This is a genomic window from Flagellimonas sp. (genome assembly GCF_965233845.1).
GTDB lineage: Bacteria > Bacteroidota > Bacteroidia > Flavobacteriales > Flavobacteriaceae > Flagellimonas.
On sequence record NZ_OZ247584.1, the window covers coordinates 869,144 to 1,330,516 of the forward strand.

The window sequence follows — 461,373 nt, forward strand, 5'->3', positions numbered from 1 at the left end:
GGTGTGGACGGGGGCTATGCCGTAGGAGTCAATGAAGGTAATGACGGGGGGCTGTTTTATAGGCCTGTTGTAGGTTATAATATAACGGGCAATACCGAATTGAACGTCTCATATACTGCAGTGGAAAACGACGGAACTTTTGCCATCGCAACCGTTGGAATTTTGTTCCTTTTTTAAAAAGGAATCTTCAACCTAGGGTGAAAACGGTTTATGGTACGGGGATATGAAACCCCAAATCTGGCTTTTGGAAGGTTCAAAAGCCATAAAACCATAATTAATAACCGTAAATACACTTAAAATGAAAAAAGCATGTATTGTTTTCACCTTGACTATTTTATTCACTTCCATCGGCATCGCGCAGACCAACTATAGGGCTGCCTTGGGTCTAGGGGTAGATGCTTATGATGAAGCAACTTTCTTTGGAGCAACCGGAAAATATTTCTTTTCGGACCATCATGTGGGACAGGCCGACCTGGGTTTTGAGGATGGTGGAACCATAATTACAGTTTTGTATTCCTACCACAAAGCGATTGTAGGATCCAGAAATCAACTCCGTTGGTATGCTGGGGTTGGCCCCAGTATTATTTTGATTGAGGATTTTGACAATGTGTTCGCCCTAAGACCGCATTTGGGTTTGGATTTTAAACCTAAAGGAGTACCGTTTGTGGTGAATTTTGATTGGAGACCAGCCTTGGTATTGAGTGAGACAGGGGATAGCGCAGAGCGTCCTTTGGTTTTGGGCTTCAGTTTGCCATCAAATAACAGATATAATCAATTGACATAAAAGCAGGCTATTGCCTGCTTTTTCTTTTTAACAGATATTGTACTTTTACCAGCATGAAACTAATGATCATCAACGGCCCCAATCTGAACCTCCTGGGCAAAAGAGAGCCGGAAGTCTATGGGAGCACAACTTTTGAAGCCTATTTTAGCCAATTGCAGGATAAATTTCCCGATGCGAAATTGGACTATTATCAGTCCAATATTGAAGGGGAGCTAATTGACAAAATACAGGAAGTTGGCTTTACCTACGACGGAATCGTGCTAAATGCAGCTTCATACACGCATACCTCTGTTGGTATCGGAGATGCCGTTAAGGCGGTTTCCACCCCTGTGGTTGAAGTTCATATTTCCAACACCCACAAACGGGAGGATTTTAGACATGTCTCCTATATATCCTCAGGTGCCAAAGGTGTGATTTTGGGATTCGGGCTGCAAAGCTACGATCTTGCGATTCAAAGCTTCCTATAAGCAGGAACATCCCTGTTTACAAGGATCTAACAAACTAGATGATATCCAGAGATGGATTAATCCGTTACTTTCAGGTATTTTTTATCCACATAAAACGTCCCAAAGGGCAGTAGGGAGGCTATAAACAAAATCACAAACCGTTTAAAGCCCCATTTGCGTTCCCAACTGAGAACCACCGCCAACACTACGTACAGGATAAACAATCCACCATGGGCATAACCCACAACCAAGTTGGGTTCCAATATTTGGGCCCAGTGCTTCAATGGCATGGTAATGCCAAACAAGAGAAGATAAGATATACCTTCTAGAATTGCGGTAAGCCGAAAAGCCTTGAGCATCCTTATAAATGAATTACTTCATCATAGGCATCCGCAACAGCTTCCATAACAGCTTCGCTCATGGTTGGGTGCGGGTGTACGGCTTTTAGTACCTCATGGCCCGTGGTTTCCAATTTACGGGCCACAACAGCCTCGGCAATCATGTCGGTCACTCCAACCCCAATCATATGGCAGCCCAGCCACTCGCCGTACTTTGCATCAAAAATCACCTTTACAAAACCATCCGGGGTTCCAGATGCTTTGGCCTTTCCACTGGCAGAGAAAGGAAATTTTCCAATCTTTAGGTCGTATCCTTGTTCTTTGGCTTGTTGCTCCGTCAAACCAACAGATGCAACTTCTGGTATACAATAGGTGCATCCTGGAATATTACCGTAATCCAAGGCTTCCACGTGCATTCCTGCAATTTTTTCCACACAAAGGATACCTTCCGCAGAGGCCACGTGGGCCAATGCTTGCCCTGGGGTTACATCCCCAATGGCATAGTATCCTGGAATGTTGGTCTGGTAGTAATCGTTGACCAAAATTTTATCTCGATCCACGGCAATTCCCACATCTTCCAAGCCAATGTTTTCAATGTTGGTTTTAATTCCAACTGCTGAAAGCACCACATCCGCTTCCAAAACTTCTTCTCCTTTGGCTGTCTTTACGGTAGCTTTAACACCATCACCAGAGGTGTCCACTTGCGTTACTTCTGCAGAGGTCTTTATTTTGATTCCATTTTTCTTGAACGTACGCTCCAATTGCTTGGACACATCCTGATCTTCAACCGGCACAATATTGGGAAGATATTCCACAATGGTTACCTCGGTTCCCATGGAGTTATAGAAATAGGCGAATTCCACTCCAATGGCACCGCTTCCCACCACGATCATCTTTTTGGGTTGGGTTTCCAAGGACATAGCTTCACGGTAGCCGATTACTTTTTTGCCATCTTGGGGTAAACTTGGCAATTCCCTACTTCGGGCTCCGGTGGCTATAATGATATGATCCGCAGTGTACTCAGCGGTATCTCCATGCTCTCCTTTTACCAAGACCTTTTTTCCAGGCTGAACCTTTCCAAAACCATTGAGTACCTCAATTTTATTTTTTTTCATCAAAAACTGAACCCCTTTGCTCATGCTCTCGGCAACACCTCTACTTCTTCCTACCACGGCCCCAAAGTCATGCTCCACCTTTTTGGCATTCAATCCGTAGTCTTCTGCATGTTTTAGGTACTCAAAAACCTGAGCGGACTTCAATAAGGCTTTGGTTGGGATACAGCCCCAATTAAGACATACACCGCCCAAACTTTCCTTTTCCACAATGGCTGTTTTGAATCCTAGTTGCGACGCTCGTATCGCCGTTACATATCCGCCAGGACCACTACCCAAAACAATTACATCGAAGTTGCTCATCAGATTTTGATTTTAGTTGAATAAAAATTAGAAACCCGCCTTTTGAAAGGCAGGTGCAAAAATACGCAATTCGGGTGCCAAATACCAAGCTTTGGTTTTGCAGAATTGTTATAAATATGAAACGGTAATGGGCCGTCTACCCAAACATTTTTTTATTGAATGCTGCAGACTGCCCTTTAGGAATAGACAACGATACCCAATTCTGTTGCTTTATCATTTTTCCCAGGAACAAAATCTGACCAATATGACTGGGATAGTGGGCCAATTGACGGTTTATGGCCTCGATTATGGAGTGATCCTCATTCCGGATTTTGACTTTGGAATCAAAATTGGTGCTGTCAATACTGTCCAACGCCGCAAAAAGACAGTTCCATCCTTTTTCCCAAGCCTCCAGCATTTCGGATTTGGAGGCGTACGGACTTTCAAATTCGGTATCGCGGTTTCGCCATGCTTTCTCTCCATCTTCGGTAAGGAAGTTGGTCCAACGACTCAGCATATTTCCCACAATATGCTTTACAATAATAGCGACGGAATTGTCAGAATCTGCATATTTCCAATGGATGTCCTCCTCCGATAATTGGTCAAAAGTTTTTTCCCCAAGGGATTTGTAGCGAAGAAATTCTGAGCGGACACTTTTTAAATAATTTTCTTGGAAATTCATTTTTCTTCTTCTGGATTAAAACCAATACTTACTGAGTTGATGCAATACCGTTGTCCTGTGGTTTCCTGGGGTCCGTCGTTAAAGACATGCCCTAAATGGCTCCCGCAGTTGGCACAGACCGTTTCCGTTCTGATCATTCCATGTGAAGTATCCCGAATGTATTCTATGGCACCTTCCACGGCTTGGTCAAAGGAGGGCCAACCACAGCCGCTTTCAAACTTGTTCTCACTCTTGAACAATGTGGCATTGCACGCTTTGCAGTGATAATCCCCATTTTCAAAATGCAAATTGTACTTCCCGGTAAATGGTCTTTCGGTGCCTTTTTGGCGAAGTACATAATACTCTTCAGGGGTGAGTTCTTTTTTCCACTCTTCCTCTGACTTGTTTGAAGTGAATTTGTTTTCCATACGACAATTTACAATTATCAATTAATAATGTACAAAGAGGGTGTTTGTCCCAGAGGACATAAATAAGAAACCACTTTATCTTTAAGCAAATTCCTTAGGACAATAACATAAACATGGAATTATTTGGAATCCGGGATGAAATCCAGTGCTACACCGTTGATACAATGTCTCTTGCCCGTGGTTCTTCTTGGGCCATCATTGAATACATGGCCTAAATGTCCACCGCAAGTGGCACAATGTTCCTCGGTGCGTTTATATCCTATTTTGTAATCAACGTCATAGGCCACATTGCCCTCGATTTCCCTATCAAAGCTTGGCCATCCGGTTCCAGATCGGTATTTATGTTCACTTCGGAACAAGGGAGTGGCACAACCTGCACAAACATAGGTGCCTTTTTCCTTATTTTCCAATAACTCGCTGGTAAATGGACTTTCAGTAGCAGCTTTACGGAGCACGTAATATTCCATTTCTGTAAGCTCCGCACGCCATTCTTCATCGGTTTTGGTAACCTTATATACTTTTTCTTTTTCCTTGCTTTTTGGCTCTTCCTGGGATACGCCCTTGCATCCTACAAGAACCAAAAACATCGCTAAAAACAACTTTTTTCCCATTTCTTTTTATAGGTAGACGTGCATTTGTTAAAATCCTTTCAATCCTAAAATAAAAAAGTCCCGCTAGTTAAAACGGGACCTTAAGTTAGCATTTTTGAAGGACTATTGTAGTTCTATTTTCTTTACACCATCTTCCTGTATTCCCAAGGCGGACATCACATTGGAAAGTTTGGATGTGTCCATTTTGGAGGAATTGGCAAATACGCTGGGCACAAAAACAATCCTAAAGGATTGATTATCTGTAAAACTGGTATCCAAGGCGGAAAGGTCAAAATTTCCGTCAATAAAAAGTTCTACATCCACAAAAGTGTGGGCCGCAACATATTGAATGGTTCCTTCTGGAAGGAAAAAGCTTTGGGGAATCTGGCTCCATGCATCTGCAGTACTATCATCGTCCAGGTCAATGGTGCCATCAAACCTGTATATTAAGACAGCATCCGATTCAAAGACCTCAAAATCGGTAACATCACTAAAAGTGATGATGGTGTTATAGATGTTTCCAGCTACGTCATAGTTAAAGTTAACTCCATCAACTTCAACGACTTGTCCTTGGATTCCATCTTGACCGTCAAGCCCGTCAAGACCATCTCTTCCATCAAGTCCGTCAAATCCAGGAGGGCCTGCTGGGCCTTCACAAGCAGATATTAGTAGGATAAGAAATACTCCAAGTATTGTATTGAATTTTGTCATGATTTTTGATTTTAGATTTGTGTTCATTTATCTTCTTGGGGGATGAAAATCAAAAAGCATTCCATTTTTTAAAATCTAGGCTATTTTGTGATGTGAAGGTCTTAAAATCGGATACTTTACTAAAGATGTGTAATATTGTAATTACTAAACCACCACCTATGTCCAAAGTAGTTGCCCATAGTTTTTTTACTGAGTTTGACATCAATCTTTTTAAATCGGGAAAGCATTTTAGGCTCTACGATAAATTGGGTTCCCATCTTACGGAGGTTGATGGGGTAAAAGGCACCTATTTTGCGGTTTGGGCTCCCTCAGCACAGTCGGTTTCCGTAATTGGGGATTTTAATTTTTGGGATGGAAAGGAGCACCAACTTAATGTTCGGTGGGATGCAAGTGGTATCTGGGAAGGATTCATCCCTGGCGTGGAGAAGGGTGTCAAGTATAAGTACAAGATTCATTCCCACAACAACGATATTTGGACTGAAAAGGCCGATCCTTTTGCCCGCTATTGCGAACAACCTCCAAAAACTGCCTCTGTGGTATGGGATGCTCCCTATGCTTGGAAGGACAAGAAATGGATGGAAACCCGGGAACAACACAATGCTTTGGACAAACCATACTCGGTTTACGAGGTGCATTTGGGCTCTTGGAAGAAAAAAAACGGCTGGGAGTTTTTGTCCTATTCGGAAATGGCCGATGAATTGGTCAACTATGTCAGCGAAATGGGCTTTACCCATGTGGAGTTTATGCCGGTGATGGAATATCCCTTTGATCCCAGCTGGGGCTATCAACTTACGGGATATTTTGCACCTACTTCCAGATTTGGAACTCCAGAAGAATTCAAAATACTGGTGGACAAATTCCATGAGAAAGGCATTGGGGTAATCTTGGACTGGGTGCCTTCCCATTTTCCCGAAGATGCACATGGACTTGGATTTTTTGATGGATCGCACCTCTACGAACATCCAGACAGAAGAAGAGGATACCACCCAGATTGGAAAAGTTTGATTTTTAATTACGGGAGAAACGAAGTTCGGGCATTTTTGATCAGCAATGCCGTTTTTTGGTTGGATCAATTTCATGTGGATGGGCTTCGGGTAGATGCTGTCGCCTCCATGTTATATTTGGATTATTCGCGGGAAGATGGGGAATGGGAACCCAATATGTATGGGAATAACGAAAATCTGGAAGCCATGTCCTTTCTTCGGGAAATGAACACTGAAATCTATGCCAGTTTTAAGGGGGTACAGACCATAGCCGAGGAATCCACAGCCTTCAATGGGGTCTCCAAACCGGTAGATTTAGGCGGTTTGGGCTTTGGTATGAAATGGATGATGGGCTGGATGCACGACACTTTGGAATTTTTCAAAAAGGAGCCCATACATCGATCCTATGATCTAAATAAGATCACGTTTAGCATGACCTATGCCTTCACGGAGAATTTTATGCTGCCTTTTTCCCATGATGAGGTAGTATATGGGAAAAACTCCCTGCTCTACCGTATGCCTGGTGACGAATGGCAACGATTTGCCAATTTGAGACTATTGTATGGCTATATGTTTACGCACCCAGGAGGTAATTTACTGTTTATGGGAGGAGAATTTGGACAATCTTCGGAATGGAACTTTCAGGAAAGCCTGGATTGGCATCTGACCCAATATGATTACCACTCAGGAATCCAAGAGGTTATCAAGGATTTGAACAAACTCTACAAAAACAATCCAGCGCTGTACGAAAAACAATTCAGCCCGGAAGGTTTTGAATGGATAGAGCACAATGATCAGGAAAACACGGTTTTGACCTATATTAGAAAAGGGAAGGAACCCAAAGATGATTTGATCATAGCATGCAATTTCACACCTGTTCCAAGGGAAAATTACCGTGTCGGAGTTCCGAAAACCAGCCAGTTGAAGCTCCTTTTTAACAGCGATGACAAAAAATACTCGGGTAGTGGAGTGGCCAAGAAAACGCTAAAACCCGCTGCAAAGGAATGGAATGGGCGTAAACATTCGGTAACCATGACCTTACCGCCCCTTGGAGTGCTTGTTTACAAATAGATACAGGACGCAAACGTTGTAGTTCACTGGTGTTCACAACATCTTTTTAATTTCTCGCCCTAAAGTCTTTCTTTTGTGGGTTACATAACCCATCATCGATGATTACCAACACCGAAATAGAAAAAAGGGGAAATCAATTTCCCAACCATATAGTTGATTTTAAGCAGGAGAACGATAAGCTTTATTTTACCACCCACAATGGAGTTATCCTAGAGTTGACCATTTTACGGGATAGCGCTATCCGATTCAGATTTGCCACAGAACATGTTTTTGAGCCCGACTTTTCATACGCTCTTAGCGATGATGTGAGTTTGGGATACAATGAATTGGAGGTAAAAGAAGAAGTTCCAGAGTATGTGATTACCACTTCCAAAGTGAAGGTTTATGTACGCAAGGCGGATTTAAAGGTCCAAATTGAGGATTTGGAAGGAACTGTGATTTTGGAGGATGAGCTCGGATTCCACTGGGAAGAAAACTACGATTACGGCGGAAACATTGTTAAAATGGGCAAGGTGAGCCATTCCGGAGAAAGTTATTACGGAATGGGAGACAAGGCTTCCCATACCAATTTAAAGGGAAAACGGGTAAACAATTGGGTCACGGATTCCTATGCCTATGGCAAGGATCAGGAACCCTTGTATAAGTCCATTCCTTTTTACGTAGGGTTAAAAGAGAGCATTGCTTACGGAATTTTCTTTGACAATTCGTTCAGCACTTATTTTGATTTTGCCCATGAGAAGCGAAATGTGACCAGTTTTTGGGCCGATGGGGGAGAGATGAACTACTATTTCTTCTACGGACCCAAAATGAGCCAGGTGGTAGAGGCCTATACCGATTTAACAGGTGTGCCAGAGCTTCCACCGCTTTGGGCCCTGGGTTTTCACCAGTCCAAATGGAGTTATTTCCCTGAGAAAAAGGTGAAAAACATAGCATCTACCTTCCGAAAAATGAAGATTCCTTGTGATGCCATTTATTTGGACATCGATTATATGGAGGGGTTCCGTTGCTTTACCTGGAACAACAAGCGTTTTCCCAACCCCAAAAAGATGATTGAGGAGTTGGAAGAGGATGGTTTTAAGACCATTACCATGATTGACCCTGGAATCAAGATCGATCGTGACTATTGGGTATACCAGCAGGCCATGGACAATGGTTTTTTCTGCAGAAGGGCCGATGGACCCCACTTTAAGGGCAAAGTATGGCCTGGGGAGTGCAAATTCCCAGATTTTACACACCCCGAAGTGCGGGAATGGTGGGCAGGACTCTATAAAGAAATGATTGCCGATTTGGGCGTCCATGGGGTTTGGAATGATATGAACGAACCAGCTGTTATGGAAGTTCCTACAAAAACGGCCAATTTAGATGTTCGACATGATTATGACGGCCATCCTTGCAGTCACCGAAAGGCACATAATGTGTACGGGATGCAAATGGTGCGTGCCACCTATAATGGGGTCAAAAAATTTATGTTCCCAAAAAGGCCTTTTGTGTTGACAAGGGCCGCATATGCGGGAACCCAGAGATATTGTGCCACTTGGACAGGGGATAACGTAGCTACTTGGGAGCATTTGTGGATTGCCAATGTTCAGATGCAACGCATGTGCATGAGTGGATATTCCTTTGTTGGCTCGGACATTGGGGGCTTTGCAGAGCAACCCAACGGGGAACTTTTTGCCCGATGGATACAGTTGGCCGTGTTCCATCCGTTCTGTCGTGTACACTCCAGTGGAGATCATGGAGATCAGGAACCTTGGTCGTTTGGTGATGAGATAACGGATATTACAAGGAATTACATCGAGTTGCGCTATCAACTTTTACCTTACCTGTATACGATGTTCTATAAATACATCAAAAGTGGTATGCCTATGCTGCAATCATTGGTATTTTATGATCAAGAGGATACCCAGACGCATTTTAGGACCGATGAGTTTCTTTTTGGGGAACAGATTTTGGTTTGTCCAGTTCAAGAACCCAATGCACAAGGTAGACGGATGTATGTTCCGCGAGGGAAATGGTATAATTATTGGACCGAGGAAGTTGTAGAAGGTGGAGTTGAGAAATGGGTTGCTGCAGATATTCAGAAAATCCCCATGTTTATAAAGGAAGGTGCCATGATTCCAAAATATCCGGTTCAGCAGTATGTTGGGGAAAAGGAAATTACGGAGTTGGCTATTGAAGTGTATTTCAAGGAAGGAATAGAAATTTCCGAGGTATATGAGGATCAACAAGACGGTTACGACTACAAAAAAGGAAGATACAGCTTAAGACGGTTTAGGTTACGGGGCAAGGAAAACGAACTGATCATTCAACAGTTTAAGGACGGAAATTTCATTACCCCTTATGAGAAAATAAAACTCACTTTTCATGGGCTTCCCTTCCAAATTGGAGTGGTGGAATTGGATAATGAACAAGTGGATCCCAAAGACATTAAATTGAACGGAAACAATAGTATTGAGGTCAGTAAGGATTTTACGGAACTGCATCTGGTTGGAAAATAATTTTTTGTAATTTTCCTATACTAAACACTATTAACACATATGAAAAAGTTTATTCTAACCGTAGCGGTTTTTTTGGCAATTACGGCCTGTAAAGTGAATCCGTTCACAGGGAAAAGTACGCTTAATTTTTACCCCAATAGCCAGATTTTCCCCATGGCTTTTGCCCAGTATGATCAATTTTTGAACGAAAACAAGGTAATAACAGGTACATCCGATGCCCAAATGATTACCAAGGTAGGGCAACGGATAGCAACCGCTGCAGAACGATGGTTGGATGCCAATGGATATCCTGGATATTTAAAAGATTATAAATGGGAATATAACTTGGTCAACGATGAAACGGTAAATGCTTGGTGCATGCCCGGAGGTAAAATCGTTTTCTATACAGGTATATTGCCCATAACACAGACCGAAACTGGAGTTGCTGTAGTTATGGGGCATGAGGTGGCCCACGCACTAGCGGATCATGGGGCACAACGTATGAGTGCCGGTATGTTGCAACAAATTGGAGCTGTGGCTGGTAATGTGGCCATTAAGGATCCTCAGAAACGTAATACGTTCAACCAAGCGTATGGATTGGGCTCCACTGTTGGGGTTATGTTGCCTTTTAGCAGAGGTCATGAAACTGAAGCAGATAGAATCGGTCTTCAGATTATGGCCATTGCAGGTTACAACCCTGATGAGGCGGCTGAATTATGGAAGCGAATGAAAGCCAAGGCTGGTGGTCAGGCTCCGCCAGAGTTTTTGAGTACACATCCATCCAACGATACAAGAATCAATAATCTTACGGCTTGGGCACCCATTGCAAAACAAGAAGCGACCAAGTTTGGGGTAACAACATTTAAATAACCAATTGATAAACCAGTATTTAATGTCATTTATAGTGCAAAGAAGATGTAAAAGTCTTTATCTGCTGCTATAAATGGCATTTTTATTTTAAAAGTTATGGCACGAGCATTCGCACTTAAAGGAAGCAAGAAATTGTTGAACGCTTGGGCCTTCTATGACTGGGCAAATTCGGTGTATAGCCTGGTCATTTCCTCCGCCATATTTCCCATTTTTTACGGGGCCTTGTTTAGAGTGGCGGAGATTGAAAAAGTGACCATTTTTGGTGGCGAAATAGCCAGGGCTCCCTTGATCAGCTACGTAACATCCTTGGCCTTTGTTTTTATCGCCATTGTGACTCCCCTGGTTTCGGGAATTGCAGATTATCTGGGCAACAAACGCATATTCCTAAAGTTTTTCTGTTATTTGGGAGCCGCTTCTTGCATAGGATTGTACTGGTTTTCCCTTGAAAACATCTACTTTGGTTTGGTCTGCTATTTCTTTGGATTGGTAGGTTTTTGGGTGAGTTTCGCCATCAACAATTCCTATTTGCCCGATATCGCATTTCCAGAGCAACAAGACGGCGTAAGCGCCAAAGGTTTTTCCCTTGGATATGTGGGAAGTGTGATCCTGCTCGTTTTTAATTTGGCCATGGTAATGCAGCCTGCTGTATTTGGGATTACCGATGGTGGAGGTGAAGTGGCCGAAATCAAGGCCATGAAGTACTCCTTTATTTCAGTGGGTGTTTGGTGGATTTTATTTAGTCAGTATACTTTTTATCACTTGCCCAAAGGGTACAAAAGGGAAGGGGAAAGAACCAATATTGTCCTTAATGGTTTTAGGGAATTGAAGAGCGTTTGGAAACAATTGGGTGGTGAAACCCGATTGAAACGCTATTTGGGCGCTTTCTTCGTCTACAGTATGGCCGTTCAGACGATTATGCTGATTGCCACCTATTTTGGGGAGGAAGAAATTGCCTGGGGAACGGATTCCGAACGAACCACCGGATTGATCATAAGTATTTTGGTGATCCAAATTGTGGCTATTGCAGGTGCTACGCTTACGGCCTATGCGTCCAAGCTGTATGGGAATGTGAGAACCTTGATTGTAATCAATGTTATTTGGATCCTTCTTTGTGTGTACGCCTATTTTCTGCAAACACCCATGGATTTTTACATAGCGGCTGGCCTGGTCGGGGTTGTAATGGGTGGAATTCAAGCATTGTCCAGGTCTACCTATTCCAAATTTCTGCCAGAGACCACAGACACCACTTCCTTCTTTAGTTTTTACGATGTAGCGGAGAAAATAGGAATCGTTATTGGTACTTTTTTGTACGGTGCAGTAGCCCAACTTACAGGAAGCATGCGGAACAGCACCATCTTTTTGGGGCTTTTCTTTTTGATAGGTGTTTTCCTTTTGTTACGGGTGAACAAGGAAAAGGAAAGACAATAAAAAAACCGGACATCTGTCCGGTTTTAAGTTTTTTGATTGGCAATAAACTCCTAGTGTCGGTTCGAGTGCCGTGTCTGCCGACAGGCAGGCAGTCGAGAATTTAAGTCACATCTCGATTTGGCTCGATGTGATACCCATTTATCCTTTGGAAATATCTCCTGAGCCTGATGATTTGCTGTTGATTTTCTTGGGATTCCCTCGGTAGCTGATATCACCAGAACCAGATACCCTTGCGTCTATAGACTGATTGGCAGTTACCTTGATATCCGCTGAACCAGAAACTTGCGCTGTTACAAATTCGGCCTCAAGGCCATAAGCTTTGACATCTCCAGAACCGGAAACCTGAACGCTTAGGTCAGTAGTTTTACCTTCTAAATTAATATCTCCTGAACCTGACAGTGACGCATTCACACTTTGGGCCTCAATGGTCAGGGAAACATCCCCGGAACCTGACATGCCTGCATGAAAGTCATCAGCCTTGATAGTGGTTCGGCTTACCACATCTCCGGAACCGGATAAAGAGACCGAGTTTATATCTTCAATGGGAACCGTTACGGTAATGCCCGAATTCCAGTTGGATGGTCTAAGATTGACCCCACGCTCTTGTTTAACGACCAATTTGCCATTTTTGACCTCGGTCTTAATGTGTTCCAAAAGGTTGGATTCCCCTTTTAAAGTAATTTCTCCTTCTTGGCCAGAAACCAATTCCAAATCGAACCAGCCTGCCAAAGCAACGGCATCATATTCGCCTACAGAACGCTCTATGGTAACTACATTGCCGTTCCCTTTTACTCTTTTACCCCATTGGGCATTGGTCACTGCCACCATGGACAGTGCAAGTGTTAATGTGATTAGTTTTTTCATGATTGTGTTTTAATTTTTGTTTTTTGATTTTCAGTTTTGATAAAAAGTGATACCCCCGTAATCGGTTGTGATCAGTACGGTGTTTCCAGAGTTTTCGGAACCATAATATCCCTTATAGTATTTTTCGCTGGATTTCTCCTTGCTAATGTTGATTTCGAAAGGCTCCTTACCACTAACCCCAGCGTACTCCGCTGAAATTTCAAATTCAAAATGATAATCGGGGTGGTAGCCAATCTTCATTCCCGTGTAATCCGTTTTAATGTTGATATCTCCCGCATCAGGCGCCATTTGGTCAATTTTTAGGGAACCATAGTCCGAAGTAATGCTCACATCGCCATGAACAGTACCCAATTTTACCCCGACATAATCTCCATTTCCTGACACATTGTTCACTTCGTTCACCTCCAAGGAGCCATAATCACTGGCATATTCAAGGTTTTCCATCTTTCGTACCACACTATTGGTATAGTCGGCCTTGATAATCAAGTTGCCTGCTTTTTCCACGGTAAATCCAGAGTAATCCGCGATAATCTCTGCGCTATTGATGTATTCAAAGTTGGATCGTGAAGTATAATCAAATCTAAGTTCGTTGTTTCTTCCGCGTAATTCCCCAATGTCTATTTTGCCATAATCACAGCTGATTTTTGCATGGCCATCCACACGGTCCAAATAAATGTTTCCGTAATCATTGCTCAGGCTTACACTGTTTTTTACCGGGATTTTTACCGTATAGTTTACCTGGACACTCACATTGTTTCGTTTACCCCATTTCCAGCCCCAGCTATTACCGCGGTCGCCGAACATGGTTCTAGCGGAGACCAGGCTGTTGCTATTTTCAAAATCCACATCAATTTCATCCAATCTGTCCTGGACCTTTTCCTCGTTGTTGCCGTTGGTCTTGATATGGACTTCCACTACAACCCTGTTTTCGTTCCAGGAGGTAATGTTAAGATTTCCATAGCTGTTGCGCACTTTGAAAAGGGCATCGGAATTGACATTAAACTCCTTTTTAATGGTCTTTTCCTTAGTGTATCTACCCTTTAGTTTGCCATTATTGGCAACCAGCATTAGCGGAAGTAGTGCCAATGTCAAAAAGACATATTTATATCGTAATGTTTTCATCATAATGGGATTTTATATTCTTAATGTTTTCAATATTGGACAGCACTTCTTTCAAAAGATCTATCCGTGTTTGGAAGTTGGTTATCATGGCATTCAGGATAATTTTACTGTTGCCTCCGTTTACCAGTTCTTGTTCAAGGGCTTCGTAATCTTTTTCCAGTTTTTCCAATTGTATTAGGGTATCGTCTACGAGTTTGGCAGTCTCTGGAGATTTTTCATTCTTCAACTGCTGTATTTGTTCTTCTATAACATTTACAAAGTAAAACTCAGTCTGGGATACCTCCGGGGCAATTTCCACCACTTGTTCCTTAATACTGGGCTTGGTATTGATTACTTGAATGCCCAATAAGCAGAGAAATGCTACGGATGCCGCAATGGAAAGCGGTTTCCACCAATTGAACTTTTTGGAATTCAGGTGGGTCACGCCTTTGGATTGATTTAATTTCTCCAAAAACCGATCTTGGTGGCCCAACTGGGGCTCCTCAAGGTCCAATTTCCCTTGAAGTCTTCCGAACAACTCTTCTAGATTATCCTTTTTCATAATCAAACGTTTATTGTCAATTTTTTTCTCAGGCTTTCTTTTGCCCTAGAAATTGTGGTTCTGCAATTAGCATAGCTAATGTTCATGATGTCACTTATTTCTTCATAATCGTACCCTTCAACTAAATGTAAGGTCAAAGAAACTCTGTAATTGTCTTTCAAACTTTTCATGGTCTCCATCACTTTTTGAGCCTTCAGTTCTGTATAACCATTGTGATCAAGATCAACTCCGTCATTATCTTCGACCTTGTACATTACATCATCCAAATCAACAGCTCTTGTTTTTTGCTGTTTTTTGTAATGATAGATGCTATTGTTTATCACAATACGTTTCAACCAAGCTCCAAAAGTGACGTCTCCTTTAAAAGTGTTCAGTTTCGTAAACGCATTCAAAAACGATTCCTGCATCACATCTTCGGCTTCGGCGGAGTCCTTTACAATCCTAAAGGCTGTGTTGTACATGGCCTTGTAATAGCGGTTGTAAACCTCCATCTGTGCACTTGATTTGCCTTTTAAGCACGATTGAAGCAGTGCATCTATATGTTCATTTTGGTGGCTCAAAAAATGAATGGTTTGTCTTATAGAGGTATGAATTTATTGATTGTTACAGTTTTGGACGAAATTGTTTGTAATAAATATGGAATCGATGGAAAATGAGGAGTTTAGGGAAATGGGTTATGAGTGATGAGTGATGAGTGATGAGTAATCAGTAATCAGTTATCAATAATCAATAATCAGTACCACTCAATTAGGAGTTAGTAATAATCTTTGCGGATAATCACGTTTTGCCAAAAACCATGGACGATAAATCCATAACCACCTTGGCACAGGAATTGCCTTTATAGCATTGAATATGGGTTCAAATGCCTTGATATCACTTAGTTTTAAGGTGATTTACCAGTTGAGCGGCCCAAGATGAACAGAAGATTTATGTCATTGGTGACAAAATGACCGAAAATTAGATATGGGAGAGATAAAAATTTCAAGTTTTAATAATATATCCATGCAGGGAATAGACGAAGATGCCGAATTGATACCCTTGCTAACTCCGGAAGATGAGGAGGAGATGAATAGGGAGATGCTGCCTGAAACCCTTCCGGTGCTTCCTTTGCGCAATACCGTACTTTTTCCTGGAGTCGTTATACCCATTACGGCGGGTAGGGACAAGTCCATTAATTTGATCAAGGATGCCAACAATGGTTCCAAGACCATTGGAGTGGTATCCCAAAAGGATGAGGAAACCGAAAATCCAGGAGTTAAGGACATAAATACTTTGGGTACGGTGGCCCGAATTTTAAGGGTACTACAAATGCCCGATGGCAATACCACGGTAATTATCCAAGGTAAGAAGCGGTTTGAAATTGCCGAGGTAATCACGGAGAAACCTTATTTTACGGCTACGGTGAAGGAAGCTTTGGAGGAACGTCCGGATGAATCCAGTGAGGAATTTGCCGCCATCATTGATTCCATAAAAGAACTGGCCTTTAAAATCATAAAGGATAACCCCAACATACCTAGCGAAGCCACCTTTGCTATCAAGAACATTCAGAGCAATTCCTTTTTGATCAATTTTGTCTCTTCCAACCTTAATTTGACTGTTGCAGAGAAACAAAACTTGTTGGAAATTCCCAATCTGCAAGATCGCGCCTTGACCACATTGAAGTACATGAACATGGAACTTCAAAAACTGGAGTTAAAGAATGATATCCAGTCCAAAGTGCGCAACGATATGGATCAGCAACAACGTGAGTATTTCCTTCACCAGCAAATGAAAACCATTCAGGAGGAATTGGGCGGTATTTCTTATGAAGAGGAAGTGGATGAGATGCGCGCCAAGGCCAAAAAGAAAAAATGGGACAAGAAGGTAAAAGAGCATTTTGAGAAGGAATTGGCCAAAATGCAACGCATGAATCCCCAGGTTGCGGAATACTCCATTCAAAGGAACTACTTGGACCTGTTTTTAGATCTTCCTTGGAACGAATTTTCCAAAGACAAATTCGACCTGAAAAGGGCCCAGCAGATTTTGGACAGGGACCACTACGGCCTGGAGGATGTAAAGCGAAGAATTATAGAATATTTGGCAGTGTTAAAGCTGCGAAACGATATGAAATCGCCCATTTTGTGCCTATATGGCCCTCCCGGTGTGGGTAAAACATCCCTTGGGAAATCGGTAGCCGAGGCCTTGGGTAGGGAATATGTGCGCATGTCTTTGGGCGGACTTAGGGATGAGGCCGAAATCCGGGGACATAGAAAGACCTACATAGGTGCCATGCCCGGACGAATTGTACAAAGCTTGAAGAAAGCAGGTACGTCCAACCCAGTGTTCATTTTGGATGAAATAGACAAGCTATCCAACAGTCACCAGGGAGATCCTTCCTCTGCCATGTTGGAGGTTTTGGATCCCGAACAGAACAGTGAATTCTACGATAATTTCCTGGAGATGGGCTATGATCTATCCAAAGTAATGTTCATTGCAACAGCCAACAATCTGGGAACCATTCAGCCCGCACTTCGCGATAGAATGGAAATTATCAACGTAACGGGATACACCATTGAGGAAAAAGTGGAAATTGCCAAAAAACATTTGCTTCCCAAGCAATTAAAGGAACATGGACTTTCTACCAAGGATTTAAAAATTGGGAAACCCCAATTGGAAAAAATTGTGGAAGGTTACACACGGGAATCAGGGGTTAGGAACCTGGAAAAACAATTGGCTAAAATGGTGCGCTATGCAGCCAAATCCATAGCCATTGAAGAGGAATATAATATCAAGGTTACCCATGAGGATGTAGAAAAAGTATTGGGTCCTGCACGTTTGGAACGGGATAAATATGAGAATAACGATGTTGCCGGAGTGGTAACCGGACTGGCGTGGACCAGTGTTGGTGGCGATATTCTGTTTATCGAGTCCATTCTATCCAAAGGAAAGGGAACGCTGAACATTACTGGAAACCTGGGCAAAGTGATGAAGGAATCCGCAACGATTGCCATGGAGTACATAAAGTCCAATTCTGATTTGTTCGGGATCAACCCTGATGTATTTGACAAGTACAACGTGCACATTCACGTGCCTGAAGGCGCTACGCCAAAAGATGGGCCCAGTGCGGGAATTACCATGTTGACTTCCTTGGTTTCCTTATTTACACAACGAAAGGTGAAGAAAAGTTTGGCCATGACTGGGGAGATAACACTTCGCGGCAAGGTACTCCCTGTAGGTGGAATCAAAGAAAAAATCCTGGCTGCAAAAAGAGCCAGAATCAAGGAAATTATTCTTTGCGAGGACAACCGGAAGGACATCGAGGAAATAAAACAAGATTACCTTAAAGGTCTTACGTTCCACTATGTTTCGGATATGAGCGAAGTAATTGAGATTGCCGTCACCAACCGAAGAGTAAAAAACGCAAAAACACTTTAATTCAGTTTAACAACGGGAACTTCCTCCAATTCTATCTATTTTTGGGATATGGGAAAAATAACCATAGCCATAGATGGCTATTCTTCCACCGGAAAGAGTACCATCGCAAAAAAATTGGCCAATGCCCTCAACTATATTTACGTGGATACCGGTGCCATGTATAGGGCAGTTACGCTACATGCATTGAACAATGGCTGCGTGGGCGAGGAAGAAGACCTTCCGTCCTTGATTGCCGATTTACCCAACATTGATTTAAAATTTGTGCCGAACCCAGAATTGGGGATGTCTGAAATGTTCCTTAATGGAAACAACGTGGAAAGAGAGATTAGGGCAATGGAGGTTTCGCGACATGTGAGTAGGGTAGCTACCATTCCCGAAGTACGGCATAAGCTAGTGGAGATGCAACAGCAAATGGGCAAGGAAAAAGGTTTGGTGATGGATGGTAGGGACATTGGAACGGTTGTCTTTCCAGATGCGGAACTAAAGATCTACATGACGGCATCCCCAAAAGCCAGGGCCACACGTCGTTATAAAGAACTTTTAGATCGAGGGGAATTGGTCTCTTATGAAGAAGTGCTGGAAAATGTTCAGAAAAGGGATTTTATTGATTCTACCCGAGAGGTTTCACCCTTGCGAAAAGCTGATGATGCCATTGAATTTGACAATAGCGATATGGGCTTAGAGGAGCAGTTTGAGCGGGTTTACGATTTGGCCCAAAGAGTAATTGCCTAACAAGGGCAGAAAGTCTGGGTTGAAAGCGTTTTCTTGAAACCCACTTAGGGCAACATATCCGGTCTGTAACGGTTTACGCCCTAACTATTTTGTACCACACCTCGATGAATGGAAAAATGGTTCAAGCGGGTACTTAAACCGCTGAGACTTGTACATTTTGTTCGCAGCCGTTTTTCAAATCTGTTCAATCTTTTGGTAGATTTCCTTTTTGGAGTTTTCAAATATTTCTCCACCAAACTCTTCGTTGTCCAATGAAATTATTGAAATGTCCTTTATTCCCATTATCCCGAAAACGAACTTTAAGTAGGTTGTTTGGAAATTCATATGCTCGTTTTTTTCGTTTTCTCCATAACCTGTGTCTCCACGACTTGACAGAATGAACATTTTTTTGTTTTCAAGAAGTCCAACATAATCACCGTCTGGTTTACCTGATCGGAATTTCCAAGTTTCGTTGATCCTCATAAGTTGGTCGATGTAAGATTTTAACCCGCTCGGAATTGACCAGTTGTACATTGGCGTACCCAAAACATAAATGTTATGTTCCTTAAACTCTTCAACCAGTTCATTGCTAAACCTAACACCCAACTGGTTTTCGCTTGTTCTTTCGCTTGGTTTGACAAATGCACTTGCAATCCATTTTTCGTTTATTGGTGGTATTTCTTCCAATCCAACCTCTCGGTAGGTAAATTGGTCCTTCGGATTTTTCTTTTTCCAATTGCCCTCAAAAAGTCGTGTTAGTTTTCTACTGTGCGATTTTTCCCTTCTAACACTTGCGTTGATGATCAATACTTTGTTCATGTTCTTAAATTTTAGTTATGAAACAAAGTTCCGAATGGGGCAATTGCAAAAAATTGATGTAGGTTAAGATGCTTGGATTTTTTTTCGCATTCTACTCAAAAATTCAGGAGTAACTCCCAAATAGGAAGCAATTAGATAGTTGGGTACCCTTTCGGCGATCTTGGGGTAATTTTTCAAGAAGTCCAAATATCGGTGTTCGGCGTCAAGAATGTTATTTAAGATTATTCTGCGCTGTAAACTCCCAAGGTAATTTTCAAGGATGATTCTAAAAAAACGCTCAAGTTTTGGAATTTGCTTTAGCATTTCCTGAAAGGCGTAGTGGTGGATCTGTAGAAGTGTGGTTTTTTCGATGGTTTGAATGTTGTAAATCGAAGGTTTTTGTTTTTGAAAACTTTCAATATCCGTTGCCCACCAATTTTCCACCGCAAAATAGAGGATTTCCTCCTTTCCTGTTTCGGGGTTGATATAAAAAGCCTTTAGTGTTCCATCAACCACAAAATTATCAGTGCGGCAAGTTTCCCCGTTTCTCAACAGATAATCTCCTTTTTCAAGCATTTTCTCTTGCCAAAACGTTTCAATCAAATTTTCTTCTTCAGAATTTAATTTAACGTGTTTTGTAATGGACTTGATTAGTTGCTCTTTCATTCGAATGGTTGCCAACAGCAAGCTAAAAAATGCTCTAATGATTCATTTTTTGCATGCTATAAGTGAAGTTCGGGAATTTCAGTGAAAAAATGAAAATAGAACTTAACCAAAGCCCCTTTTGAATTGACGGATGTAGTATATGAGTTTATGGGCTTCTTGGATGGAGCCCCATGGAATAGCAGTTTGTTATTAGCCAACATTCGTGACACCTGCCTGCCGGCAGGCAGGTTCGTGTCACACCATTTAGAAAAGAAAAAACGGCCAAGTATAACTACCTGGCCGCCTTATATTGTTGTAAAACTATGTATTACAAATTCGGAATTACCAATTCTTGATCAGGATGAATCAAATCAGGATTCTTTAAGATATTGGTATTGGCCTCAAAAATTTGTTTGTACTTCATGGCATCTCCGTAGTAATGCTTGGCAATCTTGCTTAACGATTCTCCACTTTTTACCGTATGTCTGTGATATACAGAATCATCGCCCACAGTAATGTTGGCTTTAATATCTGAAGGACTTTGACCTCCTATTTCCTTGATTTTATCCCAAAGAATGTTCTTTTCATAAGGGGTTGCGGCCTCACCTTTGATTTTCAAAATGCCTCCTTCCTCAGATACGTCACCACCTTTTATTGCCAATTCCTGGCCCAAATCCAAAACTGCTTGATATTTTGCTTTTACACTCATAATGTTCCTTAATGTTTAAATGGTTAATACTAAGAAACAAGATATCAATAAAAGTCACATTTTGGCTTAATTTATCATTAATAATCCATGGATTTGAAATAGTGTCAATAAGGGTTTGTAAAACAAGGAATTAATTGTATTTTTGCACTCCTTTTTTGGCGATTGGCAAGAGAAAAAAGGGAACAGTAAAAAAGTTAATAATATTAATCGCTTCCGCAGCATCGCCAAGCTCTTGAAAACTGTGGAATACAAATTTAAATCAGCACATGGCTGAAGAAAAAGCAAAAGTTGAGGTGGAAGAAACCACCACTGCTGTAGAAGTTAAAGAAGAAGTTCAAACCCAACAAGATCCCCAGGAATTTTTGGAAAACTTCGACTGGGACAAGTACGAAGAAGGTATTGAAAAGGTCGAAGACAGTAAATTGAGCGAGTTTGAAAAGCTCGTAGAGGAGAATTTTGTGGATACCGCCGATGAGGAGGTAGTTGAAGGAAAAGTGGTGCACATGACCGATCGTGAGGCCATTATCGACATCAACGCAAAATCCGAAGGAGTTATCTCCCTCAATGAATTTCGTTACAACCCAGATCTTAAGGTAGGGGACAAAGTTGAGGTTCTTATTGATATACGTGAAGACAAAACCGGTCAATTGGTATTGTCGCACAGAAAAGCAAGAACCATCATGGCATGGGATCGAGTTAATGCTGCCCATGACAAGGAGGAGATCGTTACCGGTTTTGTAAAATGCAGAACCAAAGGTGGTATGATCGTGGACGTATTTGGAATTGAGGCGTTCTTGCCTGGATCTCAAATTGATGTGAAGCCAATCCGCGATTATGATCAGTATGTAGGAAAGACCATGGAGTTCAAGGTGGTGAAGATCAACCACGAGTTCAAGAACGTTGTGGTTTCCCATAAAGCACTTATCGAGGCCGATATTGAAGAGCAGAAGAAGGAGATCATCGGTCAGCTTGAAAAAGGTCAAGTATTGGAAGGTGTGGTCAAAAACGTTACATCTTACGGGGTATTCATCGACCTTGGTGGTGTAGACGGATTGATCCACATTACCGATCTTTCCTGGAGCCGTATCAACCACCCGAACGAGGTTGTTGAGTTGGATCAGAAGTTGAACGTTGTAATCCTTGATTTTGATGACAACAAATCCAGAATCCAGCTAGGTCTTAAGCAATTGGAGAAACACCCATGGGATGCCTTGGGCGATGAGATCAAAATTGGAGACAAAGTAAAAGGTAAGGTAGTTGTTATTGCAGATTACGGTGCCTTTATCGAGGTTGCTGAAGGTGTTGAAGGATTGATCCACGTTTCTGAAATGTCTTGGTCAACACACTTAAGATCTGCACAGGATTTTGTGAAAGTTGGAGACGAAGTTGAAGCGGTTGTATTGACCTTGGATCGTGAAGATCGCAAAATGTCCTTGGGTATCAAGCAATTGACGCCAGACCCATGGACCGATATCACTTCCAAGTATCCTGTTGGATCCAGACACAAAGGAATTGTTAGAAACTTTACCAACTTTGGTGTCTTTGTAGAAATGGAAGAAGGTATTGACGGATTGATCTATATCTCCGACCTATCTTGGACCAAGAAAATCAAGCACCCATCTGAGTTTGTTACCGTTGGTGACACTTTGGAAGTGGAAGTATTGGAATTGGACGTGGAAGGACGTAAGTTGAGCTTGGGTCATAAGCAGACTACCGAAAACCCATGGGACAAATATGCTGATGAGTTTGCTGAAGGAACTATTCACAAGGCAGCTATCGCAGAGGTTGTTGATAAAGGTGCAACCATCAATTTCAATGAGGATATTGTAGGATTCGTTCCTTCAAGACACATGGAAAAAGAAGATGGTAAAAAACTTGGCAAAGGAGAAGAGGTCGATTTCAAGATCATTGAATTCAACAAGGACTTCAAGAGAGTTGTGGCAAGTCACACAGCAATCTTTAGAGAGCAAGAAGAACGCAATATCAGTGCTGCTAGAAGAAAAGCTGCAGCATCTGCAGAGGAGACCAAGACTACTTTTGGTGATGCCAATGCACAGTTACAGGCGTTGAAGGATAAAATGGAAGCGGATTCCAAGAAAAAGTAATCCGATATCCTATCAAAACAAAAGCCTTGCTGGAAACAGCAGGGCTTTTTTGTGCAGCAAACTTTTGTAGAAATGTTTACTTTTGCATGCAACCCAGTTGGTAGCCTAGCAAATGAGTCAAAAAGTACTTCTTACCTCCAAAGAGATAAACATCATACTGCACCGTCTGGCCTGTCAACTTTTAGAAAACCATCTCGATTTTTCAAACACGGCCTTGATTGGAATACAGCCAAGGGGCGTTTTTTTAGCGGAGCGATTGACCAAGATCTTAAGGGAAGAGTACAAGGTAAAAGACATTGAACTGGGGTTTTTGGACATCACTTTTTATAGGGATGATTTTGGACGTGGCGATAAGACGTTGAAAGCCAACACTACCAAGATTGACTTTTTGGTGGAGGACAAAAACGTTGTTTTTATTGATGATGTGCTCTATACGGGAAGAAGTATCAGAGCAGCCCTGACTGCAATCCAATCCTTTGGTAGACCTTCAGATATTGAGCTTTTGACCCTGATAGACAGAAGGTTTAGTAGGCACTTGCCCATCCAACCCAATTATAGAGGTCGACAGGTAGATGCCATCAATGAGGAAAAGGTCAAGGTAATGTGGGAGGAGAACGACGGGAAGGATGTTGTGTATTTAGTAAATAAATAATTGGAAATGAGCGAACTAAGTGTAGATCACTTATTAGGAATTAAGTATCTGAACAAGAAGGATATAGAGCTCATTTTTGAAACCGCCGACCATTTTAAGGAAGTCATAAACCGTTCCATTAGAAAGGTGCCCACGCTTAGGGATACTACCATAGCCAACATTTTCTTTGAAAACAGCACGCGCACCAAGCTTTCTTTTGAATTGGCGGAAAAACGGCTGTCCGCAGATGTAATCAATTTCTCCGCCTCCCAGTCTTCGGTAAAAAAAGGTGAGACCTTAATTGATACTGTAAATAATATTCTCTCCATGAAAGTGGATATGGTGGTCATGCGCCATCCAAATCCGGGAGCGGGAATCTTTTTATCAAAGCATGTGGATGCATCCATCATTAACGCGGGGGATGGTGCCCATGAACATCCAACCCAAGCTTTACTGGATTCCTATTCTATTCGAGAGAAATTGGGAGATGTGGGCGGAAAAAATGTAGTGATTGTTGGCGATATCTTGCACTCCCGAGTAGCACTTTCCAACATTTTTGCCCTAAAGCTACAAGGTGCCAACGTAAAGGTATGTGGCCCAAAGACGCTGATTCCAAAGCATATTGAATCTTTGGGGGTACAAGTTGAGACCAACCTCAGGAAAGCACTGGAATGGTGCGATGTGGCCAATATGCTTCGCGTTCAAAATGAACGGATGGACATTAGTTATTTCCCATCCACCAGGGAATATACCCAACAATTTGGGGTGAACAAGGCATTGCTCAATAGTCTGGACAAACAGATTGTGATCATGCACCCTGGACCCATCAATCGCGGGGTTGAAATCACAAGTGATGTGGCAGATTCAAATCAATCCATTATCTTAGAGCAAGTTGAAAATGGAGTAGCCATCCGCATGGCGGTAATTTACCTGCTGGCGGCTAAAAAATAAAACCATGATTTTTGATAAGGAAGGAACAACGACCATTGTTTTCCAGGAAAAAACCTCCCTTAAAACCTTCCTGGATAACTTGAGAAAAGGGTATCCCAAAATCAAGCACGATAACATTATTGTGAACTTGTTCTCGTTTAGTAAATTATCCGCTGGAGATGTATTGGAATTTTTGGATATCTCAACAACACATAGAAGCACCAACAAATCATTCATTCTAGTGACCAGTAAGGTTTCCTACGATGAGATTCCGGATGAAATCAATGTGGTGCCAACCATTCAAGAGGCTAAGGATCTTATAGAAATGGAAGAAATTGAGCGCGATTTGGGTATATGAAGTTGACGATTTTAGGCTGCTATTCAGCCACCCCGCGAACGTTTACCAACCCTACCTCCCAAGTCCTGGAGGTAAGAAACCATATTTTTTTAATTGACTGTGGAGAAGGTACCCAAGTACAGTTAAGAAAATACAAGATTAAGTTTTCCCGGATTAAACATGTTTTTATTTCCCATTTGCACGGGGATCACTTTTTTGGACTTCCAGGCCTCATTTCCACCTTTAGATTACTGGGTCGGGAATCTGAATTGCATATTTACGGCCCAAAGGGAATCAAAGAAGCGGTGACCCTTTTTTTAAAACTGGGGGATTCTTGGACCAATTACCCATTGATTTTTCACGAACTTGAATCCAAGGAAACAGAATTGGTGTTTGAAGATGATGCTGTAAGTGTACAGACCATCCCCCTTGACCATAGAGTGTATACCAATGGCTTTTTATTTAAAGAAAAGCCAGCACCAAGAAAGCTGGATGTAAATGCGGTCGCTGAACATGAAATTGACCGTAGCCAATTCAACAACATAAAAAATGGGGCCAATGGGAAAACGGCCAACGGAGTTGAAGTTGCCAATCAAAAACTTACTTTGGACCCACCGAATCCCAGAAGTTATGCCTTTTGTAGTGACACGGCATATAATGAAACCATCTTACCCCTAATTGAAAATGTGGATGTACTGTACCATGAGTCCACTTTTTTGGAGGCTGAGTCCCGATTGTGTCAAAAAACAAAACATGCAACGGCCAAACAAGCGGCCCAGATTGCGCAAAAGGCAAATGTGGGGAGTCTTATTTTGGGACATTATTCCACTAGGTACAAGACCATTGACCTATTCAAAGAAGAAGCCTTGGAGGTATTTCCCAGGGTGGCCTTGGCCGATGACGGAAAATCTTTTGATATCTAGCCCTTTCTGCCTTTCTATTCTGCCTTCTTTTGTTGAAATTTGTGTAGAACCTATTTGGGAATATGCAAGAAGACTTAAGCAGTTATCGAAAATCATACAAAAAAAGTAGTTTGGTGGAAGGTTCCATCAAGGAAAATCCGTTGGAGCAGTTTCAAAAGTGGTTTTATGAGGTTGAGGCTGCTGGTGGACCTGATGAACCCAACGCCATGACCATTTCCACCATAGGTTTGGATGGTTATCCGAAAAACCGTGTGGTACTCATGAAAAAGTACACGCACGAAGGGTTTATTTTTTATACCAACTACAATAGCGAAAAAGGCCGGGCTATTTTGGCAAATCCCGCAGTGTGCCTTTCCTTTTTTTGGCCCAATTTGGAGCGTCAGGTAATCATAAAGGGAAAGGCTGAAAAAATTGCTGAGAACCTGTCTGATGGCTATTTCGAATCAAGACCTGTGGGCAGTCAGCTGGGTGCTGTGGTGTCGGATCAGAGTGAAGTCATTGGTTCAAGGGAAGTATTGGAAAAGAAGCTTGCCGAACTAGAGAAAGAACTGGAGGGAAAAGAAATTGAAAGACCCAAGCATTGGGGCGGTTATCTGGTACGGCCGGTATCCATTGAATTTTGGCAGGGAAGACCGAATAGGCTTCATGACAGAATTAGATATGAACTTCAGGAAGATTTGAACTGGAAGATAGAACGATTGGCACCATAAAGCGATTATAATGAAACAAATAATTCTGGTCAGACATGGAAAATCGTCTTGGGCATATGATGTTTCGGACAAAGACAGACCGCTAAAAGAACGAGGGATAAGGGATGCTGGCTTGGTGTCCAAAAAGTTTGCTGAAAATAAGCTTCCCATTGATTTTGCTTTTTCAAGTCCGGCCAACAGGGCACTCCACACCAGTATGATCGTTCTACGGAATATCGGTTTTGATCTGGACAATTTTCAGGTCAACGAAGCACTTTATGACTTTTCTGGTAATAGCGTTGCAAACTTTGTTCACGGCCTGGATAACAGTCACCAAACCGTTATGATATTTGGACATAATTATGCCTTCACAACGCTTGCAAATACATGGGGAGATCAGTATATTGATAACGTTCCCACATCGGGACTGGTTCACATCAAATTCAACGTGGATAGTTGGAACAAAGTGGCAAAAGGAACTTCAGAAACGGTAATTTTTCCAAAACACCTTAAATAATTCATGATCAAAGTAAAGAACGAATACGTAAACAGGGAAATCAGTTGGTTGCATTTTAATGCAAGGGTACTTCAGGAAAGTGTGGATAAAAAAGTTCCACTGATAGACCGGTTAAGGTTCTTGGGAATATTCAGCAATAATCTGGATGAGTTTTTCAAAGTGCGGTATGCAACCGTCAAACGCATTGTGGATGCTGGAAAAAAAGGAAAGAGTGTTTTGGGTGGCGAAAAGGCCAAGGATTTGTTGGAGGAAATCACGAAGATTGTTATTGAACAACAAGCGCGTAGCCAAGAAATTCTGGAAAGTATAGAGGAAGAGCTTAAAGACAAGAACATTTTTATCATCAACGAGGATGAGATCAATGAAAACCAGGCTGAGTTCATTCGGGAATACTTTTTCAAGAAGGTGAACCAGGAGTTGATGACCATTATCCTAAATGATCTGACTGAATTCCCATTGTTAAAGGATACGGCTGCTTATTTGGCGGTGAAAATGGTCATGAAAAATGAAAATGGCACCCCCAATAACAATAGATATGCACTTATTGAGATACCGAAAGGGATAGACCGCTTTGTTGTGCTGCCCAAAGAAGGGGATAAAAATTATATCATAGTTCTTGATGATCTCATTCGTTTTTGTTTGGACAGTGTGTTCACCATGTTTGAATTTGAGTCGATTTCCGCCCATATGATCAAGATTACCCGAGATGCGGAGTTGGATATTGACAATGATTTGACCAAGAGTTTTATCCAAAAGATCTCTTCCAGTGTAGAGCATAGAAAGATCAGTGATCCCGTACGCTTTGTTTATGATAAAAGTATAGACAAGGACACGCTTCAGTTCCTAAAAGAGAAGATGAACATAGTGGATACCGATAGTGTTATTCCTGGAGGTCGTTATCACAACCGTCGCGATTATATGGGGTTTCCTAGTTTGGGACGCCATGATCTCATGTACGAAAAAATAGAGCCACTTCCTGTAAAAGGGTTTAGCATGAATGGGAGTCTACTGGAGCTGATAGCCCAAAAGGACTACATGATCTATACCCCTTATCACACCTTTTCCTATGTGACCAAGTTTTTAAGGGAGGCAGCACTGGATCCAAAGGTTAGGGCCATTAAAATCACTATTTACAGACTTGCCAATGATAGCCAAATAGCCGCTGCATTGGTCAATGCAGTTAAAAACGGCAAACAAGTTACCGTGCAGATTGAATTGCAGGCCAGATTTGACGAACAAGCCAATATCCAATATGCCAATCAGCTCCAGGCGGAAGGAATCCGATTGATATTCGGTGTTCCCGGCCTTAAAGTACACAGTAAGATTTGTTTGGTAGAGCGGGAAGAATCCGAAGGCATTAAAAGATATGGATTCATTAGTACTGGGAATTTCAACGAATCCACCGCCAAAATCTATACAGACTATACCTTGTTCACCTCCCATGAGGGAATCCTTAAGGAAATGGCCAGGGTATTTGATTTTTTTGAAACCAACTACAAGATCCATAAATACAAGCATCTGGTAGTATCTCCGCACTATACCAAGTCTACCTTTATGAAACTTATAGACAATGAGATTGCCAATGCATTGGTGGGCAAGGAAGCCTTTATCAAAATTAAAATGAACAGTCTTACCTCCTACAAAATGGTGGACAAGCTTTACGAGGCAAGTAGAGCAGGGGTAAAGGTGCAGCTTATTATTAGGGGCGTTTGTTGTTTGATTCCAGGTGTTTCCGGTATGAGCGAAAATATTGAGGCCATCAGTGTGGTGGACAAGTTTTTGGAACATCCAAGACTCTTCATTTTTGGGAATGAGGGGAATCCAAAAATCTATATTTCCTCTGCCGATTGGATGACACGTAATCTTGACTTTAGGGTGGAGGTAGGCTGCCCTATTTACGATTCGGATATTAAACAGGAACTATTGGATACTTTTGATATTTCATGGAAGGACAACCAAAAAGCCCGGGTTTTTTCTGCGAATCAGGACAATGCCTACCGCGAAAAAACAGCCGAGGATACAGAAACGAGATCCCAGTTTGCCCTGTATGATTATTACAAACTGAAATTAGAATCCTAACTCTTTCAAATTGATCATTCGAAAGTTGGCCGCAATTGATATTGGCTCCAATGCCGTTAGGTTGTTGGTGCACAATGTTATTGAGCATGAAGATAAACCTCCTTCCTTTAAAAAAAGCGCCCTTATTCGGGTACCCGTCAGGTTGGGTGAGGATTCCTTTTCCAAAAAGGAGATTTCGGAACACAGCCTACAACGTCTGATCAAAACCATGAAATCCTTTGATTTGCTGATGCAAATTTATGGGGTGGAAAAATATATGGCCACTGCAACTTCTGCACTACGCGAAGCTAAAAACGGGTATGAAGTTACGGAAAAGGTATTTAGGGAATCAGGCATACGCATAGAAATTATTGATGGAAAGAAGGAAGCAGCGATTATTGCCTCAACGGACTTAAAGGAGCTTATCAAGGATGATAGGACCTACCTATATGTTGATGTGGGAGGTGGAAGTACAGAGTTTACCATATTTAACAGGGGAAGTTTAAAAGCGTCAAGATCTTTTAAAATAGGCACACTTAGGATTTTGAACCAACAGGTCAAGGAACAGGCTTGGAATATGGTTCGGGAATGGATTACCTCCAATTTGAAGGGTGAGGGCAAAGTTGAGATTATCGGTTCTGGTGGAAACATCAACAAATTACACAAGATGTCCGGAAGGAAAATAGGTCAGCCCTTGTCCTATATTTGGCTCAACGCCCAATACCATTTCTTGAACAGCATGGATTATGAAGACCGGATTTCTGAGCTGGGCCTAAATCAGGATAGGGCGGATGTAATCATTCCCGCAGCCAAAATTTTTCTCTCGGCAGCCAAATGGAGCGGGGCCAAAAAAATTCATGTGCCCAAAATTGGTTTGGCAGATGGGGTAATCAAGACGCTGTATTACCAGGAGGATTAGCCGTGCATGGTTTCCTTTTTGCCTAGATTTTTCATGAGTTCAGCCTCATATTCCAACAATTGCTGCCATTTTTCATCCACTTCCTCACGATTTCCATATTTACGTGCGAATTTTAAGAACATGGTATAGTGATTGGCTTCACTGGCCATAAGACTTCTATAGAACTCAGATAGTTCCGCATCATTGATTTCTTCGGAAAGCAGTCTAAACCGCTCACAACTTCTTGCTTCGATCATGGCAGCGTAGAGTAACTTGTGTATAAGATGGATTTCCCTGCTGCCTCCTTTTGGGAAAAACTTCATAAGTTCAATCACATACTCATCCTTGCGTTCCCTACCAAGTACCCAGCCTCTTTTTAGTATTTTGTCATGAACCATATTAAAATGGCCCATTTCCTCCCGGGCCAAAGCGGTCATTTCCTTGACCAATTCAGATTTTTCGGGAAACCCTATAATCAGGGAGATCGCCATACTGGCAGCTTTTTGCTCGCAATACGCATGATCGGTAAGAATTTCTTCAATGTTCTTCTCCACAATATTCACCCATCTTGGGTCCGTTGGCAGTTTTAATCCCAGCATTGTTCTTGAATTTGTTTTAAGGCGTAAAGATAAGCGTATTCCAACAATGGGGCGGGCTTAAAAGTCGAGGTCAAACTCTTGGCGCAGCATGTCAATGGCCGGATTCTTTTCCCGGAGCTTTTCATATTTCTCCTCTGGGGTAAACGCAAATTTCTTGGCTACCTCCTCATTGACTGTGATATACAAACTAATGGAATGGTTGTTCAGTTTTTGTTTTAGGTAATCCATCATAAGGCTCTGTTCCCGTTCCACCTCCTTTTTCATGGTGCCGTTGGGAAGTTCAATCCAAATGGTTTGTTGGTCCTTTAGCTTGGGAACATCGGTTTGAAGATTACTTGCCAAGATTTTACGGCCTTTATCCTCCAAATGTTGTACAAAATCGTTCCAATGGGCCTGCATATCCGCTTCACTGAACTTTTCTTTGGGTAAATCTTTCTGATTTATGGCGGGTGCCTTCACATTTTCATGCGCTTTTTTGGTTTTAATACTGCGCAGCGATAAGCCCGATACTCTTCTTTCAGGAGACTTTATATGGATTTTTGGAGTAGGGGTTGGTGGAGCTATCCCAACCTTGGCTTCAACCTCTGGTGCCTCCGTTGGAACGGCCACAGGTTCAGATACATCTACTTCCTTTGCTTCGGATTCTTGTTTTGGAGCTGGGGCATCGATTCTTTCTTGTGTGGTCTTAAAGAAAGAGGCGGGAACTATGAAATTAAGGTTTTTTTTTTCTCCATTAAACGTAATGGAGGCCAATTTCATCAAAGTAAGTTCAACTAAAAGACGTTGGTTTTTGCTGGTCTTATACTTGAGGTCGCAATCGTTGGCAATTTCCAAAGCTTTCAACAAAAACTGCTGATCTACCTTTTTCGCTTGATCTTTATACTGTTGCTTTACATCCTCACCAACTTCCAATAGGGCATGGGTATCTTGATGTTGGCAAACCATCAAATCCCTAAAATGGGAGGCCAGCCCTGTGATGAAATGATGCCCATCAAATCCCAGGGATAAGGTTTTATTGAACAAAATCAACAAATCGGGGATGTTGTTGTCCAAAATTAAATCGGTGGTGGAGAAGTAGGTATCGTAATCCAGCACATTCAAATTTTCAGTGACCGCCTTTCGCGTCAACTCTTTCCCCGAGAAACTTACTACCCTATCAAAAATAGACAAGGCATCCCTCATGGCACCATCTGCTTTCTGGGCAATGATATGCAGTGCACTTTCTTCAGCTTTAATCCCTTGTTCTTCTGCTATATATTTTAGGTAATCCGCAGCATCCTTGACCGTAATTCGCTTGAAATCAAAAATTTGACAGCGGGATAGAATGGTTGGGATAATCTTGTGCTTTTCGGTGGTGGCGAGGATAAAAATGGCATGCTTGGGTGGCTCTTCCAAGGTCTTTAAAAACGCATTGAAAGCAGATTGGGAGAGCATATGAACCTCGTCTATGATATAGACTTTGTACTTACCTACCTGTGGAGGTATGCGAACTTGGTCTATAAGACTTCGAATGTCATCCACAGAGTTGTTGGAGGCCGCATCAAGCTCAAAAATATTGAAGGCAAAATCCTCATCTTCCCGTTCTGTACCATCTTGGTTTATTTTTTTGGCTAAGATTCGCGCGCAGGTGGTTTTACCTACCCCACGAGGGCCGCAGAAAAGTAAGGCTTGGGCCAAATGATTGTTTTCAATGGCGTTGTCCAAAGTATTGGTAATAGCACCTTGCCCCACAACATCTTTAAAGGTCTGGGGTCTGTATTTCCGTGCCGATACAATAAACGGTTCCAAAAGGGGTAAGGTTTTGCTTTACTACAAATATAAAAATAGGAAGCGGCAAAGAAATAGAGGGAGGAACTTCATCGCTTTTTTTTATTAACAATTGGTTTACCTTTGCCGCCAGCAGGCCACCTTATCGCCGCAGTCCCTTTGGGATTGGGGAGGAAAGTCCGGACACCATAGTGCGGCATAGCGGGTAACGCCCGTCCGTTGAAAAACGAGGACCAGTGCAACAGAAAGCAAGTACAGTTAGGCTGTAGTGAAATCAGGTAAACTCTATGCGGTGAAACGCCACGTATACCAGTGTTTGAGGGCTGCACGCCCAAATTGGAGGGTAGGCGGTTAGAGCTTTTGGGCAACCAAATGCCTAGATAAATGATAGGGACATACAGAATCCGGCTTATGGCCTGCTTTTCTAAATAGCTGTTTATACATTTAGACTCCGTTATTCGGATACTCCCACTTCAAAAAAACTAAAAACGCTTCCCCCGTATTTTCTTTGTTCAGAAAAATGATCATGTTGGGAGAGATCGGTCTGGGCAGCGTGTTCAACAATCAGGAGTCCCTCATCCAATAATAGGTTATTTTCAAAAACCTGATCTACAATTTTCAGAAATTGGTTGGTATCAAAATTATAAGGGGGGTCGGCAAAAATGATGTTGGCTTGTTCCTTGGTACGCTCCAAAAAGCGAAACACATCCGACTTAACGGCGACAATGGGAAAATCCAGTTCCTTTGCGGTTTTGGAAATAAACTGGGCACAGCCGGAAAAACTGTCAACAGCAATAATTTCCTTGCTTCCCCTGGAACCAAATTCAAAGCTGATGTTACCTGTACCTGCAAACAAATCCACGACCTTTACATCATCCAGGTAATACCGATTGTTCAAAATGTTGAAAAGTCCTTCTTTGGCCATATCCGTTGTAGGTCTGACGGGAAGTTTTTTTGGCGCGGTAAGTCTTTTGCCCTTGTACTTGCCAGAAATAATACGCATTACAACTTGCTTAAGGAAGTAAAATCAATGGCCTGACTTTCCAATTGATCCAAAGGATAGTTGGAATCCACAGGAACGAAAACGGAAACAGATTGGATATACGAATAGCAAAGTTCAAAAATGGCATCCCCTTCCTCCACAAGTCCAAACAACTTGAGTTGCACCTGTTCCAAATCAATCTGAAGTTGTTCCAAACTAAAGAGCAAGAAATACAGGAAATCCTCCTTGGTCTTGTATTCAAAATGATTGTAAAAGAGCAGCTTTTTATCCGATATGACCACAATTTCCATTTCCTTTTCCGCCACATGAACGTAACACACGGGTTGGGATGTTGCGCGGGTTTGGTTCAATAAAGTGGAAATTAAGACGGTACCGGTATGTTTAAACTCGAAGGCTCCGAAAAGATCAAAAATATGATTGTTCACATTGGTAAAGGGAACATAAACATTGACAAGGTCGTGGTTGGCAATTTCATCATGGGCAATATGATCATTGGCCATTATTTTGGCATTGAACTTTAAATAGTTGGCAAGCTCCTCTTTTTTGAACAAAGCTTTGGGCACAAGACTAAACAGGCGATTTTTATGAATAACCACCACTTCTGAAAAGTTGGTGCCCACCGTGCTATTCTTGTTGAGCACGGCCTTAAGCTCCTTAAGGAGCAAATAGGGGGTAGAAGCCGTTTTGAAGCTTACCTTTTCAAATGCCAGGATCTCATTGGAAATGGTATCCAGCACACAAAAAGAAAGTCCATTCAAACCAACTTGAATGGACAATTTCTTAAAAGTGTTTTCGGATTTTTGCTCCGAGATATTATTGGTCTTTTCTGTCATAGATTGGAGGCCAGTTTCCATTGGTGCTCACATCGGTAAGCGAACCAACCTTAATTTCTGTTCCATTCACCTCTTCCACACTTTGATGGGCATTTTCTCTAGCCAACAAATCGGCAGGCTGATCGTATAGTATCAAATCCTTTTTTGCTTTGGCTTCAAAAACTGGAGCTTTATATCCTTGCTTGTCGATGATATCAGCTTTCATTTCAAATTTTTCTCCACCCTGGGCATAAGGAATGTCCATCATGGTCTTGTAGCGATCATCATTTTTGAAAAGGGAATCCTTCACCTTGATAAACCCTAAAGTATCTATGATCACAGTATCTACTTGCAAGTCAATTTGGTAAACCTTGTCATAACGCATAAAGGAAGAATCCTTCTGGCTGGTAATGGTATAACTTCCCGTATCTACAAACTGAACCAAACTATTGAAATTGCTGGCAAATCGTCCGTTTACTGTTTTATAGGCTTCTTGGGAATCCCTGATATCCTTTAGCTTGGCGATAACACGGGAAAACCTTTCTTTTCTTACCTTTTTGAACTCAATGGGGGCGTTGATGGATTGATAGATTTTGTAGCCAAGAAAAATGCTCAAAAGGCCAAAGGCAATTACCAAAACAGGCTTGATTTTTTGAGGCAAAAATCTGTCAATTAGGAATACAAGGCCTATGGTCACAAGGCAAATAACAACAACAATAAGAATTAAGTTTAACATGCGAATATTGTCTTTCTTAGTTAATTTAGCGGTTACTGACAAATCTACAATTTTTTTTTAATCACGAAACTTTTTGCTTTAAAAATCCATACCATCCAAACCAGCCTATGACAGACCCTACACCTTCAGGATTTTTAGAGATTCTATACCAAAAATTTCCTCACGAGCCCACCCTTAAACAGAACATTGCATTAGAGAAGCTTTCCAACTTTGTTTTTGTCAAGAAGGAGGAGCGGGTTTTCCTATTAAAAGGGTTTGCGGGAACTGGTAAAACAACTTTGGTGGGAACGGTGGTCAATAGCCTGTGGAAAATAAGAATGGGCTCCGTTTTATTGGCTCCAACTGGAAGGGCTGCCAAAGTCATGTCTGTCTATTCCGGAACAAAAGCGTTCACCATTCATAAAAAGATATACTTTCCCAAAAAACAATCTGGAGGAGGCATTCAGTTTGTATTGGCTCCCAACAAGCACCGCAATACCCTATTCATAGTGGATGAGGCCTCCATGATTCCAGATACTCCTGCAGATTCCAAGTTGTTTGAAAATGGATCGCTCCTGGATGACCTGATGTATTATGTGTATTCCGGACATAACTGTAAATTATTGTTGATAGGGGATACTGCGCAGTTGCCCCCGGTTAAACTGGATTTAAGTCCCGCTTTGGAAGAGGACAGGATTGCACTGAATTACAATAAGGAGGTGGAGAGCCTGGAATTGGATGAAGTAATGAGGCAAACCCATGATTCGGGTATCCTTTATAATGCAACGCATTTAAGGGAACAGTTACAGACCCAATTCTATGATAGCTTTCAATTTGAATTGGGATCTTTTAAGGATGTGGTCCGATTGGTGGATGGAACCGAAATCCAAGAGGCCATTGATTCTTCTTATACAAATGATGGCAAGGAGGAAACGGCAATCGTCGTGCGATCCAATAAAAGGGCAAACCTGTACAATCAAAACATTAGGGAACGCATTCTTTTTCTGGACAACGAAATTGCCGTGGGGGATTATATGATGGTGGTGAAGAACAATTACTTCTGGCTTCGGCCCAATTCCGAAGCTGGTTTTATTGCCAACGGAGATATTTTGGAAATCCTGGAACTCTTTGCTATCAAGGAATTGTACGGGTTTTCATTTGCTGAGGTCAAGGTTAAAATGGTGGATTACCCTAACCAAAGACCCTTTGAAACGGTCCTGTTACTAGATACGATCAAGGCCGAGACCCCTTCACTTTCCTATGAAGATGGCAACAGGCTGTATCAAGAGGTGATGAAGGATTACGACCATGAAAAATCCAAGTACAAAAAGTTTTTGGGAGTGAAGAACAACAAGTTCTTTAACGCGCTGCAGGTGAAGTTTTCCTATGCCATAACCTGCCATAAGTCGCAAGGTGGGCAATGGAACAATGTTTTTGTGGAACAACCCTATTTGCCCAATGGGGTGGACAAAGATTATCTGAGATGGTTGTACACTGCGGTTACCCGAGCCAAGGAAAAACTATTTTTGATTGGATTCAAGGATGATTTTTTTCTTGACTAGGAATATTCTATTTTAGACAAAGCCATGGGCATGACACCAGATACTATAATAAGCATTTTTTTGGGCATTGGCCTGGCCGCCTCCGTTGGATTTAGGGTTTTTCTGCCCCTATTCGCACTGAGTTTGGCCGCATATCTTGGAGTTTGGGATCTCAATGAAAATTGGGAATGGATTGGGAGTTTGGCGGCCTTGATTACCTTAGGTGTGGCCACCTTGGTTGAAATATTCGCTTATTTCATCCCATGGGTGGACAATGCCTTGGACAGTTTGGCCGTTCCCTTGGCAGCCATTGCCGGAACTGCAGTGGTAGTATCCACTGTGGCCAACCTTGATCCCGTGGTAACCTGGTCTCTTGCCATAATAGCAGGAGGGGGTACGGCAACCGCCATAAAAGGGGCCAACGCAGCAGGAAGACTAACCTCAACAGCAACTACCGGCGGTGTGGCGAACCCCGTGGTATCCACCGTAGAGACAGGTACGGCCGTGGTCGTATCCACAGCCTCTATTTTGGTGCCACCCATTGCCGCTATTCTAGTAATCATTATTTTGGTCGTCATTTTTAGAATTTATCGCAAATTGCGGCCAAAAAGGAGTTAGATAAAATTTTAATCAATTTAGGTGAAGATTATTTCCATGATACCGGCCCGGTACCAGGCCTCTAGATTTCCCGCTAAACTAATGCAGGATTTAAAGGGCAAACCGGTTATTGTTCGTACCTATGAGGCAGCAGTCCAAACAGGTTTATTTGATGAAGTGTTTGTGGTCACGGATAATGATGTTATTTATGAGGTAATCACTTCTATTGGAGGAAAGGCACTTCGCAGTAAACACCATCATGAAAGCGGAAGTGATAGAATTGCAGAGGCCGTGGAAAGCATGGATGTGGACATCGTGATCAATGTGCAGGGCGATGAACCCTTTATAGACAAGGAAAGTCTAACCAAGGTAATTGAGGTGTTCAAAAGCGATGATAAGAAAGAAATTGACTTGGCTTCTTTGATGACCCCGATTTCGGATTGGGACGAAATTGCAAATCCCAACACGGTAAAAGTCATTGTGGACAAGGAGGATTTTGCCTTGTATTTTTCAAGGTCGCCGATTCCTTATCCAAGAGATGAAGAGGTAGAAGCCACCTATTACAAACACAAGGGCATATATGCCTTTAGAAAAAGGGCCTTAATGGATTTTCAAAGACTGCCCATGCGCTCTTTGGAGGCCAAGGAAAAAATTGAGGCCATCCGATTTTTGGAATATGGAAAAAAAATAAAAATGGTGGAAACTCACGTGACCGGCATAGAAATTGATACCCCCGAAGACCTAGAACGAGCCAAAAAAGCATGGATATAAATTTTAAAGACATAAAGGTCATTGGTTTTGATGCCGACGACACACTCTGGGTAAACGAAACCTATTTTAGGGAGACCGAGGAACGCTTTGCAGAGTTGTTGGAGGGATATGAAACCAAAAACAAGATTGACCAGGAACTTTTCAAGGTTGAAATGCAAAACCTGGAACTCTATGGATATGGAGTAAAGGGATTTGTACTATCCATGATTGAAACCGCATTGGATTTATCCAACAACAGGATTTCCCAACAAACCTTAACCGAGATTTTGGAATTGGGCAAAAAAATGATATCCCACCCTGTGGAACTATTGGATGGGGTAGAGGAAGTACTGTCCAAATTGGAGCATAAGTACAGGCTCATTGTGCTTACCAAAGGCGATTTGTTGGATCAGGAGCGAAAGCTGGAGAAGTCGGGAATTTCTAAATATTTTCATCACGTAGAAGTATTAAGTGATAAAAAAGAGAACAATTACCGCAATCTATTGGAGCATTTGGAGATAGATGTTGCGGAGTTCCTGATGATCGGCAACTCCCTTAAATCGGATGTCCTACCCATTTTGAATATCGGGGCCAAAGCCATTCATGTACCCTTTCATACGACTTGGGCACATGAAATGGTTACTGAAGATGAACAGATAAACAATCATCTGAAATTGAACAATCTCAAGGATGTTCTAAAGTACTTGGAAAATTAATGAAGATGAACTATAACTTGGAAAGCAAGGAGACCATATCAAAAAATACCTCGTACAGGAACTTCCCCATGGTTCCTAGGGTAATTTTCGGAAAAGGAAGTTTTTCCCAGTTGGGTGAAATACTTTTACCCCAAAGACGAAATTCTGACGCTCCCTTTATCTTTTTATTGGATGACTTTTTTGAAAACAGGAGTTTGGCCAATGAAATCCCTTTGATGTTCAACGATGAGCTCATCTTTATTTCGGCAGATGAGGAGCCAAAAACTGCGCAGGTGGATGCCTTGGTTGCAAGGATTCGCGAGAACTTTGATGAACTTCCTTCAGGAATTGTAGGTATAGGAGGGGGAACCCTACTGGATTTGGCCAAAGCGGTATCCATACTTTTGAACAATGATGGCTTGGCGCAGGATTACCAAGGGTGGGATCTGGTACAGCGTCCCGCCATATATCATGTTGGGGTTCCGACCATAAGCGGAACAGGAGCAGAAGTCTCACGTACCACTGTACTGTTGGGGCCGGAGAAAAAACTGGGTATCAACTCTGACCATACCACCTTTGACCAGGTAATCCTAGACCCGGATTTGACACAAACCGTACCCAAGGAACAATGGTTCTATACGGGAATGGACTGTTTTATCCATTGTATAGAATCTTTGGAAGGGACCTATTTGAACGCTTTTAGTCAAAGCTATGGCGAAAAGGCATTGGATTTATGCAAGGAAGTTTTCTTGGAGGATCATCCAGAAGAGGCTGCAAGGGATATGCTTATGATGGCCTCTTGGCATGGAGGGATGAGCATTGCGTATTCCCAGGTGGGGATAGCACACGCCATGAGTTATGGTCTGTCCTATCTTTTGGGAATCAAACATGGAATTGGAAACTGTTTGGTATTTCAACATTTGGAGGAGTTCTATCCAGAGGGAGTGAAACTCTTTAACCAGATGCTTTCAAAACATAATATTCAAATGCCCAAAGGTATATGTTCAAACCTTTCACAAAGTGATTTTGATACTATGGTGGAAGTGTCTCTGGGAATGTGTGCATTATGGGAAAATGCACTGGGGAAGGATTGGAAAAGCATTATGACCCCTGAGCGACTCCAAGAGCTCTACTCCCGAATCTAGGAAGCCTTTCCTTTTGCTTAAAATAGTATTGATATGATGCACCGCTTAGCCAAATTTTTATACTTCAAGGTTTTGCGTTGGAAGCTGGTAGGTGCCTTTCCCGATTTGGAGAAATGTGTGATCATCGTAGTTCCCCATACCCATTGGTTGGATTTCTTTTTAGGACTTTTAGTGCGAAAGGTGATCAACAAGGAGATGAACTATATTGGAAAAAAGAGCCTTTTCAAACCTCCCTTTGGCTGGTTTTTTAGATGGACGGGCGGCGCTCCCATTGATCGGAGCAAAAGCTCCAACACGGTGGACAGTATAGCAGAAATCTTTAAGGAAAGGAAAACATTCCGTTTTGCGTTGGCACCTGAAGGAACCCGAAAAAAAGTAACCGCACTGAAAACAGGGTTCTATCACATTGCCAAAAAAGCCCAAGTCCCCATTGTTATGGTCGCGTTTGACTTTGGAAAAAAACATGTAAAGGTAGCGGAGCCATTTCTACCAACAGAGGACATTCAACAGGATTTCAAAAAAATCCGTGCCTTTTTCAAGGGAGTCCAGGGGCGTATTCCTGAATATAGCTACTAGGTTTTTTTAAGCGGTTTGGCCTTGGGTTTCTCCACTTTTTTCTTGTTGCCCGGAAATACCAGGTTGGTGCTTGAATAGCTGCTGCCAAAGGTTAAAGCCGCGGCATATACTTGCTGGATGGCATCAACCACTTGATGTTCTGAAAGTTCCTTCAATGGGTGGGTATACACGGACCAAATAATCTCATCACTCAGGGCGTATTTTACATCCAAAGCGGAATGAAAGTTGGCGACTAGGGCGTTCAATAATTCTTCTTCACCAAGCTTTTCCCGTTCCACAATAGGTGAAATGATCCGCATGCGATTCGCATTTTCATCAAAAACACAGATCAACATGGCCTCATTAAACAAAAACTGGTATTGGTTCCCATTTACTTTGACAGTATCGGCCTCTTTTTCAATAATTTCATAGAGTTTGGTAGGGGTCATTTCTTGGGCAGACAGTATTCCAAGTCCAACAAACATGAAAAGTGCTAGGATAGAATTACGCATAAGATGAACTTTGATTATTGGTCGGTAAATTCCAGACCTCTTTACAATTAGCAGCTTTTAAACAGCGAAACTATTCCTTCATGGTGTGGTAAACGTTCTGTATATCTACATTATCCGTTTAAATTAATGAAAATCAGATGATTAAAGTATTCTAAATAAAATTTGTTCGAAATTAGTTCGGAATTTTTGAAAAAGCACGTCTTGAAAAATGGTCTGGACCTAGGACCAAAACGGCGTGCCTCATCTAGGGTGAAACGGACAGCGCCTTCCGATTTTTAGGGGACTGAAACCTAACTTGGGCGTTTGGTAACAAAACCGAACCCATGACAGGAAGTGCTATGGGTCCCGTATGCCCTTGGATTCCGAACAGCGGACGGTCTTGGGAATTAAATTAGTAAATCGTTGGGCTCTAGAGCTATTTTTTATTAATTTATGCATAATAATATTACATTTAAAGTAGCTTATACCTACATTTCCGTAATTTCGGATTCCCCCATTTCAGTTCGCCCCCAGCACTATTTTTTTTAAAGATCTTCAAAAAAATATTATGAAGAAAATCCTCGTATTACTCCTGGGGCTTGGCCCCGTCCTGTCCATTGCCCAATTCCAAAATAGCCAGCAGCAATCCGTATTGAGTCTGCAAAACGGTGAAATCAAACTGTTGAAGATCAACGGGGGTGAGACCTCCTTGGAATGGACATTTCCGGTCGATAACAGATTGTGGGCCGTTGTTGACCGTGATTCCATCGGCTCTGCCACCTATAAACCCAGATTGACGGCCAACAAGGTCGAGGCACTGTCCGTAAAATTCGGTATCCTGAACATCGAAAAGTTTGTCGATCTTGACAAACTTGATTTTGAGGATAAAGGGGTACTATTGGGGCTGTTCTATATAAACTCCTTTAACCAAGCGATTATGCCCAATGGTTTTCCGGGCAATATCAAGCCCCAAAGACTTAGCTCGGTCAGGACCGGGGTCCAGGTCTCCATGGACAATTTCGATAGGTTTGACCCCGTCGATATGGAAATAAGGGACAGCAAGCCGATAACGGCTTCCCTGTTCTTTAATGGGACGGCGTTCTGTTTTGATAAAAAGGATTACTCGGTGGATGCCTTCTCACTCAATGCCCAAATCGATCCGATCACCTATGACAGAACAGAATTTGGCACGAACTTCAAAAGGTTTGAAGGGGTTGTAAATACCAACGACCAGGTAATCTCCTTTGATGATTTCGATGGGAAATTTGGCCGACTGGAGAACAATGTCAGCAGGGCGTTCCTATCGTTGAGTTACTCACGGTTAAGTAAGAACAAGCTCCGAAGGGACAAGGATTCCCTGGTGGTAAAAAAACTGAAAAAGGACATCAGGCCTTATGTCGTACCTGTTTATTACTTGAGTGCGGAAATCCTTTCCGGAGGAGATACATTTGTCTCCACCATCAATGGTAGGCCAAAGGCAACCGCCGGTGTCGCGATTGGATTTACCGATAAGGCACTTTTTGGGAAACCGGAAGATTACGGCGATGAGAAAAGCGAGGTCGAGGAGAAGGCCATTTTTGGGCGTGGGGAGCAGGCAAGGAAGTACCGGTACGATAAATGGAAGTACAGGTCTTTTCAGCCCTCCTCCTTTCTTTCGATAGGGGTGGATTGGAGCGTGCAAAGCGGTGTTGGCCCAGAACTGAACCTCTTCCTATCGGGCACCGTATCCTTTTAGGCGAAAATCACCAAGGAACTGCCAGGGTACCCTTTGGATGTATGGTCGATAACGGCACTCCCGATTCGTGCTGCTCTAGCAAAAACAATTTCGGACAAGGACAACTGCCATGGCTTATAGGCTGGTTGACCTATTAACGGCAACGTCGGCCCGGACCTTGCCAAAACTTTCGAGTTCCATAAATTTTGACTTGAACAGCTTCGAGGGCATTTTCCTTTTCAAGAGATTATGGAAATTATGGTCGTGTGTCGAAAGGATAATCTGCTTGTCATGCTTCACCACTATGCTCCGCAGTAGGTCGATGGTGGAGAGGATGTTTATACTGTCCATGGATTGGATGGGATCATCGATGAAAATACAATCATATTCCTTCGAGTTTAGTGCCGATGCCAAAAAAATACTCAAGCTTAGTATATTAATCTGGGCGGTGCTGAAATAAAGATTAGGAATCAAGATGCTTTCATCATCGCTGTTTCTGACAAAAACATCTAGGCTAGGGTTCTCCAGATCAAAGTCAGCTTTGAACTCAACTGATTTGAAATCGGGATGCGGGTCAATTTTTCGGTATATCTCATTTATCAACTCCACGTAAAAGAATTCCTTTATCTCTCTTTCAAGGAATTCCTTGGTCCTTTTCACCTCACTTTTCAACAGCGGGGTAACGGTCTTTTTTAGAAAAGTTAGTTCCTTTTCATATTCCTCCTTTGTCATTCGTGCGTTCTCGGATTGCAAAAAGGGTATCAGGTTGGTGGCAAGTTTTTCAAGTCGCTTGAGGTCTTCCAATAATTTTTCGGTCTGTTCCTGTTTTTTCTTGGTCTCTCGCCTTTTTGCCTTCAGTTCATTTAATAATTTGGACTGGTCGGCTTTCTTGATATCTAATGAAAGGCGATTCTCAACATGATGTTCGAACCCGCCTATCTGTTTTTCCAAGTCTTCACTTTGTTGCAGGAGCTTTTTGAGTCTTTCTTCCAGTTGTGACCTGTCGAGTGACTTTAGGGTTTCCTCCAGGGTCTTGATTCTCTCCTGCAAAGCCCTATGGGATTCCATTACCTTCTTAAGGGAGTCTTGGTTTTCTTTGGCCTTCTGTTCCATAGTAGCCTTGGTCAGGGATCTATCTGGGACCTCTTGAATGAACCATTGTCCGACTTTTGTGTAGTCTTCATTAGTGGAAAGTACTTCCAATTCCTCCTCCAATAATTTTACCCTTCCTTTTGCTTCGTTAAGACTTTTCTCCTTACCGGTTAAGTCGTTCTCCTTGATTGTGAGTGCCTCCCGTGCTTTGGTGAGCTCTTTTGAATTTTTGTCTATTCTGTTGGTCAAGTCCTTCCGATAGTCCGATGGTGATTTCCCGTTTGTCCTTTCCAATAAACTGGAACGGGTCTGCTGTACATCGGTCATTTCACGCTGGGTTTTTGCCAGGTCTTTGTCGTACTCCTTGAGTTGGTCGGTAATCTCTGATCTTTGTTCTTTCAGTTTTTCTAGCTGTGCGTCATAATGGGCAATAAGTTTTTCCAAAAGTATTTCCGAGGCACTGTCCAGCTCTTTGATTTCATTGTTCAGTTCGGAGCGTTGCTCCAAAATAATCTTAATGGAAGCGGAAAGTGCTGTATTGTTCGATACCTTGTCCAATAGGGCCTCATAGGACCCGTAACCTTGTTCGCACAAAGGACAGGTATCCATTTGGCTTTTGTTGATGATCTCAAGGCCAGAGGCAATAAAGGCCTCAAGAGTAACATTGAGTTCTTCCTGTTCTTGTATGGCCTTTTGGATGCCTTCAAGCCGTTTTTTAAGTTTGAACCTATTGTCGGCGTTATCCATCAATTCCTTGATGACCTTGGACAATTCTTTGTCTTCAGCGACCGTGGTCAACGCGAATTGACCGTCAAGAGCTTCTTGTCTGATCTGTTCAAGTTCCTTAATTTCCTCAGCAATACCATCCCTTTTGGTTTCGTTTTTTGAAATGGAATCTTCAAGTTTCTTTTTTGCCTTCTCCTTTTGGGTTATATCCAAATTGACTTGTTTAAAGTCCTTCTCCAATTTGGGCAGGGATTCCATATCCTTTTGAAGTTCAGCTTCCCTTTTGACCAGGCTATCCAAGGCCGTTTTTGCGCTCAGCTGTTCCCTTTTTGTCCGCTCAATGTCTTTTTCAAGATTCTCGACCTGTTTTTCCAGTTCACCCTTTATATTTTTCTTTTCCGATAGTCCGGAGCGTACCTTATCGAATTTATTGAAGAGCAACATCAACTTTTTCAGGGCTTCATTGGAAGAACGTAGGTTATCCCTTTCCTTCTCACTATTTTTCAGTTCGTTGTTGGCGGATTGTATCTTTTCAAAGTTCTCGATGTTCCCCTTGACTAAAGAGTTTTCCTGTTGTGTTTTTTGTAAGTCCTTAAGGCTCTGGAAATACTGTTTGATGGACGGAACTCCATTGCCCCCAACTATTGCTTGATCCAAGTATCCCAAAAGGACTTTGAGCTCACTGCGGTCATCGACTTCAATAAGTTCATTGGCCACAAGGTCTTGTAAATCTTTGACCTCTTTCTGAGTGGCAGTCAATGCAATCTTCCTAAGCTTTGGTCCCTGATGGTCCGTGTCTATTTTTTTGACCAATTCATTGACCCCATCCAGAATGTTCCCTTCGTCCAAGCTCTGAATTTTGGATTTGAGCTTATCAATCTCTTCTTTGAGATCTTCCATTTTTTTACGATTGGTCTCCTCTAGGGCCTTGACATTTTGGTAGTACTTGTCCGTGTCTTGGAGATCTGGGTTCTCCATAAATTTTTTGTACCTCAGCTCGCCATCGTCTTCCTTTAAAAAGGCGGATATCCATTCTTGGGAGAGTATTACGCGTCTAAAACTGAGCCTGACCCCATGGCTTCTTGTGGTGTCTGCCTTACTACTGCCATGAACCTTCAATTTCCGTTCAGTAGGGTTTTCCATGCTGGTGGTCAAGTACCGTACATAGGTAGGGCCTGACGCATTGGTATTGCGCAACAAATCGATTTTTTTCTTGCTTTCCCGTACACTCCGCAAACGGTTCAGGGCTTTTTCAGAAGAATTTTTGCGCTGCCATAAGCGGCTAACATTATTCGTAACACCCCATTCTACGGCATCATAGAAGGAGGTCTTTCCGAAGCCGTTCGGAGCATATATGGAAATAAAGTTCAATGGCTCCCCTTCAGAATCCATAAATTGAAATGTGGCGTTCTCCGGTCTATCATAGGCCCTAAATCCCGATATTTCAATGGATTTAAACTTCATTCCCTTTTTTTAAATTTTCCAATAGTTTGTCATAGGCCTTTTGCGCTTCCGGGGTGATTTTACTCTTTTTTAGGGTCTTTCCCTTTAGTACTTCCCGAATCATTGGGTTATGTTCCAATTGGGTCTTTGTCCTTAAATTTTCGGCTCCTATCTGTGTAAGTTCGTTCACGATATGAACCTTAATCGCAGAATGAGAGTCCATAGAACTCTCTATAATGACCTTTCTGCTGGAGAACGTATCGTTTTCGATTTTGTATTTCAGTTCTTTTCCCACGGGGCCGACAACCCTAAAAAATAGATAGATGTTCCATCGTTGGAACTCGTCATCCAATTTGTTCTGGAAATGCAGTGCTATAAAATTAGCGATTTGCTGCCAGTTTTCCGATAGGGCTTCTGCATTTCCAAAGTCTATAAAAAAGCTGTGGGCCAGACTCTTGTCCATTTCAACCGTTTCATGGGTTAGATGCATATCACGGAACTGAGATCTGAAGGCATCTACGGTTTTACCAATCAGGGATGAGTTGTTCATAAAGTTCTTTTAAAACGGTTAGACAATTAGCAAGGGAATCCTGAGTGAAGTCATTCTCAAGCTCTTTAACTGTACTTTCTTTAAAGTAAGATATATTGACATAAGTGTACTTGTCAAATGGAAAATCTGTCGCGGCATCTATTTCCTGCCCAATCTGGCCCTCTTCAAATTCCATTCTGGCTTTGGCGATGTTCCCCGGTATGCGGGCTGGGTCAAGTACTACCATTTCGGAATCTGCTGATTTTACATTGGAACCTACCACCACAATACCATCCCGTAACAACCCAGAATAATCCAGTTTGTGGAGTTCATGCAAGTGATTGGTCCAAAAATCCCCGTTTACATCCGAAAAAAACATTCGAACTCTTTGGAAAATTTCCGGTATGTCCGCAAGGTTATGGACATTGTCCTTGGCAATGTTCAAGATTGTCAAAAGTTCCAGCCACATTTTCCAGACTCCCTGCTTTTGCAATTGGACATCCTGCTGCTCCAACATCAAAAGTTTGTCCCCCAAGTGGTCTTGGATAGACCTCGGAGTGATATTTCCATCGCGGATTTCCCGGGCCTTGGCCTTTAAGATCCTGCAAAGCCTTGTTTTTCTTGCAACCACGTCTTCATCTACCCCGACCTCCATTTTGAATATATCATCACTCAAAAAGGAAAACGAGGCTAGGTAAGCAGGTAGCAATGGTTCTAGCTGGTCTTGAAATGCGTCGTATGCGATTATTTCATCAAAAAACATCATTGGGGAAAAAACCGTCCTTCCCAAAGCGTGTTCTGCAGCGCTCGCCATACCATTTTGAATCCCCAAAACCCGTAAATGGTCTCCCTCAATTTTGAGATAGCCCCCGCCGGACATCATTGCGATGTTTTCCTGTGCGAGTAATTCGGGCAACTGGGCCACTCGACCGTGGTTAGTGGAATTTAGAACCGTAGCGCCATAAATAGAGAAATTCTCTCCTACAGGACGACCTCTTTGATCTCTAGGAAACCCACACAGCCTATAGCCATCTTTGGCATCGATGTTTTTTTCAACATGTAGATCTCCGTACCCTTCGTAATAGGGAATTTTTAAAATAGCGCAGTCGTTTTCTTCATGTGGAAAATAACTCACCCCAAGTTCAGGGACAAAAGGGATTGGCAATTCACTCCATTGCCCCTGGTCAAATACATGCCTGATGATCTGGACCTCGTTGTTCTCAGCACCTGGTTCAACAGCGATCTCATCAAAAAGGTGTTTTGCAGTAAGTATATAGGTATATTCCGTGGTCATAGGCTGGAACAAGCACCCACTGCCATTGGGCAATTTGACCGAATATCTGAGTAGGTCGTCATCGTTCATAGATTCACCACGTATTCTGTGATTAGTTTAGGTTCGACATTGGGAAAATCCTTTCTGTCTTGAGGTGTGAGGATACCACTTTTTACTTTGTCGTAATTAAAGAACAGGTTGGCCTTAGGATTCTCGCTCACTACACGTGCAATGGTTGCTTTATGGGGATGACCATGTCTCACACTATTGGTGCTGAATACATAGTTGTCCGTTTTGATAATTTCCAATAGGTGCTTGTGCATATTCGCCTTGCTGCCATGATGGGATACTTGGAAGAGTTCGACCACCAGTGGATTGTTTTTTCCAAATCCCAATGCGTGCAACTGCTTTTTTACTGCTATGGGATGTGAATCGGCTAAAAAAAGGAACCTCTTTCCGCCGTAGGTCATTAAAATGGTAATCGAACTGCCGTTTTTTACACTTCGATCTTGTCTGAAACGAAAACCTTTCTTTTGTTCCAGTGCAATGATATCCTTGATGTCTTGTTTCCAGTCATCAACGTCCGCTGCAGTGTAAATGTCCTCCCCCGTGTTTTTGTAGTACTCCCTCACGAGCTTTCTCAGCTGTTGCAGGGTTGGGGTTAGAACCTCAAGGTCTATGCCGTGGAGTGAAAGTTTCGACCCTGCTCCGATTAGTTTACCGTCCCAGATGCTCCCCTTTGTCAGATACTCCTCGAATTCAAGGGCCTCAGGGACTCCAGTATTTGTATTGCCAGGGAGGTCGACATTAAACGCTAGGTCCTTGTTCTCCTTTTCCTTCAGTTCTTTTGCAATGGATTTGCCCGAATTGAACCAAACCCTTTCTACTAATGCACTGGCCTTTTTGTCCTTGGAAAACCAACTCAAAAATCCTTCAATATGATCATTGTCGATATGGGAAAGCACCAGAAGATCTATTTTTTCCCCGTTGGACCGTATGCGGTCGATCTCTTTCCGTAATGGGCCCTTTCGATTGAATCTGGTGTCGAAATAAGTGGCCGAACGTCCTCCATCAATCACAATATTTCTGTTCTTTGCCTTGCCGTCCCTGTATGTAATGGATATACAGTCACCATTGCCGGCCTTTAAAAATCGTATAGTCATATTAAAATTGGTTAGCTATAATCATCCACAGAAATCAAGCTGAAATAAGGTTGAATGTACATTGCACACCGTTAAATGGATAATGACAAGGGGTGTAAGTTAAAACTTACCATAAAACTATCAATTTTTTGTCAGAATCAAAGTATCCGCTGTCAGATGCCCAAATCGTTCCAATCATCCATTCCCTCGTGAAAATACTTGTGACCAAAACCGTGGACCACGTTGCCGTCACCGTCGACAGTAGTCCTTATGGGTTGGTTGTAAAGTTCCCCGGCGGACCATTTCTCAAAACATTTCTTCAATAGTTCAATATCCTTGTTTTTGGTCAGGTCCATATCAAGGTCATAAAGGGTGTCGATCAACCGATCCAGTTCCTCTGGGTTGTCGTCCCCAGGGTTGCGATGGATCAAAGGAGACAGCCGTATGAATCTTTTTTTGTTGTCCTGTGTGCGTGCCAGTGAATTTTCAAACCTCCAGATATAGGTGATGTAGTTGGCCCAGTCCGGTGGTTCGTAAAGAATTGTCTTGGCTTGGTTCACCACCGTTTTACCAAAGAACCTCAGTCCGAGTCGAGGTTTGGTCTTACGGTGTTTTGTAACATTGATGTATAGAAGGTAAAAATACTTCCGTTCCCGTTTTGAGATAATTTTGTTGGAAGTGCCCAGAGAAACGATGTTGATATCGTCTTTGTTGACACCCAGTGTTATGGCCTCGGTAAAAGCGGCGGCAACGGGGTTATTGAAACCGCCCAGTGCTCCGTCCCAGAGGTAATAAAATCGCTCGGTTCCCCTGGCCTTTATCTTGGCCGGAAAGTCAAAATAGCTTATCGGGGCGTTGGTGGAGCCACTTATCGCTTGTACAAGACTGACCGAATCAAATGACTGGTCTGAAGCACTATAGGATTTGAAGAGCTTGGCCTTGTTATGGAGTGCATCGAAGGTGGTCACTACAAACCGTATGGTGGGTTTGCCCACATATTCCGGAAGGTTTTCCATAGGAATTTTTTCGATATCCTTGAATAATTCCTTGAATCCTGCATATTTTTTCTTGACCGAATATTTTGGCCCAGCACCGAACAGTCCCGTAATATCAGCTGGGAAGTACTTTTCCCAAAAGGTGTTCTTACAGAAAATAAGGTCCCGGTTCTCTTTTTGGTAGAAAAGTTTCAAACATGTCTCCATGTCCCAATTGCAGCATAGTGCCGCAAGAACAATGCTGCCGCCGGAATTGGCCGCTACCAGATCATAATTGCGAAGCAGCTCATGGCCCTTGATATTACCATACCGGTGTTTTAGGGTCAGGAACTGGAGCAGGGACCAGCTGCCCCCACCATCCAACGATAGTATATTGTACATAACAGAATAGGATTGATATTAAAATTAGGGTATTTCATAAATTGGTCACAGTGAATGCTCGGACAAAAAATACGAAACATAATTAGGTAGTTGGGTCCCTAAGCAATAGGGAAGGTTCATCAATAGAAATGATGTCCCGGCGTTTGTCTTGGCCTTTTCGATACGAAACTCACCGGAATACATTCGTATGGCATAGGGATGGCCAGCTCGGTCCATGAACTGGTGAAGCGATTTTAGGGAACCGGTAGCCCCTGATTTGATCTCTATGGGAATTATTCTGTCTCCATAAGAGTACACCAGGTCTACTTCTGATGAGGCCTGTGCCTTTTCACGTACCCAAAAATTAGGTTTTATGTTGCTAAGGGAATTTAAGGAAATGAGCTCTTGGGTCACCAGGTGGGGTATGAGTGCTCCCTTGAAGGCATTTCCCATATCTTCCATGGCCAACAACCTACCTTGGATGTTCAGTGTGTGGTTCACCAGCCCGGTATCCAAAAACTGCATTCGTGGGGATTTTCGAAGGTCCGGTTTAATAGGGGGTTCCAAATCTGTGGTGGGGTAGATCAGTTGAATGATCTTCGCCGCATCCAAATTGCGCATGGCCTCGCCCACTTCCCGGGATCGATAGTTGGAGTTTCCAAAATTATGAAACTTGATCCTTTGGTCTAGATATAAAGGTGCTGTATCCATGATATGCCGAATCACCCGTTGTTCAGTTGTATTAGAGGCATACTTTTCCACATCGTCCTTATAAGTGGCCCAAATGCTTTCGTAAACTTTGGGCAGGTTGGCCAGATTACCATCCCCTATGTCTTTTTTGATTACCTCGGGCATCCCTCCTATGATGGCATAACGGTGAAAGAGTCCCATTAGGATTTTATGGCCCAAGGGGCTTATAGGTGTCTGTAACAGTAGTTTTTGGGCGGCATTGTGGTTGATCGCTGCGAGGTATTCGCTGAAATTAAGGGGATATAGATAGAGGTATTCTACACGGCCCACCGGAAAACTCTCCACATGTCCCATGGCAAATTCCAGTAAAGATCCCGCAGCAATTACATGTAAATCTGGTAATTGCTCATAAAAATAACGCAACTGTTGGATGGCTCTTGGAAATTCTTGGATCTCATCAATAAAGAGTAGGGTCTGTGATAGTTGATCGGCCGAAATGTCCCGGGAAAGCAAAAGGGCCTCTACTAAGGTCGGTACCTCCTCATAATCTTCGAAGAATTCCCGATCTGAGGATTTTTCAAGGTTCAATGGGATAAAATGATCATAGTTCTTGGCGAATTCTTCGACAAGGGTAGTCTTCCCTACCTGTCGGGCTCCCCTGAGGATAAGGGGTTTTCGATCTTCAGCCCCCTTCCATTGTCCTAGCTGCTCAGTAACTGTTCTTTTAAAGGTCATGTTTGAGATAAATGTAACAAAATAAAGGTAAAAATAAATATATTATGTAATATAATAAGGGTAAAATATTTAAAATATTGTAACAAAGTAAAGGTAAAATGCACTGTAAGGAAATATTCCAGTACAAAATCAATGTCGCTTTTGGACCAATATGTTGAGAGGATTTCGCATTCAAAGACCTAGATACCACTGTGACCCCTAATTCTTTTTATATGTATCTTGTATTGGAGCATTATGCCCATAGTATCCAGCAAAATGAGATTTGCGGAAGTGGACAATAATATTGGAATACCTACAGAGATGACTTTTGAAGAAAAGCAACAGATAGCCATTGACTTTGACCATCATTACCATGAATGGCCCTCTCAGGATGATTTTCCCGTGAATGAGGATGGGAGAAGGATTAAGGATGTCATTTTGAACGATCTAGGGAATTCCAAGGAGTACCTTATCATTACTGGCTTCACCTCATTGGCCAATATTGTTGAGATCTTTGGCAATGAGCCTCTGAATATCAAAAGGAAGACCAAGATCTTGTTGGGTTTTGAACCCCAGGTACAGAAGAGAAAATCCTATGCCAGAACGCCCTTGTCGGAGACGATCAAGGAATTTTGGATCGATAAGGGCATAGACGTCCTCAAGGGCGGCATGGTAATCCATACGATTGAGCACATCAAAAAAGGCAATGTCGAGTTCCGCATCAAGGAGCGGCAACATTCCAAAATATATGTAGGTGACCACCATGCCATTCTGGGATCTGCCAATTTTTCCATACAGGGTACAACGACCCAAAAAGAGGCTACCATCCGAGTTGGGTCCCAGCCCGCCTCAGACTCAGAACCGTCCGCAGGCCAAGAGGAGCTGAACTGGTACCAGTACCATAGCATAAAACAAAAGGCACAGAACTTTTGGGCTGAGGGGGAGGCTTATGACATGCAGTCCCTCTTGCGCCAATTGCTTCAAAAGGTACCTTGGGAGCATGCCCTGGCACGAGGGTTGGCAGAAATCCTGGAGGGCAATTGGATCTCAAACTATCCAGAATTTAAGCGTAAAATCGACGATGCTGGCCTTTGGCCCTTTCAAATAAGCGGCCTGGCCAAATCAATGATACTCTTGGACCAACAGGGTAGCGTTCTAGTGGCCGACCCGACGGGTTCCGGTAAAACAAGGATGGTGACAATGTGCATGCTCACCTTGATACACAAGTTATGGGAAAGCGGAAAGAGGGACCAGTGCAACAGTCTGGTACTCTGTCCAAAAAGTGTTGTGGAGAACTGGGAAAAGGAAAGTATGAGTCTCAGCTTTCTCAATACATCCCCAACTTCTATGGGTATTCTGCAAAGAGAGGGCCGAAACAGGAACAAGGCCATAAAGGCACTACGACTGACCAACATATTGGTTTTGGACGAGGCCCATAATTTTCTCTCTAGGAAGACAAACCGCAGCAATGCCTTCAAGGAACACAATGCAAACTATGTCATTCTATCAACGGCGACACCAATTAACAAAAAGGCCGATGATTTACTTCGTATAATTGAATTACTTGGACCTGACAATCTTGGAGACGCTGAGCTTGAAAAGTTGAAGGAACTCTACGGATCCCCAATCCGTGAGACCAAAACGGAGGACCTTAAAAAATTGAACCGGTTTATACAAAAATTCATCTTAAGAAGGACTAAGAAAAGACTAAACCAACTCATAGAAAAGGAACAGGATTCCTACCTGAACAAGTTCGGGAACCCCGCCAAATTTCCGCAGGTACGGAACAGGACCTATAAAACGGCGGAGAGCCAAAAGGACATCAGCATTGCTCGAAGTATCATGGCCGAGACAGAAAAATTAAAGGGCCTTGTCTATTTACGGAAATTCAAGATACCCTCATATATTGACCAAGAAGATATGGATAGGGTCTCTGGTTATTATAAAAAAAGAATACTGTCCGCTACAGCCTTTACCAGTTACCATATACGCAATGCCCTCCGCTCTTCGAGGCCTGCCTTGATGGAACATATTGTTGGGACCAAAAGTGCCAAAGAACTCTTTGACATCAGGGGTGTAAAGCCGGATACAGGGGACATTATCACAAAACTGGAGTCATTTTTTGAGCTCCCCTTGCCCAAATGCGATTATCCAAATATTATGCCCGTTTTGTTGACGGAAAAGAAGTTGTATCACCAGGCCTTAGTTGAAGAGATATCGATTTATCGCAAAATTCTGGAACTGGTCAAATCGATGTCTGACAAAAGGGAAAGAGGTAAGGCAAGACAATTGATCAAATTGATCGATAAACACGGTCTGGTTCTGGGTTTTGACAGTACGGTACTTACCTTGCTCTACCTACGTCAGCTGATAAAAGAGGAGGGGTATTCCGAAAAAGTCCATTTAGTCAGTGGTTCTAGCCTTAAGGCCCGACTTGATGTGCAAGAGATATTTGGGATTGACTCGACCGTGGAACGTGGGCTGGCCCTGTGCTCGGATGTCATGGCCGAAGGCGTCAACCTACAACGTGCCAAGGCCTTGATTCAACTGGACTTTCCCAGCGTTATGCGACTTGCTGAGCAGCGTGTGGGAAGGCTCCACCGTATGGACAGTCCCTATATTTCCATTGAGGTCTATTGGTCCAAGGACACTGAGGCCTTTGCCCTTAAGGCGGATCGCCGCCTGGTTAAGACTACTATTTTGACCAAATGGCTGATTGGGGGCAACCTAGATCTGCCCGATGAACTATTGGAGGGTGAACAAGAACTGATGTCTGCAACCGAGTTCATAAAGGAGTTCAAGCCTTTTGAAAAGGACGATGCGCAATGGCACGGACTCGACGACGCGTTTGACCCATTGTACAGATTGAAAGAGGGCAGTGGTGCCCTTATCAATGAGGAAATATACGAAGAACTAAAACGGACTAAGGCAGCAATACAATGTAGAGTGAGCTTTGTAAACTCAAAGGAGGATTGGGCCTTTATCTGTACCAAGGGTACGGATAAGAGGGCACCATCCTGGCTGTTCGTGAAATCTTCGGGGGAAGTATACCATGAGTTTCCGGCCATTGCACAACTGCTCCGTGAAAACCTACTACAGGTCCAAAATATTGAATGGAAAAAAAATACACTTGACGGGTTCCTGAATATCATTCGTAAGAATGAACGCAATGCAATTCCACACAAGAAAAGAAGAGCCTTGGAGGTGGCCGACTATTTATTGGCAAAACAGGTCCGGGCCGAGGAGGATGAGCATGTGGTCCGACTGATAGAAAGGTTACAAAAGGCCTTTCGTATGGGGTTCCATTTTGATGAAATGGCCATTGATTATTCAAAATTTGCTGAGTTATGGCTGGAAGAACTCAAGCCAATGCTCAAGGAACGTCGTTCGAAGGCGAGTCGGCGCGAACTGGTCACTTTGGAAAATTTGAAGACCCGTTGGGTCAAAAGGTATTTCGAGCCTGAACGCTTGAAGTACATATACGGACATATTCCTTTAATTGACCAATTGGAAAGGCGTATTGCTGCTTGTATTGTTGGCGTAAAGACTTAAACTGCCGAATCACTTCCATTTAAAAGAATTTAGTTTAAGCTCTTATGTTCAATCTTTTAAAAGAGCAGGGTGGTAGGTGAATTTAATATCATACAAATGTTAATTCAATCTATTGAATAGCAATTGTTTAATAATCATAGTACCAAAGAAAAATATACACTTTCATTTGTTCGTTATTAGTTCGATTTTTACTTCAATTTATGTTAAAAAGATACATTTTCAGGAAAACCTTAATTCAACAATGAATTTTCTATCTACAATATTTTAAAATTGTTAATTTCTGATTAATAGTTAATTATGTTTTCTTATCAAGAATTAGGGAAGTTCAAAAAGCATTGAATGTATGATGTACAAATCAGATTATTAAACCTTTACATAAATAACTGATAATCAGTTTATTATGTCATCATTCATATTATGAAAGACGTTCTGCACGTCATCGTCCTCCTCAATCTTTTCCAAGAGTTTTTCTACGTCCGCTACCTGCTCTTCAGAAAGTTCCTTGGTCACTTGGGGAATGCGCTCAAAACCAGAGGAGATGATTTCTATTTCGCGGGATTCCAATTCCTTTTGGATAGCGCCAAAACTTTCAAAAGATGCATAGATATGAATACCATCTTCATCCACGAATACCTCTTCGGCTCCAAAATCAATGAATTCCAATTCCAACTCTTCCGGGTCTAATCCTTCCCCATTTATGGCAAAGTTACATGTATGGTCAAACATAAACTCTACGGAGCCAGAGGTGCCCAGGCTACCATTACATTTGTTGAAGTAACTACGAATGTTTGCCACAGTTCGGGTATTGTTGTCCGTAGCGGTCTCAATTAAAATGGCAATGCCATGGGGTGCGTAACCTTCAAAAAGAACTTCCTTGAAATCACCTTGACTTTTGTCCGACGCCCTTTTAATGGCCCTTTCAATATTGTCCTTGGGCATATTGACCGCCTTGGCATTTTGAATCACGGCACGCAATCTGGCATTGGAGTCCGGGTCAGGACCACCTTCCTTTACCGCTATAACGATATCCTTCCCAATACGGGTGAAAGCTTTGGACATAGCCGCCCAACGCTTCATCTTCCGTGCCTTCCTAAATTCAAATGCTCTTCCCATAAATCTTGATTTTGGACAGCGACAAATTTAGCAAAAAATGCCTCCTTGTCAAGTTGAAGTTCTACCCTTTGGTCACGATCTGTTCAATAGCGCTGGCCAGGTCAAAATCATTTTGGGTGATGCCACCCACATCATGGGTATTCAGCTTTATGGCAAGTTGATTGTAAACGTTTTCCCAATTGGGGTGATGGTTCTGCTGTTCGGCTACAAAAGCAATATGGGTCATCATCGAAAAGGCCTCCTTAAAGTCCTTAAAAATAAAAGACTTGCAAATGCTTTCGCCATCATAGGTCCATCCATCCAGATTTTTTAACTGGGTTTCTATCTGGGTCATCGTTAGTTTGTCCATTTTTTTGATTTAATATAGTGAATAAATACAATCCCAGCCCGCTTTCCCATTCACTTTTCGGCTCCCTTGTTACATTTCCAAAAGCATTTGTTACATATGGAGAAAGACCCAAAAGAAGTCGCTTCTAATTTTGGAACAACGTTGATTTCCATTCCGTAACGGATGGAAATACCTAAGAAAACTTCCCCCTAAAAACAAGGTTAACATTAAATCTAAAATCATGAAAAAAGTTCACTTCATTTTTTTGGCCGTTGTTGCAATGGCATGCACGGTTTTGATTGCTTGTTCTGCAGAGGATGGTGAGACAGGACCTCAGGGGCCACAAGGAATTCCCGGAATTGATGGACAGGATGGGTTAGATGGAACAGATGGCCAGGACGGAACTGACGGGCAAGATGGCAACGCTAACGTAATTTTTTCCAATTGGATGGACGCGGATTGGAATGTTCAAGATGACCCCAGGGCAAAGTCAATGAACATATTGATTACGGAGATAGACAATATTGAGCTTAGGAATAAAACCTTGGTGTTTGTATATCTACAGCAATGGGGAACGTCAAGTATTTATCCCATGCCCAACGCTGGTCGTTGGTCAAACACCTTGTACTCCTATACGTTTGGAAATAATGGGATAACCTTAAACGGTATAACCGTAACACTTATAAGTACCAACGGGGTTGATTTAACTGAATTTCAATACTCAGGCTCCAGAGGAAACAGGTTTCGGTATGTGTTGATTCCTGAAAGTGCCCAATCGGGCAAATTGGACTATTCCAACTATGAGGCGGTAAAATCTTTTTACAACCTTCCAGATTAAACCTTTTAAATCAGTAACAATGAAAAAAATAATAGGATTCATTCTTTTTTGCACTTTGGTAAGCCCTATTTGGGGCCAGACCAAAAAAATGACACGCTTTAATCCCGTTCAGCATGGGTTTAAATTCAACAATAGTTTTAAGAACATCTTTATTGATGCGATAGATTGGAGAACGGGAGGGCTTTGTGGAGGTATGTCCTACGCCTCTCTGGATTATTATCACGCTAGAAACATTTCCACGCCTAAAACTGCGCTTCGCCCCACGGAAGGGAGTCCGTTGCAGAAGTACCTTTATGACCGTCAGGTAACTTCCATAACCTCCAACGTGGATAAATGGGCCGAAATTGGACTTAACCCACTGGGGGCTCGTAATGGAGAATTTTTTAATTGGGGGGTGGAAAACAAACCGGGAAGCCGAATCAACGAGCTACGTCCTTTTATTAACAGGGGACAACCCGTGCCTCTGGGCCTCCAAAGTGTTGGGGAGAAAGATTCCGATCCAGGGAACCATCAAGTGGTGGCTATTGGCTATGATTTTGGAACTGCCCAAGATCTGGCAAATGGAACATACAAACACAAAATGAAAATCTACACCTATGATCCCAACTACCCGAATAGGATTATGACCCTCCGACCCAATTTCAAGGATGAGGTTTTCTACTACGAGGAAGAACCACATATGCGATGGAGAACCTATTTTGTGGATAAGAATTATCGAAAAAAAACACCTTTGAAAACTTCGTTAAGAGATTATCCAAACGATGGAAAAATACACGAACTGGTTTTCGAATTTGGAGTGGGTAAAGATGACCTCAGAGGAGGAAACGACAATTTAAACTTGACGATTTTATATCATAACGCCGCACCGCAAAGGGTGTACAATGTAAACAAAGGGAACAAATGGATAGATGACTATTCGCAATATATAACGGTTCCATTGCGTACTCCTGTTCCTGTTAATATGATTAAATCTGTCCAGCTGAACACCATTTCAGGGAATGACAATTTCAATCTGGATTTGTTGCGGATACATGTCCAAGGTTTCAATAGAAATAGGAAAGTCTACGAAAAGCGCGGGGCCCCATTGAAACGCTTTACAGGTAGGGACAAGACTTTTTTAGCTGTGATCAATAGCAAATCGCCCCAAACAAGAACTGCTACCAGAACATCCACCTCAGGCCCTAACAAGGCTAAGGTTATACCATCAAGAAAACCCATTGATAGATTACGATTCTGGATTAGAACCGGGGATGATGATCTCAGGGGAGGAAACGACAATCTCAATATCGTGGTTTATTATAGAAATGGAGGAACACAGACGATACGGAATGTGAACAAAGGCACCCGATGGAAAGACCATGCTACAACTTCTGTTGATGTAACCCTGAACAAAAAGATTTACGCCACTTCAGACATTTCCAAAGTGGTTTTGCAGACTACTTTTAGCGGAGGTGTAGGTGGTGATAACTGGAACATGAATTACCTGCATATTGAAGCTTTTAAGGGAACTAGCAGAGACAGGGATTATTACAAACGTGGTTCCAACGATACCCGTTTGCATCGCTTTACGGATAAAAACAACTCTTTTGTTGCCAGGTGATGCGATTTATTGTTAAAGGCATTGGTGTTGGAATTTGGGTTAAGTCTGTTTTAAAAACCTCCATGGTCTTTTTGATCATTTCTTGCGGAAGTGATGATGGCGGTGAACCGCCTCTGTCTTCGGTCTGTGAAACAGGTTCCAATCCCAATGTAACCTTTACGAATTCATTTACTGATCTCGATGATATAGCACATATAGAGCCTCTGGGAGAATTGCAGCCGTTCCATAACTTTTCGGCGCATACCTATGTTTTTATTAAACCTGAAGTGACGGAAGTACCCATTTATGCTCCAGTTGACATGGATTTGGTGCATGTCACTTTTAATGGCACGGACTATCAACCCATGTTTCGGGCTAGTTGTGAGGTGGTGTTACGGTTTGGGCATATTACCAATCCAGTTTCTACAATTCGGGATGCAGTGGTGAGCCAAGGTATACCTTTGTTTGATGCCCAGGCTCCAACCTTGGCTAGTTTTTCGGCGGGAGAATTAATAGGAAAGACATCTGGCACAGTTCAGGCAAAGAGCTTTGATTTTGGCGTATATCACTCGGAGCGCTCCCTAACGTTTCTCAACAATGCCCGTTTCCATCCTGTTGAGACTTTTAGGCATGCCACTTGTCCCTATGATTATTTCACGACCGACTTGCGAAATCAGATGTACGACCTTTTTGGACCCAAACCCCTTGCACAGCCCTTAAGTTGTAGAGGCCCACGTGGGAGGGCGGGCACCATTGCCGGGCCATGGTTTGACACGGAAGAAGTTTTTTCAACACCTTATCATGGGCAAACCGAGTTTTCACCATTGCTGGTAGCTACAACGTTACATGGAACGGTCAAGATTGTGCGGGGTACGGAGTCCCATGTTTACAGAACCCTTATGGGAGCTGCTACCCATGCCGATCCTGAGGCGGTTACCACCGAACACTGCTATGAAGTGGAGTCAGGCGGATATTTCTACTTTCAGTTACAGACGGATGGTACTTTGCGGGTTGTCAGGGAAACTTCAGGTAGTTGTCCGTCTGAATTTCCCTCTTCTGGATACATGACCTATTATCGATAAGCCTGAAATACAACAAACCCCATTCATATGCTTTTTGTACCTTTTTATGATTCAACCTTAAAATGAAGTCTTTAATTTCCATATTGTTCCTGCTCCTGGGTGTTTCCGTATCCTGGGGTCAAACCGAAAAGGAAATTGATTCCTTGAAACAATTGCTCAAGGGAAATACCAATGTTGAGGAATCGGTGGAAATAAATGAGCAACTTTTTGTGGCCTACCTCTATACTTCTCCTGATTCCGCGGACCGCTATCGAAAAAATATTCGAGAGATTTCCGTGAAAAACAACTATGTGAATGGCGAGTATCTCTATCAATCGCTTAGTGGGCGTTATCAATTTGCCAAATCCGACATTGATAGTGCCTTTTACCATATCGAAAAAGCCTCGAAAATCGCTGAAAAGCTTCAAAACAAATCCTATTTGGCGGACTGTTATAAGAAGATAGGTGTGATTTATAACATCCGAAGAAACGTCTCCTTATCCAAAAAGTATGCGCAGTTGGCCTTGTTCAATGCGAAACAAACCGACGATTGGAGAACCCTGTCTTCCATATACATCTTGTTGGGAAACCGGCATTTTGAGCTTACGGAATACCCAGAAGCCCTTACGTTTTATTTAAAGCTGGATTCTATTTATACCTCTCAAAATGAGTTGGACAAATCCTTAGCGGCAGCCTATACCAATATTGGGATGATATATTCCGAACTAAGAAATCCAGAAGCGGTACCGTACATTGAAAAAAGTATGGATATCTACCGGACTTTGGGATTGGAAGAGGGAGTGCATTACGGGGAGTTTGCCCTGGGGACACATTACGATCTGGTACAAGAGAATGAAAAGGCCATTCAACACTTGCTTAAGGCTGAGGAGTATTATGAATCTTATGGAGATTTGCTAATCCTTGGAAGCATTTATGGAAGATTGGGTGAAACCTACTTGGAAATTGACAACTTCGCAGATGCGGAGAAGTATCTTTTAAAAGCTTCTGCGATTCCAAAAAGTTCTGGACAAGAAGTGCGTAAGGTTACTAACCGGATCAACCTGGGAGATTTATATGGGCATAAAAAGCAGTACCAAAAAGCCATAGTTCATTTCAAAGAAGCTTTGGCACTTATTGAAGAGGATGGAAATGAGGAGTCTATGCGTATGCAACTTCTCAACGTTTATCGGGGACTGTATAGTGCTTACAAAGACAGCAATGATTTTAAGAGTGCCTTGGCGGCCCTTGAAAACCAAATGGAATTGGAAGCGATCGTCCAAAAATCCCAAAACGAGCTGGAAGTTGAGGAACTCAACAAAAAATATCAGACTGATAAACAACAGCAAGAAATAGAACTGTTGACTTCCCAATCGGAATTGGCCGAGCAAAAATCCAAAAATCAACGGAATTTGTTCGTTGGCAGTATTTCAGTTTTGGGATTGGCATTTATTACCTTGTTTTTTCTTTTTCGGAACAAACAAAAAACCAATCAACGATTAAAGGAACTGGAGGCGGCCAAATCCAAGTTCTTTGCCAATATTTCCCATGAATTCCGAACGCCCTTGACCTTGATTTCTGGCCCCGTTGCGCATCAGTTGTCCAAAAAAGAACTTTCTATGGATGATAAAACAGATTTAGGATTGATCCAACGAAATGCCAACCGTTTGCTGAAACTTGTAAATCAGATATTGGATTTATCCAAAATTGAATCGGGTAGTAGAAAACTTCGGGTTTCCAAGGGGAACATGGAACTTTTTATGACACATTTGATAGAACCTTTTCAGTATCGGGCCCAACAAACCGATGTGGTTTTCATTAGTCAGATTGATATCCCCAACAAGGCATGGTTTGATAGGGAAGTTGTGGAAAAAATTGTTACGAATCTTCTGTCCAATGCCATTAAGTACAATCAACGGCAAGGTCAAATCGAATTTATGGCTGTTCAGCTTGGGCAACAATTGAGTATCACTACGATCAACCAAAACAGTGACCTATCAGAAAAAGAACTACCGCTTTTGTTTGACCGTTTTTACCAAACCAATACGATGAACCAAGGTTTTGGTATTGGCCTTTCCCTGGTTCAGGAATTGGCAAATCTTGCCAAGGGAACGGTGCGCGCTTACAAACCCAATGAAGCAACCGTAGCATTTGAAGTAACTCTGCCGGTTTCAAAAAATGCCTTTTCCAAGACAGAAATCGTGACCGATGAGGATGTGCTGTCCAGCATAAAAGGGGATAGTGCCGATATGGGCCTGGAGCCAGATATGGCGGACAAATACGTTGAAGAAAGCTCCCTACCCGTACTGCTGGTAGTGGATGACAATTCAGAAATCAGGCTTTTTATCAAAACTCTTTTCAAAAAGGAATATAACATACTGGAGGCGGAAAATGGAGAAGTAGGGGAGAACATTGCATTGGAAACGATTCCTGACTTGATTATTTCCGACGTGATGATGCCGATAAAGAATGGAATCGAATTAAGCAATACGCTTAAAACCGATGAAAGGACCTCACATATCCCAATCATATTGTTGACCGCAAAATCTGGAGAGGAAAATGAGCTGGAAGGACTTAAAACAGGGGCAGATGCCTATATGATAAAGCCGTTTAAAGAAGAGAAATTAAGAGTGGTTATTGACAGGTTGATTGCCACTAGAACGGCCATTCAGGAAAAGTTTGGCAACCAACCGTTTTTTAAAGCCAAGAATGTTGAGCTCACCAGTGTGGACACGGAGCTTTTGAAACGAATCCAACACATACTGGATACGGAGTTGACCAATCCGGAGTTTAATGCCCAAACTTTTGCGGAACAGGTTGGCCTGAGTCGCATGCATTTACATCGCAAGTTAAAGGCACTAACCGGGCTTTCCACAACGGAATTTATTAGAAGCCAACGTTTAAAGCTTGCGGCCCACCTATTGGAAGAAGGACATAGCAGCATTGCCGAGGTAGCCTACGCCACAGGATTTAACCAACCCGCCTATTTTTCCACAGTCTTCAAGCAGGAGTTCGGACATTCGCCTTCGGACTTCATTGCCAATTAAGATACTTTGGCCCTCTGGTTTTTGTTGATATGCAAACCAATGTACTTTTCCAAATCTTGGTAATTGGTCTGGATTAGCCAATGCCCTCCATCCAATTCCAGATAATCATAGTCATTTTTCATGTATTGATGACTCTCATCTACGGAATAGAATCCAATGGCAAGGTCCTTTTTTCCCCAAATAAACAAGGTGGGAACATGGATATCCCCAAGTATCTTTCTGTTTGCAGCCATTTTCAGTAGTTTGTAGTTACTTCGGTAGTAATTTAGGGTGGCGGTCAATTGTTTAGGACTGCTAAAAATCTTTAGATATGCCTCTACTTCATCTGGTTCACTGTATTTCCACAGTCTTCGGAATGTCTTAAAATTGTTTTTTCGGATTCCCCGTTCCGGAAGATAGGGCCATTGAAAATTTTTGATGTACTGACTCATTTTACGCTGTTCCTTATTAACCACAATGGCTTTGCCAAAAGCTTGAGGATGGGGAACAGAAATCCCAGTCCAACTTAAAATGGCATCCTTATGATCATGGACCACTTTCCAACCCACAGCAGCTCCCCAATCATGCCCAACTAGGTGAAATTTTGACTTGCCCAGGACCTTGGAAATGTCCAAAACGTCTTGGGCCAGTTTATCTAGCCTGTAATTCTTTTTGCCACGAGGGCAGGCACCTTTGCTAAATCCCCTTTGGTCAGGTGCAACGCAATAGAATCCATTTTGTGAAAGGTGCGACATGAGTCTTCTCCACATATAGGAAGACTCTGGGAAACCATGTAAAAACAATATCAATTCACCTTCTTTATTGCCATCAACAAGGCAATCGAAGATTAGTTGGCCGGTTTTTATTTTAACGTTTTCAAACATGGTCTCGCAATGGACTTTTGTACAACAATTAACGGATTTGTTGTTTATTTCATTTGGTAAGGTAACTTTTTAAGTTCAAATGAAATCCAAACCGTAAAAGTATTACGACACAGGATTTAACCAATCGGCCTATTTTTTCACGGTCTTCAAGCAGGAGCTTGGACATTCGCCTTCGGACTATGCGGAAAGCAACTGAAAAGGTTATATAAAACCGCCTAGAGGGCTCTCAAAATCTTCTCCATCTTGCGCCCTTTGGCAAGTTCATCCACCAACTTGTCCAAATAGCGAACTTGTCGGGTAAGTGGCGTGGTGATGTCTTCAATACGGTACCCACAAATGACCCCTTTGATCAAATGGGCGTTGGGGTTCAAGCTAGCCTGAGCAAAGAACTCTTTAAAAGTGATTTTTTCGGATATGTGTTTCTGTAGGGTAATTTCATCGTAACCCGTTAACCAGGTAATCACCTGATGCAATTCTTCCTTGGAACGGCCTTTCTTTTCCACTTTGGATAAATAATGAGGGTAAACAGAGGTGAAGGTCATGCTGGCCATTCGCTGATCATGTTCGGGTGTTGTCGCCATTTTAATTGTTTATATTTTCATGTTGACTATTAGAGGCTTGGAAATCTATTCGTTCCCTGAAAGATAGCCCTTAAGAATCAATTGCATCCCCCATTTCAGCATTCTTTGGGATTCATTGTTGCTCAATCCGGCCACGTCCTTGGTCACAATCAAGGGTTCTATGCCCATAAAAAGGGTAAGTAGTTTGGCCAAATCCTTTTTTTCTTGGGACGGAAGGTTTTCTTTTTCCAAAGCCAAATTCAAGGCCTTGATCCTTCGGGCACCTCGTACGGATTTTGGAGTGGCAGGTATCACCACGGCACTTAAATATCGTCGGAAAAGGGGTTCATTGTCCAGGGAAAGTCTATTGAAATAATCTTGGATGCCCAAGACCTTTTCTTCCAGACTTTTATCCTGATAGTTCTCCAAAATAGCTTCAGAATTGAGGGTATTGATATCCAAACTGGCCTCTGTGGTCAAGATTTCCACGTTGGAATAATACCTATAAATGGTTGCCCGGGATACTCCAGACTTTTGAGCTACATTCTCTAGATTAAAGCCCTTTCCCTTTTTTAAGAAGTACTGGGCACTTTTCAAAATTTTGTCTCGGGTTTCCAGTTTTTGATTGGTACGCCCTGTTTGGATGTAATCCTCATTCATGAGACAAATATCTTATAAGTTTTTGAAAAACCAAAAAGATCCTCTATGTTTGTGAGACAAACGTCTTATAAAATGGAAAATTCGAACACTAGATGGGTGTTGGGGCATAAGGTAACCGTTCATGATACCACTGGGGACTATGATCTAATGTATGCTGAAACACCACCTCATGTACCTGGGCCACCACCGCATTTGCACAATTCGTACAAAGAGTCCTTTTTGATTTTGGAAGGGGAAATGGAGTTTATGGTCAATGGGGAAATAAGGAATGTAAGGGCAGGGGAATCAGTGGACATTCCTCCCAAAACCTTGCACACCTTTGGAAACAAAAGTAATGCGCCCTGCAAATGGATCAACATTCACAGTCCAAAGGGATTTAGGGAGTTTTTTGAGCAAATGGGCTTACCTGCCCAACATGAAAAGTCCCAAGAAAATTCCGTTGCTCCAGAAATCATTGGGAAAGTCATTGCTACTGCCGCGGATTTTGATATGGTGATCAAGGCTTAACGCCTTCTACCTTAGCGCAAAGTCCAAAAGTGGTTTTATGTCTCCTTGATCCGCTTTTTTCAAGGCCCTGATATAAGACTTTCTTACTGCATCTGGCTTGGTCATATTTCCTTGATGCCATGAAAATACTTCCTTGCCAAAAACAGATTCCATGATCACATCGGCCATTAATCGTGAATGTCTCCCATTGCCGTTGGGGAAGCAATGAATGCTCACAATCCGATGTTTGAATCGTATGGCAATCTCTTCTGGGACATAGGTATCGTTTACTATCCAGTATAGGGTGTCATCGAGCAAGGTTTTTAGCTCAATGTTGATTTGATGCCAAGAAACGCCTAAATTCTTTTCCGATTTTCGGAATTCGCCTGCCCATTTCCAAACATCCCCGTACATTCTTTTGTGAAGGTTTTTGATGAACTTTTCGGTCAGCACCTTCTCTGGCGTGAGCTTGTTACGGATGGTCCACTCCACTGCCCTTTCAATGTTCAATTGCTCAAGTTCGTCCAACTCGCCCTGTGTGGTGATGGACTTAATTTTTAAACCTTCTTTTTCCTCTTCGTTTATAGGGGTCTGTCCAGGTGCATAGTGCAAATTTAATCCCATAGCGACCTTCTGACCTCCCTGCTAAGCTCCTCGGTAAGATCCTTTATGGCCTTATCAACTTTGCCACCTTCTATGCCTTGATCTTCCAACCGCATGTTTTGATGGGTTCGTAGCACTATTTTTTGGGCGAGTTCTTCAGCCTTGCGTTTGATAAGCTGATCCAAGGAACCATCTTTAGGAACAAAACCATATACCAATTGCAGGTCTAGGGCCTCAGCTACAGCTCTTAATTTGTTAACACTGATTTGACCGGTGGCTTCACGCTCCTCAATTTTTTGCACAGCACCTTTGGTTGAGCCAAGTTTGAGGCCCAACTGAAGCCGGGTCATGTTAATAGTGGTTCGGATAGTATATATCCAACCTTTTTCTGGAAGTTGAACCGATTTGGCATCAGTAAACTTCCCCAGTTTTTGATTCAGTTGTTCTAAAAGAAGTTGTTTTTTGTTTCTCATGACTCCAAATAGTATACATATATATATGTAAATTACTTCAAAAGTATACAAATAAATATAATAATTAAAATAAAAGTATACATATATGTAAAATTTAATATAATTTAGCCTTTGAATTTAGCAGATATCTCTCCCGTCAAATGCTTAATTGCGTTGTTATTGGCAATACCTCAAATTTTAATCCCAGCATTTATATGGACTGGCAGATTGTTCTCTTTGGGTGGAATGGGGCAGGAGTATTTTTTGTTGTAGGCACAGTACGGATTATAGGCCTTGTTGAAATCAATGACTATGGTGTCTCCTTCCGGTATTTCCATATCAATAAACCTTCCACCTCCATAGGTTTCGTTGCCATTAGTGAGGTCTGTAAAAGGCAAGAACAGGTGATTTTTATATTTCTCGGTCTCACGAAGTCGGTGGTTTTGGTAAATGTTCAATTTTAGTGTTTGCCCATTTAATTGAAAAGTAGCCACCCCGTAAACTTTGTAGGTGGGCAACCTATCTGTGGTGGTTTTCATTAAAAAAGGAACAGCATTGACTGCCCTTTCAAATGTTGCCACGACTTTAAAGTTCTCATCTATGGGAAAGAAGTCGTGCCCCTTAAATTTTTTAAGGTCTTTTTGGGTCAGGGGTGATTTTTCTTCGTCGCTATAAAAATCATTTAGCTCGTTTTGATATTCAACAATGGAGTCCTGGTAGGTTTGACCAATACCAAAATTTATGGCGAGTAACAGACTAAAAAGGAGTAGTGATTTCTTCATTTTGTGGATTATTTGATTTTTGGAATTTGGGTTTTGTGTAAAAGGCGAAGGGTGAAAGCAACGGGTTAATTGATAATTGTTCATTGCCCATTGTAAATTGTCAAACCGGAATATGATGATCAATAATCTCCTGATACTTTACCCGTAGATTCTTCGGTAATTTGTTGTGTTTGGGCAATGCGGCCAGATAACGGTCTTCGTTGGTGGTGAACACCCGCTTTAAAATAGGGTGGAAGTTCCCCATTTTTTTAATGATTTCTTTGATAAACTCCTCATGCTGGATGAGATCCTTGCTTCCCAAATGGAAAATGCCCGTTTTGTCCCTGTTGATGAGGTAGTGGATTTGTTGAGTTAGCCGGTCGTCGTTGGTGACGTTGACAATGAGGTTGGGAAATACTTCGATGGGTTCATGGGCCTCCAAATGCACTTTGATTTCCTTTACTCGGGGGGAGGTATTTCCAAAGACCATGGGCACCCTGAGGATGGCCGCCTTTTCCTTGGGTAACCGCATCATCATGTTCTCAATCTTGATTTTGAGCCTACCGTACACACTTTCAGACAAGGTTTTGTCATACTCGTAAGAAGGAAATTTACTATAAGCATCAAAAACATTGGCGGAAGAAATAAAGTACAGCCTCGCCTCATTTTTGATGAGGTATTCCATCATATGCTCATGCGCCTGTATTTGGGCAGCAAACTCGCCTCGAAGGGCTGAGATGATAAAATCCGGGCGAACATCATCCAGTAACCTTACAATATCATCCTCACGCATGTCATAACGGAGAAATTGCCCATTATCACTATAGATGGTGGTGCGGCAATAGGTGCCAAAAGTGTTGAAATAGTTGCAGAGCTCTTTATAAATGGCATTGCCAATAAAGCCACTGGCTCCCAATATGAGTATCTTCTTTTTATCCAAAAACTAAAAAATTGACAAACCGGTTTCGGTTGTTAACTGCTCCAACGCCAGCATCCCCAGCTTGGAATTTCCTTTTTCATTGAGTCCCGGCGACCAGGTGGCCACACAAAAATGGTTGGGCAATAGGGCCACGATACCACCTCCTACACCACTCTTTCCGGGTAAGCCCACTTCGAAGGCAAATTCCCCGGCCTCATCATAAAACCCGCAGGTGAGCATGATGGCATTGATACGCTTTACTTGCGATAGATTGATATAGTTGTTGTTTTGCAAACAATTGCCCCGATTCATAAAAATATAGAACACCTTGACCAGCTGCTCACAGCTCATGGCAATGGCGCAGGAATGGAAATAGAAATCGAGGACATCCTCCACATCATGCTCCAAATTCCCAAAGGACTTAATCAGGTTGGCCGCAGCATAATTTCTAAACCCCGTTCTTTTTTCGGACTCGGCCACTTCCAAATCGTAATCAATGGAAGCATCACCAGCAATATTACGGATGTATTGTATAAATTCTTGCTTCGGATTTTTGAGTTGGGACAACAATACATCACAGACCACAATAGCTCCGGCATTGATCAAGGGATTTCTGGGAATCCCATTTTCCATTTCCAAAAGGGACAGATGGTTGAAGGGATCTCCCGAAGGTTCCACATCCACCCTTTCCCAAAGCGCATCGCCTACCTTGGCAAAGGCCATGGAGAGTAGAAGTACCTTGGATACACTCTGGATGGAAAACCGTTCCTGCGCATCACCCACGGAAAATTGTTGGGCATTGCTATCCAAAATGGAAATGCCAAATTTGTTGGCATCCACTTTGGAAAGTTCCGGGATATAGTCAGCCACCCGACCCTTATCAAAACATTGTTGAATGTTCGTTTGTATTTGGTCTAAAATGGGCTGAAAATCTATCATTATCCCTTATAAAATGGAAGTTTTACGATGGTTGCCTTTACTTGTGCCTTTCGGATTTGGATAAAGATTTCGGTATCCACTTGGGAAAGCTCTTTTGGCACATATCCCAATCCAATCCCTTTGGAAAGGGAAGGAGACATGGTTCCAGAGGTCACTTTTCCAATCTCGTTGCCATCTGCATCCACAATGGAATAACCCTGTCTAGGAATACCTCGTTCCTGAAGTTCGAAAGCAATAAGTTTGCGAGTGACCCCAGCTTCTTTTTGGGCAGCCAAAGCCTCGCTGTTCACAAAATCCTTTGTGAATTTGGTGATCCAACCCAAACCAGCCTCTAGGGGAGAAGTGGTGTCATCAATATCATTTCCGTACAGGCAATATCCCATTTCCAATCGGAGCGTGTCCCTAGCGGCCAGGCCAATAGGTTTGATGCCAAAATCGGCTCCCGCCTCCAGGACTTTGTCCCAGACCTGTTGTACTTCAGTGTTTTTACAATAGATTTCAAACCCACCTGAACCTGTATACCCCGTAGCGGAAATAATTACATGGTCAATCCCTGCAAAATCCCCTACCACAAAGTTGTAAAATTTGATTTCCGATAGGTCAATGGAAGACAGCGATTGCATAGCCTCCACCGCCTTTGGTCCTTGAATGGCCAATAGGGAATAGTCATCAGAGATATTTTTCATCGCTGCCCCAATGGACTCATTATATTTTGAAATGTGGTTCCAATCTTTTTCAATATTGGAAGCGTTGACCACCAATAAATAGGTTTCCTCCTTAACCTGATAGATGATAAGATCATCCACAACCCCACCAGTCTCGTTGGGCATGCAGCTATATTGAGCCTTGCCCACCGTAAGCTTGGTAGCGTCATTGGAACTTACTTTTTGGATAAGCTCTAATGCCTTCGGCCCTTCTATCAAAAATTCACCCATGTGCGAAACATCGAAGACCCCAACGGCCTGGCGTACGGTTTCGTGTTCCACGTTTACCCCTTCGTAGGAAACGGGCATATTATACCCTGCAAAAGGAACCATCTTGGCACCAAGAGCAATATGGGTTTGAGTTAATGCAGTTGATTTCATTATGTCCAGTTTACGGGGTAAATTTATTCGAATTCGGGAAAGAAACACCTAAAAATTCCGAATCTTTTAAACAATATGGTGTTAACTGGAAGATGGGGCGGTTAGCTGCCCAATAAATAAGATTTTAGGCCTTCGTAATTATCTATTTTGATGGATTTTTTCTCCTTGTCCATCACCTTTTGAATTTGGGTCGGAATATCAGGACTTATACCCAAGGTTTCTTCTACTACATCCAAAAATTTTACGGGATGCGCGGTTTCCAAGAAGATACCGTAGGTGTCCGGATTGACTTTTTGATATTCTTTTAGTCCCAAGTATCCTACTGCTCCATGCGGGTCTGCCACATACCCTGAATTTTGGTGGATGGTTTTCATGGTCTCCCTAGTAGTAGCATCCGAAAAGGAAAAGGAGGAGAGGTTATCCCGCAAATTGTCCAATTTATCTTGATATAAATGTCGTATCCGAACAAAATTGCTGGGGTCGCCCACATCCATGGCATTGGAGATGGTGGCAATAGAAGGTAGCGGTTCGTATACGCCATTTTTCAAGAAATTAGGAACCACTTTATTGACATTGGTAGCTGCTACAAAATGCTTTACAGGCATACCTAGTTTTTGGGCCACCATTCCGGCACAAATGTTCCCAAAATTTCCGGATGGTACGGAAAACACAATTTCCTTTCCTTGGGATTTGGCCTGTTTATAGGCAAACAAAAAGTAGAACAACTGGGGTAACCAGCGAGCAACATTGATGCTATTGGCCGAGGTCAATTTTTTGTGGTCAGTGATTTCGGTATCCAAAAAGGCGGTTTTAACCATGCGTTGACAATCGTCAAAAACCCCGCTCACTTCCATGGCCACAATGTTCTGGCCCAAGGAGGTCAGTTGCCGTTCTTGGATGTCCGATACCTTTCCGCTAGGGTACAGGATGACCACATTCACGCCAGCCACTCCCAAGAATCCATTGGCCACTGCACCTCCTGTATCCCCAGAAGTGGCCACCAAAACCGTTACCTCCGTTTTTTCTCCTTTGGAGAAATGGCCCAAGCAGTTGGCCATAAATCGCGCTCCCACATCCTTAAAGGCCATGGTGGGACCGTGAAAAAGTTCCAAGGTGGCCACCTTTTCCTCGATTTCCACCACTGGAAAATCAAAGTCAAGCACGTTGGCAATGATTTCCCGTAAGGCTTCATCTTCAATGTCATCCTTTACAAATTGATGAATGGCCTGGAAAGCAATTTCATGGTTGGATAAGGTCTCTATTTGGTCAAAAAAATCAGTAGGTAAAGCTTCTATCTTCTCGGGAAAATAAAGGCCTTTGTCTGGCGCAATTCCAGCTATAACGGCTTCTTTGAAACTTGCTTGATTTTCTGGATTGTTTAAACTGTAAAACTTCATGGAAAATTAGAGTGGTTTCACCCCTTGGGTATTTACTTTGGAAACATGAATGTCAAAATCGATACCAATGGAACTATAGGTTTTGTGCATGGCTTCGGCTACTTTTTGAGCGATGGATTCCCCTTTGCTCAAAGCAAAAATGGACGGACCAGAACCGGAAATCCCACATCCCAGGGCACCAGCCTGTAGTGCATTTTGTTTGATGGTATCAAATCCAGGAATCAAAATGGAACGAATAGGCTCTACCACATGATCTTCCAAGGAACGACCAATGAGGTCGTAATCGTTCTGGAACAGTCCGGCAACCAATCCCCCGAGATTCCCCCACTGCCGAATCCCCGTTTCAAGGGTGAGTTTGGTCTTTAGGATTTTGCGGGAATCCGATGTCTTTATTTCTATCTGCGGATGAATGACGGTAGCAAACAACTCATTTGGAGTGGGAATGGAAACGACATCCAAGGGTTCATAACTACGAACCAAAGTGAAGCCACCATAAATGGCTGGAGCCACATTATCCGCATGGGCCACACTACTTGCCAATTTTTCTCCCTGCATGGCAAATTGGGTCAACTCCAAATTGGAAAAAGGCCTTTCCAACAACTCGTTCATGGCCCAAACCGCTCCTGCTGAGCTTGCAGCGCTACTGCCAATACCACTTCCGGGCTTGATTCGTTTGTCAATTTCTATCTCGAATCCACCCTCATAGTTGCTTTGTTCCAATAAAGCCAATCCAGCAACTCCAGAAACATTCTTTTCCGTTTCCAAGGGCAAATCCTGACCCTCTATCTTGGTGATTTTGATACCTTTTTCAAGAGTCTTACGGACAACCATCTTGTCCCCAACGGAATCCAAGGCCAGTCCCAAAACATCAAATCCGCAGGAAACATTGGCAATAGTGGCCGGGCAAAAAACTTTGATCTCTTCCATCCTAAAAGTTTCCGATTCTGATAATATCCGCAAAGATACCGGAAGCTGTGACATCTGCTCCCGCACCCGCTCCTTTTATGATCATAGGTTGGTTGGGATAGCGTTCCGTAAAGAACAGCACAATATTGTCGCTTCCCTCTAGATTATAGAAATCGTGTCCTTTTGGAATCTTTTGCAATCCTACTTTGGCTTTCCCATTTTCAAACTGGGCTACGTATTTAAGCTTACTGTCAACATCTTTGGCTTCCTTGAAAAGCTGTTGAAACCCATCTTCATGCTTCTTCAATGACTCAAAAAAGGCTTCGTTGGATTCCGTGTCCAAGCTCTCTTGGGGCAGAAAAGCTTCGTTTTCAATTTGTTCAATATCCAATTGATTGCCACTTTCACGGGCCAAAATCAATATTTTCCGCATTACATCAATTCCGCTAAGGTCTATGGTGGGGTCGGGTTCGGTGTAGCCTTCTTCTTGGGCCTGCTTTACGATATCGTGGAAGGTGACTTCGTCATTAAAATTGTTGAAGACAAAATTCAAACTCCCAGAAAGCACGGCTTGTATCTTGTTTACTTTATCTCCAGAGGCAATCAGGTTTTTTAGGGTATCGATAATTGGTAATCCCGCACCTACATTGGTCTCAAACAAAAATGGCGCATTGTATTTTTTTGCCAGTTGCTTCAATTCCTTGTATAAAGTATAATCCGAAGAACAGGCAATCTTGTTGCAGGTTACCACGGAGATGCTATTTTTTAGATAGTTGGGATAGCTGTTGGCCACTTGATCGCTCGCTGTGTTATCCACGAATACACTATTTCGGAAGTTGAGCTCGGTAACCCTGTCAAAGAATTTTTCCTTGTCCGCCTTTTGGCCATTGGCCAGTACGGATTCCCATTCTTGTAGATTAATCCCATTTTCGTCAAAGGCCATGGTCCTGGAATTACTGATTCCGATAACCCGGACGTTCAATCTCAGTTCATCCTTCAGGTATTGATGTTGCTGCTGAATCTGTTTCAAGAATTTGGAACCAACATTTCCTACCCCCATTACAAAGAGGTTCAGCTGTTTGATGTTCTCTTCAAAGAATTCTTCATGCAGGGAGTTCAAGGCTTTTTTTACGTCGGTTTTCTTGATAACCGCAGAAATGTTTCGCTCCGAAGCCCCTTGAGCAATGGCTCGGATGTTCACATTGTTTTTTCCCAAGGTACTGAACATCTTCCCGCTTAATCCTTGATGACTCTTCATATTGTCGCCTACCAAGGCAACAATAGTCAGGTCCTTTTCAACAATGACGGGTTTGATTTTTTTTCGGGCCATTTCATATTCGAAGGCCTCACTGACTGCTTCCACCGCACGGTCTACATCCTCATCAGCAATTCCAACACAGATACTATGTTCCGAAGAAGCTTGGGTAATCAAAACCACACTGATATTCTCCAAGGAAAGCGTCTCAAAAAAACGTTTGGAAATTCCAGGAATTCCTATCATACCAGGCCCTTCCAAAGACAACAAACTAATGTTGTCCACATGGCTAATGCCCCTAACGGTTTTTCCGCCTCCATTGGTGTTTTTGGTGATCATGGTACCCTTATCATTAGGGCTAAATGTGTTTTTGATGACAATAGGAATTTCCTTGCCCAACACAGGTTGTATGGTGGGAGGGTACAGCACTTTGGCTCCAAAATGGGAGAGCTCCATGGCCTCTTCATAGCTAATATGGGCCACACATTTAGCTTGTTTTACCAATCTGGGGTTGGCGGTGTACATTCCACTAACATCTGTCCAAATCTCCAAAAAGGAAGCATCTACGGCCGCTGCCACAATCGCAGCCGTGTAGTCGGAACCCCCACGACCCAAGGTTGTGGAATTTCCATCAGTGCTTGAGGCTACAAAGCCGGGCAGTATATGGATTTGATGTTTGTCATTTTTGAAGTATTCCTGGCAGTTGGCATTGGTTTTTTCAAAATTGACCACGGCTTTTCCGTAGGAGTTATCTGTTACGATCAGCTCTCTGCTATCTTTAAAAATCGCATCTAGGCCTTCCGCCATAAAAAATTCACTAATGATGTAGGAGGAGAGTAATTCCCCGTAGCTCACAATCTTATCGGATAGTTTGGGTGTTATCTCGCCAATAAGAAAGGAGCCTTCCAACAGCGTTTCCAAAATGTTCAGGTCGCTTTTAACCTTACTGAGGATAGAACTTTGATTTTGCACGGGAATCAACGCCTTGATGACTTCAATGTGGCGTTGTTCAATTTGTTCCAAACCTGATTTGTATGCATCGTTCTGTTCGGATGCCTGTTGTAGTGTGTTCAGTAACACATCGGTAATACCTCCCAGTGCCGAGACTACTACCGCCAGTTTTTCGTTGGAACTGTTTTGGACAATGGATTTTACCTTCTTTATATTTTCTGGATTGGCGACTGAAGTACCACCAAATTTTAGGACTTTCATGATTAATGTGGTTGTAAAATGTTGAAATTAATTTAAGGACGGACGGAAATAATATACAGACTACCCCAAAGGGGTGATGGTAGTCAAAGCGAAGATGGATGAAGAAGTGTTCATCTTGAAGGGTTCAATATCCGTTTGTTTAAATTGCATTGTACAGTAATCAGGTTCAAAAGTAGTACTTTTGGTAGCTTCCTCAAATGATTCTAAAATTTTTACGAAATCCATAGCAATTGTTAATTTTTCTTGTTGAATGAAAATTTTTACCGCGAACCAAATCTATAAGGCTGACAAATTCACAATTGAAAAACAGCAAATTCCCAGTGATTCCTTAATGGAAAGGGCTGCAACCCAACTTTTTGAGTGGATTCATTCCCGATTGCAGGGCGCTGAAGTCACTATTCAATTGTTTTGCGGTATTGGCAACAACGGAGGCGATGGAATAGCCTTGGCGAGACTACTCAAGGAGGCAGACTATAATATACAAGTGCATGTGGTCAACTATAGTGAAAAGCGCTCCAAGGATTTCCTGTTGAATTTGGAGCGATTAAAAGACCGTAAAATTTGGCCTGAATTTCTTAATGACGATTGCGTGATGCCGGAAATATCACCCAATGATATCATTGTTGATGCCATTTTTGGGATTGGTTTGAACAGGGCACCTAGTGAGTGGGTAGGTAAACTCATTGAGCATATCAATGCTTCCCAGGCTTTTGTACTTTCTGTGGATATTCCTTCGGGCTTGCCCAGTGATAGGATGCCTTGGAACGCAAATCATGTGGTAAGAGCCAGTTACGTGCTTAGTTTTCAAGTACCCAAACTCGTTTTCTTTTTACCGGAAACCGGTGTCTATCAGAATCAATGGGAGCTATTGGATATAGGTCTTGATGCTGAATTTCTGATCCAGGAAGAGGTGGACTATGAGTTCATGACCCAGTTTGATGTACAACCCATTTATCGACCTCGACTTAAATTTTCCCATAAGGGAACCTATGGTCATGCGGTGATCGTGGGAGGGGGTTATGGTAAAATTGGAGCGGTGCAGATGGCAGCTAATGCTTGTCTGAGCGTTGGAGCTGGTCTGGCAACTGCTTTTGTACCTGAATGTGGGTATCATTCTTTACAAACGGCCCTACCAGAGGCCATGGTGCTTACAGATACCGAGGATGATTACATTTCTGAAATCAAAATCCCATTCACGCCAAATGTTATAGGCATTGGAATGGGGATGGGAACCAAGGAAGAAACGGTACAAGCTTTTGGGAAATTCTTGAAAGAAGTTGATTTTCCATTGGTAATAGACGCTGACGGGTTGAACATCTTGTCGCAAAACCCCAAATTGTTGAAAGACGTTCCCAAGCAGTCCATTTTAACCCCTCACCCCAAAGAATTGGAGCGTTTGATAGGGGAGTGGGAGGATGATTTTGATAAATTGGATAAGGCTAAAACTTTTGCCTCCAAGCATGACATTGTATTGGTAATCAAAGGGGCGCATACCATTACACTTTATGGTGGAAAAGGGTATGTGAACAGTACTGGAAATCCTGGAATGGCCACTGCTGGTAGTGGAGATGTGCTAACAGGAATGATAACCGGTTTGGTGGCCATGGGGTATAAACCGCTTCCAGCAACAGTGCTAGGGGTTTACCTGCATGGGTTGGCAGGTGATATAGGGGCTTCCTTGGTAAGTTACGATGCCCTTAAGGCGGCCGGAATCATTGAAAGTATTGGAAAAGCGTATTTGGAACTTTTTAAAAGACCAGAACCTCAAGAAGAAAAAGGAACTTAGGCAGTGTCCCTTTTCTTATTTTTTTTTGAGTCTTTTCTTTACCCATGCCAAGGCATTGTCATACTCAATAAAGAACTCCATGTTCTTTTTGTAGAAAAGCTTCTCTATCTTAAAATTGTGCATGTCAATTTCCTTTTTGGAAACAATGGCAAAAGCCTTAAGGTTTTGCATGCCTCTTAAATAATTATAGATGGTAGGGTCTACGGCATACGAATTTTTGCGTAGGCTGATATAGCCAAAATCCTTATCCCTAAAGTGTATTTCCGAAATTCCGATGATTTGATAGGCTCGTTCCAGTGTCATTGTGGCCCCTTCTTCAAACGTGGCGACCATGTAGTTGTCAAAAACTTGTACGGTTCCAATATCCAACTGGTATTCCCGCACAATTATAGCCTTCTTATTAGAAGCAATTCTCATTCCCCAAAATTATAGTGTCTCTCATTACGAAGGTATGGGGAACACCCAATGGCTAGAAAAAATTTAGATTAAAAGCGTAAATATCGTTTGTACGGTACATTTGAAATAAAAAGAGCCCCGTACAACGGAGCTCCTTCACTAAGTTTGTATTAATTTATTGTTCCGCTTCAGGAGACTTTTCCTGCTTTTTGATTTTGATGGTGAGTTCTTCTTTTTTCTCATCCAAATCCATGAAAATGCTGTCCCCTTCCTCTAGTTTGGAGTTCACAATTTCCTCTGCCAAGGCATCTTCAATATACTTTTGGATGGCCCGCTTCAACGGACGTGCTCCGTACTGCTTATCAAAACCTTTTTCAGCAATATAATCCTTGGCTTTCTTGGAAAGCTTCAAATCATACCCTATGTCCTTGATTCGGCTGAAAAGCTTATCCAATTCAATATCAATAATCTTGTGGATATCCTCTCTTTCCAGCGGATTAAACACAATCACGTCGTCAATCCTGTTTAAAAATTCAGGAGCAAAAGCCTTTTTGAGCGCATTTTCGATAACACTTTTTTGATGACTATCCGCCTGCGCCTTTTTGGCAGCAGTTCCGAATCCAACGCCTTGACCAAAATCCTTCAACTGGCGTGCGCCAATATTGGAAGTCATGATTATGATGGTATTCCTGAAATCAATTTTTCGCCCAAGGCTATCCGTCAAGTAGCCATCATCAAGTACCTGAAGTAACATGTTGAAGACATCTGGGTGTGCTTTTTCCACCTCGTCCAACAAGATAACGGAATAGGGCTTTCTTCTAACCTTTTCGGTCAACTGACCACCTTCTTCATAACCCACATATCCGGGAGGTGCTCCCACCAACCTTGAAATGGCGAATTTTTCCATGTATTCGCTCATATCGATTCGAATCAAAGCATCTTCGGAATCAAAAAGCTCCTTGGCCAAAATTTTGGCCAACTGTGTTTTACCAACCCCGGTTTGACCCAAAAAGATAAACGAACCAATAGGTTTGTTGGGATCCTTAAGACCAGCTCGATTACGTTGAATGGCCTTGGCCACTTTGGCAACTGCTTCATCCTGACCAATAACAAAACCTTTGATCAAGTCTGGTAGCTCTGCCAATTTATTGCTTTCAGTTTGTGCAATTCTGTTGACGGGGATACCGCTCATCATCGAAACAACATCAGCTACGTTGTCCTCAGAAACCGTCTCTCTGTGCAATTTGCTTTCTTCTTCCCAGCGTTCTTGGGCTGAAGCCAGTTCTTTTTCCAAGCGCTTTTCATCATCACGAAGCTTGGCGGCTTCCTCGTACTTCTGTTTTTTGACCACGCTATTCTTCAATTCCCTGACATCTTCCAGCTGGTTTTCCAGCTCCAAAATTTGTTTGGGAACATCCATATTCACAATATGGACACGCGAACCTGCTTCATCCAGGGCGTCAATAGCCTTGTCCGGTAAAAAGCGGTCTGTCATATATCTATTGGTCAATTTTACACAGGCCACTATGGCATCATCGGTATAATTGACGTTGTGATGATCCTCGTACTTGCTCTTGATATTCATCAGGATTTCTATGGTTTCCTCTACTGAGGTAGGTTCTACCATTACCTTTTGAAAACGTCTTTCCAAGGCTCCATCCTTTTCTATATACTGTCGGTATTCGTCCAAAGTGGTCGCTCCAATACATTGAATTTCGCCCCGGGCCAATGCCGGTTTAAACATATTGGAAGCATCCAAGCTTCCCGTGGCCCCACCAGCACCCACTATGGTATGAATCTCATCAATAAAGAGAATAATGTTGTCGTTCTTCTCCAGCTCGTTCATAACCGCCTTCATTCGCTCCTCGAACTGTCCACGGTATTTTGTGCCGGCCACCAAGGATGCCAAATCTAGGGTAACCACCCTTTTGTTATAAAGTATCCTGGAAACTTTTTTATTGATAATGCGTAAGGCCAAACCTTCGGCAATGGCACTTTTACCTACACCGGGCTCACCGATCAACAGCGGATTGTTTTTCTTTCTACGACTTAATATTTGGGATACCCGTTCAATTTCCTTTTCCCTACCTACCACTGGATCCAGTTTGTTCTCTTCGGCAAGTCGGGTAAGGTCACGTCCAAAATTATCCAACACTGGTGTTTTGGATTTCTTGCTACCCTTTTGGGAAGAACTGGAACCAAAGCTACTTTCCTTGGAATCCCCAGTTTCTTCAGGATCGTTTGGAAAGGATTCGGCCTGTGGAGTGTCCATGTAGTCATCATCACTGGTGATCATGGACTTGAACTGCTCCTTTACGTTATCGTAATCCACTTTAAGCTTGTGAAGCAATTTGGTGGTTGGGTCATTTTCGTTGCGAAGGATACACAGCAACAGGTGGGCTGTGTTGATGGAAGAACTCTGGAAGAGCTTGGCTTCCAAAAAAGTCGTCTTAAGTGCTCTTTCTGCCTGTCTTGTCAAATGTAGGTTCTTCTTGTCCTTTTGGGTTGTTCCGGTATTGGGATTCGCCGGACTTAGAATCTCCACTTTTCTTCTCAAGTGATCCAAGTCTACATCCAAGGCGTCCAAAATGTTAATGGCTTTGCCATTTCCATCACGCAAAAGACCTAGCATCAAATGTTCTGTACCTATAAAATCATGCCCCAATCTAAGGGCTTCCTCTTTGCTATATGCTATAACGTCTTTTACTCTTGGGGAAAAATTATCATCCATACACTTCCTTTTCAGCAATTAAAATTAATAAAAGTATCATTACAGTAGTCAAATACCGTACCCATATTCGATAAACTAGTAGTAAAAGTCGAAATAAAGTGCATTTTTTTAACGCTTTAACATAGGTTTATCATCTTGTCGGGGCCTATACATATGCTGTTGATAATTTTTTTAATAAAGTAAGCCGCAAGTGTTTTGAAAGGTGCGATTTTGCGTATATTGGCATGATATTTTAACCACAAAAAACAACAAGATTTTAGCATGGCGGAAGGAGAAAAGTTAATTCCTATCAACATTGAGGATGAGATGAAATCTGCCTACATTGATTACTCAATGTCGGTCATTGTGTCACGTGCCCTGCCAGATGTCAGGGACGGACTTAAGCCTGTTCATAGAAGAGTACTTTTTGGAATGCACGAGCTAGGGGTTAGATCTACAAGTGCGCATAAGAAATCGGCCCGTATTGTGGGTGAGGTTCTGGGTAAATACCATCCACATGGTGATACATCGGTTTACGATACCATGGTGCGGATGGCCCAGGAATGGAGTTTGAGATATATGTTGATTGATGGGCAGGGTAACTTTGGTTCCGTAGATGGGGATAGCCCAGCGGCCATGCGTTATACCGAGGCCCGAATGCGAAAGATTGCCGACGATATGTTGGCAGATATTGACAAAGACACCGTTGACCACCAACTAAATTTTGACGATTCCTTAAAGGAGCCTACCGTATTGCCGGCCCGAATCCCAAACCTATTGGTCAATGGAGCTTCCGGTATTGCCGTGGGTATGGCTACCAATATGCCACCCCATAACCTATCTGAAGTGGTGGATGGTACAGTTGCCTATATAGACAACAAGGATATTGAGATTGATGAGTTGATTACCCACATCAAAGCCCCTGATTTTCCAACTGGGGGAATCATATATGGTTATGATGGGGTAAAAGAAGCCTTCCATACGGGACGTGGACGTGTGGTAATGCGGGCCAAGGCCAGTTTTGAAGAAGTTCAAGGTCGGGAATGCATTATTGTAACCGAAATTCCATATCAGGTCAATAAGGCCGATATGATCAAGAAGACCGCGGATCTGATCAACGATAAGAAAATTGAGGGGATTTCTGCCATCAGGGATGAGTCCGATAGAAAAGGAATGCGTATTGTGTACATTCTAAAACGCGACGCCATTCCCAATATCGTGCTTAACATGCTATATAAGTATACGGCACTTCAATCGTCCTTTAGTGTGAACAACATTGCCTTGGTCAAGGGACGTCCAAAATTGTTGAACTTAAAGGAAATCATTGGTCATTTTGTGGACCATAGGCATGAGGTGGTTGTCCGTAGGACCAAGTTTGAGCTGAAGAAAGCCGAGGATAGAGCCCATATTTTGGAAGGATTGATCATTGCATCGGACAATATCGATGAGGTGATTGCCATTATTAGGGGGTCTTCCAATGTGGATGAAGCTCGTAGCAGTTTGATGGAACGATTCAAGCTTACCGAGGTACAGGCGAAGGCCATTGTTGAGATGCGCTTGCGCCAACTTACAGGACTGGAACAGGATAAACTTCGAGAAGAATACGACGAATTGTTGAAGACCATTGAGGATTTGAAGGACATTCTGGACAAGAAAGAGCGAAGAATGCAGATCATCAAAGATGAACTTCTGGAAGTGAAGGAGAAGTATGGTGATGAGAGAAGGTCCGAAATTAATTTTGCAGGTGGTGATTTGAGCATTGAGGATATGATTCCAGATGAGCAAGTGGTCATTACCATTTCCCATGCCGGATATATCAAAAGGACTCCGCTAACGGAGTACAAGACCCAAAATAGGGGTGGTGTGGGACAAAAAGCATCCTCTACCCGAAATGAAGACTTTTTGGAGCACCTTTTTGTGGGTACCAACCACCAATATATGTTGTTCTTTACCCAAAAAGGAAAATGCTTCTGGATGCGGGTCTACGAAATTCCAGAAGGAAGTAGGACTTCCAAGGGTAGAGCTATTCAGAATTTGATCAATATCGAATCCGAAGACAAGGTAAAGGCCTTTATATGCACCCAAGACCTAAAGGATGAAGATTATGTAAATTCGCATTATGTGATCATGGCTACCAAGAAGGGTACAGTTAAAAAGACTTCCCTGGAGCAGTATTCAAGGCCGCGTCAAAATGGAATCAATGCTATTACCATTAGAGATGAGGATGAATTGCTGGAAGCAAAACTGACCACAGGAACAAGTCAGATATTCCTTGGATTGAAATCTGGTAAAGCCATCCGTTTTGAAGAAAGCAAGACCAGACCTATGGGGCGTAATGCTTCAGGAGTGAGAGGTATTACCCTTGCTAGTGAAGATGATGAGGTTATCGGAATGGTGTCCGTGCACAATTTTGAGGATGACATTCTGGTGGTTTCTGAAAATGGATACGGAAAACGTTCAACCATTGATGACTATAGAACCACCAATAGAGGAGGTAAGGGGGTCAAAACGATTTCCATTACCGACAAAACCGGAGGTTTGGTTGCCATAAAAAATGTGTCGGATACCGATGATTTGATGATCATCAACAAATCAGGTATTGCCATCCGAATGAGTGTAGAGGACTTAAGGGTCATGGGAAGAGCCACACAAGGAGTTCGACTCATTAACCTCAAAGGAAACGATTCCATCGCTGCAGTGGCCAAAGTTATGAAGGATGAAGATGCCATGGATGAAACGGATATCCTTGATATTGAGGTAAATGGAGAAGATGGCACAGCAATTGATAATAATACGGAAGATTAAAAAGAATAATCAGTAAACACTAATAATTAAATTAAAATGAAGACTAAAATTTTAATAGTAATGGCCCTTGCGGTTTCAGCGATAGGTTTTTCCCAGAAAAACGAAATCAAGGCAGCTGAAAAAGCACTAAAAGGTGGAGATACACCAGCTGCTAAAGCCGCTTTGGAAAGTGCTTCATCTTCTATTGATGGAGCTGATGCTAGATTACAGGCGCAATATTATGCAGTTAAGGGTAACGTATATTTGGATTTGGCCAACAAAGGAGATGCCGACGCGTTCCAAACTGCAATTGATGCGTTCAACAAAGTAATTTCTGTTGAAGAAGCCAGTGGGAAGGAAAAATATACAACGGTTGCTACACAAAGCTTGGCTCAAATCACAGCTGACTTGGTAAATGCTGCTGTGGAGGATAACGGAAATAAAAATTTCGAAGCCGCTGCCGAGAAATTGTACATGAGCTACAAGTTGAGCCCAACCGATACACTTTACCTGTACTATGCGGCCAGTAGCGCTGTAAACGGGCAGCATTATGAAAAAGCACTTAGCTACTATAATGAACTTAAGGAAATTGGGTATGATGGAAGTGGAGTAAACTACACTGCTGTCAATGTACAGACAGGTGAGGTGGAAACTATGGATGAAACCACCCGTAACTTATACGTTAAAGCGGGCACCCACAAAGACCCAAAAGATGAAAGAACTGAATCCAAAAAAGCGGAAATTGTAAAGAACGTTGCACTTATCTATCAGCAGTTGGGTGATAATGACAAAGCTTTGGCCGCTTATTCAGATGCAAGGGCGGTTGATGCCAATGACGTGAACCTTGTGCTCGGTGAAGCCAATCTTTACTACGCTATGGGTAACAAGGACAAGTTTAAGGAGTTGATGGCTGAAGCTTCGGCAATGGCCCCTGACAATGCCGATTTGCTTTATAATATTGGAGTTATCAATATGGAGCAAGGAAATCTGGAAGACGCGAGAGCTGCATATAAAAAGGCTTTGGCCGTAGATCCAGGATATATCAATGCCCTTTTGAATCTTTCCACCACTTATGTTAACGAAGGTAATGGTCTTATTGACGAAATGAACGCTTTAGGAAACTCAAGAGCGGATATCGCCAGATACGATGAGCTTAAGAAGCAAAAAGATGATTTGTTCTTGGAAGGCGCCCAAATTTTGGAAGATGCCCTAAAGACCAATCCAGATAACCAAAGTGTATTGACACAGTTGAAAAACATCTACGGAGCATTGGGTGATACCGAAAACTTTATGCGCGTTAAAAAGCTATTGGGAGAGTAGTTTTATTTAGTTCTTCCATTAAAAAAGCCCCGACATTGTCAGGGCTTTTTTTATATAATCTTCTTTATGACCCTGAGTTTATGGGTATAGATTTTTTCATCAGTATTAAAAATACCTGTATGATCCAAACGATCTATCCGCACATGTCCATGGGTGTGAATGATGTAGTTGTCCTTGAGTATGATTCCCACATGATCTATAAGACCTTCATTGTTGTCAAAAAAGGCCAAATCCCCTGGCTCACTTTCTTCAATAAAGCTGAGCGCCTCTCCTTGCTGGGATTGCTGTTCAGCATTTCGTTTTAGACTATATCCGTTGATTTTATAGACCATTTGCGTAAAACCGGAACAGTCAATTCCAAAGGGTGTTTTGCCTCCCCATAAATAAGGGGTGTTCAAATAAAGCAGCGCAGTGTCCACCAAATTAGACTTTGGGTGCTGACTTTCGATGGCATGGCCCTCAAACGTATGCCGTAATAAATTTGCAACAGAAGTTACCGAGCCCATTACAATGGGAAGTAGCATTCCCTCCGAGGTACAGATATGGGAGACAATATCGGCAGCTAGATTTGGGGTGATGTTATCCAAACCCTTATAATCCTCTTCAGAAATTAACGTGAATTGGTTGTTGGGAATCCAACCTTCGCATTTATCGTAAGCAACACGGATTTTACTCCACCTTTTCCTGTTTTCCACAACTTTGAAATGCTCCCCATAAAGTAATTGGGACACCATTTCGGTGCAATCTTCAGGGTTCACCCTAATGGGAACAATACTGAGGTGGCAGATTCCATATTGCATGTGCAGGCCTTCTTGAGGATGTTATGCTCTTTCCAATATAATGGCAGAGGCGCCACCACCACCATTGCAAATACCTGCTGCTCCAAGCTTGGCATTGTTTTGTTTCAGGACGTTTAATAAGGTAATGGTGATTCTTGCCCCGGAACAGCCCAAGGGATGACCTAGTGAAACCGCACCACCATTTACATTTACTTTGGAATCGTCAAGGCCCAAGAGTTTCATATTGGCCAAGCCTACCACAGAGAAGGCCTCGTTTACCTCAAAGAAGTCAATATCCTCGATACCTACTCCAGCACGGGCAAGGGCTTTTGGCAATGCCTTTGCAGGAGCAGTTGTGAACCATTTGGGTTCCTGGGCCGCATCAGCATAGGCCTTGATTGTTGCGAGAGGTGTCAAATTTAATTCTGCAGCCTTCTCAGCACTCATAAGAACCACAGCGGCTGCCCCATCATTTATGGTGGATGCATTGGCTGCTGTTACCGTACCTTCCTTGGTAAATGCAGCTCTCAAGGCAGGAATCTTTTCCATTTTTACGTTCTTGTATTCCTCATCCTCTTGCACCACAATAGGTTCACCCCTTCGTTGTGGTACTTCAACAGGAACTACTTCATCAGCAAATTTACCAGCCTTCCAGGCGGCAGCGGAGCGTTCATAAGATTGAATCGCGAAGGCATCCTGGTCTTCACGACTAAAATCATGTTCCACTGCGCAGGCGTCAGCACAGACTCCCATGGCATTCTGGTCATACGCATCAACCAATCCATCCTTTTGCATTCCATCAACAAAACTCGCCGGCCCAAATTTTTGGCCTGTCCGCATATATGCGTAGTGCGGAATTAAACTCATATTTTCCATGCCACCTGCCACTACAATGGAGTTTTCTCCCAATGCAATGGACTGGGCGCCCTGCATAATGGCCTTCATACCGGAAGCACATACCTTATTTACGGTGGTACAGGGTACGGAATCCGGGATGCCCGCATATATAGCGGCTTGTCTGGCAGGTGCTTGTCCCGTTCCCGCCTGTACCACATTTCCCATCAAAACTTCCTCGACCATTTCGGGTTTCAGACCTATTTTATCCAGAGCTCCTTTAATAGCAACTGCACCTAATTTAGGGGCAGGAATACTGGAAAGTGCTCCCATAAAACTTCCAATGGGTGTTCGGGCAGCGGCAACAATGACAACTTTATTCATAAACGTATTTTTCTAGATGCGAAAATACTAAAATTAAATGCAAAGGTCTATGGGTAGAGCTTGATCCAACTTCTTATTATTATTTTCTATTTTTGAGGCAAGAGCAAGGAGAATGGGAAAAACTTTGGACAACGTTTACAAGCATCAATCACTTGCTTACAAGTATTTTCTTTATCTGGTCTCGGTGGCCCTGATCGTGTTTTTCTTTCCGAAGGGAGGTAAGTTCAAGTATGAATTTCAAAAGGGAAAACCTTGGCAGTACGAAAACCTCTATGCTCCCATTGATTTTTCAATAAAAAAAACAACTGAAGAAATTGCCCAAGAGCAGCAATCCCTTCGAGACCATAAAACAGATTATTATACCTATGAAGCTACTATTCCAGATGGAATCAAGGAAAAAGTAGCGCAGCAACTACAAGAATCCTTTAATGGAAGTACCTTGTCCGTCCGACAACAAAATGCGCTCCAGAATTGGGCTTCCCAAGTTATTGACAGCGTTTATGACCTAGGCATTTTCCAAGAATTACCACTGTCCAGTACTGTTCGAGTGGTTAAGAACAATGAGGCTCGTACAGTAATGAGTAACCATTACCTGAATAATGCAAAGGCTAGGATTTTAACATCGAGGTTACTTTCCCAATTACAATTGCCAGGAGATGATAATCTATTGGAAGTCATAAACAATGCATTGGAAGCCAACGTTGTATATGACGAAGCTCTTACAGATAGGGCATTGGAGGATGAACTTTCCAAAATTTCGTTTACAAGAGGAGAGGTTTCTGAAGGAAGGTTGATCATTGCCAAAGGAGAGGTGGTTGAAGCTGAAAACTTCAAAATTCTGGATTCTTTGAAAGCGGAATATGAGTCGGAACTTTGGAGGGGCACCAATTTTTATTTCATTCTCTTGGGGTATACCATTTTGGTGGCCTTGGTACTCATAATGCTTTTCCTGTTCCTGAAAAGGTATCGAGTTGAGATTTTTAAAAATAACAACAAGGTTACCTTCATTTTCGTGAACATCTTATTGATGGTGTTGGCTACAACCTTGATGGTCAAAAACAATGAAAGCTATGTGTTCGTGGTGCCGCTTTGTATCCTTCCCTTGGTGCTCAAGAACTTTTTTGATGCGCGATTGGGGTTGTTTGTCCATGTACTTACCGTTCTAATTTTAGGTTTTGTGGTGCCCAACAGCTTTGAATACATCTTTTTACAAACCATTGCTGGTATTGTCACCATTCTTACCGCATCAGAGCTTTATAAGAGGGCCAATCTTTTTATTTCGGTAGGACAGATAACCCTAATCTATATCATTGGGTATTTTGCATTCCACACCATTCACGAGGGTAATTTGGAGAATATCGAATGGACATTGTTTGGGATATTTATCTTGAACGGATTGCTGACACTTTTTGCCCAACCGTTGATTTATATCTACGAGAAGATATTTGGATTGATCTCGGATGTTTCACTGTTGGAACTTTCCGATACCAACTCCAAATTACTAAAGGAACTTTCGAATAAAGCGCCGGGAACTTTCCATCATTCCTTGCAGGTAGCGAATTTGGCCGAAGCAGCTGCAAACGAGATTGGTGCCAATGCCATGTTGGTTAGGGTAGGAGCCTTGTACCATGATATTGGCAAAATGGAAAACCCCACCTATTTTACTGAAAATCAGATTACCAATGTTAACCCACATGACGATCTACCACCAAAGGAGAGCGCAAAAATTATCATTGACCATGTAATCAAAGGCATTGAGATAGCTAGAAAAAATAAGTTGCCGGATAGGGTAATAGACTTTCTAAGGACCCATCATGGAACCACCTTGGTGTTCTATTTCTTCAAAAAACAGCAAGAATTGGAGGAAGATGTGGATGAAGCCAATTTTAGGTACCCGGGACCTATTCCCTTCTCTAAGGAAACTGCTATTTTGATGATGTCGGATGCGGTGGAAGCTGCTTCCAAGAGTCTAAAGAACCCCACTTTTATGATGATTGATGATTTTGTGGAGAAAATAGTGCGGGGACAGATGCAAGCCAACCAGTTTTTAAATGCAAACATAACATTGAAGGAGATTGAGACGGTGAAGAAAGTGCTGAAGCAAAAATTGACCAATATTTATCATCTGCGGGTGGAGTATCCCGAGTAAAATAGTAATCTTTTAAGTTGGCTTTAAAAAAGTAAAAAAATAGTTGCGATCTTACGGATGAAAGGGTACATTTGCACCCGCTTGAATGACATGGTGCGCTATGTCGGACAGGTTCGCATTTTCAGAGTGCATGTTCATAATAAAATGTTAGGAGAGGTGCCGGAGTGGTAACGGAGCAGATTGCTAATCTGTCGGCGGGTAACTGTCGCCTGGGTTCGAGTCCCAGTCTCTCCGCTTTTTCTTTATACATATATTTGGGGTGCAGTACCGTGTCAAGCACGGCATAAACTCCGCCGGGTTCCCGGTCTATTTTTAAAGGCTGTTTGGATTCTGGAAATTGAAATTTAGGACTTTGACATTTATGTCATTTTTTCGGGGTGTAGTACCTCGACTTAGCTCGGTATAAACTCCGCCCGAGCAGACTGCTCAAAAGTAGTTACCTTTGGAGTTTGCAATTTATTGAATTGAGATTTTCAGTCTTTCGACTGTTTTTCGGGGTGTAGCGTAGCCCGGTTATCGCGCCTGCTTTGGGAGCAGGAGGTCGCAGGTTCGAATCCTGCCACCCCGACAGAAATGGTTTTTTTAACAACAAATTAAACCATAAATTATTGAAAACCAGAAAATTAATTTTTTCTGGTTTTTTTTGTGCCCATCTGAAACCAGGGAGAAAGATGTCCTATAGGGTGTCCTATTTTAATCGGGATGGATTTCGTATCTTGACGTTCATGATTCGATATTTCGTGTGATTTGACTTTCGCTTAACGGATTGTTCCACTAAAAGCGAAACACATGGAAACCTCTAAAACATTCAGTATCAGCTTTTGGCTCAAGAAAACGGCCAAAAGGAAAAACGGGCTGGTTCCCATCTATGCCCGGATCAAGGTCGATGGGATTCCCTCGGACCTCAGTATCAAGCGCACCACTTTGGAAGATCATTGGTGTCCTAAATCAAATAGATTGAACCCAAGGGTAAAGGGGGCAAATGGTATCAACAAGTACCTTGATGATGTCTATGCCAAACTATTGGACTGCCATAGGCAACTGTATTCCGAAGGTATGGTAATCACCTCCAATGCCATTAAACTGCGTTATCTCGGTGAGGATAGGACATTAAGGACTCTTGAAGATATTATCAAGTACCACCGTGAGAAGGAAATGCCAAAACTTGAACCCGGCACTTCTAAGAACTATGGGGCAACGGAAACCTACCTAAAACGGTTCGTAAAGAAAAAGTTCAACTCACAGGACATAAGGCTGTCCTTTATCGATTACACCTTCGTGGTTGAATTTGAGAGCTTTCTTAGAAATTGCCCTCCGATCAATAAAGCCCAGCCACTGACCAACAATGGCATCATGAAGCACATGGAGCGGTTCAAGAAATTGGTGGGCATTGCCTTCAAGTTCAGGTGCATCCCCCAAAACCCCTTCAACCAGTACAACATGAAGTTTGTGGATTACGACAGTGATTTTTTGGAAGAGGCCGAAATTCAACGCTTGGCTTCTGTTGAAATCAAGGATAGCGGCAAGGGCATTGTAAAGGATATTTTTCTTTTTGCATGTTATACGGGCCTCAGCTATATTGAGGTCAAACTCCTCAAACGGGGCGATATTGTAACGGGTATCGATGGTGAAGAGTGGATCAATGTCAAACGCAAAAAGACCAAGACCCCAGTGAGGGTTCCACTGCTATCCCAGGCTAAGGGGATATTGGATAAGTATTCGGATTTTCCCGATGTTAAAAATGGGCATACCCTTTTACCGGTCTATTCCAATCAAAAAGTAAACAAATATCTAAAAATTATTGCAAGCAATGCCGGAATCAAAAAGCACCTGACCTTTCATGTGGCCAGGCACACTTTTGCGACCACTATTACCCTGATGAACAATGTGCCCTTGGAAACGGTATCCAAGCTATTGGGGCACACCAAACTTTCTACGACCCAAAAGTATGCTAGGGTTGTGGAGAAGAAGATAAGCAAGGATATGGCACAGTTAAAATCTGTTCTGGAAACAAACGAAAAGAAAGAAGTAGTAAATGGCGAGCGAACTGTGGCCAACCTACGGATCGTCAGATAACATTTAATAGCTTAACCAATATCATCGAAAGCTAAGCCCGCAAAAGTTTGTCGGACAAGGGACGGCATAAAGCCGCTCCTTTGTCCCTTTTTATTCCGTTTCCTTGCCGCTCCAAAATTTTGTCTACCACTTGTTCCATGCTCAAATATTGTTTAATTAAAAATTCATTTAACATGGAAACAAAAACAAAAGAGACCGGAACCAAGAAAACGGCAACAAGACAAAAAGCATCCAACAAGGATGTCAAGGACCAACTGACCAAGGAAGCCACTGGTAACGCCAATGGTACTGAAAAGTCCTAAGAAGGCAAGGCGCCAGTAGTGGTTCCCGAGGTCAGCATCGACAACCGGATCCAGAAGTTTGAGAAGTTGAAGGGGCTTGCCACGAACAGGGAACGCTTGAACCAGACCCTTGGAGAACTCACCAAGTTCAACTACAACCAGGACGGTTCCAGTTCGTTCTACATCAGGGATTCCCATGGTCTGGAGTTCAAGACCACCAACAGCAATCTCATCAATTTGGTGACCACCCAATTGCAGAAGACCTTGGAGCAACGAAAGTCGGAGTTTGAGCAGGAGATCCTAGCATTTGAACTGTAATAGGTCCAAAAACCTTAAAGCCCATCCGAATTATCGGATGGGCTATTTTTTTGTCAGACCCAACGATCAGTTTATAATTGGATCAGGGTTTGGTACTGGACTTTGTATCATTTAGACCAGCTTATTTTAAAAGGCACAATGCACACAGAGCACGCTTTCCGGCATGACCATGAGCTTCCCTTCCTGGATGGGCTGCTTACAGTTTCGGCAAATCCAAAAATCGGGGTCATCGATCTTATCTAAGACCGACAACAATTTTTTATAACGGAATTCCGCTTCCCTTAAGGCTGCATCGCTCACGTTCTCTAAAAACTTGACCTTGTCCTTCATTGCCCAAAAGTATTGTTCTAATCTATCAAGTTCAGGTTAATCATTTTGTCTGCCTTGATCAACAGCTTGTGGCTAGCGCTCGATAGGTTGGTGATATAGACCTTTTTGTCCACTTTGTGGTACCGTTCGGTCAGTTTGTTCACCGCTTCGATGGCGGACATGTCCACGATACGGCTTTCCCTGAAGTCGATGATGATCTCTTCGGGGTCATTGAGCACATCGAACTTTTCATTGAACATCTTAATGGAACCAAAGAAGAGGGGACCGTAAATTTCGTAATGCTTGATGCCTTTTTCGTCGATTCGCTTTCTGGCACGGATACGCTTGGCATTCCCCCATGCATAGACCAGCGCCGATATCACGACCCCTATCAAAACGGCAAGAGCCAAGTTGTGCAGGAATACCGTGACGAGTATTACGATGACCATGACGATGATATCCGAAATAGGGTATTTGTCCAGTACTTTAAAACTTACCCATTCGAAAGTTCCGATGGCCACCATGATCATCAGCCCGGTCAAGGCCGCCATGGGCACTTTCTCTATGACGCCAGCCCCGAACATGATAAAGAGGAGCAGGGCCACGGCGGCAATAATCCCTGATAGACGTGCACGCGCCCCGTTGGATATATTGATCAAACTTTGTCCCAACATGGCACATCCGCCCATTCCAGAGAACAGTCCAGAGGCGATATTCGCCACCCCTTGTGCAGCGGCCTCCTTGTTGGTACGCCCCCTGGTCTCGGTGATCTCATCGATGAGCTCCAAGGTCAATAGGCTCTCGATCAACCCGACCCAGGCCACTATGGCTGCATAGGGAAATATCAGTTTCAGGGTCTCCCAGGTAAAGGGAATGTCTGGGATATGGAACGGGGGAAACCCTCCTTTTATGGAGGCGATGTCCCCAACGGTCTTGGTATCTATACCAAAAACCACCACAGCCCCAAAGACCACCAATATGGCGGCCAGGGAGGCCGGAAAGGCCTTCGTAATTTTCGGTAGTCCCCAAATAATGAGCATGGTCAAAAGGACAAGGCCTAGGATGATATAGAGTGCACTGCCCGTTAGCCAATCCCCAGAAGGGTCCTTGAACTGATCCAACTGGGACATGAAGATAATGATGGCCAGCCCGTTCACAAACCCATATACCACGGGCAAGGGCACCAAGCGCATCAGCGTACCCAGTCTCAATGTTCCGGCAAGCACCTGAAGGATACCGGCCAGTACCACGGTGGCGAACACATACTCTACACCATGACTGTTCGCCAAAGCAACGATGACCACAGCGACGGCACCGGTAGCACCCGAGATCATTCCGGGCCTACCTCCCAAGATGGAGGTCACCAGGCCCATGACAAAGGCGGCGTACAGCCCGACCAAAGGAGAAAGACCTGCGATCATAGCGAAGGCAACAGCTTCAGGTACCAACGCAAAGGCCACGGTAAGGCCTGAAAGAACCTCTGTTCTATAATTGACTTTCTGTTTAAAATCAAACAGTTTTAGATATTGTTTCATGATAAGGTTTAGGATATTAGCCCAAAAGGGGTGTTATGGTTAATGGTGAAAAGATTGAATAAAAAAAGGATAGGCTTAAATGGTTCCATCGGAACCTGGGACAAAAAATCAGGGCGGGGTCGCCACTGGCAATACAAATTGATATGTTGATTTAGTTTTGTCCAACTTTTAAAGAAATCGCGAAATTAAGAAAATTTAAGGGTTCCTACAAGCCTGAACAAGCATTTTAAACCGTTTTATGTTCAAGGAAAGAAAGTAAAATGCAAATGGAGCTGAGAAAGTGAAAGTAACTAAGGCAAGGGTAGAGGTCACAGAGGTCAGTATATTAATACACGTATCCAGAAGTTTCCAAAGTTGTTTGCCCTGACCACCAACGGCAATCTCATTAATTTGGTGACCAATCAATTGCAGAAGACCCTGGAGGAACGAAAGTCTGAGTTTGAGCAGGAGATTCTATCATTCGAACTGTAATAGGTTTAATTATCTAAAAGCCCATCCGATTAATCGGATGGGTTATTTTTTTGGTTAATGGGTTATTTTTGTTAAAAAACATCTTAACAACTTCGTTAAAATAACATGCAATTAATTATACCAAGCAGAATAAAATTTATATTTTGTTCAAAATTTGTCAAGCCATCTTTTGAACATATATTGATGATGATTGGGAAGCATATCAGGGAATTACGTGAAGACAAGGGCATGCTACTAAGAGAACTAGCAGCAATACTTAAGATTGATGCAGCTATGTTGAGCAAAATGGAGAGAGGAAAGCGACCTTTTAGAGAAGAAGACCTTGAAATACTTTCAAATGCATTAAACGAAAGTAAAGAGGAATTATACACAAAGTGGCTTGCAGATAAGGCATTAAGAGCAACAAACTATGAGCATTTTCAATCTAAAGCACTCGAATTGGCCTTATCGATTTGTATTAATGATAAACTAAACTACCCAGATTAAGGGCGATATATGTCTAAAAAAATTGAAAGAATAATTGACGAAATCGTTGATGAATACGCATACTCGAAAAATTTAAAAAGACCTTGGATTATTGGATTTAGTGGAGGGAAGGATTCAACTGTATTGTTGACGTTAGTATGGAAAGCTCTTGAAAAAGTAAGAAAACTACCAACCCCATTTCAATTAAAACGACCAGTTTATGTAGTATGCAATGATACGCTTGTGGAAAATCCAGTAATATCATCTTATGTAGATAATGTATTGGAAAAAATAGAAGTTGCTGCCAGGGAACAAAATCTACCTATCATTGTAAAAAAGACAGCACCCCTCCTTGAAGAAACCTTTTGGGTAAATGTACTGGGCAAAGGTTATCCTGTGCCTAACAATTCATTTAGATGGTGCACAGATAAATTAAAAATTCGCCCAACTTCAAATTTCTTGACAGAACAAGTAGATAAAGTTGGAGAGGCCATTGTATTATTAGGCACAAGATATGAAGAAAGTGCTTCCCGAGAACGTTCAATGAAAAAACATGAAATTGAAGGTCAAAGACTTTCAAAGCATCAGACAGGCGTTAACACCTATGTTTATGCTCCTATAAAGGAGTTGATGTTGGAAGAAGTCTGGTACATCATCAATAAATTCGATTCGCCGTGGGGATTTGACAATTCGATATTGTTTCAAATATATGCTGATGCTAGTGCTGATGATTACGAATGTCCGACCGTTGTAGTTAACAAAGAACATTCTTCTTGTGGTCAATCCCGTTTTGGTTGCTGGACTTGTACCGTTGTAAAAAAGGACAAGTCAATGTCCGCTTTGATTGAAAATGGCAAGCATTGGATGAAGCCTTTGCTGGACTATAGAAATAGCCTAGTTGAAGAAAGAAACATACACGAAAACAGAATGCCCGAGCGCAGGGATGGTAGGCCCGCAATTCGTGAAGATGAGACAAATTGGGGGCCATATTGGCCAGAATATAGATATCGTAAATTGAAGGAACTCTTGCTTATTCAAAAAGAAATTCAAAAAGAGCGCCCTCACATTTATCTCATAACAAACCAGGAACTTATTGCAATTCAGGTAAACTGGAATAGAGATCTCTATTTTGAAAATAATGTCGGTGATCTATATCGAGAAATTTTTGATAAAGATATCAGTACAAAAAGCAGTAAGGCTCTAAACAATACTGAAAAGCGTATTTTAAAAGAGGTCTGTGAAGATGACCTTTCATATTTTCATCTTATTGACAATCTAATTGCCCTACAAGAAACAAAAACATTATTGGTGACCAAATATGGTCTACATAATGATATTGAACGTAGAATTGAACGTTTCGTAAATCCCAAGGAATATGAAAATAAGTAGGATAGTTTTACATAATTTTAGAATTTACAAAGGTGAAAATATAATTTCCTTTGGCCCTTTTTCCAACAAGAATATCAATATAATCTCAGGAAAGAATGGATATGGAAAAACGACTCTTTTAACTTCACTGCTTTGGGCTTTTTATGGTAAATTAATTGCCCAAGTTGAAGATAAATACCGTGTTGATATCAGAAATGTTGGTGGATATGAAGCCTATTTGCAAACCTTTTTGAACCGAGACCTTAATGCACTGCCAATAGAAGATTCTGACAAATCATTTTCGGTAACAATTGAGTTACGGGATATAGCAATTCCAGCATTGACTTGTGAAACTATAACCGTTATAAGGAGTTATAATTTAGATTCGAAAGAAGAAAAATTAAATATCCTTATCGATGGAATTGAGAACGAGCTGACCAAAGAAGTGGGGTATGATTTATTTATAAACGATTTTATATTGCCTCGGGAAATTGCAAAGTTTTTCTTTTTTGATGCCGAAAAAATAGTCTCGTTAGCCGAAGCACAAACAAAAGACGAATTACGAAGCTTAAACCGTGCCTATTCAGAGGTTTTAGGAATTAAAAAGTATGAAGAGCTCAAGAAAAATCTGGAATCACTTTTAACAAAATTAAGGCGTCAAGGAATATCAGAAAAAGAAAAAATCAAATTAGATGAGCTTATTAAAAAAGAACAAAGTTCTTCTGAACTTCTCGCCTACAATTTGGAACAACAGCAACAAAACAGGGAAGAACTAACCAATTTACGAAGTAAAGTCAATGTACTCCAGGAAAAACTTATACGAGAAGGAAATGCAATTACATTAGAAGAGTTGGCAGCTCTCAAAAAAGAACGAACTCAACTTCAGAAAGAGTCTGTTAGTATTAAATCAGAACTTAATCAGATTTTAGAATTGGCACCATTGGTTATTGCTGGAAATCAACTTAAAAAACTTAATGAGCAGATTGAAAAGGAACATACTGAGGAGTACGTATCAACTGATTTGTTAAAACGAGAATTGAGCGAATTTTCAAATTCTGTATTGGCTAAAATTAATGAAGCAGAGATAAACGATAAAACTTTAATTTCTAAGATACTTGAAAATTCTATTTCGGAGCGCTTTAAGTCAAATACCATAAATACCGAAATACTTGTATCATTTTCCGAAGAACAGTACAGAGATTTTAAATCACTCTATAAAAATTTGTCTACAACATATTCAGAACAGTTACAGTCCATTGTTCAAAGAGAGAAGAACAATAGAGTCTTGTTGACAAGAATCCAAAATGAGATTAGACAAGCAGAGGCTAGAAAGGATAATCACTTGGCAAAAAAACTTAGAGAGGAAAGAGATTTAAATACTAGATTAATCAACGATTTGATCGAAAAGGAAAATGCTCTACTAATAGAACAGGGAAAGCTTACTGCCCAAAATAACTCTGATAAAAAGCAAATTTCTGAATTGGATAAAAAATTCAAGTTAGTGGATGTGGATAATAGGAAAGCAGCAACTACTAATAAATTGTTAGTAAAAATTAATGAGCTTATACTTAAGATAAAGGAAGAAAAAAAATATACGCTTCAAAAGGCCTTAAAGCTCAGTCTTAATAAGTTAATGCACAAAGATAACTTCATAGATGATGTTAAAGTCAATATTGATAAAGATATTATGGATATAGTGCTGTTTGATGAAAATGAGCAATTGATTAAAAAAGACTCACTTTCTAAAGGAGAACAGCAACTCTATGCTACTGCTTTGTTGAAAGCGTTGGTTGATGAATCGGGAATTTCGTTTCCGGTTTTTATTGACAGTCCACTTCAAAAGTTTGACAAACAACACTCAAAGCGTGTGATTCAAGAGTTTTACCCATTTATTTCTGAACAAGTTGTACTGTTGCCTTTACTTCAGAAAGAGTTGAACGAAGAAGAATTCAACCTTTTGAAACCCAACTTGCACAAAACCTTTGAAATCATTAATGTAGACAGAAATAGTTCTACAATTGAAGAAATTGAATATATGCCAGACTTTAAGTCTCTTAAATCTGAATCTTATGTTTAAGCAGATTAAAACAAGTAAAGCAAATAAGGAAGTTGTATCACAACTTTCTAGAAAACTTAATCTAGGGAAAGAAAATGTTATTGCCCGAATAGCACTAACCTATTCCTTGAGCAAGGGTAGAAAAATGAACTTAGATAGTGCAAAGGACGCAGGCGGCAAAGAATATTCCAAGTCTGTATTATTTGGTAATTATGAACATATTTATGTAGGGCTCATTTGTACAAATTACAATTTATATAGAACCGATAAAAGCTTGCCGAAATATATTAAAATGCATATTGATGATGGCTTGGAACTTCTCGATAATGAAATAAAAAAGAATCCAAATTTTGATGGATTTGACTTTTTGATTGATAAGATAGGTAGTGGTCTAAAGTCAATTAGCTAACACTCTAGGAAAAATGGCACAAGAATTTAAAAAAATCAATATTTCCGACTTAAAGCTGGATGCCGATAATCCGAGACTTCCTAGGTCAACTCAGCAAAGAACTAAAAAAGAAAAAGATAAAGCCGAAGAAATTATAATAGAGTTTATGCTTCTTGAAGCGGCAACCCTAGAATTAATGATGGCAATAGGTGAGAATGATTACTTTGCTGGAGAGCAATTACTTGTTGTTGAAGATAAAGAGGAAAAAGGAAAGTACATTGTAATTGAAGGAAATCGCCGACTAACAGCAGTCAAATTATTGTCCAATCCTGAACTAGCCAAGGTAAAAAAAGAAAGTTTGAAAAAAATCTGTGCTGAAGCAGATTACAAACCAACTGAAATACCTTGTTTAATTTTTGAGAAAAAAGAAAATATCCTTAAATATCTTGGCTTCCGACATATTACCGGCATAAAGTCTTGGCGCCTATTGGAAAAAGCTAGGTATTTAAATGATTTAAAAGCACAGGAGTTTAAAGGTGTTGGCTTTGGACAAGCCTGTAGAGATATTGCTAAAATGATTGGTAGTTCATCAAGTTACATTAGAAGACTTCTCACTGGTTTAAGACTTTATAAAAAAGTTGAAGATGAAGGATTTTACAAGATTGATGGATTGAATGACACAAAGTTCCATCTTAATTATTTTGTAGATGCCCTAAATAAAGAGCATTTAAGAAAATTTATTGGTGTTGATTTTAATTCTGACAAGCCCGTTGAAAAGCTTAAGCCTGATAACCTTAAAACAATAACACATTGGTGGTTTGAAAAAACAGAAGGACAACCACGTGTATTGGGTGATAGCAAAGGTTTAAAAAAATTAGATGCTGTGGTTAGTAACGATGTTGCACTAAAAGCTTTTAAGGACCAAGGTGCAACTATTGATGAAGCCTATGATTTAACTGGTGAAATTGACATACGATTTAGAAAGGAAATCGAAAAATCTCTGGCATCCTTAACTAGGGCCGATATTTATTCAACTAAAGTAAAGGACTTTTACAGTGAGATGTACGAAGATTTAAGAACTATTAGAGAAATTACGTCAAAGATTAGAGATTATCAACGGCAAAGAGAAAATAGAGATGATGACTTTTGAAGAAAAACTTTCTGAAAGTATAGAAAGTTTCTTCAATTTGGATAAACCAGACTATACTGAAAATAAAAAAAATCTATACGCAGATTTTATCGAACTTATTTCGCTCTTCTCGAATACCGATGGAACGAGTTTTGGTGATGTTTTGGATAGATTTTTCGGCACAAAAGATTATAATAGTGCAAAGCAAAGGGATACGGACGAAGCTTGGCTTATTGAAATATTCACCATTTTAGAACAACGTACAAGATTATATTCTGATGACTATCCTTTCACTTTAGATGAAAATGAAGTCTTAATGATTAGGCCTAATTTGAATTGGAAGAATAAACTATACTTGGGTATGCTTATATCTTCCAAGCTCAATATTTTTAAAGGTTTCAGACCAGACCTTACAAGCGAATTCGAGACTATTTCCTACTATGTTTTAAAAAACTTTTTATCCGCAAAATCAATTGTAAAAGAGTTTGGAAAAAACACCTCATATAATGGCAATGCAAAAGAGAAAATTAGGAAGCTTGCTTCAGACCTTGGACTTAAAATTGACGAAGATGAATTAGAGGGTATATCGGAAAGAAACAATCAAGAAAGAGGTTTAGATATTATAGGGTGGTTTCCATTTGATGACCGTTGTATGAATCAGCTAGTTTATTTGGCGCAATGCGCTTGTGGTAAGGATACCGAGTCAAAATATCACGATACCCGTAGATTTGAGAACTATCTAAAATTTTATAAGACCAAACCTCAACATATAATGTTCGTTCCCTATTCCCTAATAGACACTTTTAAGAATAAGTTTTACCACTCTGATTTGATTGAAAATGATTTTCTGATTTTTGAAAGGAAGCGAATTCTTAGTCTTTTTGAAGAACAAGATACTTTTCTAGCTCTAGAAATGGCCAAGGTTGTAAATGGTTGTGTTGAACATCAAGCCGATATTGTCTAACCTAAAATTATACTTTGAAGTCAAAATTACCAGATGAAATATCAGCTATACCATCCAAGAGAATCTATCTCTCGATAATTGCTGATTATCATCTTGATTTAGCACTTTGCGAGCTTATTGACAATGCTATTGACAACTGGATTTTTAATGGTAGAATTCAAGAGTTATGTATAGAGATTGACCTGGACTATGAACAACAATCCATAACCGTAAAGGACAACAGTGGAGGCATTAAAGAAGAGGATTTGCCCTTAATTGTCGGACCAGGGCAATCAAGAGAAAATGAAAGTAAAGAAATAATTGGTGTTTTTGGAGTTGGCTCTAAACGTGCTGTGGTCGCTTTATCCAAAGAAATCAAAATATATTCTAGGTTTAAAGATTCCAAAACACTTTTAGTGGAGATTGATGATGATTGGGTTCAAGATGAAGATAATTGGGATTTGTCTGTATTTGTGGTTGATGATTGGATAAGCCGGGTAAACTGACCCACCTTCGCCGGATAAAACTGACCATAGCAAACGAACTGCCCAGATTTGATCTATCCTTGGGTTAAACTTAGTTTTTATTTTTTAATTTTCTTCTCATCGATTCTCCTTTTATATCTATTCTGTGAGCTGTATGCACCAAACGGTCGAGGATGGCATCGGCCAGTGTTCTCTCCCCGATAATGTCGTGCCACTTTGATACGGGCAATTGTGATGCTATTATAGTGGATTTTTTGCCGTGCCTGTCCTCGATGATCTCCATAAGTGCATGCCTATTGATGTTGTCCAATGGCTTAAGGCCGAAGTCATCCAAGATGAGCAGGTCCTGTTTTTCAAGTTTGCTTATCTGCTTTGGATAGGAACCGTCGGCCTTTGATGTCTTGAGCAGGGTAAAGAGCTTTGCGGTATTGAAGTACATTGTTTTTGATCCCATGGAACAGGCCTGGTGGCCGATGGCCGATGCCAGGTAACTTTTGCCCACGCCGGTACTACCGGTAATAAGTATGTTCTCCCTTTTTTGGATGAACCCGCAGGAACCGAGCCGCCGGACCAGGTTCTTGTCCAGTTGGCGCGACGGTCGGTAGTCGATGGCCTCCATGACGGCCGTATACCTGAACCTTGCGGACTTGGTCAATCGCTCTATCCTACGGTTATGGCGGTCGTCCCATTCGTTCTGGACGAGATAGGCAATGAGTTCGTCATTGGTATAGTCGGTATCGGCACCTCCGGTTTCCATTGTTGTTGCAAAGGCCCTGTGCATTCCATAGAGCCTCATTTCTTTCATCAATTGCATTGTTTTTTCGTTCATATGTCCTGTTTTTAAGTATTGTTCCTATTCGTAGTATTTCCCCCCTCTTATGTTGTTGTGCTCGGGCATTTCCATATCCCCGTCGATACCTTCATCGATCTGGTCCCATCCCTTTTTCAGGATGCGCTCGACCATATTGTAGTTGTACGCACCATATTCCGAGGCACGTTTGCACGCATTCTCAAGACGTTCCCTTCCGTACTTTTTGGCAAGGTGGAGTACCCCCAGACAGGATTTGTAGGATTGTTCCGGGTGTTGCTTCTTCTCCAGGATGGCAATGATGTACCCTTTACAGTGTCCGCCGATATTGCCCGCCCAATCGATGAACCTTTCGCTGCTCCACTCGCTTACGAAACGATGGTGCGATGGCATATGGTCGGCCAAGGTGGTATAGCCGTATTTTTTCCTGCTCCTTGTATGTACGGCGAACCTTTCGTGCTTATGGTAGATCTCGACGATGTTGTCGGTATAGACCAGCTTGACCTGTTTGCCTATATGTCTGTAGGGTACGCTGTAATAATGCTTGTCCTTCCCAAAATAGATATGGCTGTTCTTGTGCACGGTGGCCTGGGCATATCGTTTTACCTCATAGCGTTTCTCGGGCAGGGGCATCAGTTCTCCCTTCTCGATTTCCATAAAAAGCGAACGCCTGGAATATTCCCTTCCCCTGAACGACATTGCGTTGTGTTTTTCCAACAGTTCCCTTATCGCGATGTTGATATCGGTTATGCCATGGAAGACCTGGTTCCGTAAAGGGGCGAACACCCTGGTGTAGATTATCTTCACGGCGTTCTCCACTATGGCCTTGTCCCTTGGCCTATAGGTACGTGTGGGCAGTACTGCCGTTTCGTAGTGTTCGGCAAAGTCGGCGAAGACCTCGTTGACCTTGGGCTCGTAACGGCTGCTCTTGGTGACCGCCGACTTAAGGTTGTCGGGCACCAGGGCCTTTGGTACGCCGCCGTAGAACCACAGTGCGTTCTCGGTGCAGCGGATGAAGTCCTCCAGTTTTTGGCTTGCACAGGCCTCTACATAAGTGTATTGGCTGCTGCCGAGTATACACACGAACACCTCCAGTTCCTTCAGTTCACCGGTCTCCCTGTCAACGATATGGAGTTTCTTTCCCGTGAAGTCTATAAAGAGCTTGTCGCCGGCCTTGTGCTCCATGTGCATTACCGGAGAGGTTTCCTTGCGCCATTCGGCGTACCAATACTTGAACTGTGAGAGCTTGAAGCCATCGGGGTGCTTGGCATAATATTCCTCCCACAACAATTGCCTGGTCACCCCGGTCTTGCGGAGCTCTTTGTCAAAATAGGGAAAGTACTGCCTTAAGGTCAGCAACCGTTGGCTCTTGCGCTTTTGCCCGTCCTTAAAAGGTTGTGGAGTTCCTCCAAGGTCATCTTCTCCACCTCGTAGGCCGTAAAACGGTAGCGCTTGAAGAATTCGATGTACTTCCTGATTGTGACACGGGATATGCCCAATTGCTGGCTTATCCTCCGTTTGCTAGTGCCGGAGGTGTACAGTTTGTAAATCAGTTTTATTTTCCGCATGTCTATCTGCTTGTTCGCCATGGTGCTTTTTAACAAAAAAAGCACTTAGACTTTTTACAGATAGATCTAATCTAAAGGTGGTCCACTTTGGCCCGGCGCGGGTGGGTCACTTTCGTCCGGCCAGCTATGGTCACTTTAACCCGGCGAGGGTGGTACACTATGTCCGGCGTTTCCATGATGATATTGATAACAATTCCACAGAAATAAAACTCAACGTGCTAAGGGAGCAAATAAAAGAGGATAATCATCAAGACTTAATAGAACATTTATCGACTACTTACGCTCAATTTTTAATTGAGGATGGAGTCACTATAAAATTGAATGAGAAGAATGTTAATCCCAAGACATTTGATAATTGGTCTTATCCGCCTGGATATGAACCTGTAAAATCTAATGGTCCTATTAAATTCAAAGATCGAGAAGAAATTCAACTGACTATTACAGGTGGATTAACAAAATCCCATAAAGAAGGGGACTCAAGTATTGATGAGTATGGGGTATATTTTTATTGTAATAACCGATTAATTTCAAGAGCATATAAAGGCAACCAAATAGGTTTCAATACCCCATTCAAAATCGGAAAGCCTCACGTCAGTTACTCTTTGGTCAGAGTAATAGTCGAGCTAACAGGTCCTGTTGATCTAATGCCTTGGAACAGTAGTAAATCGAACATTGACTTTAAGCATAAAACTTTTATAGAAATATCCGAACATATTAGACGAATATTTACAACTTATGCCGCAATGTCTAAAAATTGGTCTGGAGATTGGCCAAATCAAGTGTTCAAGTATTCACGCGGGAACATTAAAAGAGAAGTGCTATCTGATTTTTCTCGTGTAGCTAGAATTCACGTTCCTATAATCAAACGTGGCCCGAAGAAATTAAAGTATATAGACTTAATAAAAAAGCAAAACAAAGAGGTCGCTACGACTAAACCTTGGACTAAAGGTTACTACGAGTCCATAATTGCAGTAGAGGAAATTTCTAAATTAAAGATTGAACAGAGAAACCGTATAGTTATGCTGCTGTTAGATAGCACTTTGGAAATAGCTTTTAAGGATTACTTGATAAATGAATCTGGAAATAGGTATAATGCCAATAAGTTAGCTACATTAATGAGTAATAGAGTTGATGTGCATACCGAAGTAGCTAAAAATATTAGAGTTAAAAATGGTACTTGGCAAAAAGTTAATTATTATTACAATTTACGCTGTGAACTAGTGCATAAAAGAATTGCCGTTACAATTTCTGATAATGATGCGAGAAGTTTTAGAGAACTGGTTGAATATTTATTGAAAAAAATGTTCAACCTCAATTTTAAAAGAGTTTAGTTATCCATATACAAGTAAGCATTCCCTTTCTTAACATATTCCAACTTTCCAGCTTCACGCATATGCATAAGGTCACAACTTGATATTTTAAGTTTTTTTCTCACTTCTCTACTTGATAAGTATTTTATTCCTTTTTTCATTACTAATTAGACGAAACAAGAATCATCTATTTACTAATATACTATGACAAAAAAATTATATCCACTCTTTAGGAGGAGAGTTTTTTGACTATTTGAATCCATCAATCTTTCTCGAAAGTTAAGCCCGCAAACTGTTTGCCGGACAAGGGACGGCATAAAGCCGTTCCCCAGGGTCACTTTTTATATACTCTGTTAAAAAACAAATATTTATTAGAGAGATTTCGAATGTAGAAATTTGGAAACGCTTTTTATTGGTTCCCAAAAAGGTTCGTTTTGCGAAACACTCGAAAAATGAAGTTGTTAATATATAGCATCGCAAAAATTTTTAAAGAGAATTACTCAATGCACCTGTCAGCACGTTCCTTGAATTCGGCCTGAAAGTCGTTTTTCCATTTTGAGATAGTCGATTCTCCAGGGCCGTCGACCCAATGGTTTGTTCTTTCTATACGTTTATATTGTCCGCCCCAACTGGGTTGGGTTGGGTCCTCTGGATTGTTGATTCCCCGATTGGCACTTATCAAATGCATAAAAGCGGGCGAGTCTCCCTCGATGACTCCGGGGCCTGCCATGGCTTTTGGAGGGTAAATGGCACAAAGCGGCCCGTGGTTATTAATAATGTTCTTTTCAGCCCATTCTTGACTGTCGCTTCGAAACATACCATGGTATGTTTTTCTGGATTCGATAATGAACAGGTCCGGGAATTCGTTCATAAGCCATTCATGCGATGCATCCTGACATGCTATCAAGTAGATTCTTAGCTTGCCAATAAACGCTTCCATTTCTTCTTCACTTCGTGTATTCCTAACGTCCCAAATGGCCTGGGCAATTTCTCTGGGGCCTCCCCAGACACTGACCCATAAAGGTCGAGGGTCGGGTTTGTCCACGGCAGCGATAATGGCATCCGAAGCCTCACTGCTTTTACCCTCTCCGATGATATCTTCAACGGGTTGTTTGCCACAGCCCCATTTTATTTTAATACCATTGTTATTGCCTTTGCCCTCATAGGTAACGGCACGCAATGCATCGGCCGTTGGGTATTTGGCATCGTACTTTCTTAAATTTTCATCTACTTTATCATATTCATCAAGTACGGCCAACATATTTTTCTTTTCCGCTACCATATCGAATGTGCCCGCGGAGACAATCAATCCCTCAACATCGAGTTCATTGGAATAAAGCAAGAAACGAACAATCGACTGTACGTCATCGGGGTCACTATTGGTTACCGGAAACATCGGAAAGTCCGATGTAACGATAATGCGGTAGCGCTCATCCGGAGTATTTACATTGGAGGCCGTTTCTTGGGCCGCCAACGGTTTGCATACCAAAAAAATAAAGAGTGCTAAAACCGTAAATTTTAAATACATTTTCATTTCAACAGTATTATGGATTGACATTTATGATCATTCGGCGATAGGCATACAAATTAGGAGAACCATTATCATATATTTCGAGGATTATATGGATATTCTTGCCCTTGGAATTTTCAGGAATCTCAATTGAAGCTTTGATAGATGTGTCGTTCAAAATGGAAACCGAACCATCATAAGAACTGGGTTCATCATAAAAAGACCATTTATAGGAAATCGTATTGCCATCGGGGTCCGTAGAGCCCTCGGCATTTAATTCAACTTTGTCGCCAGCGGATGCGTTCATTTGCAAAACACTTCTGGTTTTATTCCCGCTCAGCACAGCAACCGGGTGGTGGTTGGCATCCTTATAATTACTGATGATACTCCAATCCATACGTGCGGCAAAGTCGTTATCGTAGCCTTTGTTCCAACGTTTTATGGCTTCTGCGCCTTCTTCCGTATTGCCATACATATAATAGGGGTCATATTTTGTTTCTCCATCCTTCTCGATTTTTGCCACCTCGGACATGCTTCTGATACCGGCTTTTTTTATAAGGTCAAATCGACCGCCCCAACCGCCCTGCTCAATTTGTTCGGGATTATTAAGTCCGTTTGGATATATGTGCATAAAAGCGGGACTATCTCCCTCTGTGGCCCATTGGGTATCTGGATAAGCAGCGCCGAGCGGACCATGGCTTTGAATGTCATTATGTTGATAATCACCGTTTTTTGGTGGTTGCCAACCGTATACTCCAGTAGCACGGATATAGAAAACATCAGGAAAGTTCTTAGCTATCCAAGCCCCGGCATCGTCTTGCCCAAGAATATCAAAGAGACGAAGCTTGCTCAAGAATTTTTTTAATCCTTCTTCAGATCGGGTTTCACGCACTTTCCAAATCGCTTGTGCTATGGTGTTCATACCTCCCCATCCCATGACCCAAAGAGGTCTTGGGTCGTCCCTGTCTGCAGAGGCAATAATTAATTCCGAACCTGAACTGTCCTTTCCCGTTCCCACGTCATCCATACCATAACCTGTTTGCCCCACAACGGAAATTGATTTTAGGTATTCCGGAGTGGGGTACCCATCTGCATGGACATTTAGATTGGGATATGCCGCTGCGTAGGCCTCCACCAACGTATCCAACATTTTGGTATTGCTTTGCGTTTTTCTCCAGCAACCTGTGGCAACGATCAATCCTTCGATATCAAACTCGTTGGAACTTACCAATTGACGCACCATAGATTGTTTATCATCTGGATCGGCACCTAAATCGGTAGTGTTAATGACCCTTGGTTTGTAGGATATGTTTTTAAGCCCCTGTTTTTTTGTGGCCTGTTTAGAATTGCAAGAGGCCAATAGGAATAGAAGGATTAAAAGAACCCATATGTTTTTCATTGTTGCGTTGTATTTGAGCTTTCGCGGACAATCAATTTCTTCCGACAGCATTAATTGTTCTATTGGAGTTGAATTATTGTGTAAATTTATTCTCGTATTTCTACATAAAATAATACAATTTGGAAAATAACATACTGTATTCCGAGAAATTAAAAAAGTTTGATAAACAGCGTGGTGCATTTAGGCCTTACGGATTGACTTGTGAACTTTGGAAGCCAAGTTTGATGCAAAAACCCGATCGACACAATGAAATCGAGATCAACTATTTTACTGAAGGTAGTTTGACCTACTTATTTCGAGGCTCCAAAACAACCATTCCAAAGCATAGTTTGGCATTGTTCTGGGGGCTTGTTCCCCATCAAATTGTAAGTTATGACGAATCTGCTCCCTATTATGTCTGTACGATTCCTTTGACCCAGTTTTTGGAATGGAAACTTCCTGGATTTTACGTTGACCGAGTGTTAAAGGGAGAAGTGCTCATCGAAAATTCAGGAGCACAATCCATTTATGATGAATTTCTTTTAAAAAACTGGACCAAGGACCTGTCTTCAAAAAATGGAAGAGAAACAGTATTGCTCGAAATGCATGCACGATTGATACGAATGGCAGATAAAGTTCTGCCAAAAAAGGGAAATGAAGGTTCACAGATCCATTCAAGCGAAATAAGTTATGTAGAACGAATCGCCATGTACATAGCCCAAAATTATTCCCGACCGATCAAGGCCGCAGATATTGGGGAAGAGGTAGGACTGCATCCGGACTATGCCAATGTGGTTTTCAAAAAGGCTTTTGGGATGACACTCAATGAATATATCGTTCAGGAAAGAATTACCCAGGCCCAGCGGAAATTGGTTTCGACCGACAAAAGCATTACCGATATTTCCTATGAATGCGGATTCAACTCCATGAGTCGTTTCAATTTAGCGTTTAAACGAATCAACAATTGCACTCCACGTGAATTTAGAAAAACGTTCGTTTAGTCTTATTCAATCAATAATTGCCTACTACCCTTTTGCGGAACGACCAGAATCCTGATTTATAGCGGTTCAACACATAGATCTATTGCTGCTCAGATATTAATTGGGAGTATTTAGAAAAACACTTTTTTCTGGGGTCACTACAAATGTGGTTTAGGTCATAAGGTCTTCTACTCTGGATAACACCATATACCGTTCTTAGCATTTTGTTGGATACGTTATTCATTATCAAGAAATAAGGCTTCCCTTCAAGTTTTTTTCGTTCGGCATATAAACTGTATTCCTTGTTATGCGCCACAGCAGTTTTTGCAGCAAGGAACAACAAGGATTTTAGTTTTTTATCGGCCATATGGCTTGTTTTTGCCTTCAATGACATTTTTCCCGATGAATTGGGATACGGACATACGCCTGCAAATGCAGCAGCTTTCTTTGCAGTCGAAATACGTTTGAAATTTTCTGTTTTGATAATCAGGTTATTCGCAATTACCGGACCAATACCTTTTATACTCGTAATAAGTTGATAGTTGTCTTCCAGTTCACAATCGGATTGAACAACTTTCTCGATTTCCTCTTCGATGGAACTAATCTCATTTTCTAAATTCATGATCGCCCTTTTGCCAGTTCTATAGGCTACTATACTCTGGGAAGGCCCAAGCTTTCTTGCTTTTTGACCCAGTAGAAGAGATGTCCTGTTTTTCGACAATTGCTCCCTTAACGTATAAAGTTCCTTGAGCTCTTTGATTGACTCGGACCTAGGTTCGGCAAAGCGCAACTCTTCTGCAAACCTTTCCCCGTACTTCCTAATACGGTAAGCGTCCTTTGAATCACTTTTACCTCTTTGCAATCCTAGACTGTGCTTGATGCTGTAGCCAGAAACCAGCGCAATTTTAATCCCGTGCTGATAACAGAGATGAACCAATAGGTCACCGTAACTTCCGGTATGTTCAGCTACCAAAATGCAGTTATCTCCTACTTGTTTTAAAAAATTGCAAATGCCTTTAAAATTATTGCATACAACCTTTTTTCTCTCCTTACCTGTATCAAGAAAGCTTACATCAAACTTTTCCTTGGACAGGTCAATTCCATATACTCCCATAACAAATCGTTTTGATGTTCCTATTGAGCGGCTTAAATCGTTAGTGGGTTATGCCCTTAATACTCTCTGGCTTTGACTCAATTAACTTACTGTACTTAATATAAATAGTAGATTTCCTCTATTCCGTTTCTAAAGCTAATGCAGTAAGTGGAACTGTTTATCTAATGGTAAAATTAAGTTTGTTTTTACCTATAATTTTTTCTGGTGATAAAGTAACGATTCCGTTTCCTTGCCGCTCCAAAATTTACACTTCCGTTTGACAGGTTCCGAAAATATTGTTGAACCATAAAAACAAATATCATGGAACATCCAAACATGCACCAACTTGATTTCGGCTTCGAGCTGGAACCGGAAACTACCCAAAAACAGACACCAAAACACTTTAAAAAGGCACAGTCCGATTTTGTCTTTGAATTTATGGACTGCCTCAGCAGCCCCATCATTGTCTATCCATCCGCTTGGCAGGATGCGGTGCCCAAGCAGGTCTTGGACAACATTACCTTGGCGAGGTTATTGACCCAGATGCAAGGTGAGAAAATGGCCTCCCTTACCGAGGTGGTCGCCTATATGATGCCCCGGACCTTTGAATCGCCCATGCCCAGTGAGTGGGCAAACATCTATACTTGGTGTGGCCTCCAATTTGCCAAGACCTTCAAAAATGGAGGTCAAATAGGGGCCATGCTGGAGATTGCACCCGAAACCCTGTCCGATTACGAGCAGGCCCTGTTGAAACGGCTAAGGGTGTGGATATACGACAAACGCCGGGAAGCCCTAAAGCAAAAAATGAAGGCCGATACGTCCATTTCCAAACCATCTTCGACCGAAAGCCCTCGACAGGAAGGCCTCTTTGGGAACTCCAAAACAACCTAGTATCCCAACCAATCCTTTGCACCAAGGAAAACGTCGCAGCCTGTCATTGGACAAGGGACGGCATAAGGTTTATTCCGTTTCCTTGCCGCTCGACAGCCTGCCTTCCGTTTGGGTTTCCCTGCAAATATTGTTTAACCAAAATCCAATAATTATGTATTTAGACAGATTGCAACAGGACGAGGTCTTCGTACCTACCGAGGTAAGACCGCTAAACGAACTGACCCAGATGCCCTCCAGAAAGGGGCTGGAACGCGCCATTGTCAGCAATGGCAAGATCGTGAACATCGTATCGAAGAGCTACGGGCACATTCCCAACGAGCTCTTTTTTAAAAAAGCCGAGCAGATGCTCATCGATGCCGGGTTGGACTACAATCGCCAGACCATCAACCGTAACGACAGGACCTTCAGTATGGACTTTATCCTCTCCGACAGTTCCCAGTTCTCCGTAGGAGACGGAGAGGATACCATCCTGCCCATGTTGCGGTTTACCAATTCCTACGATGGGAGCGAACGCACCTCGGGACATTTCGGGTTCTACCGCCTGGTATGCTCCAACGGCCTGCATGTGGCCCAGGCGGAGATAGCCTTTTCCATCAAGCACAGCACCAACGGTGCCCAGCTTATCATGCCCGAACTGGAGGGGCTGTTCCAAAAGTTCATGGATAACGAGTTCTACACCATTTCCGATAGGTTCAGCCAGATGATGGCCGTCGAACTGCTGGACACCAAGGCTTTCGTAAGGGAGGCGCTGGAACGTACCAAACTGTTCCGTTATGAGTGCAGCGACAGGAACGCCGACCCGTCCAAGAAGGCCCGTGAGGTCATCGACATCCTGGACAACGAGGCCCTACTGCTCGGCACCAGACCGAACCTCTGGCTGGGCTATAATGCCTTCAACGCCGTCCTGCACGGTACCCTGAAACGGAGCTTTTCACGTCAGGAGCGTCTGGACAAACAGCTCTTCCAGACCGTCCTTGAGATGGCCTGACCCTAACGGGCCGCTCCGGTGCCCGCACCAAACCGGAGTTTCCACAGTACCGTTTCCCATACATTCCAAGTAGCACAAACAAACCATAAACAATTGCCAAATAGTGCCTTGGAGGGTTTCCCGGCAAACCTACGGCCCGCACCGATATACCATTTCGGCGGGCTCATGGCTTTATCGGCCTTGGCGGCCCGTGCCAGGGTTGCATGAAACTTCCAGGCATGTAACCATTTAAACACTGTATATTATGGCAAACCATTGTTACAACACCATTACCATTACCGGAAACGAAGCGGAACTGGAAACCCTCCACAAACTGCTTACCAAGGAGGACGGCTACATTGATTTCGAGCACGTCCTAAAACGGGAGATTCCCTTTGGGGAGATTTACGACATCGTAGGGACCAAGTGGTTCGCCCCGGACATTGAACTAGGGGACGGAGAACTGAAACTCTACGGCGACAGTGCGTGGTCACCGCCCGTACCCCTGTTCGAGGCCCTGGCCAGGACCTACACCTCCCTGAAGATTACCATGAACTTTGAGGAGCCGGGCATGGGCTTCGGTGGCGAACTGGACATCGACAGTAGCGGCACCGAGGTTTTATTCGAAGGCAGCTACTGGCAGTACATGGCCTATCTGGATTATGAAAGCTTTTTTCAGGATGCCCTGTCGGAACTGCAATACTATATCGAGGATGGCCATATCTCCACGGAAACAGGGCTGAAGGGGCACCACATTTACAAATGCGTGTCCAAGACAGACCGTCCGAATCTCCTCAAGAAGCTGTTGGAACTTACGGGCATGGAACGCTTTACCGTGACCTTTGAAGGTAATCCGCACATTCAGAAACAGGTCTTTGCAACCTCAATGGACGACCTAAAGCAGAAAAACCCCAAGGCAACCATCAAAAGGGACAACGCCTGATGGAAAAACCATCACCAAAGATAGACTCCCGGTACTTAAGTATCGGGAGTTTTTTGCTTTCTTGATTTTTTTTTTGGAATACCGCTACTTGGATGGGGCTGTCTGTAGGACGTTCAGTTTACCGGAAATCGTATTGCCCGTCATCTGGACCAGCACGTTCGCACCATTGGCACGGTGGATGGCATAGACCAGAATGCGTTCCCCGACATACCCAATGGAGCCGGCTTCTCCCATGTAGGTCGCCTTATCATGGTATCGCTCATATTCCTCATAATCGATTTCACCATCGAATACCAAGGTGCCCCCCAGGCCATTTATCCTCTCCCCATAGCTTTTGAAAAATTGGGGGAGTGACCAATCATCGCCATTACCGTCAAGGGACGTAATATCAGCCTTCCAAATCCTGCCTTCAAACGGGGTCATAGTTCCCTTAATGGGGATGTAGAGCGTACCATCGGTTTCCTCGATAGGGTCGCCATATGCCATTAACCCATCGGGAAATCCCAAGAAGGGAAAGTCCCCGAGTTCCGCCATGGATATCGGCAGGGTCTCCATATTGAACGGGACGTTGGTTTCTACGGTTTGTGAAGGTGCCTTTTCGGGCTCTTCAATGGTTTGGTTCTTGGTAGTGTCCACTGCTTTTTCCTTCTTCCCGTTGCCACAGGAACACAGTAGGGACAGGGCCATTAGTGCAATAGTCAGTTGTTTCATGTTTGGTCAAGGTTTTGGGATAAAACAAGGGTACAAAATATTAAATTTTTTTGGTTGTGGGAATAGGGCATCCCGTTTTTTTGGCCCAAAGGCAGCCCTCCGCCCGCCAATCCCGGCGTTTCCCATTGGGCAAGCTCCCGCAAATCCTTCTTGGGAATTTGCAGGTCCCATGCCCGAAACCCCAGGATCGTCCCCCACGATTTTAAGGGGTTCATAATAAAAGAAGCCTCTGGTTGTTTTTCGGGACATCGAAAAACAGGGCAGTGCCCAAGGACTTCCAATCAGGACACCATTTGCTTTCCTCGTTTAACTTCCCGTACACTCGGACACAAATGGGTCTGAAGGAATTCCTAGGGCCCTTATGGAACCCGTCAAGGCCATACGGTGTTTTGCTCACAAATAGGGTTTCCACGTCCTCGTTTTTAGCCCTTCGGTAAAAACCATGTCGCGGAGCCTCCCGATTTGTTCCCAAAAGCCTTGACCGAACCCACTTCGTTTATTGTGCTGCGCACGTAAGAAGCAAACAAACACCCCTTAAAATCCAAGCGCAATTGCACGGAGATATGGGGCATTATTAATCTTTTAAATCTTTTTATTATGAGTTTGAGAAACAAAGTACAGTTGATTGGGAATGTGGGGCAAGACCCCGTAATCACCGAATTGGAGAACAACAAGAAAGTAGCCCGTCTGTCCTTGGCGACCAATGAGACCTACAGGAACAAAGAGGGCGACAAGGTGACCAACACCGAATGGCACAACGTGACCGCTTGGGGCAAGACCGCCGACATCATCGAAAAGTACGTGGGCAAGGGCAAGGAACTTGCCATTGAGGGAAAACTGACCTCCCGTTCCTATGACGACAAGGAGGGCAACAAACGCTATGTGACCGAAGTGGTAGCCAACGAAATCCTATTGTTGGGCGGTAACGATTAGAGACCAAAAGAGGGTGCAATTCTCTCCACAAGATGCACCCTCTTTTTAATTCACATTCACATTCTAAATTATGAATTATGAAATCGAAGATTCACGAATTCCAAAATAAATAGTAAACTATGAGTACATACAAAGTTAACGAAATACAGGTAAGTTACCGAGAAAAATTGAGCACTATAAAGTCCGATTCGATTACCAACTCGCAAGCGGTGGCGCAGTTGCTCTACAAAAACTGGGACAAAAAGACCATTGGGATGCACGAGACCTTTAAGGTACTGCTCTTGAACAATGCCAACAAGGTCAAGGGCATCTATCCCCTGTCGCAAGGGGGCATCACGGGTACGTTGGTGGACTTGCGGATATTGTTCGCCATTGTACTGAAAACCCTAAGTGTGGGGATGATCCTTGTCCATTGCCACCCTTCTGGGCAATTGAAACCCAGTGAAGCGGACAGGAAGCTGACCCAAAAAATCCAACGGGCAGGGGAACTCTTCGACGTGCGGGTACTCGACCATATCATATTGGCACCCGATGGCGGTTACTACAGCTTTTCCGACAATGGAGACCTTTAAACCATGAGCCATGAAAGACACCGATACCGAAATGACGGCATTTGAAAAGTGGTTGGAAGAGACCCAAGACCCAAGGGACTATCCCGATGGTTTCAATCCCGACCTATACGATTTATAATGATAACAGTCCAATCCCATGGAAATGATACATATAAATTTCAACGACCTTGACGACAGCGCACAGCAACGGTTGATAGCCCTATCGAAAAAGGATGTAGAGGCAAAATTCGGGAAACAGTTGCGCAGCTATGCCAAGACCCAATTCAGCAACTACGACGAGCTATTGGAACAGGAAGCCATCCGCAACCTGTACAATTATAGGTACAGTTTCAAGATTTGAAGTGTACCGATTGACCAAGACCCCAAGCCCATGGGGTCTTTTTTTTCACAGTTTGGTTTTCGTGCGTATCGAACCCACAAAAACCAATATGGGATGTGCCGCTTTACAAAGGACAGTCCAGCCCCGAACAACACCTATCCCTTATTTGACCGCAAGTTGGCCCTTCAAAAATATTCCCATCAAAAGACTTCGGCATAAAGCCGTTCGTGCCTCACTATTTATTCCGCTTCCTTTTGAGCTGAAATTTTTGGGAAGGGCGGGGATGCCATCAAATAATCGATAATCTAAAATCAATTCTTATGAAAACAACAGTAAAAAAGTCGTTGGAAATCCCGGCACGGAAACACCAAAAGGAAACCATTGAGAAAAAAACGCCCGCTGAAAAATCCTTCTTTCTGGTAATCAATCTTTGGATTTTCAGGTTTGAGTACCGCAGGGAGCAATTGCCCACCGATGTATAGACCACCAATTGACACCAAAGGCTCTTGAAAAAGAGCCTTGTTTTTTTGTCGTGCCGTCCCCAATCCGACGCCCAAATTTTCCCAAAACGCCCGTTCCATACAATTTGGTGCAAAACCGAACCAATTGGAATCAAACGGCGTTTTTTGTTTCGCTCAAAACCCGATATATTTATAGTGTACGGCATTCGATTTAGGTTTGACTTCCCAAAGTCCGTACAATCAATTGCACAGAGAACATGCAACCAGCTTTTTAAGGACGGTTGTGCGATACGATTTTGTCCCTGCGGGACAAATCGGAGAAGCAAGAGGGTAGCGTGCTGGCGCAGCGCTACGTCATCGGTTTGCTCCGCAAAGCCCCTGTTTATGGGGTATTCGGGAGATTGGTGAAAAAAGACAACATTCGGTTTTTAATGGAAAAATGCCGCCGGCCCAGTAAAACCAAGGAATTTTTAATGGAAAAATGGACAAAGGATACGAAAAAGAGCAGTTTACCTGTCTGAGCATCAAGGTCTCGATCGCAAAGAAGTACCGGAGGTTTTGCAGGACACAGGGACGGTCACAATCGATGGCCCTGCTGGCCATGGTAAACTTCTTCGAGGCCAATGGGGTCTCCCCGGAGGATCGGTTGGACGAGACCATTGCCAGTCTGAAATACCAGATGAAACGGCGGTTCAATGCCCTGGTCGCCATCGTGCGGAGCATCGAAAAGGAGCAGACCAAACCGACGATGGCCATGTTGCAGTCCCTCTTTGAGCAGCATTTGCAGGGAGAAGCCGATGGATTTGGGGAAGAAGTCATGGAATTCATCGAGCGCAAGTTCGAGGACGGTCCGCCCGATGAGACCTGGGACGAGGAAACCACTGTGCCCAGGGTGCGGTACGAACGTCTGGAGGAGCGGATGGCCGCCCTCAAGGCGGACTTTTCCCATGTCCTGGACCGGGTCAAAGTGGTCAAACCCTCTTTTGGAAAGGAATACCTCAAATTGGAACTGACCCGGCAGGAAATCGAAAAATACAGACGCAACATACAAAATTCATAGAAGCATGTACATCGCCATCAGTAAACAACATATGGGAGGGAACTTCAGCGGCAGTGTCCGCGATTTTGTCAATTACCTGGAGAAGGAGAACGAGGACCGTGCCCAGGAACAGCAGGAAAAATACTTTGACCAGTACGAAAGTAATATCGATCCCGAAACGGTCATTGCCGAGATCGATGGCAATACTGCCAAACTGGGCAAAAAGGATCCCAAATTCTATTCGCTGGTGGTCAGCCCCTCCCAAGGGGAACTGAAGCACATCGGCAATGACCCCGAAAAACTACGGCAGTATACCCGTGAGGTGATGAAGGCCTATGCCGATGCCTTCCATCGGGACTGGAAGGTGACCGTGGACGACCTCAAGTATTATGCCAAGCTGGAGCGGGAGCGCACCTATTCGGAGACCGACCGAAAGGTCAAGGAGAACCAGCCCTTTGCCTCCAAGATACTGGAACACAAGAACGAGATACGGCGTATCGAGCAAGACGAAGCCACGGGCAACATCCAACGCTTGCAACAACGCATTAGGGATCTGGAACGGGAAGCCCCGCACCAACAGAACGGCAGGCGCATCGTACCGGGCATGGCCAAGGAAGGCCACCAGAGCCATATCCATATCATCGTGAGCCGGAAGGACAGATCCAATAGCCATAGCCTGTCCCCTCTCACCCCGTTCCGGGCCAATGAGACCATCCTGAACGGAAAGGCACAGAAACAGGGCTTCCACCGAGAGAAATTCTATAAGGCTGCGGAGGCTACTTTTGATAAACAATTCTCATATAAGCGCAATTTTGTGGAGCGCTATACCTCCCGCAACCTTTTGGACAAGGACCCCAAAAAGTTCTTTGGGATGTTGGCGGGACTGCCGGCCAACGAGCGGCAAGCGGCCTTCCAATTGCTCAACAAGGCAGGGATAAACCTGCCCACGATACCCGTGAACCAGGCACAGGTGGCGTACAAGGCCCTGATGAAACTCAAACGGGGCATCGGCAAGGCGATGGACTCCGGTTCCATTGGCATATAATCCAAAAATACTATGATGTTGAATTTTGAAATACATACCATTTTGATCACCCTTCTAATCGGGGGGCTGGTGTCCTTTGCTGCCAACCGCTTCCTGAAATTTGGGTTTTACATCCTATTGGCGGTGATACTGGGGGCGGCCATGGCCCTTTGGATGGGCTGGGGACAAGAACTCTTCCTGCGGATATCCCTCGGGTATCTGTTGCCATTATCGTTCCTCCATGTGGTCCTCTTTGCCCTTATGCCCGATGAAACGGATACCAAGAACTTGAAAATATACCGTGTGCGGATGAACGTCAGGGGACGGCGGTTTGTGCTGGAGAACATCCGTAGGGGCGTATCGGTCATCGCCTCGGCGGGTAGCGGGAAGACCGAGAGTGTCATCCATAATTTTTTGGGGCACTTCAAGGCCCAACAGTTCTGTGGGGTCATCCATGACTACAAGGATTTTGAGATCACCGAAATGGCCTATCCCATGTTCCGGAACAATGGGGTGCCGTTCCATATCGTGTCCTTTGATCCCATCCACGAACGGGTCAATCCCATAGCCCCACGATATTTGCCCGATGAGGAAAGCGTGTACGAGATCTCACGGGTGCTCTTAGAAAACCTTTTGGAGCTGAAGGCCGAGGACGAGAACAGTACCTCACGGTTTTTCAAGGATGCCGTGGAGGGGCTGGTCAGTGGGATGATCTGGCGGTTGAAGGCCGACTATCCCGATTATTGTACCATTCCCCATCTCATTGCCCTCTACCAGCAATTGGACACCAAGGGGCTCATCAAGTTCCTAAAACTGAACCTGACCGCCCGGGCGATGGCGGACGCCTTTATCAGTGGGGTGGGGTCGGAGCGACAAACAGCAGGGGTCAAGAGCACCCTGGCCAATGCCTTCAAGAAGATCAGCACCAAAAAACTGTTCATGGCCCTGTCCTCTGATGATATCCGTTTGGACATCAACAATCCGCAGAACCCTTCGGTGATCTGTGTGGTCAACAACCCCAAAAAGGATGCCTCCCTGTCCCCGGTCATCGCCACGACCATCCATACCATCTCCAAGCAGATGAGCGAACGGGGCCGTAACCCTTCCTTCATGCTATTGGAAGAAGCCTCGACCCTTAGATTGCTCAACATGCATCGGATTCCGGCCACCCTGCGGAGCTATGACATCGTGACCCTATATGTGCTCCAGGACAAGATCCAGAACGATATGATGTACGGGGACCGGGCGAGCAAGGCCATTCTGAGCAACCTGTCCTACCAGTTTTTTGGCAAAGCGAACGACCCCGATACCGCCAAATACTATGAGCGCTTTTTTGAGATCGTCAAGATTCCCACGCGGAGCGTGAGCAAGAGCAGTGGGCTGACCTTGGAGACCCGGATTACCAAAGGGGAGAAGGAAGTGGCCAAACGGCGGGCCTCGACCTTCTATGGACTGAAACAGGGGGAGTTCGTGGTCTTTGCCGATGGCAAGGACCGAAAGGTACGGTTCAGACGGCCCAATATCCAACGGGAACTGCCGGGTCCCATGCCCTTGTCACCGTCCGACCTGGAGGCCAACTATCGGAAAATCCACTCCGAGGTCAAATCCATGTTCCGATAGCAATTATGGTTCCAGTCCAAACGGAAAACTTACCCCAGAGGGATTAAAACATATCCGAGAGGGATTAATTGGAAGGGTCGGATTTGAAAACAGGCATGGATTTTATTTATTGTGGGTTTAACCATGGTGTTTGTACCCTCCCCAGCAAACACCATTGAATGCAATCCAACTATGTACTATAACAATGTGAACTGCGACCTGTACATCGGTACGGGCGCCGGAAAGAAACTGTTGCACGACATCGACCAGGCGCAACTTTCGGTGAAGATTATATCCCCCTTTGTGAACCCCGATTTGACGCGGGATCTGATAGCCCTGCAGGAACAGGGCGTAGCGATACGGCTGATCACCTCGGACGACCTGGAGACCCATGGGGAACGGAGCCGTGACCATATCCGACAGCTCCTACGGCAACAGGTTCATGTTGACGGGACGGCTCGGGCCAAACGGAGGAACCTAAAGATAGTCCGTATCCTGTGCTGGTCGGTCCTATTGTGTGCCGGGGCACTGGCTGTATTTGCCAAGTATTCCATGGGCATGGATCGAGAAGCCCTGTATCTCGCAGATATTGCCCTTGGGCTATTGTTGGTGGCAGGATGGTTGAAGGGGAGCATCAAGAGGACCAGGGTTTACCACTATACCTACGAGAAGGTATTTCCCTTTAGGGTGCAGCTGTCCCGAAGCAACGGATCGACGACGACCCTCCATAGCAAGGTCTATATCATCGATGATAGGATTGCCTATTTGGGCTCATTGAATTTTACAAAGAGCGGTACCCAGTCCAACTATGAGACCCGCATCCGAACCACGGAACAAGCTGCCGTGAAGGAAATCGTAGAGGAGTTCGAGCTACTGTTCCACAATGACCATATACCCGAACGGGACATGGCCATCTGGGGACGGTGGGCCTATGTGGAACCATTGTACTGATATTGGTAAACAATAGGTTACTATGTTGAATATCATTTTGATGTAAATAAAAAATAATGTTACATTCGCAGCCTCCCCCTACCATCGACATGGAAAATTCCGGGTATATCCACATATTATTGGCTTCTGCAGAGGCCATGGCCCTATATAGGGACTCCATCAATGCCCTGATGGCATCGGAGTCCTGTGAATTCATGGTACACCGTTTCAAAAAGGGGACTCCCCAAGATACCATTGACAAGGCGATGGAGGGATGGCAGGTGTCCATGTCCATCGATAGGGAACAGTACCGACTGTTGCACCATAACCTTTGTTCCAAAATAAGGGAACGGTATTCCAGGGTTTAATAATATTGTGGATGCCTTATCTTTAGGACAGGCATTCTACAAAATTTAATTTTCAAGTTGCCAAAGAACCAAGAAATAATTAATATTTTTCTGGTTGGAAAATTCCAGTTTTATAAAATGTGATAAATATTGAAGATACAATCAATTTGTGTCGGTGAAAGTCTATGTCAAGAAAAATCGAAATAATGCCATCTACGCCAATCGAAAACAAAATCTATGTTTTCAGGGGGCAAAAGGTCATGATTGATAGCGACCTCTCCGAATTATATGGTGTAGAGACCAAGCGTTTAAATGAACAGGTAAAACGTAATATTGAGCGTTTTCCAGAGGATTTTATGTTTCAACTTTCCCGAAAGGAGTTTGAAATCTTGAAGTCGCAAAATGCGACCTCAAGTTGGGGAGGACGGAGAACCCTTCCCTATGCTTTTACCGAGCACGGTACCGTAATGCTCGCAAGTGTACTCAAAAGCAAGATAGCAATAGAGGCAAGCATACAAATTGTCAAGGCTTTTGTCAAGTTTAGGGAAATACTTGCCTCTCAAGCAGAACTTGCCAAAAAGATAGACGAGTTGGAAAATAAATATGATGACCAATTTAAACAAGTGTTCGAGGCTATTAGGCAGTTGATGACCAACCAAATCCAGATTACAACCATTAAAAAAGGAAGAAAAGACTAGCATGGAAGCATGGACATTGGAAAAAATAGTACAATATATAGATAACCAAATAGAGGAAAGCAATTCACTCGATTACAAAGCGGCCGGGGCATTGGCCAATAATGATAAAAAGAAGAATGAAATATCAAAGGACGTGTCTGCCTTCGCCAATTCCAATGGTGGGGTGATCATCTACGGGGTAAAAGAATTCGATGATTCGGACAAAAACCACCTTCCTGAAAGAATTGACCCTGTTGAAAGGAGCAGAATTTCAAAAGAATGGTTGGAACAGGTGATTGCCACAAGGATACAGCCAAAGATTGAAGGAACTGAAATTTGTCCAGTAACAGTATCCGAAACGGAAAATACAGTAATTTATGTAGTGAACATCCCAAAAAGTTCGACTGCCCATCAAGCTTCCGACAACAAGTACTATAAGCGTTACAATTTTCAGTCCGAGCCTATGCAAGACTATGAAATCCGCGATGTGATGAACAGGGCATCATATCCTAAAATTGAATTGGAATTTGAAATAGAGACCAGACATCTGGAATCTAATCCGGCACCGGATTGGTTCGGTACTACAGTGATTCCACAATCCAATACGACAAGCGTTTTAAAGATCTATGCCAAAAACAACGGTAATATCTATGCCAACTATGTAAACTACTATGTCTTTATTAACAGGCACTTTTTAAAGAGTGAAGGAACCGAACATTTAAAAACCTTTAAGCAGGGCGGTTATGATATGGTTGAATATTATGGGGAAAATACCGTGAGGGATGTTATAGGTATGCGGACGTCAGGAATAGGGTACACAGCTGAATATGGGCCTTCCCGTTTCGACCCCATTTTACCAGGAATGCATTCCAGGCCTGAGGAGTTAAAATTAATTGCAGATATAAGCGGTTTTAAGGACAGTTATATTACTTGGAAGGTCTTTGCCGATAATGCAATGCCCAGTAAAGGAAAGGTGCAAGTAAAAAACATTCCCATAACCTATATTGAGGAGAAAACAACTGAATCTTAAATTCTTATAGGTAATTTTTAATTCAACGGGCAAGGGAAACTCAGATGAAAAGAGTATCATCTTCAGTGACGGAGGCACATATAACCCCATGTGAAGGCACACATCTCTTATGAATCAGGAAAAGAGGCCATGGCACCTTCACTTAAATAGGTTCATATTGCCATTGCAAATGCCAAGAGGAGATTTGCCCGAAATCCATCATAAGTTAAAGGAAATATCTTCGAAACTATTTGAACGAGTTCTAATATAAGTTCAATTGAAGATGCTTTGGAAAAAAGCTTTTCGCTAGATTGGCCATTGCAATAGTAACACCGTAATGGTGTAAAAACGGATAATCAATAATTTGTATTATAAGCACCAATTATTTTAATTTTTCTTCAAGTAATTGAATAACCTTATCTTTCTCTTTCAACAAAGCTTCATATTTCTCTATGAGCTTCTCAGATAAAGCTTGATGTATATAATAGGCCGAATTACCGCCTTGTTGGTTATTGTTGATGATAACAGCTTCACTTTTCAACAAATCCTCGGGCGATATTTCAAAAACTTGGCATATACTTTCTATGTGGGCTGACCAAGAATTGCTTTCACCGTTTTCCATACGGGCATATGCGGATTGAGAAATATGTAAATAATCTGCAACTTGCTCTTGTGTAAAACCTTTATTCTTTCGGAGAGATCTAAGTTTATTTCCAACAATATTATTCATGTGTAAAAGATTTATTACAAAATAAGCAAAGATTGGGTTATAAAGCTAGGATAGGGTAAAATTAATCTTAATCAGGTTAAGGCATTTGCTATTGTATTTGTACATTGCTTTTTGAAAATTATAATTGCGATTCGTCGTATAGAACATATTCGAAGCTATTGCTTTGAGTCTCTCGCTAGAAAACTGGTAATTTTTGCAGAAGGGATGATAAGTAGATTGGCTCACGACCCGGGCGTGGCCTCTCTTGTCTCTGCAAGGTATACCAGTACCGCTAGCGGGTAAGTTGAGTTCCACGCTCTTTTTTTGGTGCTGACTCAACAATTCATGGCACTGCTTTCTAATGGCTTTCCGAACATCGCAATAACCTTGAGCTTATATACAAAACCAAGCGTTCAGAACCATTGGGATTTAAAAAACCATACCAAAAGACTAACAAACCAAACTTTCCCAACCATTGGATTGGGATGGTCTATCGGTCCGGTAAGACCAATTATGAACTGCTTTTTATAAAGAAGCCCAAATGCCCAATATAGGCTAATGGTTATGGGATCCACGGCACACCGATTCCGGATTACGACACTTTTTTTATCCCATAGCGAACAACCCCTGTACCTTTAATTGCCTCCGGACATACTTTTTCATTTATAGCCTAATGTTCATGACCTAGGGCTTTTGACCATGCTTTGGCCAAAATGCTCCCAGGCTGTCCATGTCCAAATTTCAACCCATAAAACCTTTCATGGCCTATGGATAGACATTAAAAAAAACGCCTCCAGACCAACTAACGATGGTTACATCTGGAGGCATTGATCAAACAATTTGTTCAACCTAACTCAAAAGATATGAAAAAAATACCAAAACCTACGGGTAGGGCACTCCTATTCGTTGCGATATACTTTATAGTATCCCCATTCCTTACCAGCAAAATGAATGCAGGCAGTACCATGGCAACCCGCCCCATGGATGCCTTTCAAGACCAACAGACCAATGTAACGGGCACCATAACCGATATGAACGGTGAGCCCATGGCCGGTGTGCACGTCCTGGTGCAACGTACCACCATTGGGAACATTTCCGAAGTGGACGGGAGCTTTTCCATCCAGGCAAGCCAAAATGATACCTTAGTGTTCTCGGCATTGGGCTTTACCACCCAGACCATAGCCGTTAACGGCAGAATGGCCATCAATGTCCAGATGGAGGAGGACGTGACCCAATTGGGAGAGGTCGTCCTGAATGCCGGTTACTATTCCGTGAGGGAGAAGGAGCGGACGGGCAACATAGCCAAGGTCTCCCGGGCGGATATTGAGCAGCAGCCCCTTCCCAATCCACTGGCCGCCCTACAGGGAAGGGTAGCGGGAGTGGAGATCATCCAGACCTCGGGCGTGCCCGGGGCAGGCTTCGATATCAGGATCAGGGGACGTGGCAGCATCCGTACAGACGACAACGACCCACTCTATATCGTGGACGGCGTTCCCTATGCTTCCGAGCCCTTGGGCGATGTACAGACCTCTGGTTCCATCCTGCCCGGTGGCAAAGGATTTTCACCCTTGAACCATATCAATCCCGCTGACATTGAGAGCATCGAAATCCTAAAGGATGCCGATGCCACGGCCATTTATGGCTCCAGGGGCGCCAATGGTGTGGTACTGATCACCACAAGGTCGGGCAGGGAAGGGGCCACACAGTTTGACCTGGATATATCCACCGGCTTTGGGGCCGTTGCCAAGACTATGGACCTGCTCGGCACGGAGGACTATCTGATGATGCGGCGGGAGGCCTTTGCCAATGACGGAATCGACCCGCTGCCTTTCAACGCCTATGACCTCAATGGGACTTGGGACCAAAACAGGGAGACCGATTGGCAAAAGGTGCTGTTCGGCAAAACGGCCCAACTGACAGACATAAAGGGCACCCTTTCTGGGGGCAACGAGCGGACCAGGTTCCTGGTCAGCGGAAGCTTCAACAGGCAGACGACTGTATTTCCCGGTGATTTCGGCAATAGGAACATTTCAGTCTTGGCCAATCTACACCACAGGACCAAGGACGATAGGCTCAATTTTAGATTTTCGGCCAACTATTCGTCCAGTGACAATGACCTTATCGCCACCGACCTTATCCGGGAGGTGCTGTCCCTGGCACCCAATGCCCCGGCACTGTACCAAGATGATGGAACGCTCAATTGGGAAAACTCCACATGGAGCAATCCCCTGAGGAACCTGGAGGGAAAGTATTTGGCCAAAGGCAACAACCTTATCGGCAATGCCACGGTGGACCTTAAACTCTTGGAGGGGCTACACCTGACCACAAATTTGGGCTTTACCCAGAGCCATTTGAAGGAACTCCGGACCATTCCCTCCACGACCTTCGACCCCGCCTTTGGGCTGGGCAGCGACCTGTCCTCGGCCATCCACAACAATGCCAATAGGACCTCCTGGATCGCGGAGCCACAACTTAATTGGAACCATGCCCTGGGTCACACCAAACTGGACGTTCTTGTTGGAGCCACGCTACAGGAACGGAACAACGACCGCCTGTCCCAATTTGCCATGGGCTTTACCAACAACGCCCTGATAGAGAACATCGGGGCGGCCTCGAACCTGCTGGTCATCGGGAACAGTGAGGTACGGTACCGTTATGCAGCGGTGTTCACCAGGGTGAACCTGAACCACAGGGGCAGGTATATCCTGAACCTTACGGGACGTCGGGACGGCTCCAGCCGCTTTGGGCCGGACAACAGGTTTTCCAATTTCGGGGCCGTAGGGGCCGCCTGGATATTTTCACGCGAACCCTTCATAAAGGAACATCTGCCCATTTTGAGCTTCGGAAAGCTGCGGGGCAGCTATGGAACATCAGGCAATGACCGGATAGGGGACTACCAGTACCTGGATACCTATTCCTTTGGCAGTGCCCAGTACCAGAACATCTTCGGACTGTACCCGACCCGTCTGTTCAATCCTGGGTTCAGTTGGGAGGAGAACCGAAAGCTGGAGTTTGCCCTGGATCTCGGGTTTTCGCGGGACAGGATTGTCATCAACGGCAGCTATTACCGGAACCGTTCGGGAAACCAATTGGTGGGCATCCCCCTGCCGGCCACCACAGGCTTCGGTTCCCTGACCGCCAATCTAAACGCTACGGTGGAGAACACGGGCTGGGAGCTTGGAATCCATACGGTCAACCTGAGATCGGAACACCTCACGTGGACCACGGACATCAATCTGACCCTGCCCAAGAACAGGCTTATGGAGTTCCCCGGCTTGGAAGGTTCTACCTATGCCGACCAACTGGTGATAGGGGAACCGCTCAATATCCTTAAGGTCCATAAATCCACGGGCGTGGATTCCCAGACGGGCCTCTATGGTTTTGTGGATTTCAATGGTGATGGTATAATCTCCGCACCGGAGGATCGACAGGTGATCAAGGATTTGAACCCTGAATATTTCGGGGGCGTGTCCAATGGTCTGCGGTACAAAAACTTCCATCTGGATATCCTGTTCCAGTTCACCAAGCAGTTGGGCAGGAGCTATCTGTATAGCAGTGGCATTGTCGGGGGGATGTCCAACCAGCCCCAAAGCGTACTGGACCGATGGCAGGCAGCGGGTGACCGGACCGACATCCAACGGTTTACGAGCGGACAGGATCCCAATGGCCTCTTGGCCCACAACCATTACATCGAGAGCGATGCCACCATTGAGGACGCCTCCTATCTGAGGCTGAAGACCCTGTCACTGTCCTATACCGTTCCTGTATCTGGAGAGACAGGCTTTGGATGTGAACTGTTTCTACGGGGGCAAAACCTTTGGACCCTCACGGCCTATTCCGGACTGGATCCCGAAACACGTTCCAGCAGTACCATTCCACCGCTCCGCTACATCACTTTGGGAACCCACTTAACATTTTAATAACAGATATTATGAAACACACGACCAATATATACAACATTTTGTCCAGTAAGGGACTGGCCACATGGCTTTGCCCAATTTTGGGACTGATACTGATATTGACGACCTCCTGTGAGGACTTTGTGGAAATCGACCCGCCGAACAATCAATTGACGGGATCGGTGGTATTCGAGGAAGCCACAACGGTCAATGCCGCCCTGGTGCATGTTTATACGGGACTTCGAGACCACACACTTACCAATGGCGGGCTTTCGGGGCTGTCCTTTCTCTTGGGGCACTATACCGATGAATTGGAACTGTACAGTACGTCCCTTCCCGATGCCCAAGCCTTTTATGACAATACCCTATTGCCCACCAACAGTTATGTGGAGGGGCTTTGGAGCTCGGCCTATAACCTTGTCCATGCCACCAATGCCATTATTGAGGGGCTGGAGGGGAACACCATGCTCCCGGAAAGTGACCGTGACCGTTTTTTGGGCGAGGCCTATTTTTTGAGGGGATTCATCCATTTCCAATTGGCGAACCTGTTCGGGGAGGTACCCTATGTGGAGACCACGGACTATGTGGCCAACAGTGAAGCGGAAAAACTGGACGTGTCCCAGGTCCATGAAAGGGTGATTGCCGATCTACTGCTTGCCAAAAGCCTCTTGCCCATGGATTCGGGCCTGGAAAAGGTGCGCCCCGATCGATGGACGGCCAGTGCGATACTGGCACGGGTATACCTGTACAATGGCCAATGGGAGCTTGCCCATACAGAGGCTTCGGATGTCATTGCCAATGGGAACCATGCTCTCAATACGGATGTGGGATTGGTCTTTCTGGGAGACAGTCCCGAGACCCTATGGCAGTTTTCCGAAGGGGGTGCCGGAGCCAATACCCTGGAGGCGCAGACCTTTATCTTTTCCAGTGGGCCACCGCCCACCACGGCACTGTCGGATGTTTTGATGGACACCTTTGAGGCCGGGGATACCAGAAGGGAACAATGGGCCGCTGCCGTCACGGACGGCACGGGCACCTGGTACCATCCCAATAAGTACAAATTGAACACCAATTCCGGGACTACCCAGGAACGCTCTATTGTGGTCCGTTTGGCAGAACTTTACCTTATTGCTGCTGAGGCCAGTGCACAATTGGGCGATGTGGACACTGCGCTGGACTATCTCAATCCCATCCGTGAGCGGGCGGGACTGTCCCCTCTGGATGGCTTGGGACAAGGTGCCGTATTGGAAGCCATCCAAAGGGAGCGTCGGGTGGAACTGTTCACCGAACATGGCCACCGATTCTTCGACCTAAAACGGACAGGGAGGGCCCATGGTGAACTGTCCCCCATAAAACCCAATTGGGAGGCCACCGATGTACTGTTGCCCCTGCCGGCATCCGAGCTGCTGCTCAACCCCAACCTCTTGCCCCAGAACGAAGGATATCAATAATATGGATCATGTTACATTGCAAGAACATATCCGAAAAGACTCTACGGCGGTTTCGTAGATTTTTGTTTTCATTGATTTTTTTGTTAGTCACCTGCCCCTTAAGGGGGCAGGGCAACAAAATCACCGCAACAATACAGAATGGGTTCCAAGGTACCCTGGATATCCATCTGAACAACAACCGACTGATCATCGGAATGGATCCCACAATCTTCGGAAAGGATATGCTACTGGCGGTCCATGATAAGGGCTACAGGCACGTGGTTTGGAAACCCTATGGGAACGGGATCGTATTGGAAGCCCCAAGGGTACGCTCCCTATCGGGCATCCTGATACCCCAGACCCCAGACCCCGATCTCCCGCACGACATACTCGGGATATTCCCCACCCTGGACAGAACAGGGCCAAGGGCCCACTACATCGATGTCAGCCAACTGTTCCTGAACAATCCAGTGGTTGCCCAAACCGGTACCGATGGCACGATGGCCGCTGCCGAATCCCAGCTGGAGGGTGCCAGGATCTTGGAACACGAACTGTTGGTGAAGGTCAGGGGGCTGTTTTCCAAGGACGGTGCCAGATATTTCAGGACCGTGCACTTCAGCCTGATGCTGTTGCCGGACCCCATGGAACCAAGACCGTTCGATTATCGCATGGGCTTCTTTGCCGAGGACGAGAACAGCTTTATCAACCATTTCCCAAATCATGCCAGGGCCAATATTGCAAGATGGCGGTTGGAAAAACGCCGTAAGGACAGCACGGTCAGCAGTGCCAAATTCCCCATTACCTTTTATTTCGGCCCAGAGGTCCCCGAGAGATGGAAGCCCTATATAAAAGCCGGTATCATGGCATGGGCGCCCACCTTTACGGCGGCAGGCTATAGGGATGCCATACGGGTCAGGGAACTGCCCCCTGACATGGAGGACTGGCAGAGCCTCCAATATTCCATGGTCCGTTGGCCCCACAAGGAGCCCGTCCGGCGCTTTTCCTCCGACCATGGTTCCACGGTAAAAAAAGTGACCGACCTGCGTTCCGGGGAAATCCTCAAGGCGGACCTTGTAATAGGTTCGTCCCTGGAGGACCTAATGGACCGTTACTTTGTACGCTGTGCACCCATGGATCCACGGGCATGGGAGTACCCGTTTCCGGAAGATTTGACAGGGGAACTCATCCAGTCCCTGGTGTCCCATGAGATGGGTCACGCCCTAGGGATCAAGGATGCCCATTTCGGGGAATACGCCTATCCCTTTGAGCGGATGCGTGACAGTACATGGTTGCAGACCATGGGACACACCCCCAGCATCATGGGCTATGCCCGGCACAACCATATTGTACAGCCCGGGGACAGTATCCCACCAAGGCTGCTCATCCAAAAGGTGGGACCCATGGATGCCTACCAGATTCAATGGGGCTATGGAACCCTTAATGAGGATGGCCTTGAGGATTTGGTGCGTTTACAAGATTCCGTACCATGGTATCGGTACAATCTGAACCTGTTCGAGATTTTGGGGCCTGGTTCCGGCAATGAAGTGATGGACAATGATGACCCCGTGGCCAGTGCGGTACTGGGACTGAAGAACCTTAAAAGGGTACTGGAGCTGTTGCCAGAGGTCGATCGGACCCAACAGGACAATGCGCTCTTGGAACGGCTTTACCGAAAGACCTTAGCCCTATGGCACCAGGAGATGTCACAGGTATTGACCATGGTGGGCGGTTATACCGTCCAATATAAATCCGGGATCCAATCGGGAGCCGTCTATACCCCCATACCCAAGACGCGGCAAATGGAAGCCCTTGACTTTTTGGTGCAAAATGTCCTTACGGACCCAAAATGGCTGTCCTGTCCAAAGTTTCTGTCGAGGATCCGTTATACCAACAAGGACGATGTGCTAATGGGCTACCGACTGGAGCTTTTGGAATCGCTTATGGGTCCGCAAAGGTTGGGCAGGATCGAACAAATGGAACACATTGGGGATTCCCATGACCAATTGTTGGAAACCCTTCTGGAAATGTTGCGGCATGGGCTGTTCTGGGATTTGGGGGCCAGATATGGTCGGGATTTTGGACGATGGGAGCTTCAAAGGAAGTACCTGGCCCTGTTAATGGAAGCGTGCCGCGCTAATTCCGGGTACAGTGCGCATGCCCAAAGCGTGTTCCGGTATGAACGTGCCATAGTACGATCGCTTTTGGAAAAAAGATCGGAACGGATCGGGGACGGCATTGAAAAGGGGCATCTCATGCTATGCCTGGAATCCCTGGGGAGCAAAGGAAGGAGGGACTGAAAACGGTTTTTTGGCATTGATGGCCACAAAAAAGGAAAGGGCCGTAAAAGCCCTTTCCCGAAAAGTAAATTTACAAAACCGTTCTTACGGTTTGTACATCACCCTTGGACAGGTGGTCTGCGTAAGCACGTACTTTCCAAAGGCCTGTTGCTGGCCTTGCTTACAAAGTTCATTGCCCGAAGGGGCACACTGTATCGGTTCCGAACAGGGGGCTGTGCTGTTCAGGTAACCGTCGTTGATATCGGCAACCTCCGTAGCGGAAGTGGCCGTAAAGGCGCTGGCGGTAATGGCAATAACAACTGCCGCTACCGGTAACAATAATCTGTTCTTTAAAGTTTTCATATCGAAAAATTTAAGTTAATACTGTGACCTACTCTTTTTTACAGGTTTTCGGTCTTCGTCCTGTTATCGGCCGATAAATCATTATGTTTTTCACTGTCCGTCCTCGGTTTCCCCAGGATTTTAAATTGCCCCTTGTCCAGTCCATAGACCGAGAGCATGTCCCCCACGACGGCGATCAGTTGTCCGTCGCGTACCCGAAATTCCTTCAGTTTCTTCCGGCCGATATGGTATAGGTAAAAACTGAAGGCATAGGTGCTTTCCCTCCAATTGTACACATCGATGATGGACGCTTGGTCCAACATCCGGGGCTCTTCATATTTTCCCAATCTTGGGGAATTGACCATCATCAGGTCCTTATAAAGGGCCGCGGTATGGTTGATCTTTAGGGGCGGGGCCTTCATCTGCACCAGTCCCTTTTTGTTGGCCGACGCCAGTTCTATTTGGGCGGTGGAGACCGTATCCACGGTCTCCTGTCGGGCCAATAGGCCCAGTTGGGAATCCATGACCATGAACTGGTTGCGGTAATAATAAACGAAGCCCACGGCACTGCCATCGGGGGAGGCCACCATGGTGCCGTCCACGTCGAACATCCCATCGATCTGTTTTTCGAGGATCCGGGGGTTCAGGGAGACCTTGAAGCCATTTTGCTTTGTAAGCAGTCCCAAGGAGGACAGTTGTGTATCACTGTTTATGGTATTGATCAGGAACGAATCCGGGCCGAGGGGCAGGGCCTTGGTGAAATAGGCCTTGTCCTTCATCCACACCCCGGCATTCCAGTTGCCAAGGATGCCCCTAAAAATGCAGGGCACTGTACCGTCCATGACATAGTAATACGGTGACCGTACCCGAACGGAGACCGCTTGGAACGGCAGGTCCCTGTCGGACAGCCCAAGGGTAATATGGACCGTATCCCTCGTCTTTAGGTTGACCTCCAGCATATGCAGCGGAGCGGTGGTATTGCCGAGGTACAGCATATCATTGTCAATGCCGGCAATATAATAGGAATCGAACCCCAAGGGCAGGTCGTACCGTTTATTGATGGGATGGTGGGGATAGCGTCTGGTAAAGGCGTTGTTGCGGTGTACCCGATGTTCCGAAAGTTGGAACAGCAGCACGACAAAGCCGACGGAGATCCCTCCGATACCGAACAATCTCGTATAGGTATTGAGCCATTTCATGGTAAACGGGTTTTTAAGGGTCGGCCCTTTTCGATGATAAGGATGGCCACGAGTGCCAGGGCAACGAACCCTAGGTTAAAGACAATATGCTCGGTCCACCCCAATTCCTCCAGCACGCCGCCGCAGGAGCATGGGATAAAGTCACTGAAGTTCAGGACCAGGACAATATAGGAGGTGAACATGGCCATCAGGGCGAAACTGGCGTAAAATGCCAATAGGGTCCATTTTCTGGAGAAGAACAGGGTCGCGATCAGGATTTCCAACAGTGGGATGCCCCATGCGACTGCATCGGCATAGGCCGTTACGATGGGGGACTGCCCCAATTGTGTTCTAAACCCATGGAAATCCATGAGCTTACTGGAAGCCGCATATACAAAGAGCAGTACGAACCCTGTTGATGCCAGTTTGATAAATAAACGCCCATAGTTCCTTGTGAAATCCATACCGATTATATTGATATGACAAAGATCGGGAGTTAAGTTTGCTTCTAAGGGATTATTCCTTATCCGAGAGGGATTAATTTGGTTATAACTGCCCCTTTTGGGCCCGTTCCCGGAATATTTTGGGGGCATACTCATAGCGTTCCTTAAAGGCCTTGGAGAAATGCGGCACACTTTTGAAGCCCACCATTTCGGCAATGGTCTTGAAGTTCAATTTGGTGTACTGGACCAGGGTGGCCGCCTTGCGCAGGCGCTCCCGTACCAGGTACTTGAAGACGGTGGTACCGTAGAGTTCCCTAAAGCCGTACTTGAGCTTGAACTCATTGGTGCCCAGCTGGTGGGCGAGGTCCGTGAGGTTGGGCAGGTCCATCTGGAGGTTGTTCATTATCATGTCGCGCCCCTTACGGATCTTTCGGATGTCGTCATAACTCAGTTTGACCTTTGGTCGTTCGGGTCTTTGTTTTTTGGTGTCCTTGCCCTTGGTGCTTTCCTGAATGGCACTTCTGTCCCTTTCCTTGCCGAAGGTCTTTTCCAGGGTGGTATGGAACACGGTGACCAGGATGCTCCGGCAACCGTCGTCCTTGCTCTTGACCACGGTGATATGGCAGCGGTTGGGGATGACCAGGTGTTCATTGGTCCTGAACTCCAGGGGCAGGGTCATGTCATAAAAGTTCTTTTTCTGGAGCATTTTCCATTTCCTTTGCCATACGGCCCTTGAGGATTCGGTCAACAGGTCCCCAAAGGGGCTCTGGAGGATGTTGCCGTGGAGTTTGGACAGGATGGTACAGGTCTTTTGGTTGACCAGTTGCACCTTACCGCTGTCATCCAACAGAAAGCACATCTGTACCAGATGCTCGGTGGTGGTCTTGGTGCTGACAAAGCCCTGGTGGTAAAAGGACTCCTGGATCTCCTCGGCCAGCATGTTGAGCACGATGGCCAGGGCCTCGACGTTATCGTTCCTATCGGTGGTATCCAGGCGGTAGAAGAAATTACCGCTGGCCATCTCCAGCAGCATGTGCTGGATCTGTTGCATTCTCTTGTCGGTTCTTAGGGGGGACATTGTTGTTGGTTTTAGGGATTATTCGGCATTTACGTTGGTTCACAGGTTCAGTTTAAAAAGTGCCAGCCATAGGACCACGCCCAGAAACTTTTCCAGATAGCCAATGGCCTTGGCGGTTTCGCTGAAGGAGTCGGTGGGGATGTCCGGGTTGTTCGTCCTGAGATAGAACTGTGTCATGGCATCGGTCACGGGCGGCTCGATGATAATGGCCAGGGCCGTGACCAATAGGGAGCCCTGTACGGCCAGAAAGTCCCTTGCGGGCTTGTCCACACGTCTCAGGTGGCGGATGTCACAAAGAACGGGGTAGGGCCGTTCCTCCTGGAACTCCAACCGGTCCCTGACGATCTGTTTGGAGGCCTTGAGGTCGATCTCAACGCCCTTTTTATAGGTTATATGTACAATCTGGTCCTTGAGCATGTATAGGGCGTACTCGTTTTCAAAGTATTTCTGCATCATAGCTAGCAAACTGGTATACAGGGTACAATTTACAAAAATATTACAGTTGTGAATTACGGAAAACCCGTAAAGTCCCCTTTGAATGTGGCAAATTCTTATCTGAGAGGGATTAAAACATATCTGAGAGGGATTAATTTAAATTCGGGTACTACAAAATACTACAAATCCCACTAAATTTTATGACACTAAACAAAACAACCGACCATGGCAAAGATCAAGCACAACAATTTTCTGGATACCGTGAACCATGTCATCACCGATGCCGCCCAGGAGGGCATCTTACATCTGTACGCCGAAGGTGAGACGTTCTCTGGACGAACCATTGGGGTCAAGGGCCGCTCGCTGTTCCATTTCGGGACCACCGGGTATCTTGGGCTGGAGCAGGATGCCAGGCTCAAGACGGCGGCCATTGATGCCATCAAAAAATACGGGACCCAGTTCCCCCTGTCCAAGTCCTATATTTCACATCCGCTGTACAGGGGACTGGAGGAAAAGGTGGCCCGGATGTACGGGCAGCCCATTATCATTACCAAGAACAGCACCCTTGGCCACTTGGGGGCCATTCCCGGTGCGGTGGACGATCGGGATGCCGTCATCCTGGACCACCAGGTGCACTGGAGCGTACAGAATGCCTGCAAGCTGTTGAAGAACCGGAGCATTCCCGTGGATATGGTACGCCACAACCAACTGGATATGTTGGAGGACAAGATCATGTACCATTCCCGCACCCGAAGGCGCATCTGGTACATGGCCGATGGCATCTATTCCATGTTCGGGGACAGTGCCCCGTTACATGGCCTGATGGAACTGTCGGAAAAATACCCCCAACTGTACTTGTACATCGATGACGTGCACGGCATGAGCTGGACGGGCAGGCACGGTACCGGGTTTGTGATCGACCAGTTGGGGGAACTCCCCGACAATATATTGCTCTTCGGGACCCTGAGCAAGACCTTTGGGGCGAGCGGGGCGGTATTGGTATGCCCGGACAGGACCATGCACCACCGGATCAGGACCTTTGGCGGGCCGTTGACCTTTTCCGCCCAACTGGAGCCTGCGTCGGTGGCGGCTGCCTCGGCCTCTGCGGAGATCCATCTATCCCCCGAAATCCATGACCTGCAAAGCGAACTGGGGGAGCGTATACAGTATTTCAATGCACTGCTCCAACGGACCGACCTGCCCTTGGTGGACCGTAACAATTCCCCGGTCTTCTATATCGGTACGGGCATGCCCAAGACCGGCTATAATTTCGTCAACCGCTTGATGGCCGAAGGGTTCTATGTCAACCTGGGACTCTTCCCCGCGGTGCCCGTCAAGAACACGGGGGTACGGTTGACCATCTCACGCCATAACCAAAGGGAGGAGATCGCTGCGTTGGTGGAGGCCATGGCATACCATTACCCCAAGGCATTGGAGGAAACGGGTACCGATCCGGATAGGGTGCTGCATGCCTTTAAGCTCGAATCCAAGGCCCCAGAACAAATATTGGCCGATCCCGACCTTGACATCCAGTCGGCAGACACAATAGAATCCATTGACCCGAATGAATGGAACCAATGGTTTTCGTGTCAGGGAACCTATGACTGGTTGGGACTTAAGTTTCTGGAGCGCAGTTTTCAGGGCCACGACAGGACGGAGCACAATTGGGAGTTCCGATATGTGGTCATTAGGGACCGGGAGGGACATCCCATACTGGCCACCTTTATGACCATAGGGCTTTGGAAGGATGACATGCTGGCCAAGGAAACCGTTTCAAGGTCATTGGAAGCTGCCAGAAGGAAGGATCCCTACCATATGACCTCCAAGGTGCTGTCGATGGGCTCCCTGTTCACCGAGGGCAACCATCTCTATATCGACCATGAACACCCGTTAAGGGATAGGGCATTGGGCGTATTCATCCAGACCCTGGAATCCTTCGAGCGCCGGTTCGGCACCAAGATGACCGTCCTACGGGATTTTGACGGTGATGGCCCCCTGCACCGGTTTTTGACAGGGGAGGGATTCGTGAGGATCCAGATGCCCGACAGCTGTACCGTGATATTACCTGAAGGGGAGGATATGGAAACCTATATTTCCAAGCTGTCCTCAAGAAACCGCCGCCATTACCGACAGGAAATCCAGGGCTTGGAGCATAGTTTTAAGGTGGGCATCCTTCAACGGGCAGATGCAGGGCAACTGGACAGGTTCAATGAACTGTACAACAATGTGCACCGGCACAATCTTGGGCTGAACACCTTTCCCTTTCCAAAAAAGGTCTTTGAATCCATGTCCGATGATCCCCAGTGGGAGTTCATCGTACTGTCCCTGGACGAAAGGCCCGACACGCCCATCGGCGTGATGTTCTGTTATAACAACCAGGGCACCACCTATGTGCCCGCCTTTGTGGGGCTGGACTATGGGTATGTACGGAGCCACCACAGTTACCGCCAACTGCTGTACCGGACCATTGAGCGTGCCATTGGGCTCGGGATGCACAAAATCGATTTTGGGATGACCGCCGCCTTTGAAAAGCGGAAGCTGGGGGCAACGGTCAGGGAGGGCTTTGCCTATGTGCAGGCTTCCGATAATTTTTCGTTGGAGCTCTTGGGGATCATGGAACGAGACGCCTAAAACCCGACCGATATGAAGCATCAGAAATTGGTATCGGAATTCAAGACACAATTGGACAAACTGGAGAACGGGAACGGGGACATCCTCTTTCGGGCCGAATCGGGGATCACCATGGTAGAGCGGTACATCAAACGCCTCCAGGCGCAGATCGGCAAAAAGCCGTTTTCGACCCAGGAGGAGGAGATCAACTTCTTCAAGCACGTCAAGCCCCAGTTCTTCAGCAAACTGATCTACTATGGACGGCTCTTCAATATCGAGAGCAAGCGGCCAAGGGGCAGTGGTGCCGCCCAGGTCAAGTACCTACAGCACCAAATAGAAAAGCTCCAGATATTTTTCAATGACAATCTGGAATTCTACAATTATTACCGCCGTGGGGCCATCTCCCTGGACGAACAGTATTTTGTCCGGGGCAACAAGGACCTACGGCTCCCCCTCGAATCCTTTCACTTTCTGATCGACGACCAGTTCTCCACCTGTCAGGACGGTACGGTGGCCACCATCATGGCATACGATATGCTCATCGTGTACCTACAGCGGGAGATCGATACGTTGACCAACAACATGGACGACTTAAAAGACAAACCTATGGAACGACCTTCAAAACTATTTTGGACGGGCAGCAAGACGGATCTCATTGAGCTCCTCTATGCCCTGCACTCCAGCAAGTGCATCAACAGTGGCACCTCGGACATCAAGGACCTGGCGGCCCACTTCGAACATTTCTACAACGTGGACCTTGGCAACTACTACCACACCTTTATCGAGATCAGGTCACGGAAGACGGGCAGGACCAAGTTTTTGGACCGGCTTATCGATATGCTCAAACAGCGGATGGAAGGCCTGGACGACTGACCGGAAAAATCCCCCACCTCTATCCCAAGGTGGGGAATTTGGTTTTTAGGGCCCTGGACATAAAATTTGGGCGGTTTTGGGACTCCAACGGGGCGTTCCATGTACCAGAACACACCAAAAACCATCAAAAAAAATGTCAAAAAAAAATCCCCCACCTCTATCATAGCTATGGAAAAATATCGAAAATGCCTTTGCAATTTTGTGCCATCGAAAGTCAAATCAGGGCAAAGTCGTCCTTAAAAAATGGAAACATAGGGGGCGGCTTTGTTTTTTAAACAAACAAATGCAAATGGGCGCAACGATCATTACCACCGAAGACCTGTTCGAGTTCAAACTGGAACTCCTGCAGGATATCAAACAACTGCTTGAAGAACATTCCGGGACCCCTGCGAAGAAATGGCTGAAGTCCCCAGAGGTTAGGGAACTGTTGGGAATTTCACCGGGAACGTTACAGAATCTCCGTATCAACGGCACCTTGCCCTTTACCAAGGTGGGAGGGGTGCTGTACTACGATCAGCAGGACATTATGGAGGTGCTGGAGCGGAACAAGGTCAACAAAAACTTTTAGGGGTTTGGAGGACATCAACTACATCAAACACCTGAGTGGGGTCTTTGACCAATTTACCAAGGATTCCCGTTTGAACCCGACCCATATCAGTCTGTACATTGCCCTTTTTCAGCTTTGGAACAATAGTTTTTTTAGGGAGGAATTCCATATCAACAGGGAAGAGGTCATGGACTTTTCAAAAATAGGTTCCAAATCCACTTACCATAAATGTATCAGGGAATTGAGCCATTGGAACTATTTGCTATATATCCCATCCCATAACCCTTTTAAGGGCAGCCGTATCAAGATGTTCGATTTTGGGACAAGTGATGGACAAGCTGTGTACCGAAGCCGTACCAAAATCGGGACAAGCAGTGGACAAGCACTGGTACCTATAATAAAACATATACAAACTATAACAAACAATAAAAACAATATAAAACCGGAAAATTTTAAAAATTTAATTCCGTTAGATTTTGAAAACGACAACAAACCCAATGGGGTTGGCCAACATCGGGACAACCTAAAAACGGGTTCGGACAAGGATTACGGGGAACCGCTATGAAGCTGGACTATCCACATATCATCACCGAGGGCACTCGGACCTATCGTTTGGGAGAGCTCCAGGGCAACAACATCCTGTACGATTTTGACAAGATGCTCATCTATCTGGAGGCCAAGGGCAAGCTGATGTTCGGGGAGCGTTTCAGGATCTACAAGGAAGACCGCGGAATATTGCTGAAACTCTGCAACTACATCATCAAGGACTATGACAGCTGCAAAAAGGACGGTATCGACCCCAACAAGGGGCTATTGCTATCGGGACCCGTGGGCTGTGGCAAGACCAGTCTGATGCGGCTCTTGAAATTTCTGGTGCCCTACCAAAAACCGTATTCCGTCATTCCCAGCCGCAATATCGTGTTCGGGTTCAACCACATCGGTTTTAAGACCATCGAGGACTATGGCAACGGGCAGTACTTCTGTTTTGACGACTTGGGAGTGGAGCCGACAGGTAGGCATTATGGCAAGGATTGCAATGTGATGGGGGAGGTACTCCTGTCCCGTTACGAGCTTTTTGTCAACCGCCAGATCAAGACCCATTGCACCACCAACCTCAATGCACAGGAGCTGGAGGAGCGTTATGGCAAGCGGGTAAGGAGCCGCATGCGCCAGATGTTCAACCTGGTGGCCTTTGAAAAGGACAGTTCGGATAAACGAAAGTAAAGGGCCATTTATTCGAAAATCCAATGCATCGGAATTGCCACTGCTTTCATTTTCAAGGTTTATTTGTTAGCTGTTCAACATCCTGGGAAAATATTGATAGAAAAAGTTTCGAAAAGGATAAAGGCAACCATTTTTGGAATTAAGTATCATAACCAATAGATACCGTTAATCGAAAACATAAGAAAAAACTTACTTTTAAAATAAATATTCAATAACTTAAAATCCTAAAAATGAAAGCTTTGCAAATTTCGAGTTACATCCTTGTTCTAGTATTTAGTTTGGGCAGTATTTCCGGTTGTTCCAATGATGACAACGGCCCTGAACCTGGTTGCTACCAAGATGATAATCGCAGCATAGTAAATACGGTCAAAAATATATCAGGAACCATTATGGAGGAAGAATCCTGTGGATTTGTTATCAAACCGGATGAGGCATTAGATAAGAATCCCCTTGGTACGCTCAGACCATGTAATCTGGATGGAACATTCCAGGTCGATGGTACAAAGGTAATTTTCAGTGGTTATATTTATGAGTCCTTTGAAACAGAGGATATTTGTGCGGATTTTTTTGAACTGATCGATATTGAGATAAGTAATCCTTAAATCTTAATATATTATGAAAAAAACCTACTTATTGTTAATGGCCATGGTACTGTTCCTTGGCCCAATGGCCAACGCCCAACAAAGGGTATTGACCAAAGAATTCTCCGCCAACCAGATTCAGGAACAAAAACTTAGGGAATCCATCAAAGATTTTACTCTGGTTGAAATTGACTTGGACCAACTCAACAGGGATGTTGCCACACCCCAAGGAGCCAGATTGCTTTGGAACGTCAACGAATCCATGGTCCTGGATATGCATGTGTTTCCAGAAGAGATCCGTTCACCTTCCTTCACCGCTACATTGGTAACGGACAAAGGTATGGAGGTCTTCCCAATGGAAAAGACCATTACCTACAAAGGATATCTATCGGACGGGGATGCAGGACACGGTGTCAGGTTGACCATCGACCGTGGTTTTATCCACGGTAGCATCCAGACAGATGATGGCGAAATAATAGTGGACCAATTAAAATACATGGTCGGGGACCATTCTCTGAAATCGAACCAGATAGTACTATATAGGTCGAGGGATATTATAGGAACCGGTGGGATTTGCGGTACCCAAGAGGAATTGGAAGGTAACAAACAGTCCCAACCAAGCATTACTACCTTTAGCAATACTACGGGCTGTAAGGTAATTGAAGTCGCATTGGACTGTGATGGGGACTATTGGGATGCCTATAATGATGGTTCGTTCAATCGAATGTTGAGCGAGATCAATATGATCCAAGATGTTTATGACAGCGATCTTGATGCGGTCATGAGTGTTACCAGTGTTCAGGCATTTACCGGGAGCGGTATCTACGCATCGAGTAACCCGAGCACCATCATGGGTGAGATTAACACATTATGGACATCTTCCCCTTGGAGTGGCATCTCAAGGGATTTGGTCCACCATTTTACAGCTAAAACTACGGGTATTTACGGACAGGCATCGAGAATTGGTGCTGCCTGTGATGATGCAAACCCAAGATGTTTTTCGGAAGATCGTACTAGGGTGCATCAAACGGTGGCCCATGAAATTGGGCATCTTCTAAACGGTAGGCATTCGGAGGGGACAGATTGTGGAACCCCTTTTGTTAGAAGCATAATGTGCCAAGGTGACAATAAGGCCTTGGAGTTTTCAGCCGCCTCAATTACAAGGATTACCAATCATATGAATAACTGGAGTTGTCTGAACAACGAAACGATTCATATAGTTGGTACCAGCCCGATATGCGTGAACGATACCGAAACCTTTAGCCTGAACAATTTCAGCCCAACGGCATCCACAACCATTACATGGAGCTTGAGCAATTCCCGTGCAAGTATCCAGTCGGGACAGGGAACGTCCTCCGTGGTCATAAAAGGAAACTCTTCGGGCTCGGTATCCTTAACGGCCACCATTAACTATCCTGGAAGTTCCTGTGGCAATTTGGTCGAAACGCGGTCATTAAAGATTGGTCCAACCATTTCATACACATGGACCGGTCCAGGTCCTTATGGACAGGTAGACGTTAATGTTACTGGTGGTACGGCCCCTTGGAAGTTCTATAAGAATGGGTCCACCCTTATACATACATCCTATTCATCCAGTACCACGGTACCGTTTGGTTGTACGGGAGGCTCCTTGGAGGTACGTTCAACGACTTCCTGTGGAGAGGGCTCCTATACGGATATCATTTACGGCAGTTGTCCAAGTAGTTTCTCATTTACGGTATACCCCAATCCAACGGCCTCGGAACTGAAGGTCTCCAATGTTAATCCAGTTGGAGATGGTTCCATTGCCAAGAACAATGGAAGTAGAACTGTTGATCCAGTTCAGTTGGAGTTATACGATTTTAGTGGAAATCTGGTCAAAACAATGAAATATGACCAAACAGGTACAAGGACGACAATGGATATATCCACCTTTAAGAAAGGCACCTATATCCTAAAAATTGTGTGCAGGGGCGTTGATGAATCCCATTTGGTCGTCTTTGAATAAAAAAAGCATTCCCTGAGCCTACATCAAAAAACAAATCAAAGTCGGTTTCTATTTGGCATTGGCTATCCCTCTTGGGATAGCCAATGTTATTTTAATATTATACCAAGAAGTTCTTTCAATGTTTTATATAGGGCATATAAAAACTGTTTCATGTTTTTTCAAATTTAAGATTGTCAATTCCCAGTAGTATTGCCAAGGCCAGGGCCCTGATGCTCTTTATCCTTAGAATGTAATCCGCTTCATCTCTATGGGATAGGAACGCCATCTCGACCAAGACCGAAGGACAAAAGGTATTTTCCCTGAGTACATGAAAGTTGTCTGATTTAACGTTACGATTCCTGATTCCGAGGTTTTGTACCACTTCATTCAGGATCGATACCCCAAGGGCCAAGGACTCTTTGGAATAGCTATTGTGGGAATTATGGACAAAAACCTCCATTCCTTTTGCTTCCGGATTTTCTGCATGGTTACAATGCAACGAAACAAATACATCGGCTTGCAAGGCTTTTGCCAATTTGGAGCGATCTCCAAGGGATATCAAGGTATCAGTGTACCGTGTGAGATAGATATCGTATTTGCCATCCAAAAGGCTATGGTTCCATCGAACGATTTCCCTGGCCACGCTTAAGGCCACATCCTTTTCCTTGACCCCATTTATTCCTATAGCACCCGAATCCATACCGCCGTGTCCTGGATCGATGACCAGGATTTCTTTATGGACCATTTCCTGACCAAAAAATGGTTGGAAATTGCACATCAAAAGGACAAAAACTTGAACTGAGCGAAGTCGAAGTTTGACGTTTTTGAGGGTTTTGTAGATCAAAGGTTTTAAGGTTATCAACATAGCATTCCGTTTTTTACATAGATTTTGGTACCAATTCGCATCAATAAAAACCAAATCATATCAATTAATATGTTATTCACAAATAACTGATTAACAGGTATTTGTATATCAATATATGGTAATTTTCGATTATCAGAACCAAACGAATTTTTAAACACTTTTTGATATGAAAAAAGCACTGTACTTCACCCTGTCAACATTTTTTATCCCCTATGGGCTTTTCGCCCAGATCGGGGGCATCGAGGATTCGGTCAACGATATTTCCGATACCATACGGGCCATTTTCCCGATCATACTCGGGGTCATTTTCCTCGTGGGCTTCCTGTTCAATGCCGGACACTTTTTCGGGGAGAACGCCGACCTGAAAAAGGGGATCACCAGGGTACTGGTCTTTGTCCTGATAGCGGGGGCCGTTGTGGGCATCTTTACTTACCTCATTGGCATTGTTGTCTAAGCCGTTAAACGGCATTTGGCATTAAATCAGGTAAACTTATGAAGACTTACGATGTATATCGGAATATCAGAAAGCGGGCGGTGATCATGGGGCTTCCCATATCACTTTTTGCCCTATTGATGGTCTCGGTGATCGGCTCCTTGCTCATCATCATCTTTTCCTTTAGTGTGGTGGTGATCATTTCGGTACTGATGTTTAACATCGTCCTGTACCTGATCTTGGGGCAGATTACCAAAAACCCTTCACTATTGGACTTCAAGAAGGCCTTTCCAAGAACCATAGACCATAAAAAACCGGGCCTGGCAAAATGGGCCGATAACCATTGACACCATGAACAAGATCAATTTTTCAGCATACCATCCCATTTTGGACATCCAGGGGCATACCGTATTTGCCTCCAATGGCAATGTGGTACTGTGTTACAGAGTGGACCTGCCCGAAGTGTACTCCCTTTCGGAGACCGATTTCGAAGAGCTCCACGGGACCTGGTTCCAGAGCTTCAAATCGCTGCCCACGGGCACGGTCATCCATAAACAGGACATTTACAAAAAGCGGGGGTATTCCGCAGAGGAACTGCCCAATGACACCTTCCTGCAAAAAGCCACCCATGGCCATTTCAAGGGACGGGAACATATGAAGCACAATAGCTATCTGTTTTTCATCCATCCCTTGGACAGGACATTGAATGCCCCTAAATATGTCAATCCCTTTAGGAAAGTGGAAAAGGGCATCCATAAAAAACTCGACCACAGTGTCCTTGAGTTCATCGGTGCCGTGAACGATGCGGTGTCCTTTGTCAACAACAGTCGAAAGGTGTCCATGACACCTATGGCACCGCAGCAAATTGTCAGTGTCACCGACACCTATTTCAATGGATTCAACGAGGGCTTTGATACCGATATCCAGTTGGGAAAAAAGGGTATTTCGATAGGGGACCACCATTTTGATGTACTGGCCGTGAACAGTGAGCTCTGCTTTGGGGAATCCGTTCAGAGCAGCCGGACCAACGACAGGTTCACCTCGGACGATTTTACGTTCCACCAGGGCTTTGTGGACGGGCTGGGCCTGGACCTGAACGAGGACCATATCGTCAACCATATCCTGTATATGGACGACAAGCATAAATGGCGGAAATTGCTGGACAAAAAGGTCGGGGAACTGGGCAAGAGTTCCAATTTTGGCACCCAGAACAAGGTCATTCTTAAAAAGATCGAGGATATCCTTGACAGGATCAACAGCGATGACAGCTCCAGGATCATCCGTGGGCATTTCAATGTTATATTCTGGAGTCCGGAAGCCGGACATCTGGATAGAACCGCTTCCATTATAAAGACGGAGTTCAAGGAACTGGACATTGTGCCCTATTGTCCCAAGGGAGAGGAACGCAAGCACTATTTTCTCAACAGCTATCCCTGCCATGCCTCCAATTTTTCCAATGCCGATCTATACGTTACCGACCTGAAACATGCCCTGTGCCTGTACATCAACAACACGAATTACAAATCGGACCATACTGGCATCATATTCAACGACCGTCAGCACAACATCCCCGTGCTGAAGGATGTCTGGGACGAACGGAAAAAACGCATCAAGGCACGGAACTTTGCCATTTTTGCCCCAACGGGCGAGGGCAAGTCCTTTCTTGCCAACAACATACTCCGCCAATATTTCGAGGCGGGTGTTCGGCTGGTGATTATCGATCTGGGGGGCTCCTACGCCAAATTTGCCAAGCTGTACCCTGATGACCATATCATCCTACGGTACGAACAGGGCAAGAACCTGGGCATCAACCCCTTTTATATTTCGGGGGAGGCCGACCTGACCCCTGAAAGGTTGGAGGACCTGACCGTATTCCTGTTGGAACTGTTGGCAGAGGGCAATACCGTATCCAAGGGCAGGGAAGTGGCCATGAAAAAGGTGCTGCTCCATTACTACAACACCGTGCGGGAACAACATTCCCTGGCATCATTGTACCAGTTTGTGGACGGCCATAAGGATGACCTGATCCAAACCCTCAACATTAGGGAGGAGGATTTCAGTGTCTATGGGTTTCTGCACATCCTATCGGAGTATGTGGAAAACGGCCTATACAGCTTTCTGTTCAATGTCGGGGAGGACCAGACCTATAAGATCGAGGACAAAAGGATGATCGTCTTTGAACTGGACGAGGTGCGCGACAACAAGGAAATCCTTTCGGTAATGCTGAAGCTTATCAAGTCGGCCATACAGCGCACCATCTGGCGGAACCGCTCGGAGCGGGGGATCATCCTGTTCGATGAGTTTGCCAAGCAGTTGAAGTTCGGCAACGTCCTGGAAAGTGTGGAGTTCTACTACCAGGCCATCCGGAAGCAGAACGGGGCCATTGGCATCATCCTACAGTCCATCAACCAATTGCCCGATAATTCCACGTCTGCCAGCATTTTGGAGAACACACAGGTGATTTACAGTCTCCGTAACGAAAAGGGCTATGACGAGCTGAAAAATAGGCTCAATCTGTCATCCCATGACCTGAACCAACTACGTTCCATCCGCAACAACCTGACCGGGGATCGGAAGTACACCGAAATGTTCATCAAGATCGGCAAGGAAAGCAACATCTTCCGGTTGGAAGTACCACCTGAGGTCTTTGCTGCCTACCTGACCGATGGCACCGAGAATACCAAAATCATGGAGCTTTTTGAAAAAACAAACGACATGGAACAAGCCATAAAAACATTCATTAACCATAAAAACAGAACATCATGAAATCGAAGATTATTCCATCCGTTCGGCTTTCAGGCTCGGGTAACGAACACAAAAAAGCAAAAGGACATTTTGTGGGTAAAAACAAAATCAAAATTCTAGTATTGACACTGACACTTTTCCATTTTTCATCAGGCTACATTGTGGCCCAGGGGATGCCGGTGTATGACAATACCAACTTTATCAGCCTGGCCAAACAGCTTATCGAATCCGCCAAGCAGACCTCCCAACTGTTAAAGACCGTGGAGTTTCTGCAGCAGCAAAAGGAGCGTATCGAACAGGTGAGCAATGTCCTCCAACAACTCAGTGCAGTTCAGGAACTCATCCAGAACAACCAGCAGCTCTTCAATATGGTCCAGAACGACCTACAGGAGATATTGAACTCCCCCTATATCAAACCGGGGGAAATAGACCGTATTACGGATTCCTTCAATGACATCATAGAGAGTTCCATGGAAAGTGTGGATTATGTCAATACCATCCTATCGAGCGGGCTCCTTAAGATGGAGGATGCCGAGCGGGCCAAGGTGCTGAAGGAGCATGAACTCAAATCCAAGGAAATGGTCGCCGAGATACGTGCCAAGACCCGTCGCTATCGGGAGATTATTTCCTTCAGGAAGATGCAGGACAGGATCAATAACCGTGAAACGAATTATTAAGCAGCTATGTTCTTGGGAATAGGATTGGAATATGTGGATGCGGTCTACCAGACCATCATGGACAGTGATTTTGCCCAGTATACCATTACGGGCATGAAGGCATTGGCCGTCCTGTTCTTTTTGGTGAACATCCTAAAGAAATACAATGAGGGCATTGCTTCTACGGATGGCCATACCTGGGGGCTGACCCCCACGGAACTGGCCAAGAACTTTGCCATCGTGATCTTGGTGATCTTCTCCACACAGGTATTGGATGTCTTTGATACCATTTTGGTGTCCATAGAATCCCAGTACCGGGACACGGCCCCGGCGCTCCTCCCGTTACAGATGCAGGATGTGGACCTGGAACAGGATGTGGGCGCCCTGGAGGCCGCCAAAAAAGCACTGGCACTTTTGTATGAGGCCTTGGTGACACCCTTGTACGGTATGAAGGTGCTGGCCTTTATCATCGGGATTTTCCTATGGATGATGGACCTGTTCATCTATCCGCTGTTCTTGGCGGAACGGTTCTTTCTATTGGGCATTATGCGGGCCTTCTTTCCACTGGTGATCAGCTTGGCCGTGTTCGAGAAGTTCAGGGGACTGGCCTATAACTTCTTCAAGCTCTATGCAGGGGTGTATATGCTGGTACCGGCCTTCTTTTTGGTCAATGTCTTCGTCAATGCCCTGTACATGGAGATCAACGCAAACTTTTGGAACAACCTGTTCGGGACGGACTGGGGCAGTGAATTCTTTGCACCATTGATAGAACTGGCATCCATCGGGTTTATCGTGCTGTTGAAGTTCAAACTGTACCGCAAGGCCACCTCCTTTACCTTCAAACTCTTCGGTGCTTAAAGCACATTAATGAATACATGATAGCTGCGCTAAAAACTACTAATGAAATGAAAACACCCTATAAAAACATATACGATGTTCTAAAGCTCAACCGCTTTATCGTGCTGGTCATGGTCATCGGGACCGTACTGACCTGTATGGTGTCGGTGCTGATGGTCATCAAGCTCCACAGGGAAAGTGTGGACAATGCCTTTGTGGTCAACGGGGATGGAAGCGTGATCCCGTTAAAAATGGTCACCCAATTGGAAAACCTCGAAGTGGAGGCCAAGGCCCATCTGGAACTGTTCCACAGCTATTTCTATGGCATTGATGCGAGTAACAATGAAAACAACCTTGAAAGGGCGTTATGGCTGGGCAACAGCTCTGTGGATGCACTTTATCGGCAGAAAAAAGCGGAAGGGGTATATAACCGTTTGCTACAATATTCCCTGGTACAGAAAGTACTGAGCATAGAATCCAAGGTGGACCTGCAATCAGAACCCTATAGGTTTGAGACCGTTACCGTATTTGAGATCAACCGGGGGTCGGTCACCGATACCTATGAGCTGACCACTACGGGCAACCTGATTCATGTGAATCGGAACTTTCCGAACAATACCCATGGCCTGTTGATCACCAACTTTTTTGAAAACACTTTAAAAAAAGTCCATAATCCCGATATAAGATCGGGACAGGTTGGACATTAAACAAACTGATATGAAACTAGAGAAGAACAAAATTGTATTTGGCCTGGTCATTCTCTGCGTGGTCCTGTTCATTGTGGGCTATGCGATGATGGCATTGGGCGGGGACGAAGAGCCAAGTATTGATAACAACCAAATTCCCGTACCGGAACTGGGGGAGGAACAGGAGCAGTACAAAACCAAATTGGAGGCCCTGGATGCCATCAAGGAAGAGCGGCAGACCAACGCCCCTAGCATCTATGACGAGAGCCTGTTGGATTCCACGGGAGTCTATGACCCAGACCTGATGGAAAAGAAAAAGATGCGGATCATTGACAGTATCTACAATGAAGGGCGCATTGATTACTCGGAAGGGACATTCCGGAAGCCGAAGACCGAGAAAGTGGCATTGGATCATACCAAACCGGATACCATACCAACTCCCAAGAAAAATGATGACAAAGACCCATCCATTGAAATGAAGGAATTGGGATTGGAGCACCAGTTGTTCTTTGCCTCAGATCCCATGGAACAGCTCTTGGAGGTAAATGGGACTACGGATGCCCAGATCTTGGTCAGGGTGGATGGTACCCAAACGGTACGCCAGCATTACAGGTTACGGATGCGGCTCTTGGAAGAGGCCATGATCAATGGAACTGTGATTCCAAGAAACACGGCCATTTACGGATTCGTGAGTTTTAAGCCCAACAGGACCATGATCGAGATTGAACATATTGAACACATTCCCATTAACCTAAGGGCACATGACCTTCAGGATGGCAGTGAGGGCATCTACATCGAGAACAGTTTCCGGGCGGAGGCCACAAAGGAAGTGGTAGGGGATGCCATTGATGATATCAATATCGGTGGCGTGCCACAGGTCAAGGGCATCAAGGCACTCTTCCAAAGGGACAACCGTTTGGTCAAGGTGACCATAATGGATAATTATCAACTCATTTTAAAGCTAAAACAATGAAACATATTTTAATAATCTCCATACTTATAATAAGCAGTCAAATGTCGGCACAAAAATATTTGGACACCATCTACGCCAACGAGCATAAAAATGTGGCCCTGTTCTTTCCAGAGCCCATTCGCCAGGGTATTGTAGGGGCTTCAAATTTTGTGTTTACCTATAACCGCGAAAAAGAGCAGCACTTTGGGTTGGTACAGGCTAAGCCGGGGGAAGATAGCAATTTATTGGTGTTGACCAAGGGTGGGCAGGTATATTCCTATATCCTGAAATACCGAAAACAGCTCAACAAGTTGAACCATTTTGTTGCCGGTTCTGAAAGTATCGGGACCGAAAAGCCGATTCAAAAACAAAAACTGCCCGATAGCCGAGAGCTTGACAGTATCACCGAGCGTAGAAAGTCTTATGAGCGCTTCTGTAGCTACCTTTTAAAGACCAAGAACGAGCGATTGGCCACCAAGCGAAAAAGGGGTGTCAAACTTCAGTTACAAAAAATGGCCTACAACGGGGATGAGACCTATCTGGTTATTGAGGTCACTAACAATTCGGAAATCGATTTTGAGTTGGACTATTTGAAAATATATAGGGCGAATGGCAACAAAAAAAGAAAGGCATCATATCAAAAATTGGAAATAGTGCCGGTATTTAAACATATGGAACTACAAATCATTAAAAGAGGTGCTGCCCAACGGTTTGTATATGTCCTGCCGAAGTTCGTTCTCGGTGATGGAGAAAAACTGGAAATTGAATTGCATGAATCGAAGGAGAGTAGAAAGGTTGTCCTAAAAAAACGTTAACAAACGTTACATCAGGAAGACACAGTCACGACAACGTCTGTTACAAGGATTTGAACAATGAGCTAATACTATCTTAGAGTAACTTAACGGTATTCACTTTTAAACCCGTTTACAAAACAGTCATTAGAATAAATTCCAATGTTAATTAAAAACTGCTCGGTTTTAGAGGAAGATATAAAAGTCAGTAATTTGATTATCGATGTTTTTTCCTTTTGCCTTCATTTTGGACAATAAAAGGGGGAGGTAATTATACGAGAAGTTAAGTACTTCTTTGTTGGAAATTTGTGGGTGTTCTAAATCGATACAATTCACTTTAAAGTTTCTGGATGCCTTACTTTTATAATCCACAATAAGAATGTCCACTTCTTTGAATTCCCTTTTTTTCCTCAGATATTGCAAGGTACAATACTCGGTAATGCCTTCATTTATAAAAGTATTTTCAAAAACCAAAGATTCCCCTAACCAAAAATGCAAAGTCTCATGAACAATCGTTTTTTTATTGAAACTTGTATCGGTTAAAAACCTTTGGTTCAAGATTAAAAGGTTCCCTGTCTTCTTCCCTGCTTGATTACCTTGGAAAGGAAGAAAAACTATTTCAGGTTTCATTTTTATCTTTCCATACTGTTTTTCAAAATCAGAATAAGCCTTTTCAAATACTGTGATAATACTATTAAACCCATCCATAAATCTGTTGGGCTCCAAGAGCGAGAATACACTTGTATCTTTCAATTCATTTTCAAGTATTTGCCTTTCTTTTTGGAGAAGTAGTAGGTCATAATAATATTCTATTGCCAGAGCTTTTATTGCAATCCATTTCTTTTTATGTTCTATTGTCAGTCTTTTTTGCTTTGCATCTTCAATCTTTTTATCCCATTTTAATCTATTAAAAAAATTCAATGGCTGGGGTATATTAATGTTTGATCATGAAGCAGAGTATGAGATTGACCTATCGTTATCTCCAAAAACATCTAATCTTCTAAGGGAATTCGAGACACTAATTTTACCTCCCGTAAAAGGGATTTTTTGGGAGACACCCAAACTGACCCTTGAATTGGCAGAGTTAGATTCTCTGAATGCAAATGAACCGTCAGGTTGTACTACATCTGTAATTGATTTACTATATGGGGGTGGACCCTCGAAGAGGACTTGAAAATGTCATCATCTCCAAGGGAAAGATTGTGAGCGTGGTCTCGAACAGCTATGTCCACATTCCAAATGAACTGTTTTTCAAAAAAGCTGAGCAGCTATTGATGGATGTCAATCTGAAATACCGGAAACGCACCATTAACAAAAAAGACAGGTCTTTACATTACCAATTTTATAATCGAGGATGACAACCAATTCTCGGTAAGGAAGGCAGAAAGCCAGATATTACCAATGCTGCGTTTCAAGAATTCCTATGATGGGAGCGAACAAGCTTCCAGGCATTTTGGGTTTTATAGGGAGGTATGCACCAATGGGCTGCACGTTGCCCAAGCAGAAATAGCGTTTTCGATAAAGTCATTGCTTCGGACACACCTATTTACATATTTTATGGCTACCTGCCATTCAATAGTTTGCTTTACAAAAATCAAGTAAGTTCCCTGAAACTGATAATTTATTCCACCAACAAAAATGTTAGGCACACCTAAAACTTTTGTTGTCGGCCTATATTGGTACAGCTGCAATTGTTATATTTGCCTTATGGACTCCTTAGTAAAAGAAAACTATCTGAAAGCACTGTTCTCCCTGTCCAATGATAAAGGAGAGGTCAATGTTAATGAACTTTCCAAACGGTTGGGCATAAAAATGCCCTCAGCGACCAATATGATCAAGAAGCTTGCGGAAAAAAAATTGGTTCATTATGCAAAATATAAACCCGTTAGATTAACCGAAAGGGGAAAAAATGAAGCCATACACATTATCCGTAAACATCGCCTTACGGAAATGTTTTTAGTGGAAATCATGGGATTTGGCTGGGAGGAAGTCCATGACATTGCAGAACAAATAGAGCATGTAAAATCGCCAAAATTCTTCAAAAAGATGGACGAAATTCTCAGGTATCCTTCCTTTGATCCCCATGGATCTCCAATTCCGGACATAAATGGGAATATGGAAGGAAAGCAATATCGTAAGCTTAGTGAATGTGTAAAGGGAAAGAAGGTGATATTTAAAGCTGTTGAGAATTCTTCAGAGGAATTTTTAAAATTCCTAAACAATAAGGATTTGTTCTTGGATACTGAAATAGAAATTCTTTCCGTGGAACCTTTCGATGGAAGCTTATCCGTTTCCTATGGGCAAGGGCAAAAACAAACACTAAGTAAAATAGTTGGTGACAAGATACTGGTCACGGATAAGATCCTTTAGAGTATGTGAAACCATTCTTTATAAACTTTTTTGATAGGTTCTAATTACGCAATCTCAATCCACTATTACTCCTCACAATCATTTACAATTATTGAGTTCTTTCCAATAAATCAATAATTAGTCTAAACTATATTTATATTTTATATATAGTAAAAATATTTGTTAGGCATAACTAACTTTAATATATTTGCTTTTCTAAATTTTTAATCGGACAAGAAATGTCACTTGAAAATAAACTATTTCACAAAATCTTGGTCCTTGGATTGTTATTTGGATCCTGTGATAAATATGAACCCATTGCCCCTCTTGAAGAAGAACTTTTGGATGGCCCATTGGAGGGGTTGACCTCTGCACAAAATGCACAATTTTTAGCGGGGGACATTGCGTTCAATGACGATGTATTCACTTCCCGATCGGGATTGGGGCCTATTTTTGTGGCCACAAGCTGTGCCAGTTGCCATGCAGGGGACGGAAAGGGCACCCCTTTTACAACCCTTACACGTTTTGGGCAGACGGATGCCACCGGAAACCAGTTTTTGCATTTGGGAGGCCCGCAGATACAGAACAGGGCACTGCCCGGTTATGAGCCTGAGACGATTCCCAATGGGGCCACTTTTTCAAAATTCACACCTCCTGCCGTTACCGGTCTCGGTTTTTTGCAGTACGTGACCGATGCCGACATCATGGCCATGTCGGATCCCAATGACGATGACGGCGATGGGATATCCGGCGTTCCCAATTGGGGGACATTGAAAGAATATCTGGATCCTTTGGACAATGCGATAGCCCAGGACGGAAAGTACATCCACCGCTTCGGAAAAAAAGCGGCGGCATATGACCTGCTGCAACAGACCGTGGATGCCTACAACCAGGATATCGGTATTGCCTCTTCCTTCGACCCAAAGGATGTGTATTCCGGTCTGACCATTGACCCTGAGGTGTCGGATAAGACCATCCGGGACGTGGTCGCGTACTTGAACACCCTAAAGGCTCCCATTCCCAGAAATCAGGAAGCATCGAAGGTTCAGAACGGAAAGTCTCTTTTCTCCCAGATAAACTGTGCCTCATGCCATAGACCGGAACTGGTAACCGGGTATTCCCCCATCGAAGCGCTCTCCCATAAGACATTCCAACCCTACTCGGATCTTTTGTTGCACGATATGGGGCCCGGTCTGGATGATGGTTATACCGAGGGCAGTGCCCTGACCTCTGAATGGCGGACACCACCGTTATGGGGACTCGGGCTATCCCCCACTACCCAGGGCGGGCAATATTTCCTGTTACATGATGGCAGGGCCCATAGCATTGAAGAGGCCATCCTAATGCATGGTGGGGAGGCTGAAAATAGCAAAAACCAATACCAAAACCTGACCCAATCCGAGAAAAACGACCTTATCAAATTTTTGGAATCCCTATAGAATGGATAGAAAAGAATTCATAAAGACCTGCGGATATGCCTGTCTTGGGGCCTCTTCCATAGCGATACTGCTACAGGGATGTGTTGCTACAAAAAGCATTACGGTCCCTATTATTGGGGACCATCTTGTCGTTCAAAGGACGGATTTCATGAAAGGCGAAAAAGCCGTTGAATACCTGATCGTGGACAACGGGCAATTACAGTTTCCCATTTATATATTCCGGTTTTCGGAAACGGAGTATACGGCACTCTATCTGCGGTGCACCCATCAGGGGAACGAACTGAGCGCCTATGGCGATAAACTGGTCTGCTCCGCACACGGCAGTGAATTTGACAACAAAGGGAATGTGGCCCAAGGACCCGCCAAGGAAACCTTGAGGTCCTTTCCGGTGCAGATAACCGACCAAAATATCCTTATCTCATTAAAAAAAGCATGAAACACCTCATTACTACATTACTATTGTTATTTGCAACAGCATTACAGGCCCAGATAGACTCCACCCTTATCAAGAGAGCCCAGTTAGATACAACAAAACAAGGCCTCAATATGGATGCAGTCTACGACCGTCCTTTTTTGAGCTTTGGAAAGGTCCCTGTTTCCGTGGGCGGTTATGTGGAAGCAAACTGGCAGCACCTGGGAACGGACGGGGTTTCCGAGGGGCATCAGTTCCAAATGCGCAGGATGACCCTGTTCGTATCCTCTTCCATTGGCAAAAAACTCAAGTTCATGAGTGAGGTGGAGTTTGAGGAAGGCGGTAAGGAAATAGCCATAGAGTTTGCCTCCTTGGATGTGGAGTTCCTCCCTTTGCTGAACCTTCGGGGCGGGATCATCATGAATCCCATAGGGGCCTTTAACCAAAACCACGATGGCCCCAAATGGGAGTTTACCGACAGGCCCATCTCTGCCACACAGATGCTTCCCGCTACCTGGAGCAATGCCGGGTTCGGCCTATTTGGGAAGACCTATCGCAAGGACTGGATGTTCGGTTATGAACTGTATCTGTCAGGAGGGTTCGATAACTCGATCATAGACAATTCGGAAAACAAGACCTTTCTGCCTGCCAGCAAGGAAAACGGGGAACGGTTTGAGGAATCGGCAAGTGGCACACCGTTGGCCACGGCCAAAATAGCGGTAAGACATAATACCTTCGGTGAGATCGGACTATCCTATATGGGGGGCATCTACAACACCTTTGAAGATGATGGCATTGCACTGGACAAAAAAAGAAGGGCCAATGTATATGCCATTGATTATAACCATACACTGCCAAAGCTCAACACCTATATAACAGGTGAATGGGCCTGGGTACAGGTGGATATCCCCAACACTTATACACAACAATATGGGAATAAACAGCACGGTGGTTTTTTGGACATTGTTCAACCTGTCCTGAAGCGAAAAATGTTGGGCTGGGACAGTGCCACCCTGAACTTGGCATGCCGGTTTGAATACGTCGATTGGAACGTGGGAGCCTTTAACGAGACAGGGGACGAAATCGGCGATGAGATATGGAGCATCATGCCGGCCATCAGTTTCAGGCCATCCCCACAGACGGTATTCCGCCTCAACTATCGCATCCAAAGACAAAAGGATATTTTGAACAACGATCCCGCAAGAACAGGAGGTTTTATTTTTGGAATCTCATCGTATTTTTAAAAATCTCCAATGGACCATATGGTTGACCGGCTTAGAGATTGGCCCTCTTTTTAAAACTTGCACAATCTGTGCATCCATTAATTTGTATCTTTGTCAAACTTTATGAAAATAATTTTTTCCATATCAATGTCTATTTTATTCTTTTTTCAGGGAATCAGCATAGATATGGACTTTTGTGGGCCAATTAAAGAAATTTCAAGTATTATTACCCATTACCAGGACCATAAAGTTTATGGCGACTCTTTCCTTGAATATGTAGTTGAGGATTACATCGATAACGATGCAAAAAATGAAGGGCATCATAATAACCCAGATAAGGAGAATACACCAGTCCATTCCCATCATCAATGTTGTCATCCTTTAGTATTAATTATTGAGAACAACAATTCGGCTTTAACCAATCAATTAAAGTTTGAAGATAAAGAGCAGTTTAATTTATATACAATCAACTTCAATTCCAGATATCTGGAATCCCTTTTCCAACCCCCTCAAGTATAATTCAGTTTTTTTTAAGGATAGCTAAATCCTAACGTAATGCTTCTCAAGATAAGCATTGCTTTATAAATGCGTTGCATCTATTCGCATCGTAAGTTTTAAACTGAATTAACACATTTTCTATGATTAACAAAATCATTTCATTTTCCATCAATAATAAATTTATTATTGGCTTATTTATAGTGGCATTGGTTGGCACGGGCATTTGGTCTATGGCCACTATAAACTTGGGTTCTGTACCCGACATAACAAACAACCAAGTACAGGTAATAACCGTGGCCCCAAACTTGGGGACAGAAGATATAGAGCAATTTGTTACCTATCCCGTAGAATTGGCAATGGCAAATCTTCCTGACGTTATCGAACTGCGTTCGGTGTCCCGTTTTGGCCTTTCTGTGGTTACCATTGTCTTTAAGGATGAGGCAGGAACCTATCTGCCAAGGCAATTGGTACAAGAAAAATTAACCGAAGTTGCCGGAGAAATCCCCGAAGGTTTTGGCACACCTTTTATGGCTCCCATAACAACAGGTCTGGGCGAAATTTTTCAATATACCTTAAAAGTAAAAGAAGGCTATGAAGACAAATATGACGCAATGGAGCTTCGTACCATCCAAGATTGGATTGTAAAACGCCAAATGGCTTTAGTGCCAGGCGTAGTCGAGGTCAATGCCTTTGGAGGTTATGTAAAACAATACGAAGTTGCCATAAACCCTGATAAACTAAAAAGTTTTGGCATTACAATGAATCAGGTATTTGAAGCTCTTAAAGTGAACAATGCTAATACCGGTGGTGCTTACATTGAAAAAAATCACCAAGCCAATTTTATCCGTGGCGAAGGGCTGGCTCGAAGTATCGCCGATTTGGAAAACACGGTTGTGACCACTCAAAATGGAAGCCCTGTCTTGGTAAGGGACGTTGCCGAAAAAGTGGGTTACGGAAACCAAGTGCGTTATGGTGCATTTACCCAAGATGGGCACGAATCTGTAGGCGGACAGATTTTGATGCTTAAAGGCGAAAGCCCTGGTACTGTGATAGAAAATGTACAAAACCGTATTGATGAAATACAAAAATCCTTGCCGGAAGGTGTATATATAGCACCGTTTTTAAGCCGAAGTGAATTGATTGGAAGAACCACAAGTACCGTAGAAAAAAACTTGATTGAAGGTTCGCTGATTGTGATTTTTGTTTTGGTGTTATTGTTGGGAAGCTTCCGTGGTGGTTTGATTACAGCTTCGGTAATCCCATTATCATTACTCTTCGCATTTATTTTGATGAAACAATTTGGTGTATGGGCAAACCTAATGTCATTGGGTGCAATCGACTTTGGAATCATCGTGGATGGTGCGGTAATCATTGTTGAAGGAATGGTATTCCATATCCATCAACGGATGAAAAAAACCACTACTGCCATAGGTCAGCCCGAAATGGATGAAATAGCCTACGAATCGGCAAGTACGATGATGAATTCGGCATTTTTCGGACAGCTTATTATTCTTATCGTCTTTACACCGATTCTCTTTTTAACTGGTGTGGAAGGAAAAATGTTCCGTCCAATGGCTTTTACCTTTGGATTTGCTGTTTTGGGAGCGATTATCCTTTGTCTTACTTACGTCCCAATGATTTCGTCGATGTTCCTAAAACCAGCAAAGAACCAAAATGGTTGGTTTGCTAAGTTTGAAAATAAAATTGATAGGTTCAGTGATAAAATAATGTCTGGACTTAATAGAGGGTATGTGCCATTGCTCAATTTTGCTCTTCGCTTTCGGGCTGGTGTCGTTATAGGCGCAGTTACCCTACTATTAATCGCAGGATTTATCTTCAGCAATATGGGTGGCGAATTTATCCCAAAATTCGATGAGGGCGATATTGCATTCCAAGCGTTGATAAAACCGGGAAGCAGCCTTACCGAATCCATCGAGGCTTCAAAAAAACTTCAAAATTTAATCAATGAATTTCCAGAGGTAAAAACCGTAATTTCAAGGATTGGGGTTGCCGAAATACCAACCGACCCAATGCCTATGGACATTGCGGATAGCTATATTATTCTTGAAAAAGATAAGAGCAAATGGACTTCAGCAGATAGTAAAGAAGAACTCATAGAAAAAATTCAGGAAAAAATTTCAGTTGTTCCAGGCGTAAATTTCGTGTTTACCCAACCTGTAGAACTTCGTTTTAATGAATTGCTTACAGGTGTTCGTGAGGACGTGGCCATTAAATTGTACGGAGAAGATTTGGGCGTTTTGGCCGATAAGGTACAGGAAATCGCTGCGGTCATCAGAACCGTTCCCGGAGCTGCGGACCTTAATGTGGAGGCAACAAGCGGCTTACCTCAAATGACGGTGGAATACAACCGCGCAAAAATGGCACAATACGGTGTAACCGTGGATAAATTGAATGATTATGTAAGTGCCGCCTTTGCAGGAGAAGAGGCAGGTGTAATTTTTGAGGGCGAAAAACGGTTCGATGTGGTTATCCGATTGGCAAAGGAATTTAGACAAGACATCAACAACCTTAAAAATCTTTATATCGATTTGCCAAATGGAGCGCAGGTACCATTAAAAGAAGTGGCGGAAATCAGTTATAAACCCGGACCGATGCAAATTTCAAGGGACAACACCTCCCGTCGTATTTCGGTGGGCGTAAATGTACGTGGTCGCGACGTAAAATCGATGGTCGAGGAAATACAGCAAAAATTGGAAGCACAGGTAAAATTGCCACCTGGTTATTTTGTAACCTACGGAGGTTCGTTCGAAAACCTACAACGTGCATCAGACCGATTGATGATTGTAGTGCCTATTGCACTTTTCTTAATATTCATATTGCTTTATTTTGCCTTGAGTTCGTTCTCACAGTCGGTAATGATTTATATGGCAGTGCCTTTGGCGGCCATTGGTGGCGTATTTGCTCTTTGGATAAGGGGAATGCCATTTAGTATTTCGGCAGGCGTTGGTTTTATCGTGCTCTTTGGAGTTGCGGTTTTAAACGGATTGGTACTGATAAACAAATTCAATGAATTAAAAGAAAGTGGAATGACAAATTTAAAAGATAGAATATACGAAGCCACCCACGAGCGTTTACGCCCAATTTTATTGACGGCAACCGCAGCCATTATGGGCTTTATCCCAATGGCGGTTTCTACCTCTGGTGGCGCGGAAGTGCAACGACCTTTGGCAACAGTAGTAATTGGTGGACTCATAACAGCTACCTTCTTGACATTGGTTGTTATTCCAGTCCTTTATTATTGGCTGGAATCACGAAAAGAAAAGAAAAACAATGGTGGAGATGTAAGCTATATTAAAACATCAACCAATATTGTAACCGTTTTATTGATGATGGGAGGTTTGATGGCTTCTGGCACTTCATTTGCCCAAGACATCAATCAAGATGGTACAATTCCAAAGACCTTGACCATTGATGAGGCTATTGCTATGGCTAAACAGAATTATCCATCACTTAAAGAGAGCCAAGCATTTATTGAACGGGAAAAGGCACTAAAGGGAACGAGTTTTGACTTTGGTAGCACTCAAGTTTTTACGGGCAAAGAAGAATATGGAAATAATCTTCCTGGAGTGCAGACAACCGTTGGTGTGCAACAGGGCAACATTGATTTGCTTTCCGGTTTTTCAAAATCGAAGTTTTACAAAGAGCGTATTGCCTTGGGAGAAAAGTTTTATGTGGCCAGTGAACAACAGTTGGTTCGTAATGTGATGCAGGCCTATGACCAAATTAATTATTATAAGGCACAGTTGCGTTTTGCAGACCAATTGGACAGTATTTATGCCAATTTTAAGACCGCTGCCCAACTTCGGTATGATACCGGAGAAACAGGCAAATTGGAATTTATTTCGGCATCTTCCGAATTTCAACAGATTCAAGTGTTAAGGCAACAAGCCTATGACGATATTGAAATTGCCAAACGTGCCTTAAAACAATATTTGGGAACGGATGAATCCATTGAGACCATTAATGAACCATACAAAACATTGGATTTTATGGTGACATTGGATTCCACTTCGGTGGCCAATAACCCAATGTTGCAATATGCGTTGCAAAATGCCGAAGTAAGCAAGGCAAATGTGGGTGTTGAGAAATCACAATTCCTGCCAAAATTCAATCTATCATATGGCAGGCAGGTTGTGGATGACGTTTCAGGCTTCAACACCTATCAGGCGGGTATTAGCATTCCGCTATGGTTTTTTCCGCAGAAGTCAAGGGTAAAAGCAGCAAAGGCAGACGCAATGGTAGCAGAGAATCAATATTTGGAGCAAAAGGCGGTTACAGAAAGTCGCGTGTCGCAATTGACCAAATCCCTTGAAAAAACAAAGAAGATTTTGCAATATTACGAAGAAGGCGCACTATTGTTGGCAGAACAGCAAATTACCACAGCGCAATTGGCATCCAAGGAAGGCGAAATAGATTATGTCAATTATATCACAATTCTCAACAGTGCCATCAGAATCAAACAAAACCATTTGCAATACATAAACCAGTTTAACCAACAATCCATTGAGATACAATATCAATTGGGAAATCTATAATCTTAAAAAAAGAAAAATGAAGAATATATTATTAGTAAGCACCGTACTATTTACACTTATGTTTATGAGTTGTAATGATGCCCCAAAATCTGAACTTGGGCATAACGAAGCCGAAGGCGTATCAAAAACCAATGAAGCTGGGGAAGATGCACACGGCGAGGAAGTCCACAATGAAGGAGAAGAAGATGCACACGGCGAAGAAGGTCACAGCGAGGAAGAAGGCGTTGTGGAACTTACAAAGCAACAGGCCGAAACCATAGGTTTGGAAGTGAAACCTTTGGAGGAACGCAATTTAGGAAACAACATTAAGGTAACGGGAACGCTGGAGCTTTTCCCACAGGACAAGGCGAACATAAGCCCTTTTGTTGGTGGAAATGTGAGTTCCATAAAAGTAATCCCTGGAGATAACGTAAAGAAAGGTCAGGTGCTGGCCTATATAGAACACCCGGATATCATTGCAATGCAACAGGACTATCAGGAAAAAAATGACGAACTGGTCTTTTTGAAACAGGATTTTGAACGTAAGCAGACGCTATATGACAAAGGCGTTTCTTCGGGTAAGGAATTTCAAATGGCTCAATCAAAATTTCGTTCCACCACATCCAGCGTCAATGGTTTGCGGTCCCAATTGAGACTGCTGGGAATTAACCCGGACAAAGTGGCGGAAGGACAGATATATTCCGCTGTTCCCATTACCACACCCATAAGTGGTTATGTGGATGAAGTAATGATTAGCCTTGGCGATTACGTGGCACAACAATCCAAAATGTTCTCGATAAGCGATAATTCAAAAATTTATGTCAACTTCAAAGTCTATGAAAAGGACATAAAGCAAATCAAGAAAGGGCAACAGATATATTTTTCAACGGCCTCTCGCCCAGATGAACTGCTTAAAGCAACCGTTCGGTCTATAGGTAAAACTTTTGAGACAGACCCAAAAGCCATAGAAGTTCTTGCTGATATAGAAAATAAGGATAAAAACCTATTGCCGGGTATGTACGTGGAAGGGCGCATAGTGCAGGGCGAGAAAAAGGGTTTTGCCGTTCCGGAAGCCGCCATTATAAAGGAAGGCGAGCAATCCTTTATTTTTATCTTGGATGAAGATGAGGAAATGGAAGTAGGCAAAATGAAATTCAAAATGATACCCGTAACGGTTGGTATTACTGATTTAGGCTTTGTTGAAGTCAATCTTCCTGCCGAAGTTTCAAAGGATGCCAAAGTGGTCATAAACGGAGCTTATAACCTGTCTTCGGAAATGGTAAAAGGCGAACTGGAACACGGACATTAATTCAATAATAATCAAAGGTTTTGATTCCGAGCTTGTTATCGTCTTAATTAGTTAGTTAAAAATTAAAAAACAGGCTCGGTTCAAAATCGATAAAACATAAAAATATTTTCTGATTCTCCGCAAACACACCTAATATTTTTAGTATATTAGCGCTCAAAAAGCAGGGATTATGAACATATTCAGTTTTACGGCTCATTTCGGTTCGGAGGAAGATTGTCGTTTGCATTTCAAGGAGCAGCGTGATAAGGAAGGGGTTGTCTGCAAGCGATGCGGGGGCACTTCCCATTATTGGTTACAGGGTAAATGGAGTTATGAATGCAAAGGTTGCCGTTTCCGCACCTCGTTGCGCAGCGGTACGATCATGGAGAGCTCCAAGCTGCCGTTTCTGGTGTGGTACAAAACGATGTTCCTGATGAGTTGCACAAAAAAGGGATTCTCCACCAACGAACTCCAGAAGCAATTAGGATTGAAGCGTTACGAACCGGTATGGGCGATGGTACACAAACTCCGCAGGGCGATGGGCAACCGGGATGCAAGGTATACACTGGAAGGGATGATAGAACTGGATGAGGGTTACTTTTCGGTGGCCAGTAAGGAAATCGAGCGAGGCAAGGGTACACGTGGCCGGGGAGCCGAGGGAAAGCAGAACGTTGCGGTGATGGCCGAAAGCACCCCGTTGGAAGATATCGAAACGGGCAAAAAGGAGAAGCATGTGCGTTATTTCAAGGCCAGGGTACTGGATAGCCATCAAAGTGAAGGAATCAACGGCGTGGTCAGGGACTGCATGGAGGATGATGCCATCGTATTTTCGGACAAAAGCACTTCTTACGTTGACATCTCCGATCTGGTGGAATTGCACGTCACCGAGAAATCAGACGCCAAAACCACCAAGGAAACACTCAAATGGGTGCATATCGCAATCAGTAATGCAAAACGGACATTGCTGGGCAACTACCATAAAATCAAAAGGAAATACTTACAGTTGTATCTCAACGAGTTTATTTACAAATTAAACAGACGGTATTTTGGAGACAAACTCTTTGACAGACTAGTAATTGCGAATATAACAGGTGCATAAACGGATAATCAGAATCTTTAAACATCCTAATTAACTACCTGCGGATTTTAGGTATTATTATAGAAGCCCCCATGAATAAATCGCTCATCATTTTCGGCATCGTCAACATAACCTCGGACAGTTTCTCCGATGGAGGCCGGTATCTGGCGCCAGACGCAGCCATTGCGCAGGCGCGTAAGCTGATGGCCGAGGGGGCAGATGTGATCGACCTCGGTCCGGCATCCAGCAATCCCGACGCCGCGCCTGTTTCGTCCGACACAGAAATCGCGCGTATCGCGCCGGTGCTGGACGCGCTCAAGGCAGATGGCATTCCCGTCTCGCTCGACAGTTATCAACCCGCGACGCAAGCCTATGCCTTGTCGCGTGGTGTGGCCTATCTCAATGATATTCGCGGTTTTCCAGACGCTGCGTTCTATCCGCAATTGGCGAAATCATCTGCCAAACTCGTCGTTATGCATTCGGTGCAAGACGGGCAGGCAGATCGGCGCGAGGCACCCGCTGGCGACATCATGGATCACATTGCGGCGTTCTTTGACGCGCGCATCGCGGCGCTGACGGGTGCCGGTATCAAACGCAACCGCCTTGTCCTTGATCCCGGCATGGGGTTTTTTCTGGGGGCTGCTCCCGAAACCTCGCTCTCGGTGCTGGCGCGGTTCGATGAATTGCGGCTGCGCTTCGATTTGCCGGTGCTTCTGTCTGTTTCGCGCAAATCCTTTCTGCGCGCGCTCACAGGCCGTGGTCCGGGGGATGTCGGGGCCGCGACACTCGCTGCAGAGCTTGCCGCCGCCGCAGGTGGAGCTGACTTCATCCGCACACACGAGCCGCGCCCCTTGCGCGACGGGCTGGCGGTATTGGCGGCGCTGAAAGAAACCGCAAGAATTCGTTAACTGCACATTCGGGATATTTCTCTATATTCGCGGTTCAGCAGGCATGTCCCCTTTGAGGGCGACCCGACGACAGGATAATCGACCTTATGGTGCGCAAATATTTCGGCACAGACGGTATTCGTGGCAAAGCCAACGAAGGCGCGATGACGGCGGAAACCGCCTTGCGCGTCGGCATGGCGGCTGGCCGTGTCTTTCGTCGCGGTGACCACCGCCATCGTGTCGTGATCGGCAAGGATACGCGCCTGTCGGGCTATATGCTTGAACCCGCGCTCACAGCCGGTTTCACCTCGATGGGCATGGACGTATTCCTTTTTGGCCCGCTGCCGACAACGTATAGGAAGAATAAACGCCCTTTTCACCCAAGTCCAACAGCTTTGGACCGCAGTTGACTCTTTCGACACCCCTGCGATGCAACCCAATCCGGCTGACGGGGAGCCAGCAACGCTGAAAATTTACCCTCCTCTTTCCCACTAGCGGCTCCTTTTCCGACAACCAGCACGGCGGATCCCTGCCGCGGCGCTGTGAACGCAGCATTTTGATTGGTATCGTTGGCCTTCAGGCTCGTCAGTCAAACAGACCCAGGAGCAGCTCAGCCGGTGGCGCCCGGCTTTCGGGTAACGCCCTGGTCCCGCTGGTTTCGGCTTTGTGCTTCAGGTGATCAAGGATCTGCTTGATCACTATAGGGTCTTCAATGCAGGCGATGACTTTCATGGCGCCGCCGCAGCCGCTGCAGGTCTCGATGTCGATATTGAAAACACGCTTGAGCCGTTGCGCCCATGTCATCGACGCTCGCCGTTGTGCTGGTGTTGCCGGTTCATCAGCCACCCTGACCTTGTTGCCCCTGCCCCGTTTTGCCGGCGTGACCAACGCCCGGTGCCGACTGTTGGGTGCGAACACCCCGTGGAAGCGGGTTAGGTTGACTCTGGGCTTCGGTACCAGGGCGGCCAGCCTTGCAATGAAATCCAATGGTTCGAAAATGACGTGCGTGGTGCCGTCCCGGTACGGCGTCTTGAGCTGGTAGCGCACGTTGCCGCCTCGTGTTAACGACAGCCGCTTCTCGGATACCGCCGGGCGGCTGATGTACCGGCACAGCCGTTCGAGCTTCTTGCGTTCATCGGCCCTGGCCGCCACGCCGGCGTGCAGGCTGGACCCGGCTACCTTGCCAATCCCGTCACCGAACGGATCACCACTGGTCGGCAGAGTTTGCAAAGTGAACACCTTTCGCCCCGCCTGTGAACCGACAGCGATACGGTAAGTGATCGAGTGCCCCAGCAGGGGTGTCATCGGGTCGTCATCCACCGCATCCGAGGCCAGATAGCTGTTTTCGACATCCCGTTCCAGCAGGCCTTGCCGTTCCAGATAGCGACCCACCCGGTGGGCGATGGTGTGCGTCAGCTGGGTGAGCTCTGGGCTGGTCGGCGCCTTGACCCAGCGGAAACGCGCTGAGCCGTGGGATTGCTCGACATACACACCGTCGAGAAACAGCATGTGGAAGTGAACATTCAGATTGAGCGCCGATCCAAAACGCTGGATCAGGGTGACCGCGCCCGTCTTGGCCACTTGGTGGGTATGGCCCGCTTTCTTGACCAGGTGCGTGGCAATGACGCGGTAAACGATGCCCAGCACCCACCCCATGATCTCGGGCCGGCTGGCAAACAGGAAACGCAGCTGAAACGGGAAGCTCAACACCCACTGACGCATGGGTTGTTCAGGCAGTACTTCATCAACCAGCAAGGCGGCACTTTCGGCCATCCGCCGCGCCCCACAGCTCGGGCAGAAACCGCGACGCTTACAGCTGAAAGCGACCAGGTGCTCGGCGTGGCAAGACTCGCAGCGAACCCGTAGAAAGCCATGCTCCAGCCGCCCGCATTGGAGAAATTCTTCAAATTCCCGTTGCACATAGCCCGGCAATTCCTTTCCCTGCTCTGCCATAAGCGCAGCGAATGCCGGGTAATACTCGTCAACGATCTGATAGAGAAGGGTTTGCTCGGGTCGGTGGCTCTGGTAACGACCAGTATCCCGATCCCGGCTGGCCGTCCTGGCCGCCACATGAGGCATGTTCCGCGTCCTTGCAATACTGTGTTTACATACAGTCTATCGCTTAGCGGAAAGTTCTTTTACCCTCAGCCGAAATGAGCCGTAAAACTGAATATGTTCATAATCCCTGCTTTTTGAGCGCTAATATACTAAAAATATTAGGTGTGTTTGCGGAGAATCAGAAAATATTTTAAGATGAAAGAAATAAAAGCATTTATAAAACCGAACCGAATCCAAAGAGTCATTGAAGCATTGTCAGATAATGGGTTTGAAAGTATGACCCTTTCACAAGCAGAAGGCACGGGCGCATTCAAGGCAAAAGGTGCAAGACCGTCGCTGGATTTTCACGTGACAGATAGTCCAGTGGTTAAGCTGGAACTGGTCTGTCAAAATGAGGAAGCCCAAGCGGCCATTGAAACAATTATAGCCAACGCCAAGACCGACGGGCCTGGAGATGGCATAATTTATATAGCTAATATAGAAGATGCCTTCCACATTAAAACAGGAGATTCCTTAAAACGTTACGACCTGTAAATCTTTTTCGCAACAAATGGAAAAAATAGTTCAATTTCTAGAAAGCAAGGGAATACGGCCTACTGCAATGCGACTTATGACCTATAAGCGGTTGGCAGAGTTGAATGTGGCCATCAGCCTTGGCGATTTGGAAAAAGATTTTAAGGTCAGTGAAAGAAGTACCCTATTTAGGACTATAAAAGCGTTTGAAGAAAAAGGTATTGTGCATCAAATCGAGGATGGTACGGGAATTATAAAATACGCCCTTTGCGAAGAAAATTGTGAATGCGAGGTCGGCAACGACCTTCATTTGCACTTTCATTGCAACAATTGTAATGAAACGGTCTGTTTAACAGAACATAAAATCCCTCATATCAACTTGCCTGATGGCTATATCACAGAGGACATTAACTTGGTGGTAAAGGGTATCTGCGAAAAATGCAGTGGCAATTTGGATTAAACCTTTGGTTTTTAACTTCAATTATCATTTATAAATAATGAGCAATGATAACAATCTATAAAAAAAAGGCTACTGTATATATGGTAGCAGAGAATAAGCTGGATGCCAAGGATTATGAAAACTTGATACCGGTCTTAACAGAACACATAAATGCATATCAGGAAGTGTTCTGGTACATTGAAATGCAAAATTTTGAAGGTGGGACAGCAGAGGCATATTGGAAGGAAATTGAATTAAACTTTCCAAATGAAAAGCATTTAAAGCGTGTTGCTTTGGTGGGTAGCGTTAAATGGCAAGAGCAATTTACCGAGGTATTGCTTCCTTTTTCAGAAGCCCATATAAAATTTTATAAGACCGAAGAAAAAGACGATGCCAAAGAGTGGATAAAATAAAAATAAAAAATGGAAAAACTACAACTAAAAATACCGGTCATCCTTCCGCAAGTTCCTAACGAAAAAGATTCTTGTGTTGAAAGGCTTATTCAAAAACTACAAGCTAAAGAGGGCATCGAAAAAGTGCACATTGCCGATGCAAACGGAGATGATGTGCCACAGCTCTGTTTTCATTATGACCCAGATATCATTTCCATTGACCGCATTCAATCCCTCGCCGAAAGTACTGGTGCCGAGATTACCGAAAAATACGGGCATTTGCTCATTGAAGTTAAAGGAATCAGACACACAAGACAGGCTCGTTCCATAGAGAAAAGCCTTTTGGCAATCAATGGAGTTTTGGAAGCTTCCGTTTCAGGCTCTGGAATGGTACGACTTGAATTTGATAAAAAGCAAACAAATTTTGATGAAATAAATAAACAAATTGAAAAAGAAGACCTTCAGATTCAACGCAGTGCTTCAAACGAAAATGATTACACCGAAGCATCCAAAAAACAAGAGCGTTCAAAGAAGGAAGAGACTAAAGAGCAAACTTCCACAGAGGGACACGAGCACAAAGAAGGCGAGACCCACGAGGAAGGAGAAGAGCACGCCCACGGTGGTATTTTCGGTAAAAATACGGAGCTTATTTTTTCCATTATCTGTGGGGCACTTCTCGGAATAGGTTTCGGCCTTTCCTATGTGGAATCCATCCCAGATTGGGTCAGTCTTACTTTATACATTGGTGCTTACTTTTTCGGTGGTTTCTTTACGGCCAAGGAAGCAGTACAGACCGTTGCCAAAGGCGGTTTTGAAATTGACTTCTTAATGCTTGTCGCAGCCATTGGTGCAGCCATTCTGGGAGAATGGGCAGAAGGTGCATTGTTATTGTTCCTGTTTAGTTTGGGGCACGCCCTTGAACATTATGCTATGGAGAAAGCCCGAAAGTCCATTGCGGCACTGGCAGATTTAGCACCAAAAACAGCATTGCTCAAAAAAGATGGCAAGACAGAAGAAGTCGAGATTGAAGAATTAAATATAGGCGATATCATTGTAGTTAAGCCCAACAGTAAAATATCCGCAGATGGCGTCGTGGTCAACGGAAAAAGTAGTGTCAACCAGGCACCTATCACAGGGGAAAGTGTACCTGTGGACAAAATTCCTGTGGAAGATACAGGCAAGGACTATTCAGCAGACGATGATATCAAAGATGAAAACCGAGTTTTTGCAGGAACCATCAACGGTAATAATACTCTGGAAATAAAGGTAATCAAAGAGGCCAAAGACTCTACGCTGTCCAGACTGGTCAAACTGGTCAACGAGGCGCAGACCCAAAAATCCCCTACCCAACTGTTGACCGACAAGTTTGAAAAATACTTTGTACCATCCGTATTGATACTGGTTGGTATCCTACTCTTTGCCTTTCTGGTCATTGATGAACCGTTTAGTGCCAGCTTTTACCGTGCAATGGCGGTATTGGTAGCCGCCAGCCCCTGTGCACTGGCTATTTCAACACCAAGTGCTGTATTAAGCGGGGTTGCAAGAGCGGCTCGTGGCGGGGTACTTATCAAAGGTGGGCGACCGCTTGAGGATTTAGGGGTCATTACCGCTTTGGCTTTTGATAAAACGGGCACACTTACCGAAGGCAAGCCCAAACTTACCGAAGTAGTACCACTGGGGAATATTGAAGAAAATGAACTGTTAAAGATAGCCGTTGCCGTTGAAAACTTGAGCGACCACCCTTTGGCCAAAGCCGTCGTAAGGGATGGGAAAGAGCGTCTGAAAGGTAATGATATTACCGATGCGTCAGATTTGGAAGCGGTTCTCGGAAAAGGTATCAAAGCTTCTTTGGGCAAGGATAAAATCTATATTGGAAACCTTGACTTGTACGAAGACCTCGATGAAGCAAAACCATCCGAAGATATATCGAATAAAGTAAAAGAACTTGAAGGTGGTGGAAATACCACAATGCTCATAAGAAGGAACAAAGAATATATAGGTATCATCGCCCTGATGGATACCCCACGGGAAGCGGCCAAGGAAACCCTTAAAAAATTAAAGGAAATCGGTATTAAGCGGATGATAATGCTAACCGGAGATAATCAAAAGGTTGCCGATGCCGTCGCTAAAGAAATTGGCTTGACCGATGCTTGGGGTAGCTTGTTGCCTGAAGAAAAAGTGGATGCCATCAAAAAATTAAAAGAACAGGAATCCAAAGTCGCAATGGTAGGCGACGGTGTGAACGATGCCCCTGCAATGGCAAACAGCACCGTAGGTATCGCAATGGGTGCAGCGGGCAGTGATGTGGCATTGGAAACAGCTGACATTGCCCTAATGGCCGATAAACTGGAAACCCTGCCCTTTGCCATAGGTTTGAGCAGGAAGGCAAAGACCATTATCAAGCAAAACCTTTGGGTCAGCCTCGGTATTGTGGCATTACTTATCCCATCGACCATTATGGGTTGGGCCAATATCGGTATTGCAGTGGTCATCCACGAAGGCTCAACGTTACTGGTGGTTTTTAATGCCTTAAGACTTTTGGCTTATAAAAAATAAATTTAATAAAAAGGGTTGCTTTTGAATCAAGGTTAAAATGACCAAAACGGAAAAAATATTATCATATCACGGTATTCGCCCTACTCAAATGAGGTCGAAGATATACAAATTCCTGAAAAGGAAACAAAGTGCCGTGTCCTTTTCCGATTTTAAAAAAGCCTTTGTTCAAAAGAGCGAAACCAATAAAACAGCCAACAGAACGACCTTTTATCGCAATCTAAAGATTTTTGAGGATAAAGGATTGATTCATCAGATTAATGATGGTGTAGGGGTGTCAAAATATGCGATTTCTGATGAAAATGCCAAAGGTAAATATGGTACAGATTTACATATGCACTTTCATTGTACCGTTTGTAGGAAAACCATCTGTTTACCAAATAAAATATCGGAAGAGAGCTTGCCAGATGATTATGAAGTGAGCGATGTGAACTTGGTATTGAAAGGAATATGTGAAAAATGCCTGAAATAAAAACCCAAAGCGAAGGATGTCGCATCTTTTTGGTTGAATTGCGTTTATGTTGTTTATAGTATGTATAATCTTTTAGAAATAGGAAAAGATTGTTTTAAGGATAGCCAAAAGAGGAATGTTGAAATGGATTAGGACATTAAGATGGCAGCTTTGAAATATGCAAAGGAGTTCTTTCTGAACAAAAAAAACGGATAAAAATCGAAGAATGCTTCTGCGATTTAGCAGGATAACAATGAAAAATAGGATTATGTTACAGATAATAGAATTGACTAATGACAATGTAATTGCATCCAAAGCCTATGGTAAGCTACGTAAAGAAGATATAGAAAAAATCCATCCACTTATCCACTCCATACTGGACAAGGGAATGAAAGTCCGTTGGTATTTTGAGATGGAAAACTTTACCGGTTGGGATTTACCTGGTTTATGGGAAGACCTGAAAATGGACACAGCCCACGCCACGGACTATGAAAAGATTGCTATGGTTGGAGATAAAAAATGGCAGAATTGGATAACCCTATTTATGAAGCCTTTTACCAACGCAGAAATTAAGTATTTCAATTTAGACCAAAAGGAAGACGCCAAAAATTGGATTGGAAGCCAGTAAAGTTTATAACCGTAAAAGACAGACGATGAATAAAAAAAACATTCTTATTACCATTTTAATTGGGTTTGCCGTAGGTATTTTTATCCTTCAACCTTTTGGAATAACAATTTTCACGTTTAGCAGACAGAATTATGAAATTAATTGGTGGCAATATTTAATAAATAATTTCATTGAAATTTTGAATATCAATAGGAATCAATTTTTTAAGAACACTCTGTTTGGTTTATTGGGTGCAAGTGTTGCACTGATTTATTATTTCGGTAAAATAGAAAAGGATATAGATAACAAGAAGCGGTAAATAGTTATGGGAAAGAGCGAAATTTTTTATTTAAAATAAGTTAAGTGAAAACTTAATTAATAGCAGGCGGCTTTTATGATGTTTTTTTTAAGCAAAATGATTAATAGCATTAAAAGCAAAAGTAGAAGCTGCTTTTTTAATTATACAAGTAAAAGGATATTATGAATGTTAAACTTTGTATTTTAATAATCTTGTTGGTTACTTATTATAAGGTAAACGCCCAAAAAGTTTATACAACTGAAGAAGGTCATATTATGATGATGACTCTGGTTGACGATAAACCCGTCAAGGCTGAAAGCCATAAATTGGCACTATATCTTGATTATGATTCCAAAGTGGTCAATGGTGTACTCGATCTTAAGACTTTATCAACAGATAGTCCTGCAATCAATGCCATTTTACAACACGGGGAAGACCCTTTAACACTTCGATTTACTGGCACAATTCCATCACAGGATTTTTTATCAAAACGGCACGACCCTATCAAATTTAATTGGCTGATAGATGTTACTTATCAAGGGAAATCCTTTAAATCACAATTTAAAGCAACCATTACCCATATAGAACAAGGAGTAAGTATGTCCTGCCTGATAAGTGCATCTGGACAATTATTGGTTTCAAATACGGGGTTGAATTCCTTAATAGAGGGTATCGATGATACCATAGAGGTGCAGTTTGCACAATTGGTGTTGAGATTGGAATAACGGTGAATTTAAAAAAAAATTATAAATGAAAAAAAAGAAACTGAATTTAAGAGATTTAAATAAAACTTCATCCAATAATCACAAGCGCAATGATGGCCACAACCAAAGCAGTCCTGAAAGCGTATTAAAATTTAAAACTTATTTACCTGCAATTTTCAGTTTTGTAATGCTGATTGCAGGGATTGCTTTTGATTATTTTGAAAGCTTCCCACATTTTTCGGGCTGGATTCGCATTGTATGGTATGTCGTGGCTTATCTTCCTGTTGGTTTTTCTGTAATAAAAGAAGGATGGAACAGCATCATAAAAGGCGATTTCTTTACGGAATTTCTTTTGATGTCCATTGCCACTATTGGAGCCTTCGCCATTGGCGAATATCCCGAAGGTGTTGCCGTAATGTTGTTTTATGCGGTAGGCGAATTGTTCCAAAGTGCTGCGGTTAAAAGAGCCAAGGGAAGCATCAAGGCACTACTGGATGTACGACCTAATGAAGCCTTGGTATATAGGAACAACAATTATGTTTCTGTAAACCCAGAAACGGTTAACATTGGCGAGAAAGTGCAAGTTCGTGTGGGCGAAAAAATTCCCCTCGATGGCGTATTGCTATCTAAAAAAGGGTCATTCAATACGGCGGCTTTAACGGGCGAGAGCAAACCCGATACCATTGTAAAAGGAGAAAAAGTATTTGCTGGAAGCATAAATTTGGACGGTGTAATTGAAATAGAAACCACCAAGGAATTTAAGGATAGTTCTATTGCACGAATCCTCGAAATGGTTCAGAATGCCACCGCACGAAAGTCAAAAACCGAATTGTTCATTAGAAAATTTGCAAGAATCTACACGCCTATTGTGGTATTCTTGGCGATTGGATTAACATTTTTGCCCTACTTTTTTGTGGATGATTATGTCTTTAGCGATTGGCTATACAGGGCATTGATATTCTTGGTTATTTCCTGTCCGTGTGCCTTGGTTATCTCTATTCCCTTGGGATATTTCGGTGGATTGGGAGCAGCTTCCAAAAATGGAATTCTCTTTAAGGGAGCATCCTTTTTGGACGAAATGACAAAAGTGACCACAGTGGTAATGGATAAAACAGGAACCGTGACCAAAGGTGTTTTCAAAATTAAAAATGTCGTGGTAAATAATGGGTCATTGAGCGAAGCCGAAATGATGAAATACCTGATGGCGATGGAAGAACAGTCCACCCACCCAATTGCCAAAGCCATTATGGAATATAAAGCTGTTGGCGAAGATTTTCAGGCAACCGAAGTAACCGAAGTCGCAGGAAAAGGATTAAAAGGAACAGTAAATGGCAAAACGGTCTTGGTAGGCAACAAAGTATTGATGACTTCAAATAATATTGAAGTCCCTACCGAAACCGATACTATTGTTGAATCCATTGTGATGGTTTCAATTGAAAGCAAATTCGCTGGTTATGTAATCATTGCTGATGAGTTGAAAAAAGATGCCCACGAAGCCATCAAACAAATTCGAGAATCTGGAATTTCCAAAATCATAATGCTTTCAGGCGATAAGGATTCCATAACCCAACAAGTGGCAAAAGAAATGGGTGTGAACTGGGCAAAAGGTGGCTTGTTGCCAGAAGATAAACTGAACGAAGTTGAGCATTTGAAAAAACAATTTAATACTAAAGTAGCCTTTATAGGCGATGGCATCAACGATGCACCAGTATTGGCAGCGAGCGATGTTGGCATTGCAATGGGCGGTTTGGGCAGCGATGTGGCTATAGAGACCGCAGATGTAATCATCCAAACAGACCAACCAAGTAAAATAGCTAGAGCCATAAAAATAGGACGTTCTACAAGACGCATCGTTTGGCAGAATATTGGGTTGGCCTTTGGTGTAAAAGCTGTGGTTTTGGTATTGGGAGCAGGTGGATTGGCGACGATGTGGGAAGCTGTTTTTGCAGATGTAGGAGTAGCATTATTGGCAATTTTAAATGCGGTGCGATTACAGAAAATGAATTGGAAATAGTATAAAAGAATGTCTCAAAATAGAAGAAATAGAAGAAAGAAAAAAAAACAGAAATCATCGAATACCGACATCACAAAAAGAGATAAGGTAAAAGGTATTCTTATGATAATCCTTATGGTAATAGCCGCATTTCTGCTTTACTTTTTTGTGTTCAAAGGAAATATTCATAGGCATTAATGAATTAAGGGAATATAATATTCCAAGTGGTTTGTGTGGTTACAAAAATTGAAGTGGAAATGATTGATATGCAGTAAAAACGATATTCTATGTCAGAAAATAGACGAAATAGGCGAAATAAAAAAAAGAATAAAGTACCCTCTGTAAAAAGCAACATTACCAAAAAAGATAAAATATGGTGGGTAATAGTTATAATAATTCTAGTTATAGTCTTATGTTTTATTTTATTATTAAAACTTTTAGAAATTTTTATACCTATTGAATCATTGAACACATAGTTTTAAAATAATTATGTCTATAATCGCAGAAAAACTGAAGGAATATGGATGCACTAATCAGGCTGAATTCTTTGCCGTTGCTTCAGAGTATTTTTTTGAGCGCTCGTATTTGCTTAAAAAGAAACACCTGGAACTATATAAAATGTTGGTTGAATGTTTTTAATCAAAAGTCAATCAGTTGAAACATATAGGTCTTTCAACGAAAGTTATATGTCGTGATAAAAAACATAGTTACAAGTTTTAAAATTTTATATATTTGCATTCGATGCAAAAACCAAATAAAATAGGGGCATTTTTCTTTTTAGGCCTATTTGGCCTAATGATGTTGCATCAAGCTTTTCCACATCTCCATCATCAGCACGAGGACGCTCATTCCCGTTCAGACATTGCCCATTTGGAAGGACATCATAAACATGATGATAGTCACCTAGACAATGAAGAATCCCCATATGGTTTCTTTGGTTTCTTTATGGATATGCACGTCCACTCAACGGTGTCCAACGATATTATTGTACTTAAAAGAAATACCTTTGAGCAGCAGACTATCGTAGATAACAAGATTGTAAAATCTACTTCTGATTTTCAAGAATTTTGTTTAATTGATGATAGGCAAAACAGTAAACCGCCAATTTATCATCCACCCAATAACTATTTTAATCCTTACCTTGCATCCCTCGATTTACGGGCTCCGCCATCTTTAGGTTAATCGTTTAGGGACACCTACCGCTTACGGTAGGAATCCTCTTGTACATTAAGATTAAACCTAAAATTTCAAGCAATGAACAAATATATCGTATCCGCAATTTGCGGATGCCTGTTCTTTGTTAATGGTTTCTCACAAGATAAAAACATTGGGGAACTGCTTAACGAAATAGAACAGAACAACACAGAGTTAAAAGGCTATCAATCTTTCATTGAAAGCCAACAACTCGAAAACAAGAGCACTAATAATTTACCCGACCCGCAGCTTTTAGGGTATTATTTGCCCTTTGGCGATAATGTGACAGGAAATTATACCGAATATGAATTGTCGCAATCCTTCGAATTTCCGACGGTATATGGTTCACGCAGCAAATGGAACGACTTAAAGTCGATACAACTGCAAATGTCCTATGCTAAAAAGAGACAGGAAGTTTTGTTGGAAGCAAAAACGGTATTGATTGAACTCGCTTTCCTTCAAAAGCAGAAAGCCATTGAAACCGAAAGACGAACCCAGAGCAAACAGGTTTTCGACCAGATTCAAGAGCTTTATAATAAAGAGCAAGTCGGTATTTTGGATTTGAACAAGGCGAAAATCGCTTGGATTCAAGAGCAATTTGTTGTTCAACAGATTGAAAGCGAAATCCAAATCGTACTGTCCAAACTCAAAACCTTGAATGGCGGGAATGCCATTGATGGTTTTACAGCAGGTATTGATTTGCCTATCGAGGTTGCTGCGGTAGAAACGCTTTGGCAAGAAAGATTAGCCAGCGACCCTTCTTTACAAGAATTAAAGGCTGCTGAAATGGCCTCATTTCAAAAAGTAAAATTGGAAAAAAACAAGGTGTTGCCCAATATGGCACTTGGTTATAATTATCAGGGCGTTAGTAGTGGTCATTATTCAGGTTTTTACGGTGGTCTTTCCATTCCGTTGTGGAACAGCAAGAACAAGGTAAAAGCGGCCAAAGCCGATTATGAATATCAGCAATCGAACACTCAAGTAATTACTGCTTCGCTTTACGCACGATTTCAGGAAACATACAATCGATACGAATTGATTTTCGAAAAATACAATGAATATCAAACCACAATGGCCAACTTAAATAGTGAAGAACTGCTCTTTAAGGCCTATATATTGGGTGAGTATTCATTTATGGATTACTATGTAGAGCTTCAGTTTTACCGCAATGCATCAGATAAACTGTTGCAGATGGAAGAAGAAATCCAAATGCTACAAGCGCAACTCTTAAAACATCAGTTATAAAATTTTAAAATAATAATTATGAAATCGAAGATTCACGAATACCAAAACAAATATTTGGCAATGAGTAAAATTTCAAAAATAATATACGTAATAGCCATAGGTTCAATGATTACCATAACCTCTTGCAGAGATACAAAAACCCAAGGTGCCGACGACCACGGCCACGAACACAATCCTGATGGTAGTCATATGGAAGAAGAAACCATAGAGCAAGAGGAATTTCAAGTAGGAAAAGATTCTATGGAAAAAAAGACCGAAACCCACAAACACGATGATGGTGCTGAACACCACGACCATTAAAAATCAAATAAATACGAAAGATGAAATATATAATAATAGTGCTCGCCTTTTTGGCAATGTCCTGTAACAACAAGGCAGAAGACGCACACGCACATAATGCGGATGGCAGTCACATGGGAGAAGAAATCCCACAATTGAGCCACACCATCTGGACGCATAAAACAGAGCTCTTTGTAGAATTTCCTGCTTTGATAGTAGGCAACCCAAGCAAGTTTGTAGCCCACTTTACTGTTTTGGATAAACACCAGCCCGTTCGGGAAGGTTCTGTAACGGTTAGTTTGATAAAAGATAGTCAAGGCATCAGAAATACGGTAGATGAACCTTCATCACCAGGTATTTTTTCACCTGCTATCCAACCGAAAGAAACTGGAAACTATCAATTGGTTTTTGAATTGAAAACATCCGATTATTTTGATAAAATCACGATTGATGATGTTACGGTTTATGCTAATGCAGACGACGCCATAAAAGCTTTGGGTACTGCCGAAGATGATGGAAGTATCTCGTTCTTAAAAGAGCAGGCTTGGAAAATCGATTTTCAGACCGCACCTGTCATTTCAGGTAAAATTTACGATGTCATCAATACGTCAGGTGTTTGGATGCCATCGCCGGGTTCAACAAAGTCCTTGGCAGCAAAATCCAATGGTGTGGTAGATTTTAAAGTAAATAACCTAACCGAAGGAACAGAAGTAAAACAAGGTCAGTTGTTGATGAGTTTGAACAGTCAAGGCTTGACCTCAAACAATTTAAGTACGGATATCGCTTCCGCGAAAGCGACCTTCCAACAGGCTAAATCCGAATATGAAAGAAAGAAAGAGCTATACGAATCCAAAATAGTCCCAAAATCTGAATTTGAAAAAGTGGAGAGCAATTTCGAAATAGCCAAAGCCAACTATCAATCATTGGTATCTGGTGTTTCGGGCGGAAGCAAACAAATACGTGCACCTTTTGATGGTTTTATCAAATCCATAACCGTTTCAAATGGCGATTATGTTGACCAAGGTGTTGCTCTTGTAACTGTTGGAACGCAACAATCCAGAGTGTTAAAAACACAGATAGCACCTTCTTATGGGATAACTATGGGAAATGCACAAGGCATATGGTATCAAACCAAGAATGGTCAATGGCGGAATGTTGCAACTTCTGGAGGTTCAATTCTTTCTATTGCTAAAGATGTAGATAATAACAGACCACTTATTTCAGTATTTGCAAAGGTTAATGAGGATGTCGATATGCCAGAAGGTAGCTTAACACAGGTCCAAATTGCAATGGGAAATGCGACACAAAACAGAATGATTCCTGTAAATGCTTTGTTGGAGGATTATGGAAGTTATTCAGTAATGGTGCAACTTTCAGGAGAAAGTTTTGAAAGGCGACCTGTAAAGATTGGAAAGCGCAATGGCGAAAATGTAGAGATACTGGAAGGTCTGCAAATTGGCGAAGTGGTGGTAACAACCGGAGCGTATCAAGTTAAAATGGCTTCAATGTCCGGTTCTACACCGTCGCACGGCCACGAACATTAAAAGCGAAGAGAAATGTTAAACAAAATATTATCAATTTCACTTCAAAACAGGTTGCTCATTCTATTGGGAGCGGTTGCATTGAGCGTGTTGGGCGTGTATTATGCCCGCACAATGAACGTCGATGTATTCCCAGACCTTACGGCACCTACGGTAACCATTCTTACCGAAGCCCACGGAATGGAATCTGAAGAAGTAGAAAAATTAGTGACCTATCAACTGGAAACGGCCTTAAACGGTTCGCCCAATGTGAGACGAATCCGTTCGTCATCGGCAGCAGGTGTTTCCATTGTTTGGGTAGAATTTGAATGGGGAACCGATATTTATCGTGCACGTCAAATTGTAAGCGAACGCATACCGATGGTACGTGAGAACCTACCCGAAGGTATAGGAGCACCAACAATGGCACCTATTTCATCCATTATGGGAGAAATTATGCTGTTGGGCGTAACGTCCGATAGTTTATCGCCTATGGAATTAAGAACCTTATCAGATTGGACAATCAGACCACGCATAAAAGCGATAGGCGGTATTGCCAATGTAGTGGTTATCGGTGGCGATTATAAACAATACCAAGTATTTGCCAATCCTGAAAAGATGAAGTATTATAGTGTAAGCCTCTCTGAATTGGTGGAACACGTGAAGGAAGCAAATCAAAATGCGCCTGGTGGTGTAATAAACCAATATGGCAATCAGTACATCATAAAGGGAAGCGGTAGAGCTTATGCGTTGGAAGATTTGCAGGAAGCCGTCTTAAAAGAAGTGAATGGTCAAACCATCAAAATAAAGGATGTAGCCACGGTACAAATTGGAGCAGCCGATAAAATTGGCGATGGTTCATTAAATGCAAAACCCGCAGTTATTTTGACCATTTCAAAACAACCTGATGTAAATACACTGGATTTGACAGACCGATTGGATAAGGCCATTGCCGATTTGGAAACCACCTTGCCGAAAGGTGTCAACATCAAAAGCCAAATCTTTAGACAATCCGATTTTATTGACGCTTCCATCAGCAATTTGAATCAAACTTTGTTGGAAGGTGCATTCTTTGTAATGATTATTCTGTTTATCTTTTTAATGAACTGGAGAACGACGCTCATTTCCTTGTTGGCAATCCCTATTTCATTATTGGTGTCTATCATCATTTTAAAATGGCTGGGATATACCATAAACACAATGAGTTTAGGAGGTATGGCCATCGCTATCGGTGCACTGGTAGATGATGCTATCATCGATGTGGAAAACGTGTATAAACGCTTGCGAGAAAATATTAGAAAACCAAAGGCAGAACGTCAATCAACAATTACGGTTGTGCGAGACGCTTCCGTAGAGATACGAAGCTCAATTATTATCGCTACGCTTATCATTATCGTTTCATTTGTACCCTTATTCTTTTTAAGCGGAATGGAAGGACGTTTGTTGCAACCGCTGGGAATAGCCTTTGTGACTTCGGTTTTAACATCCTTGATTGTTGCTGTGACGGTAACCCCAATTTTGTGTTCTTATTTATTGAACAATGAAAAATTGTTAAAGAAACAATCCGAAGGAACCCGTGTAGAGAGATGGTTACTGAAATATTATGGCGACCTTTTGGAACGTGCGACTAAAATTCCTAAAACAATTATAGGCGTAACGGTCATTGCCTTTCTGTTAAGTCTTTTGGTTGTAACGCAATTGGGAAGAAGTTTCCTTCCGGAATTTAATGAAGGTTCATTGGTAATTAGTGTGGTTGGTCCACCCGGAATGTCCTTGGAAGAAAGCAACAAAACAGGAAAATTAATTGAATCGATATTATTAGATTTACCAGAAGTAGAAGTCGTTACACGCAGACAAGGACGTGCCGAACTGGACGAACACGCACAAGGCGTAAATGCTTCGGAAATTGATGTGCCTTTTGTACTCGAAGACAAAACCAAAGAAGAATTCTTTGAAGAAGTCCGCAATAAATTAAGCATTGCACCTGGCGTAAATATTACTTTGGGACAACCTATTGCTCATCGTATTGACCATATGCTTTCTGGAACACGTGCGAACATTGCAATTAAGATTTTTGGTTCCGATTTACAACGTTTGTTCGAAGTTGGTAAAAGCGTAGAGCAGAACATCAAGGATATTGATGGACTGGCAGATGTTGCGGTTGACCAGCAGATTGAAGTACCACAAATACGTATCAAACCCAAACGCCAGATTCTCTCGGCTTATGGAATGACGGTGGGAAATCTTATGGAACAGGTGGATATTGCTTTTGCAGGGGAAGAAGCCGGCGAGATTTATGAAGGACAACAGTATTTTGATTTGGTAGTGCGCTATGAAAAAACGTTTAGGGATAATATTGAGAACATCAATAAAACCTTAATTAGTTTGCCGAAAGGCGGACAAACTACGCTGGGTGAATTGGCAACGGTACAATCGGTAAGCAGTCCAAACACCATCAACCGTGAAGATGTACAACGAAAAATTGTGGTCGCTGCCAATGTTCAAGGTAGGGATTTACGTGGTGCTGTAAACGAAATAAAGGAAGTCGTCGCCAATAACGTGAATATGCCAGAAGGTTATCGTGTACAATATGGTGGACAGTTTGAAAGTGAATCCAAAGCATCGCAATTACTTATGTTTACGGCAATTATCGCCATAGCAATAATTTTTCTTTTGCTGTATTATGAATTTAAGGATGTGAAATTGGCGTTTGTTGTGTTGATAAACCTGCCTTTGGCATTAATTGGTGGAATCTTGATAGTATATTTCACGTCAGGAATCATCAGTATTGCAGCAACTATTGGCTTTATAAGTCTTTTCGGAATCGCTACTCGTAATGGTATTTTATTGGTATCACGATATGAAGATTTACGAAAGGAAGGAATACAAGGATTTCAGTTGATTAAGACTGGAGCTTTGGACCGATTAAATCCAATTCTAATGACTGCCTTTACAACAGGATTAGCATTAATCCCATTAGCCTTAAAAGGGGGCGAACCCGGAAGTGAGATACAAAACCCAATGGCAGTTGTCATTTTAGGTGGTTTGTTGTCAGCTACGATATTGAATTTGGTGGTAATTCCTTGTGTGTATCAATTAGTTCTGAAAAAAGAAAAATAGTAAATTTATGTTCGTTTAAAAAGCCTTCTTACATTGGTATGAAGGTTTTTTATGCTGAAGTGATTTAGACTTTTTTTGGATCGAAAGATAGGGCTACGGATATTTGTGTTGCGACACCCAAATTCCATAGCCCATGTACAAAGTACTTGACAAAGATATCATAGAAATGGAAATAGTGCCCAACATTCCGATGCCCAGGCGCGGTTTTCCCCCGAGGGTGGAACTCTCCGAGATCGTCAATGCCGTTCTTTACAAGATGAAGACAGGTGTGCAGTGGGAATACTTGCCCGTAACTTCCCTTTTTGCCGAAAGGGCATTGACCTGGCAGGGCGTTTACTACCATTTCAGGAAATGGTGCCTGTCGGGCACCTTTTACCGATGTTGGACGGGCATACTTGAAAAGTACCGGGAGAGGCTCGACCTCTCCAGCGTGGACCTTGACGGTAGCCACACCCCCGCCCTAAGGGGCGGACAGGGCGTGGAGTACCAAGGCCGCAAGCGCAGGAAGACCACCAATGCGCTGTACCTGGCCGACAGGCAGGGATTGCCCCTTGCCATGTCCGAGCCCGTGGCGGGCAACCATAACGACCTGTACGACATAGAGGTACAGTTCGAGGTGGTCACGGCAACACTTGAGAATGCCAAGATAGATGTCAACGGTCTGTTCCTCAATGCGGATGCAGGTTTTGATTCCAAGGATTTCAGGTCGGCCTGTGCAGCCAAGGAAATCAACGCCAACGTCTGTTTCAACAAAAGGAACGGGAGCGTGGAGAGGGACGAATATTTTGACCAGGAACTATATGATGAAAGATATGCGATAGAGCGCACCAATGCATGGATGGACAGCTTCCGCTCACTGCTCAACAGGTTCGATACCACCACGGAAAGCTGGAAAGGGTTCAACTACCTCTCCTTCATCGTGCTGGCCCTGAAAAAGTTCAAAATCAAAAAGTTTAAATATACTCTAATAAATTGCAAGTTATTAAGCCACTATTTTAGTGGAGCTGGTTATATTTTTCTTTCTTGGGTCCAGGCATATATACTCCTGGCAGTATGGTGTTTTGTTTTTTACCACACTGTAAATGGTCCTGAGCATTTTATTGGATACATTGTTCATTATTAAGTAATGAGGTTTGCCCTCCATTTGTTTCTTTTGATAATACAATCTGTACTCTTTATTATGTTTGACCGCCGATTTGGCACCCATGTACAATAGCGCTTTGAGTTTTCGGTCGGCAAAAGGGCTCGTTTTCCGTTTTCCCACCATTTTACCCGATTCATTGGGGAACGGGCAAACCCCGGCATAGGAAGCTGCCTTTCGGGCCGTATCAATGTTTTTAAAGTTACCGGTTTTTATAATCAAATCCGTTGTGATTACAGGGCCTATCCCTTTTACGCTTGTCGCCAGTTCATAATTCTCATTGAGTTCCGCGTCAGCCTTTATGATCGCTCCCATTTCTGCTTCTACGGCATTGATCTCTGTATCGAGTTTTGATAAGGCCCGGTCGGTATGCCGTTGTACACTGATGCTTTGCATGGGCATATGGGAACGGCTATGCTCTCCGGTACGCAACAGCTTCCTTGCCTTGACCAATTGGGAACGTAGGGCATATAAGGATTTTAATTCAACGATAGTTTCGGGATCATAGGTTTTAAAGGTAAGTCTATCATAGAAACGCTCGCCGTACTCTCTGATCCTTCCCGCATCGATAGCATCGGTCTTGCCCTTAATGAGCCCTAGGCTATGTTTGATCGTATACCCGGGGACCAACGCTATTTTTATGTCTCTTTGATTGCTCAGAAAAACCAATAAATCCCCATAAGGCCCCGTATTTTCCGTACATAAAACAGCTTCATCAGGTACTTTGTCCAGAAACTTCGATATGCCGTTTAATCGATTTTTCACTTGTTGGTTCTTTTGTTTTCCGTTTTCATCGATGTAATTGACATCGAATTTTTCCATTGACAGATCAATTCCATATACTTGCATAAATAGTTTTTATTTATGTTCCGCATTGAGTGGCTGACATCGTGATAATGGGTTTTACCCTAAATACTCTCTGGCTTTAACTCAATATAATCTGCTGTTCTTGATATTTAGCTTAGATTTTATCTGATGAGTTCATAAAGTTAGGGCAGCAGATGGAGCTTTTTTGCCAAAGTAATACTTCACGATTTATTATCTATTCTTAAATTTAGAGGTCAGTAGTTAGTTACTTATTAATTGTGGTTGATATATTTTGTTCCTATGGACCATCTTGGTGATAAGGTTGTTGAATATCGTATCCTTGCTTTGGGAACGGTTGATGCGGAAGCAGAATTCATTGAAGTACCTGTTCAGGTTACCATCGCTGACCCAGGAATATGTCGTTCTTATCCAAGATTTCACTTGGTGGATCATTGTGTGGAGCGCTTTGAAGTTCAACCCTTTATTGCTTTCTATCTGGGTGATATCATAAGCTTTCGCTATGGGCCTGTAGCCCCTCCACTTATCGGTCGTTACCTGCGCTTGTCGACTGATGTGGTTTACGAAGATGTATTGTAGGGATCGTGCGGAAAAATCATCGATCTTCATCGCGTACATTCTCTTTACCTTACCGTCCCGGGTAAGTTGGACGGCCGTTACCGCCTTCTTTTTCTTGCCATCATAGCTCCTTCCCGTTTTTCCCTCGTCCTTTCCGCCAAGGACAAATTCGTCAACGTGCACTTCTCCGTCCATGGGGTCGTTGCCGCTTGATGCCATTGCTTCCCTGACCTTGTGCATAAAGAGTCTGGCGGTCTTTTCCGTAACACCATAGCGGACCGCCATATAGCTTGCCGATAGGCTCTTGGTCGTTGTTGCCATCTCGAAACAGATGAAAAACGCCTTTCTGACCCCGAACTTCACTTTATGGAAAAGTGTATCGGCAGTGGCCGATTCAATATGCCCACAGATATTGCACTGTCTGGCGAAGTCCTTGCGGATTTGACAGGCCGTATGGTTGCAACGGGTACATTTGTATTCACTTTTGGCCTTTATCGATGCCAAATATTCCTTGCAATCTTCATCGGTCTTGAACCGATCGGAGAACTCTAGAAGATTTTGGCCCTTGAAAACATCCATAATATCATATATTTACAAGTAATAAAAATACGTATTTAAATACCGACCTCTACTTAAATTTATTTTTCAGAGTACAAACTAACGATGAGTTCGCTATTAAATTTTCCAGTCCCACTCGGTCCATTCCCCTATATTCCGCAGAAAATGCTTCATTCCGGGAAAAGAGCTGCACTCAAAAAAGGTCTTGGACACAATCCCCAATTTTAGCTTTCCATTCCGCTAACCCTTCCCGCTACGCTAAGACGTGCACAGACCATTTTTTATTCCCTTGCGGGGAATATGAGCAACTGTTCATGCCCTTTTTTGAAATATTGGACGAAAGGAAAACAACAAAAACGTTATGATCTCTTCAGATTTGACCAGGGACATCAAAGTATCCATCAAAACGGCAATGGGCCAGTTAAACTACGTGTTGGAACAGGTGGATGACGAACAGCAGGCAGAGAATATCCTGCTCCAGTTCAAGGCCGTCCGGGCCATTTTGGACAAAGCTACTTTTGAACTTTTGGACGATGTGTACCGAAAGGCCATGGCGGAAAAGATATCTGCCGCGCACCAAAACTGCCATGGAAACTGTGGGGATGAGGACAACATAGAACGGTTGCGCAGGCTGTTCCCGGAATTTTCCCTCGAAGATGTTCCACAAAAACTCAAAGAAGCGGAAGAGGTCGAGATTCGCCTGAAAAAATATTTATCGGAAAAAAACTTGGACACCCCCCATTCCTGAGTCCTAACTTGGAGGCATTGTTCAATTTAAAAAACAAAGACCATGAAAAACAAAATGATAGTGCTTGCAGCAGCAGGAATGTTGACCTTGACCGGACTCGCCTATGGACTTACCGCATCCAGCAATAACAGTTGCCCGCTCGAAGGAACCCCGGACTGTCCAAAAATTGATTGCCCATTGGTAGGGACACCGGAATGCCCCTATGAAAATGCAACAACAGTGGAACTCCCGACTTGCTGTAAGAAAAAGTAAAGGAATAGGGGAGTGGAAGTTTTACTCCCTTTTCAACCTCTTGACCTTAAAGAGTTAGAGGATGAAAACACATTGACCGTATACCAAAAACAGAGAACAAATGAAGCATGTTTTATGGCCATGGGAACGGCCCTGTTAAGCTCATTGTGCTGTGTCACCCCCGTATTGGCACTTGTTGCAGGTACGAGCGGGCTGGCCTCGACCTTTTCTTGGCTCGACCCGATGAGGCCCTATTTTGTTGGACTGACCGTTTTGGTCCTTGGGTTTGCTTGGTACCGGAAGCTAAGGCCCAAAAAAGTAATTGACTGCAATTGCGAAGCGGATGACCTGTCCTCTGGAAAGGCGCGGAATCCAAGATTCCTCCAGAGTAGGAAGTTCTTGGGGCTCGTTACCATTTTCGCAGCATTGATGCTTTCCTTTCCCTGTTACGCGCATGTTTTCTATCCAAGAGTTGGAAAACAAATAATCGTGGTGGATAGATCGAACATCCAAACCGTTGAGTTTTCCATAAGTGGCATGACCTGTTCGGGCTGTGAGGCACATGTGTACCATGAGGTGAACAAACTCCCTGGAATCATCAGATCGACCGCTTCTTATGAGAAGGGGAATGCGATTATAGCGTTTGACAGTTCCAAGATCAATATTGCCGAAATCGAAAAGGCCATCAATGCGACCGGATATACCGTGACCGATAAAAAAGGACAGTAAAATGGATGTTATATTGGAATCGACCATCACCTGTCCCGAATGTGGCCATCAAAAGGAAGTGGAAATGCCGATCGGTGCTTGTCAGTTCTTTTATAGCTGCGCAAACTGCGGCACGCTCCTGAGGCCCAAGGCCGGAGACTGCTGTGTTTATTGTAGTTACGGTTCGGTCCCATGTCCCTCGGTCCAGCAGGGCAACTGCGCTTGTTGATGTTTCATCCGTTTGACACATATGGGCAACATGGCCCCCCTGTCCTTCTTCACACGGCCATGGTATACCGGAGGAAATTGGGTCATGATAGACTACTGGCCCGTTATTTCCCTTTTTTGGTCTTCCTTCTTTTTTTGTTCCGATATATGTTGAGTCCCGTCAAGAACATCAGTAATGGGACCAGGCCGGAGACAAAGACCAAGATCCTGCCGATCGTACCGGCCATTTCCCCGATATGGATGGGGTAGAACTGAGTTGCCATTCGGTTGCTGTTGGGATCTGTCCTATAATCACTCACCACCGTAACGTGGCCCTTGGCATCGAGTTCCACTTCCTTGGTCCTTCGAAGCCCTGATGTTATGAACCGTTCCTTGATATACCGAAACCTATATGGGGCCACTGTGTTTTTGGGAAAGTGGATGGCCCGAAGGGCGTAGGCCTCATTTCCGCTTAACAGATGGTCTTCCAACCGCAAAGAATTTCCGGGCATAAATGGGCGTTGGATGTCCATCCCCGTGCTGTCACGTTTGCTATCAAATAGGCTAAGTCCCGATTTGTAGTAGGAGTTATAGGTAAAGTAAGATCCACTGAAAGCCATGATGAGCAAGGGTACCATAAAATAGGCCCCAAAGGCCTTGTGCAGGTCGAAATTGATTTTCTTTTTTTTTCCATTCAATTTAATGGTAAAACCCTCCTTCAAGTTGTTTCGATAGGATGTTGTCCAAATATAGATGCCCGAGGTCAACAGGAACAGGAAGAACAGGATGGCACTGGTCCCCACGATGTATTTACCATACGTTGGAATGCCCAAGGTCCTGTGAAGGACCAACAGATTTTCAAAAAAGAGGATGGAAGCTGATTTCCCGCCCAGAAAGGCACGGGTCACCGGGTGGTGGTAGCTGGTTTCGCCATTATCGAATTTAATGGAGATCGTCTGCTGCTCACGATAGGGGAGGAAGATACTGTTGATACTGTCACCATGGATGGCCAACAAACTTGCTGTGGTTTCCATGATAGTCCCTTCGTCCAGGTCCCCAAAGTCCTCCACTTGGAGCAGGTCGGGATTGAGAAATGACGATATTTCGGGTTGCCAGACATAGAGGGAGCCCGTGAGACCGGAAAATGAGGCGATAAGCCCACAGGTAAGACCCAACCAAAGGTGTATTTTCCGTATCGTTTTGTTCATAGTGGTCAAAAGGATGCCTGGGAGTATTTAAAAAACGGTGCCCATGAAATCATCGGCACCGTTCACTATATTTTAGAAACTGTATAATAGGCTCAATTTCGTATTGATGCCTTCCCCGGCTCCCGTAAAGGTCCGCAAGGGAGCGGCCCATTGCGATCTTGCTGGCAGGTAATATTCGTTCAGCAGGTTGTTGATGGCCAACGATATGGATATATTGGACTGTAATCGATAGGTCGCCGACCAATTGAGCAGCGTATAGCCTTCCACGGGAAACTGTGTATGCCTATAGGTATAGTTGTCATTGGCATCCAGATAGGGGTCAAATCTGTCCCTATCCCCCAAGTGGGTCATCCGAAGCGATGTGCTTACTTTGTCCAAAGGCGCCCAGTTTACATAGGCCGTCCATTTCGGGGCTGCAATGACATCACCTCCCAAATAGACCAAATTGTTCTCATTGCCCGCATTATTGGTCACCCCTTCCACATACGAATAGGAGGTACCCAGTTGCCATCTGCTGTTAGGGGAGAAATAATCTACGGCAACTTCCCCGCCATAGATGTCCTGGGGCTGTTTTGAAGGGACAAAGGAATTGATGTTCTCATCGAATACAACGCCCGTGCCCAAATTGGAGGTGCTGTAATACCCAACGGCTTCAAATTTGATGTTCTGAAATTTGGACAGGAACCCGAACTCATAATTTTTGGTCACTGCTGGTTCCAATTGGATTTCGTTGATGTTGTCAGCAGTTGCGGACCGTAACACCGAACCAAGATCGGCAATGGAGAATCCTTGTGAATAGCTTACAAAAGGAATGAACTCTTGATGTTTGATATAACGGAGACCGACGTTGAAGGCCAAGTTGTCAAAACCTATCTTACCACCTTCCACGGCCACTGATGGATTGAAGTTGCCATCCCCCAAGGGAGAATAGGGGAGCGTATTATAGTCCTCGATGTCCAAGTTCATGTCATCGAAGCGAAGACCGGCCTTCACCACCCATATCCCATTGAACTTTGCAGTGGACTGAAGGTATGGTGCCCAACTGAACATTTTAATGTTCGGCACCCATAACCTGCCGTCCAAAAGGCCTTGATTGGTCTTGTCACGGAGCAGGTCCAAACCATAGGTCAAGGTTATTTCCGTTGTAGGGTTGATCGGGAGGCTTGTATTGAAATTGGGTCTCAGCCCATATTTCTCGGCATTGATGACCGATTGGCCACCGTTTTCAAATTTGTCGGAGTAAAAGAAGATGTTTTCCGTGTTCTGGTAATACAGATCCGTCGTAAAATCAGTGGTTCCAGAAAAAATGTTGGTCAAGTTATATTTCAGCTGCCCGTTCACCAAGGTGGATCCCGTGGCTTCCTGGCCCTCTACAGAACCCTCGATCCCATATCCAGCTGTAAGGGAATAATCCCCTTCTTCATTAAAGACCTCAAACTCGGCCGGAACCGGAATGAAAGGGGTATCCTGGACACTTTTGTAGAGGTTACCGCCCAAAGTGATGTTTTGGTTATCGGAAATCCGGTATTCCAACTTGGCCAGGGCACTGTAGATCTTTGTATTGTCCAGACCATAGGTGGGCAAGATCGCCGTCCCGTCCGCATCATATTTAGTGCCGGTCTTTTCATAGCTACCGTTGATATAGTAATTGAACCTGTCCAGATTGCCTTTAAGGGATTGGTACACCCCAAAACCAAGGGCGTCATCGGTGGCCGCCAAGTTGGAGGTGCCCCAAACATTCGTGGTACCCTCGATTTTTTCGGCAGCGTTCGGCTTTTTGGTGATATAGTTGATGAATCCCCCATTGCCCCCATTGCCAAATATGGATGTGGCCCCTTTGATGACCTCTACCCGGCTGATATCATTGGGGCTTATTGATTTTATGCCCAACTGCCCATTTCGTAGTGGAGTGGATTGTGGGATTCCATCGACCATTACCAAGAGCGAACGTCCCCGCAAGGTCTGCCCCCAATTGGAAAAGGTTCCGGTGGACACCGCCAGGCCGGGTACCGTAAACTCCAATATTTCACTGATGTTCGAGGTGGCGTTGGAGAATTCCTGTAGTTTGACCTCTCCCACCACGGTCACGGAAGCCGGTATCTCGGAAAGGTATTCCGAGTTCCTGCTGGCCGATATCACGACCTCGTCCAGACTGTTCAGGTCTTCTGTCATTACTGCCGTGAACGGGACGGTCCCATTTTGTGAAAATGTTATTTTCTCCACATGGGTCCGGTAGCCCAACATCCTAAAGGTGACCTCCCAGGTGCCTTCCTTGATGGAAGTGAGTTCAAAGTTGCCATTGTAGTCTGTCGTGGTCCCCAATTGCAATGCCGGAATATAAACTGTGGCACCCGATAGGGGCTGATTTTGTTCATCGGTTACCTTTCCTTTCAGATTGGATTGGGAAAATGCACAGAACGATAGTAGTAAGGCGGTGGCCAGTGATAATAGTTTCATTAATTTGGATTTATTTAAAATAAGGCGCAAAAATATATCATAATATTGTGACCGCAAACCTTATTTAGATTTAATACAAATAAATGTTTTTTAACTAGAGTTCGTAAATAGGGATATAGGAACGACCTTATTTTATGCTTATACAATTGGTTACAAAAAACGGCAAAACGCTACCATCTGAGGCGGGAAAAAGTGAGCATGGTCAAATTATTGGTGATTCATTGGGACAAAGTATTTTAATGTCATATTTAAAATGGTTCTGGCACCTCATTTTTAGTGGTTCTCATAATCCGTCCTTTCCAGTACAGACAAAACCTTCAGGGTTTTAGTATTCTATCCAAAGTTTTATTTATACATGACCATTATAGTTACCTTTCTTGAACATTCCGGTTAATATCATACTTAAAATTTGACCTGTTGGGACTAGAAAGTAAGTTTTGATTTTATTTATACGAACTTGGTTTAGTTTAAATTGAATCTATTAAATTTGATGCTAGAAAGTATCAAGTTCCACACGAAGATGTCCTATAGGATGTCCTATTTTGGAAAACAAGACATAAACATCTGGTTTATATGGGGTTAAGGTCATGGGTTCAGGCTCTGCCACCCCGACAGAAGGGTCATCAAAAGGCCCTAAAAAACAGTAAGTTAAATGGAATCAAGGACTTACATTTTCCTTGATTTCATTTAAAACTGTTAAAATCGAAAAAAAAGGAGACCTATAAGGCGACCAATAATTGAGTAAAATCAAGGTCTGTCAGAGGTCAAACCCAAAAAAAAGGGACCTTTTTAGCAGAAAACGCCGATTTCTTCACTTTTTTCAGCATTTGGCTTTCGTTTTAACTGATTTGTTAACCTTAAACGAAAGACATGAAAAACAAAAAATCCTTCGGAATCCATTTCATGATCAAGCCCTCCAAAAGGAGGAGTGACGGAAAAGTTCCCATCTATGGCCGTATCTCCGTCGACGGCCGTCGCAGCGAATTCAGTCTCAACCAGTTCATTTCAGAGGAAGAATGGTGCAGCCGATCAAGGCGCATCATCCGACAGTATCCTGTTGCAAAAACATTGAACCCCTTATTGGACAAAGTGGCCACAGAGGTAAGGGAGACCTTTGATGGCTTTGAGCGCAAAAAGGAGTATGTCAGTCCCCAATTGGTCAAGAAACGGTATCTGGGCCTTGAAGAAGATGTCAGTACCTTAAAGGGGGTCATCAAGTACCATAGGGAGGAGGAACTCTCCAAACTTTCTTCAGGGACCGCAAAGAACTATAACGCGACAGAAGTTTATTTGGACAATTTTCTCCGGGAAAAGCTCAAGACGGATGATATTCACCTTGCTCAGATCAATTATGCCCTTATAGTGCAATTTGAGAATTACCTAAGAACCTGTAAACCTCTCCGCTCTTGGCAGCCCTTGAGCAATAACGGGATCATGAAACATATGGAGCGGTTCCAAAAAATCTATGGATTGGCCGTTAAGTTCGATTGGGTGGAAAAGAACCCCTTCAAACGGTACCAGTTGAAATTTGAGGAATATGATTCCGATTTTTTGGACCTTGATGAATTGAAGGTCTTTGAGAACCTTATGCCCAGTGACCCAAGATTGAAGGTCAGTAAAGATCTTTTTATATTCTCCTGTTATACTGGCCTGAGTTATGTAGAAGTTAAGCAGTTACTGCCAAAGAACATTGTCATTGGCATCGATGGTGATGAGTGGATCGATGTGATCCGGCAAAAGACCAAGACTTCGGTCAAGGTCCCATTGCTTAAAAAGGCCAAGGAGATCTATTCAAAGTATGTCGAGCACCCTGTTACAGAGAGTACTGGATTGTTGTTCCCGACCCCGGCCAATGTGACCCTTAACAAGGACGTCAAGGATTTAGCCGCCATGGCAGGTATCAAAAAGCACTTGACCTTTCATGTGGCCCGACATACGTTCGCGACCACCGTAACACTTTTGAACGGAGTCCCTATGGAAACGGTCTCAAAACTTTTGGGCCATACCAAATTGTCCACCACCAAGAGATATTCCAGGGTAATCGAACAGAAAATAAGCCGTGATATGGATGCGCTTAAAATGGTGTTGGGTGAGGGAACCGGGAAACATCAAAAGGATGAACTGTTATCCGGTTCCAATACCGTCGAAAACGAACCGGAAAAAGTGAAAAGAGTGTCACATTTACGAATAGTCAAATAGACTTGTTTGGGATTTAATTTCATCATGGCGCTCTGATAGGAACTGTAATAAGAATTGTCGGTTCAAAGGGATGACAATTATTTCGGAAAACAATTCATTCAATTTTGTAAATTAATGTATTTACAAAAACATCTATAAAGTAAATAAATATATTTACAAATTACCATATTTGTAAATGAACAGGTTTACATTATTATTATTGTGTAAACTGGAACAGTTACATAAATGAGAAATAAAAGAGGATTATTGATACAACAGTTGGACCGTAAATTGAAACTTTTTCAGGAAGCGGCAACCGTTCGGGTTCCGAGCACAGGTTGGATCAATTCAATCCGAACAGCCCTGAACATGACCATGGCCCAACTTGGAAGTAGACTTGATATAACAAGGCAAGGAGTCAGACAGCTAGAGATCAATGAGGCAGGTGGACAGATAACGATAAATAGGTTACGAGAGGTTGGTCTGGCATTGGATATGCAATTCGTTTATGGCTTTGTGCCCATTGATGGCAGTATTGAAAAAATGATCGATAGGAAGGCGGAAGAATTGGCCAAGAGCATCGTTTTGAGGACAAATCAAAGCATGCGGTTGGAAGACCAAGGGATTTCAGATGATAAAATAAAGGAATCCATAAAGGACTTGGCCTTTGAGATCAAAAGGGAAATGAGAAAATCACTATGGGATTAGACTTTGAGTATGTACATGGGCAAACCCCATTGGATGAAGAAGAAAAAGAAGGTCTAAGGATAAAGTCAATAACGACACAGTGGGAATTGGATGAGTTCGAACAACGGAAATATCGATCCCTTGGTAAGTTTTGCCAAGGGTTAGTCTTCAACTATAGATGTTGATTCCCATGGAACGATATATTTATAATTCGAAATTGGTCGAATTTGAAGTGTGAGTTTGTGAAATCACCACTCTCTTTCAATCAAAACCGGAATGCATTGGATTTCAATTCCTGTTCCGTTCTTGAAATGCCGTATTTTGTTGCAATGCTCGGCCATTTCGCCACGGCATTCTTCACTTCGTCAATAATCTCCTTGGCCCTAGACAGATTTAAACGGAAGAATTCGGACACCTCAAGGGCCAAGTCCAAGTCCAATGCATTATCGGTATCGGAAATGTTCAGTTTAAGGCCCGTGCCCGTTTCCACTGGGTTGATATCATAAGCAGGAGATAACAACCATCCTTGGTCGGTCAATAAAAAACCATGGTTTCTTAGATGGTCATCGGTGTTGGATACACAGATGCTGAAAACAATTCTCCTCCAGAGCTCTTCGAGGTCACCGCTGACATTGGCCCCATGATTTTGGATGAATTCGGCAATTTCCAGATAGCTGATGCCGTCTTTGTGATCCTGTCCATCACTGTAGCCGAGCATGGTCATGGCAGAGGCAAAATGAATCCGTTCCCCATTTGCTGTGCGATCAAACCGTTTTGTCAGGAAAGTATGGTGATGGGATGAAAATTTTTGAGCCATGGATTCAGCCATTTGTACCCTTGCTTCAAGGGCCAACTCATAGGTTACCATCTCCCAGGCCCCAACATCCCCCGAATCGTTTTGACTCGGAAATTTCGCAATCCACAAATCTCCTTTGGCATCGGTGATGCTTGCTTTGGGCCTGGCACCTCCCAATGATGATCCCGGTGCCACGAGCATGGCCAGCCATTTCAGGTATTTGGGGTCATCCATGATATCCCCCTCTTCCAGTTTTAAACTGATTTGCTCAAGTTCCCTGATGGAGGTCCAGGGTGGGGTGGCCATTTGTTTGTTATCGTTGAGAAAAGGACCATCTTCCTCAAGTTTGAACTGAAGTGCCCCCATTCGATGACCGTCAAAGACGCCGAGCAGATAATCTGTCTCGAAGAGTTTTGTCTCTTCCCTTTTTTCGACACGTGCCAGTGCTGCTTCCCTACGGCGCATCAAAATCCGTCCCCAACGATCTGGTGACGAATCCAGGAATATTCCGAAATTTTCTTGTTCTTGGGAAACATAATGCGGACCGGAAAACAACTGAAGCCCGGGATCCAATAAATGGGATGGTCCTTTTTTCAACCAATCCTCATTATATTCGAAGGAGAAAATCTCCTTTCCCTTGAGCCTATCGGAGATAAGTGTCCCCATTAAAAGGGGTTCCGCTATTCCTCTCCAGTGGGCATATACAAGTATGGATCTCTTTGTTTTTGACTCTGCCATTATTTTCTATTTCGTTTAGGAGCCCTTTCTGAGGTGCTAATTCGGGCATCCTGCAGTTTCCTTCCCAATTCATCATCTTTTGCAAGGAGCAGAAAATCCTTTTCAAGGCCAAGAACTTGGAGAACCAATAAATAGGAGCCCATGTTCACAGTGGGGGCACCTTTTTCAATCTTTGTCAAGGTGGGCCTACTGATATTCGCCCTTTCCGCAACTTGTTCCAAACTTAGCTTTCGCCTAAGTCTGGCCAACCGAAAATTCTCCCCCATTTCCTCAAGGATCTTTCTTGTCTTAGGCAATATTATTATTTTCTTTTTTGGCATAACGTAAATTATAGTTTACAAATATAGTATTTTTTGTAAATTATATTTAACATTATAAAGATTTTATGATTTGTTGTAACCTTGTTCCAAGGATTTGATTGTGCTTGGGATACCGTCTCCCACGTATCATTTAAAGCGTCATCGAGATTATTCCAAGGTTGGGATTACAGATAAGGAAGTCGGTCAAACGTATTTTTTATACATCCACCCTTTGCAAATCCTTCTTGGAGCTTTGCTGTGGCAGGATGTAAATCCGTTCGTCCGCCAAACAAATTTAAAGGGGACCTAAATATAAGAAGTCCTTTTTTTTATTGTGTTGCGTACGTAAGGAGCATATAAATGCCCCTTTTTTTAAGTCATCCATAGGAAATGGACACCTCTTCGTAGTCCACTTTATCAATGATGCCCGAATAATTGGAATCCACACTTCTACTATATAAATCCTTGGTGATGGGATAGGCTTCCAAATCCCCTTCCCAAAGATCATCATCGATCAGGTCCTGTACATCGGAGGCGGTATTCCCATGGTGCAACCAAGATTCCAGGTTCTCATCATCCATGATCACCGGACGCCTTTTCTTTTCATTGTGGATCTCGGCAAACATGGGGGTGGCGTCCTTGGTCAACACGGCAAAGGTCCTGCGACCGTCGGCAGTATTGGTATAGATGCCGGCTAAATATATGGGGTCCCCATTCTTTCTTCTGAAATAGAAAGGCACCTTAAAGTCCTTGCCCTTGACCTTCACTTTGGTGTTATGGGGTTCAAAGAAACCGTCCACAGGAATGATGCACCGCTGGTTTTCCCAACAGTACCGGTATACAAAATGGTCAAAGAGCTTTTCGGATTTAGCATTGAGTCCCCCAAAGGTCTTGGGGTTTTTGAAATACTCCTTATAATCCTCCTGTTTTTCCTTTGGGGGCATGATGCCCCACATCGCCGGGAGGAGGTTATTGGGCTCTTCCTGGCCCAAGGACCACATCACGGGATGGCTCCAGCCGTTGGCATGGAAATAAATGAGTTCCAGGTCGGTGTCGATATCACCGTACATGGCCTTGACGGAGAGCAATTTCTCCAGTTCCTTCCGTTCCCGGGTCTGTCTGGTCGAGTAGCACATCTTGAGGTTGATATTTGCAGCAATAAGTTAAGCAAAATTGTTAAAGTTTTGAAATGGCTCGTCCCTTTCCGTACATTTGGATATTTTCCAATTTATAGGAATAATTCCAATAACTTTATGAAACCCACCATTCTCCATCTTGATCTGGATACCTTCTTCGTCTCCTGTGAGCGGCTGCTAGACAGTCGTCTGATGAAGCGGCCCCTCTTGGTCGGTGGGTTGGGGGACAGAGGGGTGGTCGCGGCCTGTAGCTATGAGACCCGACGCTTTGGGGTACACTCCGGGATGTCAATGAAAATGGCGCGTAGATTGTGTCCGGAGGCCACGGTCATCAAGGGCAATGCAGGGACCTATATGAAGTTCTCGGACAATGTGACCGAAATAATCAGGGAGAGTGTCCCGGTCTTTGAAAAGGCCAGTGTGGATGAGTTCTATGCGGACCTCTCAGGAATGGACCGCTTCTTTGGTTGCTACAAATACGCCTCGGAAATTCGGCAAAGGATCCTAAAAGAAACAGGATTGCCGATTTCCTTCGGGCTTTCCCAGAACAAGGTGGTCTCCAAAGTCGCCACTGGGGAGGCCAAGCCCAACAACCAGATGAAGATTGACCTTGGACTGGAGAAAGAGTTTTTGGCCCCTTTGCACATCCGTAAACTGCCCTCGGTGGGGGAGAAGACCTATGGACTTCTCTCCAATATGGGGGTGACCACCATACAGACCGTACAGGAGCTGCCATTGGAAATGCTGGAAAGTGCCTTTGGCCTACATGGACGGACCATCTGGATGCGGGCCCAGGGGCTGGACAATTCGCCATTGGTCCCTTTTCATGAACGGAAGTCCATTTCCACGGAACGCACCTATGGAAAGGATACCACCGATATGGTCAAACTGGAGACCACTTTGTTCGCCATGGCGGAGAACCTGGCCTACCAACTCCGAAGGGCCAACAAGATGACAGGCTGTGTGAGTGTGAAGATCCGGTACAGTGATTTTAAGACCTATACGAAGCAGAAACGGATTCCTTATACCTCTGCGGACCATGTATTGGTGCCTTTGGTGAAGGAACTGTTTACCACTCTCTATGACCGAAGAATGCTCATCCGACTCGTTGGGGTCAACTACAGCCATATCGTCGGCGGACACTATCAAATCGACCTCTTCGCCGATGATGAAAAACTGCTCAACCTCTATCAGGCCATGGACCGGGTGCGGAACCGTTTTGGGGAGTCCAGTCTGATGCGGGCCTCTGCCATGGGTGCCCATAGCATAGGAAGGGGCGGGAACCCCTTTGACGGACAACCCCCCATCTTATTGGCCCATAGACAGCACTGATGTACCTGAACTGCCATACATATTACTCATTGAACTACGGGGTGCTTTCCGAAACGGAGCTCTTGGACCTGGCCCGTTCCCATGGGGTATCCGTACTTGCCCTGACGGACATCAACAACAGTTCGGCGGGGATGAACTTTGTACGTCTGGCCAACGAACAGGGGATACGTCCCATTCTGGGGATTGATTTTCGGAACGGGAACGTACAGGAGTTTGTGGGATTGGCCCAAAATAATGAAGGGTTTCGGGAAATCAATGCCTTTCTATCCGAACACCTGCACAAAGGAACACCCATTCCCTCCGCGGCCCCTGCCTTTGAACATGTCCATGTCATCTATCCTTTCGAGAAAATCCAGGAAGAGGAACGGACGGACTTCCAGGCCTATGAATACATAGGGGTATCCATGGAAGAGCTTCGGAAATTACGGTTCTCCCGGTACCGGGAATACAAGGGTAGATTGGTATTGCTACAGCCTGTGAGCTTTCGCAACAAAAAGGATTTCAATACGCATCGGTTGCTTCGGGCCATAGGCTTGAACACACTGTTGAGCAAACTCCCCCAGTCCGAGGAGGCCAAACCCACCGATACCCTTCGGCCAATGGCGGAACTGAAAAAAGCCTTGGCCGATGTTCCCCATATCTGGGATAACACGAATCGGTTGATGGACTCCTGTTCCATTGCCTTTGGGTTTGGAGGTGAGCGGGCTTCCCAGAACCAATCCTGTTTTTTGGAGTCCAAAGCATTGGATGTGGAGCGGTTACGGGAACTGGCTCTGGACGGACTGCCCCGACGTTATGCCCATCCTACCGAAAAGGTCAAGGAACGGATGTTCCGGGAACTACGGACCATCCAAGAACTGGATTTTGTGTCCTACTTTTTGATCAACCATGATATTGTTTCCTATGCAAAATCCCAAGGCTACCCCTATGTGGGTAGGGGGAGCGGGGCGAACAGTCTGGTGGCCTATTTAATCGGAATTACCGATGTGGATCCCATTGAACTGGACTTATACTTTGAACGGTTCATCAATCCCTTTCGGGCTTCTCCTCCCGATTTTGATATTGACTTCTCCACTTGGGACCGGGATGATGTGACCGAATATATTTTTAAGCGATTTAAACATGTGGCCCTGTTGGGTACCTATAACACCTTTAAGTATCGGGCAGCTGTAAGGGAGTTGGGAAAGGTATTCGGACTACCCACGGAGGAAATCGATAAGCTCAGTGCAGGACGGTATGAGCAAGGGGCCTTGGATGAGTTGGCCCGATTGGTATTGAAATATGCCACTTATATCCATGGGATGCCCAATTACATCAGTGTGCATTCCTCAGGGATACTGATCATGGACCGTTCTGAACACTATTATTCGGCTACGACCCTGCCGCCAAAAGGGTTTCCCACGGTACAGTTCGACATGATCATTGCCGAGGATGTGGGCCTGTTCAAGTTCGATATCCTTGGACAACGGGGATTGGCGAAAATCAAGGAAGCGGTGGAAGTCATCAAGGGTAACCAACCGGATGCCGTCCTATGGAACATCAAGAGCGTGGAGGCGATGAAGAAGGATTCCAATATCAACCGTCTGTTGAGCCAAGGGAGGGCAATAGGGGCTTATTATGTGGAATCACCGGCCATGCGGGGCTTGATGAAAAAACTGCGGACCCATGATTATCTGGGGCTGGTGGCTGCGAGTTCCGTAATCCGACCAGGGGTTTCCTCCTCAGGGATGAAGGATGAATATATCCGAAGGGAACGGGAGCCGGAACGAAGAAAAGAGGCCAATCCCATTCTGTTGGAAATCATGCCGGATACCCATGGGATCATGGTCTACCAAGAGGATGTGCTCAAGGTGGCCCACCTGTTCGCAGGATTGGATCTTGGGGAGGCCGATGTCCTGAGAAGGGGGATGAGCGGAAAGTTCCGTTCCCGGGAGGAATTCCAGGCGGTCAAATTGAAGTTTTTTGGCAATTGCAAGCAAAGGGGGCATGATGCCGCCCTGACCCAAATGGTCTGGGAACAGATCGAGAGCTTTGCAGGCTATGCCTTTGCCAAGGGGCATTCCGCTTCCTATGCGGTGGAAAGTTACCAAAGTCTTTATCTAAAATGCTACTTCCCCTTGGAATTCATGGTAGCCGTGCTCAACAATGGGGGAGGGTTTTACGATACGGAACTCTATGTGCACGAGACCAAGATGTGGGGTGGGGTCATCCATCCGCCCTGTATCAACCGCAGTGACCATGTCAATGTTATTTATGGGAAGCACATCTATTTGGGACTGGGTCAGCTTCGGAGTCTAGAACGCTTGGTCATCCAACGCATTCTCAATGAGAGGCAACTCCATGGCAAATTCAGGGATTTTGATGATTTTATTGATCGTGTCCCCATTGCCATTGAACAGTTGACCATCTTGGTGCGTATCGATGCCTTTCGTGTCTTTGGGGTGCCCAAGAAGCAAGTGCTTTGGCAGGCCGTATTCAAGACCAAGGCCCATCGAAAAGAAACTACCCAGAAACTGCTGTTTAAACCCAACCACAGGCATTTTACATTGCCGCAATTGCCTTCCCATCCCATTGAGGATGCCTACGACCAAATGGAACTTCTGGGTTTTCCACTATGCGGGTATTATGAACTCATGGACAGCAAGGTGAAGAGTAGGTTGACTGCCAGTGATTTTGAGGCCTATGTCAACCAGAAGATATGGATCTATGGTTCCCTGGTGCATACCCGTTTGAATACCACATCCAAAGGGGATACCATGCGCTTTACCACCATGCTCGATCTGGAAGGTCACTTTTTTGACTGTGTCCACTTTCCCCAAACAATGGCATCCGCGCCCATTCATGGAAAGGGTATCTATCTATGCCATGGAACTGTGACCGAAGAGTTCGGGCACTACAGTCTGGAGGTGATCTCGACCCTCAAACAGCCCTTGAAATCCGACCCCAGACAAGTGGGAACGGGGGCACTGATGGCCAAATAATAGGGTGTAGAACCTATTCCGATCAATACTGCCCAAAGATAAACCCGGAAAATATTTTTCGGACAAGGGACGGCATAAAGCCGCTCGTCCACTCCCTTTTTATTCCGTTTCCTTCCCACTCCAAAATTTTCCCTTGCGTTTGCTGGCCTGCCACTATTGTTCAATTTAAAACGCAGATCATGGAAAAACAAAACGTAGTGCAACTAGATTTTGGCTTTGAAATGGAGCCAACGAAAACACCGAATCCAAACCTAAGTCCCAAGTCCCTCAAAAAGGCCAAATCCGATTTTGTCCTTGACTTTATGGACCTATTGCAAAGTCCCATCATTGTCTACCCATCACAATGGCAGGATGCCGTTCCCAAAGACCTTTTAAACAATATTACCATGGCCCGGATGTTGACCCAGATGCGTGGGGAACACATGGCCTCCTTGACCGAGGTTGTGGCCTATATGATGCCCAGGACTTTCGAATCTCCCATGCCCAGTGAATGGGTGAACATCTACACATGGTGCGGGCTACAGTATGCCAAGACCTTCAAAAAAACAGGGCAGACGGAGGCCATGGAGGAAGTGGCTCCCAAACAACTGTCCGAATATGAGATGGGTCTTTTGAAAAGGTTAAGGGTCTGGATCTATGAGAAACGAAGACAAGCCTTAAAGGATAGCATGAAAACTTCAATGCCCAAGTTGAGCGAACCGTCCCCTAACGATCAGCGAGAGCTGTTCCAGAAATACTAAAAAGAAACCGAGTTCTAGGATTACTGACCCATTACTATCGCAATAGTTGATGTATTGTCATTTGGCAAATATGGAAGTCGTCCAAACGGATTTTTGGTGCGTCCTTCCTTTGCAAACCCTTCTTGGGGCTTTGCCGGGAAAGGCCGCAAATCCGTCCGCCCGCCCATCAAATTTTAAGGGGTCCATAATAAAAGAAGCCCTTGTTGTTTTTCGGGACATCGAAAAACAGGGCAGGGCCCAAGGATTTCCTATCAGGACACCATCGCCTGCAGTTGCTTAACTTCCCGTACGCTCCCTTGCCAATGGGTCGGATGGAATACCTAAGGCCCCCATTGAACCTGTCAAGGCCAAGACAGGTTTTGTCCATAAATAGGGTTTCCACTTCCTTGAAAACCTAAAGGTTTTACTACGTCGCGGAGCCTCCCGATTTCCGCCCAAAAGCCTTGACAGAACCCCCTTCTTTTATTGTGCTACGCACGTAAGAAGCAAACAAACGCCCCTTAAAATTTGGTAAACAATGACCAAAAAAAAGAGGGGAAATTTTTAACCCTGTTTGCTGATTTATCCATACTGGAAGACGGCAGGCCTTTAAAACTTTTTATCATGAGTACATTGAGAAACAAAGTGCAGTTGATTGGAAACGTGGGGCAAGACCCCACCATCACAGACCTTGACAAAGGGAAACGAGTGGCACGGTTCACCATGGCCACCAATGAACACTACAAGAATTCCGAAGGGGAACGGGTGACCAATACCGAATGGCACACCGTGATCGGTTGGGGGAAACTGGCCGACATCATCGAGGGATTTGTGACCAAGGGTAAAGAAGTTGCCATTGAAGGGAAATTGACCTCCCGCTCCTATGAGGACAAAGAGGGCAATAAAAAGTATGTGACCGAAGTAGTGGCCAGTGAAATTCTGTTGTTGGGAGGTAACAACGATTGATGGGATAGGGGTGTCCAACATTTGGGCATCCCTTTCTTTTTTCATCCTTTAAACATATGAAATGGAACACCGTGTCAATGAAATACAGATCAGTTATAGGGAAAAACTAAGTACCCTGAAATCCCTTTCCGTGACCAATTCCAACGAGGTGGCGGATCTATTGTTCCAAAATTGGGACAACAAGACCATTGGACTACATGAAACCTTCAAAATCTTGTTGCTGAACCAGTCCAACAAAGTAAAGGGCATCTATCCTTTATCCCATGGGGGAATCACGGGAACCTTGGTGGATATGCGCATTCTTTTTGCCATTACCCTAAAGACCCTTTCCGTGGGAATTATCCTCGCCCATAACCATCCCTCTGGACAGTTGAAGGCCAGTCAGCAGGATAAACAATTGACCCAAAAGATCAAACAGGCTGCGCAGCTTTTTGATGTCAAGGTATTGGACCATATTATTCTTGCACCCGATGGCCGTTATTACAGCTTTGCCGATAACGGGATTTTATGAGCCTATCCGATGTGGAATGACTTAAGCAAATTGAAATCTTGAAAATCAAAATCTATGGAAACACGTATAAGAAAATCACTGGAGATTCCGGCCAGAAAACACCAAAGGCACCAAATTGAAAAGGAAACCAATGCAGAGAAAACTTTTCTGTTGATCATCAACCTATGGATTTTTCGGTTTGAATACTCCAAGGAACAAAGCAAATCCTGAATCGTTTTCAGGGAAAATTTAGATCTGGAAGGCCCTTGTACTAGGGTCTTTTTTATGCTCAATAACCCCAAGGTTGACGTTTTGTATTTCCCAAAACGGGACTTCTCTTTTTTTTGATACAAAACCCTTCCAATTGTGGGCAATGTGTGTTTTTATGTTCGCATGATAGTCGCTACATTAATGTAGTGCATCATGATACGCACCGTACGGCAACCCTTTTTAATTTGACTTTCCATAAGCCCGTACCATTTGATTTGACTTTTGAAAAAATGCAACTGGTCCCGATAATTATCGGGATTAAACCATGTTGTGCGATGCTTTTTGGGCCCTCGGCGCAAAAAGGAGAAGCAAGAGGGTAGCGTGCTGGCGCAGCGCTACCGATCATCAGTGCTCCGCAAAGCCCCTGTTTAAGGGGGTTCACGGATTTAATGGGCTTTGGTCCATGTCAGTTTTTGATGGAAAAATGGGCTGGGCCCAGTAAAACCAAGGAATTTTTAATGGAAAAATGGATAAAGGATACGAAAAGGAACAGTTTACCTGTCTGAGCATCAAGATCTCGATAGCCAAAAAATATCGGAAATTTTGCAAGGTCCAAGGACAATCCCAATCCTTGACCCTTTTGGCCATGGTCGAGTTTTTTGAGCATAACGGTATCTCACCCGATGAGCGGATGTACGAGACCATCGCCAGCCTCAAATATTTGATCAAACGCCGCTTCAATGCCATGGTCGCCATCATGCGCAGTATTGAGAAGGAGCAAACCCTGCCCACCGTCAGTATGATCCAGGCCCTTTTTGAACAGGAGTTGGAAACCCATGGGGAAGAATGGGAAGGAGATTTCGATTTCATCGAACAGCAGTTGATTGAAAGCAAACAACCAAAAGAGGAAGATACTTTCGAAACAGAAATAACGGTTCCCAAGATTCGGTATGATCGGTTGGAAGAACAGATGGAGGCCTTGAAGCAGGATTTTGGGCATGTACTGGATCATGTGGTCCCGGTCAAGAACCGGATTGGAAAGGATCACCTTCGATTGGACCTGAATCCAGAAGAGATTGAAAAGTATAGAAGAAAACTCAAAAATTTATAAGCCATGTACATCGCCATAACCCGTCAACAACTTGGGGACAATTTTAGGGGCAGTGTCCGGGATTTTGTAAAGTATCTGGAAAAGGAAAACGAGGGAAAATCACCGGAACGGCAAGAGCTGTATTTCAACCAAGAGGAGAATGACATCGATGCGGAAAGGGTTATTGCCGAAATCGATGCCAATACCTCCAAGTTGTCAAAACGGGATCCCAAGTTCTATTCCATTGTGGTCAGTCCCTCACAACGGGAACTGAAACACATCGGTGATGATCCCGAGAAATTGAAACAATATACCCGGGAACTGATGAAGGTCTATGCAGCCTCCTTTTATCGGGATAGGGAAATTACCGTAAAGGATGTGTTGTATTTCGCAAAGCTGGAAAGGGAGCGGACTTTTTCAGAAAAGGATAAGGCCGTAAAAGAAAACCAACCTTATGCCAGCAAGATTCTCGAGTTGCAACACCAGATCAGGGCCATCAAGGAAGGAAGGGTCCAAGGGGATATTGCCAAATTGCAAGAAACAATAAATGCTCTGGAAAAAGAGGCCCCACACAAACAGAACGGTAAGCGAATCGTTCCAGGCATGGCCAAGGAAGGCCACCAGAGCCATATCCATATCATCGTCAGCCGAAAGGATGTGACCAACTCCCATAGCCTCTCCCCTGGGTCCAAGTTCCGGACTTCGGAAACCACACTCAATGGAGAAAAGGTAAAACAAGGCTTTGATCGGGATCAATTCTATCGGGCGGCGGAGAAGACCTTTGACAAGCAATTTGGGTACCCAAGGAATTTTGTGGAGACCTACCATGCCCGAAACCTTCTCGACAAGGACCCGAAACGTTTCTTTACGTTGTTGTTGGGACTTCCAAACCACGAACGGCAGGCGGCCCGGCAATTGTTGTTCAAGGCTGGGGTAAACGTGCCGACCATTCCTGTCAACAAGGCGCAGTTGGCCTATAAGGCCATGATGAAACTGAAAAAAGGTATCAACAAGGTGATGGAATCAGGATCCATCGGAATTTAGAAGTGGACTATGGAAGAATATGGATTGATAATGGTTGTAATGGTAGTATTGCTTGGGGCAGGGGTTTCCTTTGTGGCCATTCGATATGTTAAGCATGGGTTTGTGATAACGCTTTTGGTGATTGTGCTACTGGCCATGGCCCAAGGGATGATATGGGGATGGGAAGAATTACTGAAAGGGTTGATGGCCTTATGGATCCCCCTTGTATTCATACATACTGTCATTTTTGGTTGGGTTGGTAGTGGTGATAAGTCCCAAAAACAGCCCAAGGTCTTTGAGGTAAAACTGAAAGTTAGAGGTAAGCCTTTGGTGCTTGGGAACATCCGAAGGGGCGTTTCGGTCATGGCCTCCGCGGGGAGCGGGAAGACCGAGAGTGTCATCAACGGATTCCTAGAGCATTTTAAGAAACAGGGCTTTGCAGGAATTATTCATGACTATAAAGATTTTGAGATTACGGAAATGGCCTGGCCCTTATGGAGGCATGCTGGAGTGCACTTTCATATCGTGTCCTTTGGTCCCATCCATAATAGGGTCAATCCCATTGCACCGCGATACCTGCCCGATGAGGAAAGTGTGCATGAAGTATCCAGGGTGCTTTTGGAAAACCTGATGGAGCATCGGGACTCCGATGAGAACAGCACCTCCCGTTTCTTCAAGGATGCCGCGGAAGGGTTGATTAGTGGATTGATCTGGCGGCTGAAGTCGGATTACCCCGATTATTGCACCTTGCCCCATCTCATGGCCCTGTACCAACAATTGGGAACCAAGAGCTTGGTCAAGTTTCTACGGGCCAATATCACTTCTCGGGCCATGGCCGATGCCTTTATCAGTGGCGTTGGGTCGGAGCGGCAGACGGCAGGGGTATTGAGTACCTTGGCCAATGCTATCAAAAAGATCAGTACCCGTAAAATATTCATGGTCCTTTCGGCGGATGAGATACCCTTGGATATCAATAATACTGAAAACCCATCTGTAATTGCCTTGGTGAACAATCCCCAAAAAGATGCTTCGCTATCCCCGGTTATCGCCACCATCATCCATACCATTTCAAAGCAGATGTCCCAACGGAACCGAAAGCACTCCTTTATGCTTTTGGAGGAGGCCTCTACTTTACGGCTTTTGAACATGCATCGGATACCGGCCACACTGCGCAGTTATGACATTGTAAGTGTCTATGTACTCCAGGACAAGATCCAAAACGATATGATGTATGGGGAGAAGGCGAGCAAGGCGATTCTCTCGAATCTGTCCTATCAGTTCTTTGGCAAGGTGAATGATCCGGATACTGCCAAATACTATGAACGGTTCTTTGAACTGGTAAAAATGCCCACAAGGAGTGTGAGCAAGAGTTCGGGGCTGAACTTGGAACGACGGATCACGGAAGGGGAGAAAGAGGTGTCCAAACGTAGGGCAGAGGTGTTCTTTCGGTTGCGACAAGGGGAGTTTGTAGTCTTTGCGGATGGGAAGGACAGAAAAGTGCAGTTCTTACGGCCTGAGATTCAGAGAGCGTTACCAAAACCGATGGATTTTTCGGAAAGGGATTTGGAGCAGCATTATCTGAAGGTGCATCGAGAGATCCAATCGATTTTTAAATAATCCAGGGGAGATAAGATTTTTGAAATTAAAACAGTACTTCGTTAATCTTTTATTTTCATCAAATAATCTGCAATTTGATGGACTTCTGACTCATTGAATAAGGGCTCAAAGTGATTGATATAGCTATTGAGTTCCCTTAGTTTTTTGATGGCGACATATTGAAATTTTTCCTTGGGTTTGTGGTTGATCATGGCCACGATATTTCGCAAGGGTATTTTTTTATGGCCCCAAGGATGTCGTTTGAGCAAACTATTTACTTGTTGATTGTCACGATGAAGAAGGATATACAATGCATAATTGGCCCGCTCAATTTGTTTTACTGGTGATCTTAAATCATAATTTGCAATGGATGCCTTGCTCCAGTTCTTGGTCTCAATGATAAAGATACCCGCATGGGTCACCAAAAGATGGTCAATCTGTATACTGTGTATTCGGTCGTTCTCCTTTTTGTTATAAATGGGTCTCTCGAATCTCAGGAAAAAGTCATTAATCAGGACAAAATCATCCGAAAGCCTTTCGAGTTCTTTGGCCACTAAATTTTCACCAATGGCTCCTGCTATTACTGGCATGAGTTCGGTGCACACGGATTTCATGTATTCGAGTTCATTGAACTTTGGTGCACAACGTTCGGAAATCATCCTTTGCCGGTTGGTAGTGTACCCATTGATAATTTCAATTGTGGAATCCAGACGCTTTTTAGAGGGATTGGTCTGAAGCCCAATGATGGTCTTCTGATTTTTTTCGAGGATGAATTTATATGCTAAAAGGATTTGCAGCCGGTACCAATTCAGCAGTTCCAAAACTGCATTTTTTGCGGGACCCGATAGGGACGTACATTTGGATTTTAGTTTTACTATTTTATCAGCTAGCTTTTTTTCTGCATTTATTTTTAAGGCATCATAGTTTTTTTGGAGTTGGAATCCTTCTTCTTGAAGAGCGTCCAATTCAATATCAAACTCCCGCTCAACCTTGAAGAACAGCTCCTCTTTTTCATTGTCATAGTTTTTAAGGAACCTTTGTATATCTCCCGTGGAATTGAACCGTGTGAATTCTTTTTGATCCAGGGTCTCCCGGATTCGTTTTAAGGATTCTATTTGACCGTGGATTTGGGTCATGGCTTGTGCCGTTTCTAATGGTCTGGTATATTAGTAGTTGAGTAGTTTGGTAATTATCTTTAGTAATTGATGTGCGAAGTTATTCTATCGATTTCTTTTTAAATAATTCCAAAAGGTTCTCAATTTTCTCTAGTAACTCATTAAAAGGGATAATAATTACATCTTTATTACTCCATCTAAATAATTCAAAAGATACATCTTGTCCTTTTTTTGAAAAACTTTCAGTATTTCCAGCAATTACTACGCAAACAGAATTTAATGATTCAGCTGAGTTCCCAACGATTGAGTGATAATTTTTGAGAAGAGTGTTCTTTTGGTCTAAAACCTGTACAATTGCACCCGTCAACTGATTGCTTATTGGATAAAGGTCATTACGATATTCCGAATTGAGCACTAGTTGTGTCAAATGTGTTTTAATCTCAATAAATGCAATATTGCTGTTTATTTTGTTTCTATATAAAAAATCGACAATTTTATCTTTGCTGCCACCTATGTTATGTCCTCCTACACTTACTTTATCATCAAGGAATATGGCAGGAAAGGAGAATATTTGAGAAAAAATCCATGCGTGTTTCTTAAAAAACTGATGCCATTTTTCTTCCAATGTGGTTGTGTCAGTAACTTGTTCAAGGATTTTTTTGAATTCGGTCAAAATATCTTCTATGTAGACTATGTCAACATTAGATTTCGTGGAAATTAAAGTTTCTTGAGGGAGTCCTGAATTGATTAGAATTTCCATTAGTCTTTCAGTTTCGTCAGCGGAAAAACTAATTTTGGAATGCTTATCTAAATATAGGCCTAAAGAGCCTTCAACGTACTCTGGTTTTTCGGGTTCGTCAATTTGTGCTGGTAAAAGCTTGTTTAAAATTAACTGATATAAAGTATTTCCTTCATTCTTCTTGTTCTCTACAAAAGTTCCTGTAGATTCCTCTAATTTCTCAAAATCACTAATGTTCAAAGTCAATTTTGTTCGGTTTAGTGTTGTTTCTTTCTCTGATGAGATAATGACTTCTTTAACTTTAGGGAATTTATTCTGAAAAAAATAGAATAGGTTTTGGACTCCTTTGGGACTTGTAAACCCAAATCCTCTGCTTTCAGTGAAAGAAATGCCGGAACTGACTTCTACTTCTGGCTCAATCGTAATTCTTACGATTCCATTATATTTTTGTTCAATTAAACCATCTTTTTCTTTAAAGGGATAATATTTTTTAGTTCCATTATTAAAGACTTCTTTAGCCAAAAAGCCAGTCCTCTTTTCCTCAAATTCTACAAAGTACTTTTTCTTTGTAGTTAACTTTTCTTCAATTAATTTGATTCCTTTCATTCGGTATGGCTTATATATATTGTTGGCTGTTCACGTTTAATTTTCAAGTTCTTCATTAGTTATAATTTGTACGCTTTCTCCAAGCTTGGCTTTAAGTTCATTCTCGGAAATGCTATCGGGGAAAGCCATAGCGAGCAGGTGTTTAGGGCGAGATAGAGCCACGTAGATAATTCGTTGTTTTTCACTGGGAAAGTCCAGTCCACTTGATTCAATGTCTGAAAAGGTGATGTTGTCTTTATGCTTTTTTTCATTGAAAAAGACTAAAATGGAATCTAATGATTTTCCCTTTACTTGGTGAACCGTAGTAATGGGAATTCTGTTTTCGGAGTATGACCTCTTAAAATGTTCTTTAAGGGGTTCATTTAATATTGCTTTATCAAATATTCCTCTGTAGCTTCTTTTTTTTTGCTCGAAACTAACATGCTCTGTTAATTCAAGCCTTTCATTCAAGAAAGTTTGGGTTGAAGTAGTCCAATCTGAAATAGCCTGGTCAAAACTCGGAAGGTCATGCAGCAGATTCAACAATAGTGCATTGAATTGATTATCCGTTTTGAGTTCTTGTTCCAACTCTTTAATGTCTACCATTTCTTTCTTTTGGGCAATTAGCGATACCGCAATGGAACGGATAGCCTTAATAGCTGCCTTTATTTCATTGCCCTCATACTTATGCTTTGCATCGATAATTCGATATGGAAGGTCACTTTTCCATGGTACTTGATCTGCTGATTTGCCTAGCATCTGATTTTTTAATGCATTTCCACGGACTACGATTTGGTTATCTTCTAATCCGTTTTCTACACACTGTTGGTCAAAATGCTGTACGATGAGAGGGGAATTAGTTTCATTATATCGATAAACCATAACGGGTAACTCCAAGTCGGTTGAGCAGGCGGTATTTATAGCGGGGTCACCTTGCTTGCGAAGAATTGAAAAACAATCTATGATGCGTTGCGGGGATCTTCGATTATCGGTTAAGTCCAGTCCTTGCCAGTTTTGAGTATCGGCATATTTAGTATTGAAAAGATCGGGGTCTGCATCGCGCCATTCATAGAGACTTTGGTAGGGGTCTCCAATGAATTCTAGATTAGCAAGACCGAGTTCTGTGAGTTTGTCGAAAAGGGCGTGCTGAACGGCTGAATTGTCTTGTGCTTCATCTACGATTATGTATGGAAAGCGGAGTGCTAGCCAATGACCGATTTTAGGTTGATTGCACAGAAGACTATATGCAATGTATGCTGAATCGCTAGTAGTAATTAGACCGGTTTGAATTTGCCATTGCTTCAGTTCTGCGCAATAGTTGTCAAAAACATTTGATGAGACTTTGTCCTCTGAGGGTCTGTAACCATTGGATGAGAAATTGCCATCACTTTCAAACCTAATGGAGGCGGGGGGGTAAGCAAAGCAAATTGGCTTTTTGTTCTTACCTCTATATCTCCATTTTGCCAACCAAGCTTCATTCAAGAAGTTAGGATCATCTAGTATTTTAGGACGCTTGGCATTTTTTACATAGAGATAATAGAATGGCAGAGTTATGTATTGATTGATGAAGCTATCTATGGTGGAAACCTTGTGTGGAAAGTTTAGATAATCACCACTCAATTCGGTGTATTTTTCGCTTATCTCATTCTTCGCAGTGTTAGTAAACGACAAACAGGCAATGCCGCTGAATCGGCTAAGAGTTGTTTTGTATTCGTCCTGTAGCAGCATAAGTTTTCTTGCTACAGCAGTGGTTTTTCCGCTTCCAGGGCAAGCATTCAGAACAATTTTGCCTCGTGCATTCAGATATGCTAGTCGTTGTGGATTAATCTCAAATTCCATGACCTTACTTTAACAGTGATAATGCTGTTTTTATATACTTCGGAATTGCAAAGTTCAGTCGCGCATTGTCGATATTTTCGAGAATATGAAGGGCAAAATCCTGAGCGAAAACGGCCTTTCCGGGCATGGCTTTCCAAAGCAGAATGGCTGTTCTTCGGTGTTCTTCGTCACTTATATGGTCATTCGCGAACGTGCCTGTGTAGGTTTTAATCGAATCAGTTTTGCTTGAATCCAAGTCTGCGAGGTATGAGAACAGAAAATTATCTGTTAACTTGGTTCTGTCTTTTGGAACATTAGCGAGGGCCAATTCATATTCCAATGTTTTGAAAGCAGTGTTTACGTTTATTGATGCATTTCCATTTGCAGCCGAAGTTAGGTTAGCAATTCTTGTAATCGGGGTGCCAGCTTGAATATTAGTGTCTAGCTCAATGAGTTTTGCATAGTTGTTTTCCAGTAATTTGTTGAAGCCATATTCGGTCTTTTTTGAGGATGTGAATTGATCTTGATCTGTTAAAACAGCAATGGATTTATTAATTCGCTTCTTTGCCTCCATGGAATTGAAAAGATACAGGAAGGGATAAAAAGAGGTGCCGCGGACATTAACCAGTTCTATCCTATAATCTTCTAGCCTATAGCCATCGACTTGTGCGAATGCAGATATAAGTAGTTCTTCGGATATTCCTTCTACAAAAAGCCCTGACTTAGCAAACAGTAGCTGAGACTTGGTTACATCGATGTATCGCTCTAGTTTTTTTCTTCTTATCTCAAAATCGAAGCTTGTTAGTGGGGTGTTCTTTGAGGTGTCTTCAATAATGCTCTCGGCTTCCCGGTCATTAAATAGATTTCCGAGTCTGTGAGCTATGGTTTTCTCCAGTAGGATGAGGTTTTTAAGAGGCACTTTGGACGTAAGAGTTGGTGAATGGGAGGTAATGAACAGTTGACTATTATCTGATTCATTTGCTCGCTCTAAAAAGTTGTAAAGGCTAAGTTGAAGTTGTGGATGCAGGTGTGCTTCTGGTTCTTCAATTAGCAACGCAAAATGGGGCGTGTCATCGTCTGCAATTTGTTCTTTTATGTCGCCAAGCACGGTGGCGATATAGATTAGATTGTTATAGCCAAGACTGTTTTGCCACAGATAGAAACCTTCATCTCTCAGTGTCTCCCTGTTATGTGGCAAGAAGGGCTTAATGGCATTCACAATGTATTCAGTTTTAGATTGCTCAATCTGCAGTCCTATTTTGTTGTCGTCAAATGCCTTGAAAATTCCTTTCAGGTTGCTGTTAACCCCTTTGCGGGTGTTCCTCACTTCGTCTCGCTCCAACAGTTCATCGTTGGCCCTTTTCATTATTTGCTCGATATCAGCTCCGCTGTCCTTACGGTCTACAAAACGCTTTATCACTCTCCCAAGAATATTACCTCTTGAGTTGAGCAAATCTTTTGTACTGTCCCGTAGTGCTCCTAGATAGTAGTGTTGGAATAGTTCAAAGGTTTTGTAATCTGCTCTCTGCCCTTCAATATCACCTGTGCTATATGTGAAATGCGGGTATTTCCCATTCCTGTTTTCATATTGAAGCGTAATCTTGGCATAGTCATTTTCATTGTTATTTGGATCAATGACCATGTATTCATAAAAGGCGCCTTTTTGAGAATTGGTCAACCCTTTAAATTGGTAGGTGATTGTTACCAACGTTGCAGCCTCGATTTTAATTTGGCCTTTTTCTTTTTTGACTTTTTCGTGAAAGTCACTCAGAGAAACGGAAATATCGCGAATCGGCTCGCCTAAGTTGTAAAGCAGTCGAATAGCATCAATTACGGCTGATTTATTACATCCATTCTCACCGATTATGATATTGATATTAGGGTCGAAATCGACTTCGAGATTTTCAATACCGCGATAATTCTTAATGCTTAAGTAGGATAAATACATTTATCAAAGTTTTTTTCGTATGCAGCCAACTTCTTTATAGTCCTAACGTTCCTCTGAATAAACAACTAATTTGGATAGCCATATCCAAGAACGTTTTTTCAAAGAATAAAAATTAAGTAAGCTTAAATCTGGGGGAGAGTAATAAAACTAAATGTAAGAAATTTCTAGAAAAGGAGAATGCGAAAACCTGTAAGGAAGTGAGAAGTATTGATTACCCTCTTTGTTTTATAACTTCAAAGTCCAACCAATTTAAAAAATTCACTCAACTTCAAACCCTTTGCTTCACAGATTCTATTTAAAGTTTCCACAGGTATTCTATATTCTTTTGTACCTTTTATTTTCCTGACAGTGCTTTCATCAATATTATATCTATTAGCAAAGGCACTCTGGGATTTGCCTTCCTTTAGCCAAGGAAACAACCATTCCTTGGTTATATAGCTACATATTTTTGAATTAATATTTGGCATTTAAACAAAGGAATAGGATGAAAAACTAAATATCTCGGTCGTTCGACCGTAATTTGAGATATTTTATTATATTGCGTTCTATTACATAGATTTGCGATTCTTCGTTTAAAAACATTTGAAGCTTTCGCTTGGAGTCTCGACTAGAAAACTGGTAATTTTTAAGTGTACGGGACAATAAGCTGATGGCTCACGACCCGGGCGTGGGCTGGCTTATCGTACACAGGTATACCAGTACCTCTAGTCGTTAAGTTGGGTCCCACGCCTTTTTTCGGCATTTGGTTCATCTAAACTTTCTTCATCGCGTTTGGTTTCTTTTGTCTTCCGCAGGGTCGCCTAACCTTTAAGGTTATGGGAAACAAAGGGTTTATTTTTCTATTGAAGGCTTCATCACCGCCCGTTCCAAATTATGGGACTGGGCTTTCGGTATTCGATATCCTCTTTAAGAAAAAGCCCAAGAATCCCATTTAATCCTTGACCATAGTTATGGGATACACGCTACACTTTTTCCGGTTATCGATATCCTTTTGTCCCATAACTGACACATACACTTTTGGGGTATCCGGCCCAATCACAAATACTTAGTCCAATTCTATTGGGAATCCAATTTCCGAGGCAGAAAAACCTTGGACAGGATGGCCTTTGCCCGAACCTTAATGCCCTTAAGTAAGTTACGACTTTGCTGTGATTTCTAGGGAAGTACAAACAAAAAACCTCCAGACAGGGTAGTAGGTGTCCAGTGGGGTGATTCAATTAAAAACTAACTGTTTAATCAAACAACTCAAAATTATGAAGAAATTATCAATTTATATGAGCAGGAAGTTCCTGTTTCTATTATCTTATTTACTGTTGGCGCCCTTGCTGACTGAGACAATTGTTGCTGGCACATATACAGTGGTACAACAATCCATGGTTGCAGGAATGGTTACCGATACCGATGGGATGCCCCTGGTCGGGGTGAGTATCCAAGTGGAGTCCACAAGTCGGGGTACCATTACCGACTTGGATGGTTCCTTTAGTATTCAGGCTGGTTCCAATGATGTCTTGTTTTTTTCCATGGTGGGCTTTAGATCCCTCAGTATTTCAATAGCTGGAAGGACTTCGTTGAACGTACAACTGGAAGAGGATGTTACAGCCCTAGGGGAAGTGGTGCTCAATGCGGGGTACTATACAGTTTCCGAAAAGGAACGAACAGGAAATATTGCCACAATCAAAGCAGGGATTATGGAAAAACAGCCTGTCGGCAATCCCTTGGCGGCCATGCAAGGTCATTTGTCCGGGGTGAACATTGTCCAGACCACTAGTGTTCCCGGAGGTGGTTTTGATATAGAGGTCCGTGGCCGGAATTTTATCAATGGGATTTCCAATCCCTTGTTCATTATTGATGGGGTTCCTTTTGGCTCCCAATCCTTGGGATCCAATGACGTGTCCGGGGGGATCCTGGCCGGGAATGTCAGTCCGCTCAATGCCATCGACCCCAATACCATAGAGAGCATCGAGGTGCTGAAGGATGCCGATGCCACAGCCATTTATGGGTCCCGAGGGGCCAATGGGGTGGTGCTGATCACCACAAAGCGGGGGAAAGCCGGCAAGACCAGGTTCAGTGCCGATGTAAGCAGTACCATGGGCCATGTTTCCCATTTCTTGGACCTTATGGATACCCAACAGTATTTGGAAATCCGAAGGGAGGGTATTGTCAATGATGGGTACGGCGACTTCTTGGAGGATTCGTCCTTTGACCTCTTTTGGCCCGATATCAAGGTTTGGGACAATGATCGCTATACCGATTGGCAAAAGAAACTCATAGGAGGTACGGCTTATCGGAACAAGACCCAACTATCGGCCACTGGGGGAAGCGAACACACACAATTTTTGGTCAGTGTAGGCCATCAAAAGGAAACTACGGTATTTCCAGGGGATGCCAATTATAAGAAGACCTCTGTAAATAGCAATATAAGCCACCGTTCCGATAATGATCGATTTAGCATCAACCTTTCTACGATCTACGCCCAAGAGAACAATCAATTGCCCCGTACAGATTTTACGGGACAAGCTTATACCTTGGAACCCAATGCCCCTGAAATCTATGATGAAGAAGGTCGCCTGAACTGGGAAAACAATACTTGGAACAACCCGTATGCATCCCTGGAAGAGGATTATGTTTCCAAGGCACAAACGCTCATTGCCAATGCCATTGTTTCCTATAGGGTGTTGCCGAATTTGGAACTGCGGTCCAACTTGGGTTTCAACCGATATCAGTTGGATTCCTACAAGACCCTGCCCAGTACCTCAAGGAATCCATCTTTGGGTTTGACCCCCGAAAACTATTCCTCCTTGACCACGAATAGATCCGATAGACAGTCCTGGATCGTGGAACCCCAATTACAATGGAAAAAAAGATGGGACAAGACCAAACTTGACATTTTGGTCGGCACTACCTTTCAGCAGGAGACCACCCAGCAGTTTGTGCAAAAGGGCACGGGTTTTCCCAATGACAATCTCCTGTTGAACCTTTCGGCTGCGGAAAGCTTGGAAGTGCTCCAGGATGCGGACAGTGAATACAATTACAATGCAGTATTTGGACGGTTGAACCTTAATTTCAACAACAAATATATCCTAAACCTTACGGGTCGAAGAGATGGTTCTTCACGGTTTGGTCCTGGAAAACAGTTCGGGAATTTCGGTGCCGTCGGGCTGGCCTGGATTTTTTCCGAAGAACCCATTTTTGGGGAGAATCCACTTTTGAGTTTTGGAAAGTTGCGTGCCAGTTATGGTACCACGGGAAGCGATAATGTAGGGGATTACCGTTTTTTGGACACCTATAATGTTACAGGAAACGACTATGATGGGACCACAATCCTGGAACCTACCGGTATTTTCAATCCACTGTTCGGTTGGGAGGCTAACAAGAAACTGGAAGCGGCACTGGAACTTGGTTTTTTCAATGACCGTTTGTTGGTGAATACCTCGTGGTACCAGAACCGATCCTCCAATCAGCTGATAGGGATTCCCTTGGCGGCCACTACCGGTTTTTCGGAATTGACAGGAAACTTTGATGCCACGGTGGAGAATTCAGGTGTTGAGGTAGATCTGCGTACCGTGAATGTTAACAATAAGAAGCTGAGGTGGTCCACTACCTTTACGCTCACGGTCCCAAGGAACAAGCTGGTAAAGTTCAATGGTCTGGAATCTTCCACCTTTTCCAATCGATATGTTATTGGCAAGCCACTCACCATAGTTAAACTCTACAATGCCTTGGGCGTAGATTCCGAAACCGGGGTCTACACCTTTGAGGACTATAACGATGATGGGAATATCAGCAGTTTGGATGACCGTCAGTATCTTGAGGATCTGGCCCCCAAATTCTATGGAGGTTTAGGCAATACTCTTGGTTTTGGGAACCTAACCCTGGACTTTTTCTTTCAGTTCAAAAAGCAAAAAGCATTCGACCAATTGGCTTTCGGGGCAACCCCGGGATATCGGGGCAACGCCCCTGTGGCCCTTTTGGACCGATGGCAAGAGGTCGGGGACATGGCACCCATACAACGGGCATCCGGGGGACTTTCCTTTGGAGAGGATACGGGTGCGCTCCAACAATTCAGCAATGCCGCCTTTTCAGATGCGTCCTTTATCCGGTTACGGAATATTTCACTCAACTATAAAGTCGGCACTTTGGACAATGGTCTGGAGGTCAATGTGTACCTACAAGGGCAGAACCTATGGACCTTGACCAATTATAAGGGACCGGACCCAGAGCAGCCTTCCAATTCAAGGTTGCCACAATTGCGGCAGATCACCCTTGGACTTCAGTTGGATTTTTAACCTTAAACAGAACAATATGATACGTATAAAGAATAATGCAATACTGAAAACATTGCCTTGGGGCGTTTTAACGAAACGTAGCGGAATCTTTAAATGTTGGGTCCTTATCCCAATTTTGACCGTTTTTTTGGGCTGCTCGGAATTTGTCGAAGTGGACCCTCCCAAAAACATTTTGATTGCTGAAACGGTATTCAATGATGAGGCCACAGTGAAATCCGCGATTGCCAGTATCCTTTATGGGATGCGGGAAGAGGGCATGGTTTCCGGTACTTTTGGATTGACAACCGCTATGGGCATTTACAGTGATGAATTGGACTATTACGGATTTGATGCCCCATATTCCCAATTGTACCAGCATACCGTATTGGCCAGCAACAATGCTGTCCTGGGATGGTGGTCCAATGCCTACGACTTGATCTATGGGGCCAATGATATTATCAAAGGAGTGGGAAACTCAACCACCTTGACTGAGGAGGAAAAGGACAGGTTCATCGGACAGGCTCTGTTTGTCCGGGCCTATATGCACAGCCTGTTAACATTCCTCTTTGGGGACGTCCCATATATCAGCACTACCGATTATTTGGAGAACAATAAGGTTACCCGACTACCTGAAGCCACAGTGCAAGCACACATCATAGAAGACCTTTCACGCTCGGTCGCTCTCTTGGAGGGCTTGGATAATCTATCAAATGAGCGGGTACTTCCTGACCAATATGCGGCAAAGGCCCTTTTGTCCCGAATGTACCTGCGTGATGGGAACTGGGAACTGGCAGAGGCCATGGCTTCCGAGCTCATAGGTTCCTTTCCTTTGGAAATGGATTTGGGCAGGGTGTTTCTTAAGGAATCTACGGAAACCATCTGGCAGCTGAAACCCGGAGAAACCCCAAGGAATACCCAGTTGGCCAATGAGCTGGTCATCCAAACCATACCCGGCCAGACCTATGCGTTGACCAATTCGCTATTGGAAGCTTTTGAGGAGGGTGACCTACGGAAAGTCCATTGGGTAGGCAGCCATTCGAATTCGGACAACACCCTCACTTTATATTTTGCAAACAAATACAAGGCCACTTTTGCTGAGACCGAGTCTTTGGAATACCCGATTGTCTTTCGTTCTACGGAACAGTATCTGATCCGTTCCGAGGCAAGGGCACGTTTGGGCAATATTTCCGGTGCACAGCAGGATCTCAACAGCATACGGAACAGGGCGGGATTGGCTGATATCGATGCCAGTACGGAAAGTGATTTGATGGCAGCTATCCTAAAAGAACGACGAACCGAACTGTTTGCGGAGTCAGGCCATCGTTGGTTCGATTTGAAGCGGACGGGAAATCCAGATGCTGTGTTGGGAGCAATTAAACCGGGCTGGCAATCCACAGATTTATTACTCCCCATTCCAGAGTCGGAACTGGAAATCAATCCCAATTTATTACCGCAAAATGCGGGTTATTGACCAAGAACAGAGACCGTACTGGTTCCTTTGGTTTTCTAGGGAGCTGTTACGGGACCTTAAAAATAAGTATACCATGAAACACATCGTATGGATATGCCTTATGGCCCTGCCCATTTTAGTTTTTCCCTGTAACAAAGAATTGGGAAGGAATGACTGTGACAAAGCGCATACACTCCCACAGCGTGAAACTTTTTTGACTTCTTTTGTCAAAGAAGGTGAACTGTACTTGAACATTCCCCAGAACCTTTTGGACAAACCCATGTTGTTCGTTCGATATGATAGCTCCTATTTGCGAAAATACATGCAAGTAGTGTGGTCCCTAGAGGGGGACAGGATTTTGTTGAAAGTACCGAGGGTGAGGTCTTCGGCAGGGATCATCCTGCCCATTAAACAAAAACGCTCCCTTAAAGAAAATATACTTGCTGTATTTCCTGTGGAGAGGGATTATGATCAATCCAAAAGCCTTTGTATCAGGATAACCGACCTGGTACTCCATCAGGTGATTGAATGGACACCCGGATATTCGGAAAACCTTGTTCCCCAGATTACCTTGCTTTTGGGTGCCAAGGATTGGGATAACGAGGTCATCATAAAAACAAGAAGGGGAGTGGTCAACGATGGTTCCAAGGTATCGGTTCCAGTCCATTATGGTTTTTATTCCTTACCTGAGCCCATGAAGGGTAGGGCCTATGATTATCGTATGGGGTTTAGTAATGAGGAGTTCGGCGGTATCGATTATGATAATGCCAAGAATAGCGTAGCGAACATCAGTAGATGGCGCCTGGAAAAAAGGCATAAAGATTTGGACATCAGTGTTCCTGTTAAGCCCATCACCTTTGTATTGTCCCCTGAGATTCCCAAAAAATGGCGGCCCTATGTAAAGGCTGGCATCGAAGAATGGTTGCCAGCCTTTGAGTCAGCAGGGTTCAAGAATGCTATTGTGGTCAGGGATGTCGATAGTTTGACGGATTGGCAGATCTATAGCCTCAATACCTCGGTGGTCCATTGGGGAGATGCAAAATATTTGAGGGGATTTGATGATGCCGGAGGGACCATTTCCCATATTGTTGATTTTAGGTCTGGGGAAATCCTGAAATGCGACATCCATTTAGGGGCTTCCCGTGACAATCTGGCCGAACGCTATTTTATCCGTTGCGCTCCCTTGGATAAGCGGGCCCAAAAGTTTCCATTTCCAGATGATTTGATTGGGAAATTGGTCCAAGCCTTAGCTGCCCACGAGACAGGGCATGCGTTTGGAATTGTGGACAGCAACTTTGGGGAATATGCTTACCCCTTTGATAAAATGAACGATCGCACTTGGCTAAAGACCATGGGACATTCCCCGAGCATTATGAACTATGCAAGGGAAAACAATATTGCCCAACCCGAGGACAGTATCCCTCCTCATCTGCTCATTCCAAAGGTAGGCCCCATGGATCGATATCATATCAATTGGGCTTATAGGGAGTTTCCGTTGGATATGTCCAAGCAAAGACAAGATGCCGAGTTGGAGACCCTCATTCGTATGCAGGATTCCATTCCGTGGCTCAGGTACAACAACAGTAAATTTGAGGTTATCGGGCCAGCGGCAACTGGTGAAGTTGTGGAGACCAGAAACCCTATCGAAAGCACCAAGTTGGCCTTAAAGAACTTGGAACGGGTCGTTGGATTGTTGCCCAGTGCCGTTCAGGAGCAAAAGGACAATGCAAGGTTGGAACGCCTATATGGTAAAACCTTGGAACTATGGTACCGACACATGCGGCATGTCCTTTCCTTGATAGGGGGATATGACATTCAGTATAAATCCATAAACCAACCTGGAAAGATGTATACGCCCATCGCCCTTGGGGATCAAGAGGAGGCTTTGGAATTTTTGATGACCAATGCCTTTGATCCGCCCGATTGGCTGGTCCAACCAGCTTTCGGCCCCAAGTTGAATTATTCCACTTATCCCGATCAGGTACTGGAATACCAACAACGGTTGGTTTTGGAACTTTTACGGACCCAAAGGTTCAAGCGATTTGAGTACATGGAAACCCTAGAGGGATACGGGACGGTATATCAAAGATTCTTGGAAAGATTGCAGCGGGGACTGTTCAAGGAAATCTACAATGGTTCAAATAAGGTAGGGCGAAGAAGGCAGGAATTGCAGTCCTTCTATATCGATATGTTGTTATTGGCATTAAATCAGGCTGAAACCAATATGGCAGCCAAGGAAAAAGCCTTTGCCTATACAGCGTATTCCAAAGGGTTGTTGATGGGGCAATTGAAGGTCTTACAAGAAGATATTGGAAGAAAGATAAAAGACAATCAAGGAACTGATTTGGGGCATTGGAAGCTGTGTCTGTCCAAATTGGATTCGCTCTAGCTTCGAGATTGGAATCAAGTGGGTGTTTTCTCAAGTTCATCTGACCAACCCAAAAGGACAAGAATTCTGATTAAAAAAATGATTTTTTTGTTTTTATGTATTTTTTGAATTAGCCAAAAAAAGGTGACCTGTTAGGGTCACCTTTTTCTGCTAATGTCCAAGTAGGACTAAGGATTTCTCCGTAGGGGAGTGGACAAGGATGATTCAGCGTACAACTGATAACCAAAATAGGTACAGTTGATCTGACCGCCCGGGTTACAGTCATCCCCAATGGTAACCGACTTCACCCCATCCGGATGCTGGTAATAAGCCGTTTGACTGACCGTACCGGTCTCAGTTGCAAATGCAAGGCCAACCGCCAACAAGATGGCAAAGGCCGGTAAAACGATTTTAAAAAAACTTGTTTTCATGGTATTAAATTTTAACTATTGAATGCCTACTCTTTTTTAGGTTTTCGGCTTCCCCTGGCACTACGTAGTATTTTGATTTATAGGTCTCATTTTGAGTTTTTTGGTCAAGCTGATCCCCAGTAAGGCGAGTAGCATAAAAGAGGTATTGAAGAGGATATGGCCCTTCCATCCCAAGGCCGATACTACCCCGCCACAAGAGCAGGGGATGGCATTGCTGAAATTCAGTACGGTGACGATGTAAACCGTGAAAATGGCCAACAGGAAAAAGCTTGCATAAAGAGCACCCAACATGTATTTGGGGAAAAGTAGCGTCCCAGCAATGACCAATTCGACAAAGGGTACCCCGAGGGATATCCAAACGCTGTATGATGAAATGAATGGAAAGCGATCCAATTGATCCTGAAACTGACCCAAATATATCAATTTGCTGGTGGCTGTATATACAAAAAGCATGATGAACAACGCCTTGATACATTGTAAGATGAAGTGATGATGTCTCTTTGTCCCCATAACTTTTGGATTGATATGGTAAAGTTCGGGGGTCGAATTTATTCCTTAAGGATAATTGCTTATCTGACAGGGATTTAATTTGAGGGATTATGGTTCTACTCCCTAAGATTACTGGGAGACTTTCCGTATTTTTCCTTAAAGGCCCTTGAAAAATGGGGGATGCTCTTGAATCCGGTCATATGGGCGATGGTCTTTATGGAGAGACTGGTATATTGAATCAGTGTCTTTGCTTTCCGCAGACGTTCCTGGATCAAAAATTTAAAAATGGTTGTGCCGTATAGTTGTTTGAAGCCATACTTCAGTTTAAACTCATTCGTCCCCATTTGAAGGGCAAGGTCCTTTAGTTTGGGGAGATCCTTTTTTACATCGTTGATAATCATGTCATGAACCTCCCTGATCATTTGGATATCCTCTTGGCTCAATCGGACTTTGGGATTGCCCGTTCCCTTACTGACCTTGAGCGCATTTTTCCAAAGCCCTTTACCAAAAGGTTCGCCCTTTGAAAAAAACACGGTATCCAAGATGATTTTCTGACCTGTCCCATCAAGGGCCTGAAAAATCGAAATGTTGCAATCTTTGTTTAGTAAGAGTCCATTAGGGGTTTTGAATTCCAAGGTCAAGACCATTTCGGTATATTCCTTTTTTAAAAGGCTGGGTAGTTTCTTGACCCATTTTTTCTGGGAGCTTTCGGTCAAAAGATTTGTAAGGGGATGTCCAATGATGTCCCTTGGCAGACGTGCTAAAAGGGAACAGGCCTTATTGTTGACCATTTCAATAGTGCCCTGTGCATCCATAAGAAGGGACATCTGTATGGTATATTGTGGCGTATTGTGGGCGTTTGCAAATCCTTGGTGGATAAAGGAGGCCCTGATTTCCTCGTTGACCATATTAAGCATGACGACCAGAGAAGCGACATTGTCGTTCTTATCGGAAGGTTCCAGACTAAAGAAGAAATTGCCCCGTGCCATTTCCAATAGCATCCGTTGTATACGTTTAACCCGGAAGTCATCACTGTTTGGCATATCAATTCGAATAATTCAATTTTAGGGGCCAAATGGAATACTGCTTAAAATGGCCACCAAGACAATGGCGGCTTTTAAGAAAGCCAAAGCCTCAGATTTTTTGGAAAAGGATTTGGTCAAGACTGCGTGGGGATGGGTACCCAGATATAAAGCACTGATGACATCAGTGACGGGAGGATCGATCAAAAAGGCCAAGGCCTTGATCAACAATGATCCCTCCAAGGCAAAGTAATCCCTTGCGGATTTGTTGACCATCCGTACTTCTCGAATATCACAGAGTACGGGCATTTCCCTGCCTTCCTGTACCATCATTCGGTCCCTGACAATGACCTGTGCCGCATCAAGGTCGATAAGATGGCCTTTCTTATAAATGATATGTAAAAGATCATCGGTCAACAGATAAATCGCATACTTGTTCTCATGTGATTTTTTCATGTTGTGAAAACTGGTAACAGCTATGAATTTACAAAAATATTATATCTGAATTTATTGAAAGATGCTTTAAATCCCTGTTCAAAAGAGCTTTTGTTATCTGAAAGGGAATTTTACTTATCTGAAACGGAGTGATATAAGAATCTATTATAGTTAATCTGACAAATGCCATTACTTTTTATGACAATTAAAATCAAAGAAAATGGCAAAGATCAAACACCACAATTTTTTGAACACCGTACATGAGGTTTTTACCGATGCAAAAGAAGCAGGGGTATTGCACCTTTATGCAGGTGGGACATCTTTTTCAGGCAAGACCATTAAAGTTAAAGGAAAAGATCTTTTCCATTTTGGGACCACGGGGTACTTGGGATTGGAACAGGATAAAAGGTTAAAAAGAGCTGCCATCCAGGCTATTGAGGACTACGGCACACAATTTCCTTTGTCCAAATCGTATATTTCAAATCCCCTGTATGAAAAATTGGAACAGTCGGTCACCCAAATGTACGGTACTCCCATCGTCATTACCAAGAACAGTACACTGGGCCATCTTGGGGTAATTCCCAGTGCCGTGGACGATCAAGATATAATCGTGCTGGACCATCAAGTCCATTGGAGTGTCCAGAACGCGGCCAAGATGCTAAAGACACGGAGTGTTCCCATTGAAATGATCCGCCATAATAGTTTGGAGATGTTGGAGGACAAAATCAAGAAGTATAGGCATTCAAAAAGGCATATTTGGTATATGGCCGATGGTATCTATTCCATGTATGGGGATTATGCCCCGGTCAATGAGTTGATGGCACTCGCTGGGAAATATCCACAGTTGCGATTGTATTTTGATGATGTGCACGGAATGAGTTGGGTAGGAAAGAATGGTACAGGATATGTATTGAGCCAATTGTGTGAATTGCCCGAAAACGTCTTATTGTTCGGAACTCTGAGCAAGACCTTTGGGGCCAGCGGTGCCGTGTTGACCTGTTCCAATACGGAGATGTATGACAAAATCAAGACTTTTGGTGGGCCACTGACCTTTTCGGCCCAATTGGAGCCGGCTTCTGTGGCCGCTGCCATAGCTTCGGCACAAATACATCTTTCGTCTGAGATTTATGAGCTTCAGGAAGATTTACGGCAACGGATTGCGTATTTCAATGATTGCCTAATGGACACAGAGCTTCCCTTGATAGATTACAATGCTTCCCCGGTGTTCTACATAGGAACCGGAATGCCCAAGACCGGGTACAACTTTGTCAACCGTTTGATGCAGGAAGGCTATTATGTCAACCTGGGTATCTTTCCCGCGGTGCCCGTCAAGAATACAGGGGTCAGGATTACCATTTCAAGGCACAACGAACGGGAGGAAATCAAAGGCTTGGTGGAGGCCATGGCCCATCATTTCCCTAAGGCCCTTGAGGAGACCCAGACCAACGCCGAACGGGTCTTCCATGCCTTCAAATTAAACCCAAAGGTCAAGAGCGAACCAAAAAAGGCGAAAGGTCTAATAGTGGAAGTCAAGGAATCCATTGATCAGTTGGACAAGGTGTTCTGGAACCACTATTCGGGTGGACAAGGTTGTTATGATTGGGAGGGGCTGAAATTCCTGGAAACGGTATTTCAGGGCAATGAAAAAAAAGAACATAATTGGCTATTTCGTTATGTCATCATCAAGGATGGTTCTGGTACTCCCGTTTTGGTAACATTCCTGACCCTCTCCCTTTGGAAGGACGATATGTTGGCCAATGCACAAGTTTCTGAGGCCATAGAAGAAGAACGAAAAGACAACCCCTATCACTTATCTTCCAAGGTACTTTCCATGGGTTCCTTGTTCACGGAAGGCAGTCATTTATATTGGGATGATTCCCATGATAGGGGAGACCATGCTTTAAATACCTTTTTGGAACTTGTGGAAAAGAAAGAGTTAAAGTTTGGTGCCAAGATGACCGTGCTCAGGGATTTTCCTGAAAATACTGCATGGAATGGTCCTTTATATGGTCATGGTTTCTTAAGGGTCCAGTTGCCCAATTCCTGTACGGTCAACCTAAGTGGATTCCGTTCCATTGATACATATATAGCTCAACTTTCCTCAAGGAACCGAAGACACTTTCGAAAAGATATTCAACCTTTTTTTGAAATATCCGATTCCTCTGTAATTGACAAGGCTTCACCTTCACAATTGTCTCAATTCAAGAGCCTGTTCACAGAAGTACAGTCCAGGAATCTGGGACTCAATACCTTTTCGTTCCCAGATTCCCTGTTTGAGCAAATGAACGAGAATCCACTTTGGGAGTTCATTGTCCTGACTCCAATTAGGGAACCAGAACGGGTTTTAGGCGTTATGTTCTGTTACAAAAACAGTGGACAAGTCTATGTACCTGCCTTTGTGGGGATGGATTATGCCTTTTTGGAGGAATATGCCATTTACAGACAATTGTTGTACCGAATCATTGAACGGGCCATCGAATTACGTACTCCAAAGATTGATTTTGGTATGACAGCGGCTTTTGAGAAAAGAAAATTGGGTGCCACGGTCCATGAAAAATATGCGTACCTCCAGACCAGGGATAATTTCATATTGGAACTCCTGGGAGTCATGGAAGGCCAGCATTAATGGAGAGCTGCCATGAAATACCAAAAGCTGCTATCGGAATTTGAAGGCCAATTGGATGCGTTGGAGAGTGGGAGCGGGGATGTCCTTTTTAAAGCAGAAAAGGGAATTGCACTGGTGGAAAAAAGTATTCGAAAACTGCAAAAGGAAATTACAGGTAAAACCTTTGCAACGCAAGCCGATGAGATCTACTTCTTCAAACATGTCAAGCCCCAGATCTTTAGCAAGCTAATCTATTACGTCAAACTTTTTAATATTGAGAGTAAACGCCCCAGAGGGAATAATGCCGCCCAAATCAAATATCTCCAGCACCAAATCGATAAGTTCCAAACCTTCTTTAACGACAACCTGGAATTCTATAATTATTACCGGCGTGGTGCCATGTCCCTGGATGAACAGTATTTTGTTCGGGGGAACCGTGATTTGAGACTGCCCTTGGAATCATTCCATTTTCTGATCGATGATCAGTTTTCCACCTGTCAGGATGGGACAGTGGCCACCATCATGGCCTACGATATGTTGATCGTATACCTTAGAAAAGAAGTGGATGACCTACAAAATACCTTGGAACCCCAAAAAAACATAGCTATGGAAAAACCTTCAAAATTATTTTGGACCGGAAGCAAGACCGATTTAATCGAACTTTTGTATGCGCTCCATGCCAGTAGTTCCATCAACAGTGGAACCGTCGATATCAAGGAACTCGCTTCCCATTTTGAACATTTTTACAACATTGACCTTGGCAATTACTACCATACCTTTATCGATATCAGGTCAAGGAAGACTAGTAAGACCCGGTTTTTGGATAAACTCATAGAGATGCTCAACCAGCGTATGGAAGTCTTGGATGAATAAACCTTTAATTTTCCCTAGTTGGTAACAACTTGGGAATTTTGTCCATATGCACACTGAAACTTCATTTCGACCTTTACTTAGGGATTTCAGCCAGTTACTTTAAGCGAAAAGGAGTCATAAGAAGTCAAAATATATTCCAAAAAAATATTACCCACCTAGGTACCAACTGTGGAATTTATTCAAGTTTCCTTTTTCAGTTTTGCAATACGAAAGTCAAATCAGGAAAGGGCCATCAAGTTAGGTTAATGTAATGCGGTGGTCCTTTTCATTTAAATCAAAACGTATGGGAGCAACCATCATTACCACCGAAGATCTTAGGGAGTTCAAAATGGAACTACTGGAGGACATCAAAGATCTATTGCAAAACCAAAACGGACAAGCGAATAAAAAATGGCTAAAATCCAATGAAGTAAGGGAACTATTGGGCATTTCCCCAGGTACGTTACAGAACCTTCGTATCAATGGTACACTGCCTTATACCAAAATCGGGGGGGTGCTCTATTATGAGTACCATGAGATTATGCAAGTTTTGGAAAAGAACAAGATTCATAACCGAATCTAAGGTTTGGAGGACATCAATTATATCAAGCATTTGAATGGTGTATTTGCCCAATTCTCCAAGGATAACCGATTGAACCCAACGCATATCAGTCTTTATATCGGGCTTTTCCAACTTTGGAACTTCAATTATTTTATGGAAGAGTTCTATATAAATCGGGAGGAGGCCATGGCCTTTTCAAAGATTGGATCTAAATCGACTTATCATCGATGTATCAGGGAACTTAGTCATTGGAATTATATCCGATATATCCCTTCCCATAATCCCTTTAAAGGAAGTCGAATCAAGATGTTCAATTTTGGGACAACTAATGGACAAGCAATGGACTGGAACAGTCCCAAATTAGGGACAAGTATTGGACAAGCATTGGTATCTATAAACAAACCTTTACAAAAGAAGAAAAACCAAATAAACATAGACAAACAGAAGAATCATAAAAATTCAAGTTTTCAAGATGAGGAAAACGGAACCAAACAGAAAACCACTGTCCCATATGGGGACAACTTAAAGACCAGAAGGGAGAAGGATTACAATGAGCCACTTTGAGTTACAAAGCACCACATATCATCACAGAAGGCAGTGTCCAGTATGAATTGGGCTCTTTGAAGGGGCGCGAAATCCAATATGATTTTGAAAAGATTTTGGTCTATCTCGAAGCCAAAGGGAAATTTATGTTCGGCAAAAATTTCAAGATTTATCGAGAAGATCGTGAGATCCTTTATAAGCTCTGCTTATACTTTATTCGAGACAAGGCGCGGTGCAAACAAATGGGAATTGATGTGGACAAGGGGCTGTTACTTTCTGGCCCGGTGGGATGTGGCAAGACTAGCCTTATGAAGCTATTGAAACACATCGTTCCCCACCAGCGTCCTTATGAGGTTATCCCTTGCCGAAACATAGTATTTGGGTTTAACCACTTAGGCTTTAAAATTATCGAGGACTACGGCAATTCCCAGTTCTTTTGCTTTGATGATCTGGGAGTGGAACCCACAGGGCGACATTTTGGACAAGACTGTAACGTAATGGGTGAAATATTGCTATCACGCCACGACCTCTTTATCAATGGCAAACGTAAGACCCATGCTACTACAAACCTCAATGCCCAGGAACTTGAGGAACGTTACGGCACTCGAGTGAGGTCTAGGATGCGGGAGTTGTTTAATTTGGTAGGGTTTGATGTTAAGACGAAGGATAAAAGGAAATAACTCATTTTTAGTATTTTGCAAAACAAATTTGATTGTATTGAAGAGAAAAACTACAATACCGCAGAAAAATAAAGTTAGGTCACAACTGCAAAAAGAGATTGCATCGGTTTGTCCTTTTTGCGATAGTGGAGATGTAGGACATTTTGAAATACACCATATTGATGAAAACCCATCGAATCACGTTTGCGAAAATTTACTTCTCCTTTGTCCTACATGCCATTCAAAAATTACCAAGGGGGATATTCCGCAACAACAGGTCATTGACAAGAAAATCAATTTGAAGAATCGAGGATCTAAAATTCAATTTATCTCTATATCTATTGATAAGGATAAATGTGGATGGGTCCCCATTGAGGATTCAAAAAATTCATTTAAAATCAATGCTTATAAGTCCTTTTTTCCAGTGTTTAATTTCAGTTTTATCAATCAATGGGAAAGGACCGTATTGCTCACAAATGTCAAAGTTAAAGCCAAAAGACTTCCAATAGGTTTGGCAGGGGCTGCTCGATATGATATGCCACGATTAAATATCCTTCGTCCATCTATAACCTACAAGATAAAAATGCCATTAGATGGCGAGACGACCATTGAAAACTTAAATGAGGAACTTGAAGTGCCAGCGGGTAGGGCGTTTAAATTCCAAATAGAGTTGTTTGATAAATTCATGGAAAGATTTAGTCCACCACACAATAAGTATGCGCTCTTTTTCGAATTTGGATTCAATAACGATTTTTTCCTTAAAGCTCCAGTGATTTTGCTAAATTCAAGTGAATACTATGAAAAGTTAAAATTATATGGACTTTCTTAAAAACCCCCTAGGCTGTCAACCGAATTGCTTGATTAACAGAAATCCGTAAATGATTATGCCTTAACATAGAGTCGAAAATATCCAGGGTTCGATTGACCAATTTTCTGTTTTCTTTCAAATTCATATTAAGCTTGGAATAAATGGATAAAATCAATTGGACCGGCTCATCCCTATAATATCCTCTACGTTGCATATCCGGTATTCTATCAAATTTCATGTTACCAACCAAATGGAGACATTCTACAGGATATTCTTTAGTACAGCCCATGAGCAACTGTAAGAAATAGCTAGGTTGGGAAAGGCATAACCTACTCTTTGAGTATGCAATAAGAAAAGAATAGGTTTCCTTGAAATTGTGATTTTTAAATTTCCGTAAAACCAATCCTGAATATGCGGAAGCTAGTTCATCACTATCCTGATTTAGAAATTGATACAAGATCTTAAATGACTTTTCATTAGGTATTCCGTTGTTGTCGAAAAGGTTGGCCTCTGCAATTTTAAGGGCACAGAGTTTGGCTTTGTCACTTGACCTTACAAATCTTCTGTAAAGCTTCTCATCATTAATTTTATCATCGAGCCAGCTAAGTACGATTACATTGCCTTCACCATGCAACTCCTCGTTTTTGATGATTTTCATGAAGTACGGATACATTTCCTTATGGAACTTAACGTTAAAGTACTGGGAGGTCCTAAAGGAGTTCTTAAGGATGTCGATATCACCGGACAGGATAAGACTCATGAAGATTGTAAAACTCCTTTGCAAGTCCAGATAATTCAAATATGCCAATTCTTGCATTACGGCAACCTTGACAGAAATCTGGGGGTCGTGAACAGCTTTTTCCACCGTATCAAAAATAATTTCTTCAAATTCACTATGTTCATAGCACCACATCAGTTTGTGGATGGCTGCTCCTCTAACTGTATTTAAACTGTCAAATGAAGGATCATTTTCATTCATCGGCTTTTGGGGATTAGGATGGTTTTTGGCCTTATCGCTCAAAAAGTTGACTAAAATTTCATCCACCTGATTATTTTGGATGAGGTAACCGGATTGCCAAATGGCATGTAAGGTATTGCTCATGTCCAAATGGAGCTGAACAAACATATCATAAAGACATTTTATTTGTTTAGGGCAATATTTGGCCTCAATTAGACCATCTATCCCCTTAGAGATATAATCTACGGAGATATCCTTCTCCTCAAACAGTCCTTTGATAAAGTCATAGTATTTATCAGGATCGTTTTTGACATTTTCGCCAAATGCCCTTGAATGTTCATGCTTTCCTCCCTTAGGGCCATGGCCTTCACGATAGGAATCATTGTATTTGGACATACTTTTCTTCCAATTTACCATGTCCATGTGTTCATATGCTTTGGAAGATAAAGGGGGACCAACGACATATGCCCCGGAAGAGGAGGAAATATCATGGGCCTTATCACTGTTGACAGACCCAAATCTCCTATAAAATTCCTGATAGGCCTTTTTCAGTTCAGGTATCCGGTCAAGCTCATTTTTCGGGAGTTGTTTTAAAAAAAAGTAACACTTTTTGCCAAAACCACGGAAATGTACTTTCTGATTTCCATCCTCATCTTCATATTTGTGGTAACCTAAATCATAGGGGCTTTTAATGGTCAATAAAATTTGGGCGATTCTTTTTTTGTTATCATATGAAAAATGGGAGAAGTAAGTTCCTATTAGCTGTCTGATGTACAATTGGAATTTATCGTCATAACCATTTAATCCATTTTTATGGTGGATGATATTGATTAATTCAAAAACCGGTTTGGGATATATAATGCTATCATCTTTGAGGGCCAAAACCAAAATTCTATGAATAAACACGGAATCAGAATTCTTGTGCTTTTCAAAGAAGTCGATGAAATACTTTTTGTCAGAAAGCTTTGATTTGAGATGTTTGACCAAAAAGTCTTCCAGGAAAATATGTGCATCCTTTTGGGTGCTCAATCCATCAATGAATTTTGTACAATTGTAGAACGGACAATCTATTCCTTCATAATTGGAAGGGTCTTTATTGTCAGCGAGCACCTTTTCATATAACTGGAAAATAAATTTGAATGTCTCCTCAGGGCTGTGTCCATAGAGCTTTTTGATCATTTCTTCCTGGTCATGGGAAAATTCATTATGATGCCACGAATCATCAGAGTAAAAGACACTATTGAAAATTGGTAAGAGTAAATTGAATACGTACACTTCATGGTGTTCAAATATCTTTTCAAGTTTTTGATAAAACCAAAAATTGTCCATCCCTTTGGATTCTTCATGAAAGGGCAAATATTTTTCAAAATAGGGAAGTAATTCCTTTTCCTCCCAGTCATCAAGGTTCATCAGGATTCTTTCAATAAAATAATCCTTGTCCTTAAAATCAGGTAACCCATCCAAATACTGCAGTACTTGTAACGGGGCATGGTTTACGTTGTTCCTTAAAAAGACCCAGACAACATTTCTCTTGTATTCAAATATTTTGTCAGGATTTTTTTGCTCCAAAAAGCTCCAGTGGATTAAGGATTGCTTTTTATACAACGTATAAACCTTCATCAATGCCTTATTGTTCCATAACAGGAACTTACTCGGTATTCCGAATTCAATCAGATAGTTTGTCCAATCTTTGGAAAGCACGGAATGAAGAAATATGTCTTCATATACTTTGTTTTTCAAAACAATCAAATTGACAACCTTTTTTTCTTGGTATGAAGGGTTTTCTAGGATACCTAAATTGTTAATAATAAGGGATTTTATATGAAAACGATATTTGGATGATTTAAGGATGGATTGAATCTGAGCGATATATTTTCTATGGTCATATTCACGTATATATTCAAAGACCATTTTTAGTATGGACCTTACCTCTAGATTTTGTTCGTTTTCATTAAGGTATGTATAGATGCTGTTCCCCTTTTCAACGAATTGCCTTGAGAAACAATAGTCATAAAATGTTTGATGGAAAAACTGAATATTCTTGTTTTCGGATACTATTAACTGGTTGCTCAACAGGTAGTTTAGCTCATTTCCATACTCAGCGGAGAATTGATTTTTAACAATTATCTGCTGTTTATCATACATCCTGATCGCAATTTCATAGAGCAGTTTGGATAGGTTCGGATTTTGCTCCTTAGTTATCAATTCTTCCCAAAGCGCATCATATAAGTCTTTTAGGGAGGAAAGTGCATTCAGATTAATTTTATCCTTTTGGGGCAGTTTGCAGAAAATTTCCAAATGGTTTGGTGTCCTTAACAGTTCAATGACCTTTTTTTGGGAACAATTGATTTTGAATTTTTGAAGGGTTTCGGAAACCTCATTTTCACTTAAAATGGACGCTTTGATGTTATGGAATTGGTTTGATTTGTAGATACTTAATTCAGCATCATATTTTAGGTCGTAGGTTCTGGAAGATATTATGATTTTAATATTTTTTTCATCCAACAGCTCATTTATGATCCTATTATGGGTTTGGATGTACTGCCTGTTGGAAGAGAGCGTTTGGGACAGGGCATCCAATTGATCAATAATAATGGTAAGTTTCTTTTTATGGATATTTAATGCTCGTATGATACTTGAAAATCTTATCCGGTCATCCAAAAAGATTTTATTCTCCAATTTTTTAGGAGATAGGGCATAGTATTTGTCAGCTTTAATGCCTAAGACCAAATCGCCGTCCTTGACCAATTGATCATAAACATCCTTAAGAATTACGGATTTTCCCATCCCTTTTTCTCCCTCAAGGACAAGGAGATTTCTTCTGGGAGATTTTAAATCTGATTTTATCCAATCAATAATCCCCCTTGATTCTTTTCTGTGTATATGGGTATTGGGATTTATTGCAAAGTAGTTTTTCAGATTTGATAGGAAAGAGGATGCTTTCTTGAACGATTTTTCAAAAACTTCGAAATCGATTTTTGATACTATCTGATTATAGGCCTCTTCCCCACAAAAAGCCTTGCACCACTCATCACCAAAAAAATCACACACAATTTGCGGATGGGTCTTGAGGGCTCTATTCAGGAAGGAGCTGTCCCATTTTACAACCTGTTTATTATACTTTTTTTCAAATTCATCTTTTATTTCTTCAAACCTCGTCTGAAGCTTCACATCCATGAAATCGGCTGTGGTACAGATATAGAATTTTATGGATTTATCAAACCATTCCCCTTTCTTAAAAGCGGATATAACTTTGTTTAGGTCCGTGACGGTAATTGAGCTATATCTTTTACATTGAAATGTATAATATTTTTCCGGCTCTTTCTTGGCATAGATATCGATACCATCTTGTTTTTGACCTTTCCTTCCCAGGATTTCACAATCAGATCTTTGAAAGCCCTCAACGAATTCAACCATTCTCAAACAGAGTTTTTCAAAATCTTCCCAATCCATATCCAATACGGGAAGTTCCATTTGATTCTTGCGAATCGGTAGGGTGTAATCTCTATTCGGTGGTTTGTCTAAATAATCCGGTTCCATTACGCTTTAGGGATGGTTATATTTTTACTGATTCTCCGCAAACACACCTAATATTTTTAGTATATTAGCGCTCAAAAAGCAGGGATTATGAACATATTCAGTTTTACGGCTCATTTCGGTTCGGAGGAAGATTGTCGTTTGCATTTCAAGGAGCAGCGTGATAAGGAAGGGGTTGTCTGCAAGCGATGCGGGGGCACTTCCCATTATTGGTTACAGGGTAAATGGAGTTATGAATGCAAAGGTTGCCGTTTCCGCACCTCGTTGCGCAGCGGTACGATCATGGAGAGCTCCAAGCTGCCGTTTCTGGTGTGGTACAAAACGATGTTCCTGATGAGTTGCACAAAAAAGGGATTCTCCACCAACGAACTCCAGAAGCAATTAGGATTGAAGCGTTACGAACCGGTATGGGCGATGGTACACAAACTCCGCAGGGCGATGGGCAACCGGGATGCAAGGTATACACTGGAAGGGATGATAGAACTGGATGAGGGTTACTTTTCGGTGGCCAGTAAGGAAATCGAGCGAGGCAAGGGTACACGTGGCCGGGGAGCCGAGGGAAAGCAGAACGTTGCGGTGATGGCCGAAAGCACCCCGTTGGAAGATATCGAAACGGGCAAAAAGGAGAAGCATGTGCGTTATTTCAAGGCCAGGGTACTGGATAGCCATCAAAGTGAAGGAATCAACGGCGTGGTCAGGGACTGCATGGAGGATGATGCCATCGTATTTTCGGACAAAAGCACTTCTTACGTTGACATCTCCGATCTGGTGGAATTGCACGTCACCGAGAAATCAGACGCCAAAACCACCAAGGAAACACTCAAATGGGTGCATATCGCAATCAGTAATGCAAAACGGACATTGCTGGGCAACTACCATAAAATCAAAAGGAAATACTTACAGTTGTATCTCAACGAGTTTATTTACAAATTAAACAGACGGTATTTTGGAGACAAACTCTTTGACAGACTAGTAATTGCGAATATAACAGGTGCATAAACGGATAATCAGTATTTTTATTATCTACATATTACTTGTTTTGACTTTTTTTGACAGCGTTTTTATGATAGCAAAGGCATTAGGCTCATTTTTTAAATCCTCATAAAATTTCTCAGCATACCATAAGGTTAAAAGTTTATTGAAGTCCAACTCCAAAACTTTGGATAGTTTTTGAAGTTGTTTCTTTGTGGGTCTCCTATCATTATTTTCGATTTTACTTATCAGAGCCGTATCAACATCAATTTTGGAAGCCACTTGCCTAAGCAGAAGTCCTTTTTTCTCTCTGTTGGTTTTCAATAAATCGCACAGGTTGTCCATTTGTCAAATATTAGCTTGTCAAAACATGTCTAAATTAGGAATATGGAACTGGATATTTGTCAAATTGTTGGCCAATCTCAGTTATAAGTTGACGTTTTTGAACCCATTTCTATTTCAAGGCTACATTTTATAAACATTACTTCGTGTATCTGCCATTTGATTTGATGCTAAATCAAACCAATAAGCTACAATACAAATCAACTTCTATTTTATTTACAAATAGCTGATTATTAATTATTTAAATGAGTATATGCCGTACTTTTCACATATCAAAAAATCGTCTAATCCCTAAACGTTTACGATATGCGAAAATCTTTCTTTATAACCTTATTGTTTCTATTTTCCACAAGTGCCATCATGGCCCAGATTGGAGGCATCGAAGATTCGGTCAATGATATTTCCGATACCATCCGGGCCATCTTTCCCATTATCCTTGGGGTCATTTTTTTGGTAGGCTTTCTTTTTAATGCCGGTCATTTCTTCGGTGAGAACGCCGACCTGAAAAAAGGGATTACCCGTGTTTTGGTCTTTGTCCTGATTGCCGGGGCCGTTGTAGGGATCTTTACATACCTCATTGGAATCGTGGTGTGATGAAGAAGTACGAAGTCTATCGAAATATCCGGAAGCGGGCCATGATTTTCGGGTTGCCCATTTCATTGTTTGCCCTGATGATGGTATCGGTCATCTGTTCGTTGCTCATCATAATCTTTTCATTTAATCTTAGTGTCATCGTAGGCTTGCTGTTGTTCAATGCCCTATTGTTCGGGGCATTGAGCCAGTGGGTCAATAGGCCTGGCACGTTCCATATCCAAAATGTTTTTCCCCAGGGTATTAGCAATAAAAGAATCAGTCACTTGTCCCATGAATAAGATCAATCTTCATTCTTATCATCCCATACTCGACATCCAAAATCATTTGGTCTTTGCCAACAATGGCAATGTGGTTTTATGCTATCGTGTTCGTTTACCCGAAGTTTACAGTCTTTCGGAAGGGGACTTTGACGAATTGCATGGAGCCTGGTTCCAAGCCTTTAAGTCGCTGCCTTCAGGTACCGTTATCCATAAACAGGATATTTACCAAAAAAAAGGATACGCTGCGCAAAAGCTCCCTGGTAACACGTTTTTGGAAAAGGCAACCCATGACTATTTTAAGGGAAGGGAATATTTGGACCATAAAAGCTTTTTGTTCTTTATCCTTCCCTTGGATAAGACCCTGAATGCGGCCAAATACATCAATCCCTTTCGGAAAACTGAAAAAGGACTTCACCGCAAATTGGATGTCCAGGTAGCCGAGTTCATTACCTCTGTCAATGATGGGATTTCCTATATCAACAATAGTGGAAAGGTGTCCTTGGAGCCCATGTCAACTGATACCATTTTGGATCATACGAATAGCTATTTCAATGGCTTTAATGTCGGTTTTGACACCGATACCCTATTGGGGAAAAGGCATATTGAAATCGGTGATCACTTTTTTGATGCCATGGCCATTAACAGTGAGCTATGTTTTGGTGGGATGGTGCAGAGCTGTATGACCAATAACAAGTTCACCACCGATGATTTCTCCTTTCATCAAGGATTTGTTGACGGTTTAGGTCTGGACTTAGATGAGAACCATATCGTCAACCAGATCCTATATCTGGATGACAGGCACAAGTGGCATAAGCTGTTGGACAAGAAGATTGAGGAATTGAGCAAAAGCTCGAATTTTGGCACTCAGAATAAGGTGGTGCTTAAAAAGATCCGGCAAATTGTGGACCGCATCAATGAGGATGATACCTCCCGGATTGTCCGTGGCCATTTGAATATTGTCTTTTGGCATTCGGAGGTTGAACAACTGAAACGGATAGCTTCCCGAATCAAAGCAGAGTTCAAGGAACTGGATATTGTCCCATATTATCCAAAAGGGGAGGAACGAAAGAGTTATTTTTTGAATTCCTATCCTTACCATGCTTCCAATTTTTCCAATGGGGATCTCTATGTCACCGATCTAAAGCATGCCCTTTGTCTTTTTATCAATAATACCAACTATAGGTCTGATACAACAGGCATCATTTTCAATGATCGGCAGTACAACATCCCGGTACTGAAAGATGTTTGGGATGAACAGAAGAAACGTATCAAGGCCAGAAACTTTGCGATTTTTGCCCCGACTGGCGAAGGGAAATCCTTTTTGGCCAATAATATTTTGCGACAGTATTTTGAGCAAGGGGTCCGTTTGGTCCTTATTGATCTTGGGGGCTCCTATGCCAAATTTGCCAAGCTCTATCCCGGTTTGCATATCATACTTCGTTATGAACAGGGAAAAAATTTGGGCATCAATCCCTTTTACATCTCCAATCAAGCTGACCTGACCCCAGAACGGTTGGAGGATCTGGCTGTTTTTTTATGGGAACTTCTGGCGGAAAACGAGGGTTCCAAAGCCAAGGAAGTGGCCATGAAAAAAGTCCTTTTGTATTATTATGAAAAGGTAAGGGAACAACATTCCCTGGCATCCCTGTACCGATTTGTGGATAAGCACAAGGATACCCTTATCCAAGAGCTCGATATCAAGGAAATGCATTTCAGTGTCTATGACTTTCTGCACATTCTCTCGGAATATGTGGAACGGGGACTCTATAGCTTTTTGTTTCATGTGGATGAGGACCAAACCTATAAGATCGAGGATAAACGGCTCATCATCTTTGAACTGGACGAGGTTCGGGATAACAGGGAAATCCTTTCGGTCATGCTTAAGCTCATCAAGTCGGCCATCCAACGGACGATTTGGCGCAATCCCTCTGAACGGGGCATCATCCTTTTTGATGAGTTCGCGAAACAATTGAAGTTCCCTAATGTATTGGAGAGCGTGGAATTCTATTACCAGGCTATTCGGAAACAGAACGGGGCCATCGGCATTATCCTGCAATCCATCAACCAATTGCCTGAAAATGGCACTTCGGCCAGTATTCTGGAAAACACCCAGGTGATTTATAGCCTACGGAATGAAAAGGGGTATGACGAGTTACAAAGGCGGCTTAACCTTTCCAACCATGATCTGGACCAGCTCAAATCCATACGGAACAACCTGACCGGGGAACGGAAGTATACCGAGATCTTTTTGAAGATCGGTAGGGAGAGCAACGTTTTCCGTTTGGAAGTGCCTCTAGAAGTGTATGCCGCCTATCTCACCGACGGTCCTGCCAATGAGGCCATAATGGCCCTGTATCAAAAACATGATAGCATGGAGGAAGCCATAAAGGAATTTACAGATCAAAATAAAAGAGCCTTATGAAAACAAGAGAAAAACAAACCATAGGGAAAAATACCCTGACTTTACTATTGTTCGTTACCATGGCCATATACCTGCCAAGCCGTGCTACGGCCCAAGGGATGCCGGTGTATGACAATACGAACTTCATCAGTATGACCAAATCCTTGCTGGAGTCCGCCAAACAGACTTCTGAGCTATTGAAGACCGTACAGTTTTTGAAGGAACAGAAGGACAACATTATCAAAGTGAACAATGCCATCAAACAGTTGAGGGCGGTCAAGGAATTGGTCAAGAACAATGGGGTGTTGTTCCAGACGGTCCAAAATGACCTTAGGGACATCCTGAACTCCCCATATATCAAAAGTTCAGAAGTGGATCAGATTTCTGAATCCTTTGAGCAGATCATGGATATGGCCATTGAGGATTTGGATTTTGTCAATCAGATCCTATCCAGTGATCTTTTGAAGATGACGGATGCGGAACGCACGGCCATCTTGATGGAGAAGAAAAGATTGTCACAGGAAATGGTGGCTGAACTGGAGGTCAAGACCCGTCGTTATCGGGAGATCATTTCCTTTCGGAAGATGCAGGATATTATCAATAATAGGGAAAAAGAGTATTGATGGCCGGGTTTCTTTTGAGTATCGGATTGGAGTATGTGGATGCTGTTTTTCAGACCATCAAGGACAGTGACTTTTCCCAATATGCCATTACGGGGATGAAGACCTTGGCCATCCTATTCTTTTTGATCAATATCCTCAAAAAATACAATGAGGGGATTGCATCCACCGATGGGCATACCTGGGGACTGACCCCAACGGAACTGGCAAAGAACTTTGTCATTGTCATCCTGGTCCTATTTTCAACACAGGTATTGGATGTCTTTGATGGTATTTTGGTGGCCATAGAGACCCAATACCGGGATACGGCTCCGGCACTCCTCCCATTACAGTTGCAGGATGTGGACCTGGAACGGGATGTGGGTGCTTTGGAAGCCGCCAAAAAGGCCATGGCCATATTGTATGAGGCCTTGGTGACACCTTTGTACGGACTAAAAATGTTGGCCTTTATTATTGGAACGATCTTGTGGTTGCTGGATATCTTCATCTATCCGCTCTTTTTGGCGGAACGGTATTTTCTTCTGGGTATCCTGCAGACCTTTTTTCCCTTGGTCATCTCTCTGGCCGTATTTGAGAAGTTCCGCTCCTTGGCCTATACCTATTTCAAACTCTATGCAGGCGTGTACATGTTGGTGCCCGCTTTCTTTCTGGTCAATGTCTTTGTGAACAATCTCTATACGGAGATCAACACCAACTTTTGGAGCAGTCTGTTCGGGACGGATTGGGGCGGCGAGTTCTTTGCCCCGGTCATTGAATTTGGTTCCATTGGCTTTATCGTGTTGCTCAAGTTCAAGTTGTATCGAAAAGCCACCAGTTTTACCCTACGATTGTTCACAGGATAAATCAAATAGCATGATGAAAACACCCTTTAAAAATATACAACAGGTTTTGCGATTGAACCGATTGGTGGTCCTGACCGTGGTCATCGCTTCGGCCATGACCTGCATTGTTTCGGTCATTACAGTGGTCAAAATGCAAAGACAATTATTGGACACGGCCTTTGTGGTCCATGACGGGGGAGAGGTATTTCCCTTGAAACTTGTGGACCAACGCGAGAACTTGGAAGTGGAGGCCCTGGCCCATTTGGAACAGTTCCATAAGTGGTTCTATGGTCTGAATGCCGGTAATTATGAAAAAAATATGGAAAAGGCCCTATGGTTGGGGAATGCCACCGTGGATGCCGTGTACCGCCAGAAAAAGGCGGATGGGTTCTATAACCGATTGTTGCAATATTCACTGGTCCAAAAGGTGGAGCGCATCGACTCCAGTATCGATATCCAAGAGGAACCCTATCGGTTTGAGACGAGGATTGTGATCAGCATCAACAGGGGAACGGTAACGGATGCCTATGAGTTGATCACTTCGGGACGGTTGATCCGTGTTGACCGCAATTTCCCGCACAATCCCCATGGACTGTTGATTACTGACTTTTTTGAAAACTCACTACAAAAAATAGAAGCTTATGAAACTACAGAAGAATAAAACGGTTTTTGTTTTGGTGTTGGTATGTGTGGTGCTCTTTATGGTGGCCTATTCCATCCTCACCTTCGGAAAGGAGAAGAAGACGGAATTGGAGCCCGACCGGATTCCCATGCCCGATTTGGAAGAAAACCAAAAGGCCTACGAAACAAAATTAGAGGCTCTGGACAACATCAAGGAGGAGCATGAAACGACCGCACCACAGGTTTATCCCGACCATATGGTGGACGATAAGGGCTATTTCAACCCCGATTATATGGAGTATGAAAAGCAGCGCATTATTGACAGTGTATATCAGTCCGGGAATTTGAATCCCAAGAGGGTATCCACCACATTGAAAAGGGCGGATAGCCTTGACCTGGAACCACCGGTTGAGAAGGCCGATAAGGAAGGGCAAAAGAATGAAACCTCCATGACCACCAAAGCGTTGGGGTTGGAACATCAACTCTTTTTTGCCTCCAATCCCAAGAGCCAGACTGTGATAGCAGACGATAAGTCAAAGGTTCAAATATTGGCCTATGTGGATGGGAACCAAATGGTCAGGGACGGGCATCGTTTGGCTGTACGAATTGGTGAAACTGTTGAATTCAATGGAACAGCCATTGAAGGAGGGGTACTTGTCCATGGCTTTGTAAAGATTCGGCCGAACCGGGTAATGGTCGAGTTTCCGGAAGTGGGCCATAACCCTATAAAGTTCAAAGCCTATGATTTTCTAGACGGTAATGAGGGAATCTATGTGGAGAACCATTTGAAGGGGGAGGTTTTGGCGAAGAGTATGGACGAGACCCTAGCGGAGATCAATATCCCCGGTGTACCCCAGTTTAATGGTATCAAGCGGATTTTCCAAAGGCACAACCGTGCGATCAAAGTGGAGATCAAGGATAAATATCAATTCATTTTAAAACCATGAGCATGCATTTGAGAGAAATAATAGTAATGATGATCGGTTTGACTTTTTCGGGTTTTGTGAAGAGCCAAATGACTTTGGACACCTTGGTTGTCAATGATCACAAAAACGTGACCCTGTTCTTTCCAAATCCCATACGTCAAGCAATCGTTGGCAGTGCGGATTTTGTCTTTTCATACAATAGGGAGGAAGAAGGCTATTTTGGATTGTTGCAGGGTGTGGCCGGGAAGGATAGTGACCTATTGGTGGTCACCTCTGATGGCAATGTGTATGCCTTTATTCTAAAATATGGTAGGGAGCTTTCCCGATTGCATTATTTTATCAGGGAGGACGATTGTATTGGTAAGGAACGCCCAATGGTCAAGTCCTTAAAGAAACAGCCGAAAAACGATGTGGCTTCCTATGAAAATAGCTGCAAGATGCTTTTGCACAATGACTATCGGGCCATAGCGACCAAACGCAGCAGGGGAGTGCGGCTTCGTTTGGAAAATATGGTCTATGCAGGAAAGGAAGTGTATATGGTCTTTGAGATCAGAAACCGCTCCGAAATCGACTTTGAGGTGGATTTTCTGGAGGTCTTCCGGGTCAATGGCAGTAAAAAGCGTAGGGCCTCCCATCAAGAAATTGGGATTGGGCCCTTATACAGATACAAAAATCCAGGTATTGTGCGGGTAGGGGAGACCCAACGTTTTGTGTATGTGCTGCCCAAGTTTGTCTTGGGGGACAACGAACGGTTGAAACTTTCACTACGTGAGTTACATGGCAATAGGAGGGTGGAACTGAACAAATAGGAACTTTGTTGTCCAGATGTTAAAAAGGGACCTAAAAGGCGACCTGTTCAGGGTGTGTTGAGTGTAAGTGTTTTGTGGTCAGTGCATTGATTGTTGAGGTTCGAATCTGGGGGGCAATTCTTTTCTACATGTATTTAGTAAATGGAAAGCTTAAGCTTGGAAAAGTTTCTTGAATTTAGATCAAGGGTAAAAATTACCCCTATAATATGAACAAGGGTAAAAAATGAGTATTTTTACCCTTGTAATTCATTCAAGTGTAAATTTTACCTGTGTATGGCCCATTTCGATAAAACAAAACCGTTCAATGATTTGCCACCAATTCCGCCCCAAAAGGATTTGGAGACTAAAGTTATACTTTTTAAGACAATAAAGGCAAGTCGGGCCCTGGCACAATTAAATGGGGCTATCAGGAATCTACCAAATCCAAGCTTATTTCTGGATAGTCTGCATCTTCAGGAAGCAAAAGCGAGTTCTGAAATTGAAAACATCATAACCACCAATGATGATTTATACAAAGCCGTTGTTGCCGATAAAAAATTTGATAATCCAGCAACCAAAGAGGTCATCAGTTACAAGGAAGCGATATGGCTTGGTCTAAAAAGACTGGAAGAAAAACCTTTTATAACCACTAACCTATGTATTGAAATTGTCCAATGTATCAAACAAAATACATCAGGGATACGGACTTCAATCGGTACGACACTGTCAAATACAAAAGGGGAAGTTATTTACACCCCACCTTCAGGTGAAGATGTCATACGTGAAAAAATGGCCAATCTTGAAAAGTTTGTCAATCAGGACAATAATATTGATCCATTGATCAAAATGGCCATATCGCATTACCAGTTTGAAGCCATCCATCCATTTTCAGATGGAAACGGGAGAACGGGAAGGATACTATTGTTGTTACAATTGAAACTGGAGCAACTTTTGGATATTCCGGCCCTGTTCCTGAGTGAATATATTATCAAACACAAAAAAGAGTATTATAAGCATCTACGCAATGTAACTGAAAAAGGGAACTGGACGGACTATATCCTATACATGCTTGATATGGTCGAGCAAACTTCAATACAAGGGCTAAACCGTTTGGAGTCCATTGTTGCTTTGATGGATAGCACAGGGGCTAAAATCAAGGAGCAATTGCCCAAGGTATATTCGAAAGATTTGGTCGAAGTACTTTTTAAGCTACCATATACAAAGCGTCAAAGCCTTATGGATATCGGTTTGGGTACACCTAAAACGGTTGGAAACTATTTGATTGAATTGGAGGAAAGGGGTTTTTTGAAATCTGTCAAAGTCGGAAAGGAAAAACTATATCTGAACCACGAGTTAATGAAAATCTTGGAACAAGGATAACATTCCTTCAGAATACATAAGTTCCTTTGAAAATGGAAGAAATTTTATGCTTTATTATCCTTTAGGTTCGTATCTGGGGGGAAAGCCACGCTGACTTTTAATCTAAGAATGGTGGTCATCTGAGTTTTTATTTTTTTGTGGCCAATCTATTGTTTCAATTTTTGCCTTAAATTATTTATCAGGCCGCCATACCTTTTTAAATTTGTATTTGGTGTAACTCACTAAGTGAAATTGCTATCGCTGAACTTTTTGTATAACGTTGTTCAAGATTTAATCGTTAGTGGAATAATCTTCTTCTCCAATATGCTTATTATAAAATTTCCAAGCCTCATGGGCTACATCACGTCCCAATTCTAAACCTGCAATGTTGTCAGATTGAATGTGATACCCTCCAAGTACCCTTGATATTCCAGCCATCTCTGCCGTTTTTGTAAAGGTTGGGAACTTTAGGGTAACCGTGTCGCCCAAATTATCAGGTTCTGTCATGGCACCGGCCACAAGTTCAACTTCCGATCCAAACTCATCGCTACCTGTCCATAGTTTTAAAGCTTCGGCACATCCACCACTGATTGTACTGTGCCCGGAGGTATAGCTTGGGAACGGAGGACATAAGAAAGTGTCGGGCGAATAGGGGCGCCATTGGTTGCCCTCCATTTCCATCATTCCCTTGCCAACTCCGCCCCACGCCTTTATCTTCTGTTGGTCATAATATTCGTGAACCAATGCGTATGGCCTGGCAAAGTCATAATACATTTTACTGTCCCATGATGCGATAAAGGCGTCCATGGCCACCACTTGATTGTAGAAGAACATTTTCACATCCTCATCCAAAGTATGGTTGTCCCGAAGGGAAACTTCTTGGGCGAACTTTAACCAGTGGCCCGCTTGTTGTACCGATTGAGGACCGTCCCGCATGAATTCCACCAATGCTTTTTGTTCATCAGTTAGATTGGCCTGAAGTTCAATTACTTCCTTCACCTCTTCCTCCAATTGTTTAGATCCTATTTTTGGAGGTGGCCCTGGGCGGAACTGATTCCCGGATTTCATGGATACGGGTTTTACCTTATCCCAAAATGGGGTCAGGCATGATGGAGCAAATTTTCCACCTTTTCCATCCGAAAAATATTTGGGCTGCCAACGGTTGGGGTCATTGTTTTGATCTACTGGATTGACGGGCTCATAACCGGAATAATCAAAATAGGGTACACCATTTGAGCCTTCTTCTTCACCATATTGATTGGCACCATCTCCTTTTCTGGCCTCAATTACGGCCTTGGCGGCCAAATTTCCTATTCCTTCGGGAGTAGTTGGGTCCAAAGATTCATTATTGGGGTCGAGGCCCAATTCTACCATAAAGTTGGTAAAGAGTTCCTTATCTGAATAATAATATTCGTTCATGGCCCGGTAAGCGGCATAGCTGATGGCAATCTCTTTATTCTCGAGTGTCTGCTCGTCTGATGGCCGACGTTCCACCCCTTCAAGATAAACGGGGACCGCTTTTACATCATATCGGGACCATGCGTCAAAAACAGAAACGAAAATCAAGCCCAAAAATCGGGAAGTGATTGTTGGTCTTGGCTTAAACATTTCAGTATCGTTGGCCGTAGCGGTAATGGCCATTTCACTCCATTGGTAGGCAATGTTGTAAGTGCTATGCGGTTCTGAGGTTGTGGTATTCCGTACTGTAACCTGTTCTTTGCAGCCTAGTAAAAATAAGTTTAATAAAATAAAAATGGCAACCTTGAATGTAAAGGTCTTAATGAATTCCATCATAGAAATAGACTGTGGTTAATAGTTATAATGCTTAAAATCATTGTTGTTCAAATTTAACAAATTGAATTGATGAGGTCTTGCATTCTAAAGAGAAATTTGTTTCCTCTTGAAACACATTTGTTATTATATGGCACCTAATAATGCAAAGTTCAAGAGCTATAGAAAAACAGGCCCAAAAGAGGAACAACCCATAAATTTAATCTTTTGATGATAGATTAATATTATGATATATGAATTTCCCATAAAATTTGTCTAATTATATATTATGCCCTAAGACCATACTACCCTAATTAAAAAGGGAACAATCTATGGTGTTGGTTTATTCCCATAACTTCATTGGGTAAGCTGGGAAGTCTAAATCTAACTTATCCAGTATTATTAAGGTGAGTTTATCTAAATAAAAATAATATACAAGGCATGGTTCTACTTAGAGTTCAATCCGATTTGGATTATATTTAAAGATATTTTTCAGGTTCTGTAGATTGCAAAATAGACAAATGTCAGAATATATAACTTTTCAAAATCCACAACTCTATTATGAAACTGTCACTTTCATTATTTTTCTTTATTGTTGTCAAGGTTTCAGTGGCCAATGTCACTCTACCTTCGGTATTTTCAGACCATATGGTCCTTCAACAGCAAGAGGAGGTCAAATTCTGGGGGTGGGCCAGCCCAAATGAGACAATAACCATATCGCCAACATGGACTGATGAAGTCTATACCACCAACGCCAATAATCAAGCGCATTGGGAACTGTTGTTGAACACTCCCGAATACGGTGGTCCCTACAGCATAAAAATCACGGGCAACAATGAAATACTGTTGGAAGATATTTTCATAGGAGAGGTTTGGTTATGCTCAGGTCAGTCCAATATGGAAATGTCGGCCAGTTGGGGCATTGATAACGGAGATATTGAAGTATCAAAGGCCCAGCATCCACAGATCCGTTTTTTTACCGTTCCAAAAAAGTCTGCGAAGGTACCGCAAGACAATTTACCAGCCCATTGGAAAGTCTGCAGCCCAGAAAGTATGGAGAATTCAAGTGCGGTGGCCTATTTTTTTGCAACAAAGCTGCGTAAAGAGTTGAAGGATGTACCCATTGGACTGATAATATCGGCATGGGGAGGTACTCCAGCAGAGGTCTGGATACCTAAGGAAACTATTGAAAATGATTCCTTACTTACCGCTGCAGCGAATAAACTGACTCCCGTGATTTGGGGACCGATTGAACCTGCAAGAGCATACAATGCAATGATCAATCCTTTGGTAAATTATGTATTGGCAGGAACTTTATGGTACCAGGGTGAGGCAAACACGGGATCCAAAGTCTATGAAAAGACCCTTGAGGGCCTAATTGATTCCTGGAGACAATCATGGGGACGGGATTTCCCTTTTTATTTTGTACAGATTGCCCCATATCAATATGGTGAAGACAATTTCAATGGAGTTGAAATCAGGGATGCTCAACGCAGGGTCGTTGATAATGTCCCAAATACGGGAATGGTGGTAATCAGTGATGTTTCACCTGTGAACGACATTCACCCAAAGGACAAAAAGTCGGTTGGCGAAAGATTAGCTAAATTGGCCTTAAAAAATCACTACCGTATTATTGATGATTTAGTTGAGAGCCCTTTTTTTAAGGGAGTTGTGTTCAATAAGGACAAAGCAATAATCTCTTTTGGGTATGCGGAAGGACTTTATGTAAAAGATAAAAAATCTATGTTCGAGATAGCGGGAAAGGACGAGGAATTTTTTCCTGCAGCCATCAGTATTAAAGGAGAATCCATCGTTATTTCATCAAAGAAGGTTAAGGACCCTAAATATGTTAGATTTGCTTGGGGCAATACGTCGAAATCCAACCTTTTCAACAGGGCCAATTTACCTGCATCCAGTTTTACCACGCTGCGATGAAGCAATGTCCGCTAAATATGATTTTGATAAAACCTCCCCTGTAAAGTGTTTGAGGATGAAGTTAAGGCTGAGTGTCTTCCCTTTATGGAATTTTGGGTATTTTGTCTATTATTTTCTTCTTAAATATAATGACCTGATGAGTCGAGTGGAGGATGGAAATAAAATATATTTTGGTGATTGCCATATTCATCCCAAACCATCAAAAACCTTCACAACCACAAATCAAATGCATTGGCACATATCTATAAACCTTATGGCTTGCATACCAATGATATAGGCAAAAGGACAAAATAATGTAACCATCACCAATATCTTTGGAGACCATGGCCATATGCTGTAGTGCTAACCGCTGTTTTTCCCCTGGTTCAATAGGGTTGTCAGATTCCTAACAAATTCAGTAGTATATGTTCCGTCACTGTCCAAATTTGGATCCAAAATGGTAATTTCCATCCCTATGGCCTTGGTACTCAGCAAAAGGGGAATCAATATTTCGGCGAGTTCATGGTACAGCAGTCCATCTGCTTCCCGGCTGTCCACGGCGGGCATAATGTCATCGTTCAGGACATCTGCATCCAAATGGATCAGGAAGCCATCCAGGTTATGTGTCTCCACCATTTCCAGGAATTGCTCTGCGGTTTGTTTCAAACCATTGTTGCGGAACCTTTTTAAATCGAAATAATGTATATCGGATTCCAAAATGGGATGGACATATTTCGGATCGCATTCCCTATTGCCAACACAGAAGACATTTTCTTCCTTCACATTGGGTTTGAGGCCAAGAATGTTTGTCAGTTTATCATGTCCATGTCCGGTCACTATGGCCAGATCCATTCCTGCGGCCCCACCGGTATCTGATAGCTCAGGGGTAATAAAATCTGTGTGCCCATCCAGAAAAAACAAACCAAACTCGCCTCTTTGTTTCAAAGCGATGGTATTGCCAATCAATATGCTGCAGTCACCCCAAGGATTAATTGAAAGGTATCTTCATCCAGGAAACTTGAAAGTAATCGAGATTGCTCGATGCTGTAATCAACGATATTGCCTACGTTTCTAACCTTTGATATCTCATCCAGTTCCATGGAATATGCCGGGGCATCCAATTTAAAGACCCGCTTAGGACGAATTTTCTTATGGAATCCATGCTTCATCAACCATTCTGGAAGTTTGCCTACACCCGGTTCATCCACGAGTTCGGTTTTTTTTAAACCCAAATTTGATGGGAATTCCAGTATGTTGATTTGGCCGCTGTTCATTTTCAAAAGGAGTTTTGAACCCTATCCTGGTTGTTTTTTGGGTTTAGTCTCCTTGTCGCTGTAATATTGGAAAACCTACTTTGTCCATCTCGGGTGGGTCCCAGTTTTCATTTCTTGATCCTAAGCCTATTTTTGGAAAAGTTGTACAAAACTCCGTTTGATGGCAAGTAATATGGTACTATTAACGTTCATCAATTTAAAAAGGGATAGTTGCCTCTGTGGAAAACGCAGGGTCTCCAAGACACTTAAATTAAAGCCAAAACAGTTGCGATGGATAAAAAAAACCATGAATCTTTTAGGACTATCGCAGGTACGAATGTTCGGGGAAAACATATCCATGAGGGCACCTTGGCATGGGGCATTTAAAAGGCATCTTAGGTTTGCTTTTCAGGTCAACAAATTTCCATTCTCATCCCATTTCGCTATAGTTCCCCGTTTGCTTTGGTCCACACATTTTGCCAACCAGTCCTGATCATAGGAAATACCGTGTTGAGCCAGCACATCATCAGGGACACCATCCCATACATTGGGCATGTTTCCCTGGTATCCCAATTCCTCAATTCCCATTTTGGAAGTATAATACCCTGTAAGGGTAAGGTTCCGCATCAAGGAAAAGAACTGTATTTCCAAAGGATGCTCATCTTGGGGCAAGGTAACATCCGGATAGGCGATCATATCCAAAATTGCTTCTTGCTGTTGGGTTGAAGCCAATATAAATGTGGTATTGTTATCCACTTGGCATCTATGGTCCAACCACATTAACCCTCCCCGTAAGGTAATCTGCATTTCGGGGATATCCTTGGCCATGAACTCAATGAAGTCTGGGACTTCTGCATCCAAGGCACCTCCCAATCCTTGGTCGCTATCTGCGGGTAGGATCAGATTACAAAGTACCGCAATGGTCTCCATCTCATGCCCGTTGAAGAATGTTTCAGCAAAGAGTTCCTCATCGTGTTCCTTTTCTTTTGGGGTCCTTCCATAGGTATATTTCGGGAGTTGTGACGTTTCATTGGCCGTTGTCGCGACCTCAGGTTTGCATCCATGGGCGGCCAATCCTGTGGCGACACCACCCAATATAATCGATTTTAAACTTTTTCTCCGGTCCATTTCTAGATGTTCTGCTGTTTCAGTTGTTCAACAATATATTCTGAAGTCCTCCAGGAGAGGGCCAAGATGGTCCAAGTAGGATTTTTGTCCGCTTGGGACACAAAGGGTCCCGCATCCACAATGAAAACATTGTCCACGTCGTGGAGCTGTTGATATTTGTTGACCACTGAGGTTTTTTCATCATTGCCCATGCGCGTGGTGCCAACTTCGTGAATGATCATGCCAGGAGCCTCTATCCCATAATTTTGCTCTTTGCCGGGTCTCTCGCCCAAGGGTTCTGCCCCCATGTTATGGAAGATTTCCTCAAATGTGTCCTGCATGTGCTTCACCTGTTTGATCTCATGATCGGTCCATTGATAATTAAATTTGAGCACAGGTATACCGAATTCATCCACTTTTGTGTTGTCAATTTCACAGTAGTTGCTTTTTTGGGGTATGGATTCCCCTCTTCCTGACATCCCAACAATGGAGCCATAATACTTTTTGACATCTTTGCGAAGGCCGTTTCCATAACCGCCCACTTTCAGTCCAAAGAACTTATTGAATTCATTGGGATTGAAACCAAAACCGTACCCCGGCATTTTCATGCCACCCCAGATTTCCAAATGGTACCCCCTTGGAAAATCCAAGGTTTTGTTATCCAGCCACCAAGGAGTATAAATGTGCATACCTCCAACACCATCCTCATTATAGCTGGGTTTTCTGTTCATGAGATCTGGGACAAAACTGGCCCGGCCCGTTCCAGTGGAATCGTGCAGGTATTTGCCCACTATATCACTACTATTGCCCAGACCATTTGGGTGTTGTTTACTTTTTGAATTCAAAAGGATTCTTGCCGTACTGCATGCCGAAGCCGCCAATACCACTACTTTTCCCTTTAGTTTGTATTCCTTTCGGTCTTCTTTGTTGATATAGGAAACCCCCGTGGCCTTTCCTTCTTCGTTTGTGGTGACTTCCCGGACCATACAATTCACAAAAAGGTCTACTTGGCCGCCATTCTTTTGGGCGGGGAATATCAAGCAGGTCCCTGCTGAGAAATCGGCATAAACCTGGCATGCCCTGGAACATTTACCGCAATAGAAACAGACTCCCCTGTCGTTGTTGATCTTCTTGGTGAGCATCGACATTCTGGAAGGGTAGACCGGAATGTTCGATTTTTTGGCTCCCTTGATGAAAAAAAGCTCATGCAATCTCGGTTTTGGGGGAGGCAGGAAAAAACCATCAGGGTCATTGGGCAAACCTTCATTGGTGCCAAAAACCCCAATCAGTTTATCCACTTTGTCATAATAAGGTTTTACATCCTCGTACCCAATGGGCCAATTCTCTCCCAGCCCATCATGGTCCTTGCTTTTGAAATCGCGGGGGCCAAAACGGAGCGAGATCCTTCCCCAGTGGTTGGTTCTTCCACCCAGCATGCGTGAACGGAACCATCTAAAATTACTATCCTCTGCATTCGTATAAGGCTCTCCTTCAATATCCCAACCGCCATAGGCCGAGTCAAAATCGCCAAAAGGTCTGTTTGTGTTTGCGCCCCTCCTTGGAGACTCGTAGGGCCATTTCATTTGGGTACTTTGCTCAGGATCTGCGGGATCAAAAAAAGGTCCTGCTTCCACTACGGCAATCTTTAATCCAGCCTCAGAAAGAATTTTGGTGGCCATCCCGCCTCCTGCACCCGAGCCTACTATGATGGCATCGTAGACTACCGAAGATTCTATTATTTGCACTAGTTGATTATTTTTTTCAGCAAAGTAGCAAAATATGGAGTGGAATAATGAATTTTTTATGAAATATGAATAAAAAGGTTAATAAAATGACAAAATACTTGTAAAGCATCTATTTGTTCCAGTCATGGGATACAGACTGACCGAACCTTTCCAAGAAACAATGGAAACAACATGGCGACAATCTGCCAGAATGGATTTGGGCAGTTTTTAAATTCAGGTGCCCTGACAATCTTTAAAATAGTCCTTTGGGCAAACGTAATGGATACAAAACTTCGACTAAAAGAGGGCCCGATACAGTCCAACTGACTTTCCTTTTTTAAGCATAGTTGGTCTTTAGGGGTTCAGATAAAATTTCGACCATAAATAGCAGATATTTAACCTGTTTCCCTAGGTCAAGAATTACATTTACATCCATAGTTCAGGTGAAATGATCCACTTCAATTCTTGAGCTTAAAAAAGTCGCAACCATAATATAATAAAACATAACTATCGTGAAAAAGTTCAAAGTAAGTATCTGTTTCTTTTTGTTGTCCGTATGTTCATTCGCCCAGATTGGGGATTTTGAGGAAGCCGTGGACATAGGTAATCCGGCAATCAAGGGGTCTTCCGTATATGATAACGCCACACAAACCTATACTTTAAAAGGAGGGGGGAGCAACATTTGGTTCAACCATGATGAGTTCCATTTTCTTTTTAAGAAAATAAAAGGGGATTTTATCCTAACCGCCAATTTTGAACTTATAGGGAATGAAGATGGGAACGGCCATCGAAAAACAGGTTGGATGATACGCGAGACAACCGAGGATGATGCAGTGAGCATCAACACCTGTCTGCATGGCGATGGTTTGGTCGTGCTTCAATGGCGTTTGATGAGCGGTGCATATATGCGCGATCCGGAAGATGAAATATTTTTTCCAAAACAATATTTTGGGGAGAACACCATTCAATTGGAACGCGTGGGAAAGACCATTACCATGCGGATAGCCCATCCTGGTGAACCTTTAGAGGAAATGGAATCCCTGACCATGCCAGAGTTGAAGGATGAAGTCCTGATAGGGCCCTATGTATTGGCACATGATCCTGAAGATATTCAAACGGCAAGAATATGGAATGTACGGATTTCCAAGCCCGTTGCCCCCAATTGGCATCCAAACCACTTGGTTGAAACAGCTTCGCATGAAGGTGTGGCCAGGGGAAGCAGGGTGGAAATTGTGGACATGGCCACTGGAAAAAGAAAGGTTGTCCATACATCTGACCATGGGCTAAATTCTCCATATTTTTCAAAGGATGGAAAGTCGATTCATTTTCTTGATGGGGCTGGGACGTATTCCGTTGCCACTAGCGGAAAAGGCACTGCAAATGTGGTGGAAGATGCAATTGGTGTTGCAAGCGGAAGCGGGAAGGCCAAGAGCAAGTTTGAATACTATAATGAGGGAAAGACATCGACCAACCAAATTTGGCGCAAGAGCAAAAATGGTTCAGAGCGTATTCAAATGACCCATGATCTAGATCATTCATGGTATCCACATCTTTCACCAGATGGGAAATGGGTGGCCTATTTGTCCATGCCCCATGACGCTAAACCAGATGAACCTGTACAGTTCCAAAGGGTAAGCCTCAAAATCATGCCTACCGGTGCGGGAGCTCCAAAGACAATAGCCCATTTTTATGGAGGGAAAGGCAGTTTTGAAAATTATGCATGGTCTCCGGATAGCAAATCACTGGTCTTCATCAGCACTTCAGAATAAAAATCCCAGCTGGGTTGTAAAAGAAACCCGCCAAGGCATGCCTTGGCGGGTTCTTAAGTATTGGTTGGTTGGTTTTTGAAAAACCTTCAGAGCTTACTCATGTAGTCCATATTATATTTCATGCTCTCCAAAGGGGTTGTTGCATATTCTTCCTGTTCAATGAAAATGTGTTTTACACCGGATTTTCCAATATTTTGAAGCATCAGGGGCACGTCCAGACCACCTTTGCCAAATTCGGTGCTCACCTTTTCCTCCATGTTCATGTCCTTGAGATGCCAGAGTGGAAAGCGTCCTTGGTAACGATTAAAGTAATCCAAAGGGTCTTTTCCTGCCACAACGGCCCATCCCAAATCCAGTTCCATGTGCACCAGGTCAGGGTCTGTATTGTCCAAGAGAACATCATACAATACTTCTCCATTGTGTGATTCAAACTCGTATTCATGGTTGTGGTATCCAAACTTTAGCCCGGCCGCTTTGCAATCTTCGCCTGCTTTATTGAAGGCTTCGGCAACTTTTTTGTAATTGTCCGTAGTTTGTCCGTTTGTGGGCATAGTGGAACAGATAAGATACTCTTGACCAGAAGCCACGGCCTCTTCGATAGTCTGTTTCCATTGATCGTCCAGATGGACGTGTCCGCTTACTAATTTCATCCCCAATGCATCACAAGTGGATTTCATTTCCTGAGGGGTCAGCCCATAATAGTGCCCCTTTTTGCTCCTTGCAGTCTCAATTTTTTTGATTCCTATTTTGGCGATTTGTTCCAAAGTGCCTTTGGGATCTTTCATCATTTGGTCCCTAAAAGTATAGAGTTGGATTCCCAATTCTTTTTTAACGCTATTTCCACCAATGGCACAGGCCGAGGGTAGAATAAGGGCTCCCAAGGTAAAGGCCCCAGATTGCCAAAGAAATTCTTTTCGTGTAATCATAATTGGATTTTTGTGGTTAATCTATTCCTTTTCCTGTGGCTGCATAATAAATACCTCCGTAGAGATGCTCCAAGAACCATCGGTTTTCATATGTTTTTTCAATATGTCCAAGGGCGGTATAGAAGGCACGTCCCCCGTCAAATTCGTGATACCACGATATGGGGTGAAGGTCGCCCATGCCCTTGCCAACACGGTCTACTTTTTCACCTGCGGCATTGGTGTCCCTATTGGCCCAAGTAACGTTTGGGTCAAAAGTGTTTTCATCCACCGTGATGAGATATTTCAGGCCTTCCACATTCTCTTTTCCAAATTCATACCATTCATCCGTCCACAGTAAAGTGTCGGGAAAGTGTTCAAGACCTGGAAAATTGTGATCAATGATCTTTAGCTTGGCGGTTTGCTGAACGGGATGTATATGGAACATCCGACCGACCAATTTTGTGTACCATTCCCATTCATATTCTGTATCGGAAGCGGCATGGATACCCACATAGCCTCCACCCGCCTTGATGTATCTTTCAAAAGCGGCCTGTTCTTCATCATCAAAGATATCGGCCGTAGTACTTAAAAATATCACCACATTGAAACCTTTGAGGGCATCATCGGTAATCTTTCTGGCCTCTTGTTGCCGTTTCAACTCAAAGTTGTGGGTAAGTGCCAGTTCTTCCATGGCCAATGTGCCATTAAGGATGGACTCATGGTGCCAACCCGCGGTCTCTGTGATCAATAGAGCCTTGAACTGTTTCTGTGCCATTATACATCCGGTAAAGAAAAAAAAGCAAAAGAAGGCAATGCAGATGCGAAGAAGTGAGGGAGTGAAATTAGTTTTAAAGTCGAATTTGGTAATAATACTTAATTTTTTGCTCATGATTTTGACAAATTTTGTTTATATAGAATTTTACTCTTAGAAATGTGAGAAGGAAAGTCATTGATTTAACCTTCCTCCTCACCGCAATTCAAACACGTTGGTAAAAAACTAAACTAAAAAAACTAAACTTAAAATCCTCACTTGCCCGAATTACTTACAAATGCAATATGTTTACTGTCTGGTGACCAAGAGTTCACATTGATGGTTCCCTGTCCTCCATACAAATAGGCTATGGTCTTGGGCGCACCCCCTGATACTGGCATCAAACGCAGCATTACCCGCTTGTAGGATGGATGCGAATTTAGTCTGATGTCAGGCATGAAAGAGATGAATGCGATCCACTTTCCGTCTGGTGAAATATGAGGGAACCAATCGTTGTATTCGTCAAAAGTGAGCTGTTCTTTTTGACTTCCATCAGGTTTCATGCGCCATAGTTGCATGGTACCTCCATTTTTTGATCCGTTGTAGTAGATATACTTCCCATCTGGGGAATACTCACATCCGTCAACGTGTTCCAATTTGCCATTATTGGTGAGCTTTATCTCATTTCCTCCGCGTATGGATTTTTTGTAGATGTCATAAACGTCAGAACCATTACGCTTGGCCACATAGACCAAGTCCCTGTTGTTGGGTGCCCACCCGTGCAGATAGGAGGGTGGCGTAGTGGTCACAGGTTTGGGCTCCCCGCCTTCAAGTGGGAGATAAAATACATTTGAACCGTTGCCGTCGTTGTGGCTAATGCCCAGAAGTTTTCCATTGAAGGAGATACAGTGGTCGTTGTTGAGCCTATCGGCAGTGCCAGTGTCCAATTTTTCCAGCTCACCACCTTCCACAGGTATGGTGTAGAGCGATCCTTCCATATTGAAAAGCAGTTCATCGCCTTTGGGCATCCAGTTAGGGGCCTCAAAACGACTGCTCTTTTCGTAGATGACCTTGCGTTTGCCATCAAATACGCTCATGGTCTCCAACCTACATCCTATCCAGCCTTCGGTACTTGGGTTGTAATCTTCCGCAACTGGTTGATCTATGCGTACGTTCCACACCTTGGCGGTTTCAATGACGTCATCTACGTGGGAACAAATGACAATGCCCAGCAAGGCTTCCTCGGGCATGAACTTCAATTTTTTGGTGCTGATGACCTGAAGGGGCTCTCCCTCATGGGCTGCCCTAACAATGAAAGTGTTTCCACGTCTTTCCAGTTGAATGATGTCATAATAGGATTTTGGGGCCCATACATCATCAAAAGGATTTTGCATGGCAGCTCCCCTGCGTTCTCTCCATTGGCCGGCAGTGAGGCCATCACCGTGTAAAAATCCACCAACCATGACCGAATTGTCATTTTCGGAAGCCCGGGCCATCCAACCTATTTTTCGGTGTACTTCATTAATGCCCTCAAATTTAAAATTGGCCGTTGCAATAAAATCGCCCTTGACCTTGTTGAAGAGATATCGATGTTCATCACGCTGTCCCCAAATATTATATCCTGCTCCCTTTATGGTATAGGTTTGGGAAGCTTCGTCATATGTAGCTGAACCTGCCAATTTGGGATTGCCGATGTCTTTGTTGTATTGGAATATGCCAATGGGATTTTCCTGGGCCAATGTTATCATGGATAGAAGAATACAGGAAAAAAGTGCAATTGTATTTTTCATAAGTCGAGAAAGGATTTTAATTAATCTGTCAGTTATTTTAGATATAACAATATTATGGCGTCCCTTTCCTTCCAAGGTTGAAATGCTGTTATTAAAGGTGGAAATAATATCTTTAATTCGATTATTTTGGGGTGTAAGAGTCAGTTAAGAAGGGTGATGCACTTTTGATTTTTTTGATGTCCACTTTCTGCATTGATGAATCTGTATGTCGTTATACCGGTACATTTGGGATCAAGGGAAGGAAGAGGAGGGCGAAAACAGTTGTAAAGGTCCTTGGTTATTGGCCACCACGACCTTAAATATGCCATCTCTTTTTATAACCCCCAATGTCTTCACATCATGGCCCATATTTATCCCACTGCTGGAATAAGAAAGTGGTTCGAACCCACATTTACCATCCCCCAAAAGCACTAAACCTATTCCGGCATCGTTGCGAGGGGTTTCTATTTCCGAGGCATATAGATTGCCACCGAGGATCACATCGAGCGTGCCATCTTGATTGAAATCCTCAATGATCACATCATTTATGGGCGACATTTGTGCCAAAAGAGGAAGCTCTCTTTTTTGATAGTTGCCCTTTCCTTGATTCGCCAATAGGATACTGGCAAAAGAGGTGACACTAAAATGCTGGGATTCTGCAAGGTTCTCCTTCCCATACACCTCTTCCAATGAAGCTTGTGCAAAGGAGTTGTAGTCCTTGAACTTCAACTGTATGGCCGGGATTTGCTCCGAGGAACATTGACGGCCCCTAACCGGGTATAGAATACCCTCGTTATAGTATCCCAAAGCCAAGTCGGTATTTCCGTTTTCATCAAAATCATTGGCATACAGATCAAAAGTGGCCTCTGGCGTTGCTTGATATTTGTAATTCAGTCCTAGATTGCCAGCTATAATGTCCATATCCCCATCCTTGTCAAAATCGGCACCATCAATGCTTGACCACCACCCTGTGGTATTCGCATATCCAAAATCAGCTGTCCTATCAATAAATTTTCCATCTTCATGGCTAAAGATGGTCAAGGGCATCCATTCCCCCACTACAACCAGGTCAGTGGTGCCATTTTGGTCAAAATCGGTCCAAAGGGCATCGGTCACCATACCCACATTTGATAGGCCTGGAGCGAGTTCCTCCGTAGCATTCTCAAATTTCAGTATACCTTGGTCCATTTGGTTGACCAGCAAATAACTTTGTCCGGGATTGGGATAGTTTTGTGGGGAGATTCTACCTCCCACAAAAAGATCTATGTCTCCATCTTTATCAAAATCACCCGGAATTACACGGGAACCGCTACCATTGATTGCAGGCAAAACCCCTTTTGATTTTTGAAATGTTCCATTGAAGTTCAAATACATCCTATCTTGGAACATTTCCTCGTTTGTGAACCCATTGCCCCCACTGACCACATAAAGGTCTTGGGTGCCATCGTTGTTTGCATCAAAGAAAATAGCCCCCAAATCCTCATATTTTCCGTCTTCTTCCCAAACCCCGTGTGTCAGCATAAAACTTCCATCGGGTTGTTGCAGGTACATGGCAGGAGGAAACCCGGCACCGTTTCCAATAAAAACATCTTCCAGTTTGTCTCCATTGACATCAGCAACAGCTAGGGCAGGACCAAAATTTGAAAGTTTATGAGGCAAAAGCACTTGCCTTCCAAAATCGTTGTATGGGTTTTCACTATGCCAGAATATGGTGTCAAATTGTTGGTTGGCCAAATGGAAAATTGGATTTGACTTGATGGGTAGTTTTTCTTGTTTTGGATTTTTGCCCTTTGCAAAGGTTAAGGTTTGATCGGCATCAATGTCCAACTTTATTTCGCGAGATCCATCGTTCCAATCCACTATCAAGGAATCGATTTTGTCACTTGTACCCAATCCAAAATGCAAAACAGGTTCCATATAGGATTGGAATCCCTTGGTCGGGTTTAAATGGCGATATTGGGTCTGTTCACCACTTTTCAACGTGATTTTTGCACCAACACCCATATGGTTTGGCTGTTCCGAAACTAATTTAACCCTGACATAATGGGCATCTCCGATCTGGGAGGTATTGTTCTGAAACACCCGGCAGACATCATCGATGTTGTTCACGACCAGATCAAGGTCGCCGTCATTGTCCAAATCACCATAAGCCGCTCCATTGGAAAAGCCTTTAAAGGTGAGCCCCCAATCCTCGTTTACTTTCTTGAACTGAATCCCATTGGTGTTCTTAAAAATATAATTATCGATTTTTTCCGAAGGCATTTTGTCCACCAAATCTACCAAGGAAGCTTCTTCCATATCCACATGGTCCTTTTCCAATTTTTTGAAAAAATCCTTGTTGTTGATCTCCCTTCGGGTACCATTGGTGATGAAAAGGTCTTTCCAACCATCGTTGTCAAAATCAGCTATGAGCGGTGCCCAACTCCAATCGGTTGAAGATATGCCGGCCATCCATCCAATATTTCCAAAAATGGGCAGTCCATTGGCATCAATTCCCTGATTGAGCTGAAAGGAATTGTACATGTACTGGTAGTGGAATCCGTGGTTGACCGTGCTCCAAAAAAGACCTATATTCATGCTTGCCATATTGGCTTTGGAACGGCGATTGTCCTCTGGGGCCATGTCCACTTGGATGAGGTCCAGCAATCCGTCATTGTTCACATCTTCGGCATCTGTACCCATGCCGTAAAACGAAATCTGTTTTGTGGTTTCATTGAGTTTGTCGGTGAAGGTGCCATCCCCATTATTGATGTAGAGGTAATCGGGTGTGCTGAAGTCGTTGGAAACATAAATGTCATCCCAACCATCATTGTTATAGTCCGCTATGGAAGAGCTTACGGACAGTCCAAAATTCAACAAACCGGCCTCCTTGGTAACGTTGGTAAAAGTGCCGTTACCGTTGTTGAGGTACAAATGGTCGCTCTTTTCCATGGTTGGGCGGTCCATCATCATCTTGTAGACCGTATTGGCCGTTTTAAAATCCGTTATGGGATAATTAATGACAAACAGGTCCAAATCTCCATCATGGTCATAGTCAAAAAATGTGGATTGAATGGATTGGCCACTGTCATCTAGGCCATATTCCTCTGCTTTCTCGGAAAATGTTAAATCTCCATTGTTGATGTAAAGCTGATTGTGTTTGTCTCCACTTTTTCCTGAAACACTAAGGTAAATATCCAGATAACCATCGGCATTGATATCCACAAGGCTTGCCCCTGTATACCATCTGGAATCACCACTTACCCCTGAGGTTTGGGTGATGTCATCAAAACTTAGGTCCCCCTGGTTCAAATAAAGCTTGTTCGCCACCATATTGCCTGTGAGAAAAATGTCTGCAAGCCCATCATTGTTGATGTCTCCAATGGCGGTTCCACCTCCCATATACATATATTGATATGTGAAGTAATTCAGGGTGTCACTTTCAGTAAGTTGATTGACAAATTCTATTCCTGTGGATTCACTGTTGAGCAGTGTAAATCTTTTTTGCTCTTCAGTTTGCGTTTGATCTAAACAGCCCAACAGAAGCAGGGGAACTGCCAAAATGAAGGCGCTTTTTACCAATGGATTGATCATATATCGATGTGGGATTTTATGTTATTATGGGTGATTCGAATCACCCGCCCCCATAACCTTAGACAAATTTCATGGCTTCTGGATCCCAATGTATGATTTTTTGTTCAAAGTAACTTTTGTTGGCCCCCAAGGCCGCAGCTGCTGCCCTGAATCCAAAAACGGCATCTTCTACCACAGTGCTTCCTGTGCGTATGGAATTGAAAAAGTTTGAAAAATGATCCTCGTGATCGCTGTAGTTATTACTGATCCGGAATTCCATTTCGCCACTTTCCGCCACACTTGCAGGAGGAGTGGGATATTTTTGTTTGTACCATTTTTCAAATTCTCTTCGGTTGGCTTCGTCAAAAGTGTCAAAGGAATCCCAACCATCATACCCAGGTTGATCGGACATTTTACTTTTAGTGACCCTCACAGATCTTCCTCCAACGGTCATTACTCCTTCGCTACCTACCAATCGGATTCTTCCGCCTCCACCGCCTCCATCGATAAAGTTTACCCTGATCTGCATATTGAAAGCAGGATGGCTTTCACTATCCGGATAGTCGTAACACCCTATCATCACATCGGGAACATCACGACCGTCTTTCCAGTAGCGCAGACCTCCTGTGGTATACATTTTGGAGGGGCCAGAAGAACCAATGACATAATGGATGCCCGAAAATAGGTGTATGAACAGATCGCCCGCCACTCCGGTTCCATAATCCCGGTAGTTTCGCCACCTGAAAAAACGGACGGGATCAAAGGCAATTTTTGGGGCATCCCCCAAGAATCTGTCCCAGTCAATGGTTTCTGGAGAGGCATCCAATGGGATGGAGTAATTCCATGCACCTAGGTTTGACTGTCGATCGTTCCAGGTTTCGGCCAATATCAATTTGCCGATTGCACCGGCCTCGTATAATTCTTTGGCTTTTTTGTAGACCAAAGAACTCACTCTTTGGCTGCCCACTTGGAAGACCTTGTTGTTTTTTCGTTGGTTTTCAATGACGGCCCAACCTTCCTCAATGTTGTGCACCATGGGTTTTTCACAGTACACCGCCTTGCCGTTATCCATGGCATCCATTGAAATGCGGTCATGCCAATGATCGGGAGTTGCAATGATCACTGCATCGACATCATCCCTTTTTAAAATTTCCCTGTAGTCGTTTGTAGTAAAGATCTCTTTGCCAAAAACTTCTTTGGTACTTTTTAGTCGCCCTTTATACAAATCGCAGGCGGCCACTAGTTTAACACCGGGTGTGGCAAGGGCTGCACGGGTATCGTTGAATCCCTGGATCCCCATTCCAATAGTGGCTATTTGGATGGTATCGTTTGCGGCATATTTCTTTTTAGGCGCATTAATGGGATAATATAATCTGTCCGTAGAGTTTCCCAACATTAAACTGGGAGTGGCCCCAGCCAATAATGCGGTCCCGGACAATTTTTTTATAAAGGATCTTCTTTGATTTGATTTTGTTTTTTTCATCAATAACTAAATTTTCATGTGAACCAAACTTTGATTGGCATTTACTATCAACTTTCAAGATAAAATATAGAGATGATCTCCCCGAAACATTCAGCATAAAACCTAAAGGGTGGAATTTCTATTGCAGACCACCCTTAGGTTTGTTGAAGAACTTTCTATGTTCTTTTCTATTTTACTGCCATTCAGGATTCTGTTCCAAAACGCCATTACTCAGGTCGATTGCCTCAATGGGTATTGGAAATACATTGTGTCTTGCCTGTACGGGAATTCCTAAATCTATCCCGGGAATGGTACGTTCTTCATTTGGGAAATAGGCATTCATGGTAGATTCCAAAACTCCCCAACGTACAAGATCGAAATACCTATGGCCCTCCATGCCCAATTCAAGTCTTCTTTCAAAACGAACAGCTTTTCTTGCAAAATCTTGATCGGGAAATGAACCATAGGGCTCCACTTGGTAATTTGTTGGGTCAATGCCGTCCACTGTTGGTACATAGGTCATGTTTTTGGCCCTGTTCCGCACTTGGTTCACATAGTTAAAGGCAGTGTCCAAATCGCCAGTTTCAACAGCTGCTTCAGCGGCCATCAACAACACATCTGCAAAACGGATGATGTTGTAGTTTATTCCGGATCTATCTTGGCCCCAGGGTCCACCTGTGGAACGTGCATCTGGTTCAGATGCCCTATAGGTATTCTTGGCAGCTAAGTAAGGTCCACCCGCAGATTGTACCCTTACCCAATCGAACCCAGGATTTCTTCCAAATCCATTGAAATCAATATCCCGTCTTCCTACAGTATAGTCCAATCTAGGGTCTAGTGGGCCACTGTGGACGGTAAAGGCTTCTTCTGACAAAACACCTTGATCATTGGTAACATCCGTCTGGTTCCAAGTATCCAATAATGGCAAACCTGTACCATCGGTTTGGAATGAATTTACAAGGTCCTGTGATGGTTGGTAAAAACCACAGCAGGTGTTCAAAGGGCCACCACCTGGATGGTTTAGAGCTCCCCCACGATTTCCATTATAGGAATCCCCACTATCGTTAAAAAATTGAATGCTGAAAACCGCTTCCACACCATTTTCGCCACGAAGGTTGAAATTGTCCACGAATTCGGGATGCAGTCCGTAAGGACCATTGTTGATCACATCCTGGAATATGGTGAATGCCTCGGAGAATTTTTGTTGATAGAGATATGCCTTTCCCAAATAGGCCTTGGCCGCCCAACTGGTTGCTCTTCCAACTTCAGCATTTGTTTGTGGGAGATTGTCAATGGCCGCTTGGAAATCCTCTTCGATTTTATCCCAAATTGGACCTGGATTTGGTTTATTGGGGTCGCTTAAATCCTCTTCGCTCAAAAAGGGAATATTGCGAAAAGTCTTCTGCAGTTCAAAGTTGAAATGCCCTCTCAAGAATCTTGCTTCGGCAATCTGTTGGGTAAGGTCAACTCCTTCTATCGCAGCTGCCTGCTCCAAAACGGCGTTTGCTCGGTTAACCCCAGCAAATGGCCCGACCCACTCATCCCTGATGTATGGATTGTTAGTGGCCCAGTCGAAATGTTCCAACAGGTAAAGTTCGTTTTGGTCACCATTTGTAGCCCCTTTGTGCGCATCATCGGACACCACATCAAACCACCAGTTATCTCCACTTGATCTATAGTCTTGTGTAAGGCCGAAACGGAACCCATCCAACATGGAATATGCTCCAATCAAAAGGAGATCGACCCCTTGTTCGTTGGCCAACGCATCGGAATTTAGACTTCCCTTTGGTGCGATATCCGTGAAATTCTCGGAACAAGAAAAAAGTATTGAGAAAACGCAAAGTGCTTTTACTATTATTTTTTTCATTTTAGTGAGTTTTAAAATTTATGGTTTAGAAGTTGAAGTTTAAACCTAAAATATAGGTTCTAGGTTGCGGAAATCGTCCATCATCAACTCCTATGGTCAAGTCGCCCGCAGGGGGGGTTGGATCATCTCCCGCAGCAGTTTGTCCAATTTCTGGCTCCGAACCATTATAATCGGTAATGGTGAACAGGTTGGTGCCCTGTACATAGATTCTGGCATTTGTGATGCTCAAGCTCGGAATTTCAAAGTTATACCCTACTTGCAGGTTTCTCAAACGTAGGTAGGAACCATCCTCAACAAAGTAGGAATTTGGTTGGGATTCATTGTTTCTGATACTTGTGCTCAATGCGGGAAGGCTGGCATCAGTATTGTTGGGCGTCCATGAATCTAGAACCCTGACGCTTCTGTTACTATTGAGGAATGTGGGGAAATCACTTTCAATCTTTGCAAAATGGTACAACTCATTTCCATGGACTCCTTGAAGGAACATTGTCAAAAAGAAGTCTTTGTAACTTAAATTGGCATTAATCCCATAAGTGAAATCAGGGTGTGGATCACCGAGTATGGTACGGTCATCGTCATTGATCACACCGTTTCCATCAATATCGCGGTAGCGGAACCTGCCCACACCGTCCTCTGGAGTGGCAAAGCCTTGGTCAGGTGCAGAGGAAACTTCGTTGGCATTTTGAAATATTCCTAGGACATCTCGGCCAAAATAGTAAGAAATGGGTTGTCCATTGCTACTTCTTGTTATTGTTCCTGATCTAAACACCGATCCATTCAAAAAAGCATCTGGGTTGTCCCCATTGACTTTTACAAGTTCATTTTTATATGCGGAAACATTTAGTCCTATATCCCATTTTAATTGGGAAGTTTGATCGGGGTTGTAATAGTTGACCGAGATATCAAATCCTTTATTATTTACTTCTCCTGCATTAATGAAGGCCGGATTGGCGTCTATAGCTGTAGAAGGCAATGGGCTGGCAATAATCATATCTTTGGTAGTATTGTTAAAATAATCCACCGATAAGCTCAAATTGTCATTAAAGAATCGGGTATCCACACCGATATTGAATTGGTTGGAACGTTCCCATTTCAAATCTTGGTTGCCCAGAGAGGACAATATGGCACCTGTTGCCACTGAAGCACCGCTGATGGGATAAAACCCAACTTCCTGTTGTGCTTCAAGAATGTTGACATCCGGATTGGGAACCGGGATGTCCTGGTTTCCAAGTTGGCCGTATGATGCTCTAAGTTTTAAATAGGTCAACCACGAATCTTCCGGTATGAAATTTTCTTCACTGATGACCCAACCTACACTGGTGGAAGGGAACAACCCTGTGTTGTTGCCATCTGCAAAACGTGAGGTTTTATCATGTCTGAGCGATACAGATGCCAAATATTTGTTTTTAAAGGAGTAATTGGCATTGAAAAGGAATGAGAACAAAGCACTGGATTCCCAGCGGCTGTCAATAAGAGAGGGAGTACCTGTACCGGCTCCCAAGATGAAAAAATCTGTATCTTCCAATAGGAAGTTCTGTACTCTTGTTGAAGTTATCCGAAAATCTTCTTTAACTGCCTCAATACCACCCAGTAGCTGAATATCGTGATTCCCAAAGGTTTTGTCCCAACGTAAAGTGTTGCTCCAAATCCAAGAGATTGCACGACTATGTGTTTCTGTAAGTGCATTGGTTTTTGGCTCAGGTGCTTCAGGGTTTGCCCGGGCAATATCATTTATCATATTATCTATGAAATTGAAACCGAATGTAGATTTTGCTGTAAACCCATCTAGAAATCTTACCTCGGTATAAATGTCCCCAATGACACGCATTGCTCTATCAAAGTTGTCTTTTCCACGAATCAATTCAGCTACAGGATTGGATACGTTGCTCAGTCCAGCGGCTGTTGAAGGACCTCCTCCTGCAAAATTTCCTGCTTCATCGTATATAGGTACCAGGGGAGGCATCCGCAGTGCATTACCAAGTTGGTTTTGGGCAAGCTGGTCTGTGAATCCGACACTCAAATGTTCTCCAACTCGAATATTGTCCAAAATATCAAATTCCGTATTGATTCTGGTAACAATACGCTCAAAGCCTGTTTCAAGCTGAATACCTTCTGCATTTTGATATCCTAGGGACATTAAATAACGACTTTTTTGGTTACCTCCGCTTATGGATAAGTCATAGTTCTGGATGATACCTGTCTGGAATATCTCATCCAGCCAACGGGTGTCACCACTTCGGGTAATCTTGTTGTTGTTGATGTCATAGGGCATAGTATCTGTTCCCCGAATGAATTCTGGAATCGTAGCTGTTGGACCATCGCCATATTGTGGATGGGTTGGTGTAACACCATCATTGTTGAAGCTTTCCCAAAGAACATCTCCCAGTTGTTGGGAATTCAATACGTCCTGAGTTTTGGCAACAGTTTGAAAACCAACATAAGAATTAAAACTAATAGAAGGCTTTTCATCCCGTGACCCAGATTTTGTGGTAACAATGACAACCCCATTCGATGCTCTGGCACCATAGATGGCAGCCGAGGCATCTTTGAGAACATTAATGGATTGTATGTCGTTGGGGTTGATTTGACTGAGTATATTGGCATCGGTGGTCTGCATGCCGTCTATAACCAACAAGGGGCCATTCTCATTGGTAGTACCAAAACCTCTTATCCGAATTAATGGCGTACTACCTGGTTGTCCGTCACCAACAACATGGACACCCGATGCCCTCCCTTGGAGTGCCTGACCCGCATTTTGAATGGGCACATCGAGGGCTTCTTCGGTATCCACCTGTACCATTGCTCCTGTCACCGTAGCTTTGGACTGTGTTGTATAACCCGTTATGACCACTTCATCCAATTGTCTTGCGTCTTCCTGTAAAGTGACATCAATTACCGAATTTCCATTCACGGCTATTTCCTGTGTGGTAAACCCGATGTACGAGAAAACCAAGGTGGCATCGCTACTGGCATCGATGGAGTAATTCCCATCAAAATCTGTTTGCGTACCGTTTGTGGTGCCCTTGACGATTACATTTGCCCCAGGCAACGCCATGCCATTTGCATCGGTTATTGTACCGGTAATTGTCAGCTGAACATCAGACTTTTTTAGACTTTCGTCCACAACTTCAACATTTGCCATTGTAAATTGAACACAAAGGCAAATCATCATTGATACGAGCCAGATTTTTCTTGATGATTTTTTTTCATTAGGCTCTATCCAATGACAGACTAGTTTTTGATCCATAATGATTTAAGTTTGTTAGTTAATTAAGGTTCACTACGGAAAAGCTTCCTTTTTTTGATACAGGGCACATGGGCCATGATCACCGAAAGACTTCCATAAGTTAGTTTTGTGAAAGTAATTGTACTTTGTACGGAACAGGTCGAATAACAGTTATAAGAAGTCGAATTATTGTCAGAACGATATTTTTAAAAATAACATACTGATTTTCAATATATTAAAAATAAGAACAAGGGTTTCCCCGAAGAATTTTAAGGTATGGCGATGTTTGGAAATAGGAGCGAAATACTGTTGATGAATCTTGCTTGATTGAAATTTCTGACAATAGGTTTTCCTTTCTTCTACTGACCTTTTACAATCAAAAAGGGTTTCCTGAATGAAAAAATTGTACTATGCCAAAATCTATTTTGGTATTTGGCCATTTTTGGTCATTCATCATTTTCAGCGGAAGGGATTACGTGGCTTTTTGATGGGCTTTTTCTTTTATTGGCAACAAAGGAAGAGGGGTTTTCCCCATAATATTTTTTGAACAAGGTTCCAAAGTACTTGGCATCCGAGAATCCAACGTTGTAGGCAACCTCACTGACATTGTAATCATGTTCCAACAGCATTCTCCTGCCTTTTTTCAGGCGTATGGTGCGCAGGAACTCATTTGGGGATACATCCATTAGGGCCTTGAGTTTATGGTAAAAAGACGTTCTGCTCATGCCCATGGCCTCACACATGTCCTTGATGGTAAAATTGGGGTCACTGAGGTTGTCTTCCACCAATTGGGTAAGGTCGGATATGAATTTATCGTCCAATTCATTGGAAAATTGAATCTCTTCCTCTGTTTCGTTAAAGATCAGGAACTTACGTTTCAATACCTGCCTGTTGTGCAACAGGCCTTCAATCTTGCTCAATAAGAGTTCATAGTCATAGGGTTTGACAATATAATCGTCAGCCCCACATTCCAAACCTTGCATAATACTTTCTTTTGACCCTAACCCAGAGAACATGATAATGGGCACATGACAGGTTTCAATGTTCTTTTTAAGGGCCGTGCATAGTTGGAACCCATTCATTTTTGGCATTAGGATGTCGCAAAGGATAATGTCCGGGAGGTTGTTCTTAATAATTTTTTGTGCGGCAAATCCATTGCTTGCCGTAATTACATGATAGGTGTCCATTAATCTGTTCCTGCTATATTCCATCAAATCTAGATTATCCTCCACAATGAGGACAGTCTCTTTATTATTGGAAATGGGTTGATCTTGTTCAGGCAGAATCATTTCAAGTAGTGGATTTTCGCTGTCTTCCAAGCTGGTCAAAGGTTTGAAAGGGAACTTAACTGAAAAGACCGATCCTTCGGGAGATGATTTGACCAAGGATACATTGCCATTGATCAATCGGGCCAGATCGCGGGCCAGAACCAATCCCACTCCAGTACCAATACTTCCGGATGTCTGAACATTATTGGCCCTGTAGAACAATCTGAATATTTTCTTCCGCTCTGCCACGGGAATGCCTATGCCGGTATCCTTGACCAATATTTCACATCTATTGTCCTTTACTTTAATCTCAACAACTATTTTACCACCCTTCAAAGTATATTTTATGGCATTGGAAAGCAGGTTACCTATGATTTTATCCAGAATGCTTTCATCAGATTCGATAAATAAAGTGGTCAGATCGGTCTTCAGTTCCATTGAAATGTTCTTCTTATCGGCCAATATTTTGAAGGCGAACATTTTATCCTTTACCAACCATATCAGGTCCATAGGTTGTGGGTTAACAGTATTTTTATTGGTCTCCAGCTTTCTGAAGTCCAAAAACTGAATCAGTTGCATGTGCACCTTTTCCGCATTTTTAAGGGCAATGTCCAAGTTCTGTTTGATAGGGGTCCCCATGGACATATTTTTGATCAAGTCTTTTAGCGGTGCCTTTATCAGCATTAATGGGGTTTTTATTTCGTGGGCCATGTTGGCCAAATATTTCAGTTTGCTCCTGGAATGGTTTGTCAATATCCATAATCTATAGGAATATAGGATCAATCCAAGCAAAATGAGCAAGAGCAATGTATATAATCCATAGGCCCAAGGGGTCCTCCAAAAAGGGGGATTTACGATCAGGGCAATTTGTTTTACCGGGGCCAACAGTTCATCCTTCTGCCCGGTTATCTTAAGCTTAAAGACATATTCCCCTGGATTTAGGTTGGTATAGCTTGCTACTTTGGATTCGGGATTGGTTATCCAATGCTCGTCAAAATTTTCCAATTTCCAATGGAAAATACCCTTGTCAAAGTGCATGAAATCAATACTGGTAAAACCAAATGAAAAGGAATTTTGGCTGTAATCAAGCTCAATGGTCTCCGTATAATTTAAAAGGGTATCAAGAGGTGATTTGTTTCCGGGAAGCACTTGTTTATGATTGAGATAAAAGTCAGTGAACAATATGGTTTTTTTTGATTCAATGGGCTTGATTTCGCGGGGATCGAAGGTTATGACCCCATCATTGGTGCCAAAATAAATGTTCCCATTTTTGTCTGTTAGGGCGGCATCATAATTGAAATCCACTGATGTCAATCCGTCTGATTTTGTAAAATTGTTGACATTGAACGAATTGTCGATTTGGGATAGCCCTTTTGAGGTACTTGCCCAAATAGTATTGCTGCTTGAGGCAAGGGCAAATATCCGATTGGAAAGTAATCCGTCCCCGGTGGTGAGCCTTCTAATGCTTTTTTTGAACAGATTGATCACAAAGAGCCCTTCATAACGGGTGCCTACCCATAGTTGTTTGTTCTTGTCCATGACCAAACTTGAGATCATTGCAGACTTCAGGTGCGAGGTATTGATGATGGGGAGATTTTTTAAACGGCCACTTTTGGTGTCCAAAAACCTAAGTCCGGTGGATGTGCCTATGGCCAATAAATCCTGTCCGACATTTAATATGGTCTGGACGTTGCCTATTTCTGCCGGATAATGGCCCAAGATTCCGGTTTTTAAGGAATAGTGGTAAATACGTTTGGTCTCGTCTTCGCTGAACCAGATATCATCACCTGTGCCTGCATACATTTTGTTGGCGTTTACAGATTTGAGGCGAGGATCATAATTTTTTGTGCTTTTGTAGTTTAATTTTTGGATTTCTTTGAAGACAACGGTGGAATCAGTATAGGAAGTGGCCCAGATATTGTTATCCCTATCCACAGAAATGGACCTTGAATTGGACATATGGTTTTCCCCATTCAAATTTATTTCCAAGTGAGTCCATTTGTCCAAAGCCCTATCCCAGATACTGATGCCCTTATCGGTGCCAAACCCTATAATTCCAGGGGCTACGTTGAACAATTGGAGGACAACGTTATTTCTCAAGGAATTGTTCTTGTAGAGATAATGGCGAATGGTCTTGAAATTTAGATTCCCGGGACTGTAAACATTTAGACCACCCCTGAATGTTGCCACAAAAAAGACATTGGAACTGCTTCGGAAAATATCATGTACGGATGCAGAGCTTAGGGACTCGGTATCGTTTTGATGTGGCGTGATCTTTCCAACTTCCTTTTCTTTGGTCAGATCCCAAATCAAAAGCCCTTCCCCGTCAATGCCCACTATAATTTCATTGGCGGAAAAACGTACGATGCTCCTAACCTTGAGCCCTTTATACTCTGAAAGGCCCTTGGGCATGGAGAACTCAAAGTTGACAAGGTTGAAAGAACACAGCCCCAACTTGTTGGACCCTACCCATAATCGATTGTTCTCCTTTTCGAAAAACAATGAGGCTATCTGTGAACCCCTTAAGCCCGTATTTTTATTTGGGGTCTCATCCAAAAGGTTGAACAAAATGTTCTTGTTTGGATCCAGTACATAAATTCCGTTTTCCGTCCCCAGATAGTAGTTGTTTGAATCATCCTGTATGATTGAGGAAGTCCTTGTTTCCACTCCCTTTAGTTTATTGGTAAGCTTTGCGTCGGGGTCAAAAACATAAACGCCTTTATAGGTGCCGATCCATAATTTGTTCATGTGGTCGATGTAAAAATCATTTACCTCTTGCTCCGGGCTTTCCCTTATGGTATGATATAGGACGAATTCATCCTGTTGGGACTCATAACGATATAAAAGCCCTCCGAGGGTAATGAGCCAGATTCGATTGTCTGAATCTATGTTGATATGGTACTCCACATAGTTGGCGGTCCGATATTCATATAGTTTGGGCAGGTTGTAATGCTTAAAATCCTTACCGTTAAAACGATCTACCCCTTCTTCCGTGGCAATCCAGATAAATCCTTCTCTGTCTTCGACCGATGAAAAAACAGCATTGCTGCTCAGCCCTTCACTTACCCCAAATTTTTGAAAAGTGATATTCTCTACATTTTGGGAGTACAACAATGAGGTTAGTAACGGGAAGAATGTTAACTTCAAGAACATTAGTGTTCTCTTCCCATACATTGAAAGTTCGTTGATACTGAACATAATTATTGATGCATACTGGATTTGAAATCTTTTTGAACCACTTAAAAACAAACGCGCCAAAGACTTTTTACGAACCTGGCCAAAAGATCAAAAGGCCTTGGTTCCGTAGTATAGGGCAAGGTTAAAGATATATATTAAATTGAATATCAAGAAAGTCGCCTCCTCTGACATTGACATTTTTAATGGATCATCGAATTTGACCAAAGCGAAGACATAGGTATTAAAAGAATCTTTGTGTGGATGCTAGCACTGGATTTTTTGTTGTTTTTTCCCTAAAAATAAGGTTACATTACATTGGCCCCAAGAATTTGAATCTGAATGAAAGGGTATTCAATTCGGGGAAAGATAGCCCCTTAAAACTTTGTTGGAACCTCAAATATTGATGATTGAGACAAATTTGTACCAATGTCCACTATCTAAGTGACATTTTGTTTATGAAAGCTATTAGGATTGAGAGGTTCGGGTTGATTTTGTCGGTGTGTCCTTTACACACCAAAATCAACGCTTTGGGCAATGACTGGAAAGCGACATCCCCATTTCCACGTTGGATTCCGTGTTGTTTGGTAAACATGAATGGACATAGATGTAATGCAAGAAGTAGGTTGTGCAAGTAAAAATCGTATTAACAAATGATTAAATTTTGTTAATCTTCTGATAATACATGTTATACATTTGGGATATCTAAAAAAAATGTTCCAAAAAATGCGAATATGATGTTTTAAAGAAAAACTTCAAGGGTCGTTTTTTGGTCTAAGAGTGATTATTTAATAGCGAACCTGATAACTCAAAAAGATTATGAAAGAACCTTTTTTTAAAAAGATTATTTTGCTGCTGGCTTTGGTGGTATGTGCTTTGGGGTATTCCCAACAACACATTACTGGTACCGTCTCCGATGTTGAAGGAGTGCCATTGCCCGGTGCCAATGTTGTGGTCAAGGGCACCACCAACGGTACCACTGCGGATTTTGATGGTAATTATGCCATTGATGATGTGCAACCCGGGGCCACTCTGGTGTTTTCCTATATTGGTTACACTACACGTGAAATCCGTGTCAATGGGCAAAGTGTTGTAAATGCAAACCTACAGGAAGACCTTGAAAACTTGGACGAAGTCATTGTGGTGGCCTATGGAACAACCACCAAAAAAGACTTGACCGGTGCTGTCGGTGTCGTCAGTGGCGAGGATTTGGCTAAGTTCCCGACCTCCACTATCGATCAGGCCCTTCAAGGTAGGACGGCAGGGGTACAAATCGTATCCAACTCGGGGGCACCCGGTGCTTCTGTTGCGGTGAACATACGGGGTACAGGAACGTTCACGACCTCTACGCCTTTATATGTGGTCGATGGATATCCTACACAGGACATATCCTTTTTGAACCCAAACAACATACAATCCATATCAGTTCTAAAGGATGCTTCGGCCGGGGCCATTTATGGTGTTAGGGCGAGTAATGGGGTCGTGATCATCGAAACCAAAAAGGGTACATCGGGAAGGGTGACCTTCGAAGTGGATACATGGTCAGGTTTTAGGTTCGAACCCAAATTTTTGGATGTATTGGATGTACAGACCTTTGCGGACTTTGCCGTGGCCCTCTCCCAAGAGAATAACGGACCTGACGAGCCCAATGAACAATTGACACCCTTTCCAGGATGGAGCGATCCTGGCAGCCTTACCAATGTGAATTGGCAGGATTTTGCGTTTAACAGTGGCTTTAGGACCTCCACCAATATAACCGCTAGGGGTGGTGGGGAGAATTCACGCTTTTCCTTTACCGCAGGTCTGATTGATGAGGATGGGGTCGTTGTTGGCTCGTCTTATCGCAGATATAATGCAGGATTGAACGGTCAGTTCGATGTGACCGATAAGTTTAGGGTCAAGGGGGATATCAAATATGCATACACCGAAAGTGTTACAAAATTGAACCAAGGTTACTATAATATTGTTAAATTGTTGGGCAATGTGCCCCATTTGGCCGAAGCCGATGCGGTTAACATGCAGGGAGGAACCAATGGGACCAATCTGCCATACGATGGCAATGGCAATTATGGTGGATTTCCGGATATAGCACTGCAAACCTTTCGTGGAAGCGAAAATGTTATTGGAAGGGCCCTTCAGAACGACCAAGAGAACGGCAATACCAATGTCTTTGTGAACCTTGGGCTCGAGTATGACATTTTTGACGGATTGATGGCAAAACTCAATCTTGGGGGCAATTCAAATACGTTCTATGCTCAGGACTTTTTCCCGGAATATTATCGTAGCTCAGTGGCCGTCGACCTTCGTGGGGATGCCATTTTTGATGTTCAGACCAACTACAGTAATGAGTTCTTGGGAGAGGCTCTTTTGGAATATAAAAAAGAGTTTGGAAAGCACTCCGTTAGTATCTTGGGAGGTATTTCCGCACAACGAAACTATTTCAAGCGAGTACGAACCCGGGCCGCCGGTTTCTTGAACAACGAGATACGTGATATTTCCCAGGCCTCGGATGTGCAGGCTTTGGAAGGATATAGGACCCGAAGGACATTGGCCAGTCAGTTTGGTCGGCTGAACTACAACTTCAATAGTAAGTATTATGCCACGGCGACCATCAGAAGGGATGGTGTTGGAGATACATTTGGGCCGAACAACCTTTGGGGTGTTTTCCCTTCTTTTGCGGCGGGATGGAACATTGACGAGGAAGGCTTTATGGACAACAGTGCATTTGACGTTTTGAAACTGAGAGGTAGTTGGGGTGAAACGGGTAGTTTCTTTGGAATAGATCCATTTCAGTTTGCTGTATTCTATTCTGCCGGAAATGCCAATAATGATGCCAACTACGATTTTGGTGGAACAACATCCCCAGGACTCTACCCCTTGGTATTGCCGAACCCGGACTTGAAATGGGAGGCACAGATACAGACCAATGTTGGACTGGAAGCTGAGCTTTTCAATCAAAGCCTCTACATTACTGCGGATTGGTTCAAGCGTGAAGCGTCTGATTTCCTTTTCAGGGAACCCATCCCAATACAGAATGGTTTTGGTTTTAGGGCAGTAAATTCAGGGAGTGTGGTCAACAAAGGGGTCGAACTTTTGGTGGGCCATCGAAAAAGTCAAGGAGACTTTACATGGGATGTTTCAGCAAATGTGACCTTTCTGGACAATGAAATTACTGAATTGACTTCCCAACAGGATTTTGTAGTGCTCAACTCGGAATTCGTCCCTAGTTTCAGTACCGCCAACTTTTGGTTCGGTCTGACCCGATCTGAAGTGGGTGGAGAGGTTGGGTCCTATTATGCCTTTAGAGCAGATGGGCTTTATCAGACCCAAGCAGAAGTAGATGCGGACAATGCAAGTGCCCAAGCTGCGGGGTTTGATTTTTACCAATCCGAAGACACTTCGCCCGGGGACCGTAGATTCAAGGATTTGAACGGTGATGGACGTGTCGATGGTGATGATAGGGAAATCATTGGTAGTCCAATCCCAGATTTCTTTGGGGGACTGAACATGAATTTCAGCTATAAGAACTGGGATATTGGCATCGACCTCTATGGCTCCTACGGGAGTGAGATCATGAATTTCGTTAGGTTGGAGTTGGAAACGGCAGGAGGTTATGGATTGGCCGATGCCTTTACCAATATTGGAAGGAATTATTATGAAAACAGATGGACCGGACCAGGGACCACAAATACCTATGCCAGGGCAATAGGAAACGATAGTCAAATACAGAACGGTAGGGCGTCCGATTATTTTATGGAGGACGGCTCCTTTCTAAGGTTGAGAAATTTAAGGGTGGGTTATAATCTGCCTACTACTTTGATTGAAACTTTGGGCATGAACAGTGCCAGGGTGTACTTAAGTGGTCAAAATCTTATTACGTGGACCGGTTATTCAGGCTATGATCCAGAGGTAGGGCAAAATGCCGATATCAACGGAGTGAACAATGTCCAGACCAGAGGTATCGATGCTGGGCAATATCCAATTTCACCTTCTTTCACGGTAGGTGTGAACGTACAATTCTAAAAAAAAAAAGAGTTATGAAGAAAAATAGGTTTTTAGGAATTTTAGTGCTGATCATGGCCATTGGGACCATGATCTATAGCTGCGACGATGAAATGTTGCAAGATCCCAAGACAGATGGGGTCAGTGACGCAACTGTTTTTACATCTGAATCAACGGCCATTGCAACCGTTACGGGTGTTTATGATGCTTTTCAAGGTGCATATGGGGGTCCTGACGGAATACCAAATGAGTACAATACCAAGGCCATCCATACCATTGATAGATTGACCCAAGATTGGAAGGGAAATGCCACTGATGAGGAGTACAGGGACTTTGAATTGAACCCTGACAATGAGATATCCAATAAAATGTGGCCGGTGCACTACTATGGAATCGGTCGGGCCAATGTGGTGTTGTACAATCTTCCACCGGCAATAGAGGCCGGTTTTATCAGTGAAGACCTGGGAAGCAGGTTGATCGGGGAGGCCTTGGTCTTGCGAAGTATATTTTATTATTATTTGACCGCTTCCATGGGAGGAGTGCCCTTGATATTGGAACCCAATACAGGTGATTCTGATTTTTTTGCACCACGAAATACCGAAGAGGAAGTTTGGAACCAATTGGCTCTGGATTTAGAGGATGCGGCTCCAAGATTGCCATGGAGCTATGATACGGAAAAAGGTAGGGTTACCCGAGGCACGGCATATGCCATGTTGGGAAGTGTTTATATGTGGCTGGGCCGTTATGACGACGCCGTTGATGCATTTGAACAGTTGGAGGGACACTTTTCCCTTGAGCCCAACTATCTGGATATCCATGCCCTTGCCAATAAGAATGGTGTTGAGTCATTGTTTGAGATCCAGTTCAATGATGAGGGTAATCTAGGATGGGAAAGAAATGAGGAAAAAACGTTTCTTCAATCCTTTAATATGCCCAATGAAATCAATGGAGGCTGTTACGGGGGAATTCCAACGGAAGCATTATATGATTCATTCGAAGCAGGTGATCTAAGGAGGGACTACACCATCATCCCACCAGGGGGAGAACATCCAGATCCACTGATCAACATCTCGGATTATCCAAATGTTCAGGCCAACTATGGTGGAATCAATACTTGTGGGACTGTGGATGAACCTTGGTTGGGTACCGATGGATCCGTGGGAAGAACGGGCTATTATGGAGTGAAAACTTGGCGTAACCCACTCATAAGTGGTTGGAACGGGCCAAACATTTTTGGGGGTCAAAACCATATCTGGTTGCGATACGGGGAGGTTTTGATAAGTCTTGCCGAGGCATACCATAAAAGTGGGGATGATGGTATGGCCATGCAGACATTGATGAGGGTACGAAACCGTGCATGGGGAGGTTCTGCCCCGACTCCAACAGGGGATATGATGGATATCATCTTACAGGAATACCGACATGAGCTTGGAGGAGAGTTCTCCCTGTGGCTGTGCCTCAGAAGGACCGGTGAAGTGGATTCGTATATGCAGGATGTGTTCGGTATAACCATTCCACCTGGCCGTGATCTATTACCGATCCCCAGGACACAGATTGACGTTAACCCAAATTTGGAACAAAATCCGGGGTATTAAGCCTGTTTATTATTAAAGATTGAACAAGGACTTTGGATGAAAATTCAAAGTCCTTGTTAGCTTTGGAAAGTCGTTTGATAAAAAATTGATGTATGAAAAGGATACTCTTTCTTTTGGCTTTGATATTTGCCTTTTTTTCCTGTAAAAGACAAATACAGGATAGTGATGGTGTTCAATTTACACTACTTTCACCTGAGGTTACCGGCGTACCGTTTTCCAATAACATCCAAGAAACGGACAGCCTCAACTATTTTACCTACCCCTATATGTACATGGGCGGTGGTGTATCAGCCGGAGACATCAACAATGATGGCCTTGTCGACCTGTTTTTTACCGCCAATATGGAATCAAACCGTCTCTATCTGAACAGGGGAGATTTCAAGTTTGAGGACATCACCGAAAAAGCCAATATGGTGGGTGATGAAAGATGGTATACGGGCAGTACCATGGTGGATATCAACAATGATGGCTATTTGGATATCTATGTGAGTGTATCGGGCAAGGGTGATGTCCGCAATAATGTCCTCTACATCAACAACGGGGACCTTACTTTTACCGAAAAAGCAAGTGAGTATGGCATTGATCACAATGGGCATACCACCCAGGCCACCTTTTTTGACTATGACAACGATGGAGATCTGGACCTTTATCTGGCAAATTATCCGCCTACCCAATTCAACAGCCCAGTGGAGCTCTATGCATTCCGAATGAAGAATCCCAGGATCGAGGCCTCCGATATTCTATTTCGAAATAACGGTGACGGCTCGTTCACCGATGTTACCTTGGAGGCGGGAATATTGAATTTTGGGCTTTCGCTCAGTGCAACGGCAGGCGATTTCAACAATGACGGATGGCAGGACATCTACGTTTCCAATGATTTTGATTCGCCTGACTATTTTTATGTGAACAACCACGATGGAACATTTAAAGAGGTTTCACAAACTGCCTTGAACCATACTTCGCAATACGGTATGGGTACGGATGTGGCCGACTACAATAATGACAATCTCTTGGATTTTGGCCAAATGGACATGACCCCAGAGGACAATAAAAGGTCCAAGGCCAACATGGGGAGCATGAACCCCGCCCTCTTTACCAGAATGGTCAATTATGGGCTGCACCACCAATACATGCAGAACAGCCTCCAGCTTAACCGTGGTGTGGACAGTGAGGGCAACTTAAGATTCAGTGAGGTTTCAAGAATTTCAGGATTGGCGACCACGGATTGGAGTTGGGCCATCCTGTTCTCCGATCTGGACAACGATGGCTGGAAGGATATTTTTGTGTCCAACGGAACCCGAAGGGACATCAACAACAAGGACTACTTCAAAAAATTAAGTGCCAAATTGAGGTTCAACAAAGCGCTTTCCTCGGATGAGATTGAAAATATCCCCTCAGAAAAAATAAGCAATTATGTTTTCGCCAATAAAGGCGATTATTCCTTTAAAAATGTGACCGAGGAATGGGGCATGGACAACAAAACATTTTCCAATGGTGCCCTGTATGCCGATTTGGACAACGACGGCGATATGGACCTGGTCATCAATAATATTGATGAACCGGCATCCATTTACAGAAACAACAACAGTGATGGCCACAATTTTTTAAAGATCAGACTGAAAGGGCCTTCCAAAAATAAAAATGGCATAGGTTCCAGGGTATTTGTACGGACAGATTTGGGAGAACAAATGCAGGAACTGACCCTTACAAGGGGATTTCAGTCCTCGGTGGCACCAGAATTGGGCTTTGGTGTGGCAGACCAAAAAGAAATAAAAGCCGTAAAAGTGATCTGGCCCGATGGGAAAATATCACTCAGGAAAGGATTACAGGCAAATCAAGTGCTGACCTTTGATCATAAAGATGCCCAAATGGCAGAAGAAAAGGAGATATCCAAGGAAAAACTGTTCAATACCTATTCTTTGGACAAGCTGTCCATTGCCTTCAAGCACTCAGAAAATCCGTATGACGACTATGAAAAAGAACCTTTGTTGCCACATCAAACATCCATGTTGGGACCGGGCTTGGCCGTAGGTGATGTGAATAATGATGGGCTCCAGGATCTCTATATCGGCGGGGCATCGCAGCAATCAGGGGCCCTGTTTGTACAGACCAGGGACGGTAAATTTGTGGAGACCAATAAAAGAACATGGGCTTTGGATAAAGAAGCGGAAGACATGGACGCCGTATTTTTTGATTCGGATGGGGATAAAGATCTGGATCTTTATGTGGTGAGCGGGGGAAATGAGTTTGAGGCCGGTTCGCCCCAGTTCCAAGACAGGCTTTACATAAACGATGGCAAGGGAAATTTCACAAGATCGGAAAACCTATTGCCCCAAATGCCCACCAGTGGGTCAAGGGCAATACCCGCTGATTTTGACGGGGATGGCGATATAGATCTTTTTGTTGGCGGCAGATTGACAGCAGGACAATACCCTTGGCCCACCAAAAGCTACCTGCTTCAGAACAATGATGGCGTTTTTGAAGATATGACCAACAGTTTGGCTCCAGAATTTGAGAACTTGGGCATGGTCACCGATGCCATATGGACCGATTTTGATTCCAATGGCACTTTGGACTTGATCATTGTTGGGGAATGGACCCCCATCATGTTTTTCTCCAATACCAAAAATGGTTTCAGCAATGTAACCCATACTACCGGGTTGGAAAATACGGAAGGATGGTGGTTCAGTTTGGTGCAGGAGGATTTTGACAATGATGGCGACATGGATTATGTTGCCGGCAATCTGGGCCTGAACTATAAATATCAGGCCACGGCAGAGGAACCTTTTGAGGTTTTTGCCGATGACTTTGATCACAATGATAGAAAGGACATTGTATTGAGCTACTATAATTTTGGCAAGATTTTCCCAGTCCGTGGAAGGTCTTGTTCATCACAACAAATTCCATCCATCACACAAAAATTTGAAGATTACAACTCGTTTGCTTCGGCAGATTTGGTCGAGGTTTACGGCAAGGAAGAACTGGAATCCGCAGAAATCCACTACAAGGCCAAAACATTTGCCAGCAGTTATATTGAAAATTTGGGGAACGGTAGGTTTTCCATTAGCCAACTGCCCAATGAGGCCCAGTTTTCATCAGTGAATGGAATCCTTGCTAAGGATTTTGACCAAGATGGGTTCAAGGACCTGTTGTTGGCCGGAAATTTATATGTATCGGAAATAGAGACCCCTAGGAACGATGCTTCATATGGCACCTACCTTAAAGGGGATGGCAAGGGTCACTTCCACCCAGTATCCAACATGGAGAACGGTCTTTTTCTGGGAGGAGATGTCAAGGATTTGGCCTATATTGATGTAGGGGGCAATAAATTTGTGATTGCGGTAAAAAACAATGATTTTCCGCAAGCGATTCAATTAAAGTATATACATTGAACCAGTATTGGTCTTGAGGCAAAAGGGCCCGCCCATACTAACATATAGCCTTTTTACTATAGAAGATTGATTAAAAAGTATCAAAGGCAATTAATGTTAAGATTTATTTTTGTGAAAGGATTGTTAAAGACAGCTTTATTTGATCAAAAGGTTTGGCCATCTTCAAAAAAGCCCCCAATTGTTCAAGAAAAGAAGTTAACGCAAAAGAAACATGGATAATCGATTAAAAAGGCTTTTTTTTGCCAAACTGCTTCTACTTGTCTTGGCAATGCAATCCTGTAAATCATATAAAAATTACGTTGATCAAAATATTTCCTTGGCCGATAAAAAAACTGGCCAAGAAACCAAGTATCTGTACCATAGAATAAACAAGATCAAAGAGCGGGGCTATGCTTTTGGCCATCAAGATGCTACTGCATATGGTATTGGTTGGAAGAATGATGGTAGCCTTTACAAAAGTGATGTCCATGAAGTGGTCGGCGATCATCCGGCTGTCCATGGCTTTGAAATTGGCCATATAGAACTTGGCGAAACCCAAAATCTGGACACGGTCAATTTTAACTTGATGAAGCTCCTTATTCGTAAGGCCCATCAAAAACGGGGTATTGTCACCATTAGTTGGCACCCAGATAATCCAGTTTCCCAAAAAAGCGCATGGGATACCACAAAGGCGGTGAAGTATGTCTTAAAAGGCGGTCCATTGCACACAAAATACAAAGGTTGGCTCTATCGTGTAGCCGATTTTTTGAATGATTTAAAGGACGAAAGGGGAAATGCGATACCAATTGTTTTTAGACCCTATCATGAAATGAACGGCACTTGGTTTTGGTGGGGAGAGGGCAATTGCACTTCAGTGGAATATAAACAATTGTGGAAGGAAACAGTTGACATCTTGAGCAATGAATTTAATGTCCACAACGTGTTGTATGCATATTCCGTGAACACCTTTCAAACCGAGGAAGAATATCTGAAATATTATCCTGGGGACGATTATGTCGATATTTTGGGGGTGGATATATATCAGCATGGTACCACCGAAGACTTTGTGGCCGCTCTTAACAGGGATCTTGGGATTTTGAAGAAAATCGCCAATGAAAAAAAGAAACCCTTTGCCCTTTCGGAGGCTGGCCTAAATAAAATACCCATGGAAGATTGGTGGACACAGATTTTGGACAAAAACATTGCGAAATATGGTATTTCCTGGGCCTTGTTTTGGCGTAATGCATGGCCTAGCCATTATTTTGTGCCCTTTTTGGGAGCAACAAGCAGTTCGGATTTTGTGAACTTCAAAAAGCTTCCGCATGTATTGTTTTTAAAAGACGTAAAAAAAATTAAATAGAGATTTGATTTTCGGCTGTCTTCCATAAACCCTAAATATGAGAAATAACATAATCATCCCAAGTACCCCAATAGAATTTCAAAAGCTCTTTAAGGACCACCATAAGTTGATCAACAGAAAAAATGTTATGGAAACAAAGACCAATGGGATCTTTCACAGGTATAAGCATCCCATCATCACCGCGGAGCATATACCCGTCCAGTGGCGTTATGATTTAAATCCAGAGACCAATCCCTTTGGCTTGGAGAGAATAGGGGTGAACGCCACCTTCAATGCCGGTGCCATTAAATGGAATGACAAATATGTTCTTGCCATTAGGGTTGAGGGAGCGGATAGAAAATCCTTCTTTGCCTTTGCCGAGAGTGAAAATGGCATAGATTCTTTCAAATTTTGGGATAAACCCATGATCCTTCCCCAAAATAAGGAACCCGATGTGAATGTATATGATATGCGTTTGGTGAAGCATGAAGATGGTTACGTCTATGGAATTTTTTGTACAGAAAGAAAAGATCCCAACGTATCTGCAAACGACACATCGGCCGCAGTGGCCAATGCCGGTATCATTCGGTCTAAGGACCTCAAAAACTGGGAACGGTTGCCCGATCTAATTTCAACTGCAAAACAACAACGCAATGTTACTTTGCATCCAGAGTTCATCAATGGAAAATATGCGGTGTATACCAGACCACAAGATGGTTTTATCCTAACAGGATCGGGAGGGGGTATCGGACTTGGTTATGTTGATGAAATGACCGATCCCGTGGTGAAGGACGAGGTCATCATCAATAATAAAAAATACCACACTGTTTATGAATTGAAGAATGGCCAGGGCCCATCACCTATCAAAACCAGCGAAGGCTGGCTCCATCTGGCCCATGGGGTAAGAAATACCGCTTCTGGATTGCGGTATGTATTGTATATGTTCATGACGGATCTGGATGATATCACCAAGATGATCTATCAACCGGGAGGCTATTTGATGGCCCCCAATTATCAAGAAATTATTGGTGATGTTGGCAACGTACTTTTCTGCAACGGATGGGTCGTTGACCAAGATGGAAAAGTCTTCATCTACTACGCCTCTTCAGATACCCGTTTGCATGTGGCAACCTCAACCGTTGATATTTTGGTAGACTATTGCAAAAACACCCCGGAGGATAAATTGCACTCCAATAAATCCGTAGAGGCCATTATTGATTTGATCGACCGGAATAAAGGTTTGTATTAGTTCCAGGATAACCCCTTCCAGTAAAGAATAATAAAAAGGCCCAAAAATAGAGCTCTATTTTTGGGCCTTCCCCATTGATTGGTGTTGAGTGAAAGGTTTTATTTATTATCTACTCATCAACGATATAAAACTTGCCCCTTCCAGTTCTACAGAAACAGTCCCATTGCGTACGGGCACCGTTTTGGAGCTTTCAAAAGATTTTTCCTTGTTGGTGGTGTACACCCTTAACTGTTTTATGCGTTGCGGGATTCCACTGATGGTAGCATTTCGGGTAGCCCCTTTATTGACCAGATGGATGGCCAACTTATTCTTTCTTGAACTTAAAAAAGCGGCAGTGGTCACCAATTTTTCAGAACTTATGATTGGAGTGGCATACAGGCCTTTTGGGGTGCTTCCCAATTGTTGAAGGTTGAAGAACCGTTGGGTGGGGTAGAGCTCATCTTCGGTGTTCCCAAAAATTCCCCCTCCGGACATGGGTGAATAATCGGCGGTCAATTGCCATTGAAGGATGGTCAAGGGCTGGGAAATATTCAATATTTTCAGATAAACATCAATTTCATCCAAGGCGTAGGTAGGTTCCTCAAAAATTTGCGGATAACGCCAGGCCCCGGCATCAATGCTTCCTTCACCCACAAACAGGGGAAGGCCCACACGTTTTGAGATATCTGACCATTTCAATAGATTTTCATCGGTCCATCCGCGCCAAGAATGAAATGAGACCCCTCCAATATAGGGTCTGGTCTCTGGATCTATGGAGGCAATGGTCGTAAATTCCCATCCATTGGCATCGGCCGTATCTCCCAAGAGAAATTTGGTGCCAACACCCTGTGATCGGAAATATGTTCCTAACTCCTTTATCAATAAATTATGTTCTTCTGCACTTTGGCGAACGTCTATTCCCAAATCTGATTCATTAAAAGAAAACATGACCGTTTCTACACCATATTCCTCTTCCAAGTACTTTATGTAATCGGTGAGGGATTGGTAAATGGCCATTTTCTTGCTCTGGTCCAATGCATTGCCGCGGGTCCCGTCTGGGTTGGGTCCGCGTGCCCTTTCTCCAATTATGGCCCAATCTGGTGGAAACCATGCGGCCAATATTACTGGGATTCCCATCCTGTCCAAACGTTGTGCCATTTCCATCGCATCTTTTACCTTGGGGTCTAGGTTGCCATTTTTGGCCTCTTCAATGGGATTTTTGGAGAGTTCGGGGTGCCATTGTCTCCACGGCATCTCTACCCTGGACCAAGAAACCCTTAGATTTTTCAGACTGTAATCGATTACCTGTGGGTCCATTCTTGGGTTCTGTAACCTAAAGTTGCCTCCAATACCATCAAATTTCTCCCCCTGTTGGTCAGAAAACAGTTCAAGCTCAATAGGTGATGTTTCAATGATTCCCGACGCATGAATGGTAAAGGTATTGCTGTAAACGGTATCGGCAGGGACTTGTCCCCCGGCCAACCTAAAGTTGAGCTCGATTTTAGGGTTGATGGAATCCACTGCACGTATGCTCACATCCGTAGGTTTTTCAAAGGCAATATCCAATTCACGGGTTGGGGATATTACCTTCACCGATGTGGAGGGCGCCTTATAATCGGCCCCATCAAAGGAATTATTTATGTCCGCCAAAGCAATGGGGGATGGGTTACTGATATCAAACTTGGTCTCCAGACCAAACTCCTCAGGGAGTTCTATCCTAAAATAGGCACCATTGATCAAGGTATCCATGTTTGAAGAAAAATCAATGCCCACAACTGTTGATCCCTTGCCTGTAGGATATAGGGTCTCCTTCCAATTAATACTGTCCATGGCATATGAAAAAACCTTTCTATCGTCCTCCCTCCTAAAATAGATACGCTGTCTTTCCTTCTGGGTAACCCTTTCTTCGTTGGTTTGATTGACCAGCACCAAACTGGATTTGAATTCCATCAATTGATTGTCGATGCGGATCCCTGTGATATTTCCCCATGTGGTAAACTCGGTTTGGGACATTGCCAAAAAGGGAGCCAACAAACCTATGAACAAGGCATAGTGTGACGCTTTAATGTTGATAAACGGAATGTACTTCATCTCTTGTAATTGTTTTTTCATATTGATAAACATCTTTGACCCGTTCTGGGGAATTGGCCGTTTCAATCCAATTGGACCAAACCATGAACCATGACCATTTTGGCTGTGCCTCCAAAATCAAGGTTCTGGGCAATTGGCCCACCTCTCCCAATGCAATGGGTTTTTTCTTGGCCAATTTTAGCAGTTGACCGTAATCTTTTTGCTCATAATCGCCATGGTACACATCGGTGGCCAATATATCCACATACTTTTGTCCAGGGTAATAGTTTTTGTAATCATAGGCCTGATCTCCTGGTATATCCCTTGGGCCGTTGGCATTCCACACCCAGATCAAGTTGTTCAACTGGTGGTGGTTTACCAACCTGTCGTATAATTGTTTCCAGAGTTTGGCGAAGCCATTTTTACCTTTTTTATCGCCCCACCAAAACCAAACACCGTTCATTTCATGGTAGGGTCTCCATAAGATGGGAATTTTGGCCTCTTGCAATTTTTTAAGATGAACCGCTACTTGATCTACTTGGGTTGCCCATCTTTGGTACAATACCGACCCTGGGGTCAATAGATCGATCCACTCTTTTTCACTGATCTCTCCCTGAACACTCTCCCGCCAATGAAAGGGAGGATCATGCTTGGGTTGTCCCACATGCCACATGAGGGTGATTATCGCTCCTTCTTGATGCTTTTTTATGGCTTCTTGCACAATGCGATCACCAGGGTCGTCTTCTCCATTCCAATAAAAGTCGGTACCCCACACTGCCGGTGCCTTACCGGATATTTTCTGTGCCTTGTCATAAAACGAACTTGGATTTTCATTGTAGCTGTGCTGTCCTGCCATAATTCTCCCATTCAGGGAATAGATGTAGTCCAAAAGCATTCTGGCTTCTTCCGTGGCATTTTCGTTGACCGGTTTGTGTTGGGCCTGAACCGATAGGAGTATTGAAAAAAATATGGGTAAACAAGTGGATTTTTTCATTCTGATATACAGTTTGGTTTTAACGTTTGTTGAGCAAATCATCCGCGGCCAATATCAAAAACAGATAATCCGTGGTTCCGCCACCCAGAACATATTCGGTTTGCTGCCAAAGGAATGGCCATTCCAACAGCTCGGGAAAATCAGGCCGGATCAAGGCCGTTCCAGAACCAATGCCGCCAGGAATGAAGGAAAAGTCTCCTCTATTTACGCCATAGGCCTGTGTCAATGATCGGGAACCCACACCTGAGGCAAAGGAAGAGGTGTTGACACCGGGGTGCACGCCCAAGATAAAATTCATTGCGTTGAGCATATAGGTGTCCGGGAATATATCGGGAAAACTGGTATGCAGGTAATATTGCCTTACCCCAAAGTTTTGGATGCCCCATCCCGCTCCCCAGATATTGGGTTCATAGGGTATGCCATAGGGTGTTTTTTTGCCCAAGGCTTCCACCTCCTTCAAATATTCACTTACTGCATCCTTGATCTTTTGTGTAAAGGCATCATCGTCCACAAGTGGAAGCACAGGCCCTACGATCCATCCAATACGTGAAATGTCCTGGACTATGGCATCTCCATGTTGCACCAAATAATCCTTATATCTTTTGTCCTTGGTAGTCTGTAAAAGTTCCACGGCCAGGCCTACTTTCAAAAGGGGATTTTCCACTTCGGTGATGTTCCAAATTTCCAAGGCGATGGACAAACAATTCTCTGACAATTGTGGATTGTATTCCTTTAAAGTTCTGGCCACTGCTGCCAGGGCCGTAGCCGTTCTTACTTCCCTGAACGGGTTTTTCTCCGTGAATACCCACCGATCATCCGCCGCCCCGACCTGACCCAAAGGGATTTTGGCATCTTGGGGGGTATTGGAAAATATTTGATTGTCACTATGGTTCACAGGATCTCCGAGCAGCACATACTGCCCCAATGTAGGGACAATGATTCCCCGATAAAACCTTCCCATGCTCTTGTACCCCCCAACTATGGACAATGCCCCATGCTCAATTTGTTGCAAAATATCAGGCTTGCCGTCAGGGGTCAATAGATTCACAGTTCTGAGGGATTGGTCTATGCTCGTGTTGTCATGGTCCACTCCAAAACGTTCATAAATCTGTGAAAGTCCATGCACGGTTGATGCTTGGGACTCTATTCGTAGGTCGTAGTCCCCCGCATCATGCCATCCTCCAATATTTATTCCGGGAACATGTTCTCCAGATCGGAACTTGGTCAAAGTTTCCGGCCCTTGGAGATAGCCATCAAAATGGTTGGTGTTTATGGGGGCCATTCTGGCATCGTCCATATGACATAGTCCATGCCAAATCTTATAACGGTCGTTCACGCGCATGTGGCACATCTGAACGGGCAGGAAATATTCCAATGTAGGCTGCCATACATTCCGTTGATATGCTTTATTGCTTATCTGAAAAGGGTGGGTTTTATAGTTCCCATATACAATTTGGTACATTCCAGGTTCCTTAACTTTTGTAAAGTCAAACTGAAAATAACGGTACCTCAAAAAGTCCCCCCAAAATTTCGGCCTTGCGGACAAAACTTGGACAATTCCCCCATTTTCACCAACCCGAAACAACTGGGCATTTTGAATGGTTCCAGCATTTTTGTCCGTTTCGATCACTGCAATTTTTTCCTGTGAGGGATGGTATCCCACCTGTGATACTTGAACTACAGGTTGGTAGGTGAAATTCTCCAAGGTATTAGGGGTAACCAGCCACTGTACCGCATTTTTTGTGTCACCGGATGAAATAAGGGAATGTACGATGAACCATCCGTTGCTGTGCTGGGCACGTCCGTCCAAAAGTTGGAGTGATGATTCATTTAGATTTTCAATGATCAAGGTTTGGGCCGGATCTTCAGGTGCGATTACCAATTTTTTCCCCACGGCCATGGGTTCCAGCTCATAGGTATTGTAGGGATTTTTAGTCCCGGGGCCGTTGGCCTGTCGATTGAACAATCCAAAGGACTTGTCCATATAGTATGATTTGCCGAACAAGATTCCCGGGAATAGCTCCAGATTCATCCCAACCCTACCGATCCATTCCTCAGGCAAAGGTTTATCAAGGTCAACAACAATCTTAAAAGATTCACCCGCTGGTATCACCTTCAGCGTATAGGAAAAATTGAGATCCGGGTAATCAATGGGATTGAACCCTTTTTTGTCCTTTGATTCATCAGGATAGGACATCTGAACGCTTATCACCTGACGTTCGCGGTCTACCTGCTTTTCTCCCACTTTGGGTACAGGTTGCCATTGTCCCGGTGCCGCTTCAAGCCGAAGATCACCATTGGTGGCTACCCTTACTCCGTTTTGGATGATGCCCACGCCACCCTGATGGCTCTCTGGATAAAAATCATGTGCAAGCATCACATTGGCCCCACGGCGCTCCAAGTACTCCAAATCATTTAGCACAAAGCCTTGATTTTGCTGTTTCGACGGGTTTTGGGCAAACAGATTTACAATACAAAGGAAAAGAAGTATAAATGGAAAAGACTTCATGCTTGGACAATAAAGAATATAAAATTATAGGATACTCCACCCATGCATCAATAGTATTTTGTCATTATGCGGTATGATAATTTCAATAATTCATAAAATAATGTGATTATTATATCTTTATTATCAATATTCCCGTATTTTGAAAATTATCCGGACACTATACCTTCTTTCCATATTTTTGATGATTGGATGCTCCACCAAGGAAAAAAGGAGCACCATTGATGATGATTTGATCTTGGCATTACAAACCGCGGCCAATGATTATTTATTGGACAAATGGTATCCCTTGGTCTTGGACACCAAGGACGGTGGATATTACAGTGATATTACTTTTGATTTTAAGGTGGGCGATCGGCACAACAAAATGATTGTTACCCAATCCAGGCATATCTGGACCAATGCCACTGCGGCAAAGCACAATCCTGATAGAGAAAATGAACATTTGTCGTACGCTGAGCATGGCTTCAGGTTTTTGCGTGATCATATGTGGGACCAAACCAATGGAGGTTTCCATAACCTGGTATCCAAAAAAGGGGAGCCGATTATCCGTCCGGGGGAGGCCAAAACAGCATACGGGAATTCTTTTGCCATATATGGATTGGCCACTTATTATAACGCTTCAAAGAATGAGGAAGCATTGGATTTGGCCAAGAAAACATTTCTTTGGCTGGAAGAACACAGTCATGACAGCATATATAAAGGATATTATCAATCCATGAACATAGATGGAACCCCCGTGGTTAGAACCGAGGATTTTCCATCAACATCTGATGTGGGCTACAAAGACCAGAACAGTTCGATACATTTGTTGGAAGCACTGACCGCCCTGTACGAAGTATGGCCTGATAAATTACTTAAAGAACGTGTTGAGGAACTTCTGGTGCTGATAAGGGATACCATCACCACCGACAAGGGATACATGAGCCTTTTCTTTAAAAAGGACTGGACGCCTATTTCCTTTAGGGACACTCCAAAGGATACCATACAAAAACATTATTATCTGGACCATGTATCTTTTGGTCATGACGTGGAGACCGCCTATCTTATGCTGGAGGCATCTGAGGCGTTGGGTGGGTGGCAGTTCGATCAAACTTTGAAAAAAGGGAAAAAAATGGTGGACCATGCCATCAAGAATGGATGGGACGATAAACTTGGGGGCTTCTATGATGGAGGGTATTATTTTTTAGGGGATAAAGCATTGAGCATTGTAAATGATGATAAAAATTGGTGGTCGCAAGCTGAGGGCTTGAACAGTCTTTTGCTCATGGGTGCATATTTTCCAAAGGACTCAATAAATTATAGAGCATATTTTGACAAACTCTGGAAATATACCATTGAAAACGTCATGGACCCTGTGAATGGAGGCTGGTATGAATGGGGCATTGACACCAGACCTGAAACTAAACTGCAACTCAAGGGCCATATCTGGAAAGGCGCATACCATGATTATAGGGCACTGGTCAATTGTAAAGACCGTCTTGAACAAAATAAGACGCATTGAATGCAATATAACTGTCATGCCAGAACCATCCAATAGTTGGCTCTGATTTAATATTCAACAAAAATGGAAAATGAACACCTATTGAAAAACGTACACAGGGAGATTACCCCCCTTGCGCCTGAAGACAGCTTTTTGGTCTTTGATAGGTTGAAGCAGGATTTTGATTTCCCTGTACATTTTCATCCTGAATATGAACTCAACTTCATCATGAATGGCAAAGGGGTGCGGCGTATCGTAGGAGACAATCTTGAGGAAATCGAGGAAATTGAACTTGTTCTGGTTGGACCCAACCTGGTACATGGATGGGAACTGTACCAATGCAAGGCAGAGGAAATCCATGAAATAACCATCCAGTTCCATGACGATCTGTTTGATACCAAATTGCTTTCAAGGGCCATTTTTAAGCCTATACGGGATATGTTCTATCGGGCCAATCATGGCATTCTTTTTTCTAAAAAAATTTCCGAAGAGCTCATGCCTCGGATAATGCGCCTGTCCAAAACCGTGAACATCGACTATTTTCTTGAACTGATCTCCATCTTGCATGATTTGGCAAATTCCAGAAATCAGAGACTGCTGTCCACCAATGTCTCACAATTGAACGATTTTGAGAACAGTAAAAAAATAAAGAAGGTATATGAATACATCAAAGAGAACTTTGATCGCAAAATTTCGCTTGCCGAAATATCAGAACTGGTTAACATGAGTGTAGTTTCCTTCAACAGGTTCATCAAAAAAAGAACGGGAAAAACATTTATAGAATATATCAATGATACCAGGATAAGCTATGCTTCTCGATGGTTGATAGAAACCGATCTGAGCATTGGGGAAATTGGGTATAAATGTGGGTTCAACAACATGGCCAACTTTAACAGGGTCTTCAAAAAGGTAAAAGGAACCACGCCCAGCTCTTACAGGACAGAATTCAAAGGCATAAAAAGGGTTTTATGAAACCACATCTGTATCAATGGACAAAAAAGGGATCGTTACTCTTATTAATTGCAATGATCTTGGTGTCCTGCAAACAATCCAAAACAGATGTAACAAATCTATACAAAGCCAATGACACTGTTTTTGACTACCATGGCAGGCTTTTAAAAAATGATGATCAGGTTGTCCTTATAGGCTCGGCTTCGGGGTTTGAGTTCAACGCATTGGGGGATTCCCTTGAGCTGATGCTCAAATCAGATAACGGCTCACACAACTATTTTTCACTTTCCATTGATGGCAAATACCATAATAGGTATCAGATCAGTAGTGATTCCATCAACAAAATAACTATTGCATTAATGCCCGAAGAAGCTCATGAAATTGGCATTTACAAAGCAACGGAGGCAGCCAACGGTCCCATTGTTTTTTATGGGGCAAAAACAAGAAACATAAGCCATCCAAAGTTGGAGAGGACAACCACTATGGAATTTATAGGTAACTCCATTACCTGTGGCATGGGGGCAGACCTGTCATCAGTGCCCTGTGGTGAAGGCGAATGGTTTGATCAGCACAATGCCTACCTCGCCTACGGTCCCAGAGTGGCCCGATCCCTTAATGCCGATTATTTGCTGAGTTCCGTTTCAGGCATTGGAATGTATAGAAATTGGAATGATGAGAACCTCAACGAGCCCATTATGCCCGAGGTCTATGACAATCTTTTTTTGAACACGGATACTTCCCATAAGTATTCTTTTGATGATAAGCCGGACATCATCTGTATCTGCCTGGGCACCAACGACATGTCGGATGGTGATGGCACAAAGCCCAGATTGCCCTTCAACAAGGAAAAATTTGTACAGAATTACACAAAATTCGTAGAGCATCTGTTTGGGAAGAATCCAGAGGCAAAAATGGTACTGCTCACATCCCCAATGGTTTCAGGCGACAAGGGAAAAATACTTTTGGAATCCCTTAAAGAAGTCAAAGGCCATTTTGGGGACGACCCAAAAATATCTATTTTTCAATTTGGGGAAATGCAGCCGAACGGGTGCACCTCCCATCCTGATATAGAAGATCACAAAACAATGGCAGATCAATTGGAACCCTTTTTAAAAAAAAGACTGGAATAATTTATGGAACCTTATTTAGCTGATAGTAAACGTTATGACACCATGCCGTACAGAAGATGCGGAAAAAGCGGTTTGATGCTCCCCGCAATATCTTTGGGGCTTTGGCACAATTTCGGATATGTCGATTTATTTGAAGAGGGTAAAAAGATACTCCATGCCGCATTTGACAAGGGTGTGACCCACTTTGATCTAGCCAACAACTATGGTCCTCCACCAGGATCTGCAGAAGAAAACTTTGGAAAGGTCATGAAGCAAAGCTTCTTGCCTTACAGGGATGAGATGATCATCTCCAGCAAAGCTGGATGGGGAATGTGGCCAGGTCCTTATGGTGATTGGGGATCCAAAAAGTACTTGGTAGCAAGTTTAGATCAAAGCCTAAAACGCATGGGTTTGGAGTATGTGGACATATTTTATCATCACAGACCAGACCCGGAAACCCCTTTGGAAGAGACCATGACAGCATTGGACCTTATAGTGCGGCAAGGAAAAGCACTTTATGTGGGGATTTCATCCTATAACCACCATGATACTTTGAAGGCCTCAAAAATTTTGAAAAGTTTGGGCACTCCTTGCCTGATCCACCAACCCCGTTACAGCATGATGGACCGTTGGGTAGAGGATGGTCTTATGGATGTTCTGGGCGATGAAGGTATTGGGTGTATTCCATTTTCACCCCTGGAACAAGGAATTCTCACGGACAAATACTTAAAATCAATACCTAAAAATTCCAGGGCAGCCAAAAGCACAGGTTTTTTGCAGAAAGACACAATCACCGATGAAGTGCTTACGAAAGTGAAAAAACTGAACCAATTGGCCGGCAACAGGGGGCAGAGTTTAGCACAAATGGCAATTTCTTGGCTGTTAAAAGATGAGAGAGTGACCTCGGTACTGGTAGGTGTGAGCAGCACAAAACAATTGATGGACAATTTGGGCGCTTTGCAAAACTTGCACTTTACCAATGATGAACTGGAAAAAATAGAGATGATCTTGAAGTAAAGAAACCCAAAAAATTGAAGCCCCGTTCTTTGACGACATAGAACACAATGTATAAGTCCATCTAAGTTGATATATTTCAAAAACCTATTTGGGATGCATTGGCAATGTGCAACATGGCTATAGTTTATTGAAGATGGCCCAATTTATTTATGAATTGGGCGGTAGCCGGTACATTTCTGGCAGGTCATCTGCAAGAATCACCTCTGGTTTGGACACAAACTCCATAAAATCATTGGCACTGGGCAAACCGGGTACAGGTGTGCAATACGTGTCTTGATAATTATACCAAAACATGGTAAAACCAATCTTAACATCGTTATGTGTCAAGGCTTTAAAGAGGTTATTGGTAAAAAAACCTGGAATGGGCCCGTTTTCGCTTAAAGTGATAAAATACCCTGTCTCGGTAAGTGAAGCTATTTTAACCCTTTCCTCTGCCAAGTCGGACACAATCTTTAGTTTTTGGTTCGCCGTTTCAACACCAGCTTGGCCTTGATTATTGAAATCCCCATAATTGTCCATTCCCATGATATCCACAAAGTCATCCCCGGGATACCGTGCCAAGTATTCGCTTTCTGAAAAAAATCGGTTATCTGGTGAAAACGCAAAAAGCATGTTGTTCACAGACAAGGTGTTTTTAAGGTATGTTACCGTAAACTGCCAAAGGTGCACATATTCTTCGATGGTGCAAAAGGATTGTCCCCACCAAAACCAATCACCATCAAATTCATGGAAAGGCCTGAAGATGATGGGGACCAATGCACCATTGGAACCCACCAAGCTCTTGGTGAACGATGCTATTTTTTCAAGCTTTTGCTTGTAGTAGTCATGGTTTTCACCTCCCGGCAAGATACTTTTCAGGGCATTTTCCCTTTGAAATTGGGTCATTTCACTTGTATAGAAATGTTCGCCCCCAAAAGGTTCACGAAAGTGCCAACAGAAAACATTGACCAAACCCATATCAAAAGCCCTGAGGACGTCATCCCTGATCTGGTTTTCTTGTTGGAAAAACCAATTGGAAGGGGTTCCATCGTTAAGGTCGTCTGTAATGAACATGAAGTCCGACCCCAATAGTCCGGGATCACTTCCGGTCATTTTTTTGATGTCAGAATCCCCGGCATTATCTTGATAGAAGCTGCTGAATGCATCTTGCTGACCAACAATGAAACTATTTTGTGAAAGCAATTTTAAATTGTAAAAGAGCGCAACAGTCTCTTCTGTGGCATCTGGGTTTACCATGAAACTTCTGGTCTCCTCGGGTTCAAAGTCAAGTTCACCGGGTGGAAGTGGATTTTCTGGAGTTGGGTCTTCTTCAATGGGTTCAGGTTCATAAAAACCGGAATCCGAATCTTTGGAACAACCGCTCATTGTCAGCAAAATAATTGTAGCCAAAATAAGAAAGTATTGTTTAGTCATGGTCCGATCATTGGTTCATTAAAATACAGGCACGAGTGGTATGGTAGGGGGCTTTCCACATACTCACCTTGTCCTCTTCTTGGTAGGGTCGCCCTTCACTATTGACCCTAAAATGCCATTCTCCATACACCTTGTCGATCAAATACTTTTTGGTGAACTCCCAAATACCAATGGATTTTTCAATATAATCGGGATTTTGGGTCAGGGAATGGCCATATTTCAACCCGATAAGAGCCTCCACTTGGGGCCACCAATGTCTATCGGTATCCACATGGTTTGATGTTGCGTCCCTTTCATTCATTACTGCTCCATCAGCATCCAAAGCTTCCAACAAAAAAGTGTCGATTACTTTAATGGCCGTTTCTTGGGTCTGTTGAACCAAGCTTTCATCGTTTAATGCCTTGGCTGCCTCAATGACCAGCCAGGCCGTTTCAATATCATGTCCAAAGGAAATGGTACTGCTCAAAAGGTTCCATTCTTCATCGAAGAACAGATCATAGTGGTTGGATGCATTCAAAAATGTATGTTGAAAAAGTGCTATCAATTCCCTCAAAGCGTCTTTAAGATCTTGATGGCCATACACTTTCAATAAGCTAGTGTAGGCTTCCAAAACATGCAGATGGGTGTTCATGGTCTTGGCAGCGTTCATATCCTTATCGCTCAAACGCATATCGGGTATGGGGGTCCAATCCTCGTAAAAAGCTTCATAATATCCCAAATTATGCCTGTCCCTTGCATAGGTTTCCAAATTTTCAAAAAGGGAAACGGCCCAATCCTTTGCTTCTTCCTTTTGGGAAAACAGGTAATACTCGGAGAGTGCATAAATGGCAAAGGCCTGGGCATACACTTGCTTTCGTGTATTGAGTGGATTTCCGTTATGATCCACTTCCCAAAAAACACCTTTATGGCCTTCATCCTTGAAATAGGTCTTTATATAGGTGTAGGCCCTATTACAAATAGATTCGTATTTTTTTGATTTCAGGTAATTGGACGCAGCTGAAAAGGACCAGAGGATGCGGGTATTCAGAATGATTCCCTTGGATGCTTTCGGCACAAGCTGGTTGTAAAAATCACGTTGCCCTACAAAGCCTGCGTATTGATCATCAATGCCAAAAGTTGACCAATACGTCAAAATATTGTCCAATTCACTACGCAATTCATCTTTAAGTTCTTTGTAATCTTTGGACATGGGACGATTTAATTTTTAAACATTTCCTGTTTTTAATCAAGTTGTTCCCCAAGGGTGTCCCACCAGAATTTTTTGAGCAAAAGGATGCACAAGATCAATACGGCCAAAAGAATCAGTACCGGAATGTTCTGTCTGAATATCAAATACATGGGAAGCATGACCAGGACCGTTTGCGCCACTATACCTGTAAGCACATTGAACATATCCCTTTTAAAATGGGTGTTTTTCTTAAACCCAGGGTTGTCCAGCCGTATTTTGTCCCTTATGGGCTTCCAGAACCCCCAGGGCCTAACATTGGTATAGAAAGAGCGCAAAATATTCTCCTCGGTGGGTGGTGCGGAATATGTTCCCACGATACAGCCCACAATGGAAGTGACCAACAAAATGGGAAAATAGTACAGATCCAAGGTTTCGGAAAAGACATAGGGAAGAATAAGAGCGGGCATCATACCGGCCACCATGCCCCAAAAGAAACCGTAGCCGTTAAAACGCCACCAATGCCATTTTAAAATGTTGGCCACCACATAACTTCCAAAGAGTGCGGATACAAGCCATTGCAATACGGAATTGACATCTTGGACAAAAAACCCGAGCACAATGCTCACCACCACCACAATGATCCCAGAACCATAGTTCATCATTTTCACTTGTTTTGGGGTCACTTTATCTTTTTTATAATTAAGATAGATATCGTTGATCAAATAGGCCTGGGCAGCGTTCAAAGTACCGGCAAAAGTGGACATGAAGGCCGCCAAAAGTCCTGCCAGTAAAAGGCCCATGAGTCCGACAGGCGCAAATTCCTTGATGGCGGAAGGCAAGATCAATTCAAAATCCACGTCTCCAGTGGCCGTGATAAGGTCCAACTTTTCATAATAGATCAGGGCAAGGGCGGCAAAGCCTGCTATCATCAAGTACCGTATGGGCATCAGGATCACGGATACAAAACCGCTCATTTTGGAGGCTTCCTGGGGAGATTTGGTGGAGAGTATCTTCTGCATATCATAATTGGGCGCAGGTCCTGCCAAACTCACCAATATACCCTTGAAGACCATCATCATAAAAAATATGGTAAAAAGGCTGTAACCATCCGATCGTATTTTCTCGTTCACCTGCGGAATTATGGTTGACCAGTCCATATTGAGTTCCCATCCAAAGAAAGGTGTCATCCATCCATCCGGGACATTGAGTGGGTTTTCGCCTATGGCGACAAATCCCAAATATCCAATAACAAAAGCGGAAACGGTCATGATGCCAAATTGCAGCACATCGGCCCAAACAATTCCTGACATTCCTCCCAAAAGGGAATAAAATACAGCAAACAGGGTAAAAACTACCCCATAAAAATGAGGAACATAGTTAGCTGGAACGGAAAATGGAATATAGTTGCTCAAAACTTCCCATGGGATGAAGATCTCCACAAATTTTCCCAGCCCTATAAACCCATAGGCCAAAAATCCGAGACAGCTCAACAAGGCAAATACCACTACAATGGTATGTGACAATTTTCCACCCTTACCAAAACCAAAACGGGTCTGGATCCATTCTGCACCAGTGGTCACGTTGGATCTTCGCAGCCATTTGGACAAGTACACCATTAGGAATATTTGATTGAAAATCGGCCAAAGCCATGGTATCCATGCACTTTTGATCCCATAAACAAACATGAGCGTCACCAACCAAATGGTTCCAGAGATATCGAACATCCCGGAAGCATTGGAAAGCCCCAACATATACCAAGGTATGGAGTTGCCGCCCAATAAGTAGTCTTCCTTGCTTCTTTGGGCCCTTCTTCTTAGAACCAGTCCAATAAAAATAGTTGCTAATAGATAGGCCGCGATTATTACAACATCTAGTGTACTAAGCATTATGGGTTTTGTTTGAGCAATCTTTCATGTAGTGATCTATTGGTTATCCATCTAAATCCTGTAGTATTCATACACCAGTAAAGAAAATTTCAGAATAGGGTTGATTTTATCAATTCCTCAATGAAAGCCTTTGCAGGACACCTTCAATGAGGTAATTCCGATTAAGCATTTAGTATGTATATGGGCCATATACTATTAATTTATTAAGAAAAGGCCACGAATAAAATAAATTTGTTAATCCAAAAATAATTATTGGGATGTAAATCATGTGATACTAATTTGTCATACTAGGATAGTATTATGGCATCATGATTGTCCCACCCGCAATATATTTTGATGAAAATTTAAGAAAACCTAAAAAAAGGCTAAAGTATTTTTTAAAATATTGATTATTATCAAGATATAATGGATAATTGACAAAATAATATTAAAAAAATAAGCAATAGTGTAATAATTTTGAATATGACAAAAAGCAAGACCAATCAGTGGGTGACCTTAAGTTTTAGTTCTTTAAACAGAGAGTTGGAAACCTAATCTTCAGATGGTTTATTTTTTGAGTTAGTTAAATTATTTCAACAGAAACCCCGATTTTTTCGGGGTTTTTGTTTATCCAAAAAAAGTTGGATTTTTTATGTATAAATATATGTATCCATTGGTTAGAAGCATAGCCATTATTTGTTTTCTAATATCGGGCGCATTGTCCCATGGTCAAAAATTTGATGGGCTGGCAAAAACCCCCCCAATGGGTTGGAACAGTTGGAACACTTTTGCCACCGATATTGATGAAAAGCTTGTAATGGACACAGCTGATCTCTTTGTTACCCTTGGCCTTAAGGATGCAGGTTATGAATATATCGTTTTGGACGATGGGTGGATGGCCAAAGAGCGTGATGAAAATGGCAATATGGTGGCCGATCCGCAAAAATTTCCAAATGGCATGAAGGCGTTGGCCGACTATGTCCACGATAAAGGATTAAAATTCGGGCTATATAGCTGTGCAGGTTCCAAAACATGTGCGGGATATCCCGGAAGTAGGGGACATGAATACCAAGATGCACGTTCTTTTGCCTCATGGGAAGTGGATTTCTTAAAATATGACTGGTGCAATACAGAAAACCTGAACGCTCAAGGTGCGTACGAAACCATGAGGGATGCTTTGGCCAAGGCCGGTCGCCCCATCCTTTTTAGCATTTGTGAATGGGGCAATAATCAACCTTGGGAATGGGCAGAAAATGTAGGGCACATGTGGAGGGTCTCAGGAGACATTACCAATTGTTGGGATTGTGAGGTGGATCATGGGGGTTGGTCCTCTTGGGGGGTATGGAAGATCATCAATATGCGAGAAAATATTCGTTATGCAGCGGGACCCGATCATTGGAACGACCTGGATATGATGGAAGTGGGCAATGGTATGGCAGTTGCCGAAGACAGGAGCCATTTTGCCATGTGGTGCATTATGGCATCACCTTTAATTTTGGGCAATGACCTAAGAATTGCCAACACCAAGACCATCGAAACATTGACAAATAGTGAAGTAATAGCGGTCAGTCAAGACCCATTGGGAATACAAGGTTTTAGAGTTTCAAATAAAGATAGTGTTGAAATTTGGGCAAAACCACTGTTCAATGATGCATGGGCGATGACCTTTGTAAATATGTCCGACAAAGTTTTAGAATTGCACTATGATTGGCATGATGGGGTTGTTGAGGACAAGCTAAATGACCTCAAACTTGAAATTGGCACACATCGATACACCATAAAGGATTTATTCCAACATAAAAAGCTTGGTGATACTTCAAGAAAATTGGAAGCTACTCTGGATCAACACGATGTGCTAATGGTCTTACTTGAGAAAAAGGAAGAACCTTAAAAATATCGGCACATCACTCATTGCCATGATCATAGCTTTGCAGCTTCTTTTTGAAGTACCTTCCTTGTCTGGAGGGTGTGTATTTATCATCCGTGTAAAGCCTAGGCGCCCATTGTTTGTCGAACACCCAGACCACGTATGAAATTTCCTTTTCATCACAATAATTTGTAATGGCATCCCCATAAGATTCATCGCTGATCACTGGAATATGGGCACCCGGATCCTCCGGACCGCAAAACCCCATTTCTGTCAATATTACCGGATAATTGTTTTTAACAAAACCCCAATCTGCCGTCCATTTTTCTTCCCAGGGCTTTTCCTTTTTCTGCGGATATGGATGACTTACATAAGCTATCCCTTCGGTTTCCAATGGGGAGAACTTTACCGGTGTAAGATCGTAGGCCCAATTAAAGCCTGCCACCAAGGGTATTCCCTTGCCGCCATTGGCCCTTATGATCGTTATCATTTCCATGTTCACTTCCTTCCACTCCTCCCAATTTGTTGTGCCGAACCTGTTGTTGAAGGTTGTGGGTTCATTGTACAGTTCATAAAAAGCCACGGTGGGATTGTCACCATAACGCATGGCAATGGTCCTCCAAAAATTGAATGTTTCCTTTTTGTCGGTATCGTACATATCTGCCAAATACATGCCCGTTTTAAGGTTGCCTATGCTATGCCAATCAATAATAGCGTAAAGCCCCACTTCTCCTGCCCATTTTATGCCATCATCCAAAAGCTTCAAATATTCCTGTTTGCCTCTTTCCCTCACCCTTGCCGGATGCACTGGAAAACGAACCAAGTTTGCGCCCCATCTTTTTATCTCTTGAAAATAGCTTTTGTTCCAAAGCCCATCTTTTTCCAATTTGTCGGGATCGCTGGAACTCATGCCCCTAAAAACAATGGTTGTGCCTTCTTCCGTGACAAAATCGTTGCCATTGACCGAGATACGACCCGAATCTTTTTGGGCAACCATGAGCAGACCATGAATGAAAAAGACGAAAAGGAAGAAATATTTTTTGGTGTTGTTTTGCATGATATCCTGTTTTAAGAAATCAAAATATTCAATAATTCACGCAAATCTTAATACTTTTTTATCAATCTTCCATAGAAAAGACCGATTGGATGGTTTTTTAAAAGTCATGTCTCCCAAAAAAACTAATTTGGATGAGGTTTTTGGCCCGATATATAAGCAAATCAGACGGAGGGAGTTTTAGCCTACTCATTTTTGATGTGTTTCAATTTTTATGAAGGACTACAAATTTTTGACATACATTTTCATTTTCTTGACAGTCATAGGTCTCCTCCTTCTTTTGGAAAGACTTGTCAATTCTGCTTCTGAAAGTCCTTATATCTCTATCGATCCCATAGCCAAGCACATCAACGGACAGGGTTTTGCCGGATCAAATAATTGTATCGATTGCCATGGGCATATTTTCCAATCCCATATTGAAACAGCACATTTTCAGTCGTCTAGACTTGCGGACAGTATATCCATAAAGGGGAGTTTCAACAAGAACAACAGCTATTTGCTCAACGATGAGATTGTGTTCTTAATGCACTCCAGAGCGGATGGTTTTTACCAAGATGCATTTTTGAGGGCAGACAGTTCGTTGGTCGATTCCAAGCGAATGGACATTGTGATCGGCTCCGGTACTAAGGGACAAACCTATCTTAATTGGCAAGAAGACGAGCTTTTCCAGTTACAAGTATCGTATTTTGAGCCTTCCGGGAGTTGGGTGAACAGTCCGGGGTATCCCAGCGGGGTTTTTGCGCCAAATCGCCCCATAAGACAACGCTGCCTTGAGTGCCATGTAACTTTTGCGGAAAATAAGAACGTATTCAACAAACCTCATGCTTATGATAAATCAAAATTTATTTATGGCATTGATTGTGAGCGGTGCCATGGGCCAAGTGTGGGCCATGTAAACTACCATTTGGCCCATCCAAATGAGACTGAAGCCAAAAAGATACTTTCCTATTCCCATTTTACCCAAAAACAGAAACTCCAAGCCTGTGCTCTCTGTCATTCAGGGGCTAAAAGAAGAATGGAAGAAAGGCCTTTTTCATTTATGGCCGGAGATACACTCCAGGATTATCCCAATCCGGATTATGATAATACCAGCCTGGGTTCATTGGATGTTCATGGCAACCAATATGGTCTTTTATTGGCCAGCTCGTGTTTTAAGAAGAGCAAGGCTATGGACTGTTCAAGCTGCCATGACCCGCACAAAAACCAGCGTGGGGATTTTGAAAGTTTCAATGCAAAATGTATAGCTTGTCACCAGCAACAGGGAAATGACATTGATTGTGCCATGGAAGTGGACAAAAGACTGACCGTGGGCAACAATTGCGTGGAATGCCATATGCCCCTCACTTCTTCAAAATCCATGTCCATATATGATTCAAAAGATTCAGTGCTTGTTCCCGTGAAGATCAGGACGCATTTAATTGATGTTTACAAATGACCGAAATAGACCTACAAGTTTTTGGCGTATATTAATCTATATAAATTTAAACAAGAGCAAACCATGAAAAAATCGGTGTTTTGGGCCATAGCAATTACAATGTTTGCAGTTTTGGGGTTTTCTCCCAATGAAGTTGAAAAAAAATGGACTGTACTTTTTAATGGCAAGGATTTGTCAAATTGGGATACATACATTGGAGCAGAATTTAATGGGGGAGAGTGGGATGAATGGACAAAAGGCCCAAGATTGGGCTTGAATAATGATCCTGACGGGCTGTTCAAAGTGGATGTTCTGGAAGGAGAGCCTGTTATTCATGTGTCTGGAAAGCGTTTTGGGGGGCTGTCCACACATCAAGAATTTGAAAATTATCATTTGCAGTTACAGTTCAAATGGGGGAGCCATAAATATGCCCCAAAGGAGAATAGTCCACGGGACAGCGGCCTTCTCTACCACGCTGTCGGCGAACATGGAGCGGACAGTGGTTTTTGGATGCGCTCCCAAGAGTTTCAAATACAGGAGGGTGATACCGGCGATTATTGGGGTTGTGCAGGCGCAACCTTTGACGTTCCGGTCAAGATGGAAGGAACAAGTTTCATTTATGACCCAGAGGGCGAACTACTGCATTTTTCACCTGCAATTGAACGTGGGAGGCATGCGGTGAAGTCCATTGATGCCGAAAAACCTTCAGGTGAGTGGAATACCATTGACCTGTATTGTTTGGATGGTATTGCCATACATGTTATTAACGGACAGAAAAACATGGTACTGTATAATTCCTCTCAAATCGATAAGGATGGTCAGGAAATTCCATTGACCAAGGGAAAAATTCAACTACAATCAGAAGGTGCAGAAATATATTTCAAAAATATACAGATTAGGCCATTAAAAAAATTGCCGGGAAGGTATTTGAAGTAGTATTCACTTGGATAGCAAATATTGAAGAATTGATAGATTCCATCAATTTCATATAGATACCCTGGAGATCATTTTGTACGGTTCTGCCTAAATAGCTTTGCAGTTTGATGCCCTAAGGGCTAAATATTATTTGAAACATGAGCCATTGGTATGATGTCATATTCTGATTCTATTTTGTGTTGATGGTTGGAAAAAGGGATTTAAGTTGCAAGGACATCAAAAAAGTTTGGGGGCCTAAAGCTCATGAGGATTTTGATTCGCAGAATCTAAATGATAGTAACAGTTTAAAAACAACACATGGAAAAAAAAAGCCATTCTGAACGGAAAATACGACCATTATTCTTAGTAGTAATCTCAGCTCTTATTTTTGGTATGCTATCATTGGTTTTGTTCTTCCCTAAAAATAATAAACAACTGACAAGTATTGAGGTTGAATATCAGATGTATTGTGGCAGCTGTCACATTGCTCCCAATCCTGCGCACATTCCAAAGTCAATATGGGAAAATAATGTACTTCCAGAAATGGCGGCACGAATGGGATACCGTTACAACGACTTCAATCCATATAAGTATTCGATTGAAGAAAATCATTATGTTCGATTGAGCAATACTTATCCTGAAACGCCCATGCTGGACAGTGTGACTTGGAAACGGCTACATGATTATGTTATAGGTAAGGCTCCTGACAGTGTTCAAAATGTGCCTACGAGGAAGGGAAGGGCGTCCATGCTTTTCCAGTTTGATCCGCGGATAATGAAAGTAAATAACAATACCCTTACGGGAGGGGTTATAAATGTAAAAATTGACGGTTCAACGGGAAGGATAATGATAGGGGATGTTTTTGGCCAAATCCATGAATGGAAAAAATCACCGCCAGTAGACACCGCATTCGAATCGCCTGTGGTTTCAAGTGTTATTGATCAAGGTACCCTTTATCTTACCGAGATTGGAATAATGGGCCCCAGTGAAATTCCAAAAGGTAAGCTTTATAACGCTGGTACGGATACGATTGCACTGCTCTTAGAAAAATTACACAGACCTGTTTATACCCAAATCTTAGATTTGAACGAAGATGGGCAAAAGGAAATCATAGTCTGTGAGTTTGGACATCATACCGGGGAGCTCTCCCTTTTTGTGAAAAAAGATTCCACTTACAAAAAACGCACTTTGTTAGCTTTGCCTGGAAGTATTAAGGTTGAAGTTTTGGATATGGATGACGATGGGAAAAAGGATATTGTGGCGCTGTTTTCCCAAGGCAGGGAAGGAATTTATGTTTTTTATCAAAAGGACAATCTAAGTTTCAATATGGAGCAGGTGATTGGACTATCACCCGAACATGGCCTTAGCTGGTTTTCCATTTTGGACTACAACAAAGATGGGCATGCGGATATTGTTGTGGCCAATGGGGATAATGCGGATTATTCTAATTTTTTAAAGCCTTATCATGGGGTTAGACTATACTTGAACAATGGCGAGAATGAATTCTCGGAAAAATGGTTTTATCCCATCAATGGGGCAACGCGGGTTCTGGCGGATGATTTTGATTTGGATGGGGATGTTGATTTTGCAGTGATGTCGTTCTTTCCAGATTTTTCGGATAATCCTGAAGAAGGATTTGTCTACCTTGAAAATCAAGATTCAGAATCCTATACCTTTAGGCCATATGTTACCCAAGAGGCAATGTTGGGGAATTGGTTGGTGATGGATAAAGGAGATCTTGATTATGATGGGGATATCGATCTGCTTTTAGGAAATTTCAATTTGTTGAGGGATGATTCATTTAGGCAAGAAAATGATCATGACCTTTTATATTTAGAAAACACCACTATTCAAAATGACTGATAAGTATCAAAGTATGTCATGTTTGGCAAAAGTGTTGAATTGTTTATAATTTTTCCGATTGCTCATTAAGAGCATGTTTATTAATAATTTTATAGTTCGTCGTATTTATAGATGTAGATACCCCGATCTTTAGGACAGTTTCTCTACAAAACTAATATAATTGTCAGGCCGCTCTCTTAAATAGATCGATAGGTCTTTCATAGTCGATGGACCGATGTCTTCTTTCATGGTTGTAATAATCTAAGTACTCTTCCAATAACAGATAGAGTTCCATACCGTCCCTTGGCGGGTTCAGGTATATCTTCCCATGCTTCACGGTCCTCCAGCTTTTCAATAAATGCATTGTCGGTGGCCCTTCCCTTACCATCCATGCTCAGGCGTATTCCCTGTCCAAGGACATAGTTGGCGAACTCCTCGGCGGTAAACTGGCTTCCCTGGTCCGTATTGAGGATTTCCGGTGCCCCGTGCTCACCTATGGCCTCTTCCAATGTTTCCCTGCACCATTGGGCATCCATGGAATTGGACACGCTCCAGTTCAGTACATAGCGGCTGTGCAGGTCGATGATGGCCACCAGGTAGAGATATCCCTGTTGCATGGGGATATAGGTGATATCTGTGGCCCATACCTGATTTGGACGCTCGATGGTCAGGTCCCTCAGCAGGTAGGGATACGTTTTGTGGTCCTTGCACCTTCGGGAGGTATGTTTTCCCGGAAGGACTGCCCTGAGCCCCATTACCTTGTAATAGAGCCGTTCGATCCGGTTTCTGCTCACTTTATAGCCTTTGTCCTTGGTCAGCCAGATGTGCATGCGCCTTGCCCCTTTGAAGGGATGGTGGAGATAATGTTCGTCCATCTCGCGCATGAGTTTCAGGTTCAGTTCGGTCTCGCCCTTGGGCTTATAGTACAGCCCGGAACGATGGACCGACAATGTTCTGCATTGTTTTACAATGCTCATCTTGGAATGACCCTTGCGTATCATTTTTCTGCGTTCGGAGAGTGGTCTCAGCGCAAGGCGTCCTTTAAAAAATCGTTCTCGACCTTCAACTGGCCTATGGCCTTTAGAAGTTTGTCCTTCTCCCTTTCGGTCTCGCTGCGGGCATCCTTCTTTCCCGATTCGAACACCTGCTCGGCCCCATCGAGGAAATCGCGCTTCCATGCGCTGATCTGGGTCGGGTGTATCTCATACTTCTGGGCAAGTTCGGCAAGGCTATGCCGCTCCTTTAAGGCTTCCAGGACCACTTTGGTCTTGAACTTCGGGGTGAATTTTCTTCGTGTCATATTCAGTAAATTTAATGATTAAACTTACTGCCCTAATTTTTGGGGTATCTACAGATTTAACCAAAGTTTACCACCATATGATCCTATTAAAATTAAACAGTGAAACAATAAAACCAAATTATCAACTTAATTGGTTAATCATTTTATCTTTTGCAACAATAGATTTTGGACCTCTTTTGTTAATGAACAAATGATATTAATCGGTATCTTCAGTATTCTGAAAGTCACAAACGTTCTAAAAAAGAGACCAAAAAGGCGACCGATCAGAAAAATGAGAAGTTATATGGTTGGTTTTTAGTGAGATAAGAATTTTTCTCACATTCTGCCACCCCGACGAACCATGATTTTGTGAGCACAAACAAAATCATAATTCATTAAAAACCAGAAGATTAAATGTTTTCTGGTTTTTTTTGTGCCCATTTGAAACCAATAGTGAGGATGTCCTATACGATGTCCTATTTTCTTAGGGGCAAATTCCTTAACTTGTACGTTCTGATTTGATTTTCATGTGATTTGATTTTCGCTCAACGGATTGTTTCATTTAAAGCGAAAACACATGAACTGTACCAATTCCTTTATTGTCAGTTTCTGGCTGAAGAAAACAGCCAAAAAAGAAGACGGACTTATTCCTATTTATGCGCGTATCCGATTTGAGGGCCGCTACTGTGACCTAAGTGTCCATAGATCTACCAAGGAAGAACGATGGTCTGCAAAATTGGGCAAATTGGACCATCGGGCCCATGAGGCCAATAGTACCAACAAGTATCTTGATAAGGTCCATGCAAAGCTCATGGACTGCCACAGGCAATTGTTCTGCGAAGGCCTGCCCATTTCCCCCAATGCCATCAAGCAGCGTTATTTGGGAAGGGATAAAAAAATTGTCTCACTAGAGGATATTTTCGAATATCACCGCACACATGAGATACCTAAATTGGCTTCAGGTACTTCCAAGAACTATGGTGCCACGGAAACCTATCTCAAAAGGTTCATCAAGAAAAGGTTCCATACCAAGGATGTCAGATTGTCCTTTATCGATTATTCCTTTGTTGTTGAATTTGAGAGTTTCCTAAGGACTTGTACCCCAATAAATAAACACCAGCCATTGACCAACAATGGGATCATGAAACACTTGGAGCGCTTCAAGAAGTTCGTGGGAATTGCCTGTAAATTACAGTGCATATCCATTGATCCTTTCCATCAATACAAATTGAAATATGAGGATTATGACAGTGATTTTCTCGAGGACTGGGAATTACAGAAGCTATGGTCATTGGAAGTTGTGAGCAATGGGATGGACATTGTCAAGGATGTTTTTCTTTTTGCTTGTTATACGGGCCTAAGTTATACTGAGGTCAAATTGCTGAAAGCAAGTGATATTGTGTCCGGAATTGATGGAGAGCAGTGGATCAATGTCAAGCGGAAAAAGACCAAGACCCCCGTAAAGGTACCTTTGCTCCATCCTGCAAAACTTATTTTGGATAAATATCAAGAGTATGCCATTGCAGAAAACGGAAATGCCTTGCTACCGGTATATTCCAATCAAAAGGTCAATCATTACCTTAAATTAATTTCTAAAAAGGCACATATCCAGAAACACCTGACCTTCCATGTGGCCCGACATACCTTTGCCACAACAATTACATTGATGAACAATGTTCCCATTGAAACGGTTGCGAAACTGTTGGGGCACAACAAACTCTCGACGACTCAGAAATATGCCAGGGTGGTGGAGAAAAAGATCAGCAAGGATATGAATGCCCTCAAACAAATTTTGGAAGGGCAATCGAATGTAGATAGCCGAGAATATAACAACCATGACATTGCGAAACAAAAAGGGCACTTAAGTATTATTAGATAGAACGTGGAGGCACTTGCATAGCTATTTCATTAGGTAATTGTTGTTTCAACCAAAATCCGCCTTTTTGTATGGAGAACAATCGTTTTTTCAATGAACAGGAGGAAGCAAAACCTCTTTCCAAGACATTTAAAAATCTCTGTATGCATGGATCAAAATATAAAGTTGTCGTGGAAAAGATGAGAACAAACTATCTCCAAGGTAACGTAACGGGCCAGTATTGTGCTCAGCATCCTAATACTTGATCAAAAAATAGGTGAAGGCTGTAATACATCAATCTTCCAGTTCAATTGAAATAATGGGATATGTAGCTATCCAATATTCCCGAAAGTTAAGCCCGCAAATTGTTTGTCGGACAAGGGACGGCATAAAACCGTTCCTTGGGTCGCTATTTATTCCGTTTCCTTGCCGCTCCAAAGATTTGTCTTCCGCTTGGCCATCGCTCGAATATTGTTTAACCAAAATCCAAAAGTCATGGAAACAAAAACAAAACCAGATGTGGCCCGTAGGAGAATCAACGGGCAAAAAACAAAGGGGAAGGGTCTCAAAAACGTTCAAAAAACGGAAGTGTTTCCCCAAATCCAGATGCTAGAAATCAATTCTATTTCCCCAGATTCTTGCCAACCCCGTAAAACCTTTGACGACCAGAGCCTCGAACAATTGGCACAGAGCATCGCCGAACATGGGGTATTGCAGCCGATCACGGTCCGAAAATCCAATGATGGCTATATCATCGTCATGGGTGAACGTAGGTACCGGGCCTGTAAATTAGTAGGATTAACCACAATACCGGTCATGGTCAGGAACTATGTCGATACGGAAGTTCTCGAAGTACAGATCATCGAAAACCTACAGCGCAAGGATGTGGAACCCACCGAGGAGGCCGAGGCCATCCAGTTTCTGTTGGACCGTTACTAACCCAGTGAGATTGCCCAACGGCTGGACCGTTCCAGGAACTATATCCGTCAGCGCATCAAATTGGCATGTTTGATCGAAGGGTTCAAGTCCTTTGTCCGCAGCGGGGAAATGACGATTTCCCTTGGGGTGGCATTGGCACTTTTTGAACCTGGTGAGCATCGGGTCAAACGTATGATTGAAAGCCGGACCTTTGACCTGTCCAGAGCCTGTTTTGATTTGACCGACAAGACTTAAGTACCCAAAGCAGGGGCTTGTGATGTCTGTCCATTCAATGCCGCAAACCAGGGCAACCTTTTTGGGGAAGGGAAGATGGTCTGACTGGGTTCTGAACCTAAACCCCGGACCCCAGTATATATCTACATCCTGCCATGATCCACTGGCCAATGTTGACGATTTGTGAACCAAAAAACAATATGATTTGTCAATGACAACTTTCGTTATGTAAAGATAGCGGCAAATCCTTGGTTTTCAAGTGTTGTTCGGATCAATTCTAGATATTTTTTGGTTTTTGCTGTTTACGGATGAAGTTCTTTATGATGTAAAAGGGATATTTACCTATTTTAATCAAAGTTTTGGTGGACACATAACGAATTACCTAAATTAATTCAAAATTCAATTCTTTCAACGTCGATTGTTCTTTATGCAAAACTGATATACTCCTTGAACGTAGGTCAACATCGTTTTTATAGTAGTTCTAATAAGAACGTTGAACACTCAAAACCAAAATTGTACATGAAGGTTTACAATTTAATATTGACATCGTATAATCCTTTTCTAAAGGTTGTAAAAAAATCATAGTACTGTCGATATAATTTTTTTATGAATTGGTACCTTTTCTTTATTTGCTAGTAGCTAATTGTTCGTCTTTTCTAAAACCATATTAATGATGACAAGGCCTGAAAAATAGGTTAGTTACTCAACTAGAATGTATAGTTGGTCTGCAGGTAGTAGTTTTTCTGCCTTTTACATGTAAAAAAGTTAAAAAAGAGGGGGCTACCTAATTGTATTCAAAAGTAAAGAAATTACTGTGTAGAATTTTTGCTAATCACTGGTAAATGAATAAAAATATTAGGTTTTAGTGGGAATTGACTTGAAAAGGCCTACATTTGCGCAATCGATTACATAAATAGAACGCTATGACGAACCATCAATTAAAATACACGGTACACCCGGAAGATGCAAAGTCCTATGGTACGGAAAAATTAAGAGATCACTTTTTGCTAGACAATCTTTTTCTAGAGAATTCTGTTAACCTTACCTATTCCATGTACGATCGTTATATTGTAGGTGGTGCAAATCCTAAGAACCAGGACCTGGCCTTAAAAACAGTTCCATATTTGAAGTCTGAACACTTTCTGGACCGTAGGGAAATTGGCATTGTGAACGTTGGTAATAGGGGGGTGGTGTCGGTTGATGGTATAGCATTTGAACTTGATAGGAAGGAGGCACTCTATGTTGGCAAAGGAGTAAAGGAAGTTGTCTTCAAGACTGGAGGTGACCCACTGTTTTATTTTAATTCAGCACCTGCTCACAAAAGCTATCCGACCCAGAAGGTGGGTGTTGATAATGCAGAGGTAATTGAATTAGGGAATCCTAAGTATGCAAATCAGAGGATTCTAAAGAAATTAATTGTCAATGGGATTGTAGAAACTTGTCAGTTACAGATGGGAATCACCGAGCTCGTTGAGGGTAATGTTTGGAACACCATACCAGCACATACCCATGAGAGAAGGATGGAAGCCTATTTTTATTTCGAATTGGAAAAAGGCCAAACAATATGCCATTTTATGGGGCAACCACAACATACAAGACATATTTTCATGCAGGCCAACCAGGCAATTCTTTCGCCTGAATGGTCTATACATTCAGGGGCTGGAACATCTAATTACTCGTTCGTATGGGGTATGGCAGGTGAGAACCTTGATTACGGGGATATGGACATTTGCCCAACAGATAATTTGAAATAGGTCGATGGAAAAGATGTTTGATTTATCTGGAAAAACAGCCTTGGTCACTGGGTGTAAAAGAGGAATTGGATTTGCGATGGCGGAGGCTTTGGCAGAGGCTGGGGCTAACATTATTGGAGTGTCAGCCACATTGGAGACATCTGGTTCGGCAGTTGAAAAACGTATTTCCAAAATTGGCAAGAAATTTATCGGTTACCAATGTGATTTCGCCAATCGAAAATCATTGTACGATTTCATAAAAAAAGTTAAAGACGAAAACCCCGTCATTGACATTTTGGTAAACAATGCTGGTACAATACTAAGGAAACCTGCCATTGACCATCCAGATGAGTATTGGGACAAGGTGATGAATGTAAATCTTGATTCCCAATTCATTCTGAGTCGCGAACTGGGAAAAGAAATGGTAAAACGCGGTAAGGGAAAAATTATATTTACAGCATCACTGCTCACTTTTCAAGGTGGAATTACCGTTCCAGGGTATGCTGCTTCGAAGGGTGCAATTGGCCAACTGACAAAGGCCTTGTCCAATGAATGGGCGGCGAGGGGCGTTCAAGTAAACGCTATTGCTCCTGGCTATGTTGCCACTGATAATACAAAAGCTTTGCAAGAAGATGCTGAAAGAAATGCATCAATATTAGCTCGGATCCCTGCATCCAGATGGGGAAAGCCTGAAGACTTTAAAGGACCCGTAATTTTCTTGACCTCAAAGGCCAGTGACTATGTTACCGGCTCAATTTTAACAGTGGACGGTGGTTGGTTGGGACGTTAATTAGGAGTACAGTTTGAAAAATGGTAAAGATCAATTTCATTACAGAAGATTTTCTGCTAAGTAGCACGTATGTGAATGAGTTCTACCACAATTACGCCGAATTCTCTCCATTATCGATTACCATTGTCACCTCCCTCCCCAGCAAATTGCCGAAGACCATATGTTTGAAAACCTTACGCGGATTTGGATAGATGGTAATCACTACAAGTGGGGAGGGCCATGCGTACAATGAGCATTGACGAGGAATTGATAACGGGAAGCGCATCTGACAAGGAAAAATTTATAGCTTGGGCCAAAACAATACCCCATGCACTTCGAAATCCATTGTACCATATTTGGAACTCAAATATTATTTCGGGTATTGATGAACTTCTCAACGAAGATACGGCACTTGATATCCATCAAGAGGCATCTAAAAAGCTACTTATCCATGATAATAGTTGCCAAAAATTGATTAAAGGCATGAACGTGGTGGAGGTTATCTGTACCACAGAAGATCCAACAGACTCCCTTGAACACGATTAGTATATGGCAATAAGTAACTTTGGTGTAAAGGTAAGTACTGCAATTAGGCCCGGATAAGGCCATATTAATCTCCAACGAAAGATATAATTCGTATTTGGACCAGCTAGGCGAAACAAGCCAAATTTAAGGTTTTGATTGTCCCAGAAAACCGTTCATTGGTACTTTATATGGTGTTTTTATACTAGACTAAAAAACTCAATTCAACCTACAGCGTGTTTAATATTGGATTCTTTGCGTTCCACTTTTGGAAACTTAAAGTTTATAGTTGTCCTCAATTATCGACTAGGTCTGTTCAAATGGATTTATGTCCTTTCCTCAACCTATTATCTTTCATGGCTTGTTAAAACGTATGATCAATCATTTTGACACTATTTGTCAAGTTTAATTTTAATTGGAAAGCCTTTGAACTGTTTTGCTTTTCCATTTGAGACATCAATATCTCTTGGCCAACACTCAAACGTAACTTCTTTATTTTTCTTTTTAAACCTGATTAGGCCATAACCTGCACCATTTGAAGGGTTGTCTGGATTGACATAGGCATGCATTGTAATCTTATTGTTGAAGCCGTCCAAGTATCTACCTGTCCATGGCAATGCACCATTTGAATTTTCTCCTGCCTTTTCATCCTCAGGCCACCACCATCTACTATAAAAATCGTTGACTATGGCAGGGACCACGAATGCCCAAGGGCCATCTTCAAAATCATCAATCCCATGTTGGATAACCGTTGCTAAATGTTGATCTCCGGCTATATGTATTGCGTTTGCCTTTTTAATTACTCTTAGAGCTTGGTTTCTGCCAGTTTGCGGCCATCCATTTGAGTCCATATCAGCGTGAAGACGGTTTTCTTTTGATCCGTGTATATGGGCTCCACCACAAAAGCCTGTTTGTGACAACACAACTTTAATTTTATCCTTGTTTTGCTCACCCCATTCGTTCAAGAAATGTAGCTGCCTATCTCCAAGTAGCTCAAGGCCTTCCAAATCAATACTTGCAGGGTCATAATTTGGGTCTAGGATGTGATCTGGTCGAGGACCGATTTGAGGTATTTTTCCTTTAGGACCTGACTTAAACTTTCTATCCTCTATGATTGCAAAATCTAAACCTCCTAATTGCAAATTGGTATAATAAACACCTATGCCTTGTTTGATTGGCGTTGGGTCAAATGGATCGGGAAGATGCCCAGTCTGACACCTTTCAACCATTTTCACATACTCATGATGGTAGTAATACCCCCCTCCATTACCAGCGTTGGTCAATGCCTTCTTTCCAGATTCTCCCCATAGGTTTCCCTGGCCGATATCATGATCATCTGGTATTGTTATACACGGGCGATTCCTAAAAACTTCCCTAAACTGTATCCCAAATTTCAACCAAGCTGCTGTATGTTCAGAATGGTCATAAGATTGATCACCAGCAAAAAAAACTAAATCTGGGTTTTGATGGTTAATGTTGTTGACATAGTGGTTCCTGTTTCCTCTATCTTTATTACTGTTGCACGAAAGGGCGGCCAAAACAATTTCTTTTTTATGTTTTGGATTTTTTCTTATTAATCCTCTAAAAGTAGCCTGTTCTCCATGTAATATCCTATAGGGAATATCTTTGCTGTCATCCCAACCTTCAATGCGAAATAGTGCAGACCATCCAAAGTCATTTACCTTTACCTTCTGTATTTCTAACCATTTTCCATTTTTTTGTATTTCAAGACGAACCTCCCTTGTTTCATTTGGATAGAGTGGAAATAATTGGGCAGTAAGTTTAAGGATGTTGTTATGAACCGTATAAAGTCCGAATGCTATTACGTCCTCTCGATTTACTTTAACATCTATAATTTCATTAGGTTTCCTGTTCCACCAGTCATTTGTTGAAATAGTATCTATACCCTTAAAAGGGGCTATGATCGGCGGTTGAAGGTTAATCTTTGCTTGACCCTTGAATCTGTTGCCGCATCCGTAGAACATTAAAACGACAAATATTATGGGTAAGGTTTTTTTCATGAGTTATTTATATTTAAGGATTAAGGACAGCGATTTCTTTAAGGAAAAGCGCTAGGGAGAACAAGAAGATCAATCCTTCGAATTCAACCTCGCCTATGGCTTAGTATCTTCTATTCAACAAATGAACTTAAAAGTTATGGACGGAAATTTGGGTTTGGTCATGATTCTTTAGTGTTTTCATGTAAATCATATATATGTCAATGGTGGTTTATATTTCTTATTAAGGCCATCGAGTAAGGCTTTTTATTGAAAAATCCTCCATGATGAATAACTATGGTCGTCCATGTGGTTTGGACAAATCCATATTTATGCCCCTTTTCCGGAAAACCTAGCCGTAAATATGTCAACTTCTTTTCTTGTTGGTTCGGAAATTGTTGTGTACAGTGATGGGCGTCGTGCAGTAATCCATCTTTGCCCTGTATTATCCAGTAACAATTTGCTGTCAAATTTTGCTATTATCATTTCATCAGCTGCCTTCCAAGTTTCAGAAATAATCCGACCATAGGGGTCAATCACCATCGCATTTCCTGTTCGGATCTCATCATCATCTTTTCCTATGCCATTACTGAATATATAAAATACCCCATTGTCATGTGCCCTGCTGGGTAACCATCGTAAAAGCCAACCTCTTCCTTTTTCTCCTTTTAACTCCATTTCTATTTCTTTGGGCTTTTCATGTCTATTGTTCCATAATTTGGAATCTACTATTCCCATAATATTCGGATCTTTGGTTCGGCAGCCCCCAGTCTGATGAGGAGCTATTATAACGTTAGCCCCCATCAATGTGGTAATCCTTGTGTTTTCAATTATATTGTTGTCATAACAAATAAGGACACCAATTTTCCAGCCAAAGGGAGTTTCAATGATTGTGTAGTCATTGCCAGAGGACATATGTTTATTAATGAAACAATGTATTTTACGATGAAACTTAAGAGTTCCATCAGGCATGGCCACTATATAGGTGTTGTAAAATTCACCGTTAAAATTTTCAATTAGTCCAGCACAAACGATAATATTGTTCGTGCTTGATATTCTTGAAATTTCTTTGACACTAGGGCCATTCAATAAATCTTCTGCCAATTCGGCAATATCACTTTTAGATAGATTTCTTATAAACCAACACCCAGTTATACAACATTCAGGAAAGACTATTAGGTCAACTTCCTTTTGACTGGCTTGTCGAGCAAAATCCTGTATCCTTTTTAAGTTATATGCCTTGTCCCCATTTTTGTGTTCAAATTGAACACTGGCTACCTTTATGTCTTTCATTTAGAGAGGGTGTATGAAAATTAAATTGGTTAAAAATCCTTATATTATTTAGACAATTCTTCATGAAGAATTCCTTCCATGTAATTAGTAACTTCTCAATATCCCTAGATTATCAAGTAAAATTTTCAATGGAAACTCATTTTCATGATAATTTTGTTCAAAAAATGGGTTGTATTGTATTTTTAGCCACCATATTTGGGCTTGGAACATTTCATGAATGAGCATATCGTAATGTGAAATTGGTTAAAAATAATAAAAAAAAACAATAAACAATTTCATAACGTTATTTTTGAAGAATAAGTTCAGTCTCTCAGCTTGTACAAGTTTGAATTAAAGGAGGCTTTGGTTGAGTTATCCAAAATGATAGACACATCGCCTTAAAAAAAGGAATATAAGTTGCCCTGGTCTGTATCACGAGGGAAGTTTTAACTAGATTTTTTGAAGGATAATTAAGAAGCAATAACTGGCAGTTGCCATTTAATTATCTGGCACAAGATTTTCAATATTTCGAAATGAAGAACAATTTTTTTTTTAGAAATAGTTATTTTTTTAATACTTTTCCGTAAAATTTTGTTCTAAAAACGCACTATACATTTGTTTAATAGATAGTTAGATATGGCTAAAAAGAGATCTACTGTGGACCGGAGGTCATTGATTATTAAAAAACTTAATCAAACAGGAAAAGTCAATGTGAGTGAATTGAGTGGGATGTTTGGGGTTAGTGAAGTCACAATAAGAAATGATTTGGCCAATCTTGAAAAAAAGAATATTTTAATAAGGGCCAGGGGTGGTGCTATGCGTGTAGATCCCGTTGGTATAGACTATGATATTACTGAGAAGGATAAGATAAACATTAAAGCAAAGCAAAAGATTGGCTTGATTGCAGCCGAGTATGTGCATCAGGGAGATACCATAATGATAGATTCAGGTACAACGGCAATGGAGTTTGTTAGAAATATTGATAAAAAAGAAAGGATAACCGTAATAACCAATGCCCTCAATATTGCTAATCAATTTTACAATAATAATGACATTAATGTAATAATACCAGGAGGGGTCCTAAGGAATAAATCGTTCTCCCTTATTGGAGCTGCTGCTGAGAAGAATCTTCGGAACTACTTTTGTGATAAGCTGTTTCTTGGTGTTGATGGATTGGACATTGATAACGGGCTATCAACCCCAAATATAGAAGAAGCCCATTTAAATGCCACAATGATCGAAATGGCAAGTCAGATCATTGTGTTGGCTGATTCGAGTAAAATTGGAAAACGAAGTCTTGCCTTTATATGTCCCATGTCCAAAATCCATGTTTTAATTACGGATAGCGGTATCGGTGAGGAACAGAAAAGTCAAATTGAAAATTTGGGGATAAAAGTGGTCGTAGCATGAAATGTATTTAGGGATTGTATTGTGGCCGTTTAGCTGAACATGATTAAAATTTGGTATGGGGTAATTCTTGCAATGAAATGTCAAAGCTTTTTGGTATTTCTCGCGGAGGATTAGTTATGATTACGCGGTGCTTAAATTGAGGTTTCGTCAAGAGTGGGCAGACCGGTAGGCAATGGGTATTTTGCAATAAAATAAGTGTACTGCAAGTTAGTTATTGACTATCATGCGCATTTCTTTAACTGTCATGGTTCGTGAACGTAGTTTCAATTCGAACTTTTAAATCTTTGAGAGTGAGATAAATCAAGGGTCATGATGGTCGCCTATCCTGTTAAGGCTTTAAGGGGACAAGGAATTAATAACTTTGCCGGGATGCCCGTTATGTGGATTGAGTTTAATGGGGATGTTCTCCCTTTGCCATTCCAAAAAAAATCACTAATCGATATTTCTACAGAGGGATTGTGCTCCCCATCCCAGTAAAATTGTAAAATCGAAAAACACCAATCCTTGGTAGGAGTCATCCAAATGTACTGTATTCCACCAGGGCCATCAATTTCAGCAAGGGTGAAAACCTCTCCGGGTTCAACTATGATCGAGGGGCTTACTTTCCAACCTTGTCCCAATTCGCAAGCTGCATTACTTTCTGTACCATTGCCAATTTCAGCCAATGCCCCTTTTTCTGGTTCTCCTGTAAAGTTCTCAGGATATAGGTCTAGTTTTTGAGTTGGAGAACTTATATGTGTTCCCTAGATGTGAATTCAGCCCGTTGAAAGACAGCTTGTCTTGGGCTTGAGTTACTTCAAAAAGGATAGATTAAGAAGAAAGAAGTTGAACATCTATCCTTTTATTGGGGTGCACATATGGCAAGTGTTTTTCAATAAGAATTTTAGAACAATTTTAAGTCAAGGCAATTTGGTAGTTTGTTGCTTGTATTGGTCAGAATCTATTGTTTGTATGTTATGTTACAATTTGTACCGGCAAGGTTTTCTTCCAATTACCTCTTGTGAAGTCAGGGAAATCTTCGGGAGCTCCACCCTTGGCAACCGAGAGTTCAGTCAACGGAACCACAGCGCTCCAAAAACATCCCTCGTACAGGTTTTGGTCTAGAGGTTCGCCCTTTCTTAGGCATTCTATGATCCTATATCGCATGATAAAATCCATTCCGCCGTGACCTCCTCGTTTGGCTGCCAAACTACCTAGGCGCTTGTACAGGGGGTGTTCATATTTATCATATATGAGTTGTAATTGATCGCCCTGGGCCCATTTGTGAAAGTCCTCTGTGATTCCTGGGATACCATTTTCAAGCGCAATACGGGTTGGAAAGCCTGCCAGAACTCCTTTGGTGCCTTGTATCATGTTAAGTCTAGTGTATGGTCTTGGACTTGTTTCATCCCATTGTACCATGATGGTTTTTCCTATAACGGTCTTGATGATCGTGGTGTTAATGTCTCCTGCCTTGAAGTTCAACTCGGTCCATTTATGGTCTGAGCTATAATTTTCAATTGCATATTTTTTCCTTCCAATTGCTGGTGAGGATAATGAAACTAAATGTGAGAAAGTATCCTTCGACCGAGACAGGTTCATATACTGGGATACTGGGCCAAGTCCATGGGTGGGATATAAGTTTCCGTTGTGTTTGGCATATTCGTAAGTGCGCCATGAGCCAGTTCCTCGGTTCTCTTCGTTCATTTGCCATCTAAGTTCATGAATATAAGCTGCTTCCCCATGCAGTAAATCACCAATGACTCCTTGGTTACACATATTCAGAAATAGTAGCTCATCTCTTCCATAGTTGCAATTTTCCATCATCATGCAGTGTTTCCGCGTTTTCTCTGAAGTATCCACAATGCGCCATAAGTCATTAATGCTTGTAGCTAAGGGAACTTCTAAAAAAGCATGCGCACCTTGTTCCATAGTTGTAATCGCCATAGGGGCGTGGAGATGCCAAGGGGTTGAGATGAAGACTGCATCCGGCTTTACTTCTTCTAGCATTATTCGCCAAAGATTTTGTCCTCCGTAATACTTTGCAATATTTTGGTGGTTCTGTCCATGCTTTTCTTTGCATGCTTTTTCTGCTGCGTTAACCAGGTCCTTGTGCAGGTCGCATATGGCAACCACTTCAACGCCTTTGATTTCTGCAAATTGGTCAACATGCGAGAATCCTCTTGCGCCTACACCGATAAAAGCACACCGTACTTTTTCTAAGGGAGGCGCGGAGAACGTGCCCATATATTCTGCTCCACTGGCTCTGCCGGGCCAGGCGGTGTTGTTTTTTTCTTTATTGGATAAGCACCCCGTAAGTATTCCAGTTCCAAGGATACCCAATGACTTCATGAAGTTGCGCCTATCATCTTTCAGTTCGTGCATATAAAATGTTTTTTTTGTTCAAAAATAATATTAAATAGATATAACGAAAGATAAAATAAGTTAAAATATATTCATTAGTTTTGTAATATTTCAAAATAAAATAGTTTGGGGATGTTTAAAAGGAGAGGCTTTGTTAAATCAGTTTCAATGTTTGGGCTTAGTTTGTGTTTGCCTAAGGCTATTGGGATTTCGGAGCTAAAGGAGTCGAGAAAAAAGATAGTGGGCGTGGTTGGGTTGGATACATCACATAGCCCGACTTTGATTAGGGTTATTAACAGTTCAGATCACTTCGAGGTTACGACGGCATTTACAACAGTAAGTATGGACTTTCCATTAAGCGCAAATAGGGTGGATAGATTTACCAGAGAAGTTAAGGGTATGGGGGTTGAGGTGGTTCTGACTTTGAAGGAACTACTGGATAAAGTGGACTATGTCTTACTTTGTACTGTTGATCCACGGCTCCATTTAAGCCAGGCGAAGGAGATTCTTAGGTCTGGGAAGCGAGTGTTCATAGATAAACCAATGGCTGCTAGCTTAAAGGAAGTGGTAAAAATATTTAGGGTATCCAAAAAATTTAACGTGCCAACTTTTACTTCATCAGCCTTGCGTTTTATGCAAAGTGCGGTGAAGATCAGAAACGGGGATTTCGGAAAAGTGATTGGGGCTGATGTCTATTCTCCAATTTCTTACCAACCGATTTTCCCAGAATTGTATTGGTATGGGATACATGGAATCGAATTGTTGTTTACTGTTATGAAGCCCGGTTGTTTAAGGGTGAAAAGATTCAATACCACAAAATACGATATTATAACTGGTGTTTGGGCTGATGGAAGAGTTGGAAACTTCAGAGGTTTGAAAACCGGAAAAGCGAAGTTTGGTGGGCAGGTCTTTACTGAAAAGGGCTTGTTCAGGATGGACGATTATCAAGGTGTAGAGCCCTTACGGCATGCTGTTCTTGATTATTTTGAAACAGGAAAAGTAGCTGTGGGTTCTCAAGAAACAATTGAAATATTTGCTTTCATGGAGGCTGCACATGAAAGTAGTAAAAGAAATGGAGAATGGGTTCTCATTGATGAAATACTTGACAAGGTAGGGCTGGTTCATTAGGTTCAACCGTTTTCTGGCTTGTCATAGCGACTAGAAGTGTTTATTATGGATTCTAAAATTAAAAATGACCGTAGAGGCTTTATGTGCAAAATGGCTATGCTGGGTGGAGCCTTAACGTTTGGTTTTCCAAAAGTTATGTATGCAAAGAATGAACTAAAGTTTAAAAAACCGTTGTCAATTGGAAAGGTTGACGTTGAATTTGAACGGGAGCCCCTAATTGATTCGTACGGGTTCAAAGGAGGTTATGTGACTAGATTGTGGCAAGTTGTAACCCAAATTAAGGATGTGATGGGGAATAAGGCCATTGGCTTGGGAGTGCAAAGTCCCCTCTGGTCAGATTCCCAAGTAGCATCGAAATGGTCTGAAAGTGGTAGCAATTCACTTATGTACAGTTTAACGGCCCAGGCTGCGCAACTTGTAAAGGGAAGAGAGTTCGAAACTCCCATTCATATGTTGGAGGATGTGTTTGATCAAGTGCATGAGTATGGAAAAAGAATCACGGGCAATCGGGAGTTGAGAAAAACATTCACATTGAACTCCATGGTTTCCATTGACAATGCGGCTTGGTTGCTTTTTGCCAAACAAAATGGCATTTCATCGTTTGATGACCTTGTACCGCGCCCGTACAGAGATGGACTTTCATTTAGGCATTCCAAAATAGCTAGTATACCGTCAATTTCCTTTTCAACCAAAGAATCGGAAATGACGCAGCTTGCGGAACAGGGTTATTGTGTCCTTAAAATAAAAATTGGATCTCCTGGTCCGCAGGAAAAAATGCTCGAAGATGACATTCGTCGATTGAAACTTGTGCATAAAAAATTTGGAAATGGTAAAGATTGTGGACAAAATTCTATTAATGGAAACCTGCTCTATTATTTGGATGCAAATGGAAGATATGAAACGTTGGACATGTTCAGGCGGTTTTTGGATCAATGCAAGAAAATAGGTGTTTATGATCAAATCCTAATGGTTGAGGAGCCGTTTCCCGAATCATTGGAGGTGGATGTTTCGGGCCTAGAAGTCGATATTGCTGCAGATGAAAGTGCCCATACTGATAAGGATGCGCGTGCGAGAATGGATATGGGATATTCGGCAATTGCCTTGAAGCCTGTTGCAAAAACACTGAGTATGACCATGAAGATCGCACAATTGGCCCATGAAAGGCAAATACCCTGTTTTTGTGCTGATTTAACCGTAAATCCAGTAATGGTGGATTGGAACAAATTGATTGCGGCTAGGTTGGCGCCCTTGCCAAAGTTGAACGTTGGATTGTTGGAAACCAATGGGCACCAAAACTATAGAAATTGGAATGATATGATTCGTTACCACCCAAGGGGCAGGGCTTCTTGGAACAAATCAGAAAATGGAATGTTTGCTCTCGATAGAGAGTTTTATGACGAGAGTGCGGGGATTTTTTTGCCATTGAACCGTTACTCCAATCTTTTTGTTAAATAAAAATAAAAGTTAGTTATGTTGAAAATCGAGAATTTTATAGTTGTAACCTTACTGCTGTTATCTTCAAATTTAATTGCACAAATTGAACTCCCGTCCTTTTTTAGTGACAACATGGTATTGCAAAGGAACGAAGATGTTTCTATCTGGGGCAAGGACAAGCCTAACTCAAGTATTGAGATACTGGGGGATTGGGGAGAAAAGGTATCTGGTTATGCGGACAAATACGGTAAATGGGAATTAAAGCTGAAAACGCCAGGAGCGGGCGGTCCCCATAAAGTCACAATAAAGGGAACCAGTGAAATTAACTTGAACAATGTTCTGATTGGAGAGGTGTGGCTCTGTTCCGGTCAATCAAATATGGTAATGCCATTAAAGGGGTTTCATGATGGGAAATCTCCCATAAATGGGAGTAAGGAGACGGTTTTGAACTCAAAGAACCCAGAAATCCGTTTGTTTAAAAATGAATTAAAAGCGAGTCTCACACCCGTTGATGATGTTGTTGGGGAATGGATGATGGCAGAGCCTGGAAGCGTAATCGATTTCAGTGCCTTGGCTTATCATTTTGGTGTAGAGCTGAATGATATTCTAAATGTACCAATAGGCTTGATTCAAACGGCATGGGGCGGTTCTAGTATCGAGGCTTGGATGGATAAAAATACCTTATCCATGTATAAAGAGTTCAAGTTGCCTAAGGAGGTACCAAATCGCCACAAGAACGTGGTCCCCACTTTGTTGTACAACGGAATGCTCAAACCTTATATACCATTTTCCATAAGAGGCATCTTATGGTATCAGGGTGAGGCGAATGTTAGGAATGCCGAAGAGTATAAAACGTTATTTCCCGCAATGATAAATTCTTGGAGAAATAAATGGGGAGACAGTTCCCTCCCCTTTTATTTTGTACAGCTTGCCCCTTATAAATATAGCAAGGGTTTACCTGTTAATTCTGCCTATTTAAGGGAGGCGCAGTTGCAAACAATGGGGAATACTGAAAATACGGGTATGGCTGTAACCTTGGATATAGGTGATTGCAATGATATTCATCCTGCAGAGAAAAAAGTTATCGGTAAAAGATTGGCTTCATGGGCATTGGCGAAAGTATATGGAATGAATCATGTGGTGTACAGTGGGCCTGTTTATGAATCGGTTGTAAAGCGCTCCGATGGAAAACTAAGATTAAAATTTAAGTTTGATGATGGGTTGAATTTTTTAGGAAATGATCTTAAAGGGTTTAAAATAGCAGGAAAGGATATGGTGTTTTATCAAGCTCAAGTAAGAGTTAATGCCAATAACACCATTGATGTTTGGTCGGATAAAGTGAAGAGGCCCAAAGCAGTGCGTTACGCATTTGACAATTGTGCCGAAGGAACACTTTTTAATGGAGCTGGTTTGCCGGCGCCTTCCTTTAGAACTGACAATTGGCCGCAATAGCTGCGCTGTAAAATCAATGAACATAGCTTCTTGGAAAATATCGTGGTTTTGGGCATGTAGACGATATCCCGTATTCATGATTTTGGTCTTCCAAAACTTCTGATTAAAGTCTGTTCGATACGATTGTTTACGGGGCGCTTTTTTTTGATCATGTTTTCAATGGTCCCAAAAGGCGCAACTGCACAAGGATGTTTGGTGCATAAGATGATCACGCTCGAAATTCGTACTGGGCCAATGGATTTTCCCCAAGCCCTTTTCCATCTTTTAAAGTTTAAACTAAATAATAATAATGAAACGAAATACAATTAGTAATTAATTAAAAAAAATGAGTAACTTAGATGTTTCATAATATTATTAAAAATAAAAATGAGAATATGAAGTTTAATTCCTTTTGCTTTTTACTTGTCAAGTATTTGTTTTTTTTATCCGTTTTTGGAGTTTTAATTATGGGATGTAATGAGAAAGGGAGTAAAAAAAATGAATTGACAAAAATTGGCATAGAAATGTTCGATCATGATTTTATCGTAGATGACTTGCCCGGTGAAATGAACTGGGGTTACGGTTGTCCTGTTCTGGTTGATATTGATAGGGACGGTGATTTGGATTATGCCTTTACAGGGATGGACACATATTATTGGTTTGAAAACCTAGGAGGGCAAAAATGGGCTATGAAGGTTCTAAGCAGGGATTTTGGGCCTATAAGACAGTTGGGTGCAACTTCCTTTGATGTTGATGGGGATGGTTGGATGGATATTATAATAGGAGGGGTGTGGTATAGGAATCCACAAAATCCGAGGAATGCCGAATTTAAAAAATATGAGTTTGATGGCAGAATTGGTTCCAACGTCCATGATATTGTGATCGAGGACATGAATCAAGATAATAAAATGGATTTGGTGTTGATGGGTGAAGGAGAAGGCGTTTTTTGGTACAATATTCCCGATGATCCTATTGAAGTTTCCCAATGGCCTAGGACAACAGTGACTTTAGATGTTTTGCATAATAAAGAACACATCCATTCAGGCTTTTTTCCCAAAGGAATTGGTGATTTGGATGGTGATGGTGATAATGACCTTGTTTTACCCGATAGATGGATGGAAAACAATGGGAAGGGTGAAAATTGGCAAAAACATGCGTTGCCATTTGGTAAAAGGGGGCCATTCGGACTTTCTTCAAGAAGCTGGGTTGTTGATTTGGATCAAGATGGTGATCAAGATATTGTAATGACAGACTCTGATCAAAAAGCCTCAAGGGCAGCGTGGTTGGAAAACGATGGGTCAAAACCGCCAAGGTTTACTGCCAATTTCTTGCCCATGTCAGCAAATGGAATACGTGGCTCTTTTCATTCCCTATATGTCGGGGATTTTGACAATGATGGCGATAAGGACATTTTTACATGTGATCAAGAAGACAGCACTCTATTGCCTGAAGGTGCAGCTCCACGCTGGTATATTTGGGAAAACATAAGCAAAGGGCCGAAGTTGGAATTCGTGGAACGTGTGATTTTGGATAATAAAATTGGAGGGCATGATGCCTTGGTGGGAGATATTGATGGTGACGGAGACCTGGATATCTGTTCAAAAATTTGGCATATGTGGGAAGGAAGTCGAAATCAAGGAATCGAACATGGAGATGTGTTAATCAACAATCTTATTGGAGGTGTTGATCAAAAACAATAAGAACAGACTATGAGGAATGACCATACATATGATGCTATTGTTATAGGTTCTGGTATGACTGGGGGATGGGCTGCTAAGGAATTGACGGAAAAAGGTTTGCGAACCCTGGTTCTGGAGCGGGGAAAGGATGTGAAGCATATAGAGGGGTATAAAAATACGACTAAGGCTCCTTGGGAGTTTAGGCATCTTAAGTATGATACCCTGGAAGATAAGGAGCAATACCATATTCAAAGTAAGAAATACAACTTTAATCCGGCCAGTAAACCATTCTTCGTTAATGATAAAGAACACCCATACTTGTATCCTGAGGACAAACCATATAGATGGTTTAGGGGGTACCAAACTGGAGGCCGCTCGTTAATTTGGGGGAGAGGGTCGTACCGGATGAGTGATCTTGACTTTGAGGCAAATTTAAAGGACGGTATTGGCGTGGACTGGCCTCTTAGGTACAAAGATTTAGCTCCATGGTACGACTATGTCGAGAAATTTATTGGAGTTTGCGGATCGGTTGAAAATATTCCGCACTTCCCGGATGGTCAATTTTTACCCCCTTTTGAATTGAATTTTGCAGAAAAAATCATTAAGAAACGAATTGAGGCCCATTACACTGACCGTAAACTGATTCCAAATCGTGCGGCCCACCTGACCAAAGTGGCGCCTGGACAGTTCAAAGGTAGATCACAATGTCAGACAAGGAATGTATGTAATACCGGGTGTCCTTTTGGAGCCTATTTCAGTAGTAATAGTTCCACTTTGCCAGCGGCATATGAAACGGGTAAACTCACTTTAAAATCGGATGCAATTGTTGAATCCATAATATATGATGAGAATTTGGATAAAGCAACTGGAGTACGAGTAATAGACAAGACCACGCATGAAAGTACTGAGTACTTTGCCAGGGTGATATTTCTTTGCGCCTCTACGTTGGCCTCAACAGGGATTTTACTGAACTCAAAAACTCCTAGGTTTTCGGATGGTCTTGCGAATTCCAGTGGGGTATTGGGCCATTATTTAATGGATCATCACAAAAACATATCCTCTTCGGGAATTCTGGAGGGCTATGAGGATAAAACCGACAGGGGGTTTAGGCCTGCTTCTGTTGCCATTCCCCGGTTTAGAAATGTGCAAGGACAAGAGATGGATTATCTAAGGGGGTTTGGAATTTGGGGAGGAGCAAAGCGAATTGGTCTAAATCCCTCCAAGTTAGGAATCGGACAAAAACTAAAGGAATCCTTGACCAGACCGGGCCCTTGGAGAATGAGACTGTCAGCTTACGGAGAATGCCTTCCCTACCATAAAAACAGGGTTGAGTTGGATAAGGTTCAAACAGATCAATGGGGGATGCCTCTATTACGGATTACAGCGGATTTCGGGGAAAATGAAATGAAAATGAGAAAGGATATGAAAGAGCAAGTTAGAGAGATCCTTGAGGTTGCCGGTTTGACAAATATTACGGTTAATGAAGGGCCAAGTATACAGGGAGACTCCGTTCATGAGATGGGAACCGCAAGAATGGGGCATGACCCCAAAACGTCCGTACTGAATGCATATAATCAATGCCACGATATTAAAAATCTTTTTATAACAGACGGGTCTTGTATGACCTCTTCTGGGTACATGAGCGCATCCCTTACCTATATGGCCCTTACGGCCAGGGCTGTTGATCATGCAGTTAAACAAATGAAAAAAGGTTTTATCTGATTCTCCAATGGGTTAGGTGTTTAATACTGTGATAAATTATATAAGAAAATTAGGTTTTGGAGAAATGAATTTGGGTATGGGAAGAACATTTTTTTCAGCAGTTTTTTTAGCAATTGGACTTTCATGCTGTAAGACGATAACAGATGACCCGTATAGATCTCTAAAGGTAATAGAAGATGAGCCAGTTGATAGAGCTTTACCATATTACCCGAAAGATGAGCAATTTGTGAAGGTCAATCCTCCAGGGTTTACCTGGACCAAAAACCAAAAGGCTCACACCTACAATTTTTTATTGTACCGAGAAGACGGGACGAATGAATTTTATTATGGTGAGGATAATCTAAAAAGTACCGTTGTTGCACTAAAAAAAACTTTAGAACCTGGAAATTATAGTTGGTTTGTTACTTTTTGCGATTCGAATGGAAAGCAATTTGGGCGCTCAAAAATCAGGACGTTTACTGTGGAAAAGGAAATTCCGTCTTTGATCATGCCCAATGTTAGTGAGTTAAAGGAACTTGTAAAGGGTAAAAAACCAAGAATTTTTTTAAGTCCGCTCAATATCAAGGTTCTTCGAAGAAAAATTAAGACTAATCCGCTAAGTGTTCCTTTTTGGGGCATGTGCCGGTCTTTAGCTGATTCAGCACTTACACAACAACTTTATCCTGAACCCGCACCCTACAAGGATAGTGTCTTTGATGTTACGGAATGGAGAAGAATTTATAAACCGGTTAAAACTGGTACGGCAAATATGGTAAGGATGGCGCTGGTTTGGAAAATAACAAGCGAGTTAAAATACTTAAAGGGTGCAAAAAAATGGTTACTTCATTTTGCAAGCTGGAACCCCAATGGAATAACCTCCTTCAGAATTCCCCAAAACAGCGGTTTTGAGGGGAACACTGAAGCCAGTATGCCGTTATTGGAACGCATGGGAATTGTGTATGATTGGATAGGTGATCAATTGACGGAAAAAGAAAGGGAAATAGTTTTGGCCAGTATCAGGGTGCGTGGAAACCAAATGTTAAAGAGATATCATGATTATAATTTTCTTTCGGAACCTTGGGATAACCACACCGTAAGGTCCCTTGCTTTTACAGGATTGGCAGGGTTGGCAACTCTTGGAGAAATTCCGGATGCAGATGAATGGCTTGATTATGTAATTAAGTGCTATATAACATCTTTTCCAACTTGGGGTGGAGACGATGGAGGATGGTCCCAAGGACTTGCATACAATAGTACATATAATTTATACCAAACCAATTTTGTAGAAGCTCTTAACCAGTGCAGTAATGTCAATCTCTACAATAAGCCCTTTTTTAGGAACAATGGTTATTTTGGACTGTACTGCAGCCCACCTTACGCAGACCGGGGAGCATTTGGTGATGGAGGGGAACGTTCCCATGCACCAAAGGATAAATTGCTTATGGAGCGTTACGCCAAGGCTTATAGCGACCCCTATCTATTGTGGCAGGCTGAGCAAATTTTTCCAGAAAAAGATGGAGGCAACGGGAAAGGGCTATTAAAAAGAGGGCATTTGTGGCAAGGATATATGATGGAAGATGTCATTGGTATTCTAAATTCAAGAGAAATGGAAATTGAACCCTCCAACCCAAGTTCACTGCCCAGTTCCAAACTTTTCGAAGATGTAGGATGGGTTTCTATGCATTCGGATTTGGGAGACGCTGAAAATGACGTCTGGATGTTATTCAAGTCCAGTCCTTTTGGATCGTTTAGCCATAGCCATGCAGATCAGAATAGTTTTCAAATTAATGCTTTTGGCGAATCACTTCTTATAGATTCTGGATATTACCCTTATTATGGAGGACCACATCATTTCCTATGGACCCGTCAGACTAGGGCACACAATGCTATTTTGGTAAATGGCAGGGGCCAACATGTGCAGTCAATGGCTGCAAGAGGTAAAATTATGGATTATCAAACCAGCAATGGGCACACGATAGTAACTGCAGACTGCTCCCCAGGGTATAATTTGCCTATGAGTGAAACAGTAATCAAACACTGGGAAGCAAATATGAGTGATCCGTTACCAAGTATGGATACTGAAACCAAAGAAATGCTTAGAACTGTGGTTTTCAACCACGATAAGGAAAAACCGTGGATTGTTGTGAAGGATTATATCAATACACAAGATCCTGCTTTATTCAGCTACTTACTTCATGCCTTGGAAAAAATAGAAGTGGATAGTTCACAACAGCGAATGCAGGTCAAAAAAGGAAATGCAGTCTTGGATATTTACTTGCTGGCCTCAGAGGAAATCAAAATTGGACAAACTGATAAGTTTACGGTGGAACCCGATTTGAATGCTGCAGGACAACCAGACCAATGGCATCTATCGGCCACGAATGCAAACAAAAAAAAGGAATTACATTTTTTAAGCTTGATTATTCCTCGCAGAGCAAACGACCCCCCCTATAAGGTTGAAAAAATTCAAGGAGAGAATGCTTACGGCTTCAAATTTGGCAATAAGGAAATACGTGCTTGGATGGGTGTGGGCAAAAAAGGTCCAATACCATTGGATTGGGCATCGGAACCAGAATCTCAATTGATGGTGATCGACCATCAGGGCGAAGAAAAAATAAAAGCTAAAATTTGATTTTTGATAGTGAATTGGAAAGATGTAAATAAGGAAAATTGTTAGACAAGGGCAATCAATCACCATGGTAAAAAAAAGATATTTGATGGGTTTGATCCTAATGCCGGGAACAGTTCAACCGGCATGTTTTGGCCAGGCCCGGTTGGACACTGTTAAAATTCTTTTTGTTGGAAGCAGTTATGCACATTTTGAGAATCTACGCCAGATAATTTCAATTATTTCGGATAGTGCCAAGACGAAGGTGATAACCAAAAAAAGCACAAAAGGTGGGGCAAGACTGAGTCAACACTGGTTAGGAAAAAGAGGACTGAAAACAAAGGAAATGATTCAAAACGGGAATTTTGATTTTGTGGTTCCTCAAGGGCATAGTATGAGTGCAATAAATGAACCTGATAGCTTAAGGAAGTATTCAAAACTATTCTGTGATTTTATAAAAAATAATAATTCGAAACCCTACTTTTATATGACTTGGGCACGTGAACGAGTGCCTCAATTCCAGCAAATTATCACAAAAGTTTATTCCGAATTTTCCAAGGTAAATGATGCGTCCTTGGTACCGGTTGGGAAGGCCTGGGAATTGGCCCTTAGTAAGCGCCCCGAAATAAACTTGTTTAAGTCAGATGGTAGCCATCCGTCAGAACTGAGCACTTTTCTTACAGCATGTGTTTTTATAGCCAAGGTACTAGATGAAATTCCTGATAAACTCAATAACTTATACAAAACTACAGACATTTTTGGGGAGTCAATAAGATTAATGGCACTAGATCCCCTTGATGTTGTTTTCTGTAAGGAAGTCGCAAAGGAATTGGTAATAAAATAATTTTTTTAGAATAAAAAACTAAAAATATGTTGAGCTCTCGATATTGGTTTGTGTTGATTCTCGCCTTGGTGTTGACCAGTTGTTTGAACGAGGACAAAGTAGTTGCTACGGTCAAAGTTCATAATTCCCTGAACATGGAAAGATTGTATGAAACAGTGGAGATCAGTGCGGAATTTTTAGGTGTTTCCGAACCATTGGAAGTTTTCGGAATAAGGGATGTTAATTCCAAAAAGGTGGAAACTATCCAATATGTGGACAAAGATAATGACGGTAATTACGATGTGATGTTGTTTCAACCCAGAATGGATAGTCTATCAGAAAGAAAGTTTGAAGTTTTTTTTAATCAGGGAGGCAGCCAAAATGGGACGGGAGATTTGAGATGTTATTCTAGGTTTGTACCTGAACGAACTGATGATTATGCATGGGAAAACAATAGAGTTGCATTTAGGACCTTTGGCCCCACTGCGCAAATGATGGCCGAAAAAGGGATTTCTGGGGGAACATTAACAAGTGGCATAGACGCTTGGTTGAAAAAAGTGGAATATCCTATAATTGACAAATGGTATGAAAAGACAATTTCCAAAAACGGCAATTATCATAAGGATACCGGAGAAGGTTTGGATAACTTTCATGTTGGGTCAAGCAGGGGAATAGGCGGTATTGCTATAAAAGAGAATGGACACTACTATTTCTCCAAAAATTTTGCATCCTGGAAAACAGTTTCAAATGGTCCAATACGTACAAGTTTTGAGCTAACCTACAATGACTGGCATGCTGGTGAAAAAGTCGTACGTGAAACCAAAAGGGTTTCATTGGATTATGGGAGTAACCTGACCAAGTATGAAATTGAGATCCATGGAGTTGAACAAATTTCAGCCGGACTTACCTTGCACGAGAACGATGGTTGTGTAACTATAAACGATGGAAAAGGTTTTGTAAGTTATTGGCAACCCCATGGCAATTCAGAATTAGGTATGGCCATAGTCAGTCCCAAAGAATTTTACAAGGGTTTTGAGAAGTATGAAACCACGGAAAAAGATTTGAGTAACCTATATGCCAATTTGAAGGTGCTTGATAATCAGATAATCTATTATGCCGGTTTTGGGTGGAAAGAAAGTGGCCAGTTTAAGACTAAGTTTGATTGGGAAAATTACCTGCTGAGGTTCACTGAAAAAATAAATAACCCACTTTTGGTGGAATTGAATTAATCCAATTATTGATTAAGGTAAAAATTAGGGGCATTTATAATAAAAAATAAACATTATGAAAAAGGAGATGGACACTAGGGGCAAAGTTCCGTGTAAAACAGAATATAAATTAACTTCAGTAAGGAACCACCAAAGTTCAATTGTGGCACTGGCAATAATTGGAATACTGGTATTTGGTTGCACCAATCAAAAAGTTACCTATGAACGTGTGGATGTCACCACAAATATTGAATATTTTCCTAACACTGAGTTTGGCGTATTTGAGGACCTTAAGGATTCAAGGTTTGAACATCTGAAGGAAAAATATCAGCTCGATACCGTTTTTCGCGGAGAGAAAGGTGAATTTAAAAGGATCTTATTATTGAGACATTGGATAAAATCAGTCATAAAAATTGAAGACCATAATCCGAGTTATCCAGGAGGAGGGTTTGCAGAAAGTATATTGGACAATGCCCTAAAGGGTAGCGGTTTTCATTGTTCCCATTTTATGCGTGTTCAAAATGCTGTGATGAACGCATATGGTTATGTTACTAGGGCTGTCAATGCGGGCCCTGGAGCCAAAGGAGGTCCGGACGGCAATCACGGTTTGGACGAAATTTGGTCTAATGAGCACGGGAAATGGTTTTTATCAGATGCCAAATATGATCACCATTTTGAAAAAAACGGTATACCACTTTCTGTTCTTGAGGTGAGGGATGAGTTTATCAAAAACCGGGGGGGCGATATGGTTTTGGTCAAGGGACCGAACAGGACGCCTACTGATTTCGATGACGAAATTGGACGAACAAAAGAAGAATTTGCCCAAACATATACATGGGTTCAATTTTTTGTTAATGGTAACCGTCATTCCATTTACCCCGATGAATATAAAAGTGAAATGATCGTCCTTCAAGACGACTACTATAACAACAACGTTTACTATAGGGATGGAAAACCCGTTGCACAGAAAAAATTGGATTGGTTTATTAAGGTAAAGGATAGGAAAAAGATTGAATGGACCCCAAACGTATTAGATGTTGAAACGGAAATTCTCGATGACAACCTAAAATTTAACATTGTGTCATCCACGCCAAATTTAGCCGAATATCAGATAAAGGATGGCGTTGATGGTTTATGGCAAAGTGTTGACTCCCAATCATCTCTTAAGTTAACTGAAGAAAAACACATTTGGCTTTTTAGATCTATGAACATTGCTGGCGTAACCGGGCCAGAATACAAGCTTGTTGTGCAAAAAAAGCAGCCATAGAAGTTTAAGCTTGAACCCAAAGCATAAGTTACAACAGGGTGGACAACGACTATATCATTCAAAGAGCAAATGCTTCTGGTTTTTAAACACAGGTGATGTTGTACAAAAGCATATTTGAAGTTTTGATTTTAAGGAAACAAGTAATTAAACCAAATTTTTGGTGCTTCGGACGGAAGTACAACTCCTGGAATAAAAGTACTTTGACCTATATCTTTGATTGACCCAAGTGTACAACATTTCCACTAAACTTAATAGGATGATTGAAAAAGTTAAGGTTGCATTAAGGTCGGTAGGACCTGGTTTTATAATGGCAGCGGTAGTTTTGGGGCCTGGGAGCATAACAACATCAACCAAAATTGGTTCAATTCATGGTTATTCCTTTTTATGGGTTGTATTGGCTGCTGCTATTTTAATGGTTGCGTTTACCAACATTAGCACCCATTTTGGCGTTCTACACAAGAATTCCATACTTCAGGCTATAACCAAACAATATGGGAAGTGGTTTGCAATGGTGATAGGTGTTAGTTCTTTTATGGCAGCACTTTGTTTTCAATTTGGAAATAATTTGGGAGTAGGATTGGGAATGGAAAGTGTAACTGGGGTTAGTGCCGAATACTGGCCATACATTTTTACACCATTCGCCCTTATGTTGATTTTTTTTTCAAAAAATTTGTACAAAGCCCTAGAAAAGTTGATGACCTTCTTGGTTGTAATAATGGTATTAATGTTTGTCATTAACCTTGTATTCATTAAACCAGATTCGATGGCCATGATCAAAGGTTTGCTTCCTGGACAGTTCTCGATTGAAAATATAGATGACATAACGGCCATTGTGGGTACTACCTTTGTGCTTAATGGCGCCCTGTACCAAGCATATTTAGTGCAGGGAAAGGGTTGGGGATTAGATGATAAACAAAAGGGAATACGAGATTCTAACATAGGAGTTGCTTTGTTGGCAATTATGTCATCCTTGGTAATTGTTACAGCTGCTGCAACAATTAAACCTATGGGGTTAACCATAAACAGTGCTGCTGATATGGCAATACAGTTGGATAGGTTATTGGGGTCGTATGCTAAGTATGTTTTTGCCGTGGGGTTTATTGCTGCCGCATTTTCCTCCTTAATTGTCAATGCGGTAATTGGAGGCGGTTTATTATCAGATAGTTTTGGGTTGGGGAAATCCATGAATGAACGCTTTCCAAAGGTTTTCACGATAGTGATCTTGCTAAGCGGGATGCTAGTGGCCTCTTTAAGTGCGAAAGGTATTGGAAAACCCATATACTCCTTGGTGTTGGCCCAGGCCTTTTCTGTATTGGCAGTTCCAGCAATTGCTGTTGGAATTTTTTTGATTGCAAACAATGAAAAGATAATGGGAGAGTATAAAAATGGATTCTTTTCCAATGTTATTGGATTAATTGGCTTGATCGTGGTTTGTTTTTTGACTTATGTTATGTGCGAAAAATTGATGGGCCTTTTAGAATTACTGGGTTGATTTTAACGATTAATGCATGGGTTTTTTATCAAGAAATTACTGCAAGCCAGGAGTGGGGAAAGACTGACGGTGTCTATTTTAAGCGAGCAAATCCGCCTGATTGAAATTAATAAATACTTTGGAGTTTTTGAAAAAAGAAAAAGTAATTTGATACATATGAAACGAAGAGAAGCTATAGTTAAAATTTCCTGGGTTCTGAATACAGCTCTTATCACACCTTCCTTTTTTGCCTTTATGCAAAGTTGTAGGGAAAAAAATGTAGAATCTACCGCTTATAAAGTGCTGGACATAGGAAAGTTGGAACTAATCAAGGAAATTGCGGATACATTTCTTCCAAAAACCAACACTCCAAGTGCATCCGAGGTGAATGTCCATTTGTATTTGGATTTATTGTTAAAAGATGTGTTTGAAGCAAAATTTAAAAAGGATTTAATAAAGGGTTTGGAAAAGTTTGATGAAAATTGCCAATCCATTTATGGACGTAGCTTTGTTTTGCTTGACCATCCGGACAAAATAGACTATCTGGAGAAGGTTGAGACGGAAAGCTTAAAAGGAGAACGAGAACGTGTAAAAGGGACTCCTTTTTATCTTACGATAAAGAAAATGATCATCGCCATTTACTTCTCAACGGAAGAGGGTGTAAAGCAAAACCTAAATTACGTTCCAGTACCTGGGCCATATATAGGTGAAGTTCCGTATAATGAGGGAGACAAGATCACGATAGGGAACCATATGTGATTTTTATGTGGTAATAAAAGGGTGTTTAGTAAGGTTTAGACAACTTCCCATAATGCAATCGTGTTTCTTCCAGGGGAACAAACCAAATTGTTTTTTAAAATATCAATACCTACTCTAACGGGATTCCCAATGGGGTTTGAAGAATATTGGATTTGGAATTATTCCTTCTCCTCAGGTTCTATGGCCAATAAAAAGGCTGCCACTATCGCAAAAATTATTCCAAGTATTTTGTATTGTCCGGGAATAATCCCGAGTAGGATCATGGAGATAATCGATGTCATTAAAGGAGCTCCTGCATTTGCCATAGGTGATACAACAATCGCTTTCCCGTATCTAAAAGCATAAACTAGGCATAAAGCACCTATGGAATTCATGATTTGAATGATGAAAGCTAGGTATGGACCGTTAAGCCCCCAATTGATCTCATAGTCGAAATCAGTCAAAAAAAGCGCAATCGGTATTAATAGAAGTCCAGAAATCATCATGTAAAAAAAGATGCTCTCAGCGGCCATGGTTTGATTGGCCAGTTTCATAAAGTAGGCTTGTACCCCCCAGGCCACTAAAATGACAATGGTTAAGGCAAACCATAGTACACCGTTTTCACTATTGCTATTTTCAATGTCGTTGGAATATTCGAAAAGAGGTAAGGCCATTAACGCCAATGCAATGCCAATGGCACCGAGTATGCGTACCCTCTCTCTTAAAAAAAGGAGGGATAGGACAATGGTAATAACTGGAGAAAGTGAAATTATTGGAAAGATAAGGTAGGTGGGCCCTATCGTAACAGTGTAAAACAAGACCATTTGCCCACCGGCGCCTAATATTCCAATGATCATTCCCATATAAATTGACTTTTTGTCCATTTGAAGCTTCCAGTGATTCAATTTGAGAACATATACTGATGGAATGATCATAGTTAATGCCCAAACACAATAGTTTAAGGTGTCAGGGAAACCGTTAGTTGATGGTAAAGATGCAAAAGCGCCCCAAACACCCCAAAAGATTGTAGCCAAAATGGCGTAAAGCAGCCATGGTTTTATTTTTCTCATTTTATAAGCATTAGTCAATTAAAATTATCGTAACCAATTATCCAGATTTTCAGCAACAAAGAGATCGTCATTCAGTTCTGGATATAGCTCGTAAATGCGATCGATTTCTTTCTTTTGTCCTGGACTAAGAATTTCTTTTGGATTAATTGTATAGTTGGATTCCAACAAGCCTTGTCGGATCAAAACCTCATGAATTCCTGCAATGGACCCCTTAAAACCATTTCTGGAATCAAAAAAAGCTGCATTTGCATCCGTGACACCAACCCCTTTTGACAATAACATTTGTTGGTCATTTTGATTTGAGCTTTTTATCTCTTCAAAGAGCTGTACGGCCTTTTTGGTCCATACGGCCCAATGGCCCAACAATCCCCCGACAATCTGTTTCTTGACGACTTTACCATTCACTGGAATGGCATACTCTGTTAATAGATCTGCAACAATATTATCATCATTTCCGGTATAAAGGGCCACCTCCGTACTTCTGTTGGATTCTGCCACACCACGAACAACATCAATGGTATGATACCTATTGAAAGGGGCAATTTTAATGGCCACAACGTTTTCAATATTGGAAAAATCGCGCCAGAAATTTGAATCTAATAACCGTCCTCCTACCGTAGGTTGCAGATAAAACCCAATAATGGGTATAATTTCAGAGATTCTGGTGCAGTGCTGGATCAACTCTTCATTAGAGCTGTCCTTGTAAGAACTCAAACTCAACAATACCGCATGATAATTCAATTCGGAAGCTAGCTGTGCTTCCTGAATGGCTTGATGTGTTTTCCCTAATACCCCAGCTATCCGAAATAAGGTTTTCCCGCTCTTTTCATCAAAATAATCAAGCTCCTCTTTTCCCAACTCCAGAATTGGCTGGTAAAGGCCAGCTTCCCGAATCTCAAATTGGCTGGTGTGCACCCCGATAGCTAGGCCTCCAGCTCCGGCGTTTTGGTAATATCTTAATAGGGCCCTCTGTCTTTTTTCGTCCAATTTTAATGTATTGGTCAAAGCTGTAGGAGTGGCCGGGATGGCCATCCCGGCATTTAACGCTTGTCTCAGCTCATTTGTAAGTTTAGCACTCATGGATTTTGATTTTATTGCTTAATACTTCCCATCTCTAACCTCAAAGTGGGTCGCCTTCCCCAAAAGGGGCATATTGTTTTCAATCCAATTTGCAGTCCAGGCAACTATCTTATTTGGTTTTACATGTGTCGTCCCAAGTAAATGCTCGCACTTCGATACGTTTACCAATAAGGCGGTATCGGTTTCTGCTCCTTTAAGTTTTACTTTTTTGTCCAATAGTTTGCCGATTGTCCGTGCGACATAGGCAACTGAAATTTGCTCGCTTCCACTTACATTGATATGAAAGGCAGGTGAAGAACTCAACATAATACTTCTGAGAATCATGTCGTTGGCGTCTCCTTGCCATATTATATTTGCATAACCCATGGTTACGTCAATGGATTCGTTCTTGTGAACCTTTGAGGCAATATCCACCAATACCCCATACCGCATTTCCACCGCATAATTCAGCCTGATTATGGTAACGGGTGTATTGTTCTTAACACTACCATATTCAAATAACCGTTCCCTTCCCAAACATGATTGGGCATATTCACCTATCGGATCGGGTTTATCACTCTCCTTGGAGCCACCAGAGTTAATTTTAACCAGGGGATATACACACCCTGTTGAAAAGGCAACAATTCTTGAATTTTTGAACTTTTCCATTATTAGCCCTGGAAGATAAGAGTTCATTGCCCAAGTGAACGGCTCGTTGCCCTCCGTCCCAAACTTGTTCCCCGCTAGATAAAATACATTTTTGACATTAGGAAGGTTCTTGATAAATTCCATGTCCAGCATGTCCCCTTTAATGGTTTCGATTCCACTTTCCTCCAAAAAGGTCCTATGCTCTTGCGAGCTGAATCTCGAGACGCCTATAACCCTTTTGTTTATTTTGGCTTCTTTAATGGCCCGTTTTGCCATTCGAGCCATTGAAACTCCCATTTTACCTGCAACACCAAGAAAAATAATGTCCCCATCCAGCCTTTGTATCATTTTGACAAGCTCTTTGGATGGTCTTGAAAGCGCTTCTTCCAGCTCTTCCTCGTTGCTAAAATATTCCGGATAATCATTCATAATTGTAGGTAACCGTTACGTTTTATTATTTCACTATATAAATCAACAGCTCTTGTAATGTTTTCCACATAGCAATATTCATCGGTTTGATGTGCTAATTTTGCTTCTCCAGGGCCAAGTATTACCGTTGGAGGATTACCCAGCCAAGGAGTTAAAACAGAAGCATCCGTTAAGAACGAAGCTGTTTTTTTCACTCCTTCAACTTCATGATCAAATGAACAAACTTCTAACACCATTTTAAAAAAATCAGAAAATTCTGGAGTTGATACTGCATCAAGGTCAACGATTTTTTTCAAATCCACTTGACGTCCAAGCTCCTCATTTAGGGCTTGAAACGCTTTTTGGTTGTTAAATTTTTTAGTAGATCGAATGTCGATCATAAATTCTGTTTTATCGGGCACAGAATTCAAATTTAATCCCCCTTGAATCCTACCAACGTTTACTGTGGGAAACCCCAATAAAGGGTCTTTTTGGCCATCGAAACTTAGGTTTGCGATCTTTGTTATGGCCCTTGCTGCTTTGTATATTGCATTGTCTCCTAATTCAGGGGTCGAGGAATGCGCAGTTATACCGGTTGTAACAGCTTTTACATATAAACCTCCTTTATGTCCTAAATAGGGTATGTTGGAAGTGGGTTCACCAACGATGATGGCACTTGCCTTTCCAATTTTATAGTTGGTCTGTCGAAGATGCTGGGCTCCTATACATCCCAGTTCCTCATTTGCCGTAAAAATTAATTTAATGCCTCCTTTTGGACAGTCCTTGGCAGAACATAAAATGGCAGCAACGATCATTGCCGCCAATCCAGATTTCATATCACTAGATCCCCGGCCGTATAATTTGCCGTTTTCTACTATGGCTGCATGGGGGTCAAATTTCCATTTGTTGGCACCTAGCGGTACAACATCCAAATGTCCAGTCAGCACAATGGGTTGGGTATCTTTGCAAAGACCCTTTGATGCAATTACATTTAGCCTGCCCTTGTCAAATCTTGGATAATCTACTGAAAAACCATGTTTGACCAGAATGGTTCCGATAAATTTGGCTATTTCTTCTTCGTTGCCTGGAGGGTTAATGGTGTTAAACCCTATCAATTCTTGGGTTAATTCGACTGGGTTCATTGACTTTTCCAAAAATTGGTGTTTTTAATTGTTATGAATTTAATCTGAATACACAATTCGGGAAACAGATTACGTTTCTAATCTAAAGGGAGTAGTGGTCTCTGTTCACATAATGTGTTCCACAATTATGGGTTCTTTACAATTTCCAATTTATCCGTTACGAGTCCTACGATTTTATCGGTTGCGGATGGAAACACCTCCCTGAGATCGATATTGTCAGTTGTCCTAAGCTGCGTTTTTAACGACTTCATAAAAATGTTCTTAATCTCAGTTGCTAAATTAATTTTGGTAATCCCCCTACTAATAGCTGCTTTCAAACTATTTTCAGGAATACCTGAACTACCATGCAGAACCAACGTTGCATCGGTCACTTTCGAAATATTGGATAATCTCTCCAGATCCAATTTCGGCTCCTTGTCATAAAATCCATGGGCAGTGCCAATGGCAATGGCGAGTGCATTGACGCCGGTTGCATCTACAAATGCTCTCGCATCTTCCGGTGTTGTGAATCCGCAGGTCTGTTTACTTTGTCCAAGCTTTGCGATATAACCCAGTTCAGCTTCTACGTTTGCTCCATATTTCTCGGCCAATTTCACTACTTTGGAGGTAATTCGTATGTTGTCTTTGAACGATTGTTCACTGGCATCAATCATTACGGAATCAAACCCGATATCAAGACATTCGGCAATTAAATCGTATGAATTGCCATGATCTAAGTGAACCCATCCCTCAATTTTGTGATGTTCCAACATCGATTTTGCTAGGTTGAAGGCAACAGGCAAGCCCATGTACTCTATTGAACTTCTTGTCAATTGGAGGATAATGGGTTGATTACTCAATTTTGCCGCTAAAACAACACCTTCAAGAGTTTCATAATTATAGAAGTTAGTGGCCAAAATCCCCTGGCGTTTGCTTCTTAGCTCTATAAATTTATCCTGTAGTCTCATCGTCTATGTAATTAAACTTATTTTTTGCCAGTTTCATGGCTTCATCCATATTTTTTAGGGCTTCTGTGCCTCCAGGCTTAGTGGTTGAAATGGCACCTATCAAGTTTCCGAACCTCTGACATTCTTCCGGTGATTTGCCCTTTATGAACTTTGATATATATCCCGCATTAAAACTGTCTCCCGCCCCGATGGCATCCACAACGTTCTTATTTAAAAAGGGTTTGCATGAAACCCTCTTGTCAGCATAAAATAATATAGAACCTTTGCGTCCACATTTGATAACGGTATGTCTACCTCTGTTCTTTATGCTATCAATGGCCGAATCAATATTTGAACTTCCCGTCAGCTTCAATAGCTCTACCTCATTTGGAATGAAAATGTCAACATGCGGAAGAATTTTGTCTAGATCAAGGTCCCATGCTTCAAACGGGTCCCACTGAACATCCAATGAAGTGGTCATGCCCATTTCTTTTGCTTTCATAAACAGAACATGTAGCTTATTCTTGAAGCCAGATTGGAAAAAGTAAGATGAAAAATGTAAATGCCTGGCCAATCTTAAATTTTGAAAATCTATATTATCGATACTTAAATTTGACATGGCCCCAAGGTGTGTCACCATGGCCCTGTCCTCGTTGTAATTAAGTGCTATGGTTGCCCCAGTTTCCTCTTGGTCCTCGATTATAACCATTGAAGTGTCAACTCCTTTTTCTTGAAGTTGTCCAAGGGTATAATTCCCAAAAACATCATTTCCCACTTTGCCGATAAATGCAACCTTGCACCCTAGCGAACTTAGATTGCTTGCGCAAATTGCTGATGAACTGCCCAAAGCCAAAGTCATTTTGTCCGCAATTATTTCCTTTCCAATTTCAGGATATCCCTGAATTTGGTTTAGTATAAGGTCGACATTGAGTTCCCCGACCACTATAACATCATAAATTTTTTCCATACCCTTTAGGTTAATTCTGTGACTTTAACACGGCATTCTTCATATAATCGTTCAACATCCCTTTTGTAAAACATCCCCAAATCTTCCCTTATACAATTGGAAGCTCCTGCCGCAGCTGCCAATTTAGCCATTTCGGTATAAGTGGATCCATTGTTATATGCCACAATGGCGGCAGCCATCAAACAATCACCACTTCCAACAGCACTCAATACTTTGGCTACCTTGCTCAGCGCATGTATCTTTTTTTTTCCATCGAATAGAAAAAGGCCTTTGTCTCCTTGGCTTATCACTGCAATTTCGCAGTGCTGTATTAATTTTGAGAGGGATTTCCCGGTATCTTCGTATGCAAACAATTCAGAAGCTTCCTTGTGATTTATGTGCAACATAAAAGGTTTGGCCATTAGAGCTCGTTTTAGGCCATCACCTGAACAATCCACAAACGTTTTTATATTGTACCGTGAGGCGTACTCAATAAATTTGGAATAATTCGCGTTAAAAGAATTTATCGGCCAAGAACCACTCATACAAACAAGGCTGGTCGTTTTCAATATTTCTTTGAACTGATTAAAAAAAGATTCATAGGCTTTGGGCGCTATGGTTGGCCCGGGTCCTAAAATTTCTGACTCATTGAATTCGTCTTTCGTCTTGATGGTAAGACAAGTACGGTTCCAACCTTCCACTTCAGGCCCTAAGCATTTTATTCCCCTGGACTCGCATTCTTTCTTGATCCATTTTCCACTGGATCCACCCCAAAATGATAACAATGTGACGTCCTCCCCCAGTTCTTTTATTCCTAAAGCCACATGGACTCCTTTTCCACCCGGAAAGGAAAACTCTTTTGTTGCACGATGTACCGCGCCCGCATCAACCTTGTTCAGATAGACCAGTTTGTCAATTGATGGGTTTGGACAAATACACAAAATCATGTCAAGTGGGAATTTATAATTTATAAATATTGACGCCTTGTACCACCCTGTTGATCGAGTTGTTCACCGATGGGGAATCTGGGTGTAAACCGAGGTTGATTGATTTATATAATCCTAGCATCTGACCGGGCAGAACTGCGCAAAGTGCAAAATATGCTTCAGGGATTTGGTTGCTCGTTGCTACTTGAATGGTTAGGTTCAATGAGATGTTCTTGTTGTCCTTAATAGTTTCACCTATCCCTATTTCGTAGAGTTTTTCTTTTTGGTCATTGATGGATTTTACAAGATCATACTCATACTTATTTACATATGCATCGCTCGAAAAGAGGTAAACAATTACCGTTGAATTTTTTATTACTGCCTTGGGACCGTGCCGCACACCCAAAAATGAATCGTATTTACAGACCACTTGACCATCTGATAGTTCTTGTACTTTCAATTGGGATTCGCGTGCGATACCCTTTAATAGACCTGAGCCTAGAAAAATGACACGGTTGAATTCCAGGTTCGCAACCTCTTTTATGTTTTTGGCGTACTTTTCAAGTATTAATGAACCATAATGGGCTAATTGATTTACATAAACTTTGTTTTGGTCAAGGTTGTCGAGGTCGCAAAGCAATAATCCTGCGAGAAGCATTGATGTAAAAGACCCGGTCATGGCTAGACCTTTGTCATTCGCTTCTTCTGGCATTAGGAGAACAAACGAATTTTTTCCACCTGCTTGTTCGGCCAGTTTTCCACTGGGGTTGCATGTTATTACCAATTGAAACAAGGTTGCGCAGAATTGACTGGCCAAATCAATGGATGCTAGGCTTTCAGGACTATCACCGGAACGAGCAAAAGAAATCAATAAAATGGGTTCCTTTTTATTTGTGATAAAATCTTTTGGGTGTGATATAAAGTCAGTGGAAGCAATGGCTTCAGTGGCCCGCTTGAATTTCCTGCCCATGTAATTTTGTAACACTTCGCCTATATAGGCCGAAGTACCTGCCCCAATCAATACAACCCTTATATTTTCATGCTTCAACGCATTGGACAAAAAGATCTCTAGCTCTTTTTGTCTTTCTGCAATTACCGAAAATGTCTTTAACCATAATTCAGGTTGATGTTCTATTTCTTTTGCAGTGTCACTGGAACCCTCCTCTTTCATTTTACTTTAATTATTCGGTTTCTAACCTCTTTTTATAAATAAACAACAATAAAAGAAAGCAAAAATAAGATAAAAAGCAATGAAAAAAAATAAAAATGACAATAAAAGGTTATTGTACCTTTGTTATTAAACTAAAAATGTATCTTTGTGTTCAAGCATTGAGATAAACTTAAACGTGATATGAGTGGTTTTGCAAGACAAGTTATAGTCCAGGTGATCCTGGTTGTTGTGTTTAAGGTTTCATATTCCCAGGCTCAACTGATGCAGTCAAAAACACATGTAGGAAGTGTGGATTGGTACAACCCTATGGAAGAGCCTTTCCAGCTTATGGGTTTTGAGTGGATAAAAAAGGAAAAGGTGTTTAGGAGATTGCCTGTGGAGCCTGAATGGAAAATACCTAAAGCGGTGGATGATTTGGCAAATCAAACTGCAGGCGGACAATTAAGGTTTCAAACCAATAGTAATAGAATTTACTTGGAAGTGTGTTTGTCAAATAGTTCCAATATGTACCACATGCCAGCAACTGGACAGAGTGGATTTGATGTTTATGTTGAGGAAAATGGAGTGTATCGATATTTGCAGACATCGAAATTTCCGTTTGATGCGGAAAAATATAGCATGGAATTTATGGTAGGGAAGGGTGGTGAATTCCAAGACTTTAGAATAAACTTTCCGTTATACAACGGGGTAAAAGATTTGAGAGTTGGCGTAGAGGAAAATGCTGTCATCAAAGAGGCTCGACCACTCCCTAATAATGGGAAAATAGTGGTTTACGGCACATCTATTACGCAAGGGGGGTGTGTGTCCAGGCCGGGGATGGTGTATTCCAATATATTAAGCCGAAAATTGGATATTGAATTTGTGAATTTAGGGTTCTCTGGTAATGGTAGGGGAGAGCCAGAATTGGCACACTTAATAAATCAAATTTCAAGCGTTCGTTTGGTCGTTTTGGACTATGAGGCCAATGCAAACCAGACCATTCAAAATACTATTGGTCCATTTGTGGATATTTTGAGATCGGAACGACCGACTGTACCAATACTGATTATGTCCAAGATTAGGGTTGCCTATGCTTCCGATGGAAGCGAGGCCCTCAAAAAATTGTTGTGGAATAGGGATTTTTTGAGGAAAATGGTCGCTGATAGAAAAAACCGAGGTGACAAAAACATTTATTTCGTGGATGGTTCAGTCGTTTTAGGGGCAGATTACTTCGAATGTACAGTGGATAGGATTCATCCGACGGACTTGGGGTCATATAGAATAGCGCAGGCTTTATTGGGAGTTGTTCAAAAGATACTGAAAATTTAGCTTTATACTTTGCATGATGTCTATCGATAGTATTTTAAACCCGCCAAATATCAGAAGTAAATACATTCTACTATTGGTAACGGTGTTTACTTTACTGTTTTCAGCTTGTGTTTTTGCACAGAGCAGGTTGCGAAACAGGGATTTTCAACAGCCGAACATTGTATTGATCATGGTCGATGATTTGGGCTATGGTGACCTTGGTTGTTATGGTCAGACTCATATCAAGACCCCAAATATTGATAGACTTGCAAAGGAAGGCGTTAGGTTTACAGATTTTTATGCAGGTTCTCCTGTTTGTGCGCCTTCCAGAAGTGTACTTATGACCGGAAAACATACCGGGCATACAACTGTTAGGGGCAACTTTGGAAAGAGTGGTGTTTTGGGGCTTGGTGGAGGTGCAGGTCGTGTTCCCCTAAAGGAAAGTGATACTACGGTTGCTGAAGTGTTAAAGGATTTGGGTTACAATACGGCAATAACGGGAAAGTGGGGTTTGGGGGAGCCCAATACTTCTGGTCTTCCCAATGATCAAGGATTCGATGTTTGGTTCGGATATCTAAACCAAAGACGGGCCCATTCGCATTTTCCTGATTATCTATGGAAAAATAAAAGGAAACATATCATCAAGTTGAATCGGAATAGTGGCAAAAAGGTCTTTTCGCATTCACTCTTTACGGATTTTGCAATAGATTATATTACGCGAAATGCGAGAAAAAGAAAACCTTTCTTTCTTTACCTTCCTTATTTACTTCCGCATAGTGCATATGAAATGCCGGGGATAAACCCAATCTACGAAGACAGGCAATGGTCAGAAGAAGCTAAGGTATACGCCTCAATGGTGACACTGATTGATTCGGATATGGGAAGAATCAATGAGGTCCTTAAAAAGACCGGAATATTGGAAAACACACTTGTGATTTTCACTTCGGACAATGGAGCTGCGAGAAGATGGGATGGAATTTTTGATAGTTCTGGGTATTTGAGGGGAAAAAAAAGGGATGTTTATGAAGGGGGGATCAAGGTTCCTTTGATAATCTCAATGCCAGGCAATGTACCTGAAGGCGTTATCAACAATGAAGTCTCCTTTTTTGGAGACATACTGCCTACATTAAGTGAATTTGCAGGACGCGAACCTGAACTTGCTGGGGACGGTGTTTCCTTGAAAGATGCCATATTAAAAAAAATGCCACTGCCTTCAGAGAGAATACTGTATTGGGAATTTCATGAGGAAGGAGGGAAACAAGCCGCACGACAAGGGAATTGGAAGGCTGTCAGACTAAATGTTGATGAAAAAGGGTTTCACGGTGATTTGGAATTATACAATTTGAATGACGACCCGAAAGAAAGTAAGGACTTGTCCAAAAAAAATCCTGAAATAACAGGTCGTTTTCTTCGCATTTTGGATCAACAGCATGTTTTATCCAAAAACTATCCGTTTCTTTTTGAGGAAACGGGAGGTCAACCGGATTGATCATAATTGGATTTAACGACACTGCCCCCAAAGGTTGGTCTATAGGCAAAGGGCCAAATTTATCCATGTTAATTTAATGGCTTTTACAGTTTAGTGGTGTATTTGCAATATGGGCACACTGTAATTGTATACACCTTATTTAGATAATTTGGCTAAATAACACGAAAACAAAACAATTTATTTAACAAAAACATAAATAAAAAGTTATAAAAGGTTTTTTTTATTGTTTTATTGTAAAATTATTATATATTTGATATTGTAACGAAAGGAAAAGTAAACAAAAGTTAATTCTACAGTAATATTATGGCTTAATTATGTGTCATAATAATCTTATGAAATAACCAAACTAACTAAAATCTTTAACTAATGAAAAAAAAGCTTTTTTTATCACTAACACTTGCTTTCGCTGTGCTGACATGTTTGAGTGCGCAGCAAAAGTCGGTAACAGGAACAGTTGTTGATGAGAATGGTACGCCACTGCCTGGTGTTAATATCATTGTGGAAGGGACAACCAATGGGACCCTTACCGATTTTGATGGCAACTTCGAAATTAGTGTGGCTCAAGGAGGAACTTTACAAGTGAGCTATGTTGGTATGAAAACGAAATTGGTCAGTGTAGGGGCTTCTGATGTTATTAACGTTGTGTTGGAGGAGGATACTAATCAATTGGATGAAGTTGTTGTTTCGGCTTTGGGGTTGAAAAGACAAAAAAGAGCGATTGGTTATGCCACGCAAGAACTGGAAGGTGAAGGATTTACAAAAGCTAGGGAGACCAATATAGTGAACTCCCTTGCTGGAAAGGTTGCTGGTGTGCAGGTGACGAACATTCCTAATGGAGCGGGCGGCTCATCCCGGGTCGTAATACGGGGTAACAGTTCCATATCAGGGAATGATGCTCCACTTTATGTGGTTGATGGTGTCCCAATCGATAACCAAACAACCGACAGGGCTGATTATGCCGCTGGTGGAGTTGATTATGGGGATGGAATTTCTGGAATAAACCCGGATGATGTGGAATCTTTGACTGTATTGAAAGGTCCGAATGCGGCTGCTCTTTATGGTGCAAGAGCTGCCAATGGTGTTATTTTGATTACCACAAAATCGGGAGCTTTTAACCAAGGTTTGGGAATTAGTGTTAATTCCAATGTCACTATTGATCAATTGGCAACCCTTCCTACATTTCAAAATCAATTTATGATGGGATTTGACCCGGATGTCCCAACAAATGGTACAACTGTAATAGATGGGGTTGAGTATGGAATACTTGATGGGAGGCGTATTGCTAGTTGGGGCCCGGCCCTTGAAGGGCAATTGGTGGCGGATTCGACCGATCCAACAAGGGTAATAGCAATGACGGCACAGCCTGCAAATAATTTGGAAAGTTTTTTTCGGACAGGTGTTACTTTGACCAATACGGTTGCTGTAACCGGAGGAAACGAAAAGGCTAACCTTAGAGTCTCCGTTTCAGATCTAAAAAACGAAGGTCTTGTTCCCAACAGTACCTATGACAGACAGACTTTTAATTTTAGGGGGAAGGCCAGGATAAATGATAAGCTGTCCGTAGACACAAAAGTGAACTATATTCATCATGAGGGTGTAAATAGGCCACGGGCCGGGGCGAGTTCGTCCAATATGATGAGTTCTTTTATTCAAATAGCGCGACATGTTGACTTGGAGGATATGAAAAATTATAGGAATCCAGATGGTTCCCCGCGATTCTATACGCCTCGATTTGAAAATCCTTATTGGACCATAAACGAAGTGGTAAATGAGGATGAAAGAGATCGTATTATCGGCCTTGTATCTTTAAAGTATGATATGAATGACTGGCTAAGTATTCAAGCAAGAACGGGAACTGATTTTTATACAGATCAAAGATTTGAAAGAAGGGCCATTGGATCCGTAAGTGCCAGAACAGGTTTGGTCAGTAATTATACTTGGCATGTTAAAGAAAACAATAGCGATATCCTTTTCATGGCCAACAAAGATTTTTCAAACAATTTGTCTGGTTCATTGAACGTAGGCGCGAGTCGTTTGCATGCAAGTAGGGAAGTTACAGGTTCAAGAGGTGTGGGTCTCAGATCTCCGGGTCTTTATTTTATTAGCAATGCAAACGAGGTCACTCCAAGATACGATAAGGTGGAGAGAGAGATGAATTCGGTGTATATGGCTGGTCAACTTGCCTATAAAAACTTTTTGTTCTTGGATGTTACCGCAAGAAATGATTGGTCATCGGTTCTGGGGATGAACAATTACTCTTTCTTTTACCCGTCTGCATCTACCAGTTTTGTGTTTACGGATGCGTTTAAGATGGATTCCAATTTCTTGAACTTTGGAAAACTGCGTGCAGGCTATGCAGAGGTCGGTAATGATTCAGATCCCTATTTGACATCCTATGGTTATGTTAACTCGATAGAGACAATTAATGGACAAGGGCAAGTTGGTATTCAAGGACGAATCCCTAATCCAGACCTGAAAAACGAATTGACGAAATCATATGAATTTGGGGCAAACCTGCAATTTTTCAATAACAGGGTCGGTATTGACTTTACATATTACAATTCTTCGACCGAGAACCAAATTTTACCGGTTAACATCTCGTCCGGCACTGGATTCAATTCAATGGTTATCAATGCAGGGGAAATTACAAATGAAGGGGTGGAGCTATTGTTTAATGTAACACCCATTAAGCTTAACAATGGCTTCCAATGGGATATGACCTTTAATTTTGCCAAAAACAAATCGAAAGTTGTGTCCTTGGTGGATGGAATAGATACCCATGAAATGTCACGGGACCGCTGGGGAACCATAGAGGCCAGACCTGGTGAGGATTTTGGTAACATTGTTGGAACTTACTATAAAAGAAATGAGAATGGTGAAAAACTATTGGATGCGTTTGGAAGGTACCAAAGGGATGGTAACAATACCAGGATTTTGGGGAACATACAGCCAGATTGGATAGGTGGATTGAACAATCGTTTTACCTATAAAGGTCTTACGTTAAGTACCTTGATTGATATAAAAATGGGAGGTAATCTTCTTTCGGGAACAAAATATATACAAGCGGCAAGGGGTACGGGCAAGTTCACCACCGATGGCATTTACAGAAATGAGGAAGGGTTATGGGTAGGTATCTCAGATGGGGTACTGGAAAATGATTACTATATAGACGATGGGGCAGGAGGTCAAGTGTTGCATTTGAGAGCTGGTGAGAAAAGTGATATTGAACTGCCTAGGCATTTTTTGGCGGGGCAATGGACAAGAGGGGACATTATAGAGGAGTTTGTTCTTGATGCTAGCTACATTATGCTCAGAGAAGTTAGCCTGGAATATGCATTACCGAAAAAATGGCTAAGGAAAACCCCTTTTCAAACAGTAAGATTAGCTGCTGTTGGTAGAAACTTATTTTATATCGAAGAGCATATGCAAGGACTGGGGATTACTCCTGAGTCGGCATTTAATACGGCTTCAGGTTCACAAGGTTCGGAATCATATACTGCACCTTCAGCAAGAAGTTACGGCTTTAATTTGAATTTGACATTTTAATTAGAAATGAATTTACTAATCCTAAAAAAAGTAAAGATGAAAAATATTAAAGCAACTGGAATGCTCCCAATCGTTGCACTGGCAATCTCATTTTTATTAAATGTTGCCTGTACTGAAGACTTTAGTAAGCTTAACTCGGATCCTTCACTGCTATCAGAGGACCAGTTGGATGTCGGTTTGTTGTTGACCAGGGTGCAGAAACGAATGATTATCGATTATGGGGCCTATCCATTTGAAATATATGGCCATTATGCTGGGTATTCCTCATCGGGGGGCAATGTACCTTTTACAGGGGGATTTTTCGAAGATGAATTTCAGGGGTCTTTTTCCAATTTATTGAATGTTTCTGAAATTTTACGGCTAACCCAAGGTGACCCAGAACAGGCAAACAAGTATTCCATAGCCCGTATAATGAGGGTGTATATTTACCAGCGTTTGACCGACCTTTATGGCGATATTCCCTATAGTGAGGCGGCTAGACCTGTTGGCGAAGTGATTACACAGCCCGTATATGATACCCAGGAAAGCATTTATCGAGATTTGTTGAACGAGCTGAGACTGGCCGTAGAGGATTTGAATGCCGGTTTGGACAATAATTTTGGAAGCGAAGATTTGATTTATGGGGGAGATGTGGATAAATGGGTGCGGCTTGCAAATTCACTTCGACTTCGATTGGCTTTAAGGGTTAGATACGTCGACCAAGGTTTAGCGGTTAGTCATATCAGTGAAGTTATTAATGCTGAATTGATCGAAAGCAATGATGATAACGGTTATGTGACAACAAGTGATGATTTTGAAAGTAATCAGAACCCCATTTACAATGAGATCGTAAGAAGACAAGGCGATTTAACTGTGCTAATGGGAAAGACCATCATTGACATACTAAAGGATGCGGATGATCCCCGACTTGGCATTGTTGCCACCCCTACACCAAATTCTGTTGTTGAAGCCGAAAACAACAATGACCCAAGTTTACTTTTGTATAGGGGCAGACCCTTGGGATTGGATGGAAGCGAGGAAAGAGAGCATTATCCAGATAGTGATTTGTCAGAGGTTGGAACTTTTTTTAGAAACCCTGTAATTGATATGCCTGTTTTGTACTACAGTGAAGTTTGTTTTGCATTGGCTGAAGCTAAATTGATGTTGGACTTGGGTAGTGAAGCGGCTGATATCTGGTACAAGAGGGGGATACGAGCGGATATGGAGCGTTATGGAGTGGATGGCGGTGACATCGATGACTTTTTGGATTCACCGGTAGCGACATTAACTGGAAGTGTGGAAGAGCAGTTGGAACAGATAATGTCCCAAAAGAACGTGGCCTTGTTTCCCAATTCAGTGGAAGCTTGGTCGGAATGGAGGCGAACCGGTTATCCAAGGATTTTACTGGGATCCATGATTGGCGAGACCAATGGCCAAATTCCGAGAAGAATAAGCTACCCAGTGACAGAAATAAATTTAAATAGTTCAAATTATCAGGATGCCTCCGATCGTATGGGAGGAGACATCCTTACCGCTAGGGTTTGGTGGGATGCCAATACCAATGCGCCGTATCAACACCCGGGCGATATATTGGATTGATTATTTAGTGTGACATAGATTATTGTTTGAGTTAGTTAATTTAAGAGTCTGTCAACCAAAATTGATCGACTTGCAATTAGACCCTTTCCCCATCTAAGGGGAAGGGGTTTGTTGTTTAGAAACATTGAATTTTATGAATCGGAAAAATTTCCTTTTTACTTCGGCTGGCTTTTGTGCTTTTTTGGTTGTTCCTGGGGTTTGGTCTTTTCAAAGGCCAATTTATAAGAAGAAGAACTTTAGCTTCAAAACCTATCGTTCAGGGGAGACCGCTGTTCCAATCACCCAAGTTACGCCTGAGGACGCTTCCTATGTATCCACTTATTATGATGTTTCTTCCTTAAGTAGGTCCCAAAGATATTTAGCGGTAACAAAGGTTCCGGAACTTAATAGGGTTCCCAGTTTTGGTGAAAGCGTAGAAGTCTGTGTTGTTGATCTTGTTGAACAGACCATAACAAAGGTGTATACAACAAAAGCATGGGGGTATCAAGTTGGAGCCAATTTGGAGTGGGGTCCCACAGACCGATACCTATATACCAATGACGTGTTGGATGGTATGGGTGTATGTGTTGAAATCGATTTGGAAACCAATCAAACCAGAGCTTTTGCAGGGCCTAAATACAACATCTCTCCTGATGGATCATGCGTAGTGGGATTCCCTTTGGAATTACTGAATGTTACCCAACAAGGATACGGATATCCATCCAAGTCTGGTACGAACCCAAAAAAGCTCCCTTATGGGGCATCCACGTCGGAAGGCATCTGGAAAACTGATTTGAATACAAACGAAAGAACTCTTTTGGTGAGTTTGTTCGACGTAGCTTCCCAAATCCCTGAGCCCGCTCCTGAAAAAATGGGGACATTTTATTTTTGGCACACGAAATTTAATGATCAGGGTACTAGAATCATGCAGGTTTTGCGCTGTCTGTTTCCAAGTGGGCAAGGCGGAAGAAACGCAATGGTCTTTACCTTTGATTCCGATGGAACCAACATACGATATACTGTCGGGGCGCCCAATGTTTGGGGCAGCATGGGAGGACACCCCAATTGGCATCCAGATGGGGTACACCTTATTCGGAACATTGCGATCGATGGTACTGTACGTTTTTGCCAGTTCAAGTATGACGGTACGGATTTTAGAATCTTGAGTAAAACCCTTGAGGGGACCGGACACCCAAGAATGGATGAGAATGGAAGATATTTGATGACTGATTCGTATCCTATGGATGCAGAGGGCAGACAAGAAGTTGCCATTCGACTTATTGATATCACAGCTGATAAGGAATTAATTCTATGTAAGATGCCAACCATGCCAAGAAAGGATATAATGTATCCAACCCTTCGTCTTGATGGGCATCCCTTTTGGAACAAGGATTACTCAAAGATTTTTTTCCAAGGTGCTCCTAAGGGACGGAGACAAGTTTTTATGGCAGATTTATCCAATGTAAAAAGGTGACAACCTTTAAAACTTAAAACCCATGAAGCTCAATTATCTTTTTATCGTATTGTCCCTGTGTTGTATGGAATGGCAATATACTTATGGTCAAGTATCAGACCATGGGTTAAGAAGACCGAACATTCTAATTGCAATTAGTGACGATCAATCGTATCCATATGCTGGGGCCTATGGAGACAAAACTGTAAATACACCAGCATTTGACCTAGTAGCTAGAGAAGGAGTGCTTTTCAATAATGCCTTTTCCACCTCTCCAGGCTGTGCCCCTTCTCGTTCTTCAATATTAACAGGCAGATACCCGTGGCAGAATGAAGAAGCTGGAGGGCACCAATCAATTTTTCCGTTAGAGTACAAAGTGTTTGTTGATGTATTGGAGGAAAACAGCTATTCAATTGGTTTTACGGGAAAAGGCTGTGCGCCCTTTAATTGGAAATTGTCCGGAAGGAATAGGAACCCTGCTGGTGTAGAATTTAATAGATCAAGATATGGAGCAAACGATAGTATACCGGCAGCAGGTATCTCGGATATCAACTATGCATCTAATTTTGATGAATTTCTTTCAAAGAAACCAAAAGATAAACCCTTTTATTTTTGGTATGGAAGTTATGAGGCACATAGGGAATTTGAGGAAGGCTCCGGGGCTAAAGCGGGGAAGAGGGGTGAGGATGCATACCTGCCGGGTTTTTTGCCCGATCATAAACCTGTACAGACTGATATTTTGGATTATGCTTTGGAAGTGGATTGGTTTGACTATCACTTGGGCAAAATGATCCAAAGTTTGCGCAAAGCAGGCGAATTGGAGAATACCATAATTATTGTTACCTCGGATAACGGAATGGCATTTCCCAGAGCTAAGGCAAATTGTTATGAATATGGTATTCATGTTCCCTTGGCCGTAATGTGGAAGGCACAAGTGGCTGACGGTAGGGTAGTGGATGACTTGGTTTCCTTGGTGGACATTGCTCCGACCATTTTTGAAATAACCGGTTTGGATACGGGGGGGATGAAGCCAATTTCGGGAAAAAGTTTTAAAAACATCCTCCTGGCAAAAGGAAATGGCTTTGTAGACCCTGAAAGGACAGCTGTATACTCCAGTAGAGAAAAACATTCTTCTTCAAGATGGGCAAATTTGGGATATCCGATCAGGGCAATAAGAACCAAAGAATATCTCTACATAAGAAATTATGCACCGGAAAGGTGGCCGTCCGGAGCTCCTCAAATGCTGGATGTCAATGACCCTTTCCGGCTTGAGGATATGTATGGGCTTGATGATAATGGTAAATTTCAGGATAAGGCGTTTTGGGATATAGATGCAGCACTATCAAAAACATATATCATTGAAAATTATGCGAATGATGAGGTGTCGAGGTATTTTGAAATGGCAACGGCCAAAAGACCTGAGCACGAATTATATAACATTAAAAAGGATCCTTTCTGTATGGTCAATTTGGCTGAAAAGCTGGAGTATCAGGACGAGCTGGCTTTAATGAAAAAGGAACTTGCCGCGTTCTTGATGGAAACGAAAGATCCCAGGCAGGTTGGTCCTGACCCAGATGTTTTCGAGAACTATCAGAGATTTAGTTTAATGAGGCCCTTTCCAAAACCAGACTGGTTAAGGTTAAAGTAGTGGCTTTGTTAAACCCATAAATGGTTTGTTTCTAAATTTTGTATAAAATGGAGTTGTTTACAATAAGATCTTTTAGTCTATTCCTGTGCACCCTTAACTTAACTGTGGTTTTTGCCAAAGGGCCTACTTTTTTTAATGTCCGGGATTTCGGTGCAACTGGTGATGGTAAAACATTGGATACCAATGCTATAAATGAAGCCATTATAGAGGCGAGCAATAAAGGGGGAGGGATGGTTTATTTCCCTCCGGGCAGATATTTGTCCGCCTCTATTCGTTTGAAGAGTAACATAACTATTCATTTGGAGGCTGGTTCAATAATAGAAGCTGTCCATGACTCAATTGCTTTGTATGATTTTCCAGAGAGGAATGAAAAGGGAGGTGGTTTTCAAGATTTTGGGCATAGCCATTGGAAGAACAGTCTTATTTGGGGCATTGGCCTTGAAAATATATCCATACAGGGAGCCGGGCTGATTTACGGAAAGGGGCTTAACCCTGGGTTCAATAAGTTTACAGAGGTGTATAAGGATGGCGCCCCGGGATCAGGGAATAAGGCTATTTCTTTAAAAGAATGTAGAAATGTGCTGTTGAGGGATTTTTCAATTTTGCATGGCGGGCATTTTGGAATACTTGCAACTGGTGTGGACAACCTTACAATTGATAATTTAAAAATTGACACAAATCGAGATGGAATCGATATTGACTCCTGTCGTAACGTTCGGATTTCCAATTGTAGTGTGAATGCACCTTGGGATGATGGTATCTGTTTGAAAACTTCCTATGGACTTGGAAGACTCAAACATAGCGAAAACATAACAATTTCTAATTGTTATTTGACAGGGGGATATGATGAGGGAACTCTTCTTGACGGAACCTTTAAAGTAAGTTCTCCAGAGTATAAATCCAACAAATTTGGACGTATCAAACTGGGCACAGAGTCCAATGGGGATTTCAAAAACATCACAATAACAAATTGCGTGTTTGACCGTTCACGGGGGATAGCAATTGAAAGTGTAGATGGGGGCCATATTGAAGATATAGCAATTTCAAACATTACAATGAGACACTTGACAAATGGTCCTATTTTTATTCGTTTGGGAAGTCGGCTCAGGGGGCCTAAGGGAACAAAAGTAGGTACAATAAAACGGATATCAATAAACAATGTAATAGCGTCAAATGTGAGCGGTAACTATACTTCGTCAATAAGCGCTATACCTGGACATTACATTGAAGATGTAAAGATCAGTAATATGCGGATCAACCAAGAAGGAGGCGGGAATAAAGAGGAGGGACTTATATTTCCACCAGAAAATGAGGCGGATTACCCCGAACCGGGTATGTTTGGAAGGCTTCCTGCTTATGGTTTTTACATAAGACATGCGATTGGTTTGGAGGTCAGTCATGTTAAAATTGATTACAATGAACCAGAGGCTCGCCCCGTTTTCGTACTTGACGACGTCCAGCAAGCCAACTTTTACAATCTAAATATGGAAGTGGGAGTCGATGACGCCCCGTTTTTTGACTTGAGAAATGTCAAGGATTTTTCTGTCGGGGCATCAAGATTTCTAAAGGATACGGTTTTGAGTCACAACGTTTTTCGATACAAATTGTAGGACGACCATATGAAAGACCTTACTGAGCGTGTTTTGTTCGGGTCCGCAAGTATACGAAAGAATAATCAGATGAAAGAGTAGATTCTTCTTTTGGGGAGATCCCTATAAAATCCAACCAAGTAAAGGTTTTTGGGGGTTTGTTGGCCAACCTGAATACCCGCACACTTCTAATTGTAAATAGGGCATGAAACAAAAGGCAATAATATTTTCATATCGGTTATGCGCTTCATAGGATAGCGCCATAAACTACACTTCCATCTTGATAAATTCGAAGTAAAAGAATAAAACGAAAATAATATGTTACGATACGTTTCTTTTTATTATTTTTGACTTGTTGGATTGTCGCTGAGTTAAATCATGATTGGCCAAGGTGGTGCGACAATTTTTCGTCTTTGGCTTTTAATCAGGTCAAATGGGGCCAAGAAACTAAATAATAACATTTTATGGGCAAGTACTTATTCATTTATTTTTTTACGTTATTATGTTCGTTAACAAATTTGTTTTCTAATGACCTTAGGGCCAGGGGGTACAGTCTAATTCCTGCACCACAGCAAACGTACATTGAGGATGGGGATGTTAGGATTGATAATAATTGGGGCATTGAAAATTTAATTGGTTCAAAATCAATTGCATTGAATAGACTTATTGTGGGTGCTAGGGAACTCCATAACTTGGATTTCAATGGAAATGGAACTGGTAAGATATCGCTTGAAATTATAAAGACACCACTTTTTGAAAATTTGAACGCCAAACGCTTAAATGAGGCATATCAAATTAAAATTCTGCCTGAAAAAGTGAAGATAGTAGCAAACGCTGAAGCGGGAATTTTTTATGGTGTTCAAAGTTTGCTTCAATTGCTAAAACCTGTTCACGGTGGGGTATTTGAAATACCTATTGGAACAATAAATGATTGGCCGGATACCGAGCTTAGGGTTATCCATTGGGATACCAAACACCATCAGGATAGGGTCGGGACCCTAAAAAAATACCTGGACTGGGCTGCTTTTTTCAAAGTTAATGCGGTTGCATTTGAAATTGAGGATAAATACGAGTTCCCGAGAAACCCGGTTATAGGTGCTCCGGGAGCATTTACAAAAGAGGAAATGATAGAGGTAACCTCTTATGCTCTTGATCGGTTTATTCAATTAATACCATTAATACAGGCCCCGTCCCACATGACCTATGTTTTGAAGCATCAGGAGTTTGAGCACTTGAAAGCCGATAAAGAAAGCAATTATCATATATGTATGTGTGATGAGGATGCAATGGCGTTGATTTTTGAGTTGTACCAGGATATGATTGATGCCACACCTGGGGTTGAATACTTTTTTGTTTCCACCGATGAGGTTTACTATGCTGGTATTTGTGGAAAATGTGAAAAGGAATACAATGTGGAAAACAGAAGCCAGACTTGGGTGGATTATGTCAATAGGGTCCATGAATGGATGTCTCGCAGAAACCGAAAAATGTTGGCATGGGTTGAATACCCCTTATTGACAGAGCATATTACCCAATTGAGTTCTGGAATAATCGATGCAATAATGACCCCTGGTAGGGACGTAGAATGGATTGAAAGTGAAAACAAAGCCGGGATCAAACAACTTTCCTATAGTTCAATGCAGGGAGCCGAGTATCTGTTCCCCAATTACTTTCCAACCCGATATCGTAACCGGAATACTCAAGGCAGGTTGAAAGATGCTTCAACAAGTATTCCAAGGATTCTTGAAAAAGGAGGGAGGCCAATTGGTACTTTTGCAGCCGCTTGGGACGACTCGGGACTCCACAGTGAAACTTTTTGGCTGGGTTGGGCTACAGTGACACAATACGGTTGGTCTATTGGAAAACCTAGTTTGAATCAAAATATATCTGATTTCATGAATGCATTTTATGGTTATGAAAGTCCAAACATGGTAAAGATTTATAGGTTGATACAAGAGGGTGCCAGGTTCTATGAAGATCTTTGGGATAAAACCGAATCAACAGAGAGGAAATATAGCTACGGAAGTTCGAAGGGAAAGCACTCCTATCCCCGAACTGATTTGATTTTGGATTTACCAGCACTGCCCTTCAAAGAAAACAAAGAGGCAAATTCTACGCAGCATACATTCGGAAAAAAATATGCCGAAAAAATAAATATGGCACTGGAACTTAGGAAGAAAAACGACCACTTATTGGACCTACTTTCACATAGTATTTCCAAAGTGGGCAGAAACAGGTATAATCTTGAAGTATTTATCTCAATCGCTTATTTGGAGCGACATGTAATGGACATGATAGTTGATATTGCTAGGGCTGAGGACTATTTGGTGGCTGCCGAGAAGGAAAATAACCCTCAAAAGGTTGTCAACTTGATGATTGAAGCGTATAATGTTATTGATGGGATTATGGAGGAAGAAGGTAAAATGTGGAATAATTTGGTTCAGGTTTGGGAGAAAAGTCGATATGAAAAGGGGAGAAATACCGAGGGTAAAAATTTCGTCCATATCATGGATGATGTAAAAGACCATTTTGCGGATCGTAGAAGAGGGTTGGAATTTATGATGGCACCTATTGAAAGAATGGATTTGGGAGGATGGCAAGAACAACTTTGGGAAGTGATAAAAGAATATTCGAACAAGAATAATGTCAAGCTCACTGGAATTCCTGAGGAAAGATTGGAAGATTAGCTAAATGTACTGTGTCCGGCAAGCGTTGCTCAAACACTTGAAATATAAAAAAAACATTTCCAGGTCGATTGCCCCATACGATTTAAAATTAAAATGATTTTTAGATTGAAAGCATTGGTGGGCGTAGTACAGTAAAAATCTAGTTAAAACCAATAATCAAATGAAAAAGCGGCAAGCACTCTGAATGGGATAATTGTCTTGATGTGTAATTAAAAATAAGGAAATTAATGAACAAGCTTAAACCAATCATCGTCTTTGGGTCACTTTTAGTTTTGTTTTCCTGTAAAACAAGTAGGGTAACCGCATTGCCTGAACATAAATTGTCTTTTTTTACATCCCAATATGAAAATTCATTAAAGGAGAATAATGACCCTACAAAAATACCCAGATCTACTTCCGATAAAGGTAAATTGAAAACAACCGGGATCTATGGTTGGACAAGCGGTTTTTTTTCAGGGAGCCTGTGGTATGTGTATAAATTGACCCATGATGAGCAATGGAAAAAGGAAGCAATTAAATGGACCGAAGCTCTTGAACCGGTCCAATATGTCACCAATGATCACGACATAGGTTTTATGATTAATTGTAGCTTCGGAAATGGTTATAAAATCACTAAAGACGAGAATTACAAGAAAGTATTGATACAGGCAGCAAACTCCTTGAGCCAAAGATATAGTCCTGTGGTCAAGAGTATAAAATCATGGAACAGGAAAAAATCATGGGATGGCAAAACTGAATGGAAGTTTCCAGTGATTATTGATAATATGATGAACCTTGAATTATTATTTGAAGCAACTACATTGAGTGGAGATGAAACTTTTGGAAAAATCGCCGTCGAACACGCTTTGACCACTATGAAAAACCACTACAGAAAAGACTTTTCAAGTTACCATGTAGTGGATTACGATCCTGATACGGGAAATGTAATGGATCAAGCAACATCACAGGGTTTTGCAGATGAATCTTCATGGGCTCGTGGTCAGGCATGGGGATTATATGGGTATGTTATCTGTTACCGATACACAAAGGACAAAAGATTTTTGGAATTCGCGGAAAACATCGCAAATTATATATTAAACCATCCAGAGCTTCCAAAAGATTTGATTCCTTATTGGGATTATGATGCACCGGCCGCCTTGCTTACGCCAGAATGGGATTATGACCCAGAAAGGATTACTGAAGATTTAAGAGACGCTTCGGCCGCGGCCATAACCTGTTCTGCCCTTCTTGAACTGGGAATGTATTCCAAAGAATTTGGCGACAAGTTCATTTCTAGTGCAAAGGAGATGATAAAAACCTTATCATCACCTAAATACCTGGGGTCGGAAACCAACAAGTATTTTATTCTTGACCATTCGGTTGGGAGTATACCTCACGGTGCGGAGATAGATGTCCCTCTGGTATATGCGGATTACTATTATTTGGAAGCGTTGGTTCGTTTGGATAAAATTCAAAATCAATAAAGTGGCCTAGGCAAGTTGCCTTTACGGGCTTTTTGGATATAGTTTTTTTAAACTTGTGTTGTGGATATTTAAAATATAGAAGATGTTTAACCTTTATGCTTAGCTTGTGGATAACCATCTGTTGAATCAACTAAAAGTTGCAGTGCGCTTGATGTGAATACGACCGAAAATTATTAGCATTTAAATTTAACTGTCAATTAGAGGGAACAACCATTAAAATTTTAAATAAACAAAAGTTATTAGAGCACCTTATTTAATTTTTGTAAGAAGTCAAGCTGACCCAAACCATGCCAAAACCGGAGCGGGAATTGTGGAGTTGAGGTCTGAATTGTGTTTGGGTCAACAGGCGATAGGCGATAAGGCAGTTGATTTGGGAATTCCAAAGCTAACTTTAGTAGAAGCCTTGAATGCTGGGATCCGTTCCTTATGGATAGGTGTGGCACCAGTAGGAGGAATTCTAGCCAAAAATTGGCTTGATCCAATAATGGAGGCGGCAAGTTTGAGGGTGGATATCATGGTGAGCCAAATCTGCCAATACAAGAATATTCGATGGCCCTCTGTTCATAAGGAAAGATATTGACCATGACCTGCAATACAGTAACAATTGATTTGTAAGCATTCCTGAAGTAAAGTTATTGGCATAGGTGATAACCACTAAAGTCGATATTAATAATATGATTCAATGACAGAAATCAAAGTCTTTTGTCCGGCTACCATTGCAAATGTATCGTGTGGCTTTGATGTTTTAGGATTGGCACTGGAATCAGTTGGAGATTTTATGACGGTAAGGAAAATTCCCGAAAAAACCATACGTATCAGCAGGATCGTCGGTCAGAATCTACCTTTAGAAACTGAAAAAAACGTATCTGGTGTGGCTGGGTTGGCATTGTTGGCCAAAAGCGATTATGTCGGTGGCTTTGAAATCGAGATTGATAAACGTATAAAATCTGGCAGTGGAATCGGAAGTAGTGCAGCAAGTTCAGCTGGGGCCGTTTGGGCGATGAACGAATTGTTGGGAAAACCTTTCTCCAAATTGGAATTAGTGGAATTTGCCATGCAGGGTGAATTATTGGCCAGTGACATGGCCCATGCTGACAATGTAGCTCCAGCCATATATGGAGGATTTGCTTTGGTGCGAAGTTATGATAGCCTGGACATAATTCCCCTTCCTACCCCCGCTGAACTTTATGCCACGGTAATACATCCGCAAATAGAGATTAATACCTCTGACTCTAGGAAAATTCTCAGGACATCCATTTCACTTGCACAAGGCATCCAACAATGGGGTAATTTGGGGGGGCTTATATCAGGGCTTTACCAAAACGATTATAATCTTATTGGGAGGTCCCTCCATGACCATATATTTGAGCCGATCCGATCGGTTTTAATACCTGGTTTTGATGAAGTCAAGACCAATGCAATTGAAGTAGGGGCCTTGGGTTGTGGTATTTCTGGGTCAGGTCCATCCATCTTTGCCCTTAGTAAAGGAAAGCACATGGGTCAAAGAGTGGCTGATTCTATGAAAGAAACGTATTCAAAAATTGGTGTTCCTTTTCAGGTTCATTTATCAAAAGTCAATACTCAAGGCGTAAAGAAAATAGCTTAGAAAAATGAAATTTTATAGTTTAAACAGCTCCATACCTGACACATCATTTAAGAAAGCGGTGATATCCGGAATTGCACCCGATAGAGGGCTTTATTTTCCTGAAAGGATAAAGCAATTGTCCTCTACTTTTTTCAACAATATTGAGCAAATATCTAACAATGAAATCGCATTTAACGCCATACGTCAATTTGTGAGCGACGATATCCCCGATAAGGTGCTAAAAGAAATTATAGATAAAACTTTGGATTTTGATTTCCCTTTGGTTGAAATCGAAGAGAATGTATCGACTTTAGAACTTTTTCATGGGCCCACAATGGCTTTCAAGGATGTAGGTGCACGATTCATGGCCAATTGTTTGGGATATTTTTTTGAAGACGAACAAGAGGAGGTCACTGTTTTGGTGGCTACCTCCGGCGATACAGGTGGTGCCGTCGCCAATGGGTTTTTAGGTGTCCAAGGAATCAAAGTGATCATTCTGTACCCCAGTGGTAAAGTCAGTAATATTCAAGAAAAGCAGTTGACGACCTTAGGGAATAATATCTATGCCATTGAGGTTGATGGCACATTTGATGATTGTCAGAATCTTGTGAAAAGAGCGTTCTTGGACAGGGAAATCACCATGCATAGAAATATGACTTCGGCCAACAGTATAAATGTGGCTAGATGGTTGCCACAGATGTTTTACTTTTTGTTCGCCTATAAACAGACCAAAGCTGGCGGACGCGATATTGTTTTTTCAGTGCCCTCAGGTAATTTTGGAAATATATGTGCAGGTATGATCGCCCAAAAACTAGGACTTCCGGCAAAACATTTTGTGGCCTCCACAAACGTTAACGATGTGGTGCCTAAATATATGGAGAATGGGATTTATCAACCTATGCCGTCCATTGCCACAATTTCCAATGCCATGGACGTAGGGGATCCAAGTAATTTTATTCGGATTCAACACCTTTACCACAATAATTTGTCAACCCTGAAAGAAAACCTGTCTTCATACGCTTTTACGGATGAAACCACAATACATGCCATAAAACAAGTGTATTCAAAAACGGGATATGTTATGGATCCCCATGGAGCAGTGGGCTATCTTGGATTGAAAGAATATCAAAAAAATAATCCTGGTACTTACGGGGTTTTTTTAGAAACCGCACACCCCATAAAGTTCTTGGATGTAGTAGAGGAAAACCTTGGATTGATACCAGAAATGCCACCTCAAATCAAAAAAGTAATGAATAAGAAAAAAGAAGCTACTTTGATTTCTAACTATGATGAGCTAAAATCCTATCTCATGCAGTAAATTGTTTCTTAAGAATCGGGTGGACTTGGGTGTGGGCGATGCAAAAGTAAAGATTTAATAAAAATGTAAAACGAGTAAAATTTTGTGTTGATAAAATGAAAAAATTTGGATATGCCATTTTGATTATGGCGACTTGGGTAACTTCATGTAAGTTGGAAAAAAAGGAATTGAACAAAATCACACATTCAGATACGGACTATTTCCCTAGGGAAATAGTCCGATTTGAGCCAATAGACCAGAACCCAATTTTTGAAGGCACCAATACAAACAGTTGGGACCGTAATATCAGGGAGAGAGGTTTTATTCTTTATGATCAAGGTAAATACAAAATGTGGTACACAGGATACAACGACAGCATTTCTGATAAAAGGTTCCTTGGATTGGCACTTTCTAATGATGGGATTATTTGGGATCGCTATCAAGATGGGGCGATTCTGGCTGATGAATGGGTGGAAGATATGTTTGTCCTAAAACATGAAGGCTTATATTATATGTTTGCGGAGGGTATGAACGATGTTGCCAAATATTTAGTTTCCCCTGATGGCATTACATGGACCCCAAAAGGAAAACTTACAGTGTTAAAAACTGATGGAACCCCCTTGGATGAAGGACCTTATGGTACCCCAACAGTGTGGGTTGAAAACGGGGAAAAATATTTATTCTATGAACGTAATGATCTTGGGGTTTGGTTGGCCAAATCAGAGGATTTTATAACATGGACCAATGTTCAAGATGAACCTATACTACAAATCGGGCCCGGAGAGTATGACGAGGCAGCGGTCGCAGCAAATCAGATTGTAAAATATGAAGATAACTATTATATGTTCTACCACGGTTCAAATAATCCGGATTGGGCAAAAACTGGAGTAACAGCTTTATGGACCTCCAATGTTGCTATGTCCAAGGATCTTATCCATTGGGTAAAATATCCCGATAACCCAATAGTTGATGGAGATCATTCAAGTAACATTGTGGTTTTCAATGGGAAAGAATACATACTTTATACAACGCATGACAAAGTTTGGAGATACGACCCAATCCATTCAAATTCTATTGAATAGAACGGGAATTTGAAAACTAAGATGAACTGGTTTTTTCGGAATTAAGCAAATTTCTGAAGATGGCCATTAGGGAACAATTCCCTTTTTAAAAGTATCCTACAATTGTAAGGATTTTATGATAAATTAAAAACCCGTAAATAACAATGTATTGGGCGGGATTTGGATAGATATTAATTTTAAAGTCGAAAATTTTTAGAACAATTGCATAGCTTTTTTAAAGAAGTATCTCGAATAATTTTCAAAGGGGAATTCATCTTTGAAACACCAATATACTTAACTTAAATGCTGTGCGATTAACGAAGAAACCTTCGGTTGAACCTAAGCTAAACAATAAAATTACAGGAAGTTCCACGGTTTTATAGAATTTAAAGTTGGTTGTCCAATATTCCCGAAAGAGAATCACGCGATATTTTCTCGGACAAGGGACGGCATAAAGCCATTCCCCAGGTCACTTTTAATTCCGTTTCCTTCCCGCTCCAAAATTTTTCCTTGTTTGGCACTGGGTCCACTATTGTTCAATTTAAAACGCAATTCATGGAAAAGCAAAACATAGTGCAACTGGATTTTGGTTTTGAACTTGAGCCAACCAAAACACCAATTCCAAACTTAAACCCTAGGTCCCTCAAAAAAGTTTAATCCGATTTTGTCCTTGACTTTATGGGTTTATTGCAAAGTCCCATCATCGTGTATCCTTCACCATGGCAGGGTATCGTGCCCAAAGATCTATTGAACAATATCATCATGGCCCGGATGTTTACCCAGATGAAAGGGGAACTCATGGCCTCCTTGACAGAGGTAGTGGCCTACATGATGCCCAGGACCTGCGAATCTCCCATTCCCTGTGAATGGGTGAACATTTACACATGGTGTGGACTACAGTATGCCAAGACCTTCAAAACAACAGGACAGATGGAGGCCATGGTGGAAGTTGCCCCCCAACAACTTTCAGTATATGAGATGGACCTTTTGAAAGGGTTGCGAATTTGGATCTATGAGAAAAGGCGAAAAGTCTTAAAGGAAAGCATGAAAACATCAATGCCCAAATTGAACGGACCTTCCCCCAATGATCAGGGAAAGCTGTTCCAGGAAGATTAAAGGGAACCCAAGTTCTAGGATTTTGCAGGTACTTTTGACCCAGCACAATCGCAATGGTCGATGTATTGTCATTACGCCTAAACGGAAGTCGTCCCAACAGATTTTTGATTCGTCCTTTGCTGCAAACCCTTCTTATGGCCTTGCAGGGAAAGGCCGCAAAATCCGTCCGCCCGCCATCAAATTTTAAGGGGTCCTTAATAAAAGAAGCCCTGGTTGTTTTTCGGGGCATCGAAAAACAGGGCAGTGCCCAAGGACTTCCAATCAGGACACCATCGCCTTCGGTCGCTCAACTTCCCGTACGCTCCCTTGACAATGGGTCGGATGGAATTCCCAAGGGCCCTCATCGAACCCGTCAAGGCCAAGGCAGGTTTTGTCCACAAATAGGGTTTCCACTTCCTTGAAAACCCTGTCTGTCATGGGCATGGGCAAGGGTTTTACTACGTTGCGGAGCCTCCCGATTTCTGCCCAAAAGCCTTGACAGAACCCCCTTCTTTTATTGTGCCATGCACGTAAGAAGCAAACAAACGCCCCTTAAAATTTGGGAAACAATGACCAAAAAATAAAGGGGAAATTTTTAACCAGTCTGCGAAAGGCAGGCACTTAAAACTTTTTATCATGAGTACATTGAGAAACAAGGTACAGCTTATCGGAAACGTGGGGCAAGACCCCGTGATCACAGACCTTGACAAGGGGAAACGTGTGGCACGCCTGACCATGGCCACCAATGAACATTACAAGAACAGCGAAGGGGAACGGGTGACCAACACCGAATGGCATACCGTGATCGGTTGGGGCAAGCTTGCAGACATCATCGAAGGTTTTGTGACCAAGGGCAAAGAGATCGCCATCGAGGGAAAATTGACCTCCAGATCCTATGAGGACAAAGAGGGAAACAAACGTTACGTCACCGAAGTCGTGGCCAGCGAGATTCTATTGTTGGGCGGCAACAACGACTGATATGGATAGGGGTGTCTATTGAGATTCTTTGGGCACCCCTTTCTTTATAAAGCCTTAAACATTGGGAAATGAAACATTATGTCAACGAAATACAGATCAGTTATCAGGAAAAGCTCAGCACGCTCAAATCCCTGTCAGTCACCAACTCCAACGATGTGGCTAAACTATTGTTCAAAAATTGGGACAACAAGACCATAGGGCTGCACGAGACCTTCAAGATCGTGTTGCTCAACCAGTCCAATAAGGTCAAAGGCGTCTATCCATTATCCCATGGGGGCATCACTGGAACCTTGGTGGATATGCGCATCCTTTTTGCAATTACCCTAAAAACCCTTTCCGTGGGGATCATCCTCGCCCATAACCATCCCTCTGGGCAAATGAGACCTAGTGGGGCGGACAAGGAATTGACCCGGAAAATACAACGGGCAGCAAATCTTTTTGATGTCAAGGTGTTGGACCATATCATCCTTGCCCCTGATGGACGGTACTACAGTTTTGCGGATAATGGGCTGTTGTAAAAGGGGATGCCATGATATACCTGAACTTCAACCATCTAAACCATGAGGCCAAAGCGGAATTGTTGGAAATGGCAAGGGAACATGTGGAGCATGAAAATGGAAAGGCCATAAAAGAATACTGCAAGGAAAAGAGGTATGATTACGAAAAGGTCATCGATGAGGAATCCATCAAGAAGCTCTATACCTATGACTATGTTTTCAGTATCTGAACCATCAAACACAATCAAAAAGGCCCAATCATTATGATGGGCTTTTTCTATGCCCGAACCACAGGTTTCCCTATCTTTATGGCAATCCAACCATAGCGTTGGTGTACGGCATCAAAATCTGATTTGACTTTCCCAAAGTCCGTACAAGCAAAGGATTTATAGAATTGTAACAGCGGGTTTGTGAACCAAGTTGTGTGCTGCTTTTTTTTGGCCCTGCGGGGCAAAAAGGAGAAGCAAGAGGGTAGCGTGCTCGCGCAGCGCTACCGATCATGGTCGCTCCGCAGAGCCCTGTCAATGGGGGGTTTCGGGCACCCTTGAAGATTAGGGGTATTCATTTTTGGTGAAAAAGCGCCCCGAGGCCAATAGAATCAAGCAATTTTTGGTGAAAAAATGGATAAAGGATACGAAAAAGAACGCTTTGCCGCCATGAAGGTCAAAGTTTCCGTGGCCAGGAAATTCAGAAGGTTCTCCAAGAAGTTTGGGAAGTCACAATCCATGACCCTGCTCTCTATGGTGGAGTTTTTCGAATACAACGGTATCTCTCCCAATGAACGGATGCACGAGACCATCGCCAGCCTCAAATATTTGATCAAGCGTCGTTTCAATGCCATGGTCGCCATCATGCGCAGTATCGAAAAGGAACAGACCCTGCCCACGGTCAGTATGATCCAAGCCCTGTTCGAACAGGAACTGGAACCCGACGATGAGCAGTGGGAAGGGGAATTCGATTTTATCGAGCAGCAATTGACGGAGATCGAACGACCCATGGAACCCGAGCCATTGGACTTGAAAACCACCGTTCCCAAGATCCGGTACGATCGTTTGGAAGAGCAAATGGAGGAACTAAAGAAGGATTTTGGATATGTCCTAGACCATGTGACGGTGACCAAAGGGCGGTTCGGAAAACAACAGCTGACCCTGGACCTAAAACCAGAAGAGGTTGAAAAATATAGAAGAAAACACAAGAATCCATAACCATGTACATCGCCATAACCCGTCAACAGCTCGGTGACAATTTTCGGGGCAGCGTCCGGGACTTCGTCAATTACCTCGAAAAGGAAAACGAGGGCAAATCCCTAGAACAGCAAGAACTGTACTTCAACCAAGAAGAGAACAACATTGATGCGGAACGGGTCATTGCCGAGATCGATGCCAATACCGCAAAGCTGGGCAAAAAAGATCCTAAATTCTACTCCATCGTGGTCAGTCCCTCGAAAAGGGAGCTGGAACATATCGGCAATGATCCCGAGAAGTTGAAACAGTATACCCGTGAATTGATGAGGACCTATGCGGCCTCTTTTTACCGGGACAGGGAAGTGACCGTCAAGGACATCCTTTATTTTGCCAAGTTGGAACGGCAGCGCAGCTTTTCGGAAAAGGATAAAGCGGTCAGAGAGAACCAACCCTTTGCAAGTCAGATTTTGGAGCTCAAGCACCAGATCTGGAATATCGAACGAGGGGAGGGGCAAGGAAATGTGATAAAGCTTAAAGAAAGGATACAGACCTTGGAAAAGGAAGCTCCACACCAACAAAACGGAAAGCGCATTGTCCCCGGAATGGCCAAAGAGGGACACCAGAGCCATGTCCATATCATCGTCAGCCGAAAGGATGTGACCAATTCCCATAGCCTTTCCCCGGGATCCAAGTTCAGGACCTCGGAGACCACGCTCAACGGTGAGACAGTAAAACAGGGATTCGACCGGGACCGGTTCTTTCGTTCGGCCGAAAAGACCTTTGATCAGAAGTTTGGATACCGTAGGAACTTTGTGGAGACCTACCATGCCCGGAACCTTTTGGACAAGGACCCCAAACTCTTCTTTGCCCTGTTGTTGGGTCTTCCGACCCATGAGAAACAGGCGGCACGGCAGTTGCTGTTCAAGGCAGGGGTCCAGGTACCCACGCTTCCCACCAATAAGGTGCAATTGGCCTATAGGGCCTTGATGCAGCTGCGTAAAGGGATTGGTAAGGCCATGGAATCGGGATCTATCGGAATTTAAAGGGGAATTATGGAAGATTTAAAGTGGATAGGAATCGTGACGGGACTTCTTGTTGGGAGTGGAGTTTCCTACGGCGCAATACGGTTTGTGAAGTATGGTGTTCTCATGATGCCGATCATTTTGGTGTTATTGACCACAATCAATTGGGTGCTCTGGGGCATGCAGGGGCTGTTAACAGGCTTGATGCTGTTATGGACGCCACTGTTGTTCATACATACCATTATTTTTGGCCTGGTCGGTAGTGGTGATGGCCTCCAAAAACGATCCAAAACCTTTGAAGTGAAACTGAAGGTCCGTGGCCGTCCCCTGGTGCTGGGAAACATCCGTCGCGGGGTATCCGTGATGGCCTCCGCGGGCAGCGGAAAGACCGAAAGCGTGATTTATGGTTTTTTGAAGCATTTTAGGGAGCAGGGGTTTTCCGGTATCATCCACGATTACAAGGATTTTGAGATCACCGAAATGGCATGGCCGCTTTGGAAGGATGCAGGTGTGCCGTTCCATATCGTTTCCTTTGGTCCCATTTACCATAGGATGAACCCGGTTGCCCCAAGGTACCTGCCCGATGAGGAAAGTGTCCATGAGGTCTCCCGTGTGCTCTTGGAAAACCTCTTGGAACATAGGGATTCCGATGAGAACAGTACCTCCCGTTTCTTTAAGGATGCCGCGGAAGGGTTGATCAGTGGGCTGATATGGCGGTTGAAGACGGATTACCCCGATTACTGTACCCTTCCACATCTGATGGCCCTCTACCAGCAATTGGGCACCAAGAGCCTGGTCAAGTTCCTGCGGGGCAATATCACCTCTCGGTCCATGGCCGATGCCTTTATCAGTGGCATGGGATCGGAGCGGCAAACGGCAGGGGTGCTCAGCACCCTTGCCAATGCCATCAAAAAGATCAATACCCGGAAGATATTCATGGTCCTGTCCGCAGATGAGATCCCCTTGGATATCAACCATGCCGTGAACCCGGCCGTGATCGCCCTGGTGAACAATCCCCAAAAGGATGCCTCACTGTCGCCGGTTATTGCCACGGTTATCCATACCATTTCCAAGCAAATGGCCCAAAGGAAACGACAGCCCTCATTCATGTTGTTGGAAGAGGCCTCCACCTTGCGCCTTTTGAACATGCACCGCATACCTGCTACCTTAAGGAGCTATGATATCGTGAGTGTGTATGTATTGCAGGACAAGATCCAGAACGATATGATGTACGGGGAAAAGGCCAGCAAGGCCATACTCTCCAACCTGTCCTACCAGTTCTTTGGAAAAGTCAACGATCCCGACACCGCCAAATATTATGAGCGGTTCTTCGAACTTGTAAAGATGCCCACCCGCAGCGTGAGCAAGAGTTCTGGTCTTAATTTGGAACGACGGATCACGGAAGGGGAGAAGGAGGTTTCCAAGCGCAGGGCGGATGTCTTCTTTCGGTTGAAACAAGGGGAGTTCGTGGTATTTGCGGATGGTAAGGACCGGAAGGTCCGGTTTCCGAAACCGAAAATCAATAGGGAACTGCCCAAACCTTTAAAGGTAACGGAAAAGGATTTGGAACAGCATTACCTTAAGGTACACCGGGAAATCAGGGCCATTTTTAAGGGGTCTGATAGTGAGAATTAAATAAATGTCGCTTATATACGACATAAATGCTCAATTTGTCACAAATAAGCGACATAGTACTGGTTATTGTCTGGCAATATTGATTTCATCTTTTTGTAGAGCAAAAAAAATAGACTACATTTGTTCAAAAATATTGCCTGTTCACGTATTCGTGAACATAAATATTAAATGAACAATGAATGATAAGGAAATCATACAAGTGGCACTCGAAAATATCGATAGGACCGGGCTTCTAAAAGCTCGGTGGTTGGACAATGCCAAAGGAACCAATCTGGACGGGGCATTCGAACTGGAATGGCAGAATCGACAGTACACTTTTAACACCAAGGTCAAAAAAGAGTTGCGGAACGCCCAATTGCCACAATTGGAAGCTTTGGCCAATGACCACCCTCCCTTTCTAATTCTGGCACAACGCATTTTTCCAAAAATAAAAGAAGCACTGCGGGAAAGGCAAATTCCGTACTTAGAGGCCAATGGCAATATTTATCTTGAACATCCTGGGTTTTTAATATGGCTGGATACCAATCCGCCCATTCCGGTAAAAAGCACCAAGACCAACAGGGCATTTACCAAAACAGGCCTTAAAGTGGTCTTCCAATTCCTTGAGGATGAACAATGGATCAATAGACCCTACCGGGACATTGCCAACCAGATGGGCTTAGGAATCGGTACCATTGTCAATGTGATCAAAGGCTTGGAACAAGAAGGGTTCCTTATTAAGTTGACCAAAAAGGATTATGCACTCAGGGATAAGCCTAGGCTTTTGGAAAAATGGATCATGGCTTATGAGAAAAACCTGAAGCCCACCCTGTTTCTTGGCAATTTTAGATTTTTGAACCCCGATGACCAATTCCAATGGCAGGACATCGATTTGGCCACTGGTCGGACCTTTTGGGGCGGTGAACCTGCCGGTGATATCTATACGGACTATTTGAGACCTGAGGAATTTACCCTATATACCGCCGAGGAAAGGGGGGATATTATGCGCAATTACAAATTGGTGCCGGACAGCAATGGTACCGTTAGGGTTTATGAAAAATTTTGGACAGGGACCGATCATACCGCAAATGTGGCCCCTCCCTTATTGGCCTATGCCGATCTTATTATGAAAGGAGACCGCCGATGTAGGGAAACAGCTGAAAAAATATATGATGGGTTCTTACAAGGTAAAATTTAGGCAACTTCAACAGCATCCGGAACTCCCTAAAATTTTGGAGGCCCTCGAAAAGGGTTTTGACAAACACAGGGTTGATTTTTATTTGGTAGGGGCCGTGGCGCGCGATCTTTGGATGACGGCCATTAACGGTATTCCCCCAAATCGGATAACAAGGGATATCGACTTTGCGGTCCTTATCAATGATAAGGGAACCTATGAGAGCTTGAAAGCGTATTTGATTCAAAAGGAAGGCTTTCAACCAGTGAAGGAAAATGCTTTCGTGTTGATGTGGAAGGGGATGATCCAAGTGGACCTACTGCCTTTTGGTGATATTACGGACAATGGGGCCAAGGTCAGTATTGAGGGTATCGGTCTGACCAGTTTGAACATGCCCGGATTCATGGAGGTATATGAGGCGGGCCTTCCCAAAGTGGAACTGGAAGGAAAACATAAATTTAAGTTTTGCACCTTGCCCGGAATTGTGATCCTCAAACTATTGGCTTGGCAGGACCGTCCAGAAATCCGAAAGGACGACATCAAGGACGTCGGGACGCTCTTGCAACACTTTTTTGACATGTATGCCGATCAAATTTATACGGATCATTCCGATCTTTTTGGCGACCCGGAATTTGATCTCCCCCATATTGCTGCCAGGGTCATGGGGCGGGAAATGAAAAAGATCACCCACAAGAACACAGAACTATATAGTGGATTGGCCGACCTTTTGGAACGTAACACAGAAAGCCTCCCTACCAGCCAAATGGCCATTTCGCTATCCGGCTTCTTTGACACCACCGTTGATGTTTATTTTGAAATTCTACAGGAGTTGAAAAAAGGGTTTGAGGAATGATGGAGGTCGATGCTTAGGCTTCTGGAATAATCTCTCCGCTATAGGTCTTAAAATGGATGGGAAGCGTATACAGTAACTCGTGATTACGGAAGTCCGTTGTTCAAAACCAGACTGAAGGAATTCGATTTCTAGTTCAGCGTTTTTGCGGTGCTTAATTTCCCATATGGATGACCGTATTCAATGACCTGCGTTTCCCGTATACCATGGATAATGTAATAAGATAAGGGAAAGCTGTAAATTGATAAAGAAAAAACGAGGTCCAAAAGAAGGAAAAACCATCAAATTCAAAAGTTGAAACTATGACTTAGATTTGAACTGGCCCAGTTCAAATCCGTTTGAAGTCGTGCTGGTAAAAATAATAATGTTTATTTGATCAGGTGCTTTGGAACGGACTAGGTGAAACTAATCTATAGTATGCAAAACATCCTGTTCTTAGACATTGAGGTTAATCCTAAAACCAATACAATAGATTATGGAGCAACTTTTAAGGGACAAGAATTGCATGAAAGAAACACCAATAGACTGAAGTTATGGATAAAGGAGGCCAAGTTCATTTGTGGCCATAACATTATCAAACATGATGTTCCTAAGCTAAGAAGTAAGTTAGGGGAAGAAATTTTCATAGGGAAAAAATTTATCGATACATTATTATGGTCACCCATCTTATTTGTAAAGAGGCCAAACCACAAGCTTACCAAAGGTTACCGCATTGTAAATGCATCCGAGGTCAACAACCCGCTTTCAGACTGTAAATTAACGGAAGATTACTTGATCAAAGAGTTGAATAGGTTCAATGAATTAAGTATAGAGGAACAAAGTGTATACTATGGCCTGCTCAAGGACAATCCCAGCTTTAATGCTTTTTTCGTTATGGCGGGTTTTGATGAATCCAAATTAGTTGAAAGACATATCGGGGAGTTGATAGGAGGATTCATTTGTTCAACAGTTGATTTAGATCATTATGTAAACCAATACCCGGTAGGACTCACATACGTTTTTACTTTATTGAAATTGGGGGATGCGGATGCAGTATTGCCTCCTTGGGTTCGACATGGGTACCCAGAAGCTGAAAAAATACTAAATGACATCCGATTTAAATCTTGCGATGATCCGGGGTGCGGATATTGTACGAATAAGTTGAACCCCAAAAAAGCACTCTTTGAATTCTTTAATTACAACGGTTTCAGAAAGTTTGAGGAACACAGAACAACCAGTTTACAAGAAGAAGCTGTAAGGGCAGGTCTGCAAAGAAAATCTTTTGTAGCCGTGTTTCCCACAGGTGGAGGGAAGTCACTTACCTTCCAATTGCCTGCATTAATGCGAGGTGCTTCCACCAGGCATTTGACCCTTGTTATTTCCCCTTTGATATCCCTTATGAAGGATCAGGTCGATAATCTTAGAGACCGTTTCGGGATAACAAAGGCGGTTGCGATCAATGGTTTACTGTCGCCCCTTGAACGTCAAGAAGCATTTGAAATGGTCTCGGATGGAAGGGCGGATTTATTGTACCTGTCCCCGGAATCATTGAGATCTCCGTCCATTTTCAGATTGATATTGACGCGCTCCTTGGGTCGTATTGTAATTGATGAGGCACATTGCTTTTCAAGTTGGGGACAGGACTTTAGGGTCGATTATCTCTTTATCGCAGATTTTATAAAAAAAATTGAAAGTGAAAAAAATGTTTCACAGATTCCCGTGTCTTGCTTTACCGCCACGGCAAAGCTACAGGTGATCAAGGATATTAAATTTTACTTTGAAGACCGATTGGGGCTGGAATTGGATGAATTTGTCACTAACAAGGGAAGAACGAACCTATCCTATGAAGTCGTTGATATTGAAGATCCCGAGCGCAAAATGGGTTATTTGCTTCGTGTACTTGAGGATTGCGAAAAACCGGCGATAATTTATGCATCAAGAACCAAGCAAGTGGAAAATGTATGTGCCTTGATAAATGAAGCTGGCTTTAGTTCCACCTATTTCCATGGAAAATTGGACAAGGATACCAAAAAGGCAAACATGGACGCCTTCATGAACGAGGAGAATGAGATTATTGTGGCCACTTCAGCTTTTGGGATGGGAGTGGACAAGGACAATGTAAAGACTGTTGTTCATTATACTATTTCAGATTCACTGGAAAATTATGTTCAAGAAGCGGGTAGGGCCGGAAGGGATGAAAAAATCAATGCCAAGTGCTACATATTGTACAGCGAGGAAGACTTGAACAAACATTTCAGTTTGTTACAGCGGACCAAACTGAATCACAAGGAGATCAAGGATATATGGCGAGCGATTAAAGGTCAGGCGAAGTTTCGGGATAAAATCAGTCAATCGGCTCTGGAGATTGCCAAGAAATCCGGATGGGATGCAGAAATGCTGGACTTGGAAACGAAAGTGAAAACAGCAATTTCGGCTTTGGAGGACCAAGGGTTTTTGGTAAGATCTTTGAATTCGCCCAGGGTATTTGCCGATAGTTTGTTGGTCAAAAGTTTTGACAGTGGGCAAGGAATTCTCAGAAACAGTAAAAAAATAACGGATCTAGATAAGAAGGACTGTGGCATTGTTTTAAAACGATTGATCACCGATGGCGAGACCAGGGTAGATTATCTTGCAGATATTACCCAATTGAGTGCGAAAAGAATACAGGATGTTATTCGAATGCTCAGGGACCATGCCATATTGGGCGATGCCAAGGATTTGACCGCTTTTTTGAGTTTGGTCCAATCCAAGAATGGTTCAAAAAGAATATTGGAGGACTATTTAAAAGTCGAAAAGGGCATACTTGATAGTATTAATGCAAATAAATTTCAAATTCCATTACGAGAATTAAATCAAAGGTTATTGGATAACGGGGTCGTTGAGTCCAATGTTGCGTTTATAAGGGCCTTGCTGACGTATTGGGACAAAAGGCGATTTGTCAAGAAGAGTAGAAAAGACAAGGAAAGGGATATTTATGAAGTGGAATTTATTAAACGGGAAGATCTTGTTGAAGATATAAAATGGCGCCACGGTCTATCGTTGTCCACATTTGGTTTTCTTGAAAACCTTGCCAGAAATAACAAGGAACATATAGGAGGAAAGGAAGAAGTGCCTGTTTCTTTCTCCTTACTGGAGTTGAAAGAATCCAATCAGTTTATGGGGAGTCTGGTAGAGGAAAATACCAAAAAATACGAAACCTGTTTGTTGTTCTTGAATGATATAAAGGCCATATCCTTGGAGGGAGGATTTATGGTCTTCTACAACAAACTGAACATATCGGAGGTGGATAAGAGCAAAAGAGTGTTTACCACAGATAACTACAGCAAGATCAAAGAATTTTATCTGCATAGAACGGAACAAATCCATATTGTTGGGGAATATGCCAAAAGATGTGTTCAAAATTATGAATCGGCCCTAGCCTATGTCAATGACTATTTTACATTGGATTACGAGGAGTTTTTGGCCCGATATTTTCCCAAAAAGAAAAAGGAATTACGAAGGTCAGTTACCCCCAAACGCTTTATGAAGATCATACAGGATCTGGATATCGATCAAACCAAGGTGATTGAGGACAACAAATCGGACCATATATTGGTTTATGCCGGTCCGGGCAGTGGTAAGACCAAGGTTTTGATCCATAAAATTGCCAGTTTATTGCTGATCGAGGACATAAAGCCGGAACAGTTCATGATGCTTACATTTTCAAAGGCGGCTTCATTGGAATTTAAACAGCGTGTTAGGAACCTGGTTCCTGAATATGCCGGGCTTATCAAGATTACCACTTTCCATGGCTTCTGTTTTCAATTGTTGGGTCAATTGGGGGACCTTGACAAGTCTCAAAATGTAATACGGGAATGTATCAAAGCCATAAGGGAAGGGGAAATTGATATTTCATCCCTTGAGAACAAAAGTATCTTGATGTTCGATGAATTTCAGGATATAAACCGAGAAGAGTGGGAATTGATAGAATTGATAATCGAAAAGGCAGAGAGACCACGCGTGATCGCCGTAGGGGACGACGACCAGAACATTTATGGTTTCAGGGGGTCTTCCAATGCATTTATGGGCAAGTTCAGAATTAATTACCACGCAACTTTATATACACTTCCTAAAAATTATCGCAGTTATCCGGAGATAGTGGAGTTTAATAACCACGTTTTGGGCCATCTTCGAAATAGATTAAAAAACCAACGGTTGATTGCCGGTCGGAATAGAGGGGAAGGACGTGTCAATATCATTACCTATAATGGAAAATATGTAGAGAAACCCTTGGTTGAATATATAGCTGGAACACATTTGCCCGGAAGTAAGGCCGTTTTGACCAGAACAAATATTGAAGCATTGCAAGTCAGCTCCATGCTTAAGGTGCTTGGCTACAAGGTAAAATTGATGGCAGGTTTTGAAGGGTTTAAGATTTCAAATCTGTTTGAAATTAGATGCTTTGATCGCAAATTAAGTACTGAGGTCGGAGAATCAGGAATAATATTTGAGGCATCTTGGGAGTTGGCATTGGAGTGGTTTAGAAAAACTTTCAAACAAAGTTTGCATTTTGAAACTTGTGTCGCCTTGATCAAGAAATTTGACCATTCAAACCCCGACAAAAAACTTCTAGTGGATTGGAGGGAATTCTGTAGGGAAATAAATATGGAAGATGCCATAAACCCTGACTCCGAAAGTATCGTAGTATCAACTATGCACAAAGCCAAGGGGAAGGAATATGACCATGTAATGATGTTGGTGGTAGATTATGATTGTGCCTCTGATGAATCTAGAAGATTGTTATACGTGGCGAGTACAAGGGCCAAGAAGACCCTGCATATTCACACCAATGGTGATTTCTATGACAAGATTGAATCAAATAACATCACCAGAAACAGTTATACAGGGGAATCGAATCAACCAAAGGGGTACGAGATGATTTTGGGCCATAGGGACATAAGTTTAAGTTCCTTCAAATATCAAGTACCCTTATCAATTTTAAGGACAATCCAAACAGGCGACATACTTGAAAAGGACATCAAGATCTTCGGAAGCAGTGAAGCCCCAGGATTGGCCAAGGAAAATCAGGGCAATCTGTTGTTGTTCTCAAAGAAGTTTGTCACTGAACAATACAACCCAATGATCAAAAAAGGCTATGATATAACCAGTGCCACAGCAGAATATATTGTCTATTGGTACAACAAGAATGATGAAAAGGAGTATAAGATAGTTTTACCTAGGTTGAAATTTGAGAAAGGGGATTGATATTGGATATTTATTTATTCTATCTACTTAGTTGTCATTTCAGAATTGCAGGTAACTGTTGATATAAAATGTCTCATTTATCCTGCAGAGCGGCTATGTTTTTAGGATACCTCGTTGTATGCCGTTTTTGTTTTATTCATTTCGTTTTCAGTAATTGCCAAGACATATTCTTTGACAAGTTTTGGCTCGTAATATTGTTTTATAGGTACTTGGCTATGTTATGGTTTGAGCTTGCCTAATCTTCTAACTTTAATGCAACCCTTTTAAAGCTTTCTAAGGCATCTTCAATATTTTCAACAATTTCCTGAGCTAAATTATTTGGGTCGGGTAAATTGTCTAAATCTATTATACTATCATTACGTAGCCAAAAAACATCTAGGTTCGTTTTATCACGAGTTAGAAGTTCTTCATAAGAATATTTTCGCCAACGACCTTGTGGAGTTTCTTGAGACCAGGTTTCTTTTCTTTTTTCAAGATTAGCAGAGTTATATAATTCAATAAACTCTTTTAAATCAGTAGATTTTAAAGGGTTCTTTTTGGGAGTATGGTTAATGTTTGTTCTATAATCATAGTACCAAACTTCCTTAGTTGCTGATTTTACGGGCTCTTGAGGTTTATCAAAGAAGAGAACATTTGCCTTTACACCTTGAGCATAAAAAATCCCAGTTGGAAGCCTCAAAATCGTATGCAGGTTAGTTTCTTCCATAAGTTTTTTTCTAATGGTTTCTCCGGCTCCTCCTTCAAATAGTACGTTATCAGGAAGAACCACTGCTGCACGACCATTCTCTTTCAACATTGTTACAATATGTTGTAAAAATGCTAACTGTTTATTACTCGTTGTTACCCAGAAATCTTTTCTAAGAAAATAACCATCGTTTTTAGACCGCTCTACATCAATGGTTGGAATATCACTACTACTCACTCCAAATGGAGGATTCGCCAAAACAATCGTAACCTTTTCATTCTCTTCAATTTCTCCATTAGTTCCACGTTTCAAACTGTCGGTAACTTGAATGTCGGGAGTTTCTTTAAGGTCACCTACACCATGAAGAAAGAGGTTCATTAAACACAATCGGGCCGTAGATTTCTCAATTTCCCATCCATGAAATGCCTTGAATTTTAGAAACTCAGCTTCCTGCTTTGATAATGCCTTTTCAATTAAATGATTCAAAGCACCAAGAAAGAATCCACCTGTACCACAAGAAGGGTCGGCAATCGTTTCCATAGGTTTTGGATCTATACAGGTTATTATCGTAGAAATAACAGACCGAGGAGTAAAGTACTGTCCAGCACCACTGTTTTCTGCATTTTTCTGTAGAAGTGATTCGTAGATTTCTCCTTTGATATCTATGTCCTGATTGGTCCAATTTTCACCATCAATAAGCTTAATTAATCTTTTTAGTTTTACTGAATCATGAATTTTATTCTGTGCACCAGCAAAAATCTTACTTAGCATTCCGCCAGCATTAGATAAGTTTTTTAGAAGATTTTGGTAATCTTCTATAATCTGCACACTCGTTAAAATAGTTTGCCAATCGCATCTTTTAGGCAAGTTATATTCACTCTTATTTTCGTCCGCCATTTTAAGAAACAGTAGAAAAGTCAATTGCTCTAAATAGTCACCATATCCAAGTCCATCATCTCTAAGAGTGTCACAGAATGACCATATTTTTGCTACTAAGTTATTTGTTGCCATAAGCTATATTTCTAAAATTATTTCCTCTTGCTGAATATCAAAATGGATATATGAAAAAGAAAGCTTAATAAAATTCTTTAAATGATTAAGATAGGTCCTAATTTCGTCTGATGGTGCCAAATGTGAAACCAAGACAATACATTCGGCTTCATTCACATTGGGATATAGAGAATACTCCAGTAACTGCCCAATGCCCTCTCTGATGGAGCTTCTTAAACTATTATAAGTTTTGATTTCATAAAATATGTAACCTGTGTCGGTTTTTCTGGCAACGTCTATTCTTGATGCCCCGTAAGCCGTACACTCCCGTTTCACAATTGCCTTGCCGTACTTTTTTTGAAGATATTCCAGGAATTTGGTTTGAAGGATATTATGTTTTAACTCAAGTTCAATTTCTCTCTTTCTCGCTGTTCTTTTGCTTTTTGTGCCAAGATCTGCTTCCTCGCTTCCAGAGTCTTCAAATGAAAACCCTGTTTTTATTTCGATTTCAATTTTCTCATTTAGACCCGAAGGCATATCCATCAGGGTGTATCGATTGGATGGGATTTCATTATCATCCAAAACAGGAAGTAGGTCCGCTGGAATTTCATTGAGCTGGGAAGCCTTAAATTTTACATTGAACAATTGTTCCGCACTTTCTTTTACCCAAGCATCTAACTGATTGGAATCAAGGTTGAGGTTATATAGGTCGGCTTTCATTTCATCATACCAACCTTCTTTATTGTAATGAGCTAATATCTTTTCGGATTCTTCTGGCAAAAGGACTTCTACGTCTTTGAGATTGACAACCCAAAAACTTGTGTTTGATTCTGCATCCCGGGTATAAAGCATAATGTCAAAAACCTGTCCTTCATATTTTGAACGAAATTTATGGATAGGTTCTAAAAATCCATATTTATATCCATCAATTACTTTATCCCCATCAAATAACCATTCTTCATGACCGAAACCGTGTTCATTCTCAAAACTTACGTTGGTTGATTTGCCAGTCAAACCGGATGGCTTTACCCAGCCGCTGGTATTCCAAATGATGCGAGCAATTTTAGATTCTTTAGAAAGTAACTTCTTTAAGTGATTGTGATGTGGTAAATATTTCTTGACGTATGCCCTGCTTTCGGAAATAAGTCTATCCCAATTGTATTCTTCTAGCTGATCAAATGAAATTCTTGGCCATTCCCAATTGATTAAGGCTTTATACTCTTCAAGTAATTTGATTTTGTAGCTGGGAAGTGCTTTTGTGGTCTCGAAATAGCCATCCAACTTATAACCGATGAATTCATCAGAGCCATTTACAACAACCATGAAAAACACATCTTCATCTTCACCAGAGTATATTCTTGGCCAAAAGTAAGGTTTTATTCGAGCTACATGACCATTGAGCCAATTTCCATCTTGCCTTAACCTAAAGCCTTCTATTAAAATTTGCTCTGCCCAATATTTGGCTTTGGCAATGATAGAATAGAGTTTTTGACCATAGTATTGATGTGCCGGATTTGATTTTCGGTAATCCGTATTAACTATGGAGCTGTAAAACTCTAATTCTTCTTTGGTGAAGAAATTGTACCCTCCTTCATAATATCGAAATTCAAACCCTAATTCATTTTCAATATATCTACGGTACGATTCATTGGATTGAAATTGCAATTGCTCTGCAGTAGCTAGTTCATAAGCAGTTCTTACTAGGTGTTTAAACGGATACTCTTTACCATTAACCACTACATGGTATTGACTCCAAACATAGTTTTTTGGAATTCCTTCCCGATCTAAGATGGCTGCAGCTTGCTCAATGTAGGTTCTATTTAATGCTTCGAGTTTCATAATTAAGCAATTGCAATTAACGCATCCTCAAGCCATTCAAATTCTTTTTCTTTAGACTTTGTTTTAACATAGTTAAATACTACTATAGAATGGGGCTTGGTTCTACGTGCAAGGACTGCTAAGTTGTTAAAGCAAACCTCCATGATTTCGTCAATTTTGGCAATATCACCTTTGTTTAACATCAAGGCGTTTTGAGTTTCTTGAACAACCAAAGAGCATTTTGTCCAAACACTTGCTCTGCCACGCACCAATGATTTATGACTAAGGCCATAGCACTTAATAGTGATAGAAGCTCTTAAATACTTGATTGGATCATCCTCTTGATTATAAACTTCGTAAGGCAAACCGTCTCTATCAAAACCAAGCAAACTTACATCTCTTGCATTAGTGGGGTCGAGAAGTAAAGGTCTTTCTCCTTTGCAAAACATATCATTTTCTTTAGCTACTTGTTTTTTATCACAAAGGGGGAAATAATTGCCTTTACCGAACACATCCTCACCTTCTTCAAACCGGCCCTTTCTAAGTAAATTTGCTAATGATCCAGAAAGTCTGAAGTTCTTCCAGTCATATGATAGCCACCAATAACCACAATCCAATATTTTATCACCATTTTCGTCAATTGATTTTGCCTTTGGGCGAAAATGATCAATATGCCATTCACTTGAATTTTCTTTGGATTCAGTATACCAACATTTATCACCAGACAATTCGGAAAGTACTGGATATAATTCACCCCAAATGTTGTTCTTTGACCAGTATTTAGCCCTTTCTTCCTTGTCAAGTAATTTTAACGCATCCAGATGGTTTTTTGCTTTATCTTCCCATGAAGAAAAAGCACCTGTGCCCTTAATTCTATCAAATGTTTCTATAAGTTGTGTAATATCTATAAATCTCATTTGCCTTTCTTTTTTGCTTCAACAATTTTCGCAGCCACCTTTTTGCTTTGTTGTTTTAGCACAGTCAATTCATCATCAGTATATTCAACTTTTTGAAAAGACTCAATTTCAGACATTTCCTTGATGTATTGTTTGAACCAGTAGTCTTCTGATTCTTCATAGAATCCCAGATTATCTAATTCTTTTTTTAATTTCAGGTATTCTGCTTTTTCAAGCTCAGAATATTCATCTCTCATTATTTTACCTTGTAAGAACCTCTTTTTGTTTAATTTTTCTTGAGTAGGTATATCCAACACAGAGGGTAAACCAAAGAGGTCACTGGTTAGAATCCCACTTACACCCAATCCCTTCGGGTCTTTTAGAGGTTTTGTTATATAAGTCCTCGCTTTTTGATTATCTCTTTTGAAAATCTGGACTTGGTTTTTCTCCATTGCACCTATAATTAATGGGTCGTGCGAACAAAAAATAATTTGAGTTGATTTTGGCTTTTGAACTACTCTATCGATATACTCCAAGTATTTCCATTTCCAAATAGGGTTTAAATGGGTGTCAGGTTCATCTAAAAGTATAAGAGCATCATCATCTCTGGTAAATCTTAACATTCCCAAAACAGTAAGCAATTGTTTCTCGCCCTCACTTAATTCTTTATTTGGAATTTCAATATTATCTTCCTCTTTAACCACATTTACATGTAAGTCATGAATCAAGTCAGAAATTTCTAAGCTGTTTAGTGCGTTAAAGAAGTCAATCTTATCTGCATATTTGAGCGACTTTAAATCATTAAATGTGTTTTTATCCTTTATATACAAATACCATCTTTCCTGTTTTTCATTTTTTTTATAGTCTACATAAACAGTCTCTTCATGATGAATTGGAGCAAGCGAAAACCTAAATAGGTCCTCCAAGAATCTTCTTACCAAGCCTTTTGCACCCCAAAACATATCTGATTGCAAGCTCTCTTTAGCCCACCTGGGCTTTTTTAAGACAAACAATGCAGACCCAAAATCCTTTATTCCCAATTCTTCCTGAAGGAATTTCAGAGTGTCCGCTTCTCTATGTTTGAAAAGATAAAAAGCAATTAAAGCCATGCTTCCGTGAATATTATCAACCAGGAATAACCTTGGTATTTCTTTAAACTCAGAATATGTCGCTCCTTCCTTTGTTATCGAGTCATAATATTTTTTCAAGTGGGGATTAAAAAGTTCTTTCATTCTATTATTGATCCCTGAGTAATAGACGAATATATGTTTAGGGAGATATTGGCCTTTGTTCCTGAAAAATAATGTCCTTGACTTTAAAGGCGAATCATTTATTTTGAAATTATAAGTGCCATTAACCGCATCAATTTCAATTTGATGTCCTTTGCATTCATATTTCAGATAATAATCGAATTTTGGTGCATTTTCAAAATCTAAATCCCTAAAAATAAGAACCAAGGCTTCCAAAAAATTTGATTTCCCCGTGGCATTTAACCCTAGTAATACAGTTTCCCGCTCTCCAGCATCTATATCAATCTGAAAATCCTGCAGATTCTTGAACCGCGTTTTGATATGCACTTTATCTATTCTCATTTAGCTAGGCTTAGTAAAGATTCAGTGCCTTTTTTCACTTCTTTGATTTTCGACTGTATTTCTTTCAGCTCTTTATAGAAGTCTTCAATATTCTCTTTGTGCTTACACTTTTGCCATACATCTATGGCAAGCATAGGATTGTCGGAAGTTGCGAGTACTTCTTCAATGCTCAGTTCTTTAATCATCTTCTTAGTTTTTTTAGGTATTCTTTTCTTCAATTGTTTCTGCTCTTCCAGATACTTTTTCTTTGCTGCCTGTATGCGTTTGAGCAGTTCCCACGCAGGGTCATCTTTAGGATCTTGGGGGACTAACTTTCCTTCAAAGGCCATTTTTAGAATAGATTGCCGAAGGGCTTCTGATTTTTGAAGGCCAGATTCAATTGTTAGTTCAAGATTGTCAATTACCGAAAACCGAGATTCAATCAAATCTGCGATTTTCGTTTGCTCACCTTTTGAGCACAATGGAATAATTAGACTGGACAATTCACCTGAATTAATATTATTAACTCCACTTGTAGATTTAGCTTTTAATACAATTTGAGTTCTTAAATCCTGAGATTCCAAAACATTAAGCAAGTATCTTGAGTCAACAATATTGGCTAAAGGTCTTAGTCTAATAAGATAACCAGCATATAATTTATCAGTATTCATTTTCCTGATTATAGAGCATCTGCCAACTAAATCCACACTTCCGTTTGAACGTATTGTTAAAATATCACCCTCTTTTAAAAGATATGGCTCTTTCTCATCTTCGGTAAAAAACGCGTACTTCAAATCCTCTTCATCTATGATACCTGATTTTAGATTAGGAATCCTAAGAACTGCGGTTCCACTGTTATCGTATGTGCACTTTCTTGATGTCCCATATTTGGGCATTTCAATAACTGAAATTAGAACGTTATATAGCCAAGATGTGGGTAATTTAGCTTTGTTTAAAAGTAGCTCCGAGTTTAAATTACTTACTTCAATTGGTTTGTTGGGCTTCCTAGGTTTCCTTCCTCTCTTACTCTGCTTCTCCCATTCCTTGACCGCAGCTTTCCAGTCTTTGAGTTCTTGTTGGTAGCGTTGATGGTGATCTGTTCTAATCCGTTCCAGCAGCTTTTCTGCGGACTCAGGATTGTTTTCTTTGCGCCATTGCTGGGTGAGTTTTCCTTCAAAACCCTGTTTCAACAACGCCTGTCGATAGACTTTTAATTGGTTTTGTGCCAATTTGAGATTAGACACGCCATTGTCCAAGTCGCTGAAAAGTTCTTCGATTTTGGATACTATGCGGTGTTGTTCGTTAAGTGGGGGGAGCGTTACAGGAAGTTTTCTACTTTCTTCAAGAGGCAATGTTAGTCTTCCAGTTCCAGTAGCCTTTTCAAATGAATATTTATTTACAAAAGGGGTATTCAAGTAAAATTCCAATAATTTAGGGCTAACGAATTCTTTAAATGGTTTTATCAAACCAAGCCCGACAAAAATTGATACTTCATAGTTAAAATCAATTCTTTTTGCATAACCAAGAGTCCCGATCCTCGGAAATAGTATGTCATCAAATTCTGGTTTTGCCCTCTTCGAAAGTTCTTCATGTTCTTCTTTAGAGATATACTTTTTGTATTTCTTGAAATTTATTTCTTCGAATGGACGGATATTGGCGATAGAAATAAAGGGCACACCGGAATCAATATATTTTGGTGTTTTATGTGTTCCATCTGTAACTACTTTACATATTTCATCTAACTTAACAATTACCCAATTACTAGGGATGTTATATTTCATTTCCATCTAGGCTAACACTTTTTTATTCTGCTCATTAACTAGTTCATCCATACCGTCCCCCAAAAAGATTCCACATTTTCATGATACCACCTTTGGCTTTAAAAGGACTGTAGACCAAATCGTTTTTTTCGATTTGTAAGAAAGTGGGACATCATTGAAATATTTCTGCTTACTTGCTGCATAAGCAAGTGATTGACTTTTAACAACGGTTAGATTTTGTCCTTCTTACTCTTTTTTTTACTTCGATTATTCTAACTGGTTTTCTGTCAACAAATGAGACATAATCAGCCGGTGTGACTTCTGTCTGATACTCCTTAATTGCAATCCCTAAAGTAGCACTAAAATCAAGCTTTTTATTATCTAGAATAACCACTCCTGCATGACGCTGCTCTTGGTCTATTCGGTCACACACTATTTGTTCTGGGGTTAGGTTATTCGTTTGAGTCATTTTATGGTATTTTTAATAAAAAATATTATAATTCCCTTTATTTCAGAGAGTTGAAAAAAAACCATGGTTAAACAATTTTTCTTTGTTCAAGTCGGTGGCTCTAGTTGTAATTTTTTAATAGAGATATTTTAAAACTGAAAAGTTACATAAAACAAAAAAACTAGTGGGCTTTGATTCCAAAGCTATTCAGGACGTAGGTCATCTATATGTATTGTTCATTTATTTGTAACACATAACTCGTATATATCCACAACTTTCCTAAGCATTCATCATCAAAGTAGCCAACTATAACCAAGTTTTCCATTTGAAGTTAAACCATAGTAGTCCTAAATTACTATTAAAATTTTTGGGAAAGAATAGGAACTAAATGTAAGAATTTTCAATAAAAATGGATACAAAACCTGCAAGGCAACTAAAACTGAGGTTTTTAGTAAAAAGAACTATCTCTTATTTTTTAATCTTCAATTTTGGATTGATTTCCTCTAATCTTTGATAAAAGTCTGAAAGCGGGATTTTGAAATATTTACATAATTCAAAAATTGTACTTGAAGAAGGGTCATTGGTAGTGGTCTCTATTCTTCCTATATGTATACCGGTATCATCTTTAACATTTTGCTGAGTCAATCCTTCTTCGGCTCGAAGTTCTTTTAGAGCCAACGAAATACTGGTAAGAAGTTCTTTATTCTTTATTTTCTTCATGTGAGATTCAAAATGAATCAGAAAAAAATCCAATGACAATCACATAAATGTGATTATTTTCATATATTCGAACCATTCAACTAACAATAGTTGATATTTTTGCGATTGTTCGTATTGACAATATTGGAAGCAATCGCTTTGAATCTCGGATGGAAAACTGGTAATTTTTGGTGCACGGGATGATAAGTAGATTTGCTCACGACCCGGGCGTGGGCTCTCTTATTCTTGCACAGGTATACCAGTACCTCCATTCGGTAAGTTGAGTTCCATGCCCAACTTTTTCTTAGCGTTTGGTTTCTTTTGGTCTTTTTCGGGGCATCGCCCAACCAATAGGGTTATGGGAAAATTTGGGTCTAATTTTTTAAAAGAAATCGTTTCACAGGCCTGTTCCATTTTTGGGACAACGCTATCGGTGTTCGATATCCTTTTTAAGAAAAAACCCAAAAACCCCATTTGATCCACCCTTGGCTATAGTTATGGGATTCACGCTGCACATTTTCCGGTAATCAATATCCCTTTGTCCCATAACTGAAGACTTCATTTTTTGGGCAACCGGCCCAACACAAAATAATAGCCACAAATTTTTAAGGAATCCCATTTCCAAGGCACACGACACCTTGGACAGGATGGCCTTTGTCCAGATACTTGCCCTTGGCCGCTTTGACCATAGGGAAGACAAAACCCTCCACAGACTTTGACGGGTATATGGAGGGCGGTCCAATCCATCTCAAAAAAATAGTCAAACCTTTTAAAATTATGAAAAAATCAATGAATTTCTCGGGTAGGATACCCTTATTCCTAATCCTTTATCTGTTGGTGTCCACCTTATTTGCCGAAAAGCTGTTGGCACGTAGTGTACCGGTGACACTACAGGCCATAATCCCCGGTACGATCACCGATACTGGGGGCCAGCCATTGGCCGGGGTGCACATCCAAGTGGTATCAACAGGTGTGGGAACCATTTCGGAACTTGACGGTTCCTTTACCGTTCAAGCAGAATCAAATGATACCTTGGTGTTTTCCATATTGGGGTTCAAGTCCCTAAGCGTGCCCATTGCGGGCAAAACGATGGTGCACGTACAACTGGAAGAAGATGTGACCCAGTTGGGCGAGGTGGTGCTCAATGCGGGCTACTATTCCGTTTCGGATAAGGAGCGCACCGGAAATATCGCCACAATCAAGGCCAAGACCATGGAAAAACAGCCCGTGGGCAACCCCTTGGCGGCCGTGCAGGGGCATTTGTCCGGGGTGAACATAGTCCAATCCACCGGGCTCCCGGGTGGTGGGTTTTCCGTCGAGGTCAGGGGCCGGAACTTTCTCAGTGGTGCTGCGGATCCGCTTTTCATCGTGGACGGGGTGCCCTTTGGCTCACAATCCTTGGGTGCATCCCGGGTCTCGGGCCGGATCCTTGGTGGGAACGTCAGTCCGCTCAATGCCATCAACCCCAATGACATCGAAAGCATCGAGGTGCTCAAGGACGCCGATGCCACGGCCATCTATGGTTCCCGAGGGGCCAATGGGGTGGTGCTCATCACGACCAGGAAGGGACGGGCAGGGAGGACACGTTTTGATGCCCACCTCAGTACCACTTTGGGAAAGGTCTCCCATTTCTTGGACCTGATGGATACCCAACAGTACCTGGAAGTACGAAGGGAAGGCATTTCCAATGATGGGTTTGCGGAGCTTTTGGAAATCCCGGATTTCGACTTTTTCTGGCCCGATGTGAAACTTTGGGACAATGAACGCCAAACCGATTGGCAAGAGGAGCTGATCGGGGGAACCGCTTACCGCCATAATGCCCAACTCTCTGTTTCAGGAGGGAACGACCAGACCCAGTTCCTGGTCAGTGGCTCCTACCAAAAGGAAACCACGGTTTTCCCAGGGAATTCCAGGTATCAGAGGGCCAACCTGCACAGCAATGTGGACCATAGGTCCGGAAATGGCCGGTTCAAGATCAACCTTTCCACAAGCTTTGCCCATGAGGACAACCAAATGCCGACCGTTGACTTTACGGCCAAGGCATATACCCTGGAGCCCAATGCCCCGGCACTCTATGACGGGGAGGGCAACATCAATTGGGAGAACAACAGTTGGGACAACCCGATCGCCTCCTTGGAAGAGGACTATGCCGCCATTTCAAATACCTTGGTCTCCAATGCCCTTGTGTCCTATACGATACTGCCAAATCTGGACCTCAGTTCCAGATTGGGCATTTCCAGCTATCGGTTGGACTCGTACCGTGCCATGCCCAGTTCGGCCCGAAACCCGGGTCTGGGCGTCACGCCACAGAATTATTCCAACCTTACCACCAACGCCTCCAAAAGGAATACGTGGATCGTGGAGCCCCAATTGAACTGGCACAAGGACTGGAACAAGTTCGCCTTGGACCTTCTGGTGGGAACCACCTTTCAACAGGAAACATCCGAACAACTGGTGCAACGGGGGTTGGGATTTCCAAACAATGCCCTGATACGTAATCTATCGGCGGCGGAGAGCCTCCAGATCATTGCCGATTCCGACAGTGATTACAAATACAATGCCATTTTTGGGAGGGCCAATCTCAAATTATTGGATAGGTACATCCTCAATGTGACCGGACGTAGGGACGGGTCGTCCCGGTTCGGGCCTGGCAAGCAGTTCGGGAATTTCAGTGCAATAGGGCTCGCCTGGATCTTTTCGGAAGAGGCCCTGTTCGGGAAGCGGTCCGCATTGAGCTTTGGCAAGTTTCGGGCCAGCCTCGGTACCACAGGAAGTGACAATATAGGGGATTACCGGTTTTTGGAGACCTATGGTGTTTCAGGGAACAATTATGACGGTACGACCATTTTGGAACCAACGGGCATATTCAATCCCAGATTTGGTTGGGAGGAGAACAATAAGTTCGAAGTGGCCCTAGAGCTGGGTTTCTTTAAGGACAGGTTGAGGCTTAACCCCTCATGGTATCGTAACCGATCCTCCAACCAGCTCAGCGGGATTCCCTTGGCGGCGACAACGGGCTTTTCACAACTGACCGGTAATTTCGATGCGATAGTGGAGAATACTGGTTTTGAGCTGGACCTGAGCAGTGCCAACATCCGCGGTGGGAAGTTCAGGTGGTCCACCACACTTAACCTTACCGTGCCAAAGAACAAGTTGGTCGCCTTTGACGGACTGGAGACATCCACATTTGCAAATCGCTATGTCATTGGCCAGCCCCTTACCATTGTGCTATTGTACCACGCCCTTGGCGTCGATCCGGAAACTGGGGCCTATACCTTCGAGGACTATAATGGGGATGGGGACATCAGCAGTACGGAAGACCGTCAATGGATCGAGGACCTGGCCCCAGAACTGTATGGGGGATTGGGCAATACCCTCGTCCTAGGGAACCTCACACTGGATGTATTTTTCCAGTTCAAGAAACAGATGGCCTACAATACCCTTCGATTTGCCGCAACACCTGGCTATAAGGGGAACACTCCTGCGGAGCTGTATGACAGATGGCAGGCTGCCGGTGATATGGCACCCTTTCAAAGGGCCTCTGGGGGACTGTCCGGTGGCGAGGACCTCGGTGCACGCCAGCAAGAGAGCAATGCCGCAATCTCCGATGCATCCTTTGTCCGTTTGAGGAACATTTCCCTGAACTATAAGTTCCCATCCCCTGATGAGGGATTGGATATCAATGTGTACCTGCAAGGGCAGAACCTTTGGACAATCACGGATTACAATGGCCCTGACCCCGAACAGCCCTCAAGTACACGTTTGCCCCCATTGCGACAGATCTCCTTGGGACTCCAAGTCAGTTTTTAACCTAAAACAATAACATTATGACACAAATTGAACATAAGAAACATAGAGAAAGATTCCATTCGGAAAGTACGACAACCCACATCTCGGCCCGATGTACCCTTCTGGTTGTTCTGTTGGCCCTGCTCAACGGTTGCACCAACTTTGTGGAAGTGGACCCCCCAAAGAACACCTTGGTCTCCGAGACCGTATTCGATGATCCTGCCACAGTGGAATCCGCCCTGGCCAACCTTTATCACGGCATGCGCGAACAGGGTATGGTTTCGGGCGCCAATGGGCTCACCCCGGTAATCGGCATTTATGCCGATGAACTGGACTATTACGGATTCAATGCGGACCATTCCCAGTTGTACCAGCACAACGTCCTTGCGGCGAACGGTATCATGGCCGAGTGGTGGGGGCAGGCTTATCAACTGATCTATGGGGCCAATGATATCATCAATGGGGCAAGTACCTCTGGACAACTTAGTATGGAGGAAAAGAACCTGTACGTGGGACAGGCACTATTTGTGCGTGCCTATCTCCACAGTCTGTTGGCCAACCTTTTTGGGGACATTCCCTATGTGACCACCACAGATTATGTGGAGAACAACAGCATATCCCGTTTGGCTCGTGCGACAGCCCAGGAAAAAAGTATCATGGACCTGGAAGAGGCCTTGGCACTTTTCGAGGACGCTGGGCCGGAGACCGGTGGGCGGATATACCCCGACCGATACGTAGCCATGGCACTATTGTCGCGCCTGTACCTGCACTTGGGCAATTGGGAAAAAGCAGAGACAGTGGCAACCCAACTTATCAATGCCTTCCCATTGGAGGCGGACCTGGCCGGGGTGTTCCTAAAGAGTTCCCCGGAGACCATTTGGGAATTAAAGGCGGATGCCGAATTTCCAAGGAACACCAGGGAGGCGGAACAGTTGATCATACAGGCGGTTCCCGGTCAGACCTATGCATTGACAGAAGACCTTTTGGAGGCATTTGAACCGGGCGACCAAAGGTCGATTCAATGGATCGGCAGTATTTCGGATTCGGACAATACTGTCACCCTGTATTATCCTTCCAAGTACAGGGCAGGAATCAATGAAACGGAGTCCCTTGAATATTCCATTCTTTTTCGATCTGCGGAGCAGGTGCTGATACGGGCAGAGGCCAGGTTAAGGCGCGGGGACATCACAGGGGCACAAGCGGATATCAATGCCATAAGAAACAGGGCAGGGCTTTCCAATACTACTGCAACGACCGAAAACGCCCTCATGGATGCCATCCTTAAGGAACGTCGGTTGGAACTGTTCACGGAACAGGGCCATCGATGGTTCGATCTAGCGCGAACGGGAAGGGCGGATGAAGTATTGGGCAATTTGAAGCCCAATTGGCAGTCCACGGACCTCCTGCTTCCCATCCCGGAGAATGAATTGGAGACCAATCCCAACCTATTGCCACAGAACCCGGGATATTGACCTATGTGAAACACAGGCCGGTCGTCCGTTGATCCATGGCGCCCGCCTACATAAGATTCAAGCTAATTTTTAAAATACATCATGAAAAAAAACATTGTTCTTTTTGGCCTTTTGTTCATTTGTGGGCTTGTCCATCCCGCTGATCTTAGCATTGGGGAATTTGGTCACAGGGCGGTTGGTGTACCCTCATATCAAGGCCAATTTTTGACCTCTATTGTCAAGGAAGACCAACTATACCTGGATATCCCGGACCGATTATTGGATACGCCAATTTTGTTTACCTGCCAAGACCGCATGCGGCGCAGCTATATGCAGGTGGTCTGGTCAAGGCACGGGGATAAAATACTCTTGAAAAGGCAGGCTGTGACATCAACGGCCGGGATCATCCTACCGCTCAAAAAAGGTATTGACCTTTTGGACAATGTACTGGCCATATTATCGATCGAAAGTGAACATACCGGACAGGGAAAAATTCGTGTAAATATCACCAAGCTCTTATTGTACCAGGACCTGGACTGGCCACAAAGGTTCGGGGTGTCCTTCGGAAACCCGGTACCACAATTGTCGGTGCTGCTCGGGGCCAGGAACATGGATGGGGAGGTGGTGATAAAGGCCCGAAGGGGCATGATCCAGAACAAGTCCAAGGTCTCCGTACCCATTTTCTATGGTTTCAGTACCCTGGGACCGCCAATGAAGGCCAGAAAGTTTGATTATCGTATGGGGTTCTATCCCGATGAAAAGATCGAGGCGAATTTGGGGCAGCAAAATGCTCTGGCCAACATCACCAAATGGCGTTTGGAAAAAAAACACAGGGACCAAAAGATGAGTGTGCCGATAAGGCCCATCACATTTTTGATCTCTCCCGATGTGCCCAAAAAATGGCGGCCTTATATCAAAGCTGGCATTGAGGAGTGGTTGCCCGCCTTTGAGTCGGCAGGTTTCAAGGATGCCCTGGTGGTCCAAGAGATGGACAGCTTGAATGAGTGGCAGGAACATAGCATCCACACCAATATGGTGTATTGGAACCCTATGAAATATTTAAGGGGGTCGGAATATGAGGACTATGGGGGCACAATCGGCCATATCATCGATTTGAGGACAGGGGAGATCCTGCGTGCCGATATCTTTATGGGTGCATCGGTTCGTACCGTAATGGAACGTTACTTCGTCCGTGCCGCCCCTTTGGATGCAAGGGCACATCAATTCCCCTTTCCCGACGAGCTCATCGGTCAGCTTTTCCAAGTGATAGCCGCTCATGAAGCGGGACATGTGTTCGGAATTATGGATGCCAATTTTGGAGAGTACTGCTACCCTTGGGACAAAATGGGCGATAGCACCTGGTTGCGGACCATGGGGCATACGCCCAGTGTCATGAACTATACCCGGTCTTCAAACATAGCACAGGTTGGTGACAGTGTTCCCCCATCCTTGTTGCTCCAACGGGTGGGCCCCACGGATAGGTACAATATCCAATGGGGGTATTCGGAATTTCCAGAAGGGACCTCACCGGACGATGAGAAAGAGGCGTTGGAGCGGATGGTCCGTTGGCAGGATTCGGTGCCTTGGTACAGGTTCAATAAGAATCAAATGGAGGTTATCGGTCCCGCCAGTTCCAACGAAGTGGTCGAGACCAATGACCCTGTCAGAAGCACGGAATTGGCCCTCAAAAATGTGGAACAGGTCATCGGATTGTTGCCGAAAGTGGTCAAGGATCAAAATGATGATGGCCGTTTGAAGCGGTTGTATGGCAAGACCATTGAACTTTGGAACAGCCATATGTTGCATGTGACGAGCTTGATTGGGGGCTATGATATCCAATATAAATCCTTGAACCAACAGGGTAACAAATATGATCCCATTCCTTGGAAGAAACAGATGGAGGCCCTTGACTTTATAATGACCCATGCCCTCTTTGCACCTAGATGGTTGGCTGAACCCAGTTTCCAATGGAGGACCGGTTATTCCACCTTTCCGGATAAAATACTGCAGTATCAACAGCAGTTGGTGGTTGGGATGCTAACCGCCCGAAGGCTGAAACGAATCGAATTCTTGGAGGCCAACCCCGGCCATATAGGATCGGTCAAGGATTATCTCGAACGCTTGCAGGCAGGACTTTTCAAGGAGCTTTGGGGGGATTTTGGCCATGTGACCCAAAGAAGACAGGAAATTCAATTGACCTACCTTGATACCGTGATATCGATCTTGGAACAGGAAAGAGCCATAGCCGACCATGAGTCCCGGTACTTCCACCACTCCGATTATTCCAAGGGGCTATTGATGCAACGATTGCTACGGTTGAAACAGGAAATTGAAAAGGTTGTGGAAAAAAACAAGGGAACCGGGATCCCCGGCCATTGGCAATTGTGCCTAAGGAAGATCAATTCGGCCCTATGAGGTATTGACGAAATTCCATGGAAATTGGACTGTTCCTTTTCCATGGGTCATTTGGGTTAGTGAAAAAGGTGCCTTTATGGAGGCACCTTTTGTTTAAGTTACGCTAAGACAAGTTTTAAGGCTTGCTCAACTGTGTTGCACTAAAACTTGGGGCATCGTACAATTGATAACCGATGTATTTACACTGGGTCCCCCCACCATCAAAACATGGATCCTCCACCATGGTGGATTGCCAATTTTGGTTCAAAGGCTTGTAGTAACCTAATTGGTCCACGGAAGTAGCTTCTGTGGCAAAGGCCAGGCCAACAGCCAAAAGGATGGCAAAGGCCGGTAGAGCGAGTTTTAAAAGATTTACTTTCATAGTATTATGAATTAAACATTGAATGCCTACTCTTTTTTAGGTTTTCGGCTTCCCCTGTCCCTACGTAGTGTTTTGGTGTTCGATAAAGGTGGTGCGTTTTCTGGACCAAAGTAGCCCCAATAGGGTCAGTAGCATAAAAGCACCATTGAACAGCATATGGTCCTTCCATCCTAGGGCCGAGATGACCCCACCACAGGTGCAGGGGATGGAATCACTGAAATTTAGGACCACCGCAATATATATTGTAAACACGCCCAACAATAACAGGCTTCCCCATAGCGCCATTCTCCGGTACTTTTCGAAAAGGAGCAGACCGGCAATGACCAGTTCCAAAAATGGGATAAGCCATGAAATCCAGATGGCGAAGGGAGCCAGGTAGGGCATGCGTCCCAATCGCAATTGAAAAAGGTCCAGGTGTATCAGTTTATTTGCCGCTGTGTAGGTGAAGAGGATGGCCAGTAATAGGCCGATCAACGTAACGGTTCGTGCATATATTCCCTCTCGTGTCATAACTTTTGTGTCGATATGACAAAGTTCGGGGGTGCGATTTATTTTAACGGGAGTTTTCCTTGTCCCAGACGGAGTAAGTGGGCTCTATCGGGAGGTTTCCCGTAATTCACTGGGGGAAACTCCGTACTTGTCCTTAAAGGCCCGTGAGAAATGCGCGGCACTCTTGAATCCCGTCATATGGGCAATCTGCTTAAGGGAAAGGTCGCTGTGTCGGATAAGCGTTCTGGTCTTTCGCAGGCGCTCTTGGATCAGGCAACGGAATATGGTGGTGCCGTAAAGCTGTTTGAAACCATATTTCAATTTGTACTCATTGGTGCCCATTTGAAGGGCAAGATCCTTCAAGTGGGGCAGGTCCTTTTCCAGGTTGTTGAGGATCATATCGTGAACATTCCTGATCATCTGGATGTCCTGTGGGCCCAAAATCACCTTGGGCTCTTTGATACCCTTGGTCACTTTGAGCGTTTTTTTGGGCCGTCCCGTTTCAAAGGGCTCCCCTTTGGAAAAGAAAACGGTGTTCAACAAGATTTTTTGGCCGGTCCCGTCGAGGGATCTGAGGACGGAGATATGGCAATCATTGGAAAGTAATAGACCCTGGTTGGTCATCAACTCCAAGTGCAGAACCGTTTCGGAACTTTCCCTTTTCAAAAGCTTGGCCAGCATTTTGGCCCATTTCTTTTTTGAGGTTTTGGTCATAAGTTCGGTGATGGACTTTCCAATGACGTCCTTTGGCAGGCAGGACAACAGCGAGCAAGAACCATTGGTGGCCATCTCAACAGTGCCATTGGCATCCATGAGCAGCGAAAGTTGTATGATACACTGTGGTGTATGGTGGGCATTGGCAAAACCTTGATGGACAAAGGAGGCCCTGATCTCCTCGTTGACCATATTGAGCATGACGACCAAAGAGGCAATGTTATCGTTCTTTTCCGAGGGTTCCAGGCTATGGAAGAAATTGCCCTTGGCCATTTCCAAGAGCATTTTATGAATGCGTTTTACCCTAAAGTCATCACTGTTCGGCATGGATTATCGGTTTCATGGTTTGTCGTTGTTGTGATCGTTGACTCCCAGGAAGGCCAGAGCCTCTGATTTATCGGTAAAGGAACGGGTCGGGACATTTACGGGATGGGTCTCCAAATAAACGGAACTGATGACATCCGTGATTGGAGGGTCTATCAAAAAGGCCAGTGCAGTAATCCACTGTGACCCTTCAATAGCAAGATAGTCCCTTGCAGGTTTATTGATGTTACGTACCTCTCGGATATCACAGAGTATGGGCATTTTCATTCCTTGTTGTAATTGCATCCGATCCCTGACGATGACCTCTGCGGCCTTTAGGTCGATATGGGGTACCTTCTTGTAAATGATATGTAACAGATCATCGGCCAACAAGTAAATGGCATAATTGTTCTCATGTGTTTTTCTCATCTTTTGAAAACTGGTAAGTAATTTCAATTTACAAAAATAGTATCAACAGGATTCCAGAGTGTATGTGATTGCTTGAACAAAAAGGAGTTTTACTTGTCTAAAACGGAATAAAGCTTGACTAAAACGGAGTAAAACGATTTACAGTTTTATATAATCGTACAAATGCCATTACTTTTTACGACAATTCAATCCAAACAAAATGGCAAAGATAAAGCACCACAATTTTTTGAACACCGTACATGAAGTATTTACAGATGCGAAAAATGCGGGAGTCCTGCATCTATATGCCGGGGGCAGCTCCTTTTCGGGCAGGACCATTCAGGTGGAGGGCAGAGAACTGTACCATTTCGGTACTACCGGCTATCTGGGCCTGGAACAGGATGAGCGGTTAAAGAAGGCGGCAATGAAAGCCATCGAAAGGTACGGTACCCAATTCCCATTGTCCAAATCCTATATCTCCAACCCCCTCTATGGGGAACTTGAGGAATCCATACGGAAAATGTACGGGCATCCTATTGTCATCACCAAGAACAGCACCCTTGGGCACATGGGGGTCATTCCCAGTGCCGTGGACGATGATGACGTGATCATCCTGGACCACCAGGTGCATTGGAGCGTTCAGAATGCCGCCAAGATGCTCAAGACCCGGAGCGTTCCCATCGAGATGATACGCCATAACCATTTGGATATGTTGGAGGAAAAGATCAAAAAGTACCGGGATTCGAAACGGCGCATCTGGTATATGGCCGATGGCATCTATTCCATGTACGGCGACTATGCCCCTGTCGAGGACTTGATGGCACTGGCCCAAAAATACCCACAGCTCCATTTTTACTTTGATGACGTCCATGGCATGAGTTGGGTGGGCAAAAATGGTACGGGCTATGTATTGGACAAGATGGGGGAACTTGCTGGGAACACGCTTTTGTTCGGAACCCTGAGCAAGACCTTTGGGGCCAGTGGAGCGGTATTGGCCTGTTCAAATCAAGCATTGTATGATAAGATCAAGACCTTTGGTGGCCCGCTCACCTTTTCGGCCCAATTGGAACCCGCCTCTGTGGCCGCCGCCATGGCCTCTGCCCGGATACATCTATCGCCCGAGATCTATACACTTCAAAAGGAATTGCGGGAGCGTATCGACCATTTCAATACCCATCTGTCCAATACGGAACTACCCTTGGTCGATCACAATGGATCCCCCGTTTTCTATATTGGCACGGGAATGCCCAAGACAGGGTATAATTTCGTGAACCGCTTGATGCGGGAGGGCTATTTTGTCAACCTAGGAATATTTCCCGCTGTACCTGTCAAGAACACGGGGGTTCGGATCACCATTTCAAGGCATAACCAACTAGAGGAAATAAAGGCATTGGTGGAGGCCATGGAACATCATTTCCCCAAAGCACTGGAAGAGACCCATACCAATGCCGATCGTGTGTTTCACGCCTTTAAATTGGAACCCCGTTCCGATACAAGAGAAAAGGTTTTTGATGGACCTAAAGTTGAAGTATCGGAATCGATCGAAAACGTGGACCGGGAGGAGTGGGACCGTTATTTGGGAGGGCAAGGGGTCTATGATTGGCACGGTCTGGAGTTTCTGGAGAAGGCCTTCCAGGGAAATGCCCGACCGGAACACAATTGGAGATTTCGCTACGTGGTGATAAGGGACAATAGCGGAGTTCCGATTTTAATGGCCTTTTTTTCACTGTCCCTATGGAAGGACGACATGCTGGCCGAAGCTAAGGTTTCACAGGTTATTGAAGAGGAGCGCCGTAACGACCCATACCATCTTTCATCAGAGGTTCTTTCCATGGGATGCCTGTTCACGGAAGGGACCCATATGTATTGCGACACCTCCCATGAATGGGTGGGACGGGCGCAGCATGCCCTCTTGGAATGGATTGAAGTCCAGGAACGTACCATGGGCGCCAAAATGACCGTGCTCCGGGATTTTCCCAAGGAGACCTCTTGGAACGATACCTTGTACGGCCATGGGTTCCTGAGGGTGCACATGCCCAGTTCCTGTACCGTTGAACTCAAAGGAATGGAATCCATCGAAACTTTTGTGGAGGGCCTTTCCACCAGGAACAGAAGGCATTTCAGGAAGGATATCCGACCCTATCTTGGACGCGTCCGTAAACAAGTGGTCCAAAAGCTTCTCCCTTCCCATTTGGTGCAGGTCAAAAAACTGTTCGGAGAGGTACAGGCCAGAAATTTGGGCCTGAACACTTTTTCCTTTCCCGATGCCCTTTTTGGACAGATGAACGAAGACCCCTTGTGGGAGTTCATAATGTTGAGCCACCTGGATGAAACGGATAGGGTAGTGGGTGTGATGTTCTGCTACAATAATACAGGTAAGGTCTATGTGCCAGCTTTTGTGGGCATGGACTATTCCGTATTGGAAGAGTTTGCAACCTATCGACAGTTGCTGTACAGGACCATCGAGCGTGCCATTGAACGTGGTTTTTCCAAAATTGATTTTGGGATGACCGCCGCCTTTGAAAAAAGAAAACTGGGGGCCACCGTCCGGGATAGATATGCCTATCTCCAGACCGATGACAATTTTATATTGGAACTGCTCGGGGTCATGGAGGGCCAGCATTGAGAGGTAGCCGCTATGAAATACCAAAAGCTGCTATCGGAATTTGAGGCGCATTTGGATGCCCTGGAAGGCGGGAACGGGGATGTGCTCTTCAAGGCGGAAAAGGGAATTGTGCTGGTAGAGAAGAGCATCCGAGAGCTCCAAAAGCAGATTACGCGAAAGAGCTTTGACACCCAAGAGGATGAGATCTATTTCTTCAAGCATGTCAAGCCACAGATATTCAGTAAATTGATATATTATGTGAGGCTATTCAACATCGAAAGCAAACGCCCCCGCGGTAAGAACCCTGCCCAGATCAAATACCTTGAGCAACAGATCGACAAGTTACAGACCTTTTTCAACGATAACCTTGAATTCTATAACTATTACCGACGTGGTGCCATGTCACTTGACCAACGGTATTTTGTCAGGGGCAACCGCGACCTGCGCCTGCCTCTTGAGTCCTTCCACTTTTTGATCGACGACCAATTCTCGACCTGTCAAGACGGGACCGTGGCAACAATTATGGCCTATGACATGCTCATCGTCTATTTGAGAAAGGAAGTGGATGACCTTAACAATTCCCTCGAACCCCAAAAGAACACACCTATGGAAAAACCCTCTAAATTATTCTGGACCGGGAGCAAGACGGACCTTATCGAACTGCTCTACGCACTCCATGCCAGCAGTTCCATTAACAGCGGAACGGCGGACATCAAGGAACTGGCCTCCCATTTTGAACATTTTTACAATGTGGACTTGGGAAACTACTACCATACCTTTATCGATATACGCTCACGCAAGGGGAGTAAGACCCGTTTTTTGGACAAGCTCATCGAAATGCTCCACCAACGGATGGAGTCCCTTGATGAGTAATCCCCATTTTTCCCAAGTTGGTACCAACTTGGGAATTGGGAATTTGTGCTGAGCTACATCCAGATCCATTGACTTTTTGATCTGTTTTATGGAACGCCCTGGCCCATTTCGGTCCAAAGGGCGGCAATTATTATGTGTAAAATAAAATATCCACCTTGGTACCTACTATGGATTTTTTTTCAAAAACCTTGCTGAGTTTTGTCCTTGAAAGTCAAATCTGTGGAAGGGCCACCAAATGAAATGAAAGTAATGCGGTGGTCCTTCTTTTAAAAATGCAAAACAATGGGAGCAACGATCATCACAACCGAAGACCTGAGGGAGTTCAAAATGGAACTGCTGGAGGACATCAAAGATCTATTACAGGACCAAAACGGGCAAACGAACAAAAAATGGCTGAAATCAAACGAAGTAAGGGAACTTCTGGGCATATCCCCCGGCACGCTCCAGAACCTTCGCATTAACGGTACGATTCCCTATACCAAAATTGGGGGAGTGCTCTATTACGAGTACAATGAGATCATGCAGGTTTTAGAAAGGAACAAGGTCCATAATAGACTTTAGGTCAGTTTGGAAAACATCAACTATATCAAGCACCTGAATGGGGTGTTCGGACAGTTCTCAAGGGACAGCCGTTTGAACCCTACCCATATCAGTCTGTATGTGGCCCTGTTCCAAATGTGGAACAACAATTTCTTTAAGGAGGAATTCTACATCAACCGTGAGGAGGTCATGACCTTTTCCAAGATAGGCTCCAAATCCACGTACCATCGCTGTATAAAGGAACTGAGCCATTGGAACTACATCCTTTATGCGCCTTCCCACAATCCCTTCAAAGGGAGCCGGATCAAGATGTTCGATTTTGGGACAAGCTCTGGACAAGTACTGTACCCAAGCCGTACCAAAAATGGGACAAGCAGTGGACAAGCACTGGTACCTATAATAAAACATATACAAACTTTGGAAAACACTAAAAACAATAATAAACCGGAGAATTTTAAAAATCCAGGTTTCCAAGAATTTGAAAACGGGAGAAAACAAACCATAGCTGTCCCATATCGGGACAACCTAAGGACTACTAAAGAGAAAGATTACAATGAACCCCTATGAGTTACCGAGCACCGCATATCATAGTTGAGGGAGCCGTCCAATATCCATTGGGGGAACTAAAGGGCAAGCAGGTGCTGTACGATTTTGAAAAGATGTTGACCTATCTGGATGCCAAGGGAAAACTTATGTTTGGCAAAAAATTCGAGATTTATCGGGAGGACAGGGAAATCATTTACAAACTCTGTTTGTACTTTATTCGGGACAAAGCTCGATGTTCCAGCTATGGCATTGACATCGACAAAGGGATATTGCTTTCCGGTCCCGTAGGCTGTGGGAAGACCAGTTTGATGAAACTAATGAAACATATGGTTCCCCATCGACGGCCATATGACGTTATTCCCTGTAGGAACATTGTTTTTGGCTTCAACCATGTTGGTTACAAGGTCATCGGGGATTATGGGAATTCCCAATCCTTTTGTTTTGACGACCTTGGGGTCGAACCTGTGGGCATCCATTTCGGAAAGGAATGCAATGTGATGGGAGAAATCCTTTTGTCCCGATATGATCTGTTTACAAGCCACAAACGGAAGACACATGCGACCACCAATCTCAATGCGCAGGAACTGGAAGAGCGTTACGGCAATCGTGTTCGATCCAGGATGAGGCAATTGTTTAACCTAATGGCTTTTGATGGAAACAGTAAGGATAAGAGAGCATAATATGGATAAACAAATGATTACCGTACCAGAATTGTTTCAAGCATGTCACTTGGGTCAATAAAAACACTTTTTTTCTGACCAAAAATCAAACATATTTTCAGCAGTAAAATCATAAAACTGACGTTTTTGAGAGTTGAGCAAATCAAAAGTTTTGGGGTTATCTACATAGACACTTCCATTTTACATACGATTTGAAACCAATTCAAATCAAACAGACATAACCTGACTTAAAATTTATTTTACAAACAAATACCTGATTGTCAGTTATTTAACGAGCATATTCTACTAATTTTCAAATATCAATAATCGTCTAACCCTTAAACGTTTACGATATGCGAAAATCTTTCTTTACGACCTTATTACTGCTTTTTACCTCAAGTGTCCTTTTGGCCCAGATAGGAGGGATAGAGGATTCTGTCAATGATATTTCGGATACTATCCGGGCCATCTTCCCAATTATTTTAGGGGTCATCTTTTTGGTAGGTTTCCTGTTCAATGCTGGACACTTCTTTGGGGAGAATGCCGACCTGAAAAAAGGGATAACCCGGGTTCTGGTCTTTGTCTTGATTGCAGGGGCCGTAGTGGGCATCTTTACCTATCTCATTGGAATCGTGGTCTGATGAAACGGTATAAAGTCTATCGAAACATCCGTATGCGGGCCACGATAATGGGCCTGCCAATTACCCTTTTTGCCCTGATGATGGTCTCCGTGGTATGCTCCCTTTTGCTTGTCATATTCACTTTTCAATTTGGTGTCATCGTGGGCCTACTGTTGTTCAATGCCCTTCTTTATGGGGCATTGAGCCAGTGGGTCAAAAGACCGTTTCAGATTACTGCCGGAAAGACTTTTCCCGATATAATCAGCAATAAACGCTTAAGTCCCTTGTCCTATGTCCAGCATTGATTTAAGTACATATCATCCCATACTGGACATTCAGAACCATGTTGTCTTTGCCAATAATGGCAATGTGGTACTCTGTTATGAAGTGGACCTCCCGGAGGTGTATTCCCTATCAGAGAAAGACTTTGAGGAAATACATGGTACTTGGTTCCAAGCCTTCCAGGCCCTGCCTACGAGCACGGTCATTCATAGACAGGATTGCTATCAACAGACCTACTTTTCCGGAGAGGGACTGCCCATGGAAACTTTTTTGGCCAATGCTACCCGGGATTATTTCAAGGGTAGGGGATACTTGACCCATCGTAGCCATATTTTTTTCGTACTTCCCTTGGACAAAACCTTGAACGCCTCCAAATATGTCAACCCGTTTCGAAGGATGGAAAAAGGATACCACCGGAAATTGGATGTGCAGGTGGCTGAGTTCATTACTGCAATCCATGACTCCGTGGGCTATATCAACAACTCCAAATGGGTTAGGGTAAGCCCAATGTCAGAGAAGGGTATCTTGGAGCATACCCACGATTATTTCAATGGGTTTAACCGGGATGTGGATACGGATATCCTTTTGAACACCAAAGGCATTGAAATCGGGGACCATCATATTGATGTGCTGGCCGTCAACAATGAACTGTGTTTTGGTGGTGAAGTGCAGAGCAGTAGGCCCAATAATCGATTTGGTTCAGATGATTTTGTTTTTCACCAAGGATTCCTGGACGGACTCGGATTGGATTTTAAGGAGAACCATATCGTCAACCATATCCTATACTTAGAGGATAACCTTAAATGGCGCAAGATCCTCGACAAGAAAATGGAAGAGCTTTCGAAGAGCTCCAATTTTGGGACACAGAACCGGGTTGTCCTTCAAAAGATCCAAAAGATTATGGACCAGATAAATTCGGACGAAGGGTCCCGTATGATCAGGGGACACTTGAACGTGGTGTTCTGGCATAAGGATAGGGAAGGGTTGAAACGAATGTCTTCTAGGATAAAGGCAGGATTCAAGGAATTGGACATACGGCCCTATGCACCCAGGGGTGAAGAGCGCAAAAACTATTTCTTAAATTCCCATCCCTGCCATGCCTCCCATTTTTCCAATGGAGATCTCTACGTCACCGATCTTAAGCATGCCCTATGCCTGACCATCAACAATACCAACTATCGTTCGGATATTGAAGGTATACTTTTCAATGATAGACAGTTCAATGTTCCTGTGACCAAGGATGTGTGGGATGTGGACAAAAAACGAATCAAGGCCCGTAACTTTGCCATTTTTGCACCAACGGGAGAGGGCAAATCTTTTTTGGCCAACAACATCCTACGGCAATACTTCGAGGCCGCCGTTCGGCTGGTCATCATTGACCTGGGAGGTTCCTATGCCAAGTTTGCCAAACTGTATCCAAATGATTCCGTAATCCTACGATATGAAGAAGGGAAAAACTTGGGCATCAATCCTTTTTACATTTCTGTGGACTCCGACCTGACCCCGGAGCGATTGGAGGACCTTGCTCAGTTCCTTATGGAGCTCATGGCCGAGGACAAGACGGACAAATCCAAACAGGTGGCCTTTAAGAAAGTTTTGTTGCATTATTATCAAAGGGTCAGGATCGGTCATTCCCTCACTTCCTTGTACCAATTTGTGGATGAGCGAAAAGATACTTTGGCTAAAGAGACCCAGATCCACGAGACCGATTTCAGCGTCTATGCCTTTTTGCACATTCTCTCGGAATATGTGGAAGGGGGACTGTACAGTTTTCTGTTCAATGAAGAAGCCGATCAGACCTATAAGATTGAGGACAAGCGCTTCATCGTCTTTGAATTGGACGAGGTACGTGACAACAAGGAGATCTTATCTGTGATGCTCAAACTGATCAAATCTGCCATCCAACGGACCATTTGGCGGAACCGTTCCGAGCGGGGCATCATCCTTTTCGATGAGTTTGCCAAACAGTTAAAGTTTCCCAATGTATTGGAAACCGTTGAATTTTATTACCAGGCCATCCGAAAACAGAACGGGGCCATTGGCATAGTGCTCCAATCCGTTAACCAATTACCAGAAAATGCCACTGCCGCCAGCATCTTGGAGAATACGCAGGTCATTTACAGCCTTCGGAATGAAAAGGGCTATGATGATTTGAAGAAAAGGCTCAACCTTTCCAATCATGACCAGAACCAACTCCGGTCCATACGAAACAATCTAACGGGAAAAAGGAAATACACCGAGATCTTTATAAAGATTGGGATGGAGGGCAATGTATTTCGCCTGGAGGTTCCCCCTGAGGTTTATGCCGCATACCTCACGGATGGTGTGGAGAACAATGAGATCATGGCATTGTATGGACAATTGGGATCTATGGAAGAAGCCATAAAGAAGTTTATCTATCAAAAGAAAATGGGAACATGAAAGCAAATAAGAAACAAATGACCACGAATGGAAATTTTCACTGGTATTCGTCCTGTCCTTTGTCATTTACCTGCCCGGACGTGCTACGGCCCAAGGGATGCCCGTGTATGACAATACGAACTTTATCAGTATGACCAAGTCCTTGCTGGAATCGGCCAAGCAGACCACGGAACTGTTGAAGACCGTGGAGTTTTTGAAGGAGCAGAAAGACAATATTGTGAAAGTCAACAATACCATCAAGCAATTGAAGGCGGTAAGGGAGCTGGCCCGGAACAATGAAATTCTGTTCCGTACGGTCCGGACCGATCTTAGAGGAATTTTGAATTCTCCCTATATCAGGGCAGGGGAAGTGGAACAGGTGACCCGTTCCTTTGAGCAGATCATGGACATGGCCATCGATGACCTGGATTTTGTGAACCAGGTCCTGTCAAGTGATTTCTTTAAAATGACCGATGCGGAACGCACGGCCATATTAATGGAAAAGAAAGTACGGTCCAGGGAAATGGTGGCCGAACTGGAGGTGAAGACCCGACGCTATCGGGAGATCATCTCCTTCCGTCGCATGCAGGAGCGTATCAATAACCGTGAAGCGAACTATTGATGGCAGGTTTCTTTTTGGGCATCGGATTGGAATATGTGGATGCGGTCTTCCAGACCATCAAGGACAGTGACTTTTCCCAATATACCATTTTGGGAATGAAGGCCTTGGCCGTGCTGTTCTTTTTGATCAATGTGCTGAAGAAATACAATGAGGGTATTGCCACCTCCGATGGGCATACCTGGGGATTGACCCCAACGGAACTGGCAAAGAATTTTTTGGTGGTGCTGTTGGTCATCTTTTCCACTGAATTGTTGGGGGTGTTCGATGGCATTTTGGTGGCCATTGAGGTCCAATACCGGGACACGGCTCCGGCACTCCTCCCATTACAGCTACAGGATGTCGATCTGGAGCGGGATGTGGGTGCCCTGGAAGCCGCCAAAAAGGCCATGGCCCTGTTGTACGAGGCCTTGGTCACCCCATTGTATGGATTGAAGGTGTTGGCCTTTATCATTGGGGTCATCCTTTGGTTGATGGACCTGTTCATCTATCCCTTGTTCTTGGCGGAACGGTACTTTCTGATGGGGGTCATGCAGGCCTTTTTTCCCTTGGTAATCAGTCTGGCCGTATTTGAGAAGTTCCGCTCCCTTGCCTATGACTACTTCAAACTATATGCAGGGGTATATATGTTGGTGCCGGCGTTTTTTTTGGTCAATGTGTTTGTCAATAACCTCTATACGGAGATCAGTACCAATTTCTGGGGAAACCTGTTCGGATTTGACTGGGGCAGTGAATTTTTTGCCCCGATCATTGAGCTGGGGACCATTGGCTTTATCGTTTTGCTCAAGTTCAAACTGTACCGACGTGCCACAAGTTTCACATTTCGATTGTTCACCGGATAATCTGCACTCTTATGAAAACACCCTTTAAAAGCATACAACAACAATTACGCCTGAACCGATGGTCAGTGCTTTCCGTGGTCATCGTTTCGGGGATGGTATGCTCGGTCGCCCTCGTATTGATGTACAAAGTGCATCGGGAAAGCTTGGAACATGCCTTTGTGGTCAATGGGGAAGGGGATGTCATCCCATTGGCCTGGGTGGACCGACGGAAGAACTTGGAGGTGGAGGCATTGGCCCATTTGGAATTGTTCCACAAATGCTTCTATGGGGTGGATGCGGGAAGTTATGAACGTAACATGGAAAAAGCCCTATGGTTGGGAAATGCATCCGTTACCGAGGTCTTCCAGCAAAAGAAGGCAGATGGGTTCTATAACCGATTGTTACAATATTCCCTGGTCCAAAAAGTGGAACGGATTGATTCCAAAATCGAACTGGAGGAAGAATCCATGGATTTCCGGACCTGTACTATCCTCAAGATCTATAGAGGTTCGGCTACGGATACCTATGAACTGATCACTACGGGTCGCCTTATTCTGGTCGATCGGAACTTCCCCCACAATCCACATGGATTGTTGGTCATTGATTTTTTTGAAAACTCACTTCGTAAAATGGATACTAATGAAGACACACAAAAATAAGATTGTATTTGTCCTGGTGATGGTCTGCACGGTACTGTTCATCACCGTATATGCGCTGGTCACTTTTGGAAAGGACAAGAAAACCGAATTGGACCCGGAGCGAATCCCAATGCCCGATTTGGATGGGAAAACCTTGGAATACGATTCTAAGATGGATGCCCTCGAGGCTATCAAGGAGGAACGGGAGACCACGACACCCCAGCTGTACCCGGATCATATGGTGGATGAGAAGGGGTACTTCAACCCAGATTATATGGAACATGAAAAGCACCGTATTATCGACAGTGTCTACCAATCCAAGAGTTTTATCAATGGTGTTCCCCAAATGGATACTGAGGAGGTCCCTACTTCAAAAGGTATTGAAACTGTAGGGAAAAAAGAAGATGTAAGAGAGCGAAAGAAATCCATATCCGCCCAAGCATTGGAGTTGGACCACCAACTCTTCTTCGCCTCCAAGCCAGTACTTTCCAAGGATGTTGGCATTGAGGAGAAAGTTAAGTTATTGGCCCATGTGGATGGGGACCAGACCCTCCGGGAAGGCCATCGATTGGCCATGCGGTTGGAAGAAAATACCCAACTCCATGGAGTAACCCTTTTAAGGGGTACCAGGATCTTTGGTTTTGTAAAGCTAAGGCCCAATCGGGTCATGGTAGAGATAGCACAAGTCGGGGATTTTCAAATGAAGCTATTGGTCCATGATCTTCAGGACGGGCAAGTGGGCATCTACATGGAGAACCACTTGAAGGGGGAAATCGTGCAAACCAGTGTGGATGAGACCCTTTCGGAGATGAACCTACCTGGTCTGCCACAGTTCGGGGGTATCAAACGGATCTTTCAACGGGACAGTCGGGCCATTAAAGTGCAGGTGTCTGATCAATATCAAATTGTTTTAAAGCCGAAGTTATGAAGGGAAATAAATGGGTACTATGTGCCGTAGCAATGGTTTGTTTGAATGTAGTGTGGGGCCAAAGGAACTTGGACACCATCTATGCCAATGAATCCAAGAACGTAGCTTTGTTCTTTCCAAGCCCTATTCTACGGGCGGTAACTGGCCATAAGAACTTTATTTTTTCCTATGATAGGGAGGAGGCGGGCTATTTTGGTTTGTTAAAGGGAGTGGAAAGTGTGGAAAGTAACCTGTTGGTAATCACGCTGGATGGCAATGCATATACTTATATTCTTAAATATGCCAAGGAACTTACCCGGTTAAACCATTTTGTGCGGGAAGGTGACTGTGTTGGGAATCTACGCCCTGCACAGGAATTGCAGGTGAAAGAGGATTCCATGGTTCTAAAGATGTCCCATTATGAAAGGTTCTGCACCCTGTTACTCGACAGAAAATCAAAAGCTATGGTTGCAACACGTAAAAAGGGCATCCTGCTTCAGTTGGAAGATATGGTCTATGATGCGAGGGAAGTGTACTTGGTCCTTGGGATACAGAACCGCTCGGGCATCGATTTTGAATTGGACCGTCTGGAAGTCTTTATGATCAATGGGAGCTCCAAACGAAGGGCATCCTATCAGGAGATTTCATTGGAGCCCAATCTTAAGTATGGTGTACCGAGCAAGGTCAAAGATGGTGAGATGGTACGTTTTGTATATGTCCTGCCCAAGTTTGTGCTCGGGGACAGGGAACGGTTGAAACTGGTAATCGAAGAACTCCACGGGAATAGGTGTCTGGAGTTGAGGAATTAGGTTTCTTGGCTGATGTTAAAATGGGGCCTAAAAGGCTATCTACTCATGGTGTTTTGGATTGAAGTATTTGGTAGTTAACGGATTTGTCCTTAAGGTTCGAATCTAGGGGAGTGGAAGTTGGTTCACCTATTTTTAAAGATATCTGGCCTACAAGCGGCAAGAATTCATCCCTTACTCTTACTTTGTTACAAGATTGTTTGGTTCATGAATTTTAAAGGACACATAACTTCCTATTTGGAGAATTGGAAGAGAGGCAAAGATAGAAAACCTTTAATACTTAGGGGAACGTTACTATTGATGTCTTCTTTCTAGGCTGTGAAGTGTATTTAAATAGTCAAATTTAGAATGGTTCTTCCTTTCAATTTCCCCTTTAACATTAAGTTGATCTTATCCTGTAAATCCGCAATTTTAATTTCAGTACAAGTATGATCTAATTGTTCTGGTTTCCATTCCAGCGATAGTTTATTCCATACCACTTCCCTGTAATTCATTGAACAATTTTGAGAATCTATTCCAATAAGTGTTATACCTCTTAAAATAAAAGGATAAACTGTCAAATCAATTTTTGGAGAGGCGACATTGCCGCAACAGGTGACAACCCCCATGGAATTAGTGGATTTAATTATATTTTCAAGAATAACACCTCCAACAGTATCAATTGCCCCTGAGAATAACGGTTTCAATAATGGTTTTTTATTAAAATTCTCCACATCGCCTCGAAAAATGACTTCCTTTGCCCCAAGGGTTTCTAAATACTCTTTTTCCGACTCTTTCCCAGTAATCGCAACAACGAAATATCCCAATTTGTTTAATATGGAAACACTCAATGCTCCAACCCCACCAGTTGCACCTGAAACCACTATTTTCCCATCATCTGGTTTAAGCAATTCCGTTAGTCTTAGAATCGACATTCCCGCAGTTAGTCCAGCGGTCCCATATATCATTGCTTCTTTCATGCTTAATTCCTCGGGAAGCTTAACTGCCCATTCTGCAGGGACTTGAATATATTCAGCAAAACCTCCGTCAGTATCCATTCCTAAATCATAACTGGTTACAATAACATTTTCTCCAGTTTTAAATAGATCACTGTTCGATTGTTCTATTTTTCCCACGGCATCTATGCCCGGTGTGTGAGGATAGTTTCTTGTCACCCCTTTGTTCCCAGAAGCTGATAAGGCGTCCTTATAATTCAATGAGCTATAGTGTACTTTCACTAAAATGTCATTACTTTTTAAAGGGTTGAATTTCATTTCTTTAATTGAACCTATATAATTACCGCACTTTTCTTCAACCCGAAACGCCTTAAATGTAGAATAATTCTGTTGCATCACTTATCTGTATATTTCGCTTATTTTTGCGTAAAAGTCGGAATAAATACTTTGTTTGTCAACAACTTACAAAAGGTGCGCTAACGAACATTTTGTGCTGTTTTTAGAGTTTTCAAGGCTTTGAAGAAATAAAAAAAATGAAAAAAAATTACTGTCCGATTGACACATTCATAAACTCAATTAAAGGAAAACGAAAGGGAACCATCATTCTACACCTTAACCAAGGCGATAAAAGGTATAGTGAATTAGTTAAACTATTACCGGATATCAGTGAGCGAATGCTTACAAAGCAGCTTAAGGAATTGGAGTCAGACAGATTAATCAAGCGAACTGTTTTTTCTGAAGTTCCTCCACGAGTTGAATATAGTTTGACGGCACTGGGGAAAGAAATTTATCCTATCCTTAAAGGAATGTTCAAAGGTGGTGTGCTCTTTGAAAAATCTAAAAAGTGAATGCCATACAATTATGAATAGCAATGGTCAACTTTATCTGGTAATTATAGTATAGATACCCGAAAAATTAGGGCGGTAAGTTTTTAGTAAGTACAGACTAAACATAAAACCTTCTTAGGTTGTTTAAGCAATCTAGAAACAAGAAATTAATCATACCCAGTGTTATGGTAAGTAATTTAAATCACTACATTCCAAAAAATCCAAGACTGGCTGTATGCTTTTTTGCCAATCTTCTTCCATAGGAACATGACCAAGATTTTTTAATACCACAATAGTGTCATTTGGTAGATCCCTATGGAAATTATAAGCTATTTCTACAGGAATAAGCTGATCATTCTCTCCCCATAGTACAAGGGTACGTTGTTTAATGTCAGGAATTTTTTGATAGGATACCGTATCATATGATACTGCAAATCTGTCAATAAACGCCTGCCTGTTTCCTGCCCTAAGTGTCAATTTGTAATAGCGGTTCACCAATTCATCCGTAAATTTTGATTGATCTGCATAAACGTTCTCAACATTATTTCTTTACAATAAATCGAGGTGTAATAAAAGTGGGCACTTTATGGATAACCGGGATTCTTACCAGTCTAAATACAAGAGGTTTGCTCTTGGATTTAGTCGGATGGCCGGAAGCGTCAATAAGGATTAGTTTATCAACCATATTTGGATTTTGTAATGTAAAATCCCAAGCGATTCTTCCACCTAGTGAATTTCCGGCGAGGATACACCATGGAACGTTATGAAAAGAAATTCTTCTCCTGGCAAGCTTACTTGGAAGAACAAAGCAATGTCGTCTTACCAATGATCCGAGATAAGGGAGGGTTGCACAGAGACTAAACCAACCTATGTTCTTATCCGCCAACTTATATAGACTATGACCAATTGAATGATAATCTTCGGCCGCGGTTTCTTCCAACAATGCAGGTACGGTTGTCTGAGAAGCAACTCTGAACTCACTCATTTCGAAATACCTTCCTTAATTCGAAAGATTTGTCAAAATAGTTTTTAAACAGTTACGTTCTCGGGTAGTTTTTTCTTGAAAGTCTGTTGGCCCCGCGTTTTGCCTTTAAATCTTCGATTTTGGCATTGATTTTCACCTTTTCTTCATCGGTAGCTTTTATCAGCTTTTCCGCTAGTCTTCGATTTCCACTTCCAACTCTTCTATTTGTTCCTCGATAAAACCGTCATATTCGACATCTGCCTCGCTTCTGTCGATTTCAACAGCAAGAGGTATCAAATACTTATCGATGAACACAGGGCTGTCCTCGACAACTTCGACGACGATGGTTATTTCGCCGATTTTCATTTTGTTGTTGACCTTGGTTATAAAATCGTTTTTTTAATTATAGTTACCAATGACAAATATTGCACTTATTGCGGTCCCGAGTATAGACAGATTGCCAAGCCTATCGGGCCTGCCAGAGCACCAACAAGGCCTCCTAGGGTCATAGTGGTAAGGGTTCTCCAACCTTCATTCGTGGTTTCAATCAAGACCGCATAATGATCATTCTCTTTTTTCCGGATTATCATATACTCATATAAAGTGATGTAACCGGAAGAATTCAGTTTTTTTATTTTGTGCAAAGCTTCTATAGCTTTGGTTTCTTCAGAAAAAGAAACTACGATGATGTTTGCCATTTTCTTGTTCTTAGATGTTGTTATTGTTTTATACAATATGGATTACTTGACAAACGTAGCTATGGGGTTAGGTGGAACTCGTGACCTAGGTCAAACTAATCGGAAAATAGTTGAAAGAAAAGATTTTGTAACAAAGAGAGATTAAAAATCCTACTCAAGGATGCTTATTGGGTAGAAATTCCCCTGAGACTGTTGACGATCATATAATCTATGAGTTGTTTTTTAGTGTATCGGTCAAAGAGATAATTTGGACCTAGTAGCCTGTGGTGCAATCCTTGCAGGTGCAGATGGCAAAAAAGCTCCAAATCAACCTCAGATTGTATGCTACCATCTTGCCTTGCTTTTTTTAACAACGGTATTACAGTAGCGGAAACGAACTCGTGCCTAAAATCATTATAAATGACGAGTGCTTCGGGATAGTATTTTTTAAGCTCACACAAAAAAGGAGGGCTAAACCTCTGAAGGTAGTCGAACACTGTATCGTAAAGCAGAACAATAGTTTTTAGCGGTTTCCTTTCCATCTCAAGAATTTGGTCCGCATCCTTGCGAAAGGAAGCGATCAAAGCTTCAATGCTAGTATTGACCAATTCCTTTTTCGAAGGAAAGTGCTTATAAATCGACTTTTTTGATATGCCGAGCATGGTGGCCAATTCATCCAAGGTCACTTGTTTGCTGCCTAGTAAAAGAAATTTCTCAATAGCCTTTTCAACGATTTGGTTTTTATCGATCATATTTTCAAGTTAAGTAAACCGTACGCCTTTTGAATCTTAATGTGAAAGCCGCCAATAAAAAGTACAACAATGTCAAACCCCAAAGCCTTGCCCATTCAATGTTCACCTCGTTGAATGGAGCCCCCATTTGGGTAAGCTTGACAAGCCCTCTTGCCCCAGAGGTAGAGGGCAACAATTCACTCGTATATTTAAATAAGGGGTTCAACCCTTCATAGGGGTATGAAAGGCCACTCAGCATCAAGGCTGGAATTGCCAAAATCGACAGAAACAATATGGCATCCTCTCTCCTTTTGAAGAAGTAACTGATAAATATGCCTAAAAAAACAAGTGCCATGATGTAGGGTAGTGCGAATAAATAAATGGAGCCCAGCGATGCCCTTAGCGGAAAAGAAAACAAATAAAAGATCAAACCAAATTGAATGGGCAGCAGCACCAAGAAAATGGAGAGATAGGTACTGGCCCTGCCAAGTAGAATAATCATTGGTCTTCTAGGCCTCAATGTTGTCTCGGCCTCAATCTTTTGCTCAAAATAGGTGCCACCTAAAATTCCGATGGCCAGTAGGATCACCAATTGTAGGATCAAGGCAGTGACCGTGGGAATTAGGTAGGTGCCATAGCCTCCCGCAGGGTTGAACAGATTGGTCGTAACCGTTGCCACGGGCGCGACCGAGCTCAAGCCACCACCAGAGGCAATTGCCCTTTTTACTTTGATGTCCCCGTTAAAATAGCCTTGTGCGATCGCAACAGAACCATAGACGGCTCGATATAAGATCAAATTTGATGCATCTGCATAGACAGAAACTGTTGGTTGCTTGTTGGTGGCTATTTCTTGTCCAAACCGTGCAGGAATGATAAAAATGCCCGATACCTTGCCTGAATACATGGCTTTTTTTGCTGTTGCCAAATCAGGATACCGACCAACGGTCTTCACACTGGGGTTGGCATTCACCATTTGAATAAACTCCCTGCTTGATTTTGAAAAATCTTGGTCAATAGCTGCCACCGGCACGTCGTACACCACCTCTTTGTTGTACACTATTGAATAGATCACCAGTATGAGTACTGCCATTGAAACGAAGGTAAGTACCACGGCCTTGTCTTTGGTAATGGCTTTCCATTCATTTTTGAAAGCTTTTTTGAAGCTTTCTTGCCAATTGCTATGTTCGTGTTCTTGTAACATCATTATGCCGCAGTTGCATACTTGCCTTTTAATAATAGTTGTTGATACTTGATTCCTCCATACCAAAGCAATAGAACGGTCATGACCATCAATACGGCTAGCTTGGGTATTATGTAAAATGAAGGAATGTTGCGCTGGGTCTCGGCCAATAGAATTTGAAAATAGTGTGTAAACGGAAAAATTTGAGCGAACCATTGAAAAAATACGGGCATGCCCATTATCGGAAAGGTTAACCCAGATAAACTGAGCGAAAGCGCAGCTACGGCGTTTCCCTTGGTCATTGCCTCACGAAGGCTGTTGCTTGTTGCAACGAACACCAGCGCAAATGCCTGTGTTGAAACAATAAGCAAGAAAAGGGCCAGCAAAAGTATCACCCTATTTCCGAACAACGGGTAGTCAAGCAAGTCAAAAATACTGAGGTGGATAACAAGGCCCAGCAGAAAAAACCATAGCGTGTGGGGAAGCAGCTTGCCAAACAGAATGATTTTTAGATCATTGCCACCTATCTTTAAAAGTTTCTCTGCCGTATCATACTTAAGATTCAAACCCAGGATATAGACCGATGACATCATCACAAAAATTTGAAGGAATACCAATAAAAAACCGGGCACCATATAATACTTGTAGTTCACATACGGGTTTGAAAGAGTATGCGCCATCAGCCGAACGGGTTGCAGGTTTTTCCAGGCTTGCCTAACTGTATTGCCGTTGGCAAGTTGGGCTTGAAGCTGTATTGCCGATGATACCGTGCCCACTGCGGATCGTACCGCCCTTCCCTCAAGCCCTGCGGGTATCAAAAGGCTGTTGTTGAGTTCACTGATGATCACCGGTTGCTTGGCAAGCCTTAAATCGCGCTCAAAATTTTGGGGAATGATAACAAACCCATAGGTTTCTGTTGATTGTACCAGTCTTTCAGCTTCCCTTTTAGAGGCTGGGTTATGGGTGACCTTCAATTCTGGAGTGGCCTCCAAATTGGCAATCAATTGCCTCGATGTGGCAGAATTGTCATTGTCAACTATGGCAACCGGAAGATTTCTGACCACTCCGGTCTTCATAAAATCGCCGAAGAACCAAAAAAGCAGAAAGGGAAGAATGACCATGAACACCAACAGGTTTCTGTGCCTCAACACAGTGCCCAACTCATGTATGGCAACGTTCAAAATTCTCTTCATGGCTTACCCGTCAAATTGTGAACCATCGACCAAAACGCTCATGCCTGGACGTAGCCGTCCGCCACCCTGTACAGGGCGGGCCTTGATCTCAAAGGTTCTCACATCAAACTCGCCCCTTGTCTTTGTGGCGTTCCATGTGGCAAAATCACCGAGGGGAGCTATGAAATATACCTTGAACTTCAGCTGTTCATTGCCCAGTGCGGGTACGGTGGCCATAAATTCAGACTCTTTTTCAAAGTGCATTATCTCGGTTTCCTTGATATTTAAAACGGCATAAGAGTTCTCTAGATCTACGAGATGTACCACCGGCATGCCCGCACCGATCAACTCGCCTTTTTCCGGCAAAAACTCCAGTACCTCGCCGTCTAGGTTTGAGACAATTTCTCGTTCGCCCCGCATTATTTCGAGCTCTTGCAGTGCCCCTGATGCTTGATTTTCATTGGCTCTGGCGGCGGCAATGTCTTCTTTTCGTACCGCATCTGTGGCGATGATATATCGGTTGTATGCAACATTTTCATCTTGAATGGCAGCTTCCATTTTTGCAAAGGCCTCATCCCTATCTTGTTCAGGAAGCAATCCGTCCTTGTATAGATTCTCAATGCGCTGATATGTTTTTCTCATTACTTCTGAAGCGGCCTTTGCCTTTTTATAGACACTCTTTGCGGCCGCTATCTCTTCGGGCCTGGCACCTCTCAGGGCTTTCAGCTTCATGGCTTCGGCCGCACTCTTCGCGGCCAGGGCCTGAGACTCCCTGGCATCGAGTTCGGGGCTCTCCAAGGTGGCCAAAAGTTGGCCTTCGGTCACTGATCCACCTTCATTGACCTCAATGGTCTTTAAGCGAGAGGTTATTTTGGCCGAAAGGTAAATCTCGGTCGCCTCAATCCGCCCTTGAAAAACCAATTCTTCAGGTTTTAGAAATATCCATAGTATGCTCAATACCACTACAAGTGCGGCAATTATGCCCAGAAGTGTCTTGCTAAAGCCCTTGTTTTTCATTGTCGAGGTGTTTTTTTATTGCTGTATATAATCTTCTGTTTCGCCGATATGAACCATCAATTCACCTTTTGTCTTGCTGAATTCGTAAAGTGCTTGCAGCTTTAGAAATTGGATTTGTGAGAGTCTCATCGTGGCATCAATGACTTCCAAAGAAGTGCCCAGACCTTGTTGAAAAGCCCTTTCACGCATAAACTTCAGCCTTTCGGCCAGTTGTTCTTCCTTTTCCAGGCCTATAAAAAGGTCGAATTGCTTTTCCATCGTACTGTAGAGCCTCTCGGTATAGGTCAACAAATCTTTCTCTACCTGAATCTTTGTTGCATCGGCCTTCAATTGGTTAAGTTCAGCGGCTTTTATTTTATGTTCTCTTTGAAATCCATTGAAAATGTTCCATTCCATGCCCAATCCAACGTACCAGTTAACTTGGCCCAACGCCAGGTTTTCATTGAAAAACCGATAGTTTCCCACAACCGCCAAACTTGGAAGATAGGCGCTTTTTTCTGCCTTAATACCTGTTTTGGTCAGTTCTTCCGTTTTATGCAATAGCTGAAGTTGAATGTTGTTCTGCAACATTTTTTCTTGGTATTGCTCTAGGGCAGTCACGGTTTCTGGACTTTTGAAAAGGGAGGAGAGATTGTCAAATTGTTCAAATCCGATGAGTTTTTTCAGTGCCGTTTCTGTCAAGCTATAATCTTTTTGGGCCGCCTTAAGCTCACGTTGGGCATTTGACAGGGCCACTTCAGCGTTAAGGGTCTCAACCTCGGCAATGATCCCGTTTGCAAAAAACTTGTCGGCCCGTTCTTTGTGGCGCTGTACGGAACTCAAGACCTCTTGCCTCAATTCCACCAGTTCATAGGTCAACTTGGCACCATAGTATGTCTCTATCAATTGAATGGTGAGTCCATTCTCTTGCAGATCTTGCTGGTCGTGGGCCATATCATGTCTAAGGGAAGCTGCTTCGTTTGCAGCATTGATGCGTCCTCCAGTAAACAGCGGCCAACTCAGCTCGGCACTTGCAAAAGCAAAATCCTGGCCTTGTAGCAATCGTTGCCAGTCACCTAGGGCTTCGGGGTCGTCAATTTGCAAAAAACCTGCTACCAAATCACGCTGAGGAGTAAGGTCTACAGAGATATCGTCTTGAAGGTGCAGGTAAGTTCCCGAGATGACCAAAGAGGGATAGTGAAGCCCCTGTTGAGCCTTTTTCTCTTCTGATGTTTTTTCGGTATTAAACACCGCCGATTTGAACCTGCCGTTGTTTTCCAGCAGCAGTCCATGGGCATCCGAGAGTGACAAGTCCTGCGCCATGACCGATGGTAACAGCAATGAAAAACATATCGAAAGAAAGAGGTACTTCAATATCCCAAGTCTAGGGTAACCTTCCGAAAAGGTATCGGTTTTTGTGTTCATTTTATTCTTGCTTTTTTTGTGGCGAACATTGGAAGGGGTTGTGATTGCCCCATCTTTTTACCAATTTCGCGGTAAAAGTAAAGGTCGCGGTCGAGGGAAATTCTGACCTAGGTCAGACAAAATCTTGAAGGTGTTGTTGAAGGTTTGAACTTAACTCAACACTTTTATAATTTTCATTTGCTTTTCTGAATACCCGTAATATTTCAAGTTCGTTTCCAGCACGGTCGGTTTATCCAAAATTGACTTAAAATGGGAGAAGCACTCAAAACTGTATTTACCATGATAACGGCCCATGCCACTGTGGCCCACACCACCAAAAGGTAGATTGGGGTTTGAAATTTGCATTACACAATCGTTTATTGCCCCACTTCCAAAAGGGATTTCATTTAAGAATCTTTCCTTCGTTGCACTGCTGTGAGAGAAGAGATAAGCAGCCAATGGCTTTTCGAACCTTTTAATGATTTCAAATGCTTCATCAATGGTTTCATATTCAATGACTGGAAGTATGGGGCCAAAAATCTCTTCTTGCATCACCGCATCATCTAAAGAAACATCGTGCAAAATAGTGGGGTCTATGATGCGTTCTTCCCGGTTATGTGTACCGCCATAATAAACCTTGTCAGGGTCGATCAGATTGACTACGCGATCAAAATTTCTTTCATTGATGATTTGGACATAATTGTTATTTTCCCTCGAGAAATTATTCTTTTCAATCTCTTCCACAGCGAACTTTAGAAATTCTTCCTTGATGTCCCTGTGCACCAAGGCATAATCGGTGGTGATACAAAATTGGCCCGAATTGACAAACTTTGCCCAGATCATTCGTTTGACACCCATCTTTAGAGCGCAGTCCTTGGTAAAAATAGCAGGGTTTTTTCCGCCCAATTCCAAGGTGACATTCGTCAAACTTTCCGCTGCGGCCTTGTTTACGATTTTACCGACTTTTGGGCTACCAGTAAAGAAAATTTTATCATATCGCTGCTTCAACAGTGCGGTCGTTTCAGGTATGGCACCTTCTACGACCCTCAAATAATTAGGGTCAAAGTTTTCATTGATGATTTTTGCCATGATGCTGCTCGTTCTCGCTGGTAGTTCACTAGGCTTCACAATGGTTGTGTTGCCCGCGGCCATTGAGCCTACCAATGGGGTAAGTGATAAGTTATAAGGTAAATTCCACGCCCCGATCACTAAACTAACACCCAATGGTTCTGGTACCAAATAACTTTTGGCCGGAAAATTCAGCAAGTTGGTTTTGACGCTTTTGTGTTGTGCCCATTTTTTAAGCCTCTTAATAGCTATGTCGATCTCATCAATAAGCGGATAAATTTCGACCAGTTGGTTCTCATATTTTGACTTGCCAAAATCTTTGTAGATGGCGTCATGCATCTCATCTTCATGTTGAAGTAAAATCTCTTTCAGTTTTTTAAGTTGCTCAAGCCTAAAACCGATGGGTCTTGTTGCATTGGTATTGAAGTAAGCTCTTTGATTTTGTACAAGTTGTTCTACTTCAACTTCAAAATCTGTTTTATCAATAGCCTTGTTCATAAGTCTTTATTTGAAATTATCTTTTATTGGACTTCTTGACCTTTTCGTACCATCATGAGCTGCATTTTTTTCGGGATCAACGGCACAAATGACAATTGCAGACGCTGCGACCAAGGAAGCCCTGAAATAACTTCCAATTTTCCTTCCATCATGGCATCATAACCATCTTTTGCGACATCTGAAACCTGAGCAGTGTTTTTATAAATGGAGGTTTTGTCCATTCCTGAAATTGCCCCAAAGTTAGTCTCCGTTGGTCCCGGTAGCAGCGCGGTAACACTGACATTGGTGTTGTGCAGCTCCCCTGATAGGGCATTGCTGAAAGAAGTCACATACGCCTTTGTGGCAAAATAGACAGCTTGCAAAGGTCCTGGGATCAAACTGGCAGTGGAAGATACGTTCAGGATCTTTCCAGAATTGCGCTCGACAAATTCGGGCAGAAAAAACCGGGTCAGTGAGGTCAGGGCTAGGATATTCACTTGAATCATCGCCAGGTCTTTCACCCAAGGGCGCTCATAAAACTTCCCAATGCCACCGAATCCTGCATTGTTGATCAGATAGTCTATTCCGATTCCAAGGCCTTTGACCTCTTCGTAAATTTCTTGTGTGGCGGTAGGTTGCGTTAGATTCTTGACAATGGTATAAACCTCAACACTGTTTTGATTCTCAATTTCAGCCTTAAGGGTTTTAAGTCCTTCAGTATTGATGTCAACAGCTATTATGCCGGCACCCCGTGAAGCATGAATCTTGGCGAATTCTTTCCCAATACCGCCAGCTGCCCCAGTAATCAATGCTACGTTTTTCATTGCGATAATTTTTGAATATTAAAAATGTATCACAAATTTACAGGTAGAGAAAGCGGGTAAAATTAACCTATGGTAAAAAATGGAATCATAGATTTTTTCTGATCCTGCTTAAGCTTTGAGCCGTAATCCCCAAGTAAGAAGCGATATGACCAAGCTTTGCCTTTTGAAACAAGTATGGGTGCTCTTTCATTAGTTTCAGATATCGTTCTTCGGCGGTTTCTGTCTGAATGCCAATGACCCTCCTGCTCAAAACCATGGCGAACTCGGCATACAAATTTCTAAATGCCTTTTCCGTTGACTGGAATTGGGAGATGATCGTATTGAGTTGTTCTGAAGTGATCAATATTAATTCCGTGTCTTCAAGTGCTTCAAAAAAGAGGATATTTTCCTCCCGCTTTAGAAAACTAAATGGTGAGGTAATCATAGAGTTTTCTGAAGAAAACCAATGGGTTATCTCATTTCCGTCTAAGTCAAGGTAATAAATGCGTATAAACCCTTTCAAGACAAAATAGAAATAATCGCATCGCTGCCCTGCCTCAAGCAATAGCTCTCCCTTTTTTATAGAACGGGTGGTCAATCCAAGACGATGTTCAATATTCCATTCTATCAGGTTTTTTGAAGTAATATATTTATCTGCCCTGACCATAAGCCCAACGTTTTGACTGATACATAAAATTCAATTAAACGTAATTGAAAGTTTGGATACTAATAACTGAAAATACGAAAAGGCACTTTTTGTATTACAAAAAGATTGATAAATATACCAAATAAGTGGGTCGAACCATGGAACATGGATGTTTCATGGTTCAACCCACCAATAGCACAACCTAATTATGATTTGCTCCAAGTAGGTGATTCATTTGAAGAACATCAGTGATCAAACGTCTTTGAATCGGTGCAACTGCATCATTGAGCTCTACTGTCCCAAAATCTTGGCCTACCACTGTGCGTACAGGACGTTGGCCTTGTTCTGAATGGACAAGTTGTGAAATGGCATCCGCAACATGTTGTGGGTCAACATCTGGGCTTCCACTTTTAAACATGGCATCGAACCCCTCTAAAGTGGTCCCTGGAACATTGGCATCTTCCCCGTATGTTTTAAGAACTTCAGAATCAGCCTCCTTGGGACCACTGTGCAATAAGTTGGTGGCAAAGGGACCGGGCTCTACAATGCTGACATCCACGCCGTAAGGTGCCAGTTCATAGCCCAAAGATTCAAAATAGGCCTCCATGGCCCATTTGCTAGCACAGTACACGCCAAAATAGGGAAATGCCAACCTGCCGGCAACAGAAGAAACGTTGGTAATCAAGCCGCCATTTTTCCTCAACAACGGAAGAAAAGCTTTGGCCACCCTAATCGGACCATAAAAATTGACACTCATTTGATCTTCGATTTGCTCAATGCTATAGGCTTCCGAGATTCCAACGAACATAGTTCCGGCATTGTTGATGAGCACATCGATATGCGCTGCCTCTTTTTGAATTTCAATGGCAGCACGGTCTATGGAATTTTGGTCTTTTACATCCAATTCCACCACTTTGATGTTGAGACCTTCCCTGTCGGCAATCTTTAGCAGTTCGTCTCTCTTTGTGGCATTGCCACCATTGACATTCCTCATTGTAGCGAACACGTGGTGCCCTTTTCGAGCCAAGGTTAGTACTGTTAGGTAACCAAAGCCGTTGCTACTGCCTGTAACAATTACATTTTGAATTTGTTTTGACATTTTTAAACATTTAGAATTAATATTGATTGAAGTGAGATGATCTCCCAGTCTTTTTTACTTCCCTGGTTTTGTACGGTTAATTTTTCGTGCCCATTGTTTGAAAATTTTCACGTTGGAAAAAATGGACTACATACCCATTTAATTTACCTACTTCGATTTGGGCCTGCTCTATTTCCAATTCCAAAACATGACCACTTTGTTTTTTGTCTTCGGAGAGGAAATGGAAATGAAAACCGGGAACATTCACGCCTTTTAGAGAAGGAGGCACAAAAAAGCCAACAATGTTTCCAACGACCTTCTGGATTTCAAACAATTTTTGGTCCTTCGCTATTTCAGAAAATTCAGGATAAGGCTTGGTCACGGGACTGTAGGTTCTTGTTTTTAACGCGTTGAACGTACCGGAAATCTTTATTGCGTAGATATAATCGGATTTTTGGAAACGATTTTTAAGGTGCTTTTCCAGGGTTTCCTTTGTAAACCTTTTGTTGACCGACCACTTTAAATCGACCGAAAAGTTAGAGACAAAGGCCAGAGGTGTTTTGTCTTTCAACTTTAGCTCAAAGGTCCTGCCATTGGCTTTGGTCTGATATATTTTCCCATCCAAAATGGTTACCTCACCATCTATTTTATCTGCTGCTGCCAAACCAAAATCTCCGTGTTCAAGTAGGGACTTATAAGTGTAGTTTCCGTCATAGAGTTTACCTGATATAAAGGCATCTACAGAACTATAGTGAAACAATTTGTTGGAAATGTTTGAATGCATGGTCCTGTCGTCTGCGGTCGTCATCTTGGTCTTTGATGTATCATTATTGTTTTGGTCTTTGTCATTTTGAGGATACAGAGGCCCGCTGCACAGTAAAAATGGCACGATCATGTAGATTGCGATTATGGCTTCTTTGTTACTCACCGGTAACTTCTTTAAGTGCCAAAGTGCCGTTCACCGCTGCAGGAAATCCTGAAAATATGCCCATCAGAATCATTATTTCGGCTACCTCTTCCTTGCTTGCGCCCAAGTTCATGGCTCCCCTAATATGGAATTTGAGCTGATCAGTTAGGCCCAGTGCAGTTAGCGCTGAAATGGTGGCCATTTCCCTTGTTTTGTAGTCAAGGCCCGGTCGGGCCAAGATATCGGCAAAACCGTATTCCAGGACATATTTCATAAAGTCTGGGGAAACATCTTCAAAGGCTTCATTGAGCTTGTCAAGAGGTGCCGCATCTAACTTTTCCAACTGTGCAATCCCCACGTCCATTCTCGTTTTTCCCTCGGGAATTTCAACTTGTTTGCTGTGGCCCTTGGGGTCTTTGGCACCCTGTGCCTTTCTTTCTTCCAGAACTTCTTTTAAAATGGTCATGCCGTTCACCGCAGAAGGAAACCCAGAATACACTGACATTTGCAGGATTACTTCTTGTACTTCGGCAATGGTCCACCCTACGTTCAATGCTGCATGAAGATGTACTTTGAGCTGAGCTCTGACATTGCCCATTGCTGTAAGTCCGGCCACGATCACAATTTCTTTGGTTTTGTGATCTAGGAGGGGTCTTTCGTAAATGTCCCCGAAGGCAAAAGCTATGATGTATGTGGCCAGGTCAGGTGATATACCTTCAAGGGACGCCACTATTTTTTCACCGGCTTTTCCGTCAATGGTTTTTAAGTTTTCCCAACCAATTTGGTATTTTTCGCTGTGTATTTTGTTCATGGATTTGTTTTTTTGACTGTATGCCTGTTCCCCTAGGACTAAGAACAATAGGGCAAGTAGCGTTTTAGGGTTAACGTTTGGAAAATTGGACTTCAATTTCATGTAGTTTGTAGGTATTAATAGACTGGTCGTCTAGTATATGGTTAAATTTTTTTATACCAGGATCTGTGTTCTTAAAAATTTCACTAGAATTTTCATGGGCTCGTTGCTTTTAATGGACTTCGTTCTCAAAATGGCACCTTCCCATGAATTGACGATAAAGCTTGCCAGCTCTTCAGGGGATACCTCTGTTTTTAGTTCCCCATTGTTTTTTGCTTCTTTGAGACAAACAATAAATTGGTTCTCCATTTTTAGGAATTCATTTTCCAAGGTAGAGGAGAAACACTCCTTTTGGTCGGCAAGTTCCGTACTGCAATTGCCCAACAGACAGCCTTCTTTAAACTCCTTTTTTTCATATACATCTTGGATGTCTTCAAAAAGGGCAAAAATTCTTTGCAAGGGCGCTATGGATGTGTTTGATAAAAATGAAGCTATGTACTGCAGTGAATTGACCCCATGCTTTTGTATTACCTGAAGACCAAAGTCCTCTTTGTTTTTGAAATAATGGTAGAACGACCCTTTGGGCACCTGGGCTCCATCCAAGACTTCTTGAATACCAATGCCATTATAACCCTTTTGGGCAATCAGGTCAACGCCAACCTCCAAAATTTTGTCTCGTGTTTCCTCCTTCATGGTCCAAATATATAAAATTATTAGACCGGTCGTCTATGGTCATAAGAATTTAACCTTTTTTTAGATAGTCACTTATATTGATTCGGTCAACAGCGGCGGGCTATTGGATGTCAAAGGTGTTACGAACAGCCTTGGAGTCAAGAAATTTCCTTAAGGACAACAGCAGGTCATCGGGCTCTTGGTAATTATGGTTTTGGTATAGTTTCCGGTAAGCGGCATGACCTTCATTTTCATATTCCACCAGTTTTTTTTCAACGACACTTTCAATCTTGGCAACTACCTTTTTCTGAAATTGTAGGTTGTTGGGGTCTACGTACCCCTTTTTGATGAACCCCAGTGTTTTCTTAGCACAACGGCACGGGTTCTTTTTGTTGATCAAACCACATTTACCGTTCATGAATCCATACAATTGTTTTCTGGCCCTGCTTAACCTTTTGCGAAACGCATCTCGGTTTATTTCCAAAATTTCACTGGCAGTGGTATCCGGTAGTTCAAATAGTTCGCCCATCACATAGACAAGACGTTGTTGAGGCGTTAAGCATAGAAGCATACCTTTCATACAACTCAGTTTTGCCTCTTCGACAATCAATTTTTTATCTACATTGAACGAATCTTCCAAATCGACATTTTTTATTTGATCAAGACTATTTCCATAGTCCTCCCAAGAGATAACCTGATCATGGTACTTTGACCTTTTTGCATTCAGAAAATGGTTTTTGATGATTCGGTACACCCAAGTCTGAAATTTACTTTCACCCTTAAATTGACTGAGGTTGGTTATTACCTTGATGAGCACCTCTTGAAGCAGGTCAGCTGCCTCGTTACTGTCCGCGGTTAAATTTAGGGCTACGTTGTAGATCCAACTTTGGTGCTTTTTGATTAAATTTTCCAAAGCTGATTTATTACCTGACAGCGCATTTTTGATGAGCAGTTCATCTGCTTCTAAAATTTTTGACACATTAAATCTTGACATAACATTGTTTAAAAAGAAAAAGCCCTTTGACTCTTCAAAGAGCTTTTCAACTATTACTTCTTATCCATTAAATATTGTCCATGTGGATTATCGAATATCATAAGCCAACTTCCGTCTTCTTGTTTGCGCAAAACAGCAATGGATAAGCCACTTTGTTCGATTTTCGTTCCGTCAGGAGCTGTCCCAAGCATTGTCCATGGGGCCAAATGAACCGCTGAATCGCCCGTCACATATATCTCGTGACCACTGTAAGTGAATTTGGGATTGATCGCAAAAGCTCCCAGGAATGTTTCTTTCAACTCCCTTTTATCGGAAATCGGCCGTTCAGGTTCAAATACCACCATCGCACTGGAATCATAGGTAGTCATGATTCCATCTATATCCTTATTGTGGAATGCTGTGGTCATTTTAGTGATGACCTGCATTACCTTTTCTTCTTCCACGTTCATTGTCTTATGTAAGGTTCGATGACTCTGCGCGTGACTATGGTAGCCTGAAACGAATAAAACTAACACGATAATTTTTTTAACCATTTTATCCATGATAAAAATTTTATGATTTTGGATTAATATTAAGATGCGGCTTTTGCCATTTGCCAATGATCAGTCCAGAGATTAGGGCCGTTAATGTAAAATAGGGCATGTTTACCGCGAAGAGCAAAAACCTGCCCGAAAACAACCAAGGACCGATAATGACCTGTAGCAAGAAGGCCAACGAGACCAAGGCCCCTATTTTTAGCCCATCAGCAACGCCAAATTTTTTAGAGTACATTAAAATAATGGCAAAACCGTAGGATGACATCACACCTACGATAAAACTGGTTATGGTCGCCCATATGGGTGGGGTTTCAGGATTTGACACTTCGGCACCGATGGCCCAGGTTTCACCGAACAAGGGACCATACCATACGAATGCCAATAAAAAGTTCACAAAACTTGCTGCTAGTATTGCAAAATGGTTCAGATTGATTTTTACCTCCATAACTCAAATGTTTGATTCCAATATTTTTTTCAACAATTGCAACTCTTCAGCCAATTGCTTTCGTTGTTCCTCCAAGGTGCCCTCAAGCAATTCCAATGGTACCGGGGGCGCCATCAGCACGAATGAGAAGATTGCGGATCGCCCTCCATCATTTGGAATGATTCGAGAATAGGCCCGGCCAATACTACCGTCGGGCATTTCCATAACGGTATCAACAGTGCCCAATGCGCTGTTGGAGTTCATTTTAAGCCCGACCTTCATCTTTCCGTTGGGCGTTTGCATGTAGGCCATGTTATCCTCCACATCAGAAAATCCGATGGCCCATTTCGGCACGTTGGCAGGTTCGGCCACGAATTCAAATACTTTTTTTGGATTTGCACTGATGGCAATGCTTTGGACATCAAAATTTTGTTTAGTCATAATGTTTATTTTTTATTGTATGTAGATTGGACACATGGATAAGAAAAGTGTGACCGTAGCATATCTTTTTAAATCGACGAAGGGAAGTGATCGGGACCGACTAATGGTGAGTTGAAAATGGAGATGTTTTTTTAGAGGAAAAGCAGTTAAAAGTAAAATTCCTAAAACATCTGTCAAGAGATATTGGACAACGTGTTAATAGGAGAAGCATGGCTTTGCTCGGGACAGTCCAGTATGGAGTGGGCGATTAAGAAATTGCGCAATAGGTTTTCTAAGGGGTTAAATGATATTTTACTAAAATCAAAAAATCTATCCATTCACTTGTTCCATGTAAAACATGAAAAAAACCTGAGTCCCAAAAATGATTTTGATGATAAATGGGAAGAAGCGAATGCCGTTTCTGTTTCCAACTTCAGTGTGACTGATACTATTTCGGCAAACTTTTGTATGAAACTCTTGGGGTTTCCATTGGCTTAATTCCTCTAATTGAGGCGGTACCTGCATCCAGGCATGTATGAAGAAGGTTTGAAGTCTTTTCATCCGGCCCTTCTGGATGTTAAGAAGGACGAGTTCTTTAGCAAAACCCCAACCTTCCTGTTTGATGCAATGATTAATCCCATATTAGGTTTTGAAATTCAAGGAGTCCGTCCGGCAATTTTTTTGAATTGTCCAGTGAAATTTGAAATTTTATTATATCCAGATTTATAGGAAACCCTTGATATGTTAGAATTATATTGGTGCAACAATTTGCGGACATGCCCAATTCTCACCTCATTGACGTGTTCGTTGAATGTTTTTCTTTTGACTTTTTTAAACCAACGGCTAGAAGCTGATGGACTCATAGGCGAGATGGTTGCCACTTCCCTAAGACTAAAGTTGCCTTTGTTAATGTTTTTAAAGATATAATAATGGGTTTACTCATTATTTTATTATTCCCTAAAAAAAAAGGAAACACATGGTGCTCAACACTGAACGAATTATTAGAAGTATTGATCCTGTCTAAATAACGAAGCTTCATTTTTTAAACCTATGATTCTACTAAAAATGCAAAGAACACAAACAAAATTAACCGATTGGTCAATAAAAAAGTAGGTAATGTCAAAAAAGTATCATAATCAGCCTTTGCTTAATAGGAATTTTATGCTCCAATTGGTAAGAGGAGATTTAGTTTGCATTAGGACTTTTGAGGGGCATCAAATTTAGAATATGATAGTGTCTAGCGAAACCCTTGTTTTAAGAATGGGAACAGAACGAAAAAGACGCCTTCCATTTTACCTTTCATTTTCTTTCTGAGGATTGAAAAAGCCTTGGTAATATGTCCTTCCACAGCCTTAGTGGATACACTTAAATACTCAGCTATTTCCAAATTGGTCAACCCTTCTTGCTTGCTTAACAAAAAAACCTGTTTGCATTTTGGGGGAAGGTTTTGTATTTCGCGTCTGACCAGGGCAATTTGCTTTTCAAGTAAAGACTGGTCTTGTTCTACAATGTGGCCCAAAGCATCGATATATTTTTTTTCCAATAAGGTCACCGCTTGTCTTTTTCTGTATTGATCGATAAACTCGTTATATACGGATTTATGAAGAAAGTTGGAGAAAGAGAAATTGGCATTCAACCGATTTTTTCTTTCCCACACCTTTATAAATACTTGCTGAACTATATCTTGGGCGACTACGGGATCATTGGTCAAACTGCTGGCATAGGCGCATAATTTGTGACTGTATCTATCCACCATATATGCATAGGCCTTCTCATTTCCCTTTTTGAGATGTTGGATTAAAACAAACTCCTTCTCAAATGCTACTTCCATCGGGCTTAATGTATAAAAAAAATCAAAATGTTATGGAATTAAAAAAAAATGTTAAAAAAACTAGGGTTTAATAAAATGGCTGCGTGATAATATAAAGCATTGGAAAAAATCGAACGGATAATTGCAAAATTCTTAGTCAATTCAATAACCAGTGAAGAACTGGACGAGTTATCTATTTGGCTCAGAGAACCTGAAAACGAACAAATTTTTTATGACCTGGTTAAGGTAAACCATACCACCAATTACATTATGGGCAATTTCGACAACGAAGAGATCAAACGTTTTTTATTGACAAAAATCAAGAACGATAAACGTTCAATATATTGGGGTAAGTTTGGAAGCACAATTAAGTACGCAGCGACAATCGCAGTATTACTTGTCTTGGGACTGGTTTATAGGGCAATTCAGCACGAGGAACACCACCCGCCCTTACTAATTGAGGATAAGAGTATCTCGTTAAAATTGGCCAATGGCGAGGTAAAGATCATGAAAGAGGACGGGACTTTTGAAATGGTTAATGAGAAAGGCGAAGTGGTCGCAAAGCAGAACGGAGGACAATTGACCTACAATAACGGAACGGGCCAAAAAAAACTTCAGTACAACCAATTGAACGTTCCCTATGGAAAACAAATGCAATTGACCCTATCTGATGGCACCTTGGTTTATTTGAATGCAGGGAGTTCATTGAGATATCCTGTGGAATTTATCGAAGATGAAGGTACTAGGCAGGTGTTTTTGCAGGGGGAAGCCTTTTTTGATGTGACCAAGAATGAATCCGCTCCATTTTTGGTGAATACGGACGGAATCAATGTTCAGGTTTTGGGTACACAGTTTAGCGTTTCGTCATACTCGGACGACCCGGCCACACAAGTGGTTTTGGTGGAAGGTTCGGTTGAATTGCTTAAAAATGCTGTTGGGAAAAACAATGAGCCGATTGTTCTGGTTCCGGGAGAAAAAGGAGAATTGGGCCGATATCTGGATGCGGAGATCCAAGTGGAAAGGGTGAATACCGAGCTCTATACGTCTTGGATGAAAGGTGAGCTGTTGTTTAGGAAAAGTACACTGGGCAATATGCTTCGAACTCTGGAACGTTACTACAACATTACCGTTGTCAACACCAATAAAGATTTTGAAGGGGTGCTGTTCAATGCCAGCTTTAAAAAAGAGCCGATAGAAAATATATTGATCTACCTGGATGATGTATTGGGAATGGACTATACAATTGAAAACAATACTGTCATTATAAACTAAAACTAGTAAACCAACAAATCTAACAACTCAAGAAACCACACTTTATGAACTGACCAATATCTCCTGATTTTTTAATTTTTAAGAGGATTGTCCTGTCCACCTTTGGCTTCATATTGTGTGGAGTAAGCTGGGGCATGCGCTCTTAACCCGTGTAACTGGACTGAACCAATTCCAGCTTGGATCGGAATTTTGAACCAATAAACTAAAAAATCGGAAAATGCTGCGAACATTTCCCGATTGAAAGTAATGTGATTAAATACAATAAATAACCACAACAACCATTTAAAAATATGAAAATAAAGCCACAAACAGGTGGGTTACTATTGCAAAATTTTAAGTTTGATTTAAAAATGAAATTAACCTCAATATTCATTTTGATAGTTATGCTTAATCTTCAAGCAAATAACACCTATTCGCAAAAGACCAGAATAAGTTTGGATTTTGAAGATGTAACTACTGAAAACGTGTTGGAAGCGATTGAGCGGTCAACCGATTTTAGGTTTGTCTATAAACTTGAAGACGTCAATCTGCAGCGATTGATAACAATAAATGTAAAGGACCAACGAATAAAGGCGGTTTTGGATATCCTTTTTGATGGGACCTTAACGGATTATAAGGTAAGGAACACACAGGTAATGCTCAGAAAAAGGGTTCAGAACAATACAGGACCAGTTGGGGCGAATGAATCGATGCAGTTCACGGTAAGTGGAGCAGTTACAGATGGTGATGGTAATCCATTACCTGGAGCCAGTATTGTTGAGAAAGGAACTGCCAATGGTACGGATACCGATTTTGACGGTAATTTTAGTATTGATGTTTCCGATGAAAATGCTGTTCTTGAAGTATCCTATATTGGTTTTGTTACCCAAAGCATACCGCTTTCTGGGCGGACATCTTTGGGTATTGTGCTTGTCGAAGATACCGCTCAATTGGAGGAAGTTGTAGTGGTAGGGTATGGTGTCCAAGAAAGAAAGACTGTTGCCGGTGCCGTGGATCAAATTGATTCAGAAATCCTGGAAAACAGACCCGTGAACAATGTGACTACGGCATTGCAAGGAGCAATACCAGGTCTCACAATAACTAAATCGAGCGGACAACCTGGCAGAGAGAATTTCAATATAAACATCCGAGGTTTTTCGTCGATCAATAATGGTAATAACCCTCTGGTCGTTATAGATGGGATTCCGGGTTCTCTGGATTTATTGAATCCAAATGACATAGCCAATGTAACAGTATTGAAAGATGCGGCTGCAGCCATTTATGGGGCTCGTGCAGCTGGAGGTGTTCTTTTAATAACCACCAAAAGAGGAAAAAAAGGAGAAAAGCCTAAAATTGAACTTAGTTCAACCTACTCAATCAACACTCCTGCAAACTTGTTTGAGTTGGTAGATGTTAGGCAGTGGGCTGAAATGGAGATTGATGCCATAGCCAATGCAGGAGGTACTTCTGGTTGGGTGGATTGGATAGACAATATAGGGCCGGACACTCCACCATTACCACTAGATCCTGCGGGGAATGCCATTTTCTTTCAAACTACAAATTTGAATGATCTTGTGTTTGAGAATGGCCATCAACAACAGTACAACGCCAATGTAAGTGGGGGTGGGGAGCATTCCGATTACCTATTTTCAGCTGGTTATGTGTTTACTGACGGTATTATTGCTCCGGCACCGGATGATAATGAAAGGCTTAACCTAAGAATGAACTATGGTTTTGACATTTCTGATAAATTGAGACTGGATACCCGTATCTCCCTTGAAGATAACAAGCGAAGGGAAACGGCGGATGTTCATACAGGAGCACGTTTAAGTGGTACGGACAGGGCATTGGAATCTGTGGTGTCCAACTATGTCTGGTTTCCTGCATTGACAGAAGGCGGGAATTACTTTGGCCAATGGGGATGGGGAAGTCCTTTAGGGTCATTTGACAATGGTGTTAAAACACAGAACACACAGGTTATAAGAACAAATGTTAAGGCAACTTTTAAGCCGGTAAAAGGTCTTACCATAACAGGTCAGGCTGGTCTTACAAGTACAAATAGGAATACCGAAAATATTACAAAGCAAGTACCATACTATAATTTCCGTGATGAGTTTCAATATTTCGAATATGGTACTGACATTCCGTTTGTATATAAACAAAATGAGAAAACTACCTATCGAAATTATACGGCATATTTCGATTATGAAACCCTAATAGCTGATAAGCATAATGTAGCCGTCACCGGAGGTGCCAGCCATGAAGAGCAAGAATACCAATGGTTTTTGGGCCAAAGACAGGGTTTTTCCCAAGAGGAGTTGTTTGCGCTAAACTTGGGAGGTTCAGACAATGTAATTTCTGAAGGTGGTGGTGAGCATTGGGCAATTAAGTCTTTCTTTGGAAGGGCCCGTTATTCGTTTGATTCCAAATATATAGCTGAATTTAATTTCAGAAGGGACGGAACTTCCCGTTTTTCTCCAGACCAAAGGTGGGGTAACTTTTATGGTGTTTTTGGTGCCTGGGTACTTTCGGAAGAAAAATTCATGGCAGATCAAAATATTTTTGATAACCTAAAGTTGCGCGTTTCTTGGGGTACAACAGGAAATCAAGATGCTGGTGGCTTATACGATTATTTACCTAATATTAATCTGGGAACATTTAATTACGCTTTTGGTGATTCCCCTGCACCAACATTATCGGCATCAGAGGCAGGACTGGTCTCCACAATAAGGTCATGGGAAGAACTTAAAACAACCAATTTCGGTTTTGATGTAGCTTTCTTGGATTCTAGGTTGAATGTTGGATTTGATTATTTCGTCAAGAAAAATGACAATATGTTGGTTGGAGTTAATTTACCGGCTGTTTTGGGCGGAAGTCCACCAAGTCAAAACATTGGGGAATTGGAGACCAAAGGCTGGGAATTGAATTTAGGTTGGAATGACCAAACAGAATCCGGTTTTTCATATGGTGTTAGATTTAATGTGGCAGATAATAAAAACAAATTAATCGACTTAAATGGTGCTGATTTAGCCAGTTCCGGTTTAAATGGCACACGAGAAGGTTTTCCGATAAATACGTATTTCGGATACAGGTTTACAGGGTTGATACAGACCCAAGAGCAACTAGATACGTTTGCCAGTCTAGAAAATTTACCCTCAAGCCAGTTGGGTCTTGGTGATTCAATGTTCGAGGATATAAATGGCGATGGAAGAATTTCAGTAGTGGATGATGAAGGAAATGATGCTGATATTGTTCCGCTTGGAACAGTTGACCCACGATACACCTTTGGTGTAAACCTGAATGCCGCTTTCAAAGGATGGGATTTTAGTGCATTCATTCAAGGGGTAGCAAAACGTACACATTTCTACTCGGGGGATTTTGCTATTCCATGGTCACAACCTTGGAGGCCACCAATTAAAAGATTCTATGGCACTACTTGGACTCCTGAAAACACAGATGCTCCGTACCCAAGATTAATTACGAATGATGTAAGGTGGCATAACTGGAGGCACTCTACCTTGTTCAAACAGAATGGTGCTTATGCACGTTTGAAAAACGTCACTTTGGGATATACATTGCCCGTTGACGTGACCAATAAAGTGGGAATTGACAAAATTAGATTGTTTTTCAGTGGTGAGGATTTGTTAACGATTGATCATCTAGATGGAGGTTATGACGCTGAGAATAGCGGTGCTACTAATATTTATCCGTTTACTAAGCGTTACGCTTTTGGGGTAAACATAACACTTTAAAAATTATGAGAAAGACTATAGATAAAATTAAAGCAATAGGACTAATTGTTTTGACAATAACCATAAGTTCATGTGACAAAGATTTGGATTTGGCACCATTGGATCAACTTTCACCAGCTACTTTTTGGAAAAGTGGGGATGATTGGAAGTATTGGGCAAATAATTTCTACAACGGCTTAGGAGGTCACGGCAATGGAACCCTGGACCTTAATTCGGACCTAAGCATGGGACAAGGTACAAATGCAGTAAGTGCAGGAAATAACCTTGTGCCCCAATCAGACGATGCATACTCTAATCCCTATGGAGGAATTCGCTCAATTAACATTGCCCTTGCCCAATATGAAGAGGCTTTGCCAGAAATTCAATCAGAGGCGGAAAGGTATGTTGCTGAACTGCGCTTTTTCCGTGCCTGGACCTACTTCGGGTTACTAAAGAGTTATGGCGGTGTAATCTTGGTTGACAAACCTTTGGAGATCAATTCAGAGGAGTTGTTCGCTGCTAGATCAAGTAGAACTGCAATTACGGACTTTATAATATCCGATTTGGACTGGGCTAGTTCCAGATTGCCAGGTTATAATGAACTGGTAGGAGCGGATATAGGTCGTATATCATCTGAGGCTGCCCTGGCATTTAAGTCAAGAGTGGCTCTTTTTGAAGGTACGTGGCAAAAGTACCATGGTGGAAATGAGAGTGATCGTTTCTTGGATATGGCCATTAACGCTGCCAATGCAGTTGTTAATAGTGGTGCTTTTGAATTGTTTGATGATTATGGAGCCGATAGTTATTATTTCCTGTTTTTGGATGAAGGAGAAGGTAGTTCAGAAACTATTTTGGCACGCAGATATGATGCCGCCATAAATTCAACGCATAACACCTCACGATGGGTAGATACTCAACATGCAGCACCTACAAAAAACTTGGCCGATTTATATCTCTGTACTGATGGGTTGCCTATTTCGGATTCTCCTTTATTTCAAGGTAGGGCAACATTAAGTTCGGAATTTGAAGATAGAGATTGGAGAATGTTGGGAACAATTATGAAACCAGGCACCGTTAGAAATGTAGACGGTGACGATATTGTACAACAGCCAGCAATTGGTACAGGTAACGGATTAACAAATACCGGGTATCAATCCAGAAAGTTCCTTGCCAATGGGGCTAATGCAACTTCGGGGGCGCAAACCTATGATTTTATGGCTATACGCTATGCCGAAGTATTGCTTAATCTTGCAGAGGCCTTGTATGAAAAAGATGGAAATATTTTAGATGCAGACCTTAACAGAACCATCAACCTTTTAAGGACAAGGGCAGGGGTGGCGAATTTAACCAATGCCTTTGTTACAGTCAATTCCCTTGATATGTTGGAAGAAATCAGAAGGGAGAGAAGTGTTGAGCTGGCGTATGAAGGATTTAGATTTGACGATCTAAGGCGTTGGCAAACTGCAGAGAATGTGCTGCCTGTAGCGTTGAGAGGTGTACAGTTTGAAGGAACTGAATTTGAAACGGAATACCCAGATGTAACTGTTAATGTAGATGGGGACGGATTTATAATAGCGGATGATGCCAGTGTTAGGCAATTCGCGCAAAAGAATTACTTGTTCCCAATCCCTACAGATGAAATTCAGTTAAATGAAAATCTTGAGCAAAACCCTGGATGGTAGGTGTTTGGGTAAAATCATAATGTTTGAGTTAGGTTAGTTATGGTAAGCCCGCAGGGACCATTGGTTGCTACGGGCTTTACTTTTGTATGATGGGACAAGGAAAAACCATCAATTAAAAATGATCCCTCTTGTACATTTTTTATAGACTTGTGGAAATTTCAAGGTTGTTTGGTCCTAAGCCCTTACACTAATGTTCTGACTAAAATCTACACAAGTATGGATAAACAGTACATTTAATTTTTTGGACAATTTGCTTTATTCGTACCAAGGTTTTCCATAAATCTCAACTAGTTGATTTTTTAAAGGTCAAACGACAATAAAGACATAATTGCACTACGATGTTTGTATTCCGATGTAGTCCAAAATATTGCATGCTATGATTTCAAAAACACAAAGAGACTTTTTTATCGCACCTTTTATGGCATTGTGCATAAGTGTTGGATGTTTAGCCCAGACAGGGCCAAATACCTATAGGGTCAAGTCAACCGACACCAAGGAAACCATTGTGGAAAAAGCGGCGAAAATTGTCCCGACCAAAAATCAGTACAATTACAAAAAACTCGAATACACCTGCTTTGTCCATTTTGGGGTGAATACGTTCACCCAAAAAGAATGGGGCGATGGTTTTGAGGAACCAAGAATCTTTGATTTAAGGAATTTGGACACCGATCAATGGTGTCGTGTGGCTAAGGAAGCAGGCATGAAATTGGTGATGTTCACAGCAAAACACCATGACGGTTTTGTCTTATGGCAATCACGCTATACAACTCACGGGGTAATGTCCTCTCCCTTTAAAAATGGAAAGGGCGACGTGCTACTGGAGCTAGCCGAATCATGCAAAAAATATGGACTGAAACTTGGGGTTTATCTATCACCTGCCGATTTATACCAAATTGAAAACAAAGAGGGCCTTTATGGAAACCTGAGCAAATGTTACGACAGGGTCATTCCGCGCCCAGTTGAAGGTCGCCCCTTCAAGGACAAACGCACATTTACATTTAATGTGGATGATTACAACGAGTACTTTCTAAACCAACTTTTTGAACTTCTTACCGAATATGGGCCAATCCACGAGGTATGGTTTGACGGCGCCCATCCCAAACGTAAAGGGGATCAGAAATACAATTACCTGGCTTGGAAAAAGCTGATCAGAACATTGGCACCAGAGGCCGTAATTTTTGGGAAAGAAGACGTAAGATGGGCAGGTAATGAATCTGGTGCCACAAGGGTATCGGAATGGGACGTGGTTACTTTTGACCAAGATCCGCATCAAATGCACTTATTCCCGGATATGTATGGGGATTTGGGTAGTCGGGAAGTGCTTTACAATGGGGCCTACCTACATTTTCTTTGTTCTGAGACCGACACCTCAATACGTGAAGGTTGGTTCTATCGAAATGATGATGAGCAAGGAGTGCGCAGCGCTGAAGACGTATTCGATATCTATGAACGATGCATAGGAGGCAATACCAACTTACTTTTAAATATTCCACCGAATAGAAATGGACGCTTTTCGGATGAAGATGTGGCCGTTCTAAAAGAAGTAGGCAAACGAATCAAAGAAACTTACGGTATAGACCTTCTAGAAGGTGCCAAAGGTGATGGGAATCTATTGGATGGGGATGAAAACACCTATGTGATGGCCAAAGGAGGCAAGGGGAGCTATGTAGTCAACTTACCTAAAGAAACTACACTGAACAGATTCACATTACAAGAAGCCATTCATTTACACGGCCAACGCATAGAAAAACACGCTTTGGACGCATGGCTCCATGGCGAATGGCAACAAGTGGCTGAAGCTACTACGGTAGGGTATAAACGGATCCTTCGTTTTCCAGAGATAACCACGAATAGGTTGCGATTGCGAATTATGGAAGGACGCTTATCACCGGCTATTTCCGCTGTGTCGGCCCATTATTATACCCCACGCCCCCCACAATTGGAAATTGAAAGAAACCTTGATGGAATGGTGGGTATAAGCCCCAAGAAAAAGGACTTCTCATGGAAGAGCCATGGGATTGATTTCCATAAAAATCTTACAAATAACTTGGTTATAAGGTACACTAAGGATGGGAGTGAACCCAATGAACAGTCGCCTATTTATAATGCTCCATTTTCTTTGGAATCTGGGAATGTAAAAGCCAAGGCTTTTGCCAAAACGCAGGTGGGAAGTCTGGCAGAAAGAGCATTTGGTTTGGTAAAGAAAAACTGGGAAGTAGAGGGGGAAAGTAGTTCAGAACATAAAAGCATCCATGCCGTTGATGCTGATCCAAACACGTTTTGGAATTCTGGACAAGGTGAACCTATATTGACCATAGACCTTAAGAAGGCCCAGACCATTTCAGGATTTATTTACACCCCTCCATTGAATTTTAAGGAAGGACTCATAGAAAAAGGTATTTTCAGAGTAAGCAAAGACGGTAAAAATTGGAAGGAAGTAGTGGTTTTTGATCAGGGCAACCTAATCAACGATCCGACCCCCAGAACCACTAGATTTAAGAAAGTGGTAAAAGCACGTTTTGTGCAAATGGAACTTATAAATGGTGCGGGCGGAAGCACATCGGCAACTGTGGCCGAGTTGGATATTCTTGGAGAATAAGGTGTTAAAATTGGAAAGATGAAAGTAAAATATGTCAGCAAGCTTTCGTTGGTTTCCCTTCTGGGTTTTCCGATTAAACGGAGTACGATATGGAAAATGCCAAGATAAAGCTCGATACCATGGCTGCCCTAAGCAGCGCTTGCAATAAAAATGACACCATGTTCGGGACATATTATTCCAATGTTGATTGGTATCATCCGGATTGGGAACCTTATCGATACGACGGCCCTGGCCCTTTAATAGCCAAACAGAAGGATAGTCCCAATCTCGACCGGTATTTTAAGTTCATGGAGAATCAGGTGAAAGAATTGATTTCCAAGTATGATGTGGACCTTATTCAATTTGATGGCGAATGGGATGCCACATACACCCATGAAGTTGGCTCTAAGCTGTATAGGGAGTTTCACACAGTAAAACCCGATATTCCTTTAAGTTCCAGAATTGATATCGGCAGAAAGGCGGAAGGTAAAACCAACCATATGAAAATGGATGGGCTAAAATATGCTGGAGACCATCAAGAACGTGAAAGGGCGGTAAACCATGGCAATAATGTCACAGGATGGATGAATCACCCCTGGCAAGCTTGGGTAACTATTGATAAAACACAATGGGCTTACAATCACGATCCGGTGTTGATGTCTGCCGATGAATTAATAATGAATATGGTAGGTGTGGTGGGCAATAATGGTAACTACATGATCAATCTGGGGCCGCGTCCCGATGGTAGTTTTGAACCTGAACAAGTTGTATTAATGGACGAGTTGGGCAAGTGGTTGAATATACATGCTCAGGCTATATACGGTATAAGGGGAGGGCCTTTCTATCCTTTCAAGGAAGGAGTGAGCACCCGAAAGGGCAGAAAAGCATGGTTGTTTATTACCGATAAAACAGTAAAGTACATTGCTTTGGATAATCCCCTTCAGAAACTTATAGGGGCAAGGGTTTTCAATGGCGAACAGGATGTGGTTTTTTCCGTTAAGGGAACAAAATTGCAATTTGATCTGTCAAATGTGGATTATCCTGGACCAGTTACTGTCATTGAATTGGAATTCGATAAAGAAGTTCAAATGGGGAACAGGCCCAAATTCAAGTAAATGCTCCAAATTATAATTTAATAAAAATGACAAACAAGATTAATTTTTTAATTATCGCAATGGCATTAGGTCTTCAAATAGCCAATGCCCAACAGAAATATACGCCAGATTGGGAATCATTGGATAAAAGACCTGTTGCGGATTGGTTTGAAGATGCCAAATTCGGAATCTTCATCCACTGGGGCCCCTATTCAGTTCCTGCTTGGTCACCAAAAGGAACCTATTCGGAATGGTACCAACATTGGATGCAAGGTCGCACCCTTTTTGGTAACGGTAGTTTTAAGGGCGATGAGGTGTACCAATACCACAAAAAGACCTATGGCCCCCATTTCAGTTATTACAATTTCGGTGAAATGTTCAAGGCCGATCAATTTGATGCCAATGAGTGGGCTTCGCTTTTCGAAGAAGCGGGCGCCAAGTACATCATGCTTACTTCCAAACACCATGATGGATTCACGCTATGGCCAAACAAACAAGCCAATGATAGGGGTTTTGCCTGGAACAGTATGGACATTGGGCCAAAGCGTGATTTGGTGGGAGAGTTGAGCAAGGCCGTTAAAAATACCACAGTGAAAATGGGGCTGTATTACTCTCTTTACGAATGGTACCATCCCTGGTGGCAAAATGATAAGAAACGTTTTGTGGAAGAACATTTTATTCCCCAATTCAAAGACCTTGTCCAAACCTATGAGCCCGATGCCATTTGGGGGGATGGAGACTGGGATATGAAACCGGAGGATTGGAAAACACCTGAACTCCTGGCTTGGTTGTTCAATGAGTCCAAAATAAAGGACAAAGTGGTCATCAATGATCGTTGGGGAGATGGGGTGCGTTTTAACCATGGAGGGTACTACACTGCTGAGTATGGGGCCCATGAGGCATATGAAAAAGCTTGGGAAGAATGCCGGGGCATGGGATTCTCGTTTGGATATAATCAAAATGAAGATGAGCAAGATTACAACACTACGCGCTCCTTGGTACTTATGCTCGTAGATATTGTTAGCAAAGGGGGAAATCTACTTCTGGACATAGGCCCTGATGCACGTGGTAATATCCCGCCCATCATGCAGCAGCGCCTAAAAGAAATGGGTGCTTGGTTAAAAGTGAACGGAGAAGCCATTTACGGGACCAGGGAATGGGATGAAAGCAATGTGCAATGGTCTGACGGAGATCAAAGCTTCGAGAAAACCACACATTATCTCGGAGGGGATTATATTTTAAAACAGACCATAGACCCCGGACCGGGAAAGGCTGTGAAAGAAGTATTCTTTACATCCAAAGGAAATAATTTATACGCTATCGCTCCTAAATTTCCTAAAGGAAAATTGGTGGTAAAGGGGGTAAAGCCCTCTAAGAAGACCAAAGTGACACTACTTGGCCATGACAAGGAATTGATGTACACCGCAGAAGGAAGGAACTTGGTTGTTGAAGTTCCTTACTTGACCTACGATGAGCTGCCATGCCAACATGCGTGGAGTTTTAAAATAACCGAAATCAAATAAAATAAACCATACAAAATGAAAAATCTTTTGAACGTAGTTGTTTTGTTACCATTCATTACACTTGTTGGGTGCAATCAACCGAAGGAGGGGAAAGCGTTTACTCCCAGCGACATTGAAAAATACTATCTGGCCGCACCCGAAGGTGTCGAGACCCGTTGGATAAGCTCAGAGAACAAAAAAGGAGAAAAAGGTAAAGGGGGATTAACCAATAAAGGAGCCAAGGGAGATGCTTTTAGCATGATCGGTCCTAAGGATACCCTTGTTATTTTTGATCAACAAGGTCCGGGCATAATTACGAAAATATGGGCGGCGAATTCCTTTGGGTGGTCTCATGAAAACCGTAGAAAGGTAAGTATCAATATGTACTGGGATGGGGAATCCAAACCAGCTGTTTCTGCTCCTTTTACAGATTTTTTTGGTATCGGTTTGGGTTTGATGCGCCCCTTTGAAAATACTTTTTTCTCCATGCCAGAAGGAAGGTCGTTCAATTGTGCCATACCCATGCCTTTCAGAAAATCGGGTAGAATAGAAATTGTGAACGAGTCCGATGCATTCTTAATGTTCTATTACAAAGTGAATATGGTAAAGATGCCCAAGCTCGATAAAGATGCTATGTACTTCCATGCCTACTGGAACAGGGATACGGCCACAACCAAGGGCGTGGATTACACCATTTTGCCCAAGATCGAAGGAAAAGGTCGATATATGGGCACTAACATTGGCGTAGTCGGAAATGAGAAATACCGGGGAACCTGGTTTGGGGAAGGAGAGGTAAAGATTTACAAAGATGGTGACAGCTCCTTTCCAACTTTGGCCGGAACTGGTACGGAAGATTATATTGGAACCGGGTGGGGGCAAGGAGAATACAATAATATGATTCAAGGTAGCACCGTATCCAATAAACAGCATGATATCTATACCTTTTACAGATTTCATACCTATGACCCCGTTTACTTCCATGAAGACTGTAGGGTTACCATACAGCAAATAGGGAATTCAACAAAAGAGAACATCAACAGATTAAATGAAAATGGGGCGGATATTACTCCGGTTTGGGCCTATGTGGAGTCAGATGGCTATGATGCCGCAAAGCGATACATGGAAATGGAAAACCCGCCCAAGGTAACCGATGAGGAGTTCCCAAGTGCCACCTCTACAAACTTTTACCGTAGTGACGATGTTTCCGCTACCGCCTATTTTTATTTGGATAGACCCTCTACCAACTTACCTTCTTTGCCACCGGTTGAGCTAAGAATGAAGAATTTAAAGGAAAAGGTCTATGGCCGGGTGGGTAATTAGTGTAGAAAGGAAAACCCCAACGACAAACAATGCTGAACGGTATCCACAAAAATTTCTTCGGTGACATGGCAAGCCTATGCGTGCTATTGTCTTGCAGGCAGATGAATTTCATCAAAGAAATTGGAATAGACGTTTTGGGTAATATGACAATGGCCCTTTTCAACGAAAAGCCTATGGATCTATGATAGGGAATTATGGTCATAGCCCATATACAGAGGCACTGGGGAAGGCATTGGAACATTAACAATTGATGATTGCGGAAATGGAGCTCCTGTGGAAGCCTACAATCATGTGGTGGCCCATTCGCATTTCAATGTTTGATATAAAGTAACGGTACTTTTTTGCATTTGCCATCTAATAAAACAGAAAGGAATGTTTTTGAATATGAAATTTAAGATCAAGAAATACGTGTTGCTGACGTTGTTGGGCATGGTGTTGGTCGGTGTCTCTTGTGAAAAAGACCTGCAACAATACGACATAACTGTTGAATCATTGTTACGGGAAATGATCGATAGGGATGTCCTGGCTAAGCTGGATTCTGTACCTTATAAATTACTTCAGGTAAGTAGTTATTCCAAAAAGGCCGTGTCTTCCGATCAACCTGGTTGGTTTGATAATGGGGATTCACACGTGTTCCCAATGGATTCAACAGGAGCGTCAAACGAGCATGTGATTATGGATGTGGACGGACCGGGTGCCATCGTTCGAATTTGGAGCGCATGGAATCCACAACCTGAAACCTTCTCCGATGGAACATTGCGTATCTATTTTGATTATGCAGAAACCCCACAAATTGAAGGAAATATAGGAGAGGTGATTTCTTCGAATACTTACTTGGGCGCCCCGCTTTCAGAGCGAGCTTCTTTGTTCCTGGAAAATGAAAAATGGTATTCCGGTCACAATCTTTATTTCCCCTTAACTTTTGCTAAACACATAAAAATTACATACCAAAAAGGGGATGAGAGGGTAAGGGATGCAGTATACTACAAAATAGACTACCGAAAATATGATGACAATGTAACCGTAAGGTCCTACCAAAAAGGAGATTTGGAACAAGGTGTGCACAAAGATCTTGTTGCAAAGGTGAAGACCGATTTAGTGAATGCACAACCAGATTTGGGAAAGCTCGGGATAATTAATATGACCGGTGAAGTAAAGGTGGGAAATTCCCTTTCAACAACCCTTGAAGGAAGTAAGGCCATTAAAAAACTTGTGGTGAAACTCAAGGCTGAAAACTTGGAGCAAGCATTACGTTCTACCGTTCTTGAAATGGAATTTGATGGCAAAAAAACGGTTTGGACACCCATTGGGGATTTCTTTGGAACCGGATATAAAATAGCACCCTACCAATCCAGATATAGTGCAGTGCGTAAAGATGGGGAAATGATCTCCTATTTTCCCATGCCCTTTCAAAATTTGGCAAAAATTACGGTACATAATTTAGGGGAACAGTCAGTTGAACTAACAAAGTTCGATATACACAGTGACCCTTGGCAATGGGATGGACGGAGTTTATACTTTCATTCAAACTGGAGGATTTATTCGGATATCAAAACAAACAAAAAACAAGACATCAATTACATCAACATTTCCGGTAAGGGAAAGCATGTTGGGGATGTGTTGACGCTCTTCAATAATAGCTATTACTGGTGGGGCGAGGGCGATGATAAAATCTATGTGGATGGTGAAACGTTTCCGTCGCATTTTGGTACGGGCACCGAAGATTATTATGGATATGCTTGGTGCAGTGTTGTGGATTTCCATACCCCGTTCAATGCCCAACCCACTGGAGATGGGAATAGAAGTCCTGGGATGACGGTCAATAGCCGCTGGCGTACATTGGATGCCGTACCTTTTAATACCTCATACAGATTTGACATGGAATTGTGGCATTGGGATGAACGCACAAAAATGGACTATTCCCCAACCGTCTTTTGGTATGGAACCAAAGAATCCAAAGCAGAGGTAAGGGAAGATATCGAAGGAGTGAAGCTCCCTGTAAAGCATGCGGAGCGCTTTGAAGGGGAAAGCTTCAAGGTAAAACGAATAACCGGAGGGGAAACCTTGGTAGAGGCATTTCTGTCCTACGACTGGAGTGGCCGTAATCACTTGTTCTGGAAAAATATTAAAAAAGGAGATGAACTAGAGACGGTCTTTTATTCTGAAAAGGAACGAAAAGGAATACTGGAGGTCATATTTACACACGCTCCCAAATATGTAGTCGCAGATGTGTATTTGAATGATGAACCCATCTTTGAAAACCTTGATCTGTACGGGGATAAAGTAAGTCTCAAGAGCTACACTTTCAAAGACGGTTTGATAAAGAAAGGTGATAATGTGTTCAAACTCGTGGTGAAAGGCTCCAATCCGAAGATTCGGGAAGCCAATGAGCTGGGGTTTGATTACCTAAGAATAGAGATGAAATAAAATAAACTAAAATAAAATATGAAAATGTTAAAGTATGCCCTGATAGGATGTTTATCCGTGTTTCTCACCAAACTTTATGGTCAGGAGATTCCCGATTACCGAAAACGGGAAGGAACAAGACAGATTCACCTTGATTTTCACACCTCGGAAGCGCTGCTGGATATAGGTGGGAAATTTAACAAAAAACAATTCCAGGAGGCCCTAAAAGCCGGGAATGTAAATTCCATCAACATCTTTGCAAAAGGACACCATGGATGGTCTTACTACCCAACCAAAATAGGAAGCCAACATCCCAATCTCGATTTTGATTTGCTGAAAGCCCAGATAGAGGCATGCCATGAAATAGGTGTGCGGGTGCAGGCTTACTTCACTATAGGTTGGTCGGTAAAAGATGCTGAAGACCACCCTGAATGGGTGTTCTTGGGTAAGGATGGAAGAGATAATTACACCGAACAGAAGAAGGCTGCAAATCCAACAGATGCCATGCCTTGGGGGTGGCCCGTACTTTTTCCGGAAGGAGCTTACCTGGACCTTATTCTAAAACAGACGGAAGAACTCGTGACCCAATATGACATCGATGGACTTTGGTATGATATTATTCCATTGAGTAGCCCCAACTACAATGAATGGAGTAAAAAAGACATGGAAGCCAAAGGTATCGATTGGCGGGATGATAAGGCGGCCAACGATTACCATGTGCTGAAAACAAAAAAGTTTTTGGATAAAACTAGGAAAATGATTCTAAAGCACATTCCGCATGCATCAGTTTTTTATAATTGGACGACCCACCTTGGATTTGGGAATGCATTCAACCATGAATTGTACAAGTACAATACCAAGGTGGATTTAGAGGACCTGCCTACCGCATGGGGCGGTTATGATATTTTCCCGTACCGGGCAAAGTATTTTACCAATACAGGAATGGATATGGTGGCTATGAGTGGAAAATTCCACAAGGCATGGGGAGAATTCGGAGGTTTTAAGCATAAAGATGCTATCTGGTACGAGGCAGCGGCCATGGTGGCTTTTGGGGCATCGGCAAATTTTGGAGATCAGTTACATCCCTCCGGGGAATTGGAAATGGCTACGTACAAGAACATTGGACATGCCTTTGACTATGTGAAAAAAATTGAAGATTACGGCGTGGGTGCGGATCATGAGGCCGTGGTTGGGATGTGGTTTACCAAAGATTCCTCAAGAGACGAGGGGATGGCCCGGATGCTGATGGAGAATCAAATCAATTTTGTGATCGCCAGTAACTTAAAGGATTGGTCGGGATTGCAAGCCATCATTGTTCCAAGTAGGGTGGAATTGTCCCCAAATGAGATTTCCAGGCTCGAAAAGTTTCAGGCCAGGGGAGGAAAGCTATTGGTACTTGGAAAAGGTGCATTTGATACCCAGAAAAAACAGTTTCAGCTTGATCTAGGCGTTGAATTCATCGGAGAAGCACAATATGATATTGACTATCTGTACGGCCTTGGCCCTAAAATGGATAATTTGATTTCATCCCCATTTCTCAATTACGAGCCTGGTGTGCGTGTAAAAGCCGAGGCAGGGGCTAGAACAATAGCCGCTATTCGTGAGCCATATTTTAGTCGTACATGGGAGCATTTTACGTCCCATGCCAATACACCTTATCGCCTAGAAGATGCAGCACATCCAGGAGTGGTGAAAAGCGGGAACAATGTGTACATCGCCCATAACCTGGACAGGATGTACTACAGGGAAGGTGCAAGGGTACACCGGGAAATATTTACAGAAGCATATAGGGCTTTGGAAGTGGAGCCTATGGTTGAGGTGGATCTTCCAAGCCTTGGTCGAATCAATCTTCTGCATCAACCCGAGAAGAAAAGATATGTATTGCACCTATTATACGCAGCACCTATCCAAAGAGGTAGCGTGAAGGTTATTGAAGATTTGGTTCCACTGTTCAATACGCCAGTAGTGCTGAATTTAGGGAAAAAGATAAAAAAGATGTATACTGTTCCCAATGGCAAGAACTTGAAATATGAAGTAAAAGAAGGTAAGGCTCATTTTATGGTTCCCGAATTTACGGGACATACCGCTGTAGTTATCGAGTACTAAAAATATGAATGCTGGCCAATGACATAAAATCAAGGTTATGGAGAAAATAAAAATGGGACCAACGGGATTTGTTAAACTGAAAATTGTGAGCGTCATGTTGGCCATATCCCTCGGGGCATGTCAAAAACCGTCTTATGAGGTAGCGTTCACCTTTGTTGATCCTTTGGAAAAAGTACTGCCCGAGGCAGCTTATTTTGTTGATGCGCCGGCCCACGCCGATGTGGTACGGGGTGAACATGCGAGCTTCCAGTTTGCGGTAAGGAGCAATTTGAGTATCCAGAATCTTAGGGTAAGTGTTGCCACTCCAGAAAAAGAGGGGATCCTGCTTTCCGATATCAAAAAAGGATTTGTAGGTTATGTAAAGGTGGGGCGAACCAATCCTGAACCCTCCAAGGATATTTTGCGCTCTTCATCTGGTTATTTTCCGGACCCAATCCTGTATAAGGAGTCCACTGACGTTCCCTTTGGAACGACACAGCCCATTTGGCTGACCATAAAAATTCCAACCGATGCCCCAACTGGAGTGTACCATGGAGAGGCCAGGATTACCGGTGAAATAGATGGAAATGTTTTTTCTCAAACTATGCCGTTCACATTGGAAGTGTTTAAACCCGTGATCCATAAAACTTCGCTCTGGGTAACAAATTGGTTTTTTCTTGATAACCTGAAATACCTCAACAATAATGAACCTGTTGAGGAATACAGTGCTGTTTATTGGAAACTTGCACGGGTAATGGCCAGAATCTTGGCAGATTATAGGCAGAATATGGCCATGATTTCACCCTTGGACCATACTCGATTTGAACAAAAGGATGGTATTTGGAGTTTTGATTTCACCAATTTTAACAAGCTTGTAAGGCTGTTTCAAGAAGAAGGCGTCATTGGCCGATTGGAAGGGGGGCATTTTGGCAATCGTATCGATGGTAGTTGGACTGGGGCATTTGGATTAAAAGTCCCCATTGTGGAAAAAGATACCACCTATATGGAAACCAAACCTATAGCTGATTTGGAAACCCAAAACTTTTACGACCAGTTTTTGCCAGCGCTCCTAAAAAATATTGAAAGCAATGGATGGGCAGGTCAGTACGTACAGCACATTGCTGATGAACCCATAGATGCAAATGCTGCTTCATACATTGCAATCTCTGATTATGTAAGAAGCAAAATACCCGGCGTTAAAATTATAGAAGCCTGCCATACGTCACAATTGAAAGGCAAAATCGATATTTGGGTGCCTCAAATGAACTATCTGAACGAAGACCTGGATTTCTACAAAGAACAACAGGCCAACGGGGACGAAGCATGGTACTACACTTGTTTGGCGCCCAAAGGCGAATACGCGAATCGTTTTGTGGAACAGCCCTTGATCAAGACCCGACTGCTCCACTGGGTAAACCACAAATATGGAATTCCAGGTTATCTCCATTGGGGTTTTAATTATTGGGATTCCAAAGGTGGAATTACAGTTTCAGGGAATCCGTATGGTGATGTGTCGGGACTGATAGGCTCTTCGGGAAACGTGCTTCCCGGAGGAGACTGTTGGATAAGTTACCCGGCAAAGGATAAAATATTCCCCTCCATTCGGTTGGAAGCCATGCGCGACGGTATTGTGGATTATGAACTGCTGAAAATGTATGCGGAAAAGTTTCCTGAAGAAGCAAAGGAACTGATTGGCACCACTGTATACAACTTTGAGCATTACGATACCAATATTGGAGATTTCAGAAAAAAGAGGAGAAAAATGCTGGAAGCATTAAGCGTGGAATAATCAAACAATTAAATGAAAACAATGAGAACCGCTGTTATGATTACCGCCTTGTTGGTGATTGTAAGCAGTATTAAAGCCCAAAACAATAGAAAGAGCAGGCATATTGTAAATCAAGTGGATATCCCATTTTTAAAAGGAGAGAGTCGCCAAATATTTGAGGCCAAACCTTCCCCCGATTTTGATGGGAACGAATGGTTTACCAACGACCATTGTTTTATTGTTGATAAAAAGGGCAAACTGCATTGGTTTGGTATCAATAATCCTTATCCCCCGGAAGGGAAGGAACTGTATCGCTACCATCCGTATTTGGGACACCTTAGTAGCGATGATGCCACCCAAAATTGGAAACGCGAAGAAATGGCCCTTTCGGAAATAGACGGTACGGAATACTTAGGAGCCCCTTATGTCATTTATCATGAAGCGTCTGACAGGTATGCCATGGTTCTTGAAACCTATTTGAAGGGTACAAGGCGTTTGGAAGTAGCTTGGTCCAATGATCTTTACACATGGGAACGGACCTACAAGGCCATTTTGCCAAACGACCTATGGATCTCATCTAGGGATCCACATATTATGAAGGGCCCGGATGGCAAGTATTGGATCCATATCGTGTCCACAGGAAACAAGGGTGTAAAACAATCCCAGGTTCTGAGAATACGTACCAGGGACTTTGTAAACTTTGAAACCCCCGAGACCATATTGGGTATTAATGATAACAACTTCGCCACCTTAATCGAATCGCCAAGTGTGTACAAACGTGGAAACATCTGGTACTTGTTGTTCACCTATGCCCACAGGAGATACACCGAGACCATTGTGGTCGCATCGGAAAACCCTGATTACTTTGACTATGGGAATAATGTGGTGACCACCTTGTTCGGTCATGCCGCCAAGATATTTACTTATAAGGGAAAGGAATATATTTCCTCCTGCGGTCCTGAAGATCGACACTATTACCAATACCAATCCGTGACCTTGGCGGAATTGGGATGGGTAAATCAAGATGAACAAGTAAAAGATAAAAAGTGAAATTTAGCCTGCAGCGTAAATTGCTTATGTCATTATGGGATAAACAAACGTTGAATCAAAAAAAAATGAAAAACTGGAAAGCCCTTGTATTGGCAGTTTTTATTTGTGCTTGCCAATCGAAAAAAGAAGCCAAAGAGGCCCAAACCGTTGTAGAAGAAGTTACAACAAAGCCTTTGGTTCCAACCGTGGTGGGCGAATGGAAGCACATCTTTAATCCAAATGACACTCGGTCTGAAATTGATACTACCTGGTACACCAATGACCACGGATTCGTGAAGGGATCTGATGGTAAATGGCATGCTTATGGTATAATTGGACATGCCCCTATCAACCCATGGACTGGGGAAAACAAGCTTTTTCATATATCCGCTATAGACCTTTTTTCCGATAAGTGGGAAGATCATGACTATGCACTGAGAGCGAAAGAAGGTGTGGAAAGGGTTCTTTGGGCACCCCATATTTTTAAGGAAGGAGACGAATATATCATGTTTTATAATGCAGGAAACCTTCAACCCCATGCCCCTAACTATGCTTCTTGGGGAACCCTTCATAAAGCAACGTCCAGAGACATGTTCAATTGGGAGCGGCACACCCTCAATCCACTTTTTAGTGATCCCGGACATGCCAGGGATTCTTATGTGATGAAGTATAATAATGAGTATTACTTTTATTATACCCGCACCTTTAGCGAAGTCGATTTGCGATCATGCGTAGCCGTTAGAAAAGGTCCTGATACCGATCATTGGAGTGGACCAAAAATTGTGCACACCCAACCATATGAAGTGGAATGGGGAGGGGATGCGGAGAGCCCAACGGTGATATATAAAGATGGACTGTTCTATCTCTTTATTTGTTTAGCGATGACGGAGTATAACCTTACCCATGTCTATTGGTCCGATGATCCAATGAACTTTCCAAATGAAAATTTGGTGACGACATTCGAAGATATTCATGCTGCAGAGGTCATTAAAGATGGTGAAGATTGGTACATTTCCAATACTGGCTGGGACAAGAAGGGACTTTATTTGGCCAAAATGGAGTGGCGGAAAGATTGAGTAGGTGCAATTCACACATATATTTGGGCTCTAAGCCTTTGAAATAAAGATGGGTTCCGGAGCCTCAATCTATTACATGGATTGTGCAACTCCCAATGTGGTGTATAAGGATTCATTGATTGCCAATTGCCTTTCTGTAGGCAGCGGGGGATATTTTCATTTCCTTGGAAAATACCTTGGTAAAATGATGACGATCAGAGAACCCACAATTAAATGCTATGGTATCAATGCTTCTATCCGTATCCAAAAGTAAATTGTTCGCTTTTTCCAAACGCATTTGTTTGATAAAGGTACTGGGGCTTTGTCCAATGTTCTTATGGAACAATCTAAGAAAGGAGCTTGGCGAGACCATGATTTTTTCAGACAAAACTTCATTGGTCAGTTTGGAATCAAGGTTTTGTTCAATAAACTCCATGACCATTCTGATTTTTTCGTTGGTTTTCTTTTTGGACCAAACCGAAAGAGGGAGCCTATTGACCATTGAAAGAACAAGGTTGTATATTATCAGGGATTGTTTTATGGAAAAATTGGCCGAATCATTGATTAATCCACCTGTGATCAGATCCAGTTGATTCCTTTCTTGTTCGGTCAATTGCAGTGGATAGACCCCAGGTGTCACTTGATCAAAGGGATGGCCCAGATTGAAATGCACAAAAAAATGTATAATGTTCCCTATTTGCTCGTGATGGCTTTCTTCTTCCCTGGAATTGATCTTACCACATTTAAAATAATAGTCAGTATTGTCTTGAAACTTAAAGGTTTCAATATTATTGGAGAAAGGGGTAAACGGGGGAATTAAGTAAATTTTGTCCGGGGTAAGGTAAATTTTCTCATTGAAATGGACATAGGCCCCTTGATTTTTGTTCCAGTATAACCTCCAAAATGGAAAGGACATTTTTTTCCCTTTCCACGCTTCGAACCACCAATATCTGCAACAGAGTACCTGAAACTTGAGTTTTCTGAATATTTGATGGTCAGTGGAGGGATCCCCACTTTTTGAAATTTGCCTGGCGATTAACATACGGAGTAAAATTATACATAAATCATTGGATATTTTTCTCCATAGCCCAATTTTAAGGGTTAAAGTCCGAGGAGCTAATGGAACTTTTAAGCTTGTAAGCTCAGCATACTACTTACCATTGGTCGGTTGTTGACCTGATAATTGGCAATGCCCAACAGGATGCCCTTTAGAATCAGTACTGCCTTGCTTGCTTTTTAAACCAGATAAAACCGGGTGTAAAAACGTACACAAAATTGATCAAGGTTTACACTAAATCCATCCCATATGCAAATATCTTTGATTTCAAACTGTTGTTTTAACAGGTAAAAGCATGTAAACGGGAAGGTCTCCTGCACTTTTTGCTAGTAATACATTGCTTAGGGAAATGTGGAGCTTAGAAAATGGACCGGTTGATCCGATTGCTGATGAAATGGAAAAATGTATACAGACTTCACTAACAAACTTGATGGAATTTTCGGGATATTCTGTTTCTACCGACTCCAAAGTATTAAAAAGAATGTATTGAAATCCACAAGAAAACCAAGGAGGAAATCAAGGAGCTGGCCTATAAAACCTAAGCTATGAATAGGTTATGACTTTTAAAAGATAGCCATCAAGCACTTTACATTCATTTAATAAAAGCTAAAAATTATAAACTATTCTATGACCGCAATCAAGCTAGATACAAAAATCAAAAAGAATACTGGACTCCCTGTTATTGGGGTTTTTGCCACCTGTGATCCACGGATTGACGAAGATTCCCGTGTGCGAGCTGGAAACATCATAAAAATGGCCGCAGAACAACTTTCAGGTACCATCCAAACCCCAAATGGAACCAACGTACCTGTGGTTTATTCTGATGTTTTGGTAGATGGTGAAAACCAAGCGGATACGGTGGCCGCCCAATTTAAGGCCGCTGGGGTAAATATTTTGGTATGTGTGCCGGATACATGGGCTTTCCCACAATTGACGGTAATGTCCTTGCTATCACATTTCCCGGTCGATACGCCCTTTAATTTTACCACAGGGAACAGCGGCCCAAGACCGGGCGTTGTGTTTACCCATGCCACGAACGGTGCCCTGGCCCAATCGGGAAGGTTGGTGCACATAAACGTTGGGAGTTGGGCAGATACTGGATTGAACCCAACAATGACCGATGAAACAAGGGATGCGCTTGTGGATTGGTGCTATGCAGCGGTTACGATCCAAGGTTTGAAAGGGAAACGTGTTTTGGTGTTCGGACATGATTCCATGGGAATGGAAACGGCCTTGCCCCATGTGGCAGCTACACGTAACCAGTTTGGACTTGAGATCACAAGAATGGATATGAAATTTCTAGCTGATCTGTTAACTAGGGAGTCTTACGATAAAGAAGAATTGGCCAGACTTCGTGATTGGCTGGTGGAAGGTTCTGCAGGAATAGAGCTTCCCGGGGACATTGATAATGAAAATCTGGATAAAAGCCTTGCCCTGTATCTGATCGTTAGGGATTTAATGCAAGAACTTAATGCCATAGGTGGCGGATTTATGAGCCAGTTGGAATGGGGTTCCGATGCGCGTGGAATTCCACTTCCAGTTGCAGATATCATGGAATCACTTTTTAATTCCACATTTGACCATAATGGACCAAAAGAGGTAATTCCATACGCAACAGAGGCCGATGTACAAGCTTTGTTGACCCAACTGTTCATGACTTGGCTCTCTGGTGGCAACCCACCCCTGTTCATGGATTTTAGAAAAGTATGGAGCCCGGATGAGATCAAAACTTTTGCCGCTTCGCAAAATGTGGATTTGAAGGGGGATACGCGGTGGGAACAAAAAGGTTTTGTGGACGGAGTGAACTCTGGGTCAGCTTCATTCGATTGGGCCGCCTTGCCAGGTACGGATTCCAAAGAAATTATAAAGAACATCACTTTTCCAAAAGCAGTGGAGTATTTTTCCTATTTGGGAAATTCCGTCCATTTCATTTCACCAGCAGGGATAGAGGGTATTGCTGCCCGATTGGCCTATAGTTCCCTTTCAGGAATGTTCTCTATGGTCTGGGATGAGGCGGAGACTGTACTTCCACCTCAAAAATTGGCCCGGGCCGTATGTGAAACGGCAAATCCAACCTGGCCACATACCTTTGTGATGCCCAAATACGCCACAATGGATGAGTACAAGCATTACGCCCCGGCCAACCATTTTCATATGACATGGAACTTAAAAAGAGCTAGATTACAATTCTGGATGGATATGGCCAATGTACTTTCCGTTACGCCTTGGGCTTCAAAGCCAGTCTATGAAGAAGGTGTAGATCGCCCTATACCATTACTGTATATCATTAATGGAGGGGAAGACCAAGCTAAGCTAAGGCGTCAAAAATAGTGCACCTATGAAATTTACGATTGGATTGGATTTTGGGACAGGAGCTGGAAGAGCCTGTATTCTAAATATGGAATCGGGCCAAATTGTGGCTACCGGAGCCTGCCCGTATAAAGGGGGAGAGGAAGGCACCTATATCGATGACAACAATCCACTAATGGCCAGACAGCACCCCATGGAGTATTTAAGGGCTTTGGAAGTAGCTGTTAAAGTGGCCATGAAGGTGTATTTATCCAAAGGATACAAGACGGAGGATATAAAGGGCATAGGGGTGGATGCAACAGGTTCAACACCAATCCCGGTTAAAAATAATATGGTGCCCTTGGCAGCACTTAGTCAATTTGAGGACAATCTCAATGCGTATGCCTGGCTCTGGAAGGATCATACCGCGGTTAATGAGGCTTTGGAGATAACTGAAAAGGCCACAATGTCCAGACCTGAATACTTATCCAAATGTGGGGGAACCTACTCCTCGGAATGGTTCTGGTCCAAAATTTGGCATTGTTTAAAGGTGGCCCCGGACGTTTTCGAAGCGGCGGACAGTTGGGTTGAGCAATCCGACTTTATCCCCGCTGTTCTGGCAGGTGTTTCGGATGTAAGAGACTTAAAAAGAAATGTTTGTGCAGCAGGTCATAAAGCCATGTATTCAAAAAGTTGGGGTGGACTGCCCGATAAGGAATTCCTGTCTTCCTTGGATGACCAGCTCGCCGAACTTAGGGATAGGTTGTATGATGAGGTATACACCTTTGAGGAATCCCAAGGGGGCTTATCTGTGGAATGGGGTGAACGATTGGGTTTGCCAGAGGGCATCCCGATTGCCGTTGGGGCTTTGGATGCCCATGTGGGTGCTATTGGTGCAGGTATTGGAAATGGTAAATTTGTCAAGATCATTGGAACGTCGACCTGTGACATAATGGTATTTCCATTGGAAAACCACCCAAAAGATTTTAACGGGGTTGCAGGCATTGTGGAGGAATCGGTGCTCCCTGGAAATATAGGAATAGAGGCTGGTCAAGCGGCCGTGGGCGATTTGCTCAATTGGTGGGTACAGCACCTTTGTAAGGAAGATACATCCTATCACACTGTCCTAACGCAAAAAGCAACCCAATTGCGTGCCGGTGAAAGTGGATTGATAGCGTTGGACTGGAACAATGGGAATCGTAATATTTTGGGGGATCAACAATTATCGGGTCTTATCTTGGGGCAGACCTTGGCCACTTCCGATCATGAAATTTACAGGGCACTTATAGAGGCAACCGCCTTTGGAGCCCTGAAAATTATCAGAAGGGTCGAAGAAGAGGGAATAGTCATCGACGAAATCATAGTTACGGGTGGAATAGGTCATAAAAATGAAATGTTCATGCAGATTTATGCCGATGTGATCGGATATCCGGTCCGACTGGTGGAAAACCCCGAAACAGTTGCAGTAGGGGCCGCTATAATGGCCGTTGCCTCATATAGGAAAAATGTTGGTGAGCCCATCCCCATTGATGAAATCGTTGCTAAATTGTCGGTGCCATCAGATAAGGTATATATACCCAACACCTCTGAAAATAGTATCTATTCACGTCTTTTTAAAATATATTCCCAGCTTCATGTTGCATTTGGAGAGAAAAGCAATGAGGGGGAAACACTTTTCAATGTCATGAAAGACTTGATCACTATTCGGAATGAAGTATCAAAACAATAAAGTCTACAAATCCAAGGCTTTTCAAAAAATGGAAGTTATGAGAATTAATTTGACACATTTAGGAAGGCTTTTTTTGTTGCTGGCGTTGCCGATATTTATGAACACCTCATGCAAACAAAACCCAGGAGAAAATAATGCCAATAAAAGAGAAAAGTCGCAAGCTATGACAGCTCAGCAAGAACAGAACAACAACTACGTAAACGATGTTGCTTTTCTAAAAAGATACATGGAGATTATTGAACTTTATGATGATAAAGGTAATGGTAAGGTAGCTATTGCGCCCTCATTACAGGGAAGAGTGATGACCAGTACCACAAAATATGAAAATGGACAAAGTTTTGGCTGGCTCAATTACGATTTGATAGAATCTGGGGAGATCAAGGAGCATTTCAACCCGGTTGGTGGGGAGGAACGGTTGTGGCTTGGGCCCGAAGGTGGCCAGTTTTCCATTTATTTTAAGCCGGGCGCTTCTTTTGAGCTTGACAATTGGTATGTGCCCAAGGAATTGGACACAGAACCCTTTGACTTAAGCAGTAAGCGCACAGATCAAATCAGTTTTACAAAACGGATGAGCTTGTTGAACTATGCTGGGACCATGTTCGATTTGACCGTGGACCGTACAATTCGGATGGTTAATAGGGACAAGGTCGCCGAAGTTTTTGGAATTACTTTGGAAGAAGGAATCGATATGGTAGGATTTGAGACAGAAAATAAACTGACCAATGTTGGGGAGCATACATGGAACGAGAAAACAGGAATGTTGTCCATATGGATATTGAGCATGCTCAACCCCAGTGAGAACACCCATGTTATTCTGCCCTTCAAAAAAGGAAGCGAATCGGCATTGGGCAAAATACTGACGGATTATCGTTTCAGTGGGGATGGGGTTCCATCAGATAGATTGTCGATATTGGAGGACAAAGGGATAGTCATATTCAAGGCTGATGGTCAAAATAGGGGTAAAATTGGGATATCCCAAAAGAGGGCACTTCCCATTGCCGCCAGTTACGATTCGCAAAACGAAGTATTGACATTGGCTTATTTTACACTGCCAGAAGCGGAAAAGGGATATGTGAACTCCTTATGGGAGATTCAGGATGAACCTTTTGCGGGCGATGCCGTAAACTCCTATAACGATGGACCCTTGGAAGATGGAACCCAATTGGGCCCTTTTTATGAAATTGAGAGTTCATCCCCGGCTGCCGAACTTGAGAAGAATGAATCTTTGGTTCATGTTCACGGTACGATCCATTTTCAGGGTGACAAAGGCAAATTGGAAAAATTGACCAAAAAACTGTTTAATTTGGAATTGGATGAGATAGGGACTGATTGAACAATCTTTAAATGGCATGTTCGATAAATTGTAACTTGTTTCTGAATAAATATTTTCATTTATGAATCTTAATCTGAAGGATAAAGTAATATTGGTGACGGGTGGGGATAAAGGTATTGGTTTCGGGATTTGTCAAAGACTGGCCAAGGAAGGAGCGATTCCCTTTATAGTTGGAAGAACTAAAAAAGATGTTAAGAAAGCGGTGAGTCATATCCAAAAGGAGGGAGGTAAATGTTCATTTTCTCTAGCCGAATTGACCAGGCCAGAGGAATGTAGAGCAGCGGTAGCTAAGGCTGTCATGGAATATGGACGGATTGATGGATTGGTCAATAATGCTGGTGTAAACGATGGTGTTGGCCTTGAACATGGAAACTACGAGGACTTTATGAAATCCTTAGATAAAAACCTGACCCATTATTACCTCATGTTTGAGTATTCCTTACCCCATTTAATTAAAAATAGCGGAAATGTTGTAAATATTAGTTCAAAGACCGCCATTACAGGTCAGGGAGGTACATCAGGATATGCTGCGGCTAATGGTGGGCGTAACGCTCTTACCGAAAGCCTAGCTATACAATATTTTAATAAGGGGATTCGAGTAAATGCTGTCATTGTTTCCGAGAGTTTTACCCCGCAATACAAGCGGTGGATTAAACAGTTTCCTAATGCCGACGAGCTCTTGCAGTCCATTGAAAACAAGATACCATTGGAAAAGAGAATGACAACGCCAGATGAAATAGCAGATACAACAACATTTTTGCTCTCTGAGAAATCCAAGTGCATTACAGGTCAACTTTTTTATGTTGATGGAGGGTATGTTCATTTGGATAGGGCAATTTATTAAAGGAATTCGATTGCTTTTTCCTACTAACTACATAGGAAATGGGTTCACTGTTTTTTGGTTTTTAAATAAGCAATACCGAACTGATTTGGAATTGTAGGATTAACTACATTCGATTAGTTGCTCCTATTTTTTGTTGGAAGAAGTGTAAGTACTCTTAAATCCCCTACAGTTTAGGTATTACAAAATAGTTTTTTTTCTGTTATGGAAAAGCCAGCTTTTCAATAACGCCTCAAAAATTCCAAGGGTGTCTTTTTTTTAGTGACTCATCGAGTCTTTTTCGTTATAATGGTTCATCCATTGTTCGGTCACTACCCTGATCTGTTCCAGTAATTCGAACAGATAGGCATTGAGCAACTTCTGTCGGTAGCTTCTGTTGAAGCGCTCGATAAGACTGTTTTGGACAGGTTTCCTGGGTTGGATATACTTGATCCCGATATTTTTAGCCTTGTATCATAGCTGAAAGTTGGTAGAGGTTAACTCAGGCCCGTTGTCCACGCATATGACCGATGGCCTTCCCATGATTGCGACCAACCTCTCCTGCTCCCTGATCAATCTCCGTAAACCGATGGAGATATCGGCAATACTCCAAAGTACATCCCTGTTGAAGTCGTCGATGACGTTCAGCACCCGGAAGGTCTTACCATAGTCTAGGCCGTCCTGCATGAAGTCTATGCTCCAGACAATATTCTGTCCAATGGGTAGGGGCAGGGGTTCTTTCACCCGTTTTGGCACCCTGTGCTTCCGTTTGCGCCTAACACTGAGTCCCATCTGCTTGTAGACCCTATAGACACGTTTATGGTTCCATGGATGTCCTTGGACCCGCAACATTAGGATCATCTTTCTAAACCCATATGTGGGGTGTTTTTGGGCAACCGATCAAGGTTTATCCGCTGGCCCCTAGAGCTTTTTTTGAATCAGGTTTTTCAGTGCTTAGTTCTGATGGGCCAGTTCGGCGTACAACTGCCTGTCGGCAGGAAGGTCTGCTTGTAACGCGAAAGTTCTGCTTCCATTTGCTTCAGCTTCTTGAGCTGTGAGGCGTCCATTCCCCCATTTTTTCCCTTCCAATTGTAAAAGGTGGAAGCACTGATGCCATGTTCCTTGCAGAGCTCCTTCACGAAATTCCCAGTCTCGTGCTGTTTGATGATTTTGACCACTTGAGTCTCTGTGAACCTACCTCTCTTCATGTCTCTAAATTTACGGTTATTCTATTTTTGACCGTAGCTGTTTTTAAGGGAACTCAAGAGGACAAAGTTCAAACTTTTTGAAAGGCGATATTGAAATTATCATCAACCAATCATTACATGTTAGGAGGGTTTGATTTTTAATAATAGACCTTCGGGCACATTATCCGAAAGGGGTTAAATACCTTCACAGTATCACTGGTCTGGTAAAATTTTATACCTCTTACCTAACGATTCAACGGATTAGATTATGTACGAACTGAAGACAATTATGTAAGATTGGTAATGTCTATTTTGAATCTTGATTCAAAAATCGTTTGCGGACAATTCTTGCAGTTTGATGTTCCCCAGTATGACTCCATCCCGGGGGCATGAACAGATATAATATTTTGTTTTTTAGGCCTGGAGCATTGACCGCATCTTTGTAGAGTGCTTTGAATTCACCAAAATATACATCAAGGAAACTTCCCGAATCCATCTCACGGGTTATGCCATATTGGATGGGAAGATGGTCTTCCTCATCTTGATAGGTTCCAAAAACCCTATCCCAAATGTTCAAGAGGTTACAGAAGTTGGTGTCCATATACAGCGGATTTCTACCGTGGTGAACCCGATGGTGCGAGGGAGTTAAAATAAGTTTTCCAAGGAACCCTAAACGTCCTTTTTGTAGCACATGCTCACCAACATGGATAAAAGTGGCATAGGTAATATCCAGCAGAAGTATGGAAAAGAACAGCTTTGGGTCAACTCCAAGGAGCATGCATGTTGCGGTACGGATAAAATCAGCATACGGGAACTCGAGAAAAAAATGCGCATGGTTTACGGATAAGTTCATGGTCTCCGCCGCATGGTGTGGGGAGTGGAGGCACCAGAGCAAACGAACTTTGTGGCCAAAATAGTGATAGATAAAACTGCCCAGTTCCCAGACTACATATCCATAAATAAACCAATACCAAGTGTAAGAGATCTGAAAAGGTGCATATTCTTGAAAGAAACCGATACACCATACCATGGTGCCCAATGAAAGAATACGGCCAATCACCCTATTGAAGACAATAATGAAGAAATTTACTTTGTACGTCTTTAATTGTTCCCTTTCCCTGAAAAAAACAATGTAGAACTCAACAAAAAGTAAAATGGGAAGCGCTAGGAAGATACAGGACATGATACCATCAAAACTTTTGAAAAAGGCGTAGTTTTCTGTTTTTAAGACTTCCAGTATGCTGGTGAAGCCCAAAAAATTCATTATTTCCTCAAAAACTACATTCAAGAAATCCATAAGTTGATCGTATTTCATTTAGTTCAAATATACTATTTTTTATGTATGAACATATGAACATGTCTATAGGTAAACGGTACACGTAAACATTTTAATCGTTCTGTTGGGGCAGACTAACCAGAGTTTGCTATAAGTGTCATATTTAGGCCATCAATAATTCAAGGGTTACTATAATAATGAATTGATAAAAAAGAAACATTTTTTTTGGCAACATGCAACAAATATCTATATTTGAGCATATGTATGAACATATGAACATAATATACCTGATTTTTGATTGGCCAAAGATGGGCTAGGTTGGGTAAAAGAGATGATATTTTAATAGAATTATTTGAGTTGTTGGGTTTAGTTCTAAAAATGAATGATGGGAAGAAGGAAGTGTCGATTCAATGCTTTCGGTCTTCCCATTTTCATTTGATGACTTGTTCAACAAAGTGTACCGTTAACTAAACTATCCTTCAAACTATGTGTTTATGAAATATTTGCGATTGATTTTATTACTGTCGGTCATGGCTGTATTAAGTTGTGATGACGACCCAGAACAAAACCCCGAAGGGTTTACCGAGTTCGTCACCAACATTGATGGCGACTGGAAGATTGACCAAGTGCTCCAGAATGGGAACGATATCACCGATCTTATGGATTTTCAGTCCTTTTCCCTGCAATTATCGTATGAAAACGGGATACCATCTTCATATACCCTTTCCAATTTAACAACACCTTTTGCTTTGGAGCAGGCGAATGGGAGCTGGTCATTTGATGATCCTGTATATCCTACCAAGATTAATTTCTCGGATGGTACAAGCCTGGATATTCAGGGAGCAGTGCTTTCCGGTGGGGATGAGCTTACAGTGACAGTTCCAATGGGCTGTACCTCTAATACATATACGTATCGATTGAGCAAATAACCAGAAACTAACATGCACTGAAATGAAAAACAAGCTATACAAACTAAAACGCATCCTGTTTCAGCCAAAAGCACTGTTTCTACTGTTTTTGTTGTTGAGCATGTGCATTACCATCAATAATGTAAATCAACCCACTTCCATGGGTATTGGGGAAAGAATGGACATCACTATAGATGTTGATGTTGCCCCTGCCGAAGATGCGGCCCACAACATTATATTTGGCGTTTTGGCTCCTGAGGCTTGGGACATAGCTTCCAATGCCACGGTTTCCTATACTTCTGATAATGGAAATGGGACCATGCGACTGGCCAATGGTGCCGACCCTGATTATGCTACACCTATTATGGATCTTGCCGGAATCGGTGAAAATTATGGTCTAGTAGAGTGGGTGGTGTTCATCTCCGATGAAACGGTATCTGGTGCAAACGGCGTAAACTTTTCCGGACAGATCCAGCTTTCCATGGATGTCGGGATCGATAACCTTAAAACACAACTGGGATATATTGTGGGAACTTCGGGATATGGTATCACTGCGGGAGAGACCGATATAAGGTTCACCCCTTGCATGGAAGTGACCGGAGGGTCCAATCCGTTGATAGACCTCTGTGGTCCACTTCCCTTTCCCGTTACCTTTCAACCGACGGAATATACATATGATGATATTATCCATATTGGGTTTGATGCCATAAAGGGATCTGAAGGATCACCAACAGCGCTTTCAGGGGCTACTGATGTATATTTCTGTGCCAAGGCTGTTATAGATGGACAAGCTGTTGAGGTGTGCGATAATGCCAGTATCACCAAAATGCGTAGTACCGGCAATGACCAATGGGAAATATCCATATGGCCCAGACAGCTTTTCAATGCCTTGCCAAGTCAGGAAATTGAGGATATCACCTTCAGTTTTATCAATGAAAACGGAGATGTCGAGGTCAAGAATCCAGATACCGGGGAAGACTTTCAAATAATAGCCAACTGTACGAATTAAAAACATGACGATTATGAAAAACAGAACAAAAGGCCTTGTTGTCATTTTTTTGGTGCTTGGCAATCTTGTGGCCTTTGCACAAAACATTACCATTCAAGGGGTGATCACAGCGGAGGACGATGGTCTTCCGCTACCCGGGGCCAACGTAGTGGTGAAGGGTATGGCCATTGGTGCCTCTGCCAACTTTGATGGAGAATATACCTTGGAAGTCCCGAGTGGGGATGTAACTTTGGTTTTCAGCTATCAGGGGTTTAGTTCCCAAGAAGTTTCGGTGGGTGGACAACGGACCATCAATGTGGCCTTGAAAACGGATGTGAACGAATTGGACGAGGTGGTCATCATCGGGTATGGAAGCACGACCAAGAAAGATCTTACGGGGTCTATTGCCACCATTAAATCCGAGGATTTGGAATCAGTACGTTCCACTACGGCCGATGACTTTGTGCAAGGAAGGGTCTCGGGACTGTTATTGACCCAAACTTCGGGTCAACCCGGGGGTGCCACTTCTGTCCGGATTCGGGGAAGTAGTTCCATCAATGCCAGTAATGAACCTTTATATGTAATCGATGGTTTTCCTGTGGACAACAACAGTGACAACCTTTCCGCAGGTGTGGCCGAGGGGCCTTCCATCAATGCCCTTTCTACCTTGAGTGCCAACGATATTGCCTCCATAGATGTGTTGAAGGATGCTTCCGCTACGGCCATTTATGGTTCCCGTGGGGCCAATGGGGTCATCATAATTACCACAAAGAGAGGATTGAACGGCGATGCCCAAATCAATTACGATACCTACTTAGGGGTCAGTGAGGTTATAAAAAAGCTGGATGTGCTCAATGCATCACAATTTGCATTTTACGTGAACGAGTCCAGGTACAATGGTTCGGGAGACCCTAGGTTTTATACAAACCCAATTTCTTTTGGAGTGGGTACCGATTGGCAGGATGAAATTTTCAGGACGGCCATTACCAAAAGCCATGACCTTTCCATAAAGGGAGGGAACCAAGATATCAGGTATGCTGTTTCCGGGTCGTATTTAGATCAGGAAGGAGTGGTTATTGAAACCGATTTTAAACGATACAATTTTCGGGTAAACCTCGATTTTAAGGCTACGGAAAAATTGTCCATTGAGAACTCCTTGAGTTTGAACAGGACCAATTTCAATACGGCCAGGACCGAGACCACAGGAGGGGTGGAGGTTGCCAGTAGTGCCATTACGGGGGCATATCAATTCAATCCCCTATTGCCTGTTTTCGATCCCGAAGGGAATTATACCAAAGGAAATTTCATTGTTCAGGACGATGGAACCTTTGTGAACGAAGTAAGCAACATCCAAGAACAAATACCCAATTTCCCAAGCCCAGTGGCTTATCAAAATCTATCGGAAAGTAAGGGCAAGGCCACAAGGATATTGGACAATTTGGCCATTAAATGGGACGTGGCCAAAAATCTACAGTTGAAGACTACTTTAGGTGTGGATTTGAACATCAACGAACAGTTTTATTTTAGGACCGAGGAAATCGATTTTGGAAATTCACCAGGGGCTTTTGCGGCCCAAGCCAAGAATACGGCCACCAGCTATTTGGCGGAGTCTACTTTGAATTACACCAATACCTTTAACAATAGACATCGTGTGAATGCCTTGGTAGGGGCTTCGTGGCAAGATTTCACCATTGAATCCCTTTCAGGGAATGCCTTGGGATTCCCAACGGAAAATTTTGGTTCCAATAACTTGGGACTTGGGTTGAACCCTGGGGTAAGCTCCAATATCATAGAATCCAGATTGATTTCCTATTTTGGAAGGGTCAACTACATTCTGGACAACAAGTACATCTTTACGGCCACTTCGCGGGTTGACGGTTCGTCCAAGTTTGGGGATGGCAATAAATATGGATTTTTCCCATCAGGAGCTTTCGCATGGAATGTTTCGGAAGAAGATTTTCTTCAGGACTCCGGACTCTATCTAAAACTGCGTTTGGGGTACGGAATCATAGGTAATGAGTCCATTGCACCCTATTCCGCGCAATCCACGTTTAAGCCTACCTATCATTCCTTTAATGATAATGAGGTGGTGGGGCAATTGCCCAGTACACCGGCCAACAGTGCCCTTAAATGGGAGCGTACCGAGCAATACAATATTGGTTTGGACCTCGGATTTTTCAATGACCGATTGGGATTCACTATTGACGGATACCGAAAAAATACGGAAGATTTGTTGCTGAACCTCCAAGTACCTTCACAAACCGGATATATCCAAAGTGTGGTCAATGCCGGAAGTGTGCGTAACGAAGGAATTGAATTGGGCATCAATGCACAAATGTTCAAGGGGAAGTTCAATTGGGACGTTAACCTGACCGGGGCCTATAACAAGAACAAGATTTTGGATTTGGCCGGCTTGGACAATATTCCAACAGGCTTTGGGATTCTGGGTATTACCAATTGGCAGTTGCTTGTGGAAGGTGGCGAGATCGGAGCATTCTACGGTTATGTTTCGGATGGCATCGTTCAATTGGATGATGACCCTGCAACCACCCCTAGGTTTGCAACCGACACCTTTACCCCCGGAGAGCGAAAGTATAAGGATTTAAATGGAGATGGTGTCATCGATGCCGATAATGACAGGACCTTCATCGGAAATCCCATTCCAGAATACACCTTTGGGATAAACAATACCATTACTTGGAAAAGCTGGGATCTTAATATATTCATGCAAGGGGTATATGGCAATGAAATAGCCAACTTCAATAGGATCAACCTTGAAAATTTAAATGGTCAAGGAAATGTATTGTTGGAGGCTTTCTCAAACAGATGGACCCCGAACAACCCCAGCAATACCTACACTAGGGCCGCGGATGGTCCTCGGAACATTGTGTTTTCTGACCATTATGTAGAGGATGGCTCTTACTTAAGATTAAAATCGGCCACTTTGGGGTATTCCATACCGGGTAAATTTTTATCCAGGATGAAAATCAACAAACT

General features: G+C 42.7%; 383 protein-coding genes, 2 tRNA genes, 1 other RNA gene and 4 pseudogenes (2 of these 390 only partly in view). 236 read left to right on the top strand and 154 right to left on the bottom strand.

Features of this window, described 5'->3' with window-relative positions; all coding sequences use genetic code 11:
• From ACO6S0_RS03965 to aroQ, 3 genes are all read left to right on the top strand, one after another.
• Positions 1–177 carry the 3' portion of a hypothetical protein gene (locus ACO6S0_RS03965; protein ID WP_422350717.1) on the top strand. It extends 315 nt beyond the left edge of the window, so 177 of the gene's 492 nt are visible here — the last part of the coding sequence; its start codon lies beyond the left edge, outside the window; its stop codon occupies positions 175–177.
• A 121-nt stretch (positions 178–298) separates the two neighbouring features.
• Complete coding sequence (locus ACO6S0_RS03970; RefSeq protein WP_422350718.1) at positions 299–784, top strand: hypothetical protein; 486 nt, start codon at positions 299–301, stop codon at positions 782–784.
• A 53-nt stretch (positions 785–837) separates the two neighbouring features.
• Complete coding sequence (aroQ, locus tag ACO6S0_RS03975; RefSeq protein WP_422350719.1) at positions 838–1,251, top strand: type II 3-dehydroquinate dehydratase; 414 nt, start codon at positions 838–840, stop codon at positions 1,249–1,251.
• Positions 1,252–1,307: 56 nt separating this feature from the next.
• Here the strand turns inward: aroQ and ACO6S0_RS03980 are convergent, their stop codons facing one another.
• The 6 genes from ACO6S0_RS03980 to ACO6S0_RS04005 form a co-directional block, all read right to left on the bottom strand.
• Entirely contained in the window at positions 1,308–1,589 is a 282-nt protein-coding gene (locus tag ACO6S0_RS03980) for a DUF3817 domain-containing protein (protein WP_422350720.1), read from the bottom strand.
• A gap of 2 nt (positions 1,590–1,591) precedes the next feature.
• Positions 1,592–2,983 carry a dihydrolipoyl dehydrogenase gene (gene lpdA / locus ACO6S0_RS03985; RefSeq protein ID WP_422350721.1) on the bottom strand — a complete coding sequence of 464 codons (1,392 nt, stop codon included), beginning with the start codon at positions 2,981–2,983 and terminating at the stop codon, positions 1,592–1,594.
• Positions 2,984–3,119: 136 nt separating this feature from the next.
• Positions 3,120–3,644, bottom strand: a complete 525-nt coding sequence (locus ACO6S0_RS03990; RefSeq protein ID WP_422350722.1) for a DUF1572 family protein — start codon at positions 3,642–3,644, stop codon at positions 3,120–3,122.
• Positions 3,641–4,051 (bottom strand): peptide-methionine (R)-S-oxide reductase MsrB, encoded by a 411-nt coding sequence (gene msrB, locus ACO6S0_RS03995; protein ID WP_422350723.1) that lies wholly within the window; start codon positions 4,049–4,051, stop codon positions 3,641–3,643. The genes ACO6S0_RS03990 and msrB (ACO6S0_RS03995) overlap by 4 nt, the downstream gene beginning before the upstream one ends.
• A 119-nt stretch (positions 4,052–4,170) precedes the next feature.
• The gene (msrB, locus tag ACO6S0_RS04000) at positions 4,171–4,662 is read right to left on the bottom strand and encodes a peptide-methionine (R)-S-oxide reductase MsrB (RefSeq protein ID WP_422350724.1); all 492 of its coding nucleotides are present in this window, start codon (positions 4,660–4,662) and stop codon (positions 4,171–4,173) included.
• Between the two features lie 102 nt (positions 4,663–4,764).
• Positions 4,765–5,352: a collagen-like protein gene (locus ACO6S0_RS04005; protein WP_422350725.1), complete on the bottom strand. Its 588-nt coding sequence runs from the start codon at positions 5,350–5,352 to the stop codon at positions 4,765–4,767.
• 158 nt (positions 5,353–5,510) lie between these two features.
• Between ACO6S0_RS04005 and glgB the strand changes: the two genes are divergently transcribed.
• The 4 genes from glgB (at position 5,511) to ACO6S0_RS04025 (ending at position 12,181) form a co-directional block, all read left to right on the top strand.
• Positions 5,511–7,406, top strand: a complete 1,896-nt coding sequence (glgB, locus tag ACO6S0_RS04010; protein WP_422350726.1) for a 1,4-alpha-glucan branching protein GlgB — start codon at positions 5,511–5,513, stop codon at positions 7,404–7,406.
• A 98-nt stretch (positions 7,407–7,504) separates the two neighbouring features.
• A complete protein-coding gene (locus ACO6S0_RS04015; protein WP_422350727.1) occupies positions 7,505–9,904 on the top strand; it encodes a glycoside hydrolase family 31 protein in 2,400 nt (799 codons plus the stop codon).
• 39 nt (positions 9,905–9,943) lie between these two features.
• Complete coding sequence (locus ACO6S0_RS04020) at positions 9,944–10,753, top strand: M48 family metallopeptidase (RefSeq protein WP_422350728.1); 810 nt, start codon at positions 9,944–9,946, stop codon at positions 10,751–10,753.
• A gap of 96 nt (positions 10,754–10,849) precedes the next feature.
• Positions 10,850–12,181, top strand: coding sequence for an MFS transporter (locus tag ACO6S0_RS04025; protein ID WP_422350729.1), 1,332 nt, complete (start codon positions 10,850–10,852; stop codon positions 12,179–12,181).
• A 138-nt stretch (positions 12,182–12,319) separates the two neighbouring features.
• Here ACO6S0_RS04025 and ACO6S0_RS04030 read toward each other — a convergent pair whose 3' ends face one another.
• From ACO6S0_RS04030 to ACO6S0_RS04045, 4 genes are read right to left on the bottom strand one after another with little or no spacing between them, the layout of a single operon-like run.
• Positions 12,320–13,045: a head GIN domain-containing protein gene (locus tag ACO6S0_RS04030; protein WP_422350730.1), complete on the bottom strand. Its 726-nt coding sequence runs from the start codon at positions 13,043–13,045 to the stop codon at positions 12,320–12,322.
• 30 nt (positions 13,046–13,075) lie between these two features.
• Positions 13,076–14,167, bottom strand: coding sequence for a hypothetical protein (locus ACO6S0_RS04035; protein WP_422351793.1), 1,092 nt, complete (start codon positions 14,165–14,167; stop codon positions 13,076–13,078).
• Positions 14,148–14,708, bottom strand: coding sequence for a hypothetical protein (locus ACO6S0_RS04040; protein WP_422350731.1), 561 nt, complete (start codon positions 14,706–14,708; stop codon positions 14,148–14,150). Before ACO6S0_RS04040 ends, ACO6S0_RS04035 begins: the two co-directional genes overlap by 20 nt.
• Positions 14,709–14,710: 2 nt before the next feature.
• Entirely contained in the window at positions 14,711–15,268 is a 558-nt protein-coding gene (locus ACO6S0_RS04045; protein WP_422350732.1) for an RNA polymerase sigma factor, read from the bottom strand.
• 403 nt (positions 15,269–15,671) lie between these two features.
• Here ACO6S0_RS04045 and lon point away from each other — a divergent pair, with 403 nt between their 5' ends.
• Both lon and cmk read left to right on the top strand, forming a co-directional pair.
• Positions 15,672–18,122: an endopeptidase La gene (gene lon, locus ACO6S0_RS04050; RefSeq protein WP_422350733.1), complete on the top strand. Its 2,451-nt coding sequence runs from the start codon at positions 15,672–15,674 to the stop codon at positions 18,120–18,122.
• A 48-nt stretch (positions 18,123–18,170) separates the two neighbouring features.
• The gene (gene cmk / locus ACO6S0_RS04055; protein ID WP_422350734.1) at positions 18,171–18,854 is read left to right on the top strand and encodes a (d)CMP kinase; all 684 of its coding nucleotides are present in this window, start codon (positions 18,171–18,173) and stop codon (positions 18,852–18,854) included.
• 174 nt (positions 18,855–19,028) lie between these two features.
• On the opposite strand, the gene ACO6S0_RS04060 is transcribed toward cmk, so the two are convergent.
• The 3 genes from ACO6S0_RS04060 to ACO6S0_RS04070 all read right to left on the bottom strand — a co-directional run bounded on the left by ACO6S0_RS04060 (position 19,029) and on the right by ACO6S0_RS04070 (position 20,985).
• The gene (locus tag ACO6S0_RS04060; protein ID WP_422350735.1) at positions 19,029–19,652 is read right to left on the bottom strand and encodes an FMN-dependent NADH-azoreductase; all 624 of its coding nucleotides are present in this window, start codon (positions 19,650–19,652) and stop codon (positions 19,029–19,031) included.
• Positions 19,653–19,715: 63 nt separating this feature from the next.
• Positions 19,716–20,297, bottom strand: coding sequence for a Crp/Fnr family transcriptional regulator (locus tag ACO6S0_RS04065; protein WP_422350736.1), 582 nt, complete (start codon positions 20,295–20,297; stop codon positions 19,716–19,718).
• A 307-nt stretch (positions 20,298–20,604) separates the two neighbouring features.
• Entirely contained in the window at positions 20,605–20,985 is a 381-nt protein-coding gene (locus ACO6S0_RS04070) for a LysM peptidoglycan-binding domain-containing protein (RefSeq protein ID WP_422350737.1), read from the bottom strand.
• 266 nt (positions 20,986–21,251) lie between these two features.
• Between ACO6S0_RS04070 and rpsA the strand changes: the two genes are divergently transcribed.
• From rpsA to ACO6S0_RS04115, 9 genes are all read left to right on the top strand, one after another.
• Positions 21,252–23,090, top strand: a complete 1,839-nt coding sequence (gene rpsA, locus ACO6S0_RS04075) for a 30S ribosomal protein S1 (protein WP_422350738.1) — start codon at positions 21,252–21,254, stop codon at positions 23,088–23,090.
• Between the two features lie 112 nt (positions 23,091–23,202).
• Positions 23,203–23,742 carry a bifunctional pyr operon transcriptional regulator/uracil phosphoribosyltransferase PyrR gene (pyrR, locus tag ACO6S0_RS04080; protein ID WP_420399179.1) on the top strand — a complete coding sequence of 180 codons (540 nt, stop codon included), beginning with the start codon at positions 23,203–23,205 and terminating at the stop codon, positions 23,740–23,742.
• Positions 23,743–23,748: 6 nt separating this feature from the next.
• Positions 23,749–24,672, top strand: coding sequence for an aspartate carbamoyltransferase catalytic subunit (locus ACO6S0_RS04085; protein ID WP_422350739.1), 924 nt, complete (start codon positions 23,749–23,751; stop codon positions 24,670–24,672).
• 4 nt (positions 24,673–24,676) lie between these two features.
• Positions 24,677–25,009, top strand: coding sequence for a ribonuclease Z (locus tag ACO6S0_RS04090; protein WP_420399181.1), 333 nt, complete (start codon positions 24,677–24,679; stop codon positions 25,007–25,009).
• Positions 25,006–25,911 carry a ribonuclease Z gene (locus ACO6S0_RS04095; protein WP_422350740.1) on the top strand — a complete coding sequence of 302 codons (906 nt, stop codon included), beginning with the start codon at positions 25,006–25,008 and terminating at the stop codon, positions 25,909–25,911. The genes ACO6S0_RS04090 and ACO6S0_RS04095 overlap by 4 nt, the downstream gene beginning before the upstream one ends.
• Positions 25,912–25,973: 62 nt before the next feature.
• A complete protein-coding gene (gene pdxH / locus ACO6S0_RS04100; protein WP_422350741.1) occupies positions 25,974–26,621 on the top strand; it encodes a pyridoxamine 5'-phosphate oxidase in 648 nt (215 codons plus the stop codon).
• A gap of 10 nt (positions 26,622–26,631) precedes the next feature.
• Positions 26,632–27,117: a SixA phosphatase family protein gene (locus tag ACO6S0_RS04105; RefSeq protein WP_422350742.1), complete on the top strand. Its 486-nt coding sequence runs from the start codon at positions 26,632–26,634 to the stop codon at positions 27,115–27,117.
• Between the two features lie 3 nt (positions 27,118–27,120).
• Positions 27,121–29,196, top strand: coding sequence for a polyphosphate kinase 1 (gene ppk1 / locus ACO6S0_RS04110; protein WP_422350743.1), 2,076 nt, complete (start codon positions 27,121–27,123; stop codon positions 29,194–29,196).
• 10 nt (positions 29,197–29,206) lie between these two features.
• A complete protein-coding gene (locus ACO6S0_RS04115; RefSeq protein ID WP_422350744.1) occupies positions 29,207–30,094 on the top strand; it encodes a Ppx/GppA phosphatase family protein in 888 nt (295 codons plus the stop codon).
• Here ACO6S0_RS04115 and ACO6S0_RS04120 read toward each other — a convergent pair.
• On the bottom strand, positions 30,091–30,672 hold the full coding sequence (locus tag ACO6S0_RS04120; RefSeq protein WP_422350745.1) for a tRNA-(ms[2]io[6]A)-hydroxylase: 582 nt from the start codon (positions 30,670–30,672) through the stop codon (positions 30,091–30,093). The two genes, ACO6S0_RS04115 and ACO6S0_RS04120, sit on opposite strands and share 4 nt — an antisense overlap.
• A gap of 57 nt (positions 30,673–30,729) precedes the next feature.
• On the bottom strand, positions 30,730–32,460 hold the full coding sequence (locus tag ACO6S0_RS04125; protein ID WP_422350746.1) for a DNA polymerase III subunit gamma/tau: 1,731 nt from the start codon (positions 32,458–32,460) through the stop codon (positions 30,730–30,732).
• 108 nt (positions 32,461–32,568) lie between these two features.
• Here ACO6S0_RS04125 and rnpB point away from each other — a divergent pair.
• Positions 32,569–32,866: RNase P RNA component class A (gene rnpB, locus ACO6S0_RS04130), an RNA gene on the top strand.
• 27 nt (positions 32,867–32,893) lie between these two features.
• On the opposite strand, the gene ACO6S0_RS04135 is transcribed toward rnpB, so the two are convergent.
• From ACO6S0_RS04135 to ACO6S0_RS04145, 3 genes are read right to left on the bottom strand one after another with little or no spacing between them, the layout of a single operon-like run.
• Complete coding sequence (locus ACO6S0_RS04135) at positions 32,894–33,442, bottom strand: RsmD family RNA methyltransferase (RefSeq protein WP_422350747.1); 549 nt, start codon at positions 33,440–33,442, stop codon at positions 32,894–32,896.
• Complete coding sequence (locus tag ACO6S0_RS04140; RefSeq protein WP_422350748.1) at positions 33,442–34,275, bottom strand: DUF3822 family protein; 834 nt, start codon at positions 34,273–34,275, stop codon at positions 33,442–33,444. The genes ACO6S0_RS04135 and ACO6S0_RS04140 overlap by 1 nt, the downstream gene beginning before the upstream one ends.
• Positions 34,256–34,903 carry a hypothetical protein gene (locus ACO6S0_RS04145; RefSeq protein ID WP_422351794.1) on the bottom strand — a complete coding sequence of 216 codons (648 nt, stop codon included), beginning with the start codon at positions 34,901–34,903 and terminating at the stop codon, positions 34,256–34,258. Before ACO6S0_RS04145 ends, ACO6S0_RS04140 begins: the two co-directional genes overlap by 20 nt.
• Positions 34,904–35,097: 194 nt before the next feature.
• On the opposite strand from ACO6S0_RS04145, the gene ACO6S0_RS04150 reads away from it, so the two are divergent.
• Genes ACO6S0_RS04150 through ACO6S0_RS04175 form a run of 6 tightly spaced genes read left to right on the top strand, consistent with a single transcriptional unit; the run spans position 35,098 to position 40,273 of the window.
• Positions 35,098–36,531: an ATP-dependent DNA helicase gene (locus ACO6S0_RS04150; protein WP_422350749.1), complete on the top strand. Its 1,434-nt coding sequence runs from the start codon at positions 35,098–35,100 to the stop codon at positions 36,529–36,531.
• Between the two features lie 30 nt (positions 36,532–36,561).
• A complete protein-coding gene (locus ACO6S0_RS04155; RefSeq protein WP_422350750.1) occupies positions 36,562–37,128 on the top strand; it encodes a DUF4126 domain-containing protein in 567 nt (188 codons plus the stop codon).
• A gap of 36 nt (positions 37,129–37,164) precedes the next feature.
• On the top strand, positions 37,165–37,878 hold the full coding sequence (kdsB, locus tag ACO6S0_RS04160; RefSeq protein ID WP_422351795.1) for a 3-deoxy-manno-octulosonate cytidylyltransferase: 714 nt from the start codon (positions 37,165–37,167) through the stop codon (positions 37,876–37,878).
• The gene (locus ACO6S0_RS04165) at positions 37,869–38,573 is read left to right on the top strand and encodes an HAD family hydrolase (RefSeq protein WP_422350751.1); all 705 of its coding nucleotides are present in this window, start codon (positions 37,869–37,871) and stop codon (positions 38,571–38,573) included. The genes kdsB and ACO6S0_RS04165 overlap by 10 nt, the downstream gene beginning before the upstream one ends.
• Positions 38,573–39,697 carry an iron-containing alcohol dehydrogenase family protein gene (locus ACO6S0_RS04170; protein ID WP_422350752.1) on the top strand — a complete coding sequence of 375 codons (1,125 nt, stop codon included), beginning with the start codon at positions 38,573–38,575 and terminating at the stop codon, positions 39,695–39,697. Before ACO6S0_RS04165 ends, ACO6S0_RS04170 begins: the two co-directional genes overlap by 1 nt.
• 36 nt (positions 39,698–39,733) lie before the next feature.
• Complete coding sequence (locus ACO6S0_RS04175) at positions 39,734–40,273, top strand: 1-acyl-sn-glycerol-3-phosphate acyltransferase (RefSeq protein ID WP_422351796.1); 540 nt, start codon at positions 39,734–39,736, stop codon at positions 40,271–40,273.
• On the opposite strand, the gene ACO6S0_RS04180 is transcribed toward ACO6S0_RS04175, so the two are convergent.
• Entirely contained in the window at positions 40,270–40,764 is a 495-nt protein-coding gene (locus ACO6S0_RS04180; RefSeq protein ID WP_422350753.1) for a hypothetical protein, read from the bottom strand. The two genes, ACO6S0_RS04175 and ACO6S0_RS04180, sit on opposite strands and share 4 nt — an antisense overlap.
• A gap of 547 nt (positions 40,765–41,311) precedes the next feature.
• Here ACO6S0_RS04180 and ACO6S0_RS04185 point away from each other — a divergent pair.
• On the top strand, positions 41,312–42,478 hold the full coding sequence (locus tag ACO6S0_RS04185) for a hypothetical protein (protein ID WP_422350754.1): 1,167 nt from the start codon (positions 41,312–41,314) through the stop codon (positions 42,476–42,478).
• Positions 42,479–42,592: 114 nt separating this feature from the next.
• Here ACO6S0_RS04185 and ACO6S0_RS04190 read toward each other — a convergent pair whose 3' ends face one another.
• The 6 genes from ACO6S0_RS04190 to ACO6S0_RS04215 form a co-directional block, all read right to left on the bottom strand.
• A complete protein-coding gene (locus ACO6S0_RS04190; protein ID WP_422350755.1) occupies positions 42,593–45,739 on the bottom strand; it encodes an AAA family ATPase in 3,147 nt (1,048 codons plus the stop codon).
• Positions 45,729–46,268 (bottom strand): ABC-three component system middle component 1, encoded by a 540-nt coding sequence (locus ACO6S0_RS04195; protein WP_422350756.1) that lies wholly within the window; start codon positions 46,266–46,268, stop codon positions 45,729–45,731. Before ACO6S0_RS04195 ends, ACO6S0_RS04190 begins: the two co-directional genes overlap by 11 nt.
• Positions 46,243–47,610 (bottom strand): ABC-three component system protein, encoded by a 1,368-nt coding sequence (locus tag ACO6S0_RS04200; protein ID WP_422350757.1) that lies wholly within the window; start codon positions 47,608–47,610, stop codon positions 46,243–46,245. Before ACO6S0_RS04200 ends, ACO6S0_RS04195 begins: the two co-directional genes overlap by 26 nt.
• Positions 47,607–48,683, bottom strand: coding sequence for a ComEC/Rec2 family competence protein (locus ACO6S0_RS04205; protein WP_422350758.1), 1,077 nt, complete (start codon positions 48,681–48,683; stop codon positions 47,607–47,609). Before ACO6S0_RS04205 ends, ACO6S0_RS04200 begins: the two co-directional genes overlap by 4 nt.
• Before the next feature lie 152 nt (positions 48,684–48,835).
• Positions 48,836–50,038: a patatin-like phospholipase family protein gene (locus ACO6S0_RS04210; protein WP_422350759.1), complete on the bottom strand. Its 1,203-nt coding sequence runs from the start codon at positions 50,036–50,038 to the stop codon at positions 48,836–48,838.
• Positions 50,039–50,083: 45 nt separating this feature from the next.
• Complete coding sequence (locus ACO6S0_RS04215; protein ID WP_422350760.1) at positions 50,084–51,442, bottom strand: ATP-binding protein; 1,359 nt, start codon at positions 51,440–51,442, stop codon at positions 50,084–50,086.
• A 255-nt stretch (positions 51,443–51,697) separates the two neighbouring features.
• Here ACO6S0_RS04215 and ACO6S0_RS04220 point away from each other — a divergent pair, with 255 nt between their 5' ends.
• Complete coding sequence (locus ACO6S0_RS04220) at positions 51,698–54,973, top strand: SNF2-related protein (protein ID WP_422350761.1); 3,276 nt, start codon at positions 51,698–51,700, stop codon at positions 54,971–54,973.
• Between the two features lie 390 nt (positions 54,974–55,363).
• Here the strand turns inward: ACO6S0_RS04220 and ACO6S0_RS04225 are convergent, their stop codons facing one another.
• On the bottom strand, positions 55,364–56,086 hold the full coding sequence (locus tag ACO6S0_RS04225) for a YebC/PmpR family DNA-binding transcriptional regulator (protein WP_422350762.1): 723 nt from the start codon (positions 56,084–56,086) through the stop codon (positions 55,364–55,366).
• 61 nt (positions 56,087–56,147) lie between these two features.
• On the bottom strand, positions 56,148–56,435 hold the full coding sequence (locus tag ACO6S0_RS04230; protein ID WP_422350763.1) for a 4a-hydroxytetrahydrobiopterin dehydratase: 288 nt from the start codon (positions 56,433–56,435) through the stop codon (positions 56,148–56,150).
• A 220-nt stretch (positions 56,436–56,655) separates the two neighbouring features.
• Between ACO6S0_RS04230 and ACO6S0_RS04235 the strand changes: the two genes are divergently transcribed.
• The 4 genes from ACO6S0_RS04235 to ACO6S0_RS04250 all read left to right on the top strand — a co-directional run bounded on the left by ACO6S0_RS04235 (position 56,656) and on the right by ACO6S0_RS04250 (position 62,936).
• Complete coding sequence (locus ACO6S0_RS04235; protein ID WP_422350764.1) at positions 56,656–57,252, top strand: hypothetical protein; 597 nt, start codon at positions 56,656–56,658, stop codon at positions 57,250–57,252.
• Between the two features lie 19 nt (positions 57,253–57,271).
• Positions 57,272–58,852: a hypothetical protein gene (locus ACO6S0_RS04240; protein ID WP_422350765.1), complete on the top strand. Its 1,581-nt coding sequence runs from the start codon at positions 57,272–57,274 to the stop codon at positions 58,850–58,852.
• A 62-nt stretch (positions 58,853–58,914) separates the two neighbouring features.
• Positions 58,915–59,913, top strand: a complete 999-nt coding sequence (locus tag ACO6S0_RS04245; protein WP_422350766.1) for a hypothetical protein — start codon at positions 58,915–58,917, stop codon at positions 59,911–59,913.
• Positions 59,914–59,975: 62 nt separating this feature from the next.
• Entirely contained in the window at positions 59,976–62,936 is a 2,961-nt protein-coding gene (locus ACO6S0_RS04250) for a response regulator (protein WP_422350767.1), read from the top strand.
• Here the strand turns inward: ACO6S0_RS04250 and ACO6S0_RS04255 are convergent.
• From ACO6S0_RS04255 to ACO6S0_RS04265, 3 genes are all read right to left on the bottom strand, one after another.
• Entirely contained in the window at positions 62,933–63,799 is an 867-nt protein-coding gene (locus ACO6S0_RS04255; protein WP_422350768.1) for an alpha/beta hydrolase, read from the bottom strand. The genes ACO6S0_RS04250 and ACO6S0_RS04255 overlap by 4 nt on opposite strands.
• Before the next feature lie 215 nt (positions 63,800–64,014).
• A complete protein-coding gene (locus ACO6S0_RS04260) occupies positions 64,015–64,380 on the bottom strand; it encodes a DUF2200 domain-containing protein (protein ID WP_422350769.1) in 366 nt (121 codons plus the stop codon).
• A 45-nt stretch (positions 64,381–64,425) separates the two neighbouring features.
• Entirely contained in the window at positions 64,426–65,019 is a 594-nt protein-coding gene (locus tag ACO6S0_RS04265; protein WP_422350770.1) for a TetR/AcrR family transcriptional regulator, read from the bottom strand.
• A gap of 72 nt (positions 65,020–65,091) precedes the next feature.
• On the opposite strand from ACO6S0_RS04265, the gene ACO6S0_RS04270 reads away from it, so the two are divergent.
• Entirely contained in the window at positions 65,092–65,526 is a 435-nt protein-coding gene (locus tag ACO6S0_RS04270; protein ID WP_422350771.1) for a cupin domain-containing protein, read from the top strand.
• A 6-nt stretch (positions 65,527–65,532) separates the two neighbouring features.
• On the opposite strand, the gene ACO6S0_RS04275 is transcribed toward ACO6S0_RS04270, so the two are convergent.
• The 9 genes from ACO6S0_RS04275 to thrA all read right to left on the bottom strand — a co-directional run bounded on the left by ACO6S0_RS04275 (position 65,533) and on the right by thrA (position 75,034).
• Entirely contained in the window at positions 65,533–66,129 is a 597-nt protein-coding gene (locus ACO6S0_RS04275) for a mobile mystery protein B (RefSeq protein WP_422350772.1), read from the bottom strand.
• On the bottom strand, positions 66,120–66,581 hold the full coding sequence (locus tag ACO6S0_RS04280) for a mobile mystery protein A (protein ID WP_422350773.1): 462 nt from the start codon (positions 66,579–66,581) through the stop codon (positions 66,120–66,122). Before ACO6S0_RS04280 ends, ACO6S0_RS04275 begins: the two co-directional genes overlap by 10 nt.
• 170 nt (positions 66,582–66,751) lie before the next feature.
• Entirely contained in the window at positions 66,752–67,342 is a 591-nt protein-coding gene (locus ACO6S0_RS04285; protein WP_422350774.1) for a DUF1684 domain-containing protein, read from the bottom strand.
• A gap of 100 nt (positions 67,343–67,442) precedes the next feature.
• A complete protein-coding gene (locus ACO6S0_RS04290) occupies positions 67,443–68,261 on the bottom strand; it encodes a sugar nucleotide-binding protein (protein WP_422350775.1) in 819 nt (272 codons plus the stop codon).
• A gap of 3 nt (positions 68,262–68,264) precedes the next feature.
• Complete coding sequence (locus ACO6S0_RS04295) at positions 68,265–69,179, bottom strand: glutaminase (protein ID WP_422350776.1); 915 nt, start codon at positions 69,177–69,179, stop codon at positions 68,265–68,267.
• Positions 69,179–70,264 (bottom strand): glycine cleavage system aminomethyltransferase GcvT, encoded by a 1,086-nt coding sequence (gcvT, locus tag ACO6S0_RS04300; RefSeq protein ID WP_422350777.1) that lies wholly within the window; start codon positions 70,262–70,264, stop codon positions 69,179–69,181. Before gcvT ends, ACO6S0_RS04295 begins: the two co-directional genes overlap by 1 nt.
• 101 nt (positions 70,265–70,365) lie before the next feature.
• Positions 70,366–71,661 carry a threonine synthase gene (thrC, locus tag ACO6S0_RS04305; RefSeq protein WP_422350778.1) on the bottom strand — a complete coding sequence of 432 codons (1,296 nt, stop codon included), beginning with the start codon at positions 71,659–71,661 and terminating at the stop codon, positions 70,366–70,368.
• A gap of 6 nt (positions 71,662–71,667) precedes the next feature.
• Complete coding sequence (locus ACO6S0_RS04310) at positions 71,668–72,588, bottom strand: homoserine kinase (protein WP_422350779.1); 921 nt, start codon at positions 72,586–72,588, stop codon at positions 71,668–71,670.
• Position 72,589: 1 nt separating this feature from the next.
• Complete coding sequence (gene thrA / locus ACO6S0_RS04315; protein ID WP_422350780.1) at positions 72,590–75,034, bottom strand: bifunctional aspartate kinase/homoserine dehydrogenase I; 2,445 nt, start codon at positions 75,032–75,034, stop codon at positions 72,590–72,592.
• Positions 75,035–75,284: 250 nt separating this feature from the next.
• On the opposite strand from thrA, the gene ACO6S0_RS04320 reads away from it, so the two are divergent.
• Complete coding sequence (locus tag ACO6S0_RS04320; RefSeq protein ID WP_422350781.1) at positions 75,285–76,820, top strand: NAD(P)H-hydrate dehydratase; 1,536 nt, start codon at positions 75,285–75,287, stop codon at positions 76,818–76,820.
• Positions 76,821–76,835: 15 nt separating this feature from the next.
• Here the strand turns inward: ACO6S0_RS04320 and ACO6S0_RS04325 are convergent, their stop codons facing one another.
• The gene (locus tag ACO6S0_RS04325; RefSeq protein WP_422350782.1) at positions 76,836–77,237 is read right to left on the bottom strand and encodes an STAS/SEC14 domain-containing protein; all 402 of its coding nucleotides are present in this window, start codon (positions 77,235–77,237) and stop codon (positions 76,836–76,838) included.
• A gap of 154 nt (positions 77,238–77,391) precedes the next feature.
• Positions 77,392–79,947 (bottom strand): ATP-dependent Clp protease ATP-binding subunit, encoded by a 2,556-nt coding sequence (locus ACO6S0_RS04330; protein ID WP_422350783.1) that lies wholly within the window; start codon positions 79,945–79,947, stop codon positions 77,392–77,394.
• A 261-nt stretch (positions 79,948–80,208) separates the two neighbouring features.
• Between ACO6S0_RS04330 and gyrA the strand changes: the two genes are divergently transcribed.
• Positions 80,209–82,731 (top strand): DNA gyrase subunit A, encoded by a 2,523-nt coding sequence (gene gyrA / locus ACO6S0_RS04335; RefSeq protein WP_422350784.1) that lies wholly within the window; start codon positions 80,209–80,211, stop codon positions 82,729–82,731.
• 36 nt (positions 82,732–82,767) lie between these two features.
• The gene (locus ACO6S0_RS04340) at positions 82,768–84,030 is read left to right on the top strand and encodes a tetratricopeptide repeat protein (RefSeq protein ID WP_422350785.1); all 1,263 of its coding nucleotides are present in this window, start codon (positions 82,768–82,770) and stop codon (positions 84,028–84,030) included.
• A 50-nt stretch (positions 84,031–84,080) separates the two neighbouring features.
• Here the strand turns inward: ACO6S0_RS04340 and ACO6S0_RS04345 are convergent, their stop codons facing one another.
• Together ACO6S0_RS04345 and ACO6S0_RS04350 are read right to left on the bottom strand one after the other, a co-directional pair.
• A complete protein-coding gene (locus tag ACO6S0_RS04345; protein ID WP_422350786.1) occupies positions 84,081–84,830 on the bottom strand; it encodes an NlpC/P60 family protein in 750 nt (249 codons plus the stop codon).
• Positions 84,831–84,851: 21 nt separating this feature from the next.
• Positions 84,852–86,027: an acetyl-CoA C-acyltransferase gene (locus ACO6S0_RS04350; protein WP_422350787.1), complete on the bottom strand. Its 1,176-nt coding sequence runs from the start codon at positions 86,025–86,027 to the stop codon at positions 84,852–84,854.
• A 112-nt stretch (positions 86,028–86,139) separates the two neighbouring features.
• On the opposite strand from ACO6S0_RS04350, the gene ACO6S0_RS04355 reads away from it, so the two are divergent.
• From ACO6S0_RS04355 to ACO6S0_RS04380, 6 genes are all read left to right on the top strand, one after another.
• The gene (locus tag ACO6S0_RS04355) at positions 86,140–88,176 is read left to right on the top strand and encodes an HD family phosphohydrolase (RefSeq protein ID WP_422350788.1); all 2,037 of its coding nucleotides are present in this window, start codon (positions 86,140–86,142) and stop codon (positions 88,174–88,176) included.
• Between the two features lie 150 nt (positions 88,177–88,326).
• Positions 88,327–88,410, top strand: a tRNA-Ser gene (locus ACO6S0_RS04360).
• A 259-nt stretch (positions 88,411–88,669) separates the two neighbouring features.
• Positions 88,670–88,744: transfer RNA gene (locus ACO6S0_RS04365), tRNA-Pro, on the top strand.
• Positions 88,745–88,965: 221 nt separating this feature from the next.
• Positions 88,966–90,252 (top strand): site-specific integrase, encoded by a 1,287-nt coding sequence (locus ACO6S0_RS04370; RefSeq protein WP_422350789.1) that lies wholly within the window; start codon positions 88,966–88,968, stop codon positions 90,250–90,252.
• Between the two features lie 173 nt (positions 90,253–90,425).
• Entirely contained in the window at positions 90,426–90,554 is a 129-nt protein-coding gene (locus ACO6S0_RS04375) for a hypothetical protein (RefSeq protein ID WP_422350790.1), read from the top strand.
• 18 nt (positions 90,555–90,572) lie between these two features.
• Entirely contained in the window at positions 90,573–90,851 is a 279-nt protein-coding gene (locus tag ACO6S0_RS04380; protein WP_422350791.1) for a hypothetical protein, read from the top strand.
• Positions 90,852–90,977: 126 nt separating this feature from the next.
• Here ACO6S0_RS04380 and ACO6S0_RS04385 read toward each other — a convergent pair whose 3' ends face one another.
• The gene (locus ACO6S0_RS04385; RefSeq protein WP_422350792.1) at positions 90,978–91,181 is read right to left on the bottom strand and encodes a TraR/DksA family transcriptional regulator; all 204 of its coding nucleotides are present in this window, start codon (positions 91,179–91,181) and stop codon (positions 90,978–90,980) included.
• 17 nt (positions 91,182–91,198) lie between these two features.
• Positions 91,199–92,695, bottom strand: coding sequence for a SulP family inorganic anion transporter (locus ACO6S0_RS04390; RefSeq protein WP_422350793.1), 1,497 nt, complete (start codon positions 92,693–92,695; stop codon positions 91,199–91,201).
• A gap of 576 nt (positions 92,696–93,271) precedes the next feature.
• On the opposite strand from ACO6S0_RS04390, the gene ACO6S0_RS04395 reads away from it, so the two are divergent.
• The 7 genes from ACO6S0_RS04395 to ACO6S0_RS04425 are packed head-to-tail and all read left to right on the top strand — an operon-like array spanning position 93,272 to position 100,021.
• On the top strand, positions 93,272–93,652 hold the full coding sequence (locus tag ACO6S0_RS04395) for a helix-turn-helix domain-containing protein (RefSeq protein WP_422350794.1): 381 nt from the start codon (positions 93,272–93,274) through the stop codon (positions 93,650–93,652).
• Positions 93,653–93,661: 9 nt separating this feature from the next.
• On the top strand, positions 93,662–95,020 hold the full coding sequence (gene dndC, locus ACO6S0_RS04400; protein ID WP_422350795.1) for a DNA phosphorothioation system sulfurtransferase DndC: 1,359 nt from the start codon (positions 93,662–93,664) through the stop codon (positions 95,018–95,020).
• On the top strand, positions 95,007–97,076 hold the full coding sequence (dndD, locus tag ACO6S0_RS04405; RefSeq protein WP_422350796.1) for a DNA sulfur modification protein DndD: 2,070 nt from the start codon (positions 95,007–95,009) through the stop codon (positions 97,074–97,076). Before dndC ends, dndD begins: the two co-directional genes overlap by 14 nt.
• Positions 97,069–97,464, top strand: a complete 396-nt coding sequence (locus tag ACO6S0_RS04410) for a DndE family protein (RefSeq protein WP_422350797.1) — start codon at positions 97,069–97,071, stop codon at positions 97,462–97,464. Before dndD ends, ACO6S0_RS04410 begins: the two co-directional genes overlap by 8 nt.
• A 13-nt stretch (positions 97,465–97,477) precedes the next feature.
• Positions 97,478–98,593, top strand: a complete 1,116-nt coding sequence (locus ACO6S0_RS04415; RefSeq protein ID WP_422350798.1) for a hypothetical protein — start codon at positions 97,478–97,480, stop codon at positions 98,591–98,593.
• The gene (locus tag ACO6S0_RS04420; protein WP_422350799.1) at positions 98,580–99,536 is read left to right on the top strand and encodes a hypothetical protein; all 957 of its coding nucleotides are present in this window, start codon (positions 98,580–98,582) and stop codon (positions 99,534–99,536) included. The genes ACO6S0_RS04415 and ACO6S0_RS04420 overlap by 14 nt, the downstream gene beginning before the upstream one ends.
• Positions 99,537–99,550: 14 nt before the next feature.
• Positions 99,551–100,021 (top strand): ATP-binding protein, encoded by a 471-nt coding sequence (locus tag ACO6S0_RS04425; protein ID WP_422350800.1) that lies wholly within the window; start codon positions 99,551–99,553, stop codon positions 100,019–100,021.
• 70 nt (positions 100,022–100,091) lie between these two features.
• Here ACO6S0_RS04425 and istB read toward each other — a convergent pair whose 3' ends face one another.
• From istB to ACO6S0_RS04440, 3 genes are read right to left on the bottom strand one after another with little or no spacing between them, the layout of a single operon-like run.
• Positions 100,092–100,829 carry an IS21-like element helper ATPase IstB gene (istB, locus tag ACO6S0_RS04430; RefSeq protein WP_163636633.1) on the bottom strand — a complete coding sequence of 246 codons (738 nt, stop codon included), beginning with the start codon at positions 100,827–100,829 and terminating at the stop codon, positions 100,092–100,094.
• A gap of 24 nt (positions 100,830–100,853) precedes the next feature.
• Positions 100,854–102,167: an IS21 family transposase gene (gene istA, locus ACO6S0_RS04435; protein WP_422350801.1), complete on the bottom strand. Its 1,314-nt coding sequence runs from the start codon at positions 102,165–102,167 to the stop codon at positions 100,854–100,856.
• Entirely contained in the window at positions 102,161–102,397 is a 237-nt protein-coding gene (locus ACO6S0_RS04440) for a hypothetical protein (RefSeq protein ID WP_422350802.1), read from the bottom strand. Before ACO6S0_RS04440 ends, istA begins: the two co-directional genes overlap by 7 nt.
• A 128-nt stretch (positions 102,398–102,525) precedes the next feature.
• Here ACO6S0_RS04440 and ACO6S0_RS04445 point away from each other — a divergent pair, with 128 nt between their 5' ends.
• Positions 102,526–103,707, top strand: a complete 1,182-nt coding sequence (locus ACO6S0_RS04445; RefSeq protein WP_422350803.1) for a hypothetical protein — start codon at positions 102,526–102,528, stop codon at positions 103,705–103,707.
• Positions 103,708–104,182: 475 nt separating this feature from the next.
• Here ACO6S0_RS04445 and ACO6S0_RS04450 read toward each other — a convergent pair whose 3' ends face one another.
• Entirely contained in the window at positions 104,183–105,220 is a 1,038-nt protein-coding gene (locus ACO6S0_RS04450) for a DUF1593 domain-containing protein (protein WP_422350804.1), read from the bottom strand.
• A gap of 10 nt (positions 105,221–105,230) precedes the next feature.
• Positions 105,231–106,595: a nucleoside hydrolase-like domain-containing protein gene (locus tag ACO6S0_RS04455; RefSeq protein ID WP_422350805.1), complete on the bottom strand. Its 1,365-nt coding sequence runs from the start codon at positions 106,593–106,595 to the stop codon at positions 105,231–105,233.
• Between the two features lie 119 nt (positions 106,596–106,714).
• Here ACO6S0_RS04455 and ACO6S0_RS04460 point away from each other — a divergent pair, with 119 nt between their 5' ends.
• The gene (locus tag ACO6S0_RS04460; RefSeq protein WP_422350806.1) at positions 106,715–107,575 is read left to right on the top strand and encodes a helix-turn-helix domain-containing protein; all 861 of its coding nucleotides are present in this window, start codon (positions 106,715–106,717) and stop codon (positions 107,573–107,575) included.
• 79 nt (positions 107,576–107,654) lie between these two features.
• On the opposite strand, the gene ACO6S0_RS04465 is transcribed toward ACO6S0_RS04460, so the two are convergent.
• Entirely contained in the window at positions 107,655–108,668 is a 1,014-nt protein-coding gene (locus ACO6S0_RS04465) for an IS110 family transposase (RefSeq protein WP_422350807.1), read from the bottom strand.
• 300 nt (positions 108,669–108,968) lie between these two features.
• On the opposite strand from ACO6S0_RS04465, the gene ACO6S0_RS04470 reads away from it, so the two are divergent.
• Both ACO6S0_RS04470 and ACO6S0_RS04475 read left to right on the top strand, forming a co-directional pair.
• Positions 108,969–109,538 carry a hypothetical protein gene (locus ACO6S0_RS04470; RefSeq protein WP_422350808.1) on the top strand — a complete coding sequence of 190 codons (570 nt, stop codon included), beginning with the start codon at positions 108,969–108,971 and terminating at the stop codon, positions 109,536–109,538.
• Positions 109,539–109,689: 151 nt separating this feature from the next.
• Positions 109,690–110,526, top strand: a complete 837-nt coding sequence (locus ACO6S0_RS04475; protein WP_422351797.1) for a DUF932 domain-containing protein — start codon at positions 109,690–109,692, stop codon at positions 110,524–110,526.
• Between the two features lie 2 nt (positions 110,527–110,528).
• Here the strand turns inward: ACO6S0_RS04475 and ACO6S0_RS04480 are convergent, their stop codons facing one another.
• Positions 110,529–110,762, bottom strand: coding sequence for a hypothetical protein (locus tag ACO6S0_RS04480; RefSeq protein ID WP_422350809.1), 234 nt, complete (start codon positions 110,760–110,762; stop codon positions 110,529–110,531).
• 8 nt (positions 110,763–110,770) lie between these two features.
• On the opposite strand from ACO6S0_RS04480, the gene ACO6S0_RS04485 reads away from it, so the two are divergent.
• Positions 110,771–111,448 (top strand): hypothetical protein, encoded by a 678-nt coding sequence (locus tag ACO6S0_RS04485; RefSeq protein WP_422350810.1) that lies wholly within the window; start codon positions 110,771–110,773, stop codon positions 111,446–111,448.
• An 84-nt stretch (positions 111,449–111,532) separates the two neighbouring features.
• On the opposite strand, the gene ACO6S0_RS04490 is transcribed toward ACO6S0_RS04485, so the two are convergent.
• Positions 111,533–112,159 carry a hypothetical protein gene (locus ACO6S0_RS04490; protein ID WP_422350811.1) on the bottom strand — a complete coding sequence of 209 codons (627 nt, stop codon included), beginning with the start codon at positions 112,157–112,159 and terminating at the stop codon, positions 111,533–111,535.
• A 594-nt stretch (positions 112,160–112,753) separates the two neighbouring features.
• On the opposite strand from ACO6S0_RS04490, the gene ACO6S0_RS04495 reads away from it, so the two are divergent.
• The 11 genes from ACO6S0_RS04495 (at position 112,754) to ACO6S0_RS04545 (ending at position 121,090) form a co-directional block, all read left to right on the top strand.
• Positions 112,754–113,092 carry a single-stranded DNA-binding protein gene (locus ACO6S0_RS04495; RefSeq protein WP_422351798.1) on the top strand — a complete coding sequence of 113 codons (339 nt, stop codon included), beginning with the start codon at positions 112,754–112,756 and terminating at the stop codon, positions 113,090–113,092.
• 119 nt (positions 113,093–113,211) lie between these two features.
• Positions 113,212–113,664, top strand: a complete 453-nt coding sequence (locus ACO6S0_RS04500) for a JAB domain-containing protein (protein WP_422350812.1) — start codon at positions 113,212–113,214, stop codon at positions 113,662–113,664.
• A 142-nt stretch (positions 113,665–113,806) separates the two neighbouring features.
• Positions 113,807–114,004, top strand: coding sequence for a hypothetical protein (locus tag ACO6S0_RS04505; RefSeq protein ID WP_422350813.1), 198 nt, complete (start codon positions 113,807–113,809; stop codon positions 114,002–114,004).
• 299 nt (positions 114,005–114,303) lie between these two features.
• Positions 114,304–114,465, top strand: a complete 162-nt coding sequence (locus ACO6S0_RS04510) for a hypothetical protein (RefSeq protein ID WP_422350814.1) — start codon at positions 114,304–114,306, stop codon at positions 114,463–114,465.
• A 460-nt stretch (positions 114,466–114,925) separates the two neighbouring features.
• Positions 114,926–115,504: a BfmA/BtgA family mobilization protein gene (locus ACO6S0_RS04515; RefSeq protein ID WP_422350815.1), complete on the top strand. Its 579-nt coding sequence runs from the start codon at positions 114,926–114,928 to the stop codon at positions 115,502–115,504.
• A 4-nt stretch (positions 115,505–115,508) separates the two neighbouring features.
• The gene (gene mobB, locus ACO6S0_RS04520) at positions 115,509–116,528 is read left to right on the top strand and encodes a MobB family relaxase (RefSeq protein ID WP_422350816.1); all 1,020 of its coding nucleotides are present in this window, start codon (positions 115,509–115,511) and stop codon (positions 116,526–116,528) included.
• A 15-nt stretch (positions 116,529–116,543) separates the two neighbouring features.
• Positions 116,544–118,127, top strand: coding sequence for a type IV secretory system conjugative DNA transfer family protein (locus ACO6S0_RS04525; protein ID WP_422351799.1), 1,584 nt, complete (start codon positions 116,544–116,546; stop codon positions 118,125–118,127).
• Between the two features lie 123 nt (positions 118,128–118,250).
• Positions 118,251–119,057 carry a phospholipase D family protein gene (locus ACO6S0_RS04530; protein WP_422350817.1) on the top strand — a complete coding sequence of 269 codons (807 nt, stop codon included), beginning with the start codon at positions 118,251–118,253 and terminating at the stop codon, positions 119,055–119,057.
• Positions 119,058–119,113: 56 nt separating this feature from the next.
• On the top strand, positions 119,114–119,404 hold the full coding sequence (locus tag ACO6S0_RS04535) for a hypothetical protein (RefSeq protein ID WP_422350818.1): 291 nt from the start codon (positions 119,114–119,116) through the stop codon (positions 119,402–119,404).
• A 185-nt stretch (positions 119,405–119,589) separates the two neighbouring features.
• Positions 119,590–120,081: an ORF6N domain-containing protein gene (locus ACO6S0_RS04540; RefSeq protein WP_422350819.1), complete on the top strand. Its 492-nt coding sequence runs from the start codon at positions 119,590–119,592 to the stop codon at positions 120,079–120,081.
• A gap of 1 nt (position 120,082) precedes the next feature.
• Positions 120,083–121,090 carry a helix-turn-helix domain-containing protein gene (locus ACO6S0_RS04545; protein ID WP_422350820.1) on the top strand — a complete coding sequence of 336 codons (1,008 nt, stop codon included), beginning with the start codon at positions 120,083–120,085 and terminating at the stop codon, positions 121,088–121,090.
• 361 nt (positions 121,091–121,451) lie between these two features.
• Here the strand turns inward: ACO6S0_RS04545 and ACO6S0_RS04550 are convergent, their stop codons facing one another.
• On the bottom strand, positions 121,452–121,799 hold the full coding sequence (locus tag ACO6S0_RS04550; RefSeq protein WP_422350821.1) for a helix-turn-helix domain-containing protein: 348 nt from the start codon (positions 121,797–121,799) through the stop codon (positions 121,452–121,454).
• Positions 121,800–122,641: 842 nt separating this feature from the next.
• On the opposite strand from ACO6S0_RS04550, the gene ACO6S0_RS04555 reads away from it, so the two are divergent.
• From ACO6S0_RS04555 to ACO6S0_RS04565, 3 genes are all read left to right on the top strand, one after another.
• Positions 122,642–125,698: a SusC/RagA family TonB-linked outer membrane protein gene (locus ACO6S0_RS04555; RefSeq protein ID WP_422350822.1), complete on the top strand. Its 3,057-nt coding sequence runs from the start codon at positions 122,642–122,644 to the stop codon at positions 125,696–125,698.
• A gap of 11 nt (positions 125,699–125,709) precedes the next feature.
• Positions 125,710–127,128, top strand: coding sequence for a RagB/SusD family nutrient uptake outer membrane protein (locus tag ACO6S0_RS04560; protein ID WP_422350823.1), 1,419 nt, complete (start codon positions 125,710–125,712; stop codon positions 127,126–127,128).
• A 71-nt stretch (positions 127,129–127,199) separates the two neighbouring features.
• On the top strand, positions 127,200–129,404 hold the full coding sequence (locus ACO6S0_RS04565; protein ID WP_422350824.1) for a zinc-dependent metalloprotease: 2,205 nt from the start codon (positions 127,200–127,202) through the stop codon (positions 129,402–129,404).
• A gap of 84 nt (positions 129,405–129,488) precedes the next feature.
• Here the strand turns inward: ACO6S0_RS04565 and ACO6S0_RS04570 are convergent, their stop codons facing one another.
• The 5 genes from ACO6S0_RS04570 to ACO6S0_RS04590 form a co-directional block, all read right to left on the bottom strand.
• A complete protein-coding gene (locus ACO6S0_RS04570; protein ID WP_422350825.1) occupies positions 129,489–129,746 on the bottom strand; it encodes a DUF6520 family protein in 258 nt (85 codons plus the stop codon).
• A 38-nt stretch (positions 129,747–129,784) separates the two neighbouring features.
• On the bottom strand, positions 129,785–130,861 hold the full coding sequence (locus tag ACO6S0_RS04575) for a hypothetical protein (protein ID WP_422350826.1): 1,077 nt from the start codon (positions 130,859–130,861) through the stop codon (positions 129,785–129,787).
• A 59-nt stretch (positions 130,862–130,920) separates the two neighbouring features.
• Entirely contained in the window at positions 130,921–131,367 is a 447-nt protein-coding gene (locus tag ACO6S0_RS04580) for a MauE/DoxX family redox-associated membrane protein (RefSeq protein ID WP_422350827.1), read from the bottom strand.
• An 82-nt stretch (positions 131,368–131,449) separates the two neighbouring features.
• Positions 131,450–132,286, bottom strand: coding sequence for a helix-turn-helix domain-containing protein (locus ACO6S0_RS04585; RefSeq protein ID WP_422351800.1), 837 nt, complete (start codon positions 132,284–132,286; stop codon positions 131,450–131,452).
• A gap of 177 nt (positions 132,287–132,463) precedes the next feature.
• Positions 132,464–132,880: a hypothetical protein gene (locus ACO6S0_RS04590; protein ID WP_422350828.1), complete on the bottom strand. Its 417-nt coding sequence runs from the start codon at positions 132,878–132,880 to the stop codon at positions 132,464–132,466.
• 204 nt (positions 132,881–133,084) lie between these two features.
• On the opposite strand from ACO6S0_RS04590, the gene ACO6S0_RS04595 reads away from it, so the two are divergent.
• The 7 genes from ACO6S0_RS04595 (at position 133,085) to ACO6S0_RS04625 (ending at position 140,681) form a co-directional block, all read left to right on the top strand.
• Complete coding sequence (locus ACO6S0_RS04595) at positions 133,085–135,490, top strand: aminotransferase class I/II-fold pyridoxal phosphate-dependent enzyme (RefSeq protein ID WP_422350829.1); 2,406 nt, start codon at positions 133,085–133,087, stop codon at positions 135,488–135,490.
• Positions 135,491–135,502: 12 nt separating this feature from the next.
• Complete coding sequence (locus ACO6S0_RS04600) at positions 135,503–136,342, top strand: RteC domain-containing protein (RefSeq protein ID WP_422350830.1); 840 nt, start codon at positions 135,503–135,505, stop codon at positions 136,340–136,342.
• Between the two features lie 289 nt (positions 136,343–136,631).
• A complete protein-coding gene (locus ACO6S0_RS04605; RefSeq protein WP_422350831.1) occupies positions 136,632–136,910 on the top strand; it encodes a helix-turn-helix domain-containing protein in 279 nt (92 codons plus the stop codon).
• A 4-nt stretch (positions 136,911–136,914) separates the two neighbouring features.
• Positions 136,915–137,454 carry a hypothetical protein gene (locus ACO6S0_RS04610; protein WP_422350832.1) on the top strand — a complete coding sequence of 180 codons (540 nt, stop codon included), beginning with the start codon at positions 136,915–136,917 and terminating at the stop codon, positions 137,452–137,454.
• Positions 137,451–138,113 (top strand): ATPase, encoded by a 663-nt coding sequence (locus ACO6S0_RS04615; RefSeq protein ID WP_422350833.1) that lies wholly within the window; start codon positions 137,451–137,453, stop codon positions 138,111–138,113. The genes ACO6S0_RS04610 and ACO6S0_RS04615 overlap by 4 nt, the downstream gene beginning before the upstream one ends.
• Before the next feature lie 230 nt (positions 138,114–138,343).
• The gene (locus ACO6S0_RS04620; protein ID WP_422350834.1) at positions 138,344–138,715 is read left to right on the top strand and encodes a hypothetical protein; all 372 of its coding nucleotides are present in this window, start codon (positions 138,344–138,346) and stop codon (positions 138,713–138,715) included.
• Positions 138,716–138,728: 13 nt separating this feature from the next.
• Positions 138,729–140,681: a T9SS type A sorting domain-containing protein gene (locus ACO6S0_RS04625; protein ID WP_422350835.1), complete on the top strand. Its 1,953-nt coding sequence runs from the start codon at positions 138,729–138,731 to the stop codon at positions 140,679–140,681.
• Between the two features lie 148 nt (positions 140,682–140,829).
• On the opposite strand, the gene ACO6S0_RS04630 is transcribed toward ACO6S0_RS04625, so the two are convergent.
• The gene (locus ACO6S0_RS04630; protein WP_422350836.1) at positions 140,830–141,525 is read right to left on the bottom strand and encodes an N-acetylmuramoyl-L-alanine amidase family protein; all 696 of its coding nucleotides are present in this window, start codon (positions 141,523–141,525) and stop codon (positions 140,830–140,832) included.
• 166 nt (positions 141,526–141,691) lie between these two features.
• On the opposite strand from ACO6S0_RS04630, the gene ACO6S0_RS04635 reads away from it, so the two are divergent.
• The 8 genes from ACO6S0_RS04635 to ACO6S0_RS04670 are packed head-to-tail and all read left to right on the top strand — an operon-like array spanning position 141,692 to position 148,649.
• On the top strand, positions 141,692–141,979 hold the full coding sequence (locus ACO6S0_RS04635; RefSeq protein ID WP_422350837.1) for a hypothetical protein: 288 nt from the start codon (positions 141,692–141,694) through the stop codon (positions 141,977–141,979).
• A gap of 38 nt (positions 141,980–142,017) precedes the next feature.
• Positions 142,018–142,305 (top strand): hypothetical protein, encoded by a 288-nt coding sequence (locus tag ACO6S0_RS04640; protein WP_422350838.1) that lies wholly within the window; start codon positions 142,018–142,020, stop codon positions 142,303–142,305.
• Positions 142,306–142,309: 4 nt separating this feature from the next.
• Positions 142,310–144,724, top strand: coding sequence for a TraG family conjugative transposon ATPase (locus ACO6S0_RS04645; RefSeq protein WP_422350839.1), 2,415 nt, complete (start codon positions 142,310–142,312; stop codon positions 144,722–144,724).
• Positions 144,721–145,380: a conjugal transfer protein gene (locus ACO6S0_RS04650; RefSeq protein ID WP_422350840.1), complete on the top strand. Its 660-nt coding sequence runs from the start codon at positions 144,721–144,723 to the stop codon at positions 145,378–145,380. The genes ACO6S0_RS04645 and ACO6S0_RS04650 overlap by 4 nt, the downstream gene beginning before the upstream one ends.
• Before the next feature lie 6 nt (positions 145,381–145,386).
• On the top strand, positions 145,387–146,217 hold the full coding sequence (locus tag ACO6S0_RS04655; RefSeq protein ID WP_422350841.1) for a hypothetical protein: 831 nt from the start codon (positions 145,387–145,389) through the stop codon (positions 146,215–146,217).
• Positions 146,218–146,264: 47 nt separating this feature from the next.
• Complete coding sequence (locus ACO6S0_RS04660) at positions 146,265–146,903, top strand: conjugal transfer protein TraK (protein WP_422350842.1); 639 nt, start codon at positions 146,265–146,267, stop codon at positions 146,901–146,903.
• 10 nt (positions 146,904–146,913) lie between these two features.
• Positions 146,914–147,855 carry a conjugative transposon protein TraM gene (gene traM / locus ACO6S0_RS04665; RefSeq protein WP_422350843.1) on the top strand — a complete coding sequence of 314 codons (942 nt, stop codon included), beginning with the start codon at positions 146,914–146,916 and terminating at the stop codon, positions 147,853–147,855.
• Positions 147,852–148,649, top strand: coding sequence for a DUF4138 domain-containing protein (locus ACO6S0_RS04670; protein WP_422350844.1), 798 nt, complete (start codon positions 147,852–147,854; stop codon positions 148,647–148,649). Before traM (ACO6S0_RS04665) ends, ACO6S0_RS04670 begins: the two co-directional genes overlap by 4 nt.
• A gap of 162 nt (positions 148,650–148,811) precedes the next feature.
• Here ACO6S0_RS04670 and ACO6S0_RS04675 read toward each other — a convergent pair whose 3' ends face one another.
• A complete protein-coding gene (locus ACO6S0_RS04675) occupies positions 148,812–149,546 on the bottom strand; it encodes a hypothetical protein (RefSeq protein ID WP_422350845.1) in 735 nt (244 codons plus the stop codon).
• A gap of 230 nt (positions 149,547–149,776) precedes the next feature.
• Between ACO6S0_RS04675 and ACO6S0_RS04680 the strand changes: the two are divergent.
• From ACO6S0_RS04680 to ACO6S0_RS04730, 11 genes and pseudogenes are all read left to right on the top strand, one after another.
• A pseudogene (locus ACO6S0_RS04680) lies at positions 149,777–150,170 on the top strand (DUF932 domain-containing protein); the annotation flags it as partial.
• Positions 150,171–150,332: 162 nt separating this feature from the next.
• Positions 150,333–150,995 (top strand): metal-dependent transcriptional regulator, encoded by a 663-nt coding sequence (locus ACO6S0_RS04685; protein WP_422350846.1) that lies wholly within the window; start codon positions 150,333–150,335, stop codon positions 150,993–150,995.
• 218 nt (positions 150,996–151,213) lie between these two features.
• The gene (locus ACO6S0_RS04690; RefSeq protein ID WP_422350847.1) at positions 151,214–152,413 is read left to right on the top strand and encodes a di-heme oxidoredictase family protein; all 1,200 of its coding nucleotides are present in this window, start codon (positions 151,214–151,216) and stop codon (positions 152,411–152,413) included.
• 1 nt (position 152,414) lies between these two features.
• Positions 152,415–152,849: a ubiquinol-cytochrome c reductase iron-sulfur subunit gene (locus tag ACO6S0_RS04695; RefSeq protein ID WP_422350848.1), complete on the top strand. Its 435-nt coding sequence runs from the start codon at positions 152,415–152,417 to the stop codon at positions 152,847–152,849.
• Complete coding sequence (locus ACO6S0_RS04700) at positions 152,846–154,069, top strand: hypothetical protein (RefSeq protein ID WP_422350849.1); 1,224 nt, start codon at positions 152,846–152,848, stop codon at positions 154,067–154,069. The genes ACO6S0_RS04695 and ACO6S0_RS04700 overlap by 4 nt, the downstream gene beginning before the upstream one ends.
• 102 nt (positions 154,070–154,171) lie before the next feature.
• Positions 154,172–154,567, top strand: a complete 396-nt coding sequence (locus ACO6S0_RS04705) for a hypothetical protein (RefSeq protein WP_422350850.1) — start codon at positions 154,172–154,174, stop codon at positions 154,565–154,567.
• Positions 154,568–154,686: 119 nt separating this feature from the next.
• A complete protein-coding gene (locus ACO6S0_RS04710) occupies positions 154,687–159,102 on the top strand; it encodes a CusA/CzcA family heavy metal efflux RND transporter (protein WP_422350851.1) in 4,416 nt (1,471 codons plus the stop codon).
• Positions 159,103–159,118: 16 nt separating this feature from the next.
• Positions 159,119–160,390 (top strand): efflux RND transporter periplasmic adaptor subunit, encoded by a 1,272-nt coding sequence (locus ACO6S0_RS04715; RefSeq protein WP_422350852.1) that lies wholly within the window; start codon positions 159,119–159,121, stop codon positions 160,388–160,390.
• 169 nt (positions 160,391–160,559) lie between these two features.
• The gene (locus tag ACO6S0_RS04720) at positions 160,560–161,468 is read left to right on the top strand and encodes an IS1595-like element ISBbi1 family transposase (RefSeq protein ID WP_005807145.1); all 909 of its coding nucleotides are present in this window, start codon (positions 160,560–160,562) and stop codon (positions 161,466–161,468) included.
• 71 nt (positions 161,469–161,539) lie between these two features.
• Positions 161,540–162,355: a sulfonamide-resistant dihydropteroate synthase Sul2 gene (gene sul2, locus ACO6S0_RS04725; RefSeq protein ID WP_001043260.1), complete on the top strand. Its 816-nt coding sequence runs from the start codon at positions 161,540–161,542 to the stop codon at positions 162,353–162,355.
• An 86-nt stretch (positions 162,356–162,441) separates the two neighbouring features.
• Positions 162,442–162,744: a phosphoglucosamine mutase gene (locus ACO6S0_RS04730; protein WP_000251875.1), complete on the top strand. Its 303-nt coding sequence runs from the start codon at positions 162,442–162,444 to the stop codon at positions 162,742–162,744.
• A gap of 175 nt (positions 162,745–162,919) precedes the next feature.
• Here ACO6S0_RS04730 and ACO6S0_RS04735 read toward each other — a convergent pair whose 3' ends face one another.
• On the bottom strand, positions 162,920–164,413 hold the full coding sequence (locus tag ACO6S0_RS04735; RefSeq protein ID WP_001120888.1) for an IS91-like element ISCR2 family transposase: 1,494 nt from the start codon (positions 164,411–164,413) through the stop codon (positions 162,920–162,922).
• Between the two features lie 174 nt (positions 164,414–164,587).
• Here ACO6S0_RS04735 and ACO6S0_RS04740 point away from each other — a divergent pair, with 174 nt between their 5' ends.
• From ACO6S0_RS04740 to ACO6S0_RS04815, 16 genes and pseudogenes are all read left to right on the top strand, one after another.
• The gene (locus ACO6S0_RS04740; RefSeq protein WP_076547108.1) at positions 164,588–164,926 is read left to right on the top strand and encodes a P-II family nitrogen regulator; all 339 of its coding nucleotides are present in this window, start codon (positions 164,588–164,590) and stop codon (positions 164,924–164,926) included.
• A 16-nt stretch (positions 164,927–164,942) separates the two neighbouring features.
• Positions 164,943–165,365, top strand: a complete 423-nt coding sequence (locus ACO6S0_RS04745) for a Fur family transcriptional regulator (protein WP_422350853.1) — start codon at positions 164,943–164,945, stop codon at positions 165,363–165,365.
• Between the two features lie 44 nt (positions 165,366–165,409).
• A complete protein-coding gene (locus ACO6S0_RS04750; protein ID WP_422350854.1) occupies positions 165,410–165,757 on the top strand; it encodes an STAS/SEC14 domain-containing protein in 348 nt (115 codons plus the stop codon).
• A 9-nt stretch (positions 165,758–165,766) separates the two neighbouring features.
• Positions 165,767–168,292, top strand: a complete 2,526-nt coding sequence (locus ACO6S0_RS04755; protein ID WP_422350855.1) for a heavy metal translocating P-type ATPase — start codon at positions 165,767–165,769, stop codon at positions 168,290–168,292.
• Positions 168,293–168,329: 37 nt separating this feature from the next.
• Positions 168,330–168,761: a Fur family transcriptional regulator gene (locus ACO6S0_RS04760; protein ID WP_422350856.1), complete on the top strand. Its 432-nt coding sequence runs from the start codon at positions 168,330–168,332 to the stop codon at positions 168,759–168,761.
• 247 nt (positions 168,762–169,008) lie between these two features.
• A complete protein-coding gene (locus tag ACO6S0_RS04765; protein ID WP_422350857.1) occupies positions 169,009–169,368 on the top strand; it encodes an STAS/SEC14 domain-containing protein in 360 nt (119 codons plus the stop codon).
• A 25-nt stretch (positions 169,369–169,393) separates the two neighbouring features.
• Positions 169,394–169,666 (top strand): hypothetical protein, encoded by a 273-nt coding sequence (locus tag ACO6S0_RS04770; RefSeq protein WP_422350858.1) that lies wholly within the window; start codon positions 169,394–169,396, stop codon positions 169,664–169,666.
• Between the two features lie 161 nt (positions 169,667–169,827).
• Positions 169,828–170,370 (top strand): hypothetical protein, encoded by a 543-nt coding sequence (locus ACO6S0_RS04775; protein WP_422350859.1) that lies wholly within the window; start codon positions 169,828–169,830, stop codon positions 170,368–170,370.
• A 25-nt stretch (positions 170,371–170,395) separates the two neighbouring features.
• Complete coding sequence (locus ACO6S0_RS04780) at positions 170,396–172,363, top strand: heavy metal translocating P-type ATPase (protein ID WP_422350860.1); 1,968 nt, start codon at positions 170,396–170,398, stop codon at positions 172,361–172,363.
• A gap of 489 nt (positions 172,364–172,852) precedes the next feature.
• Positions 172,853–172,981 (top strand): annotated as a pseudogene (locus ACO6S0_RS04785) (zinc-dependent peptidase); the annotation flags it as partial.
• A 102-nt stretch (positions 172,982–173,083) separates the two neighbouring features.
• Positions 173,084–173,524, top strand: a complete 441-nt coding sequence (locus ACO6S0_RS04790) for a hypothetical protein (protein ID WP_422350861.1) — start codon at positions 173,084–173,086, stop codon at positions 173,522–173,524.
• Positions 173,525–173,596: 72 nt separating this feature from the next.
• Complete coding sequence (locus ACO6S0_RS04795; RefSeq protein WP_422350862.1) at positions 173,597–174,781, top strand: TolC family protein; 1,185 nt, start codon at positions 173,597–173,599, stop codon at positions 174,779–174,781.
• A gap of 18 nt (positions 174,782–174,799) precedes the next feature.
• The gene (locus ACO6S0_RS04800) at positions 174,800–175,081 is read left to right on the top strand and encodes a hypothetical protein (protein ID WP_422350863.1); all 282 of its coding nucleotides are present in this window, start codon (positions 174,800–174,802) and stop codon (positions 175,079–175,081) included.
• Positions 175,082–175,101: 20 nt separating this feature from the next.
• Positions 175,102–176,604, top strand: a complete 1,503-nt coding sequence (locus ACO6S0_RS04805) for an efflux RND transporter periplasmic adaptor subunit (protein WP_422350864.1) — start codon at positions 175,102–175,104, stop codon at positions 176,602–176,604.
• 12 nt (positions 176,605–176,616) lie between these two features.
• Entirely contained in the window at positions 176,617–179,700 is a 3,084-nt protein-coding gene (locus tag ACO6S0_RS04810) for an efflux RND transporter permease subunit (protein WP_422350865.1), read from the top strand.
• A gap of 133 nt (positions 179,701–179,833) precedes the next feature.
• A pseudogene (locus tag ACO6S0_RS04815) lies at positions 179,834–180,652 on the top strand (IS5 family transposase); the annotation flags it as partial.
• 30 nt (positions 180,653–180,682) lie between these two features.
• Here ACO6S0_RS04815 and ACO6S0_RS04820 read toward each other — a convergent pair.
• Positions 180,683–181,690, bottom strand: coding sequence for an IS110 family transposase (locus ACO6S0_RS04820; RefSeq protein WP_422350866.1), 1,008 nt, complete (start codon positions 181,688–181,690; stop codon positions 180,683–180,685).
• Between the two features lie 219 nt (positions 181,691–181,909).
• On the bottom strand, positions 181,910–182,803 hold the full coding sequence (locus tag ACO6S0_RS04825) for an IS1595 family transposase (RefSeq protein WP_422350867.1): 894 nt from the start codon (positions 182,801–182,803) through the stop codon (positions 181,910–181,912).
• Positions 182,804–183,143: 340 nt separating this feature from the next.
• Between ACO6S0_RS04825 and ACO6S0_RS04830 the strand changes: the two genes are divergently transcribed.
• The 4 genes from ACO6S0_RS04830 to ACO6S0_RS04845 all read left to right on the top strand — a co-directional run bounded on the left by ACO6S0_RS04830 (position 183,144) and on the right by ACO6S0_RS04845 (position 184,698).
• A complete protein-coding gene (locus tag ACO6S0_RS04830; RefSeq protein WP_422350868.1) occupies positions 183,144–183,530 on the top strand; it encodes a metal-sensing transcriptional repressor in 387 nt (128 codons plus the stop codon).
• A gap of 42 nt (positions 183,531–183,572) precedes the next feature.
• The gene (locus ACO6S0_RS04835) at positions 183,573–183,782 is read left to right on the top strand and encodes a hypothetical protein (protein ID WP_422350869.1); all 210 of its coding nucleotides are present in this window, start codon (positions 183,573–183,575) and stop codon (positions 183,780–183,782) included.
• A 72-nt stretch (positions 183,783–183,854) separates the two neighbouring features.
• Complete coding sequence (merTP, locus tag ACO6S0_RS04840) at positions 183,855–184,490, top strand: mercuric transport protein MerTP (protein WP_422351801.1); 636 nt, start codon at positions 183,855–183,857, stop codon at positions 184,488–184,490.
• Between the two features lies 1 nt (position 184,491).
• A complete protein-coding gene (locus ACO6S0_RS04845; RefSeq protein ID WP_422350870.1) occupies positions 184,492–184,698 on the top strand; it encodes a GDCCVxC domain-containing (seleno)protein in 207 nt (68 codons plus the stop codon).
• A gap of 103 nt (positions 184,699–184,801) precedes the next feature.
• On the opposite strand, the gene ACO6S0_RS04850 is transcribed toward ACO6S0_RS04845, so the two are convergent.
• Positions 184,802–185,884, bottom strand: coding sequence for a PepSY-associated TM helix domain-containing protein (locus tag ACO6S0_RS04850; protein ID WP_422350871.1), 1,083 nt, complete (start codon positions 185,882–185,884; stop codon positions 184,802–184,804).
• A gap of 72 nt (positions 185,885–185,956) precedes the next feature.
• Positions 185,957–188,341: a TonB-dependent receptor gene (locus ACO6S0_RS04855; RefSeq protein ID WP_422350872.1), complete on the bottom strand. Its 2,385-nt coding sequence runs from the start codon at positions 188,339–188,341 to the stop codon at positions 185,957–185,959.
• Positions 188,342–189,211: 870 nt separating this feature from the next.
• Between ACO6S0_RS04855 and ACO6S0_RS04860 the strand changes: the two genes are divergently transcribed.
• Together ACO6S0_RS04860 and ACO6S0_RS04865 are read left to right on the top strand one after the other, a co-directional pair.
• Positions 189,212–190,540, top strand: a complete 1,329-nt coding sequence (locus tag ACO6S0_RS04860; RefSeq protein WP_422350873.1) for a site-specific integrase — start codon at positions 189,212–189,214, stop codon at positions 190,538–190,540.
• A 225-nt stretch (positions 190,541–190,765) separates the two neighbouring features.
• Positions 190,766–191,227, top strand: a complete 462-nt coding sequence (locus tag ACO6S0_RS04865) for a mobile mystery protein A (RefSeq protein WP_422350874.1) — start codon at positions 190,766–190,768, stop codon at positions 191,225–191,227.
• 244 nt (positions 191,228–191,471) lie between these two features.
• Here the strand turns inward: ACO6S0_RS04865 and ACO6S0_RS04870 are convergent, their stop codons facing one another.
• The 3 genes from ACO6S0_RS04870 to ACO6S0_RS04880 all read right to left on the bottom strand — a co-directional run bounded on the left by ACO6S0_RS04870 (position 191,472) and on the right by ACO6S0_RS04880 (position 194,175).
• A complete protein-coding gene (locus tag ACO6S0_RS04870; RefSeq protein WP_422350875.1) occupies positions 191,472–192,740 on the bottom strand; it encodes a type II toxin-antitoxin system HipA family toxin in 1,269 nt (422 codons plus the stop codon).
• Positions 192,740–193,036: a helix-turn-helix domain-containing protein gene (locus tag ACO6S0_RS04875; protein WP_422350876.1), complete on the bottom strand. Its 297-nt coding sequence runs from the start codon at positions 193,034–193,036 to the stop codon at positions 192,740–192,742. Before ACO6S0_RS04875 ends, ACO6S0_RS04870 begins: the two co-directional genes overlap by 1 nt.
• A gap of 380 nt (positions 193,037–193,416) precedes the next feature.
• Positions 193,417–194,175 (bottom strand): SOS response-associated peptidase, encoded by a 759-nt coding sequence (locus ACO6S0_RS04880; RefSeq protein WP_422350877.1) that lies wholly within the window; start codon positions 194,173–194,175, stop codon positions 193,417–193,419.
• Positions 194,176–194,292: 117 nt separating this feature from the next.
• On the opposite strand from ACO6S0_RS04880, the gene dinB reads away from it, so the two are divergent.
• The 9 genes from dinB to ACO6S0_RS04925 all read left to right on the top strand — a co-directional run bounded on the left by dinB (position 194,293) and on the right by ACO6S0_RS04925 (position 204,603).
• The gene (gene dinB / locus ACO6S0_RS04885; RefSeq protein WP_422350878.1) at positions 194,293–195,507 is read left to right on the top strand and encodes a DNA polymerase IV; all 1,215 of its coding nucleotides are present in this window, start codon (positions 194,293–194,295) and stop codon (positions 195,505–195,507) included.
• A complete protein-coding gene (locus ACO6S0_RS04890) occupies positions 195,507–198,488 on the top strand; it encodes a DNA polymerase III subunit alpha (protein WP_422350879.1) in 2,982 nt (993 codons plus the stop codon). Before dinB ends, ACO6S0_RS04890 begins: the two co-directional genes overlap by 1 nt.
• A gap of 179 nt (positions 198,489–198,667) precedes the next feature.
• A complete protein-coding gene (locus ACO6S0_RS04895) occupies positions 198,668–199,228 on the top strand; it encodes a hypothetical protein (RefSeq protein WP_422350880.1) in 561 nt (186 codons plus the stop codon).
• Between the two features lie 603 nt (positions 199,229–199,831).
• Positions 199,832–200,173, top strand: a complete 342-nt coding sequence (locus tag ACO6S0_RS04900; protein WP_422350881.1) for a single-stranded DNA-binding protein — start codon at positions 199,832–199,834, stop codon at positions 200,171–200,173.
• 61 nt (positions 200,174–200,234) lie between these two features.
• Complete coding sequence (locus tag ACO6S0_RS04905) at positions 200,235–200,684, top strand: JAB domain-containing protein (protein WP_422350882.1); 450 nt, start codon at positions 200,235–200,237, stop codon at positions 200,682–200,684.
• Positions 200,685–200,738: 54 nt separating this feature from the next.
• A complete protein-coding gene (locus ACO6S0_RS04910) occupies positions 200,739–200,894 on the top strand; it encodes a hypothetical protein (protein WP_422350883.1) in 156 nt (51 codons plus the stop codon).
• Positions 200,895–201,399: 505 nt separating this feature from the next.
• On the top strand, positions 201,400–201,984 hold the full coding sequence (locus ACO6S0_RS04915) for a BfmA/BtgA family mobilization protein (protein WP_422350884.1): 585 nt from the start codon (positions 201,400–201,402) through the stop codon (positions 201,982–201,984).
• Positions 201,985–201,987: 3 nt separating this feature from the next.
• Positions 201,988–203,007: a MobB family relaxase gene (gene mobB / locus ACO6S0_RS04920; RefSeq protein ID WP_422350885.1), complete on the top strand. Its 1,020-nt coding sequence runs from the start codon at positions 201,988–201,990 to the stop codon at positions 203,005–203,007.
• Positions 203,008–203,046: 39 nt separating this feature from the next.
• Complete coding sequence (locus tag ACO6S0_RS04925) at positions 203,047–204,603, top strand: type IV secretion system DNA-binding domain-containing protein (protein WP_422350886.1); 1,557 nt, start codon at positions 203,047–203,049, stop codon at positions 204,601–204,603.
• A 41-nt stretch (positions 204,604–204,644) separates the two neighbouring features.
• Here ACO6S0_RS04925 and ACO6S0_RS04930 read toward each other — a convergent pair whose 3' ends face one another.
• The 5 genes from ACO6S0_RS04930 to ACO6S0_RS04950 form a co-directional block, all read right to left on the bottom strand.
• The gene (locus ACO6S0_RS04930; RefSeq protein ID WP_422350887.1) at positions 204,645–205,718 is read right to left on the bottom strand and encodes a nuclease-related domain-containing protein; all 1,074 of its coding nucleotides are present in this window, start codon (positions 205,716–205,718) and stop codon (positions 204,645–204,647) included.
• Between the two features lie 79 nt (positions 205,719–205,797).
• On the bottom strand, positions 205,798–207,042 hold the full coding sequence (locus tag ACO6S0_RS04935) for a Shedu immune nuclease family protein (RefSeq protein ID WP_422350888.1): 1,245 nt from the start codon (positions 207,040–207,042) through the stop codon (positions 205,798–205,800).
• 36 nt (positions 207,043–207,078) lie between these two features.
• Positions 207,079–208,860: a UvrD-helicase domain-containing protein gene (locus ACO6S0_RS04940; protein ID WP_422350889.1), complete on the bottom strand. Its 1,782-nt coding sequence runs from the start codon at positions 208,858–208,860 to the stop codon at positions 207,079–207,081.
• Positions 208,861–208,864: 4 nt separating this feature from the next.
• On the bottom strand, positions 208,865–210,787 hold the full coding sequence (locus tag ACO6S0_RS04945) for an ATP-dependent nuclease (RefSeq protein WP_422350890.1): 1,923 nt from the start codon (positions 210,785–210,787) through the stop codon (positions 208,865–208,867).
• Positions 210,788–211,020: 233 nt separating this feature from the next.
• Positions 211,021–211,254, bottom strand: a complete 234-nt coding sequence (locus ACO6S0_RS04950) for a helix-turn-helix domain-containing protein (protein WP_422350891.1) — start codon at positions 211,252–211,254, stop codon at positions 211,021–211,023.
• A gap of 786 nt (positions 211,255–212,040) precedes the next feature.
• On the opposite strand from ACO6S0_RS04950, the gene ACO6S0_RS04955 reads away from it, so the two are divergent.
• From ACO6S0_RS04955 to ACO6S0_RS04965, 3 genes are all read left to right on the top strand, one after another.
• Positions 212,041–215,073: a SusC/RagA family TonB-linked outer membrane protein gene (locus ACO6S0_RS04955; protein ID WP_422350892.1), complete on the top strand. Its 3,033-nt coding sequence runs from the start codon at positions 212,041–212,043 to the stop codon at positions 215,071–215,073.
• Positions 215,074–215,089: 16 nt separating this feature from the next.
• On the top strand, positions 215,090–216,523 hold the full coding sequence (locus ACO6S0_RS04960) for a RagB/SusD family nutrient uptake outer membrane protein (RefSeq protein ID WP_422350893.1): 1,434 nt from the start codon (positions 215,090–215,092) through the stop codon (positions 216,521–216,523).
• Positions 216,524–216,596: 73 nt separating this feature from the next.
• On the top strand, positions 216,597–218,891 hold the full coding sequence (locus ACO6S0_RS04965; protein WP_422350894.1) for a zinc-dependent metalloprotease: 2,295 nt from the start codon (positions 216,597–216,599) through the stop codon (positions 218,889–218,891).
• A gap of 167 nt (positions 218,892–219,058) precedes the next feature.
• Here ACO6S0_RS04965 and ACO6S0_RS04970 read toward each other — a convergent pair whose 3' ends face one another.
• From ACO6S0_RS04970 to ACO6S0_RS04985, 4 genes are all read right to left on the bottom strand, one after another.
• Positions 219,059–219,301, bottom strand: a complete 243-nt coding sequence (locus ACO6S0_RS04970; protein ID WP_422350895.1) for a DUF6520 family protein — start codon at positions 219,299–219,301, stop codon at positions 219,059–219,061.
• A gap of 60 nt (positions 219,302–219,361) precedes the next feature.
• Positions 219,362–219,811, bottom strand: a complete 450-nt coding sequence (locus tag ACO6S0_RS04975) for a MauE/DoxX family redox-associated membrane protein (protein ID WP_422350896.1) — start codon at positions 219,809–219,811, stop codon at positions 219,362–219,364.
• Between the two features lie 95 nt (positions 219,812–219,906).
• Positions 219,907–220,833: a helix-turn-helix domain-containing protein gene (locus tag ACO6S0_RS04980; protein ID WP_422350897.1), complete on the bottom strand. Its 927-nt coding sequence runs from the start codon at positions 220,831–220,833 to the stop codon at positions 219,907–219,909.
• A gap of 21 nt (positions 220,834–220,854) precedes the next feature.
• Positions 220,855–221,268, bottom strand: a complete 414-nt coding sequence (locus ACO6S0_RS04985; RefSeq protein WP_422350898.1) for a hypothetical protein — start codon at positions 221,266–221,268, stop codon at positions 220,855–220,857.
• Positions 221,269–221,467: 199 nt separating this feature from the next.
• Here ACO6S0_RS04985 and ACO6S0_RS04990 point away from each other — a divergent pair, with 199 nt between their 5' ends.
• From ACO6S0_RS04990 to ACO6S0_RS05015, 6 genes are all read left to right on the top strand, one after another.
• The gene (locus ACO6S0_RS04990) at positions 221,468–223,873 is read left to right on the top strand and encodes an aminotransferase class I/II-fold pyridoxal phosphate-dependent enzyme (protein ID WP_422350899.1); all 2,406 of its coding nucleotides are present in this window, start codon (positions 221,468–221,470) and stop codon (positions 223,871–223,873) included.
• A 12-nt stretch (positions 223,874–223,885) separates the two neighbouring features.
• The gene (locus ACO6S0_RS04995) at positions 223,886–224,725 is read left to right on the top strand and encodes an RteC domain-containing protein (RefSeq protein WP_422350900.1); all 840 of its coding nucleotides are present in this window, start codon (positions 223,886–223,888) and stop codon (positions 224,723–224,725) included.
• 283 nt (positions 224,726–225,008) lie between these two features.
• Positions 225,009–225,287: a helix-turn-helix domain-containing protein gene (locus ACO6S0_RS05000; protein WP_116218481.1), complete on the top strand. Its 279-nt coding sequence runs from the start codon at positions 225,009–225,011 to the stop codon at positions 225,285–225,287.
• Between the two features lie 3 nt (positions 225,288–225,290).
• Positions 225,291–225,830, top strand: a complete 540-nt coding sequence (locus ACO6S0_RS05005; protein ID WP_422350901.1) for a hypothetical protein — start codon at positions 225,291–225,293, stop codon at positions 225,828–225,830.
• A complete protein-coding gene (locus ACO6S0_RS05010; protein WP_422350902.1) occupies positions 225,827–226,489 on the top strand; it encodes an ATPase in 663 nt (220 codons plus the stop codon). Before ACO6S0_RS05005 ends, ACO6S0_RS05010 begins: the two co-directional genes overlap by 4 nt.
• Before the next feature lie 37 nt (positions 226,490–226,526).
• Positions 226,527–227,297 (top strand): HNH endonuclease signature motif containing protein, encoded by a 771-nt coding sequence (locus ACO6S0_RS05015; protein WP_422350903.1) that lies wholly within the window; start codon positions 226,527–226,529, stop codon positions 227,295–227,297.
• 7 nt (positions 227,298–227,304) lie between these two features.
• Here ACO6S0_RS05015 and ACO6S0_RS05020 read toward each other — a convergent pair whose 3' ends face one another.
• Entirely contained in the window at positions 227,305–231,774 is a 4,470-nt protein-coding gene (locus ACO6S0_RS05020; RefSeq protein ID WP_422350904.1) for a restriction endonuclease, read from the bottom strand.
• Between the two features lie 87 nt (positions 231,775–231,861).
• Here ACO6S0_RS05020 and ACO6S0_RS05025 point away from each other — a divergent pair, with 87 nt between their 5' ends.
• Complete coding sequence (locus ACO6S0_RS05025) at positions 231,862–232,770, top strand: IS1595-like element ISBbi1 family transposase (protein ID WP_005807145.1); 909 nt, start codon at positions 231,862–231,864, stop codon at positions 232,768–232,770.
• 24 nt (positions 232,771–232,794) lie between these two features.
• Here the strand turns inward: ACO6S0_RS05025 and ACO6S0_RS05030 are convergent, their stop codons facing one another.
• Positions 232,795–233,088, bottom strand: coding sequence for a helix-turn-helix domain-containing protein (locus ACO6S0_RS05030; RefSeq protein ID WP_422350905.1), 294 nt, complete (start codon positions 233,086–233,088; stop codon positions 232,795–232,797).
• 303 nt (positions 233,089–233,391) lie between these two features.
• Between ACO6S0_RS05030 and ACO6S0_RS05035 the strand changes: the two genes are divergently transcribed.
• From ACO6S0_RS05035 to ACO6S0_RS05075, 9 genes are all read left to right on the top strand, one after another.
• Entirely contained in the window at positions 233,392–233,679 is a 288-nt protein-coding gene (locus ACO6S0_RS05035) for a hypothetical protein (RefSeq protein ID WP_422350906.1), read from the top strand.
• A complete protein-coding gene (locus tag ACO6S0_RS05040; protein ID WP_422350907.1) occupies positions 233,679–233,957 on the top strand; it encodes a hypothetical protein in 279 nt (92 codons plus the stop codon). Before ACO6S0_RS05035 ends, ACO6S0_RS05040 begins: the two co-directional genes overlap by 1 nt.
• Positions 233,950–236,361 (top strand): TraG family conjugative transposon ATPase, encoded by a 2,412-nt coding sequence (locus tag ACO6S0_RS05045; protein ID WP_422350908.1) that lies wholly within the window; start codon positions 233,950–233,952, stop codon positions 236,359–236,361. Before ACO6S0_RS05040 ends, ACO6S0_RS05045 begins: the two co-directional genes overlap by 8 nt.
• Complete coding sequence (locus ACO6S0_RS05050; RefSeq protein WP_422350909.1) at positions 236,358–236,963, top strand: conjugal transfer protein; 606 nt, start codon at positions 236,358–236,360, stop codon at positions 236,961–236,963. Before ACO6S0_RS05045 ends, ACO6S0_RS05050 begins: the two co-directional genes overlap by 4 nt.
• Positions 236,963–237,802 (top strand): hypothetical protein, encoded by an 840-nt coding sequence (locus ACO6S0_RS05055; RefSeq protein WP_422350910.1) that lies wholly within the window; start codon positions 236,963–236,965, stop codon positions 237,800–237,802. Before ACO6S0_RS05050 ends, ACO6S0_RS05055 begins: the two co-directional genes overlap by 1 nt.
• 13 nt (positions 237,803–237,815) lie before the next feature.
• Positions 237,816–238,442 carry a conjugal transfer protein TraK gene (locus tag ACO6S0_RS05060; RefSeq protein WP_422351802.1) on the top strand — a complete coding sequence of 209 codons (627 nt, stop codon included), beginning with the start codon at positions 237,816–237,818 and terminating at the stop codon, positions 238,440–238,442.
• Positions 238,423–239,349: a conjugative transposon protein TraM gene (gene traM, locus ACO6S0_RS05065; protein WP_422350911.1), complete on the top strand. Its 927-nt coding sequence runs from the start codon at positions 238,423–238,425 to the stop codon at positions 239,347–239,349. The genes ACO6S0_RS05060 and traM (ACO6S0_RS05065) overlap by 20 nt, the downstream gene beginning before the upstream one ends.
• A 2-nt stretch (positions 239,350–239,351) precedes the next feature.
• Positions 239,352–240,137 carry a DUF4138 domain-containing protein gene (locus ACO6S0_RS05070; RefSeq protein ID WP_422350912.1) on the top strand — a complete coding sequence of 262 codons (786 nt, stop codon included), beginning with the start codon at positions 239,352–239,354 and terminating at the stop codon, positions 240,135–240,137.
• 273 nt (positions 240,138–240,410) lie between these two features.
• Positions 240,411–241,496, top strand: coding sequence for a Fic family protein (locus ACO6S0_RS05075; RefSeq protein ID WP_422350913.1), 1,086 nt, complete (start codon positions 240,411–240,413; stop codon positions 241,494–241,496).
• A gap of 270 nt (positions 241,497–241,766) precedes the next feature.
• Here ACO6S0_RS05075 and ACO6S0_RS05080 read toward each other — a convergent pair whose 3' ends face one another.
• A complete protein-coding gene (locus ACO6S0_RS05080) occupies positions 241,767–243,269 on the bottom strand; it encodes a vanadium-dependent haloperoxidase (RefSeq protein ID WP_422350914.1) in 1,503 nt (500 codons plus the stop codon).
• A gap of 537 nt (positions 243,270–243,806) precedes the next feature.
• Between ACO6S0_RS05080 and ACO6S0_RS05085 the strand changes: the two genes are divergently transcribed.
• The gene (locus ACO6S0_RS05085; RefSeq protein WP_422350915.1) at positions 243,807–245,180 is read left to right on the top strand and encodes a sialate O-acetylesterase; all 1,374 of its coding nucleotides are present in this window, start codon (positions 243,807–243,809) and stop codon (positions 245,178–245,180) included.
• A gap of 342 nt (positions 245,181–245,522) precedes the next feature.
• On the opposite strand, the gene ACO6S0_RS05090 is transcribed toward ACO6S0_RS05085, so the two are convergent.
• The 4 genes from ACO6S0_RS05090 to ACO6S0_RS05105 all read right to left on the bottom strand — a co-directional run bounded on the left by ACO6S0_RS05090 (position 245,523) and on the right by ACO6S0_RS05105 (position 249,264).
• Entirely contained in the window at positions 245,523–246,104 is a 582-nt protein-coding gene (locus ACO6S0_RS05090; protein ID WP_422350916.1) for an arginase family protein, read from the bottom strand.
• 17 nt (positions 246,105–246,121) lie between these two features.
• Complete coding sequence (locus ACO6S0_RS05095; RefSeq protein ID WP_422350917.1) at positions 246,122–246,433, bottom strand: hypothetical protein; 312 nt, start codon at positions 246,431–246,433, stop codon at positions 246,122–246,124.
• 387 nt (positions 246,434–246,820) lie between these two features.
• Positions 246,821–247,540 carry a gluconate 2-dehydrogenase subunit 3 family protein gene (locus ACO6S0_RS05100; RefSeq protein WP_422350918.1) on the bottom strand — a complete coding sequence of 240 codons (720 nt, stop codon included), beginning with the start codon at positions 247,538–247,540 and terminating at the stop codon, positions 246,821–246,823.
• A gap of 2 nt (positions 247,541–247,542) precedes the next feature.
• The gene (locus tag ACO6S0_RS05105; RefSeq protein ID WP_422350919.1) at positions 247,543–249,264 is read right to left on the bottom strand and encodes a GMC family oxidoreductase; all 1,722 of its coding nucleotides are present in this window, start codon (positions 249,262–249,264) and stop codon (positions 247,543–247,545) included.
• Positions 249,265–249,755: 491 nt separating this feature from the next.
• Between ACO6S0_RS05105 and ACO6S0_RS05110 the strand changes: the two genes are divergently transcribed.
• Complete coding sequence (locus tag ACO6S0_RS05110; RefSeq protein ID WP_422350920.1) at positions 249,756–251,012, top strand: TolB family protein; 1,257 nt, start codon at positions 249,756–249,758, stop codon at positions 251,010–251,012.
• Between the two features lie 86 nt (positions 251,013–251,098).
• Here ACO6S0_RS05110 and ACO6S0_RS05115 read toward each other — a convergent pair whose 3' ends face one another.
• From ACO6S0_RS05115 to ACO6S0_RS05150, 8 genes are all read right to left on the bottom strand, one after another.
• A complete protein-coding gene (locus ACO6S0_RS05115) occupies positions 251,099–251,938 on the bottom strand; it encodes a sugar phosphate isomerase/epimerase family protein (RefSeq protein ID WP_422350921.1) in 840 nt (279 codons plus the stop codon).
• A 16-nt stretch (positions 251,939–251,954) separates the two neighbouring features.
• Positions 251,955–252,806, bottom strand: coding sequence for a ThuA domain-containing protein (locus ACO6S0_RS05120; RefSeq protein ID WP_422350922.1), 852 nt, complete (start codon positions 252,804–252,806; stop codon positions 251,955–251,957).
• Between the two features lie 137 nt (positions 252,807–252,943).
• Positions 252,944–254,458 (bottom strand): TolB family protein, encoded by a 1,515-nt coding sequence (locus ACO6S0_RS05125; protein ID WP_422350923.1) that lies wholly within the window; start codon positions 254,456–254,458, stop codon positions 252,944–252,946.
• A gap of 231 nt (positions 254,459–254,689) precedes the next feature.
• The gene (locus tag ACO6S0_RS05130; protein WP_422350924.1) at positions 254,690–258,010 is read right to left on the bottom strand and encodes a VCBS repeat-containing protein; all 3,321 of its coding nucleotides are present in this window, start codon (positions 258,008–258,010) and stop codon (positions 254,690–254,692) included.
• Between the two features lie 58 nt (positions 258,011–258,068).
• Positions 258,069–259,472 carry a Gfo/Idh/MocA family protein gene (locus tag ACO6S0_RS05135; protein WP_422350925.1) on the bottom strand — a complete coding sequence of 468 codons (1,404 nt, stop codon included), beginning with the start codon at positions 259,470–259,472 and terminating at the stop codon, positions 258,069–258,071.
• 172 nt (positions 259,473–259,644) lie between these two features.
• Positions 259,645–261,318: a RagB/SusD family nutrient uptake outer membrane protein gene (locus ACO6S0_RS05140; RefSeq protein ID WP_422350926.1), complete on the bottom strand. Its 1,674-nt coding sequence runs from the start codon at positions 261,316–261,318 to the stop codon at positions 259,645–259,647.
• Positions 261,319–261,343: 25 nt separating this feature from the next.
• On the bottom strand, positions 261,344–264,460 hold the full coding sequence (locus ACO6S0_RS05145) for a SusC/RagA family TonB-linked outer membrane protein (RefSeq protein WP_422350927.1): 3,117 nt from the start codon (positions 264,458–264,460) through the stop codon (positions 261,344–261,346).
• Between the two features lie 530 nt (positions 264,461–264,990).
• Positions 264,991–268,959: a hybrid sensor histidine kinase/response regulator transcription factor gene (locus ACO6S0_RS05150; protein WP_422350928.1), complete on the bottom strand. Its 3,969-nt coding sequence runs from the start codon at positions 268,957–268,959 to the stop codon at positions 264,991–264,993.
• Between the two features lie 846 nt (positions 268,960–269,805).
• On the opposite strand from ACO6S0_RS05150, the gene ACO6S0_RS05155 reads away from it, so the two are divergent.
• From ACO6S0_RS05155 to ACO6S0_RS05175, 5 genes are all read left to right on the top strand, one after another.
• Positions 269,806–273,009 carry a SusC/RagA family TonB-linked outer membrane protein gene (locus ACO6S0_RS05155; protein ID WP_422350929.1) on the top strand — a complete coding sequence of 1,068 codons (3,204 nt, stop codon included), beginning with the start codon at positions 269,806–269,808 and terminating at the stop codon, positions 273,007–273,009.
• A 14-nt stretch (positions 273,010–273,023) separates the two neighbouring features.
• Positions 273,024–274,583, top strand: a complete 1,560-nt coding sequence (locus ACO6S0_RS05160) for a RagB/SusD family nutrient uptake outer membrane protein (RefSeq protein WP_422350930.1) — start codon at positions 273,024–273,026, stop codon at positions 274,581–274,583.
• 92 nt (positions 274,584–274,675) lie between these two features.
• The gene (locus ACO6S0_RS05165) at positions 274,676–277,975 is read left to right on the top strand and encodes a VCBS repeat-containing protein (RefSeq protein WP_422350931.1); all 3,300 of its coding nucleotides are present in this window, start codon (positions 274,676–274,678) and stop codon (positions 277,973–277,975) included.
• A gap of 316 nt (positions 277,976–278,291) precedes the next feature.
• Positions 278,292–279,314 (top strand): glycoside hydrolase family 26 protein, encoded by a 1,023-nt coding sequence (locus ACO6S0_RS05170; RefSeq protein ID WP_422350932.1) that lies wholly within the window; start codon positions 278,292–278,294, stop codon positions 279,312–279,314.
• A 37-nt stretch (positions 279,315–279,351) separates the two neighbouring features.
• On the top strand, positions 279,352–280,542 hold the full coding sequence (locus tag ACO6S0_RS05175) for a glycosidase (RefSeq protein WP_422350933.1): 1,191 nt from the start codon (positions 279,352–279,354) through the stop codon (positions 280,540–280,542).
• Between the two features lie 105 nt (positions 280,543–280,647).
• Here the strand turns inward: ACO6S0_RS05175 and ACO6S0_RS05180 are convergent, their stop codons facing one another.
• From ACO6S0_RS05180 to ACO6S0_RS05190, 3 genes are read right to left on the bottom strand one after another with little or no spacing between them, the layout of a single operon-like run.
• The gene (locus ACO6S0_RS05180; RefSeq protein ID WP_422350934.1) at positions 280,648–282,633 is read right to left on the bottom strand and encodes a hypothetical protein; all 1,986 of its coding nucleotides are present in this window, start codon (positions 282,631–282,633) and stop codon (positions 280,648–280,650) included.
• Positions 282,584–283,585 carry a glycosyl hydrolase gene (locus ACO6S0_RS05185; protein WP_422350935.1) on the bottom strand — a complete coding sequence of 334 codons (1,002 nt, stop codon included), beginning with the start codon at positions 283,583–283,585 and terminating at the stop codon, positions 282,584–282,586. The genes ACO6S0_RS05180 and ACO6S0_RS05185 overlap by 50 nt, the downstream gene beginning before the upstream one ends.
• Positions 283,586–283,604: 19 nt before the next feature.
• Positions 283,605–286,094, bottom strand: a complete 2,490-nt coding sequence (locus ACO6S0_RS05190) for a glycoside hydrolase family 9 protein (RefSeq protein WP_422350936.1) — start codon at positions 286,092–286,094, stop codon at positions 283,605–283,607.
• 139 nt (positions 286,095–286,233) lie between these two features.
• Here ACO6S0_RS05190 and ACO6S0_RS05195 point away from each other — a divergent pair, with 139 nt between their 5' ends.
• The 4 genes from ACO6S0_RS05195 (at position 286,234) to mgrA (ending at position 290,651) form a co-directional block, all read left to right on the top strand.
• Entirely contained in the window at positions 286,234–287,595 is a 1,362-nt protein-coding gene (locus ACO6S0_RS05195) for an AGE family epimerase/isomerase (protein WP_422350937.1), read from the top strand.
• A gap of 63 nt (positions 287,596–287,658) precedes the next feature.
• Complete coding sequence (locus ACO6S0_RS05200) at positions 287,659–288,546, top strand: AraC family transcriptional regulator (RefSeq protein WP_422350938.1); 888 nt, start codon at positions 287,659–287,661, stop codon at positions 288,544–288,546.
• Positions 288,543–289,655, top strand: a complete 1,113-nt coding sequence (locus ACO6S0_RS05205) for a GDSL-type esterase/lipase family protein (protein ID WP_422350939.1) — start codon at positions 288,543–288,545, stop codon at positions 289,653–289,655. Before ACO6S0_RS05200 ends, ACO6S0_RS05205 begins: the two co-directional genes overlap by 4 nt.
• 3 nt (positions 289,656–289,658) lie before the next feature.
• Positions 289,659–290,651, top strand: coding sequence for an L-glyceraldehyde 3-phosphate reductase (gene mgrA, locus ACO6S0_RS05210; RefSeq protein WP_422350940.1), 993 nt, complete (start codon positions 289,659–289,661; stop codon positions 290,649–290,651).
• Between the two features lie 147 nt (positions 290,652–290,798).
• On the opposite strand, the gene ACO6S0_RS05215 is transcribed toward mgrA, so the two are convergent.
• Genes ACO6S0_RS05215 through ACO6S0_RS05225 form a run of 3 tightly spaced genes read right to left on the bottom strand, consistent with a single transcriptional unit; the run spans position 290,799 to position 295,118 of the window.
• Complete coding sequence (locus ACO6S0_RS05215; RefSeq protein ID WP_422350941.1) at positions 290,799–292,040, bottom strand: glycoside hydrolase family 26 protein; 1,242 nt, start codon at positions 292,038–292,040, stop codon at positions 290,799–290,801.
• Between the two features lie 31 nt (positions 292,041–292,071).
• Positions 292,072–293,253: an AGE family epimerase/isomerase gene (locus ACO6S0_RS05220; RefSeq protein WP_422350942.1), complete on the bottom strand. Its 1,182-nt coding sequence runs from the start codon at positions 293,251–293,253 to the stop codon at positions 292,072–292,074.
• Positions 293,254–293,285: 32 nt separating this feature from the next.
• Entirely contained in the window at positions 293,286–295,118 is a 1,833-nt protein-coding gene (locus ACO6S0_RS05225) for a sodium:solute symporter family protein (RefSeq protein WP_422350943.1), read from the bottom strand.
• Positions 295,119–295,860: 742 nt separating this feature from the next.
• Between ACO6S0_RS05225 and ACO6S0_RS05230 the strand changes: the two genes are divergently transcribed.
• Positions 295,861–296,988 (top strand): glycoside hydrolase family 27 protein, encoded by a 1,128-nt coding sequence (locus ACO6S0_RS05230; protein ID WP_422350944.1) that lies wholly within the window; start codon positions 295,861–295,863, stop codon positions 296,986–296,988.
• A gap of 13 nt (positions 296,989–297,001) precedes the next feature.
• Here ACO6S0_RS05230 and ACO6S0_RS05235 read toward each other — a convergent pair whose 3' ends face one another.
• Positions 297,002–298,021 (bottom strand): glycoside hydrolase family 5 protein, encoded by a 1,020-nt coding sequence (locus tag ACO6S0_RS05235; RefSeq protein WP_422350945.1) that lies wholly within the window; start codon positions 298,019–298,021, stop codon positions 297,002–297,004.
• A 211-nt stretch (positions 298,022–298,232) separates the two neighbouring features.
• Here ACO6S0_RS05235 and ACO6S0_RS05240 point away from each other — a divergent pair, with 211 nt between their 5' ends.
• The 3 genes from ACO6S0_RS05240 to ACO6S0_RS05250 all read left to right on the top strand — a co-directional run bounded on the left by ACO6S0_RS05240 (position 298,233) and on the right by ACO6S0_RS05250 (position 302,210).
• The gene (locus ACO6S0_RS05240; protein WP_422350946.1) at positions 298,233–299,453 is read left to right on the top strand and encodes a multiheme c-type cytochrome; all 1,221 of its coding nucleotides are present in this window, start codon (positions 298,233–298,235) and stop codon (positions 299,451–299,453) included.
• 63 nt (positions 299,454–299,516) lie between these two features.
• Positions 299,517–300,368, top strand: a complete 852-nt coding sequence (locus tag ACO6S0_RS05245) for a 3-keto-disaccharide hydrolase (protein ID WP_422350947.1) — start codon at positions 299,517–299,519, stop codon at positions 300,366–300,368.
• 297 nt (positions 300,369–300,665) lie between these two features.
• The gene (locus ACO6S0_RS05250; RefSeq protein ID WP_422350948.1) at positions 300,666–302,210 is read left to right on the top strand and encodes an FG-GAP repeat domain-containing protein; all 1,545 of its coding nucleotides are present in this window, start codon (positions 300,666–300,668) and stop codon (positions 302,208–302,210) included.
• 224 nt (positions 302,211–302,434) lie between these two features.
• Here ACO6S0_RS05250 and ACO6S0_RS05255 read toward each other — a convergent pair whose 3' ends face one another.
• Together ACO6S0_RS05255 and ACO6S0_RS05260 are read right to left on the bottom strand one after the other, a co-directional pair.
• Positions 302,435–303,190 (bottom strand): IS3 family transposase, encoded by a 756-nt coding sequence (locus ACO6S0_RS05255; protein ID WP_422350949.1) that lies wholly within the window; start codon positions 303,188–303,190, stop codon positions 302,435–302,437.
• Positions 303,191–303,213: 23 nt separating this feature from the next.
• Entirely contained in the window at positions 303,214–303,489 is a 276-nt protein-coding gene (locus ACO6S0_RS05260; protein ID WP_072882405.1) for a transposase, read from the bottom strand.
• A 556-nt stretch (positions 303,490–304,045) separates the two neighbouring features.
• Here ACO6S0_RS05260 and ACO6S0_RS05265 point away from each other — a divergent pair.
• The 7 genes from ACO6S0_RS05265 to ACO6S0_RS05295 all read left to right on the top strand — a co-directional run bounded on the left by ACO6S0_RS05265 (position 304,046) and on the right by ACO6S0_RS05295 (position 309,523).
• Positions 304,046–305,347 (top strand): site-specific integrase, encoded by a 1,302-nt coding sequence (locus ACO6S0_RS05265; protein ID WP_422350950.1) that lies wholly within the window; start codon positions 304,046–304,048, stop codon positions 305,345–305,347.
• A 471-nt stretch (positions 305,348–305,818) separates the two neighbouring features.
• On the top strand, positions 305,819–306,262 hold the full coding sequence (locus ACO6S0_RS05270; RefSeq protein WP_422350951.1) for a ParB/RepB/Spo0J family partition protein: 444 nt from the start codon (positions 305,819–305,821) through the stop codon (positions 306,260–306,262).
• 69 nt (positions 306,263–306,331) lie between these two features.
• Positions 306,332–306,496: a hypothetical protein gene (locus tag ACO6S0_RS05275; protein WP_422350952.1), complete on the top strand. Its 165-nt coding sequence runs from the start codon at positions 306,332–306,334 to the stop codon at positions 306,494–306,496.
• Positions 306,497–307,398: 902 nt separating this feature from the next.
• Positions 307,399–308,229: a 5-dehydro-4-deoxy-D-glucuronate isomerase gene (kduI, locus tag ACO6S0_RS05280; RefSeq protein ID WP_422350953.1), complete on the top strand. Its 831-nt coding sequence runs from the start codon at positions 307,399–307,401 to the stop codon at positions 308,227–308,229.
• Positions 308,230–308,242: 13 nt separating this feature from the next.
• Entirely contained in the window at positions 308,243–308,998 is a 756-nt protein-coding gene (locus tag ACO6S0_RS05285; RefSeq protein WP_422351803.1) for an SDR family oxidoreductase, read from the top strand.
• Positions 308,999–309,110: 112 nt separating this feature from the next.
• Positions 309,111–309,230 carry a glucuronate isomerase gene (locus ACO6S0_RS05290; RefSeq protein ID WP_422351804.1) on the top strand — a complete coding sequence of 40 codons (120 nt, stop codon included), beginning with the start codon at positions 309,111–309,113 and terminating at the stop codon, positions 309,228–309,230.
• Positions 309,218–309,523, top strand: coding sequence for a glucuronate isomerase (locus tag ACO6S0_RS05295; RefSeq protein WP_422350954.1), 306 nt, complete (start codon positions 309,218–309,220; stop codon positions 309,521–309,523). Before ACO6S0_RS05290 ends, ACO6S0_RS05295 begins: the two co-directional genes overlap by 13 nt.
• A 368-nt stretch (positions 309,524–309,891) precedes the next feature.
• Here the strand turns inward: ACO6S0_RS05295 and ACO6S0_RS05300 are convergent, their stop codons facing one another.
• Together ACO6S0_RS05300 and ACO6S0_RS05305 are read right to left on the bottom strand one after the other, a co-directional pair.
• Positions 309,892–311,520 carry an alkaline phosphatase D family protein gene (locus ACO6S0_RS05300; RefSeq protein ID WP_422350955.1) on the bottom strand — a complete coding sequence of 543 codons (1,629 nt, stop codon included), beginning with the start codon at positions 311,518–311,520 and terminating at the stop codon, positions 309,892–309,894.
• Between the two features lie 306 nt (positions 311,521–311,826).
• Complete coding sequence (locus tag ACO6S0_RS05305; protein WP_422350956.1) at positions 311,827–312,789, bottom strand: nitrilase-related carbon-nitrogen hydrolase; 963 nt, start codon at positions 312,787–312,789, stop codon at positions 311,827–311,829.
• A 615-nt stretch (positions 312,790–313,404) separates the two neighbouring features.
• Here ACO6S0_RS05305 and agaR point away from each other — a divergent pair.
• Positions 313,405–314,178, top strand: coding sequence for a transcriptional repressor AgaR (agaR, locus tag ACO6S0_RS05310; RefSeq protein ID WP_422350957.1), 774 nt, complete (start codon positions 313,405–313,407; stop codon positions 314,176–314,178).
• A 320-nt stretch (positions 314,179–314,498) separates the two neighbouring features.
• On the opposite strand, the gene ACO6S0_RS05315 is transcribed toward agaR, so the two are convergent.
• Positions 314,499–314,696: a DUF2961 domain-containing protein gene (locus ACO6S0_RS05315; RefSeq protein ID WP_422351805.1), complete on the bottom strand. Its 198-nt coding sequence runs from the start codon at positions 314,694–314,696 to the stop codon at positions 314,499–314,501.
• Positions 314,697–315,132: 436 nt separating this feature from the next.
• Positions 315,133–316,542 carry a Gfo/Idh/MocA family protein gene (locus tag ACO6S0_RS05320; RefSeq protein WP_422350958.1) on the bottom strand — a complete coding sequence of 470 codons (1,410 nt, stop codon included), beginning with the start codon at positions 316,540–316,542 and terminating at the stop codon, positions 315,133–315,135.
• Between the two features lie 111 nt (positions 316,543–316,653).
• On the opposite strand from ACO6S0_RS05320, the gene ACO6S0_RS05325 reads away from it, so the two are divergent.
• The 11 genes from ACO6S0_RS05325 to ACO6S0_RS05375 all read left to right on the top strand — a co-directional run bounded on the left by ACO6S0_RS05325 (position 316,654) and on the right by ACO6S0_RS05375 (position 332,030).
• Positions 316,654–317,649: a Gfo/Idh/MocA family protein gene (locus ACO6S0_RS05325; protein WP_422350959.1), complete on the top strand. Its 996-nt coding sequence runs from the start codon at positions 316,654–316,656 to the stop codon at positions 317,647–317,649.
• A 45-nt stretch (positions 317,650–317,694) separates the two neighbouring features.
• Positions 317,695–319,104, top strand: coding sequence for an enolase C-terminal domain-like protein (locus ACO6S0_RS05330; RefSeq protein WP_422350960.1), 1,410 nt, complete (start codon positions 317,695–317,697; stop codon positions 319,102–319,104).
• Positions 319,105–319,119: 15 nt separating this feature from the next.
• Entirely contained in the window at positions 319,120–320,535 is a 1,416-nt protein-coding gene (locus ACO6S0_RS05335) for a sialate O-acetylesterase (protein ID WP_422350961.1), read from the top strand.
• Between the two features lie 482 nt (positions 320,536–321,017).
• Positions 321,018–322,214: an FG-GAP repeat domain-containing protein gene (locus ACO6S0_RS05340; RefSeq protein WP_422350962.1), complete on the top strand. Its 1,197-nt coding sequence runs from the start codon at positions 321,018–321,020 to the stop codon at positions 322,212–322,214.
• 9 nt (positions 322,215–322,223) lie between these two features.
• The gene (locus ACO6S0_RS05345) at positions 322,224–323,915 is read left to right on the top strand and encodes a GMC oxidoreductase (protein ID WP_422350963.1); all 1,692 of its coding nucleotides are present in this window, start codon (positions 322,224–322,226) and stop codon (positions 323,913–323,915) included.
• A gap of 76 nt (positions 323,916–323,991) precedes the next feature.
• Entirely contained in the window at positions 323,992–326,526 is a 2,535-nt protein-coding gene (locus ACO6S0_RS05350; RefSeq protein ID WP_422350964.1) for a DUF4962 domain-containing protein, read from the top strand.
• 64 nt (positions 326,527–326,590) lie between these two features.
• On the top strand, positions 326,591–327,346 hold the full coding sequence (locus ACO6S0_RS05355; RefSeq protein ID WP_422350965.1) for a hypothetical protein: 756 nt from the start codon (positions 326,591–326,593) through the stop codon (positions 327,344–327,346).
• Between the two features lie 26 nt (positions 327,347–327,372).
• Positions 327,373–328,554: a DUF4861 family protein gene (locus ACO6S0_RS05360; protein WP_422350966.1), complete on the top strand. Its 1,182-nt coding sequence runs from the start codon at positions 327,373–327,375 to the stop codon at positions 328,552–328,554.
• A 55-nt stretch (positions 328,555–328,609) separates the two neighbouring features.
• Positions 328,610–329,800, top strand: a complete 1,191-nt coding sequence (locus tag ACO6S0_RS05365) for a hypothetical protein (protein ID WP_422350967.1) — start codon at positions 328,610–328,612, stop codon at positions 329,798–329,800.
• Between the two features lie 256 nt (positions 329,801–330,056).
• Entirely contained in the window at positions 330,057–331,292 is a 1,236-nt protein-coding gene (locus ACO6S0_RS05370; RefSeq protein ID WP_422350968.1) for an Nramp family divalent metal transporter, read from the top strand.
• A 156-nt stretch (positions 331,293–331,448) separates the two neighbouring features.
• Complete coding sequence (locus tag ACO6S0_RS05375; RefSeq protein ID WP_422350969.1) at positions 331,449–332,030, top strand: gluconate 2-dehydrogenase subunit 3 family protein; 582 nt, start codon at positions 331,449–331,451, stop codon at positions 332,028–332,030.
• 158 nt (positions 332,031–332,188) lie between these two features.
• Here the strand turns inward: ACO6S0_RS05375 and ACO6S0_RS05380 are convergent, their stop codons facing one another.
• The 8 genes from ACO6S0_RS05380 to ACO6S0_RS05415 all read right to left on the bottom strand — a co-directional run bounded on the left by ACO6S0_RS05380 (position 332,189) and on the right by ACO6S0_RS05415 (position 340,305).
• The gene (locus ACO6S0_RS05380) at positions 332,189–333,079 is read right to left on the bottom strand and encodes an EamA family transporter (protein ID WP_422350970.1); all 891 of its coding nucleotides are present in this window, start codon (positions 333,077–333,079) and stop codon (positions 332,189–332,191) included.
• A 24-nt stretch (positions 333,080–333,103) separates the two neighbouring features.
• The gene (locus tag ACO6S0_RS05385; protein WP_422350971.1) at positions 333,104–334,159 is read right to left on the bottom strand and encodes a dihydrodipicolinate synthase family protein; all 1,056 of its coding nucleotides are present in this window, start codon (positions 334,157–334,159) and stop codon (positions 333,104–333,106) included.
• A gap of 18 nt (positions 334,160–334,177) precedes the next feature.
• On the bottom strand, positions 334,178–335,215 hold the full coding sequence (locus tag ACO6S0_RS05390) for an NAD-dependent epimerase/dehydratase family protein (RefSeq protein WP_422350972.1): 1,038 nt from the start codon (positions 335,213–335,215) through the stop codon (positions 334,178–334,180).
• On the bottom strand, positions 335,212–336,336 hold the full coding sequence (locus ACO6S0_RS05395; protein WP_422350973.1) for a M20 family metallopeptidase: 1,125 nt from the start codon (positions 336,334–336,336) through the stop codon (positions 335,212–335,214). The genes ACO6S0_RS05390 and ACO6S0_RS05395 overlap by 4 nt, the downstream gene beginning before the upstream one ends.
• A 125-nt stretch (positions 336,337–336,461) precedes the next feature.
• Positions 336,462–337,283: a class II fructose-bisphosphate aldolase gene (locus ACO6S0_RS05400; protein WP_422350974.1), complete on the bottom strand. Its 822-nt coding sequence runs from the start codon at positions 337,281–337,283 to the stop codon at positions 336,462–336,464.
• Positions 337,267–338,229, bottom strand: coding sequence for a carbohydrate kinase family protein (locus tag ACO6S0_RS05405; protein WP_422350975.1), 963 nt, complete (start codon positions 338,227–338,229; stop codon positions 337,267–337,269). Before ACO6S0_RS05405 ends, ACO6S0_RS05400 begins: the two co-directional genes overlap by 17 nt.
• 5 nt (positions 338,230–338,234) lie before the next feature.
• A complete protein-coding gene (locus ACO6S0_RS05410) occupies positions 338,235–339,155 on the bottom strand; it encodes a 1-phosphofructokinase family hexose kinase (RefSeq protein ID WP_422350976.1) in 921 nt (306 codons plus the stop codon).
• 13 nt (positions 339,156–339,168) lie between these two features.
• Positions 339,169–340,305 (bottom strand): SIS domain-containing protein, encoded by a 1,137-nt coding sequence (locus tag ACO6S0_RS05415; RefSeq protein WP_422350977.1) that lies wholly within the window; start codon positions 340,303–340,305, stop codon positions 339,169–339,171.
• Positions 340,306–340,485: 180 nt separating this feature from the next.
• Between ACO6S0_RS05415 and ACO6S0_RS05420 the strand changes: the two genes are divergently transcribed.
• The 14 genes from ACO6S0_RS05420 to ACO6S0_RS05485 all read left to right on the top strand — a co-directional run bounded on the left by ACO6S0_RS05420 (position 340,486) and on the right by ACO6S0_RS05485 (position 362,083).
• Complete coding sequence (locus tag ACO6S0_RS05420) at positions 340,486–341,613, top strand: SGNH/GDSL hydrolase family protein (RefSeq protein ID WP_422350978.1); 1,128 nt, start codon at positions 340,486–340,488, stop codon at positions 341,611–341,613.
• A gap of 13 nt (positions 341,614–341,626) precedes the next feature.
• Entirely contained in the window at positions 341,627–343,081 is a 1,455-nt protein-coding gene (locus ACO6S0_RS05425; protein WP_422350979.1) for an arylsulfatase, read from the top strand.
• Between the two features lie 366 nt (positions 343,082–343,447).
• Complete coding sequence (locus ACO6S0_RS05430) at positions 343,448–346,627, top strand: SusC/RagA family TonB-linked outer membrane protein (protein ID WP_422350980.1); 3,180 nt, start codon at positions 343,448–343,450, stop codon at positions 346,625–346,627.
• A 36-nt stretch (positions 346,628–346,663) separates the two neighbouring features.
• On the top strand, positions 346,664–348,205 hold the full coding sequence (locus tag ACO6S0_RS05435) for a SusD/RagB family nutrient-binding outer membrane lipoprotein (RefSeq protein WP_422350981.1): 1,542 nt from the start codon (positions 346,664–346,666) through the stop codon (positions 348,203–348,205).
• Between the two features lie 133 nt (positions 348,206–348,338).
• Positions 348,339–349,658: a hypothetical protein gene (locus tag ACO6S0_RS05440; protein WP_422350982.1), complete on the top strand. Its 1,320-nt coding sequence runs from the start codon at positions 348,339–348,341 to the stop codon at positions 349,656–349,658.
• 22 nt (positions 349,659–349,680) lie between these two features.
• Positions 349,681–351,285: a sulfatase gene (locus tag ACO6S0_RS05445; RefSeq protein WP_422350983.1), complete on the top strand. Its 1,605-nt coding sequence runs from the start codon at positions 349,681–349,683 to the stop codon at positions 351,283–351,285.
• 47 nt (positions 351,286–351,332) lie between these two features.
• Entirely contained in the window at positions 351,333–352,895 is a 1,563-nt protein-coding gene (locus ACO6S0_RS05450) for a rhamnogalacturonidase (RefSeq protein WP_422350984.1), read from the top strand.
• Between the two features lie 443 nt (positions 352,896–353,338).
• Positions 353,339–355,561, top strand: coding sequence for a glycoside hydrolase family 20 zincin-like fold domain-containing protein (locus tag ACO6S0_RS05455; RefSeq protein ID WP_422350985.1), 2,223 nt, complete (start codon positions 353,339–353,341; stop codon positions 355,559–355,561).
• A gap of 227 nt (positions 355,562–355,788) precedes the next feature.
• On the top strand, positions 355,789–357,024 hold the full coding sequence (locus ACO6S0_RS05460; RefSeq protein WP_422350986.1) for a glycoside hydrolase family 88 protein: 1,236 nt from the start codon (positions 355,789–355,791) through the stop codon (positions 357,022–357,024).
• Between the two features lie 310 nt (positions 357,025–357,334).
• The gene (locus ACO6S0_RS05465; protein WP_422350987.1) at positions 357,335–357,604 is read left to right on the top strand and encodes a DUF1611 domain-containing protein; all 270 of its coding nucleotides are present in this window, start codon (positions 357,335–357,337) and stop codon (positions 357,602–357,604) included.
• Between the two features lie 102 nt (positions 357,605–357,706).
• Positions 357,707–358,630 (top strand): homoserine kinase, encoded by a 924-nt coding sequence (locus ACO6S0_RS05470; RefSeq protein ID WP_422350988.1) that lies wholly within the window; start codon positions 357,707–357,709, stop codon positions 358,628–358,630.
• A gap of 4 nt (positions 358,631–358,634) precedes the next feature.
• Positions 358,635–359,927, top strand: coding sequence for a threonine synthase (gene thrC / locus ACO6S0_RS05475; RefSeq protein ID WP_422350989.1), 1,293 nt, complete (start codon positions 358,635–358,637; stop codon positions 359,925–359,927).
• A gap of 95 nt (positions 359,928–360,022) precedes the next feature.
• Positions 360,023–360,988, top strand: a complete 966-nt coding sequence (locus ACO6S0_RS05480) for a hypothetical protein (protein ID WP_422350990.1) — start codon at positions 360,023–360,025, stop codon at positions 360,986–360,988.
• Positions 360,989–361,672: 684 nt separating this feature from the next.
• Positions 361,673–362,083, top strand: a complete 411-nt coding sequence (locus ACO6S0_RS05485; protein WP_422350991.1) for a hypothetical protein — start codon at positions 361,673–361,675, stop codon at positions 362,081–362,083.
• Between the two features lie 261 nt (positions 362,084–362,344).
• On the opposite strand, the gene ACO6S0_RS05490 is transcribed toward ACO6S0_RS05485, so the two are convergent.
• The gene (locus ACO6S0_RS05490) at positions 362,345–362,506 is read right to left on the bottom strand and encodes a hypothetical protein (RefSeq protein ID WP_422350992.1); all 162 of its coding nucleotides are present in this window, start codon (positions 362,504–362,506) and stop codon (positions 362,345–362,347) included.
• A gap of 192 nt (positions 362,507–362,698) precedes the next feature.
• Here ACO6S0_RS05490 and ACO6S0_RS05495 point away from each other — a divergent pair, with 192 nt between their 5' ends.
• From ACO6S0_RS05495 to ACO6S0_RS05535, 9 genes are all read left to right on the top strand, one after another.
• Positions 362,699–363,040 (top strand): single-stranded DNA-binding protein, encoded by a 342-nt coding sequence (locus ACO6S0_RS05495; RefSeq protein WP_422350993.1) that lies wholly within the window; start codon positions 362,699–362,701, stop codon positions 363,038–363,040.
• A 68-nt stretch (positions 363,041–363,108) separates the two neighbouring features.
• Positions 363,109–363,558 (top strand): JAB domain-containing protein, encoded by a 450-nt coding sequence (locus tag ACO6S0_RS05500; protein WP_422350994.1) that lies wholly within the window; start codon positions 363,109–363,111, stop codon positions 363,556–363,558.
• An 11-nt stretch (positions 363,559–363,569) separates the two neighbouring features.
• Entirely contained in the window at positions 363,570–363,767 is a 198-nt protein-coding gene (locus tag ACO6S0_RS05505; RefSeq protein ID WP_422350995.1) for a hypothetical protein, read from the top strand.
• 390 nt (positions 363,768–364,157) lie between these two features.
• A complete protein-coding gene (locus ACO6S0_RS05510; protein ID WP_422350996.1) occupies positions 364,158–364,742 on the top strand; it encodes a BfmA/BtgA family mobilization protein in 585 nt (194 codons plus the stop codon).
• A gap of 2 nt (positions 364,743–364,744) precedes the next feature.
• A complete protein-coding gene (gene mobB / locus ACO6S0_RS05515) occupies positions 364,745–365,764 on the top strand; it encodes a MobB family relaxase (RefSeq protein WP_422350997.1) in 1,020 nt (339 codons plus the stop codon).
• A 9-nt stretch (positions 365,765–365,773) separates the two neighbouring features.
• On the top strand, positions 365,774–367,378 hold the full coding sequence (locus ACO6S0_RS05520) for a type IV secretory system conjugative DNA transfer family protein (protein WP_422350998.1): 1,605 nt from the start codon (positions 365,774–365,776) through the stop codon (positions 367,376–367,378).
• 175 nt (positions 367,379–367,553) lie between these two features.
• On the top strand, positions 367,554–368,555 hold the full coding sequence (locus ACO6S0_RS05525) for a type IV toxin-antitoxin system AbiEi family antitoxin (protein WP_422350999.1): 1,002 nt from the start codon (positions 367,554–367,556) through the stop codon (positions 368,553–368,555).
• On the top strand, positions 368,527–369,384 hold the full coding sequence (locus ACO6S0_RS05530) for a hypothetical protein (protein ID WP_422351000.1): 858 nt from the start codon (positions 368,527–368,529) through the stop codon (positions 369,382–369,384). The genes ACO6S0_RS05525 and ACO6S0_RS05530 overlap by 29 nt, the downstream gene beginning before the upstream one ends.
• Before the next feature lie 414 nt (positions 369,385–369,798).
• On the top strand, positions 369,799–374,604 hold the full coding sequence (locus ACO6S0_RS05535; RefSeq protein WP_422351001.1) for a RecQ family ATP-dependent DNA helicase: 4,806 nt from the start codon (positions 369,799–369,801) through the stop codon (positions 374,602–374,604).
• Between the two features lie 235 nt (positions 374,605–374,839).
• On the opposite strand, the gene ACO6S0_RS05540 is transcribed toward ACO6S0_RS05535, so the two are convergent.
• The 7 genes from ACO6S0_RS05540 to ACO6S0_RS05570 all read right to left on the bottom strand — a co-directional run bounded on the left by ACO6S0_RS05540 (position 374,840) and on the right by ACO6S0_RS05570 (position 383,492).
• Positions 374,840–376,300, bottom strand: coding sequence for a type I restriction-modification system subunit M (locus tag ACO6S0_RS05540; protein WP_422351002.1), 1,461 nt, complete (start codon positions 376,298–376,300; stop codon positions 374,840–374,842).
• 3 nt (positions 376,301–376,303) lie between these two features.
• Positions 376,304–378,118, bottom strand: coding sequence for a hypothetical protein (locus tag ACO6S0_RS05545; RefSeq protein WP_422351003.1), 1,815 nt, complete (start codon positions 378,116–378,118; stop codon positions 376,304–376,306).
• 2 nt (positions 378,119–378,120) lie between these two features.
• Positions 378,121–379,014, bottom strand: a complete 894-nt coding sequence (locus ACO6S0_RS05550; RefSeq protein WP_422351004.1) for a hypothetical protein — start codon at positions 379,012–379,014, stop codon at positions 378,121–378,123.
• Positions 379,011–380,585, bottom strand: a complete 1,575-nt coding sequence (locus ACO6S0_RS05555; protein WP_422351005.1) for an AAA family ATPase — start codon at positions 380,583–380,585, stop codon at positions 379,011–379,013. The genes ACO6S0_RS05550 and ACO6S0_RS05555 overlap by 4 nt, the downstream gene beginning before the upstream one ends.
• Positions 380,582–382,345: a restriction endonuclease subunit S gene (locus ACO6S0_RS05560; RefSeq protein ID WP_422351006.1), complete on the bottom strand. Its 1,764-nt coding sequence runs from the start codon at positions 382,343–382,345 to the stop codon at positions 380,582–380,584. The genes ACO6S0_RS05555 and ACO6S0_RS05560 overlap by 4 nt, the downstream gene beginning before the upstream one ends.
• A gap of 199 nt (positions 382,346–382,544) precedes the next feature.
• Complete coding sequence (locus tag ACO6S0_RS05565; protein ID WP_422351007.1) at positions 382,545–382,793, bottom strand: hypothetical protein; 249 nt, start codon at positions 382,791–382,793, stop codon at positions 382,545–382,547.
• Positions 382,794–383,240: 447 nt separating this feature from the next.
• The gene (locus ACO6S0_RS05570; protein WP_422351008.1) at positions 383,241–383,492 is read right to left on the bottom strand and encodes a helix-turn-helix domain-containing protein; all 252 of its coding nucleotides are present in this window, start codon (positions 383,490–383,492) and stop codon (positions 383,241–383,243) included.
• 756 nt (positions 383,493–384,248) lie between these two features.
• Here ACO6S0_RS05570 and ACO6S0_RS05575 point away from each other — a divergent pair.
• The 3 genes from ACO6S0_RS05575 to ACO6S0_RS05585 all read left to right on the top strand — a co-directional run bounded on the left by ACO6S0_RS05575 (position 384,249) and on the right by ACO6S0_RS05585 (position 391,126).
• On the top strand, positions 384,249–387,281 hold the full coding sequence (locus ACO6S0_RS05575; RefSeq protein WP_422351009.1) for a SusC/RagA family TonB-linked outer membrane protein: 3,033 nt from the start codon (positions 384,249–384,251) through the stop codon (positions 387,279–387,281).
• 17 nt (positions 387,282–387,298) lie between these two features.
• A complete protein-coding gene (locus ACO6S0_RS05580) occupies positions 387,299–388,732 on the top strand; it encodes a RagB/SusD family nutrient uptake outer membrane protein (RefSeq protein WP_422351010.1) in 1,434 nt (477 codons plus the stop codon).
• An 81-nt stretch (positions 388,733–388,813) separates the two neighbouring features.
• A complete protein-coding gene (locus ACO6S0_RS05585; protein WP_422351011.1) occupies positions 388,814–391,126 on the top strand; it encodes a zinc-dependent metalloprotease in 2,313 nt (770 codons plus the stop codon).
• A gap of 115 nt (positions 391,127–391,241) precedes the next feature.
• On the opposite strand, the gene ACO6S0_RS05590 is transcribed toward ACO6S0_RS05585, so the two are convergent.
• The 4 genes from ACO6S0_RS05590 to ACO6S0_RS05605 all read right to left on the bottom strand — a co-directional run bounded on the left by ACO6S0_RS05590 (position 391,242) and on the right by ACO6S0_RS05605 (position 393,422).
• Positions 391,242–391,487: a DUF6520 family protein gene (locus ACO6S0_RS05590; RefSeq protein WP_422351012.1), complete on the bottom strand. Its 246-nt coding sequence runs from the start codon at positions 391,485–391,487 to the stop codon at positions 391,242–391,244.
• A gap of 60 nt (positions 391,488–391,547) precedes the next feature.
• Positions 391,548–391,997: a MauE/DoxX family redox-associated membrane protein gene (locus ACO6S0_RS05595; RefSeq protein ID WP_422351013.1), complete on the bottom strand. Its 450-nt coding sequence runs from the start codon at positions 391,995–391,997 to the stop codon at positions 391,548–391,550.
• Positions 391,998–392,081: 84 nt separating this feature from the next.
• Positions 392,082–393,017 (bottom strand): helix-turn-helix domain-containing protein, encoded by a 936-nt coding sequence (locus tag ACO6S0_RS05600; RefSeq protein WP_422351014.1) that lies wholly within the window; start codon positions 393,015–393,017, stop codon positions 392,082–392,084.
• A gap of 12 nt (positions 393,018–393,029) precedes the next feature.
• Entirely contained in the window at positions 393,030–393,422 is a 393-nt protein-coding gene (locus ACO6S0_RS05605) for a hypothetical protein (protein WP_422351015.1), read from the bottom strand.
• Between the two features lie 199 nt (positions 393,423–393,621).
• On the opposite strand from ACO6S0_RS05605, the gene ACO6S0_RS05610 reads away from it, so the two are divergent.
• From ACO6S0_RS05610 to ACO6S0_RS05670, 13 genes are all read left to right on the top strand, one after another.
• Positions 393,622–396,027: an aminotransferase class I/II-fold pyridoxal phosphate-dependent enzyme gene (locus tag ACO6S0_RS05610; protein ID WP_422351016.1), complete on the top strand. Its 2,406-nt coding sequence runs from the start codon at positions 393,622–393,624 to the stop codon at positions 396,025–396,027.
• 12 nt (positions 396,028–396,039) lie between these two features.
• On the top strand, positions 396,040–396,879 hold the full coding sequence (locus ACO6S0_RS05615; protein WP_422351017.1) for an RteC domain-containing protein: 840 nt from the start codon (positions 396,040–396,042) through the stop codon (positions 396,877–396,879).
• 282 nt (positions 396,880–397,161) lie between these two features.
• Positions 397,162–397,440, top strand: a complete 279-nt coding sequence (locus ACO6S0_RS05620) for a helix-turn-helix domain-containing protein (RefSeq protein ID WP_422351018.1) — start codon at positions 397,162–397,164, stop codon at positions 397,438–397,440.
• 6 nt (positions 397,441–397,446) lie between these two features.
• Positions 397,447–397,986, top strand: coding sequence for a hypothetical protein (locus ACO6S0_RS05625; protein WP_422351019.1), 540 nt, complete (start codon positions 397,447–397,449; stop codon positions 397,984–397,986).
• The gene (locus ACO6S0_RS05630; RefSeq protein ID WP_422351020.1) at positions 397,983–398,645 is read left to right on the top strand and encodes an ATPase; all 663 of its coding nucleotides are present in this window, start codon (positions 397,983–397,985) and stop codon (positions 398,643–398,645) included. Before ACO6S0_RS05625 ends, ACO6S0_RS05630 begins: the two co-directional genes overlap by 4 nt.
• Before the next feature lie 332 nt (positions 398,646–398,977).
• Positions 398,978–399,265: a hypothetical protein gene (locus ACO6S0_RS05635; RefSeq protein ID WP_422351021.1), complete on the top strand. Its 288-nt coding sequence runs from the start codon at positions 398,978–398,980 to the stop codon at positions 399,263–399,265.
• On the top strand, positions 399,265–399,549 hold the full coding sequence (locus ACO6S0_RS05640; RefSeq protein ID WP_422351022.1) for a hypothetical protein: 285 nt from the start codon (positions 399,265–399,267) through the stop codon (positions 399,547–399,549). The genes ACO6S0_RS05635 and ACO6S0_RS05640 overlap by 1 nt, the downstream gene beginning before the upstream one ends.
• Positions 399,536–401,947, top strand: coding sequence for a TraG family conjugative transposon ATPase (locus ACO6S0_RS05645; RefSeq protein ID WP_422351023.1), 2,412 nt, complete (start codon positions 399,536–399,538; stop codon positions 401,945–401,947). The genes ACO6S0_RS05640 and ACO6S0_RS05645 overlap by 14 nt, the downstream gene beginning before the upstream one ends.
• Before the next feature lie 130 nt (positions 401,948–402,077).
• On the top strand, positions 402,078–402,548 hold the full coding sequence (locus ACO6S0_RS05650) for a conjugal transfer protein (RefSeq protein WP_422351024.1): 471 nt from the start codon (positions 402,078–402,080) through the stop codon (positions 402,546–402,548).
• A complete protein-coding gene (locus tag ACO6S0_RS05655; protein ID WP_422351025.1) occupies positions 402,548–403,387 on the top strand; it encodes a hypothetical protein in 840 nt (279 codons plus the stop codon). The genes ACO6S0_RS05650 and ACO6S0_RS05655 overlap by 1 nt, the downstream gene beginning before the upstream one ends.
• A gap of 11 nt (positions 403,388–403,398) precedes the next feature.
• On the top strand, positions 403,399–404,025 hold the full coding sequence (locus ACO6S0_RS05660) for a conjugal transfer protein TraK (protein ID WP_422351026.1): 627 nt from the start codon (positions 403,399–403,401) through the stop codon (positions 404,023–404,025).
• Positions 404,006–404,932: a conjugative transposon protein TraM gene (traM, locus tag ACO6S0_RS05665; RefSeq protein WP_422351027.1), complete on the top strand. Its 927-nt coding sequence runs from the start codon at positions 404,006–404,008 to the stop codon at positions 404,930–404,932. Before ACO6S0_RS05660 ends, traM (ACO6S0_RS05665) begins: the two co-directional genes overlap by 20 nt.
• A complete protein-coding gene (locus ACO6S0_RS05670; RefSeq protein ID WP_422351028.1) occupies positions 404,929–405,720 on the top strand; it encodes a DUF4138 domain-containing protein in 792 nt (263 codons plus the stop codon). The genes traM (ACO6S0_RS05665) and ACO6S0_RS05670 overlap by 4 nt, the downstream gene beginning before the upstream one ends.
• Before the next feature lie 326 nt (positions 405,721–406,046).
• Here ACO6S0_RS05670 and ACO6S0_RS05675 read toward each other — a convergent pair whose 3' ends face one another.
• Positions 406,047–407,048, bottom strand: coding sequence for a YhdH/YhfP family quinone oxidoreductase (locus ACO6S0_RS05675; RefSeq protein WP_422351029.1), 1,002 nt, complete (start codon positions 407,046–407,048; stop codon positions 406,047–406,049).
• Positions 407,049–407,185: 137 nt separating this feature from the next.
• On the opposite strand from ACO6S0_RS05675, the gene ACO6S0_RS05680 reads away from it, so the two are divergent.
• Positions 407,186–407,500, top strand: coding sequence for a winged helix-turn-helix transcriptional regulator (locus ACO6S0_RS05680; protein ID WP_422351030.1), 315 nt, complete (start codon positions 407,186–407,188; stop codon positions 407,498–407,500).
• 162 nt (positions 407,501–407,662) lie between these two features.
• Here ACO6S0_RS05680 and ACO6S0_RS05685 read toward each other — a convergent pair whose 3' ends face one another.
• From ACO6S0_RS05685 to ACO6S0_RS05785, 21 genes are all read right to left on the bottom strand, one after another.
• Positions 407,663–407,974 carry an alpha/beta fold hydrolase gene (locus tag ACO6S0_RS05685; RefSeq protein ID WP_422351031.1) on the bottom strand — a complete coding sequence of 104 codons (312 nt, stop codon included), beginning with the start codon at positions 407,972–407,974 and terminating at the stop codon, positions 407,663–407,665.
• Positions 407,975–408,635: 661 nt separating this feature from the next.
• Entirely contained in the window at positions 408,636–408,809 is a 174-nt protein-coding gene (locus ACO6S0_RS05690; protein ID WP_422351032.1) for a hypothetical protein, read from the bottom strand.
• Between the two features lie 65 nt (positions 408,810–408,874).
• Positions 408,875–409,141, bottom strand: a complete 267-nt coding sequence (locus tag ACO6S0_RS05695; RefSeq protein ID WP_422351033.1) for a hypothetical protein — start codon at positions 409,139–409,141, stop codon at positions 408,875–408,877.
• Between the two features lie 164 nt (positions 409,142–409,305).
• A complete protein-coding gene (locus tag ACO6S0_RS05700) occupies positions 409,306–409,872 on the bottom strand; it encodes a TetR/AcrR family transcriptional regulator (RefSeq protein WP_422351034.1) in 567 nt (188 codons plus the stop codon).
• A gap of 4 nt (positions 409,873–409,876) precedes the next feature.
• Positions 409,877–411,055, bottom strand: coding sequence for an ABC transporter permease (locus ACO6S0_RS05705; RefSeq protein WP_422351035.1), 1,179 nt, complete (start codon positions 411,053–411,055; stop codon positions 409,877–409,879).
• Positions 411,055–412,224, bottom strand: a complete 1,170-nt coding sequence (locus ACO6S0_RS05710) for an ABC transporter permease (RefSeq protein ID WP_422351036.1) — start codon at positions 412,222–412,224, stop codon at positions 411,055–411,057. Before ACO6S0_RS05710 ends, ACO6S0_RS05705 begins: the two co-directional genes overlap by 1 nt.
• Positions 412,225–412,227: 3 nt before the next feature.
• On the bottom strand, positions 412,228–413,220 hold the full coding sequence (locus ACO6S0_RS05715) for an HlyD family secretion protein (RefSeq protein WP_422351037.1): 993 nt from the start codon (positions 413,218–413,220) through the stop codon (positions 412,228–412,230).
• 15 nt (positions 413,221–413,235) lie between these two features.
• Positions 413,236–414,624, bottom strand: coding sequence for a TolC family protein (locus tag ACO6S0_RS05720; protein ID WP_422351038.1), 1,389 nt, complete (start codon positions 414,622–414,624; stop codon positions 413,236–413,238).
• Positions 414,625–414,774: 150 nt separating this feature from the next.
• The gene (locus ACO6S0_RS05725) at positions 414,775–416,169 is read right to left on the bottom strand and encodes an aldehyde dehydrogenase (RefSeq protein WP_422351039.1); all 1,395 of its coding nucleotides are present in this window, start codon (positions 416,167–416,169) and stop codon (positions 414,775–414,777) included.
• Between the two features lie 23 nt (positions 416,170–416,192).
• Positions 416,193–416,972 (bottom strand): SDR family NAD(P)-dependent oxidoreductase, encoded by a 780-nt coding sequence (locus tag ACO6S0_RS05730; RefSeq protein WP_422351040.1) that lies wholly within the window; start codon positions 416,970–416,972, stop codon positions 416,193–416,195.
• Between the two features lie 85 nt (positions 416,973–417,057).
• Entirely contained in the window at positions 417,058–417,618 is a 561-nt protein-coding gene (locus ACO6S0_RS05735; RefSeq protein WP_422351041.1) for a Crp/Fnr family transcriptional regulator, read from the bottom strand.
• A gap of 181 nt (positions 417,619–417,799) precedes the next feature.
• A complete protein-coding gene (locus tag ACO6S0_RS05740) occupies positions 417,800–418,696 on the bottom strand; it encodes an SDR family oxidoreductase (RefSeq protein ID WP_422351042.1) in 897 nt (298 codons plus the stop codon).
• Between the two features lie 76 nt (positions 418,697–418,772).
• Positions 418,773–419,603 carry an acetolactate decarboxylase gene (budA, locus tag ACO6S0_RS05745; RefSeq protein WP_422351043.1) on the bottom strand — a complete coding sequence of 277 codons (831 nt, stop codon included), beginning with the start codon at positions 419,601–419,603 and terminating at the stop codon, positions 418,773–418,775.
• The gene (locus ACO6S0_RS05750; protein ID WP_422351044.1) at positions 419,596–420,393 is read right to left on the bottom strand and encodes a carboxymuconolactone decarboxylase family protein; all 798 of its coding nucleotides are present in this window, start codon (positions 420,391–420,393) and stop codon (positions 419,596–419,598) included. The genes budA and ACO6S0_RS05750 overlap by 8 nt, the downstream gene beginning before the upstream one ends.
• Before the next feature lie 153 nt (positions 420,394–420,546).
• Positions 420,547–421,125, bottom strand: coding sequence for a TetR family transcriptional regulator C-terminal domain-containing protein (locus ACO6S0_RS05755; RefSeq protein ID WP_422351045.1), 579 nt, complete (start codon positions 421,123–421,125; stop codon positions 420,547–420,549).
• 100 nt (positions 421,126–421,225) lie between these two features.
• Entirely contained in the window at positions 421,226–422,098 is an 873-nt protein-coding gene (locus tag ACO6S0_RS05760; RefSeq protein ID WP_422351046.1) for an RNA polymerase sigma factor, read from the bottom strand.
• Positions 422,099–422,151: 53 nt separating this feature from the next.
• Positions 422,152–422,640 carry a YybH family protein gene (locus ACO6S0_RS05765; RefSeq protein ID WP_422351047.1) on the bottom strand — a complete coding sequence of 163 codons (489 nt, stop codon included), beginning with the start codon at positions 422,638–422,640 and terminating at the stop codon, positions 422,152–422,154.
• 10 nt (positions 422,641–422,650) lie between these two features.
• Positions 422,651–423,079, bottom strand: coding sequence for a DUF1761 domain-containing protein (locus ACO6S0_RS05770; protein WP_422351048.1), 429 nt, complete (start codon positions 423,077–423,079; stop codon positions 422,651–422,653).
• Between the two features lie 3 nt (positions 423,080–423,082).
• Entirely contained in the window at positions 423,083–423,499 is a 417-nt protein-coding gene (locus tag ACO6S0_RS05775) for a hypothetical protein (RefSeq protein ID WP_422351049.1), read from the bottom strand.
• Positions 423,500–424,134: 635 nt separating this feature from the next.
• Positions 424,135–424,359 (bottom strand): helix-turn-helix domain-containing protein, encoded by a 225-nt coding sequence (locus ACO6S0_RS05780; protein ID WP_422351050.1) that lies wholly within the window; start codon positions 424,357–424,359, stop codon positions 424,135–424,137.
• 356 nt (positions 424,360–424,715) lie between these two features.
• Positions 424,716–425,309, bottom strand: coding sequence for an RNA polymerase sigma factor (locus tag ACO6S0_RS05785; protein ID WP_422351051.1), 594 nt, complete (start codon positions 425,307–425,309; stop codon positions 424,716–424,718).
• Between the two features lie 99 nt (positions 425,310–425,408).
• On the opposite strand from ACO6S0_RS05785, the gene ACO6S0_RS05790 reads away from it, so the two are divergent.
• The 12 genes from ACO6S0_RS05790 to ACO6S0_RS05845 all read left to right on the top strand — a co-directional run bounded on the left by ACO6S0_RS05790 (position 425,409) and on the right by ACO6S0_RS05845 (position 446,810).
• A complete protein-coding gene (locus tag ACO6S0_RS05790) occupies positions 425,409–426,560 on the top strand; it encodes a FecR family protein (RefSeq protein WP_422351052.1) in 1,152 nt (383 codons plus the stop codon).
• A gap of 383 nt (positions 426,561–426,943) precedes the next feature.
• A complete protein-coding gene (locus tag ACO6S0_RS05795; protein WP_422351053.1) occupies positions 426,944–430,291 on the top strand; it encodes a TonB-dependent receptor in 3,348 nt (1,115 codons plus the stop codon).
• 5 nt (positions 430,292–430,296) lie between these two features.
• A complete protein-coding gene (locus ACO6S0_RS05800; RefSeq protein ID WP_422351054.1) occupies positions 430,297–431,952 on the top strand; it encodes a RagB/SusD family nutrient uptake outer membrane protein in 1,656 nt (551 codons plus the stop codon).
• A gap of 376 nt (positions 431,953–432,328) precedes the next feature.
• Positions 432,329–434,551: an alpha-L-fucosidase gene (locus ACO6S0_RS05805; protein WP_422351055.1), complete on the top strand. Its 2,223-nt coding sequence runs from the start codon at positions 432,329–432,331 to the stop codon at positions 434,549–434,551.
• A gap of 89 nt (positions 434,552–434,640) precedes the next feature.
• Positions 434,641–435,645, top strand: coding sequence for an alpha-L-fucosidase (locus ACO6S0_RS05810; RefSeq protein ID WP_422351056.1), 1,005 nt, complete (start codon positions 434,641–434,643; stop codon positions 435,643–435,645).
• Positions 435,646–435,671: 26 nt separating this feature from the next.
• Complete coding sequence (locus ACO6S0_RS05815) at positions 435,672–437,147, top strand: alpha-L-fucosidase (protein WP_422351057.1); 1,476 nt, start codon at positions 435,672–435,674, stop codon at positions 437,145–437,147.
• A gap of 15 nt (positions 437,148–437,162) precedes the next feature.
• The gene (locus ACO6S0_RS05820) at positions 437,163–438,446 is read left to right on the top strand and encodes a glycoside hydrolase family 172 protein (RefSeq protein ID WP_422351058.1); all 1,284 of its coding nucleotides are present in this window, start codon (positions 437,163–437,165) and stop codon (positions 438,444–438,446) included.
• Between the two features lie 384 nt (positions 438,447–438,830).
• The gene (locus ACO6S0_RS05825) at positions 438,831–440,873 is read left to right on the top strand and encodes a glycoside hydrolase family 172 protein (RefSeq protein ID WP_422351059.1); all 2,043 of its coding nucleotides are present in this window, start codon (positions 438,831–438,833) and stop codon (positions 440,871–440,873) included.
• Positions 440,874–440,891: 18 nt separating this feature from the next.
• Positions 440,892–442,958, top strand: a complete 2,067-nt coding sequence (locus ACO6S0_RS05830) for an alpha-L-fucosidase (protein WP_422351060.1) — start codon at positions 440,892–440,894, stop codon at positions 442,956–442,958.
• A 37-nt stretch (positions 442,959–442,995) separates the two neighbouring features.
• A complete protein-coding gene (locus ACO6S0_RS05835) occupies positions 442,996–444,726 on the top strand; it encodes a glycoside hydrolase domain-containing protein (RefSeq protein WP_422351061.1) in 1,731 nt (576 codons plus the stop codon).
• A gap of 12 nt (positions 444,727–444,738) precedes the next feature.
• Positions 444,739–445,755: a hypothetical protein gene (locus tag ACO6S0_RS05840; RefSeq protein WP_422351062.1), complete on the top strand. Its 1,017-nt coding sequence runs from the start codon at positions 444,739–444,741 to the stop codon at positions 445,753–445,755.
• 65 nt (positions 445,756–445,820) lie between these two features.
• Positions 445,821–446,810 (top strand): hypothetical protein, encoded by a 990-nt coding sequence (locus ACO6S0_RS05845; protein ID WP_422351063.1) that lies wholly within the window; start codon positions 445,821–445,823, stop codon positions 446,808–446,810.
• Between the two features lie 112 nt (positions 446,811–446,922).
• On the opposite strand, the gene ACO6S0_RS05850 is transcribed toward ACO6S0_RS05845, so the two are convergent.
• The gene (locus tag ACO6S0_RS05850; RefSeq protein WP_422351064.1) at positions 446,923–447,705 is read right to left on the bottom strand and encodes a helix-turn-helix domain-containing protein; all 783 of its coding nucleotides are present in this window, start codon (positions 447,703–447,705) and stop codon (positions 446,923–446,925) included.
• A 768-nt stretch (positions 447,706–448,473) separates the two neighbouring features.
• On the opposite strand from ACO6S0_RS05850, the gene ACO6S0_RS05855 reads away from it, so the two are divergent.
• The 4 genes from ACO6S0_RS05855 to ACO6S0_RS05870 all read left to right on the top strand — a co-directional run bounded on the left by ACO6S0_RS05855 (position 448,474) and on the right by ACO6S0_RS05870 (position 454,041).
• The gene (locus tag ACO6S0_RS05855) at positions 448,474–450,177 is read left to right on the top strand and encodes a hypothetical protein (RefSeq protein ID WP_422351065.1); all 1,704 of its coding nucleotides are present in this window, start codon (positions 448,474–448,476) and stop codon (positions 450,175–450,177) included.
• A 7-nt stretch (positions 450,178–450,184) separates the two neighbouring features.
• The gene (locus tag ACO6S0_RS05860; protein WP_422351066.1) at positions 450,185–451,864 is read left to right on the top strand and encodes a ribulokinase; all 1,680 of its coding nucleotides are present in this window, start codon (positions 450,185–450,187) and stop codon (positions 451,862–451,864) included.
• Positions 451,865–451,901: 37 nt separating this feature from the next.
• Positions 451,902–453,197, top strand: coding sequence for a DUF6786 family protein (locus tag ACO6S0_RS05865; protein WP_422351067.1), 1,296 nt, complete (start codon positions 451,902–451,904; stop codon positions 453,195–453,197).
• Between the two features lie 61 nt (positions 453,198–453,258).
• Positions 453,259–454,041 (top strand): SDR family oxidoreductase, encoded by a 783-nt coding sequence (locus tag ACO6S0_RS05870; protein ID WP_422351068.1) that lies wholly within the window; start codon positions 453,259–453,261, stop codon positions 454,039–454,041.
• Between the two features lie 255 nt (positions 454,042–454,296).
• Here ACO6S0_RS05870 and ACO6S0_RS05875 read toward each other — a convergent pair whose 3' ends face one another.
• From ACO6S0_RS05875 to ACO6S0_RS05895, 5 genes and pseudogenes are all read right to left on the bottom strand, one after another.
• Positions 454,297–454,476, bottom strand: coding sequence for an integrase core domain-containing protein (locus ACO6S0_RS05875; protein ID WP_422351806.1), 180 nt, complete (start codon positions 454,474–454,476; stop codon positions 454,297–454,299).
• A 15-nt stretch (positions 454,477–454,491) separates the two neighbouring features.
• A complete protein-coding gene (locus tag ACO6S0_RS05880; RefSeq protein WP_422351069.1) occupies positions 454,492–454,704 on the bottom strand; it encodes a hypothetical protein in 213 nt (70 codons plus the stop codon).
• A gap of 84 nt (positions 454,705–454,788) precedes the next feature.
• Positions 454,789–454,896 (bottom strand): annotated as a pseudogene (locus ACO6S0_RS05885) (IS3 family transposase); the annotation flags it as partial.
• Between the two features lie 68 nt (positions 454,897–454,964).
• Entirely contained in the window at positions 454,965–455,225 is a 261-nt protein-coding gene (locus ACO6S0_RS05890; protein ID WP_422351070.1) for a transposase, read from the bottom strand.
• Between the two features lie 286 nt (positions 455,226–455,511).
• Entirely contained in the window at positions 455,512–456,519 is a 1,008-nt protein-coding gene (locus ACO6S0_RS05895; protein ID WP_422351071.1) for a sterol desaturase family protein, read from the bottom strand.
• Between the two features lie 455 nt (positions 456,520–456,974).
• On the opposite strand from ACO6S0_RS05895, the gene ACO6S0_RS05900 reads away from it, so the two are divergent.
• The 3 genes in view from ACO6S0_RS05900 to ACO6S0_RS05910 are tightly spaced (at most 22 nt apart) and all read left to right on the top strand, a layout consistent with a single transcriptional unit that may run on beyond the window.
• The gene (locus ACO6S0_RS05900; RefSeq protein ID WP_422351072.1) at positions 456,975–457,409 is read left to right on the top strand and encodes a DUF5004 domain-containing protein; all 435 of its coding nucleotides are present in this window, start codon (positions 456,975–456,977) and stop codon (positions 457,407–457,409) included.
• A 22-nt stretch (positions 457,410–457,431) separates the two neighbouring features.
• A complete protein-coding gene (locus tag ACO6S0_RS05905) occupies positions 457,432–458,397 on the top strand; it encodes a DUF4961 domain-containing protein (RefSeq protein ID WP_422351073.1) in 966 nt (321 codons plus the stop codon).
• A gap of 13 nt (positions 458,398–458,410) precedes the next feature.
• Positions 458,411–461,373 carry the 5' portion of a SusC/RagA family TonB-linked outer membrane protein gene (locus ACO6S0_RS05910; RefSeq protein ID WP_422351074.1) on the top strand. It continues 166 nt past the right edge of the window, so the window shows 2,963 of its 3,129 coding nt (coding positions 1–2,963); the start codon lies at positions 458,411–458,413; its stop codon lies off the right edge, out of view.

What these genes read in the sequence shown, in the direction of transcription:
- ACO6S0_RS05765 (WP_422351047.1), bottom strand. Translation starts at nt 422,640, where the DNA reads ATGGATAAAATGGTTAAAAAAATTATCGTGTTAGTTTTATTCGTTTCA.
- ACO6S0_RS05165 (WP_422350931.1), top strand. Translation starts at nt 274,676, where the DNA reads ATGAAAAGGATACTCTTTCTTTTGGCTTTGATATTTGCCTTTTTTTCC.
- ACO6S0_RS04570 (WP_422350825.1), bottom strand. Translation starts at nt 129,746, where the DNA reads ATGAAAACTTTAAAGAACAGATTATTGTTACCGGTAGCGGCAGTTGTT.
- kdsB (WP_422351795.1), top strand. Translation starts at nt 37,165, where the DNA reads ATGATACCGGCCCGGTACCAGGCCTCTAGATTTCCCGCTAAACTAATG.
- ACO6S0_RS05890 (WP_422351070.1), bottom strand. Translation starts at nt 455,225, where the DNA reads ATGAAGAGAGGTAGGTTCACAGAGACTCAAGTGGTCAAAATCATCAAA.
- ACO6S0_RS04410 (WP_422350797.1), top strand. Translation starts at nt 97,069, where the DNA reads ATGTTTAAGCAGATTAAAACAAGTAAAGCAAATAAGGAAGTTGTATCA.
- ACO6S0_RS05820 (WP_422351058.1), top strand. Translation starts at nt 437,163, where the DNA reads ATGAAAAATCTTTTGAACGTAGTTGTTTTGTTACCATTCATTACACTT.
- ACO6S0_RS04890 (WP_422350879.1), top strand. Translation starts at nt 195,507, where the DNA reads ATGTACCTGAACTGCCATACATATTACTCATTGAACTACGGGGTGCTT.
- ACO6S0_RS04060 (WP_422350735.1), bottom strand. Translation starts at nt 19,652, where the DNA reads ATGAACAAAGTATTGATCATCAACGCAAGTGTTAGAAGGGAAAAATCG.
- mobB (WP_422350885.1), top strand. Translation starts at nt 201,988, where the DNA reads ATGTACATCGCCATAACCCGTCAACAACTTGGGGACAATTTTAGGGGC.
- ACO6S0_RS05000 (WP_116218481.1), top strand. Translation starts at nt 225,009, where the DNA reads ATGGGAGCAACCATCATTACCACCGAAGATCTTAGGGAGTTCAAAATG.
- ACO6S0_RS05555 (WP_422351005.1), bottom strand. Translation starts at nt 380,585, where the DNA reads ATGAGAATAGATAAAGTGCATATCAAAACGCGGTTCAAGAATCTGCAG.
- ACO6S0_RS04500 (WP_422350812.1), top strand. Translation starts at nt 113,212, where the DNA reads ATGAGTACATACAAAGTTAACGAAATACAGGTAAGTTACCGAGAAAAA.
- ACO6S0_RS05705 (WP_422351035.1), bottom strand. Translation starts at nt 411,055, where the DNA reads ATGATGTTACAAGAACACGAACATAGCAATTGGCAAGAAAGCTTCAAA.
- ACO6S0_RS05260 (WP_072882405.1), bottom strand. Translation starts at nt 303,489, where the DNA reads ATGACACGAAGAAAATTCACCCCGAAGTTCAAGACCAAAGTGGTCCTG.
- ACO6S0_RS05810 (WP_422351056.1), top strand. Translation starts at nt 434,641, where the DNA reads ATGGAAAATGCCAAGATAAAGCTCGATACCATGGCTGCCCTAAGCAGC.
- ACO6S0_RS04220 (WP_422350761.1), top strand. Translation starts at nt 51,698, where the DNA reads ATGAGATTTGCGGAAGTGGACAATAATATTGGAATACCTACAGAGATG.
- mgrA (WP_422350940.1), top strand. Translation starts at nt 289,659, where the DNA reads ATGGAACCTTATTTAGCTGATAGTAAACGTTATGACACCATGCCGTAC.
- ACO6S0_RS04705 (WP_422350850.1), top strand. Translation starts at nt 154,172, where the DNA reads ATGAAAATAATTTTTTCCATATCAATGTCTATTTTATTCTTTTTTCAG.
- ACO6S0_RS05270 (WP_422350951.1), top strand. Translation starts at nt 305,819, where the DNA reads ATGGAAACAAAAACAAAACCAGATGTGGCCCGTAGGAGAATCAACGGG.
- ACO6S0_RS04190 (WP_422350755.1), bottom strand. Translation starts at nt 45,739, where the DNA reads ATGAAGTTTAAATCCATTGAAATATCGGGATTTAGGGCCTATGATAGA.
- ACO6S0_RS04960 (WP_422350893.1), top strand. Translation starts at nt 215,090, where the DNA reads ATGATACGTATAAAGAATAATGCAATACTGAAAACATTGCCTTGGGGC.
- ACO6S0_RS05510 (WP_422350996.1), top strand. Translation starts at nt 364,158, where the DNA reads ATGGATAAAGGATACGAAAAAGAACGCTTTGCCGCCATGAAGGTCAAA.
- sul2 (WP_001043260.1), top strand. Translation starts at nt 161,540, where the DNA reads ATGAATAAATCGCTCATCATTTTCGGCATCGTCAACATAACCTCGGAC.
- ACO6S0_RS05610 (WP_422351016.1), top strand. Translation starts at nt 393,622, where the DNA reads ATGGCAAAGATAAAGCACCACAATTTTTTGAACACCGTACATGAAGTA.
- ACO6S0_RS05540 (WP_422351002.1), bottom strand. Translation starts at nt 376,300, where the DNA reads ATGGCAACAAATAACTTAGTAGCAAAAATATGGTCATTCTGTGACACT.
- ACO6S0_RS04350 (WP_422350787.1), bottom strand. Translation starts at nt 86,027, where the DNA reads ATGAATAAAGTTGTCATTGTTGCCGCTGCCCGAACACCCATTGGAAGT.
- ACO6S0_RS05895 (WP_422351071.1), bottom strand. Translation starts at nt 456,519, where the DNA reads ATGAAATACGATCAACTTATGGATTTCTTGAATGTAGTTTTTGAGGAA.
- ACO6S0_RS04330 (WP_422350783.1), bottom strand. Translation starts at nt 79,947, where the DNA reads ATGGATGATAATTTTTCCCCAAGAGTAAAAGACGTTATAGCATATAGC.
- pyrR (WP_420399179.1), top strand. Translation starts at nt 23,203, where the DNA reads ATGAGTCAAAAAGTACTTCTTACCTCCAAAGAGATAAACATCATACTG.
- istB (WP_163636633.1), bottom strand. Translation starts at nt 100,829, where the DNA reads ATGAACGAAAAAACAATGCAATTGATGAAAGAAATGAGGCTCTATGGA.
- ACO6S0_RS04830 (WP_422350868.1), top strand. Translation starts at nt 183,144, where the DNA reads ATGATCTCTTCAGATTTGACCAGGGACATCAAAGTATCCATCAAAACG.
- ACO6S0_RS05635 (WP_422351021.1), top strand. Translation starts at nt 398,978, where the DNA reads ATGCGAAAATCTTTCTTTACGACCTTATTACTGCTTTTTACCTCAAGT.
- ACO6S0_RS04805 (WP_422350864.1), top strand. Translation starts at nt 175,102, where the DNA reads ATGAAATATATAATAATAGTGCTCGCCTTTTTGGCAATGTCCTGTAAC.
- ACO6S0_RS04120 (WP_422350745.1), bottom strand. Translation starts at nt 30,672, where the DNA reads ATGCTGGGATTAAAACTGCCAACGGACCCAAGATGGGTGAATATTGTG.
- ACO6S0_RS05835 (WP_422351061.1), top strand. Translation starts at nt 442,996, where the DNA reads ATGGAGAAAATAAAAATGGGACCAACGGGATTTGTTAAACTGAAAATT.
- ACO6S0_RS04525 (WP_422351799.1), top strand. Translation starts at nt 116,544, where the DNA reads ATGTTGAATTTTGAAATACATACCATTTTGATCACCCTTCTAATCGGG.
- ACO6S0_RS04935 (WP_422350888.1), bottom strand. Translation starts at nt 207,042, where the DNA reads ATGAAAGGAATCAAATTAATTGAAGAAAAGTTAACTACAAAGAAAAAG.
- ACO6S0_RS05760 (WP_422351046.1), bottom strand. Translation starts at nt 422,098, where the DNA reads ATGTCAAGATTTAATGTGTCAAAAATTTTAGAAGCAGATGAACTGCTC.
- ACO6S0_RS04660 (WP_422350842.1), top strand. Translation starts at nt 146,265, where the DNA reads ATGAAAACACCCTATAAAAACATATACGATGTTCTAAAGCTCAACCGC.
- ACO6S0_RS04260 (WP_422350769.1), bottom strand. Translation starts at nt 64,380, where the DNA reads ATGGCGACAACACCCGAACATGATCAGCGAATGGCCAGCATGACCTTC.
- ACO6S0_RS04540 (WP_422350819.1), top strand. Translation starts at nt 119,590, where the DNA reads ATGCCATCTACGCCAATCGAAAACAAAATCTATGTTTTCAGGGGGCAA.
- ACO6S0_RS04245 (WP_422350766.1), top strand. Translation starts at nt 58,915, where the DNA reads ATGGTCTTTTTGATCATTTCTTGCGGAAGTGATGATGGCGGTGAACCG.
- ACO6S0_RS05805 (WP_422351055.1), top strand. Translation starts at nt 432,329, where the DNA reads ATGATTTCAAAAACACAAAGAGACTTTTTTATCGCACCTTTTATGGCA.
- agaR (WP_422350957.1), top strand. Translation starts at nt 313,405, where the DNA reads ATGGCTAAAAAGAGATCTACTGTGGACCGGAGGTCATTGATTATTAAA.
- ACO6S0_RS04140 (WP_422350748.1), bottom strand. Translation starts at nt 34,275, where the DNA reads ATGACAGAAAAGACCAATAATATCTCGGAGCAAAAATCCGAAAACACT.
- ACO6S0_RS05360 (WP_422350966.1), top strand. Translation starts at nt 327,373, where the DNA reads ATGTTGAGCTCTCGATATTGGTTTGTGTTGATTCTCGCCTTGGTGTTG.
- ACO6S0_RS04370 (WP_422350789.1), top strand. Translation starts at nt 88,966, where the DNA reads ATGGAAACCTCTAAAACATTCAGTATCAGCTTTTGGCTCAAGAAAACG.
- ACO6S0_RS04825 (WP_422350867.1), bottom strand. Translation starts at nt 182,803, where the DNA reads ATGGATGTTTTCAAGGGCCAAAATCTTCTAGAGTTCTCCGATCGGTTC.
- ACO6S0_RS04820 (WP_422350866.1), bottom strand. Translation starts at nt 181,690, where the DNA reads ATGCAAGTATATGGAATTGATCTGTCAATGGAAAAATTCGATGTCAAT.
- rpsA (WP_422350738.1), top strand. Translation starts at nt 21,252, where the DNA reads ATGGCTGAAGAAAAAGCAAAAGTTGAGGTGGAAGAAACCACCACTGCT.
- ACO6S0_RS05855 (WP_422351065.1), top strand. Translation starts at nt 448,474, where the DNA reads ATGACCGCAATCAAGCTAGATACAAAAATCAAAAAGAATACTGGACTC.
- ACO6S0_RS05850 (WP_422351064.1), bottom strand. Translation starts at nt 447,705, where the DNA reads ATGTCCTTTCCATTTTGGAGGTTATACTGGAACAAAAATCAAGGGGCC.
- ACO6S0_RS05505 (WP_422350995.1), top strand. Translation starts at nt 363,570, where the DNA reads ATGATATACCTGAACTTCAACCATCTAAACCATGAGGCCAAAGCGGAA.
- ACO6S0_RS04530 (WP_422350817.1), top strand. Translation starts at nt 118,251, where the DNA reads ATGGTGTTTGTACCCTCCCCAGCAAACACCATTGAATGCAATCCAACT.
- ACO6S0_RS05240 (WP_422350946.1), top strand. Translation starts at nt 298,233, where the DNA reads ATGAAGGACTACAAATTTTTGACATACATTTTCATTTTCTTGACAGTC.
- ACO6S0_RS05690 (WP_422351032.1), bottom strand. Translation starts at nt 408,809, where the DNA reads ATGAAAATCGGCGAAATAACCATCGTCGTCGAAGTTGTCGAGGACAGC.
- ACO6S0_RS04340 (WP_422350785.1), top strand. Translation starts at nt 82,768, where the DNA reads ATGAAGACTAAAATTTTAATAGTAATGGCCCTTGCGGTTTCAGCGATA.
- ACO6S0_RS04625 (WP_422350835.1), top strand. Translation starts at nt 138,729, where the DNA reads ATGAAAAAAACCTACTTATTGTTAATGGCCATGGTACTGTTCCTTGGC.
- ACO6S0_RS05080 (WP_422350914.1), bottom strand. Translation starts at nt 243,269, where the DNA reads ATGATGGAATTCATTAAGACCTTTACATTCAAGGTTGCCATTTTTATT.
- ACO6S0_RS05795 (WP_422351053.1), top strand. Translation starts at nt 426,944, where the DNA reads ATGCTTAATCTTCAAGCAAATAACACCTATTCGCAAAAGACCAGAATA.
- ACO6S0_RS04155 (WP_422350750.1), top strand. Translation starts at nt 36,562, where the DNA reads ATGACACCAGATACTATAATAAGCATTTTTTTGGGCATTGGCCTGGCC.
- ACO6S0_RS05710 (WP_422351036.1), bottom strand. Translation starts at nt 412,224, where the DNA reads ATGAAGAGAATTTTGAACGTTGCCATACATGAGTTGGGCACTGTGTTG.
- ACO6S0_RS04790 (WP_422350861.1), top strand. Translation starts at nt 173,084, where the DNA reads ATGCAAAAACCAAATAAAATAGGGGCATTTTTCTTTTTAGGCCTATTT.
- ACO6S0_RS04515 (WP_422350815.1), top strand. Translation starts at nt 114,926, where the DNA reads ATGGACAAAGGATACGAAAAAGAGCAGTTTACCTGTCTGAGCATCAAG.
- ACO6S0_RS05075 (WP_422350913.1), top strand. Translation starts at nt 240,411, where the DNA reads ATGGCCCATTTCGATAAAACAAAACCGTTCAATGATTTGCCACCAATT.
- ACO6S0_RS05050 (WP_422350909.1), top strand. Translation starts at nt 236,358, where the DNA reads ATGAAAACAAGAGAAAAACAAACCATAGGGAAAAATACCCTGACTTTA.
- ACO6S0_RS05345 (WP_422350963.1), top strand. Translation starts at nt 322,224, where the DNA reads ATGAGGAATGACCATACATATGATGCTATTGTTATAGGTTCTGGTATG.
- ACO6S0_RS04690 (WP_422350847.1), top strand. Translation starts at nt 151,214, where the DNA reads ATGTCACTTGAAAATAAACTATTTCACAAAATCTTGGTCCTTGGATTG.
- ACO6S0_RS04700 (WP_422350849.1), top strand. Translation starts at nt 152,846, where the DNA reads ATGAAACACCTCATTACTACATTACTATTGTTATTTGCAACAGCATTA.
- ACO6S0_RS05430 (WP_422350980.1), top strand. Translation starts at nt 343,448, where the DNA reads ATGAAAAAAAAGCTTTTTTTATCACTAACACTTGCTTTCGCTGTGCTG.
- ACO6S0_RS05400 (WP_422350974.1), bottom strand. Translation starts at nt 337,283, where the DNA reads ATGAGACTACAGGATAAATTTATAGAGCTAAGAAGCAAACGCCAGGGG.
- ACO6S0_RS05250 (WP_422350948.1), top strand. Translation starts at nt 300,666, where the DNA reads ATGGAAAAAAAAAGCCATTCTGAACGGAAAATACGACCATTATTCTTA.
- ACO6S0_RS05900 (WP_422351072.1), top strand. Translation starts at nt 456,975, where the DNA reads ATGAAATATTTGCGATTGATTTTATTACTGTCGGTCATGGCTGTATTA.
- ACO6S0_RS05190 (WP_422350936.1), bottom strand. Translation starts at nt 286,094, where the DNA reads ATGAAGTCTTTTCCATTTATACTTCTTTTCCTTTGTATTGTAAATCTG.
- ACO6S0_RS05860 (WP_422351066.1), top strand. Translation starts at nt 450,185, where the DNA reads ATGAAATTTACGATTGGATTGGATTTTGGGACAGGAGCTGGAAGAGCC.
- ACO6S0_RS04440 (WP_422350802.1), bottom strand. Translation starts at nt 102,397, where the DNA reads ATGGCGAACAAGCAGATAGACATGCGGAAAATAAAACTGATTTACAAA.
- ACO6S0_RS05415 (WP_422350977.1), bottom strand. Translation starts at nt 340,305, where the DNA reads ATGAAAGAGGAGGGTTCCAGTGACACTGCAAAAGAAATAGAACATCAA.
- ACO6S0_RS05755 (WP_422351045.1), bottom strand. Translation starts at nt 421,125, where the DNA reads ATGAAGGAGGAAACACGAGACAAAATTTTGGAGGTTGGCGTTGACCTG.
- thrC (WP_422350989.1), top strand. Translation starts at nt 358,635, where the DNA reads ATGAAATTTTATAGTTTAAACAGCTCCATACCTGACACATCATTTAAG.
- ACO6S0_RS04600 (WP_422350830.1), top strand. Translation starts at nt 135,503, where the DNA reads ATGAAGCATCAGAAATTGGTATCGGAATTCAAGACACAATTGGACAAA.
- ACO6S0_RS05495 (WP_422350993.1), top strand. Translation starts at nt 362,699, where the DNA reads ATGAGTACATTGAGAAACAAGGTACAGCTTATCGGAAACGTGGGGCAA.
- aroQ (WP_422350719.1), top strand. Translation starts at nt 838, where the DNA reads ATGAAACTAATGATCATCAACGGCCCCAATCTGAACCTCCTGGGCAAA.
- ACO6S0_RS05055 (WP_422350910.1), top strand. Translation starts at nt 236,963, where the DNA reads ATGGCCGGGTTTCTTTTGAGTATCGGATTGGAGTATGTGGATGCTGTT.
- kduI (WP_422350953.1), top strand. Translation starts at nt 307,399, where the DNA reads ATGACGAACCATCAATTAAAATACACGGTACACCCGGAAGATGCAAAG.
- ACO6S0_RS04865 (WP_422350874.1), top strand. Translation starts at nt 190,766, where the DNA reads ATGAGAAATAAAAGAGGATTATTGATACAACAGTTGGACCGTAAATTG.
- ACO6S0_RS05750 (WP_422351044.1), bottom strand. Translation starts at nt 420,393, where the DNA reads ATGAACAAAATACACAGCGAAAAATACCAAATTGGTTGGGAAAACTTA.
- ACO6S0_RS05040 (WP_422350907.1), top strand. Translation starts at nt 233,679, where the DNA reads ATGAAGAAGTACGAAGTCTATCGAAATATCCGGAAGCGGGCCATGATT.
- ACO6S0_RS05325 (WP_422350959.1), top strand. Translation starts at nt 316,654, where the DNA reads ATGTTTAAAAGGAGAGGCTTTGTTAAATCAGTTTCAATGTTTGGGCTT.
- ACO6S0_RS04105 (WP_422350742.1), top strand. Translation starts at nt 26,632, where the DNA reads ATGAAACAAATAATTCTGGTCAGACATGGAAAATCGTCTTGGGCATAT.
- ACO6S0_RS04850 (WP_422350871.1), bottom strand. Translation starts at nt 185,884, where the DNA reads ATGAACAAAACGATACGGAAAATACACCTTTGGTTGGGTCTTACCTGT.
- ACO6S0_RS04195 (WP_422350756.1), bottom strand. Translation starts at nt 46,268, where the DNA reads ATGAACAACTCATCCCTGATTGGTAAAACCGTAGATGCCTTCAGATCT.
- ACO6S0_RS05125 (WP_422350923.1), bottom strand. Translation starts at nt 254,458, where the DNA reads ATGAAAAATACAATTGCACTTTTTTCCTGTATTCTTCTATCCATGATA.
- ACO6S0_RS04070 (WP_422350737.1), bottom strand. Translation starts at nt 20,985, where the DNA reads ATGAGTGTAAAAGCAAAATATCAAGCAGTTTTGGATTTGGGCCAGGAA.
- ACO6S0_RS05830 (WP_422351060.1), top strand. Translation starts at nt 440,892, where the DNA reads ATGAAAATGTTAAAGTATGCCCTGATAGGATGTTTATCCGTGTTTCTC.
- ACO6S0_RS05265 (WP_422350950.1), top strand. Translation starts at nt 304,046, where the DNA reads ATGAACTGTACCAATTCCTTTATTGTCAGTTTCTGGCTGAAGAAAACA.
- ACO6S0_RS05785 (WP_422351051.1), bottom strand. Translation starts at nt 425,309, where the DNA reads ATGGAAGTAGCATTTGAGAAGGAGTTTGTTTTAATCCAACATCTCAAA.
- ACO6S0_RS04020 (WP_422350728.1), top strand. Translation starts at nt 9,944, where the DNA reads ATGAAAAAGTTTATTCTAACCGTAGCGGTTTTTTTGGCAATTACGGCC.
- ACO6S0_RS04755 (WP_422350855.1), top strand. Translation starts at nt 165,767, where the DNA reads ATGGAAAAACTACAACTAAAAATACCGGTCATCCTTCCGCAAGTTCCT.
- ACO6S0_RS05425 (WP_422350979.1), top strand. Translation starts at nt 341,627, where the DNA reads ATGATGTCTATCGATAGTATTTTAAACCCGCCAAATATCAGAAGTAAA.
- ACO6S0_RS05725 (WP_422351039.1), bottom strand. Translation starts at nt 416,169, where the DNA reads ATGAACAAGGCTATTGATAAAACAGATTTTGAAGTTGAAGTAGAACAA.
- ACO6S0_RS05825 (WP_422351059.1), top strand. Translation starts at nt 438,831, where the DNA reads ATGAAATTTAAGATCAAGAAATACGTGTTGCTGACGTTGTTGGGCATG.
- ACO6S0_RS04375 (WP_422350790.1), top strand. Translation starts at nt 90,426, where the DNA reads ATGGAAACAAAAACAAAAGAGACCGGAACCAAGAAAACGGCAACAAGA.
- ACO6S0_RS04230 (WP_422350763.1), bottom strand. Translation starts at nt 56,435, where the DNA reads ATGGACAAACTAACGATGACCCAGATAGAAACCCAGTTAAAAAATCTG.
- ACO6S0_RS04695 (WP_422350848.1), top strand. Translation starts at nt 152,415, where the DNA reads ATGGATAGAAAAGAATTCATAAAGACCTGCGGATATGCCTGTCTTGGG.
- ACO6S0_RS04835 (WP_422350869.1), top strand. Translation starts at nt 183,573, where the DNA reads ATGAAAAACAAAATGATAGTGCTTGCAGCAGCAGGAATGTTGACCTTG.
- thrA (WP_422350780.1), bottom strand. Translation starts at nt 75,034, where the DNA reads ATGAAAGTCCTAAAATTTGGTGGTACTTCAGTCGCCAATCCAGAAAAT.
- ACO6S0_RS05155 (WP_422350929.1), top strand. Translation starts at nt 269,806, where the DNA reads ATGAAAGAACCTTTTTTTAAAAAGATTATTTTGCTGCTGGCTTTGGTG.
- ACO6S0_RS05140 (WP_422350926.1), bottom strand. Translation starts at nt 261,318, where the DNA reads ATGAAAAAAATAATAGTAAAAGCACTTTGCGTTTTCTCAATACTTTTT.
- ACO6S0_RS04975 (WP_422350896.1), bottom strand. Translation starts at nt 219,811, where the DNA reads ATGGGGACAAAGAGACATCATCACTTCATCTTACAATGTATCAAGGCG.
- ACO6S0_RS04845 (WP_422350870.1), top strand. Translation starts at nt 184,492, where the DNA reads ATGGATGTTATATTGGAATCGACCATCACCTGTCCCGAATGTGGCCAT.
- ACO6S0_RS04550 (WP_422350821.1), bottom strand. Translation starts at nt 121,799, where the DNA reads ATGAATAATATTGTTGGAAATAAACTTAGATCTCTCCGAAAGAATAAA.
- ACO6S0_RS05840 (WP_422351062.1), top strand. Translation starts at nt 444,739, where the DNA reads ATGAAAACAATGAGAACCGCTGTTATGATTACCGCCTTGTTGGTGATT.
- ACO6S0_RS04240 (WP_422350765.1), top strand. Translation starts at nt 57,272, where the DNA reads ATGAAAAAAATAATAGGATTCATTCTTTTTTGCACTTTGGTAAGCCCT.
- ACO6S0_RS05145 (WP_422350927.1), bottom strand. Translation starts at nt 264,460, where the DNA reads ATGGCAAATGTTGAAGTTGTGGACGAAAGTCTAAAAAAGTCTGATGTT.
- ACO6S0_RS05305 (WP_422350956.1), bottom strand. Translation starts at nt 312,789, where the DNA reads ATGAAAGACATAAAGGTAGCCAGTGTTCAATTTGAACACAAAAATGGG.
- ACO6S0_RS04900 (WP_422350881.1), top strand. Translation starts at nt 199,832, where the DNA reads ATGAGTACATTGAGAAACAAAGTGCAGTTGATTGGAAACGTGGGGCAA.
- ACO6S0_RS05580 (WP_422351010.1), top strand. Translation starts at nt 387,299, where the DNA reads ATGACACAAATTGAACATAAGAAACATAGAGAAAGATTCCATTCGGAA.
- ACO6S0_RS04065 (WP_422350736.1), bottom strand. Translation starts at nt 20,297, where the DNA reads ATGAAAGAGCAACTAATCAAGTCCATTACAAAACACGTTAAATTAAAT.
- ACO6S0_RS04905 (WP_422350882.1), top strand. Translation starts at nt 200,235, where the DNA reads ATGGAACACCGTGTCAATGAAATACAGATCAGTTATAGGGAAAAACTA.
- msrB (WP_422350723.1), bottom strand. Translation starts at nt 4,051, where the DNA reads ATGGAAAACAAATTCACTTCAAACAAGTCAGAGGAAGAGTGGAAAAAA.
- traM (WP_422350911.1), top strand. Translation starts at nt 238,423, where the DNA reads ATGAAACTACAGAAGAATAAAACGGTTTTTGTTTTGGTGTTGGTATGT.
- ACO6S0_RS04035 (WP_422351793.1), bottom strand. Translation starts at nt 14,167, where the DNA reads ATGAAAACATTACGATATAAATATGTCTTTTTGACATTGGCACTACTT.
- ACO6S0_RS04945 (WP_422350890.1), bottom strand. Translation starts at nt 210,787, where the DNA reads ATGTATTTATCCTACTTAAGCATTAAGAATTATCGCGGTATTGAAAAT.
- ACO6S0_RS04985 (WP_422350898.1), bottom strand. Translation starts at nt 221,268, where the DNA reads ATGAAAAAATCACATGAGAACAAGTATGCGATTTATCTGTTGACCGAT.
- ACO6S0_RS05370 (WP_422350968.1), top strand. Translation starts at nt 330,057, where the DNA reads ATGATTGAAAAAGTTAAGGTTGCATTAAGGTCGGTAGGACCTGGTTTT.
- ACO6S0_RS05590 (WP_422351012.1), bottom strand. Translation starts at nt 391,487, where the DNA reads ATGAAAGTAAATCTTTTAAAACTCGCTCTACCGGCCTTTGCCATCCTT.
- ACO6S0_RS05390 (WP_422350972.1), bottom strand. Translation starts at nt 335,215, where the DNA reads ATGAATGATTATCCGGAATATTTTAGCAACGAGGAAGAGCTGGAAGAA.
- ACO6S0_RS05440 (WP_422350982.1), top strand. Translation starts at nt 348,339, where the DNA reads ATGAATCGGAAAAATTTCCTTTTTACTTCGGCTGGCTTTTGTGCTTTT.
- ACO6S0_RS04965 (WP_422350894.1), top strand. Translation starts at nt 216,597, where the DNA reads ATGAAACACATCGTATGGATATGCCTTATGGCCCTGCCCATTTTAGTT.
- ACO6S0_RS04605 (WP_422350831.1), top strand. Translation starts at nt 136,632, where the DNA reads ATGGGCGCAACGATCATTACCACCGAAGACCTGTTCGAGTTCAAACTG.
- ACO6S0_RS04345 (WP_422350786.1), bottom strand. Translation starts at nt 84,830, where the DNA reads ATGCAATATGGAATCTGCCACCTCAGTATTGTTCCCATTAGGGTGAAC.
- ACO6S0_RS05045 (WP_422350908.1), top strand. Translation starts at nt 233,950, where the DNA reads ATGAATAAGATCAATCTTCATTCTTATCATCCCATACTCGACATCCAA.
- ACO6S0_RS04980 (WP_422350897.1), bottom strand. Translation starts at nt 220,833, where the DNA reads ATGCCAAACAGTGATGACTTCCGGGTTAAACGTATACAACGGATGCTA.
- ACO6S0_RS04735 (WP_001120888.1), bottom strand. Translation starts at nt 164,413, where the DNA reads ATGCCTCATGTGGCGGCCAGGACGGCCAGCCGGGATCGGGATACTGGT.
- ACO6S0_RS04325 (WP_422350782.1), bottom strand. Translation starts at nt 77,237, where the DNA reads ATGAGAATTGCTTCTAATAAGAAGGCTATAATTGTGCGGGAATACCAG.
- ACO6S0_RS04295 (WP_422350776.1), bottom strand. Translation starts at nt 69,179, where the DNA reads ATGATAGATTTTCAGCCCATTTTAGACCAAATACAAACGAACATTCAA.
- ACO6S0_RS04390 (WP_422350793.1), bottom strand. Translation starts at nt 92,695, where the DNA reads ATGAAACAATATCTAAAACTGTTTGATTTTAAACAGAAAGTCAATTAT.
- ACO6S0_RS04710 (WP_422350851.1), top strand. Translation starts at nt 154,687, where the DNA reads ATGATTAACAAAATCATTTCATTTTCCATCAATAATAAATTTATTATT.
- ACO6S0_RS04640 (WP_422350838.1), top strand. Translation starts at nt 142,018, where the DNA reads ATGAAGACTTACGATGTATATCGGAATATCAGAAAGCGGGCGGTGATC.
- ACO6S0_RS04780 (WP_422350860.1), top strand. Translation starts at nt 170,396, where the DNA reads ATGAAAAAAAAGAAACTGAATTTAAGAGATTTAAATAAAACTTCATCC.
- ACO6S0_RS05740 (WP_422351042.1), bottom strand. Translation starts at nt 418,696, where the DNA reads ATGTCAAAACAAATTCAAAATGTAATTGTTACAGGCAGTAGCAACGGC.
- ACO6S0_RS05160 (WP_422350930.1), top strand. Translation starts at nt 273,024, where the DNA reads ATGAAGAAAAATAGGTTTTTAGGAATTTTAGTGCTGATCATGGCCATT.
- ACO6S0_RS05095 (WP_422350917.1), bottom strand. Translation starts at nt 246,433, where the DNA reads ATGAACAGCGGCCAAATCAACATACTGGAATTCCCATCAAATTTGGGT.
- ACO6S0_RS05615 (WP_422351017.1), top strand. Translation starts at nt 396,040, where the DNA reads ATGAAATACCAAAAGCTGCTATCGGAATTTGAGGCGCATTTGGATGCC.
- ACO6S0_RS05030 (WP_422350905.1), bottom strand. Translation starts at nt 233,088, where the DNA reads ATGGACAACCTGTGCGATTTATTGAAAACCAACAGAGAGAAAAAAGGA.
- ACO6S0_RS04925 (WP_422350886.1), top strand. Translation starts at nt 203,047, where the DNA reads ATGGTAGTATTGCTTGGGGCAGGGGTTTCCTTTGTGGCCATTCGATAT.
- ACO6S0_RS05435 (WP_422350981.1), top strand. Translation starts at nt 346,664, where the DNA reads ATGAAAAATATTAAAGCAACTGGAATGCTCCCAATCGTTGCACTGGCA.
- ACO6S0_RS05135 (WP_422350925.1), bottom strand. Translation starts at nt 259,472, where the DNA reads ATGAAAAAAACAAAATCAAATCAAAGAAGATCCTTTATAAAAAAATTG.
- ACO6S0_RS04740 (WP_076547108.1), top strand. Translation starts at nt 164,588, where the DNA reads ATGAAAGAAATAAAAGCATTTATAAAACCGAACCGAATCCAAAGAGTC.
- ACO6S0_RS04715 (WP_422350852.1), top strand. Translation starts at nt 159,119, where the DNA reads ATGAAGAATATATTATTAGTAAGCACCGTACTATTTACACTTATGTTT.
- ACO6S0_RS05675 (WP_422351029.1), bottom strand. Translation starts at nt 407,048, where the DNA reads ATGCAACAGAATTATTCTACATTTAAGGCGTTTCGGGTTGAAGAAAAG.
- lpdA (WP_422350721.1), bottom strand. Translation starts at nt 2,983, where the DNA reads ATGAGCAACTTCGATGTAATTGTTTTGGGTAGTGGTCCTGGCGGATAT.
- ACO6S0_RS04555 (WP_422350822.1), top strand. Translation starts at nt 122,642, where the DNA reads ATGAAAAAAATACCAAAACCTACGGGTAGGGCACTCCTATTCGTTGCG.
- ACO6S0_RS05320 (WP_422350958.1), bottom strand. Translation starts at nt 316,542, where the DNA reads ATGCACGAACTGAAAGATGATAGGCGCAACTTCATGAAGTCATTGGGT.
- ACO6S0_RS04880 (WP_422350877.1), bottom strand. Translation starts at nt 194,175, where the DNA reads ATGTGCTACTCGACCAGACAGACCCGGGAACGGAAGGAACTGGAGAAA.
- ACO6S0_RS04025 (WP_422350729.1), top strand. Translation starts at nt 10,850, where the DNA reads ATGGCACGAGCATTCGCACTTAAAGGAAGCAAGAAATTGTTGAACGCT.
- ACO6S0_RS05470 (WP_422350988.1), top strand. Translation starts at nt 357,707, where the DNA reads ATGACAGAAATCAAAGTCTTTTGTCCGGCTACCATTGCAAATGTATCG.
- ACO6S0_RS05455 (WP_422350985.1), top strand. Translation starts at nt 353,339, where the DNA reads ATGGGCAAGTACTTATTCATTTATTTTTTTACGTTATTATGTTCGTTA.
- ACO6S0_RS04205 (WP_422350758.1), bottom strand. Translation starts at nt 48,683, where the DNA reads ATGACTATACGATTTTTAAAGGCCGGCAATGGTGACTGTATATCCATT.
- ACO6S0_RS04650 (WP_422350840.1), top strand. Translation starts at nt 144,721, where the DNA reads ATGAAATCGAAGATTATTCCATCCGTTCGGCTTTCAGGCTCGGGTAAC.
- ACO6S0_RS04765 (WP_422350857.1), top strand. Translation starts at nt 169,009, where the DNA reads ATGTTACAGATAATAGAATTGACTAATGACAATGTAATTGCATCCAAA.
- thrC (WP_422350778.1), bottom strand. Translation starts at nt 71,661, where the DNA reads ATGAAGTTTTACAGTTTAAACAATCCAGAAAATCAAGCAAGTTTCAAA.
- ACO6S0_RS05060 (WP_422351802.1), top strand. Translation starts at nt 237,816, where the DNA reads ATGAAAACACCCTTTAAAAATATACAACAGGTTTTGCGATTGAACCGA.
- ACO6S0_RS04560 (WP_422350823.1), top strand. Translation starts at nt 125,710, where the DNA reads ATGAAACACACGACCAATATATACAACATTTTGTCCAGTAAGGGACTG.
- ACO6S0_RS05330 (WP_422350960.1), top strand. Translation starts at nt 317,695, where the DNA reads ATGGATTCTAAAATTAAAAATGACCGTAGAGGCTTTATGTGCAAAATG.
- ACO6S0_RS04620 (WP_422350834.1), top strand. Translation starts at nt 138,344, where the DNA reads ATGAAAGCTTTGCAAATTTCGAGTTACATCCTTGTTCTAGTATTTAGT.
- ACO6S0_RS04615 (WP_422350833.1), top strand. Translation starts at nt 137,451, where the DNA reads ATGAAGCTGGACTATCCACATATCATCACCGAGGGCACTCGGACCTAT.
- ACO6S0_RS04135 (WP_422350747.1), bottom strand. Translation starts at nt 33,442, where the DNA reads ATGCGTATTATTTCTGGCAAGTACAAGGGCAAAAGACTTACCGCGCCA.
- ACO6S0_RS05285 (WP_422351803.1), top strand. Translation starts at nt 308,243, where the DNA reads ATGTTTGATTTATCTGGAAAAACAGCCTTGGTCACTGGGTGTAAAAGA.
- ACO6S0_RS05205 (WP_422350939.1), top strand. Translation starts at nt 288,543, where the DNA reads ATGAAACCACATCTGTATCAATGGACAAAAAAGGGATCGTTACTCTTA.
- ACO6S0_RS05255 (WP_422350949.1), bottom strand. Translation starts at nt 303,190, where the DNA reads ATGATACGCAAGGGTCATTCCAAGATGAGCATTGTAAAACAATGCAGA.
- traM (WP_422350843.1), top strand. Translation starts at nt 146,914, where the DNA reads ATGAAACTAGAGAAGAACAAAATTGTATTTGGCCTGGTCATTCTCTGC.
- ACO6S0_RS05120 (WP_422350922.1), bottom strand. Translation starts at nt 252,806, where the DNA reads ATGAGCAAAAAATTAAGTATTATTACCAAATTCGACTTTAAAACTAAT.
- ACO6S0_RS04955 (WP_422350892.1), top strand. Translation starts at nt 212,041, where the DNA reads ATGAAGAAATTATCAATTTATATGAGCAGGAAGTTCCTGTTTCTATTA.
- ACO6S0_RS05655 (WP_422351025.1), top strand. Translation starts at nt 402,548, where the DNA reads ATGGCAGGTTTCTTTTTGGGCATCGGATTGGAATATGTGGATGCGGTC.
- ACO6S0_RS05600 (WP_422351014.1), bottom strand. Translation starts at nt 393,017, where the DNA reads ATGCCGAACAGTGATGACTTTAGGGTAAAACGCATTCATAAAATGCTC.
- ACO6S0_RS05460 (WP_422350986.1), top strand. Translation starts at nt 355,789, where the DNA reads ATGAACAAGCTTAAACCAATCATCGTCTTTGGGTCACTTTTAGTTTTG.
- ACO6S0_RS05200 (WP_422350938.1), top strand. Translation starts at nt 287,659, where the DNA reads ATGGAAAATGAACACCTATTGAAAAACGTACACAGGGAGATTACCCCC.
- ACO6S0_RS04670 (WP_422350844.1), top strand. Translation starts at nt 147,852, where the DNA reads ATGAAACATATTTTAATAATCTCCATACTTATAATAAGCAGTCAAATG.
- ACO6S0_RS05620 (WP_422351018.1), top strand. Translation starts at nt 397,162, where the DNA reads ATGGGAGCAACGATCATCACAACCGAAGACCTGAGGGAGTTCAAAATG.
- ACO6S0_RS05570 (WP_422351008.1), bottom strand. Translation starts at nt 383,492, where the DNA reads ATGAAGAAAATAAAGAATAAAGAACTTCTTACCAGTATTTCGTTGGCT.
- ACO6S0_RS04275 (WP_422350772.1), bottom strand. Translation starts at nt 66,129, where the DNA reads ATGGGATTAAATTTGCACTATGCACCTGGACAGACCCCTATAAACGAA.
- ACO6S0_RS05490 (WP_422350992.1), bottom strand. Translation starts at nt 362,506, where the DNA reads ATGCCCATGACAGACAGGGTTTTCAAGGAAGTGGAAACCCTATTTGTG.
- ACO6S0_RS05575 (WP_422351009.1), top strand. Translation starts at nt 384,249, where the DNA reads ATGAAAAAATCAATGAATTTCTCGGGTAGGATACCCTTATTCCTAATC.
- ACO6S0_RS04810 (WP_422350865.1), top strand. Translation starts at nt 176,617, where the DNA reads ATGTTAAACAAAATATTATCAATTTCACTTCAAAACAGGTTGCTCATT.
- ACO6S0_RS05520 (WP_422350998.1), top strand. Translation starts at nt 365,774, where the DNA reads ATGGAAGATTTAAAGTGGATAGGAATCGTGACGGGACTTCTTGTTGGG.
- ACO6S0_RS05695 (WP_422351033.1), bottom strand. Translation starts at nt 409,141, where the DNA reads ATGGCAAACATCATCGTAGTTTCTTTTTCTGAAGAAACCAAAGCTATA.
- ACO6S0_RS05605 (WP_422351015.1), bottom strand. Translation starts at nt 393,422, where the DNA reads ATGAGAAAAACACATGAGAACAATTATGCCATTTACTTGTTGGCCGAT.
- ACO6S0_RS05130 (WP_422350924.1), bottom strand. Translation starts at nt 258,010, where the DNA reads ATGATCAATCCATTGGTAAAAAGCGCCTTCATTTTGGCAGTTCCCCTG.
- ACO6S0_RS04915 (WP_422350884.1), top strand. Translation starts at nt 201,400, where the DNA reads ATGGATAAAGGATACGAAAAGGAACAGTTTACCTGTCTGAGCATCAAG.
- ACO6S0_RS05375 (WP_422350969.1), top strand. Translation starts at nt 331,449, where the DNA reads ATGAAACGAAGAGAAGCTATAGTTAAAATTTCCTGGGTTCTGAATACA.
- ACO6S0_RS05715 (WP_422351037.1), bottom strand. Translation starts at nt 413,220, where the DNA reads ATGAAAAACAAGGGCTTTAGCAAGACACTTCTGGGCATAATTGCCGCA.
- ACO6S0_RS05815 (WP_422351057.1), top strand. Translation starts at nt 435,672, where the DNA reads ATGACAAACAAGATTAATTTTTTAATTATCGCAATGGCATTAGGTCTT.
- ACO6S0_RS05905 (WP_422351073.1), top strand. Translation starts at nt 457,432, where the DNA reads ATGAAAAACAAGCTATACAAACTAAAACGCATCCTGTTTCAGCCAAAA.
- ACO6S0_RS05350 (WP_422350964.1), top strand. Translation starts at nt 323,992, where the DNA reads ATGGGAAGAACATTTTTTTCAGCAGTTTTTTTAGCAATTGGACTTTCA.
- ACO6S0_RS05225 (WP_422350943.1), bottom strand. Translation starts at nt 295,118, where the DNA reads ATGCTTAGTACACTAGATGTTGTAATAATCGCGGCCTATCTATTAGCA.
- ACO6S0_RS03980 (WP_422350720.1), bottom strand. Translation starts at nt 1,589, where the DNA reads ATGCTCAAGGCTTTTCGGCTTACCGCAATTCTAGAAGGTATATCTTAT.
- ACO6S0_RS05640 (WP_422351022.1), top strand. Translation starts at nt 399,265, where the DNA reads ATGAAACGGTATAAAGTCTATCGAAACATCCGTATGCGGGCCACGATA.
- ACO6S0_RS04635 (WP_422350837.1), top strand. Translation starts at nt 141,692, where the DNA reads ATGAAAAAAGCACTGTACTTCACCCTGTCAACATTTTTTATCCCCTAT.
- ACO6S0_RS04170 (WP_422350752.1), top strand. Translation starts at nt 38,573, where the DNA reads ATGAAGATGAACTATAACTTGGAAAGCAAGGAGACCATATCAAAAAAT.
- ACO6S0_RS04255 (WP_422350768.1), bottom strand. Translation starts at nt 63,799, where the DNA reads ATGTTTGAAAACGTTAAAATAAAAACCGGCCAACTAATCTTCGATTGC.
- ACO6S0_RS05545 (WP_422351003.1), bottom strand. Translation starts at nt 378,118, where the DNA reads ATGAAACTCGAAGCATTAAATAGAACCTACATTGAGCAAGCTGCAGCC.
- ACO6S0_RS04270 (WP_422350771.1), top strand. Translation starts at nt 65,092, where the DNA reads ATGGAAAATTCGAACACTAGATGGGTGTTGGGGCATAAGGTAACCGTT.
- ACO6S0_RS04465 (WP_422350807.1), bottom strand. Translation starts at nt 108,668, where the DNA reads ATGGGAGTATATGGAATTGACCTGTCCAAGGAAAAGTTTGATGTAAGC.
- ACO6S0_RS04185 (WP_422350754.1), top strand. Translation starts at nt 41,312, where the DNA reads ATGAAGAAAATCCTCGTATTACTCCTGGGGCTTGGCCCCGTCCTGTCC.
- ACO6S0_RS04265 (WP_422350770.1), bottom strand. Translation starts at nt 65,019, where the DNA reads ATGAATGAGGATTACATCCAAACAGGGCGTACCAATCAAAAACTGGAA.
- ACO6S0_RS04150 (WP_422350749.1), top strand. Translation starts at nt 35,098, where the DNA reads ATGACAGACCCTACACCTTCAGGATTTTTAGAGATTCTATACCAAAAA.
- ACO6S0_RS05730 (WP_422351040.1), bottom strand. Translation starts at nt 416,972, where the DNA reads ATGAAAAACGTAGCATTGATTACTGGGGCAGCTGGCGGTATTGGGAAA.
- ACO6S0_RS04320 (WP_422350781.1), top strand. Translation starts at nt 75,285, where the DNA reads ATGAAAATTTTTACCGCGAACCAAATCTATAAGGCTGACAAATTCACA.
- lon (WP_422350733.1), top strand. Translation starts at nt 15,672, where the DNA reads ATGGGAGAGATAAAAATTTCAAGTTTTAATAATATATCCATGCAGGGA.
- ACO6S0_RS03990 (WP_422350722.1), bottom strand. Translation starts at nt 3,644, where the DNA reads ATGAATTTCCAAGAAAATTATTTAAAAAGTGTCCGCTCAGAATTTCTT.
- ACO6S0_RS04760 (WP_422350856.1), top strand. Translation starts at nt 168,330, where the DNA reads ATGACCAAAACGGAAAAAATATTATCATATCACGGTATTCGCCCTACT.
- ACO6S0_RS04745 (WP_422350853.1), top strand. Translation starts at nt 164,943, where the DNA reads ATGGAAAAAATAGTTCAATTTCTAGAAAGCAAGGGAATACGGCCTACT.
- ACO6S0_RS04215 (WP_422350760.1), bottom strand. Translation starts at nt 51,442, where the DNA reads ATGACCTTTAAAAGAACAGTTACTGAGCAGCTAGGACAATGGAAGGGG.
- ACO6S0_RS05185 (WP_422350935.1), bottom strand. Translation starts at nt 283,585, where the DNA reads ATGAAAAAATCCACTTGTTTACCCATATTTTTTTCAATACTCCTATCG.
- ACO6S0_RS04860 (WP_422350873.1), top strand. Translation starts at nt 189,212, where the DNA reads ATGAAAAACAAAAAATCCTTCGGAATCCATTTCATGATCAAGCCCTCC.
- ACO6S0_RS04280 (WP_422350773.1), bottom strand. Translation starts at nt 66,581, where the DNA reads ATGAGAAACAAAAAACAACTTCTTTTAGAACAACTGAATCAAAAACTG.
- ACO6S0_RS04225 (WP_422350762.1), bottom strand. Translation starts at nt 56,086, where the DNA reads ATGGGAAGAGCATTTGAATTTAGGAAGGCACGGAAGATGAAGCGTTGG.
- ACO6S0_RS04470 (WP_422350808.1), top strand. Translation starts at nt 108,969, where the DNA reads ATGGAACATCCAAACATGCACCAACTTGATTTCGGCTTCGAGCTGGAA.
- ACO6S0_RS04210 (WP_422350759.1), bottom strand. Translation starts at nt 50,038, where the DNA reads ATGTACAATATACTATCGTTGGATGGTGGGGGCAGCTGGTCCCTGCTC.
- ACO6S0_RS04590 (WP_422350828.1), bottom strand. Translation starts at nt 132,880, where the DNA reads ATGATGCAGAAATACTTTGAAAACGAGTACGCCCTATACATGCTCAAG.
- ACO6S0_RS04855 (WP_422350872.1), bottom strand. Translation starts at nt 188,341, where the DNA reads ATGAAACTATTATCACTGGCCACCGCCTTACTACTATCGTTCTGTGCA.
- ACO6S0_RS04580 (WP_422350827.1), bottom strand. Translation starts at nt 131,367, where the DNA reads ATGGATTTCACAAGGAACTATGGGCGTTTATTTATCAAACTGGCATCA.
- ACO6S0_RS04720 (WP_005807145.1), top strand. Translation starts at nt 160,560, where the DNA reads ATGAACATATTCAGTTTTACGGCTCATTTCGGTTCGGAGGAAGATTGT.
- ACO6S0_RS04970 (WP_422350895.1), bottom strand. Translation starts at nt 219,301, where the DNA reads ATGAAAACAAGTTTTTTTAAAATCGTTTTACCGGCCTTTGCCATCTTG.
- ACO6S0_RS05845 (WP_422351063.1), top strand. Translation starts at nt 445,821, where the DNA reads ATGAAAAACTGGAAAGCCCTTGTATTGGCAGTTTTTATTTGTGCTTGC.
- ACO6S0_RS05295 (WP_422350954.1), top strand. Translation starts at nt 309,218, where the DNA reads ATGCGTACAATGAGCATTGACGAGGAATTGATAACGGGAAGCGCATCT.
- ACO6S0_RS04355 (WP_422350788.1), top strand. Translation starts at nt 86,140, where the DNA reads ATGGGAAAAACTTTGGACAACGTTTACAAGCATCAATCACTTGCTTAC.
- ACO6S0_RS04585 (WP_422351800.1), bottom strand. Translation starts at nt 132,286, where the DNA reads ATGCTGGCCGAGGAGATCCAGGAGTCCTTTTACCACCAGGGCTTTGTC.
- ACO6S0_RS05550 (WP_422351004.1), bottom strand. Translation starts at nt 379,014, where the DNA reads ATGAGATTTATAGATATTACACAACTTATAGAAACATTTGATAGAATT.
- ACO6S0_RS05720 (WP_422351038.1), bottom strand. Translation starts at nt 414,624, where the DNA reads ATGAACACAAAAACCGATACCTTTTCGGAAGGTTACCCTAGACTTGGG.
- ACO6S0_RS05335 (WP_422350961.1), top strand. Translation starts at nt 319,120, where the DNA reads ATGTTGAAAATCGAGAATTTTATAGTTGTAACCTTACTGCTGTTATCT.
- cmk (WP_422350734.1), top strand. Translation starts at nt 18,171, where the DNA reads ATGGGAAAAATAACCATAGCCATAGATGGCTATTCTTCCACCGGAAAG.
- ACO6S0_RS04685 (WP_422350846.1), top strand. Translation starts at nt 150,333, where the DNA reads ATGGACTCCTTAGTAAAAGAAAACTATCTGAAAGCACTGTTCTCCCTG.
- ACO6S0_RS05775 (WP_422351049.1), bottom strand. Translation starts at nt 423,499, where the DNA reads ATGACTAAACAAAATTTTGATGTCCAAAGCATTGCCATCAGTGCAAAT.
- ACO6S0_RS04545 (WP_422350820.1), top strand. Translation starts at nt 120,083, where the DNA reads ATGGAAGCATGGACATTGGAAAAAATAGTACAATATATAGATAACCAA.
- ACO6S0_RS05630 (WP_422351020.1), top strand. Translation starts at nt 397,983, where the DNA reads ATGAGTTACCGAGCACCGCATATCATAGTTGAGGGAGCCGTCCAATAT.
- ACO6S0_RS04015 (WP_422350727.1), top strand. Translation starts at nt 7,505, where the DNA reads ATGATTACCAACACCGAAATAGAAAAAAGGGGAAATCAATTTCCCAAC.
- ACO6S0_RS04095 (WP_422350740.1), top strand. Translation starts at nt 25,006, where the DNA reads ATGAAGTTGACGATTTTAGGCTGCTATTCAGCCACCCCGCGAACGTTT.
- ACO6S0_RS04895 (WP_422350880.1), top strand. Translation starts at nt 198,668, where the DNA reads ATGGAAAAACAAAACGTAGTGCAACTAGATTTTGGCTTTGAAATGGAG.
- ACO6S0_RS04775 (WP_422350859.1), top strand. Translation starts at nt 169,828, where the DNA reads ATGAATGTTAAACTTTGTATTTTAATAATCTTGTTGGTTACTTATTAT.
- ACO6S0_RS04090 (WP_420399181.1), top strand. Translation starts at nt 24,677, where the DNA reads ATGATTTTTGATAAGGAAGGAACAACGACCATTGTTTTCCAGGAAAAA.
- ACO6S0_RS05735 (WP_422351041.1), bottom strand. Translation starts at nt 417,618, where the DNA reads ATGGTCAGGGCAGATAAATATATTACTTCAAAAAACCTGATAGAATGG.
- ACO6S0_RS05670 (WP_422351028.1), top strand. Translation starts at nt 404,929, where the DNA reads ATGAAGGGAAATAAATGGGTACTATGTGCCGTAGCAATGGTTTGTTTG.
- ACO6S0_RS05770 (WP_422351048.1), bottom strand. Translation starts at nt 423,079, where the DNA reads ATGGAGGTAAAAATCAATCTGAACCATTTTGCAATACTAGCAGCAAGT.
- ACO6S0_RS04505 (WP_422350813.1), top strand. Translation starts at nt 113,807, where the DNA reads ATGATACATATAAATTTCAACGACCTTGACGACAGCGCACAGCAACGG.
- ACO6S0_RS05235 (WP_422350945.1), bottom strand. Translation starts at nt 298,021, where the DNA reads ATGCAAAACAACACCAAAAAATATTTCTTCCTTTTCGTCTTTTTCATT.
- ACO6S0_RS05230 (WP_422350944.1), top strand. Translation starts at nt 295,861, where the DNA reads ATGGGTTGGAACAGTTGGAACACTTTTGCCACCGATATTGATGAAAAG.
- ACO6S0_RS04420 (WP_422350799.1), top strand. Translation starts at nt 98,580, where the DNA reads ATGATGACTTTTGAAGAAAAACTTTCTGAAAGTATAGAAAGTTTCTTC.
- ACO6S0_RS05380 (WP_422350970.1), bottom strand. Translation starts at nt 333,079, where the DNA reads ATGAGAAAAATAAAACCATGGCTGCTTTACGCCATTTTGGCTACAATC.
- ACO6S0_RS04940 (WP_422350889.1), bottom strand. Translation starts at nt 208,860, where the DNA reads ATGGAATTTGAGATTAATCCACAACGACTAGCATATCTGAATGCACGA.
- ACO6S0_RS05560 (WP_422351006.1), bottom strand. Translation starts at nt 382,345, where the DNA reads ATGAAATATAACATCCCTAGTAATTGGGTAATTGTTAAGTTAGATGAA.
- gyrA (WP_422350784.1), top strand. Translation starts at nt 80,209, where the DNA reads ATGGCGGAAGGAGAAAAGTTAATTCCTATCAACATTGAGGATGAGATG.
- ACO6S0_RS05395 (WP_422350973.1), bottom strand. Translation starts at nt 336,336, where the DNA reads ATGAACCCAGTCGAATTAACCCAAGAATTGATAGGGTTTAACACCATT.
- ACO6S0_RS04655 (WP_422350841.1), top strand. Translation starts at nt 145,387, where the DNA reads ATGTTCTTGGGAATAGGATTGGAATATGTGGATGCGGTCTACCAGACC.
- ACO6S0_RS05880 (WP_422351069.1), bottom strand. Translation starts at nt 454,704, where the DNA reads ATGCAGGACGGCCTAGACTATGGTAAGACCTTCCGGGTGCTGAACGTC.
- ACO6S0_RS05245 (WP_422350947.1), top strand. Translation starts at nt 299,517, where the DNA reads ATGAAAAAATCGGTGTTTTGGGCCATAGCAATTACAATGTTTGCAGTT.
- ACO6S0_RS04175 (WP_422351796.1), top strand. Translation starts at nt 39,734, where the DNA reads ATGCACCGCTTAGCCAAATTTTTATACTTCAAGGTTTTGCGTTGGAAG.
- gcvT (WP_422350777.1), bottom strand. Translation starts at nt 70,264, where the DNA reads ATGAAATCAACTGCATTAACTCAAACCCATATTGCTCTTGGTGCCAAG.
- ACO6S0_RS05585 (WP_422351011.1), top strand. Translation starts at nt 388,814, where the DNA reads ATGAAAAAAAACATTGTTCTTTTTGGCCTTTTGTTCATTTGTGGGCTT.
- ACO6S0_RS04730 (WP_000251875.1), top strand. Translation starts at nt 162,442, where the DNA reads ATGGTGCGCAAATATTTCGGCACAGACGGTATTCGTGGCAAAGCCAAC.
- ACO6S0_RS04995 (WP_422350900.1), top strand. Translation starts at nt 223,886, where the DNA reads ATGAAATACCAAAAGCTGCTATCGGAATTTGAAGGCCAATTGGATGCG.
- ACO6S0_RS04485 (WP_422350810.1), top strand. Translation starts at nt 110,771, where the DNA reads ATGGCAAACCATTGTTACAACACCATTACCATTACCGGAAACGAAGCG.
- ACO6S0_RS04870 (WP_422350875.1), bottom strand. Translation starts at nt 192,740, where the DNA reads ATGGCAGAGTCAAAAACAAAGAGATCCATACTTGTATATGCCCACTGG.
- ACO6S0_RS05100 (WP_422350918.1), bottom strand. Translation starts at nt 247,540, where the DNA reads ATGGACCGGAGAAAAAGTTTAAAATCGATTATATTGGGTGGTGTCGCC.
- ACO6S0_RS04795 (WP_422350862.1), top strand. Translation starts at nt 173,597, where the DNA reads ATGAACAAATATATCGTATCCGCAATTTGCGGATGCCTGTTCTTTGTT.
- ACO6S0_RS05595 (WP_422351013.1), bottom strand. Translation starts at nt 391,997, where the DNA reads ATGACACGAGAGGGAATATATGCACGAACCGTTACGTTGATCGGCCTA.
- ACO6S0_RS05680 (WP_422351030.1), top strand. Translation starts at nt 407,186, where the DNA reads ATGAAAAAAAATTACTGTCCGATTGACACATTCATAAACTCAATTAAA.
- ACO6S0_RS05870 (WP_422351068.1), top strand. Translation starts at nt 453,259, where the DNA reads ATGAATCTTAATCTGAAGGATAAAGTAATATTGGTGACGGGTGGGGAT.
- ACO6S0_RS05565 (WP_422351007.1), bottom strand. Translation starts at nt 382,793, where the DNA reads ATGACTCAAACGAATAACCTAACCCCAGAACAAATAGTGTGTGACCGA.
- ACO6S0_RS05085 (WP_422350915.1), top strand. Translation starts at nt 243,807, where the DNA reads ATGAAACTGTCACTTTCATTATTTTTCTTTATTGTTGTCAAGGTTTCA.
- dndD (WP_422350796.1), top strand. Translation starts at nt 95,007, where the DNA reads ATGAAAATAAGTAGGATAGTTTTACATAATTTTAGAATTTACAAAGGT.
- ACO6S0_RS04415 (WP_422350798.1), top strand. Translation starts at nt 97,478, where the DNA reads ATGGCACAAGAATTTAAAAAAATCAATATTTCCGACTTAAAGCTGGAT.
- ACO6S0_RS04040 (WP_422350731.1), bottom strand. Translation starts at nt 14,708, where the DNA reads ATGAAAAAGGATAATCTAGAAGAGTTGTTCGGAAGACTTCAAGGGAAA.
- ACO6S0_RS05405 (WP_422350975.1), bottom strand. Translation starts at nt 338,229, where the DNA reads ATGGAAAAAATTTATGATGTTATAGTGGTCGGGGAACTCAATGTCGAC.
- ACO6S0_RS04180 (WP_422350753.1), bottom strand. Translation starts at nt 40,764, where the DNA reads ATGCGTAATTCTATCCTAGCACTTTTCATGTTTGTTGGACTTGGAATA.
- ACO6S0_RS05420 (WP_422350978.1), top strand. Translation starts at nt 340,486, where the DNA reads ATGAGTGGTTTTGCAAGACAAGTTATAGTCCAGGTGATCCTGGTTGTT.
- ACO6S0_RS04235 (WP_422350764.1), top strand. Translation starts at nt 56,656, where the DNA reads ATGAAAAAAGTTCACTTCATTTTTTTGGCCGTTGTTGCAATGGCATGC.
- ACO6S0_RS04595 (WP_422350829.1), top strand. Translation starts at nt 133,085, where the DNA reads ATGGCAAAGATCAAGCACAACAATTTTCTGGATACCGTGAACCATGTC.
- ACO6S0_RS05800 (WP_422351054.1), top strand. Translation starts at nt 430,297, where the DNA reads ATGAGAAAGACTATAGATAAAATTAAAGCAATAGGACTAATTGTTTTG.
- ACO6S0_RS04285 (WP_422350774.1), bottom strand. Translation starts at nt 67,342, where the DNA reads ATGAAGAAATCACTACTCCTTTTTAGTCTGTTACTCGCCATAAATTTT.
- ACO6S0_RS04770 (WP_422350858.1), top strand. Translation starts at nt 169,394, where the DNA reads ATGAATAAAAAAAACATTCTTATTACCATTTTAATTGGGTTTGCCGTA.
- ACO6S0_RS05180 (WP_422350934.1), bottom strand. Translation starts at nt 282,633, where the DNA reads ATGAAAAAACAATTACAAGAGATGAAGTACATTCCGTTTATCAACATT.
- ACO6S0_RS04385 (WP_422350792.1), bottom strand. Translation starts at nt 91,181, where the DNA reads ATGAAGGACAAGGTCAAGTTTTTAGAGAACGTGAGCGATGCAGCCTTA.
- ACO6S0_RS04310 (WP_422350779.1), bottom strand. Translation starts at nt 72,588, where the DNA reads ATGGAAGAGATCAAAGTTTTTTGCCCGGCCACTATTGCCAATGTTTCC.
- mobB (WP_422350997.1), top strand. Translation starts at nt 364,745, where the DNA reads ATGTACATCGCCATAACCCGTCAACAGCTCGGTGACAATTTTCGGGGC.
- ACO6S0_RS05645 (WP_422351023.1), top strand. Translation starts at nt 399,536, where the DNA reads ATGTCCAGCATTGATTTAAGTACATATCATCCCATACTGGACATTCAG.
- pdxH (WP_422350741.1), top strand. Translation starts at nt 25,974, where the DNA reads ATGCAAGAAGACTTAAGCAGTTATCGAAAATCATACAAAAAAAGTAGT.
- ACO6S0_RS05035 (WP_422350906.1), top strand. Translation starts at nt 233,392, where the DNA reads ATGCGAAAATCTTTCTTTATAACCTTATTGTTTCTATTTTCCACAAGT.
- ACO6S0_RS04450 (WP_422350804.1), bottom strand. Translation starts at nt 105,220, where the DNA reads ATGAAAATGTATTTAAAATTTACGGTTTTAGCACTCTTTATTTTTTTG.
- msrB (WP_422350724.1), bottom strand. Translation starts at nt 4,662, where the DNA reads ATGGGAAAAAAGTTGTTTTTAGCGATGTTTTTGGTTCTTGTAGGATGC.
- ACO6S0_RS05700 (WP_422351034.1), bottom strand. Translation starts at nt 409,872, where the DNA reads ATGATCGATAAAAACCAAATCGTTGAAAAGGCTATTGAGAAATTTCTT.
- ACO6S0_RS05025 (WP_005807145.1), top strand. Translation starts at nt 231,862, where the DNA reads ATGAACATATTCAGTTTTACGGCTCATTTCGGTTCGGAGGAAGATTGT.
- ACO6S0_RS05500 (WP_422350994.1), top strand. Translation starts at nt 363,109, where the DNA reads ATGAAACATTATGTCAACGAAATACAGATCAGTTATCAGGAAAAGCTC.
- ACO6S0_RS05300 (WP_422350955.1), bottom strand. Translation starts at nt 311,520, where the DNA reads ATGAAAAAAACCTTACCCATAATATTTGTCGTTTTAATGTTCTACGGA.
- ACO6S0_RS04200 (WP_422350757.1), bottom strand. Translation starts at nt 47,610, where the DNA reads ATGAACGATGACGACCTACTCAGATATTCGGTCAAATTGCCCAATGGC.
- ACO6S0_RS05070 (WP_422350912.1), top strand. Translation starts at nt 239,352, where the DNA reads ATGCATTTGAGAGAAATAATAGTAATGATGATCGGTTTGACTTTTTCG.
- ACO6S0_RS04475 (WP_422351797.1), top strand. Translation starts at nt 109,690, where the DNA reads ATGTATTTAGACAGATTGCAACAGGACGAGGTCTTCGTACCTACCGAG.
- ACO6S0_RS04250 (WP_422350767.1), top strand. Translation starts at nt 59,976, where the DNA reads ATGAAGTCTTTAATTTCCATATTGTTCCTGCTCCTGGGTGTTTCCGTA.
- ACO6S0_RS05660 (WP_422351026.1), top strand. Translation starts at nt 403,399, where the DNA reads ATGAAAACACCCTTTAAAAGCATACAACAACAATTACGCCTGAACCGA.
- ACO6S0_RS05115 (WP_422350921.1), bottom strand. Translation starts at nt 251,938, where the DNA reads ATGATTACACGAAAAGAATTTCTTTGGCAATCTGGGGCCTTTACCTTG.
- ACO6S0_RS04490 (WP_422350811.1), bottom strand. Translation starts at nt 112,159, where the DNA reads ATGAAACAACTGACTATTGCACTAATGGCCCTGTCCCTACTGTGTTCC.
- ACO6S0_RS04510 (WP_422350814.1), top strand. Translation starts at nt 114,304, where the DNA reads ATGAAAACAACAGTAAAAAAGTCGTTGGAAATCCCGGCACGGAAACAC.
- glgB (WP_422350726.1), top strand. Translation starts at nt 5,511, where the DNA reads ATGTCCAAAGTAGTTGCCCATAGTTTTTTTACTGAGTTTGACATCAAT.
- ACO6S0_RS04030 (WP_422350730.1), bottom strand. Translation starts at nt 13,045, where the DNA reads ATGAAAAAACTAATCACATTAACACTTGCACTGTCCATGGTGGCAGTG.
- ACO6S0_RS04630 (WP_422350836.1), bottom strand. Translation starts at nt 141,525, where the DNA reads ATGTTGATAACCTTAAAACCTTTGATCTACAAAACCCTCAAAAACGTC.
- ACO6S0_RS04005 (WP_422350725.1), bottom strand. Translation starts at nt 5,352, where the DNA reads ATGACAAAATTCAATACAATACTTGGAGTATTTCTTATCCTACTAATA.
- ACO6S0_RS04990 (WP_422350899.1), top strand. Translation starts at nt 221,468, where the DNA reads ATGGCAAAGATCAAACACCACAATTTTTTGAACACCGTACATGAGGTT.
- ACO6S0_RS05650 (WP_422351024.1), top strand. Translation starts at nt 402,078, where the DNA reads ATGACCAAGTCCTTGCTGGAATCGGCCAAGCAGACCACGGAACTGTTG.
- ACO6S0_RS05865 (WP_422351067.1), top strand. Translation starts at nt 451,902, where the DNA reads ATGAGAATTAATTTGACACATTTAGGAAGGCTTTTTTTGTTGCTGGCG.
- ACO6S0_RS05450 (WP_422350984.1), top strand. Translation starts at nt 351,333, where the DNA reads ATGGAGTTGTTTACAATAAGATCTTTTAGTCTATTCCTGTGCACCCTT.
- ACO6S0_RS05020 (WP_422350904.1), bottom strand. Translation starts at nt 231,774, where the DNA reads ATGGAACCGGATTATTTAGACAAACCACCGAATAGAGATTACACCCTA.
- dndC (WP_422350795.1), top strand. Translation starts at nt 93,662, where the DNA reads ATGTCTAAAAAAATTGAAAGAATAATTGACGAAATCGTTGATGAATAC.
- ACO6S0_RS05175 (WP_422350933.1), top strand. Translation starts at nt 279,352, where the DNA reads ATGAGAAATAACATAATCATCCCAAGTACCCCAATAGAATTTCAAAAG.
- ACO6S0_RS04645 (WP_422350839.1), top strand. Translation starts at nt 142,310, where the DNA reads ATGAACAAGATCAATTTTTCAGCATACCATCCCATTTTGGACATCCAG.
- traM (WP_422351027.1), top strand. Translation starts at nt 404,006, where the DNA reads ATGAAGACACACAAAAATAAGATTGTATTTGTCCTGGTGATGGTCTGC.
- ACO6S0_RS05535 (WP_422351001.1), top strand. Translation starts at nt 369,799, where the DNA reads ATGCAAAACATCCTGTTCTTAGACATTGAGGTTAATCCTAAAACCAAT.
- ACO6S0_RS04395 (WP_422350794.1), top strand. Translation starts at nt 93,272, where the DNA reads ATGCAATTAATTATACCAAGCAGAATAAAATTTATATTTTGTTCAAAA.
- ACO6S0_RS04085 (WP_422350739.1), top strand. Translation starts at nt 23,749, where the DNA reads ATGAGCGAACTAAGTGTAGATCACTTATTAGGAATTAAGTATCTGAAC.
- ACO6S0_RS05445 (WP_422350983.1), top strand. Translation starts at nt 349,681, where the DNA reads ATGAAGCTCAATTATCTTTTTATCGTATTGTCCCTGTGTTGTATGGAA.
- ACO6S0_RS04165 (WP_422350751.1), top strand. Translation starts at nt 37,869, where the DNA reads ATGGATATAAATTTTAAAGACATAAAGGTCATTGGTTTTGATGCCGAC.
- ppk1 (WP_422350743.1), top strand. Translation starts at nt 27,121, where the DNA reads ATGATCAAAGTAAAGAACGAATACGTAAACAGGGAAATCAGTTGGTTG.
- ACO6S0_RS04750 (WP_422350854.1), top strand. Translation starts at nt 165,410, where the DNA reads ATGATAACAATCTATAAAAAAAAGGCTACTGTATATATGGTAGCAGAG.
- ACO6S0_RS05525 (WP_422350999.1), top strand. Translation starts at nt 367,554, where the DNA reads ATGAATGATAAGGAAATCATACAAGTGGCACTCGAAAATATCGATAGG.
- ACO6S0_RS05385 (WP_422350971.1), bottom strand. Translation starts at nt 334,159, where the DNA reads ATGAGTGCTAAACTTACAAATGAGCTGAGACAAGCGTTAAATGCCGGG.
- ACO6S0_RS04950 (WP_422350891.1), bottom strand. Translation starts at nt 211,254, where the DNA reads ATGCCAAATATTAATTCAAAAATATGTAGCTATATAACCAAGGAATGG.
- ACO6S0_RS05365 (WP_422350967.1), top strand. Translation starts at nt 328,610, where the DNA reads ATGAAAAAGGAGATGGACACTAGGGGCAAAGTTCCGTGTAAAACAGAA.
- ACO6S0_RS04930 (WP_422350887.1), bottom strand. Translation starts at nt 205,718, where the DNA reads ATGACCCAAATCCACGGTCAAATAGAATCCTTAAAACGAATCCGGGAG.
- ACO6S0_RS03970 (WP_422350718.1), top strand. Translation starts at nt 299, where the DNA reads ATGAAAAAAGCATGTATTGTTTTCACCTTGACTATTTTATTCACTTCC.
- mobB (WP_422350816.1), top strand. Translation starts at nt 115,509, where the DNA reads ATGTACATCGCCATCAGTAAACAACATATGGGAGGGAACTTCAGCGGC.
- ACO6S0_RS05480 (WP_422350990.1), top strand. Translation starts at nt 360,023, where the DNA reads ATGAAAAAATTTGGATATGCCATTTTGATTATGGCGACTTGGGTAACT.
- ACO6S0_RS05220 (WP_422350942.1), bottom strand. Translation starts at nt 293,253, where the DNA reads ATGTCCAAAGATTACAAAGAACTTAAAGATGAATTGCGTAGTGAATTG.
- dinB (WP_422350878.1), top strand. Translation starts at nt 194,293, where the DNA reads ATGAAACCCACCATTCTCCATCTTGATCTGGATACCTTCTTCGTCTCC.
- ACO6S0_RS05315 (WP_422351805.1), bottom strand. Translation starts at nt 314,696, where the DNA reads ATGACTCCTACCAAGGATTGGTGTTTTTCGATTTTACAATTTTACTGG.
- ACO6S0_RS04535 (WP_422350818.1), top strand. Translation starts at nt 119,114, where the DNA reads ATGTTACATTCGCAGCCTCCCCCTACCATCGACATGGAAAATTCCGGG.
- ACO6S0_RS05410 (WP_422350976.1), bottom strand. Translation starts at nt 339,155, where the DNA reads ATGATTTTGTGTATTTGTCCAAACCCATCAATTGACAAACTGGTCTAT.
- ACO6S0_RS05530 (WP_422351000.1), top strand. Translation starts at nt 368,527, where the DNA reads ATGATGGGTTCTTACAAGGTAAAATTTAGGCAACTTCAACAGCATCCG.
- ACO6S0_RS04910 (WP_422350883.1), top strand. Translation starts at nt 200,739, where the DNA reads ATGGAAACACGTATAAGAAAATCACTGGAGATTCCGGCCAGAAAACAC.
- ACO6S0_RS04800 (WP_422350863.1), top strand. Translation starts at nt 174,800, where the DNA reads ATGAAATCGAAGATTCACGAATACCAAAACAAATATTTGGCAATGAGT.
- ACO6S0_RS04455 (WP_422350805.1), bottom strand. Translation starts at nt 106,595, where the DNA reads ATGAAAAACATATGGGTTCTTTTAATCCTTCTATTCCTATTGGCCTCT.
- ACO6S0_RS05355 (WP_422350965.1), top strand. Translation starts at nt 326,591, where the DNA reads ATGGTAAAAAAAAGATATTTGATGGGTTTGATCCTAATGCCGGGAACA.